Here is a 407887-nt window from a genome sequence, read left to right as displayed (position 1 = left end):
CCTCGCGGCAGTCCCCTCCGCCCCCGCCCAGCCGTCCGACGCGGCTCCCTCGCGGCAGTCCCCTCCGCCCCCGCCCAGCCGTCCGACGCGGCTCCCTCGCGGCAGTCCCCTCCGCCCCCGCCCAGCCGTCCGACGCGGCTCCGGCGCCGCAGCCCACCGCCCTCTCCCGTCAGCTGAAGACGACCGACCGCAGAAGGAGGCGTTCGCTTGCGCGGCCGCCCGGGCGGAGGGAGTAGGAGGCGCCCGTGCAGTCCGGCTCGGTGAAGACCACCGCCGTCGAGTCGGTCAGGTTGCGCGGCGTGTGGGCCGGGGAGCTGGCGTTCGGGTCCGCCACCTCGGGCAGGGTGAAGCACTCCTCGCTGACCGGGTTCTCCAGCACCCCCACCTGCGGGCGGCCGTCCAGGCCGCTGTAGAGGTAGAAGAAGTCACCCATGGCCGCGGACGCGGAGGCGGGGATGGTCAGGGCAAGGGTCAGCGCGCCGAAGGCAGCGATGGCGGCATTGCGAAGACGCATGGAAAGGAGATCCCTTCACCAGGAGCAGGAGCAACAACGTGTGGCAGCCACCTTTCCTGCGGGCCGCGGCCCGGGTCACTGGCCTGCCCGTGGTGAATCGATCCGCCGTCGCCTGAACGGAGCAACCCGACGCCCGAACGGAGCAGCCCGCGCCCCACCGGCCCCCTCAGCCGTGGTCGTACACCGTCACCGCCACCCCCCGCTCGCACAGCGTCCCCCTGATCAGCGGTTCGATGCGGGACCACTTGCCGCCCGCCAGGCCGCAGCCGATGCGCGGCATGTGGACCGAGGCGTCCAGGGCGGCGGCGTGGTCGGCGAGGGCGCCCAGGCAGCGTTCCACCGCGTCGTAGCGGATCGGGACGCCGCCGCTGCCGGTGCGTATGCCGCGCTGGCCGACCATGTTGGCGACCCAGGTGTCCGGTCGGACCCGGACCAGCCGCACCGCGCCCAGCCCGAAGTCGTTCGCGGCGCGCCCCCGGTGCCAGGCCCGGTAGTCGGCCTCGGGCTCCGGCCAGCGTGTGGAGAGGGCGAGGACGAAGCCCTTGCCCCAGCCGCCGATGTCGTTGCAGACGTGGGCGATGACCTTCGGCCCCTTGGCCTGCGGGCTCGTCGCGTCGCCTTGGATGATCTCCAGAGTCCCCCGTGGTGTCATCTCCCCACGGTATGCAGGCCCTCTGACATCCCTCCCCCGGCGGCGGGACCCGTACGAACAGGGTGTTCGCGGGATCGAAGGACGTCGGGCCGCTCTCCTGCAAGCCGCAGCGGTGCGGGGGCCGCCGGGCACCCACGGCCCGGCCGGCCCGGTCCCTGCCGAGCTCCGGTCCGACCCCCGCCGCCCGGGGTGACGAGCGCAACATCCTCGGGGCAATCCGCGTCGGCTTCTCCACTGATTCCGCAGGTCCGCTCGCCGCCCTGCCCGTGTTTCCAAGGCGGACCGGGCTGCCGCCCTCCCATCCCGCGAAACGGGGCATTTCGCTCGCCGGGCTCCGCCGGAGAAACCGCAGCAGGGCCGCCGCGGGGCCCGTAAGCTCCCGTCATGCAGGTGATCCAGTCAACGAAACTCGCCAATGTCTGCTACGAGATCCGCGGCCCCGTGCTCGAAGAGGCGATGCGGCTCGAAGCAGCAGGTCATCGCATCCTCAAGCTGAACACCGGCAACCCCGCGGCCTTCGGCTTCGAGTGCCCGCCGGAGATCCTCGAGGACATCCTCCGCAACCTGGGCAACGCCCACGGCTACGGGGACGCGAAGGGGCTGCTCTCCGCGCGCCGCGCGGTCATGCAGCACTACCAGACCAAGGGCATCGAGCTGGACGTCGAGGACATCTACCTCGGCAACGGCGTTTCCGAGCTGATCCAGATGTCGATGCAGGCGCTGCTCGACGACGGCGACGAGGTGCTCGTCCCTGCCCCGGACTACCCGCTGTGGACCGCCTCCGTCTCGCTGGCCGGCGGTACGGCCGTGCACTACCGCTGCGACGAGCAGTCCGACTGGATGCCGGACCTCGCCGACATCGAGCGCAAGATCACCGATCGCACCCGCGCCCTCGTGATCATCAACCCGAACAACCCGACCGGCGCCGTCTACGACGACGAGATGCTCCGCGGGCTGACGGACATCGCGCGCCGCCACAACCTGATCGTCTGCTCCGACGAGATCTACGACCGGATCCTCTACGACGGCGCCACGCACACCAACACCGCCGCGATCGCGCCGGACCTGCTGACGCTCACCTTCAACGGGCTGTCCAAGAACTACCGCGTCGCCGGCTACCGCGCCGGCTGGATGGCGGTCTGCGGCCCGAAGAAGCACGCGGCCTCGTACATCGAGGGCCTGACGATCCTGGCGAACATGCGCCTGTGCGCGAACATGCCCTCCCAGCACGCCGTCGCGACGGCCCTCGGCGGCCGGCAGTCGATCCAGGACCTGGTGCTGCCCGGCGGGCGGCTGCTGGAGCAGCGCGACACCGCGTACGAGCTGCTGACGCAGATCCCGGGCATCACCTGCGTCAAGCCCAAGGGCGCGCTGTACCTGTTCCCGAAGCTGGACCCGGCCGTCTACAAGATCAAGGACGACCGTCAGATGGTCCTGGACCTCCTGCGCGCCGAGAAGATCATGGTGGTACACGGTACGGGCTTCAACTGGAGCGAGCCGGACCACTTCCGCATCGTGACCCTGCCGAACGCCAAGGACCTGGCGGACGCCGTGACGCGGATCGGGAAGTTCCTGGACGGGTACGGACAGCCGTAGGCGCGAGCCGGGCTCCAACCTGACTCAAGTCAAGATCAAGCACAACTTTAGAACGAATCCAATGTAGGATGGTCTCCTGAGACGCAGGAGGCCACCTATGTACGAGCCGATCCGGACCAAGCCGGTCGTCCACCGTGTGGGCGGCCGCCACTCCGACCATCACGCCGACCACTCGGGCGGTTACCCGCACAGCAGCCGCGCCGAGGCGCTGGACATGCAGCTCGCAGGGCACCTGTCGGCCCTGCTCGCCGTCACCGACGAGCTGGGGCTCGACGGGGCCGCCGCCCGCATCGCCGCCCAGGTGGCGCGACTGCGCGGCAGCGAGCCCGCCCGTGCGCCCCACGCCCCGGCCGCGGATCCCGCCAAGCTGCACCAGCGGGCGCACGACCTCGCCGGCCGGGCGCTGGTCGTGGCCGCGTCCCGCGCGGACACCACCGTCGCGATCCTCGCCGCCGAGCGCATGGACGCGCACGCCGCCGCCCTGGCCTCCCCGAAGCCGGCCGGCAGCCTCTGACCGGCCCCGGTCCGGGGCCGCGGAGGCTCCGGACCGGGCGCCATGCCGGGGCCGGCCGGCCTGCCCGCGCCTCACGGCGCCCGCTCGAACTCCGCCGCCGCCACCCCGCACCACGGCACCGCCGCCGCCGGCCAGACCGGGCCGACGGCCTCGCCGCGCTCCGTGGCGCCCGGCGCCACGCCCGGGACCTTCACCAGCGCCTGGGCGGCCCGCTCGCCGGGGACCGCCTCGGCCTTCTCGCGGAACCCCACGGTGACGACGTAGGCGCCGACGCCCTCGGGCCGGCCCGCCACCTCCACCGCGGCGACCACGCGCCGGCTCACCGGATCGACCCGGCACCCGCTGATCCGTACGTCCTCCACCGCGGCCCGCGCCGGTCCGGCCCCGGCCGCCCCCGCCTCGGCGCCGCCCCCGCCGGCCCACACGTACAGACCCAGCGGGGCGAAGACGAGCCCGGCGGCGAGGGCCACCAGCCCGACCAGCCAGCCCTGCCACCTCGACGCGCCCACGTTCCCGCTCAAGCTCAAGCTCACGGCCATGCCACGATCCTGGCGGCCCGCCGCCCCCGCTGCCAGCACCCGCCGATTCATACGGCATTTCGAAGTGGGACCGCTTGGCCACCCGCCGTTCACCCAAGTCGCCGCGGAATGTGGGTTTCCGTGAGCAGGCTGCCCCCGTGAGACGCATCCTGGCAATCGCCCTGGCCGTCCTCCTCCTCGGCGGTGTGGTGTACATCGTCGCGTTTCGAGGTGATGGCGGGACCGGGGGCACGGCAACGAAGACCGTGCATGGCGTGATCGGGTCGGAGAAGGCCGAATACTTCCGCGATCCCGACGTCGTCAAGGCCCTGAAGCACAAGGGCTACACCGTGCAGACCGAGACGTCCGGCTCCTGGGCGATGGACCGGCTCGCCCTGGCCGGCTACGACTTCGCCTTCCCCGGCAGCAGCGAGCCGGCGGCGGAGATCGAGGCCGCGGCCGGGGTGAAGGGCGCGCAGACCGCCAAGCCCTTCTTCTCCCCGCTCGTGGTCATCGCCCGCGCCAACGCCGCCAAGGTCCTCGCCGACAACGGCCTGGTGAGGATGAAAGGCAAGAACTCCGGGACCCTGCTCATGGACCCCTACCTCAAGGCCGCGGGCGAGGACCGCACCTGGCAGCAGCTGCCGGGCTCCGCCCCGTACCCGGAGCTGACCGGGACCGTGTTCATCAAGACCACCGACCCGGCCACCTCCAACTCGGGTGCGCTGTTCCTCGCCGCCACCTCCAACGTCGCCAACGGCAACAAGGTCGTCGCCGACGAGGCGGCGATCGAGCGGACCGCGCCCCTGATGCACAAGCTGATCTCGGTGCAGGGCGCCCTGGAGCCGAGCACCGACGACCCGTTCCGGGCCTTCATCAGCGGCAGCGGCGAACCGCTCGTCCTCGCGTACGAGTCGCAGGTGGCGGCCCTCGTCCAGCAGAAGCAGGCCCCCGGCGACATGGTCGTCCTCTACCCGGACACCACCGTCAACTCCCCGCACACCTTCGTGCCGGTCAAGGAGAGCGCGAGGGAGCTCGGCACCCTGCTGGCCACCGACCCCGAGCTGCGCGCACTCGCGGTCAGGCACGGGTTCCGGCCGCAGGACGGCGTGCCGGAGTTCACCGCCGCGACCGCCGCGCACGGCGCCTACCTCAACCCGGAGCTGACCGGCATCCGCCAGGTCAGCGCACCCACCGTCAAGATCCTCACGGCGCTGGCCGAGCGCGCCAAGGGCTAGGGGGACCACCACCGATGACACTGTCACCTCCCGAGGACGGCCCGCTCGTCCTCAACGCGCCCGAGCCCGTGCCCGCCGTCAGGCGGGAGCAGGCCGCCGGACTGGTCCCGCTCGAGGACGGCGTCCGCGACGAGATGGCCCGCCGGGCCGGGGAGTACGTCGAGGCCCTGGCCGGGATCGACGCCCGCTCCCCCGAGTTCGCCGGACACATCGGCGAGATCACCGCGCTCGGCGCCGCCGACATGCGCACCGCCGCCCAGCAGTCGAACCGGATGCTGGAGCGGGCCGTGCGCAGCCTCGGCCCGTCCGGCACCGCAGGCACCGACGGGGGCGGCGACGCCCAGGCCCGGGTCGCGGGCTCGCTGGTCGAACTGCGGCGCACCGTCGAGGACCTCGACCCGCGGGAGACGCCCGCCAAGGGGGCCCGCAGGCTGCTGGCCAAGCTGCCGGGCGGCAACCGGTTCCGCGACCACGTGGCGAAGTACGCCTCCTCGCAGGCCACCCTCAACCGGATCGTGGGCGCCCTGCGCGGCGGCCAGGACGAGCTGCGCCGCGACAACGCGGCCCTGCACACCGAGCGGACCCGGCTGTGGGAGACCATGGCCCGGCTCCAGGAGTACGCGGTGCTCACCGAGGCCCTGGACGCCGCCGTGGAGCAGCGGATCGCGCAGGCCTCCTCCACCGACCCGGCGGCGGCCGATGCGCTCCGCGCGGACCTGCTGTTCCCCGTCCGGCAGAAGCACCAGGACCTGCTGACCCAGCTGGCGGTGTGCGCGCAGGGCTACCTGGCGATGGACGTGGTGCGGCGCACCAACGACGAGCTGATCCGGGGCGTGGACCGGGCGGCGACGACCACGGTGTCGGCGCTGCGGATCGCGGTGATGCTGGCCTCGGCGCTGGACAGCCAGCGGCGGGTGGTCGAGCAGGTGGGGGCGCTGCGCTCGACGACGGAGGAGCTGGTCCGGGGCAACGCGCAGATGCTGGCCTCGCAGAGCGGGGAGGTCCAGCGGATCGCCGCCGACCCGGCGGTGGGGGCGGAGACGCTGCGGACGGCGTTCGGGCAGATCTACCGGACGCTGGACGCGATCGACGCGTTCAAGGTGCAGGCCGCCGAGAACATGGCGGCGACCGTGGAGTCCCTGACCGGGGAGCTGCAGGCGGCGTCGGCGTATCTGGCGCGTACCCGTGCCTCCGGTGGGGTGCCGGAAGGCGGTGGGCGGTGAGCCGTGCCCGGTGGTGGCCGCTGCGCGGGGCCTCTCCCCGCCCCGCCCCTTCCCGCAGTATCGATCAGCGGCTCCGCCGCGGGTGGGGCTCCGCCCCGGACCCCGTTCGCCTCAAGCGCCGGAGGGGCTTGATGTGCCTGGCTCTTGCGGCTCTCATCGGAGTGCCGGGGTGCACCTCCGATGGACCCGCCAAGCCCGCCGAGTCGAAGTACGAGGACGGCAAGCTGCGGGTGCTGGCGTCCAGTGAGCTCGCCGACATGCAGCCGGTGTTGAAGTCGGCGAAGGCCGCCACCGGGGTGAGCGTCGAGCTGACCTGGTCGGGGACCCTGGATGCGGCCGATCTGGTCGCCTCCGGGAAGGCGGACGGCAGGTACGACGCGATCTGGCTGTCCTCCGACGACTACCTGCGGCTGCGGCCCGAGGCGGCCGGGAAGCTCGGCAGCGAGACCCCGGTGATGTCCTCGCCGGTCGCGCTGGGCGTGCGGCCGGAGGCGCTGGCCCGGCTCGGCTGGAAGCCCGAGGAGGTGACCTGGTCGGCCGTGCACGAGGCGGTGGCTGCGGGCAGGCTGACGTACGGGATGACCGACCCGGTCCGCTCCAACTCGGGCTTCTCGGCGCTGGTGTCGGTGGCGTCGGGGCTCTCGGGCGCGCAGGCGGCGCTGACGGACGCGGACGTGCGGGCGGCCCAGCCGAAGCTGAAGCAGTTCTTCGCGGGGCAGCGGCTGACATCGGGTTCCTCGGGCTGGCTGGCGGCGGCGTACACCAAGCGCGGGGACGTGGACGCGCTGGTCAACTACGAGTCGGTGCTGCTGTCGATGAACCGGGACGCCGGGACGAACCTGACGGTGGTCCGGCCCCGCGACGGCGTGGTCACCGCGCACTACCCGCTGACGCTGCTGGCCTCGGCCCCCGCCGGGGCGCGCGAGTCGGGGCGGGCGCTGACGGACTGGCTGCGGGGCGGCGAGGCGCAGAAGGCGATCACGGAGCGGACGCTGCGCCGGCCCGTCGTGGCCGGGGTGGCGCCTGCGGCCGGGCTGGACGCGCAGAAGCGGCGCGAACTGCCGTTCCCGGGGACGCGGCAGGTCGCGGACGGGCTGTTGGCGAGCTACGAGAACGAGCTGCGCCGGCCCTCGCGGACGGTGTACGTGCTGGACACCTCGGGCTCGATGGCGGAGGAGAACCGGATCGGCCGGCTGCGCGAGGCGCTCACCGAGCTGACGGGCACGGGGAGTTCCGGGCCGGGGCAGCGGTTCCGGGACCGGGAGGAGGTGACCTTGCTGCCGTTCGGGGACAAGGTGAAGAAGGTGCTGACGCACGTCGTGGAGCCGGGCAATCCGCAGCCCGCGCTGGACGCGATCCGCGGGGACGTGAAGTCGCTGTCGCCCGACGGGGGCACGGCGGTGTACGCGAGCCTGAAGGCGGCGTACGAGCACCTGGGCAAGGGCAACGCGGACGCGTTCACCTCGATCGTGCTGATGACGGACGGGGAGAGCGGGGACCGGGCGAAGGACTTCGAGGCGTTCTACGCGGGCCTGCCGGAGGCGCAGAAGCACACGCCGGTCTTCGCGGTCGTCTTCGGCGACTCCGACCGCAAGGAGCTCGGCCGGATCACGGAGGTGACCGGCGGGCGGCTCTTCGACGCGACCGGCGTGGGGGTCCCCCCAGCAGTGGCTGGGGGAGGCTCGCTCCGTGGGGCTTTCGAGGAGATCCGTGGCTACCAGTAGGGGGACCGGGGCCGCGAAGGGCGCGGTGCTGCGCTGCCTGGAGTCGAAGAAGAACCTGGCCGGCTCCGCCTGCGCACTGGCCGGGGTGGGCCTGACCCTGGCGGGGGCGGCCGGCCCGTGGTGGCCGGCGGTGGTGGCCGGGCTGTACGGGGCGGGCGCGCTGCTCGCCCCGCCGGAGGCGCCCGAGCCGCCGCCGCCCGGGGGTCCGACCGACCGGCTGGACGAGGTGCGCGAGCGGTTCGTGCGGCTGAAGGAGTACCTGGCGGAGGTGGAGCTGCCGGCGGCGGCCGGGGGGCGGCTCGCGGAGCTGCTGGAGGTGTACGGGGCCCTGCTGGCGCCGGGGTGGGTGGCCGATGCCCTGGCCGGTGAGGCGGAGTCGGTGCACGCCGTGGCGCGGGCGGTCGCGGTGGACGTGCCGGAGTGCGTGGACGCGTACGTCCGCACCCGCTGGTGGGCGCGGATCACGCCGGGCGGGGAGTCGCCGGAGGGGCACCTGGAGCGGCAGCTGGCGCTGCTGCGCGAGGAGGCGGAACGCGTGGCGGCGGACCTCCGTGAGACGGAGGCCCGCCGCCAGCAGACGCACACGACCTACCTGGAGGAGCGCGGACGCTCCTGACCGGGCGTGTCAGGCCGTGGCTGCGGTGGGCGCCGCTTGGTCGGGGGCTCCCACAGCGGTGGGAATCGCTTGGTCGGGGACTCCCACGTTCATCGGCCCTTCTTCAGGGCCCGCCCCTTTCGGGGCGCGGTTCGGCTCAGCCCAGGCGCTCGACGAGCGCGTGGTACTGGTCCCACAGCTCCTTGGGAGTGTGGTCGCCGTAGGTGTTGAGGTGCTCGGGGACCAGGGCGGCCTCCTCGCGCCAGACCTTCTTGTCGACGGTGAGGAGGAAGTCGAGGTCCGAGTCGGCGATCTCGAGGCCGTCGAGGTCGAGGGAGTCCCGGGTCGGCAGGATGCCGATGGGGGTCTCGACGCCCTCGGCGGTGCCGTTGAGGCGGCCGACGATCCACTTCAGGACGCGGCTGTTCTCGCCGAAGCCGGGCCAGACGAACTTGCCCTCGTCGTTCTTGCGGAACCAGTTCACGTAGTAGATCTTCGGCAGCTTGGCCTGGTCCGCGGAGGCGCCGACCTTGATCCAGTGGGCCATGTAGTCGCCCATGTTGTAGCCGCAGAACGGCAGCATGGCGAACGGGTCGCGGCGCAGCTCGCCGACCTTGCCCTCGGCGGCGGCGGTCTTCTCGGAGGCGATGTTCGAGCCGATGAAGACGCCGTGGTTCCAGTCGAAGGACTCGGTCACCAGCGGGACGGCGGAGGCGCGGCGGCCGCCGAAGAGGATCGCGGAGATCGGGACGCCCTTGGGGTCCTCCCACTCGGGGGCGATCGTCGGGCACTGGGCGGCCGGGACGGCGAAGCGGGCGTTGGGGTGGGCGGCCGGGGTCCCGGACTCCGGGGTCCAGTCGTTGCCCTTCCAGTCGATGAGGTGGGCGGGGGCCTCCTCGGTCATGCCCTCCCACCACACGTCGCCGCCGTCGGGGGTGAGCGCGACGTTGGTGAAGACGGTGTTGGCGTACATCGTCTTCATGGCGTTGGCGTTGGTGTGCTCGCCGGTGCCGGGGGCGACGCCGAAGAAGCCGGCCTCCGGGTTGATCGCGTACAGGCGGCCGTCCTCGCCGAAGCGCATCCAGGCGATGTCGTCGCCGATGGTCTCGACCGTCCAGCCGGGGATCGTGGGCTCCAGCATGGCGAGGTTGGTCTTGCCACAGGCGGACGGGAAGGCGGCGGCGATGTACGTCGGACCAGCGGCCTCACCCTGCGGCGGGGTGAGCTTGAGGATCAGCATGTGCTCGGCGAGCCAGCCCTCGTCGCGGGCCATGACGGAGGCGATGCGCAGGGCGTAGCACTTCTTGCCGAGCAGGGCGTTGCCGCCGTAGCCCGAGCCGTAGGACCAGATCTCGCGGGTCTCGGGGAAGTGCGAGATGTACTTGGTGGTGTTGCAGGGCCACGGCACGTCGGCCTGGCCCTCGGCGAGCGGAGCGCCGAGGGTGTGGACGGCCTTGACGAAGAAGCCGTCGGTGCCGAGCTCGTCGAGGACGGCCTTGCCCATGCGGGTCATGGTGCGCATGGCGACCGCGACGTAGGCGGAGTCGGTGATCTCGACGCCGATCGCGGAGAGCTCGGAGCCGAGGGGGCCCATGCAGAACGGGACGACGTACATCGTCCGGCCCTTCATGGAGCCGCGGAAGATGCCCTTCTCTCCCGCGAAGATCTCCTTCATCTCCGCCGGGGCCTTCCAGTGGTTGGTCGGGCCCGCGTCCTCTTCCTTCTCGGAGCAGATGAAGGTGCGGTCCTCGACGCGCGCGACGTCGGAGGGGTCGGAGGCGGCGTAGTAGGAGTTCGGGCGCTTGGTCTCGTCGAGCTTCTTGAACGTTCCCTTGGCGACGAGCTCCTCGCACAGGCGCTCGTACTCGGCTTCGGAACCGTCGCACCACACGATGCTGTCGGGCTGGGTGATCGCTGCGATCTCGTCAACCCAGGCGATCAGCGCCTGGTGGTTCGTCGGGACGGTGGTGGGAGCCGCGTTGTCGCGCGCCACGATTGCTCCTTGTTGAGGGGTTTGTTTGGTGTATGCCCCGTGGGGGCTGCGACCCGGACGCTTCGCGCTCCGCTCATCCGGTGCCGACCGCACTCATCTGATCATCCGGTGCATGTGCGCATATGTCCAGGGGGCTTCTCACGTGAGCATCGCCACTCCCGTCAATCTTCCGTAAAGCGCACTAACGGAAACCTACGGACCCGTAGGTAGCATGGCGGCCATGACTTCTGACGCCGCAGCCGTGTCGGCCACCGCCGCCGCGCCGGAGGCCAAGCCGCTCATGCGCGGCTGGCTGCACACCGGGATGTTCCCCGCCGTGATCGTCGCGGGCCTGGCGCTGATGGCCTTCACCGGCTCCACCAAGGCGCGGGTGGCCTGCGGGGTGTACATCCTCACCGCCTGCCTGCTCTTCGGTGTCAGCGCGGTGTACCACCGCGGCACCTGGGGCCCCCGGGGCGAGGCCGTCCTGCGCCGGCTCGACCACGCCAACATCTTCCTCATCATCGCGGGGACCTATACCCCGCTGACGGTGCTCCTGCTCCCGCCCTCCACCGGACGGACGCTGCTGTGGGCGGTGTGGCTCGCGGCCGCGGGCGGGATCGCCTTCCGCGTCTTCTGGGTCGGCGCCCCGCGCTGGCTCTATACCCCCTGCTACATAGCGATGGGCTGGGCGGCGGTCTTCTTCCTGCCCGACTTCCTGCGCACCGGCGGCATCGCGGTGCTCGTCCTGGTGATCGTCGGCGGCCTGCTGTACAGCGCGGGCGGGGTCATCTACGGGATCAAGCGGCCGAACCCCTCGCCCCGCTTCTTCGGCTTCCACGAGGTCTTCCACTCCCTGACCCTCGCGGCGTTCGTCGCCCACTACGTCGGCATCTTCCTGGTCGCCCGCCGGCACTGACGGGCGAGACGGCCCCACCCCCGGCATCCCGGCTGCCGACCGGCCGGGATGCCGGGACGGGACGGCGGGCGGACAATCGAAGACGGGCCTGCGGGGACACGAGTTCAGCGGCGACCGGAACGTTCCTGCCAAGTGAACCGATCGACCTCCGGATGAGGTGACCCATGTCCCGTCATCGCCCACGCCCCACGCGGTGGCTGGCTGCGGCAGCAGTCGCCCCGCTCACCGCCCTCCTCGGATTCGCCGCGGCCCCCGAGGCCTCCGCAGCGGGCAGGGCCGCGGCCCCGGCCCTGCCCACGATCTGCCACAAGCTGTCCACCAAGACGGACCAGTACACCCTGGGCTGCCGCGAGGGCGTGCGGCAGGGGCGTGCGGCCGGCCGGGCGGACGGCAGCCCGCCCTTCTGCGCGCGGCGCCTCCCGCCGCTGGCCCCGGTCAAACCCACGGTGTTCGAGCAGGGAAAGATCGCGGGCTGGAAGTTCGGCTACGACGAGGCCTTCCCGCCGGCGTTCAAGCAGAACTGCGCCGGCAAGCAGACCGAGCCGAAGCCGCCGCCCCCGCCCCCGCCGAACTCGCAGCAGACGCCGGAGAGCATGTTCGCGCTGGGCAAGCAGTCCGGCGAGAACTGGGGCAAAGAGGACGCCAAGTCCTGCACCAGGACCCACGCCGAGCTGACCGCGGGCACGGACGCGCTGGTCATCGCCTTCCAGAACGGCTACCGCGTCGGCTACGACACCGCCTACGACGAGGCGTACCGGCAGAACTGCCTGAAGAAGACCACCCCGTGACGCGGTGACGGGCCTGTCGCCCGTCGGGATCAGGGGCGGACCGCCCCCAGCTGCCCGGCGAGCTCCACCGGATCCGTCGTGGGCCGCGCGCAGACGAAATGCCGGCACACGTACGCCGTGGGGAGGCCGCGCACGAGCGTGCGCTCGGCCAGCAGGGGGAACTCGCCCCCGCTGCCGTCGGCCGCCTGCGGCGGTCCGACCGCCACCACCGCCCCGGGAGCCGTCCCCAGCAACGCCGCCCGGTGCAGCTGCGCCCGCGCCGGATCGTCCGGGTGGCCCACCACGGCCACCTCCCGCGGCCCGTCCAGCAGCGCCTCGGCGACCGCGAGCCCGTGCCCGATGAAGCGGGGCGCGCGCGGCCCGAGCGCGTGGACCACGCCGAGCGCCCGCTCGGCCGCCGTGCGGTGGGCCTCGGAACCGGTGTGCGCCGCGTACGACAGCAGCGCCCCGGCAGCGGCCGTCCAGCCGGAGGGGGTCGCGGTGTCGGTGGGGTCCTGGGGGCGGCGGATGAGCTGCTCGGCGTCGTGCGCGGTGTCGTAGAGGGAGCCGTCCTCGGCGGTGAACCGGTCCAGGACGAGGTCGACGAGGAAGCCGGCGAACTCCAGCCACACGCCCTCGCCGGTCACCGCCGCCAGCGCGAGGAAGCCCTCGGCGACGTCGCCGTAGTCCTCCAGCACCCCGGCGTTCGCGCCGGCCCGGCCGTCCTTGCTGGTCCGGGCCAGCCGCGGGGCCCGGCCCGCCTCGGCGTCGAAGTGGACGCGTACCAGCAGGTCGGCGGCCTCGGTGGCCCGCTCGACCAGGTCGGGCCGGTCGAAAAAGGCCCCGCACTCGGCGAGCGCGGCGATCGCCAGGCCGTTCCAGGCGGCGACGACCTTGTCGTCGCGGCCGGGCGCGGGCCGCGCGGCGCGCGCGTCCAGCAGCCGCCGCCGGATTCCCGCGATCCGCTCGGCGTCCACGACCGGCCCGTCCTGGGGCAGCTGGAGCACGGAGCGGCCGTGTTCGAAGGTGCCCTCCTCGGTGACCTCGAAGTACGCGGCCGCCAGCGCCCCGTCGGCCTCCCCGAGCACCTCGGCCAGCTGGGCGGGGGTCCAGGCGTAGTACGCGCCCTCCGCCGGCTTGCCGGTCTGCGGGTCCTCGCTGTCGGCGTCGAGGGCGGAGGCGAAGCCGCCCTCGGCGGTGCGCAGGTCGCGCACCATGAAGTCGGCGGTCTCCAGCGCGACGCGCCGCGCCAGGTCCGAGCCGGTGGCCCGCCACAGGTGCGCGTAGACCCGGCACAGCAGCGCGTTGTCGTACAGCATCTTCTCGAAGTGCGGGACGACCCACTCGCGGTCCACGGAGTAGCGGGCGAAGCCGCCGCCGAGCTGGTCGTAGATCCCGCCGCGGGCCATCGCCTCGCAGGTGTCGGCGGCCATCTGCAGGGCGCCCTCGGACCCGGTGCGGGCGTGGTGGCGCAGCAGGAACTCCAGCACCATCGACGGCGGGAACTTCGGCGCCCCGCCGAACCCGCCGCGCGCGGCGTCGTACTCCCGGGTCAGCCCGAGCAGCGCCTGCGCCAGCTCCTCCGGGCCCGGGGTGCCGGCCCGCCCGTAGTCCAGCTGCCGCCCGGCCAGGTCCCGTGCGATCCGCTGCGCGACGTCGGCGACCTCCTCGCGGCGGCCCGCCCAGGCGTTCTGCACGCCTTCCAGCACCTGCAGGAAGGACGGCATCCCGTGGCGGGGCTCCGGCGGGAAGTAGGTGCCGAAGTAGAAGGGCTCGGCGTCCGGGGTCAGGAACACGGTCATCGGCCAGCCGCCCTGCCCGGTGGCGGCCTGGACGGCCTCCATGTAGACGGCGTCGACGTCGGGCCGCTCCTCGCGGTCCACCTTGATGTTCACGAAGTGCTCGTTCATGTACGCGGCGGCCGCCTCGTCCTCGAAGGACTCGTGCGCCATGACGTGGCACCAGTGGCAGCTGCTGTAGCCGACGCTGAGCAGCACCGGCACCCCGCGCTCGCGGGCCTCGGCGAACGCCTGCGGCGACCAGGGCCACCAGTCGACGGGGTTGTCGGCGTGCTGGAGGAGATAGGGCGAGGTCTCGTTCGCGAGGCGGTTCGGCATGGGGCCATCCTCGCTCAGACGGGGCGGGGAAGGGGTTCAGGCACGGGTGCACATGTGGATCGAGATGGTCCCGCGCAGGTCGAGGTGGTGGATGCGCAGCTGGTCCTTGCCGTTGTAGGCGACGTCCAGATGGCCGAAGACGTCCTGGGCGCCCATCGGGAACCACGGCAGCAGCCGCGCGGTCGGGCCGTCGACGCTGTCGGGGACCTTCTCGGCGAAGGAGGTGGAGACGTCGGGGTCGGTGAGGTGCGCGGGGCCGGTGAGGACCTGGAGGTCCAGGCGGCCGCGGTGCAGGGACCAGCGGCCGCTCCAGATACCGTTGACGCCGGTCCAGACGATGGTCCAGGTGCCGTCCGGGTTGACGGCGGCCCGGCCGGTGTCCTTGCGGCCGGCGCCGTTGTCGCCGCCGGGGAGCGTGGAGCTGATGGTCCAGGCGCCCGTGACGAATGCGGCGAAGGCGCGGCCGACGACGCCGGAGGCGGGGGACGCGGAGGCGGAGGGCCCGGAGGCGGAGGGCGGTGTCTGGCCCGCAGTCGCGGAGGCGGTCGCGGCCTGCGTCGGGCCGGCGGGGCGGTCCTTGCCCGTGCAGGCGGACACGAGCGCCGCGCCGGCCCCGAGGGCGAGGTAGCGCAAGGCGGTGCGGCGGCCGACCATCCGGGCCGCCGCGCGTATCTCTCGTACCGTCACCAGGTCCCCCGGAGCACTCATAGTTGATCTTGAGAGCCGGAGTCTACGGGAGCCCGGCGCCGCAGCACCGGTCCCAGGAGGCGGCCCCACTCCTCCTGCACGGCGGGCCAGGCCGGGGCGCAGCCCTGCGTACGGGCGGCCAGGTCGCGATGGCGTCCCGGGGCCGCGCCGTACAGCAGGCACAGGTGCGCGGCCGCCCGCTCGGCGGGTGGCGCGTGCTCGTCGCGGCCGCGGTCGCCGGGCCCCTCGGCGGCGGCCGTGAGCCCGTACGCCTCAGCGGCGGCGCGCAGCCTGCGCTCGCCCTCCGGGCCCTCGCGCAGCAGCATGAACGCCGCGAACCGGTCGGCGGCGTCCTCCTCGGCGCGGTCGTCGCCGACGGGCAGGCCGAGGACGTCGACGAGGGCGTGGCCGGCCTCGTGGTAGAGGGTTTCGGCGGCCACCGCGGCGACCTCGTCGTCGGCGGGTGTGCGGCCGGAGGAGGCGAACAGCTCCCGGTCCTCGGCGAGGTCGTCGTAGCAGAGCTCGATGCGGCGGGTGGAGGGGTCGTACCCGGAGCCCTCGCCGGCGCAGGAGCGGACGACGACGGTGATTCGGTGCCGGAGGTCGAGGTGGCCGTTCAGGGCGGCGGTGACCGCCTCGGGCAGGCGGCGGTCCTGCAGGAGGCGGGCCTCCGCGGCGTCGGCCGGGCCCTGCGGTCCGGTGCGGCGGACGGCGAAGCCGCGGGCCGAGGGGGGCGGGGGCGGCTCGGCGCAGGCGGCGGCCAGGGCGGCAGCCGCCGTCGAGAGGACGACCGTGCGCAGAAGGAGAGTTCGCCGCTGTCGGCTCATCGCGCCAGGCTGGCCGGGCCGGAACGCACATATATGCACGCGGACCCCCGAAGATGGCCCAACTCCCTCTGATCTAGCTCAAGTTCCCTCGCGCTCGCGCACGTCCCGCCTCACACTTGGGGCACGTTGCCGGAGCTCTCTTGAGGGGGATGCCGATGCGGGACAGCCATCGCGGTGAGGCCGAGCGACTGCTGGAGCGGGCCGTGGACGAGGAGGCCCGGCGGGCTGCCGGGACGGGTGTGCCCCTCGACCGGGCGGCGCTGCTGGCACGCGGTCTGCAGGCGCTGGACGCGCTGGCCGCGAGCGCTGCCGAGGAGTACGAGGCGTACGTACGGGCCCTGGACGAGGCCGGCGCCGGCGACGAGTCCCTCGGCGAGGCCTTCCGGCGGCAGAACACCTCGACGGCGCTGCTGGTGACCGCGGTCGCGGCGGCCGCGGCGGTCGGCGCCGACCTGTCGCTCGGCGTCGCCGCGGGCACGGCCCTGACCGCGGGAGCCGTCACCGGCATCGCCGGGGCCGCGGCCGCCGTCGCCAAGGTGACCGCCCTGCACCTGCCCGCCGCGAACCGCCGGGCCGGCGAGCGCGGACGCCCCGGCGGGCCGGAGCAGCTGCGGCTGCAGTGGCTGACGGCGCTGGAGGTGCGCGGGATACGGCCGTTCCTGGAACAGCAGCGGGCGGTGGCCGCGGCGGCCCGGCTGCCGCGCCAGCCGGGCCGGCCCCCGGGCGGCGGGCCGGTGCTGCGCAGCGGCAACCGCAGCGCCGAGGCCCGGCGGCGCAGCGTGCTGGAGCAGTCCTTCGCGCACCTGCCGCAGCCGGCCGCCCCCTTCACCGGCCGGCGGGCGGAGCTGACCCGGATCGCGCAGTGGGTGCAGGCCGGCCGGGCCAGCACGGAGACCCGGCCCGTGGTCGTGGTGCTGCACGGAGAGCCCGGGGTCGGCCGCACGGCCCTGGCGCTGCGGGCGGCGGACGCGCTGAAGGACCAGTTCCGCGGCGCGTGCGTGGTGGACCTGCGCGGCGGCGCCCTCAGCGGAGAGGCGCCGCTGCCGACCCGGGAGGCGCTGCTGCACCTGCTGAACCGGCTCGGCGCCCCCCGCGAGCAGCTGCTGTTCCGCGACGGGGCGTCGGCGGAGCAGCAGGTACGGCGGCTGGGCGAGCTGTACCACCAGCACCTGCAAGGGCTGCCGGTGACGGTGGTGCTGGACGACGCGGCGGACGCGGAGCAGATCCGCATGCTGGTGCCGGAGCGTTCGGAGAGCCTGGTGCTGGTGACGGCCCGGGAGCCGCTGGAGCTGCCGGGGGTGCCGGCCTGGGTCCACCAGCTGCCGGTGGAGCCGCTGGCGGACCCCGAGGCGGCGGAGCTGATCCGCGCGGCGGCGGCCGACGCCGACGACGCCGCGCTGCGGGAGCTCCTGCCCCTGGCCGGCGGCCTCCCCCTGGCGCTGCGGGCCCTGGCCCCGCTGGCCGGGGCCGCGGGGGCCGGGACGGCGGCGGCCGGGACCGCCGCGTCGGGTGCCGCGGCCGGCGGCGGGGCCGGTGCCGCGGCCGGCGGCGGGGTGCTCGAGCGGGTGCTCGGGGCCGCCCATGCGGGGCTGCCCGAGGAGCGGCGCCGGTTGCTGCGGCGGCTCACGCTGGCCGGGCGGGCCTCGCTCGGCCCGTCGGCGGCGGCCGCCCTGATCGACGCGGACCGGGTGGAGGCCGGGCGGCTGCTGCACGAGCTGGCCGCTGCAGGCCTGCTGGACCCCGTACGCGGGGAGCGGTTCCGCATGCACGACGCGGTGCGCTCGTACGCGGCGGCGCGGCTCGCCGCGGACGAGGACCGGGCCGAGGCCTCGGCGGCGCACGGCCGCCTGATCCGCAACTACGCCCAGCTCGCGGACTCGGTGATCCGCATGGTCGACGGCCAGTTGTCCACCCGGGCGAACCACTTCGGCGGCCACGGCTTCGCCTCCCTCGACGCGGCGCTGCGCTGGCTGGACGAGGAGTCCAGCGTCATCACCGCGGCCCTGCGGCACGCGCAGGACGACGACGTCGACCAGCAGGCGGTGCTCGACCTGCTGGGCGCGCTGTGCGACTTCTGCCTGCTGCGCGGGGACCTGTACCGGCTCGGCGAGATCAACGAGCTCACCCAGGCCGTCGAGGCCGCCCGCGCCGGGCAGGGCCGGCCCGGCCAGGGCCGCCTGGTGCGGTCGGTGCAGTGGCGCACCGGCATCGCGGCCCGCCAGCTCGGCGAGCTGGACAAGGCCCGCACCACGCTGGCCTCGGTGGTCGACCAGTACCGCGAGGCACAGCAGGACGCGGGCGCCGGCATGGCGCTGATCTCCCTCGGCATCACCCTGCACCACCAGGGCCAGCTGCCGGAGGCGGCGGCCCGGATCCGGGAGGCGCTGGCCCTGCAGGAGCCGGACAAACTGGCGGGCGACCGGGCGTGGGGGCTGCACGCCCTGGCGGCGGTCGAGCGCGACCGGGCGCACCTGGCGGAGGCGGTGCAGCTGCTGGAGCAGTCGCTGGAGCTGCACCGGGAGAACGAGAGCGTGCACGGCGAGGCCTGGGCGCACTTCCAGCTGGGCCAGGTGTACCTGCGGCTCGGCGAGGTGCCGCGGGCGGAGGCGGAGCTGCGGCTTGCCCTCGACCTGTACGGGCGCACCCGCGACGACCGCGGCCAAGCCTGGGCCCTCACCCAGCTGGGCCGGGCCCGGGTCGTGGCCGGCGACCCGGGGCCGGCGCTGGAGCGGCTGCGGGAGGCGCTGGCCCGGCACCGGGAGGCGGAGGACGCCCGCGGCGAGGCGTGGACCCTGTACTACCTCGGCCAGGCGCTGGAGGAGGCGGGCGAGCGGGATCCGGCGGTACGGGAGCTGGAGCGGGCCCGGACGATGTTCTCGCGGATGCGGGACGTGTACGGGCTGGCGTACGCCCGGCACCACTCGGGCCGGGTGACCCGCGACCAGCGGGCCGCCCAGACGGGGAACCTGAAGAACTCCGGCTTCGCGCGGCAGCTGCTCGTCGATGCCCGGGCCGACTTCCGGCGGATCGGGCTGGCCCACGGGGAGGCCTGGACCTGCCTGGAGCTGGCGGTGGTGGACGCGGGCAACGACCGGGCGTCGCAGGCGCTCGGGCTGTGCGAGGAGGCGGCCCGGCTGTTCATCTCGTACGGCGACCGGCGCGGCGAGGACTGGGCCCGCTTCCTGCGGTGCACGCTGCTGCCGTACGCGGTGCCGGGGGGTGGCGGCGGGGAGGAGGCCCGGGCCGAGCTGGCGCGCCTGGCCGGCGCGCCGCACCCGCTGCGGGACGCCCGCCTGGAGGACGGCCTCGACGCCTACGCGGTGGTCCTGGCCCGGGGCGTCGATCCCGCCGAGGGCTGGCAGGCCTGGCGCCTGGGCCTGACCCCGACCCTCGGGTCCCGCGAAATCATGGGCGTCCCCATGCCGCCCCACCACTGACGCGCCCCGCCCGACCACCCCGGCCCCCGCTCCCGACCAGCCACCGCCGCGGGCCACTGACGGCTGGCCACTGGCGGCTGGCGGCTGGCCGCTGGCCGCTGCGCGGAGCCGTTCCCCACCCCGCCCCTTCCCGAAACCGTGGCCTGCGGCCCCGGACCCCGCTCGCCTCAATCGCCGGCGGGGCTGGGATGGTCCCGGCGGGGCTGGGATGGTCCCCGGCGGCCCTGGGATGGCTCGGGGGCGGCGGGGCTCGGATGGCCCCGGCGGGGGCTGAAAGACCCGCAGGAGCTCGGGTGGCCCGGCGGCGCTGGCCACTGCGGGGCTGGGCTGGCCCGGCAGCGCTGGGATCCCCGGCGGAACCGAAAGACCCGGGCGCTCCGCGCCCGGTGCGCTCAAACGCCGCGCGGGCTGGACGGTGCCGCCCCACGGGCTGGACGGTGCCGCCCCACGGGCTGGACGGTGCCACCGCGCGGGATGGATGGTGCCGCCGCACGGGCTGGACGGTGCCGCCCGGGCTGGACGGTGCCGCCCCACGGGCTGGACGGTGCCACCGCGCGGGCTGGACGGTGCCGCCCGGGCTGGACGGTGCCACCGCGCGGGATGGATGGTGCCGCTGCGCGGGCTGGACGGTGCCGCCCTCCGGGCTGCTGGTTGGTGCCGCCCCACGGGCCGCTGGATGTGCCGCACCACGGGGTGGATGGGGCCGCTGCGCGGCAATTCCGGCCCCGCCCGGCGGACAATCCAGCCCCGCCGGCGTTTGAGGCGCTGGGGGTACCCCCAGCGGTAGCTGGGGAAGGGTCCGGGGGCGGAGCCCCCGATCTTTGAGCCGCGCCGGCGACTGAGGCGTTTCGGGAAGGGGCGGGGTGGGGGAAGGCCCCGCGCAGCGGCGGCCCTGCCCGGACCCCGGGCCGGGGCATAACGAGCCCGGCGGCTCCGCGGGCCAAGGCCCGGCCGGGCCCGGGCCGAGCCGGGGCGCCCGAGCCAAGCCGGGGCCAGGGCCAGGCCGGGCCCGGGCCGGGAGGCCGGGCCAGGCCAAGGCAGGGCCGGGAAGCAGGGCCGGGCCAAGCCAGGGCCGGGACGCAGGGCCGGACCAGGCCGGGCCGGGGTATGCCGGGGGGCCGCCCGGCGGGGGCCGGTCGGCGGGTCGGGGCCGGGGACGCTCCGGTCAGGCCCTGGTGGCCGGGTCCGCCGCGGGGGCCGGCTCCGGGGCCTCCTCGAAGTCGACCCGGCCCATGTGCCGGCTCATCGACTTCATCAGGCCCCACACCCCAAGGGCGAGGGCCGCGAACACGATGAACCCCAGCAGTCCGGGCGTCACCTTGTTCTTGTCGAAGGTGTCACCCGCCAACGGCAGGAACTGGACCAGTGCTGCATGAGTAGCGCTCATGGCTACGCATTCTCCCGGATGCCCGCAAAGAGGTCGGACTCGGGGAGGGAGGTGTCGACGAGCGACTTGGCGAGCTCGTACTCCTCCGTCGGCCAGACCTCCTTCTGGATCTCCATCGGAACGCGGAACCAGCCCCCGTCCGGGTCGATCTGCGTACGGTGCGCGATCAGCGCCTTGTCCCGGATCTCGAAGAAGTCGGCGCACGGGACGTGCGTGGTCAGGGTCCGCTCGGTGCGCTCGAACTCCTTCCACCGCTCCAGCCACTCCCCGTAGGGGGACTCCATGCCGCGCGAGAGCAGCGCCTCGTGCAGGGCGAGGGTGCGCGGCTTGTTGAAGCCCTGGTTGTAGTAGAGCTTCTGCGGCTGGTACGCCGGGCCGAACTCGGCCTCCGGGTACTTCTCGGTGTCGGCCGCACCGTCGAAGGCCACCATCGTGATCTTGTGGGTCATGATGTGGTCGGGGTGCGGGTACCCGCCGTTCTCGTCGTACGTGGTGATGACCTGCGGCCGGAAGGCGCGGATCTTCTTCACCAGGCGGCCGGCCGCCTCGTCGACGTCCTCCAGCGCGAAGCAGCCCTCCGGCAGCGGGGGCAGCGGGTCGCCCTCGGGCAGGCCGGAGTCGACGTAGCCGAGCCACTCCTGCTCGATGCCGAGGATCTGGCGCGCCTCGTCCATCTCCTTGGCGCGGACCTCGTGGATGTTCTCCTCGATGTACTTGTCACCCTGGAGCTTGGGGTTGAGGATCGAGCCCCGCTCGCCGCCGGTGCAGGTCACCACCAGGACGGGCACCCCCTCGGACACGTACTTGGCCATGGTGGCCGCGCCCTTGCTCGACTCGTCGTCGGGGTGGGCGTGGACGGCCATCAGTCGAAGCTGCTCGGTCAAGACAGGATCCTCTTTGATATGCCACACGAGTAGGCGGACGGGCTTCTATATTGACTCCTCCCCCCAACAACCGACGACGAGGGGGGATTCCTGGCTCACGCTGCCACACGGCCCTACGGGCTGCCTGGTCTTCCGCGATCATCACCCACCGGGTGGAGACCAGCCCGGACGAGCATCAGGCGTGCGCAGTCCTCGTCCCTCGGCGGGACGGCTCGGGTGTGCCCCGGCTCTCCGGCTTCGGTCCATGGCGCCATGACCCCAAAATGGGCCGAACGCCGCCTCGGCCTGTGGAGAGCCCACCGGCCCACCGGAACGGGTGACCGAGGGTGGCCGGGGCGGTCCGATTGCCGGCCGGCCCGGGGGCCATGGCATGCTCCAGTGAGCAGGCGACCGGATCGGGGACGACGACCCCGGCCCTCCCGGAAGGAACGATCATGAGCACGGTGCGCGAGGGACTGCCCGAGGGCCGGTACGGCCGGTCGGCGGACGCGCGCGCGGACCGCAGGCTGAAGATCGTCGGCTCGGTGCTCGGCGTCGGCCTGCTGGCCGTGGTCGGCTGGATCGGCTGGGACTACGTCGCAGGCCAGAGCGTCAGCGCCGAGGTGATCAAGTTCCAGGTGGTCTCGGACGCCGAGGTGAAGGTGCACCTGGAGGTCCGCAAGGAGGCCGGGGTGACCGGGGTCTGCACCCTGATCTCCCAGGACCGCGACCACGCCGAGGTGGGCCGGGCCGACTTCACCTTCGCGCAGCGCAGCTCGCGCGTGGATGAGATGGTGTCGTTGAAGACGACCGGACGCGCGACGATGATCGAGCTGGTCGGCTGCCAGCCCGCCGGCTCGGCGGGCTGAGCCGGGGCCGACACCCCGGCCGACAATCTGGTCCCTTTCCTGCTCACGGGCCCGATGACACACTTCATACACATGGTGTCCTCCCCCTTTTCTTCCCGAATTGTTAGGCTCGTGGTTTCGCCCGCCACCGGCGGCCAAGTAGTCCCCTGTACCGACGAGGAGCACCCGTGACCCAGACGAGCGAGAGCGTCACCTGGCTGACCCAGGCGGCGTACGACCAGCTGAAGGCCGAGCTGGACTACCTCTCTGGTCCCGCACGCACGGAGATCGCCACGAAGATCGCAGCCGCCCGCGAGGAGGGCGACCTGCGCGAGAACGGCGGTTACCACGCGGCCAAGGAGGAGCAGGGCAAGCAGGAGCTGCGCGTCCGCCAGCTGACGCAGCTGCTGGAGAACGCCAAGGTCGGCACCGCCCCCGCGGCCGACGGCGAGGTCGCGCCGGGCACGGTCGTCACGATCGCCTTCGACGGCGACGAGGACGACACGATGTCCTTCCTGCTCGCCTCCCGCGAGTACGCCTCGGCGGACTTCGAGACCTACTCCCCGCAGTCCCCGCTGGGCTCGGGCGTGATGGGCAAGAAGATCGGCGAGGACGCCGAGTACGAGCTGCCGAACGGCAAGAAGGCCTCGGTCCGGATCCTCGACGTCAAGCCCTTCACCGGCTGATCACCCCCGCCGGCCACCCCTGAACACGGGCCCCAGCCCCCTCCGGAGCGATCCGGAGGGGGCTTCCGCCGTTACTGCCACGGCCCTCCCCTACTGCCGCGGTCCGTCCCGCCCGTCCTGGCCGCCCATGACCGTGTAGCCGGCGGCGTGCAGGGCGCGGGCGACCTCCGTGCAGTGCTCGCGGCCCTTGGTCTCCAGGTGCAGTTCCACCTCGACCTCGGTCAGGCCGAGGCGCGGGTCGGTCCGTACGTGGCTCACGTCCAGCACGTTCGCGTCGACCACCGACAGCACGCCCAGCAGCCCCGCCAGCGCCCCCGGCCGGTCCGCCACGCGCAGCCGCAGCGACAGGTAGCGGCCGGCCGCGGCCATGCCGTGGCGCAGGATCCGCTGGAGCAGCAGCGGGTCGACGTTCCCGCCGGACAGGACGGCGACGACCGGGCCGCCGCCGTAGCGGCCGGGCTCGCTCAGCAGGGCGGCCACGGTGCTGGCGCCGGCCGGCTCCACGACCAGCTTGGCGCGCTCCAGGCACAGCAGCAGGGCGCTGGAGAGCGCGTCCTCGGAGACGGTGCGGACGTCGTCGACGAGCTCGCCGATGATCTGGAAGGGGACGTCGCCGGGGCGGCCGACGCGGATGCCGTCCGCCATGGTGGCGGGGGCGTCGATCGAGACCGGGTGGCCGGCCTTGAGGGAGGGCGGGTACGCGGCCGCGCCCGCCGCCTGCACGCCGACCACCTGCACGTCGGGGCGCAGCGCCTTCACGGCGGTGGCGATGCCCGCGGCGAGGCCGCCGCCGCCGATCCCGACGAGGATGGTGCGCACCTCCGGGCACTGCTCCAGGATCTCCAGGCCCACCGTGCCCTGGCCGGCGATGATGTCGCGGTGGTCGAAGGGGTGGATGAACACCGCGCCGGTGCGGTCCGCGTACTCCTGGGCCGCGGCGAGGGTCTCGTCGACGACCTGGCCGTGCAGCCGTACGTCGGCCCCGTACTCCTGGGTGGCCGCGACCTTCGGCAGCGGTGCTCCGACCGGCATGAACACGGTGGAGTGCACGCCGAGCAGGGAGGAGGCCAGGGCCACGCCCTGCGCGTGGTTGCCGGCGCTGGCGGCGACGACGCCGGCGGCCCGCTGCTCGGGGCGCAGGCCGGCGATGCGCACGTAGGCGCCGCGCAGCTTGAAGGAGCCGGTGCGCTGGAGGTTCTCGCACTTGAGGTGGACCGGGGATCCGACCAGGGCGGAGAGGTGCCTGCTGCCTTCCATCGGGGTCACCCGGGAGACGCCCGACAGCATCTTCTGGGCTCCCCGGACGTCGTCGAGGATGACCTGCGGAACGGGCTGCGGCACGCGGTAGTTCATGCCGCCAGTCTCGCAGGCCGCACGCGGCGCGGGGCACGCCGCGCGACCCGCCGGCCCCGCCCGCATGACGGCTCCGCGAGCCTGCGGTCGGTCCGGGAGGGGTCCGGGAGAGGGTCCGCGGGGTCCGGGAGGAAGTCAGGGAACGTCAGGGGGAACAAGGCCGGGCGGAGGTTCGGGAAGAGGTTCGGGAGGGGCGAAATCCCGCCATCCGGGACGGTCCCGGGAGCTTGGTACGGACCGGGTCCGCGGCAGATCCGTACCGGTTGTATCAGTTCTCCTACGCGGCGTACGAGCCGGGTCGGGGCCGCGTACTCTGTCCCCCAATCCCTGTCGGCCCCACGCGAAGAGAGCTCACGGCCATGCCTTCCAACCCGGCCAATTCCGACCTGCCCACGGCGGCCGAGGCGCCTGCCGAAGCCGGTCTCCTGGACGCGCTCCAGCACCAGGTGGCCGTTTTCGCGCGCCGCGCCGAGCAGACCCGCCTGGGCGGGGTCGGCCAGGCCCGCAACTCGATGGACCGCGCCGCGTACCTGCTGCTGAACCGGCTCGACCTGGAAGGCCCGATGGGCGTCAAGGCCCTCGCCTGCGGCATGGGCATCGACTCCTCCACCGTGACCCGGCAGGTCGCGCCGCTCGTCGACACCGGCCTGGTCAAGCGGACCTCGCACCCGGAGGACGGGCGGGCCGTGGTGCTGGCGCTGTCCCCGCGGGGGCTGGCCCGGCTGGAGGAGGTCCGGCTCTCGCGGCGCGAGCTGATGGCCCGGGTCACCGAGGGCTGGAGCGAGGGGGAGCGCGAGTCGTTCACCGGGCTGCTGACCCGGTTCAACAGCTCCCTGTCGGAGCTGATGGGCACCGTCGCCGAGGCGGGTCCCGCCTCCTGAGCGGACCGGGGGACGGCGGGCGGGCCCGGTGCCGTCCGACCCCTTGACCGGGGCGGTCCCCCTGGCCGCACTATGTGGCCTGTGGACCACCGAGCGGGGCCCTACGCCGAGTTCGAGGCCTTCGTCGCGGGCGCGGCGGGGCGGCTCCTGCACGTCGCGGTCCTGCTGACGGCCGAGGACGGGCCGGGTGCGGGTACGGGTACGGGTACCGGCACGGGTGCGCGTGCGGATGCGGGTGCGGGTGCGGGGGCCGATCCGGACGGGGGCGCCGAAGCCGACTGCCCGGCCGCCCGTCGGCTGCTGGCCGGCGCGCTGGCCCGTACGTACGCGAACTGGCACAGGCTGCGCGGCGACGACCCCTACGACCACACCCGCCAGGAACTGTGCGCCGCCTTCGCCCGCACGGCCCGGCGCCACCACGGCGGGCGCGGGGTCCTCGCCCGGCTCGGCCCGCCGGAGCGGCTGGTGCTGGTGCTGTGCGTGTACGAGGGCGTCGCCGAGGAAGTCGCGGCCGCACAGCTGGGGCTGCCGGTCGAGCGGGTGCGGCAGCTGTGCGCCCGGGCGGTGGACGCGATGCGCACCCGGGACGCCGCATGAGCGTCCCCGACCGCAAGGAGGACCGGGTCCGGCGGCTGATGGAGGGCCCGCACCCGGTGGTCCCGGCCGGGCTGGCGGCGGCCGCCGCGGCCCGCGGGGCGCGGCTGCTGCGCCGCCGGCGGGCGCTGCGCCGGGCCGGGTGGGCGCTGCTGTGGGCGGCCGCGGTGGCCTTCGCGGTGTGGGCCTCGCTGACCCGCCCGTGGGAGGTGCCGCCGAGCGAGGTCTCCCCGCCCCTGGAGGGCTGGTAGGTCCCCGCCCGGCGGCCGGTCCCGCAAGCGGGCTCGCGTCCGCGGGCTTCCGTCGCCGAGGGGCTGCGGCTAGCCGAGGGCCTGGGTGAGGTCGGCCAGCAGGTCGTCGGCGTTCTCGATGCCGACGGAGAGACGGACCAGGTCCGCGGGGACCTCCAGGGCCGAGCCGGCCACCGAGGCGTGCGTCATGCGGCCCGGGTGCTCGATCAGCGACTCCACGCCGCCCAGGGACTCGCCCAGGGTGAACAGCCTGGCGCGGTTGCAGACCTCGACCGCCGCCTGCTCGCCGCCGGTGACCTGGAAGGAGATCATGCCGCCGAAGTTGCGCATCTGCTTGGCGGCGATCTCGTGGCCCGGGTGCTCGGCCAGGCCCGGGTAGAGGACCTTGTGCACCTTGGGGTGGCGGGTCAGCATCTCGGCGACCTTCGCGGCGTTCTCCGCGTGCCGGTCCATGCGGACGGCCAGGGTCTTGATGCCGCGCAGCACGATCCAGGAGTCGAACGGGCCGGCCACCGCGCCCATCGCGTTCTGGTGGTAGGCCAGCTCCTCGCCCAGCGCGGCGTCGGCCGTGACCAGGGCGCCGCCGACGACGTCGGAGTGGCCGCCCATGTACTTGGTCAGGGAGTGCACGACGACGTCCGCGCCCAGGGCCAGCGGCTGCTGGAGGTAGGGCGAGGCGAAGGTGTTGTCCACGACCAGCTTGGCGCCGGCGGTGCGCGCGATGTCGGCGACGACGGCGATGTCGGTGATGCCGAGCAGCGGGTTGGAGGGGGTCTCGACCCAGATGGCCTTCGTCTTCGGGGTCAGCGCGGCGCGCACCGACTCCGGGTCGGAGGTGTCGGCCACCGACCACTCCACGCCCCAGCGGGAGACGACCTTCGCGAAGAGGCGGAAGGTGCCGCCGTAGGCGTCGTTCGGGATGACCACGTGGTCGCCCGGGGCGAGCAGCGTGCGCAGCAGGCAGTCCTCGGCCGCGAGCCCCGACGCGAAGGCCAGGCCCCGGCGGCCGCCCTCCAGCGCCGCGAGGTTCTCCTCCAGGGCGGTGCGGGTCGGATTGGCGCTGCGGCTGTACTCGTAGCCGCCGCGCAGTCCGCCGACCCCGTCCTGCTTGTACGTGGACACCTGGTAGATCGGGGGCACGACCGCGCCGGTCAGCGGGTCCGCGGTGTTGCCCGCGTGGATCGCGCGGGTCTCGAAGCTCTGGTGCTCGTGGCTGTCGTCGCTCATGGGCAGAGCCTATGCCCACCGGGCCCGAACGCCACCGCGTCCCTGCTCCGTACCCTCAGGTCGCCCGTGCCGGCGCCCTGCGGGCGCCCGGCGGACGGCCATTGGCCTTTGCGCGGGTGCGTCTGGTTCGCTTGTGGACATGGAGATTCTCTGGTTCCTGATCGCGATGGGCCTGCTCGTGGCCGCCCTCGGCCCGCTGATACGGCGCCGGCGCGGCAGCGGCATCCGCCTCGTCGCCCCCGGCAGCCCCGACGCCGCCGACCCGGCGGCGTACGGATTCGCCCTGCAGGAGGAGCTCGACATCCGGGTTCCCGGCCCCGACCAGGACCTGATGGACGCCCTCACCGCCGTGCAGGGCAGCGGGCGGTGGCAGGCCGCCTCGCAGCTGCTGGCCGGCACCTCCAAGGAGGGCGAGCTGCGCTGGCAGCGGGTCCAGGCCTTCGGCGGGGCCGCGGCGCTGGAGCTGGTGCAGCGGCCCGGGGTGGGCGCGCCGTGGCTGAAGGCCTGGCGGCTGGAGGCCGGCAAGGACGCGGGCGGGGCGCAGGTGCACGCGGAGCTGCTCGTGCAGCAGGCGTGGCGGCAGTCGGGCGGCGTGGGCTCCGAGGACCACCGGATCATCCTGGAGGAGGCCCGCGAGGCCTGCCGCAGGGCGGCGCTGCTGGCGCCGGGCGACCCGGTCCCGTACATCACGGAGCTGGCCGTGGCGCGGGGTCTGGCCTACCCGGAGGCCGAGTTCGACGAGCTGTGGGCCAAGGTCATCGACGTCGCCCCGAACCACATGGGCGCGCACCTGGCGGCGCTGCACTACTGGTGCGAGTCCTGGCACGGCTCGCGGGAGAAGGCCGACGCGTTCGCGCACGCGGCGGCGGCCCGGGCCCCGCAGGGCTCGCTGCTGGCGGCGCTGCCGCTGTTCGCGGTGTACGCGCACATCCCGGAGGTGGTCCTGACCAACTTCTGGGAGAGCGCGGTGGTGACGCGGGCGGTGCAGGGCGCCATGTACGCCGTGCGCACGGCCCGGCACGACGACCCGATGCTGGCCCACGTGCGGCACCTGCTGCTGTGGTTCCTGGTGGGGATGCAGCGGTGGGCCGAGGCGATGGAGCAGGTCCGGCACGTGGACGGCTGTGTCGGGGCCCTGCCGTGGTCCACCGCCGAGGATCCGGCGGCCGAGTACGCGGTCTACCGCGCGCTCGCGGTGGCCGGCTACGAAGCGAACGGCGGCTCCCCGGCCACCCTCCCGAACTGACCCCCGCCGCGCCGGGCCGCCGCCCGCTGCGCGGAGCGATTTCCCCACCCCGCCCCTTCCCGAAACCGGCTCCGCCCCGGACCTGGTTCGCCTCAAACGCCGGCGGGGCTGAAATCAGCCCCGCCGGCGTTTGAGGCGCTGGGGGGACCCCAGCGGGGGCGGATCGCGCCAGGTCCACCGCATGTGGTTGCCGTACGTGAGCATGACAGCGCATGATCCCCCGGTGGCCGTTCGGCCGGCCGGTATGCCGGCCCGGCCGGGGCCGCCGCCGGCCCGGTCGGCACACCGGCCGCCCGCGCCCCGATCTCTGCACCCGCACCACCGTCATCCCCGGGGGGATCTGTCCTACATGGGCGCTTCACTGCGCGCGCTGCGCGCCCTCGTCCTGCTCGCAGGCTTCTACCTGCTCGGCGTCGTCCTGCTCGCCCTCCTGGCGGCCGCCGACATCGGCATCATCGCCGCCGGCGCCCACGGCTTCGCCGCCGCCAAGCTCATCGCCGTCACCGTCGTGCTCGCCGTCCCGATCGTCCGCGGCATGTTCATGCTGCGCACCCCCAAGGGCGAGCCGGTCCCCGGCGTGCCGGTCACCGAGGCGCAGGAGCCCGCCCTGTGGCAGGCCGTCCGCGAGGTCGCCGCCCAGGTCGGAACCCGCGTCCCCGACGAGATCGTCCTGATCGCCGACGTGAACGCGGCCGTCAGCGAGGACGCCCGGCTGCTCGGCCTGCTCCCCGGCACCCGCCGCCTCTACATCGGCCTGCCCTTGATGACCGGCTTCGACGAGATGCAGCTGCGCGCCGTGCTCGCCCACGAGATGGGCCACTACGCCAACCTCGACACCCGCCTCACCCCGCTGATCGCCCGAGGCCGCGCCCAGCTCATCCGCACCATCCGCCACTTCCACGACCGCGCCGACGCCAAGGTGGCCAAGGAGCGCGCCCGGCAGGAGAAGAAGGCCGCCCAGCGCCTCGCCAAGGGCAAGACCGCCCAGAAGGTCGACACCGCCGGCCAGGGCGCCATGTACCGGGCGATGGCGAAGATCTACGTGGCGTACGGCAACTTCTACCAGCGCGCCACCCTCTCCTCCGCCCGCCGCCAGGAGCTCGCCGCCGACCTGGCCTCCGTGCGCGTCGCCGGCCGGGACTCCGCCGCCTCCGCACTGCGCGAGCTGAACGCGCTCGGCCCGGCCCACGAGTTCTACATGGACGCCTACGCCACCCTCGGCGTCGGCGCCGAGCTGCTGCCCCCGCCCGGCGAGGTCTTCGGCGGGCTGCGCCGCCTCCTGGAGGCCCGCCGCGCCGAGCTGGACGAGCTGCGCCGCGACCTGCCGACCGAGCCCACCGAGCCGTACGACTCCCATCCCGCGCTGGCCGAGCGCGTCGCCCGCATCGAGGCCCTGCCCGACGACGGCCGCGGCGCGCAGGCCGCCCGCCCGGCGCTGGCGCTGCTGTCGGCGCCCGAGGCCGCGCAGGCCGCGCTGGAGCAGGCGGTGCTCACCCCGCAGGCGCTCGCCCTGACACGGGTGGACTGGCCCGAGCTCGTCCACCTGAGCATGACCCGGTACGTCTCCCAGGGCTCCGAGGAGATCCGCGCTGCCTTCACCGCCGAGGGCGCCGACCCCGCCCGCGGCCTGGGAGCCGTCCTGGACGCCATCGACGCCGACCCGGCGCTGCGCTGGCGCCTCGCCGACCGCTTCCCGAAGTCCGAGGAGGCGGCCGCGGCCACCGGCCGCACCGCCCGGGAGTTCGCCCGGCCCGTGGTCCGGCGGGCCCTGAACCAGCTGGTCACCGTCGAGCTCACGGCCCGCGACAGCGCCCGCTGGGAGCTGTCCTGGTCGGACTCCGCGGCCCTGCGCTACCCCTGCGACGACTTCGAGGAGCAGCTGCGGTCCGCGCTGGAGGCGGCCACCGCCGACCAGTGCGACACCGAGCCGCTGCGGAAGCTGGTGCTCGCCTCGTGATCGGTCTCCTCGTCTTCGGCGTCCTGCTGCTCGCGGGCGCCTGGAAGCTGCTGCGCGGCCTGTACTTCGTCCGCAAGGCGCGCAGGCTGAACGCCGCCTCGGACGCCCTGGAGGCCGAGACGGCGGCCACCAAGGCGCGCACGGCCGCCCTGGAGGAGCAGACCAGGGCCGAGAAGGCCGCCGCGGTCGTCGCGCTCGGCTTCGTCGCGGAGGCCGACCTCGACACCGAGCACGACCAGCCCGTACGGCCGGAGCAGCAGGCCGCGCTCGCGGCCGTCCGGGCCGGCGACTGGGAGGCGGGCGCCGACTGGATCGCCGGCGCCGGCCGGGACTGGGAGGAGCGCTGGTCGCGGGTCCGCGACCTCGCCGAGGCGGCGGCCGAGGACGACGCGTGGCTGCTGGCCTGGAAGGCGGCCCGGCCGGGCGATCCGACCGCGGCGCTCGTCGACGCCGACACCGCGGTCCTGGTGGCGTGGAACGTGCGCGGCAGCCAGTCCGGGGCCCGCACCACGCAGGAGCAGTTCCGGCTCTTCCACGACCTGCTGCTCACCGCGCGCCGCACCGCGCAGCGCGCCCAGGAGCTCGCCGACCCGGCGGACCCGGTGCCGTACATGGTCGAGCAGCCCATCGCCATGGGGCTGGGCTACCCGCACGAGCAGTACGGGCAGCTGTGGGCGCAGATCACCGGGCGCGCCCCGAAGCTGCTGTGCGCGCACACCGGCGCGATGCAGTACTGGGCCGCGAAGTGGCGCGGCTCGCACGAGCTGGCCCTGGGCTTCGCCCGCGCGGCGGCCGACGGTGCGGAGCCGGGCGAGCTGCTGTCCGTCCTGCCGCTGATCGCGTACTTCGAGAACGAGGCGTGGGTGGAGGAGCTGCGGGCGGAGGAGTACTACAAGGAGCCGGAGGTCGTCGCGGCCGTGGACGCGGCCCTCGCCGACCTGGCCGCGGCCGCGCCGGACGACCGGCGGGCGGTCCGGCTGCGGCACATGCTGGCGTGGATGCTGTTCTGGCAGGACCGGGACGCGGAGGCGGTCGAGCAGTTCCGCCACATCGACGGGTACATCGGCGCGATGCCGTGGTCGTACGCGGGGCGGCCGCAGCAGCGGTACCTCTACGCGCGCGACTGGGCGGTCCGCGTGACGGTGCAGGCCCGGTAGCGGCGCTCCGGCGGGCGGGGCGGGGGGCGCGGGCGGGAATCCGCGCCCGCCCCGATCCGTTATCCCTCCTACCCAAGGAGGCGATCGATACATGTTCCCGTTCCGCCGCACGCCCGAGCTGCCCACCGCCGAGGAGGCCCTGAAGGGCCGCCCGGAGCCCCTGTTCTCCCTGCCGCCCGCGCACACGGTCCTCGGCAACCCCTTGGCCGGCCCCTACCCGGAGCACCTGGAGGTGGCGGACTTCGGGCTGGGCTGCTTCTGGGGTGCGGAGCGGAAGTTCTGGCAGACGCCGGGGGTGTGGACGACGCTGGTCGGCTACCAGGGCGGCCACACCGAGAACCCGACGTACGAGGAGGTCTGCTCGGGCCTGACCGGCCACACGGAGGTCGTCCGCGTGGTCTTCGACCCGGCGCAGGTCTCGTACGGCACGCTGCTGAAGCTCTTCTGGGAGTCCCACGACCCGACCCAGGGCTTCCGCCAGGGCAACGACGTGGGCACCCAGTACCGCTCGGCGGTCTACACCCACTCCGCCGCCCAGCAGGCCGCGGCCGAGGCGTCCCGCGAGGCCTACCAGCAGGTCCTGACCTCCTCGGGCTACGGCCCGATCACCACGGCCGTCCTCCCGGCCGCGGAGCGCCCCTTCTGGCCCGCCGAGGCCTACCACCAGCAGTACCTGGACAAGAACCCGGCCGGGTACTGCGGCATCGGCGGCACGGGGGTCTCCTGCCCCGTCGGCGTGGCCCGCGCGGACTCCTGAGCCGCCCCGCCCCGGCTTCCGGGCAGAACGGAGAAGATGATAAACGGAGGGGGGATTTGCCGGGGATTGTCGACGGTCGGTGTCTGTAGAGCAGATTTAATTCCGCAGGATCCCCTGATCGGAGCATCGACCTCACCCGTATGCCGCACACCCGGCCGCCGTTGGCGACGTTATCTGGCATATGACGGACAGGATCGCCGCAGACGCCCACGCCGACTCGCCCGCCGTTCCGGTCACCGACCGCAACGGCGGACCGCGGAACGAAAATGACGCCACCCTCCTCGAATGGCCCGAATCCACCTCCAGCGCCCTGAGGCAATTCACGGAGGCGATGGACCGGATCGAGTACGACTTCTGGCGCTGCTGGAACGGAATCGCCCAGACATCGGAGGCGAATCACGCCGGGGTGGGGCTTCGAAGGAATGCGTGACTTCCTCAGCGGCAGCCCCTTCGAAAGCCCCCAGAGCCCGGAAGGACCCGAAGACTTCTACGCGGCCACACACACCCAGGCGTGGCACACCACGGGGCAGATGTCGCCCGACCCGACGGAAGAACTGGGCTTCCTGCTCCAGGAGACCATGGCGGCCCCGTACGAGAGCCCGCCGGTCCGGCAGCCGCCGAACCCCTACGCCCTGCACCCCGACGGGCTCCCGTCCCGCCGGCGCCGCAGGTCACGGCGCTTGGTCGTCGACTGGATGAGCACCACGAGCTTCTCCATCGCCACGCTCGCCGCCACCCTGGTGACCGTGGTCAGCCTGTTCGGCGGCATCATCGCCTACGAACCGCTGCGCCGGGTCGCCGAGCTGCGCACCCCCTCGTACGTGGCCGACTGGTGGCCGCTCCTCGTCTACGGCCCCTGGGCCGTCGCCTCCCTGTCCATCCTGCGGGCCGCCCTTCACCAGCGCCGGGCACTTCATTCCTGGCTCGTGGTGCTCGCCTTCTCGGGCACCGCGATCCTGCTGTGTCTGGCGCAGGCCCCCAAAACCCTCACCGACGAGGCCGCCGCCGCATTGCCGCAGATGGCGTCACTCGCCTGTCTTCACCAACTGGTCCGCCTCATCACTTTGACCAAACCGCCCCGGAAGACCGGTGCCCGCCACCGCACCTCGCTCCCTCGCTTCGGCCCTTCCGCCCCGCCTTCCGCCCCACGGGCGACCAGGCCGCCGATCCCGAGGAGCAGACGACCTTTCTGAAGATTCCGAAAACCCTCCCGGACATCCCTCCCTGCAGCTCCGGTCAGGGAGTTGCGCTGTCAAGGAGGGATCTCCCCGATGTCCGCGATTCTTTCCCAGGCAAGATCCATTTAGCAAGGCGCCGATCACCCGAACGGCCCAATGTTCCGGTTATTGGTCATGATCTTGCCCGGGGAGGGTTTCCGCGGCACCGCCGGCCGAGCCGCCCGGTTCGGCCCGGTGGTGGCCACGTACGGGGTGCTGTGGTGGATCGGGGACCTCGGCGGGCACACCGAGGCCGGCTCAGATCGTTGCCGCGTCGATGACGAAGCGGTAGCGGACGTCGCCGGCGAGCACCCGCTCGTACGCCTCGTTGACCTCCTCGGCGCGGATCACCTCGATCTGCGAGCCCAGGCCGTGCTCGGCGCAGAAGTCCAGCATCTCCTGGGTCTCGGCGATGCCGCCGATCATCGAGCCGGCGAGGGTCCTGCGGCCGAGGACGACGGAGAACAGGTTCAGGGAGACCGGCTCCTCCGGCACGCCGACGTTGACCAGCGCGCCGTCGACCTTCAGCAGGCCCAGGTACCGGTCGAGGCCGAGCGGGGCCGAGACCGTCGAGACGATCAGGTCGAAGGTGCCGGCCAGTTCCTCGAAGGTGTTCGGGTCGGCGGTCGCGTGGTAGTGGTCGGCGCCGAGCCGCAGGCCGTCCTCCTGCTTGCGCAGGCTCTGCGAGAGCACGGTGACCTCCGCGCCGAGCGCGTGCGCGATCTTCACGCCGATGTGGCCGAGGCCGCCGAGCCCGACGATCGCGACCTTCTTGCCGGGGCCGGCCTGCCAGTGCTTCAGCGGGGAGTACAGGGTGATGCCGGCGCACAGCAGCGGCGCGGCCTCGTCGAGGGCGAGCCCGTCGGGGATGCGGACGACGTAGTTCTCGTCGACGACGATGTGGGTGGAGTAACCGCCGTACGTGGGCTCGCCGTTGCGGTCGAGGGCGTTGTAGGTGCCGGTGATGCCCTGCACGCAGTACTGCTCCTGGCCGCTCAGGCAGTACGCGCACTCCCGGCAGGTGTCGACCATGCAGCCGACGCCCACCCGGTCCCCGACGGCGAACCGGGTGACGCCGGGGCCGGCCTCGGCGACGACACCGGCTATTTCGTGGCCGGGGACCATCGGGAAGATGCCCTCGCCCCAGCCGTCGCGGGTCTGGTGGATGTCGGTGTGGCAGATGCCCGTGTACTTGATCTCGATGAGGACGTCGTGCTCGCCGACCGGGCGGCGCGGGACGCCGGTGCGCTCCAGCGGAGCCTTGGCGGCGGGGGCGGCGTAGGCGGCGACGGTGACGGGGGTGACGGACACGGTGTGCTCCTCGAACGGGCGGGATGGTGCGGTGGCGCCGGCTGCTGCCCGGCGGCGGTGTCCACGGTGCCGGAGGCGGCCGGCGGCACCCAGCCCCCTGCCGTTCCTACGCCCGGCGTTCCTACCCCTGGCGGGGTCAGGCTCGGGCCCCCGCCGGCGGGCGGGTTGCGGTGATACTGGGCGGCATGGACCAGCTTGATCAGCGCGCCGCACTGGGCGAGTTCCTCCGCGTCCGCCGGGGGCGGCTGCGCCCCGCGGACGTGGGCCTGCCCGACCTCGGACGCCACCGGCGCGTCCCCGGCCTCCGGCGCGAGGAACTGGCGCAGCTGGCCGGCGTGTCGGTGGCGTACTACACCCGCCTCGAACAGGGGCACGGGCAGAACGTGTCGTACGAGGTGCTCGACGCGATCGCCCGGGCCCTGCGCCTGGACGCCACCGAGGCGGCACACCTGCGCCAGCTGGCCCGGCCCCGGCCGCGCCGCCAGCGCAACCGACCGCACCGTCCGCAGCGGGTGCGCCCGGAGCTGCGGACGCTGATGGACGCGATGGACGGCGTGCCGGCGTACCTGGTGGGGCACCGGCAGGACGTCATCGGCTGGAACCGGCTGGCAGCGGCGGTGTTCGGGGACTTCGGCGCACTGCCGCCGCAGGAGCGCAACCTCGTCCGCCAGGTGTTCCTGGACCCGGCGACGGCCGAGCTGTACGCGCAGTGGGAGTGCCGGGCCTGTCAGGTGGTCAGCAACCTGCGCACGTACGCGGGCCGGCACCCGGACGACGAGCAGCTGACGGCGCTGGTCGGCGAGCTGTCGGTGAAGAGCGAGGAGTTCCGCCGGCTGTGGGCGGCGCACACGGTGGTGGACAAGACGCACGGGGTCAAGCAGCTGCGCCATCCGCTGGTCGGCGAACTGGTGCTGTCCTTCGAGACGCTGGCCCTGCCCGACGACTGCGAGCAGCGGCTGATCGTCTTCCACCCCACGCCCGGCTCGCCGTCGGCCGACGCCCTGCGCCTGCTGGCGTCGTGGTCGGCCGCGCCGGGGGCGCCGGGCGGGGTGCAGGCGGACGAGGCGGCTACAGCGTGAGCTGGAAGACCGCCGCGCCGCGCTCGCGGCGGTAGCCGAGCGCCTCGTTGACGGTGCGCATCGGGGTGTTGGCGTCGGCGACGGTCGTGGCGATGGTGCGCAGGCCGGGGTGGCGGGCCGTCGCCTCGGCGAGCATGCGGAGCTTGACCGCACGGCCGAGGCCGCGGCCGCGGTGCGCGGGGACGACGACCGTGTCGTACTGGAGGGCGCGCGGGCCGTCGGGGTCCGGCAGGACGAGCTCCGTGTACGCGGCGACCTCGCCCTGCGCGGTGACGGCGGCGACGGTGGTGATCGCGCCCCCGCGGTCCAGGATGAGCTGCTGGGCGGCGTGCAGGCGCCCGGCCGTCCAGGTCTCGGTCTGCTCGTCGGTGTCGCCGCTCGGGGCGTCGTCCATGGAGCCGTGGGCGGTGGCGGCGGCCGCGGCCCAGGCGTCGGGCACCAGGCCGGGCCAGCACAGCAGCGTGTAGCCGGGCGTCTGCGGCACCTGCCCGCCCTCCCGCTCCCGGGTGGTCACGTCCTGGACGTACCAGGCCATCGGCAGGGCCTGGGTGAACCCGAGGGACTCGGCGAAGGCCTGGCCGGGGCCGCCGAGGTCGACCACGGTGGCGACCGAGGTCCGGCCGTCGGCGAGGAGCGCCTCGCGGACCCGATCCCACAGGGCCGTGCCGAGGCCCTGCCGGCGGGCCTCGGGGTGTACGGCCAGGACGTCGAGGAAGGCGGTGTGCCGGTTCTTCTCGTCGCTGAACAGGAGCAGCCCGGCGACGCCGAGCATCCCGGCCGCGCCGTCCCCGGCGGCCCAGAGCGCCGCGCGGCCGCGGGCCGGCGCCACCTGGATCCGGCCGGCCACCTCCACCCGGGAGGGCGCCGGCAGCTGCGGCAGGTCGGCTGCCTGGACGGCGGCCAGGACGGCCCGCCAGGCGTCCGCCTCGGTGTCGGAGGGGGGCGGGGTAAGGGCACGGACCGATGCGGGACGACTGTTCGATCGCTTCATGATCGCGACCCTAGCCGCGGCGCGCCCCGCGCGCCCGGCACTTTCCCGCCCTGCGCCCGCGCCCTCCGGGCGCTGGGCCGACCGGCCTTCCGGTCCCGTCCGCCGGCCCCCGAAACGCCGGATGGCGGGGAGCCGCTCGGGCTCCCCGCCATCCGGTCGGGGTGGTTTCGGTTCCCGCCGAGGGGGCTCAGGCGGCCGAGCCGGCCTTCCACTCCGCCCAGCTCATGTTCCAGCCGTTGAGGCCGTTGTCGGGCTTGATGGTCTTGTCCGGGGAGTTGACCACCGTCACGACGTCGCCGATGAGGGAGTTGTCGAAGAACCAGGCCGCGGGCTGGTCGGGGTCGCCCGCGCCCTTGACGTCGTTGAGGCCGACGCAGCCGTGGCTGGTGTTCACGCTGCCGAAGATCGAGTCCGATCCCCAGTAGTTGCCGTGGATGAAGGTGCCGGAGGTGGACAGCCGCATCGCGTGCGGGACGTCCTTGATGTCGTACTCGCCCTTGCCGTCACTGCCGGTGAAGCCGACGGTGGAGCCGTCCATCCGGGTCTCCTTGAACTTCTCGGAGATCACCATCTGGCCGTTGTACGTCGGGTTCGCCGGGGAGCCCGCCGAGATCGGGATGGTCTTGATGACCTGGCCGTCGCGCGTGACGGTCATCTTCTTCGTCTTGGCGTCGACGGTGGAGACCTGGCTGCGGCCGATCTTGAAGGTGGCGGTGCGGTTCTGCACGCCCTGGACGCCGGGGGCGCCCTGGACGCCGTCCAGCGTCATCTTCAGGGTGACGGTGGAGTTGGCCTGCCAGTACTGCTCGGGCCGGAAGTCGAGCCGCTGCTCGTTGAACCAGTGGCCGACGACCTCCTGGCCGGAGCTGGAGGTGACGCTGATGGCGGCTTGGACCGCCTTCTTGTCCTTGATCGGCTTGTTGAAGGTGATCGAGACCGGCATGCCGACGCCGACGGTCTGGCCGTCCTCCGGCACGAAGGAGCCGATGAAGCTGTTCTCGGGCGAGACGGTGGTGAAGGAGGCGTTCTCGTGGGCCTCCTTGCCGCTCGCGTCCTTCGCGGTCGCCGCCAGCGCGTACTTCGTGGAGCGCTTCAGCGGGGCGTCCGGCTTCCAGCTCTTGCCGTCGCCGGCAATCTTGCCGGCGACGGCCGCGCCCTCGGAGGTCTTCAGCTCCACGGCGGTGAGGGTGCCCTCGGCGACGCTGACGGCGGTCGAGTCGAGGCCCACGTTGGTCGCGCCGTCCTTCGGCGTGATCGTTATCTTGGCCTTCGACGCGTCCTTGGCGGCGGCCGCGTCGACGTCCGACTGGGACTTGCCCGAGTCCCCGCCCTTCGCCTTGTCGTCCCCGCCGCCGTTACACGCCGTGAGCACCAGTACACCGCCGAGCACGGCGGATATGGCCGCCATGGACCTGCGCCGCCGCTTGCTGTCCGTCCTCACACGCCACTCCATCATTGCCTGAACCCCCCGGGGCACGTCCCCGGGCAGGGGGAAAACGCCCCCTGCCTCGCCCCAGTCAACGCATTGACGGCCCGGTCGGTTCCACATTCCGTTTGAATGTGGGCAACCCCACGGTCAGGCGTTGTCGGTCTCCCTGTCGAAGCCTCCATCTTCCTCTTCGAGGTCCCACTCCAGCGACTCGGGGTCGTATTCGACGGGCTCGCTGCTCCAGGAGGCCTGTACGAGCTCCACTCCGGGGATCTCCGCCACCAGGTCGGTGGGGTCCACGAGGTACGCGAGGGCTTCCGATTCGTCCTCCCGGACGGCGGCCTCGGCGTGGCTGCGCTCCTCGTCCGGCATGAACTCGTCGGCGTCGATGTGCTCGAGGGCGGCGCCGGTCAGGGCCTCGGCGTCCGGAACCTCCAGCACCAAATCGACCCGGAGCCGTACATATCGTGATGTGTCAGAAGGGTTCATACGACGGAGAGTAAGCCCGAACCGGCCCCGACTTTCCCACGACCCGCCCCTTTCCGTAGCATCACCGCACACGGCCAATTCGCTGCTTCCGCAAGGGGGATCGCACCGTGACCGCACGCCGACCGCTGCTCACCGCTCTCGGGGCGACCACCCTGCTCGCCGCCCTGTGGTTCGTGCCCTCGGCCAACGCCACCGCGCCCGAGGGCGGCGCGCCCGCCGGGCAGGCGGGACGCGCCGCGCCGGCCGCGGCGAACACCGACGGCCCGGGCGCCGCCGATGCCGGTGCCGATGCCGCGGGCGGGCAGGGGACGGCCTCCGAGGAGCCGGTGCTCGGCCTCGCGGACACCGGTGGCGTCGACACCACGCCCTACCTGCTGGCCGGCACCGCCTGCCTGATCGTGGGCGCGGCCTCGGTCACCTTCTCAGTCCGCCACTCCCGCAACGCCTGACCAAAGCCGAGGCCCGGCGCCTTCAGCCCCGCCGGCGCTTGAGGCACGGGGCCGGGCGAGCCCGGTGCCCGGCGGGGCCGGGTTCCTTGGGGCTCCGCCCCAAACCCCGCGCCTCGAACGCCGGCGAGGCTGAAATGGCCCACCCCCGCTCCGAAAGACAGCCCCGTCGACTTCACCAAGGCCTGAGCGAGGCACCCGAAGCCGGAGCCGGCACGTCCAGCAGCCTCGCCGGCGCTTGAGGCGTGGGGCCGGGCGGAGCGCGGTGCCCGGCGGAGCCGGGTGGCTTGGGGCGTCGGCCCGGACGCCGGAGGGCCGCCACCGGGAGGTTTCCGGCGGCGGCCCTGGGTGGCGCGTCCCCCCGCGGAGCGGGGCGGCGGCGGGGCGGTCAGGCCAGCGGGCCCGTCACGGACTCGACGGCGGCGACCAGCCCGCCCGAGCGGACGAAGGCGTCGGCGGCGGCCAGGTCGGGCGCGAGGAAGCGGTCCGGGCCGGGGCCCGCCACGCCGGCCTCCCGGGTGCCCGCGATCGCGGCGAGGCTGGCCGGGGCGGCGGTGAGGCCGTGGCGCAGCTCGATGGCCCGGGTGGCCGCGTACAGCTCGATCGCGATGATCCGGGTCAGGTTGTCGATGGCGGTGCGGAGCTTGCGCGCGGCCGACCAGCCCATCGAGACGTGGTCCTCCTGCATGGCGGAGGAGGGGATGGAGTCGGCGGAGGCCGGGACGGCGAGCCGCTTCATCTCGCTGACCAGGGCGGCCTGCGTGTACTGGGCGATCATCAGGCCGGAGTCCACGCCGGCGTCCTCGGCGAGGAACGGCGGCAGGCCGTGGCTGCGGTTCTTGTCGAGCAGCCGGTCGGTGCGCCGCTCGGCGATGGAGCCGAGGTCGGCGGCCGCGATGGCGAGGAAGTCCAGGACGTAGGCGACGGGGGCGCCGTGGAAGTTGCCGTTGGACTCCACGCGGCCGTCGGGCAGGACGACCGGGTTGTCGACGGCGGAGGCCAGCTCGCGGGAGGCGACGAGGGCGGCGTGCGCGAGGGTGTCGCGGCCGGCGCCGGCGACCTGCGGGGCGCAGCGCACGGAGTAGGCGTCCTGCACGCGCGGGGCGGACTCCTCCTGGAAGTGCCCGGTGAGCCCGGAGCCCTTCAGGACGGCGGCCATGTTGGCGGCGGAGGCGCCCTGGCCGGGGTGGGGGCGGATGGCGTGCAGCTCGGGCGCGAGGACCTTCTCGGTGCCGAGCAGGGCCTCCAGCGTCAGGGCGGCGGTGATGTCGGCGGAGGTGTACAGCCTGCCGAGGTCGGCGAGGGCCATGACCAGCATGCCGAGCATGCCGTCGGTGCCGTTGAGGAGCGCCAGGCCCTCCTTCTCGCGCAGCTCGACGGGCTCGATGCCGGCCTCGGCGAGCAGCTCGCCGGCGGGCCGGACGACCCCGTCGGGGCCCTCGGCGTCGCCTTCGCCCATCAGGGTGAGCGCGCAGTGCGAGAGCGGGGCGAGGTCGCCGGAGCAGCCGAGGGAGCCGTACTCGTGGACCACGGGGGTGATGCCCGCGTTGAGCACGTCGGCCATGGTCTGGGCGACGGACGGGCGGACGCCGGTGTGGCCGGAGGCGACGGTCTTCAGGCGCAGGAACATCAGCGCGCGCACGACCTCGCGCTCGACGCGCGGGCCCATGCCGGCGGCGTGCGAGCGGACGATGTTGCGCTGGAGCTGCGCGCGCAGCTCGGGGCTGATGTGCCGGGAGGCCAGGGCGCCGAACCCGGTGGACACTCCGTAGACGGGCTCGGGCTTGGCGGCGAGGGAGTCGACGATCTCGCGGGAGCGGGCGAGGGCGTCGAGGGCCTCGGAAGACAGCTGGACCCGCGCGTTGCCGCGGGCGACGGCGATGACGTCCTCGGCGGTGGTCCCGGACGTTCCCACCACGACAGTGTGCATATCCATATTCAGCACCCTACGGACTGAATCGCTTCATGTCACTAGCGACTTTCACGAGCGCCTGTTACGCAGCGCAGCCGCCGCCCCCGCACGCCTACGCCCGGCCACGGAAGCGGCGCCGCTCGCCCGGCGCCTCCTGCTGCGCGGCGTCGGCCAGGCGCACCACGGCGCTGTCCCGGCCGGCGACGACGGGACCCCCCGAGCGGGCCGCCTTGGCCTTGTACTGGGCGGCATCGGCCAGCCGGAACAGCCGCCGGGAGGACTTCACCGGGCCGATCGGGTCCCCGGTCGAGGCGACCCCGCAGGCCACGCCCTCGCCCAGCTCCAGCTCGGCGGCCCGGCGGCACAGCTCCTCGGTCACCCGCACCACCTCGTCGGCCGCGGGCCCCACGCTCAGCAGGCAGAACTCGTCGCCGCCGAGCCGGGCGGCGAGCGCGCCGGGCAGCATGGCCCCGCACAGGCTGAGCACCGACCCGAAGCGCTCCAGCAGCCGGTCGCCGGTGGCGTGGCCGAGGGTGTCGTTGACCTGCTTGAGGCCGTTGAGGTCGCACATGACCAGGCTGACGACGGCCCCGGCCCGGCGGTGCTCCTCCAAGGCCTCGTCGAGCCGCATGTCGACGGCGCGCCGGTTGGCCAGGCCGGTCAGCGGGTCGGTGAAGGCGAGCCGCCGGGCCTCCTCCAGGCGGTCGTTCTGCGCCAGCCCGGCGGCGATGACGGCGGCCAGGACGGCCGCGAACTCCGCGTCGTCCTCGTCGAAGTCGGGCAGCCCGTCGTCGCGGGCCACGTACAACTCGCCCCAGGCCCGGCCGCTGAGCACCACGGGCGCGACGACGCAGGTCCCGCGCCCGCGGCGGCGCAGCTGCTCGCCGCGCCGCCCGGGCCGGCCGCCGCCGGCGCTCTCGACCCAGGCGTGCGGGCCTGCGCCGCCCGCCCAGCGCTCGTGCAGGAACTCGGTGATCTCGGGATAGTCGTGCACGGGGTAGGACTCGTCCTCGGGGAACTCGGCCTCGTCGGCGCGGCGCTCGCCCTCGTTGACGAGGACCCGCAGCCGGCCCCGCTCACGCTCCCAGGCGGAGATGGCGGCGAACGAGCCGTCCATCGCCAGGCGGGCCCCGCGCGCGGCCGCCCGCACGCTGTCCCGCGGTGCGACCGCGGCGGCCATGGCCTGGGCCAGGCCCACGACGGCTCGCAGCCGTCCGTCGACTCCCATCACCCCAGGTTAGGGAGTTTTGCCAGATTTTGTGACGGGGGGGCGAGGGCCGGCGCGGGTGCGCTGCCGCCGCCGTGACGCTTCCGCTGCCGCTGTTCCGCTGCGCGGAGCCGTTTCCCCTCCCCGCCCCCGCCCCTTCCCGAAACCGGGTCCTGCGGCCCCGGCCCCCGCTGCGGGGCCGCGCCCCGCACCCCGCCTGGGGCTCCGCCCCGGACCCCGCGCCTCACGCGCCGGCCGGGCTGATCAAGCCCGCGCGGCGTTTGAGCGCACCGGGCGCGAAGCGCACGGAAACGGGGACCGGGGTCAGATCCCCGGCCAGTTCGGGCGGCGCTTTTCGTTGAAGGCGGCCACGCCCTCCGCCCGGTCGCCGGAGAACGCCACCGTGCGCCACGCGGCGTCCTCGATCTCCAGGCCGGCCACGAGGTCCATGCCGTGCCCCAGCCGCAGCGCCCGCTTGGCCGCCCGCAGTCCCACCGGGGAGTTCGCCGCCATCCGGGCGGCCAGCGCGAGCGCCTCGTCCCGGTCGGCGCCCGCCGGGACCACCGAGTCCACCAGGCCCAGGGACAGCGCCTCGGCCGCCTCCACCCGGCGCGCCGTGAAGATCAGCTCGGCCGCGCGGGCCGCACCCACGCGCCGCGGCAGCAGCTGCGTGCCGCCGCCGCCGGGGATCACGCCGACGGACACCTCGGGCAGGCCGACCACGGCCGTCTCGTCCGCCACGATGACGTCGCAGGCCAGGGCCAGCTCGAAGCCGCCGCCGAGGGCGAAGCCGTGGACCGCCGCGATCGTCGGCATCGGCAGCTCCAGCACGCCCCCGTACGCACCGCGCGTGGTGGGCCGCTGGCGCAGCAGCTCGGCGTCGGAGAAGGAGTTGCGCTCCTTGAGGTCCGCGCCGACGCAGAAGGCCCGCTCCGCGGTCGAGGTGAGCACCACGACCCGCACCGAGGCGTCCGCCGCCAGCTCCGCGCAGGCCGCGCCGATCGCGCGCGCCATGTCCGTGGACACCGCGTTCATCGCCTTGGGCCGGTCCAGGGCCAGCTCGACGACCCCGTCCTCCCCGTGCCGACGTACGCTGACGAACTCCGACTCCACCGACACAGGACCCTCCCGGTTAACGAACGTTACCCCGGGATCTTAGGCTTCCGCCGCGTCAGCGACCAGGGCTCCACGACGCCCAGTCCGCGCACCGGCCGCTGCCACATCGGCTGGAGCGCGAAGCGGTACGCGCGGCCGCCCTCCTCGGCCTCGGCGTCCTTCTCCGACACCGGGGCCGCGCCGGTGCGGCCCAGCTCCTCGGCCATCGCCCCGTCGACCAGCACCGCGTCCTTCGGGGCTATGGAGGTCAGGCGGCTGGCGAGGTTGACCGTGGTGCCGAAGACGTCGCCCATCCGGGTCGTCACGGTCCCGAAGGCGATGCCGACGCGCAGCTCCGGCATCTGGGGGTCGGCCTCCATCGTCTCGATCAGCCGCAGCGCGATCTCGGCCGCCGTCGCCGCGTCGTCCGCGACGTAGAGCACCTCGTCGCCGAGCGTCTTGATCAGCCGGCCGCCGTGCGCGGCGACCAGGTCCGCGGAGGTGGTCTCGAAGGACTCGACCAGCTCGCCGAGCTGCTCCTCCTCCAGGCGGCGGGTGAGCCGGGTGAAGCCCACCAGGTCGGCGAAGCCGACGGCCAGGCGCCGGTCGACCATCTCCTCGTCGTCCGCGGCCTGCACCACCCGCCCGGTGGCGGCCGCGAGCTGCCGCCGCCACACGTAGACGAGGAACTCCTCCAGCTCCGGCAGCAGCAGCTCCACCAGCGGGTACGTGACCTCCGTCCGGGTCATGCCCGGCTCCGGCGGCTCGGTCAGCCCCTCCAGGAAGGAATCGATCTGCCATTCGGCCAGCCGGGCGGTGGTCTGCCCGGTGGACCGGGCCACCTGCACCGCCATCGGCTCGCTCAGCAGCCCGGCCTCCACCAGGCCCGCGAGCCGGCGCAGCGCCAGGACGTCCGCCTCCGTCAGGGCGCGGGCCTGGCCGATGTCGGCGAAGCCCATGGCCCGCCAGAAACGGGAGGCGAGCTCCATGGACACGCCGGCGCTGCGGGCGGCCTGGAACGGCGTGTACCGGCGCTCCGCACCGAGGATCAGCTGCTCCAGCCGGATGGCGAGCGGGTCCGCCGTCGGCTGGGCCGTGTGGTCCACCTCGTGGTGCGGGGTGTGCTGGTCGCGCCCGATCGGCATGCCGGGGCCGCCGGGCCCGTGGGCGGACGCGCTGGACTTTGAGTCGTCGACGGTCAAGGGCCGCCTCCTGTCCATTCCGTGCGCACTGCCCTGGCGAACCGGTGATCGCCGTGAGGACCGGGATCGCCTAAACCATACGGCAGGTGTGCCGTAGCTCACTCCCCACACCCGTCGGCTCCGTCCGCCGCGGGGCCCCGGGCCGGTCCCGAAGCCCGGGGCGCCGCCGCTAGCGGACGGGGCGGAGGTGCACCACGTCACCGGCTCCGACGGCCTCGTGGGCGTCGTCGGCGGTGCGTACGACGAGCCGCCCGTCCGCGTCCACGGCTTCGGCCGTTCCGGTGAGCGTGCGCCCGCCGGGCAGCTCGGCCCGTACGTGCCGGCCGAGGGTGGAGCACTCCGCCGCGTACGCCTCCTGCAGGCCGCTGGCGGCCGGATCGCCGCCGGCCTCGCGCCAGGTGCCGTACCACTGCTCCAGGGAGCGCAGTACGGCCTTCAGCAGGGGCTCGCGGTCGGTCACGGCGGCCTTCGCGAGGAGCAGCGAGCCGGCCTCGGGGACGGGCAGCTCCTGCTCGGTCAGGCTGACGTTGAGCCCGATCCCGATGACCACGCCGTCGGCGACGCGCTCGGCGAGGATGCCGCCGGCCTTGCGCTCCTGGCCCTCCACGGTGACCAGCAGGTCGTTGGGCCACTTGAGGGCGGTGTCCACGCCGGCCGCGCGCGAGATCCCGGCCGCCGCGGCCACCCCGGCCAGCAGGGTCAGCCAGCCCCACCGCTCCTGCGGCACCGCCTCGCCCGGCTTGAACAGCACGGAGAAGAACAGCCCGGACCGGGCGGGCGCGACCCAGCTGCGGTCCAGCCGCCCGCGCCCCGCGGTCTGCTCCTCGGCGACGAGCACGGCCCCCTCGGGCAGCGCGGCGGCCCGGGCGGCGAGATCGGTGTTGGTGGAGCCGGTGGCGGGGACGACCTCCAGGGAGGTCCACAGCCCTTGGCCGGTGACGAGGGACCTCTGCAGTGCGGCGCTGTTGAGCGGCGGCCGGTCGAGGTCGGACCAGCGGCTCGCGGAGGCTCCGGCGGAAGCCTCTCCTGAAGCATCGGATGGCGTCATGCAAGCCAGAGTAGGTGTGTCAAACGCCGCACTGCCGAGCGCCATGCCCGCCGATACGCTACGCACCAGTAGCCAGCAGTAGTCAATCAATTAACCAGGCAGTTGACACCACACAGGGAGCCGCGACCCCGATGTCACAACCGTCAGAGCCGATCGACATCCACACCACCGCGGGGAAGATCGCGGATCTGCAGCGCCGTATCGACGAAGCCACCCACGCCGGGTCCGCGCGGGCCGTGGAGAAGCAGCACGCCAAGGGCAAGCTGACGGCGCGCGAGCGGGTGGCCCTGCTGCTGGACGAGGGCTCTTTCGTGGAGCTGGACGAGTTCGCCCGGCACCGCTCCACCAACTTCGGCCTGGAGAAGACCCGCCCCTACGGCGACGGCGTCGTCACCGGCTACGGCACGGTCGACGGCCGCCCGGTGGCGGTCTTCTCGCAGGACTTCACCGTCTTCGGCGGGGCCCTCGGCGAGGTCTACGGCCAGAAGATCATGAAGGTGATGGACTTCGCGCTGAAGACCGGCTGCCCGCTCGTCGGCATCAACGACTCCGGCGGCGCCCGCATCCAGGAGGGCGTCAGCGCCCTCGGCATGTACGGCGAGATCTTCCGCCGCAACGTGCACGCCTCCGGCGTGATCCCGCAGATCAGCCTGATCGTGGGCCCCTGCGCGGGCGGCGCCGTGTACTCCCCGGCCATCACCGACTTCACGGTCATGGTCGACCAGACCTCGCACATGTTCATCACCGGCCCGGACGTCATCAAGACGGTCACCGGCGAGGACGTCGGCTTCGAGGAGCTGGGCGGCGCCCGCACCCACAACTCCACCTCGGGCGTGGCCCACCACATGGCCGGGGACGAGAAGGACGCCATCGAGTACGTCAAGTCCCTGCTGGCCTACCTGCCGTCGAACAACCTCTCGGAGCCGCCGGCCTTCCCGGAGGAGGCCGACACCGAGGTCACCGACGCGGACCGCGAGCTCGACGTCCTGATCCCGGACAGCGCGAACCAGCCGTACGACATGCACACGGTGATCGAGCACGTCCTCGACGACGGCGAGTTCCTCGAGACGCAGTCGATGTTCGCCCCGAACATCCTCACGGGCTTCGGCCGCGTCGAGGGCCACCCGGTCGGCATCGTCGCGAACCAGCCGATGCAGTTCGCCGGCTGCCTGGACATCAACGCCTCCGAGAAGGCCGCCCGCTTCGTGCGGACCTGCGACGCCTTCAACATCCCGGTGCTGACGTTCGTGGACGTGCCGGGCTTCCTGCCGGGCACGGACCAGGAGTACAACGGCATCATCCGGCGCGGCGCGAAGCTGATCTACGCCTACGCCGAGGCCACCGTCCCGCTGATCACCGTCATCACCCGCAAGGCCTTCGGCGGCGCCTACGACGTGATGGGCTCCAAGCACCTCGGCGCCGACCTCAACCTGGCCTGGCCGACCGCCCAGATCGCCGTCATGGGCGCGCAGGGCGCGGTCAACATCCTGCACCGGCGCACCCTCGCCGAGGCGGAGGCCGCCGGCGAGGACGTCGAGGCCGTGCGGGCCCGGCTCATCGCCGAGTACGAGGACACGCTGCTCAACCCGTACACCGCTGCCGAGCGCGGCTACATCGACGCGGTGAGCATGCCGTCGGAGACCCGGGCGCACATCGTCAAGGGCCTGCGGCAGCTGCGCACCAAGCGGGAGTCCCTCCCGCCGAAGAAGCACGGCAACATCCCCCTCTAGTCCGGGAGGACAGTCCTGTGGTGATCAAGGTCGTCAAGGGGAACCCGACCCCGGAGGAGCTGGCCGCCGCACTGGCGGTGGTCCAAGCGCGCGCGGCGGTGCTGGCCTCGGCACCGTCGGGCGCGCCCCGGCCGGCCGACGCGTGGGCGGCCCCGGGCCGCGTGGCGCGGCGGACGCTGCCGCAGCCGGGGCCCCGGGCGTGGGCCCGTACGTACTGGCCCGGCCAGAGCTGATCCCGGAGCCGGCCCGGGCTCCGAAGACGGCGTGAAAGCACCGCGGCGCCTGAGTACCCGTACTCAGGCGCCGCGGCCGTGCCCGGGGCCAGGATCGGGGCATGCTGTGGTCAGACCCTGAGAACGAGCCGCCGAAGGCCATGCGCGACGCGCAGGCGATGGTCCGGCGGATGACCGTGGTGGTCGTGCTCGCGATGGTGGTGGTCGTCTACGTCCTGGGCGTGGGCCACTGATCCGCGCCTACGATGGCGGGCATGACTGCTGCCCAGGCCGCCCAGGCCCCCGCCCGCGCGCTCGTCCTCGCCTCCGCCTCCCCCGCCCGGCTGAACCTGCTGCGGCAGGCCGGGCTGGCGCCGCACGTGATCGTCAGCAACTTCGACGAGGACTCCGTCACCGCGGACTCCCCGGCCGAGCTGGCGCTGGCACTGGCCGAGGCCAAGGCGGCGGTCGTGGCGGCCCTGGACGAGGCCGCGGGCGCCCTGGTGATCGGCTGCGACTCGGTGCTGGAGCTCGACGGCGAGGCGCTGGGCAAGCCGGCGGACGCCGACGAGGCCACGGCCCGCTGGAAGGCGATGCGGGGGCGGGCCGGCGTGCTGCGCACGGGGCACTGCGTGATCGACACGGCGACGGGGCGGCGGGTTTCGGCCACGGCCTCGACCACGGTCCGCTTCGGCGAGCCGAGCGACGCGGAGGTGGCGGCCTACGTGGCGAGCGGCGAGCCGCTGCACGTGGCCGGGGCGTTCACCCTGGACGGGCTGTCGGCCCCGTTCATCGAGGGCATCGACGGCGACCACGGCAACGTCATCGGGCTGTCAATGCCGCTGCTGCGCTCGCTGCTGGGGGAACTGGGCGTGTCCATCACGGACTTGTGGGCTTGAGCCAATTCCCTTCGCCCGCCGTGCCTTCAGCGGCAGTGCCTTCGCCCGCCGTGCCTTCGCCCGCGTGGAGCACCAGGGTCAGCACCAGCAGGCAGAGGATCAGCATCGTCGCGGCGAAGGCGCCCCAGCCGACCAGGGCGGCGGCCAGGGCGCCGAGCACCCCGTGGGTGACGGCGGCGGAGACGACCACGACGCGGGCGAAGCCGCGGGGCGGCCGGTCCCGTACGGCGGTGACGGCGAGCAGGACGGCGCACAGGAGCAGGAACGCGGCGATGCCGGCGCCCAGGGCGTAGGTAGCCATGGACATGACATCCGGATCGGCGCCGGCGATGGACATCGACTGGTTGCGGGTGGTCCGGCCCAGCACGAAGTGCACGAGGCCGAGCAGCAGCGCCTCGGCGGCGACCACGGCCGCAGCCAGCCCCGCCACGGCCCTGCGCAGCACGACGTCCACGAGGCCACACCCCTCCCACGCGTGTTCGACGTCGTGGAGGCTACTAACCGGTAAACCTATGGACAAGGGGTGTGCACCGCTTCGTTATAGGGGGTGCCCCGACCGGCGATCCCGCAAAGAATGTGTGGGCCGTTCGTAGGGAATCGACAAAGAATCGCCGGGGGCCGCTGACCTGCCGCACAGAGACCGTGGCTACCTGACGGGGTTACTGTGCAGTCGGGGATCCCCCTGACCTGGGGCGCCACTTGGCCTTTCCTCGATCGAGGCGGACTCGAATCACACTCCGTGTGGGCAAGGTCACCTCTAGGGAAGGGTCGAAAGGCCGTGTGGGCAGTCCCTAAACTCAGCTTGTTTCAAGGAGGGAGCCATCGTGCGCAAGGTGCTCATCGCCAACCGTGGCGAAATCGCTGTCCGCGTTGCTCGGGCCTGCCGGGATGCCGGAATCGGGAGCGTAGCCGTCTACGCCGATCCGGACCGGGACGCCCTGCACGTCCGCGCGGCCGACGAAGCTTTCGCGTTGGGCGGTGACACCCCGGCCACCAGCTACCTGGACATCTCCAAGGTCCTGCAGGCCGCCGCCGATTCCGGCGCGGACGCGATCCACCCCGGATACGGCTTCCTCTCCGAGAACGCCGAATTCGCGCAGGCCGTCATCGACGCGGGCCTGACCTGGATCGGCCCGCCGCCGCAGGCCATCCGCGACCTCGGCGACAAGGTCGCCGCCCGCCACATCGCGCAGCGCGCCGGCGCCCCGCTGGTCGCCGGCACCCCGGACCCGGTCTCGGGCGCCGAGGAGGTCGTCGCCTTCGCCAAGGAGCACGGCCTGCCGATCGCGATCAAGGCCGCCTTCGGCGGCGGCGGCCGCGGCCTGAAGGTCGCCCGCACCCTGGAGGAGGTGCCGGAGCTCTACGACTCCGCGGTGCGCGAGGCGGTCGCCGCCTTCGGGCGCGGCGAGTGCTTCGTCGAGCGCTACCTCGACAAGCCGCGGCACGTCGAGACCCAGTGCCTCGCCGACTCCCACGGCAACGTGGTCGTCGTCTCCACCCGTGACTGCTCGCTGCAGCGCCGCCACCAGAAGCTGGTCGAGGAGGCCCCGGCGCCGTTCCTCTCCGCGGAGCAGAACGCCGAGCTGTACGCCGCCTCGAAGGCGATCCTGAAGGAGGCCGGCTACGTCGGCGCCGGCACGGTCGAGTTCCTGGTCGGCCTCGACGGGACGATCTCCTTCCTCGAGGTCAACACCCGCCTGCAGGTCGAGCACCCGGTGACCGAGGAGGTCTCCGGCATCGACCTGGTGCGCGAGATGTTCCGCATCGCCGACGGCGAGGAGCTCGGCTACGGCGACCCGGTGCTGCGCGGCCACTCCTTCGAGTTCCGCATCAACGGCGAGGACCCGGGCCGCAACTTCCTGCCCGCCCCCGGCACCGTCACCAAGTTCAACGCGCCCTCCGGCCCCGGTGTCCGCCTGGACGCGGGCGTGGAGTCCGGCTCGGTCATCGGCCCGGCCTGGGACTCGCTGCTGGCCAAGCTGATCGTGACGGGCGCCACCCGTGAGCAGGCCCTGCAGCGCGCGGCCCGCGCCCTGGCCGAGTTCGAGGTCGAGGGCATGGCCACGGCCATCCCGTTCCACCGCGCGGTCGTGACGGACCCGGCGTTCGCCCCGACCGACGGCACCCCGTTCAAGGTCCACACGCGCTGGATCGAGACGGAGTTCGTCAACGAGATCCCGGCCTTCACCGCCCCCGCCGCGGAGGAGGCCGAGGAGGAGCCGGGCCGCGAGACGGTCGTCGTCGAGGTCGGCGGCAAGCGCCTCGAGGTCTCCCTGCCGTCCTCCCTGGGCATGACCCTGGCCCGTACGGCCGCGGCGGGCGGCGCCAAGCCGAAGCGCCGCGCGGCGAAGAAGTCCGGCCCGGCCGCCTCCGGCGACACCCTGGCCTCGCCGATGCAGGGCACGATCGTCAAGGTCGCGGTCGAGGAGGGCCAGCAGGTCAACGAGGGTGACCTCGTCGTCGTGCTGGAGGCCATGAAGATGGAGCAGCCGCTGAACGCCCACCGCTCGGGCACCATCGTCGGCCTGACGGCCGAGGTCGGCGCCTCCCTCACCTCGGGCGCCACGATCTGCGAGATCAAGGACTGACCCCCCGAACCCCCCGAACGCCGGCGGCTGGACCCCCAGCCGCCGGCGTTCGGCGTTCCCGAGCCCGGCCGGCAGCCTCCGTCCGGAGCCGGTCGAGCGCTGCCCCAGGCGCCGTCCGCCCCGAGCCCGGGTCCCCGCACCGGCCGAGGCTGCGCCCCAGCCGGGTGGGGTCCGGCAGGGGTTTCAAAGGGGGATCCGCTCCCAGCAGCGGACCGGGTCGTGCTGGAGGCCCCAGCCGAATCTGCAGGCAGGGCAGTGCACCATGGTGGTGCCGTAGCGCTGCACCAGCGGGGCGGCCTCGTCGCACGACGGGCACGGCAGAGAGGTCCGCCGGCAGACGCCGCCCGGTGCGCGCGGCCGAAGGGCCCGCCGGGCCGCGGCGCGGCCCCGTGCCCAACGGGCCCGAACTGTCGGCCGACGAGCGGCGCCGCTTCTTCCGGCGGATGCGCCGGACCGCCGAGGAGGCCGGGCCCGACCGGTTTCTCCTGCGCCGCCAGGCCCTCTACCTGGCCGGGTACGACACGGCACCCGACGCCGCGGAGTGGCTCGCCCGGCAGCAGGCTGCGGAACGGCCGGAGAACTGGCTCACCCAGTGGCTCACTGCCCGTTCCGTCGCGACCGTCGCCGCCCGGCAAGGCGACCGGGACCGCATGCGGCACTTCATCTCCTCCACGCTCGCCGACGACGCTGGCGAGGCCGCCAACCTGAACTACTGGGCGTACTGGATCGGCGAGAGCCCGCACCCTCAGCTCTCGGACGACTTCATCGCCTCGCCCGTCAAGGGCGGCTGGCACGGACAGAGACTGCTCCAGCACCTGACCGCGGGACTCGTGCCTCACCAGGGGTTCTTCGACCTGAACGTCCACACCCTCTGGGCCCTCCTCGCCGCGCGCCCCACCCTCCTGCGCGTACCGTCCGCCGCACGCTCCGCGCTGCGGGACCGGCTGCCGGTGCTGTTGGATGGCTCTGAGCCTTCGACACGCGCGCGTCGAGAGCTGGAAGGCATCCGGTACGCGATCCGCCTCGCCGAGGCGTGAAGGAGAGACCAGTGGCTGACGACCTGTCCGCGGTGGCCCGCTTCCTCTACGAAGCGGGGACGCTCAAGCACACACGCCGCACGGGCTGGTGGATGGCCGGGATCGGCAACCCCGAGAGTGTCGCCGAGCACTCCTGGCGCACGTCCCTGATCGCATCGATCATCGCGAAGCTCGAAGGCGCCGACCCCGCACGGGCGGCGTTCCTGGCGGTCTGGCACGACACCCAGGAGACCCGCACGGGCGACGTGAACTACTTGGGGAAGAAGTACGCGACGAGCGCCGACCCGGTGGCGGTCACGGCCGACCAGACCGCCGGCATGCCGGAGCTGCTCGCATCGGCGATTCAGGACCTCGTCGCCGAGTACGAAGCCAAGGACTCGCCGGAGGCCGTCTGCGCCCGGGACGCCGACAAGCTGGAGTGCATGCTCCAGGGCATCGAGTACAAGGCCCAGGGGTACGAGAGCGCGCAGCGGTGGATCGACAACAGCAGGGCCCGGCTGACGACGGAGACCGGACGCCGGCTGGCTGATGAGCTCCTCGGTCAGGGCCCGCTGGACTGGCTGCGGAGCGCCCTCGGCGAGCAGGCCTGACTCCTGACCCCTGACGCCTGACCCCTGCGCCTGACCCCTGACGCCTGACCCCTGAGCCGCGAAAGCGCCCCTTCTCCGGACCGCAGGCCGGCGAGGGGGCACTTCGCTGCTAACGGCGGCGGAGGTCCGCTACTCGGGGGCGGTCCTGTGGGGGGTCCAGGAGGGACGCGGGGGCGCTGCGGAGTTGGGGGGCCGGGGTGCCGCGGCGCTGGACCGGGAGGGGGGCCTCGCGGCGCGGGCGGCGGCCCTGGACCGCGTCCAGCGGGCCGGTGGAGGCGGTGCCCGCCACGGTGATCTGGACGCCTTGGTCGGCGAGGGCCTGGAGCTCCGTGGCGGCGCGGTCGTCGTGGGCGGGGGGCTCGTCCGTCACCAGGCGGGTCATCACGTCCGTCGGGACCGTCTGGAACATGGTGTCCGTGCCGAGCTTGGTGTGGTCCGCCAGGACCACCACCTCCGCCGCCGCCTGGACCAGTGCCCGGTCCACGCTCGCGGAGAGCATGTTCGACGTGGACAGGCCGCGCTCCGCCGTCAGGCCGCTGCCCGACAGGAAGGCGCGCGAGACCCTCAGGCCCTGCAGGGACTGTTCCGCGCCGCTGCCGACCAGGGCGTAGTTCGAGCCGCGCAGGGTGCCTCCGGTCATGACGACTTCGACGCGGTTGGCGTGGGCCAGCGCCTGGGCGACCAGCAGGGAGTTGGTCACGACGGTCAGGCCCGGCACCCGGGCCAGCCGTCGGGCCAGCTCCTGGGTCGTGGTGCCCGCGCCGACGACGACGGCCTCGCCTTCCTCCACGAGGCCCGCCGCGACGTCGGCGATGGCGGTCTTCTCCGCCGTCGCGAGATGGGACTTTTGCGGAAACCCGGATTCCCGCGTGAAACCTCCGGGCAGTACCGCACCGCCGTGCCGGCGGTCGAGGAGTCCTTCGGCCTCCAGCGCCCGCACGTCCCGCCGTACGGTCACTTCGGAGGTCTGGACGACGCGGGCGAGCTCCCGGAGCGACACCGCTCCGTTGGCCCGCACCATTTCGAGAATCAACTGGCGACGTTCTGCAGCGAACACGAAACTGACAGTAACCCGGGCGACCGTCTGGTTTCAGCTCCTTGCGCCGGAATACCGAAGTTGTCCATAAGGCGGGGTGCTTAGTGGTATACGCGGCGGGGCGGGGACGTGAACATCCCGCCACGCGCCCGCCGTCCGCCGGCATCGCTCCCCAACTGGCATGGCCAGCAGGAAGGTTGCCGGCGGACCGGCCGGGATCAGGCCTCGGCGGCGGTCTTCCGGGTGTGCAGCTGGCGCGCCACCTCGGCGATCGAACCGGACAGCGAGGGGTACACAGTGAACGCGTTTGCGATCTGCTCGACGGTCAGGTTGTTGTCGACGGCGATCGAGATGGGGTGAATCAGTTCGCTCGCGCGCGGCGAGACGACCACGCCGCCCACCACGATGCCCGTGCCGGGGCGGCAGAACAGCTTCACGAAGCCGTCCCGGATGCCCTGCATCTTCGCGCGCGCGTTGCGCAGCAGCGGCAGCTTGACCACGCGGGCGTCGATCCGGCCGGCGTCGACGTCGGCCTGGGTGTAGCCGACGGTGGCGATCTCGGGGTCGGTGAAGACGTTCGAGGAGACGGTCTTGAGGTTCAGCGGGGTCACCGCGTCGCCGAGGAAGTGGTACATCGCGATGCGGCCCTGCATGGCCGCCACCGAGGCGAGGGCGAAGACGCCCGTCACGTCGCCGGCCGCGTAGACGCCGGGCGAGGAGGTGCGGGAGACCTTGTCGGTCCAGATGTGGCCGGACTCCTTGAGCTTGACCCCGGACTCCTCCAGGTTCATGCCCTTGGTGTTCGGGACGGCGCCGACCGCCATCAGGCAGTGGGTGCCGGTGATGACGCGGCCGTCGGAGAGGGTGACCTCGACCCGGTCGCCGACGCGCTTGGCGGACTCGGCGCGCGAGCGGCCGACGACGTTCATGCCGCGGCGGCGGAAGACGTCCTCCAGGACGGCGGCGGCGTCCGGGTCCTCACCCGGCAGCACGCGGTCGCGGGAGGAGATCAGGGTGACGCGCGAGCCGAGGGCCTGGTAGGCGCCGGCGAACTCGGCGCCGGTGACGCCGGAGCCGACCACGATGAGCTCCTCGGGGAGCTCGTCGAGGTCGTAGACCTGGGTCCAGTTCAGGATGCGCTCGCCGTCGGGCATCGCGTCCGGGATCTCGCGCGGGGTGCCGCCGGTGGCGATCAGCACGCACTCGGCGGTGAGGATCTGCTCGGTGCCGTCGGCGGCCGTGACGATCACGTCGCGGGTGCCGTCGATGCCCTGCGGGCCGCCGAGCCGCCCGCGGCCGCGGATGACGCGGGCGCCCGCCCGGGTGACGGAGGCGGTGATGTCGTGCGACTGGGCGAGCGCGAGGCGCTTGACGCGCCGGTTCACCTTGCCGAGGTCCACGCCGATGATGCGGGCGGACTGCTCGATCGGCGGGGTGTCGTCGGCGACGACGATGCCGAGCTCCTCGTAGGAGGAGTCGAAGTTCGTCATGACCTCGGCGGTCGCGATGAGGGTCTTGGAGGGCACGCAGTCGGTCAGGACCGAGGCCCCGCCGAGGCCGTCGCAGTCGACGACGGTCACCTCCGCGCCGAGCTGGGCCCCCACGAGGGCCGCCTCATACCCGCCGGGTCCGCCGCCGATGATCACGATCCGGGTCACGAAAACTCCGCCTCACGTCTACCCGGCCGAGCGCCGCCCCGGCCGGGGCTTCCGGGGGGTCTCCCCGGGGGATGCATTCCGTGCTCCATTGTCCCGCACGCTTCAAGGTGCTTCTCCCCCGGTCCCGCGGCGGCCCTCCGGGCGTCCCTCCACCGGTCCCCTGCGAGGACTCCGTCCGGGGGTACGCCCACCGGGCACGCGTACGGGGCCACCCCTCCCGTACCCTCGACTGCATGTCGCTCTACGCCGCGTACGCCGGCAACCTCGACCCGCGGCTGATGACGCGCCGCGCCCCGCATTCGCCGCTGCGCGGAACGGGCTGGATCAACGACTGGCGGCTGACCTTCGGCGGCGAGCAGATGGGCTGGGAGGGTGCCCTCGCGACCATCGTCGAAGCGCCCCGCCAGCAGGTCTTCGTCGCCCTGTACGACATCGCGCCGCTGGACGAGGACTCGATGGACCGGTGGGAGGGCGTCGGCCTCGACATCTACCGCCGGATGCGGATCCGGGTCCACACCCTGGACGGCGAGGAGGCGGCCTGGTGCTACGTCCTCAACGGCTACGAGGGCGGCCTGCCCTCGGCGCGCTACCTGGGTGAGATCGCCGACGCCGCCGAGTCCGCGGGCGCTCCGCACGACTACGTGATGGAACTGCGCAAGCGCCCCTGCTGAGCCGCGGGGCGGCGGCGGACGGCCCGGACCGGCCCCGTACGCCCTGACGTGCGCCCCGTCACGTCCTCGCGCGCGCCCCCGTACACGCCCTGCGCGCGCACCCGTACGCGCCTGGCGGGCCGTCCCGCCCGCCGTCTTCGCAGGTCGCGGGCGTGGGGCCCAAGGCCGCGTACGCCGCGCCCCGGGAGGATTCGGCGGAAACGACAAGGCAACGATCCGAACACCGTGAGCTGCGTCATCTACGCGCGTAGGCCATCAGCGGCTACGCTCGTCTGCGTGAACGCATCTGTAACCGACCCCTACGCCGCCGCCGACGCCGCCGCCGCGCGTCTGCGGGAGCTGACCGGCGCCGAGACCCACGACGTCGCCCTGGTCATGGGCTCCGGCTGGGCCCCCGCGGCCGAGGCCCTCGGCACCCCCGAGTTCGAATTCCCCGTCACCGAGCTGCCCGGCTTCCCGCCCCCCGCCGTCGAGGGCCACGGCGGCACGATCCGCTCGTACAAGATCGGCGAGAAGCGCGCGCTGCTCTTCCTCGGCCGGACCCACTACTACGAGGGCCGCGGCGTCGCCGCCGTCGCCCACGGCGTCCGCACCGCCGTCGCGGCCGGCTGCAAGACCGTCGTGCTGACCAACGGCTGCGGCGGCCTGCGCGCGGGCATGAAGCCCGGCCAGCCGGTCCTGATCAGCGACCACCTGAACCTCACCGCGACCTCGCCGATCGTCGGCGCGAACTTCGTGGACCTGACCGACCTGTACTCGCCCCGTCTGCGCGCGATGTGCAAGGAGATCGACGAGACCCTCGAAGAGGGCGTCTACGTCCAGTTCCCCGGCCCGCACTACGAGACCCCGGCCGAGATCAACATGATCCGCGTCATGGGCGCCGACCTGGTCGGCATGTCCACCGTGCTGGAGGCCATCGCCGCCCGCGAGGCCGGCGCCGAGGTGCTCGGCATCTCCCTGGTCACCAACCTGGCCGCGGGCCTGTCCGGCGAGCCGCTGAACCACGAAGAGGTGCTCCAGGCCGGCCGTGACTCGGCCGCGCGCATGGGCAAGCTGCTGACCCAGGTCCTCGCCCGTATCTGAGGCACCGGCGACCGGCACCGTACGAGAGACAAGGCGGAAGTAGTGCAGGAACAGGACGACCTGATCACCCGGGCCCGGGCCTGGCTGGCCGAGGACCCCGACCAGGAGACCGCGGACGAGCTGGCGCAGCTCATCGCGGCCGGCGACACCGCGGAGCTGGCGGACCGGTTCTCCGGGACCCTCCAGTTCGGCACCGCAGGGCTGCGCGGCGAGATCGGCGCCGGCCCGATGCGGATGAACCGCTCCGTGGTCATCCGGGCCGCGGCGGGCCTCGCCGCGTACCTCAAGGCCCAGGGTCGCGCCGGGGGCCTGGTCGTGATCGGCTACGACGCGCGCTACAAGTCGGCCGACTTCGCCCGCGACACCGCCGCCGTCATGACCGGTGCCGGGCTCCGCGCGGCCGTCCTGCCCCGACCGCTGCCGACGCCTGTCCTCGCGTACGCCATACGGCACCTGGGCGCCGTGGCCGGCGTCGAGGTGACCGCGAGCCACAACCCGCCCCGGGACAACGGCTACAAGGTCTACCTCGGCGACGGCTCGCAGATCGTGTCCCCCGCCGACACGCAGATCGCCGCCGAGATCGCGCGCGTGACGACGCTCGCGTCCGTCCCGCGACCGGAGTCGGGCTGGGAAGAGCTCGGCGACGAGGTCCTGGAGGCCTACCTGGCCCGTACGGACGCCGTCCTGAGCCCCGGCTCCGCCCGGGGCGTGCGCACCGTCTACACGGCCATGCACGGCGTCGGCAAGGACGTCGTCCTGGCGGCCTTCGCCCGGCACGGCTTCCCCGAGCCGGTGCTCGTGGCCGAGCAGGCCGAGCCGGACCCGGCCTTCCCGACGGTGGCGTTCCCGAACCCGGAGGAGCCGGGCGCGATGGACCTGGCCTTCGCCAGGGCCGCCGAGGTCCAGCCGGACATCGTGATCGCGAACGACCCGGACGCGGACCGGTGCGCGGTGGCCGTCCCCACCGCGGAGGGCAGCGGCTGGCGCATGCTGCGCGGCGACGAGGTCGGCGCGCTGCTGGCGGCGCACCTGGTACACAAGGGTGCGACCGGCGTCTTCGCCGAGTCGATCGTCTCCTCCTCGCTGCTGGGCCGGATCGCCGAGGCGGCCGGGGTCGGCTACGAGGAGACCCTCACGGGCTTCAAGTGGATCGCCCGCGTCGACGGCCTGCGCTACGGGTACGAGGAGGCGCTCGGCTACTGCGTGGACCCCGAGGGCGTCCGCGACAAGGACGGCATCACCGCCGCGCTGCTGGTGGCCGAGCTGGCCTCCGAGCTCAAGGAGCAGGGCCGGACCCTGACCGACCTGCTGGACGACCTGGCGATGGCCCACGGCCTGCACGCCACGGACCAGCTGTCGGTCCGCGTCTCGGACCTGTCGGTCATCGCGAACGCCATGGCGCAGCTGCGGGCGGAGCCCCCGGCGTCCCTGGCGGGCCTGCGGGTGGTCGCGGCGGACGACCTGACGCAGGGCACGGAGACGCTGCCGCCGACGGACGGCCTGCGCTACTACCTGGAGGGCGACTACAAGGCCCGGGTGATCGTGCGGCCGTCGGGCACGGAGCCGAAGCTGAAGTGCTACCTGGAGGTCGTGGTCCCGGTGGCGGACGCCGCGGACCTGGCCCCGGCCCGCGCCCGCGGGCAGGAGATCCTGGACGCCATCAAGAAGGACCTGGCAGCGGCGGCGGGCATCTGACACCGCCAGCCCGGTAACCGCCCAGCGGCCGCCTGACGCCGCCGATGCGGCGACGGCCCCTGAAGCGGCGACGGCCCCTGAAGCCACAGCTTCGGGGGCCGTTGGCGTACGGGGGCTTTCCCGTGCGTCTCCGCGGCCGCATCAGCGGGGGGGCGGGGTCGGGAGGGGCGGGATTCCGCCCGGGCGGTGTCAGGGAGGTGCTGGGGGCTTCCCGTCAGTCCCATCGTCCTTCCGCGTCGTGACGGCCTGTCAAGGGCGCTCCCTGCGGTCGCGTCGCTACGCGATCGCCTCCGGCGACCCTTGACAGACCGTCCCGCCACGGAAAAACGAAGAACTGCCGGGAACCCCCCAGAGGAACGGCACGGTCCATGGACAAGGGACGGGCCCGTCAGCGACCAGACGAGGGGTCGGGCCACGGCCCGCCGGGCATCCGGGCCCCTGAAACAGCCGAGCCAAGGCGGCCCTACCCGCACGAAATGCCGACCAGACCCCCTGCGGAGCACCCAAGCGCGACAGATCGCTACGCGCTCCTGCCGTCTCGGCGTCCGCGCCCCGTCTGGGGCTGATACCCGCACCAAACGACGAGGAGACGGTCGACGCAGAACGGCAGGCGCCCCAGATCGCTACGCGCTCCTCCCGTCTCGGCGTCCGCGCCCCGTCTGCGGCTGATACCCGTTCACCCGCCCCCGGAAGACGACGAGATGTGCGGCGAGACCGGTAGTCGGGTGCCACAGACGGGCCGCGGACGCCGAGACGGGGGCGGGCTGGTCGTCGTCTCGTGCGGGTACCAGCCACAGACGGGGCGCGGACGCCTTGCCGGGAGGAGCGCGTAGCGATCTGAGGCGTGAGGCGCGTCGGAGGTGGTTTTTGCGGGAGGTGGTGGGGGCGGGCCGTGGCCCGACCCCTCGTCTGGTCGCTGACGGGCCCGTCCCTTGTCGATGGACCGTGCCGTTCCTCTGGGGGGTTCCCGGCAGTTCTTCGTTTTTTCCGTGGCGGGACGGTCTGTCAAGGGTCGCCGGAGGCGATCGCGTAGCGACGCGACCGCAGGGAGCGCCCTTGACAGGCCGTCACGACGCGGAAGGACGATGGGACTGACGGGAAGCCCCCAGCACCTCCCTGACACCGACCGGGCGGAATCCCGCCCCTCCCGACCCCGCCCCCGTGCGCCGACTCCCTCAGCGCGTCGGCGTCGGCGTCGGCGTCGGTGACGCCGACGGCGGCGTCGTCGTCGACGGGCGGACCAGTTCGCCCAGGGTCGGGACGGATTCCGGGCGGCGGCGGACCGCCTCCGTGCACTCCCAGGCCCGCGGCGGGTCCGCATCCGGGCCGCCCAGGACCACCGGACCCGGTCCGGCCGAGACGGTCTCGCTCCCGGCCAGGGTGCACACCACCTGCGACAGTGCCACGGGCGGCAGGTCCTCCGGCTTGCGGCTCAGCCGCACCGTGCCCGTCGGGTCCCCGGTCCGCCCGGCGGCGACCGTCAGGCCGGCCGGCACCGCGGAGGTGAAGCCCGCATCCCGCTCCTCCGGCGACGGCTCCCGCTCCAGCGCCTCCAGAAGCGCCTCGGCGGCGAGCACGGCCGGGTCCCGGGCCGGCTTCTTCTCGGCTATGGGAACCACCCGTTCCACACCGACCAGCTGCGACCCGCACACCAGTTCCACGGTGGCCCGGAAGCCCTGCGTACCGCCCTGCTGCGCCGGGATGTCGCAGGACACCCGCGACGGGGCCGCGCCCACGTCCACCGGGACGGTGGTCGCCCGGATCCCGCAGCCGGCGGTCAGGGACGCCAGGGCCGCGGCCCACACCACCGCGGCGGCGGCAGCGCCGCCCCTACGCGTCGTTCGCGCCACCACGGGCGATCACCTTCCCCACGTCCACCGGGAGCCGCAGCGTGAACAGCGCGCCCCCGCCCTCCGCGTTGGCCGCGGTGATCTCACCGCCGTGGATGTGCGCGTTCTCCACCGCGATGGACAGGCCGAGGCCGCTGCCCTCGGACTTGGGGCGGGACGCGCTCGCCTTGTAGAAGCGGTCGAAGACGTGCGGGAGGACTTCCTCGGGGATGCCCGGCCCGTTGTCGCGCACCGCGATGACGAGCCATTCGTCGTCCACGCGCACCGACACCCGCACCGGCGAGCCGCCGTGCTTGAGCGCGTTGCCGATCAGGTTGGCGAGGATGACGTCGAGGCGGCGCGGGTCGAGCCGCGCCACGATGCCCCGCTCCGCGTCCAGTTCGACCGCGTCGAGCCAGGCCCGCGCGTCGATGCACGCCGTCACCTGGTCGGCGACGTCCACGTCGTCCAGCACCAGGCGCGCCGTCCCCGCGTCGAAGCGGGTGACCTCCATCAGGTTCTCCACCAGGTCGTTCAGCCGGCGGGTCTCGCTCACGACGAGCTTCACCGCCGGGGCGATCATCGGGTCGAGGTCGTCGGCCTCTTCCTCCAGCACCTCGGCGACCGCGGTCAGCGCGGTCAGCGGGGTGCGCAGTTCGTGGGACATGTCCGCGACGAAGCGCCGGCTGGCCTCCTCGCGGGCGCTCATGTCGGCGACCTTCTTCTCCAGCGCTTCCGCCGTCTTGTTGAAGGTGTGCGACAGGTCGGCGAGTTCGTCGTTGCCGGACACGTCGAGGCGGTGGTCGAGCTCGCCCTCGCCCAGGCGCCGGGCCGCGTCCCCGAGCCGCTGTACGGGCTTGAGGACCGTGCGGGCGGCTCCCTGCGCGAGCAGGGCGGAGCCGAGCAGCGCGAGTCCCGTCGCGATGGTCAGCGACCAGCCGAGCGCGTTGAGGTCGTCGCGCTCCTGCGCGAGGCTCTTGTACATGTAGCCGGTCGGCCCGCCGCCGACGATGCGGGTGCCGCCGACGAGGTACGGGTTGCCGTGCGGCTTCGTCCGCTGCCAGTACACGTGGTACTCGGAGTCGTTGGCGGAGGTCTCCTTCTGGCGGTCGTTCACGGCCCGCTGGAGCGAGGCCGGTACGTCCTCCAGCCGGAACGCGCCGGGGCCCGGGCCGGCGGCGCCGAACACCGTGCGGTGGTCAGCCCGCTCGTCGACGAGCAGCACGCTGTAGCCCTGGCTGCTGCCGGCCATCAGCTCGGCGGTGCGCTGCAGCTCCTCCTGCGTGGGGTCGGCGGGCAGGGCCGCGGCCCGGTTCTGCATCTGCTGGCGGAAGTCGCCGAGGGCCGCGTCCTGGGTGCGGGTGAGCACCGCCTCGCGGTTGAGCCAGTAGGCGATGCCGGACGCGGAGACCGCGGCCGTCAGCGCGACGAGCGAGAACACCATCAGGAGCCGCAGCCGCAGGCTGGTCCAGCGCCGGCCCGCGAAAAGGGCCTTGATCACTGCGGCGAGTCCAGGCGGTAGCCGACACCTCGTACGGTGCGGATGAGCGTGGGCGAGGAGGGGACCTCCTCGACCTTGGCCCGCAGGCGCTGTACGCAGGCGTCCACGAGCCGGGAGTCGCCGAGGTAGTCGTGCTCCCACACCAGCCGCAGCAGCTGCTGGCGGGACAGGGCCTGCCCGGGCCGCCGGCTGAGCTCGAGCAGCAGCCGCAGCTCGGTCGGGGTGAGCTGGAGGTCCTCGCCGTTCTTCGTGACGGTCATGGCGGCCCGGTCGATGACGAGGGAGCCGAAGACCGCGGAGTCGCTGGCCTCCCGTTCGCCGCGGCGCAGCACGGCGCGGATGCGTGCGTCGAGCACCCGGCCCTGGACCGGCTTGACGACGTAGTCGTCCGCGCCGGACTCCAGGCCGACGACGACATCGATGTCGTCGCTGCGCGCGGTCAGCAGGATGATCGGCAGCTGGTCGGTGCGGCGGATGCGCCGGCACACCTCGAAGCCGTCGATCCCGGGCAGCATCACGTCCAGCACGATCAGGTCCGGTCGCTGCTCGCGGAGCAGCTTCAGGCCGTCCTCGCCCGTCGCCGCGGTGGCCACACGGTGGCCCTGGCGGGTCAGGGAGAGTTCGAGGGCCGTGCGGATGGCGTCGTCGTCCTCGATCAGCAACAGGAAAGGCACGGGCTCATTCTGTCCCATCGGTGGTTGGGAGTTCGACCGTCGGGTGAGGGGATCTCACGGCGGCGCCCGCGGGGGCTGAGGCGCGGCGGCTGTGACAGGCCTGTGACAGTCGGCGGACACCCCGGTTATGTCCGGGGGGCAGGCTTCTACCAACGCACCGAGCGGATGCGGGATCCGAAGCAGACTCCACGACGGGGGGCGCGAGATGAACACGCTGCACAGCACCAACACCAGCGCGGTTGTCACGCGGCTGCACGATGTGAACCGCCGGGCAGGTGCCCGATCGGTGACGGTCGCCCGTCCCCGGCAGGCGCACACGGCGGCCATCGACGCGAACACGTACCAGGCCGCGGTTCCGGGCCGGCTCGCGCCCCGCCTGTCCTCCACCTCGGAGGCGGAGTTCACCGCGTACGTCCAGGAGCGCCGGGCCGCGCTGTACGCGACGGCCTTCCACCTGACCGGCGACCGGTACGAGGCCGAGGACCTGCTGCAGAGCGCGCTGTTCTCGACGTACCGGGCCTGGGACCGCATCAGCGACAAGGCGGCGGTCGGCGGCTACCTGCGCCGCACGATGACGAACCTGCACATCAGCGCCTGGCGCCGGCGCAAGCTCAACGAGTACCCGACGGAGGAGCTGCCGGAGACGGCCTCCGACACGGACGCGATGCGGGGTACGGAGCTGCGCGCGGTGCTGTGGCAGGCGCTGGCCCGCATCCCGGAGCCGCAGCGCACGATGCTGGTGCTGCGCTACTACGAGGGCCGCACCGACCCGGAGATCGCCGAGATCCTCGGCATCAGCGTGGGCACCGTGAAGTCGAGCATCTGGCGCTCCCTGCGCCGCCTGCGCGACGACGAGGTGCTGAGCTTCGGCCGCGACGAGGCGGAGTCCTTCGAGGAGCTCGTCGCGTAACACCACAAGACCACTGGCCGGGGGGCCCGTCCTACGGGGGTGGGACGGGGGCCATTGGGGGGGATGAGGGCGGGATCGTGCGGCCGGGGGTCCGCACGGTCCCGCCTTCGCATGCGCTGCGGGGGATGTCCCGGGGGGTCAGGCCACGGGGGCGGCCGCGGGGGCGGCGGCCGGGGTGCGGTGGCGGCCGGCTGCGGCAGCGGCCATCCGGCCGAGGGCCTCGTCGGGGCCGCAGGGGTGGGCGCCGAGGGCGATGTGGCGGGCGACGATGCCGCGTTCGGCCCGCATCAGGCGCCAGCCGCGGCGCAGCAGGAACAGCACCGACTTGCGGCCCTCGCGCAGGTCGCGGGCCAGGCGCCGGCGGAAGGTGGTGGAGGGGCGGCCGCGCAGGCAGAGGGCGTCGGCAAGCAGCCCGAGCTCCTGGCAGCGGGCCGCGATGTCGGCCGCGAAGATCCCCTCGGCGATGAACAGCGGGGTGCGGGCGGTGCCCGTGGTGTCCGCGAGGTCGAAGGTCTCGACGCCGGTGCGGGAGGAGGTGGCGATGTCGTACACCGGGACCTCGGTGCGGCCGGAGCGGCACAGGGCGGCCACGGCCGCGACGGCGACGTCGGCGTCCCACGACAGCGGGGAGTCCCAGTCGATGTCGGAACTGCCCTCGACCAGCGGGAGGGTCGGGTCGTCGCCCTCCTTGTAGAAGTCGTCCAGGCGCAGGACGGGGAGCCCGGAGCGGGCCGCCAGCGAGGACTTTCCGGAACCTGAAGGTCCGGTCAACAGGACGACACGCGTAGCCAAAGGAGAGGAGCTGCTCACGGAACACCAGTGTGGGGCATTACCCCGCGCAGGGGATGCCTCCTGCGGCCGGTTGGTATCCAGGATCACACCTCGACTACGCTGCGTGCGCACGTGAACACGATGACCGGCCACACCGGCAGACCGACACAGGCGGGATCCCCATGGCACGTCACGCAGTCCCCGGCGCCTCCTCGCTGCGCTCCGCAGGGCTCACCCTCTCCATGGCCGGCGCGGCCCTCGCGATGGCTGCCGGCGGCGCCCATGCGGGCGGCCAGGGCGGCGCCCAGACCGGCGAGCTGTCGGTCCCGGCGGCGCTCTCCGGCGTCGTCGACCCCATCACGAACCTCAAGGTGAACCCGCTCGCGAACACGGGCGTGGATCCGCTGACCAACGGCCTCGCCACCAAGGTCGCCGACTTCCCCGCCGTCGGCACCGGCATGGTCACCGGCACCCTGACCCAGGGCCCTTCGGTCGGCGAGCTCCCCGAGGCGGCCGTGTCCTCGCTGCTGGGCCCCCTCACCGGCGGAGGCCGCTGACGACGGACGCCGGCCCCGGCAGCGCGGGTGGCTGCCGGGGCCGGCGTGTGGGGCTTCCGATCCGTACGTACTGGACGTACTAGTACGACGAGCCCGAGGCGCCCAGGGAGCCCGTGGGGTGCCAGACCGTCTTGGTCTCCAGGAACGCCGTCATGCGCGACGTGCCCGGGTCGGCGCTCCAGTCGTCCACAGGCTGTGGACGCAGGACGCGCTTGAGGTTGTCCGCGGCGGCGATCTCCAGCTCCTTGGCCAGGGCCGCGTCGGCGCCCGCCAGGTCGATCGCGTTGACGTCCTGGTGGGCCGCCAGGTGCGGGCCCATCTCGGAGGCCTTGCCGGACAGGATGTTGACCACGCCGCCCGGCAGGTCGGAGGTGGCCAGCACCTCGCCCAGGGACAGGGCGGGCAGCGGGGCCTTCTCCGAGGCGATGACGACCGCGGTGTTGCCGGTCGCGATCACCGGGGCGATGACCGAGACCAGGCCCAGGAAGGACGACTCCTGCGGGGCGACGACGGTGACGACACCGGTCGGCTCCGGGGTGGAGAGGTTGAAGAACGGGCCCGCGACCGGGTTGGCCCCGCCCACGACCTGGCCGATCTTGTCCGTCCAGCCCGCGTACCAGACCCAGCGGTCGATGGCCGCGTCGACGACCGCGGCGGCCTTCGACTTCGACAGGCCCTCCGCCTCGCCGACCTCGCGGACGAACTGCTCCCGGCGGCCCTCCAGCATCTCGGCGATGCGGTAGAGGACCTGGCCGCGGTTGTACGCGGTCGCGCCCGCCCAGCCGCCGAAGGCCTTGCGCGCGGCGACGACCGCGTCACGGGCGTCCTTGCGGGAGGACAGCGGGGCGTTGGCCAGCCACTTCCCCTTCGAGTCGCTCACCTCGTACACCCGGCCGCTCTCGGAGCGGGGGAACTTGCCCCCGACGTACAGCTTGTAGGTCTTGAAGACGCCCAGACGGGTCGCAGAAGACTCAGACATCGAGGTAGCCCTCCAGGCCGTGGCGGCCGCCCTCGCGGCCGAAGCCCGATTCCTTGTAGCCGCCGAAGGGCGAGGTCGGGTCGAACTTGTTGAAGGTGTTGGCCCAGACGACGCCCGCGCGGAGCTTGTTCGCCACCGCGAGGATGCGGGAGCCCTTCTCCGTCCAGATGCCGGCGGACAGGCCGTACTGGCTGTTGTTGGCCTTGGCCACGGCCTCGTCCGGCGTACGGAAGGTCAGCACGGACAGGACCGGGCCGAAGATCTCGTCGCGGGCGACGGTGTGCGCCTGGGTGACGTTCGTGAAGAGCGTCGGGGCGAACCAGTAGCCGGAGGACGGCAGCTCGCACGCCGGCGACCAGCGCTCGGCGCCCTCGGCCTCGCCGGTCTCGGCCAGGGCCGTGATCCGGGCGAGCTGCTCGGCGGAGTTGATCGCGCCGATGTCGGTGTTCTTGTCGAGCGGGTCGCCCAGGCGCAGGGTGGACAGGCGGCGCTTGAGGGAGTCCAGCAGCTCGTCGTGGATCGACTCCTGGACCAGCAGGCGGGAGCCCGCGCAGCAGACCTGGCCCTGGTTGAAGAAGATGCCGTTGACGATGCCCTCGACGGCCTGGTCGATCGGGGCGTCGTCGAAGACGATGTTGGCGCCCTTGCCGCCCAGCTCCAGGGTGACCTTCTTGTCGGTGCCGGCGACCTGGCGGGCGATGGCCTTGCCGACCGCGGTGGAGCCGGTGAAGGCGACCTTGTCGACGTCCGGGTGGGCCACCAGCTCGGCGCCGGCGTCGCCGTAGCCGGTGATGATGTTGACGACGCCCTTGGGCAGGCCGGCCTGGCGGCAGATGTCCGCGAAGAACAGCGCCGACAGGGGGGTCGTCTCCGCCGGCTTGAGGACGACGGTGTTGCCCGTGGCGAGCGCCGGGGCGATCTTCCAGGCGAGCATCAGCAGCGGGAAGTTCCACGGGATGACCTGGCCGGCCACGCCGAGCGGGCGCGGGTTCGCGCCGTAGCCCGCGTGGTCGAGCTTGTCGGCCCAGCCCGCGTAGTAGAAGAAGTGCGCGGCGACCAGCGGGAGGTCCGCGTCACGCGTCTCCTTGATCGGCTTGCCGTTGTCCAGGGTCTCCAGGACGGCGAGCTCGCGGCTGCGCTCCTGGATGATCCGGGCGATGCGGAAGAGGTACTTGGCGCGCTCGGAGCCGGGCAGCGCGGACCACTTCTCGAAGGCCTTGCGGGCGGCCTTGACGGCGCGGTCGACATCGGCGGCGCCGGCCTGGGCGACCTCGGCCAGCACCTCCTCGCTGGAGGGGCTGACGGTCTTGAAGACCTTGCCGTCGGCGGCCTCGGTGAACTCGCCGTCGATGAAGAGCCCGTAGGAGGGGGCGATGTCGACGACCGAACGGGACTCGGGAGCCGGTGCGTACTCGAAGAGGGATGCCATGGTGATCAGTCCACCGTCACGTAGTCGGGACCGGAGTAACGGCCGGTGCTCAGCTTCTGGCGCTGCATCAGCAGGTCGTTGAGCAGGCTGGAGGCGCCGAAGCGGAACCACTCGTTGGTCAGCCAGTCCTCGCCCACGGTCTCGTTGACCAGGACCAGGAACTTGATCGCGTCCTTGGTGGTCCGGATGCCGCCGGCCGGCTTCACGCCGATCTGGATTCCGGTCTGCGCCTTGAAGTCGCGGACGGCTTCGAGCATCAGCAGGGTGTTGGCGGGGGTGGCGTTGACGCCGACCTTGCCGGTGGAGGTCTTGATGAAGTCGGCGCCCGCGAGCATGCCGATCCAGGAGGCGCGGCGGATGTTGTCGTACGTCGACAGCTCGCCGGTCTCGAAGATGACCTTCAGGCGGGCCGCGGTGCCGTCCTCGCGGAGGCAGGCCTCCTTGACGGCCTTGATCAGCTCGTACGTCTCCAGGTAGCGGCCGGCGAGGAAGGCGCCACGGTCGATGACCATGTCGATCTCGTCGGCGCCGGCGGCGACGGCGTCACGGGTGTCGGCGATCTTGACCGGCAGGGCGGCGCGGCCCGCCGGGAAGGCGGTCGCGACGGAGGCGACCTTGACGTCGGCGCCGTGCAGCGCCGCCTTGGCGGTGGCCACCATGTCGGGGTAGACGCAGACCGCGGCGGTCATCGGCGTCGTACGGTCGGTGGGGTCGGGGTGGACGGCCTTGGTGGCGAGCGCCCGGACCTTGCCCGGGGTGTCGGCACCCTCAAGCGTGGTCAGGTCGATCATCGAGATGGCCAGGTCGATGGCGTACGCCTTGGCCGTGGTCTTGATCGAACGGGTACCGAGCGCGGCCGCGCGGGCCTCCAGGCCGACGGCGTCCACGCCGGGCAGCCCGTGCAGGAACCGGCGCAGCGCGCTGTCGGACGTCGTCACGTCAGCGAATGCGGTGAGGGTGGTGGGCATGGTCACCACACGAGCATATCTACGCGCGTAGCAGCCTGTCACCCCCCACGGGTGCACATCTGTGCGGGGTTGGCCACATCCGCGCGCACGGGGGCCCGGGGAGGGGCCCCGGACGACGGCGGGCCGGGCGGCGAACGCGCTGGTCAGCGGGGGTCCAGGTCGTTACACGGCCATGACAGGAATCCCACGCTCCGGGGTCACCTGATCCATAGATTTCTCTTCAGCAGCCCGTCAGATCCTCACCGGATGAAAGCCCGACAGAGACCACGCGGCATGCGACTCTCCCTCCCGTCCTCGACACTGCTTCAAGGAGTCGTTATGCGTACCGCCCTGCGCACCTCGATCGCCACCGCCGCCCTCGCCGCGGCGGTACTGGTGCCCGCCGCGGCCCCCGCGTTCGCCGCGGACGCTGCGGGCGCGGCCGCGGCTGCGTCGCGGAGCCCGGCTGCGGCGGAGGCCACCGCCTCGGACGACGACCGGTACGCGGGCGAGCCGGTCTACATCGGCGAGGGCCTCGTCGCGGTCCTGCGCAACAAGGAGGAGGGCCCCGAGGCCTGGATCCGGTTCGTGGGCTCGCAGTGGAAGCCGGGCGACCCGTACATGGTCCGCGTCCTGACCGTGCTGGAGCGCAGCCACCCCGGCGACACCGTGAACGGGCTGCTGCTGAAGCTGGCCAAGGCGGACACCGCCGCTCCGGTGCTCACCGTCACCAAGGACGGGGTCACGGCGTCCTACCCGCTGCCGAAGGCGGGCGAGGACCCGGCGCCCGCGCAGAGCCCGGTGCCGCCGCAGACGCCCGAGGCCCCCAAGGCACCCGCGCAGGCGCAGGCCCCGCAGCAGGCGTCGGCTCAGGGCGCGCAGCCCGTCGCCGCCGCGGACGTGGAGCCGCAGACGGACGGACCGACCCCCGTCGTGCCGCAGGACGCGCTCGCCGCGGGCGCCGGGCTCGCCGCCGAGGACACCGACGACACCACCACCGCCGCCGCCGGTGCCGGACTCGCCGCGATCGCCGCCGGACTGTGGGCGGCCCGCACGGCCCGCTCCCGGCGCGCCCGCAGCGGCGCCTGAGCCCCGTCCCGCACCTCCCGCACCTCCCGTGCCTCCCGTACGCCCTCCCGTACGCCCGCCCTCGGCGGGCCGTCGCCGACGACATCCCCTGTACGCCGATCTCGTGGGTCGAGACGCCGTGAGGCAGAATCGGCCCCATGAGCAGCCAGCAGCCCACCGAGCCTGACGAGCCCGTCTACGACGACCGGGTCTACCGCTCCCCCATGGCCGTCGTCACGGGCATCGCGCTGCTCGCGCTCATCGCCTGGCTGTGCGGGGACGCGCTGCTGCGCGGGACGGGCGACGCCCGGTGGTTCGGTGCGGCGATCGCGCTGTTCGCCGTGCCGCTGACGGTGGCGTTCACGATCCGCCCGGCCGTCTTCGCCAACGACAACCGGATGCGCGTGCGCAACCCCTTCCGGGTCATCGAGCTGCCGTGGGCGGCCGTGGACGCGGTGCGCGCCGGGTACTCGGCGGAGGTGCTGGCCGAGGGGGCGAAGTACCAGCTGTGGTCGGTGCCCGTCTCGCTGCGCGAGCGCAAGAAGGCGCAGCGCCAGGGGTACGCCCGCCGCGGCGGGCTGACCGGCAAGGGGCTGGCCGCGCCGAAGGGCGCCGGTGCGGAGTCCGGCGGTGCGCCCGCCGAACCGCAGCGGGCGCACGCGGACCAGGTGGTCGACGAGCTGCGCGAGCTCGCCGAGCGCGGGGCGGCCCGGGCCGGCGCGCAGGGCAGCGTACGGGTGCGCTGGTCGTACGAGATCATCGCGCCCGCGGTGGCGGGCGCGGTGCTGCTGATCGTGCTGCTGGCCCTGCGCTAGGGCGCCGGTGCCGGCGGCGGCCGCCGGCTTCAGATTCTGGACGTGGCCGTGTCCCAGCTGGTGCACAGGGCCCAGATGATGAAGACGGCGATGGCGATCGCGACCAGTCCCCACAGCGGCTGGTAGGGCAGCCAGAAGAAGTGGACGATCACCGACAGCGAGGCCAGGAAGACGCCGGTGTAGCGGGCCCAGACCGCGCCCTTGAGCAGGCCGAGGCCGGTGACCAGGACCAGGATCCCGAGGATCAGGTGGATCCAGCCCCAGGCGCTCAGGTTGAACTTGAAGATGTAGTCGCCGATGCGCTGGTAGATCACGTCGTCCTTGGAGAGGGCGACGATGCCTTCCAGGATGGCGAAGACGCCCATGACGGTCATCAGGACGCCTGCGAACGTGATGCCGCCGGAACCCCATTCCTGGCGGGCACCGGGCCGGCTGGAAGGGGCGGGCGTGGGGGTGGTCGTCATCGCGCCACCTCGTCTCTCGCTGAGCCGGGACCTTCGTCGGATCCCGGATGGATGGGGCCATTCGAGCGTGCGCGGGCCCGCCCGGCACGGCGAGCGGCGGTAGGCCGAACGGGTGAGGCGGGGGCGGGCGGGACGGGGCGGGGCGCGTGGGCAGGGCGCCGTCCCGCGTCAGATCTCGCAGTTCAGCTGGACGTTCGTACCGCCCTCGCCGTCGCAGTCGTCGGTGCCGTCGCTGCCGTTGAGGGTGTCGTTGCCGGGGCCGCCGCGCAGGAAGTCGTCGCCGGGGCCGCCGGTGAGGAAGTCGATGCCGCCGGCGGTGCCGATGGAGTCGTTGGTGGTCTGGGCGTCGGCGTTGTCGCCGATGATGCGGTCGTTGCCGCCGCGGCCGTCGATGACGTCGTTGCCCGCGGTCGCGCGGGCGGGGTCGCCGAGGCCGCTGTCCCCGGCGAGGATCACCTCGCCGGCGCTGCCGCCGAAGATGCGGTCGTTGCCGGATCCGACGGCGGTGCCGTAGAAGGTCTGGTGGTCGCCCCAGGCGCCGAAGCCGCCGTCCGTGCCGAGGTCGATGATGTCGTCGCCGCCGGCGCCGGTGACGTTGCCGAGGATGGAGGTGCTGTCGCCGGTCACGGATCCGTTGTCGCCGGGGCCCTCCAGCAGGACGTCGTCACCGGCGCCGTCCGCGTCGTAGAAGCCGGCCGAGTCGCCGACGAGGCTGTCGCTGCCGTTGCCGCCGTCCAGGCGGTCCTCGGCCCCGCCGGTGGCGTGGTCGCCGACGCTGTCGCCCGTCAGGGCGTCCTCGTCGTCCCCGCCGAAGAGCAGGTCCCGGGAGGCGCCCTTGGCGGTGCCCTGGACGGCGTAGTGGTCGCCGATCAGGGAGTCGCCGCCGGCGCCGGCGAGGATCCGGTCGCGGCCGGTGGGACCGGTGGCGTCGCCGGTCCAGGCGATGTCGTCGCCGACCAGGAGGTCGCCGCCGGCGCCGCCGTCGATCTGGTCGTCGCCGGCGCCGCCCGCGATCTGGTCGTCGCCGGCGCCGCCGATGAGGACGTCGTTGTCGCCGAGGCCGCAGATCTTGTCGTTGCCGCCCCCGCCGTCGATGACGTCGCGGCCGGGGGTGCCGATGATGACGTCGTCGCCGGGGGTGCCGACGGTGCCGGTGGCCGTCGCGTTGAAGCAGGTGGGCGCTTCGTCGTCGGCGTGGGCGGGCGCCACGCCGAGCCCCGTCAGGGCGGCTGCCAGCGCGTGGGAGCCCACGAGTGCGACGAACGTGCGCAGGGGCCGGGCCCGCCCCCGTGCGGTTCTGCGGTGTACGAGCATGGCTGCCGTCCTTCCGTGGCCTGGGGTGTGCACCGGATGTGCACCGCGCTCACTGTGCGCGGTGGCGGCCGGGGGCCCGGGCGGACGCGTCCACCGCTCCGGTGTTTTCATCCGATCGGATTCTCATCGGACTCCATCGGATTCCGTCGGACTCCAGCGGCCGCAGCGGACCGGAACCGAAGCCGCCGACAGGGGCGTCCTCGCAGGTGTGCAGCGTCATGAGGTCGGCCACCGCGCCGCCACCGCCATACACCTGCGGCTCCGGCTCCTCGGCGGGGGCCTGCTGGTCGCCCATCTGCTCCTGGTCGCCTGGCTCACCCTGCGTCCCCTGGACGTCCCCTGGGCGGCCGCGGCCAACCTGACCCCGCTGGAGGGGATCAGGGCCGATCTCGCCTACGGGCCCCTGGAGGCGGCCCGCCGGATCGGGGAGGGGCTGGCCCTGCTCGCCCCGCTCGGCGTCCTGCTCCCGCTGACCAGCGGGAACCTGGCCCCGTCGCCGCTGGCCGCCTGGTCCTCGCTGGCGCGGACCGCCGCCGCGGCCGTGCTGGTCTCGCTCAGCATCGAGATGCTGCAGAGCGCCGTCCCGGGGCGGGTGGTCGACGTGGACGCGGTGCTGCTGAACACCCTCGGCGTGGTGCTGGCGCACGTGGCCGTCGTACCGGCGCTGCGCGCGCGGCTGCGGCGCTCGCGCACGGCGCGGCCGGAGCTCCCTCAGGGGTCCACCCCGAGAATTCCCAGGGTCGGGCTCGGCCCGTGGACCGACGTTCTCTCCGCGGTGCCGCGGGAGTATTGAGGCATCGCGGGAAACTCCCGCGAACACCTCGGAGGAGATCCCATGAGCGCCCTCGTTCGACCCCGTGACGGCCGCTGGATCGGCGGCGTCTGCGCCGGACTGGCGCGACGCTTCGGAATTTCCGCGAACACGATGCGGGCGATATTCGTCGTCTCGTGCCTGCTGCCCGGCCCGCAGTTCCTGATCTACCTGGCGCTGTGGGTGCTGCTGCCCAACGAGAAGTCCCCCTCCACCGCCTGGTGACCCGGGCGGAGGGGGCGGCCGGCCGCGCGGCCGTCAGCCCGCGCGGCGGACCTTCTCCAGCTGCTTGTCCGCCACGTCCTGCGGCACCAGCGCCTTCTGCCCGGCCCCGGCCACGTTGAGGGCCATGAGCCGGACGATCGTGTCCCCCTGCCGTACGACGACCACGTGCACCCGGGCCGAGACGCCCTGGGCGGTGGCGGTGGTGGTCCAGCTGACGGTGTCGTCGCCGGCCGTCCTGTACGCGGCGGCGCGGACCTCGCGGTAGCTGCCGCTCTGCTTCTCGACGGTGGCGGTGAAGCCCGTACCGCAGGCGGCGACCGCGTCCTTCAGGCGGGTGACGAGGGCCTTGGCGTCCCGCTCGGCGTAGGAGCTGACGGAGGCGGAGACGGCGAGCCCGACCTGCTTGCGGGAGCCGATCCCCCGGTTGACGGTCTCCCGCGCGGCCGGGTCCGGCTTGTCACCCATGATGTCGGCGAGCGGCTGGCAGGCCTTGCGGTCGGCCTGGGGCTGGCCGTCGGGGGCGTTGGGGTTCTTGCCCTGGGCGGAGACCTGGTAGTCGGGCAGGTCACCCTGTTCCAGGGCGGAGCGCTCCAGCCGGCTGCCGCCGGTCTTGGGCGCGGCGGGGCCCGAGGGGGCCGCGGCGCCCGGGGAGCCGGCGGGGGAGCCGGCCGGGACGGAGCCCTTGGGGTCCGGCGCCTCGGCGCCCGCGGTGGCGTCGCCGCTGCCGCACCCGGCGGCGCCCAGCAGGAGGGCGGGCAGCAGGGCGGCCGTGGCGGCCGCGGACGTGAACCGTGTCTTCAGGCGCATGTACCGGTGACCTCTCACCTCTCCCCCGGCTGCTGCCGGGCGGTGCTCCCGTCCTTTCCCGGACGGGCAGTTGGCGCGGATCCTGGCACGACGGCACGGCGCGGCGCACCCCGGTCGAACCGGTGTGCGCCGCGCGGGCACGCGTACGGATCCGGCGCGGATCCGTACGGGATCCGGCCGGGACCGGCGGGGGTCAGCCGCCGAGGGCGCCGCCGATCGGGAGGCCGCCGAGGGTCGGGCCGACCGCGTCCGTCAGCTGGCCGAGCGGGGCCGCCGGGTCGCTGGACTGGCCGTCGGTGCTCATCTGCTGCTGGCTGGTGAGGCTCTGGAGCGCGCCGGTGGCGGAGCCGAGGGCGTCGGTCAGGCCGACGGCGGGGACGGCGGCCGAGGCGGAGCCGGCAGCGGCGGCGGCGAAGGCGGCACCCACGGCGGCGGCACCGAGGATCTTGGCGGCTGACTTCTTCATGAAGGATCGTCCTTGCGACGGGGAACGGAGCGGCTCCGCAAACTAGTCACTTCAAACGGCCGCCCGCAAACATCCTTAAATACGAGAAAGCGCCCGGGAATTGCTCCTCCCGGACGCTTTCATTCCGTCAGGTCGTGGCCTAGGCGGAAACAGAACCGCTGGTGGAGGCGGTCTACCGGAACAGCCATTCCGACTTCAGCTCGGCATAGCCGGGCTTGATGACGTCGTTGATCATCGCCAGTCGTTCATCGAAAGGAATGAACGCCGACTTCATGGCATTGACGGTGAACCACTGCATGTCGTCGAGCGTGTAGCCGAAGGTGTCCACCAGGTGCTCGAACTCGCGGCTCATGCTGGTGCCGCTCATCAGCCGGTTGTCGGTGTTCACCGTCAGGCGGAAGTGCAGCTTGCGCAGCAGCCCGATGGGGTGCTCCGCGTACGAGGCGGCCGCCGCGGTCTGCAGGTTCGAGGTGGGGCACATCTCCAGCGGGATGCGCTTGTCGCGGACGTACGAGGCCAGCCGGCCGAGCTTCACGGAGCCGTCGGCGGCGACCTCGATGTCGTCGATGATCTTCACGCCGTGGCCCAGGCGGTCGGCGCCGCACCACTGCAGGGCCTGCCAGATCGACGGGAGGCCGAAGGCCTCGCCCGCGTGGATGGTGAAGTGGTTGTTCTCGCGCTTGAGGTACTCGAACGCGTCCAGGTGGCGGGTGGGGGGGAACCCGGCCTCGGCGCCGGCGATGTCGAAGCCGACCACGCCGTTGTCGCGGTAGCGGTTGGCCAGCTCGGCGATCTCCAGCGCGCGGGCGGCGTGGCGCATCGCGGTGAGCAGGGCGCCGACGCGGATGCGGTGGCCGTTGGCCCGGGCCCGGCGCTCGCCCTCGCGGAAGCCGTCGTTCACGGCCTCGACGACCTCTTCGAGGGTCAGGCCGGCCTCGAGGTGCTGCTCGGGGGCGTAGCGGACCTCGGCGTAGACCACGCCGTCCTCGGCGAGGTCCTCGGCGCACTCGGCGGCGACGCGGAACAGCGCCTCCTTGGTCTGCATGACGGCGCAGGTGTGCGCGAACGTCTCCAGGTAGCGCGGCAGGGAGCCGGAGTCGGCGGCCTCGCGGAACCAGATGCCGAGCTTGTCGGCGTCCGTTTCGGGCAGGTTGCCGTAGCCGGCCGCCCGGGCCAGCTCGATGATGGTCCCGGGCCGCAGGCCGCCGTCGAGGTGGTCGTGCAGCAGCACCTTCGGGGAGCGGCGGATCTGATCCGGGGTGGGCTTGTTGCTGGTCTCGCTCGTCATCTCCGCACTCTAACTCCTACGCGCGTAGAGCGCCGGGCGGCGCCGGGCGTCGATATCCAACAGAGACCGTACGGACGGGTCGCGTACACCTGTCAGTCTGAGACTGTTCCGCCATGTCACATGATGCGCCTCCGGCGCGCGGGACCCGCCTGGGGCGGGCGGCCGGCGCGAACGGCACGTACTCGACGGTCAGCGGCGTGGTGCTCCTGCTCCCCGGTTCCTCCCGGTGGCACCCCGGCCCGGTGCGCCCGCTCGCGCGGGCCCTGGCCCGGGCGGGCGGGGCGGACGGGCTGGTCGCCCACACCCTCGTCCACGGCGGGCGGGGCTCCCGCGAGGAGGACGCCCGCTGGGCGGTCGGCGAGGTGGTGCGCCGGTACGGCGACGTCCCGGTCTGCCTGGCCGGCTACGACGCGGGCGGGCGGGCCGCACTGCTCGCGGCGGGCCACGAGGCCGTCAACTGCGTCCTGGCGCTCGCCCCTTCCCTGGACGAGGCGCCCGGAGCGGCGGCGCGCGAGCCGGTCAAGCAGCTCTCCGGCCGGCAGGTGCTGATCGTGCACGGGACGAACGACGCGCGCTGCGACCCGGAGGCCTCCTTCCGGCTCGCGGCGCGGGCGAAGAAGGCCAACCGGGCGACCTGCCGCTTCGAAGTCCACTCCGACGGGCACGGGTTACGCGACCACCGCTTCGAAGTGGTCGCGCTGGCCGTGGACTTCGTACTCGGCGCGATGATCTCCGGACGCTGGTCCCGGCCGGTGACGGACGCCCTGGCCGCACCGCCGCCGCTCGGCCTGCGGATGCCGCTGGCCTCCGGTTTCGGGCGCTCGCTGCGCGGCTGACCGCTCCGCGGGCGGGGAGGGGCCGCGCGCGTACAGTGAGAAGTGGACTCGGGGGTGGCTTTCTCCTGGAGGGATCCGCCATGACCATCGTGCGCAGGAGCTTCGACGAGGCCGACGAGACGCGCCCGTTCGCGGACAACAAGGGCCGGCTGGACCTGATCCAGGCGGAGGGCGGGCCGGTGGGCCGCGCGGTGTTCGAGCCGGGCTGGCGCTGGTCGGAGCACATCAAGCCGCTGGCCGGCACCGACAGCTGCCGGTCCGCCCACACGAGCTACGTGGTGAGCGGCCACATGCACGTCGTCATGGACGACGGGCAGGAGGAAGACTACGGCCCCGGCGACTTCATGCAGATCTCCCCGGGCCACGACGCCTGGGTCGTCGGCGACGAGCCGTGCGTCGCCGTCGACTGGACGGGCTTCGGCGACTACGCGAAGGCGGCCGGCGGCTGACGGCCGAGCGGCTCCTGTCACCGTCCCGGCTCCCGCCCCGGCCCCGTCCGGAGCCGGCGCGCTCCGTGCCGGCGGTGGGCGCACCGGTCCGGGCGTGCCTGCCGTTCCGCCCCCTCACGGCCGGACGGCACCCCCGGTGGATCCGGCGCGGCCACCGCCGTGCGGGCCCGCGCACCGGGCGGCCGCCGTCATGGCGGAACGCGGCTGAGCCGGACGGTCCTGGTCCCGGACCCTCCGTGCGGGTCGGCTCCCCCGTACCGCGCTTCCCCCTCCCGGTGGCTCCACTCTGCCGGGCGGCGCCCGCTGGTTACCGCGCGTCAGGGCGTCGTCTTGCCGCCTTGCGGGAACACGAGGGGTTTACGAACCACCCCAATCCGGGACGAATACGGGTATGCCCGCCGACCCGTCCGTCCCGCCACCCGGAGGCGATCTGAGCCCCGCCGCCCGGCGGCTGTACGCGTACGCCGTCGAGCGGCACTCCTTCGCCCCGGCGGAGGCGACCGAGGCCCTCGGCGTGCGGGCGGCCGCGGCGATCTCCGAGCTGGCGGCGGCCCACCTGCTCCAGCGCACCCCCGGCGGCGGCCCGGACCGGTGGAGCGCGGTCGCGCCCCGGACGGCGGCGGCCCGGGCGCTGGCCCCGCTGGCCCTCCTCGTCCGCGAGACCCACGACGAGATGGACCGGCTGCGCGGGCGGCTGGAGGCGCTGGTGCCCGCGTACGAGGCCGGGGCGGTCCAGCGCGACCGCAGCGGATCGGGGCGGCAGCAGCTGGAGACGGTCACCGACCTGGGGGCGGTGCGGGCGCTGATCGCGGAGCTGGTCGCGGGGTGCGAGAAGGAGCTGCTGACCTCCCAGCCGGGCGGGGCGCGGCCGCTGGAGACCCTGCAGGAGGCCATCGGGCGCGACGAGTCGCTGCTGGCCCGCGGGGTCCGGATGCGGACGATCTACCAGCACACCGCGCGCTACTCGCGGCCCACGGCGGCGTACGTGGAGCGGGTGACGGCGCTGGGCGCGCAGGTGCGCACGATCGGGGACGGGCTGATGCGCATGCTGATCTTCGACGGGCACACCGGGCTGATGGCCGTCCCGGACCGGGTCGGGGCGGCGCTGGTGGTGCGCGAGCCGAGCGTGGTCCACTTCATGGCCTCGGCCTTCGAGCGGTCCTGGCTGAGCGCGGAGCCGTTCCCCACGACGGTGACCCCGGAGGCGGCCCGCTCGCTCTCGGACGAGCTGCGGCAGACGATCGTCCGGCTGCTCGCGGAGGGGCTGGAGGACAAGGTCATCGCACGGCGCCTCGGCATGTCGGAGCGCACCTGCCAGCGGCACATCGCGGAGATCATGCGCGCGGTGGGCGCCAAGTCCCGCTTCCAGGCGGGCTACTTGCTCTCGGCGGCGGGGGCGGCGGGAGCGGCCGGAGCAGCGGGGGCGGGCGGCGGGGGCTGAACGGGGCCGCCGAAGGCTTCCGGGATCAGTTTGCCGCGGCGGGACAGCAGGAAGCGCTTGAACTGGGCGACGGGCGGGGTGTCGGGGTGGCCGTCGAGCCAGGCGACGCCGATCTCGCGGACCGCGCGCGGGGCGGTCACCGTCAGCTCGACCACGCCGGGGCGGGCCACCGCCGGCGGCGGCAGCAGGGCCACGCCGAGGCCGGCGGCGACCAGCCCGCGCAGGGTCTCGGCCTCCTCGCCCTCGAAGGCGACGCGGGGCGCGAACCCGGCCTCGGCGCACAGGTCGTCGGTGATGCGGCGCAGGCCGTAGCCGGACTCGAGGGTGACGAAGGTTTCCTCTGCGGCCTCCGCGAGCCGGATGCGCTTGCGGGTGGCCAGGCGGTGGTCGTCGGGCACGACCAGGCGCAGCCGCTGCTCGTCGAGGCGGCGGGCGACGAGGTCGGGGGCGTCGGGCAGCGGCGAGGTCAGGCACAGGTCGAGCTCCCCGGCCCGCAGCCGCTCCAGCATCGCCTCGCCGTAGTTCTGGACCAGGGAGAAGCGCACGCGCGGGTGGTCGGCGCGGAAGGCGCGGATCAGGCCGGGTACGGTCTCGGGGCCGAGGGTGTGCAGGAAGCCGAACGCCACCTTGCCGTAGGCCGGGTCGGCGTCCTGCTGGACGGACTCCGCGGCGCGGGCGATCTCGGCGAGGGCCTTCTCGGTGGAGGCGAGGAAGGTCCGCCCGGCGGTGGTGAGCGCGACGGTCCGTCCCTTGCGGGCGAACAGCACGACGCCCAGGTCCTGTTCGAGGCGGACCATGGCCCGCGACAGGGTGGACTGCGGCACCCCCAGCTCGTGGGCGGCGCGGGTGACGTGCTCGTGGCGGGCGACCGCGGCGAAGTACGCCAGGCGCGGGGCCAGCAAACCTGTCACGGGGATGTTCTCTTCGTAACGGTTCGTTGACATGCGCCCTCCTGAGCAGTGCTGATGCACCAGTGGATCGATTATCGCGATTCTGTGCATTGGACGCATGAAACGCGGCGGGTCTACGGTCGTTGCATGCCTCCCGCTCATACCGGGGCACCCGTCATCCCGGGTGCCTCCACCCCGTCGTCCCCTCACACCACCGACGCCGCCGCGGCCGGCGGAACCGGCGCAGCCGCTGCCGACGCCGCCGCGGCCCCCGAGGCCCTCGCCCCCGGCCGCCCCGGCTACCGCCGGATGAGCCTCGCGCTCTTCGCCGCCGGACTCGCGACGTTCGCCCTCCTCTACTCCACCCAGGCCCTGCTGCCCGCGATCTCCGAGGGCTTCGGCGTGACGGCGGGTCAGGCCAGCTGGACCGTCTCCGCGGCCACCGGCGCCCTCGCCCTGTTCGTCCTGCCGCTCAGCGCCCTCTCCGAGCGCTTCGGGCGGACCCGGACGATGACGGCCTCCCTCGCCGTGGCCGTCGGCGTCGGGCTCCTGGTCCCCTTCGCGCCGAGCCTGGAGTGGCTGGTGGCGCTGCGCGCCGTCCAGGGCGCGGCCATCGCCGGCATCCCGGCCTCCGCGATGGCGTACCTGGCGGAGGAGGTCCGGCCGAAGGCACTGGTCGGGACGATCGGCCTGTTCGTGGCGGGCAACTCCATCGGCGGCATGAGCGGCCGCCTCGCCACCGGCTGGGCGGCCCAGGCGTGGGGCTGGCGGGCCGGCCTGCTGACCGTCGGCGTGCTGGCGCTGGCCTGCGCGGCCGCCTTCCGGGTCCTGCTGCCGCGGGCCCGGTTCTTCCGCCCCGCCTCGCTGGACCCGCGCGCCGTCGGCGCCTCGGTCGCCCGCCACCTGCGCGATCCGCTGCTGCTGCGGCTGTACGCGATCGGCGCCCTGTTCATGACCGTGTTCGGGGCCGTGTACACCGTCATCGGCTACCGGCTGGTCGAGGAGCCGTTCTCCCTCGGGCAGGGCGTGATCGGCTCGATCTTCCTGATCTACCTGGTGGGCACGGCCTCCTCCGCGGCGGCGGGGCAGCTGGTGGCCCGGATGGGCCGCCGCGGGGCGCTGTACCTGGCCGTGGCGACGACCGCGCTGGGGCTGCTGCTGTCGCTGTCGCAGTCGCTCGGCGCGATCGTGGCCGGGCTGGTACTGATCACCGCCGGGTTCTTCGCGGGCCACGCGGTGGCCTCGGCGGCGGTCAGCCGGACCGCGGTGTCGGGCCGGGCGCAGGCCTCCGCGCTGTACCAGTCGGCGTACTACCTCGGCTCCAGCGCGGGCGGCACGCTCGGCGCGCTGGCCTTCCACGCGGCGGGCTGGGAGGCCACGGCGGCCCTGGCGCTGCTGGCCGTGCTCGGCGTCGTGTCGATCACCCTGTACGGCTCGCACGCGGCCCGCGCCGAGCGCCGGATCCCGGCGCGGGCGGCCGCGGCCCGCTGAGCCGGCCGGGCCGCGGGCCGGAGCGGTACGGAGCGGTAGGGAGCGGTAGGGAGCGAGGGGCCGCGGGGCCAACACCCCCGGGCCCCTTCGCGTTTGTGTCCCGGGCTGCGGCTGTCAGTGCCCTCGGGTAGGTTCCACAGGTATCGGGATCGACCAGGGGGACGGCAAAATGACGAACACCGCACAGCCCGCCGCAGGCGCGGCCGCCGCCCCCGATGCGGCCGACGGTCTGGACGCCGCGCTGGACCGCTACCGGGTGGAGCTCACCGGCTACTGCTACCGGATGCTCGGCTCCTCCTTCGACGCCGAGGACGCGGTGCAGGACACGTACATCCGCGCCTGGCGCAGCTTCGAGAAGTTCGAGGGGCGCTCCTCGCTGCGGTCGTGGCTGTACCGGATCGCGACCAACGTCTGCCTGGACCTGCTGAGCGCGGGCAGCAAGCGGGCCCGCCCCATGGACCTGACCGCCCCGCAGCACCAGGCCACCGCCGTCCTGAGCGAGCGGCCCGAGGTGACCTGGCTTGAGCCGGTCCCGGACGGGCGGGTGCTCCCGCAGACCGCGGATCCGGCGGAGATGGCGCTGGCCAGGGAGTCGGTGCGGCTGGCGTTCGTCGCGGCGCTGCAGCACCTGCCGCCCAAGCAGCGGGCCGTGCTGATCCTGCGCGAGGTGCTGGCCTGGAAGGCCGACGAGGTGGCGGTGCTGCTGGAGACCACCACCGCGTCGGTCAACAGCGCCCTGCAGCGGGCGCGGGCCACCCTCTCCGCGCACCCGCCGCGCGAGAGCGAGCCGGCCGACCCGCTGGACGCGGAGCAGGTCAAGCTGCTGGAGCAGTACCTGTCGGCGTTCGAGGCGTACGACATCACCCGGCTCACCACGCTGCTGCACGAGGACGCGGTGCTGTCCATGCCGCCGTTCGACCTGTGGCTGCAGGGGCCGGCGGACATCGCCGCCTGGCACCTGAACCAGGGCATCGGCTGCAAGGGCTCGCGTCTGCTGCCGACCACCGCCAACGGGCTGCCCGCCTTCGGCCAGTACCGGCCCCGCGAGGACGGCCGGCCCGGGCACGTGCCGTGGGCGCTGCAGGTGCTGGAGGTCTCAGGCGGGCGGATCGTCGGGCTCAACGCCTTCCTCGACACCGCCCGGTGGTTCCCGCTGTTCGGGCTGCCCGAGCAGCTCGACTAGCCCCACCAGGCCGAGCAGCGCCCGCAGCTCGGGCCCCGCCCCCGTCACCAGGAGGCCGCGCCCCCAGCGGCGGGCGGTCAGCCGCAGCCGGGCCAGGGTCTCCACGGCCGCGAGCCCGGGCGCGGTGAGCGCGCCGACGTCGCACTCCACGGCGCCGGCTCCGGCCCCGTACAGCTCCGCCAGCCGCAGACACACCGCGTCCGCGCCGCCCACCGCCACGTCGGGCCCCGTCAGGACCAGGATCTGCGTCTTCACGCCTGTCTGACCGCAGGGCCCGGCAAAACTCATCGGCCCCGCGTGCGGCGCTTCTCGATCTCCTCCTCGCTCGGCGCCGGCCCGGCCGGCAGCGCCTCGGGCAGGCCGCCGTCGGGCGCGGCGCGCACGGTGCCGCCGGCGGCCGCCGGGCGCGGGGGCGGCTGCGTGAAGGCGGGGGGCTCCTGCACCAGCCCGTTGCCGGTGGTCAGGCCCACGGGGGCCGGCCCGGCGTCCCGCACCCCGACCGTGTGCGAGGGGCGGGCCGTGGGCCGGGCCGACGGGCGGTCCGGCGTACGGGCCCGCCGGCGCTGCGGTGCCCCGGCCGCCAGGGCCCCGCGGGGTACGGGCTCGTCGTGGGGGTCCGTCGTCTCGATGGTGATCCGCACGGCCGTCCACCTGCCCTAGTTCAGCACCGCGAACCGGCCCTCGAAGGTGACCGGGTCGGAGGTGAGGTTCTTGACCGTGATCCAGTACGTGGCCTTGTCCGCGGAGGCCCGCTCCACGGCGACGTCCCAGTCGACCTGCGGCCCGCCGGAGGGGGGTGCGGCCGGGGAGGTGGGCACCACGTACCAGACGACGTGCCAGCTCGCGGGCCAGTCGGAGGTCGACCAGCGCTGGGTCGCGCCCGGCTCCAGCGATCCGGTGAACTGCGTGTCGGTCCACATGCCGGTTCCCTTTCGCTTCTCGGTGGCGTTCGCTCAGTAGCGGCTGAGGATCGCGTGGCGGCCCTCGAACTCCACCGGCTGCGCGGTGAGGTTGGCGACCGTGATCCAGTACGTGACGAACTCGCTCCCCGCGCGCTCCGCCTGCACGGTGCAGCTCAGCTGGGGCGCGCCCGAGCCCTCGGTGACGGGCATGACCGTCCACAGGACGTGCCGGGTCGCCGGCCAGTCGGCGCTGAACCAGCGCCGGGTCTCGCCGCCCGCCAGCGTGCCGGTGAACTGCGTGCCGCACACCGGCTCGGTCAGCCAGCCGTCGACGGGGATCTCCCAGACCCCGCGGTTGCGGGTGCCGGCGCGCAGGACCCGGGCGTGCGGGTGCAGGACGAGGTCGCCGACGATCGCGTGGGGCAGCCCGTCGGAGAAGGCCCGCCAGGTGGCCCCGGCGTCGGTGCTCTCGTAGACGCCCAGATCGGCGGCGACCCAGATCCGGTCCCGGTCGACCGGGTCCACCTCCACCGCGTTCAGCGGCAGCTCCGGCAGTCCGGCGGAGCGGTCGGTCCAGGACGCGCCGCCGTCGGTGGAGCGCCAGATGCGGCCGCCGCCGACCGAGCTGTGGGTGACCCAGATCCGGTCCGGGGCGGCGGGGTCGGCGTGGATGTCGCTGACCCAGGCATCCGGGCGGGGCACCGCCAGTGCGGTGGGCGGGCTCCACGCGCCGGCCTGCCAGGTGGTGCGGTACACCCCGCCCCGCACGGTGCCGACGAGGACGTGGTCGGGCCGCGGGACGTACAGGGCCGAGGCGGGCCCGGGGGCCGGGCCCGGCAGCGGGAGCCGGGTCCAGTGCGCGCCATTGTCCCGGGAGAGGTACAGCGCCCCGCCGCCGATCGCGACGGTGCGGCCGCCGGTGGCGGCGGTCTCCAGCGGCGGGTAGAACAGCGACTTCTCGCCGTCCGGCACGGGCGGGGAGACGTCGGTCCAGCTGTCGAAGTCGCCCTGCCGGTCGGAGCGTTCGAGGTTCATCTCGAAGAACGTGTGGAAGACGGTGCGCGGGTCGGCGCGGCTGACCGCGCAGTCGCCGCCGTCGCCGTCCTGGACGTGGGTCCACTGCGGGGAGCCGGTCCAGCGGTTGGTGCCGTTGTCCTGGGTGCCGCCCAGGACGCGGCGCGAGGAGCCGAAGTCCTGGGCGAGGTACTCGAACTCGGTGACGACCAGCCCGTGGTTGAGGTCCTCCCAGGTGGTGCCGCGGTCCGGGCTGCGGAACAGGCCGCCGTCGTTGCCGACGTAGACGACGTCGGGACGGCCTGGCTCGAAGGCGATGGCGTGCTGGTCGGGGTGGACGGAGTCGCCGCCGGTCTTCCGGGTCGAGATGTCCTGCCAGGTCCATGTGGTCCCCGCCTGCTCGCCGCGGTACGCGTCGATGGCGCCGAGGTAGATCCGGTCGGCGCGGTCCGGGGCCACGGCGAGGAACCAGTCGTACCAGGCCTGGCTCGTGTCCACGTCCGCCGGGGGCGCCACCTTCTTCCAGGTCCCGGCGGCGCGGCGCCACAGCCGGGCCCTGCCGTCGGCGTCCGCGCCCCACGCGTACGCGACCGCCGGGTCGGAGGGGGCGATGGCCACGGCGAGCCGGGCGAAGGGCATGGTGCCGGGGGTCGGCAGGGGGACCGCCTCCCAGGCCGCCCCGCCGTCCGCCGAGCGGAACAGCCCGTCCTGGCAGGCGGCGAGCGCCTCGCCGCCTGCCGCGGAGAGCGCGAGCGACCAGGCGAGGCCGGTCCGGCGCCGGGTCCAGTGGGCACCGCCGTCGGTGGAGGCGTACAGGCCGCCGGTCGTGGCGGCGAGGACGGTGCCGGGGCGGGCGGGGTCGAACGCCAGGTCGTAAAAGCCCTGTCCGACGAACGGGTCCGTGCACAGCGGCGCCCATTTCGTGCCGCCGTCGGTGGACTTCAGCACGCCCGTGCCCAGCCACCACCAGCTGTTGCCCTCCCCCGTCCCGGCGAGGACCGTCCCCGGGGAGGCCGGGTCGAAGGCGAGGGCGCCGGTGGTCAGGGTCGCCGCGTCGTCGGTGCGGGGCGTCCAGGACGCGCCGCGGTCCTCGGTCTCCCACACGCCGCCGCCGGCCGAGCCGGCCAGGACGTGGGCGGGGTCGGCGGGGTCCACGGCGATCGCGGCGATCCGGCCCGAGACGTTCACCCGGCTCAGGCCGTACGTCTGCCCGTTCGGGACGGCCCAGGGGCCCAGCGAGCGCCACTGCGGGCCCGCCGCATCGGCCGGCCGCGCGAGACGCTCGGCGGCCGCCCGGTACGCACCGACGAGGGCCCCGCCGGGGTCCTCCTCCCGCGACCCCTTCCCGGCAGCCGTGCCCTTCCTGCCCTTCTTGCCCTTCTTTCCTTTCTTTCCTTTCTTCCCGCCGGCCCGGTCGTCGTCCTCGGGTGCGGCGGGGGGCTGCGGCGGCCCCGCGGCGCGGGCGATCAGCTCGTCCTGCCCGGCCCGCCCGAGGCCGGGAGCGGCGCGCTCGACCGCCGCGGCGGTCTCCTGGCCCTGCCCCCTGCGGGCGAGCTCCTGCACCAGCCGGGTCAGGGCCTTGCCGCCGGGCGGCCGCGGGCCGCGCCCGCCCGGGTCTTCGGAAGCGCTCGGTCCCTGCATGGCGTGCCCCTCTTTTTTCGGCGCGGCGGCGCGGCTCGCGCGGGCGCATGCTCCCGCGAGCGCGCAGACCTCTCCGGGGTTCCCCCATGGCCGGACCCGCCCGTAACGGGCTCCCACCGGCTCAGGCCTCTTCGCCCTCTTCGCCCTCTTCGAACGCTTCGGACTCTTCGGCAACGGGGGCGTGGTCAGCCTCGGCCTCGTCCGCCGCAGTGGTGTCCCTGGGCTCCCTGGCGGCGCGGAACTCCTCCAACCGCCGTGCGGCGTGCCCGCCTTGGCGGGGCGGCTCGCTTGCGCCGGCGGGCCGGCGCGACGGCCCCTCACTCACATCGCCACGATACTGCCGCCGCAGATCACCCGCACGCGCAACCCGGCCGGCTCCCGCCGACACCCGAGTCGGGCTCCGGCCCCGCCGCCCAACCCTGGGGCAGCGCCCCAGGAGCCCGGCCGGCTTCCGTCGACGCCCATGGCACGGATCGGCGCGGCCAGCCCCGCCGGCGATCGAGGCGCCGGGGGGCCGGGGTTATCCGCGCCCACTCCGCCGGGGCGGGACGGTGGGTCAGGCGATGCGGTCCAGGATGATCGGGGTCGGGTGGAAGGACGTGTCCGCCGGGGCGATGTCGTACGAGCCCTCCAGCGAGGCCAGGGCGTACTCGAACTTCTCCGGCGTGTCCGTGTGCAGCGTCATCAGCGGCTGGCCCGCGGTGACCTGCTCGCCCGGCTTGGCGTGCAGCTCGATGCCCGCGCCGGCCTGCACCGGGTCCTCCTTGCGGGCGCGGCCCGCGCCCAGCCGCCAGGCGCCGACGCCGACCGCGTACGCGTCGAGGCGGGTCAGGACGCCCGAGGCGGGGGCGGTGACGACGTGCTGCTCGCGCGCGACCGGCAGAGCGGCGTCCGGATCGCCGCCCTGGGCCCGGATCATGCGGCGCCAGACGTCCATCGCGGAGCCGTCGGCGAGCGCCTTGGCCGGGTCGGCGTCCTTGATGCCGGCGGCGTCCAGCATCTCCTTCGCCAGGGCGATGGTCAGCTCGACCACATCGGCCGGGCCGCCGCCGGCCAGGACCTCGACGGACTCGCGGACTTCGAGCGCGTTGCCCGCGGTCAGGCCGAGCGGGGTGGACATGTCGGTGAGCAGGGCGATGGTCTTCACGCCGCTGTCGGTGCCCAGCGCCACCATGGTGGAGGCGAGTTCGCGGGCGTCGTCGATGTTCTTCATGAAGGCGCCGGAGCCGACCTTCACGTCCAGGACGAGCGAGCCGGTGCCCTCGGCGATCTTCTTCGACATGATCGAGGAGGCGATCAGCGGGATGGCCTCCACCGTGCCGGTGACGTCCCGCAGCGCGTACAGCTTCTTGTCGGCCGGGGCGAGGCCGTCACCCGCCGCGCAGATGACCGCGCCGGTGGTGTCGAGGACGTGCAGCATCTCCTCGTTGGACAGCAGTGCACGCCAGCCGGGGATGGACTCCAGCTTGTCCAGGGTGCCGCCGGTGTGGCCGAGGCCGCGGCCGGAGAGCTGCGGCACCGCCGCACCGCAGGCGGCGACGAGCGGGGCCAGCGGCAGGGTGATCTTGTCGCCGACGCCGCCGGTGGAGTGCTTGTCGGCGGTCGGGCGGGAGAGGGAGTCGAAGTTCATCCGCTCGCCGGAGGCGATCATCGCGGCGGTCCAGCGGGCGATCTCGGACCGGTTCATGCCGTTGAGCAGGATGGCCATGGCCAGCGCCGACATCTGCTCGTCGGCGACGACGCCGCGGGTGTAGGCGTCGATGACCCAGTCGATCTGCTCGGGGCTGAGCTCGCCGCGGTCCCGCTTGGTACGGATGACGGAGATGACGTCCATGTGGTGCTTCCTTCTACGCGCATAGAGGGGTGTAGGGATTCCGCGGGAGTAGGGCGGAATGAGTGGAAGAAGTACGGCGGCCCCCCGCCTCGTGGGCGGAGGGCCGTCGGCACGGTTATCTCAAGTGGTCCGGCCCGAAGGCCTGCGGCAGCATCTCCGCCAGCGGAAGGATCCCCTTCGGGGTCTCCACCAGCAGTTCCGGTCCGCCGAACTCGTACAGCAGCTGGCGGCAGCGCCCGCACGGGACGAGTACCTCGCCCTTGCCGTCGACGCAGGTGAAGTGCGTCAGCCGGCCGCCGCCCGTGGCCTGGAGGGAGGAGACCAGCCCGCACTCGGCGCACAGGCCGAGCCCGTAGCTGGCGTTCTCCACGTTGCAGCCGGTCACGATCCGGCCGTCGTCCACGACGGCTGCGGCACCGACCGGGAAGCCCGAGTACGGGGCGTACGCCCGGGACATGGCGTCCCGGGCGGCCTCGCGCAGGACCTCCCAGTCGGGGGTGGCCGCCGTCGTCACTTGCCCTGGCCCTTGCGGTACGGCAGGCCGTCCGCCTTGGGCATCCGCAGGCGCTGCGCCGACAGGGCCAGCACCAGCAGCGTCGTGACGTACGGGGCGGCGTCGACGAACTGGCTCGGGACGGCGTCGGTCAGCGCGTACCAGACGAACAGGCCGGCCGCGCAGGCCAGGGAGATCGCCGCCTGGAGGTGCTTCTTCTTGTACAGCTGCCAGGCGACGACCGCGACGAGCAGGATCGCGAGCAGCAGCAGCATCGCGTGGACGTTCTCGGCGCCGCCGCGCAGCTTGAGGCTGTACGTGAAGCCGAACAGGCCCGAGCCGAGGGCCATGCCGCCCGGCATCCAGTTGCCGAAGATCATCGCGGCGAGGCCGATGTAGCCACGCCCGCCGGTCTGGCCCTCCTGGTAGATGCCGGTGGAGACGATCGCGAGGAACGCGCCGCCCAGGCCGGCCATCGCACCGGAGACGACCACGGCGATGTACTTGTACTTGTAGACGTTGACGCCGAGGGACTCGGCGGCGGTCGGGTTCTCACCGCAGGAGCGCAGGCGCAGGCCGAAGGAGGTCCGCCACAGCACCCACCAGGTGGCGGGGATGAGCAGGATCGCGACGATGGTCAGCAGCGACAGGTTGGTGACCAGCCCGCCGATGATGCCGGCGAGGTCCGAGACCAGGAACCAGTGCTTGGCCTGGAGGGTGGCGAGCCCGTGCGACAGTCCGGGGACGGTGATCTCGGTGATCGGCTCGATGCGCGGGGACTGCTTCGAGGAGCCGCCCGGGACCTTGTCGAAGGTGAAGTTCGACAGGTACTGGGTGAAGCCGATGGCCAGGATGTTGACCGCCACACCGGAGACGATGTGGTTGACGTTGAACGTGACCGTGATGATCGCGTGCAGCAGGCCGCCGAGCGCGCCGCCGACGATGCCGAGGGCGACGCCGGTCCACGGGCCCCACTGGTAGCCGGCCCAGGCGCCGAACCAGGTGCCCAGGATCATCATGCCCTCGAGGCCGATGTTGACCACGCCGGAGCGCTCGGCCCACAGGCCGCCGAGGCCGGCCATGGCGATCGGCACGGCGAGCTGGAGGGCCCCGGAGACCTGGCCGACGGAGGTCAGGTCGTTGGCGCCGGAGATGACCCGGACCAGCGAGAGCAGCACGAGGCCGCCCGCGATGATCAGCAGGATCCACGGCAGGGTGAGCTTGCGGCGGCCGCCGCCCTTCTTGGGCGCGGCGCTCGTCGCGGAAACGGTGCTGGTGCTCACGCCGCGACCTCCTTGTCGGTCTTGATGGCGTGGCCGGCGGCCAGCTCCTCGCCGACCTTCTGCTGCTGGCGGCGGATGCCGTAGCGGCGGACGAGCTCGTAGCTGACGACGACCGCGATCACGATCAGGCCCTGCATGATCGTGCCGATCTCCTTGGCGTAGCCGGCGGTGTCGAGACCGGCGGAGGCCTTGTCGATGAAGGCGATCAGGAGGGCGGAGAAGAAGATGCCCAGCGGGTTGTTGCGGCCCAGCAGCGCGATGGTGATGCCGGTGAAGCCGACGCCCAGCGGGAAGGAGAGGTTGTACGTGTGCGACTCGCCGAGCAGCAGCGGCATGCCGGTGAGTCCGGCGACCGCGCCCGAGATGAGCATCGAGGTCATGATCATCTTCTTGGCGTCCACGCCGGAGGCCTGGGCGGCGGACTCGCTGGCGCCGGTGGCGCGCAGGTCGAAGCCGAACCGGGTCCGGTTGAGGACGAACCAGTAGACGACGCCGAGGGCGAACGCGACGAAGGTGAAGCCGTAGACCTCCAGGCCGTCACCGATGGTCAGCGCGGGGAACCAGCCAGACTCGGCGATCTCGCCGGTGGTCAGGTCGTTGGAGCCGGGCGGCTGGACGCCGAGGTTCTTGGGCAGGATCAGCCAGGCGATCAGGGCCGTGGCGATGGCGTTGAGCATGATCGTGGAAACGACCTCGCTCACGCCGCGCTTGGCCTTGAGGACGCCGGCGATGCCGGCCCAGAACGCACCGGTGAGCATGGCCACGGCGACGATCAGCAGGATGTGCAGCGGCCCGGGCAGCGTGACCGCGGTGCCGACGACGGCCGAGATCATCGCGGCGAGGCGGTACTGGCCGTCCACACCGATGTTGAAGAGGTTCATCCGGAAGCCGATGGCCACGGCCAGGGCTGCCAGGTAGTAGATGCCGGCCTGGTTGACGATGAGGACCTGGATGTCCTCGTATCCGGCCTGCTCGACCATGATGCGCATCGGGTCGATCGGGTCCACGCCCGACGCGGCCAGCACGATCATCGTCAGCACGAAGGCGCTGACCAGGGCGAGCGCCGGTCCGGCGACGGCCAGGAGCAGCCGGTCCTTGTCGAATTTCTTCATCGGGCCTCGTCCTCCGTCGTGTCACCGTCGGCAGCGGCGGAGTTGGTGTCGGTTGCTTCCAGGTGGCCCCGAGCGGCGCCCGTCATGGCGGTGCCGAGCTCCTCGGGCGTGATGGTCGCCGGGTCGGCGTCCGCGACCAGGCGGCCGCGGTAGATGACGCGCAGGGTGTCGGACAGGCCGATCAGCTCGTCGAGGTCGGCGGAGATCAGGAGCACGGCCAGGCCCTCGCGGCGGGCCTCGCGGATGGCGTCCCAGATCTGCGCCTGCGCGCCGACGTCCACGCCGCGGGTCGGGTGGGCGGCGATGAGGAACTTCGGGTTGTGGCTCATCTCGCGGCCGACGATCAGCTTCTGCTGGTTGCCGCCGGAGAGCGAGGCCGCGGTCACGTCGATGCCGGGGGTGCGCACGTCGTACTCGCGCACGATCCGCTCGGTGTCCTTGCGGGCCGCCTTCGGGTCGAGGATGCCGCGCTTGGAGTTGGGCGCCTCGGTGACGTGGCCGAGGATGCGGTTCTCCCAGAGCGGGGCCTCCAGCAGCAGGCCGTGGCGGTGGCGGTCCTCGGGGATGTACCCGATGCCGTCGACACGGCGCTTGCGGACGGGGGCCTTGGTGATGTCCTGGCCGTCCAGGGTGATCACGCCGGAGTCCGGGGTGACCATGCCCATGAGGGCCTCGATCAGCTCGGTCTGGCCGTTGCCCTCGACACCGGCGATGCCGAGGACCTCGCCCTTGTGGATGGTGAAGTCGACGTTGTCCAGCAGCAGGCGGCCGACGGGCACGTGCTCGTGGACGTTCTCCGTGTCCTCGTTGTGGTCCTCGGCGGCGGCCGTCAGCGGCGCGGTCACCGCGGCCCCCGTCTCGGCCAGGGTCAGGCCCTTGACCTGGAGCATCGGGACGTCGGTGACCGTCGACTCGCGGGTCTCCGGGGTGGGCAGCTCGCTGCCGACCATCAGCTCCGCGAGCTGCTTGGTCGTCGCGGTCTTCGGGTCGGCGGTGCCGACGGTGGTGCCGCGGCGGATGACGGTGATGTCGTCGGCGACCTTCAGGACCTCGCCCAGCTTGTGCGAGATGAAGATGACGGTCAGGCCCTCGGCCTTGAGCTCGCGCAGGTTGTCGAAGAGTGCGTCCACCTCCTGCGGCACGAGCACGGCGGTGGGCTCGTCGAGGATGAGGGTCCGCGCACCGCGGTAGAGGACCTTGAGGATCTCCACGCGCTGGCGGTCGGCGACGCCGAGGTCCTCGACGAGGGCGTCGGGGCGCACGCCGAGGCCGTACGCGTCCGAGATCTCCAGGATCTTCTTGCGGGCCTTGGCGCCGATGCCGTACAGCTTCTCGCCGCCGAGGACCACGTTCTCCAGGACGGTGAGGTTGTCGGCGAGCATGAAGTGCTGGTGCACCATGCCGATGCCCCGGGCGATGGCGTCGCCCGGGTTGGTGAAGGAGACCTGCTCCCCGTCGATGGCGATGGTGCCCTCGTCCGGCTTCTGCATGCCGTAGAGGATCTTCATCAGGGTCGACTTGCCGGCACCGTTCTCACCGATCAGGGCGTGGACCGTGCCCTTGCGGACGGTGATGGCGATGTCCTTGTTGGCGACGACGCCGGGGAAACGCTTGGTGATGCCGTGCAGTTCTACGGCGGGGGGGCTGGACGCGTTGATGACGCACTCTCCTTGGCGCGGAAGGAGCTGGAAAAGCCTGAGGCAGGGGGGACAGGGCGGGGAGAGAAGGTACCGCGTCCACGGAACCTCTACGCGCGTAGCACTGTCGAAAGTGAAAACGTGCGGCCAGCGGCCACAAGATCACGACACGGGACACGGCTCGGGGCCCGGGAGCGGTGAGACCGCCCCCGGACCCCGTAAGACCACTACTTCACGTCGGCGACGGCCTTACGGCGCGGTCTTGACGGTGATCTTCTTGGCGATGATGTCGGCCTTCGCCTTGTCGACGGCGGCGATCAGGTCGGCCATCTTCTTGTACTCGGGGTTGGAGTCGGCCAGGCCGACGCCGTCCTTGTCCAGGCCGTAGCGGACCTCACCGGTCTGCGGCTTGCCGTCCTCGACCGACTTGATCAGGTTGTAGACGGCACCGGACACGTCCTTGGTGACCGAGGTCAGGATGTGGTCCTTGTACTTCGCCAGACCGGCCTGGTTGTACTGGTCGGAGTCGACGCCGATGGCCCACTTGCCGGCGGTGGCGGTGGCCTCGATCGCACCCGAGCCGGCGAGGCCGGCGGCGGAGTAGATCACGTCGGCGCCGTTGTCGAGCTGGCCCTTGGCGGCGGCCTTGCCGAGGTCCGGCTTGGCGAAACCGGAGAAGTCCGGCGGCTGGGTCAGGTAGGTCGACAGCACCTTGGCGTTGGGGTTGGTGTCCTTGACGCCCTGGGTGAAGCCCGCCTCGAACTTCTTGATCAGCGGAACCTCGACACCGCCGATGAAGCCGACCGTGCCGGACTTCGAGGCCTTGGCGGCGGCGACGCCGGCCAGGTAGGAGCCCTGCTCCTCGTTGAAGACCAGGTTCGCGATGTTCTTGTCGGTCACCGAGGTGTCGTCGATGATGCCGAACGTGGTGTTCGGGAACTTCGGCGCGACCTTCTTGATGGCCGGGGCGTAGGAGAACCCGACGCCGATGACCGGGTTGTTGCCCTTGCGTGCCAGCTCCGTCAGGCGCTGGACCTTGTCGGCCTCGCTCTCGCCCTCGGTGGGCTCCGCCTCGGCGCCCTTGATCTTCAGGTCCTTCTCGGCCTTCTCCAGACCCGCGAACGCGGCGTCGTTGAAGGACTGGTCACCGCGACCGCCGATGTCGTAGGCGATGGCGGCCGACTTCTGACCCGACTCGGACGGGGCGGCCCCCGTGTCGGAGGACTTCTTTCCGCCACAGGCGGTGGCCGAGAGGGCCAGCGCCGCGGACGCGAGGCCCACGGTGGCGATCCTGGTGATCCGGCGCAAGGGGAGGCTCCTTCAAAACCTGACCGAAGCGCCACTGACCGGCGCTGGTTTCGCGGCGATCGTAACGCGCGTAGATGTCAGTTAAAGGCCCGTTCATGAGTCGTTATCGGATCGTCGCGAACCGGACAGTGACCGATCAGTAACGCGGTAGGTGTCCAGCCCTTGATACACAAGGGCTGGACAGGTGCGGCGCACGCCGCTCAGATGTTGCAAAATTTTTAGCCGGTCGTCCGCGCACGGCGTCCGTCGAGCAGGGCGGCGGCGGTGAAGAACTCCACTCCGACGCCGATCGCCGCCTCGTCCACGTCGAAGTCACCGCGGTGCAGGTCCCTCTTCACGCTGGCGCCCGGCGGGTGCACGCCGAGGCGGGCCATCGCCCCCGGGACGTGCTCCAGGTACCAGGAGAAGTCCTCGCCGCCCAGGCTCTGCTCGGTGTCCTCGACCGAGTCGGGGCCGCGCCGGGCCACCATCGCCTCCCGCAGCAGCTCGGTGACCACCGGGTCGTTCACCACGGGCGGGACCCCGCGCACGTAGGTGATCTCCGACTTGGCGCGGTGCACCCCGGCGATCTCGTCGATCGCCGCGTGGATCTGGTCGGGCGCCTCGTGCCAGGCGTTGATGTCCAGGCAGCGGATGGTCCCGGAGAGCTCGGCGTGCATCGGGATCACGTTGCACGCGTGCCCGGCCTCGATCCGGCCCCAGGTGACCGACATGCCCGAGCGGGCGTCCATCCGGCGCGCGAGCACCGCCGGCAGGTCGACCGCGACCCGGGCGGCCGCCGTGACCAGGTCGGTGGTCAGGTGCGGGCGGGCCGTGTGGCCGCCGGGGCCCTCCAGGGCGACCTCCAGGCGATCGCACGCCGAGGTGATCGGGCCCGTCCGGAGCCCGATCTTCCCCGCATCGACCCGCGGGTCGCAGTGCACCGCGATGATCTTCCCGACGCCGTCCAGGACGCCGGAGGCGATGGCGTCGGTCGCCCCGCCCGGCAGCACCTCCTCGGCGGGCTGGAACAGCAGCCGCACCGGGCGGGGCAGCCGGCCCTGGCGGTCGAGCTCGGCGAGGACCAGGCCGGTGCCGAGGACGACCGCCGTGTGGACGTCGTGCCCGCAGGCGTGGGCGCGGTCGGGGAAGGTCGAGCGGTACGCGACGTGGGTCTTGGCATCGGGGATGGGAAGGGCGTCGATGTCCGCACGCAGGGCCAGCATCGGCCGGCCGCCGTCCCAGGTGCCCACGTCACACACCAGCCCGGTTCCGGACTTCAGCACGCGCGGCTCCAGGCCGGCTTTCTCCAGCCGGGCCTTGAGGGCCGCCGTGGTGCGGAACTCCTGGTGTCCTAGCTCGGGGTGCATGTGCAAGTCCCGGCGGAACGCGATCAGTTCGGCACGCAGATGATCCGGAAGCTTGCCGGGCAGCTCGGGCTGGGAGGGCACGCCGGGCAGGACGGTCTGGGACTCGCGGGACATCAACTGGTTCACCCGTTGAAGGGTAGGCGCACGAATGGACCAACTGGATGGAGATCAGCAAAAGTTCATGCCGTTAGGGGAAAAAAACCAGACCTCTGGACGCATGACCGGATGGCGCCGGGGGTAAACTCGCGCGCTCATCCGGCCGCCGGAGCCGCCTGAACAGGGATTCTCTGCACATCACGGGCGGATTCGGCGACCGCGGCGAGGAAGCCCCCGGCGCGCGGCGAGGCGGAGCCGGTGAGCCATGCCGGGTCCACCTCGCATACGGCGACCGTCACGCCCGTCCCGGTCAGCGCGTACGGCAGCGTGTGGACGACCGTGGACGGGAAGCTGACGACCGTTCGGCCGATCGGACCACGCCGGGCCGTCAGCTCCAGCGGCAGGTCCGGCCGTACGATCTCCAGCCCCGTCGCCTCGCTCAGCGCGCGCAGCTTCCGGGGGGACTCCCGGCGGTGCGCGAAGTAGCGGGTGGCGCCGTGATGCAGCGTCAGGGCGCGCACCGCCTCGAGGTAGCGGTCCGCGTCGACCACGCCCGTCTCCACGAGCGAGGTGCCGACGAGGTCGGTGCCGCGGGTCAGCCGGGGCGGGCCGAAGCGGGCGCGGGTCCAGGCGAAGTCGTTGACCCGCAGCGTCATGGTGCCGTGCACGCCGACGGGCATGGAGGTGAACACCTCGATGCGGCGGCCCGTGCCGGCGGCCGGGGTGAACCGGCGGCGGGCCGTCGCCGAGACCGGCGCGTACGCGAGCTCGCACAGCCGCGCCGTCAGGCCGCCGCGGCCGACGCGGTGCCAGCGCACCAGGCGCTCGCCGCGGGCGGTCTGGGCCGCGAACTCCAGGGTGGCGGTGCCGTCGTCGACGACGACGAGCTCCTCGGCGCGTACGAGGGTGAGCAGCAGCTGCACGTACCGGGAGAACGGGTCGCCGACGACGATGCGCCGGGCGGCGCGGACGTCGCGGGCCAGCGCGGCGAGCGCCCGCAGCGGGGCGAGCCGGCTGCCGCGGGCCTCCTGCCAGCGGACCTCGTACCCCTCGTCCCGGGCGAGCCCCGCCATGCGGCGCAGCTGGCCTCGGGACATGGGGTCGGTCGGGGGCAGGACGACGATCCGCAGCCGGTCGGGCGCGGGGGCGGCCGCCGAGGCGTGTGGGGCCGCCGGCGCGGTCGGGGGCGGCGGGCCGGCGGGGGCCTGCGGGCCGACGGCGGCCTGGGGGTGGGGCGGGGCCTGCGGGTGGGGCGGGTCCGCCGGGGCGTGGGCCCGGCCGGGCCGCGCGGCGGACCGGCCGGGCTGGCGCGGCACGCCCGCCAGCAGCGGGGCCCCGCCGGACGGGGCCGCGCCCTGGGCGTGGGCCCATTCCAGCACGTTCAGGAGCTGGACCGGGCTCTCGACGAAAGCGAGGGTCGGGGCTGAGGGGTTCACCGTGTACTCCTCCTGTACTCCTGGTCGGGGGCGGGCCGCACCGGGGGGCGGGTCAGACCGCGACCGGCTCGCCCTGGATGCGGCGGAGCTTCTTCATCGGGGCGAGCTCGGAGGCGTACACGCGCTTGACGCCGTCGCCGAGGGCGGTCTCGATGGTGCGGATGTCGCGGACGAGGCGGGCGAGGCCGCCGGGCTCGACGGAGGCGGCCTGGTCGGAGCCCCACATGGCGCGGTCGAGGGTGATGTGCCGCTCGACGAACGCGGCGCCGAGGGCCACGGCCGCCAGGGTGGTCTGCAGACCCGTCTCGTGGCCCGAGTAGCCGATCGGGACGTTCGGGTACTCCTCGCGGAGGGTGTTGATCACCCGCAGGTTGAGCTCCTCGGGGCGGGCCGGGTACGTGGACGTGGCGTGGCAGAGGAGGATGTTGTCGCTGCCGAGGACCTCCACCGCGTGCCGGATCTGCCGCGGGGTGGACATGCCGGTGGACAGGACGACCGTGCGGCCGGTCGCGCGCAGGGCGCGCAGCAGCTCGTCGTCGGTGAGGCAGGCCGAGGCCACCTTGTGGGCCGGGACGTCGAACTCCTCGAGGAAGGCGACGGCCTCGGTGTCCCAGGGCGAGGCGAACCAGTCGATGCCGCGCTTGGCGCAGTGCTCGTCGATGGCCCGGTACTCGGCCTCGCCGAACTCCACGCGGTGGCGGTAGTCGATGTACGCCATCCGGCCCCAGGGGGTGTCGCGCTCGACGTCCCACTGGTCGCGCGGGGTGCAGATCTCGGGGGTGCGCTTCTGGAACTTCACGGCGTCGCAGCCGGCCTCGGCGGCCGCGTCGACGAGGGCGAGGGCGGTGCCGAGGTCGCCGTTGTGGTTGATGCCGATCTCGCCGACGACGTAGACGGGGCGGCCGGGGCCGGCGGTGCGGGAGCCGAGGGTGCGCAGGCGGGGGTGGTCGAGGGTGGCGGCGGTCATGGCGTGGGACGTCCTTCGGTCGGGGTGGCGGGGAGCGGGGCGGCGGGGAGCGGGGTGTCCGGGAACGGGCTGTCGGGGAGGGCGGGCGGGGTGTCGAGGAGGGGGGCGAGGAGGCGGGCGCGGGCCAGGTCGTGCGGGTCGTCGACCTCCAGGACCCGGGCGGGGTCGGTGGGGACGGGGAGGGTGCGGCCGAAGAAGCGGTGCCGGGCCCTGCGGAAGCCGGCGGCGTCCATGGCGTAGGCGGCGCCGGTCTCCAGCAGGTCCTGGGGGCGGTCCTGGCGGCGGGGGCGCACGGCCTTGTCGTGGTTGACGCCGGTCGCCCCCTCGGCGGGGGCGGCGGCCGTGCGCCAGAGGAAGCCGTGGAAGGGGGCCACGGTCAGGGCGGTGTCGGCCGCGCCGCCGGCCACGGCGGCGGCGACCGCCTCCACGTCGGCGGGGGTCAGGAAGGGGCTGGTGCACTGGACGAGCAGGAGAACGTCCACGGTGAGGGAGTGCAGCTCCTCGAAGGCGTCGAGGGCGTGCAGCAGGGCGGCCTCGCTGGAGGCGGTGTCGCCGCAGAGGGCGGCGGGGCGGCGCACGGTGCCGGCGCCCGCGGCGCGGGCGGCGGCGGCAATGGCCTCGGAGTCGGTGGAGACGAGCACGTCCGTGACGGTGGCCGCCCCCCGGCAGGCGGCGACGGCCCGCGCCACGAGGGGGACCCCGCCCACCTCGGCCAGGTTCTTCCCCGGCACCCCCTTGGACCCGCCCCGGGCCGGGATCACGGCCAGCACGCGCCCCGGCCGGCGTACGTCCGGCGTACGGGCCTCCTCCGCCGCGGCGGCGGGCGGACCGGCGGCCCCGGGCGGGCCGCTCCGCGGGGTCGGGGGGCGGGGTGTGCCGGGGCGGGGCGGCGCGGGGCGCGCCCGGGCGGTCACAGGTCCCCCAGGCGGCGGATCGCGGGGGCGACGCGCTGGACCCCGTGGCGGTAGGCGCCGCGGGCGGCCTCCCGCAGCCGGCCGCGGAACCAGCGGCCGACGCGGGACCCGCCCTCCCCGCCGCGCGGGGCGCCGGGCAGCGGTGTTCCGTCCGGCGCGAGGTGCTGGCGGGCGAGGATGCCGGGGAGGTATCCGGGGGCGGTGGCGGGCGTGTAGTACGGCTCCACCGGCGGCAGCCACGGCCGGGCCGCGAGCTCCGCGACCCGGGCGCGCGCGGCCGCGTACGGATCGCCCGCCGTCCCTGCGTCCGGCGCATCCGCCGCCCGGAGCTCCAGGGCCGTCACCTCCGCCCGCGGGCCGGTTCCGGCATCCACGGCCCCGGCCTCCCCCGAAGCGCTGGCGCCCCCGGCGCCGGAGGCGAACGCCACCTCGGCGCAGTCGCCGGCCTCCGCGACGGCCGCCCCGCGCCCGTGGTCACCCTCCAGGGCCCCGGACTGCCCGGCGGCGGTTGCGCCCGCGGCGTCGGCTCCGCCTGCGGACGCCACCCCTGCGCAGCCCCTGGCGTCGGTGCCGGCGCGGGGCTGCGGGGGCATGGCGCGGACGGTCTGTGCGGCCGCGGTGGGCGGCGGGGTCGGGGGGCGGACGCCGTGGGCGGTCAGCCAGGAGGTGGCGGCCTCGGGGAGGAGGCCCGCGTCCAGCTGGTCCCAGGAGGCCAGGCAGCCCGAGCCGAGGAAGTGGTGGTTCCCGAGGGCCTCGCGGATGCCGAGGTCGGTCAGGACCGCCGTCGGGATGCCCCGGTGCAGGGCCTCCAGGGCGGCCGTGGAGGAGACCGTGACCAGCAGGTCCGTGCCGTCCAGGACCTTGCCCATGTTGCCGTACACCAGGCGGCAGTTCACGGGCAGCCCGCCCGGGATCCGCTCGGCGAGCCGCTGGTACGGCTGCTCCTCCAGGTGCGTGGTGTGCTCCCCGGGCCGGCTGCGCAGCTTGACGAGCACCTCGCGGTCGGGGTGCAGCCGCGCATGCCCGGCCGCCCGCCGCAGCAGGTAGGCGCGGTCCGCGCGGCTGTCGGGGACCGACGGCTGGACGGCGAAGACGACCCGCCGGGCCCGGCTGCCGGACGGCCGGTACGGGGCCCCTTCCAGGAACGGCAGCGCCGTCTCGACGACGCAGCCCGCGGCCGCGCCGACCCCCTCGTACACCGCGCGGAAGCGCTCGGCGTCGTGGCGGGAGTTGGCGAGGACGAGGTCGGCGCCGTGCCGCAGCAGCAGCCCGTCGGCGAGCTTCTCGTAGACGACGCCCACGTACCCGGTGACGACCACCGGCCGGGCGGCCGCGGCCGGCCACAGGGCGCGGATCCCGTGCAGCACGGCCTGGACGGCTCCGCCGACGAGCGCGAGGACGATGACGTCGGGCCGTTCCCCGACGATCCGGTCGAGGAACTCCGGGCAGGTCACCTCCGACAGCCGCGAGGCGTCGACCCCGACCCCGGCCTCGCCGAGCTGGCGCGCGGTCGGCGTGGCCCGGCCGCGCAGCAGGTATCCGGTGAGGCGGTGGTCCGGCACGAGGCGGCGGGCGGTCAGGGCACCCCATTTCCACCGGGTGTCGGAATCCGCGAGTACGGCGACCTTCGGGCCGCGCCGGTTGTCTGCGTGATTGCTGACTGGCACCCGGCAGAAGGTATTCGGTGATTCCCGGGATCGGCCCAACGAGCCGACAACAGCGGGTTAACAGGCCGTCTACGACGTGCGAATCCGCACCGGTTAATGCGCCCGCCCCGAGTCGTTCACACGGAATACGCACCCGCGCCATGGTGAATGCCGGACGACGGCATAATGTCTCGCGGGTGCCCAAGCTCTCTGTCGTCGTGCCGTTCTACAACGTGCAGACATACGCGCCGGATGCCCTGAGAAGCCTCGAACTCAACGCGCGGGACGATTTCGAGTTCCTGCTGGTCGACGACTGCTCGACCGACGGGACGCCCGAGCTGCTGCGGCGGGCGGCGCGCGAGCTGCCGGGGGCGGTGCACATCGGACGCGGGCGGAACGGCGGCCTGGCCACCGCCCGCAACACCGGGCTGGACGCGGCGAACGGGGAGTACCTGGCCTTCCTCGACGGCGACGACTGGCTCGCCCCCGGCCACCTGGCCCGCACGCTGGCCGTCATCGAGGCTCTGAGCTGCGACTTCGTCCGCACCGACCATGTCAGCGTCAGCGGCCGCACCCGCTCGGTGCAGCGGGTGCCGTACGGTCCGCAGCTGGTGGCCGCCGATCCGCGGGCCGGCATCCTGCCCGCTTCGCGCTCGACCTGCGTGGACTATCCGTACGCCTGGGCCGGCATGTACCACCGGCGGCTGCTGGACGGCGGGCTGCTGCACTTCACCGACGGGCTGCGCACGGCCGAGGACCGGCCGTGGATCTGGCGGCTGCACCGGCGGGCGGAGTCCTTCGCCGCGGTCGGCCTTCCGGGGGTCTTCTACCGGCGCGGCATTTCCACCTCGTTGACGCAGATCAAGGACGAGCGGCAGCTCGATTTCATCCGGGCATTCGACCAGGTCCTGGCGGATACGGCAGCCGATGCGGAATCCGGGCGACTGCTGCCGAAAGCGGTCCGAACATATTGTGCCATTATCGCGCACCATATCGGGTCGATCGAAAAATTCGAACGGCCGGTGGCCGAAAAACTCCGCGCGCTGAGCGCGGCCGCCCTCGGCCGCATGCCGGGCGACCTGCTGGACCAGGCCCTGGACGCGATGGACGCCGAGCGCGCCGCCCTCCTGCGCCGCCTGCGCCGCGCCCACCGCCGGACCCGGCCCGCCCCATCCGCGTCCCCGGCTGCCGCCGCGCGCGGAGGAGCCCTCTGATGGCCCTGCCCTGCACCCAGGTCTTCGTCGCCTCCACCCTCTACGGGACGGCCACCCTCGCCGCCGGCCTCGACGCGGGCTGCTTCGCGCCCGCCGGCCGCCGGATCCTGCTGACCAGCAACCACGCCCTCGCCGCCGAGGCCTCCCCCGGCCTCGCCGCGCTGCCCGGCTTCGCCGCCCTGCGCACCCGCTTCGACGAGGTCGTCGACTGGAACGCGGTCGTCGCCCCGCTGCACCCCAGCTCCTGGACCCCGCGCCCCGAGGACGTGCCGCTGTGGGAGCGGCAGCTGCGTGCGCTGTGGGGGCTCGGCGAGGACCGGGTCGAGCTGGTCGTGGAGTCCCTCCAGGTGCCGCCCGCCCGCGCCCTGTGCCTGCTCTTCCCCGGCGCCGCCGTCGACGTGTACGCCGACGGGCTGATGAGCTACGGCCCCACCCGCTTCCGCCTCGACGCGCAGCTCGGCACGCGCGTGCGCCGGGTCCTGCACCCCGACCTGGTGCCGGGGCTGGAGCCGCTGCTGCTCACCGAGTTCGGGGTCCGCCCCGAGCACGTCCCCGTCCCGGCCCTGCTGAAGGTGCTGGCCGAGCTCCCCGCGCAGGCGCCCGAGCTGGACCGGGTCGGCCACGGGCCGGCGCTGCTGCTGGGCCAGTACCTCTCCGCCCTGGACCTGCTCTCCGCGGCCGAGGAGGAGGAGCTGCACGTGCAGATGGTCCGCGGCGCGCGCGCCCTCGGCCACCGCGAGCTGGTCTTCAAGCCGCACCCCAGCGCCCCGGCCGAGTACTCCCGGCGCGCCGCCGCCGAGGCCGGGCGGCTCGGCGCCCGCCTCACCGTCGTGACGAGCCCGGTCCTGGCCGAGGCCCTGTACGCGCGGCTGCGCCCGGCCCTCGTCGTCGGCTGCTTCTCCACCGGCCTGCTGACGGCCGCCACGCTGTACGGGCTGCCCGTCGCGCGCACCGGAACGGCGGCGCTGCTGGCCCGGCTGACCCCGTACCAGAACAGCAACCGGATCCCGCTGACCGTGGCGGACGCCCTGCTGCCCGACCTCTCGGACGCGCGGGCCGTCGCGCAGTGGACCGCGCCCGGGCCGGAGGAGGTCCGCGAGCGCCTGGGCGGGCTGCTCACCGCGGTCGGGTACGCCATGCAGCCGCAGGTCCTCGCCGGGCGCCGGGCCGACGCCGAGCGGTACCTGGCCCTCCACCCCGGGCAGCGCAGCGGGAGCTACTTCACCCGCCGCCGCCTGGCCGCCCTCGGGCTGCCCGGCGGCATCCCGGCCCGGCTGGCCTTCCTGCCGCACAGCCCGGCCGTGCGCCGCGCGGTCCGCCGGCTGAGGCGGCTGCGCCCCGCCCGGCCGCGCTGAGCCCGCACGCCGGTCAGCCCGTGGCGAGCTTGGCGGCGAAGCCGAGGAAGAGCACCCCGGCCGCCGAGGTCGCCCCGGCCGACAGCCGCCTGCGGCGGCGGAAGGCCGCGGCCAGGCGGGTGCCGCCGAAGATCAGCAGCGTCAGGTAGAGGAAGCTGCCGAGCTGGAGCAGCGCACCCAGCAGCAGGAACGACAGCGCCGGGTAGGCGTAGCCGGAGTCGACGAACTGCACGAAGAAGGAGACGAGGAAGAGGATGGCCTTCGGGTTGAACAGGCTGATCAGCAGGGCCCGCCGGTAGGGCCGCTCGACCTCGCCCGCCTCGCCCGACCCCGCGGCTCCCGCGGTCCCGGCGGCCGCCGGCGGCTCCTCGGCGGCCGCGGTCCGCGCCCGCCACAGCGCCCAGGCGCCGCGCATCATGCCGACGGCGAGCCAGGTCAGGTAGCCGGCGCCGAGCAGCTTGACGATCCCGAAGAGCACCGGGCTCGTCCGCAGCAGCGCCCCGGCCCCGGCGGCGGACAGCGTCATCAGCACGGCGTCGCCGGTGAACACCCCGGCCGCGGCCTTGTATCCGGTCCGCACGCCGCGGCGCGCCGCGACGGAGAGCACGTACAGCGAATTCGGCCCCGGCAGCAAAATGATCAGGACGAGGCCGACGAGGTAGGTCGGCAGATCGGTGACACCCAGCATGCCCAGGAGTGTCCCATAGGGTTGCTCCTGTCGCGTGGGGGATTTCACCATGTGGAACCGGTGGGCTCGTACGCGCCCCAGACCTCGCGCAGGGCGTTGCAGACCTCGCCCACCGTGGCACGGGCGCGCAGGGCCTCCTTCATGGGGTAGAGCACGTTCGCCGTGCCGGCCGCCGCCTCGCGCAGGGACGCCAGGGCCGACGCGACCGCCGGGCCGTCGCGGTCGGCGCGCAGGGCGGCCAGGGCCGCGCGCTGGCGGCTCTCGATCGCCGGATCGACGCGCAGCGGCTCGTACGGCTCCTCCTCGGCCAGGGTGAAGCGGTTGACCCCGACCACCACCCGCTCGCCGCTGTCGGTCTCGGTGGCGATGCGGTAGGCGTTGCGCTCGATCTCCGCCTTCTGGAAGCCGGCCTCGATCGCCGCGACCGCGCCGCCCAGGTCCTCCACCCGCTGCATCAGGTCGAGCGCCGCCCGCTCCACCTCGTCGGTCATCCGCTCCACCGCGTAGGAGCCGGCGAAGGGGTCGACCGTGTGCGGGACGTCGGTCTCGTGCGCGAGCACCTGCTGGGTGCGCAGCGCCAGCCGGGCCGCCTTCTCGGTCGGCAGCGCGATCGCCTCGTCGAAGGAGTTGGTGTGCAGGGACTGCGTGCCGCCGAGCACCGCGCCGAGGGCCTGCACGGCCACCCGGACGAGGTTCAGCTCCGGCTGCTGCGCCGTCAGCTGCACCCCGGCGGTCTGCGTGTGGAAGCGCAGCATCATCGATTTCGGGTCCTTCGCCCCGAATTCCTCGCGCATGACGCCGGCCCAGATCCGGCGGGCCGCACGGAACTTCGCCACCTCCTCCAGCAGGGTGGTGCGGGCCACGAAGAAGAAGGAGAGGCGTGGCGCGAACTCGTCCACCGCCATCCCGGCGGCGAGCGCGGTGCGTACGTACGCGATCCCGTCGGCCAGGGTGAAGGCGATCTCCTGCGCGGGCGAGGCCCCCGCCTCGGCCATGTGGTAGCCGGAGATGGAGATGGTGTTCCAGCGGGGCATCTCGACGCGGCAGTAGCGGAAGATGTCGGCCGTCAGCCGCAGCGAGGGCCCGGGCGGGAAGATGTACGTGCCGCGGGCGATGTACTCCTTCAGCACGTCGTTCTGGACGGTCCCGGTCAGCTGCCAGCCCTCGACCCCCTGCTCCTCGGCGACGAGCTGGTACATCAGCAGGAGCAGGGCGGCCGGGGCGTTGATGGTCATCGACGTGGAGACCCGGTCGAGCGGGATGCCCTCGAACAGGGCCCGCATGTCGTCGAGGGAGTCGACGGCGACGCCGACCTTGCCGACCTCGCCGTGGGCGAGCGGCGCGTCGGAGTCGTGGCCCATCTGCGTCGGCAGGTCGAAGGCGACGGACAGGCCGGTGCCGCCGCCCGCGATGAGCTGGCGGTAGCGGGCGTTGGACTCCGCGGCCGTGCCGAACCCGGCGTACTGGCGCATCGTCCACGGCTTGCCGGTGTACATCGTCGGGTAGATCCCTCGTGTGTACGGATACGCCCCCGGTTCGCCCAGTTTGACCTCCGGGTCCCACCCCGTCAGATCGCCCGGCCCGTAGACGGGTTCGATGGGACTGCCGCTCTCGGTACTCGCCATGTGACCAAGCCCTCCATAGAGAGAACGGGCCCGGGGCTGATACAACCTCTCCCGGCTGCGCCGGTGCGCCCCCGGCGCGAAGGCGGGCCGTCGCCTGCGCGACGGCCGCTGGTCACAATGGCGCAACATCCCGGGACCGTGTGCAACTCTCCACGCCCGCCAGGCATCACCTAGATACACGACGTAGAAAACGGGGGGCTGCAATGCACCGCCAGAGAGTCATAGTCCGCGCGCTCGGGGTGGCTGCCGCCGTCGCGCTCGCCGCGACCGCGTGCGGTCCGCAGAAGACGGAGCCTGCGGGCTCCTCCTCCGTGGTCCCGTCCGCGTCCGCGGCGGGCTCCTCCCCCGAGACCTCACCCTCGGCCGACGACAAGCAGGCCTCCCCGTCGGCGTCGGCGTCGCCGTCCCCGTCGGCCTCCGCCTCGCCCTCGCCGTCCCCGGCCGTCAAGGCGCTCATGTCGAACGGCGACGAGAGCGAGCAGGTGCGCGAGCTCCAGGCCCGGCTGAAGCAGCTCAAGTACATGACGGTGAAGCCGACCGGTTTCTACGGCTCCAAGACGACCGCCGCGGTCAGGGCCTTCCAGGCGAAGAACGGCCTGACCGCCTCCGGCTCGGTCGACGAGGCCACCTGGAAGAAGCTCCAGGCCCTGAGCAAGAAGCCCTCCGCCGACGAGCTGCGCCCGCCGGAGGTCAACGAGGCCGACGCGCCGGACCCGCGCTGCATGACGGGCCGCGTGATGTGCATCAGCAAGGAGAGCCGCACCCTCGCCTGGATGATCGACGGCAAGGTCGTCTCCACCATGGACGTCCGCTTCGGCTCGGAGAACACCCCGACCCGCGAGGGCGAGTTCAGCGTGGGCTGGAAGGCCAAGGAGTGGACGTCGACGATCTACCACACGCCGATGCCGTACGCGATGTTCTTCAGCGGCGGCCAGGCGGTGCACTATTCGGCCGATTTCGCGGCCCGCGGCTACAACGGCGCCTCGCACGGCTGCGTGAACGTCCGGGACAAGGTCAAGCTCGCCGCGCTGTTCGACCAGGTGAAGGTCGGCGACAAGGTCGTCGTCTACTGGTGAGGCGCTGATCGGGTGAGCCGCCCGTACGACAGAAGCGGTGGGGGCCGGTCCGGAAGGACCGGCCCCCACCGCTTCTTCGTGCCGTACGAGCGGAGGGGAGGGAAAAGGAGAGGGGGGCGCGGGCAGGGCCGGGGGAACGAACCCCGCCCGCGCCGGGTGCGCAGAGCCCAGGGGTACGGGGGGAACCCCGGCTCATGCGCGGCCGATGACCAGTCGGCTCGTTCTGTACTGCGCCACAGGTTCGAAAAGTGTTACAGCGCGTCGAAGGCGCCGGCCGTGGGCCGCGTCACAGGCGAGGTGGACGGCGTCGGGACCGGCGGGACGTACGGGGCCGACGGGCGGAGCGTGGGCGCCTTGAGGATGTCGCTGCCCGCTCCCGAGGAGCGGGGCAGGGTCGAGCCCTTGGTCCCCGACGGGCCGTCGAGGAGCGCCTCGCAGTAGTGCGGGATCCGGGAGAGGCCCTGCGCCAGCTTGGACAGGCGCTCGCGGCGGTCGTCGGTCATGTGCCCCGAGCGGTACGCCTGGCACAGGTCGACCGCCTTCAGGCGGATCTCCTTGTCCTTGTCGTGCAGCTCGGTCGCACCGCCGAGGGTCTCCTTGCCCGCCTTGCCCGCGCCGCCCGCTGCGGCCGAGCCCGCGGAGCTTCCCGTACCGGCGCCGAAGCCGGATTCCGCGCCGCTGCCGGCGCCCTGCACCGAGCCGCCGAACCCGCCGGCGGCGTCGGTGGCGTCGGGCGCGGGCGCGGAGCCGTCGGGGCTGCGGAACGGGTGGGGGCGCAGCTGCGGTCCGGAGCTCGGGCCCGCGGTGCGGCCGGCCGGGGCCGGGTCGCCGTCGGCGCTGAGCGACACGGCGGGCCCGGGGGCGGCGGTGTCGTGGGTCACGCGGTCGAGCAGGCCGGCGCCCGCGGCGGCCGCGATGCCGCCCACGGCCACGCTGGCGAGCGCCGCTGCCACGGCGAACCGCACCGGGCGGGCGCGCCGCGGGGCGCCGGCGGATGCGGCGAAGCGGGAGAGGGGCACGACGGTACCCAGGTCCACCACCGGTACCGGGGAGAGGGAGGCCGGGTCGGCCGTCGCGTCGGCCGCGGCGGTGGCGTCCGATGACGCGGAGGCCCGCAGGGAGGCGGCGGAGCCGGCGCGCGCCTCGCGGAAGGCGGCCACGGCCGCGGCCTCCCCGGGCAGCTCGGCCCCGGCGGGCGCCACGGGGGCGGCCAGCAGGTCGAGGGCGGCCCGCAGCCGTGCTTCCGCTTCCCGGGCGCGGGCGTCTGCGACCGGGGCGGCCGGCCCGCCCTGCAGCACGCGTTCCGCCGCGGCCCGGTCCAGCCACCTGTTGCGCTCGTCGGCCATCACATGTCCTTCTGCGTCCGCCAACGTGAATGCGTCACACCGGTTTGTTCTACGAGGCCGGCGCCCCGGCCGCGCTGTGCCGGAACGGCGTCGAGGTCGCGCTGGACGGCAGCGCCCCGTGCCGGGCCACCGGCATTATGGCCGACCCCGGCCGGCGGCCTGGACCCAGGCTCCGGATCCGTCTCGAAGCCGCCCTCCGCGCCGAGCATCTCCGCCAGTTTCTTCAGGCCGCGGTGGGCTGCGGTGCGTACGGCGCCCGGCCGCTTGCCGAGGGTCTCGGCGGCGCTCTTGGCGTCCAGCCCGACGACCACCCGCAGCACCACGGCTTCCGCCTGGTCCTGCGGAAGGCGGGCGATCAGCGCCATGGTGCGCCCGGTGGACAGGGCCTCCATGGCCTCGCCCGCGGTGTCGGAGTCGGCGGCGCGGCCCGTCAGCTCGGTCTCGTCGCCCCCGATGGCGGGCCGGCGCCCGCGCATGCGGATGTGGTCCAGGGCCCGGTTGCGGGCGACCCGGGCGGCCCAGCCGCGGAAGCGGTCGGCGTCGCCGGTGAAGGAGTCGAGGTCGCGGGCGATCTGCAGCCAGGCCTCGGAGGCCACGTCCTCCGCATCGCCGTCGCCGACGAGCGTGCGGACGTACCCGAGCAGCCGCGGGTGCACGGCGCGGTACACGGCACGGAAAGCGTCCTCGTCGCCGCCCTGCGCCGCGAGTACGGCGGCGGTCAGCTCCGCGTCGTCCCCCAGCAAAGTCCCCAACCGTTCCACTGTCCTGTACGTGTGGCGCAAATCAGCACGTTACGGCTTTCAAGTACCTTCGTCCACGAGTTGTACGGCGAGCAACCAATCGTGCGCGAAGCGGGGTGTGACACAAAACGCACGCGTGGCGCTGAGGGGAGTACGGGCTTGTCGCACGAGCCCGTACGGACGGCGACCGGGGCCTCTCCTGTGGGGGGTGGCGGCCTCGGTCGTCTTCCACCCTCTCCCAGGGCCCCTGCCGCCCGTTCCCGCACCTCCCGCGCGAGCCGCGCGCCGTGCCCCCTCCCGCCGCCGCGCCGCGTCAGCCCTCGTCCTTTCGGCTCACTTCCGGGTGAAATCCCCGCATGCGTGCGCCACCCCGCGCCCCGCGTCGCTAGCGTGGCGGTACACCCGCGTCGCGTCCCGAGGAGTCCCCCGCTGTCCAGCCATCTTCCGGCACAGGCCCGCGGCAGCTCCGCCCCGTTCCACCCCTGCGGCCTGGCGCGTTTCAACGCCCTGTCGGCCGGGGCCGCCGAGGCGGTCCTGCTCCGGTGCTGTGGCAGCCTGCGCTGGGCGCAGCGGGTGGCCGCGCACCGGCCGTACCCGGACGCGGGCGCGCTGCGTGCCGCGGCCGACGAGGCCTCGTACGACCTCTCCCAGGGCGATCTCGCCCAGGCACTGGCCGCGGAGCTCCCGGTGGAGCTGGGGCTCGGGGCCCCGTACGCGGCGCTGCTGGCGCTGGCCGCCGCCCATGCGGAGTACGAGCGCAAGTTCGGGCACGCCTTCGTGATCTGCCTCGACGGGCACCCGCCGGAGGAGCAGGCGGACCAGCTGCTGGGGGCGATCCGGTGCCGGATGGAGCTGGAGGTGGACGAGGAGCGGGCGATCTCGGCGGACGAGCTGCGCCGGCTCGCGCAGGTGCGGCTCGCCGACCTGACGCATTGGCTCGTCTCCCCGGACGGGGCGACTGCGGCCGAATTCGGGCTATTCGCCCCCGTGGGATAGGCCGTCCGTGCCTGTTTGATCACACCGGCGGACCCCGCGCGAAGGAACCGACAAAGCGTCGCTACGATGTCCGGGGCCGGTGGACCGTACCCGGCCGGGCCCGACCGACAACGAAGCCGGCTGGCCCCCGCCCCGCTTCCGGAGGGTTTTCCGTGCCGGCTGGAACGTTGTACCGCGGCCGGGAAGGAATGTGGTCCTGGGTGGCTCATCGAGTCACCGGCGTCCTCATCTTCTTCTTCCTGTTCGTACACGTCCTCGACACCGCTCTCGTCCGCGTCTCCCCCGAGGCGTACGACGATGTCGTGGCTACCTACAAGACTCCGATCGTCGCGCTGCTGGAGTACGGCCTCGTCGCCGCCATCCTGTTCCACGCGCTCAACGGTCTCCGTGTCATCGCAGTGGACTTCTGGTCCAAGGGACCGCGCCACCAGAAGACGATGCTCTGGTGGGTCGTGAGCATCTGGATCCTGCTGATGGTCGGGGCCCTGTACCCCGTGCTCGGCCACGCAGCCGCTGAACTGTTCGGGAAGTGACGCGCATGTCCTCTGACACTTCTTCCGCCCAGGCCATCGGCGACGTGGAGGGCGTGAGCCTCTACGACGTCGACAACCCGGCGCCGTACATCGAGGCCCCCCGCAAGCGCACCGGCAAGACGCCGCGCTCGACCCGGGGCAACTTCGAGATGGCCGCGTGGCTCTTCATGCGCCTCTCGGGCATCGTGCTCGTCGTCCTGGTCATCGGCCACCTCGTCATCCAGCTGGTGCTGGACGGCGGCGTCTCCAAGATCGGCTTCGCCTTCGTGGCCGGCCGCTGGGCGTCCCCGTTCTGGCAGGTCTGGGACCTGCTGATGCTGTGGCTCGCCATGCTGCACGGCGCCAACGGCCTGCGTACCGTGATCAACGACTACGCGGAGCGCGCGGGCACCCGGCTGTGGCTGAAGGGCCTGCTCTACACCGCCACGGTGTTCACCATCCTTCTGGGCACGCTGGTGATCTTCACCTTCGACCCGAACATCCGCTAGGCAACGGGGCTGAGGCGACACATCTGATGAAGATCCACAAGTACGACACCGTCATCGTCGGCGCCGGCGGCGCGGGCATGCGCGCCGCCATCGAGGCGACGAAGCGCAGCCGCACCGCGGTCCTGACGAAGCTCTACCCCACCCGCTCCCACACGGGCGCCGCGCAGGGCGGCATGGCCGCCGCGCTGGCCAACGTGGAGGAGGACAACTGGGAGTGGCACACCTTCGACACGGTCAAGGGCGGTGACTACCTGGTCGACCAGGACGCCGCCGAGATCCTGGCGAAGGAGGCCATCGACGCGGTCCTCGACCTCGAGAAGATGGGCCTGCCGTTCAACCGCACCCCGAACGGCACCATCGACCAGCGCCGCTTCGGCGGCCACTCCCGCAACCACGGCGAGGCCCCGGTCCGCCGGTCCTGCTACGCCGCGGACCGCACCGGCCACATGATCCTCCAGACGCTGTACCAGAACTGCGTCAAGGAGGGCGTGGAGTTCTTCAACGAGTTCTACGTCCTGGACCAGCTGATCACCGAGGTCGACGGCGTCAAGAAGTCCGCCGGTGTGGTCGCGTACGAGCTGGCCACCGGCGAGATCCACGTCTTCCAGGCGAAGGCCGTCATCTACGCCTCCGGCGGCAACGGCAAGTTCTTCAAGGTGACCTCCAACGCGCACACCCTCACCGGTGACGGCCAGGCGGCCTGCTACCGGCGCGGCCTGCCGCTGGAGGACATGGAGTTCTTCCAGTTCCACCCGACGGGCATCTGGCGCATGGGCATCCTGCTGACGGAGGGCGCCCGCGGTGAGGGCGGCATCCTGCGCAACAAGGACGGCGAGCGCTTCATGGAGAAGTACGCGCCGGTCATGAAGGACCTCGCGTCCCGTGACGTCGTCTCGCGCTCCATCTACACGGAGATCCGCGAGGGCCGCGGCTGCGGTCCCGAGGGCGACCACGTGTACCTGGACCTCACGCACCTGCCGCCGGAGCAGCTGGACGCCAAGCTCCCGGACATCACGGAGTTCGCGCGCACCTACCTCGGCATCGAGCCGTACACGGACCCGATCCCGATCCAGCCGACCGCGCACTACGCCATGGGCGGCATCCCGACCAACGTCGAGGGCGAGGTCCTGGCGGACAACACCACCGTCGTCCCGGGCCTGTACGCGGCCGGCGAGGTCGCGTGCGTGTCGGTGCACGGCGCCAACCGCCTGGGCACCAACTCGCTGCTGGACATCAACGTCTTCGGCAAGCGCTCCGGCATCGCCGCGGCCAAGTACGCCGCCGAGAACGACTACGTCGAGCTGCCGGAGAACCCGGCCCAGCTGGTGGTCGACCTCGTCGAGCGCCTGCGCGAGTCCACGGGCACGGAGCGGGTCGCGGACCTGCGCAACGAGCTCCAGGAGACGATGGACGCGAACGTGTCGGTGTTCCGCACGGAGCAGACCATCAAGACCGCGGTCGAGAAGATCGCGGAGCTGCGCGAGCGGTACAAGAACGTCTCGATCCAGGACAAGGGCAAGCGGTTCAACACGGACCTGCTGGAGGCCATCGAGCTGGGCAACCTGCTCGACCTGGCCGAGGTCATGGCCGTCTCGGCCCTGGCCCGCAAGGAGTCCCGCGGTGGCCACTACCGCGAGGACTACCCGAACCGCGACGACGTCAACTTCATGCGCCACACCATGGCGTACCGCGAGGTGGCGGCCGACGGCAAGGACTCTGTCCGGCTCGACTACAAGCCCGTCGTCACCACCCGCTACCAGCCGATGGAGCGTAAGTACTGATGGCCACCCCGACCCTCGACAAGGTGGAGGCGGACTCCGCCGCCTCCCCGTACATCACGGTCACCTTCCGGATCCGCCGCTTCAACCCAGAGGTCTCCGACCAGGCGGAGTGGCAGGACTTCCAGATCGAGATCGACCCGAAGGAGCGCGTGCTCGACGGTCTCCACAAGATCAAGTGGAACCTGGACGGCACGCTGACCTTCCGCCGCTCCTGCGCGCACGGCATCTGCGGGTCCGACGCGATGCGGATCAACGGCAAGAACCGCCTCGCCTGCAAGACGCTGATCAAGGACATCAACCCCGAGAAGCCGATCACGATCGAGGCCATAAAGGGCCTGACCGTGATGAAGGACCTCGTCGTCGACATGGAGCCCTTCTTCCAGGCGTACCGGGACGTCATGCCGTTCCTGGTCACCAAGGGCAACGAGCCGACGCGCGAGCGTCTGCAGTCCGCGGAGGACCGCGAGCGCTTCGACGACACGACGAAGTGCATCCTCTGCGCCGCCTGCACCTCCTCGTGCCCGGTGTTCTGGAACGACGGCCAGTACTTCGGCCCGGCGGCCATCGTCAACGCGCACCGCTTCATCTTCGACTCGCGTGACGAGGCCGGCGAGCAGCGGCTGGAGATCCTGAACGACAAGGACGGCGTGTGGCGCTGCCGCACCACGTTCAACTGCACCGACGCGTGCCCGCGCGGCATCGAGGTCACCAAGGCGATCCAGGAAGTCAAGCGCGCGCTCATCACCCGCCGCTTCTGACCTTCCGGTCCCAGCTGCACGGCGAAAGCCCCGCCCCCCGGTTTGTGCACGGGGGGCGGGGCTTTCGCCGCTTCTGATGAACGGGCCGTCTTCCGGCCGCCGAGCCGCGGGCCGTCCTACGATGATGCTCTCGACAGCAGCCCACGGGAGGCACGTGATGTCCGCAGCACCCGCTGGGCAGCCCCCTGGCGACCGGCCTCAGATCGACGAGGCCAACAGAATCATGGAGCGGCTTCCTGGCTACCGCGTCGAGATCATCGCAGGACAAATCATCGTGTCCCCACCAGCCGACGGCGCCCACGCCAGGGCCCTGACCAAGCTGATGAGCCCGTTCCTCACGGCCGGTCTCGACGGCGGGGCCGCGGAAGTGCTCCAGGGGATCGGCCTCTGGCTCCCCGACGGGCGCGAGGACTACGCCATCCCCGACCTCTCCGTGGTCGACGCCGACTTCGAAGACCGCCATATCGAGAACAACTGCTACGACCCCGTCGTCTTCCGGCTGGTCCTGGAGGTCACCTCCTCCAACTACAAGACCGACCTGCGCACCAAGGTCACCGCCTACGCCAACGCCAAGGTTCCCGTGTACGTGATCGTGGACCGCAGGCATGGCCGCCTGCACGTCCTCACCGACCCGGCGCAGGACGAGTACGCCACCCACCGCATCCATGCCCCCGGCGACCTCGTCATCCTGCCCGAGTCCATCGGCGCCAAGGTGACCCTGGACGTCACCGAGATCCTCACGGCGGCGGGGCGCAAGGCCGAGTAGCACCTCAGGGGGCGTTCAGGGTGGTGTGAGGGTCACTCCTGATGACCGTGCTGTCTGCCCGCCGGAAGACTCGTCGGCATGAAGAAGCCCTCGAACTCCCGTGCCCGCTCATCCCGTTGGTCCGCCCTCGCCGCCGGGTGCGCGGCTCTTGCGGCACTCACGGTCGGTGCGGTGCCCGCCGCGGCCGACGGGCCGGAACCTGCCGCAGTCGCCGCCGGGGTGCGGGCCCCGGTCGACCGGGAGGCCCTGCGCGCCCTGATGGCCCCCGACGGCGTGGCCTCCGGCACCATGGTGCGCCTCAGCGCTCCCGGGCTCCGGTGGACCGAGGCGACGGGCGGGCTGTCCCAGGATCCGGCGGCTTCCTTCCGGATCGGGAGCGTGACCAAGGTGTTCACCTCCGCCGTGGTGCTGCAGCTGGTGGCCGAGGGGCGGTTCACGCTGGACACGCCCGTGCAGGAGCTCCTGCCCGGGACCCTGCCCGCGCACTGGCACCCCATCACCGTCGGACAGCTGCTCAGCCACACCAGCGGGCTCGGGCTGCCCTGCGTCGCCCCCGAGAACCCGCAGGCGCCCACGCCCGCCGCGGTGGTCGCCGCGCTCACCGATCCCGCCTGCCCGGCGCCCGAGTACCCCGTCACCCGGCAGCAGTACAACGGCTTCAACTACTTCCTCGCCGGAATGGTCATCGAGAAGGTCACCGGACACCGGTACGCGGACGAGGTGCAGTGGCGGATCGCCCGGCCGCTCGGGCTGCGGCGCACGTATCTGCCGGCCCCCGGGAACACCGCGATGCCAGCGCCCTCGCTCGCCGCGCCCACCGCGGTCGAGCCGTGGGCCTGGGCCGAGGGCGGCATGATCTCCAACGGCCCCGACCTGGAGCGCTTCCTCGGCGCCCTGCTGCGCGGCCGGCTGCTCCCGCCCGCACAGCAGCGGGAGCTGTTCGCGATGCCCGCCCTCTCGCAGGGCGCGCAGGACCGGTTCAGCAACGCCGGACTGCTGCGCGCCGAGCTGGCGGACGGCACCGCCATCTGGGGCAAGACCGGATCCATGCAGCCGTACACCGGCGGGGTGTTCGGGACCGCCGACGGCCGCCGGGTGCTCGTGTACGCGTACACCGGCGTCACCCGCGACCCGGCCGCCCAGCGGCGCCGGGCCCAGGACCTGGTCGCGGCCGCCTTCTGAACCGGGTTGCGGGGCCACGCCGGCGGCCGCTGTGCAAAGATCGGCCTCATGAGCGAGCAGCAGCCGAATCCCTACGCGAGTGACAACGGGGCGCCGGGCAGCCCGAGTTACGGGTACCCGCAGCCCTACCCCGCCCCGGGCTACCAGCCCACCGTCGGCGGCGCGGGCATCCCGGCCCAGCCCCAGCAGCCCCCGCTCGGTCCGCCGGCGATGCCGCCCGCCGCGGCCCCGGGCTACCCGCCGGCCGGCCTCCACGGTCCGGCCATGGGCGGCGGCGGGTCCGGGCTGGCGCTCGGAGACATCACCATCGCCGGCGACCAGATCATCACCCCGTCCGGCACGATGCCGCTCAAGGGCGCGATGTGGAACGCGCAGGACCTCTCGCGCACCGAGACCAAGATCCCGCCGCACGCCATCGTGCTCGCGATCATCTTCTTCCTGTTCTGCCTGCTCGGCCTGCTGTTCCTCCTCATGAAGGAGAGGACCACCACCGGCTACATCCAGGTCACCGTCACCAGCGGCGGCCGGCACCACTCGACGATGATCCCGGCCACCGACCCGGGCACCTTCCAGTGGGTGATGGGACAGGTCAACTACGCGCGCTCGCTCAGTATCTGACGGCTGATCGCCGGTTCGGTGGTGCGGGTGTCGTCCGCCGGCATCACCGCCTCGGTGCCGCGGACCCCCAGGAGGGCGGTGGCCCCGCCGAGCGGGTGCGGGGGGACCGTCCGGCCCGGATGGCAGGCGGCGCCGGGCCGTGACAGGCTGGGAGGTGGGCCCGGTCCCGTACGGACAGCACCGAGAGGGCCGCCATGGCCGATTTCCTGGTCAACACCACCACCCGGGACTTCCAGTTCCAGCCCTTCGCCGCCGCGCAGCTCGGCACCGCGTACGCGGTCGTGTGGGCCGACGGGAGCGACGCGAGCATCAAGGGCCAGCTCTTGGCGGCGGACGGGAGTCGGATCGCCGGGGAGTTCACGGTCAACGCGCCGACCCCGACGGACGGCGGCACGCGCCGCGCATGGCCGGCCTTCGCCTTCTCCGGCTCCAACACCTTCGCGGTCTGGGTGGAACTCCCGTCCGCCGCACCGCCGCCGGCGCCCGGGGTGAAGCTGCAGCGCTTCTTCGACGGTCAGCGGCAGGGCCCCGAGAGCCGGGTCAACACCTCGGACATCGACCCGCGGACCCGGCCCGCCCTCACCCGCACCACCGACGGCGGCTGCATGGTCGTCTGGCTGGGCGGGCGGCCGGACCGGCGGGTGCTGGCGCGCCGGTTCGACGCGGAGGGCGAGGCAGTAGGCCCGGAGTTCGTCGTCAACACGGTGGCCGGCGAGCACACGGCGGCGGCCGCGGCCCTGCTCTCGGACGGGAACCACGTCGTCGCATGGAACGCGGCGGCCGGCGAGAGGCTCACGCTCCGGTTCCTCGACTCCGCCGCGGACACCCCGCGCGCCGGCGAGATCAGCCCGAACCTCGCCTCGTTCGGCGGCCGCGGCGCGCTCGCCCCGCTCGACGACGGCCGCTTCGTGCTGGCGCACCTGAGCCGCATGCGGGACAGCGACCTCGGCGAGATGCAGAGCACCGTCGTGGCGAGCGTGTTCGACGCCGACGGCGCCGAGGTGGCCGCCGTCCCGGCGGGTGAGCCCCGGGGCGTCACCCGCTCCTCGCCCGCGGTCGCGGCCCTGCCGCAGGGGCGCTTCCTGCTGGGGTGGGTGGAGCGGAGCGCCGTCAGCGCCGATGCCGTCCCGGCGGTGCGGGCGCAGCTGTGCTCCGTCGGCGGGGGCGCGCTCGGCGAGCCGGTGGCGGTGAGCACCGCCAGGGACGGGGTGCGGTTCCAGCTGTGCGCGGCGACGGCCTGCGAGGGGGACGGCGCGCAGAGCGCGCTCCTCGTGTGGGCGGACAACAGCCCCGCTCCCGCCGGCGACACGTCGGCCTTCTCCGTGCGCGGCCGCGCCTTCGGGATCTCGGCCGCCGGAAACAATTTTGAACTCGTTCGAAAGATGACTTGAACCTGTTCAAGCCGAGGTCTAGAGTCGGTTCCGCCAAGGAGTTGAACACGTTCAAGGGGGGCCGAGGGCCATGGACCTCACCGTCGTCGCATACGTCATCTACCTGCTCATCAGCATCGGGCTCACCGTCTGGGTGGCCCGCACGCTCAGCCGCAACGGGCGCGTCTTCATCGCCGACGTCCTGCACGGCAACGAGAAGCTCGCGGACGCCGTGAACCACCTGCTGGTGGTCGGCTTCTACCTCGTCAACATCGGCTTCGTGACGCTCTACCTGAGGTCGGCCGACAGCATCGACACCGCACGCGGCCTCTTCGAGGCCCTGTCGGTCAAGCTCGGCGTCGTCCTGCTCGTCCTCGGCGTGATGCACCTGGGCAACGTCTGGGTGCTGAACAAGATGCGCCGCCGCGGGATCATGGAGCGCCAGCAGACCCCGCCCGTCGCCCCGCAGGGCTGGACCGCTCCGCTCGGAGCCTGACCGATGGCCACGGCAGCCCAGCCCATGCGCCACCTGACCGTCCTGTACGACGCGGGCTGCCCGCTGTGCGTCCACATCCGGCACTGGCTGCTCGGGCAGCGCTGGCTGGTGCCGCTCCGCCTGGTGCCGGCCGGGTCCCAGGAGGCGCAGCGGCGCTTCCCGCGGCTCGACCACGCCTCGACCCTGCGCGAGATCACCGTGATCGGCGACTCCGGGCAGCTGTGGACCGGCACCGACGCCTTCATCGTGTGCCTGTGGGCGCTGGCCGAGCACCGGCCGAAGGCGAACTGGCTCGCCACCCCGGCGGGCCGGCCCTTCGCCCGGGCCGCCATGTACACGGCCTCGGCCTGGCGCCAGGCGGTCCGCACGGGGGTCGGACCGCAGGACGGGGCCGGGGCGTACGCGGGACCGGGAGCGGAGGGGACCGCCTGTGGCGACCACTGCTCCGCACCCCGATAGGCTCGTACACCGTGACTGATCAGAAGGCTCCCAAGAGCGAGCAGACCCGCACGCTCATCCTCGAAACCGCGCTCCGCCTCTTCCAGGAGCGCGGCTTCGACAAGACGACCATGCGGGCCATCGCCAAGGAGGCCGGAGTCTCGGTCGGCAACGCCTACTACTACTTCGAGTCGAAGGAACACCTCGTCCAGGGGTTCTACGACCGGATCGGCGCCGCCCACCAGGCGGCGGTCCGGCCCATCCTGGAGCGGGAGACCGACCTGCAGAAGCGGCTCGCGGGCGTGCTGACGAGCTGGCTCGACATCGCGGCCCCGTACCACGAGTTCGCCTCGCAGTTCTTCAAGAACGCGGCGGACCCGGAGAGTCCGCTCAGCCCGTTCTCGCCCGAGTCCGAGCCGGCCCGCAAGGCCGCGATCGAGATGCACCGCGAGGTGCTGGCGGGCGCGAAGACGAAGGTGCCGGAGGAACTGGCCGACCGGCTGCCGGAACTGATGTGGCTCTCGCAGATGGGGCTGGTCCTGTACTGGGTCTTCGACCGGTCCCCGGACAGCGAGAAGTCGCGCCGGCTCGCCGAGCGCGGGGCGCAGTTGACGACGCGGGGCATCGTCCTGGCCCGCTTCCGGGTGCTGCGGCCGCTGGTGCGGGAGCTGCACGAACTGTTCGCGGACTTCCTGCCGGGGATGGCGCAGGCGGCCGTGTCCAAGCCCCGCCCCTCGACCCCGGCCGCGTAGCCGCCGGCGGCTGTTCGGCCGCCCGCCGGCCCGGGTCAGGGGTGGGGCGGGGCCATGGTGATGGCGGTCTTGCCGCGGGCCCGGCCGGCCGCGAGGCGGCGGACCGCCTCCGGGACCTCCGAGAGGCCGTACGTGGCGCCGACCACCGGCGTCAGCCGCCCGTCCTCGATCAGGCCGTTCAGCACGTCCAGGTCGGCCCGCCGCGGCGGCGCGAAGAAGACCGCCAGCCGCTGCCGCACGAACGGCGACAGTGCGAGCGCGCGGAACTGCCGCCCCAGCCCGATCCAGTCGCCGTCGTCCTCGCCGCCCGCGATGACGAGCGTCCCGCGGGGCGTCACGGCCCGGCGGAGCCGGGACAGCGGGCTGCTCCCGCCGATGTCGAGGACCAGGTCCCAGCGGCGGCCGCCGGCGGCGAAGTCCTCGCGGGTGTAGTCGATGACGTGGTCCGCGCCGATCGAGCGGACCAGGTCGGCCTTGGCCGTGCTGCACACGCCGGTCACCTCCGCCCCGAAGGCCTTGGCCAGCTGCACCGCGTACGTGCCCACCCCGCCCGAGGCGCCGACCACCAGCACGTGCTGTCCCGGCCGCACCCGGCCGGCGTCCCGCAGCCCGCGCAGCGCCGTGCACGCCGAGACCGCGACGACGGCGGCCTCCTCGAAGCCGAGCCGGGCCGGCTTGGGGGCGATCCGGTCCGCGCGGGCGGCCGCGTACTCCGCGAAGGAGCCGCGGGCGACGCCGTACACCTCGTCGCCGACCGCGAAGCCGGCCACCCCGGCGCCCACCGCGGCCACCGTCCCCGCCACGTCCAGCCCGGCCACCGGGTTCTTCGGCCTGCGCAGCCCCAGGCCCAGCCGGACCGCGTACGGCCTGCCCGCCATGGCGTGCCAGGTGCCGCGGTCCACACCGGCGGCCCGGACGCGCAGCAGCACCTCGCCGGCCGCCGGGACCGGCCGCGGCACCTGAGCCGGCCGCAGCACGCCGGGCGGGCCGTAGCCCTCCTGGACGATCGCCCGCATGGATTCCATTTCGCCGTCCTCTCTGCCGTACTAAGTACGACTTACTTAGTACGGTACCCTCGGGGCAGCAGTCAACTCCCCCACCCACGACGGAAGTGACATGGCCAAGCAGGCAACGCAGGCCCCGCTCAACCGGGACAAGGTGCTCGCCGCCGCGGTCGGCGTCGCGGACGCCGGCGGCCTCGCCGCGCTCACGATCCGGTCCCTGGCCCAGGAGCTCGGCGTCAAGCCGATGTCCCTGTACCACCACGTGCCCAACAAGGAGGCGATCATCGACGGCATCGTCGACGTCGTCTTCGCCGAGATCGACCTGCCGCCGGCCGACGCCGACTGGCGCACCGCCCTGCACCACCGCGCCCACTCGGCCCGGTCCGTGCTGCGCCGCCACCCGTGGGCGACCGCGGTCATGGAGTCGCGCGCCCACCCCGGCCCGGCCACGCTGCGCCACCACGACGCGGTCATCGCCACCCTGCGGCGCGGCGGCTTCCCCTTCGCGCTCGCGGCGCACGCCTATGCGCTGTTGGACAGCTACGTCTACGGCTTCGCCCTGACGGAGACCGCCCTGCCGTTCGACCCGCAGGACGCGGCCGGGGCCGCCGAGGAGTTCCTGGCCGCGTTCCCGGCGGACGCCTATCCGCACCTCGCCGAGTTCACCCGGGAGCACGTGCTCGCGCCCGGGTACGACCACGGTGCGGAGTTCGACTACGGGCTGGAGCTCATCCTCGACGGCCTCGCACGCCGCCTCGCCGCCGCCCGGGCCGGCTGAGTCCGGGCCGCCGCGCGGAAGCCGGTTTCACGCCCGGTACGAGGCGAGCTCGACCACCGTGATGTCGGAGGGCGCACCGACCCGGACCGGCGGCCCCCACGCGCCCGCACCGCGGGACACGTACAGCTGGGTGTCGCCGTAGCGCTCCAGGCCGGCGACGGTCGGATTGGCCAGCTCGGCCAGGTAGTTGCCCGGCCAGAGCTGGCCGCCGTGGGTGTGGCCGGACAGCTGGAGGTCGACGCCGTGGCGGACCGCCTCGTGGATCACGACGGGCTGGTGGGCCAGCAGCACCGCGGCGCGGGCGCGGTCGCGGTCCCCGAGGGCCGCCTCGAAGTCCGGGCCGTGGCCCTCCCGCTCGCCCTGGACGTCGTTGACCCCAGCCAGGTCGAAGTGCGGCAGGGCGCGGCGGGCGTTCTCCAGCGGGGTGAGGCCGAGCTCGCGGACGTGCTCCACCCAGGGCGCGGCGCCCGAGAAGTACTCGTGGTTGCCGGTGACGAAGTACGCGCCGTGCCGCGCCCGCAGCCCGCGCAGCGGTTCGGCGGCGGGGCCGAGGTCGTGCACGGTGCCGTCGACGAGGTCGCCGACGACGGCGATGAGGTCGGGCTGGGTGCGGTTGACGGTCTCGACGATGCGGGCGGTGTGGGCGCGGCCTAGGACCGGGCCGAGGTGGACGTCGCTGACGACGGCGATCCGGAAGCCGTGCGCGGCGCGGGGCAGCTTGGCCAGCGGCACCTGGACCCGCTTCACGCGCGGGCCGCGCAGCACGCCGTACGTGCCGTACCCGACGGTCGCGGCGGCGGCGCCGCCCGCGACGCCGCCGACGGCGCGCGCGACGAACATCCGCCGGCTGATCCCGGCCGAGGCGGCAGCCGCCGCCCGGCCGGGCCCGCCGCCGTCCTCCGGCTCGGGCTGCGACTCCGGCTGCGGCCCGTCGTCGGGCTGCGAGTCGACACCGGCCCGCGGCTCCAACCTGACCCCGGCCTGCGGCTCCGGCTCCGGCTCCGGCCTGGGCTCGGCCCCGGCCCGTGGCTCGTGCTCGGCGTCGGGCTGGGGCTGCGGTCCCCGGGCGGCGGCCGCCTTCGGCTGCGCGTCCGGTCGCCGGCGCAGCAGGAGCGCCCGGACCGGTTCCGCGACCAGCATGGCCAGGCTCAGGTACAGCAGCACGGCCAGCCAGAGGTACCCCGGCCAGGCCACCGCCTGCTGCGCCGCGAACGGGGCTCCGGCGCGGCCCGAGGTCAGGGCCGCCAGCGACAGCAGCGGCAGGGCGAAGGCGAGGGCGGTGCCGGTCCGGCGGGCCGGGCCGCCCGGGCGGGTGGTGTCCCGGACGAGGCGCACCCACAGCCAGCGGTGGACGAGCCCGAGCAGGGCCAGGACCAGCAGGACCGCGGCCGCGAAGAGCGCGACCGTCACTCCTTCGGCTCCTGCGGGCCCCGGCGCGACGCACGCCGCAGGGCGAGCACCCCGCGCAGCCCGATCACACCAACGGCCGTCCCGAGGAGAAAGGAGGTGACGGCCAGGAGAAGGTGGACCCAGAAATACGTCGTCGGCTCACCGGCCGCGTCAAAGGCCAGGCCGCTGCCGTCCTTCCACAGGTTCCGGACGAAAGACACCCAGATGAACCAGCTCCACACTCCGAAGACGAGCAGGAACCAGGAGGCGGCGCGGCTGAGTTTCATGCCCCCAGTATCGGTTCGGTCCCCAGGACGGGTGCGCGGGGGTGGGCTGTCCCGGCACTCGTTGGCGCGACTTGGCCGGTCCCCGGCGGCCGGGCTGCAATCTGCATGTACGTTCACCTGCGTGTCTGCAAAGAAGACCGCATGGACGGTCCTGTCCGCCGGGCTGCTCGTCCCCGGGCTGCTCGTCCCGGCGCTGCTCGTCCCCGCCCTCCTCGCGGCGCCCGCCCACGCCGCGCCGCCCCCGCCGCCATCGGCGGACGGCAAGGGCAGGCCGCAGGAGGCCCAGGGCCCCGGGCTCGCGCCGCCCGAGTCGATGTCCACGGTCGGCGGGGCGCTGCTCGGCAAGCCCGGGGTGCAGGTGAGCCCGCTGGCGGGAGCCCCCGCCCTGCCGGGCAACCTGACGGGCCGGTCGTGGATCGTGGCCGACGCCGAGACGGGGGAGGTGCTGGCGGCGAACAACGCGCACTGGCGGCTGCCGCCGGCGTCCACGATGAAGATGCTCTTCGCCGACACGGTGCTGCCGAAGCTGCCCAAGGACCAGGTCCACAAGGTCACCGAGCAGGAGCTGGAGGGCGTGGGCGCCGGCTCCAGCGAGGTCGGGCTCAAGGAGGATCTCGACTACACGGTGCACGACCTGTGGCTCGGGGTCTTCCTGCGGTCCGGGAACGACGCCGTGCACGTGCTTTCGGCCATGAACGGCGGCATCGAGAAGACCGTGCAGGACATGCAGGCGCACGCCGAGGAGCTCCAGGCCCTCGACACCCATGTCGTCTCGCCCGACGGCTACGACGCCTCGGGCCAGGTCTCGAGCGCGTACGACCTCACCCTGATCGCCCGCTCCGGCCTGCAGAAGAAGGACTTCCGCGAGTACTGCGGCACGGCGAGCGCGAAGTTCCCCGGCGAGCAGGAGCCGGGCAAGCCGCGCGAGTACTACGAGATCCAGAACACCAACCGGCTGATGACCGGCGCGGGCGGCATCACCCCGTACAAGGGCATCGCCGGGGTGAAGAACGGCAACACCACGATGGCCGGGGCCACCTTCACCGGCCTGGCCCAGCACGGGAACAAGAAGCTGCTGGTGACGGTGATGAACCCGAGCGCGGGCGGGGCCAACCCGGTCTACGAGGAGACCGCCATGCTCCTCGACTGGGGCTTCGCGGCGGCCGGGAAGGTCCGCCCGATCGGCAAGCTGGTGCCCCCGAAGAGCGCCGACACCTCCTCGGACGGCTCCCCCGCCCGGACCCACCACCGGAGCCCGGCGGCGGCCGGCGCCGGCTCGGGCGGCGGCCTCGGGACGGCCTTCGGCGTGGCGGGCGGGGCGCTGGCCCTGGTGGCGGGCGGTGCGTACCTCGTGAACCGCCGCTTCCCGCCGGGCCGGCGCGGCCGCCGCGAGGACCCCGACCCCGAGGGGTCGTGAGCCGGGGCCGGGGGCGGCGGGCCGTCAGCCGCCCGCGGCCCGGGGGGCGGGCGGGGAGCCGTGCCCGTGGTCCGCGCCTTCCTCCGCCTCGGCGGGGGTGGCCGTCCACGCCGCGCAGAACAGCAGCAGCTTCGCCGTCAGGTTGATCCAGATCAGCAGGGCGACCGGCACGCCGAAGGCCCCGTACATGCTCTTCGCGGCGACCTCGCGCATGTAGCCGCTGATCAGCAGTTTCAGCAGCTCGAAGCCGATCGCTCCGAGCAGGGCCGCCTGGACCAGCCGGCGGCGCGGCGGCTCCACCCCCGGCAGCAGGGTCAGCAGGTAGAGCAGCAGCAGGAAGGCGGCCACGACGCCGACGAGGAAGGCCGCGGTGCGCAGCAGGAACCCGCCCGCGCCGTGCGGCGGGATGCCCAGCGCGGAGCCGAACTTGCCGACCGCGCTGGAGCCGATGATCGAGGCCACGGCCGAGGCCAGGCCCGCCGCGCCCAGGCCCAGCAGGACGAGGGTGTCCTTGCCCTTGCGGACGATCATGTTCCCCTCGTCCTCGTCGTCCTTCTCCCACACCGCGCGCAGGCAGTCGCGCATGGAGCCGACCCAGCCGACGCCGGTGAAGAGCAGCACCACGGCGGCGACGAGGCCCACGGTGGCGGCGTTCGCGACGAGCCCCGGCAGGTTCAGCTGGTCGGAGATGCCGGGGACCTGCTCGGCGAGGGCCTTTTGCAGTTTGTCCAGCTGGTCCTGGCTGAGCAGCGCCGCGCCGATGGCGGCGGCGAGGGTGATCAGCGGGAAGAGCGCGAGGAAGCTGATGAAGGTGATCGCGGAGGCCAGCCGGGTCCAGTGGACGCGGTCGAGGCGCTCGTACGCGTGCCAGAGACGGGTCCGCATCAGGCGGACGGCCAGCGGGCCGACCACCGGCAGTTTCCTCAGCCAGTCCATGGGGTCACCGTAAAGGAGCGCACGGAAATCGCCGGCATTACGGGGTCAGGACGCTACGGTCGTCGATTGTGACTTTTCGTCCGGGTCTTCGCCCGTTCCACACCCTGGTCCTGCGGACGGTCCGTTTCCGTGCCCGTCAGACCCTGCGGCCGCTGCGGACGCCGCGGCAGGCGCGGCCTCCGCGTCAGGAGCGCCGTACGGAGGGTTCGCTCGCCTCGTCGACCGGCGGGCCCTGCTGCGCCGGGACGCCGCCCGCGGCGCCGCTGCCGAAGGGGTACTCGCGCAGCTTGCGCCAGACCCCGTCGGAGCCCTGCTCGTAGAGCGCGAAGCCGGTGCACATCCACTCGGCCGCGTAGTCGGCGAGGGTGTCGAAGGCCAGGTCCATCGCCCCTTCGGAGATCCCGTGGGCGACGGTGACGTGCGGGTGGTACGGGAAGGCCAGCTCCCGGTCGAGCGGCCCCTGCGGATCGCGGACCAGGCCCTGGAGCCGGGTGCAGCCCGGGGCGCCCTCGGCGAGCTTGACGAAGACGACCGGCGAGAGCGGGCGGAAGGTGCCCGTGCCCGCCAGGCGCATGGGGAACGGCGCGAAGGCCGCAGCGACCTCGGCCAGGTGGGCCCGGATCTGCGGCAGCCGGTCCCCGGCCACCTCGGTGGGCGGGACGAGGGTGACGTGCGTGGGGATGCCGTGCGCGGCGGCGTCCCCGAAGCCGGCGCGCAGCTGCTGGAGCTGGCTGCCGTACGGCTCCGGGACCGCGATCGAAACGCCGAGCGTTACGGTCCCCACGTGTGTCTCCTCCGTCGTCCGTGCGGCGGCTGTGCGTGCGCGCCGCCGGTCCCCAGTGTGGGGCCGGCGGCCCCGGACCGCCAGGCCCCTTCTCGCTGCCCCGTGGCGGGTCAGTGCTTCGCCGGCACGAAGCCGAGGCGGTCGTACGCCTGCGCGAGGGTCTCCGCGGCGACCGCGCGGGCCTTCTCCGCGCCCTTGGCCAGGATGGCGTCCAACGTCTCCGGGTCGTCCAGGAATTCCCGGGTCCGCTGCTGGAAGGGTGTGACGAACTCGACCATCGCGGCCGCCAGGTCCGTCTTCAGCGCGCCGTAGCCCTTGCCCTCGTAGCGGGCCTCCAGGGCCGGGATGCCCTCCCCCGTGAGGGTGGAGTAGATCGTGAGCAGGTTGCTGACGCCGGGCTTGTTCTCCGCGTCGAAGCGGATCTCGGCCTCGGTGTCGGTGACGGCGCTCTTGATCTTCTTCTCGGTGGCCTTGGGCTCGTCGAGCAGGCTGATGAGGCCCTTTGGCGAGGAGGCCGACTTCGACATCTTGATCGAGGGGTCCTGGAGGTCGTAGATCTTCGCGACCTCCTTGACGATGTACGGCGCCGGGAGGGTGAACGTCTGCCCGAAGCGCTGGTTGAAGCGCTCGGCCAGGTCGCGGGTCAGCTCGATGTGCTGGCGCTGGTCCTCGCCGACCGGGACGGCGTTCGCCTGGTAGAGCAGGATGTCGGCGACCTGCAGGATCGGGTACGTGAACAGGCCGACGCTGGCGCTGTTCACGCCGCCCTTGGCGGACTTGTCCTTGAACTGGGTCATGCGGCTGGCCTCGCCGAAGCCGGTGATGCAGTTCATGACCCAGGCGAGCTGGGCGTGCTCCGGGACGTGGCTCTGGATGAAGAGCGTGCAGCGCTCGGGGTCCAGGCCGGCGGCGAGCAGCTGCGCGGCGGAGAGCCGGGTGTTGGCGCGGAGGTCCTTCGGATCCTGCGGCATGGTGATCGCGTGCAGGTCGACCACCATGTAGAAGGCGTCGTGCGTCTCCTGCAGGGCGACGTACTGGCGGATCGCTCCGAGGTAGTTCCCGAGGTGGAACGAGCCGGAGGTGGGCTGGATGCCGGAGAGCGCGCGAGGACGTTCAGAAGCCATGGCTTCATTCTCTCAGGTGTGGCGGCGGACTCGGCCCGCCCGCTGACCGAAACCGGCCCGCCTCCTCCGGGGCCGGCCCGGTCCCGGCCCTGCGTGGCGCCTACCGGCGAGTACCGGTCATGGCCGAAAACCGTCCCGCCTGAGCGACCGCTTTCGGCCACCCCGCCGCCGCTGTTCCGCTGCGCGGAGCCGTTCCCCCACCCCGCCCCTTCCCGAACCGGGCCCTGCGGCCGCGGCCCCCGCCCGGGGCTCCGCCCCAGACCCCGCGCCTCAAACGCCGGCGGGGCTGGATCGTGCCGCTGCGCGGCACGTCCAGGCTCCGCGCAGCGGCTGCCGGCCGCCGGGCCGGGGTCAGGAGACGGGGAGGCCGGGGGCCGGGTAGGCGGCGAGGAGGTCGGCCACCTCCTGGCGGATCGCCCCCAGGGCCGGCTCGTCGCCGGAGGCGGCGGCGGCCACGGCCCGCCCGATCCACTCCGCGACCTGCGGCATGTGGGCCGGGGTCAGCCCCCGCGAAGTCAGCGACGGCGTACCGATCCGGATGCCGGACGGGTCGAACGGCTTGCGCGGATCGAACGGCACCGTGTTGTAGTTCACGACGATCCCGGCCCGGTCCAGCGCCTTCGCCGCGACCTTCCCCGGCACGCCCTTGCCCGTCAGGTCGATCAGGACCAGGTGGTTGTCCGTACCCCCCGACACCAGGTCGAACCCGCGCTCCAGCAGCGCAGCGGCCAGCGCCTTCGCGTTGGCGACGACCGTGTGCGCGTAGGTGACGAACGCCGGCTGCGCCGCCTCGTGCAGGGCCACGGCGATGCCGGCCGTGGTCTGGTTGTGCGGCCCGCCCTGCAGGCCGGGGAAGACCGCCTTGTCGATGGCCTTGGCGTGCTCCTCGGTGCACATCAGCATCGCGCCCCGCGGCCCCCGCAGCGTCTTGTGCGTGGTGGTGGCGATGACGTCGACGTGCCCGGCGGGCGACGGGTGGGCCCCGCCCGCGATCAGGCCCGCGATGTGGGCGACGTCGGCGACCAGGACCGAGCCCGCCTCCTTCGCGATGGAGGCGAACGCCTCGAAGTCGATCGTGCGCGGCAGGGCGGTACCGCCACAGAAGATGATCTTCGGGCGCTCGGCCAGGGCCAGGTCCCGCACCGCGTCGTAGTCGATCAGCCCGGTGTCGGCCGACACCCCGTACTGCACGCCCCGGAACCAGGAGCCCGTCGCCGAGACCCCCCACCCGTGCGTCAGGTGCCCGCCCATCGGCAGGGCCATGCCCATCACCGTGTCGCCCGGCTTGGCGAAGGCGAGGTAGACGGCGAGGTTCGCGGGCGAGCCGGAGTACGGCTGCACGTTCGCGTGGTCCACGCCGAAGAGGCCCTTCGCCCGCTCGACGGCCAGCGCCTCGATGCGGTCGATGTTCTGCTGGCCCTCGTAGTAGCGGCGGCCCGGGTAGCCCTCGCTGTACTTGTTCTGCAGGACGGTCCCGGAGGCCTCCAGGACGGCTTCAGAGACGTAGTTCTCGCTCGGGATCAGGCGGAGCGTCTGCGCCTGGAGGAGTTCCTCGGCGGCGACGAAGGACGCCAGCTCGGGATCGGCGGCGGCCAGGGCGGGGTGGCGGGGCTGGAACTGGGGCTGGGGCTGGGGCGTAGCGTTCACGGCGGCTCCTGTCGGGGTCGATGTCGGATCTCGTCCCCGCCAGGCCCAGGCGAGCGGCCCTGTGTGCGGTCGTGCGCGCACGACTCCCCCGGAGTCCGTTCTCCGTGCGCCAGTCGCCGTGCGTAGGGCCAACCTTAGCGGGCGTGACACCGGAAAGGTTTCCGCGTCCGGTATACGAGCGACGTATAGCCGTGTACAAGGTGGCGCCACCCTGTCACCCGGCCCGTCCGCCCGACCGACGATCGGAGACCCCGTGTCGAGAACTGCCGATGCCATCGCCACCGCCGAGGCGCACAGCGCGCACAACTACCACCCGCTGCCGGTCGTCGTGGCGACGGCCGAGGGCGCCTGGATGACCGACGTCGAGGGCCGCCGCTATCTCGACATGCTCGCGGGCTATTCGGCGCTCAACTTCGGCCACGGCAACCGCCGTCTGCTGGACGCGGCCAAGGCGCAGCTGGAGCGGGTCACCCTCACCTCGCGCGCCTTCCACCACGACCGCTTCGCCGACTTCTGCACCGAACTGGCCGCGCTGTGCGGCAAGGAGATGGTGCTGCCGATGAACACCGGCGCGGAGGCGGTGGAGACCGCCGTGAAGACCGCCCGCAAGTGGGGCTACGAGGTCAAGGGCGTCCCGGACGGCCACGCCAAGATCGTGGTCGCGTCCGACAACTTCCACGGCCGTACGACGACCATCGTGAGCTTCTCCACCGACCACGAGGCCCGCGACCACTTCGGCCCGTACACGCCGGGGTTCGAGATCGTCCCGTACGGGGACCTCACCGCCCTCGCCCACGCCGTCACCCCGAACACGGTGGCCGTGCTGCTGGAGCCGATCCAGGGCGAGGCGGGGGTGCTGGTGCCGCCGGCCGGGTACCTGCGCGGGGTGCGGGAGCTGACGCGCGAGCGGAACGTGCTGTTCATGGCCGACGAGATCCAGTCGGGGCTGGGCCGCACGGGCCGGACCTTCGCCTGCGAGCACGAGGACGTCGTCCCGGACGTGTACGTCCTGGGCAAGGCGCTCGGCGGCGGCGTGGTGCCGGTCTCCGCGGTCGTCGCCGACCGGGACGTCCTCGGCATCTTCAAGCCGGGCGAGCACGGCTCCACCTTCGGCGGCAACCCGCTGGCCTGCGCCGTCGCCCTGGAGGTCGTCGCGATGCTGCGCACCGGCGAGTACCAGCAGCGCGCCGCCGAACTCGGCGACCACCTGCACCGGGAGCTGAACCTGCTGGTCGGCGGCGGCGCCGTGACCGCGGTGCGCGGGCGCGGGCTGTGGGCGGGCGTGGACATCGAGCCCGGGCACGGCACCGGCCGCGAGGTCTCGGAGAAGCTGATGGAGCGCGGCGTGCTGGTCAAGGACACCCACGGGGCGACGATCCGGATCGCTCCCCCGCTGGTGATCTCCAAGGAGGACCTGGACTGGGGCCTCGACCAGCTGCGCGCGGTGCTGTCGGTGTAGCAGGCGCGGCGGGCTAGAGGATCACGTGGGGCAGGAAGCGGGCGTACTCGTCCGTGACCGGCCCCGCGGATTCCCGGATGCCGAGCCCCGCCGCCTCCTCCTCGACGACCCATGCGCCGAGCACCACCCGGTTGCCGTCGAAGTCGGGCAGCGGGGCGAGGCCCTGGTACACGTACCGCTCGCCCTCCTCCGGCGTGAACGGCTCCTCCCCGCCCGGCGGGTGCAGGCTGACCCCGGCGCCCTCGCGGCCCAGCAGCGGCTTGGCGGCGAAGCCGGTGGTGCCGGCCAGGTCGCGCGGGCCGTCGAGGTAGGCGGGCAGCAGGTTGGGGTGCTCGGGGAAGAGCTCCCACAGGATCGCCAGCAGCGCCTTGTTGGACAGCAGCATCTTCCACAGCGGCTCGATCCAGCTGGTGGTGCCGCTGCCGCCGCCGTGGTCGTAGGTGTCCAGCACGTGCGGGCCGAAGGCGTCGGTGGCCAGCCACTCCCACGGGTAGAGCTTGAAGCAGCTGCGGATGAACCGCAGTTTCTCGTCGACGAACCGGCCCGACAGGCCGTCCCAGCCGATCCTCTCGACGGACAGCGCCTCGGTGTCCAGGCCCGCCTGCTCGGCGGTCTCCTGGAGGTAGGCGACCGTCATCAGGTCCTCGCCGAGCTCGTCGGTCTCGGAGTGCGCGAAGTGCACGGGGCCGGGCGGCAGCAGCTCCGCCTGCCGGCGCCAGGCGTCGACGAGCCGCTCGTGCAGGGAGTTCCACTGGTCGGCGCCGGGGAAGCGCTCCTCCATCCAGAACCACTGCGGACTGGCCGCCTCCACCAGGGAGGTGGGGGTGTCGGCGTTGTACTCCAGCATCTTGGCGGGGCTGCCGGTGCCGTCGTAGCGCAGGTCGAACCGGCCGTAGAGGGAGGGCTGTTCGGCGCGGCGGCGCCAGGACTCCGCGATCCGCTCGGCGAGGCGCCGGTCGGTGATGCCGAGGTCGGCGAAGCGGTCGTGCGCGACGATGTGCTCGGCCGCGGCCAGGCACATGGCGTGCAGCTCCTCGACGACGTTCTCCAGCGCCTCGATCTCCGGGAGGGTGAAGGAGTAGTACGCGCTCTCGTCCCAGTAGGGGCGCAGGGAGTCGTCGGGGTAGCGGGTCAGGGGGTAGATCAGTCCCTGCTCCTCGACCGTGCGCTGCCAGTCGGGGCGGGGCTCGATGGTGTGGCGCCGCACGGGTCAGCCTCCGCTGGAGCTGGAGTGGCCGCCGATGCCGCCGCGGGTGACGGCCGACTTGTCGAAGCTGCCGCCGGTGAGCTTGTTGTTCCTGACGCTGCCGCCGTAGTAGTACGCGCCGCGGCCGCCGCTGCGGCACTCCTTGGTGTTCAGCTTCTCCAGGGTGACGCGGTCGGCGCAGCGCTTGTCCGGTTCGCTGCCGCACGACACGAGGGCGGCGGCCAGCAGGCCCATGCCGCCGAGCACGACGGCGCCCGAGCGCATGCGGTTCCGGCCGCCCGTGCTGCCGCTGGTGCTCTTGCTGCTGTCGCTGTCCATGGCCGACAGACTAGATCGAGCCCCGGCACCGACGGAATCCGGCCCCGGCCCCCGCGCCTCAAACGCCGGCGGGGCTGATAAATCAGCCCCGCCGGCGTTTGAGGCGAAAAAGGTCCGGGCGAAGCCCGGTTTCGGGAAGGGGCGGGGAGGGGGCAGCTCCGCGCAGCGGCAGCGGTCAGGGCAAGGACGCCAGCAGGGCGGCAACGGTCGGCGCCCACGCGCTCGTCGAAGGGGTCCCGTACCCGACGACCAACGCCTCCCGCGGCTCCACCTCCGCATCCGGATGCACGTACCGGGACAACGTCTCCAGACCGAGGTCGTGCCAGGCCGCAGCCCGCAGCACCTCGTCCTGCGTCCCGGCGGGCAGGTCCAGCACGGCGTGCAGCCCCGCCGCGATCCCGGAGACGGCCACCCGCCCCGCCACGGCGGCCAGCAGCTCGTCCCGCCGCCTGCGGTAGCGCAACCGCATCCCCCGCACGTGGCGGTCGTACGCCCCGGACCGGATGAACTCCGCCAGCGTCAGCTGGTCCAGCGCGCTGGAGGCCCAGTCGATGCGCCCCTTCGCGGCGAGCACCTCCTCCAGCAGCCCCGCCGGAACCACCATCCACCCCATCCGCAGCCCGGGTGCAAGGGACTTGCTCGCGGTGCCGAGGTACACCACCCGGTCGGGGTCGAGCCCCTGCAGCGCACCGACCGGCTGGCGGTCGTAGCGGAACTCCCCGTCGTAGTCGTCCTCCAGGATCAGGCCGCCCGTGGTCCGGGCCCAGTCGACGGCCGCCGCCCGCCGGTCGGGAGTGAGCGCGACGCCGGTCGGGAACTGGTGCGCGGGCGTCAGCAGCACGGCCCCCGCCTCCCCGCCGGCCAGCTCGGCGGTGCGCGCCCCCGCCCCGTCCACGCCCAGCGGCACCGTCCGCAGCCCGGCCCGCCCCAGCAGCTCGCGGTGCACGTCGAGGCTGTACCCCTCCACGGCCACCTCCCGGACCCGGCGCGCCCGCAGCACCCCGGCCAGCAGCGTCAGCGCGTGCACGAAGCCCGCGCACAGCACGATGCGGTCGGGGTCGGCGTACACCCCGCGGGCCCGCGCCAGGTACCCGGCGAGGGCTTCGCGCAGCTCGATCCGCCCGCGCGCGTCGGCCGCGTAGCCGAAGGCCTCGTTCGGGGCGTCGACCAGCGCCCGGCGGGCCGCCGAGAGCCAGGCGGCGCGCGGGAAGGCGCCGAGGTCCGGGGTGCCGGCCAGCAGGCTGTACGCGGGCGGGCGGCGCGCGCCCGGCCGGGCCCGGGCCGCGGCGGCGGTGCCCCGGCGGGGCCGGGCCCGCTCCGCGACCCGCGTCCCCGAGCCCTGGCGGGCCGTCAGCCAGCCCTCGGCGACGAGCTCGGCGTACGCCTCCGCGACCGTGTTGCGCGCGATGCCGAGGTCGGCGGCGAGCGAGCGCGAGGACGGCAGCCGCGTCCCGGCGGCCAGGCGGCCGCTGCGCGCCGCCTCGCGCAGGGACTCGGTGAGCCCGGCCCGCAGGCCGCGGCCCGCGGACAGGTCCAGGTGCAGGTCGGCGCCCAAAGTGGCCCGGGAATCCGTCATGGAACTGGACCATATCGGCGGGCCGCATGCTCCGTAAGCTCATGATCATGACGATGCAGCAGACCACGCCCCGAGCCCCCGCCGCCCACTGCGCCGAGCACACCCCCCGCCTGAACATGGCCGGCCAGGTCCCCGAGATCTACAAGGCCGTCGTCGCCCTGGAGATCGCGTCGAAGAAGGGGCTCGACCCGCTCCTGGTGGAGCTGGTCAAGATCCGCGCCTCGCAGCTCAACCACTGCGCGTTCTGCCTCGACATGCACACCAAGGACGCCCTCGCGGCGGGCGAGAGCGTGCAGCGGATCGTCCAGCTCAGCGCGTGGAAGGAGTCGCGGCACTTCTACACCGAGCGGGAGATCGCCGCGATCGAGCTCACCGAGGCCGTGACCGTCCTGACGAACGGTTTCGTCCCCGACGAGGTCTACGAGCGGGCCGCGCGGCAGTTCGAGGAGAAGGAGCTCGCCCAGCTGATCGCGGTGATCGCGACGATCAACGTCTGGAACCGCCTGGCCGTCACCACCCGCATGGTGCCGGGCCACTACACGCCGGGCATGTACAACCACTGATCCCGCGGCACCCGCCCGCACGGGAAACGGGCAGGGCCCCGGCGCTGCTGCGCCGGGGCCCTGCCCGTGGTCGAACCGGTCGCGGGGACCGCGCGGATCAGATGAGGCCGAGCTCGCGGACCGCGTCGCGCTCCTCGATGAGCTCCGCCACGGACGCGTCGATCCGGGTGCGGGAGAACTCGTTGATGTCCAGGCCCTGGACGATCTCGTACTTGCCGTCCTTGCAGGTGACGGGGAAGGAGGAGATCAGGCCCTCCGGGACGCCGTAGGAGCCGTCCGACGGGATGCCCATGGAGGTCCAGTCGCCCGCGGCGGTGCCGTTGACCCAGGTGTGGACGTGGTCGATGGCGGCGTTGGCGGCGGAGGCGGCCGAGGACGCGCCACGGGCCTCGATGATCGCGGCGCCGCGCTTGGCGACGGTCGGGATGAACTGGTCGGCCAGCCACGCCTGGTCGCTGACGACCTCGGCGGCGTTCTTGCCGGCGATCTCCGCGTGGAAGATGTCCGGGTACTGGGTCGCCGAGTGGTTGCCCCAGATGGTCAGGCGCTTGATGTCGGTGACGTCGGCGCCGGTCTTCCGGGCCAGCTGCGAGATCGCGCGGTTGTGGTCCAGGCGGGTCATCGCGGTGAAGCGCTCGGCCGGGACGTCCGGGGCGGCGGCCTGCGCGATGAGCGCGTTGGTGTTCGCCGGGTTGCCGACGACGAGGACCTTGATGTCGTCCGCCGCGTGGTCGTTGATGGCCTTGCCCTGCGGCTTGAAGATGCCGCCGTTGGCGGAGAGCAGGTCACCGCGCTCCATGCCCTTGGTGCGCGGGCGGGCGCCCACGAGCAGCGCGACGTTGGCACCCTCGAAGCCCTTGTTCGGGTCGTCGAAGATGTCGATGCCCTTCAGGAGCGGGAAGGCGCAGTCGTCGAGCTCCATGGCGGTGCCCTCGGCGGCCTTCAGGCCCTGGGGGATCTCCAGGAGGCGCAGCTTGACCGGCACGTCCGCGCCGAGCAGGTGACCGGAGGCGATGCGGAACAGCAGCGCGTAGCCGATCTGGCCGGCGGCGCCGGTCACGGTGACATTCACAGGAGTGCGGGTCATGGCCTTCTCCGTTAGACAGCTGGCGGTGGGGCGTCCCTGCCCCATGTGCTGGCGGACGCCGCTTCCCTGCGAATCTTGACGTGAAGAGACATCCGGCGTCAGGCTATCCGACTCCCAAGCGGCCCAACCCCCCGGTCCGTGTGGTGCGCGGCACACGGACCGGGAGTTCGAAGGCGGGAGCCCGGGTGCGCCCCCGCAATCGACGCGCCGGGCTCGCCCGGACGGGTGGATCCGGGGCTATCTGACGGTGAAGCGGGCCGCGTTCTCCAGGAACGGGAGCTCCAGCCACGGCCTGGGCTCCACCACCAGCGCCAGCAGGGTGATGGCCACGCCGAGCAGCCCGTACGTGACCATGTCCGTGAACCGGGAGCGCACGGCGAGCATGCCCACGTCGGGCAGGACGCGCCGCAGCACCGCGGCCGCGATCAGGGCGACGCCGATGACCAGGCAGCCGATCTTCGGGTGGCCCAGCGCCGTGCACAGCAGCCCGGCCGCCGTCGCGGCGAGCACGCTGAGCATCGGCCACTGACGGGCCGCGAGCGCGTCGCCGGGGGCGGCCCGGCCGGCGCCCTCGGGGCGGGCGGTGTCCTGGGTGACTGCGGGGAAGCGGCGCGACTTGGGGGCGGCCGGCGCGGCGCCCGGTGCGGCCGGTGCGGCCCCGGCGGCGCGGGCGGGCGCGGGGGCGGCCTGCGGCGGCTCGGCCCTGCCGCCCGCACCCCGGTCGGCGGCGCGGTCGGCGTCGTGCTCAGCCTGCACTGGAGATCGTCCGTTCCGCCGCCTCGACGACATTGACGAGCAGCTGCGCGCGCGTCATGGGCCCGACGCCGCCCGGGTTCGGGGAGATCCACCCGGCGACCTCGGCGACGCCGGGGTGCACGTCTCCGACGATCTTGCCCGCCTCGTCACGGCTGACGCCCACGTCGAGCACGGCCGCGCCCGGCTTGACGTCCTCCGGCTTGACCAGGTGCGGCACGCCCGCCGCCGCGACGATGATGTCGGCCTGGCGCAGCAGCCCGGGCAGGTCGCGGGTGCCGGTGTGGCACATGGTCACGGTGGCGTTCTCGGACCTGCGGGTCAGCAGCAGCCCCATCGAACGGCCGACGGTGATGCCGCGGCCCAGCAGGACGACGTGCGCGCCGTTGATCTCCACGCCGTGGCGGCGCAGCAGCGCGACGATGCCGTACGGGGTGCAGGGCAGCGGGCCCGGCTCGTTCAGCACCAGCCGGCCCAGCGACATGGGGTGCAGGCCGTCGGCGTCCTTCAGCGGGTCCATCAGCTCCAGGACCCGGTTGGTGTCGATGCCCTTGGGCAGCGGGAGTTGCACGATGTACCCGGTGCAGGCCGGGTCCTCGTTCAGCTCCCGGACGACCGCCTCGATCTCCTCCTGGGTGGCCGTGGCGGGCAGTTCGCGCCGGATGGACTCGATGCCGACCTCGGCGCAGTCCTTGTGCTTTCCGTTGACGTACCAGCGGCTGCCCGGGTCGTCGCCGACCAGCAGGGTGCCGAGTCCGGGGGTGACGCCCCGGGCCTTGAGGGCCGCCACGCGGGCGGCCAGTTCGGACTTGATCGCGGCGGCGGTGGCCTTGCCATCGAGAATCTGGGCGGTCATGGGCCCATCCTCCCGGATGGGGCGCCCCCGGTTCCACTCGTGTCCGCCCGGGCCCGTCGGCGCGTCCGGCGGCGCGCCGCGGGGCGGCGCGGTCCGCCCTTTGCCACAGCCTTGGAACATTCATTGCACTTGCACAACAAGTGACCGCCCGGTCGCAATGCCGCTGGACAAGTCCGCCCCGATCGGCCGACGATGACCGGACAAAGAGTGCCGCGGGCAGTGCCGGGGGGCGGACCGCAGAACATCGCAGTACCACCTCCGTGCGTGCCGTGCGTCCCCGCACTTCCACGGAGGAACACCCCACCATGAGTTTCGGTGACCCGAACAACCCGTACGGGCAGCAGCCCCCGCAGGGCCAGCCGGGATACGGCTACCCGCAGCAGGGCGGCTACGCCTACCCGCAGCAGCCGGCTCCCCAGGGCTACTCGGCGTACCCCGCGGGGCCGGCCGGCTACCCGGGCGCGCAGCTGCCGATGCCGGGCGGCGTGAAGGCCGCCCGCGTCATCCTGTTCATCGTCGGCGGCCTCCAGGCCCTGGGCGGGATCGCGGTTCTCCTCGGCGGGGCGGTGTTCGCCTCGGCGCTCTCCGGCTCCTCCAGCTCCTCGGCGAGCGACGCGGGCGCCCTCGCCGGCGGGGTGCTGGTCGTCGCCGGCATCTTCGCCCTGGCGCTGTCCCTGTGGCCGATCCTGACCGCGGCCAAGTTGGGCAAGGGCCGCGGCGGCGTCCGCGTCTCCGGCATCATCTACGGCTCCCTGATGACCCTTTTCTCGGGCATCAGCGTCATCGTGAACCTCGCGGCGCTCAGCAGCAACGACGCGGCGGGCGCCATCGTGTTCTCGCTGCTCATGGCCCTGGTCCAGTTCGGGCTCTCGCTCTGGGTCCTCATCGGCCTGGCCAACTCCGCGGCCGGCGCGTACTTCCGCCGCCCCCTGTACTAGGAACACGGCCGTCTCGACGGCGTACGGCGAAGGCCGCGCCCCGCAGCGATGCGGGACGCGGCCTTCGCCGTGTGCGCGGCAGACCCGCGCGAAGGGTGTCAGTGGAAGAAGTGGCGGGTGCCCGTGAAGTACATGGTCACGCCGGCCTTCCGCGCTGCCTCGACCACCTGCTCGTCGCGGACCGAACCGCCCGGCTGCACCACGGCCTTGACGCCGGCCGCGGTCAGGATCTCCAGCCCGTCCGGGAACGGGAAGAACGCGTCGGACGCGGCGTACGAACCCTGCGCGCGCTCGGCGCCGGCCCGCTCGACGGCGAGCTTGGCGGAGTCGACGCGGTTGACCTGGCCCATGCCGACGCCGACCGAGGCGCCGTCCTTGGCCAGCAGGATCGCGTTGGACTTCACGGCCCGGCAGGCCCTCCACGCGAAGGCGAGCTCGGCGAGCTCCTCGGCGGAGAGCGCCTCGCCGGTGGCCAGCGTCCAGTTCTTCGGGTCGTCGCCCTCGGCCTGGAAGACGTCGCTCTGCTGCAGGACGGCGCCGCCCGAGATGGGCTTGAGGTCGCCCGGCTGGCGGGGGCTGCCCTCGACGCGCAGGACGCGGATGTTCTTCTTCTTCGCCAGGACCTCGACCGCGCCCTCCTCGTAGGCGGGGGCGGCGATGACCTCGGTGAAGATCTCCGCGACCTGCTCGGCGAGCTCGACGGTCACCGGGCGGTTGACGGCGATGACGCCGCCGAACGCCGACAGCGGGTCGCAGGCGTGGGCCTTGCGGTGCGCCTCGGCGATGTCCGCGCCGACCGCGATGCCGCACGGGTTGGCGTGCTTGATGATCGCGACGCAGGGCTCGTCGTGGTCGTACGCGGCGCGGCGGGCGGCCTCGGTGTCCACGTAGTTGTTGAAGGACATCTCCTTGCCGTGCAGCTGCTCGGCGTTGGCGAGCCCGCCGGGCTGTCCGTCGGTGTAGAGGGCGGCGGCCTGGTGCGGGTTCTCGCCGTAGCGCAGGACGGCCTTGCGGTCCCAGGCGCCGGCCAGGAACTCGGGCAGGGCCGCTCCGTCCTCCTCCGGCGCGTACGCGTTCGTGAACCAGGAGGCCACGGCGACGTCGTAGGCGGCGGTGTGCTGGAAGGCCTCGGCCGCCAGGCGCTTGCGGGCGGCGAGGTCGAAGCCGCCGCCCCGGGCCGCGGCGAGGACGTCGGCGTACCGGGCGGGGCTGGTGACGACGGCGACCGACGGGTGGTTCTTGGCGGCGGCGCGGACCATGGACGGGCCGCCGATGTCGATCTGCTCCACGCACTCGTCGGGGGTGGCGCCCGAGGCGACGGTCTCCCGGAACGGGTACAGGTTGACGATCACCAGGTCGAACGGCTCGACGCCGAGCTCGGCGAGCTGGTTGCGGTGGTCCTCCAGGCGCAGGTCGGCCAGGATGCCCGCGTGGACCCGGGGGTGCAGGGTCTTGACCCGGCCGTCCAGGCACTCGGGGAAGCCGGTCAGCTCCTCGACCTTGGTGACGGGCACGCCGGCCCCGGCGATCCGGGAGGCGGTGGAACCCGTGGAGACGAGCGCGACGCCCGCCTCGTGCAGGCCGCGGGCCAGCTCCTCCAGTCCCGTCTTGTCGTAGACACTGACGAGCGCGCGCCGGATCGGTCGCTTCGACGAGGTGGTGCTGCTCTCTACGGCGGTCACTGGATTGTTACCTTTCGTCCCTCAATGCGGTAGCCGTGCCGGGCCAGGCGCCCCACGACGTCGACGAGCAGCTGGCGCTCGACTTCCTTGATGCGCTCGTGCAGAGCGGCTTCGTCGTCCTCGTCCCTGACCTCGACCACACCCTGGGCGATGATCGGGCCGGTGTCCACGCCGGCGTCCACGAAGTGGACCGTGCACCCGGTGACCTTCGCGCCGTACGCGAGGGCGTCGCGGACGCCGTGGGCGCCGGGAAAGGCGGGGAGGAGGGCGGGATGGGTGTTGATGAAGCGGCCGCCGAAGCGGTCGATGAAGGCCTTGCCCACGATCTTCATGAACCCGGCGGAGACGACGAGGTCCGGTGCGTGGGCGGCGGTCGCCTCCGTGAGCGCGGCGTCCCACTCCTCGCGGCTGCCGTAGGCCTTCACCGGACACACGAAGGTGGGGATCCCGGCCTTCTCGGCGCGCTCGAGGCCCGCGATGTTCTCGCGGTCGGCCCCCACGGCGACGACTTCGGCCCCGAAGCCCTCGGCTCCGCCCGGGTGGGCGTCGATGGCGTCGAGGAGGGCCTGGAGGTTGGTGCCGGACCCGGAGACCAGCACGACCAGGCGGGAGGCGGCCATGGGAGGCCCTTTCTCACGGGAACCAGGGAACTCGTTCATCTCTGCTTGTACGGTCATACAAAACTTCGACGCCCCTCCATACGGGGGACCCTACGAAGCCGCCGACCGCCTGCAACGATACCGGCACACCGGACAGCCCCCGAGGGACGGGGGGACGGCCGAGGGGTAGCGTCTGGCGTACAAGGCGCGAACGGCGCGGTGAAGGGCACCGCGCGGCCCTACAACGCACCCAGCCCGCGACGCACTTCGACGCCGGCGCCCCGGACACGGGCCGGGCGCGCACGACGTCCACGACACAGGGGAAGTAACGCACTCGATGCCGGACCGCCGTCAGCCCGACTCCTCCACCGACGACAACCCCTTCGCGGCTCCGCCGGAGGGCCGGCCCGACCAGCCGTGGCAGCCGCGCGGCGGCGGTGACGGCCGCGGCCAGGGCGGCCAAGGGGCCCAGGGCCCCGACTCGGGGTCCGGCGGGCCGGTGCGGTGGGACCCCACGGACCCGATCCAGCGGCGCGCCCGGTACGCCCTGCTCGCCGGCATGTGGGGCTTCTTCTTCGGGATCTTCGGGATCCCGTCGGTGGGGCTGCTGCTGGGGGCGCTCGCGGTGTACTGGGGCATCAGCGGGCTGCGCGGCCGGCCCGCGGCGACCGGGGACGGCGCCCCCGCCGACCCGGCGGCCCGCGGCGGCCTGGCCGCCCTGGGCCCGGCCGCGCGGCCGCAGCGGGCGGCGGCGGTCAGCGGGCTGGTGACGGCCGCGATGGCGATCGCCCTCGCCCTGGGCTCGTACGGCGTGCAGCTGGCCTACAAGGACTTCTACGTGTGCCGCGACGACGCCCTGACCCGTGCGGGCCAGCTGGCCTGCAACGACCTCCTCCCGGACAACCTCCTGGGCGCGTACCTGAAGGTCCGCCAGTAGCACCCGCTCCGGACGCCCGAACGCCGGCGGGGCCGGATTCGTCCGGCCCCGCCGGCGTTCGCTCGGGTCGGGCACCGGCCCGCGGTCAGGCCGGCGGCCTGCGCCGCGCCAGGACACGTGCGCCCGCCACCGGCACCACTCGCGGCTGCGGGGACTCCGTCCCGTACGAGGTCCGCCCCTCGGGCGGGGCGGGAGCGTGCGTCTGCGGCAGCGGCAGGCGGGCCAGGGCGGACGGGTCGAGCGTCGTCATCAGAGCGAGGCGGCGCGGCCGCACGGCCGCGGTCCCCAGGGCCCGCTCGGCCGCGCCCGCCGGAACCGCGGAGCCCTGGGCGGCGGGTGCCGCCGGGGCCGCGCCGGACGGATCCGCCGGGGCCGCCTCGGCCCCGGCGGGCGGGGGCGCCTGGTCTGCTTCGGCCCCGGCCCCGGCCCCGGCAGGCGGGGGCGCCGGGGCGGCCTGGGCGTCGGGAGGCCGGGGCGTCGGGGCCGCAGAGAGCGCCGGCGGGGTGGTCCCGGGCTGCGGGAAGGGCGGGATCAGGGTGCCCGCGGTCTTGCGGAGGGCCTCCCAGCGCATCTCGCGCATACCCCTGTCGTGCCAGCCGTCGTCATCCGCGGGCTCCGCCCCTCGCGCCGGATGCGTCCGCCACACGTGCACGGACACCGCCACCACCACCCCGCCGGGCAGCGTCCAGGCCAGCGCCGCCGCCCCGGTCGCCCACCACACCGGCCCGAACTCCGCCAGCTCCCCCGAGCCCAGCGGCCCGGCGGAGGCCGCCGCGAGCCCCGCCAGCACCACCGCGCAGACCACCGCCCCCAGTGCGGCGGTCAGGGCCGTCTCCGCACCCGACACCTCACGCGCCCGCCGCACCGCGAACCACCCGACGGCCGCTCCGGCCGCCAGCGGCACCAGGGCCGTCGCGCAGGTCACCAGCGTCCCCGACCCCTGCGGCGGCAGCGCCTCCAGCAGCGGGAACCTCGGCAGCGCGGGCGAGCCGGTGAAGCCGAGCGGTGTCGCGGCGGCACCGCTGCCGAGGGCGAAGCCGGGCCCGAGGGCGTACGCCGCCGCCCACACCACGGCGTTCGGCAGCAGCGCCAGCGCCAGCAGCAGGACCGCGAACCGGCCCGACCACACGTCGGTCAGGGCCAGGAAGGACCCCTTGACCTCGGCGGCGTGCCAGACGAGCGAGGCGCCGAGGATCAGCGCGCCGCCGCCCAGCAGCACCAGGGCCCCGGCGGCGCCCGACCGCAGCGCGAGCGCGTAGCGGGGGCGCGCAAGGGCCCGGCGCACGCCGGCCGGCCACCGGCGCGGCAGCGGCGGCGGGCCGAGGGGGCGCCCCTTGGCCGCCCACACCCCGCCGGCCGCGGCCAGCACGGCGACCAGCGGGACGTGCCAGCCGGCGCTGATCGGGTCGGCGGGCATCGGCCCGGCGGCCGCGTACACCGTGGCGAAGGTGCCGACGCCGAGGTAGCCGCACAGCACGGCGGAGAAGACGGCACTGGCCGGCAGCACCTCCTCCGCGTCGCTGCCGTCCCCGGGAACGCTGCCCAGGCGGGCGGCGCGCCGCATCAGCAGCGCGGGCAGGGCGATGAGCAGCAGCGGGGTCATCCCGACGGGGGCCGGCACCCCGGAGAGGGTGTCGTACCGGACCAGTTCGGCGCCGTGTGCGAGCAGCCAGAGCCCGGCGGCCAGGTGCAGGGCCCCGCCGGGGCCGCTGTCGGGGTAGGGGGAGCTGATCCACAGCACGATGACGAGCACGGCGAGGAAGCCGAGGCCCAGTCCGGCGGCCACGGCCCCGCCGAGCACGCAGGCGGCGGCCGCGGGCGAGCGGCGGCGGCGGCGCGGGCCGGCGGGGCGCGGGGAGCCGGCCGTCGGATGCCCGGCCGTCGGATGCCCGGTCGGCGGGGACGGGGGCGGGGGCGCGGGCGCGGCCGGCGCCGGCTGCAACGGGGTCCCGTGTTCGGTCACTTGGGTCACCCCGCCATGGTGCCAACGACACGCGCTATGGGCGGGTAACAGAAGAATGTCCGTTGTGTCGCTCAATATACGTTTATGTATTTTTTCGCGCAGGGGAGTACGTCATGACGGAGAGCGTCGAGGAGCCGCGGCTCCCCTCGCCCACGGAGCGGCGCCGACTGCGCGAGGCGGTGGGCCTGACGTGCGAGGAGGTGGCGCTGGCCGTGGGCGTCACGGCCGCCACGCTCCGGGCGTGGGAGGCGGGCCGCCTCGAGCCGCGGGGTCGCACGCGCGACCAGTACGCCCGCCTCCTGACGGGCACCCACCCGTCGGCCCCGGCGGCCGGGGTGCGGCGCGACGACCACAGCACCGAGTCCGCGGTGCGCCCGGCGCACGCCCCCGCCGCGGACGCGCCCCCGGGCGTGGCACCCGTGCCCCCGGACGCCCCTGCACGCCGTGCCCCCCGACCGGATGCGCGGCGGCCCTCCAGGGGCCGGCCGGCCCGGCCCCCGCACGGCGCACCCGCCCCGGGCCCGGCAGCCGCCTGGACCGCCGCGACGGCCGACGCGCCCACGGGGGCCGCGGTCCCGTCGGCGGCCGGTGGCGGTTCGGAGCCGGGAAGCACTGGGGGTGCGGGCATCGCGGCCGACCGGGACGGCGCGGCCGGCGCCGAGGCCCGCCGAGCCGGCTCCGGCGCAGCGCAAGCGGCCCACCCGACCGGAGCCCAGGCTCCGCAAGCGGCCCCGCACTCCGAGGCCCCGACTGCCCAAGCGGCCCCACACTCCGAAGCCCAGGCTCCGCAAGCGGCCCCACGCTCCGAAGCCGAAGGCGCGCGAACGGCCCAGCCGACCCGAGCCCGGGCCGCGCAAGCAGACCCGCGCTCCGGGCCCCCGGCGGCCCAGGGCCGCGAGGCCGAAGGTGCGCGAACGGCTCGGCCGTTCGGAGCCGCGGCTGCCCAAGCGGCCCCCCACTACGAGGCCGAGGGTGCGCGAGCGGCCCAGCCCACCGCGGCCGGGGCCGCGCAAGCGGACCAGTACTCCGAGGCCCCGGCTGCGCAAGCGGATCTGCGGTCCGAGGGCGGAGGTGCGGGAGCGGCTCGGCCGTTCGGGGTCCGGAGCGGGCGAGCGGCTCGGCCGTCCGGGGCTCCGGTTGACCCAGCGGCTCTGCCGGCCGGGGCCCGGGGCGCGTTCGAGCGGGTCTACCGGGCGGTGGCCGGTGAGCTCGTGCGGGAGGTGTACGTGCTCACCGGCGTGCCCGGGCTCGCCCTCGCGGCGGTCGAGCGGGCGTTCCAGCACGCCTGGGCGCGCTGGCCGGAGGTGGCCGGCGACCCCGACCCGGCCGGCTGGGTCCGCTCGGCCGCGTACGAGTACGCCCTCTCCCCCTGGCGCCGGCTCCGCCGCGCCCACCGCCGGCCCGGTCCCGGCCCGGCCGACCCCGCCGACCGGATCCTGCTGGAGGCGATGCTGGCGCTCCCGCCGATCCACCGCCGCACCGTCCTGCTCTACCACGGCGTCGGCCTCGACCTCCCCGACACCGCCGCCGAGACGGAGGCCAGCACCCCCACCGCCGGCGGCCGCCTGCTGACCGCCCACGCCGACCTCGGCGAGCTGGTCCCCGAGCTGGCCGCCGCACCGCCCGAGCGGCAGGCGGACCTGCTGGCCGAGCGGCTCGGCGCGCTCCGGCCGCCCGTGGCGCTCGTACCGCGCCCGGCGGCCGCCCTGCGGGCCGCGGCCGAGCGCCGTACGCGCCGCTGGACCCGTACGGTCGTCGGCGTGACCACGGTGATCGCCGTGGCCACCGGGTACACCCTGTACACCGCCCCCACCCGGTACGAGGCCCCCGTCGCACCCGGCACCAGCGTCTCCGGGGTCCCCCCGCTCAGCGGCCCCCCGCGGCTCACCGAGCAGAGCCGGCTGCTGCACGACAAGCTGCGCACCAGCCCGGCGGCCGGGCCGGCCCGCCTCCACCCCCTGCCCGAGTAGGGGCACGGGAAACGGGCGTGGCCCGCGCCCCTCCGCGGAGGGGTGCGGGCCACGCCCGTGCTCAGGTGCTGCGTCGGCAGCTGCTGCTACTGCGCGGCGTTCAGGATCTCGCGCGCCAGCTTCGCGGTCTCGGTCGGCGTCTTGCCGACCTTGACGCCGGCGGCCTCGAGGGCCTCCTTCTTGGCCTGCGCGGTGCCGGAGGAGCCGGAGACGATGGCGCCGGCGTGGCCCATGGTCTTGCCCTCGGGGGCGGTGAAGCCCGCGACGTAGCCGACGACCGGCTTGGTGACGTTCTTCGCGATGAAGTCCGCCGCACGCTCCTCGGCGTCGCCGCCGATCTCACCGATCATGACGATCAGCTCGGTCTCCGGGTCGGCCTCGAAGGCCTCCAGGGCGTCGATGTGCGTGGTGCCGATGACCGGGTCGCCACCGATGCCGACGGCGGAGGTGAAGCCGATGTCGCGCAGCTCGTACATCATCTGGTAGGTCAGCGTGCCGGACTTCGACACCAGACCGATCTTGCCGGGCTTGGTGATGTCGCCCGGGATGATGCCGGCGTTGGACTGGCCGGGGGTGATCAGACCCGGGCAGTTCGGGCCGATGATGCGGGTCTTGTTGCCCTTGGCGGTCGCGTACGCCCAGAAGGCGGCGGAGTCGTGCACCGCGATGCCCTCGGTGATGACGACGGCCAGCGGGATCTCGGCGTCGATGGCCTCGACGACGGCGGCCTTGGCGAAGGCCGGCGGGACGAAGAGGACGGAGACGTTGGCGCCCGTCTTCTCCATCGCCTCGGCGACCGAGCCGAAGACCGGGACCTCGGTGCCGTCGAAGTCGACGGACGTGCCGGCCTTGCGCGGGTTCACGCCACCGACGATGTTCGTGCCGTCGGCCAGCATCAGCTTGGTGTGCTTCATGCCCGTGGCACCGGTCATGCCCTGGACGATGACCTTGCTGTCCTTGTTGAGGAAGATAGCCATGTGAGTCTGTGACCTCGTCCCTTTACTTCGCAGCCGCAGCGAGCTCGGCGGCCTTGTCGGCCGCGCCGTCCATGGTGTCCACGCGCTGCACCAGCGGGTGGTTGGCGTCCGAGAGGATCTTGCGACCCAGCTCGGCGTTGTTGCCGTCGAGGCGGACGACGAGCGGCTTGGTGACCTCTTCGCCCTTGTCCTTGAGCAGCTGCAGGGCCTGGACGATGCCGTTGGCGACCTCGTCGCAGGCGGTGATGCCGCCGAAGACGTTGACGAAGACGGACTTGACGTCCGGGTCGCCGAGGATGATCTCGAGACCGTTGGCCATGACGGCGGCGGAGGCGCCACCGCCGATGTCGAGGAAGTTGGCGGGCTTGACGCCGCCGTGGTTCTCACCGGCGTACGCGACGACGTCCAGGGTGCTCATGACGAGACCCGCGCCGTTGCCGATGATGCCGACCTCACCGTCGAGCTTGACGTAGTTGAGGCCCTTCTCCTTGGCCGCGGCCTCCAGCGGGTTGGCGGCGGCCTTGTCCACGAGCTCCTCGTGGGACGGCTGGCGGAACTCGGCGTTCTCGTCCAGGGAGACCTTGCCGTCGAGGGCGATGACGTCGCCGGAGGCGACCTTCGCCAGCGGGTTGACCTCGACGAGGAGCGCGTCCTCGGCGACGAAGGTCTTCCACAGGGTCACGAGGACCTCGGCGACCTTCTCGGCGACGTCGGCCGGGAACTGCGCCAGGGCGACGATCTCGCGGGCCTTCTCGATGGAGACGCCCTCGTTGGCGTTCACCGGGACCTTGGCCAGCTTCTCGGGGGTCGTCGCGGCGACCTCCTCGATGTCCATGCCGCCGGCGACCGAGGCCATGGCGAGGAAGGTGCGGTTGGTGCGGTCCAGCAGGTAGGAGACGTAGTACTCCTCGACGATCTCCGGAGCGGTCTCGGCGATCATCACCTTGTGGACCGTGTGGCCCTTGATGTCCATGCCCAGGATGTCCGTCGCGCGGGCGACGGCCTCGTCCGGGGTCGCGGCCAGCTTGACGCCGCCGGCCTTGCCGCGGCCACCGACCTTCACCTGCGCCTTGACGACCGACTTGCCGCCCAGCCGCTCGGTGGCCTCGCGAGCCGCCTCAGGCGTGTCGATGACTTCACCGGCCAGCACCGGTACACCGTGCTTGGCGAAGAGGTCCCTCGCCTGGTACTCGAACAGGTCCACGCGCGTCCGTCCCTTGTCTTCAAAGATTCGCAGTGATTCGCGGTTGTCTGCGTGGGCGTGCCGCGGAGGGCAACGTGACGGCGCTGTCACTAGGGAGGCGCACACGGTGACCGCGGCGCGGCATGTCCGTCCCGCAGGTTATCCCCGGGACACGTGGGTCCCTAAATCGCAGATCACACCTGAGCGGTGATACCTGTCACAGATCCGCTCAGGGCGGAACGGGAAATTCGTGCGATCCGCCGATGTACGCAGGCGGCCCGCGCAGGCTCGCGCGACCCGCTCAGGGCACCGGCAGGGGCCGCTTCTCCAGCGCCACGGCCATCACCTCCGGGAACAGGTCGGGGGTGCAGGCAAAGGCCGGGACGCCCAGTGCGGCGAGGGCCGCGGCGTGCTCCCGGTCGTAGGCGGGAGCGCCCTCGTCGGACAGGGCGAGCAGGGCCACGAACTCGCTCCCCGCCGCCTTCATCGCGGCGACCCGGCGCAGCATCTCGCCGCGTATGCCGCCCTCGTGGAGATCACTGATCAGGACGACGACGGTATCGGCAGGGCGGGTGATCCTCGACTGGCAGTAGGCCAGGGCGCGGTTGATGTCGGTGCCGCCGCCGAGCCGGGTTCCGAAGAGGACGTCCACCGGATCCTGGAGCCGATCCGTCAGGTCGGCGACGGCGGTGTCGAAGACGACCAGGCGCGTCGCGACCGAGCGCATCGAGGCCAGCACCGCCCCGAAGACCGAGGCGTAGACCACCGAGGCCGCCATCGAACCCGACTGGTCGATGCAGAGGACCACCTCCTTCTTCACCGACTGCGCCGCCCGGCCGTACCCGATCAGCCGTTCGGGTACGACGGTGCGGTGCTCGGGCAGGTAGTGCTTCAAGTTCGCCCGGATGGTCCGGTTCCAGTCGATGTCGGCGTGGCGGGGCCGGGCGGTGCGCGCGGAGCGGTCGAGGGCACCGGTGAGGGTGGCGCGGGTGCGGGAGGCGAGCCGCTGCTCCAGCTGGTCGACGACCTTGCGGACGACGGCCCGGGCCGTCTCGCGGGTGGTCTCGGGCAGGGCCTTGTTCAGGGAGAGCAGGGTGCCGACGAGGTGCACGTCCGGCTCGACGGCCTCCAGCATCTCCGGCTCCAGCAGCAGGGAGTCCAGGCCGAGCCGCTCGATGGCGTCGCGCTGCATGACCTGGACCACGGGGGCGGGGAAGTACGTACGGATGTCCCCGAGCCAGCGGGCGACGCGGGGCGCGGACCCGCCCAGCCCGCCGGCCCTCCGGTCCCCCCGGGCCGCCCCCGGGGCGCCGCCGCCCGGGCCGTACAGCGCCCCGAGTGCGGCGTCCATGGCCGCGTCCCGGCCGCCGAGTGCGCACCCGGTGCCGTCCGCCTCGCCGCCGAGCACCATCCGCCAGCGGCGCAGCCGCTCCCCGCCGTTCCCCATGACGTCCCCCGTCCCGCTCATCCGTCCGCCCCTTGTCCTGTCCGCTGTCCTTCACCACCGCCGCCGCCCCCTCGACGCCGGCCTCCCCGGCCGAGGCCCCGTGCCGCTGCGCGGAGCCGTTCCCCCGCCCCGCCCCTTCCCGAAACGCCTCGATCGCCGGCGCGGCTCAGACCGGGGCTCCGCCCCCGACCCCGCGCCTCAAACGCCGGCGGGGCTGGATGGATCCAGCCCGCGGCGTTTGAGCGCACCGGGCGCGCAGCGCCCTGGGGGTCCCCCCGGACGGAGTCTGGGGGAGGGTCCGGGCGGAGCCCGGTTCGGCAAGGGGCGGGGTGGGGAGCCGCTCCGCGCAGCGGCTCACCCCCACCCCCCGCCCCACGTCACGGCACCGCGCCCGAACCGCCCGCACCGGCGAGGAGCAGCCGCACCAAGGGGACGACCGCGTCGGCGCGGGCCGGGTCCAGGTCGGGGGCGAAGCCCTCGGGGGCCGTACCCCGGGCGGCCGCGGCGGCCGGGCCGCCCGGCCCGCGGCGGACCAGCTCGCCCAAGGTCTGCTTCACCCCCGCCTCGTAGGCCCCGAACGTGCGCCGCAGCAGCGGAAGCGCGGTGACGAACGACGGCTCCGGCAGCGAGACGAGCCAGGTGTCGATCAGCCCGAGCAGCCGGTCGTCGTGGACCAGCAGCGTGCCGCCGCCCGCGCCGCCGCCGGCGAAGCCGTCGATCCAGCCGGCCGCGTCCGCCGGCGGGGTGGCGGGCGAGAGGGCCAGGCCCATCAGCCGGGCCGTCTCCGCGGCCGGCAGCCGCCCCTCGTCGAGCAGCAGCCGCACGGCCCGGCCCCGGATCGGCCCCGGCACGCTCTCCCGCCCGGCCAGGGCCCCCAGGACCGCCGCCCAGCGCTCCCGCAGCCCCTCGGCCTCCAGCAGCCCGATCGCCCCGTGCACGGCGTCCACGTGGCCCCGCAGCTCCACCGCGGCGTCGCTGTCGAGCCCGGCGGCGCAGGCCGGCGGCAGTGCCACGCAGATCCGCTCGGCGAGCCCGGAGGCCACCGCGGCCAGGGCCGCCGCGTCGGTGCCCCGGACGTCCCCGTACCGCAGGGCGCGGGCCAGCGCGGGCAGGGCCTTGGCGAGCCGTGCCACGTCGGTGTCGAGGGCGGCGAGGTCCGCGAGGGCCCGCAGCACCGCGGGCAAAGCCTCGGCCAGCCCCGCGAGCAGGCACCGCTCGGCCAGCGCGGTGACCTCCCCGAGCTCCCGTGTGCCGGCCGCATCCGCCTCGGCCCTGGCGGTGGCGGCCGCCAGGACGGTGGTGCCCCAGATCCCGGCCTCGGCGACCCGCACCGAAAGCTCCGGCTCCCAGCGCAGCCGCCAGGTCTCGCGGAAGGTCCCGGTGCCGGCCCGCGAGGCGACCGGTGCGCCCCAGTCGACGCCGAGGAGCCGCAGCCGGTGCAGCAGCAGCGACCTGGCGGCGTCGGTCTCCTTGCGCAGGTCCAGCTCCAGCTCGCGCTCCTGGGCCTCGGCCTTGAGCCGCAGCGAGCGCTGCTGCCGGGTCAGGTCCCGCTGCAGCGGGACGGCTGGCGCCCCGTCGGGCACGGCGCCCAGCACGTCGCCGACGACGAGGCGGTCCTCGACGAGCCGGAGCGGTATCCCCGAGCCGTCGCACATCACCGCCCGGACCGCCTCCAGCGTCTCGGCCAGGCCGGGCACCGGCCGCCCGCGCACCGCGGCCAGGGTGTCGGCGAGCCGGGCCGCCTCGATGACGTGCGCCGGGGAGACCTGCCGGTCCTCCTCCCGCAGCAGGCCGGCGACCCTGGTCAGCCACCGCTCCACCGGCCGGTCCGGGGCCGCGAAGAGGTGGGCGTACCAGCCGGGCGAGGAGATGCCCGCCCCGTACCCGCCGGCGCGGGCGAGCCGCCGGTGGGTCCAGGGCACCCAGGTGGTCTGCACCTTGACCTTGGGCAGCCCGGTCAGCAGCCTGCGGTCGGCGGCCGCGGTCGTCCGCGCGCGCAGGGCCGGCACGTGCCAGGCCCCGCACACCACCGCGTAGTCCTCGCCGAACTCCCGGCGCGCGGCACGCATCCGCTGCCGCATGTGCGCCTCGCGCACCAGGTCGCGGGGGTCCGCGCCCCCGCCGCCCCCGTCCCCGTCTCCGTTTCCGTTTCCGTAAGCCTCGCGCAGCGCGGCCATGGCCTCGCCGAGCGCCTCGAACACCGCGGCCGACTCCCGGGCGGCCCCGGTGCCGCGGTGCTCGACCACGTCCTCCCACCAGCGCTCCGGGTCCTCGTACCCGGCTGCCCGCGCCAGGTCGGCGAGCGGATCGGGCCGTACGCCTCCGGGCTCCTCCGGCCCGTCCTGCCGGGCCAGGGTGTGCGCGGCCGGCAGGTCGATGAACCGCACCGGGACCCGGGTGTCCTGCTGCTGGGCCCAGCGCAGGGCGACCCACTCCGGCGAGAACTCGGCCAGCGGCCAGAACACGGCCCGGCCCGGGTCGGACGCGGCGTGCGCGAGCAGGGCGACGGGCGGCCGCATCCCGGGATCGGCGGCCAGCGGCAGCAGCGCGTCCCCCTCGGGCGGCCCCTCGATCAGCACGGCAGCCGGGCGGGCCGCGTCCAGGGCGGCGCGCACCGCCCGGGCGGAGCCGGGGCCGTGGTGTCGCACGCCCAGCAGCAGCGGCCCCGGCCGGGCCGCCGCCCGGCTCATGCCGTCACCTCCCGGCAGGCGCGGTAGAAGTCCTTCCAGCCCTCCCGCTCGCGCACCACGGCCTCCAGGTACTCCTGCCAGACGACCCGGTCCGCGGCCGGGTCCCGCACGACGGCGCCGAGGATGCCCGCGGCCACGTCGGACGGGCGCAGCACGCCGTCGCCGAAGTGGGCGGCGAGGGCGAGGCCGTGGGTGACGACGGAGATGGCCTCGGCCGTGGACAGCGTGCCGCTGGGTGACTTGACCTTGGTGCGCCCGTCGGCGGTGACCCCGTCGCGCAGCTCGCGGAAGACGGTGACGACGCGGCGGATCTCCTCGAGCCCCTCGGGCCGCTCGGGCAGGTCCAGGGCGCGGCCGAGCTGGTCCACGCGGCGGGCGACGATGTCGACCTCGGCGTCGGCGGTGGCGGGCAGCGGCAGCACGACGGTGTTGAAGCGGCGGCGCAGGGCGCTGGAGAGCTCGTTGACCCCGCGGTCGCGGTCGTTGGCAGTGGCGATGAGGTTGAAGCCGCGCACGGCCTGCACCTCCTGGCCGAGCTCCGGTATCGGGAGCGTCTTCTCGGACAGGACGGTGATGAGGGAGTCCTGGACGTCGGCTGGGATGCGGGTGAGCTCCTCCACGCGGGCGGTCGAGCCCTCGGCCATGGCCCGCATGACGGGGCTGGGCACGAGGGCCTCGCGGCTGGGGCCGTGGGCGAGGAGGCGGGCGTAGTCCCAGCCGTACCGGACGGCCTCCTCGGGGGTGCCGGCGGTGCCCTGGACGAGCAGGGTGGAGTCGCCGCTGACCGCGGCGGCCAGGTGTTCGGAGACCCAGGTCTTGGCGGTGCCGGGGACGCCGAGCAGGAGCAGCGCGCGGTCGGTGGCGAGGGTGCTGACGGCCACCTCGACGATGCGGCGCGGCCCGACGTACTTGGGGGTGATGGCGGTCCCGTCCGCAAGCGTGCCGCCCAGCAGGTACGTCGCGACCGCCCACGGGGAGAGCTTCCAGCGGGCCGGGCGGGGCCGGTCGTCGGCGGCTTCCAGGGCTTTCAGTTCGTGCGCGAAGGCGTCCTCGGCATGCGGTCGCAGCGCCTGGGCTCCGGTGCCGTTCCCCTGTGCGGTCATGGTCCCCCTCCAATGCTCGACAGCCGCTCCCGACTGCTGCCACCACCGTGCACCACGCCACTGACAACGCACCTTCTGCACACCGTTGTTGCTGGTCAGGGCGATTGTCAGTGGGGGTCTCTATGGTGGTTGGCATGACTGAGCAGCAGGTCCGCTGGACGGCGGAACAGGTACTGGCCCTGGCTCCTGACGCAGCGTCACGCAAGGCAGGGGCGGCACTGGGCGGGGCGGGTCCGTGGTCCCAGACCGGAGGTTCCGCTTCCGGTGCGGTGTGGGGGTCGTGCAAGGGCAGCGGCGCCACGCCGTACCGGACGGTGGTGGACCTGTCGGGCCCGGCGTACGAGTGCTCCTGCCCGAGCCGGAAGTTCCCGTGCAAGCACGCGCTGGGGCTGCTGCTGCTCTGGTCCGCCGAGGGGTTCGGGGAGGCCGCCGAGGCGCCGGACTGGGCCGGCGAGTGGCTGGCGGGGCGGGCCGCCGCGACGGCGCCGAGGGCGGGCGGGGAGGCCGGGCGCGCCGGGCCGGCGGATCCGGAGGCGGCGCGGCGCCGGGCCGAGCGGAGGGCGGCCCGGATCGGGGCCGGCGTGGCCGAGCTGGAGCAGCGGCTCGCCGACGTGGTGCGCGCCGGCCTCGCCGGCCAGGAGCAGGCCGGATACGCGGCCTGGGAGGAGACCGCGGCCCGGATGGTCGACGCCCAGGCCCCCGGGTTGGCCGCCCGGGTGCGGGAGTTGGGGACGATACCCGGTTGCGGCCCCGGCTGGCCCGCCCGGATGCTGGAGGAGAGCGCGCTGCTGCACCTGCTGAACCGGGCCTGGCTCGGCGTGGCGGGACTGCCGCAGCCGCTCGCCGCGACGGTGCGGAGCAGGGTGGGACTGCCCGGCGCCGGTGCGGAGGGGGAGGGTGTACGGGACCGCTGGCTGGTCCTGGCCCAGTACGACTCCGTGTCGCCGGACGGCCGGCTGACCACCCGCCGGATATGGCTGCGCGGGCTGGACAGCGGGCGCCCGGCCCTGGTGCTGGACTTCGGTCCGCCCGGGCGGCCGCCGGGGCTGGCACTGCCCGTCGGGCTGGTGCTGGAGGCGGAAGCCCGCTTCCGGCCCGGTTCGGCGGGGCTGCGGGCGGACCTCGGGGAGAGGTACGCCCCGGCCGCGCCGTGCGAGCGGGTGCCGGCCGGGGTGGGGCCGGGGGCCGCACTGGAGGCGTACGGGGCGGCGCTGCGGGAAGACCCGTGGCTCGACTCCTGGCCCGTGGTGCTGGGTCCGGTGATCCCGGTCCCGGGGGAACTCGGCTGGCAACTGGCGGATGCGGAGGGCGGCTGCGCGCTGCCCGTGGCCTCCGGCGGGGGCCGGTCGCGGTCCGGACTGTGGCAGCTGGCCGCGCTGTCGGGCGGGGGCCCGGTGACGGTCTTCGGCGAATGCGGCCATCGGGGTTTCACGCCGCTGACGGCGTGGCAGCCGGGCTGCCCGGAACCGGTCGCCCTGGGGTGACGTGAGGGCAACTGGGAGGCCGGGGGGCCTCCCAGGGGAGGGAACACCGGCGCGGGGGCGCCGGTGTGCAAGACGAGTGAGCCGGGGGGCTTTTGTGAGCGACAACCACGCCAGCTGAAGGGCCGGCGACAGGGGGAACAGGGACGGCTGCGGTCCCGCGGAGGGGGCGGGACCGCAGCCCGCAACACCGAGAGGGAGGGGACCCGATGGCTACGACGGCCGACGCCGCGAACCGCAGTACGGGGCAAGGGGGCGCGGGCCCGGGGGGCGGGGCTTCGGTGGGCATGACGGCCGGGGGTACCGCCCCGGCGGGCACGGCTCGAGGGGGCACGGCGCCGGCGGGCACGGCTCGAGGGGGCACGGCGCCGGCGGGCACGGCCGGAGAGGGGGAGGCTTCTCCGGGCAGGACTGCCGGCGGTGCTGATCCGGCGGGTGCGGCTCGAGGGGGTGCGGAGCCGGGCGATACCGGGGCCGAGTGGGGGGAGTTGGTCGCCGTGGCGCTGCTCGGGACCGAGCGGCGGCCGGGCAGTCCGGAGGCGCTGCTCGACGCGGCGGCCGTGCAGACCGTGCGGCGGCGGGCCGGGCTGCGGCCCGCCGCCGCGGCCGCCCTGCCGGCGCCCGCGCCCGCGGACCCGCGGCCCCAGCCGCCGGAGCCGGCCCGCCGGCGGCTCGCGCAGCTGCTGGCCGGCCGGACCGGCGCGGGCAGCGGCGGCGGGCGGCGGGGGGCCACCCCGGATCTGACGGAGCTGCTGCCCCAGTGGCTGGCGGCCGCCGGGCGGCACGGCTACCGGGCGCCGGACGCGCTGGTCCCGGCGCTGCTGGATGCGGCACGGGCCCGTTCCGACCTACGCGCCCAGGCGCTCGCCCTCGCCGGGCCGCGGGGCGTGTGGCTGGCCCGGCTCAACCAGGACTGGCGCTTCGCCCTGCGCGGCGGTGCCGGCGGCGGGATCCTGCCCGACCCGGAGGACCGGGCGGGGGTGGAACGGCTCTGGCAGGAGGGGCTGTTCGCGGAGCGCGTCGCCCTGCTGGGCGCCGTACGGGCGCACGAGGCGGCCTCGGCGATACGGCTGCTGTCGTCGACCTGGGCCACCGAGCGGGCGGAGGACCGGCTGATGTTCCTGGACTCGCTGCGGGTGGGGCTGTCGGAGGGGGACGAGCCGTTCCTGGAGGCGGCCCTCGGTGACCGCAGCCGCAACGTCCGGGCGACGGCGGCCGAGCTGCTGTCGGCGCTGCCGGGATCGGCGCTCGCCGCGCGGATGGCCGGGCGGGCCCTGGCCTGCGTGGGGCCCGAGGGAGTGGTGCCGCCGGCCGAGTGCGATGCGGGGATGCTGCGCGACGGGGTGGTCGAGCGGCCGCCCGCCGGGCGCGGGGAGCGGTCCTGGTGGCTGGGCCAGCTGGTGGAGGCGGCGCCGCTGTCCTGCTGGCGGGAGCGGTTCGGGGGGCTGGACGCGGCCGCGATCGTCGCCCTGCCGATCGCCGACGGCGAGAGCTGGGCGGAGGAACTGCACGCCGCGTGGTGCCGGGCCGCCGTGCGGCAGCGGGATCCGCAGTGGTCCAAGGCGCTGCTCGGCTCGGCTTCGGCGCCGACCGCGACGGCCCCGGGCACGGCCTCGCTCGCGGAGCGGGCCAAGCTGCTGGGGGTCCTGCCGGAGGGTGAACGGGCCGAGTGGGTCGCGCAGTTCGTACGGGCACACGGGCTGTCGGAGGCGTTCCAGCTGCTGGGGGTGTGCGTGGTGCCGTGGGCGGGGGCGCTCGGGCGGGCCGTGGTGGACGCGCTGGACGCGGCGCGGGAGGCGGGGAGCTACCCGTGGAGTTTCAGCGGGGTGATGGGGCTGGCCGAGCGGTGCCTGGATCCTGCGGAGGCCGGGCGGTTGGAGCGGCTGGCCGCGGAGGGCGGGGGTGCCGGTGCGGCCGAGGCGGGGGCTGCCGGGTACTGGGGGGAGGCGTTTCAGCGGCTTGCGGCCACGCTGCGGTTGCGGGCCGCGATGCTGACGGAACTGGGCGCGGCCGCCTGACCGGCCGCTGCCGCTGCCGCTGCGCGGAGCCGTTCCCCCACCCCGCCCCTTCCCGCAACGCCTCAGTCGCCGGCGGGGCTCAAAGATCGGGGCTCCGCCCCGGACCCCGCGCCTCAAACGCCGGCGGGGCTGGAGTTGCCGCGCAGCGGCACAATCCAGCCCGCGCGGCGTTTGAGCGCCCCGCCGGGAGCGGCAGGCCGCCCCCGGCGGCGGCTGCCGGGTCGGTCAGCGGGTGATGTTGGTGCGGACCCAGTCCACGATGGACGTGGTCGTGGCGCCCGGGGTGAAGATCTCGGCCACGCCCTTTTCCTTCAGGGGGGCGATGTCGTCGTCCGGGATGATGCCGCCGCCGAAGACCTTGATGTCCTCCGCGTCGCGCTCCTTCAGGAGCTCCAGCACCCGGACGAACAGCGTGTTGTGGGCGCCCGAGAGGATCGACAGGCCGATCGCGTCGGCGTCCTCCTGGATGGCGGTGTCCACGATCTGCTCGGGGGTCTGGTGCAGGCCCGTGTAGATGACCTCCATGCCCGCGTCCCGCAGGGCGCGCGCGATCACCTTCGCGCCGCGGTCGTGGCCGTCGAGACCCGGCTTGGCCACCACCACACGGATCGGACCGGTCACACCCATCGCACTGCCTCCCGAGTGAACGAACGTTAAGTACAGCATCGCGCACACTGCCGTTTCACGGTCAACCACGAGGGGGAAATCACACGTGGGACGGCGCTGATTCACCGCCAGGGGAGCCGCACCGGGAGCGCCGCGCCACCGTACCGGCAGCCGCACGGCACGGCGGCGCGGGCCGGGCGGCCCCGCGGGGCGCGGCTCCGCGGGGCGCGCGGTCCACATGTCCGGGGGAGGCTTCCATGGGGCTTGGTGTGCCCGTTTCCGGGGCCGCGGTGCGGGCCGGGGTGCTCGAGGCGGTGCTGTTCGGGGCGCATCTGCTGCACTATCCGACGGGGGTCCGGCAGGAGAGGGGCCTGGCCGAACCGGGCGCTGCCCGGCCGGGCGTGTTGCTGCTGCACGGGTTCAGCGACAACCGGTCCGTCTTCGTCGTGCTGCGCCGCACCCTCGCCGCGGGCGGCCTGCGGCAGGTGGAGGCGTACAACTACTCGCCCTTCACCCGCGACCTGCGCAGCGCCGCCCGCGGTCTGGCGCGGCGGGTCGAGGAGCTCTGCGAGCGCACCGGGCGGGAGCAGGTGGACCTGGTCGGGCACAGCCTGGGCGGGCTGGTCGGGCGCTACTACGTCCAGCGCCTGGGCGGCGACTCACGCGTCCGCACCCTCGTCACGCTGGGCACTCCGCATTCCGGGACGCGCGTCGCCCCCTTCATGGACGCCCACCCCCTCGTCCGGCAGGTCCGCCCGGGGTCGGCGGTGATGGCGGAGTTGCGCGCGCCCGCCCCCGGCTGCCGGACCCGGTGCGTGGCGTTCTGGAGCGAGTTCGACGAGCTGATGGATCCGACGGGGACCGCCCGTCTCGAACATCCCGACCTGCAGGCGGAGAACATCCTGGTCACGGGCATCGGGCACCTCGCGCTGGCCGCTCATCCCGCCGTCGCGGCGGCGGTCCGGCGCGCCCTCGACCTTCCCGGGCCGAGGGCCGCCGAGCCCCCGTCGGACACCGCTTCCGTCGCCTGAACTCCAATCGGCCGACGATCGAACGAATTTCGAACTCAAGGCCAAGGCTGGGCATCGCGCCGACCGAAAGACGGCCGAATGCCCGGTTCCGCTCAGCCGGAACCCATCCGAAGATTGTCGTCGCCTGTGACCGCCGGGTACAGTCACGCCACTGCTCTCCCCAGGGAACCCCCTCACCCTGGCCACCCAGGCCCCCACTGCCGAGGCGAAAGAGAAGTTGGTGAACGACCGCCCCTCGTCGGGCCTGTACCCCGATCCCGGGTACGACGGCCTTTCCACCACCACTTTCGCCGGCGATTCCACCTTCGTCTCCTATGAAACACAGGGACAGGGCTACGATTACGCCGCCGCCTCGCAGAATTCGTACGCCTCGTACGACACGTACGAGGGCTACGGGACCGGTACGTACGACGCCGGCGCCTGGAACACGGTTCCGCAGGAGGGCTACCCGCAGGAGACCTACCTCTCGACCGTTCCCGCGCAGGGCGTTCCCGACGACACCGGCTCCTGGACGGTGCAGAGCACCGACTTCCAGTCGACGGCCGCCGGTTTCGGCTACGACCAGGCCACCGGCCAATGGGCGATGCCGGGCTACGGCACCACCGGCACGGACACGGGTGCGTACGACGCCACCGCCTGGAACACCGTCCCGTCGCAGGAGCAGTTCGCCCAGGAGCAGTTCAGCCAGGAGCAGTTCGCTCAGGAGCAGGTCCCGCAGGAGCAGTTCCAGCAGGCTCCCCACGACCAGCAGGTCCCGCACGACCAGCAGCAGACCCAGGCGTTCTCGTTCGAGTACGACGCGGACGCCTACACCGAGACGGCCGTCTTCCAGTCCCTCGGCGACGAGGACGGCGAGGCGGACGAGGACGCCCCCGTCGTGCACGACCTGCCCACGCAGGCCATGCCCGTGACCCCGGCGGCCGATGTCCCCGCCCCGCGGGCCTCGCGCCGTGCCGGGGCCAAGGGCGCCCAGCCGGCCGCCGGAAGCCGGCGCCGGTCCCCGGCGAAGCGTTCCGCCCTGCTGACCGTGGCGGTTCCCTCGGCCTGCGTGATGGGTGTGGCCGGTGTCGCGGCCGCCTCCGTCGGCGGGCTCACGGGCGGCGACAAGCCCTCCGAGGGCACGACGACGATGGCCGCGCCCGACCCGGCCTCCGTCAAGCCCGTCGCGGCCAACAACAAGCTCGACACCCAGCTCCAGGCGCTCAGCGCGGACGCCGGCGACTTCGCGGACCGCGCGAGCCGCACCCAGGAGCGCATCGACCTGCGCCAGCGCCAGGACGAGGAGCGCAAGCGCAAGGCGGAGGAGGAGGCGGCCAAGGAGGCGGCCCGCCCCAAGTTCGCCCTGCCCGTCTCCCAGCACGGCCTCAGCGCCATGTTCGGCCAGGCCGGCGGCATGTGGATGTCGGTGCACACCGGCATCGACTTCCCCGTCGGGTACGGGACCCCCGTCATGGCGGCCACCGACGGCACCGTGCGCACCCAGTGGAACAGCGCCTACGGCAACATGGCCATAGTGACCTCCCCCGACGGCACCGAGACCTGGTACTGCCACCTGAGCAGCACCAAGATCCGGTCCGGCAAGGTCAAGGCCGGCGACGTCATCGCGTACTCCGGCAACTCGGGCAACTCCACCGGCCCGCACCTGCACTTCGAGGTCCACCCCGGCGGTGGCTCCGCGGTCGACCCCCTGGCCTGGCTCCGCAACCACGGCCTGGACCCGACCTGATCCCTCCGCTCCTCCCCGCCTACGGCGAAGCCCGGGCCACCAAGGCCCGGGCTTCGCCGTAGGTGCAGCGACAGCGCTGCACACCGGCCGCCGGCTACAGCTTCTGCACCGGCGCGTAGCGCAGCACCAGGCGCTTGGGCTTGTCGTCGCCGAAGTCGATGGTGGCCTGGGCGTCCGCGCCGGCACCCCTGACCTCCATGACGGTGCCCAGCCCGAACTGGTCGTGCGTGACCCGGTCCCCCACCGCCAGGGCGACGACCGGCTTGTCGGCGGCCCGGCGCGTCGCGAACCCGGACGGGCCCGAGCGCGTACGGGAGGAGGACAGGAAGGCCTCCGGCGAGGTGCCGAACGAGGCCTTGCCCGCGCCGCCGTACCCGGAGCCCGAGCCGGAGCCGCGCATCGGGCCGGCCGGCTTCTGCGCCGCACCCGTGCGCTTCCACTCCAGGTACTGCGCGGGGATCTCCTCGAGGAACCGCGACGGCGGGTTGTACGAGGGGGTGCCCCAGGCACTGCGCATCGCGGAGCGGGTCAGGTACAGCCGCTCGCGGGCGCGCGTGATGCCGACGTAGGCGAGGCGCCGCTCCTCCTCCAGCTCCTTGGTCTGGCCCAGCGCCCGCATGTGCGGGAAGACCCCGTCCTCCATGCCGGTCAGGAAGACCACCGGGAACTCCAGGCCCTTGGCGGTGTGCAGGGTCATCAGTGTGATGACGCCGGTGCCTTCGGTGTCCTCGTCGGGGATCTGGTCGGAGTCGGCGACGAGTGCGACCTGCTCCAGGAACTCGGCGAGGGAGCTCCCCGCAGCGCCGGGCGCAGCCGTCGCGGCTTCCTCGCCGCGCGCCTGCTCGAATTCGAGCGCGACGGCCGCCAGCTCCTGGAGGTTCTCGATCCGCGTCTCGTCCTGCGGGTCGGTGGAGGCCTGGAGCTCTGCGAGGTACCCGGTGCGCTCCAGCACCGCTTCCAGCACCACGGCGGGCCCGGCGCCCGATTCGGCGATCGTGCGCAGCTCGTCCATCAGCACGTTGAACCGCTTCACCGCGTTGGTGGAGCGCGCGGCCATCCCGTACGCCTCGTCCACGCGCCGCAGCGCCTGCGGGAAGGTGATCTTCTCGCGCAGGGCGAGGGCGTCGATCATCGCCTCGGCGCGCTCGCCGATGCCGCGCTTGGGCACGTTCAGGATCCGGCGCAGCGGGACGTTGTCCTCGGGGTTCGCCAGCACGCGCAGGTACGCGAGGATGTCGCGGACCTCCTTGCGCTCGTAGAAGCGGACGCCGCCGACGACCTTGTAGGGCAGGCCGACCCGGATGAAGACCTCCTCGAACACGCGGGACTGCGCGTTCGTCCGGTAGAAGATCGCGACGTCGCCCGCCTTGGCGTCGCCGGCGTCCGTGAGCCGGTCGATCTCGTCGGCGACGAACTGTGCCTCGTCGTGCTCGGTGTCGGCGACGTAGCCGGTGATGACGGCGCCGGAGCCGGCCTCGGTCCACAGGTTCTTGGCGCGGCGGTTCTCGTTGCGCTCGATGACCGCGTTGGCGGCGGAGAGGATGGTCTGCGTGGAGCGGTAGTTCTGCTCCAGCAGGATCGTCGTCGCGTCCGTGTAGTCCTCCTCGAACTGGAGGATGTTGCGGATCGTCGCGCCGCGGAAGGCGTAGATGGACTGGTCGGCGTCACCCACCACGCACAGCTCGGCCGGCGGCAGGTCCGGGTAGCCGGTGCCCACGAGCTCGCGCACGAGCGTGTACTGCGCGTGGTTGGTGTCCTGGTACTCGTCGACGAGGACGTGCCGGAAGCGCCGCCGGTAGTGCTCGGCGACGTCGGGGAACGCCTGGAGCAGGTGGACGGTGGTCATGATGATGTCGTCGAAGTCGAGCGCGTTGGCCTCGCGCAGCCGCCCCTGGTACATCGCGTAGGCCTGGGCGAGGGTCTTCTCGAAGCCGTCGGCGGCCTGCGCGGCGAAGGCGTCCTCGTCGATGAGCTCGTTCTTGAGGTTCGAGATCTTGGCGTTGAAGGACTTGGGCGGGAACTTCTTCGGGTCCAGGTCCAGGTCGCGGCAGACGAGCGCCATCAGGCGCTTGGAGTCGGCCGCGTCGTAGATCGAGAACGACGAGGTGAAGCCGAGCCGCTTGGACTCGCGGCGCAGGATGCGCACGCACGCGCTGTGGAAGGTGGACACCCACATGGCGTTCGCGCGCGGGCCGACCAGGCCCTCGACGCGCTCCTTCATCTCGGCGGCGGCCTTGTTGGTGAAGGTGATCGCCAGGATCTGGCCGGGGTGCACCCCGCGGGCCGCGAGCAGGTGGCCGATGCGGTGGGTCAGCACGCGGGTCTTGCCGGAGCCGGCGCCGGCCACGATCAGCAGCGGGGATCCGGCGTGGACGACGGCGGCGCGCTGCTGCTCGTTCAGCCCGTCCAGCAGGGCCGCCGGGTCGATGACCGGCTTCGGGCTGCCGTCGCGGTAGTACGCGTCGCCGCTCATGGGCAGGTCGAAGTGGCCCTCGAAGAGGTCGTCCGCGCCCGGCTCCGGGGCGTGCTCTTCCTCGTACTCCTCGGGCGGCGGCGGGACCTCGTCGGAGGGGGTGAGGTCCGCCAGGAAGCTGTCGTCAAAGAGGCTGCTCATCGCCTTCCGAGTCTAGGGGGCCGGACGGACACCCGGCCCCGGAGCGGAAGAACTTGGGTCACATCACACATCCCGCGCCCCACCGGCCCGACGCCCTCCTCAGGCGAGGACGAGCTCCAGCAGGCCCGGGAAGCGCCGCTGCAGGTCCTCGCGGCGCAGCGTGAGGTAGAGCTTGCGGCCCTGGGGGCGCTGGCAGATCACGCCGCTCTCGCGGAGCGTCTTCAGGTGGTGGGTGACGCTCGAGCGCGGCAGGTCCGGGACCACCTCGCCGCAGTACGCCGCGGCGCCGGAGGCGAGCCTGCGGACGATCTCCAGCCGGACGGGGTGCCCGAGGGCCGCGAGCACCTCGGCCAGGTCGAGGCGGTCGGCGTCGGGGTGGGTCAGCTCAGCTGCGGCGGCCATGCCCTCACTGTACGCAGGCCCGGCCGAGCCCTTGCCGGATCGTTTGAAGATCTCGTACAGTCCGACCGGTAACCGTACGAGATCTTCGAACAGTCCTGCCGGAGGACATCCCATGCCCCAGCCCGCACCCGCCGCTCCCCCCGCCGACGCGACCATCGACCACGCAGCCCCCGACCACGCGGCCCCCGACCACGCGGCCCTCGACGACGCCTCCCTCGCCGCCTCCCTCGACGGCGGCTTCACCAGCCACCACGCCGAGCTCGACGGCGTCCGCCTGCACTACGTCCAGGGCGGCAGCGGCGAGCCCCTGGTCCTGCTCGGCGGCTGGCCGCAGACCTGGTGGCAGTGGCGCAAGGTGCTGCCCACCCTGGCCGCCCGCCACCGCGTGATCGCCGTCGACCTGCGCGGCATGGGCGGCTCCGGCAAGCCCGCGGGCGGCTACGACAAGAAGACCCTGGCCGGCGACGTCCACCGGCTGCTCGGCCGACTCGGCATCGAGTCCGCACACGTCGTCGGCCACGACATCGGCGCGATGGTGGCGTACGCCTTCGCCGCCAACCACCCGGAGGCCACCCGCAAGGTCGTCCTCCTCGACGTCTCCCACCCCGAGCCGCGGTGGGCCGAGCTGCCCCTGCTCCCCCGCGAGGGCGTGCGGCACCTGTGGTGGTTCGCCTTCAACCAGGTGGAGGGCCTGCCCGAGCAGCTGCTCGCCGGCCGCTCCCGGGCCCTGCTGGACTGGCTCTTCGACGCCATGACCCCCGACCCGGACGACATCGACGACCACGCCCGCCGGGTGTACGCCCGCGCCTACGACGAGCCGGACGCGATCCGGGCCGGCAACGCCTGGTACCGGGCCTTCGCCCAGGACATCGCGGACCTGGCGGCCTACGCCCCGGTGACCGCGCCGATCCTGGCCCTCGGCGGCGAGCGCAGCAACTACGAGCGCCTCGTGACCGCCGTGCCGGAGCTCGGCACGGACACCCGGGTCGTGCGCGTCGACGGCGCCGGCCACTACCTGCCCGAGGAGCGGCCCGACGTCATCGTGGAGGAGCTGACCCGCTTCCTGGGCTGAGCGGCGGCACCCGTACGCTCGACCGCATGGACGTACTCATCAACGCCTTCGTCGCCCTGCACATCATCGGGATCGCCTCGCTCCTCGGCGGCTTCCTGACCCAGATGAAGGCGATGAGCGCCGGCACCGCCCGCTTCGTGCCGGCGATGCTGCACGGTGCGCTGACGATGCTCGTCACCGGCGTCCTGCTGGTCGGCCTGCGCGAGATGGACGGCGGCAGCCTGAACCACATCAAGATCGGCGTGAAGCTCGCCGTCCTCTTCGTGGTCCTCGCCCTCGTCTACGTCAAGCGCGACGAGGTGCGGGTGGAGAAGGCGGTGTTCGGCGCGGTCGGCGGCCTGACCGCGGTCAATATCTTCATCGCCACCCTCTGGCACTGATCCGGAACCAACACATCCGGTCACGTCGGGGCACTTACGATCATTTCGTCATCCGGCCGTTACCCCGCGGTCTAGCGTCCTCCTCCAGGCCCGCCCCGACGGAGGAAGGACGTGAGGCCCTCGTGGCCAGTCATCGAAAGCCCCGGCAGCGCCCGCTCCGCGGCGGCACCGTACGGACCGCCGCCACCACCCTCGCCCTTGCGGGCGCTGCCACCGCCACCGCGTTCGAAGGCACCTCCCAGGCCGAGCCGCAGCAGACGCCCGCGCAGGTCAAGGCGGAGGTCGACCGGCTCTACGAGGAGGCCGAGGCCGCGGCCGAGCGGTACAACGGGGCGAAGGAGAAGGCCGAGGAGGCCCAGCGGGCGCTGAACCGCCTGCGCGACGAGAGCGCCCGCAGGACCGACCGCCTCAACACCGCCCGCCGGATGCTCGGCTCCCTCGCGGCCGGCCAGTACCGCAGCGGCGGCCTGGGACCCGCCACCGCCCTCGCGCTCGCCGACGACCCGCAGGACTACCTGGACCGGGCCTCGTTCCTGACCCGGACCGGCGACCGCAACGCCGCCGAGATCGCCTCCGTACGCCGCCAGCTGGAGGAGGTCGGCAGGCTCCGCAACGCGGCGGCCGGGCGCCTGGCCGACCTGCGCGAGCGGGAGGGCGAGCTGGCCGCGTACAAGTCCGCCGTCGAGGGCAAGCTCGCGACCGCCAAGCAGCTGCTGGCGAAGCTCACCGCCGAGGACCGCGCCGCGTACGAGGCGCGGTCGGGCGGCGCCGCCCCGTCGGCCGCCGGAGGCGCGCAGGGCGCGGCCCCCGCCGTGCCGGCCCCGGACGGCTCGCGCGCCTCCCGCGCCGTCGCCTTCGCGTACGGGGCCATCGGCAAGCCGTACGTCTGGGGCGCGACAGGCCCGAACGCCTTCGACTGCTCCGGCCTGACCCAGGCGGCCTGGCGCTCGGCCGGGGTCTCGCTCCCGCGCACCACCTACACCCAGATCAACGCCGGGCAGCGCGTCCCGCGCGACCGGCTCGCCCCGGGCGACCTGGTGTTCTTCTACTCCGGGGTGACGCACGTCGGGCTGTACATCGGCAACGGCCAGATGATCCACGCCCCGCACCCGGGGTCGACGGTCCGCGTGGCGCCGATCGACTCCATGCCGTGGGCGGGCGCCGCCCGGCCGGCGTAGGCCTGCGCGCGCGGCGCGGCACGCTCGCCGGCTCCCCCGGCTAGGGCAGCTTCACCACCGAGGTCAGCCAGCCGAAGGTCTGCGGCAGCTGCTTCGACCAGGACTCCAGGTTGTGCCCGCCGACGACCTTCTCCGCGTGGACCGTGGTCGGGCTCTTGGCGAGGGCCTTGAGGTCCGTCCCGGACAGGTAGCCGTCCTGCTCCGCGCCCGACATCCACAGCGCGACCGCGGGCGGGGCGGGCTGGGCCTGCAGCACGTTCTTGAGGTTGTGGGTGCGGCGCAGCTCGGGGTCCTGGGCGACCAGCGAGGAGGGCTCCTGCCCCGGGTCGTTGTAGCCCGACAGGGAGACGGCCGCGCTGTAGCGGTCGGGGTGGGCGATCGCCAGCTTGGCGGCGCAGTACGCGCCCGCCGAGTACCCGGCGACGCCCCAGGTGCGGGCCTCGTCGGAGACGCGGAAGTTGTCGGTGACCATCTTGCGGACGTCGACGCTGAACCAGCTGTCCGCGTTGACCTTGCCGGGGATGTTGGCGCAGCCGGTGTCGGCGTTGCCCAGGAGCATGGCGCGCGGCGAGACCAGGATGAACGGCGCCACCTTGCCGCTCTTCATCAGCGGCTCCAGCACCTCGTGGGCGTGCAGGCCCTGGAACCAGGACTTGCCGGTGCCGGGGATGCCGGGGATCAGCTCGACGACCGGGAACTTCTTGTCCTTGAAGGCCGGGTCGTCGTACTGCGGCGGCAGCCAGACCATGACGTCGCCCTTGACGCCGGAGATCTTGCCGTCGAGCTCGGTCTTCTTCACCCGGCCGCCGAGTCCCTCCACGGGGTGGAACTCCTGGAGCACCTTCGGCGCCGCCTCGACCTTCTTGCCGCCCTTGCCGTCGGGGCCGAGGTCGGGGGCGGCCGTGACGTACTTCCCGGTGCCCATCAGGTCGCCCCAGGAGGCGTAGAAGTTCATGTCCCGGTTCACCGCGACGAACACCAGGGCGACGGCGGTGACCTGGGCGAAGACCACCATCAGGCCGCGCAGCAGGACGCGCACGGCCCGGGGGCCGCGCAGCCTGGTCCACACGGCCAGCGGCAGCACCACGGCGATCACCGCGAGGGCGATCGCCGTCACGAACAGGGGGGTCCCGGTCAAGCTCATCACGCCCCCCTAGAGGGCGGCGCGGCCCGCCGGGGTTCCCCCGCGGCCCTGCGGCGTGGATCACAACCGGCCGGGCGGCAAGACGATCAGACCAGGCGGCGCGCCGTCGCCCAGCGGGTGAGCTCGTGCCGGTTGGACAGCTGGAGCTTGCGCAGGACCGCCGAGACGTGCGACTCGACCGTCTTCACGGAGATGAACAGCTGCTTGGCGATCTCCTTGTACGCGTAGCCGCGGGCGATCAGCCGCAGCACCTCGCGCTCGCGCTGGGTCAGCCGGTCCAGGTCCTCGTCGACCGGCGGCGCGTCGGTCGAGGCGAACGCGTCGAGGACGAAGCCGGCCAGGCGCGGCGAGAACACCGCGTCGCCGTCCTGGACCCGGAAGACCGAGTCCACCAGGTCGGCGCCGGTGATGGTCTTGGTGACGTACCCGCGGGCACCGCCGCGGATGACCCCGATGACGTCCTCGGCGGCGTCCGACACCGACAGGGCGAGGAAGCGCACCGGCCGCTCGGCCGCCGCCATCAGCGGGGCGCAGCGCCGCAGCACCTCGACCCCGCCGCCGCCGGGCAGGTGCACGTCGAGCAGGACCACCTCGGGGCGGGTCGCGGTGATGACGGTGACGGCCTGGTCGACGTCGGCCGCCTCGCCGACGACCTCGACGCCGGTCCGGGCGGTCTCGCCGATCTCGGCCTGCACGCCCGCGCGGAACATCCGGTGGTCGTCGACGAGGACCACCCGGACCCGCCGCTCCGCCGCCTGCTCCTGCCCCTGTCCCAGCCCCCGAGCCTGCGCGTCTGCGTTCTGCTCCGTCATGCCGTCCTCGCCGCCCTCTCCATCTCCAGCTCGACTTCCGTGCCGCCGTCGGGCGCGGACCGCAGCCGTGCGGTCCCGCCGTTGCGCTGCATCCGGCCGATGATCGATTCTCGTACGCCCATGCGGTCGTCCGGTACCGCGTCGATGTCGAAGCCCGGCCCCCGGTCCCGTACGGACACGAAGACGGTGGCCCCCTCCACCTCGGCGTACACCTGCACCGGGCCTCCGTCGCCACCGTACTTTGCGGCGTTGACCATCGCCTCGCGCGCGGCCTGCATCTGCGCGCCCAGCCTCTCGTCGAGGGGGCAGTCGCCGACCACGACGACCTCGATCGGGACCCCGTGGTCGTCCTCCACCTCGGCGGCGGCCTTCTTGACGGCCTCGGCGAGGGTGGCGGGCTCCTCGGCCTCCTCCTTGCCCGTGCCCTCGGGCTTGTAGAGCCAGTTGCGCAGCTCGCGCTCCTGGGCGCGGGCCAGGCGCCGGACCTCGCCGACGTCCTCGGCGTTGCGCTGGATCAGGGTGAGGGTGTGCAGGACGGAGTCGTGGACGTGGGCGGCGACCTCGGCGCGCTCCTGGGCGCGGATGCGCATCAGCCGCTCCTCGGAGAGGTCCTGGGTCATCCGGATCAGCCAGGGCCCGGCGAGCAGGGCGATGCCGACGAGGACGGCGAGGGCGGCGGTGAGGACGTTGCCGAGCTGGGCGGCGGATCCGCGCACGACCATGAAGACGGTCAGGCCGACGCCGACGAGCGCGACGCCGGCCAGGGAGCGGGCCAGTTGGAACATGCGCCGGTTGCCGTCGGCGGCGGCGCCCCAGTGGGCACGGCGGGCGTTGTCGGCCTGCCGCCACACGAGGACGACGCCGGCGCCGACGAGCAGGGTGGGCCACACGTACCGGCCGGAGGCGCCGCCCGCCTGGACCTTGGCGATGAAGATGCCGGCGCCGACGCACAGGGCGACGAGTGCGGTGATCTGCCCCTTGGCGGGTTTGCGCAGGCGGCGGCTGCCGTCGGCCAGGGTCTCGAAGAAGGAGCGGTCGGCGGTGCGGCCGCCGACGCCGAGCGGTACGAAGACCCAGAACGCGGCGTAGAGCAGGACGCCGAGCCCGTCGCCCCACATGAACAGGCCGAGGAAGGCGAGCCGGACCCAGATGACCGGGAGCCCGAGGTGCCCGGCGAGGCCGCGCGCCACACCGCCGAGCATGCGGCCGTCGGCGCTGCGGTAGAGCTTGCGCGGCGGCGCTTCGTCGGGGGCCTGTGCGTGCGGGCTGCGCGGGGCGGCGGAAACGGGCATGTCACCGATGGTCACACGCGCGGCAGCCGGCGGGCATCAGGGCATCCCCCCAGATCGGGGCGGGGGATATCAGGGTTGTCCCAGGGTAGGGCCCGGTGCCGGGCGGCCGGGCGGGCCGCCACCATGGACCCATGACCAAGCACGACTCCCCGCCGCCGCCGGCCGGTGCCGAGGCGCCACCGCCGCAGGCCGCCCGGGACGGGCATGCCGCAGACCGCGGCGCCGACCGGGCCGCCGACCGGCCGTCCCTGCGCCGCAGCAAGCGCGACAAGGTCCTCGCCGGCGTGTGCGGGGGCCTGGGCCGGTACTTCGACCTGGACCCGGTGGTCTTCCGGATCGTGCTCGGCGTCCTCGCCGTCACCGGCGGAGTCGGCCTGATCTTCTACGGCTTCGCCTGGCTGCTGCTGCCCGTGGACGGCGAGGACGACAGCGAGGCGAAGCGGCTGCTGACCGGCCGGGTCGAAGGGGCCACGCTGGCCGCGGTCTTCGCGGCGCTGGTCGGCTGCGCGCTGTTCCTGTCGATGCTGGACAACGGCGGGCTCGCGGCCTTCTCCGTCCTGGTGGTCCTCGCGCTGGGCGGGGCCTCGTACTGGTCGCAGCGCCACCGGCACGCCCCGGCGCCCGAGGCGGAGCCCCAGGCGGGCGGCGGCGGCAGCCCTGCGCCCCCGGAGACGCAGGCCCCGCCGGCGCCCGGCAGCCCGTCCTGGTGGCGGGACCCGCTGGTCAAGGACGGCACCACGGGCCCGGTCGGGGCGAGCGGCTACCTGTGGGGGCCGGACGACTCCGACGCGGCCGTGGCCGACGCGGCGGCCGGCCGGGGGGCGGCGGCCTCCTTCCCCGCCCGGGGTGCGGGGGCCCGGGTGCCGGGCGGGCAGGGCATCGGCGGCCGGGTGTTCGTGCTGGCCGTGCTGGCCGGGGCCGCCGCGACCGCCTCGGTGTGGCAGGGCAGCACCCTCTCGCACGCGCTGCAGATCGGGCTCGCCTCGGCCCTGGCGGTCTTCGGGCTGGGCCTGGCGGTCAGCTCGGTCAAGGGCCGTACCGGCTTCGGGACCCTGGTGCTGGCGATGATCACGGCCGGCCTGCTGGCGGGTGCCTCCGCACTGCCCCGCGAGGTCGGGACCGACTGGCACCGCGTGGAGTGGCGGCCGGCCGCGGTGGCCGACGTCCAGCCGCGCTACGAGAACGGCACCGGGCTCGCCACCCTCGACCTGAGCCGGCTGGACGTCCCCAAGGGCACCACCCTGACGGTGCGCGCCGAGATCGAGGCGGGCCGCCTGAAGGTGGTCGTGCCCCGCGAGGTCACCGCGCAGGCGGACGTCTCCGTCCGGCTCGGCGACATCAAGCTGCCCGGGGAGGACAGCCGGAACGTACGCGTCAAGAGCGGCGGCGAGACCCAGCAGCAGACGCTGAAGCCGCCCGCCGGCACCGAGGCCGGCGGAACGATCGAGCTGCACCTGCACGCGGGTGTGGGACAGGTGGAGGTGGCCCGTGCGGCGTCATGAGTTCCAGCCGGGGCGGCTGATCGCGGGCCTGGTCCTGACGGCCGCGGGCGTGCTGTACCTGCTCGACGCGACCGGCGAGGCCGACCTGCCCTGGTTCCTCGTCGTCCCCATGGCCGCGGGCGGGCTGGTCCTGGCCTCGTTCGTCGGGATGGTGGCCTACGCGGTGCGGCGCGACCGCCGCAGCCTGTCGGATCCCGCCGACGGCGCCGCCCGCCCGGACCGCTCCGAGCGGCGGGCCCGGACGAGGGAGTCCAGCGAGTAGTCGGGGGCGCCGGCGAGGACCAGCGGGAGCCAGGCCATCAGGTAGGCCAGGTCGTTGCCGTAGTAGTACGGGGACACCTGCCAGGACACCGTGAGCCACAGGCTGAGCGAGATCAGCGCCCCGCCGGCGGCGGCGAGCCGGGTCAGCAGCCCGGCGAGGACGCCCAGGCCCACCGCGATCTCCCCGATCGCCAGCAGGACGGCGAAGCCGACGGGCGAGAGCAGGGCCAGGTCCACCAGGGCGGGGACGGCGGAGGTGTCGCGGACGTTGTGCATCAGCTCGCCGATCGAGCCGCTGCCGGAGGCGGACAGGAACGCGGGGTCGGTCAGCTTGTCCAGGCCCGCGTAGACGAAGGTCACGCCGAGGAAGATCCGCAGCGGCAGGAGCGCGTGCCGGGCGGCCTTCTCCCGCAGGGTGGGGGCCTCGGCCGGGTGCGCTTCGGGAACGTCGGTTCGGGTCACGCCCCCATGTCTACCCGCTTCATTCGGCCACGTCGACGGTACAGCGGTTCGATTCCACTCCGGCTGCCGTGACCACCTGGATCTCCACGCGCCCCGGTTCCACTTCCGCCGGCACCGGTACGGTCAGCACCGCGTCCGAGGGATTGGTGAACCCGCCGGCCACCGGGACCAGCGGCACGTGCACGTGCACCGTCCCGATCCGCACGACCAGCCGCGCGAGCATCTCCGGGGTCTGCGCCCCGGGCGGGACGAAGCCGACGCCCCGGATCTCGATGTCGTCGCCCGGCCGGATCGCCGCGTCGAGGTCGCCGGGCTCACGTCTGCGGACCACCGACAGCACCAGCGGCCGGGTCACCTCCGCGTACTTCGCCGCCAGGTACACCGCCGCGGACAGCGCCACCAGCACCGCCAGCGCCCACGGCAGCCGCGGCAGCCGGTCGGGGAACCGGGCCAGCGTCACCGCCGCGTACGCCAGCACCACCGTGGAGACCAGCACGTACTGGGCGTCGGGGAAGCTGCCGCGGCCCGCGTCGTCGGTGAGCAGGTCCACCCCGCGCGGCCGGTCCGCCGGCAGCTTCTGCAGCCGCTGCCCCAGGATCCGTACGGTCACCACCCGGCGCACGAGCACCGCGACCGCGGAGGTGAGGGCCACCACCGCCAGCAGCGGCAGGGCCCGGTCCAGCGCGAGCCCCTCGGACAGCGCGCGCCGCTGGGGGCCGGGCGGCGAGGCCGCCAGCCGCAGCGCGGGCAGCAGCGCGGCGAACGCCGTCAGCAGCAGCCAGGCGCTCGGCACCGTCTTCGAGGTGGACAGCCGGTTGTCCTCCCCGACCAGCGGGGCCAGCAGTCCGCCGCGCACCGACTGGGCGCGGGCGGCGACGGTGAGCAGCCCGGCCAGGACCACGGCCGCCAGCAGCCCTGCGGTGCGGGCCGCGGACCAGCCGGTGCCGAGCGCGGTGCCGACCTGCGCCAGCAGCAGCACCCCGGCCGCGACCCACACGGCGAGCACCGCCCGCCGGGAGAACACGTACAGCCAGGAGCTTCCGGCCTCGCGGCCGCGGTCGGCGACGGTGCGGGCGGAGAGGGTCAGCTCGTCGGAGACCCACTGCCGGGACGCGCCGGCGGAGCGGGCCACCGCGGCCGGCAGCCCCTGCCCCGCGGCGAACTCGTCCCGCTTCTCCAGGAACGCGGCGACCGCGCGCCGGTGTCCCTCCTGCGCGCCGTGCGGGCAGTCGTCGCAGGTGCAGGCGCCGCCGTGGGTGCTTCGGGGGATCTGTTGGACAGCCACGTGCCTGCCGCCTCTCTGAACTACGGTGCAATGCCAGCGAATTGTGCACCACTGCGGCAGTGCTCCGGATTGCGCACGATGTCAGAGCAGGTGATTGTCCGTTCATGATGTTGACGTCACCCGCACGGCCCTGCCCGACGGACGCCGCACGGCACTGCCCGTCAGCCCTGCCTGGTGGCCCTACCCTGCGGACTGCCGCAGGGGCTGGTAGCTGACCCAGGCGGCGAGGTCGGTGCCGAACCGCTCCCGGGCGGCCAGCGCGCTGCGGTGGTCGACGGGCACCGGCTTGCCGGCGGCCCGGGCGATCAGCTGCACCTGCGCCGCCCGCTCCGCCGCGATGAACCACCAGGCCGCCGCGTCCACGGAGCCCCCGACCGTGAGCAGCCCGTGGTTGCGCAGGACCAGCGCCTTGTACGGGCCGAGCGCGCGGGCGATCAGGCGGCACTCCGCGGGGTCGCCGGCGCCTCGGGTGTACGCGTCGAGCAGGGCGTGGTCCTCGTAGAAGGCGCAGGCCTCCTGGCTGATCGGGGCGAGGAGCTCGCCGAGCGCGGCGAGCGCCCTGCCGTACGGGGCGTAGGCGCGGACCACGGCCACCACCTCGGGCCGGGCCCGGTGCACGGCCGCGTGCACCGCGAAGGCCAGCTCGTTGACCCGCCGCTCCCCCTGCAGGACCCGCCCGTCGCCGTCGACGAGCAGCAGGTCGGCGGGGGCCAGCGCGGCCGACGCGCGGCCGAACGGGTTCACCCAGTAGCAGTCGTCGTACTCCGGGTCCCGGGCGGTGACGTGCCCGGCGACGCCCTCCTCGTACCCGAGCCGGGCGAACAGCCGCAGCGCCCCGGCCAGCCGCTCCTTGCGGTGCGCCCGCTCCAGCGCCGGGTCCTCGTGCACGGGCGGCAGCTCGAAGTGCAGCCGCTCCAGCGGCACGGGTCCGGGACGCCCGGGTCCGGGGCGCACGGCTCCGGGGACCCCGGCTTCGGGGCGCACGGCTTCGGGCCGGTCCGGCTGCATGGCGGTCCCCTCCTCGGTCGGTGCGGCGCAAGGTACCCGCGGGGCCGGCAACTGGCCAGGGGAACGGCGAAGCCGCCGCCCGGAGGGGCCGGGGCGGCGGCTTCGTCACGTACGGGCGGGGACTACTCCCACTCGATGGTGCCCGGGGGCTTGCTGGTGCAGTCCAGGACCACGCGGTTGACGTCCTTGACCTCGTTGGTGATGCGGGTCGAGATGCGGGCGAGGACCTCGTACGGCATGCGCGTCCAGTCCGCGGTCATGGCGTCCTCGGAGGAGACGGGGCGCAGCACGATCGGGTGGCCGTAGGTGCGGCCGTCGCCCTGGACGCCGACGCTGCGGACGTCCGCGAGCAGGACGACCGGGCACTGCCAGATCTCGCGGTCCAGGCCGGCCGCGGTCAGCTCGTGGCGGGCGATGGCGTCGGCCTCGCGCAGCAGGTCCAGGCGCTCCTTGGTGACCTCGCCGACGATGCGGATGCCGAGGCCCGGGCCGGGGAACGGCTGGCGCTGGACGATCTCCTCGGGCAGGCCGAGCTCCTGGCCGACCATGCGGACCTCGTCCTTGAACAGCTGGCGCAGCGGCTCGACGAGCTCGAACTCGATGTCCTCGGGGAGGCCGCCCACGTTGTGGTGGGACTTGATGTTGGCGGTGCCGGTGCCGCCGCCGGACTCGACGACGTCCGGGTACAGGGTGCCCTGGACCAGGAAGGCCACGTCCGGGCCGCCCTCGGCCTCGGCGATGATCTCGGCCTGGGCCTGCTCGAAGACGCGGATGAACTCGCGGCCGATGATCTTCCGCTTGGTCTCCGGGTCGGAGACGCCGGCCAGCGCCTTCAGGAAGCGCTCCTGGGCGTCGACGACCTTCAGCTGCACGCCGGTGGCCGCGACGAAGTCCTTCTCGACCTGCTCGGTCTCGCCCTTGCGCATCAGGCCGTGGTCGACGTAGACGCAGGTCAGCTGCGAGCCGATGGCCTTCTGGACGAGGGCCGCGGCGACCGCGGAGTCCACGCCGCCCGACAGGCCGCAGATGGCGCGCTTGTCGCCGACCTGCTGGCGGATCGCCTCGATCTGCTCCTCGACGATGTTGCCGGTGGTCCAGGTGGGCTGCAGGCCCGCGCCGCGGTAGAGGAAGTGCTCCAGGACCTGCTGGCCGTGCGTGGAGTGCATCACCTCGGGGTGGTACTGCACGCCGTACAGGCGCTTGTCGTCGTTCTCGAAGGCCGCGACCGGGACGACGTTCGTCGAGGCGGTGACGGTGAAGCCCTCGGGGGCGGCGGAGCAGGCGTCGCCGTGGGACATCCACACCGACTGGTGCTCGGGGGTGCCCTCGAAGAGGGTCGAACCGCTCTTGGCGACGGACAGCGGGGTGCGGCCGTACTCGCGGGCGCCGGTGTTGTCGACGGTGCCGCCGAGGGTGGTCGCCATCAGCTGGAAGCCGTAGCACATGCCGAAGACGGGGACGCCGGACTCGAACAGGCCGCGGGCGTCGTCCAGGCGCGGTGCACCCTCCTCGTAGACCGAGGACGGGCCGCCCGAGAGGATGATCGCCTTGGGGTTCTTGGCCAGGATCTCGGCCACGGGCATCGTGCTGGGCACGATCTCGCTGTAGACCCGTGCTTCGCGGACACGACGGGCGATGAGCTGGGCGTACTGGGCGCCGAAGTCGACGACGAGAACCGTGTCCGGGGCGCTGTCGTGGGCGGCGGAGGGTGCTTCTGGCACGGGGCGGCCTTCCGGCGGAAGAGGGTGGCTGTTTTGTCAATTCTAACGGGGGACACGCGGACCGATTCGTCTCACCGTCCGAGGCCGGGATCACGCAGGTCTGGACGAAGCGCCGAGGCCCGCCGCCCCTGCGGCCGCGTCTCAGCATCCGGGCCGGGTTGGCCCGCCGCGGAGCGGCCGGTCATAATCCGTTTCATGCGCAAGCACACGGGCTTCTTCTTTACCTATGGCACCGGACGGTCCGGCCGCCATGGGTCCTCGTGATGCTCGCTTGAGCCACTGACTTCCCGAAGCGCCCCGGTCCGATCAGGACCGGGGCGCTTCTCGTTTCCCACCGGTCCTGCGGACTCCCCGCCCCACACCGACAGGAGACCCCCGCCATGAGCAGCACCGCCACCGCCGCCCCCGAGCAGCTGATCGCCGACTCCCGTGAGCGCATCGACGCCATCGACGACCGGATCATCGGCCTGATCCAGGAGCGGATGGCCGTCTCGGCGGTCATCCAGGACGCCCGGATCGCCTCCGGCGGCCGCCGGGTGCACCTCTCGCGCGAGATGGAGGTGCTCGCGCACTGGAGCGACGCCCTCGGCAAGCCCGGCACCGGCCTGGCCATGACCCTGCTGGAGCTGTGCCGCGGCCGCGTCTGACGCCTGTTCGTCACTCGTCCGGCCCGTGACCGGCCCTCGGGGGCCTTCGTTGGTGGGGGTGGCCGCGTCAGCCAGGCGCGACCGCCGCACCACGCGTGGCTCCGCCGGAGCGATGAGGTGCACGACCCGTGGGACGTGCGCCGTGGGACCTCGCTCCTTCGCGTGACCGGACGGCAGGGGACAGCAGCCCGGTCACCCCGGAAAGGACGGCCGGCTCGGGGGACGCCCCGGGCCGGCCGTCCTTGCGTGCACGGCCGCCGCGCCCCTCGCCTGCCCCGCGCAGGGCCTCGCCCGCGCCCCGCGGGGCCGCGCGCCCGCCCCGCGTCGCCCGCGCCGCTTCGGGGATCCCCCGTCGCCACCCGCTGTGACCGAGACCACACGCAAACGGTCCCCGACCGGGTACAACCTTCAGAGGCGAACACCTGTCATCTATGTACCGCGGCGGGTACCGCGCTCGGAGGGGGAGCGCGGTACCCGCCGCGTGTCACGTGTCAGGGCGGCGCTCGCGCGCCGGCCCTGCGTCAGGCGCCGGCCGGCCGCGGCGGGACCTCCGGGACCGGCAGCAGCGGAAGCCGCAGCGCGCCGAAGGCCTCCTTCGGGACCGCCGGGCGCACCGGCTCCACCGCCGCGACCCGCACGTAGGCGGCCCCCTGCTCGGGGCGGGGGTCCTGCTCGCCGTTGTTCGGCCAGTACGACATCGCCCGCTCGGCCTGCGCCGTGATCGTCAGCGAGGGGTTGACCCCGAGGTTCGCGGAGACCGCCGAGCCGTCCACCACGGAGATGCCGGGGTGCCCGTACAGCCGGTGGTACGGGTCCACGACGCCCTGCTCGGGCGAGGCGCCGATCGGGCAGCCGCCGAGGAAGTGCGCGGTCAGCGGGGTGCCCATCAGCTCGCCGACATTGCTGCCGGGGAAGCCGTTGATCTCCTCGGCCAGCAGGCTCGCGGCCCGGGTGGCCTCCTCGATCTGCACCGGGTTGGGGGCGCCGTGGCCCTGGCGGGCGGTCAGCAGGCCCTTGCCGAGGCCGCCGGGCCGGCGGTAGGTGGTCAGCGAGTTGTCCAGGGACTGCATCACCAGGCCGATGATCGTCCGCTCCGACCAGCGCCGGTTCGACAGGGAGCGCAGCAGCTGCACCGGGTGCTTGGCGGTCCGCGCGAACCAGGCCCGCACCCGGTGCCTGCTGTACGGCACCTGCAGGACGGTGAGGAAGCCCATGGCGTTGGAGCCGCGGCCGTAGCGGACGGGCTCGATGTGGGTGTCGGCGTCGGGGTGCACGGAGGAGGTGATCGCCACGCCGCGGGTGAAGTCTGCCCGGCGGCCGGCGCCGTGCCGCCTGCGGTAGCGGCGGTCGTCGGTCTGCGCGCCGACCAGCCCCTCCGAATTGGTGCGGGTCAGCTCGCCGAGGCGGTCGGAGATCCGCGGGAGCAGCCCCTCGTCCTTCATGGTGTGCAGCAGCGTCTGCGTGCCGTAGGTGCCCGCCGCGACCACCACGTACCGGGCGCGCAGCTCCTTGGCGATGCCGCGGCGGCGGGCGTCGGTCGGGACGGTCCGCACGCGGTAGCCGCCCTGCGGGTGCTCGGCGAGGGCGGTGACCGTGGTCATCGGGTGGATCACGGCCCCGGCGCGCTCGGCGAGGTGCAGGTAGTTCTCGTTCAGGGTGTTCTTCGCGCCGTGCCGGCAGCCGGTCATGCACTCGCCGCACTCGGTGCAGGCCCTGCGGGCGGGGCCGGCGCCCCCGAAGTACGGGTCGGCCACCTCCTCGCCGGGTCCGGCCACGGCCCCGCCCTCGGCGTCCGCGCCGTCGCCGAAGAACACGCCGACCGGGGCCATGTGGAAGGTGTGCCCGACTCCCATCTTCTCGGCGACCGCCTTGAGGTGGACGTCGGAGGGGGTCGTCGTCGGGTTGAGGCGCACCCCGAGCATCCGCTTGGCCTGCTCGTAGTACGGGGCCAGCTCCTCGCGCCAGTCGGTGATCGACGCCCACTGCCGGTCCTCGAAGAACGCGGTCGGCGGGACGTACAGGGTGTTGGCGTAGTTGAGCGAGCCGCCGCCGACGCCGGCGCCCGCGAGGACCATCACCTTGCCGAGCAGGTGGATCCGCTGGATCCCGTACAGCCCGAAGGCCGGGGCCCACAGGTAGGTGCGCAGGTCCCAGCTGTTCTTCGGCAGGCTCTCGCGGGTGAACCGGCGCCCGGCCTCCAGGACGCCGACCCGGTAGCCCTTCTCGGTCAGCCGCAGCGCCGAGACCGATCCTCCGAAGCCCGATCCGATGACGATGACGTCGTAGTCGTAGTCGTAGTCGTACGACACTGCTGTGCCTCCTCGGCGGTCGGGGATCGCGGTCGGGGATCGGCGGTCGGCGGCCGGGGTTCAGCGCAGGCGGAGGGCCTTCATCACCTTCAGGCTGCGGGTCATGAACGCCGCGTACTTCTCGTCGTCCATGCCCAGCGCGGGGGCCATCGGCAGGACCCGCTGGTGGGCGACGGTCTGGGCCTCGGTGTACTTGAGGATGCCCTCGGAGCCGTGCCGGCGGCCGAGGCCGGAGTCCTTCATGCCGCCCATGGGCGCCTGGGCGCTGCCGTAGGCGGGGGCGTAGCCCTCGTTGATGTTGACGGTGCCGGTGCGCAGGCGGGCGGCGACGGCGTGGCCGCGGCGGGCGTCCTTGGTCCAGACGCTGGAGTTGAGCCCGTACGGGGTGGCGTTGGCCTGGGCGATGACCTCGTCCTCGTCGGTGAAGCGGTAGACCGAGACCACCGGGCCGAACGTTTCCTCGCTGCACACCGCCATCGGCGCCTCGACGCCGTCGAGGATGGTGGGCTCGTAGAACAGCGGGCCGATGTCGGGGCGGGCGGTGCCGCCGGCGACCAGGGTGGCGCCCTTGGCGACGGCCTCGTCCACGTGCCGGCGCACGGTCTCCAGCTGGCGCTCGCCGACCAGCGAGCCCATGTCCGCGCCGTACGCGAGGGAGCTGCCGAGCCGCATGGCCCGGGTGCGGGCGGCGAAGCGGTCGAGGAACGCGTCGGCGATCGAGGCGTGGACGTAGAGCCGCTCGATGGAGATGCACAGCTGGCCGGCGGAGGAGAAGCAGGCGCGGACGGCTCCGGCGGCGGCCTTCTCGACGTCCGCGTCGTGCAGGACGAGCATGGCGTTCTTGCCGCCGAGTTCGAGGGAGACACCGACCAGGCGGGCGGCCGCCCCCTGGGCGACCTCGCGGCCGGTACGGGTGGAGCCGGTGAAGGAGACGTAGTCGGCGTGCCGGACCACCTCGGGGCCGACGACGGGGCCCTCGCCCAGGACGATCTGGAAGACCTCGGCGGGCAGTCCGGCCTCGATCAGCAGGTCGCGGGCCCACAGGGCGGTGAGCGCGGTCTCGGTGTCGGGCTTCATCACGACGGCGTTGCCGGAGACGAAGGCGGGCAGGGCGTCGCCGACGGAGAGTTCGAGCGGGTAGTTCCACGGCGCGATCTGGCCGACGACCCCGCGCGGCTGGCGCAGCTCGGTCACCTTGGTCAGGGTGGGCATGGCGCCGGTGTGGCTCTTGGGCCGCAGGTACGCGGGGGCCTTGCGCCCGTAGTGGCGGGCGGCGACGGCGACGGCCTGGACCTCTTCGTGGGCGTGCAGGCGGGCCTTGCCGGTTTCCAGCTGGATCAGGTCGAGCACCTCGGCCTGGCGGGCCAGGACCAGGTCGTGGAAGCGGAGCAGGACGGCGGCGCGGCGGCGGACGGGCACCGCGGCCCAGGCGCCCTGCGCGGCGCGGGCCCGGTCGAAGGCCTCGGCGACGTCCTCGGGGGTGGCCTCGGGGAGGTCGGCGAGCTTGTCCCCGGTGAACGGGGTGTGGTTGGCGGTCCGGCCCGAGCCGAGCACTCCGCGGGTCAGCCGGGCGACCAGGCCGGGAGTGACGACATCGGCCGCCGTGCGGGCACCGGCCGGCGCGGGGGCGACCGGGTTGGTGGGCTGCGGTGCGGTGCGGAGGGGGGCCGCCGGGGCCTGCGAGTCCGTCATGGCGGTGAGCGTATTGCGCCCGGAGGGCTTTGGGTACCCGCCGGTAACCGGATTTTGCCAAAACCGCCAGCAACCGCTGGCAGGATGGCGCCGGGGCGCCCGCGGCGGGTCAGCCCTTCTTGGCGGGAGGCGCCCAGCCGCTGAGCACGACGTCGAACTGCTCCCGGGTGGTGGCCCAGTCGGCGGCCGGCCCCGACATGTACACCGCGTACTCGGTGCCGTCCGGCGCGATGTACATCTGCTCGATGGCCCGGCGCGGCCCCGCCTGCGTGCCCTTCTCGGTCCAGGTGAACTCCCAGATCGCCGAGCGGGTGCTGTCCTGGAAGGTGTTCTGGTTCAGCTTCTGCCGCTTGTAGTCGGTGCGCTGGCGCACCTGCTTCTCCAGGTCGAGCAGGTGCGAGTAGGGGGTGTCGTAGTCCGGCGTCGGGTCCGTCGCGATCCGGATGAAGTGCTTGCCGTTGTCGGCGGTGTAGTCGATCTGGTTGCCGTCCATCTGGCGCTTCCAGCCGTCCGGCACGTACAGGGTGAAGCCGACCGGGTCGGTGACCTCGGTGTAGCCCGACGGCGGGCCGGCGTCCTCCTCGCCGTCCTGGGCGTCGGGCGCGCTCGCGTTCTTGTCGGAGCCGCGGCCCTCGTCGGAGTCCCCGGTGAGCTTCAACACCCCGAACACGGCGCCGCCGCCGAGCAGCGCCGCCACCAGGGCGACGGCCGCGGCGCGCTTGATCCGGCCGGCGCTGCGGTCCGCGGGCGCGGGCGCGGCGGGCTGTTCGGGCAGGGCCGCCGTGCGGACCGGCTCGGTCGCGGTGGCGGCGGCCCGTGCGGTGGCGGGGACGGGTGATGCGGGGGTGGCGGCAGGGGCGGTGGCGGTCGCGGGGGCCGCGGTGGCGGTCGACTCCGGGGCGTGTGCGGTGGCGAGCTCCTCCGGGGTCACGGCGCGGGTCGGCACGTACGCCTGGGCCGCCTTCGGCTCCCGGCCCTCCATCGCCTCCAGCAGCATCCGCTCGGTCTCCTGCGCGGAGGGCCGCTCGTCGGGGTCCTTGCGCAGCAGGGCGGTGATGACCGGGCCGAGCGCCCCGGCCTGGCGCGGCGCGGGCGGCTCGTCGTTGACGACGGCCTGGAGGCTGGAGATGGGCGAGGTGCGGCGGAACGGCGAGCGCGCCTCGACCGCCGTGTACAGGGTGGCGCCCAGCGACCACAGGTCGGAGGCGGTTCCCGGGGTGGCGCCGGTGACCCGCTCGGGGGCCAGGTAGTCGATGGAGCCGACGATCTCGCCGGTGCGGGTGATGGAGGAGTCGCCCTCGATGGCGGCGATCCCGAAGTCGGTGAGCAGGACCCGCCCGTCCTTGGCGAGCAGCACGTTGCCGGGCTTGACGTCGCGGTGCAGGACGCCGACCGCGTGCGCGGCGCGCAGGGCGCCCAGCACGTGCAGCCCGATGCGGGCCGCCTCGCGGGGCTCGATCCGGCCGGCCGCCTTGGCGGCCTCGGCGAGGGAGGGGCCGTCGATGTGCTCCATGACGATCCAGGGCCGGTCGTCGTGTTCGAGCACGTCGTGGACGGTCACCACCGCCGGGTGCTGGATCCGGGCCGCGGCCCGGGCCTCCTTCTGCGTGCGGGCGTGCAGGACCTCCCGGTCGGCCTGGGCGACGTACAGACCCGCCGTCAGTTCCTTGACAGCGACGGTCCTGTGCAGGATCTCGTCATGGGCGCGCCAGACCTTGCCCATGCCCCCGCTGCCGATGGGCTCCACGAGCCGGTACCGGCCGGCGAGCACTGCGCCCACACCTGTCTGCTGTTCCACGAAACCCCGCCACTCTGTGCACTCCGGGCCAGATTACGAAGGCGGCGGCCCCGCCGATACACGGAGGGCATGGTTCCGGCACCACTGTGACGCAATTGCCGTACTGATTCCCCATCAGCCGCCCGATTTGTAACTGCCCGTGGCCTTCTCGAAGACCTCGGTGACCTTGCCCTCGCCGTCCTGCGGACCCGTCACCATGACGACGTGGTAGCTGCCGCCGAGGGCGACGACGAAGTTGCGCGCCACGACGTTGCGGCCGGCGCCGTCGATCCAGGTGTAGCGGCCGGTGACCCGCAACTGCTGGCCCACCTTGGTGGTCTTGACGTCGCCTCCGCTGGCCCAGGTGGAGGAGCGGTACGGGGCCAGTTCGGGCTCCTTGTCCTTCTGGTACGTCGCCGGATCCGGGTTGCCGCCCTCGACCTTGTCCCGGCCCGGGACGACGGTCAGGACGTACTGCCCGTCCGTGTAGCGGACCTGGCCGGCCTCGTTCATGCCGCGGCGCTCCCAGCCGTCGGGCACCGCGATCTCGAAGTGCTCCGGGTCCTGCTGGGTGGTGTAGCCGGGCGGGGCGGGCGCGGGGGACGGGGGCGCCGGGGATTGGGGGGCCGGGGATTGGGGGGCCGGGGCGGTCTTGGGCGCGGCCGCGGGCGAGGAGGTCCGCGTGTCGGCCACGGGCGCGGGTGCGTCGGCCTTGCCGGCCCGGCCCGCCTCCTGCGCGCGCGGGAGGAACAGCACGGCGTACGCCACGGCCCCGGCCATCAGGGCGAGCACGCCCAGCAGCAGGGTCCGGCCGAGGTGGCGCGGCCTGCGGGAGGGGGCCGGGTTGCGGTGCCGGCCGTGCAGGTCGCCGCGGCGGCGTACGACGGGCAGCCGCGCAGGATCCGGCTCCGGCGCCGGGAGCGCGCCGGGGCCGGCGGCGTCCGGCTCGGGGGCCGACCGCACGAGCGAGCGCAGCCAGCCGCGGAGCTCCTCGAAGTCCGGGCGCTCGGTGGGGTCCTGGCGCAGCAGCGACTCCACGACGGGGCGCAGCGGACCGCACTCCTCCGCGAAGGCGGGGGACTCGGCGCAGACCATCTCCACCAGCTCGGTGACGCTGTCCTCGGGGTAGGGGGCGTGGCCCTGCACGGCCCGGTAGAGCAGCGCGCCGAGCGCCCACAGGTCGGTGGCCGGGCCGACGGGGGCCGCCAGCTGCCAGGGGCCGCTGACGGCACCGGCCGCCTGCTCGGGAGCCCACCGCTCGGTGACGGCCCCGACGACGGCCATCCGCGTCTGCCGGGCCCGCTCCGCGTCCAGACCGGTACGGGGGCCGCCCCCGGCCCCGCCCCAGGCCGCGCCACCGGGACGCGGAGCCGGAGCCGCCGGGGCCGCGCCGTACCCGCCGGCCTCCGGCCCGGGCGCGGGGCGCGGCGCGGCGGCGGTGTGCGTGCCCTGCCGGCCTTGGGGACTCTGCCGGTCTTGCGGGCCTTGGGGGCCTCCGCTCGTGCCCGGGGCCGGGGGCGCGGCGTGCAGGCCCCTGCCGCCCTCCTGCCCGGCGGCTGCCGGGGCCCCGGGGTACGGGGCGCCTCCGGCGGCGGGCGCGGAGGCCTCCCCCGGGGACACGGCGCCCTCAGCCGTGGCGTACGGGCCGGGTGCGGCGCCCGGGCCCCGCGCCGGCCCACCGGCGGGGTGCGGAGCCCTGGCCTGGTCGGCGGACTGCTGCACGGGCGGGGGCGCGGGGCGGGCGCCGGCCGGCTGGGCCGGGACCGGCAGGATCGGCCGGGGCCGGCCGGGCCGGCCGGGCTGGCCGGACTGGCCGGACTGGCCGGGGGGCAGGTAGGCCGTCGGGGCCTCGGCCTGGTGGTAGCCCTGGGGCAGCGCCAGTTGGGCCGGGAGGGCGGGCCGGACGGGGTCGGCCGGGCCGGACTCCGGCCGCTCCTGCGGACCGGTCCCGCCTGCCGCTCCGGCCGTCGGAGGCGCGCCCTGCCGACGGGGCGCCGCCCCGTGCCAGGGCACCGCAGCACCTTCGACGCCGTCGGCGGCGGCCCGGCCCACGGTGGCGTCCGTACCGGTGGCCGTTCCGGTGCCGGCGCCGATGCCCGTGTGGGCCTCCGCACCGTCGGCCGCCTCCGTACCGGCCCTTGGACCCGGGGCAGTTCCGCTGCCGGAGCCGCTGCCGGCCGTTCCCGCGCCCGTCCCCGGGCCGGCGGCGGCGCCCAGGCCGGGGGCGGTGCCCGCGCCGGAGCCGCCGTGCGGGCCGGCACCCGGTCGGGCGGCCGACGCGGCAGCGCCGCCGGCCGGGCCGACCGCGGTGTCGGCGCCTCGACCCGGCTCCGGGGAGGCACCCGTACCGGCGGGTGCGCCGGGGACGGCGCCCTGGCCGGTTCCGGGGCCGGTCGGGGTGGCCGGGGCCGGGACGGGACCGCCGTAGGGGTACTCGTAGCCCTGCGGGAGGTTCGAGCCCTGCGGGCGCGGGCCCGCGGGCGGCACGGGGACGCCCTTGCGCTGCTCGGTGACGCGGGCCGTCGCGGCCTGCGCGCCCGCCCGGTACGCGGCGATGGCCCCGGCCCGGGCGGCGGCCTTCAGCTCGGGCCGGTCCGCGTCCCGGGCTCCGGGTGTGATGCGGTCCGTGGAGCGGGGCCCGGTGTCGTAGCCCGGCGCCACCAGTGGCGCGTAACCGCCCTCGCCCGCCCGGAAGTCCGGCGCTGACGGCGTCCCCTCGCTCCGGTCGGCGCCCCCGGCCCCCGTCACACCGCGCCCCTCGGAACCGGAGGCGGCGTACGGCCCCGGGCCGCCGGGCCCGGGCCGGGTCGGCACCACGTCGTGGCCGGGCGCGGCGGGCGCGAGCGGGCCGCCGGGCAGCGGCGGGGTGTTGCCGGCCGGCGGATTCGGGGCCGCGCCGGGGCCGGGGGGCGGCGGCGCCGTGTCCCACGCCCGGGCGGCGGGGTCGGCCGGGACCGGGTCGTAGCCGCAGAGGGCGTCCTCCGCGGCGCCGGCCGCCAGGCCGGTCAGCACGACGCGCCCGTCATCGCATATCAACACGGTCCGGACCGTGATGTTCCGGTGCGTCCACCCGTGGGCGTGCAGCGCCCGCAGGGCGGTCAGCAGGTCCGCGGCGACCTCCGCCGCCCGGTACGGGGTCAGCGGCTCGTCGGCGAGCAGCGCGGCCAGCGGCCGGGCCGGCACCAGCTCGCTCACTATCCACAGCGAGCCGCCCTCGGCGAACACGTCGAAGACCTGGTCCAGCCGGGGGTGGTCGGGGACGGAGGCGGCCGCCTGCGCCGCGGCGATGGCCCTGCGCACGGCGGGCAGCTCCCCGGCGGACGGGGCGCCCCGGGACGCGTGGACGCGCCCGGGACCGGGCCCGGTTAAGCCCTCGGCCTCGCCGTCCAGCAGCTCGGCGTCCACGACCTCCGGCAACGGCACCTGCCGTACCAGGACTTCCTGCCCGCTCCGCGTGTCGAACGCGCGCGTCTCGACCAGTTCGTACTCGTCCGACGGCGGCAGCGGCAGGCGGTAGCGGCCGGCCAGGATCCGACCCGCGTAGTCCTCCACTCCGCCTCCCCCGAGTACGTACCGGGCAGCCGGTTCCCCACGGCCCCCGCTGACACGATACGTCGCCCGGGGCGCCCGCGTCCCGGGCCTTGGGAGGCTCGTCAGCCGAGCGGGTGCGTCGGGGTCAGCCCAGCGGCTGGAAGGTCTGGAACGCCACGTCGCGCATCTGCTTGCACTCCGCGGCGTCCCACTGGTCGGCGGCGCAGCTGATCATGATGGCGTAGCCGTGGGTGGAGTCGATCTTGAAGCCGCGGTCGAGCACCCGGACCCGGACGCCCTTCTGGTCGCGCTCGAACTCCCAGTCCGCGACGGTCGGATAGTTCCGGTACGAGATCAGGTCCAGCCGGAGCTGGTGGTAGTTCTGGCTGCTCGCCCCCACCGCCGGGGCCAGCGCGACCCACGCCGCGCGGGCGTCGTTGCCGGGGTGGTCGGTGTAGTCGACCTGGATGCGCGGGAAGCCGCCGTCGCGGCTGTATATGGCGCCGGAGTTGTCGCCGGCGGTGTCCGTCTGCCGGAAGCCCTGCGGCATCGCCATCGAGAAGTGGTAGCCGGGATCCGTCACCAGGGCGAAGCCCGCCGGGATCCCACCGGCCGCGGGGCCGCCGGGCACGGCGCCCTGGCCCTGGCCCTGCCCCTGGCTCTGGCCCTGCGAGGCCGTCTGGCCCTGGCTCTGCCCGCCGCCGGGGCTCTGGGCCTGGCCGGGCTCGCCGGTGCCGCCGCCCGCCTTGCCGGCGGTGGCGGCGGTCTCGCCGGCCTTGCCGGAGCCGGCCGGGGAGGGGGCGCCGGAGACCGTGGTGCCGCCCTTGCCCTGGTCCTTCTTGTCCGCCGCGTCCCCGCCGCTGAACACGTACACCAGCAGCGAGCCGATGGCGGCGAGCGCGACGACCACGCCGGCGATGGCGAGGCCGATGGTGCGGCGGGACATGACGTCGGTGAGCGGGGCCGGCGCGACCGGGCCCCCCGGGGTCCGGCGGGCGCCCGAGGGCGGGACCGCGGGCTCGGCCGCCGCGGCGGTCGCCGTCACGGCGGCCTTGCGGGCCGCCTTCAGCGCGGCGCGGGCCCGCTCGCGCTGCTCGCGCTCGCGGCGTTCGCGCTCCTTCTTCTCCGCCTTCTCGGCCGCCTTCTCGGCGGCGGCCTTGGCCGCGGCCTCCTTGGCGTCCGCCAGCGATATCTGCCGGGTCTCCTCGACCGCGGTGGTCAGGCCCGCGCCGGCCACCGGCTCGGGCGCGTTGACGACGGCCGTCAGCATCGCCCGCGCGCGCGGCTCGTCGAGGCGGCGGGCCGGGTCCTTGGCGAGCAGGCCGTAGATGACGTCGGTGAGCGGGCCGGCGTTCTTCGGCGGGTCCACCTGCTCGGTCATCACCGCGGTGAGGGTGGCGAGGGCGGAGCCCTTGTCGTAAGGGGGCACGCCCTCCACGGCCGCGTACAGCAGGCCGCCGAGGGACCACATGTCGGCCGGCGGGCCGGGCTTCTGGCCGCGGGCGCGCTCGGGCGAGATGTACGAGGGGGCGCCGACGAGCATGCCGGTGGAGGTGATGGAGGGGTCGCCCTCGACCTGCGCGATGCCGAAGTCGGTGAGGACGACACGGCCGTTGGCGGCGATGAGCACGTTGGACGGCTTCACGTCGCGGTGCAGGATGCCCTGGTTGTGGGCGGCGCGCAGCACGTCGAGGACGGCGAGGCCGACCTCCGCGGCGCGATGGGGCGTCAGGGGGCCCTGCTCGCGGATGAACTCGGCCAGGGAGGGGCCCTCGATGAGCTCCATGACGATCCAGGGGCGGCCGTCCTCGTCGACCACGTCGAACACGGTGACGGCGCCGCCGCTGCGGATCCGGGCGATGGCCTTGGCCTCACGCAGGGTGCGGGTGATGAGGCGGCGCTTCTCGTCCTCGTCGACGCCGTTGCCGAAGCGGAGTTCCTTGACGGCGACGGTGCGGCCCAGGGTTTCGTCCTCGGCGCGCCAGACGGTGCCCATGCCGCCCTTGCCGAGGACTTCGCCGAGGCGGTAGCGGCCGGCGAGCAGCCGGCCCTCGGTCCCGGCGTCCGCGGCGGCCTTGGCGGCCGCGGCCTTGACGGCCGCCGCCACGGCATCGGCCTTGTCGATCACGGGATTCCCCGAGGTGGTCCGCACCGCCTCGGCCCCGTCGCCCTTCGCCCCGCCCGCTCTGCCCGCCGCGGCGGCGGCGCCCTTGGACAGGTCGAGCTTGCCCGACGTCCCGGCGGACGCGGGCTTCGACTGCGCGGCCACGGCGTCCTCGGGCGCGGCCCGGTCGGCGTCGGCAGAGGTCGGCTTCGCCGGTGCGGCCGTGGGCTTGGCGGGCTTCGGTTCGGGCCGGGCCGCCGCGGCCGGCTTCGCGGGCGCAGCCGGCGCTTCGGACGGCGTCTCGGCGGAGGCGGGGTCCGCGGTGTCCGGTTCGGCGGCGGCAGCGGCCGGCGCGGCCGTCGGCTTCGCCGGCGCGGGGCGCGGGTTCGGGACGGGCGCGCCGGAGGTGGGCGCGGCGGGCGGCTTCGCCCCGGCCGATCCCGGCTTCGCCCGGTCCTGCTTCGCCGCAGGCGAATCGGTGTGCTCCGGCTTCGACATGCGTCCCCTCTGCGATCGTGCCGCCTGCTCCGGCTGCCCCGGCATCCGCCGGGATGCCCGGTGGCCCGCCCCGGGAGAACCCGCGCGATAACCCGCCCCGGCAGAACCCTTATTGTTCCTCACTCCGCAACGGACGGGAGCCCCGGGTCCGCGGTTCCCCCGGCCGTATCCCGGAGTTACAACGGAACGATGTCGGGCGCCCCCAGCCGGGCCGCATCGGCCGTCTGGTCGTCGGGCTGCCGCTGCGATTCCCGCTCCGCCTGCACCCTCTTCTCGTAGTGCTCGACTTCCTTCTCGATCTGCTGCTCGTCCCACCCCAGCACCGGAGCCATCAGTTCCGCGCACTCCCGCGCCGACCGCGTCCCGCGGTCGAAGGTCTCGATGGAGATGCGGGTCCGCCGCGTCAGCACGTCGTCCAGGTGCCGCGCCCCCTCGTGCGAGGCCGCGTACACCACCTCCGCCCGCAGGTAGTCGTCCGCCCCGCCCAGCGGTGCGCCCAGCGAGCGGTCGGCCGCGACGAGGTCGAGGAGTTCGTCGGTCAGCGACCCGTACCGGTTCAACAGGTGCTCCACGCGCGCCACGTGAAGGCCCGTCCGGGAGGCGATCCGGGCCCGCCCGTTCCACAGCGCCCTGTACCCCTCGGCCCCCACCAGCGGCACCTCTTCCGTCACGCAGTCCGCGACCCGCATGTCCAGCCCGTGCACCGCCTTGTCGACGGCGTCCTTCGCCATGACCCGGTACGTGGTGTACTTGCCGCCGGCCACGACCACCAGCCCCGGCACCGGATGGGCCACGGTGTGCTCGCGCGAGAGCTTGCTCGTGGCATCCGACTCGCCGGCCAGCAGCGGCCGCAGGCCCGCGTACACCCCCTGCACGTCGTCCCGGGTCAGCGGCACCGCCAGCACCGAGTTGACGTGCTCCAGCAGGTAGTCGATGTCGGCGCTGGAGGCCGCCGGGTGGGCCTTGTCGAGGTCCCAGTCGGTGTCCGTGGTGCCCACGATCCAGTGCCGGCCCCACGGGATGACGAACAGCACGGACTTCTCGGTGCGCAGGATCAGCCCGGTGCTCGAATGGATGCGGTCCTTCGGCACGACCAGGTGGATGCCCTTGGACGCCCGGACGTGGAACTGCCCGCGCTCCCCGATCAGGGCCTGTGTGTCGTCCGTCCACACCCCGGTCGCGTTGACCACCTGCCGGGCGCGGATCTCGTACTCCGTGCCGCCCTCCACGTCCTGCACGCGCGCGCCGACGACCCGTTCGCCCTCGCGCAGGAAGCCGACGACCCTCGCCCGGTTGGCGCAGTGCGCCCCGTACGCGGCGGCGGTGCGCACGAGCGTGGTGACGTACCGCGCGTCGTCCATCTGGGCGTCGTAGTACTGCAGGGCGCCGACGAGGGCGTCCTTGCGCAGGGCGGGAGCCACCCGCAGGGCGCGCCGCCGCGACAGGTGCCGGTGGAGCGGCAGGCCGCGCCCGTGGCCGCTGGAGACGGACATGGCGTCGTACAGGGCGACGCCCGATCCGGCGTAGAGCCGCTCCCAGCCCTTGTGCTGGAGCGGGTAGAGGAAGGGCACGGGCTTGACCAGGTGCGGGGCGAGCCGCTCCAGCAGCAGGCCGCGCTCCTTCAGCGCCTCGCGGACGAGGGCGAAGTCCAGCATCTCCAGGTACCGCAGGCCGCCGTGGATCAGTTTGCTGGACCGGCTGGAGGTGCCGGAGGCCCAGTCCCGCGCCTCGACGAGCCCGGTGGCCAGGCCCCTGGTCACGGCGTCGAGCGCGGTGCCCGCGCCGACGACGCCCGCGCCGACCACCAGTACGTCCAGTTCCCGCTCGGCCATCCGGGTGAGCGCCTCCGCGCGCTGCGCCGGCCCCAGTGTCGCTGTCCTCACGGCTGCCTCCCGTCGGTGCGGGCCGTCCCCGCTCGGTGCGGGCCCGGTCCTGCTCGTGTGCGGGCCGTCCCCGCTCGGTGTGCGGGCCGCACCTGCGCGGCGCAGGTGATCCCGCTCACATCCCCCGTCCTCGATTCTGACCCGGCGCACCCGCATCAGCCACCGCCTGTGGACAACACAACGCGACCATCACCCCGTAATACGACAGATCGGTCATATATACGCCTAGTCTGACATCGTGCCAGCCGATTCGACCCTCGCGGTCCACAGGACTTGCGCACGCAGCACCCTCATGCATGCCAGGGAAGGGACGGCCACCATGCCCGCAGACCTCGCCGTCATCGGCCTCGGCCACCTCGGCCTGCCGCTGGCCCAGGCCGCCGTCGCCGCCGGGATCGAGACGGTCGGCTACGACAGCGGCCCGGCCACCGACTCCACCCTCACCGCCGCCGAGGTCCGCCGCATGTCGGCCGCCGGCTTCCGGATCACCACCAACCCCGCCGAGCTCGGCCGCGTCCGCACCGCCGTGATCTGCGCCCCCACCCAGCTCGGCGCCGACCGCGCCCTGGACCTCTCGGCCGTCGGCGCCGCCGGCCGCACCCTCGCCGCCCGGCTGCGCCCGCACACCACCGTCATCCTGGAGTCCGCCGCCCACCCGGGCGTCACCGAGGACTACCTGCGCCCGATCCTGGAGGCCGGCTCGGGGCTGCGCGCCGGCCGCGACTTCCACCTGGCCTACTCCCCCAGCCGCCACGACCCCGGCAACCGCACCCACACCATCGCCAACACCCCCAAGGTCATCGGCGGCCTCACCCCCGCCTGCACCGAGTCCGCACACGCCTTCTACGCCCGCATCGCCGAGAAGGTGGTCCGCGCCCGCGGTCTGCGCGAGGCCGAGACCGTCCAGCTCCTGGAGACCAACTACCGGCACGTCAACATCGCCCTGATGAACGAGATGGCGGTGCTCTGCCACGACCTCGGCGTCGACCTGTGGGACGTCATCCGCTGCGCCGAGACCAAGCCGTACGGCTTCCAGGCCTTCCGCCCCGGCCCCGGCGTCGGCGGCCACAGCGTCGCCCTGGACCCCAACTACCTCCCCCACACCACGCGTACGCCGGGCCACCCCCTGCGCATGGTGGGCCTCGCCCAGGAGATCAACGGCCGGATGCCCCAGTACGTCATCCAGCGCTGCGCCACCCTGCTGAACGAGCACGGCAAGTCCGCCCGCGGCGCCCGCGTCCTGCTCCTCGGGGTCACCTACAAGTCCGACCTCGCCGACCAGGAGGGCTCCCCCGCCCCCGAGATCGCCAGCCGCCTCCTCGACCTCGGGGCGCTGATCAGCTACCACGACCCGTACGTCGCCGGCTGGCGGGTCCGCGACCAGCCGGTCCCCCGCGCCGAGTCCCTCTACGAGGCGGCCGCCACCGCCGACCTGACGATCCTGCTCCAGCACCACCGCACGTACGACCTCCAGGGCCTGGCGGTGAAGGCCCAGCTGCTCCTGGACACGCGCGGGGCGAGCCCGGCGGGGGCGGCCCACCGGCTCTGAGCCGTGGAAATCCCCGCTGCGGATGTCGGACCGGACTGCTAGCCTGCGGCGACTTATCTCGCGCATACATCCCGTGGGCCCCGACCAGGCACACGTGCGCCCGAATCCCGGGGGGGATTTCCCATGAGCCAGCAGTTCCAGCCGCCCGCGCCCGACTCCCTGACCACGGCGGCCCCGGCCGCCCCGTACGCCGCCGCGCCCGCCCGGAGCGGCACCATCGGCCTGGGCATAGCCGCGGCCGTGGTCGCCGCCCTCGTCGCGGCCGGCGTGTACGGCGCGATCATGAGCGCCATCGATCGCCAGATCGGCTACGCCGCGGTCGGCGTCGGCCTCGTGATCGGCCTCGCCGCGGGCCGTGTCGGCGGCCGGAACATCGCCCTGCCCGCGGTCAGCGCCGTCCTCGCCCTCGGCGCCGTCTACCTGGGCCAGCTGGTCTACGTCGCGCTGGAGCTCGCCGACTACGCCGGCACGGGCGTCGCGGACGTCGTCTTCGACAAGCCCGGCATCAGCGGGATCGCCGACATCTGGAAGGAAGGCGCCGAGGCCATGGACTACGTCTTCCTCGCCATCGGCGGCGCGGTCGCCTTCAGCGCCGCCAAGAAGACCGCCGACTGACGACGGCCACGTCGGCCACGACGGCTCCGGACGCGCCGAAGGGCCGGCTTCCCGGGTGGGGGCCGGCCCTTCGGCGTACGTAGGGTGTCGTGCCGTGCGGTCAGCGGCTGTGCTGGGAGTCCGCGACGGTGACCTCAACCCGCTGGAACTCCTTGAGCTCGCTGTAGCCGGTGGTGGCCATCGAGCGGCGCAGGGCGCCGAACAGGTTCATCGAGCCGTCCGGGGTGTGCGACGGGCCGGTGAGGATCTCCTCGGTGGTGCCGACGGTGCCGAGGTCGACCTTCTTGCCGCGCGGCACGTCCTCGTGGACGGCCTCCATGCCCCAGTGGTGGCCCTTGCCGGGCGCGTCGGTGGCACGGGCCAGCGGGGAGCCCATCATCACGGCGTCGGCGCCGCAGGCGATGGCCTTCGGCAGGTCGCCGGACCAGCCCACGCCGCCGTCGGCGATGACGTGCACGTACCGGCCGCCGGACTCGTCCATGTAGTCGCGGCGGGCCGCGGCCACGTCGGCGACGGCGGTGGCCATCGGGACCTGGATGCCGAGCACGTTGCGCGTGGTGTGGGCGGCGCCGCCGCCGAAGCCGACCAGGACGCCCGCGGCGCCGGTGCGCATCAGGTGCAGGGCCGCGGTGTACGTGGCGCAGCCGCCGACGATGACCGGGACGTCGAGCTCGTAGATGAACTGCTTGAGGTTCAGCGGCTCGGCGGCGCCGGAGACGTGCTCGGCGGAGACGGTGGTTCCGCGGATGACGAAGATGTCGACCCCGGCGTCCACGACGGCCTTGGAGAACTGGGCCGTGCGCTGCGGGGAGAGCGCGGCGGCCGTGACGACGCCGGAGTCGCGCACCTCCTTGATGCGCTGGCCGATCAGGTCGGCCTGGATCGGGGCGGAGTAGATCTCCTGCAGGCGGCGGGTGGCGGCCTCCTCCGACAGCTCGGCGATCTCGTCGAGCAGCGGCTGCGGGTCCTCGTAGCGGGTCCACAGGCCCTCGAGGTTCAGGACGCCGAGGCCGCCGAGCTCGCCGATGCGGATGGCGGTCTGCGGGGAGACGACGGAGTCCATCGGGGCGGCCAGGAACGGGAGCTCGAAGCGGTACGCGTCGATCTGCCAGGCGATGGAGACCTCCTTCGGGTCCCGGGTGCGCCGGCTCGGGACGATGGCGATGTCGTCGAACGCGTACGCCCTGCGGCCGCGCTTGCCGCGCCCGATCTCGATCTCAGTCACGTGTGGTGGCCTTTCCTCTGGGTCTGCCCGTCCAGTATCCCCGAAGGGCGGGCCCGCGCGTTTCCGTGCCCGCCGTCCGGACAGGGCCGCCGCCGCGGTGCGGCTTCCGCCGCGGAGCCTGTCCCCTCCCCGCCCCTTCCCGAAACCGGGGGCTCCGCCCCCGGACCCTCCCCCAGCTACCGCTGGGGGTACCCCCAGCGCCTCAAACGCCGGCGAGGCTGATGGTGCCGCTGCGCGGCAATTCCAGCCCGCGCGGTGTGTGAGCGCACCGGGCGCGGAGCGCACGGCCGGGGGTCCGGGGGCGGAGCCCCACGGTTTCGGGAAGGGGCGGGGAGGGGACTGCTCCGCGCAGCGGCAGCCGCAGCGGCAGCGGCAGCGGCAGCGGCAGCCGCAGCGGCAGCGGCGGGCGGCGGCAACGGCCGAGGGGCGGGCCCGGTAGTCTCCGGGACCGCCCCTCGGGCAGGGTCGGGAGGGCGTCAGCCCTTGCGGCTGTAGTTCGGGGCCTCGACCGTCATCTGGATGTCGTGCGGGTGGCTCTCCTTGAGGCCCGCCGAGGTGATGCGGACGAAGCGGCCGCGCTCCTGCAGCTCCGGGACCGTGCGGCCACCGACGTAGAACATCGACTGCCGCAGGCCGCCGACCAGCTGGTGGACGACCGCCGAGAGCGGACCGCGGTACGGGACCTGGCCCTCGATGCCCTCGGGGATGAGCTTGTCGTCGCCGCCCACGCCCTCCTGGAAGTAGCGGTCCTTGGAGAAGGACTTGCGGTCGCCGCGGGACTGCATCGCGCCGAGCGAGCCCATGCCGCGGTACGACTTGAACTGCTTGCCGTTGATGAAGAGCAGCTCGCCCGGGGACTCCTCGCAGCCCGCGAGCAGCGAGCCGAGCATCACCGTGTCGGCGCCCGCGACGAGGGCCTTGGCGATGTCGCCGGAGTACTGCAGGCCGCCGTCGCCGATGACCGGGACGCCCGCGGCCTTGGCGGCCAGCGAGGCCTCGTAGATGGCGGTGACCTGCGGGACGCCGATGCCGGCCACGACGCGGGTGGTGCAGATGGAGCCGGGGCCGACGCCGACCTTGATGCCGTCGCAGCCGGCGTCGACGAGCGCCTGGGCGCCGTCGCGGGTGGCGACGTTGCCGCCGATGACGTCGACCGACGAGTTCGACTTGATCTTGGCGACCATGTCGCCGACCAGGCGGGAGTGGCCGTGCGCGGTGTCGACGACGATGAAGTCGGCACCGGCCTCGATCAGGGCCTGGGCGCGCTCGTACGCGTCGCCCGCGACGCCGACCGCGGCGCCGACCAGGAGGCGGCCGTCCTTGTCCTTGGCGGCGTTCGGGTACTTCTCCGCCTTGACGAAGTCCTTGACGGTGATGAGGCCCTTGAGGACGCCCGCGTCGTCGACCAGCGGCAGCTTCTCGATCTTGTGGCGGCGCAGCAGCTCCATGGCGTCCACGCCGGAGATGCCGACCTTGCCGGTGACCAGCGGCATCGGGGTCATGACCTCGCGCACCTGGCGGCTGCGGTCCGACTCGAAGGCCATGTCGCGGTTGGTGACGATGCCGAGCAGCTTGCCGGCGGGGTCGGTGACCGGGACGCCGGAGATGCGGAACTTGGCGCACAGCTCGTCGGCCTCGCGCAGCGTCGCGTCCGGGTGCACCGTGATCGGGTCGGTGACCATGCCGGACTCGGAGCGCTTGACCAGGTCGACCTGGTTGGCCTGGTCGGCGATGGAGAGGTTGCGGTGCAGCACGCCGACACCGCCCTGGCGGGCCATCGCGATGGCCATCCGGGACTCGGTCACCTTGTCCATCGCCGCGGAGAGCAGCGGGACGTTGACGCGGACGTTGCGCGAGATGAGGGAGGAAGTGTCGATCTCGTCCGGTGCCATGTCCGACGCGCCCGGCAGCAGCAGGACGTCGTCGTACGTAAGCCCGAGCGCAGCGAATTTGTCGGGCACTCCGTCGGAGTTGACAGTCATGACACCTTCCCAAATGGTCTTGCTCAGCGCGGATGTCCATGCTAACGGGATCGGGACGCGTCTCATTCCACGAGCGAGATCACTCCCAATTTTCGTGGGTTCCTCCTATTGATCGGGGATCTCCGGAGGGGTCCGGCCGCGCGCTGCGGACCGGCCGCCGCTACTGCTCGGCGAGCGCCCGCAGCCGGCTGAGCGCCCGGTGCTGGGCGACCCGCACCGCGCCCGGGGACATCCCGAGCATCTGGCCGGTCTCCTCGGCGGTCAGCCCGACGGCGACGCGCAGCACGAGGAGCTCGCGCTGCGTCTCGGGCAGGTTGGCCAGGAGCTTGCGGGCCCAGGCGGCGTCGCTGCTGAGCAGGGCGCGCTCCTCGGGGCCCAGGGAGTCGTCGGGCCGCTCGGGCATCTCGTCGGAGGGCACGGCCGTGCTGCCGGGGTGGCGCATGGCGGCCCTCTGGAGGTCGGCGACCTTGTGCGCGGCGATGGCGAAGACGAAGGCCTCGAAGGGGCGGCCGGTGTCCCGGTAGCGCGGCAGCGCCATCAGGACGGCGACGCAGACCTCCTGCGCCAGGTCCTCGACGAAGTGGCGGGCGTCCCCGGGCAGCCGCGACAGCCGGGTGCGGCAGTAGCGGATGGCCAGGGGGTGCACGAAGGCGAGCAGGTCGTGAGTGGCCTGCTCGTCGCCTTCCACGGCGCGGCGCACCAGCGCGCTGACGGCCCCGGCGCTGCCGCCTTTGGCGGCTCCGGTGGGCCCTGTGGCCGCGGAGGAGCCCAGGGCCTCGTCGTCGCGCATCAATCCATGGTGCCTTGGCGCCGGAGCGTTCGCGGCACCTCGGCCCGTGTTGTGCATCGAAGCGTTATGAGCGGGTGCGCCTGAACTCGTCACTGCACACTCCCCTCCCGCTCGCCCGAACAGTCCCCGAGGCCCCATCCCAGAAAATGCGCCACACCCTCAAGCATGCGGCATCGCGCACGAAGCGACACGTCCCCCGGATTGTGCCCCGCCAACCCCCCGCTGCGCACGGGGTGCGACGGGACGGATACGGACGGATCCGCGGACCGGCCGATCGCGGACCGGCGGATACCGGAGCGGCGGTTCGGGGGCTTCGCGTCCAGGGGCGCGGCGCGCGTGGTGCGCGCCGCCCCGCCCGCCGGCGGCGGACGGGACCACCCTCAGCGTCCGGCCCGCGGGAGCGCGGTCAGCGGACCAGGCCCCAGCGGAACCCGAGCGCCACGGCGTGCGCCCGGTCGGAGGCGCCCAGCTTCTTGAAGAGCCGGCGGGCGTGCGTCTTGACCGTGTCCTCCGAGAGGAAGAGCTCGCGCCCGATCTCCGCGTTGGACCGGCCGTGGCTCATGCCCTCCAGCACCTGGATCTCGCGCGCGGTGAGCGTGGGCGCGGCGCCCATCTCGGCCGAGCGGAGCCGGCGCGGCGCGAGGCGCCAGGTCGGGTCGGCGAGCGCCTGCGTCACCGTGGCCCGCAGTTCGGCGCGCGAGGCGTCCTTGTGCAGGTAGCCGCGGGCGCCGGCGGCGACGGCCAGGGCCACCCCGTCGAGGTCCTCGGCCACGGTCAGCATGATGATGCGGGCGCCCGGGTCGGCCGAGAGCAGTCGGCGCACCGTCTCGACACCGCCGAGCCCGGGCATCCGTACGTCCATGAGAATCAGGTCGGAGCGGTCGGCGCCCCAGCGGCGGAGGACTTCCTCGCCGTTGGCGGCCGTCGTCACACGCTCGACGCCGGGCACGGTGGCAACCGCGCGACGGAGCGCCTCTCGGGCAAGCGGGGAGTCGTCGCAGACGAGGACGGAAGTCATGACCGCCCTCCGCAGCTGCTGATGCGCGTCACCTTGAGCCTCCAGGCTGGTACGTATCGTCACCTGTGCGGTCGATGCCCTCGGACACCTGTCCGGGAACTTCTTGGTTCAACCGCCTTCGCTCTCTCAACGATGGTCACTCGAAAGAGTTACGGGTCGGACGGACACCTTCGGCACTCTACGTGAGGACGCGATCACGCGACTGGCGCAACTCGCCAATCGTCCTCCATCTGGAGGTATGCCCTATTTGGCGGCTTTCCTTCCGTTTGCCATGTGTCTGAGGCTAGATTCCCAATGAGTCATATTTACATCTACTACGACAGTAGGTGTGGAGACTTGGACCGTATCCGTCTCAGTACCGGCACCAAGAGGACTACCCATGGCAGATTTCTCCCGCCTCCCCGGACCGAACGCCGACCTCTGGGACTGGCAGCTGCTGGCCGCCTGCCGGGGAGTCGACAGCTCCCTCTTCTTCCACCCCGAGGGCGAGCGCGGTGCGGCCCGGAGTGCGCGTGAGGCCTCGGCTAAAGAGGTCTGCATGCGCTGCCCGGTGCGTTCGGAGTGCGCCGCGCACGCCCTGGCCGTCCGCGAGCCCTACGGGGTGTGGGGCGGCCTCACCGAGGACGAGCGCGAGGAGCTGATGGGCCGCGCCCGCCATCGCCTGATCCCCGCGTCGAGCACGATCGGACGGATCGCCCCGGACTGACGGGGCGAGAGAAGAAACGTTTCCTCTTACGGGGGGCGGGCCTTCCGTACGACCGTGGCGGCGCGGGCGCACCGGCAGCCGCCGGCGCGCCCGCGGGCGCGCGTCGCGCGTCAGCGGACGGCGGCCCGCTCCAGCTGGGCGAGGGTCGCGGCCACGGCCGGCACCCGGGCGAGGTCCGGCAGGGTCAGCGCCACGATCTCGCGCTCGACGGCCGGCTCGACGGCCAGCATGCTCACGCCCTTGGCCCGTACGGACTCCACCGCGAGCTCCGGCAGCACCGCGACGCCCAGCCCGGCTCCGACGAGGCCGGCCACGGCCGGGTAGTCGTCGGTGGCGAAGTCGATGCGCGGGGTGAAGCCCGCGCCCTCGCACACCTCGACGAGGTGGCGGCGGCAGCGCGGGCAGCCCGCGATCCACGGCTCGTCCGCGAGGTCCGCCATGCCCACCCGCTCGGCCCCGGCCAGCCGGTGCCCCTCGGGGACCAGCCCGACGAGCCGGTCCGTCAGCAGCGGCCGTACGACCAGGTCGTCCCACTCGGCGGGCGCGTCCGCAGCGGCACCCGCCCCGGCGCCCGCTCCGGCACCCGGCGCCGCACCCGCCCCGGACCCCGCGTCGCCCCCGGCCCCGGCCCGCGGGGCCGAGCCGTACCGGAAGGCCAGCGCCACGTCGCAGTCGCCGTCGCGCAGCATCTCCACCGAGCGCGGCGGCTCCGCCTCGACCAGCGAGATCCGGGTCCCCGGGTGCTCGGCGCGCATCGCGGCGAGCGCCGTCGGCACCAGGGTGGAGCTGCCGCTGGGGAACGACACGAGCCGGACCCGCCCGGCGCGCAGTCCGGCGATGGCCGCGACCTCCTCCTCGGCGGCGGTCAGGCCGGCGAGGATCCCGGCGGCGTGCCGGACGAGCGCGGCGCCGGCCTGCGTCAGGCGCATCTCGCGGCCGGCGCGGACGATCAGCGGGGTGCCGGCCGACTGCTCCAGCGCCTTCATCTGCTGGGAGACGGCCGGCTGGGTGCAGCCGAGTTCGCGGGCGGCGGCGGAGAAGGAGCCGGTGCCGGCCACGGCGCGCAGGACGCGGAGATGACGTGCCTCGATCACCCTTCGAGCATAAGCCCCGCTTTGAAGCCCCCACCCATATTCCGGTGCCCCTTTGAGGGGGCTCGGTTAGCGTGTGCTCCCATGGCGCCCATGCATGTGATCTCCGTGAACACCGGCCGCGCGACGGCCTCCCCGCACACCGACGCCGAGGGCGGGGTGACGGGCATAGGCAAGCGGCCGGTCCCCGGCCCGGTCCGCGTCTTCGCCCCGGGGCCCAGGGGCGTCGGGGCCTCCGGCGTGGAGGGGGACGCCGTGTGCGACCTGCGCCACCACGGCGGCGACCACCAGGCGGTGTACGCGTACGCCCGCGAGGACCTGGACTGGTGGGAGGGGCAGCTGGGGCGCGAACTGCCCGGCGGGGTCTTCGGCGAGAACCTCACCACCTCCGGCATCGACGTGAACGGCGCCCTGCTCGGCGAGCGCTGGCGGATCGGCTCCGAGGTGGTGCTGGAGGTGGCCTCGGCCCGCATCCCGTGCCGCACCTTCCAGGGCGCGCTGGACGAGCGGGCCTGGGTCAAGCGGTACACCGAGGCCGTGCGGCCGGGGGCGTACCTGCGCGTGGTGCAGGAGGGCGCCGTCTCGCCGGGCGACCGCGTGGAGGTGCTGAGCCGTCCGGACCACGACGTGACGGTCGGGCTGTGGTTCCGCGCGTTCACCACCGAGCGGGAGCTGCTGGCGCGCACCCTGGCGGCCGGCGCGGCGATGGAGCCGCAGGCGCACGCGAAGGTGCACGCGTACATGGAGAAGTACGGGAAGTAGCCGGCCGGCAACGGGTGCGCGACCGCGGGCGCCCGCCGCGCGGCGGGAAAGCGGACGAAGTGGTACCGCCAGGGCGGGCCCGCACCGGCCCGCCGTCCGGTGCGGCTAGGTTGCGGCTATGACGACTGCGTTGATCACTGGATCCACGGCGGGCATCGGCGCCGCCTTCGCCCGCCGGCTCGCCGCCGGCGGCCACAACCTGGTCCTGGTGGCCCGGGACACGAAGCGGCTCGCCGAACAGGCGACGGAGCTGCACGACCGGCACGGCATCGAGGCCGAGGTGCTGGCCGCGGACCTGTCCACCGACGAGGGCATCGCCGCGGTCGAACAGCGCCTCGGCGACCGCACGCACCCGGTCGACCTGCTGGTCAACAACGCCGGCTTCGGCAACAAGGGCCGCTACCTCGAGGTGGCGATGGCCGACGAGCTGGCCATGCTGAAGGTGCACGTCGAGGCGGTGCTGCGGCTGACCTCGGCGGCCACGGAGTCGATGCGCTCGCGCGGCCGGGGCGGCGTGGTCAACGTGGCGTCGGTTGCGGCGTTCGTGCCGCGCGGGACGTACGGGGCCAGCAAGGCCTGGGTGGTGCAGTTCACCCAGGGTGCGGCGCGGGACCTGGCGGGGTCGGGCGTACGGCTGATGGCGCTGTGCCCGGGCTTCGTGCGCACGGAGTTCCACCAGCGGGCCGGCATGGGCACGGACAACATCCCCGGCTGGATGTGGCTGGACGCCGACAAGTTGGTGGCCACGGCCCTGGACGACCTGGCCCGCGGCAGGACGGTGTCGATCCCGGATCCGCGGTACAAGGCGCTGATGGGTGTGGTGAAGCTGGCGCCGCGCGGGCTGCTGGGCGGACTGTCCTCGCGCACGGGCCGCAAGTACGGGCCGCGGTAACGGGACCGGGCGGCGGCGGAGGCAGTGCCTCGAAACCGGCTGGACGGATGAAATCTCCCTAAAATGGACATATTCCTTCCAGTCCGGGAGACGTCATGACATTCGTACAAATTGTCGATTACGAGACCAGCAGGCCCGAGGCCGTCAACGAGCTGCTCGACCGCTACCTGGAGCAGACCAACGGCAAGCGCACCGTGACGCACAGCGTCATCGGCAAGGACCGCGAGTCCGACACGCACTATGTCGACGTGGTCGAATTCCCGTCGTACGAAGACGCCATGAAGAACTCTCATCTTCCGGAGACGGACAAGATGTTCCAGGAGATGGTGGCCCTCTGCGACGGGATGCCGCGGTTCACCAACCTCGACGTCGTGCGCGACGAGCACCTCAACACCCTCATGGCGAACCGGATGTTCGACGACATCGCGATGAAGGGCGACATGGATGCGGTCGAGGAGATCTTCGCCGCCGACTACCGCGACCACGACATCAGCAACCCCGTCGACAAGATCGGTCCCGAGGGCATCCGCGAGGATGTGCAGATGTGGCGCACCGCCTTCGACTTCTCCTTCACCCGTGACGCGCAGATGGCCCAGGACGACTACGTCACCACGCTGTGGACCTGGACGGGCAAGCACAAGGGCGAGTTCATGGGCATCGCCCCGACCGGCAAGACCTGCACGATGACCGGCACCACGGTCTTCCGCTGCGAGGACGGAATGATCAAGGAAGGCTGGTGGCACTACGACGCCATGCGCGTGATGCGGGAGCTCGGCGCGATGTAGCAGCCCCGCGGGAGCACCGGTCCCCACACGGCGAAGGCCCCGGTCCCCACCGCCGGGCGGCGGTGGGGACCGGGGCCTTCACGCGCTCAGGGAGCGACCGGGTCAGTGGCTGTGGCCGTGACCGTGGCCGTGGCCGTGGGCGTCGGCCTCCTCCTCGGCCGGCTTCTCGACGACCAGGGTCTCGGTCGTGAGCAGCAGGGAGGCGATGGAGGCGGCGTTCTCCAGGGCGGAGCGGGTGACCTTGACCGGGTCGATGACGCCGGCCTTGACCAGGTCGCCGTACTCACCGGTGGCGGCGTTGAAGCCCTGGCCCTTGTCGAGCTCGGCGACCTTCGAGGTGATGACGTAGCCCTCGAGGCCGGCGTTCTCGGCGATCCAGCGCAGCGGCTCGACGGCGGCGCGGCGGACGACCGCGACACCCGTGCCCTCGTCGCCGGTCAGGCCCAGGTTGTCGCCGAGCACCTTCACGGCGTGGACCAGCGCGGAGCCACCACCGGAGACGATGCCCTCCTCGACCGCGGCGCGGGTCGCGGAGATGGCGTCCTCCAGACGGTGCTTCTTCTCCTTGAGCTCCACCTCGGTGGCGGCGCCGACCTTGATGACGCAGACGCCGCCGGCGAGCTTCGCCAGGCGCTCCTGCAGCTTCTCGCGGTCCCAGTCCGAGTCGGTCGCCTCGATCTCGGCCTTGATCTGGTTGACGCGGCCCAGCACGTCGTCGGCGGAGCCGGCGCCGTCGACGATGGTGGTGTCGTCCTTGCTGATGGTCACGCGGCGCGCGGTGCCCAGGATGTCCAGGCCGGCCTGGTCGAGCTTGAGGCCGACCTCCTCGGCGATGACGGTGGCACCGGTGAGGGTGGCCATGTCCTGCAGCATCGCCTTGCGGCGGTCGCCGAAGCCCGGGGCCTTGACCGCGACCGCGTTGAAGGTGCCGCGGATCTTGTTGACGACCAGGGTCGACAGGGCCTCGCCCTCGACGTCCTCGGCGATGATCAGCAGCGGCTTGGAGCCACCCGCCTGGATGACCTTCTCCAGCAGCGGCAGCAGGTCCTGGATCGAGGAGATCTTGCCCTGGTGGATCAGGATGTAGGGGTCCTCGAGGACCGCCTCCATGCGCTCCTGGTCCGTGACGAAGTACGGCGACAGGTAGCCCTTGTCGAAGGCCATGCCCTCGGTGAACTCGAGCTCCAGGCCGAAGGCGTTGGACTCCTCGACGGTGATGACGCCGTCCTTGCCGACCTTGTCCATCGCCTCGGCGATGAGCTCGCCGACCTGCTGGTCCTGGGCGGACAGCGCGGCCACGGCGGCGATGTCGGACTTGTCGTCGATCGGGCGGGCCGTGGCGAGGAGCTCCTCGGAGACGGCCTTGACCGCCGCGTCGATGCCCTTCTTCAGGGCGGCCGGGGAGGCGCCGGCGGCGACGTTGCGCAGGCCCTCGCGGACCAGCGCCTGGGCCAGGACGGTGGCGGTGGTGGTGCCGTCGCCCGCGATGTCGTTGGTCTTGGTCGCCACCTCCTTCACCAGCTGCGCGCCCAGGTTCTCGTACGGGTCGTCCAGCTCGACCTCGCGGGCGATGGTGACACCGTCGTTGGTGATGGTGGGGGCGCCGAACTTCTTGTCGATGACGACGTTGCGGCCCTTGGGGCCGATCGTCACCTTGACCGTGTCGGCAAGCTTGTTGACGCCGCGCTCGAGGGCGCGACGGGCGTCCTCGTCGAACTTCAGGATCTTCGCCATGGGAGCGGTTCAGCCCTCTCGGAAAACTCGGGGTTCAACGAACCGCGCCCCTCGCCGCCCGGCAATCAGCGGGGTGACCAGGGGCGCAGCTCAATGCAGTGCTGGGTGAAGCGAATTACTTCTCGATGATCGCGAGCACGTCGCGAGCCGAGAGGACGAGGTACTCCTCGCCGCTGTACTTCACTTCGGTGCCGCCGTACTTGCTGTACAGCACGACGTCGCCGACGCTGACGTCCAGCGGGAGACGCTGGCCGTCCTCGAAGCGGCCCGGGCCCACGGCGAGGACGACGCCCTCCTGGGGCTTCTCCTTCGCGGTGTCCGGGATGACCAGGCCGGAGGCCGTGGTCTGCTCGGCGTCGAGCGGCTGGACCACGATGCGGTCCTCAAGCGGCTTGATGGCAACCTTGGAGCTGGCGGTCGTCACGATCCGACCTCCCCCTTCGGAGATCTCACGGGGTTAACTGTCTGAGGTGGCGACCAGGTGGATCCGTCGTCGCGGGTGCCGGACCTGCCCGTCGCTGTGTTGGCACTCACCGGGGGCGAGTGCCAGGTGCGAGACTATTCCGGCGATTAGCACTCGGTCAAGCGGAGTGCCAACACGCTCCGTCCGGGTCCCGGATTCGGAGCGTGCCCACAGCACTCCCCGGCCACATCCGGCCGAAACCCTGCGGTCGCGACGTCCCCCGAACGGCCCCGAGCAACCTCGCCGCCGTCTTTTACGTCTTGCACGATATGAAGATAAAGCGCCTCAAGGGGGACCGGATCGGACAGCCGTGCGGAGGCTGAGACCGCTGACGACGGCCGGCGCACGCCGCCGGACCGAGGCGCTGCTCCTCGTCTTCGTCATCGGCATCGCCGTCCTCGGGCACGCGAGCGCGGGCCTCGCGCTGAACGGCGAGCTCCCGGCGAACCTCAGCGGCTTCACCATCAGCCTGACCCTGCTGGCGCTGGTCGCCCATCTGGGCGTGCGCCGGTTCGCCGCGTACGCCGATCCGCTGGTCCTCCCGCTGGCCATGCTGCTGACCGCGCTCGGGCTCGTCCTGCTGCACCGGCTCGACCAGTCCTACATCGAGCGGTACGGGGCCGAGGCCAACGCGCCCGGCCAGCTGGTCTGGACGGTGATCGGCGTCGCCGCCTGCCTGCTGGTCGTGGCGCTGCTGCGCGACCACCGGCTGCTCCAGCGGTTCATCTTCCTCACCATGGCCGTCGCGCTGGTGCTGCTGACCGCGCCGGCCTTCTCCCCCGCGGACACCTACGGCGCCAAGCGCTGGATCGTCGTCGGCGGCTTCTCCGCGCAGCCCGGCGAGTTCGTGAAGATCATGATCTCGGTCTTCTTCGCGGGCTACCTGGTGATCCACCGCGACGCCCTGGCCCTGTCCGGCCGGAAGTTCCTCGGCCTGCGGCTGCCCCCGATGCGCCAGCTCGGGCCGCTGATCACGGTGTGGATCGTCTCGCTGCTGGTGCTGGTCTTCGAACGCGACCTGGGCACCTCGCTGATCTTCTTCGGCGTCTTCGTGGTGATGCTGTACGTCGCCACCGAGCGCACGAGCTGGATCGTGTGCGGCCTGCTCATGGCCGCGGTGGGCGCCTTCGTGGTCGGCTCCACCGAGCCGCACGTCAAGGGGCGCGTGGCGGCCTGGCTCAACCCACTCTCGTACTACTGGAAGGACCGGCCGCCGGGCGTCACCTCCGACCAGTCGGCGCAGGCCCTGTTCAGCTTCGGCACCGGCGGCATGTCGGGGACGGGGCTCGGCATGGGCCACCCGGAGCTGATCCAGTTCGCGGGCCGCAGCGACTTCATCCTGACCACGGTCGGCGAGGAGCTCGGCCTGGCCGGGGTCATGGCCGTACTGCTGCTGTACGCCCTGCTCGTGCAGCGGGGGCTGCGGATGGCGCTGGGCGCCCGCGACCCCTTCGGCAAGCTGCTGGCGGTGGGCCTGTCGGCGGCCCTGGCCCTGCAGGTCTTCGTGGTGGCGGGCGGGGTGACCGGGCTGATCCCGCTGACCGGCAAGGCGCTGCCGTTCCTGGCGAAGGGCGGCTCGTCCCTGCTGGCCAACTGGATCATGATCGCCCTGCTGCTGCGGATCAGCGACAGCGCGGAACGGCAGCGCGAGGCGGACAGCCGCGGCCCGGTGGAGACGACGATCACCCCGGTGATCGCGCTCAGTGGATCACGCTGAAGCTGCGCCAGGGCGGGCTGCCGGGGGCCGTGTCGTTCGACAGGGTGGTGGCGACGTAGGTGCCGTCCGCCTTGTCGGACTTCTTGCAGTCCGGCGTCCGGTACAGCACGACGTCCACCAGCGTGCTGTTGTGCACGTGGGCCGCGCCGCGCGGCAGGAGGATCCGGTGGCAGCCCTCGACGGAGGTGTTCGAGTGGGTGACCTCGATCGGCGAGTCCTCGGCGCGAAACCTGAGCTCGCCCACGGTGGTCTTGCCGGCCGAGCAGGCCGTGGCGGTGAGGAGCAGGAGCGAGGCCCCTGCGATGACGGTGAGACGCCGGGAGCGGTGCATGGCTCGTTCCTCGTCTGTGCGGGTGCGGGCAGCCGTTACTCGCAGCTTGGCGAGCCCGGCGGCGGAGGGCATCCGCTGCGCGCCCGGCCGGATGACGGCCGAAGGGGCGACCCGCCGACCCGTCAGAGCCAGTCCTCCAGGCGGCCTATGCGGTAGCCCTGGCGCTGGATGCTCTCCAGCATGTGCTTGGTCATCTGGACCTCGTTCTCGCCCTTGAGCTCGGACGGGCCGCGGAAGTGGGCCAGGACGATGTCACCGGGCTTGAGGCCGGAGCCCTCGGCGTACTGGAAGTCGTTGATCTGCATCGACGCCTTCCACAGCACGACCTGCGTGATGCCGCACTCGGCGGCCGCCTTGAGGGTGTCGTCGTTGTAGTTGCCGTACGGCGGGCGGAAGCGGGTCGGCTTGGCGCCGAAGCGCTTCTCCAGGCGCTCCTGCTGACCGCATATCTCCTTCTTCTGTGCCGCGAAGGGGAGCGTGCGCATGTTCGGGTGGGTCAGCGTGTGGTTGTTTATGGTGCTGCCGGAGCCGTTGTCGCGGATCTTCTCGAAGTGGCCGTAGTCCGACGAGGCGATGTTGTCCGTCAGGAACATGCTGATCGGCAGCTTGAGGTCGGCCGCCATCTTCAGGAACTCGGGGTCCTTTTCGGCGCCGTCGTCGAAGGTCAGGAAGACGACCTTCTCGCCTGCGGGGACGGGTATTCGGTCCACCACCAGGGGCTTGCCCGGGGCCGCCGGCGGCAGGGCCGGCTTCTGCGGGGGCTTGGGCGCGAACTGCACGGGGGCGTTCAGGCCCCACTTCCGGTACGCCTCGTCGCCGGGGCTCGCCGCCGAGGGGGACCCGCTCGGGGACGGCGACGCCGAGGCGGAGGCCGATGCGCCGGCGTGCCCGTCGGCGGTCTTGCGCCCCAGTCGTTCGATCGGGTCCACGCTGTTCCCGCACCCCGTCAGGGACAGGGCGAGCGCGCCGGCCGCCAGCGTTCCGGCCGTCAACCGGCGCGCGTACTTCACAGGTAGTCCTCCAAGCGGGCCACGGCATACCCCTTGTCCGTGACGGTCTTCATGACGTGACGGATCATGTCAGGCATGGAGCCCTTCCAGTCGTCCCGCCCCCGGAAATGCGTGAGGATGATATCTCCGGGATGGAGGTCGCGGTCCCATTCACGGTAGTCCATCCGGTCCGGGAAGGCCTCGGCGTTCCAGAGCGGAACCGCTTTGATGCCACAGGACTTGGCCGCTTTGAGCGTGTCCTCGTTGTAGTTCCCGTACGGCGGCCTGAGCAGGGCCGGGCGCTTGCCGAACTGCTTCTGGATGATGTCCTGCTGGCCGCAGATCTCCTCGCGCTGCTGCTCGTACGTCAGCGCGGGCAGGTAGCGGTGGTTGAGGGTGTGGTTGTCCAGGGTGACGCCGGCGTCCTGCATCTTCCTGAAGTAGGAGTAGTCGTCGCGGATGAGGTAGTCGCTGAGGAACGCCGTGTACGGGATCTTCAGCTCCTGCATCATCCTCAGGAACTCGGGGTCCTTCTCGGCGCCGTCGTCGACGGTCAGGAAGACGACCTTGTCCTGCGTGGGGACGGTCGTGAAGACCGGGGGGAGGTCTTCCTGGCCGTCGACCTCGAAGCCCTCGCGGGTGGTGATCTCCGGCTTCGCCTTGGGCGCCGGCGGCGCGGCGAGCGGCGCCTTGTCCAGCTTCCACTTCTTGGCCGCGGCGACCACGGCCCGGCGGGCCGCCTTGCGCTGCTCGGGGGTGAGGGGGGCGCCGGGCGCGCCCGTCGCCTCGGTGCCCTGGCCCGGCTTGCCGGGCCTGGTCCGGTCGGGTGACTCCGCGGAGGAGCCGCAGGCGGTTCCGAGGGCCGCGACCAGCAGGGCGGCCAGCGCCACCCCGGTCCGGGCGCGCGGGCCGGCTCCGCGCCGGCGACCATGAAGCGTCCTATGTCCCTTTTGTCGTACAAGCTGCATAGCTGCGCATCCTGGCACCGCCCGCGCGCGCCGCGCGTCCGACACCGCGGGCGGACCGCGACCTTCCACCGGGTGGCGCACACTGGCCGACAATGAACGGGTGACACCCGAAGACTTCGCCGACCTCCTCACCCCCGAGGGCCGCGCCCTCCTGGACTCGCTGCGCGACTACGACCCGGGCCAGGAGCTCGCCGTCGCCACCCGGCTGCGCCGCGACCACCCCGCGCACCTGGTCTCCGCCGCCCTCGGGCAGGCCCGGCTGCGGCAGCGGGCGGTGGCGAAGTTCGGCGCCGAGGACGCGTTCCGGATGTACTTCACCCCCGGCGGTGCGGAGATGGCCACCCGGGCCTCGGTGGCCGCGTACCGCGCCGGGCGGCTCGCGGATCTCGGCGTGCGCAGCGTCGCCGACCTGTGCTGCGGCATCGGCGGGGACGCGCTGGCCCTGGCCCGGCTCGGGATCCGGGTCCTGGCGGTGGACCGCGACCCGCTGACCGCCGCGGTCGCCCGGGCCAACGCGGGGGCGCTGGGGCTGGCGGAGCTGATCGAGGTCCGGGAGGCCGACGTGACGGCCGTCGACACCACCGGCTACGACGCCGTCTTCATCGACCCGGCGCGGCGCGGCGGACGCGGCCGCATCTTCGACCCGGAGTCCTACTCGCCGCCGCTGTCCTGGGCGGTGGAGACGGCCCGCGCGGCGAGGACCGCCGCCATCAAGATCGCCCCGGGCATCCCCCACGAGGCGGTCCCGGCCGGCGCCGAGGCCGAGTGGATCTCCGACCACGGCGACGTCAAGGAAGCCGTCCTGTGGTTCGGCCTCCCCCGCCCCGCTGCCCCGGCCGAGGCGTGGCCCGCGACGCCGCTCGCCGAACCGACCGAAGGCCCGGCCACGGGCCCGGCCGACGCCTCGGCCGCCGGGACGGCTGCGGGCCCGGCCGCGGGTGCGGGTGCGGGTGCGGGCTCGCCCGACCAAGCCGCCACCGGCGGAGCCGGGCGGGACGGGTCCGGGCGCAGCCCGGGGAACGGGGGAAGGGCGGGGAGGGGACCAGCCCCGCAGGGCAGCCCACCCCGCGGCGGCGGGCTCACGGCCACGGCCGGCGAGCCGGCCGGCGGGTCGGCCGGCGCCTGGGCCGAGGACACGGCAGCGGGTCCGGCCGCGGGCCCGCACGACCAGGCCGCCACCGGCGGAGCCGGGCGGGACGGGTCCGGGCGGAGCCCCCGCGGCGGCGGGCTTCCGGGCGCGGCCGGGGGCCGGGCCGGGGTGGCCGGGGTGCGGGCCACCCTGTTGCCCGGGCCGCGCACGCTCCGGAGCACCGGCCCACTGGTCGACGCACCGGTCGGGCCCGTCGGGCGGTACCTGTACGAGCCCGACGGGGCGGTCATCCGGGCCCACCTCGTCGCGGAGGTCGCCGACCGGCTGGGCGGCCGCCTCATCGACCCGACCATCGCCTACGTCACCGCCGACGAGCTGCGCGCGACGCCGTACGCGACCGCGTACGAGATCACCGACGTGCTGCCCTTCGGCCTGAAGAAGCTCAAGGCCCTGCTGCGCGAGCGCGAGGTCGGCACCCTGACCGTGAAGAAGCGCGGCTCGGCCATCGAGCCCGAGGAGCTCCGCAAGAAGGTCAAGCCGCAGGGCCCGAACGCCGCGACGGTGTTCCTGACCCGCGTCGCGGGCGCCCCCTCGATGCTGATCGGCTCTCCGGTCAGCGCCCCGTAGCCCCGCCGAAGGCGCGCACCGCCCAGCGGTAGTGCGCGCCGGCCTTGGCCAGCCCCAGCAGGCCGGTGATCCACAGGACCATGCCGAGGCCCACGAAGTACGCCACCTCGCCGTACGTGCTCTCGCCCGGCCGGGCCGAGGCCGCCGAGGCGAAGGCCACGCAGAGCCCGAGCGCGGCGGGGACGAAGGAGGCCAGCAGCCAGGCCAGGCTCAGCCCCGGCGCCCGCAGCCCGGCGTCGGCGGCGGGGTCGCGCTCCCAGGCGGCCCAGGCGTGCAGGAGCCGGCGCACCTCCCGGTCGCGGCGGGCCCCGCGGGCGAACCAGAACCCGGCCGGGACGAGCACGCCCACCCCCAGCGTCGCGAAGACGACCCCGAAGACGGCGGAGAAGGCCTCGGGGCTCTCGAAGGACATCAGCGCCATGCCGACGAAGGACCAGCCGAGCGCGAAGACCGCGGCGACGGCCCAGAGCAGCAGCAGCCGGTCCAGGCCGAGGTTGAGCCGGCCCAGCTGCCGGAGGATGCGAGCCCGGTCGGCCCGTACGGCGGCCCCGTCCAGCCAGGGGCGCAGGTCCTCGGGCGGCGGCGGGGGCGGCAGGTCACGGCGAGGCATGCACATGACCCTATCCGGCCAACGAGCCCCGGTCGGGAACGGGAGACGGGTCCGGCCGCCGCGCCCCGGCGGTCAGGCCCGCCCGACCGCCTCCACCGACTCGAACCGCCAGCGGTGCACCGGACGGGTGATCAGGTCGGCGGCGGGCTCGGGGAGTTCGGGGAACTCCCCGGCCGGCCCCTCGGCCGCCTCCCACCAGGTGATGACCAGCACCCGGTCCTGCGCGGCCCGGAACAGCTCGCGCCGCACCGGCTCGCGCTCCAGCACCTGCGAACGGGCCCACTCCAGCAGCTCGTTGCCCCGTCCGGCGGCGGCCCGGGCCTCCCACATCAGCGCGACGGTGCCCATCAGTACAGGTTGTCCTTGCTGAGCTCGTGCACGTGGTCGTGGTCGTGGCCGTGCCCGTGGGCGGAAGCTCCCCCGTGGGCGTGCTCGCGCCCGTGCTCGTCATCGCCGCCGCCGGAGGCCCCCGGCACGTGCGGGTCCGTCACCGGCAGCGAGGAGTCCGCGGACAGGTCCCAGTCCGAGGCCGGCCGGTTCCGCCGGACCATCTCCGCGCCCAGCGCCGCCACCATCGCGCCGTTGTCCGTGCACAGCTTCGGGCGCGGCACGCGCAGGACGATGCCCGCGTCGTCGCAGCGCTCCTGCGCCAGCGCCCGCAGCCGGGAGTTGGCCGCGACACCGCCGCCGATCATCAGGTGGTCGACGCCCTCGTCCTTGCAGGCGCGGATCGCCTTGCGGGTCAGCACGTCCACCACGGCCTCCTGGAACGACGCCGCCACGTCCCGCACCGGCACCTCCTCGCCCGCGTTCCGCTTGGCCTCGATCCAGCGGGCGACCGCCGTCTTCAGCCCCGAGAAGGAGAAGTCGTACGCGGGGTCGCGCGAACCGGTCAGCCCGCGCGGGAAGTTGATCGCCATCGGATCGCCCTCCTTGGCCAGCCGGTCGATGACCGGGCCGCCGGGGAAGCCCAGCTGCAGCACGCGCGCGATCTTGTCGAAGGCCTCGCCCGCCGCGTCGTCGATGGTCGCGCCCAGCGGCCGCACGTCGGAGGTGATGTCCGGGGCGAGCAGCAGCGAGGAGTGCCCGCCGGAGACCAGCAGCGCCATGGTCGGCTCGGGCAGCGGCCCGTGCTCCAGCTGGTCCACGCAGATGTGCGAGGCCAGGTGGTTCACCCCGTACAGCGGCTTGCCGAGCGCATACGCGTACGCCTTGGCCGCGGACACGCCGACCAGCAGCGCCCCCGCGAGGCCGGGGCCCGCGGTGACCGCGATGCCGTCGAGGTCGCGGGCGCTGACGCCCGCCTCCTTCAGGGCGCGCTCGATGGTCGGGACCATCGCCTCCAGGTGCGCGCGGGAGGCGACCTCGGGCACGACGCCGCCGAAGCGGGCGTGCTCGTCGACGCTGGAGGCGACCGCGTCCGCCAGCAGGGTGGTGCCCCGGACGATGCCGACGCCGGTCTCGTCGCAGGAGGTCTCGATGCCGAGGACGAGGGGTTCGTCAGCCATGGGTCTCACCTTGTACGGGTCCGTCCGCGGGGACGGAGTGTGCGGGATCGGAAAGGCGCATCACGAGCGCGTCGACGTTGCCGGGCTGGTAGTAGCCCCTGCGGAAGCCGAGCGGTTCGAAGCCGAAGCGCTCGTAGAGCTTCTGGGCGCGGGTGTTGTCCACCCGCACCTCCAGCAGCACCTCGGCGCACTCGAACGCGGTGGCGGCGCGCAGCAGGTCGGTGAGGAGCCGGGCGCCGAGCCCGGTCCCCCACTGGTCGCGGGCGGCCGCGATGGTCTGTACGTCGCCCAGGTCGCCGGCGGCGGCCAGCCCGGCGTACCCGACGAGGCGGCCCGTTCCCTCGTCCTCGGCGACCACGTAGTGGCGGGTGGCGTGCGGACCGCGCGCGTGGGCGAGCTCGGACCAGAACATCCCGGCGGACCAGGCGTCCTCGGGGAAGAGCTCCTGCTCCAGTTCCAGCACGGGCTCGATGTCCCACCAGCGCATCTCGCGCAGCACGGGGGTCACTGCGGTCACTGCGGTCACTTCGGTGTGACCACCTTGTAGTTCTTCGGCACCTGCGCGTCGGGCCGGCGCAGGTACAGCGGCGTCGGGGGCAGGAACTCCTGCCCGGCCGCGATCCGGCGCGCCGCCAGGCCCGCGAGGGCGGCAGCGCTCTGGTGCTCGGGGCCGCGGGCGTCGGTGAAGACCTCCGGGTAGAGCAGCGCGCCCTGGCCCACCGCCGGCAGCCCGGCGACCTGCTCGGCGATCTCGGCCGGGCGGTCCACGGCGGGCTCGCCGACCCGGGTCAGCGGGTCCTCGTAGCGGGCCCAGTAGACCTCCTTGCGCCGCGCGTCGGTGGCGACGGTGAAGGGGCCCTCGATCCCGGCGGCGCCGGCGGCGTACGCCAGGCCGTCGAGGGTGCACAGGCCGTGCACGGGGATGCCGAGGACGGCGGCGAAGGTCGAGGCGGTGACGAGGCCGACGCGCAGCCCGGTGTAGGGGCCCGGCCCGACGCCGACGACGATGCCGGTGAGGGCGTCGAGCTTGAGCCCGGCCTCGGCGAGGACCTTGTCGACGGAGGGCAGCAGGAGCTCCCCGTGGCGGCGCGCGTCGACCTGGTTCGACTCGGCGAGGACGGAGTCCCCGTCGTGCAGGGCGACGGTGACGGCGGGCGTGGCGGTATCTACGGCGAGCAAGAGCACGCGAACAGCCTACGACTCCCCGGCCCCGGGCCCTCGCGGCCGGTCGCGGGGCACCCCGGCTGCTACCTTCGACCCAGGTATCGGCCGGGGGTCCGGCCGCGGGCGCGTACGCCCGGCGGGCGGCCCCGGTCCAGGGGCAGCGCGCGAGGGCGCGGAGAGGTGGAGCAAGGTGGCACGCAGCAGCTCGGGAATCGTGGCCGGGCTCACCGTCGCGGCGCTCGCCGCGGTCGGTTTCCTCGGCTACCAGGCCTCCGCCACCGCGCCCGCGCATCCGGCGAAGGAAACCCCGCGGGCCGCGGCGCCCGCCGCCGTGCCGGCCGCACCCGGCCCCGAGGCGGCGAAGCCGGCGGCGCTGCCGCCCGACTCCGGCACCGGGGCGCGCGTGGTGTACTCGGTGAACCTGCGGCGTGTGTGGCTGGTGGGCGAGGACGGGCGCGAGCAGAGGTCGTTCTCGGTGATGCCGAGCACGGCCCACCCCAAGCCCGGCACGTACCTGGTGAGCTCGCGCTCGGGGGCGGTCACCGGCTCCGACGGGGTGCCGATCGAACACGTGGTGCGCTTCGCGAGCGCCGACGGCATCGTGATCGGCTTCAGCGCGCGGGTGGACGGACAGATGCCGCAGCCCGACCCGGCCAAGAAGACCGGCGGCATCCGGATGACGCGGGCCGACGGAGACGCGATGTGGGCGTTCGCGACGATCAACGCGAAGGTCGTCGTCCTGCCCTGACGTGTCCTGCCTGACGCGCTGCCCGACACGGCGGCCGCACCCGCGGGCAGCGTTCACCCGGACGGAGGACACGCCGGATCGGCGTGGCGACGGGCCGCGAGGCGTGCGGCTCAGGCCGCTTCGGCCTCCGGGGCGGCCTGCTCGCCGGCGCCGGACCCGGCCTCCGCCTCGGCCTCCTCCGCCCGGGACCGGCGGACGCGGGCGGGCGGGGTCGACACGGCGTTCGCGGCCGCGCCGGCCGCGAGCAGCGCGCCCATGGGCACGGCGGACGGGCGGGGGTCGCGCGGTGCGGTTGCTCCGGATGCTCCTGCCGACATGGCTGCCTCCTGGCCCGGGCCGGCCCGTACTTAGGTAGTCCTAACCAGCCCTCCGTACCATGTCACCACGGGCGCCCCGGTCGGCGCAACATCTTTCCCGACGGGTTGTCGGTACGTTTTCCGGAACCCCGCGCCGCGCCCGCCCGTACCCGGGCTCAGCCCGCCGCCGCGGGGGCCAGGGCGCCCAGCGCGTCCGGCGCGGCCCAGCGGGCGCCGATCCCGCGCACCGAGACCTCGCGTACGTCGTCGAGGACCTCCTCGTGGCCGACGGCCCGGGCGATCACCACGTGCAGGCGGTCCTCGGAGAGCTCCTCCACCTTGCCGTCGCCCCACTCCACGACGACCACGGACTCGGGCAGCGAGACGTCGAGGTCCAGGTCCTCCATCTCCTCCAGCCCGCCGCCGAGCCGGTACGCGTCCACGTGCACCAGCGCCGGCCCGCCGCGCAGCGACGGGTGCACCCGGGCGATGACGAAGGTCGGCGAGGTCACGGCGCCGCGCACGCCGAGCCCCTCGCCCAGTCCGCGGGTCAGCGTGGTCTTGCCCGCGCCGAGCTCGCCGGTCAGCAGGACGAGGTCCCCGGGGCGCAGCAGGCCGGCGATGCTGCGGCCGAGCTCCTGCATGGCCCCGGGCGAGTCGACGGTGATGCGGGCCTGGGCGGCCGGGGCCTCAGGTCCCGGCTGCGGCTCCCGGCTGCGGGGGGTTGCCGGCGGTTCCAGCGGTGCTTCTTCCATGTCCGCCAACGTTAGCCGCTGCGGGCACCGCACCGGTGCGCGCGAACAGCTCGATCAGCAGCGCGGTCACCGTCTCCGGGTACTCCAGCATCATCAGGTGCCCGGCCCGCTCCAGGACGACGAGCTCGGCGGCCGGCAGCGCGTCCTTGATGGCCTGGCTGTGCGCGGCCGGGGTGATCATGTCGTGGTCCCCGGCGATGACGGTGACGGGGATGTCCGCGAACCGCTGGAGGGCCTCGGTCTTGTCGTGGGTCTGGAAGGCCGGGTAGAACTCGGCGACCACGTCGATCGGGGTGGCCTCGATGAGCCGCTCGGCGAAGCGGGCGACGCCCGGGTCCACCTCGCGGGGCGCGCCGAACGAGTACATCTTGATCATGCCGGCGAAGAGGTCGGCGGTGGCCCGCCGCCCGCGCTCGACCAGCTCCACCTGCGAGCCGAGCGCCTTCAGGACGGGCGGCAGGATCCGGCGCACGGCCCCCATGCCCACGGCGGGAAGCCCGTACGTGACCTCCGAGAGCCGGCCGCTGGAGGTGCCGACCAGGGCCACGGCGAGGACGCGGTCGCGGACCAGCTCCGGGAACTGCTCGGCCAGCGCCATGATCGTCATACCGCCCATGGAGTGGCCGACGAGGATCAGCGGGCCCTCGGGGGCGGCCGCGTCGATGACGGCCTTCAGGTCGCGGCCGAGCTGGTCGATGGTCGCCGGCTCGCCGTCGGCCTGGGCGAAGCCGCGGGCGCTGCGGCCGTGGCTGCGCTGGTCCCAGTACACGGCGCGGACCATGCCGCGCAGGGCGGCGCGCTGGAAGTGCCAGGAGTCCTGGCCCAGGCAGTAGCCGTGGCAGAACACCACCGTCGGCGCGGGCGCGGGCTTGCGGCGCAGCCGGGAGCGCTGGCGCTTGGCCGGCTCCTCGGGCAGCTCGTCGACCTCGAAGTGGAGCTCCGTGCCGTCCTCGGCATAGGCGGCGCCCGGGGTCCCGCGCAGCGAGCCGTAGTCGCCGGTGGCATCGAGGGCCAGGCGCGCCTTGCGGCGCACGCCGCGGCCGACCGTGATCCGTTCGACGGCGACACCGGCCGCCGCGCCCGCGGCTATCACGCCGATGGCGGCTCCGGCCCAGCCGGCCCTGCGCCAGTTATCGCCCACGCCGTCCTCACTCAGCAGTCAGCAGTCAGCCCTCGGCGGCCGTCAAGCGTTGCGGTACACCCGCGGCACCCGCGCGCCGATACGGGTGACGATCTCATACGCGATCGTGTGCGCCGCTTGAGCCCAGTCCTCGGCGGTGGGCTCGCCGTGGGCGCCGCTGCCGAAGAGGACCGCCTCGTCGCCCGGGCGGACCCGGCCGCCGTCGCTGCCGAGGTCGACCACGAACTGGTCCATGGCGACGCGCCCGGCCACGCGGTGGACGCCGCCGCCGACGAACACGGGGCCGCGGCCGGAGGCGTGCCGGGGGATCCCGTCGGCGTACCCGGCGGGGATCAGCGCGAGGACGGTCTCGCTGTCGGTGGTGTAGTGGTGGCCGTAGCTGACGCCGTGGCCCGGGGGCACCGTCTTGACCAGGGCCACCGAGGCCTTGAGGGCCATCGCGGGCCGCAGGCCGAGCTGCTCGGGGGTGCCGAGCTCGGGCGCGGGCGAGACGCCGTAGACGGCGAGGCCGCAGCGCACGAGGTCGAAGTGGCTCTCCGGAACCGTCAGCGTGGCGGGCGAGTTGGCGATGTGCCGGACCTCGGGCTCCACGCCCTCCTTCTCGGCGTACGCGAGCATGTCGCGGAACGCGGCGAGCTGCAGCGCGATCGAGGGGTGGCCCGGCTCGTCGGCGCAGGCGAAGTGCGACCAGACGCCGGTCACCCGGACGGTGCCCTCCGCCTGGGCGGCGACGGCCGCGCCGACGAGCTCCGCCCAGTCGGCGGGCTGGCAGCCGTTGCGGCCGAGGCCGGTGTCGGCCTTGAGCTGGATCCGGGCGGTCCGGCCGGCGGCGCGGGCGGCGGCCCGCACCTCCTCCAGCGCCCACATCCCGCTGACGGACACGTCGATGTCGGCCTCCACGGCCTCCTGCCAGGGGCCGCCCGGGGTCCACAGCCAGCACATCATCGGGCCGCCGATCCCGGCCGCGCGCAGGGCGAGCGCCTCCTGGGGGGTGGCGGTGCCGAGCCACGCGGCGCCGGCCTCCTGGGCCGCGCGGGCGCACGGGGCGGCCCCGTGGCCGTAGGCGTCCGCCTTGACGACGGCCATCAGGGCGGCCCGGGGGGCCCGTTCGCGCAGGGCGCGGACGTTGGCCCGTACGGCGTCAAGATCGATCTCGGCGTACACGCGCGTGGCTGTCTCGTTCATCGCCCACAGTCTCTCAGAGCCCGGCCCCGCCGCCCGCAGGGCAACCCCCCTGGCGGCGCGTCGTCCCCGCCGTCGCAACGGGCGGGGGCCGGGGCGCCGCCGCGGCAGCCGCTGCGCGGAACCGGTCCCCTCCAGCCCCTTCCCGAACCGGGGCTGACGCCCCGGACCCCGTTCCGTGCGCTCCGTGCCCGGTGCCCCCGAAGGGGTGCGGGGCGCAGCCCCGCGGCGGGGGCCGGGGCCGCAGGACCCGGTTGCGGGAAGGGGCGGGGTGGGGAGACGGCTCCGCGCAGCGGTCAGAGGCGCCAGGCCTCGGGAAGGGCTTCGGCCAGGTCCTGGGCCAGGAGAGGGGCGTCGCGGGCGGCGGTGCGGCCGGCCAGGCCGTGGACGTAGGCCGCGACGGAGGCCGCGTCGCGCACCGCGAGACCCGCGGCCAGCAGGGAGCCGGCCAGCCCCGAGAGGACGTCGCCGCTGCCGGCCGTGGCGAGCCAGTGGCTGCCGGTGGGGTTGACCCGGACGGGCCCGCCTTCGCCGCAGACGAGCGTGGTGGCCCCCTTCAGGAGCGTCGTCGCGCCGTAGCGGGCCGCCAGTTCCCGGGCCGCCGCCAGCCGCCCCGATTCCACCGCCTCCCGGGCCACCCCCAGCAGCGCCGCCGCCTCCCCCGCGTGCGGGGTCAGCAGCGTCGGGGCCGGACGGCTGCGCACGGCCGCCGGGTCCAGGCCGCGCAGCCCGTCGGCGTCCACGAGCACCGGCACCGGGTCGGCCAGGGCTCGGGCGACCTCCGCCGCGCGGCCCTCGCCGAGGCCCGGCCCGACCACCCAGGCCTGGACCCGGCCGCGCCCGATCAGCGTCTCGGGGTAGCGGGCCAGTACGGCCTCGGCCGCCGGCCCCACGTACCGCACCGCGCCCGCGCCGCCCCGCAGGGCCCCGGCCACGGCGAGCACCGCCGCCCCGGGGTACTGCAGGGACCCGGCGATGACGCCGACCACGCCGCGGCGGTACTTGTCGCTCACCGCCGTGGGCCGGGGGAGCAGCGCCGCGACGTCCCCGTGCTCCAGGGCCTGCGCCGCCGGCGCCGAGGCGGCCGGGTCGAGGCCGATGTCCACCAGCCGGACCTCGCCCGCCAGCGTCGCGCCCGGGTCGATCAGGAGCCCCGGCTTGTACGCCCCGAAGGTCACCGTCACGTCGGCCCGGACCGCCGCGCCGGCGACCTCCCCGGTGTCGGCGTCGACCCCGCTCGGCAGGTCCACGGCGACCACGGTCGCGCCCGCCGGGATCCGTTCGGCGAGCGCCGCCGCGGCCGGCCGCAGCGCGCCGCGCCCGCCGATGCCGACCAGCCCGTCCAGGACCAGGTCGGCCCGCGCGGGCACCGCCTCGGCCAGCCGCCCGCCGGCGGCCCGCAGCGCGGCGAGCCCGCCCGGGTGCACCCGCTCGGGGTCCATCGCCACCGCCGTCACCCCGGCGCCGCGCCGGGCCAGCCGGGCGCCGGCGTACAGGGCGTCGCCGCCGTTGTCGCCGGGCCCGACCAGCAGCAGCACCCGCGCCCCGTACACCTTCCCCAGGAGCCCGGCGCAGGCGGCGGCCAGCCCGGCCGCCGCCCGCTGCATCAGGGCGCCCTCGGGCAGCCGCGCCATCAGCTCCCGCTCGGCGGCCCGTACGTCCTGCACCGCGTATGCCGTCCGCATGGCTGCTACGCCTCCGCGATGACCACGGCGGAGGCGACGCCCGCGTCGTGGCTGAGGGAGATGTGGAAGGACTTCACGCCGAGTTCGTCGGCCCGCGCCCGCACCGTCCCGGTCACCCGCACCCGCGGCTGCCCGGTGTGCTCCACGTACACCTCGGCGTCGGTCCACAGCATGTTGCCGGGCGCGCCGAGCGCCTTGGCGAGCGCCTCCTTGGCCGCGAACCGGGCGGCGAGCGAGGCGATTCCGCGCCGCTCGCCGCTCGGCAGCGACAACTCGGCGTCCACGAACAGCCGCTGGGCCATGTTCGGCGTGCGCTCCAGCGCGGCGCCGAAGCGGTCGATCTCGGCAACGTCGATACCCACGCCGATAATCACAACGAAGAACCCAATCCATCACTTCACTCGACGGTCACGGACTTCGCGAGATTACGCGGCTGGTCCACCTCGTTCCCACGCGCCGTGGCCAGTTCGCACGCGAAGACCTGCAGCGGCACCGTCGCCACCAGCGGCTGGAGCAGCGTCGGCGTCGCCGGGATCCGCACCAGGTGGTCGGCGTACGGGACCACCGCCTGGTCGCCCTCCTCCGCGATCACGATGGTCCGCGCCCCGCGCGCCCGGATCTCCTGGATGTTCGACACGATCTTGTCGTGGAGCACCGAGCGCCCGCGCGGCGAGGGCACGACGACCACCACCGGCAGGTCCTTCTCGATCAGCGCGATCGGCCCGTGCTTGAGCTCGCCCGCCGCGAAGCCCTCGGCGTGCATGTACGCGAGCTCCTTGAGCTTGAGCGCGCCCTCCAGCGCCACCGGGTAGCCGACGTGCCGCCCGAGGAAGAGCACGGTGTCCTTGCCGGCGAGGGACCGGGCCAGTTCGCGTACGGGCTCCATCGTCTCCAGCACGGTGTCCACGGCGGCGGCGATGTCGGACAGCTCGCGCACCACCGCCTGGATCTCGTCGCCCCACTTGGTGCCGCGGACCTGCCCGAGGTAGAGCGCGACCAGGTAGCAGGCCACCAGCTGCGTCAGGAACGCCTTGGTGGAGGCGACCGCCACCTCCGGCCCGGCGTGCGTGTACAGCACCGCGTCCGATTCCCGCGGGATGGTCGAGCCGTTGGTGTTGCAGATGGCCAGCACACGGGCGCCCTGCTCGCGGGCGTGCCGCAGCGCCATCAGCGTGTCCATGGTCTCGCCGGACTGGGAGATCGCCACGACCAGCGTGCGCTGGTCGAGGATCGGGTCGCGGTAGCGGAACTCGCTGGCGAGCTCCGTCTCGCAGGGGATGCGGGTCCAGTGCTCGATGGCCAGCTTCGCGATCATGCCCGCGTGGTACGCCGTACCGCAGGCCACGATCACGACCTTGTCGACCTCCCGCAGCACCGACGCGGGGATGCGCACCTCGTCCAGGGTGAGCGAGCCGCTCGCGTCGATCCGGCCGAGGAGGGTGTCGGCGACGGCCTTCGGCTGCTCGGCGATCTCCTTGAGCATGAAGTAGTCGTAGCCGCCCTTCTCGGCGGCCGAGGCGTCCCAGTCCACGCGGTAGGCGCGCACCGTCGCGAGCGTGCCGTCGAAGTTGGTCACCGAGACCTCGTCGCGGCGCAGCTCCACCACCTGGTCCTGGCCGAGCTCGATCGCGGACCGGGTGTGGGCGATGAAGGCGGCCACGTCCGAGGCGAGGAAGTTCTCGCCCTCGCCGATGCCCACGACCAGCGGGGAGTTGCGGCGGGCGCCGACCACCACGTCCGGTACGTCGGCGTGCACCGCGACCAGGGTGAACGCCCCCTCCAGCCGCCGGCACACCCGCCGCATGGCCTCGGCGAGGTCCCCGTGGGCGGCGAACTGCTCGGCGAGCAGGTGTGCGACGACCTCGGTGTCGGTCTCGGACTCCAGCCGGTGGCCGCGCTCGGCCAGTTCGGCGCGCAACGCGGCGAAGTTCTCGATGATGCCGTTGTGGACGACGGCGACGCGGCCCGCGTTGTCCAGGTGCGGGTGGGCGTTGAGGTCGGTGGGCCCGCCGTGGGTGGCCCAGCGGGTGTGCCCCAGGCCGGTGGAGCCGGCCGGCAGCGGATGGGCGACGAGCTGTTTCTCCAGGTTGACCAGCTTCCCGGCCTTCTTGGCGGCCGCGAGCCTGCCGTCGGCGAGGACGGCGACGCCCGCCGAGTCGTAGCCGCGGTACTCCAGCCGCTTCAGTCCGGCGATGACCACATCGAGCGCCGACTGCGCTCCCACGTAACCCACAATTCCGCACATAGCGCGCAGCGTACGCCGCGGGCCCGCCCCCCGTCCCGTACCTGTGCAAGACGAGGGCCCCGCCCCGGCGAATGCGCCGGAGCGGAGTTGACGGACCTTCGAACTGGCCTGCGCCCGGGCGCGAGCTGAGCGGCGGCACCGGCGCCGGCCCTGGAGGTCTTGGCCGACTCGCCTCCGCCCCTCACGCCGTAGCCGCCGGCGCAGGCGGCGCCGGCCGTCTTCAGGGCCGCGAAGGCCCCCTCCGCGCCGGCGCCCCGCCCCTCCCGCCGCCCTCCCCCACGTGACCGACCCCACCACCCACGGAGGGCCCCGAGCCCCGACAATGGAAGTGTGATCACTTCGCCGCCACGAAGCACGCCGGACAGCGCAACGGAGCGCCCCGACCGGCCGGAGCGCGCCCAGCGCCGCGCCGAGCCCTCGCCGTACGTGGACCTCACCCGCGCCGAGTGGAGCGCCCTGCGCGAGCGCACCCCGCTGCCGCTGACCGCCGAGGAGGTCGAGCAGCTGCGCGGCCTCGGCGACGTCATCGACCTCGACGAGGTCCGCGACGTCTACCTGCCGCTCTCCCGTCTGCTCAACCTGTACGTCGGCGCCACCAGCAACCTCCGCGGCACCCTCAACACCTTCCTCGGCGACGCGGGCGGCAACGGCCACGGCAACCAGCAGGGCACGCCCTTCGTCATAGGCGTCGCCGGCTCCGTCGCCGTCGGCAAGTCCACCGTGGCCCGGCTGCTGCAGGCCCTGCTGGCCCGCTGGCCCGAGCACCCGCGCGTCGAGCGCGTCACCACCGACGGGTTCCTGTACCCGATGGAGGAGCTGCGCCGGCGCGGGCTGACCTCCCGCAAGGGCTTCCCCGAGTCCTACGACCGCCGCGCGCTCACCCGTTTCGTCGCCGACATCAAGGCCGGCAAGGCCGAGGTCACGGCCCCCGTCTACTCGCACCTGATCTACGACATCGTCCCCGGCGAGCAGCTCGTCGTGCGCCGCCCCGACATCCTGATCGTCGAGGGCATCAACGTGCTCCAGCCGGCCCTGCCGGGCAAGGACGGGCGGACCCGGGTCGGCCTCGCCGACTACTTCGACTTCAGCGTGTACGTGGACGCGCGCCCCGAGGACATCGAGCGCTGGTACCTCAACCGGTTCCGCAAGCTGCGCGAGACCGCGTTCCAGAACCCCTTCTCCTACTTCCGCAAGTACACCCAGGTCTCCGAGGAGGAGGCGCTGGAGTACGCGCAGACCATGTGGCGCACGATCAACAAGCCGAACCTGCTGGAGAACGTGGCGCCCACCCGGGGCCGCGCCACCCTCGTCGTCCGAAAGGGCCCCGACCACAAGGTCCAGAAGCTGAGCCTGCGCAAGCTCTGAGACGGCCCGGCCTACTGTGCGGGCATGCTGCACCTGCGGATGATCACCCCGCACGACCGGACCGGCGCCGTGCTCGCCCTGGTCGAGCGGACCGTCGGCACCACGCACGTGGCGGTGGTGGAGGGGGCCGCCCGCGACCCGGCCGGCGACATCGTGCTCTGCGACGTGGCCCGCGAGGCGGGGGACGAGCTGCTGCAGGGGCTGCGCGAGCTGGGCGTCGACCGGGACGGCGCGATCACCGTCGAGAACGTCTACCTGTCCCTGTCGGCCCGCGCCGAACAGGCCGAGCAGGAGGCTCCGGGCGAGGCCGCGGACGCGGTGGTCTGGGAGCACCTGGCCGAGGCCACCCACGAGGAGTCCACCCTCACCATCACCTACCTGCTCTTCCTCTCCCTCGCGACGATGATCGCGGCCTGCGGAGTGGCCCTGGACAACTCGATCCTGATCGTGGGCGCGATGGCCGTGGGCCCTGAGTTCGGTCCGCTCGCCGGGATCTGCACCGGGCTGGTGCAGCGGGCCCCGAAGCTGGCGGCCCGCTCGGGGCTGGCCCTGCTGGTGGGCTTCGCCGTGGCGGTCGTCGCGACGACGCTCTTCAGCCTCGTGATGGACGCCCTCGGCCAGTTCCACGCGGGCATGCTCGACCGGCCCCGCCCGAACACCAGCTTCATCTGGCGGCCGGACCCGTTCTCGTTCGTCGTCGCCCTGCTCGCCGGGGCGGCCGGGGTGCTGTCGCTGACCTCGGCGAGGTCGGGGGCCCTGGTGGGCGTGGCGATCTCGGTGACCACCGTCCCGGCCGCGGCGAACGCGGCCGTGGCGCTCAGCTACGGCGAGTTCGCGCAGATGCGGGGCTCCGCCGAGCAGCTGGTGCTGAACCTGGCCGGCATCGTGCTCTCCGGCTGCCTGACCCTCTTGGGCTGGAAACTGCTGTGGCGCACCCAGCACGGCCGGATGACCCGGCCGCCGGGTGCGCCACGCGGTGCGTGAGCGGGGTGCGGCCTAGCCGAGGGCCGACTTCACGGCGTCGGCGAGGCGGCCGGCGACCGCGCGGGCCTGCTCGATGTCGGCGGCCTCCACCATCACCCGTACGAGCGGCTCGGTGCCCGACGGACGCAGCAGCACCCGGCCGGTGGCGCCGAGCTCCCGCTCGGCGTCGGCGACGGCCGCGGCCAGCTCGCCGGAGGTCGCCACCTTGGACTTGTCCACGTCGGGAACGTTGATCAGGACCTGCGGCAGCCGCTTCATCACGCCGGCCAGCTCGGCGAGCGAGCGGCCCGTCGCGGCCACGCGCGCGGCCAGCATCAGGCCGGTCAGCGTGCCGTCGCCGGTCGTCGCGTGGTCCAGGATGATCACGTGGCCGGACTGCTCGCCGCCCAGCGCGTAGCCGTGCTCCTTCATGGCCTCCAGCACGTACCGGTCGCCGACGCCGGTCTGCACGACGTCGATGCCCTCGGCCTCCATGGCCAGCTTGAAGCCCAGGTTGGACATCACGGTGCCGACGACGGTGTTGCCTCGCAGGGAGCCGGCCTCGCGCATGGCCAGGGCCAGCACGGCGAGGATCTGGTCGCCGTCGACCTCCGCGCCAGAGCCGTCCACGGCCAGGCAGCGGTCGGCGTCGCCGTCGTGGGCGATGCCGAAGTCGGCCCCGTGCTCGACCACGGCCTGCTTGAGCAGGTCCAGGTGGGTGGAGCCGCAGCCGTCGTTGATGTTCAGGCCGTCGGGCTCGGCACCGATGGTGACGACCTCGGCGCCGGCCCGGGCGAAGGCCTCGGGCGAGACCCGGGCGGCCGCGCCGTGCGCCTCGTCCAAGACGATCCTCAGCCCGTCGAGGCGGTTAGGCAGGACGCCGATGAGGTGGGCGACGTACTTGTCGAAGCCCTCGTCGTAGTCGGAGACCCGGCCGACGCCGGCGCCGGTGGGCCGGTCCCAGGGGGCTCCGGTGCGGTGCTCCTCGTAGACGGCCTCGATGCGGTCCTCGAGCTCGTCGGCGAGCTTGTGACCGCCGCGGGCGAAGAACTTGATCCCGTTGTCGGGCATCGCGTTGTGGCTGGCGGAGAGCATCACGCCGAGGTCGGCACCCAGCGCACCGGTGAGATACGCCACGGCCGGGGTGGGCAGCACACCGACGCGCAGGACGTCCACGCCGGCGCTCGCGAGACCGGCGACGACGGCGGCCTCCAGGAACTCGCCGGAGGCGCGGGGGTCGCGCCCGACGACGGCGGTGGGCCGGTGCCCCGCGAAGGTGCCCGCTTCGGCCAGCACGTGGGCAGCTGCCACGGAGAGGCCGAGCGCGAGCTCAGCCGTCAGATCCGCATTGGCGACGCCGCGTACACCGTCCGTCCCGAAGAGTTGTCCCACAGTTGACCTCCCAAGATCGCGCTTCGCTCGAGACCTGCCGTGACAGGTATGTGCCGCTCGTGGCGGTAAACGAACCGCCCCGGCAGCACGGAGAGTGCTGCCGGGGCGGTCGTTGCTGAACAGCAGGCGCAGATTAGCGCTTGCTGTACTGCGGAGCCTTACGGGCCTTCTTCAGACCGGCCTTCTTGCGCTCGACCGCACGGTCGTCGCGGGAAAGGAAGCCGGCCTTCTTCAGCGCCGGGCGGTTGTTGTCGACGTCCGCCTCGTTCAGCGCACGGGCCACGCCCAGGCGCAGGGCGCCGGCCTGGCCGGAGACGCCGCCACCCGAGATGCGGGCGATGACGTCGTAGCGGCCGTCGAGCTCGAGCAGCTTGAACGGCTCGTTGACTTCCTGCTGGTGCACCTTGTTCGGGAAGTAGTCCTCGAGGGTGCGACCGTTGATCTTCCACTTGCCGGAGCCCGGAACGATCCGGACGCGGGCAATGGCGTTCTTGCGACGGCCCAGGCCGGCGGCCGGCTGGGGGTCGCCGAAGCGACCGGCAAGGGACTCGGAGGTGTAGTCGCCCTCGACGACGACGTCCGACTCGGTGGTGTACTCCTCGACGCCCTCGAAGTCGTCGACGGGGGTCTCGGCGGTGGTCTCGGCCACGATGCTCCTCAGAATTCTCTGTGTTTAGGGGGTGGCCGGAACTACTGCGCGACCTGGGTGATCTCGAACGGCACCGGCTGCTGGGCAGCGTGCGGGTGCTGGTCGCCCGAGTAGACCTTCAGCTTCGAGAGCATCTGACGGCCCAGGGAGTTCTTGGGGAGCATGCCCTTGACGGCCTTCTCGACGGCCTTCTCCGGGTTGTTCGCCAGCAGGTCGTCGTAGCGCACGGAGCGCAGACCGCCCGGGAAACCGGAGTGGCGGTAGGCCATCTTCTGGGTCGCCTTGTTGCCGGACAGGTGGACCTTGTCGGCGTTGATGATGACGACGAAGTCGCCCATGTCCATGTGGGGGGCGTAGGTCGGCTTGTGCTTGCCCTTCAGGAGGGCAGCGGCCTGGGTCGCCAGACGGCCGAGGACAACGTCCTGGGCGTCGATGACGAGCCACTGGCGCGAGATGTCGCCGGGCTTGGGGCTGTACGTACGCACGCGTATGCCTTCGCTTCTTCAGTGGTGGGTCATCCCATAGGGCGCAAGCCCCGCGGGAAGGGTCCTGACAGGGTCACCACGGACGATCACGACAGCCCTCGTTCACATCGGGGACGCAACCCGTGTGAACCGCTGGTCATCGGTCCGGTGGACCGGCGTAAGGCCCTTTCACGTGAGAATGAGAAAGCCCATACGCATAACAAACCAGCAGAATACCCAAGCAGACCCGTTTGGGTCAAAACGCGGTCCGCGATGCCGGTTCTGCTGGCGTCGCGGCGCACTCCGGTTCGGTCCTGGGTGGGGACCCCGCAGTTGTTACGGGTTTCAGGATAACCCGAGCGGAGCGCAGCGCACGACCCGCCAGCAGAGCCGCGAGGGCGCACAGGGTCGCCATGTCCCGGAACGCGCGCCGCTTGTGGGCCAGCTCGGAGGGCCACGGCACCAGCGCCGCCTGGGGCGCCAGGGCCAGCCAGAACCAGGGCGAGCGGGGCATCGAGCCCGGTCGCACCCCCGAGGCCAGCAGCAGCGGAAGCACCACCAGCAGGTAGTGGTCGAAGGAGGGCCGCGAGACCAGGAATGCGGCGAGCATCACCATGCACGCCGTCTCCGCCAGCCTCAGCTCTCCCCCGTCGGCCTCCGCGCGGTCCGGCCGCCGCCAGCGCCGCCAAGCCGCCCACAGCCCGGCGCCGGCACCGGCGAAGGCCACCGCCACCGCCACCGGCCCGGGCACCCCCAGCCGGGGCAGCACCGCGATCGGCGAGGCGTCCCAGGGCAGGGCGTACGCGTCCTGCCCGGCCAGCAGGAACGGCAGGGTCTTGGTGAAGAACAGCGTCGGCCTCGGCATGACCAGCGCGCCCAGCAGCGACAGGCCCAGCGGGAGGCCCGCGGCCGCCGCCAGCCCCCGCCACTGCCGGGCCAGCACGAACAGCAGCCCGACCGGCACGAGCATCGGCTTGCAGGCGATGGCGAGCCCCACCACCAGGCCCGCGGCCGTCCAGGACCGCCGGTGCGCGAGCAGCAGGGCCAGGGGCAGGGCGGCCGCGGAGAGGGCCGTCCAGTTCCCGATCAGGACGAGGTTCGCGTACGGCTTGAATCCGAGGGCCAGCAGCGCGAAGCCGCCGACCGCGAAGCGGGAGCGCGCCGGCACGGAGAACAGCCGCAGGGACGCCCACCAGCCCGCGGCCACCAGCGCCGACATGCCGACCGGGAGCACCCAGCGCAGCACCCCGCGCGGCACCAGCGCCTCGGGCACCGCCAGGAGCACGGCGCTCGGCAGGTAGAGGAACCGCTTGTCCTCGTACGGGGAGCCGCCGGCCAGCAGCGTGTCGGCGGCCTTGACGACGAAGGCGTTGTCCGAGCCCCAGTTGTCCCGCAGGCTCACCGCGACCGCCGTCCCGAGCACCACGGCGAGGCACAGGGCCACCCAGGAGCGGGGCGCCGGCCGCAGCAGCCAGGCCCGCGCCCGCCGCCGGGCCGCCGGGTCGTGCCGTTCCCTGAGCCAGATGCCAGGCCGCAGCCGCACAACGCCTCCCGATCGACCCGCTCGGGGGCGGTCCCCCTAGCGCTTCCGCTCGACCCTACGTTCGTCCCAGACAGGCTCAGCAGTCTCCCGCACCACACCGTCCGAACCGAAGACCAGGTAACGGTCAAACGTGCGGGCGAACCAGCGGTCGTGCGTCACGCACAGCACGGTGCCCTCGTAGGACTCCAGACCGTCCTGCAGGGCCTCCGCCGACTCCAGGTCCAGGTTGTCGGTCGGCTCGTCCAGCAGCAGAGCCGTGGTCCCGGCCAGCTCCAGCAGCAGGATCTGGAACCGCGCCTGCTGGCCGCCCGAGAGCCTCTCGAACGGCTGCTCCGCCTGCCGCTCCAGCTCGTAGCGGCGCAGCGCCCCCATCGCCTGGCCCAGCGGCTTGGCCGCCTCCGTCCACAGGATGTCGACGAGCGTGCGGCCGAACAGCTCCGGGTGGGCGTGCGTCTGCGCGAAGTGGCCGGGAACCACCCGTGCGCCCAGCTTCCAGGCACCGGTGTGCTTGACGTCCTCGCCCGCCAGCAGCCGCAGGAAGTGCGATTTGCCGGAGCCGTTCGAGCCGAGCACCGCGACCCGCTCCCCGTAGAAAACCTCCAGGGAGAACGGCTTCATCAGGCCGGTCAGCTCCAGGTTCTCCACCGTGAGCGCGCGCACGCCCGTCCGGCCGCCCTTGAGCCGCATGGTGATCTCCTGCTCCCGCGGCGGCTCCGGCGGCGGGCCGGCCTCCTCGAACTTCTGGAAGCGGGTCTGCATCGCCCGGTACCGCGAGGCCATGTCGGGGCTGCTCGCGGCCTGGTTGCGCAGCCGCAGCACCAGCGCCTTCAGCCGGGCGTGCTCCTCGTCCCAGCGCCGCTTGAGCTCCTCGAAGCGGGCGAAGCGCTCCTTGCGGGCCTCGTGGTAGGTGCCGAAGCCCGCACCGTGCACCCAGACGTCGGAGCCCATCGGGCTCGCCTCCAGGCTGATGATCTTCTGGGCGGCCTGGGTCAGCAGCTCCCGGTCGTGGGAGACGAACAGGACCGTCTTGCGGGTGGCCCGCAGCTGCTCCTCCAGCCACCGCTTGCCGGGGACGTCGAGGTAGTTGTCCGGCTCGTCGAGCAGGAGCACCTCGTCCGGCCCGCGCAGCAGCGCCTCCAGGACGAGCCGCTTCTGCTCACCGCCGGAGAGCGTGCGCACCTCGCGGAACTGGGCGCGGTCGTACGGGACGCCCAGCGCGGCCGTGGTGCAGACGTCCCAGAGCGTCTCCGCCTCGTAGCCCTGGACGTCGGCCCAGTCGCTGAGCGCTTGGGCGTAGGCCATCTGGGCGGCCTCGTCGTCCACCGTCATGATCAGGTGCTCGGCGTGGTCGACGGCCTTCGCCGCCTCCCGGATCCGCGGCTGGGACACCGAGACCAGCAGGTCCCGTACGGTGGTCTCGTCCCGCACCGAACCCACGAACTGGGACATCACGCCGAGGCCGCCGCTGTGGGTGACGGCGCCGCCGTGCGGCTGGAGCTCACCGGAGATCAGCTTCAGCAGGGTGGTCTTGCCGGCGCCGTTCGCCCCGACGAGGGCCACCACCGCCCCCTCCCCCACGCGGAAGGAGACGTCGGGGAGCAGGACCCGCCCGTCGGGAAGGTAGTACTCCAGGTGGCTGGCTTCGAGATGTCCCATGCCGGGCATTGTCCCGGGCGGCCGCCGGTCCGCCCAAACGGATTAGCAGCAGCCGGCGCCCGGGAGGGTGCGCATGTTGCGGGCCTCCTTGCTGCGGGCGGCCAGCAGCTCGTCCGCCGGGTAGCCGACCTCCTCCAGGGTGAGCCCGTGCGGCTTGACCACGTGCACCGAGGAGTCGCGTACGGCGGCCCGCAGGACCTTGACCGGCCAGTCGGTCGGGCGGTGTCCGTCGCCGACGTGGAGCAGGGCGCCCACCAGCGAGCGGACCATGTTGTGGCAGAACGCGTCCGCGCGGACGGTCGCGGTGACGATGCCGTCCTCGCCGCGCTCCCAGGCGAGCTGCTGGAGGGTGCGGATGGTGGTGGCGCCCTCGCGCCTGCGGCAGTACGCGGCGAAGTCGTGCTCGCCGAGGAGCGCGAGCGAGGCCTCGTTCATGGCGTCCACGTCCAGCGGCCAGGGGTGCCACAGCACGTGGTTGCGGCGCAGCGGGTCGACGCCGCCCTGGTGGTCGCCGACGCGGTAGGCGTAGCGGCGCCAGACGGCCGAGAAGCGGGCGTTGAAGCCCGGGGGGGCCTCGGCCACCTTCCACACCCGTACGTCGCGCGGCAGGCGGCCGGCGAGGCGCCGCAGCAGCTTGTCGCCGTGCTCGGCCCACACCTCCTCGGCCAGGTCGAACTGGGCGACCTGCCCGCGCGCGTGCACGCCGGCGTCGGTCCGCCCGGCCACGGTCAGCTCGACCGGGTGGGGCAGCCGCATCACGGTCTGCAGGGCCGACTCCAGCTCGCCCTGGACGGTGCGCAGCGTGCGCTGCTTCGCCCAGCCGGAGAAGTCGGTGCCGTCGTACGACAGGTCCAGCCGCACCCGGACGTGCCCGGGCTCCACCTCGTCACTCACGTGAGCGATCCTCTCAGGCTCGATCTCTTCACCACGTGCTCACCTCATGCAGAACGGGCCCGCCCCGGAAAGGGGCGGGCCCGCTCAGAGCCGATCAGGCAGGCGCGATCCCGCAGGATCAGGCCTCCTTGGTCTCCTCGACCTCGGCGGGGGCCTCGGCGGCAGCCTCGGCCTCCTTGGCCGCACGCTTGGTGGCGGCCTCGGCCTCACCGGTGGCCTGCTGGGCCACGGTCAGGGCCTCGACGAGCTCGATGACCGCCATCGGGGCGTTGTCGCCGCGACGGTTGCCGATCTTGGTGATGCGCGTGTAACCACCGGGGCGGTTCTCGAAGCGCGGGGCGATCTCGGTGAAGAGCGTGTGGACGATGCTCTTGTCCGTGATCGTCTGGAGGACCAGGCGACGGTTGTGGATGTCGCCCTTCTTCGCCTTGGTGATCAGACGCTCGGCGACGGGGCGCAGGCGGCGGGCCTTGGCCTCGGTCGTCGTGATGCGGCCGTGCTCGAAGAGCGCCTTCGCGAGGTTCGCGAGCAGGTGCTTCTCGTGCGCAGCGCTGCCGCCCAGACGGGCACCCTTTGCGGGACGCGGCATGGTGTTACTCCTTCGTATCTGCACCGGCCGTGTCAGGTACCGGTGTCAGTTCCCTCAGGCGGTCGCAAGAGGGCTGGTGTGGGGGGCGTGAGCCCCCCACAAGCTTTATCAGTACTGCTCGGTCTCGACGAAGCCGGCGTCGGCGTCGTCGTCCGCGCCGAAGGCGTCGGCGGCGGCGGTCGGGTCGAACCCGGGCGGGCTGTCCTTCAGGGCCAGGCCCATGCCGGCCAGCTTCGCCTTGACCTCGTCGATCGACTTCGCACCGAAGTTGCGGATGTCGAGCAGGTCGGCCTCGGAGCGGGCGACGAGCTCACCCACGGAGTGGATGCCCTCGCGCTTGAGGCAGTTGTACGAGCGGACCGTGAGCTCGAGCTCCTCGATCGGCAGCGCCAGGTCGGCGGCCAGGGCGGCGTCCGTCGGGGACGGCCCCATGTCGATGCCCTCGGCGTCGATGTTGAGCTCGCGGGCCAGACCGAACAGCTCGACCAGGGTCTTGCCGGCGGACGCCATGGCGTCGCGCGGGCGCATGGCCTGCTTGGTCTCGACGTCGACGATCAGCTTGTCGAAGTCGGTGCGCTGCTCGACTCGGGTCGCCTCGACCTTGTAGGTGACCTTCAGAACCGGCGAGTAGATGGAGTCGACCGGGATGCGGCCGATCTCCTGGCCCACCTGCTTGTTCTGGACGGCGGAGACGTAGCCGCGACCGCGCTCGACGGTCAGCTCCATCTCCAGCTTGCCCTTGCCGTTGAGGGTGGCGAGGACCAGGTCCGGGTTGTGCACCTCGACACCGGCCGGGGGCGCGATGTCGGCAGCGGTGACCAGGCCGGGACCCTGCTTGCGCAGGTACATCACGACCGGCTCGTCGTGCTCCGAGGAGACGACCAGCTGCTTGATGTTGAGGATGAGGTCGGTCACGTCCTCCTTGACGCCCGGCACGGTGGTGAACTCGTGCAGGACACCGTCGATGCGGATGCTGGTGACAGCGGCACCCGGGATCGAGGACAGGAGGGTACGGCGCAGGGAGTTGCCGAGGGTGTAGCCGAAGCCCGGCTCGAGCGGCTCGATCACGAACCGCGAGCGGTACTCGTCGACGACCTCTTCGGTCAGCGAAGGACGCTGAGCGATAAGCATGTCTTTTTCCTTCAGTCGTGGACGCCCACTATTTGACGTCCGACATGTGCTGTACGGATACAGCGGTACTGCAAGGGTACGGGCGGCACGGCCCCCGAAGGGGACGTACCGCCCGGACACTCAAGGACGCACAGGCGTCGCTGCGTCAGACGCGGCGGCGCTTCGGCGGGCGGCAGCCGTTGTGCGGGGTGGGGGTGACGTCCTGGATCGAGCCCACCTCGAGGCCGGTGGCCTGCAGGGAGCGGATCGCGGTCTCACGGCCGGAGCCCGGACCCTTGACGAAGACGTCGACCTTGCGCATGCCGTGCTCCTGCGCGCGGCGGGCGGCCGACTCGGCGGCCATCTGCGCGGCGAAGGGGGTGGACTTGCGCGAGCCCTTGAAGCCGACGTGGCCGGCGGAGGCCCAGGAGATCACGTTGCCGGACGGGTCCGTGATCGAGACGATCGTGTTGTTGAACGTGCTCTTGATGTGGGCGTGCCCGTGAGCGACGTTCTTCTTTTCCTTGCGGCGCACCTTCTTGGCAGCGCCCTGACGACCCTTGGGGGGCATCTCTTACTCCTACGGGAGGTGGTCGGTCCTACAGCGCAAGACCGCTGAACAGGACTACTTCTTGCCCGGCTTCTTCTTACCGGCGATCGCGCGACGCGGGCCCTTGCGGGTACGCGCGTTGGTGCTGGTGCGCTGACCGTGCACCGGGAGGCCGCGACGGTGGCGGATGCCCTGGTAGCACTGGATCTCGATCTTGCGGCGGATGTCGCCCTGGATCTCGCGGCGGAGGTCACCCTCGGTACGGAGGTTGGCGTCCACGTACTCGCGGATCTTGACGAGGTCCTCTTCGGCCAGGTCACGAACGCGGGTGTTCGGGTTCACGCCGGTGGAGGCGAGGATCTCCTTGGACCGGGTGCGCCCGATACCGAAGACGTAGGTGAGTGCGATCTCCACGCGCTTTTCGCGCGGGATGTCAACACCGGAAACGCGTGCCATGCAATGGCTCCTGTGTGTTCGGGGGTCTTCCGCAGAACCGATCCCGACCGCCGACCACCCGAAGGAGTGGTGGTACGTCCGGGTCCCCGGCCCCCGCCGGAGGTGTCGCCGGCCCGTGCAGGGCTGGGCGGGTTCTGCGTATGTACGTTTTTCTTACGTCGCGCGAAGAACTGCGAAGTGCAGGTCGGTCGGCGTGCGTCAGCCCTGGCGCTGCTTGTGGCGCAGGTTGTCGCAGATGACCATGACCCGGCCGTGACGGCGGATCACCTTGCACTTGTCGCAGATCTTCTTGACGCTCGGCTTGACCTTCATGTGTCTGAGGTTCTCCGGGTCAGTGCCACCACCCGCACCGGGACATCAGCCCAGGCAGGAGTGAGAGCAAGATCTACTTGTATCGGTAGACGATCCGGCCACGCGTCAGGTCGTACGGGGAGAGCTCCACCACGACCCGGTCATCGGGGAGGATGCGGATGTAGTGCATGCGCATCTTGCCGCTGATGTGCGCGAGGACCTTGTGACCGTTCTGCAGTTCCACCTTGAACATTGCGTTCGGGAGGGACTCGATCACGGTGCCCTCGATCTCGATGGCACCTTGCTTCTTGGCCACGCTTCGCCTTTCGAATCGGCTACCTTGATCGGCGCTACGGGCATGGGAATGCACGTAAGCCGACGAGTCAGTCTACGTCAGGGCACCCAGAAAGACGAATCCGGAAAGTTTGCCCATGAGTCTAGATCATTAAGCGAGCGGGTCCGGGGCCGTCGTGACCCCGTACTCCGCCAGCTTCGCCTTGCCGCAGTCCGGGCTGGTCAGGACGATCGGACCGGCCTCCGTCAGGGCCACGGAGTGCTCCCAGTGCGAGGACCAGGTGCCGTCCGTGGTGATGACCGTCCAGTCGTCCGCCAGGACCTCCGTACGGGCGGTTCCGAGCGAGACCATCGGCTCGATGGCCAGGCAGACGCCCGGGACCAGCTTGATGCCCTTGCCCCGCTTGCGCGAGACGTAGTTCAGCAGGTGCGGGTCCATGTGCATCTCGGAGCCGATGCCGTGGCCGCCGTAGTCCTCGATGATCCCGTACTTGCCGGACGAGGGCCGCGGCTGGCGCCGGATGTAGCCCTCGATGGCCTTGGAGATGTCCACGAGCCGGTTGCCGTTCTTCATCGCGGCGATGCCGGCCCACATCGACTCCTCGGTCACCCGGGAGAGCTTGAGCAGCTCCGGAGCGTGTCCGGTGCCCACGAACGCCGTGTAGGCCGCGTCGCCGTGCCAGCCGTCGACGATGGCGCCGGCGTCGATGGAGATGATGTCGCCGTCCTTGAGGACCGTCTTGTCGTCAGGGATGCCGTGGACGACGACCTCGTTGACCGAGGTGCAGATGGTCGCGGGGAAGCCGCCGTAGCCGAGGAAGTTCGACTTGGCGCCGGCGTCCGCGATCACCTTGCGGGCGACCATGTCCAGATCCCGCGTCGTGGCGCCCGGAACGGCCGCCTCGCGGGTCGCCGCGTGGATCGCGGCGACGACCAGCCCTGCCTCGCGCATCTTCGCGATCTGCTCGGGGGTCTTGATCTGGACCATGGGACGCTTCCACCTTCGGATCTGCCGTGTTCTGGTTCACTCAACAGTACGGCCGCGGCGTCCACCGGACACCGCGGCCGTACCTGCACCACAGGGGTACTACTTCTTCAGGGCGTCCATCGCCCGCTGCGTGACGTCCGCGACCTCGCCGAGGGCCGGGATGGTCACCAGCAGGCCCTGGGCCTTGTAGTAGTCGATGATCGGCTCGGTCTGCGTGTGGTAGACCTCCAGCCGGTTGCGGACCGTGGCCTCGGAGTCGTCGTCGCGCTGGTACAGCTCGCCGCCGCACTGGTCGCACACGCCCTCGGTCTTCGGCGCGGCGTACGCGACGTGGAAGACGTGGGCGGAGTCGTTGCGGCAGATCCGGCGGCCGGCGATGCGCTTGACGACCTCGTCCTCCTCGACCTCCAGGTCGAGGACGGCGTCGAGGGTCATGCCCGCCGCCTGCAGCATCTTGTCCAGCGCCTCGGCCTGCGAGACGTTGCGCGGGAAGCCGTCGAGCAGGAAGCCGTTCGCGGCGTCCGGCTGCTCCATCCGGTCCTTGGCCATGCCGATGGTGATCTCGTCCGGGACGAGGTCGCCGGCGTCCATGAACGCCTTGGCACGCCGGCCCAGCTCGGTGTTCTGGCTGATGTTGGCCCGGAACAGGTCGCCCGTGGAGATGTGCGGGATCGACAGGTTCTTCGCAAGGAACGCGGCCTGCGTTCCCTTGCCCGCACCGGGCGGTCCGACGAGGACGATACGCATCAGCGGAGGAACCCTTCGTAGTTACGCTGCTGGAGCTGGCTCTCGATCTGCTTCACGGTTTCCAGACCCACACCCACGATGATGAGGATGCTCGTCCCGCCGAACGGGAAGTTCTGGTTCGCTCCGAAGCCGGCCAACGCCATCGTCGGCACAAGAGCGATGAGACCCAGGTACAGCGATCCCGGCCAGGTGATCCGGTTGAGCACGTAGCTCAGGTACTCGGCGGTGGGTCGACCGGCGCGGATACCCGGGATGAACCCACCATACTTCTTCATGTTGTCTGCAACTTCCTCGGGGTTGAACGAAATCGCCACGTAGAAGAACGCGAAGAAGACGATCAGGAGGAAGTAGGCGGCGATGTAGTACGGGTGGTCGCCCTTGACGAAGTGCTTTTGGATCCAGATCGCCCAGTCTGCGGTGGATCCGCTGAACTGAACGATCAGCGCGGGGATGTACAGCAGCGACGAGGCGAAGATGACCGGAATCACACCCGCCTGGTTCACCTTGAGCGGGATGTAGGTCGAGGTGCCGCCGTACGCGCGGCGCCCGATCATGCGCTTCGCGTACTGGACCGGGATGCGGCGCTGGGCCTGCTCCACGAAGACCACCAGCGCGACCATCGCCAGGCCGACCAGGATCACCACGCCGAACTCGACCCAGCCGTCGGCGATCTTGCCCTGGAGCTTGATCTGCCACAGGGCGCCGATGAAGCCGGCGGCGATCGAGATGAACATCAGGATCGACATGCCGTTGCCGATGCCGCGGTCGGTGATGAGCTCGCCGAGCCACATGACCACGCAGGTGCCGGCGGTCATGGTGATGACCATCGTGACGGTGGTGAAGATCGAGCGGTTGGGCACGATCTGGCTCGCGACCTGGCAGCCCTGGAAGAGGGCGCCGGTGCGGGCGGTGGCGACGAGACCCGTGCCCTGGAGGATCGCGAGCGCGACCGTCAGGTAGCGCGTGTACTGCGTGATCTTCGCAGTGCCGGCCTGGCCCTCTTTCTTGAGGTTCTCGAGCTTCGGGATGACCACGGTCAGCAGCTGCAGGATGATGCTCGCCGTGATGTACGGCATGATCCCGAGCGCGAACACCGTGATCTGCAGCAGCGCACCGCCGCTGAACATGTTGACGAGACCGAAGAGGCTGTTGCTGCTCCCGGCCTGGTCGACACAGATCTGGACGTTCTTGTAGCTCACGCCGGGTACCGGGATGTGGGACCCGAGCCGGAACAGCACGATGATGCCGAGCGTGAAGAGCAGCTTCTTGCGCAGGTCGGGCGTCTTGAACGCCCGGGCGAACGCGGTGAGCACGGTGCCTCCTGCGACCCCCGCGCTACTGCGTCAGAGGTGACGGTCTGAGGTTCGACGAATACGTACATGCAAAGGTGCAGGCCACCTTACCGGCGACTGCGCCCCCCGTGGAACGACCAACCGGGGATGCCCCATATGTGAGGCATCCCCGGTCGGGTTTTACTCGCTATCTGTCACGCGGTTCGTCTTAGACGAGCTCGGTGACGGTGCCGCCGGCGGCGGCGATCTTCTCCTTGGCGGAGCCGGAGACGGCGTCAACCGAAACCTGCAGCGCAACGGAGATCTCGCCCTGGCCCAGGACCTTGACGAGCTGGTTCTTGCGAACCGCACCCTTGGCGACCAGGTCGGCCACCGTGACCTCGCCACCCTGCGGGTAGAGCGCGGCCAGCTTGTCCAGGTTCACGACCTGGAACTCGGTGCGGAACGGGTTCTTGAAGCCCTTCAGCTTCGGCAGGCGCATGTGGAGGGGCATCTGCCCACCCTCGAAGCGCTGCGGAACCTGGTAACGGGCCTTCGTACCCTTGGTACCACGACCGGCCGTCTTACCCTTCGAGGCCTCACCGCGACCCACACGGGTCTTCGCGGTCTTGGCGCCGGGGGCGGGACGGAGGTTGTGGGCCTTCAGCGGGCTGCTCTCAGCCATGATTAGTCAACCTCCTCAACCGTCACGAGGTGGCGGACGGTGTGCACCATGCCGCGGAACTCGGGGCGGTCCTCCTTGACGACCACGTCGTTCAGGCGCTTGAGCCCGAGCGAACGCAGGGTGTCGCGGTGGTTCTGCTTGCTACCGATGTACGACTTCGTCTGCGTGATCTTGAGGCGAGCCATCACACACCCGCCCCTGCACGCGCACGGAGCAGAGCCGCGGGGGCGACGTCCTCGAGCGGCAGACCGCGGCGGGCCGCGATCTCCTCGGGACGCTGCAGGCCCTTGAGGGCCTCCACGGTCGCGTGCACGATGTTGATCGCGTTGTCGGAGCCGAGCGACTTCGACAGGATGTCGTGAACGCCGGCGCACTCCAGAACGGCGCGCACCGGGCCACCGGCGATAACACCGGTACCGGGGGAAGCAGGCTTCAGCAGGACAACGCCGGCCGCCTTCTCGCCCTGGATCGGGTGCGGGATGGTGCCCTGGATGCGGGGGACGCGGAAGAAGTTCTTCTTCGCCTCCTCGACACCCTTGGCGATGGCCGCGGGAACTTCCTTGGCCTTGCCGTAACCGACACCCACGGTGCCGTCACCGTCGCCCACCACGACCAGCGCGGTGAAGCTGAAGCGACGACCACCCTTCACAACCTTGGCGACACGGTTGATCGCGACAACGCGCTCAACGTAAGCGGTCTTCTCGGCGGCAGCGCCACCGTCGCGACCCTTCCGGTCCCGCCGCTCGCCGCCACCGGCACCGCTGCCGCGGCGCTGGGGTCCAGCCATTGGATTACCTCTCTCTGTTACGTCCGTGAGTCCCGGAACCGGGGCTTAGAACTTCAGCCCGGCTTCGCGGGCGGCGTCAGCCAGAGCGGCAATGCGCCCGGCGTACCTGTTGCCACCGCGGTCGAACACGACGGCCTCGACACCGGCGGCCTTGGCGCGCTCGGCGACCAGGGCACCGACCTGCTTGGCCTGCGCGGACTTGTCACCCTCGCCGCCGCGGATCGACGCGTCCAGGTGCGACGCCGACGCCAGGGTGTGGCCCTGGAGGTCGTCGATGACCTGAGCGGTGATACCGCGGTTCGAGCGGGTCACGACGAGACGCGGACGCTCCGCCGTACCCGAGATGCTCTTGCGGATGCGGATGTGGCGGCGCGCCTTCGCAGCGCGCTTGTAAGCGTCGCCCTTGGCGATCTTCACACCGTATGCCATGGCTTTACTTACCAGCCTTTCCGACCTTGCGGCGGATGACCTCGCCCGCGTACTTGACGCCCTTGGCCTTGTACGGGTCGGGCTTCCGCAGCTTGCGGATGTTGGCGGCGACCTCGCCGACCTTCTGCTTGTCGATGCCCTCGACCGAGAACTTGGTCGGCGACTCGACCTTGAAGGAGATCCCCTCGGGGGCCTCCACCACGATCGGGTGGCTGTAGCCGAGCTGGAACTCCAGACCGGAGCCCTTCGCGGCAACGCGGTAACCGACACCGCTGATCTCGAGCGCCTTGGTGTATCCCTGGGTCACACCGGTGATCATGTTGGCCACCAGCGTGCGGGACAGGCCGTGGAGGGCCTTGTTCTGACGCTCGTCGTTCGGACGGGTGACGGACAGGGTGCCGTCCTCGCCCTTAACGATCTCGATGGGGGCGGCAACGGTGTGGGAGAGGAGACCCTTGGGGCCCTTCACCGCGACCGTGCGGCCATCGATGGTGACGTCCACGCCGGCGGGAACCGGGATGGGGAGCTTGCCGATACGAGACATAGCTTTTCCTCCGTTCCCGACTACCAGACGTAGGCGAGGACTTCCCCACCCACGCCCTTCTTCTGCGCCTGCTGGCCGGTCAGGAGACCGTGGGACGTGGAGATGATCGCCACGCCCAGGCCGCCGAGGACCTTCGGCAGGTTGGTGGACTTCGCGTACACACGCAGACCCGGCTTCGAGATTCGCTTGATGCCGGCGATCGAGCGCTCGCGGTTCGGACCGAACTTCAGCTCGAGGACGAGGTTCTTGCCGACCTCGGCGTCCTCGACCTTCCAGCCGGTGATGAAACCCTCCTGCTTGAGGATTTCCGCGATGTGCGACTTGATCTTGCTGTGCGGCATCACGACGGAGTCGTGGTACGCCGAGTTAGCGTTACGCAGACGCGTGAGCATGTCTGCGATCGGGTCAGTCATGGTCATGAATCGGCCTTCGGCCTCTCTCGCCGGGGTTTCCTGTATGCGCCATCCCTCTCCCCACACAGGGGCGGGACGGGTGCGGCGCGGGGACCTACGGCGTAGTAAGTCGACGGGCGGCGGGCGCCCAACCCCAATAGCCTACGCCATGGGGCTGGGCACTCCGCCGACCCAGATGCTTACCGAGAGCGTCCGGAACCCTCAACACCCAAAGGGTGAAGGGATTACCAGGAGCTCTTGGTCACGCCCGGCAGCTCGCCACGGTGAGCCATCTCACGAAGGCACACGCGGCACAGGCCGAACTTGCGGTACACGGAGTGGGGGCGGCCGCAACGCTGGCAGCGGGTGTACGCACGCACACCGAACTTGGGCTTGCGGGCAGCCTTCGCGATCAGAGCCTTCTTCGCCATCTCGCTTACGCCTCCTTGAACGGGAAGCCGAGGTGACGAAGGAGCGCACGGCCCTCAGCGTCGTTGGTCGCCGTGGTCACCACGGTGATGTCCATACCCCGGACGCGGTCGATCTTGTCCTGGTCGATCTCGTGGAACATGACCTGCTCCGTGAGACCGAAGGTGTAGTTGCCACGGCCGTCGAACTGCTTCGGGGACAGGCCGCGGAAGTCGCGGATGCGCGGCAGCGCGAGCGACAGGGTGCGGTCCAGGAACTCCCACATGCGGTCGCCACGGAGGGTGACGTGGGCACCGATCGGCTGACCCTCGCGCAGCTTGAACTGCGCGATGGACTTGCGGGCCTTGGTGACGGCCGGCTTCTGACCGGTGATCGTGGTGAGGTCGCGAATGGCGCCGTCGATCAGCTTGGAGTCGCGGGCGGCGTCGCCCACACCCATGTTGACCACGATCTTCACGAGGCCGGGGATCTGCATGACGTTCTCGTACTTGAACTCGTCACGCAGCTTGCCCGCGATCTCCTCGCGGTACTTCGTCTTCAGACGCGGAGTGGTAGCCATCAGATGTCCTCACCCGTGCGCTTGGCAACGCGGATCTTGTTGCCCTCGTCGTCGAAGCGGTAACCGACGCGGGTGACGACCTTCTTGCCGTCCTTCTCCACGACCAGCTGGACGTTCGAAACGTGGACGGGGGCCTCGGTGATCACGATGCCGCCGGCCTGGTTCGGACCAGCCTTGGTGTGCTTCTTGACCCGGTTGACACCCTCGACCAGGACGCGGTTCTCGGCGGGGAAGGCCGCGACGACCTTGCCCTGCTTGCCCTTGTCCTTGCCGGTGATGACCTGGACCAGGTCGCCCTTCTTGATCTTCATGCTTACAGCACCTCCGGCGCGAGCGAGATGATCTTCATGAACTTCTTCTCGCGCAGCTCACGGCCCACGGGGCCGAAGATACGGGTGCCGCGAGGGTCGCCGTCGTTCTTCAGAATGACGGCGGCGTTCTCGTCGAAGCGGATGTACGAGCCGTCCTGGCGGCGGCGCTCCTTGACGGTGCGAACGATGACCGCCTTGACGACGTCACCCTTCTTCACGTTGCCACCGGGGATCGCGTCCTTGACGGTGGCGACGATGACGTCACCGATGCCCGCGTAGCGGCGGCCGGAGCCACCGAGAACACGGATGCAAAGGATCTCCTTGGCACCAGTGTTGTCGGCGACACGAAGCCGCGACTCCTGCTGGATCACGTCTATCTCCTGTTTGTCTGCCGGTTCCCGGCAGGGGCCCGTTTCCGGGACCCCTGCCGAGCCTGGCGGAACGAATCCGGGGGAAGGCCCCCGGACTGATTACTTGGCCTTCTCGAGGATCTCGACGATGCGCCAGCGCTTGCTCGCCGACAGCGGACGCGTCTCCATGATGAGGACGCGGTCGCCGACACCGGCAGCGTTCTGCTCGTCGTGAGCCTTGAGCTTGTTCGTACGGCGGATGACCTTGCCGTACAGCGCGTGCTTGACGCGGTCCTCGACGGCGACGACGACGGTCTTGTCCATCTTGTCGCTGACGACCAGGCCCTCACGGGTCTTGCGGAAGCCGCGCTCGGTCTTCTCAGTCACGTTCTTCTCGCTCATCAGGCGTTCTCCACCGTCTCGATGCCGAGCTCGCGCTCGTGCATCAGGGTGTAGATCCGGGCGATGTCCTTGCGGACGGCCTTGAGCCGGCCGTTGTTCTCGAGCTGTCCGGTCGCCGCCTGGAAGCGGAGCTTGAACAGCTCTTCCTTGGCCTCACGCAGCTTGGCAACGAGCTCCTCGTTGCCCAGCTCGCGCAGTTCCGACGCCTTGGTACCGGCCGCCATCACGACTCACCTGCCTCGCGCTTGACGATCCGGCACTTCATCGGCAGCTTGTGGGCCGCACGAGTCAGAGCCTCACGCGCAATCTTCTCGTTCGGGTAGGACAGCTCGAACATGACCCGGCCGGGGTGCACGTTCGCGATCCACCACTCCGGGGAACCCTTACCGGAACCCATGCGGGTCTCGGCGGGCTTCTTCGTGAGCGGACGGTCCGGGTAGATGTTGATCCAGACCTTGCCGCCACGCTTGATGTGGCGGGTCATCGCGATACGCGCGGCCTCGATCTGACGGTTGGTCACGTACGCCGGGGTCAGCGCCTGGATGCCGTACTCGCCGAATGCGACCTCAGTGCCACCCTTGGAAACGCCTCCGCGCTTGGGGTGGTGCTGCTTGCGGTGCTTGACCCTACGAGGGATCAGCATGTCGGTCAGGCCTCCGTTCCGGTGCTCTCGGCCGGAGCGGCGGCAGCGGCCTCGGCCTTGGGGGCCTCGGCAGCAGCAGCCTGCTGCGGCTTGCGGCCACCACGGCCGCCGCGCTCGCCACCGCGGCCACCACGGCCGGCGGGACGGTCGCCAGCGCCGGCACCACGGGCCGGGCGGTTACCCGCGCGGGCCGCAGCGTTCTCGGCGCGAACCTCGGCGATGTTCTTGACGTCGCCCTTGTAGATCCAGACCTTCACGCCGATGCGGCCGAAGGTGGTCTTGGCCTCGAAGAAGCCGTAGTCCACGTTCGCGCGCAGCGTGTGCAGCGGCACACGACCCTCGCGGTAGAACTCGGACCGGGACATCTCGGCGCCGCCGAGACGGCCACCACACTGGATCTTGATGCCCTTGGCGCCGGCCTTCATGGTGCCCTGCATGCTCTTGCGCATGGCACGGCGGAAGGAGACGCGGGAGGACAGCTGCTCGGCCACGGCCTGGGCAACCAGCTGAGCGTCGAGCTCGGGGTTCTTGACCTCGAGGATGTTCAGCTGGACCTGCTTGCCGGTGAGCTTCTCGAGGTCACCGCGGATGCGGTCGGCCTCGGCGCCGCGGCGGCCGATGACGATGCCCGGACGAGCGGTGTGGATGTCCACACGCACGCGGTCACGGGTGCGCTCGATCTCAACCTTCGAGATGCCGGCGCGCTCCATGCCGGACGTCATCATCCGACGGATGGCGACGTCTTCCTTGACGTAGTCCTTGTACAGCTTGTCGGCGTACCAGCGCGACTTGAAGTCGGTGGTGATGCCGAGCCGGAACCCGTGCGGGTTTACCTTCTGGCCCATTACCGGGTTCCTTCCTTGCTGCTGACGACCACGGTGATGTGGCTGGTCCGCTTGCGGATCCGGTAGGCACGGCCCTGGGCGCGCGGACGGAACCGCTTCAGGGTCGGGCCTTCGTCAACGAACGCCTCGCTGATGAACAGCGAGGAGGCGTCCGTGTGGTTGTAGTTGTGCGCGGCGTTGGCAATGGCGCTGTCCAGCACCTTGCCGACCGGCACGCTCGCGGCCTGCGGGGCGAAACGCAGGACCGCCTGAGCCTCCGTGGCATCCATGCCACGGATGAGGTCCACCACGCGGCGGGCCTTCATGGGCGTGACGCGGATGTACCGCGCCTGGGCCCTGGCTTCCATGGTTGTCCCTTCGGTGTAAGTCATAGTCGTTCCCACCCCGCTTCTAGCGGCGCTTCGACTTCCGGTCTTCCTTGACGTGGCCGCGGAAGGTGCGAGTCGGCGAGAACTCGCCGAGCTTGTGGCCGACCATGGACTCGGTGACGAACACCGGGACGTGCGTCTTGCCGTTGTGCACCGCGATCGTGTGACCCAGCATGCTGGGGATGATCATCGAGCGACGGGACCAGGTCTTGATGACGTTCTTGGTACCGGCTTCGTTCTGGGCGTCCACCTTCTTCAGGAGGTGGCCGTCAACGAAGGGTCCCTTCTTGAGACTGCGCGGCATCTAAACCCGCTCCTAGCGCTTCTTGTTCGTCTTGCGGCGGCGGACGATGTACTTGTTCGAAGCCTTCTTCGGCGAACGAGTACGACCCTCCTTCTGACCCCACGGGCTGACCGGGTGGCGACCACCGGAGGTCTTGCCCTCACCACCACCGTGCGGGTGGTCAACCGGGTTCATCGCGACACCGCGGACGGTCGGGCGGACGCCCTTCCAGCGCATGCGGCCGGCCTTGCCCCAGTTGATGTTCGACTGCTCGGCGTTGCCGACCTCGCCGACCGTGGCGCGGCAGCGCGCGTCGACGAGACGGATCTCACCGGACGGCATACGAAGGTGGGCCATGGTGCCCTCCTTCGCCAGCAGCTGCACGGAGGCACCCGCGGAGCGGGCGAACTTCGCGCCGCCGCCGGGACGCAGCTCGATGGCGTGGATGGTCGTACCGACCGGGATGTTGCGCAGCGCCAGGTTGTTGCCGGGCTTGATGTCGGCCGTCGGGCCGTTCTCAATCCGGTCGCCCTGCTGCAGGCCGCGCGGCGCGATGATGTAGCGCTTCTCGCCGTCGGCGTAGTGCAGCAGCGCGATGCGCGCGGTGCGGTTGGGGTCGTACTCGATGTGCGCGACCTTGGCCGGCACGCCGTCCTTGTCGTGACGACGGAAGTCGATCACGCGGTAGGCGCGCTTGTGGCCACCGCCCTGGTGGCGAACGGTCACACGACCGGTGTTGTTACGGCCGCCCTTGCTGTGCAGGGGGCGGACCAGCGACTTCTCCGGCGTGGACCGCGTGATCTCGACAAAGTCGGCGACGCTGGAGCCACGACGGCCCGGGGTCGTCGGCTTGTACTTGCGGATACCCATTTCTCAGTCCTCGTCCGATTCCGGACGACTCAGGACTCCGTTAGGAGGCCTGGCCGCCGAAGATGTCGATACGGTCGCCCTCAGCGAGGGTCACGATGGCGCGCTTGGTGTTGGCACGCTTGCCGAAACCGGTGCGGGTGCGCTTGCGCTTGCCCTGACGGTTGATCGTGTTGACCCCGGTGACCTTGACCGAGAAGACCGCCTCGACGGCCTGCTTGATCTGGGTCTTGTTGGCGCCGGGCGCGACGATGAACGTGTACTTGTTCTCGTCCAGCAGCGCGTAGCTCTTCTCCGAGACAACCGGCTTGATCAGCAGGTCGCGCGGGTCAGTGAAGGTCTTGCTGGTAACGGTCGCCTCGGACATCAGGCGTCGCTCCCTTCGGTCTCATCGGCCTTGGGGCCAGACACGAAGGACTCCAGCGCGGCCTGGGTGAAGACCACGTCGTCGGAGACGATCACGTCGTACGTGTTCAGCTGGCCCGGCTCCAGGATGTGCACCTGGGGCAGGTTGCGGGCGGACAGCCACGCGGCCTCGTCGGAGCGCTCGGCGACCAGGAGCAGGTTCTTGCGCTCCGTGATCTTGCCGAACAGCGTCTTCGCGGCCTTGGTGGAGACGGCACCCTCGACCACGCCGGTGATGACGTGGATGCGGGAGTGACGCGCACGGTCCGAGAGGGCACCGCGGAGGGCGGCGGCCTTCATCTTCTTCGGGGTCCGCTGCGAGTAGTCACGCGGCACGGGGCCGTGGACGACGCCACCGCCGGCGAACTGCGGAGCGCGGGTCGAACCCTGACGGGCGCGGCCGGTGCCCTTCTGGCGGTAAGGCTTCTTGCCACCACCACGGACTTCGCCACGGGTCTTGGTCTTGTGCGTGCCCTGACGGGCCGCGGCCAGCTGCGCGACAACGACCTGGTGGATCAGCGGAACGCTGGTCTTCGCGTCGAAGATCTCCGCGGGGAGCTCGACGGTACCGGCCTTGTCGCCTGCCGGCGAAAGGATGTCAATGGTGCTCATTACCTCAAGCCCCCTTGGCCGCGGTACGGACCAGGACGAGGCCGCCGTTCGGACCGGGGACCGCGCCCTTGATGAGGAGCAGACCCTTCTCCGCGTCCACCGCGTGGATGGTCAGGTTCTGGGTGGTGACGCGCTCGTTGCCCATACGACCAGCCATGCGCACGCCCTTGAAGACGCGCCCAGGGGTGGCGCAGCCACCGATCGAACCGGGGGAGCGGTGCTTGCGCTGCACACCGTGACCGGCGCCGAGGCCCCGGAAGTTGTGGCGCTTCATGACACCGGCGAAGCCCTTGCCCTTGCTCTTGCCCGTGACGTCAACCTTGACGCCGGACTCGAACACGGCCGCGGTGATCTCCTGGCCGAGCGTGTACTCGGCGGCGTCGGAGGTGCGGAGCTCCACCAGGTGGCGGCGGGGGGTGACGTCGGCCTTGGCGAAGTGGCCCTTGAGGGGCTTGTTCACCTTGCGCGGGTCGATCTCGCCGAAGGCGATCTGGACCGACTCGTAGCCGTCGGTGTCGTTCGTACGGACCTGGGTGACGACGCAGGGACCGGCCTTGACGACGGTGACCGGGACGACGCGGTTGTTCTCGTCCCAGACCTGGGTCATGCCGAGCTTCTCGCCCAGGACGCCCTTGATCTGCTTTGCCATCTTCTCGACGCCTCTCAGAGCTTGATCTCGATGTCGACGCCGGCCGGAAGGTCCAGGCGCATCAGCGAGTCAACGGTCTTGGGCGTCGGGTCGAGGATGTCGATCAGGCGCTTGTGCGTGCGCATCTCGAAGTGCTCGCGCGAGTCCTTGTACTTGTGCGGCGACTTGATGACGCAGTACACGTTCTTCTCAGTGGGCAGCGGCACCGGGCCCGCGACCGACGCACCAGTGCGGGTCACCGTCTCGACGATCTTCTTCGCCGAGGAGTCGATGACCTCGTGGTCGTAGGCCTTGAGCCGGATGCGGATCTTCTGTCCCGCCATGGCTACTCCGTAGTCCTGTCTCTTGTGGAAACGCTCTGGCCCTCGGGCGGCTGTGGATCACTCCACCGCTTCTCTCCGACCCCCGCGGTCGGGCGTGTCGCACTCCCGCCAAGAAAATTCCCACACGGAAATTCCCTTCTCAGGGGGTGCGGTGCCTGGACCGCGGATCGGGGGAGAAACACCCTCCGAGCGCCTGGCCTGCACCGTGCTGACGCTTCCCGGAAGATTCCCGTACGTCCGCCCCATTGCTGCCCCGAGAGGCAGATAAAGGCGACGAGTACCGTGGGACTCGCTTCCGGTCCTCCCGGCGGGAGGCGCGCAGCATCGACACTCAGCCGAGCAACCCGAGTAGTCTGCCATACAAGACACGTAGTGCGCCAATCGGGCCGAAGAGAATACCCCGCGACGCTGAGTGGTCAAACAGCGGCACGCAGGCGGGGCCTCGTTCCGGGCGCTTCGCGCATGTCCAGCCTCGTCCGCGTTTGAGGCGCGGGATCCGGGGCCGCAGGGCACGCCGCGCGGCGGAGTCGCACATCCGGCACAGCGGCAAGGGGCGGGGAGGGGAAGCGGCTCCGCGCAGCGGCTCACCAGCCGGACACGGCGTCCGCCGTCCTGATCCGCTCCAGCTGTGCATACAGGGCGTCGCCCGGGCACTCGGTGGCAAAGCCGTCGCGGTGGCCGGAGACCGCCCGGAAGGGATACGCCCGCCCGGCCGTGAAGGAGGCGCCGGAGAAGTTCCTCTGCGTGGCGCCCGCGGTCAGCGTCGTGGTGCCGTCGAGGACGCCGCCGTACTGGCCCAGCTTGTACGCGGCGACCCGCGCGACCGCGGCCAGGGCGGCCGGCGGGGCCCCTTCGGCGGTGTGCTCGCCGAGCACGGCGATGCCGGACGACTCCGCGTTCCAGCCGCCGGTGTGCGCGCCGCGGACAGGGCGGTCGATGCCGCCCTGCCGGCCCTCGAAGACCGTGCCGCACCGGTCGACCAGGAAGTTGTAGCCGATGTCGCGCCAGCCGTTGGCCTTCACGTGGAAGACGTGGATGGCCCGGACGATCGCCGCGGACTGCGCGCAGTCGTACGGACGGGCGTCGGCGGTGTGGTGGACGAAGACCGCCTTGATGCGGCCTCCGGGCAGGTAGACCGGCCCCTCGGTGTCCAGGGTCTCGTCGGCGCCCCAGGCGATGCGCGGCACCACGGCCGGCCGGGGGGCGGTGGAGGCCGGCCCGGGCGGCGCCGGCCGCGGGGCCGGGGGCTGCCGGCGGGCGGACGCGGGGCCGCTCCGCTGCGCCGGGGACGCCGGGTCCGGGCCGGGGTCGACCAGGGCCGCCTCCAGACCGGCCGGCAGGGCCCCGCGCCCGCGGATGCGGACCTCGGCGCCGTCGGACGGGCCGACCCAGACGGGTTCGGTGGAGCCGCGGGCCCCCGGGCGCGGGCCGTCGAGGCCGGGCGCGACCGGCTCCAGGGCGGTCCAGGGCGACCAGCGGCCGGTCGCGGCGTCCCGGGTGCGGGCTTCGACGGTGCCCGCGAGCTCCGCGGAAGGGTCCGTCCACGAGACGCCCAGCAGGGCGAAGGGCCTGGTCCGCTGCCGGTCGAGCCCCGCCGTGCCCCGGCCGCCGGGCGTCAGGGCCAGCCGGTACAGCGCGGCCCCGCCGTCGGCGGGCAGGGATCCGGCTGCGGCTCCGGCCGCGGCTCCCGGCAGGCCCCATGACGCCGAGGCCCCGAGGAGCAGGGCCAGGGCCGCACCCCGCACACGATTCGGTTTCACGTCCGTTTTCCCCACCTGTGGATGTCGGATGAGATGACACCCGTGCAACGGCGGGGGCTGCCGGCGGATACGGGCAGCCGCCAGGGAGTGCGGCCCGGGCCGGGGGGGCTCAGCGGCGGGAGGCGTTCTCCTCCTGTTCGGCGGCCTTCTGCTCGGCCGCCTTCTTCGCCTTCTGCTTCGCCTGCTCGGCTTTCCGCTTGTCCTGCTCGGCCTTCGCCTTCTCCCGCTCCGCCTTCTCCTGCTCGGCCTTCTTCCGCTCGGCCGTCTCCTGCTTCATTCCGCAGACGGCCGGCCACTGATCGGCCCGGATGCCCGCGCACCAGATGAAGTCCTGGATGGTTCCCGGCTTCCAGTCCTTCTTCTGGATCTCCTCGCAGTCCTTGACCGGCGAGAAGCGCGGGCAGCCGCCGCCCGGCAGCTCGATCTTGTGGGCGCGGTACGCGTCGATGCCCATCGCGTCGGGGTCCGCCGAGGGCATGTACCGGTTGATCGACCAGGACGCGCCCATGGTCGCGAACAGGGCGAGCACGCACACCATGCCGGCGGCGAGCTGGCGCACCACCCGCCGCGGCACGATCCGCGCCGCGCCCGCACCGGCCGCACCGCCGGCCGCGGCGGCAGCGGGGCGCAGCGTGCGCTCGATCCACCCGGTGCCCCGGTGCACCGCGGCCATCACGCCGAGCACGGCCAGGATCATCAGGCAGTACATGATGATCCAGGTGGTCCGCGGGTAGAGCTGGACGGCCTTGTCGTGGGCCATGTGCGAGGCGAACCAGAACCGGGCGAGCCAGGCCCCGGCCAGCACGGCGGCGGCGGTGCGGACCATGACGCTGCGCAGGCCCAGCCCGAGGCCGAGGCCGACCCCGAACAGCAGGAGCAGCGTGAACCCGGTCTGCCCGGCCATCTCGCCGGCCACCGGCCAGGTCTGGTACGTCAGCGTGCCGGAGCGGTCCGAGACCCAGCCGAGGACGTACGCCGGGTCGGCGTAGACGGCGAGGAAGGCGTAGCGGTCGGGGTTGTCCGCGCCGAGGCGGACCATCTGGTACAGCAGCGGGGAGCCGACGGCGAGGGTGGTCACCAGGGTGGCCCCGAGGAACAGCCCGGCCTTGCGGGCGGCCGCGCCGCGCCCCCACGGGAAGAGGAACAGGGCCAGCACGGCGGTGCCGGGAGCGGCCCAGACGTACCAGCCGGAGTACCAGAGGAACAGCACGCCGAAGACCAGCCCGAGGCCCGCCCCGCGCCGCAGCAGCTGCCCGGTGGTGAGCCCGTCGGGCCGGCGCATCCGGCGCAGCCAGTACCCGAGCAGCGGCAGCAGCACGATCATGACGATGTGGCTGTACGGCCGGATCGGGTCGAGGAAGAGGACGGCCGAGGGCACGGCGATCAGCAGGGCCCAGAAGGGCCGCAGCAGCACCCGCCAGGCCAGGTACGCCACCGGCCCGGCCACGGCGGTGAAGAAGATCTGCAGGTCGTGCAGGGCCATGCCGGTGTCGCCGCGGCCGTTGTAGCGGATCTCCGCCCACTGGGCCATCAGCCAGGGGAAGGCGGGCGGGTAGATGCCCGACATCCCCTTGCCGTGGAGGAACGAGTTGGCCATGTCGGTCAGGACGCCCGGGTCGCCCTCCTGCCCGCCGAGCGGCCAGGGCGTGCCGCGCAGGGCGACGACGACCCCGCCGGCGAGCACGCCGGTGGCCAGGCCCGCCAGGGCGGCGCAGACCAGCCCCTTGACCAGCCGGTGGCGGCGCGCGGACCCGCGGTGGGCGGTGTACAGCAGCAGCGCCAGCAGCGGGAGGCCGATGAGGGCCGCGATCTGCTGGAGGGAGGCCAGGGCGCTGACCTGCCCGAGGCGGACGAGCGGGTTGACGGCGATGGTGGCGGCGCACAGCCAGGTGTAGCCGAGGGCCGCGGTCAGGCTGACCAGGGCCTCGGAGGCGGCGCGGACCCGGCGCCGCGCCATCCACCCGCGCCGCCGCGGGGTTCCGGACGACGGGGCCGTTCCGGAGGACGGCGCCGCTCCGGCCGCTCCCGCGGCAGCGGTCCGCGGCGTTCCCGTGCGGTCGGGCGCGGTACCGGGCTCTCCGACGACCTCGGTGGCCAGCTGTGTCATCTCAGTCCAATTCGGTCGCGGGTGGTACCGCGGGGCCTGCCGGCCCCGGCGGCCGCGGTCTTCGGGGGCTGCGGCGTCAGCCGTCGGCTCTGCGGCCCGCCGTGAAGGCGTGCCGGGTGAGCGTGCGCAGGCCCTCGCGGTGTCCGCGGCGCAGCGCCCCGGGGAGCATGGTGAGCGCATGGAGGCGGGAGGCGCTGTGGAAGCGGGCGGCGCGGGCGGCCCGGTGCCAGCCGCGGGCGTCCATGCGCGCGGCCACCGCGGAGAAGTACCGCTCGGCCTCGGTGAAGCGGGTGCCGGAGAACGCCTGGACGGAGGACTCGCTGACGGCGTGGCGGCGGTAGCGGAACACGGTGGCCGTCTCGTCGATCACCATGCGCTCGCCGGCCTCCAGGAGGTCGACGACCAGGGCCAGGTCCTGGATCACCGAGTAGTCGTCCCGGAAGTTGACCTTGCGCAGGGCGTCGCCGCGCCAGCAGATCGACGGGAAGTACAGCCAGTTCCCGCGCAGCACGCTGGCGGCGAGCTCCTCGCCGCCCATCACGCGCCGGCCGTCGACCTTGGGGGCGTACAGGCGGCGCTTGGTCTGGTCGGCGAGCCCGTACGCGACGTTGCCGTCGCCGTCGATCACCTCGACACCCGGCTGGACCATGCCGATGCCCGGGTGCGCGTCGATGATCTTGCGGACGGTCTCCAGGTAGTGCGGGTGCAGCAGGTCGTCGCAGCCCATGATCACCACGTGGTCCGCCTCGGAGAGGCTGACGCACTTCTGGAAGTTCTTCGTGATGCCGAGGTTCTGCTCGTTGCGCAGGTAGTGGACCCGCTCGTCGCCGAGTGCGGCGAACCAGCCCGGGACGTCCGGCTCCTTGCCGTCGTCGATGACGACGAGCCGGAAGTCCGGGTCGGTCTGGGCCAGGACGCTGCGGACGGCGTCCTGCATTAGCTGCACGTCCCCGTAGTAGGGGAGCATGAAGTCGAAGGTCACCACGGCAGCGTCAGGCCTTCACGGTCTCGGAGTCGGCGTTCGCCCCGGAGCCGGCGCCCGCGGAGGCCGGCGCCGCCGGGCGGGGCACGTCGGCGTACGTGCCGAGGCGCTCCTCGTTGTGCCGTACGCCCTCGTTGAGGGCCACGGTGCGGGCGAGGTCGGTGAGCTTCTTCTCCAGGGAGCGGAAGCGCAGGAAGGTGTTGAGCGTCAGGAAGCCCATCGCCAGCACCATCACGTACAGCACCAGGTCGGTGCCGCGGCCGACGCCGAGCCGGTGCGCGACCCAGGTGACGTCGGTCGGGCGGAGCACCGCGTACACGTTCACGACGACGAACACGGAGAACGCGATGCGCTTCCAGGCGCGGTTGCGGGCCTGGCCCCAGGTGCGTATGAACACCAGGGCCATCGACACCGAGCCGGCGATGAGCAGCAGCTGGATCCAGAAGTACTTCATCAGCGGCCACGCTCCCGCATGGTGATGTCGAAGACGATGTTGACGCCGTTGATCAGGGACTGGCCCTTGGCGCGCGAGTAGTCCGTGTAGAGGATGTCCACGGGGACCTCCGTGACGCGCAGGTCGGAGGCGGCCAGGAAGCCGACGATCTCCGACGCGTGCGCCATGCCGTTCATGGTGATGTCCAGCTGCTCGGCCGCCTTGCGGCCGAGGACGCGCAGGCCGTTGTGGGCATCGGTGAGCTTGAGCTTGCGGGCGGTCGGGCTCACGGCGGCAGCCGTGCGCAGCACCACCCGCTTGATCCACGGCACCTGGCCGTTCTGCTCGATGAAGCGGGAGCCGAGGACCACGTCGGCCTCGTCGGCGCGCAGGACGGCGACCATCTTCTCGACGTCGGCGGTCTGGTGCTGGCCGTCCGCGTCGAAGGTGGCGAAGTAGCGGGCGCCGGGCTGGGCGAGCGCGTACTTCAGGCCCGTCTGCAGGGCCGCGCCCTGGCCGAGGTTGACGGGGTGGCGCACCAGGTGGGCACCGGTGCCGGCGATGTGCTCGGCGGAGTCGTCGGTGCTGCCGTCGTCGACGACGACGATGTTCGGGAAGGTCTCGCGTGCTCCCTCGACGACCTCGGCGATCACCTGGCCCTCGTTATAGGCCGGTATGACCAGCCAGACATCGTCGTATTGGGACACGGTAGCTCCAGCGGAATGGGGCACGGCGTGCGTCGCGTGCGCAGTGTTCGGGGGGGCGTCGAGGACCGGCATGGTAGTCACTCCCTGACCGCCCCGGCGCCCAGCGGGCTTGCTTCGCCCGGGTGCCCGGCTCCCCCGGCGGCTCCCCCGGTCGCCCCGGGGAACCTCAGCCTCAGCACCGCCAGCATACCGAGCACGGTGGCAGCGGAGCCGAGGGCGTAGGCCAGGATGACGCGCAGGGCCACGTCGCCCGGCGCGAAAGTGACGCCGGCCAGGACGGCGGTTCCGACGGCCCAGCACATCAGTTGCAGGTTGTGGCGCTTGAACACCATCAGCGCCTGCCCGAGCACCATCGCGAACATGTACGCCACCGTGCCGGCGGACAGCAGGAAGAAGTCGAGGCAGCCGAGCACCGGCTCCGCCCCGAACAGGACCCCGATCAGCCACGGCCCGAGGACGGTGGCGGGCACCCCGCCGGCCAGCCCGAGCAGCCCGACGACCACGCCGATGCGGCGCAGCATCGCCGAGAACGCGGCCCGGTCCCCGGCGGTGTACGCGGCGCTCAACCCGCCCAGCAGCGAGGCCTGGAGCGAGCCGAAGACGAAGAGCGGCACCCGCGCCAGCACGAGGGCGTTCAGCAGGGCTGCGATGAGCACGCTGTCGGCGGGGGCGAGCAGCTTGGTGCTCAGCACCGCCGCGTTGACGACCACCTGCGACAGCAGCGTCGAGCAGATCAGCAGCCCGAGGCCGCCCGTCAGCTCCCGCCAGGCGATCCGCTCGCCGGGCTCCACGGCCCGCAGCAGCGTCGGCAGCGTGGCCAGCACGGCGGCGACGGGGGCGAGGGCCAGCACCAGGCTGAACGCGAGCGCCGACCGGATCCCGAGCACGGCGCAGCCGAAGGCGAGGAGGATGCGCAGCCCGCCGTCCAGGGCGAGTTGGAGCCCGTACGCGCCGAACCGGCCGAGCCCGGCCAGGACTCCGCGGGTCAGGTAGCAGACGGCCATGCCGGTGAAGGCGCCGCCGAGCGCGGCGACGAGCCCGCGGTCGCCGTGGAAGAGCAGGTCGGCGAGGGGGCCCGCGCCGAGGCCGAGGACCAGCAGGGTCGCGCCGAGCATCGCGGAGGTCAGCAGGGCGGCGCGGCGCAGCACGGGGGCGGCGCCCTGGCCGAGGACCGCGCGGGCGGCGACGATCCGGGTGAGCTCCTGCTCGATGGGGAAGAACACGCCGATGCCGACGGACATGACGATCGTCCACAGCACGGAGACGTTGGCCATGGCGTCGGTGGACAGGCTGTGGCCGGCCACCCCCAGGTGGACGTAGGAGGCCGCGCCCAGCACGACGGTGCCGCCGGCCACCGCGACGGTGCCCGGCGGCAGCGCCGCGGTGGCCTTGGCCGTCAGGGACTTCATCCCGCGGCGCCGTTCCGCGCCGCGCCGGCCAGCCGCGTGAACACGGGCGCGGCCATCGCCTCGGCCAGCTGCTCGCGCCAGTCGGGCAGCGGGGCCAGGCCCGCCCCGGCCCACCGGTCGTGCGCGAGCACGCTGAACGCGGGGCGCACGGCCGGGCGGACGAAGGCCGCGGAGGTGGTCGGGCGGATGCGCTCGGGGTCCAGGCCGGCGAGCCGGTAGCTCTCGCGGGCCAGCCCGAACCAGGTGGTCCGGCCGCTCGCGGTGCCGTGGTAGACCCCGCCCGGGGCCCGGCCGCCCAGTGCGGCCAGACCCAGCTCGACCAGGCGCCGGGCCAGGGCGAGCGACCACGTGGGCTGCCCGTGCTGGTCGTCGACCACGTCGAGGGTGTCGCGCTGGGCGGCCAGTTTCAGCATGGTGGCCACGAAGTTGGGCCCGTGCTCGCCGTACAGCCAGGCGGTGCGCACGACGTAGCCGTCGTGCGGAAGCAGCTCGGCGACGGCCTGCTCGCCGGCGAGCTTGCTGCGCCCGTACGCGTTGACGGGGCCGGTGGCGGCGTCCTCGCCGTACGGCTCGGCGGCGTCGCCGGGCAGCACGTAGTCGGTGGAGACGTGCAGCAGGCGCGCCCCGGCGGCGGCGCAGGCCGCGGCGAGGACGCGTACGCCGGTGCCGTTGACGGCGGTGGCGGCCTCCTCGGCGCTCTCCGCGCCGTCCACGTCGGTCCAGGCGGCGCAGTTGACGACCACGGCGGCGCCCTCGACGGCGGTCCGCACGGCTGCCGGGTCCGTGATGTCGAGGTCCGCCCGGCCGAGGCCCGCGGCCTCGATCCCGGCGTCCTTCAGTACGGCCAGGACGTCCTGGCCGAGCATGCCCACGGCACCGGTGACGAGCCAGCGCCCGGCGGGAGGGGCGGGGTTCATGGCGGGCACGGTCACTTCTGCAGCGCTGCCTTGTCCTTCAGCGGCTCCCACCAGGCGCGGTTCTCGCGGTACCAGGCGATGGTCTGCGCGATGCCGTCCTCGAAGCGGACCTGCGGGCTGTAGCCCAGCTCGGCGTTGATCTTGCTGATGTCGATGGAGTAGCGCAGGTCGTGGCCCTTGCGGTCCTCCACGTGCTCGACCATGTCCCAGTCCAGGCCCGCGGCCTCCAGCAGCACGCCGGTGAGCTCCTTGTTGGTGAGCTCGGTGCCGCCGCCGATGTTGTAGACCTCGCCGCCGCGGCCCTTGCGCATGGCCAGGTCGATGCCGCGGCAGTGGTCGGAGACGTGCAGCCAGTCGCGGACGTTGCCGCCGTTGCCGTACAGCGGGACCTTCCGGCCGTCCATCAGGTTGGTGACGAACAGCGGGATGACCTTCTCCGGGAACTGGTAGTGCCCGTAGTTGTTGGAGCAGCGGGTGACCACGACGTCCATGCCGTGGGTGCGCGCGTACGCCAGCGCCAGCAGGTCGGAGGAGGCCTTCGAGGCGGAGTACGGGGAGTTGGGCACCAGCGGCCACTCCTCGGTCCAGGAGCCCTCGTTGATGGAGCCGTACACCTCGTCCGTGGAGATGTGCACGAAGCGGCCGACGCCGTGCTTGCGGGCGGCGTCCAGCAGCACCTGCGTGCCGACGACGTTGGTCATCACGAACGGGCCGGCGCCCGCGATGGAGCGGTCGACGTGGGACTCGGCGGCGAAGTGCACCACCACGTCGTGGCCGGGCATCACCTCGTCCACCGCGACCGGGTCGCAGATGTCGCCCTTGACGAACTTGTAACCCGCGTGTCCGGCGACCGGGTCGAGATTGGCCTCCACACCGGAGTAGGTCAGCTTGTCGAAGACCGTGATCTGGGCGGATGCATCCGCACCGAGCTGCTGGCGGACGAATTCTGAACCGATGAAGCCGGCGCCGCCGGTCACGAGGATGCGCATAGTACGAAGAGTCTAGTCGCTTGTACTACCACCCCACCGGCCCGGACCGCTTCCCTCCGCTTCCTCTCGCATAGGGTTGTGCCCATGCGTGGAATTCTCTTGGCCGGCGGCACCGGATCCCGACTCTGGCCGCTGACCCGGGCAGTCTCTAAGCAGCTGCTCCCCGTCTTCGACAAGCCGATGATCTACTACCCGCTGTCCACCCTGGTCATGGCGGGAATCAGCGAGATCCTCGTCATCACCACCCCGGAGGACCGTGCGCAGTTCGAGCGGCTGCTCGGCGACGGCTCGCAGTTCGGGCTGCGGCTGGAATACGCCGTCCAGGAGCGCCCCGAGGGCATCGCCCAGGCCTTCGTCCTCGGCGCCGACTTCATCGGCGAGGAGTCCGTCGCGCTGATCCTCGGCGACAACATCTTCCACGGCAGCGGCCTCGGCACCCGCCTCGCCGAGCACACCGGCGCCAAGGGCGGCCGCGTCTTCGCGTACCCCGTCGCGGACCCGACCGCGTACGGCGTGGTCGAGTTCGACGAGAACGGCCAGGCCATCTCCATCGAGGAGAAGCCCGAGAAGCCCAAGTCCCGCTACGCGGTGCCCGGTCTGTACTTCTACGACAACCGCGTCGTGGAGATAGCCCGGGGGCTCGAGCCCAGCGCCCGAGGCGAACTGGAGATCACCGCCGTCAACGACGCGTACCTGCGCGCCGGCGAGCTGAACGTCACCATCCTCGACCGCGGAACGGCCTGGCTGGACACCGGGACCTTCGTCTCGATGGTCCAGGCCTCGGAGTTCGTCCGCGTCATAGAGGAGCGCCAGGGCTTCAAGATCGGCTGCATCGAGGAGGCCGCCTGGCGGGCGGGCCTGATCGACGACGCGCAGCTGCGCGAACTGGCCGAACCGCTGCTGAAGAGCGGCTACGGGCAGTACCTCGTGAACCTGCTCGACGAGGAGGGCGGCCGGTGAAGTTCCGCGAACTGTCCCTCGAAGGCGTCTTCGAGGTCACCCCTCAGCTGCACGGCGACCCGCGCGGCCTGTTCACCGAGTGGTACCGCTTCGACCGGCTCTCCGAACTCGTCGGGCACCCGCTGAAGCTGGCCCAGGCCAATCTCTCGGTCTCCTCCCGCGGCGTGGTCCGCGGCATCCACTTCGCCGACGTGCCGCCCGGCCAGGCCAAGTACGTGACCTGCGTCCGCGGCGCCGTCCTCGACGTCATCGTGGACCTGCGGGTCGGCTCCCCGACCTTCGGGCGCTGGGAGGGCGTGCGCCTGGACGACGTGGACCGCCGTGCGGTCTACATCCCCGAGGGCATGGGCCACGGCTTCTGCGCGCTCACGGACGACGCCACGCTTTCGTACCTGTGCTCGGAGACGTACAACCCGACCGGCGAGCACGCGGTTCACCCGCTCGACCCCGATCTGGGCATCGAGTGGCCCGCCGACGCCCCGCAGCTGTCGGCGCGCGACGAGGCCGCCCCGTCGCTGGCCGAGGCCATCGAGACGGGCCTGCTGCCGGACTACGCCGCCTGCAAGCGGTTCACGGAGTCCCTGCGCGTCCAGGACTGACGGCGCCGCCGCCGCGCCCGCACGCACGCACCGAAGGGCCGCACCCGCGAGGGGGTGCGGCCCTTTCCGTACGCGCACCTCCGCGCCGAGCCCGGGCAGCACGAAGGGCCCCTCCCCCGCCGCCGAAGCGGCCGGGAAGGGGCCCTCGTGTCAGACACGGAGCCCGCTCGCGCGGACTACCAGGTCAGAACGTGAAGGAACTTACTTCACGATCTTGGTGACCTGGCCGGCGCCCACGGTGCGACCACCCTCACGGATGGCGAACTTCAGGCCCTCCTCCATGGCGACCGGCTGGATCAGCTGGACGGACATCTCGGTGTTGTCGCCCGGCATGACCATCTCGGTGCCCTGCGGCAGGGTCACAACGCCCGTCACGTCCGTGGTACGGAAGTAGAACTGCGGACGGTAGTTGTTGAAGAACGGCGTGTGGCGGCCACCCTCGTCCTTGGACAGGATGTAGGCCTGGGCCTCGAACTCGGTGTGCGGGGTGACCGAACCCGGCTTGATGATGACCTGGCCGCGCTCGACGTCCTCGCGCTTGATGCCGCGGAGCAGCAGACCGACGTTCTCACCGGCCTGGCCCTCGTCGAGCAGCTTGCGGAACATCTCGATGCCGGTGACCGTGGTGGTGGTCTTCTCGTTCTTGATGCCGATGATGTCGACGGTCTCGTTGACCTTGAGGACACCACGCTCGATGCGGCCGGTGACGACCGTACCGCGACCGGTGATGGTGAAGACGTCCTCGACCGGCATCAGGAACGGCTTGTCGGTGTCGCGCGGCGGGGTCGGGATCGACTCGTCGACGGCCTTCATCAGGCCGAGGAGCTTGTCGCCCCACTCCTTGTCGCCCTCGAGGGCCTTCAGCGCGGAGACGCGGACGACCGGCAGGTCGTCGCCCGGGAACTCGTACTCGGAGAGCAGCTCGCGGACCTCGAGCTCGACGAGCTCCAGGATCTCCTCGTCGTCCACCATGTCGGCCTTGTTCAGGGCGACGACGATGTACGGAACGCCGACCTGGCGGGCCAGGAGCACGTGCTCCTTGGTCTGCGGCATCGGGCCGTCGGTGGCGGCGACCACGAGGATCGCGCCGTCCATCTGCGCGGCACCGGTGATCATGTTCTTGATGTAGTCGGCGTGACCCGGGCAGTCGACGTGAGCGTAGTGACGCTCCTCCGTCTGGTACTCGACGTGCGCGATGGAGATGGTGATACCGCGCTGGCGCTCCTCGGGAGCCTTGTCGATCTGGTCGAAGGCCGAGGCCTCGTTCAGGTCCGGGTACGCGTCGTGCAGCACCTTGGTAATGGCGGCCGTGAGGGTCGTCTTACCGTGGTCAATGTGACCGATGGTGCCGATGTTGACGTGCGGCTTAGTCCGCTCGAACTTCGCCTTCGCCACGGGGTTCCTCCTGGAGAGTGGTTCTGTACGCCTTACTCATCGGCGCCAGGTGATCTTTGCTGGAAAGCCGGCCCCCGGGGCAACAGGTTTTTTGCATTGCACCTGCTGCCCCAGAGGTTCCGGTGACAAGCCTAAAGCGTGTACTCGGGAGAGTTACTCGCCCTTGGCCTTCGCGATGATCTCCTCGGCGACGTTCCGCGGAACCTCGGCGTAGGAGTCGAACTGCATCGAGTAGCTGGCGCGACCCGAGGTCTTGCTGCGGAGGTCTCCGACGTAGCCGAACATCTCCGAAAGCGGCACGAGGCCCTTCACGACGCGGGCGCCGTGACGCTCCTCCATGGCCTGGATCTGGCCACGGCGGGAGTTGATGTCGCCGATGACGTCACCCATGTAGTCCTCGGGCGTGGTGACCTCGACGGCCATCATCGGCTCGAGCAGGACGGGGGACGCCTTGCGCGCGGCCTCCTTGAAGGCCTGCGAACCGGCGATCTTGAACGCGAGCTCGGAGGAGTCGACCTCGTGGAAGGCACCGTCGAGAAGCGTGACGCGGACGCCCGTCATCTCGTAGCCGGCCAGGATGCCGAACTGCATGGCCTCCTGCGCACCGGCGTCGACCGAAGGGATGTACTCCTTCGGCACGCGGCCACCGGTGACCTTGTTCACGAACTCGTACGCCGGACCGTCGGTCTCGGTGATCGGCTCGATCGCGATCTGCACCTTGGCGAACTGACCGGTACCACCGGTCTGCTTCTTGTGCGTGTAGTCGTGGCGCTCGACCGACTTGCGGATGGTCTCGCGGTACGCGACCTGCGGCTTGCCGACGTTGGCCTCGACCTTGAACTCGCGCTTCATACGGTCGACCAGCACCTCGAGGTGCAGCTCGCCCATACCGCCGAGGATGGTCTGGCCCGTCTCCTCGTCCGAGTGAACGTGGAAGGAGGGGTCCTCCTCCGCGAGACGCTGGATGGCGACACCCAGCTTCTCCTGGTCACCCTTGGACTTGGGCTCGATGGCGACCTGGATGACCGGCGCCGGGAAGTCCATGGACTCCAGGATGACCGGGTTCTTCTCGTCGCACAGCGTCTCACCGGTGGTGGTCTGCTTCAGGCCCATGACGGCGACGATGTCGCCGGCGCCCACCGAGTCGATCTCCTCACGCTTGTTCGCGTGCATGCGGTAGATCTTGCCGATGCGCTCCTTCTTGCCCTTGACGGAGTTCTGCACCGCAGTGCCGGCCTCCAGGCGGCCCGAGTAAACCCGGACGAAGGTGAGCTTGCCGAGGTGCGGGTCGCTCATGATCTTGAAGGCGAGCGCGGCGAGGGGCTCCTCGTCCGACGGCTTGCGCTTCACGACGACCTCGGCGTCCTTGACGTCGTGGCCCTCGATGGCCTCGATGTCGAGCGGCGACGGGAGGTAGCGGACGACCGCGTCGAGCAGGGGCTGGACACCCTTGTTCTTGAACGCAGTACCACAGAACACCGCGGTGATCGTGGAACCGCCACCCTTGCCGGAGCCGATGATGATGCGGCGCACGGCGGCGTGCAGCTGCTCCTCGGTCGGCTCCTCGCCGCCCAGGTACAGCTCCATGATCTCGTCGTCGTTCTCGGCGACGGCCTCGAGCAGCTTGCCGCGCCACTCCTCGGCGGCCTCGGCGTGCGTGGCCGGGATGTCGACGATGTCGTACATCTCGCCCTTGGTCGCCTCGGCGGACCAGACGAGCGCCTTCATCTTCACCAGGTCGACAACGCCCTGGAAGTCGGCCTCGGCACCGATCGGGAGCTGCATGACGATCGGAACCGCGCCCAGGCGGTCCTTGATCATGTCGACGCAGCGGTGGAACTCGGCGCCGGTGCGGTCGAGCTTGTTGACGAAGCAGATGCGCGGCACGCCGTAACGGTCGGCCTGGCGCCACACCGTCTCGGACTGCGGCTCCACACCGGCGACACCGTCGAACACGGTGACGGCACCGTCGAGGACGCGGAGCGAACGCTCCACCTCGACCGTGAAGTCCACGTGACCCGGGGTGTCGATGATGTTGATGGTGTGGTCGACGTCCTCGAGCGGCCAGTGGCAGGTCGTCGCGGCAGACGTGATCGTGATGCCGCGCTCCTGCTCCTGCTCCATCCAGTCCATCGTGGCAGCGCCGTCGTGGACCTCACCGATCTTGTAAGACACACCGGTGTAGAACAGGATGCGCTCGGTGGTGGTCGTCTTGCCCGCGTCGATGTGGGCCATGATGCCGATGTTGCGCACCTTGGCCAGGTCAAGCGAAGTGGTAGCCATAAGGCTTCAGTCTTCTCTCGGTCTCGATGTGGGTTGCGACTACCAGCGGTAGTGCGCGAAGGCCTTGTTGGACTCGGCCATCTTGTGCGTGTCCTCACGCTTCTTGACGGCCGCACCGAGGCCGTTCGAGGCGTCGAGGAGCTCGTTCATGAGGCGCTCGGTCATGGTCTTCTCGCGGCGGGCGCGGGAGTAACCCACGAGCCAGCGCAGGGCCAGGGTCGACTGGCGACCCGGCTTGACCTCGACCGGAACCTGGTAGGTCGCGCCACCGACGCGGCGGGACTTGACCTCGAGGGACGGCTTGACGTTCTCCAGCGCGCGCTTCAGCGTGATGACCGGGTCGTTGCCCGTCTTCTCGCGGAGGCCTTCCATGGCGCCGTAGACGATGCGCTCGGCGGTGGAGCGCTTGCCGTTCAGCAGGATCTTGTTGATCAGCGAGGTGACAAGAGGAGACTGGTAGACCGGGTCGATGATGACCGGGCGCTTCGGGGCGGGGCCCTTACGAGGCATTCTTACTTCTCCTTCTTGGCGCCGTAGCGGCTGCGGGCCTGCTTGCGGTTCTTGACAGCCTGGGTGTCAAGCGCACCGCGGATGATCTTGTAGCGAACACCCGGCAGGTCCTTCACACGGCCACCACGCACGAGCACGATCGAGTGCTCCTGCAGGTTGTGTCCCTCACCCGGAATGTAAGCGGTGACCTCGATGCCGGAGGTCAGACGCACACGCGCGACCTTGCGGAGCGCCGAGTTCGGCTTCTTCGGGGTGGTCGTGAACACACGCGTGCAGACGCCACGGCGCTGGGGCGAAGCCTCGAGCGCGGGCGTCTTCGTCTTCTCGACCTTGTCCTGCCGGCCCTTACGGACCAGCTGCTGGATCGTAGGCACTACTTCTCCGGTTTCTGTGTGCCGTGTAGTGAAGCTAACCTGGAACATTTCCCCGACCCACGCGGTCGGGTGTGTCGGATCCGGCAGGCCTCCGCGCAGGCGCGGAAATGCTCGCGTGGATCTCGGTGGCCGGTGCGGCTCGCGTGCGGTTGATGGACACGCACGGGAGCCCAGGCACACCCCAGGCACAAGGTCTGAGCGTACCCACCGCATCCACTCCGGTCAAAACAAAGGCCCCTCCGCCGCAGCCGCGACATCCCTGCCGGTCATGTGCCGCTTGGGCCGACGGCTCCGGGGCGGCGCCGGCGCGCGGATGTGGTATATGCCGGCCGGCGGCGGCTCGCGGAACCGGAGCACCCCGCGACAACTAAACTGCGTCAGCGATTCGGCCCGGAGGGGCACGACCCGTACGAGCGGCGCCGGCGAGCAGGCGCGCGGCGCGCGCGGCACGACACGAGCACCAGGGAGCGGGACATTGCGGACGGTCACCTCGGAGCCGACGGCCGCGGACCGCCCGGTCCGCCCGTCGCCGGACCGCCGGTACCCCCGGCGCCCCCGCCTCGCCCGCCTGTACGCCCCGCTGCTGGCCTTCGTCATCACCGCCGGTGCCTTCTGCGCCTCCTGGGCGGCCCGCGGCACCTTCCCCTTCGGCAACACGGGCCGGGCGATCAACGACCAGGCCAACCAGTACGTGCCCTTCCACCGGGCGCTGTGGGACCTGGTCCACGGGCAGGCCGCCGGCGACGTGCTGTTCAGCTGGCGCTCCGGCTTTGGCCAGCAGTTCCTCTCGGACTACCACACCTACCTCGGCAATCCGTTCTCCTGGCTCGCCGTCCTCGTCCCGCGGGCCCACGTCGACCTCGCCGTCTTCGCGATCACCCCGGTCACCATGGGCACCGCCGCCGCCGTGATGGCCGTCTACCTCGGCAAGCTGCACCCCGGTCCCTGGTGGCAGCGCGGGGTCCTCGGCGCCTGCTACGGGCTGTGCGGCTGGGCGCTCAGCGACGCCTCGTACATCCCCATGTGGCTGTGGGGGCTGGTCGCGTTCCCGCTGCTCGGCATCGCCGTCGAATGGTGCCTGGAGGAGCGCCGCTGGCCGGGCGTCGCCCTGTTCGTCGCCCTCGCCTGGTTCGGCAACTTCTACACGGCGATGATGGCCACGATGGCCGCCTGCGTGCTGCTCGCCGTCCGCCTGGGCACGGTGGGCCTCACCGGCCGGCAGCGCCTCGGCGCCCTGTGGCGGGCCGCCACCGCCACCGGGACCGGCATCCTGCTCACCCTGCCGCTGCTGCTGCCCTCGTTCCTGTCCAGCGGCGCCGCGCAGCCGACGCAGGCCGGCTCCTTCGCACCGGTGCGCACCGAGATCTTCCTCGCGGGCATGCTGCCCGCGACCCACCTGTGGGGCGGCCGGCCGCGCCTGTACGTGGCCTCCCTGGGCCTGATCCTGGCCGGCTCCTTCGTCCTGAACACCGCCGTCGCGCGCCGGACCCGCCTGGTGTGGGCCGCGGCGACCGTGCTGGTGGCGGCCTCGTTCCAGTTCCCGCCCACCCAGTACCTGTGGCACGGGCTGGCGGTGCCCAACGGCAACCCGTACCGGGAGGCCTTCGTCTTCAGCGGGATGGTGGTCGTCCTCGCCTGGCTGTCCCTGGCGAACCGGCCCCGCCCGCTGCACCTCGCACTGACGGCCGGCCTGCTGGTCGCCGCCACCTTCGTGCTGCGGCACACCAACGACTTCGGCGGCTGGACCTGGCCGGCGGTGCTGGGCGGCGGCGCGGTCTCGCTGCTGGCGCTGGTGCTGCTCTCGCTGGGCGGGAAGCGGCGGTACCTGATCCCCCTCGCGGCCGCCCTGATGGTCGGGGTGGTCTTCGCCGAGTCCACCGCGGCCGCGGTGAACGCCGACGCCCGGCGCTCGCGCGAGCGCTGGGCCAAGCCGGTCCCCACCTCCAACCGCTCGATCACCGCGCACGAGGAGGCCGTGCGCCGCGCCGACGGCTGGCCGGCCTACCGGACCGACTCGGGCGCGCCGCAGACCTCGTACAATGACGCCCTCGCCCTCGGCGCGCAGGGGCCGCAGTACTACAGCAGCTACCTCCCGGAGGCCACGTACCAGGCCCTGGAGCCCCTCGGCTACGGCTTCAAGAACGACGGCCGGACCTTCTTCGGCGCCGACAACCCGGTGCTGGACGCGGTCTTCTCCATCGGTGCCCGGGTCCACCCGGGCCCGGCGAAGGACACCTGGACGGCCACCCGCTTCCCCGCTCCCCCGCTGGTCACGGTCCGCGGCGCCGCCTTCACCTCGCCGAACCCGGCGGACAGCGTCTACGCCCGCCAGGAGAACGTCCTGGGCGCCGCCGTCTACCGGGTCCCGCGGACGGTCCGCGGCGGGAGCGCGGCGGAGCAGACGTACACCGCGCAGTGCACGCCCGGCTCGGAGGCGTACTGGTTCTCCCCGGCCCTGTACGGAACCCTCGCCTCCGGCGGCACGGAGCGCCCCCTGGAGGACCGGATGACCGGCGTGCTGAAGCTGGGCCCGGTCCCGGCCGACGGCACGGTCGCCGTCACCGTGAAGACCCGCACCCAGGACGCCACGGCCGGCGAGCACCCGATCGGGTGCCTGGACCGGGCCGCGCTCGACGCCCGGATCCGCACCCTCGCCGAAACCGGCGCGAGCGCGGTCCGGCCCACCGGCCACGGCATCGAGGCGACCCTGCCGGCCCCGGGCACGGCGGCGACCGCCGTCCTCGCCACGACCGACATCCCGGGCTGGCGGTGCACGGTCGACGGCGAGCCGGCCGCCCCGGCCTCCTTCCACGGCCTGCTGTCCCTCTCCCTGGCCCCGGGCGCCCGCCACCTCGCGTGCACCTTCACCCCCAAGGGCCTCATCCCGGGTCTGGCCGGTCCGGCCCTGGCCCTCCTGGCCCTGGCCACCACCACCCTCCTCCCCCACCTCCGCCGCCGCCTCCGCCGCCGGGAGGCCTGACCGGCCCCGATACCGCGTTGCGGCCGCTCCGCGCCCGATGCGCTCAAACGCCGCGCGGGCTGGATCCGCCGACCCGCCGACGTTGACGCCGGGTCGGCCCACCGGCCTTCGAAGCCGCGGCCCGGCACAATCCAGCCCCGCCGGCGTGTGAGGCGCGGGGTCTGGGGCGGCGCCCCGAGGAACCCGGCTCCCCCGGGCACCGGGCGGCTGGCGGCTGGCGGCCTGGCGGCTGGCGGCTGGCGGCTGGCGGCTGGCGGCTGGCGGCTGGCGGCTGGCGGCTGGCGGCTGGCGGCTGGCGGCTGGCGGCTGGCGGCGGCAACGAAGAAGCCCCCCGCCGCTCCTCTCGGAGCAGCGGGGGGCTTCTGGGTGACCCTTAGCCGTTGTACGGGCCGTAGTCGTAGTCCTCCAGCGGGACCGCCTGGCCGGAGCCGGTGCCGAAGGGCGAGTAGTCGATGTCGTCGTAGCCGACGGCCGAGTACATCGCGGCCTTCGCCTCCTCGGTCGGCTCGACCCGGATGTTGCGGTAGCGGGCGAGGCCCGTACCGGCCGGGATGAGCTTACCGATGATGACGTTCTCCTTCAGGCCGATGAGGCTGTCGGACTTGGCGTTGATCGCCGCGTCCGTCAGGACTCGGGTCGTCTCCTGGAAGGAGGCGGCCGACAGCCAGGATTCCGTCGCCAGCGAGGCCTTGGTGATACCCATCAGCTGCGGACGGCCGGAGGCGGGGTGACCGCCCTCGGTGACCACACGACGGTTCTCGTGCTCGAAGCGCGAGCGCTCCACGAGCTCGCCCGGCAGCAGCTCCGCGTCGCCGGACTCGATGATCGTCACGCGGCGCAGCATCTGCCGGATGATGATCTCGATGTGCTTGTCGTGGATCGACACGCCCTGCGAGTTGTAGACCTTCTGGACCTCGCCGACCAGGTGCACCTGGACGGCGCGCTGGCCGAGGATGCGCAGCACGTCGTGCGGGTTGGTGGCACCCGCGGTGAGCTTCTGGCCCACCTCGACGTGGTCGCCCTCGTGGACGATGACCTTGGCGCGCTTGGAGATCGGGTAGGCCGTCTCGTCGCTGCCGTCGTCCGGGGTGATGACGATCTTCTTGGTCTTCTCGGTCTCCTCGATCCGCACGCGGCCGGCGGCCTCGGAGATCGGGGCGACACCCTTCGGGGTACGGGCCTCGAAGAGCTCGACGACACGCGGCAGACCCTGGGTGATGTCGTCACCGGCCACACCACCGGTGTGGAAGGTACGCATCGTCAGCTGGGTACCGGGCTCACCGATGGACTGGGCGGCGATGATGCCGACCGCCTCACCGATGTCGACCAGCTTGCCGGTGGCCAGCGAGCGGCCGTAGCAGTACGCACAGGTACCGACGGCGGACTCACAGGTCAGGACGGAGCGGGTCTTGACCTCCTCGACGCCGTTGGCGACGAGGGCGTCGATCAGGACGTCGCCGAGGTCCACGTTGGCCGGCGCGATGACCTTGCCGTCGACGACCACGTCCTCCGCCAGCATGCGGGCGTAGACCGAGGTCTCGACGTCGTCGGCCTTGCGCAGGACGCCGTCCTCGCCCTTGACCGCGATCTTCAGCTTCAGACCGCGCTCGGTGCCGCAGTCCTCCTCGCGGATGATCACGTCCTGCGAGACGTCCACCAGACGACGGGTCAGGTAACCCGAGTCGGCGGTACGCAGGGCGGTGTCCGCCAGACCCTTACGGGCACCGTGCGTGGAGATGAAGTACTCCAGCACCGTGAGGCCCTCGCGGAAGGACGCCTTGATCGGACGCGGGATGGTCTCGTTCTTCGCGTTCGACACCAGACCACGCATACCGGCGATCTGCCTCATCTGCATCATGTTTCCTCGGGCACCCGAGTCAACCATCATGAAGATGGGGTTGGTCTTGGGGAAGTTCGCGTTCATCGCCTCGGCGACCTCGTTGGTCGCCTTGGTCCAGATCGCGATGAGCTCCTGCGTGCGCTCGTCCTTGGTGATCAGACCGCGCTCGTACTGCTTCTGGACCTTCTCGTCCTGGGCCTCGTAGCCCGCGACGATCTCCTTCTTGGCCTCGGGGACCACGACGTCGGAGATGGCCACGGTGACGCCGGAACGGGTCGCCCAGTGGAAGCCGGCCGCCTTCAGGTTGTCGAGCGTCGCCGCCACGATGACCTTGGGGTAGCGCTCGGCCAGGTCGTTGACGATCTCGGAGAGCTGCTTCTTGCCCACCGAGTAGTCGACGAACGGGTAGTCCTCCGGCAGCAGCTCGTTGAAGAGCGCACGACCCAGCGTGGTCTTCAGACGGAAGCTGTCGCCCGGCTGGAACTCCTGCTCACCCTCCTCGGCGACCGGGGGGACCCAGCCGCGCGGCGGGATGGTGCCCACCGGGAAGCGGATGTCGACCGACGCCTGGAGCGAGAGCTCGCCGGCGTCGAACGCCATGATCGCCTCGGCCGTGGAGCCGAACGCGCGGCCCTCGCCCTTGACGTTGCGCAGCTCGCCGTCCGTGGTCAGGAAGAACAGACCGAGGACCATGTCCTGGGTCGGCATCGTGACCGGGCGGCCGTCGGCCGGCTTGAGGATGTTGTTCGAGGACAGCATCAGGATGCGGGCCTCGGCCTGCGCCTCCGCGGAGAGCGGCAGGTGGACGGCCATCTGGTCACCGTCGAAGTCCGCGTTGAACGCGGTGCAGACGAGCGGGTGGATCTGGATGGCCTTGCCCTCGACCAGCTGCGGCTCGAAGGCCTGGATGCCGAGGCGGTGCAGCGTGGGCGCACGGTTCAGCAGCACCGGGTGCTCGGCGATGACCTCTTCGAGGACGTCGTACACGACGGTGCGGCCGCGCTCGACCATGCGCTTGGCCGACTTGATGTTCTGCGCGTGGTTCAGGTCGACCAGGCGCTTCATCACGAACGGCTTGAAGAGCTCCAGCGCCATGGCCTTGGGCAGGCCGCACTGGTGCAGCTTCAGCTGCGGGCCGACGACGATCACGGAACGCGCCGAGTAGTCGACGCGCTTGCCGAGCAGGTTCTGGCGGAAGCGACCCTGCTTGCCCTTCAGCATGTCGCTGAGGGACTTCAGCGGACGGTTGCCGGGGCCCGTGACCGGGCGGCCGCGGCGGCCGTTGTCGAAGAGGGCGTCGACCGCCTCCTGGAGCATGCGCTTCTCGTTGTTCACGATGATCTCGGGCGCACCGAGGTCGAGAAGGCGCTTCAGGCGGTTGTTGCGGTTGATCACGCGGCGGTACAGGTCGTTCAGGTCGGAGGTCGCGAAGCGGCCACCGTCCAGCTGCACCATCGGACGCAGGTCCGGCGGGATGACCGGGACGCAGTCGAGCACCATGCCCTTGGGGCTGTTGCTGGTCTGCAGGAACGCCGAGACGACCTTGAGGCGCTTGAGCGCACGGGTCTTCTTCTGGCCCTTGCCGGTACGGATGATCTCGCGGAGGCGCTCGGCCTCCTCCTCCAGGTCGAAGGACTCCAGGCGCTTCTGCAGCGCCGCGGCACCCATCGAGCCGTCGAAGTACGTGCCGAAGCGGTCACGCAGCTCGCGGTAGAGGAGCTCGTCGCCCTCCAGGTCCTGGACCTTGAGGTTCTTGAAGCGGTTCCAGACCTCGTCGAGGCGGTCGATCTCGCGCTGCGCGCGGTCGCGCAGCTGCTTCATCTCGCGCTCGGCGCCCTCGCGCACCTTGCGGCGCACGTCGGCCTTGGCGCCCTCGGCCTCGAGCTCGGCCAGGTCGGACTCGAGCTTCTTGGCACGGGCCTCGAGGTCGGCGTCGCGGCGGTTCTCGATCTGCTGGCGCTCGACGGAGACGTGGGCCTCCAGCGACGGCAGGTCGCGCTGGCGGCGCTCGTCGTCGACGAACGTGATCATGTACGCGGCGAAGTAGATGACCTTCTCGAGGTCCTTCGGCGCGAGGTCCAGCAGGTAGCCCAGGCGCGACGGAACGCCCTTGAAGTACCAGATGTGGGTGACGGGAGCGGCAAGCTCGATGTGGCCCATCCGCTCACGGCGCACCTTGGCGCGCGTGACCTCGACGCCACAGCGCTCACAGATGATGCCCTTGAAGCGGACACGCTTGTACTTGCCGCAGTAGCACTCCCAGTCCCGGGTGGGGCCGAAGATCTTCTCGCAGAAGAGTCCGTCCTTCTCGGGCTTCAGGGTGCGGTAGTTGATGGTCTCCGGCTTCTTGACCTCGCCGTGCGACCAGGTACGGATGTCGTCCGCGGTGGCAAGGCCGATCCGCAGCTCGTCGAAGAAGTTGACGTCGAGCACTGTGCGTCAATCCCTCTTTCGGGGTCGTGTCTCTTGATCAGTGGTCTGAACGGTCCCGGGGACGGCGGGGGCTCCTCGTGGGAGCCCCCGCCAGGCCCGTCAGACCTCTTCGACGCTGCTCGGCTCGCGCCGGGACAGGTCGATACCGAGCTCCTCCGCAGCGCGGAAGACGTCCTCGTCGGTGTCGCGCATCTCGATGGACATGCCGTCCGAGGACAGCACCTCCACATTGAGGCAGAGCGACTGCATTTCCTTGATGAGCACCTTGAAGGACTCGGGAATGCCCGGCTCGGGGATGTTCTCGCCCTTGACGATGGCCTCGTACACCTTCACGCGGCCGGTGACGTCGTCGGACTTGATGGTCAGGAGCTCCTGGAGGGCGTAGGCGGCGCCGTAAGCCTCGAGCGCCCACACCTCCATCTCACCGAAGCGCTGGCCACCGAACTGCGCCTTACCACCCAGCGGCTGCTGCGTGATCATCGAGTACGGACCGGTCGAACGGGCGTGGAGCTTGTCGTCGACCAGGTGGTGGAGCTTGAGGATGTACATGTACCCGACCGAGATCGGGTCCGGGAACGGCTCGCCGGAGCGGCCGTCGAACAGGCGCGCCTTGCCCGACGGCAGGACCAGGCGGTCGCCGTCGCGGTTCGGGATGGTGTGCTCGAACAGGCCGGCGAGCTCGTCCTCGCGGGCGCCGTCGAACACGGGGGTGGCGACGTTGGTGCCGGGCTCGACGCGGTCGGCGCCGATGGCCTTCAGTCGCTCGGCCCACTCCTCCGCCAGGCCGGAGACGTCCCAGCCGCGGCTGGCGAGCCAGCCGAGGTGGATCTCCAGGACCTGTCCCGGGTTCATTCGGGACGGGACACCCAGCGGGTTGAGGATGATGTCGACCGGGGTGCCGTCCTCGAGGAAGGGCATGTCCTCGATCGGGAGGATCTTGGAGATGACACCCTTGTTGCCGTGGCGGCCGGCGAGCTTGTCACCGTCGGTGATCTTGCGCTTCTGGGCGACGTAGACGCGGACCAACTGGTTCACGCCCGGGGGAAGCTCGTCGCCCTCCTCGCGGTCGAAGACGCGGACGCCGATGACCTTGCCGATCTCGCCGTGCGGGACCTTCAGGGAGGTGTCGCGGACCTCGCGCGCCTTCTCACCGAAGATCGCGCGGAGCAGGCGCTCCTCGGGGGTCAGCTCGGTCTCACCCTTCGGGGTGACCTTGCCGACCAGGATGTCGCCGGCGACGACGTCCGCACCGATGCGGATGATGCCGCGCTCGTCGAGGTCGGCGAGGACCTCCTCGGAGACGTTCGGGATGTCCCGGGTGATCTCCTCGGGGCCCAGCTTGGTGTCACGGGCGTCGACCTCGTGCTCCTCGATGTGGATCGAGGAGAGGACGTCGTCCTGGACGAGGCGCTGCGACAGGATGATCGCGTCCTCGTAGTTGTGGCCCTCCCACGGCATGAACGCGACGAGCAGGTTCTTGCCCAGCGCCATCTCGCCGTTCTCGGTGGCCGGACCGTCGGCGAGGACCTGGCCGTCGATGACGCGGTCGCCCTCGTTGACGATGACCTTCTGGTTGACCGAGGTGCCCTGGTTCGAGCGGGAGAACTTGGCGACGCGGTACGTGGTGTACGTGCCGTCGTCGTTGGCGACGGTGATGTAGTCGGCCGAGACCTCCTGGACGACACCGTCCTTCTCCGCCTTGATGGAGTCGCCGGCGTCGACGGCGCAGCGGTACTCCATGCCGGTGCCGACGAGCGGCGCCTCCGCCTTGATGAGCGGAACGGCCTGGCGCATCATGTTCGCGCCCATGAGGGCGCGGTTGGCGTCGTCGTGCTCGAGGAAGGGGATCATGGCGGTCGCGACCGACACCATCTGGCGCGGCGAGACGTCCATGTAGTCCACGTCCGTGCCGGGCACGTAGTCGACCTCGCCGCCGCGGCGGCGGACCAGGACGCGGCCCTCGGCGAAGCGCAGCTCCTCGTCCAGGCGCGCGTTGGCCTGGGCGATGACGAAGCGGTCTTCCTCGTCGGCGGTCAGGTAGTCGACCTCGTCGGTCACCTGGGCGTCGACGACCTTGCGGTACGGCGTCTCGACGAAGCCGAACGCGTTGACGCGGCCGTACGAGGCGAGCGAACCGATCAGACCGATGTTCGGGCCTTCGGGGGTCTCGATCGGGCACATGCGTCCGTAGTGGGACGGGTGCACGTCACGGACCTCGAAGCCGGCCCGCTCGCGGCTCAGACCACCGGGGCCGAGCGCGGAGAGACGGCGCTTGTGGGTCAGACCAGACAGGGGGTTGTTCTGGTCCATGAACTGCGACAGCTGGCTGGTGCCGAAGAACTCCTTGATGGAGGCGACGACCGGCCGGATGTTGATCAGGGTCTGCGGCGTGATCGCCTCGACGTCCTGGGTGGTCATGCGCTCGCGCACGACGCGCTCCATACGGGCCAGACCCGTGCGGACCTGGTTCTGGATGAGCTCGCCGACGTTGCGCAGACGACGGTTGCCGAAGTGGTCGATGTCGTCGGTCTCGACGACGATCGAACGGCCGGACTCGCCGATGGTCTCGGTCTCGCCCGCGTGGAGCTTCACCAGGTACTTGATCGTCGCGATGATGTCGTCGACGGTCAGCACGCCGGCGTCGAGCGGCTCGTCCGCGCCCAGCTTCTTGTTGACCTTGTAGCGGCCGACCTTCGCGAGGTCGTAGCGCTTGGGGTTGAAGTAGAGGTTCTCCAGCAGCGTCTGGGCGGCCTCGCGGGTCGGCGGCTCGCCCGGACGGAGCTTGCGGTAGATGTCGAGCAGCGCGTCGTCCTGGCCCTGGGTGTGGTCCTTCTCCAGGGTGGCGCGCATGGACTCGTACTCGCCGAACTCCTCGAGGATCTGCTCGGTGGTCCAGCCGAGCGCCTTCAGGAGGACGGTGACGGACTGCTTGCGCTTGCGGTCGATGCGGACACCGACCATGTCGCGCTTGTCGACCTCCATCTCCAGCCAGGCACCCCGGGACGGGATGATCTTGGCGGAGAAGATGTCCTTGTCGGACGTCTTGTCGATGGAGGAGTCGAAGTAGACGCCGGGGGAGCGCACCAGCTGCGACACGACGACACGCTCGGTGCCGTTGATCACGAAGGTGCCCTTGTTGGTCATGAGCGGGAAGTCGCCCATGAAGACCGTCTGAGACTTGATCTCACCGGTCTCGTTGTTCGTGAACTCGGCCGTGACGAAGAGCGGCGCCGCGTACGTGAAGTCGCGCTCCTTGCACTCGTCGACGGAGTTCTTCGCCGGCTCGAACCGGTGGTCGCGGAAGGTCAGCGACATCGACCCGGAGAAGTCCTCGATCGGCGAGATCTCCTCGAAGATCTCCTCGAGACCGGACTTGGTGGGGACGTCCTGTCCACTCTCGAGCGCCGACTCGACGCGAGACTTCCAGGCGGCATTGCCGAGCAGCCAGTCAAAGCTCTCGGTCTGCAGCGCCAGGAGGTTCGGAACCTCGAGGGGCTCCTTGATCTTTGCAAAGGAGATGCGCAGCGGGGCGGTGCTGGCACCGTTGTTCGTATTGGTCGAGGCGTTGCGCGAGGCGGCCAAGAGGGGGTCCTTCCGAGGGCTCGGACTCACTACGCGCGTACCGGTCCCAGTCGACACCGCGGGGAGAGAACCCCCCGATCCGGCCGAAAGGCCAGGTCAGGGCGATCAGTCACGTGTGCTCGAGCGTGGGCATGCCCCTGGCGACGGGCAGGGGACAGCTAACAGGCAGCGCAAAGGGTCAGTGTAGCCACTCGGCTCACTGATGTCCAGACCAGGTTTCCGGAGACCGGCAACAGGCCTTCCCCACGTCCGTCAAAAACCAACCTTGCTGTCGCTGCGCCGCGCTCCTCGTGCACAGAGCGCGTATCAGTACTGCCCTCTTCGTAGTCGATCCATGCCTCGGATCTCCGATCCCTGCCTGCGGATCTCGGATCGAGCCGGGCCGAGCTCACAACGGGACTGAGAATTGCGCGCCGCGTGCCGTTCGTCAAGGCCCCCTGCTCCGAGCGGATCATCTCGGGACCCTGGCGCGGAGCAACGATGATCACCCTACTCCCCAACGAGACCAGGGCAAGTCAGGCACTGCCGGATACGCCGAAGGGCGACCACCCTTTCGAGTGATCGCCCTTCGCAGAGGCCGTCAGACGGCCTCAGAGGTGTTACTTGACCTCGACGGAGGCACCGGCGCCCTTGAGGGCCTCGGCGGCCTTGTCAGCGGCCTCCTTGTTGACCTTCTCGAGGACCGGCTTCGGGGTGCCGTCGACGAGGTCCTTGGCCTCCTTCAGACCCAGGGAGGTCAGCTCGCGCACGACCTTGATGACCTGGATCTTCTTGTCGCCGGCGCCGGTGAGGATGACGTCGAACTCGTCCTTCTCCTCGACGGCCTCGGCGGCCGGGGCACCCGGGACACCGGCGGCAACGGCGACCGGAGCGGCGGCGGTGACGTCGAACTTCTCCTCGAAGGCCTTCACGAACTCGGCGAGCTCGATGAGGGTCATCTCCTCGAACTGAGCGAGCAGGTCGTCCTGAGACAGCTTCGCCATGATGGGCGATCCTTCCATTAATTCGGCTGGTGCCGAGATGTATCGAAAGGCGGGCGTAACGGCCCGCTACGACCCGCGCACTAGGCGGCGCGGATCAATGCGCGAGCCGAATTACTCGGCACCGCCCTGCTCGTCGAGCTTGGCACGAAGCGCCTCCGCGGTGCGGACGAACTTCGAGGGGAGCGCCTGGAAGAGCGCGGCAGTCTGGGACTGCTTGCCCTTCATGGCACCCGCCAGCTTGGCGAGCAGAACCTCGCGGGACTCGAGGTCCGCAAGCTTCTTGATCTCGTCGGCGGACAGCGCCTTGCCGTCAAGGACACCGCCCTTGATGACGAGCTTCGGGTTGTCCTTGGCGAAGTCACGCAGAGCCTTCGCCGACTCCACCGGGTCACCGGTGACGAAGGCGACCGCGGTCGAACCAGCAAGGTGCTCGTCCAGCGCGGTGATCCCGGCCGAGTTGGCCGCAATCTTGGTCAGCGTGTTCTTCACCACGGCGTACTGGGCGTTCTCACCGAGCGAACGACGCAGCGTCTTGAGCTGCGCAACGGTGAGCCCCGTGTACTCGGTCAGCACAGCGGCGTTCGAGCTGCGGAACATGTCCTCCAGCTCGGCTACCGCGGCAGCCTTGTCGGGCCTTGCCATAGAGCGTCGGCCTCCTTCCGGGTGATGAGGACCGCGCAGAAGGGACTGACATACAAAACGCCCCGGCGCAGGCGCCAGGGCGTAGCTCGACCGGATGAAATCCGGGAGCGCTTCCACAGTCACCTGCGCGGGCCGTCCGCAGTAAGCGGATCCTTCGGTCGCCACACCCTCACGGGCACAGCAACGACCAGCGGTCTTTGGCTTCTGTGGAAGATTAGACGACCGGTCGCCTGTCAGGCAAATCGGTCAGCGCCCGAGGCTCTCCCCGGCTGTCTTGGCGTCGTCGGCCCCGCGTTCCGGCGCCGCCGCGGGCCGTCAGGGCCCCGCGAGGAGCAGTGCGCCGGCCGCGGGGGCGGTGCCGGTCCGGTTCCCGGACGTCTCGGTGCCCTGGGCGCCGTACGTCAGGCGGAGCCCTCCCCCGTGTTCTTCATCATCTCCGCGAGGTCCACGACCTGGTCGGCGGGCGGTGCGGCCACGTCGACCGGCTTGTTGAAGTCGAGCATCTTGATCGTCACGTCCATCGCCCCCTTCGCGCCCTTGCCCTGGGTGCGGACCTGCTTGGTGTGGTGCGTGTCGTCGATCCACATGTCGACGACCATGCTGGTGATGCCCTGCGCCTCGAGGGGCTTGAGGGACCGCTCGCGGCGCTCCTTGGTCGCGGGGTCGCCGCTCGCGGCCGAGGCCCGCATCTGCTCCAGGGTCACCGTGCCGCTGAGGTGCTGGGTCTTCTGCCCGTCGAGGGTCTCCTCGCCCACCACCTTGAGGTCCTTGGACTGCAGCAGGTCGTTCGCCCGGTCCGCCGGGTTCTCGGCGCTCTGCGGGGCCTTGCCGAGCGAGTTCATCCCGTCGGCCGCCTTCGGGTCCAGGGCCTTGAGGTCGAACTTGAGCCACTTGCCCTCGGCGCCCATGTACATGGCCCCGTCGACCATCCGGATCTCGACCTGCCGGCCGGGCTCGCTCGGCGAGGTCATCTTCATGCTCATGGCCGTCTGCGGCTTGAAGGCCGCGGAGACGTCGCCGGTGAAGCTGCCCTCGGGGGTGCTGCCGGACATCGTGTAGTGGACGGACCCGATCTCCTCGGACGCCTTGCGGGCGCCCTCCAGCAGCGCGGCCGGGGCCGCCTGTGCGGCCCCGCCCCGGTCCGCGGGCGCGGAGGCGGAGGCGGACGGCGCACCCGCGGCCGCCGCCTTCCCGGAGTCGTCCTTCTTGCCGTTCTGGCACGCCGTGGCCCCACCCACGAGCAGTACGGCGGTCAGCGCGGCGCCGACGGTCTTCTTGTGGTGCGCAAGCATGGAGTCCCCACCCCTTGAGTGATCGATGACGCGATGACCCTACTAGGCGGTAGTCACGCAGAACACCTGTTTTCGACCGCTCCGAACCCGAACCGGGGGAAACGCGGACGGGCCCCCCGCCTCCCGGTGAGGGGAGGCGGGGGGCCCGCAGTACCGCTCGGTGAGCCTCAGGCTCAGACCGCGGCCGGGTCTTCCTCGACGAGGAGGTTCCGGGTGCGGTTCGGGTCCAGCTGGATGCCGGGGCCCATGGTGGTGGTCAGGGCGGCCTTCTTCAGGTAGCGGCCCTTCGCGGCGGACGGCTTCAGACGGAGGATCTCCTCCAGGGCCGCGCCGTAGTTCTCGACGAGCTGCTCATCGGAGAAGGAGACCTTGCCGATGATGAAGTGCAGGTTCGAGTGCTTGTCGACGCGGAACTCGATCTTGCCGCCCTTGATGTCCGTGACGGCCTTGGCCACGTCCATGGTGACGGTGCCCGTCTTCGGGTTCGGCATCAGGCCACGGGGACCGAGCACGCGGCCGAGGCGGCCGACCTTGCCCATGAGGTCCGGGGTGGCGACAACCGCGTCGAACTCGTTCAGGCGGTTGCCCTTGGCGATCTCGTTGATCAGCTCGTCGTCGCCGACGATGTCGGCGCCGGCGGCTTCCGCGGCCGCAGCACGGTCACCGGTCGCGAAGACCAGGACCCGGGCGGTCTTACCGGTGCCGTGCGGGAGGTTCACGGTGCCGCGGACCATCTGGTCGGCCTTGCGCGGGTCGACACCCAGGCGGAAGGCGACCTCGACGGTGGCGTCGAACTTGGTCGTGGAGGTCTCCTTGGCGAGACGGACGGCCTCGAGCGGGGCGTACTGCTTCTCCCGGTCGACCTTGGCGTCCGCAGCGCGGAGGTTCTTGCTGCGCTTCACTTCTGCTCCTGTGTTTCGTGTTCAGGCGTGGAGTCGTGGTGCGGGCCAGCGCTTGGCCCTACCACTGGTGTTGCAAGGGGGCTGGTTCAGCCTTCGACGGTGACGCCCATCGAGCGCGCGGTGCCGGAGATGATCTTCACGGCGGCGTCGATGTCGTTGGCGTTCAGGTCGGGCATCTTCAGCTCGGCGATCTCGCGGACCTGGGCAGCCGTCAGCTTGGCGACCTTGTCCTTGTGCGGCGTGCCAGAGCCCTTCTCCACGCCCGCGTGCTTCAGGATGAGGCGCGCGGCCGGCGGGGTCTTGGTGATGAAGGTGAAGGAACGGTCCTCGTAGACCGTGATCTCCACGGGCACGACCATGCCACGCTGCGACTCGGTCGCGGCGTTGTAGGCCTTGCAGAACTCCATGATGTTGACGCCGTGCTGACCGAGCGCGGGGCCGACCGGCGGGGCCGGGTTCGCCGCACCGGCGTTGATCTGGAGCTTGATAAGCCCCGTGACCTTCTTCTTCTTGGGAGGCATTGCTCTCTCCGGGTCCTAGTGAGAGTTTTTCGCCGCCGATCCGGTTCATCCGGATGGAGGCATACCGCACCACGATAACGGGTATCGGCGCGGGGCTTGAAACCGAGCAGGTCAGACGGCCCTTCGGGGGGCGGTCTGACCTGTCCGGAAGCTGCGGTTCAGAAGATCAGTTCTTCTGGATCTGGTCGAAGCTCAGCTCGACCGGGGTCTCGCGGCCGAAGATCTCGACGAGGCCCTTGACCTTCTTCGAGTCCGGGTTGATCTCGTTGATGGTCGCCTGCAGCGTCGCGAACGGGCCGTCGGTGACGGTGACCGAGTCGCCGACCTCGAAGTCCAGGACCTCGATGGTGCGCTTGACGGCGGGCGCCGGGAGGCCGGCCTCCTCGGCGGCCTGCTTGGCGGCCTTCTCCTGCGCCTCCGGGGCGAGCATCTTGACGATCTCGTCCAGGGTCAGCGGGTACGGGTCGTAGGCGTTGCCGACGAAGCCGGTGACGCCCGGGGTGTTGCGGACGACGCCCCAGGACTCGTTCGTCAGGTCCATGCGGACGAGCACGTAGCCGGGCAGCTTGTTCTGCCGGACGTTCTTGCGCTCGCCGTTCTTGATCTGGACGATCTCTTCCTCGGGCACCTCGGCCTGGTAGATGAACTCCTCGACGTTCAGCGAGACGGCACGCTGCTCCAGGTTGGCCTTCACGCGCTTCTCGTAGCCCGCGTAGGTGTGGATGACGTACCACTCGCCGGGCAGCAGGCGCAGCTCGTCACGCAGGGCCTGGATCGGGTCGACCGGCTCGGCCTCCTCCTCGGCGGCGGCCTCCTCGGCCTCCTCCTCGGCGGCGGGGACGGTCTCGTCCTCGTCGGCCTCGACGGCCTCATCGGCCTCGTCGGCCTCGTCCTCGACGTGCAGCGCGGTCTCCTCGGCGGCGACACCGGCCTCGGCGTCGGCGAGCTCCGCCTCGTCGGGGTCCACAGCGTCTGCCGCCTCGACGATGTCGAGCTCGTCCTCGACGGACTCGACGGAGTCGTGGCTCGCGTTCAGGTTCGGGTCAGACACGGTGGCTGCTTCTTCCTGGATACAAAAGGTGGTGGAACATGCGAAAAGGGGCGGCACCCATCAAGGCGCCGCCCTCCGCGAGGATCAGCCGAAGACGAACTTGATGGCTTCCTGGAACCCATAGTCAATCACGGTCACCAGACCGATCATGATGACGACGAAGACAATCACCACGGTGGTGTACGTCGTGAGCTGGTTGCGGGTCGGCCAGACGACCTTGCGGAGCTCCGCGATGACCTGGCGGTAGAACAGCGCGAGCCGGCCCAGAGGACCCTTCTTCCCGCGCTTGCCGCCCTTGCGGGTCTTCTTCTCGCGGGCGTCGTCCTCGGCGTCAGGCATGTCGATGGAGCCCAGGGCGTCCGTCACGTCTCTCACCTGAATCCGGGTCGTGGCCGTGACCGCGCCCGGTTGCGCCGCACGGCGTTGCATCGAAGTACGTACCTGCGCACACATCCGAGAAGGAGTGTGGAGCAGGGCCGGAGGGACTCGAACCCCCAACCGCTGGTTTTGGAGACCAGTGCTCTACCAATTGAGCTACGACCCTTTGCGTCCCCCAACCTACCGCATCCACGTGAGTGCACGGAGTGCTCACGCTCTGGAGTGGTCGGCGAGGTCCAACGAGAGGTGAGTGTACGTGTTCCGGGCCCTGACGTCGAACAGAGCGCAGATGCGGGTGGTCCGTCCGATGTCTGAAACGGTGTGCGGGGGCTTCGAGGCGTCTGGGACGATGGCCGTATGACCTCTGCAACGCCTTCCTCCGAGCGCCGCGTGTCCGCCCGCATCGGCGCCATCTCCGAGTCCGCCACCCTCGCCGTCGATGCCAAGGCCAAGGCCCTCAAGGCCGCAGGGCGCCCGGTCATCGGCTTCGGTGCGGGCGAGCCCGACTTCCCGACGCCGGACTACATCGTCGAGGCCGCCGTCGAGGCCTGCCGCGACCCGAAGTTCCACCGCTACACGCCGGCCGGCGGCCTGCCCGAGCTGAAGAAGGCCATCGCCGAGAAGACCCTGCGCGACTCCGGCTACGAGGTCGAGGCGTCGCAGGTCCTGGTCACCAACGGCGGCAAGCAGGCGATCTACAACGCCTTCGCCGCGATCCTGGACCCGGGTGACGAGGTCATCGTCCCGGCCCCGTACTGGACCACCTACCCCGAGTCGATCCGCCTCGCCGGCGGCGTCCCGGTCGAGGTCGTCGCCGACGAGACCACCGGCTACCGGGTCTCCGTCGAGCAGCTGGAGGCCGCGCGCACCGAGCGCACCAAGGTCGTCCTGTTCGTCTCCCCCTCGAACCCGACCGGCGCGGTCTACAGCGAGGAGGACGCGAAGGCGATCGGCGAGTGGGCCGCCGAGCACGGCCTGTGGGTCCTGACCGACGAGATCTACGAGCACCTGGTGTACGGGGACGCGAAGTTCACCTCGCTGCCCGTGCTGGTGCCGGCGCTGCGCGACAAGTGCATCATCGTCAACGGCGTCGCCAAGACGTACGCCATGACGGGCTGGCGCGTGGGCTGGGTCATCGGGCCGCAGGACGTCATCAAGGCCGCGACCAACCTGCAGTCGCACGCCACGTCCAACGTGTCGAACGTGGCCCAGGTGGCCGCCATCGCGGCGGTGTCCGGCAACCTCGACGCGGTGGCGGAGATGCGCAAGGCCTTCGACCGCCGCCGCCAGACGATGGTCAAGATGCTGAACGACATCGAGGGCGTCGTCTGCCCGACGCCGGAGGGCGCGTTCTACGCGTACCCCTCGGTGAAGGCCCTGCTCGGCAAGGAGATCCGCGGCAAGCGGCCGCAGAGCTCGGCGGAGCTGGCCTCCCTGATCCTGGACGAGGCCGAGGTCGCGGTCGTCCCGGGCGAGGCCTTCGGCACCCCCGGCTACCTGCGGCTCTCGTACGCCCTGGGCGACGAGGACCTGGTGGAGGGCGTGTCCCGCATCCAGAAGCTCCTGGCCGAGGCCAAGGCCTGACCACTCCGGTCAGCGGCGCCGTCCCCCGGGTGGGGGCCGGCGCCGCTGCCGTTTCCGCTGCCGCTGCCGGGTGCCGCTGCGCGGAGCCTCTCCCCTCCCCGCCCCTTCCCGACCGGGGGCTCCGCCCCCGGACCCCCGCGCCTCGTACGCCGGCGGGGCTGGATTGTGCCGCTGCGCGGCACATCCAGCCCGCGCGGCGTTTGAGCGCACCGGGCGCGAAGCGCACGGAACGGGGCCCGGGGCGGAGCCCCGGTTTCGGGAAGGGGCGGGGAGGGGAATCGCTCCGCGCAGCGGGAAACGGCAGCGGCGGGACCGGTCGGCAGGCCCCGATCGGGCCCCGATCGGGAATAAGGGTCCCGCCGGAGCCGGTCGTGCGGCAGGATCACCCAATGGAGCACGCACGCGATCTCACGCTTCTGCCGAAGGCCCACCTGCACCTGCACTTCACCGGGTCCATGCGCCCGTCGACCCTCCTCGACCTCGCCGACAAGTACGGCGTCCGGCTGCCCGACGCCCTCACCGCAGGCGAGCCGCCCAAACTCCGCGCCACCGACGAACGCGGCTGGTTCCGCTTCCAGCGGCTGTACGACGCCGCCCGCTCGTGCCTGCGCGAGCCCGACGACATCCACCGCCTGGTCCGCGAGGCGGCCGAGGAGGACGTCCGGGACGGCAGCGGCTGGCTGGAGATCCAGGTGGACCCCACCTCGTACGCCCCGCTGCTCGGCGGCATGATCCCGGCGGTCGAGATCATCCTGGACGCGGTCGAGGAGGCCTCGCGCCACACCGGCCTCGGCATCCGGGTGCTGATCGCCGCCAACCGCATGAAGCACCCCCTCGACGCCCGCACCCTCGCCCGCCTGGCCGTCCGCTACGCCGACCGCGGCATCGTCGGCTTCGGGCTCTCCAACGACGAGCGCCGCGGCATGGCCCGCGACTTCGACCGCGCCTTCGCCATCGCCCGCGAGGGCGGCCTCCTCGCGGCCCCGCACGGCGGTGAGCTCACCGGCCCGGCCTCGGTGCGGGACTGCCTGGACGACCTGCACGCCGCCCGCATCGGGCACGGGGTGCGGGCCGCCGAGGACCCCGCGCTGCTGCGGCGCCTCGCCGAGGCGAAGGTCACCTGCGAGGTCTGCCCGGCCTCCAACGTGGCGCTCGGCGTGTACGAGCGGCCCGAGGACGTGCCGCTGCGGACGCTGTTCGAGGCGGGGGTGCCGATGGCGCTGGGCGCGGACGACCCGCTGCTGTTCGGCTCGCGCCTGGCGGCCCAGTACGAGATCGCCCGCCGCCACCACGGGTTCACGGACGCCGAGCTCGCCGAGCTGGCCCGCCAGTCGGTCCGCGGCTCGGCCGCGCCCCCGGACGTCCAGGACAAGCTGCTGACCGGCATCGACCACTGGCTCACCACCTGACCGCATGGGCACCGGTCAGCGGGTCAGCCGCAGGTCGCCCTCCCAGCAGTCGGCCCGCACGCGGTCGCCCTCGCCGAAGCCGATCTCCAGCTGGGTGCGCCCGGTGCCGGGTGCCGCGAACTCGGCCACCCGGGCGACGGTCTCGCCGAGGTGGCGCAGGAAGGGGTGGTCGCCGAGGTCCTCGCCGACCTCGATGCGGCCCCACTCCCCCATGTCGTACGGCTCGTGCGGCGCGGCGCACTCGACGATGAGGCAGCCGTCGGACCCGGTGCTGATCCGGGTCGAGTCGCCCTCGCTGTCGATCAGCCAGACGTCGAGCGGCACCTCGGAGCGCTCGCCCTCGTAGACGTGCCAGGACGCGACGATGCGGTTGATGGCGCGTCCCACCAGGCGGGTGGGGTCGGTACCGGCCCCGTGCAGTGGACAGAGCATGGCGGCCGGGACTCCTCAGAGGCTGACGCCGACCGTCACCGGCTCGTTGACCAGGGTGACGCCGAAGGCGGCGTGGACGCCCGCGACGACCTCGCGGGCGAGGGCGAGGAGGTCCTCGGTGGTGGCCTCGCCGCGGTTGGTCAGGGCGAGGGTGTGCTTGGTGGAGATCCGGGCGGGGCCGGTGCCGTAGCCCTTGGTGAAGCCGGCCTTGTCGATCAGCCAGGCGGCGCTGGTCTTCGTACGGCCCTCGCCGGCCGCGTAGGCGGGCGGGGTGACGTGCGCGCCGAGCCGGTCCTGGACGCGGGCGAGGAAGGCGGCGTACGCCTCGTCGGTCAGGATCGGGTTGTGGAAGAACGAGCCGGCGGACCAGGTGTCGTGGTCGGCGGGGTCGAGGACCATGCCCTTGCCGGCGCGCAGGCGCAGCACGGTCTCGCGGGCGGTGGCCGCCGGGACCCGGTCGCCGGCCTCGACGCCGAGGGCGCGGGCGGTCTCGGGGTACTTGATCGGCGCGGAGAGCCCGCCGGCGTCCTCCAGGGCGAAGCGGACCCGCAGGACGACGTACCGCTCGGGCTGGTCCTTGAAGAGGCTGTGGCGGTAGCGGAAGGCGCACTCGGCGGCGGTCAGGGTGACCGTCTCGCGGCGGGTGCGGTCGTACGCGACGACCTCGGTGATGGTGTCGCAGACCTCCTGGCCGTACGCCCCGACGTTCTGGATCGGGGTGGCGCCGGCGGAGCCGGGGATCCCGGCGAGGCATTCGATGCCGGCGAGGCCGGCCTCGACGGTGCGGGCGACGGCGTCGGACCAGTTCTCGCCGGCGGCGAGCTCCAGGGTGGTGCCGTCGAGGTGGAAGCCGGTGGTGGCGATGCGCAGGGCGGTGCCGTCGAAGCCGCGGTCGCCGATGACCAGGTTGCTGCCGCCGCCGATGACGAGGAGCGGGGTGCCGCTGTCGTCGGCCGCGCGGACGACGTCGACCACCTCGGCGTCGGTGGTCGCGGTCACCAGGCGGGTGGCGGGACCGCCGAGGCGGAAGGTGGTCAGGGGGGCGAGGGGGGCGTCGTGGAGTTCCTGCACGTGGACAAGAGTACGGTCCGTGCCCCTCGCATCCCTGCGGGGCCACGGACCGGACGTGCGCTGCGGGCCGCGGGCTGTGGCGCTGCGGCCGCTGCGGCTCAGGCGAGCGTGACGACCGCGCGGGAGCGGCCGAGGACCTTCTGGCCGCCGGCCGTGGCGACGAGGTCGACGCGGACCTGGTGGTCGTCCAGCTTGGCGGCGACCTTGGCGGTGACCTCGATCACGGCGCCCTTGTCGTCGTTCGGCACGACGACCGGGTTGGTGAAGCGCACGCCGTAGTCGACGAGCGCGCCCGGGTCGCCGACCCAGTCGGTGACGACGCGGATCGCCTGGGCCATGGTGAACATGCCGTGGGCGATGACGTCGGGCAGTCCGACCTCCTTGGCGAACTTCTCGTTCCAGTGGATCGGGTTGAAGTCGCCGGAGGCGCCCGCGTACTGCACGAGCGTGGCGCGGGTCACGGGGAAGGACGCGGCGGGGAGCTCGGTGCCGACCTCGACGTCGTCGTACTTGATCTGCGCGGTCATCTCAGGCCTCCTCGGGGGCGCGGGAGACGAGCTTCGTCCACGCCGTCACCACGTGCTCGCCGGTCTCGTCGTGGACCTCGCCGCGGATGTCGATGATGTCGTTGCCGGCCATGGTCTTCACGGCCTCGATGGTGGAGGTCACCGAGAGGCGGTCACCGGCCCGGACGGGGCGGGTGTACGCGAAGCGCTGGTCACCGTGGACGACCCGGCTGTAGTCCAGGCCGAGCTGCGGGTCGGCGACGACCTGGCCGGCGGCGGCGAAGGTGATCGCGAAGACGAAGGTCGGCGGGGCGATCACGTCCGGGTGGCCGGCGGCCTTGGCGGCCTCGGCGTCGGTGTAGACGGGATGGGCGTCTCCCACGGCGACCGCGAATTCGCGGATCTTCTCGCGGCCGACCTCGTACGGGTCGGTGGGCGGGTAGCTCCGCCCGACGAAGGACTGGTCGAGCGCCATGGCTCCCTACCTCCTGGTTGAACGGGATGAACGAACTGAACGAACTGAACCGGCTGAACGAGACGCGCGGGATGAGCGCCGAGCGCGACGGAAACGACACGAGGCCGCCCCCTTGAAGGGGACGACCTCATGACGGTGCCTGTATTCGAGACTTCGCCGGTGTCAGCGGGTCTCGCGGTGCGCGGTGTGCGAGTTGCAGCGCGGGCAGTGCTTCTTCATCTCCATGCGGTCCGGGTTGTTACGCCGGTTCTTCTTGGTGATGTAGTTCCGCTCCTTGCACTCCACGCAGGCCAGCGTGATCTTCGGGCGGACGTCGGTGGCAGCCACGTGAGTGCTCCTTGACGGACTAATGGACGGATCGAACGCATAAAAGAGTAGCCGATCGGGAGACCGACCCCGCAATCGGCTACTGTGGGTAGCGGCGACCGGACTTGAACCGGTGACACAGCGATTATGAGCCGCTTGCTCTACCGACTGAGCTACGCCGCTTTGATGATGATCGGCTCCCCACCCGAGGGTGGGGGGCCTCTCTCACCAGAGCCCCAATGCGGAATCGAACCGCAGACCTTCTCCTTACCATGGAGACGCTCTACCGACTGAGCTATTGGGGCGAGCGAGGAAGACATTACACGGTTGCGCGCCGATCGCCCAAATCCATTGCCGGGGCCGCTCCGCCAGGCCCTTCGGGCCCCGCCCGAGGGGCCCTCCGCACCGTCCTGCGGGCCTGCTCCCGCCGGCCGGGGCACGTACGGACCACGCGGCCGCAGCGGCACCACACCGGTACGACTATTGCGCCCCTCCCGGGAGCGGCGCCCCCCGCGCCCTAGGCTCGGAGCACGCTGCGTGATCTTGGGCCGCGGGCCGCGGCCACCCGGCCCAGGACCGCCCGAGCCCCCCGCAGGAGCGCGATGTCCGACAGCCACCCCCAGCAGCCGTCCCCCTTCCCGCCGGGCGGCCGCGGCGAGGGAGGCGGCCAGGGCCCGCTGCGCCCAGGCGGCCACGGACACGCACCCGCCGCCGAATCCGCCGCCCTGCTGCTGGCCGGGGCCCGCCTCACGGACGGCCGCACGGTCGACGTCCGGCTCGGCGGCGGCCGGATCCAGGCCGTCGGCACCTCGGGCAGCCTGCCTCCGGGCGCGCCGACCCGGGTGGACCTCAGCGGCTACCTGCTGCTCCCGGCGCCCGCCGAGCCGCACGCGCACGGGGACACCGCCCTGACCGCGGACGGCGAGGGGCCCGTCGGGTACGCGCCGGACGAGGTGCAGCGCCGGGCCACCGAGGCGGCCCTCCTCCAGCTCGGGCACGGTGCGACCGCCGTCCGCAGCCACGTCCGGATCGGCGACGTGCACGGGCTCGGCCCGATGGCGGCCGTGCTCCAGGCCCGCCGCTCGCTGCGCGGGCTGACCGACCTGACCACGGTGGCGGTGCCCCGGCTGCTGACCGGGGTGGCGGGCGCGGACGGGCTCGCGATGCTGCGGGACGCGGTCCGGATGGGCGCGGCGGTCATCGGCGGCTGCCCCGACCTGGACCCCGACCCCACCGGTTTCGTGGAGGCCGTCCTGGACCTCGCCGCCGAGCACGGCTGCCCCGTGGACCTGCACACCGACGGCGACGACCCGGGCCGCCTGGCCCGGCTCGCTGCGATGGCCGGCGGGCTGCGGCCGGGCGTGACGATCGGCCCCTGCGGCGGGCTGTCGCGGCTCCCGCTGGACGCGGCGCACCGGGCCGCGGACCAGCTGGCCGCGGCCGGCGTACGGGTGACCTGCCTGCCCCAGGGCGACTGCACGGCCCTGGAGCGGCGCGGCCTGCGCACCGCGCCCGTGCGGCTGCTGCGGGCCGCCGGGGTCCGCGTCGCGGCCGGCAGCGGGGCCCTGCGCGACGCCGGAAACCCCGTCGGCCGGGGCGACCCGCTGGAGGCGGCCTTCCTGCTGGCCTCGCAGGGCGGGCTGCGGGCGGCGGAGGCCTACGCGGCGGTCAGCGACGCCGCCCGGGAGGCCATGGGCCTGCCGGAGGTCCGGGTGGAGGCCGGGTTCCCGGCGGAGCTGCTCGCGGTGCGCGGGGAGCGGATCGCGGGGGTGCTGTCGCTGGCGTACAGCCGGATCGTGATCCACCGCGGGCGCGTGGTGGCCCGTACGAGCGCCGTACGGGAGTACTGCGACTCGGCGGTCGCGGTGGCGCTGGACCTGCCCCGGCAGGGCCGTATGGAGCCAGGTCCCTGAGGGCTCGCGGCCGTGCGCGGGCGGGAGCGCCCGGCTCGTCGTACGGTCGGCTCATGCGCATCGTCATCGCGGGTGGACACGGTCGGATCGCGCTGCGGCTGGAGCGTTTGCTCGCCGCGCGCGGGTACGAGGTCGCGGGCATCATCCGCAACCGGGAGCAGGGAGACGACCTGCGGGAGGCGGGCGCCGAACCGGTGCTGTGCGACCTGGAGTCGGCCTCGGTCGAGCACGTCGCGGGGATCCTCCAGGGCGCGGACGCCGCGGTGTTCGCCGCCGGGGCGGGCCCGGGCAGCGGCATCGCCCGCAAGGACACGGTGGACCGGGGCGCGGCGGTGCTGTTCGCCGACGCGGCCGAACGGGCCCGTGTCCGACGGTTCCTGATCGTGTCTTCGATGGGCGCGGACGCGCAGCGCGAGGGCGACGAGGTGTTCGACGCGTACCTGCGGGCCAAGGGCGAGGCCGACGACCACGTCCGGACCCGGCTGGGCCTGGAGTGGACGGTCCTGCGCCCGGGCTCGCTGCTGGACGAGCCCGGCTCGGGCCTGGTGCGCCTGGAGGCCGAGACGGGCGGCGGGGCGGTCCCGCGCGACGACGTGGCCGCGGTGCTGGCCGAGCTGATCGAGACCCCGGCGACGGCCGGCCTGACCCTGGAGCTGGTCTCCGGCTCGACACCGGTCCCGGTGGCGGTGAAGGCGGTGGCGGGCAACTGAACGCACCGCCCGGAGATCGCCGGCGCCCTCGCCGCCGACCTCGCCGCCGGCTGCGACGCACATCCCCCGACCGGCCGCCGCCGAACCGGTGCCCCCGCCGGCGCCCGCCCCCGCAGCCGACGAAAACGGCCCCTGCTCCGCGTTTCCGCAGATCAGGGGCCGTTCTTTCCAGTGGCGGCGCCAGGATTCGAACCTGGGTAGGCTAAGCCGACGGATTTACAGTCCGCTCCCATTGGCCACTCGGGCACACCGCCATGGGATGTCGCCTTCGAGGCCGCTTTTCGGCGGTGCTCCCTGGCAACGACGTAAACAATACCCGATGCTCGGGGGTGCTCCGCCACCGGATTGATCAGCGCCGTCGGCTGGTGCGGTGGCTAGGCTTTGCGGAGCGGGCCGGGTGGAGCCGGCCGCGCCCCACCGGGGCACCGACAGCCGACTTCAAGGAGCCACAGCACATGGCCGACTCCAGTTTCGACATCGTCTCGAAGGTCGAGCGGCAGGAGGTCGACAACGCCCTCAACCAGGCCGCCAAGGAACTCTCGCAGCGGTACGACTTCAAGGGCACCGGGGCCTCGATCTCCTGGTCCGGCGAGAAGATCCTCATGGAGGCCAACTCCGAGGACCGGGTCAAGGCCGTCCTCGACGTCTTCGAGACCAAGCTGGTCAAGCGCGGCATCTCGCTGAAGGCGCTCGACGCCGGCGAGCCGCAGCTGTCCGGCAAGGAGTACAAGATCTTCGCGTCGATCCAGGAGGGCATCTCCCAGGAGAACGCCAAGAAGGTCGCCAAGATGATCCGCGACGAGGGCCCCAAGGGCGTCAAGGCCCAGGTCCAGGGCGACGAGCTGCGCGTCAGCTCCAAGAGCCGCGACGACCTCCAGGCCGTCCAGGCCCTGCTGAAGGGCAAGGACCTGGACTTCGCGATCCAGTTCGTGAACTACCGCTGACCGGCGTGGACATCGCCGGGCGGGTCCGCCTCGCCCGGGGGCTGCACGGCGGAACGCGTGGTGCGGGGTGGCGCTTCGAGGCCGCCACGGTGCACGCTGCGGGCGAGGGTGTGCGCCATCTCGTCGGCGGTGTACGGGAGTTCGTTCACTAAGTTCGTTCACTCTGCGTAGGCGAGAGCAGTGATTCGCCGCCCCGGTGGTCCTTGCGGCCGTCGGGGCGGCGTGGTTTTCGGGGGGCGTGGGGTTCGTGTGCCCGGCGTGTGCGGCGCGCGCGCCGGACGGGCCTCCTGTGGGTACTTGGGCTGCCCTGCGCGCGCCCGCCACGCTGGGAGGATCCGTTACTCCGCGTGGCAGGGGGGTTCTCGCATGATCGGGGCCGACACGTTCCGCGAGGACTTCGGTGCGTCCGTCGTCGTCGCGCTGGTCGCGCTGCCGCTCTGCGTGGGCGTGGCCGTGGCCTCCGGTGTACCGGCCGAGCTCGGCATCGTCACCGGGGTCGTCGGCGGGCTCGTCACCGGCTGGTTCCGCGGCAGCGCGCTGCAGGTCAGCGGGCCGGCCGCCGGGCTGACCGTCCTCGTGTACGAGGCGGTGCAGGCCCACGGCGTGTCCGGGCTAGGGGTGCTGGTGCTGGTCGCCGGGCTGCTCCAGGTGGGCATGGGCGCGCTGCGGCTCGGCCGGTGGTTCCGGGCGATCTCCGTCGCCGTCGTGCACGGCATGCTGGCCGGCATCGGGCTCGTGCTGATCGTCTCGCAGCTGTACGCCGTCGGCGGCGTGGAGGCGCCGGGCGGGACGCTGGCGAAGCTGGGCGCACTGCCGACGCTGGTGGCACGGGCCGACTGGACCGCGGTGGCGCTCGGCGCCGGCACCATCGTGCTGATGGCCGGCTGGCGGCGGATGCCGGCCCGGCTGCGGCTCGTGCCGGGGGCGCTGGTCGGGGTGGCGGCGGCGACCGCGGTGTGCGGGGTGCTGCGGCTGCCGGTCGAGCGGGTGCGGGTGACGGGGGTCCTGGACGCCGTCCGGCCGCCCGCCTGGGGCGAGTTCGGGGTGCTGGCCTCGGTCGGGGCGTGCGGGACCGCGCTCGCGCTCGCGCTGATCGCCTCCGCCGAGACGCTGTTCAGCGCCGCCGCGGTGGACCGGATGCACGAGGGGCCGAAGACCCGGTACGACCGCGAGCTCGTGGCCCAGGGCATCGGCAACGCCGTGTGCGGGCTGCTCGGGGCGCTGCCGATGACGGCCGTGATCGTACGCAGCGCCGCCAACGTGGAGGCCGGGGCGCGGACCCGGGCCTCGCGGATCCTGCACGGCGGCTGGCTGCTGCTGTTCGCCGTGGCCGTACCCGGGCTGCTGGAGGCGGTGCCGCTGGCCGCGCTCGCCGGGGTGCTGCTGCACGCGGGCTGGAAGCTGCTGCCCGCCAAGGCGGTGGCCGCGCTGTGGCGCACCCACCGCGGGGAGGCGGTGGTGCTGGTGGCGACGGCCGGGGCGATCGTGGCGACCAACCTCTTCGAGGGCGTGCTGGTCGGGCTGGGGCTCGCCGTGGCCAAGGCGGCCTGGGAGACCTCGCACGTACACATCGAGGAGGTGTGGGAGGGCGACGAGCTGCGGGTGCAGGTGCTGGGCAGCGCCAGCTTCCTGCGGCTGCCGAAGCTGCTGGACGCGCTGGAGGCGCTGCCGCCGGGGCAGCCCGTACGACTGGACCTGACCGGGACGGGCCACCTCGACCACGCGTGCCTGACCGCCCTGCACGGGTGGGAGCGGGGCCGGGCCCCGCTGCCCGGGGCCCGGCTGCCGGGCCGGGAGGGCATCACCTAGGCGGGCGGGGGCCGGCTGCCCGCGGCCGGCTGCCCGTTGCCCCGCGCGGCCGCCCGTCACCCGGGGCGGCTACCCTCCGCGGCGTGAGCCATGACGTGAGCGGTGAGCTGAAGCGGACGCTGGGGGTCTTCGACGCGGTCGTCGTCGGGCTGGGGGCGATGGTCGGGGCCGGGATCTTCGCCGCGCTCGCACCGGCGGCCCGCGCGGCGGGCCCGGCCGGGGCCGCGCTGCTGGCGGCCCTGGCGCTGGCGGCCTGCGTCGCGTACTGCAACGCGCACTCGTCGGCCCGGCTGGCGGCCCGCTACCCCGCCTCGGGCGGGACCTACGTGTACGGGCGGGAGCGGCTCGGGCCCTTCTGGGGGTACCTGGCCGGCTGGGGCTTCGTCATCGGCAAGACCGCCTCCTGCGCGGCGATGGCGCTGACCGTCGGGGCGTACGTCTGGCCGGAGCAGCAGCATGCGGTGGCCGTCGCGGCCGTGGTGGCGCTGACCGCCGCGAACTACGGGGGCGTGCAGAAGTCCGCCCGGATCGCCCGGGTGATCGTGGCCGTGGTGCTGGCCGTGCTGGCCGGGGTCGTGGCGGCCTGCCTGACGTCCGGCGCGGCCGACGCCGGGCGCCTGGGAGGGCCCTGGGGCGGGGGCAGCGGTGCGGGGCTGCTGCAGGCGGCCGGGCTGCTGTTCTTCGCGTTCGCCGGGTACGCCCGGATCACCACCCTGGGCGAGGAGGTGCGCGACCCGCAGCGCACGATCCCGCGGGCGGTGCCGCTCGCCCTGGGCATCGCGCTGCTGGTGTACGCGGCGGTGGCGGTGGCCGCGCTGTCGGTGCTGGGCGCGCAGGGGCTGGCCGGGTCGGCGGCACCGCTGGCCGACGCGGTGCGGGCGGCCGGGGCGGCGGGGCTGGCGCCCGTGGTGCGGGGCGGGGCGGCGCTGGCGGCGCTGGGATCGCTGCTGGCGCTCGTGCTGGGGGTGTCCCGGACCGCCCTGGCGATGGCCCGGGACGGGCACCTGCCGAGGGCTTTGGCCGCGGTGCATCCGCGGCACCGGGTGCCGCACCGTGCGGAGCTGGCGGTGGGGGCGGTGGTGGCGGTGCTCGCGGCGACCGGGGACCTCCGGGGGGCGATCGGCTTCTCGTCCTTCGGCGTGCTGGCGTACTACGCCGTCGCCAACGCCTCCGCCTGGACGCTGGACACCGCCGTGCGGGGACGGCTCGTCGCCGCGCTCGGCCTGGCCGGCTGCGCCGCCCTGGCGCTCTCGCTCCCGGCCGCCTCGGTCGGCGCCGGTGCCGCCGTACTGGCCGTGGGCGCCCTGTCCTATGCCGCCCGCACCCGCCGCCGCGCGACCGGCTGACCGCCGCCCCCGCTGTTCCGCTGCGCGGAGCGTTTCCCCTCCCCGCCCCTTCCCGAAACCGGGCTCCGGCCGGACCCGTCAAAGATTCGGGGCTCCGCCCCGGACCCCGCGCCTCGAACGCCGGCGGGGCTGGATCTTCCAGCCCGCGGCGTTTGAGCAACCGGGCGCGAAGCGCCCGGAACCGGGTCCGGGCGGAGCCCGGTTTCGGGAAGGGGCGGGGAGGGGACGGGCGCCGCGCAGCGGAACAGCCTCAGCGGCAGCCCCAGCGGCGGGCAGGCCGGAAGGGTCAGGGCTGCTCGGGAGACGGCGGCGGCTTCGGGCCGGCGGGGTCGGCCGAGTCGTAGCCGACGAAGTACGTCGGGCGGCGCTGGACCGCGGTGTAGATGCGGCCGATGTACTCGCCGAGCAGGCCCACGCAGATCAACTGGACGCCACCGAGGAACAGCATGGCGACGAAGAGCGAGGTCCAGCCCGGGACGGTGTGGCCGGCCGCGAAGACGACCAGCGTCACCCCGATCATCACCAGACAGGCGAGGAAGCTGACCACCCCCAGCCACGTCGCCAGCCGCAGCGGGGCGGCCGAGAAGTTGGTGATGCCGTCCACCGCCAGGCGGATCATCTTGCTCAGCGGATATTTCGTCTCGCCGGCCACCCGCTCGGCGCGCCGGTACGTGATCTGGCCGCTCGGGAAGCCGAGCCACGGGACGAGGAGCCGGTACACCTGCTGCTGGTCCGGGAGGGATTTCAGGGCCTCCACGGCCTCCCGGCTGAGCAGGCGGAAGTCGCCGGCCTGCGCGGGCACCTGCTTGCCGACCAGGCGGCGCATCAGCCAGTAGTAGGCGCCTGCCGTGCGGCGTTTGAAGCCGGTGTCGGTGCTGCGGTCGGAGCGGACCCCGTAGACGATGTCCAAGTGCTCCGTGCGGGCCAGGTCCAGCATGTCCGGGATCTTCTCCGGCGGGTCCTGGAGGTCGGCGTCGAGGCTGGCCACGTACGCCCCGACGGAGCGGTGCAGTCCGGCGCGCAGGGCGGCCTGGTGGCCGGAGTTCCCGCGGAGCCGGACGATCCGCAGCTCGGGCCAGTCCGTGCGGAACTTCTCCAGGAGCTCCGCGGTCCGGTCGGTGCTGCCGTCGTCGACGGCCACCACCTCGTACGGCACCCCCGTGCCGTCGAGGACCGGCCGGAGCCGGTCCACCAGGGCGGGGAGGGCCTCCTCCTCGTTGTACATCGGCACGATGACCGACAGGGTCGTGGCCGTGCGCGCAGCCGACACTTGCTCTTTGGCTTCTTCCTACCGGGACGCGAACGGCGCGTCGGTCGGGACGATCTCGCGGCCCAGCGGCAGCAGGGACAGCGGGACCATCTTGAAGTTGGCGATGCCGAACGGGATGCCGATGATCGTCAGGCACAGCGCGATGCCGGTGGCGATGTGGCCCAGGGCCAGCCACCAGCCGGCCAGGACCAGCCACAGCACGTTGCCGATGCAGGACGCGGCGCCCGCGTCGCGGCGCTCGACGGCGGTGTACCCGAACGGCCACAGGGCGTAGACGGCGATCCGGAAGGCCGCTATGCCGAAGGGGATCCCGATGATCGTGATGCACAGGAGCACGCCCGCGAGGCAGTAGCCGAGGAACAGCCAGACACCGCTGAGGACGAGCCAAATGATGTTGAGGATGGTCTTCACTGACTACGGCCTGCCATCTGTTCGAGCCGGGCGATGCGCTCGGCCATCGGAGGGTGCGTCGAAAACATCTTAGAAAGGCCCTGGCCTGGGCGGAACGGATTGGCGATCATCATGTGGCTCGCGGTCTCCAGGCGGGGTTCGGGAGGCAGCGGCAGCTGCTTGGTGCCCGCGTCCAGCTTGCGCAGGGCGCTGGCCAGGGCGAGCGGGTCGCCGGTGAGCTGGGCGCCGGAGGCGTCGGCCTCGTACTCCCGCGAGCGGCTGATGGCGAGCTGGATCACGGACGCGGCCAGCGGGCCGAGGATCGCGACCAGCAGCATGCCGAGGAGGCCGGGGCCCTCGTCGTCGTCCGACCGGCCGACCGGGATCAGCCAGGCGAAGTTCACCAGGAACATGATCACCGAGGCGAGGGCTCCGGCGACGGAGGAGATGAGGATGTCGCGGTTGTAGACGTGGCTGAGCTCGTGCCCGATCACGCCGCGCAGCTCCCGCTCGTCGAGGAGGCGCAGGATCCCCTCGGTGCAGCAGACGGCGGCGTTGCGCGGGTTGCGGCCGGTGGCGAACGCGTTCGGCGCGTCGGTGGGCGAGATGTAGAGCCGGGGCATCGGCTGGCGGGCGGAGGTGGAGAGCTCGCGGACCATGCGGTAGAGCGCCGGGGCCTCGAACTCGCTCACGGGTCGGGCGCGCATCGCGCGCAGCGCCAGCTTGTCGCTGTTCCAGTACGCGTACGCGTTGGTGGCGAGGGCGACGAGGACGGCGATGATCAGGCCGCGGCGCCCGAAGAAGCTTCCGATGACGATGATGAGTGCGGACAGGCCGCCGAGGAGTACGGCGGTCTTCAGCCCGTTGTGCCGGCGGTGCACGGTACGCCCTCCAAGTGGTGCGGCAGGGAGCCCCCGTCGAGTGCTGCGGGTCCACGGTCCAGTGGACCCTCCCTTCCCGGACAACGCGAGGTGGCGTCGTCCGGTTCCCGGGGCGACGGGGCCGGGGCGGGCCCGGCGCGCCGGTGCGGGGTGCTGCGCGGGGCCGCTGCGCCGTTCGCTGCGCCGTTCGGGTCGGTGGCCGGGCGGTCGGTGGGCCCGGGGGCGGTGGTCCGGGGGCGGGTGCTGCCGGCGGGGCTTGCCTGTTGCCGCTGCGCGGAGCCGTTCCCCTCCCCGCCCCTTCCCGAAACCGGGGCTGACGCCCCGGACCCGGTTCCGGACGCTTCGCGCCCGGTGCGCTCAAACGCCGCGCGGGCTGGATTGTGCCGCTGCGCGGCAATTCCACCCCGCCCGGCGGGAAATCCAGCCCCGCCGGCGTTTGAGGCGCTGGGGGTCCGGGGGCGGAGCCCCCGAAGGGGGTGCGGGGGCGCAGCCCCGCAGCGGGGCCCGGGGGCGCAGGTCCCGGTTTCGGGAAGGGGCGGGGAGGGGAAACGGCTCCGCGCAGCGGCAGCGGCAGCGGCAGCGGCAGCGGCAGCAGCAGCGGCAGCAGCAGCAGCAGCAGCGGCAGCGGGCGGCTACTGCGGGAAGAGGCTGCCGGCGGCGAAGCGCAGGACCAGCTGCGGGGCGCCCGACAGGACGAGCGAGACGGCCGCGGTGAGCGTGATCGCGGCCGCGACGGGCCACGGCGCGGCGGCGGCGGCCCTGCCCGGACCGGCCTCGGGGGCCGCCTCCGGGGCGCGGAAGAGCACCGCGGTCCACCGGAGGTAGTAGTACAGGGCGATCACGACGTTGACGGCCATGACCACGGCCAGCCAGCCCAGGCCCGCGTCGACCGCGGAGCGGAAGACGGTGACCTTGGCGAACAGGCCGATGATGCCCGGCGGCAGCCCGGCCAGGCAGAGCAGGAAGAAGGCCAGGGCCAGGGCGGCGGCGGGCCGCTCGGCGTACAGGCCGCGGTAGTCGCTGATCCGGTTCAGCGGCTTGGTGCGGGCCACGAGCGCGGCGACGGCGAAGGCGCCGAGGTTCACGGCGCCGTACATCAGGGCGTAGGCGACGGTGGAGCCGATCTGGTCGGGCCCGGAGTAGGCGGCCGCGGCGATCGGGACGAGGAGGTAGCCGGCCTGGCCCACCGAGGACCAGGCGAGCAGCCGGACGGCGCTGTTCGGCCGGTCGGGGGACTGGCGCAGGGCGGCGGCGTTGCCGAGCGTCATGGTCAGCGCGGCGAGGACGGCGAGGGCGGGGCCCCAGACCGCGGAGTACGCGGGGAAGGCGATCACGGTGACGAGGGCGAGGCCGGTGAAGCCCACGGCCTTGCCGATCACCGACAGGTAGCCGGCGATGGGCAGCGGGGCGCCGACGTAGGTGTCCGGGACCCAGAAGTGGAAGGGCACGGCCGCGGTCTTGAAGGCGAAGCCGACGAGGGTGAGCGCGACGCCCGCCGCGGCGAGGGTGTCGAGCTGCCCGGGCACGTCCTCGAGCCGGTCGGCGACGCGCACCAGGTGCAGGGTGCCGGTGGCGGCGTAGACGAGGCTGATGCCGAAGAGGGAGACGGCGGTGGCCGTGACCGAGGAGAGGAAGAACTTCAGGGCGGCCTCGGAGGAGAGCCGGTCGCCGCGGCGCATGCCGACGAGGGCGAAGGCGGGCAGCGAGGCGACTTCCAGGGCGACGATCAGGGTCGCGAGGTCGCGGGAGGCGGGCAGGAGGGCCGCGCCCGCGGCCGAGGAGAGCAGCAGGAACCAGTACTCGCCGGCCGGCATGCGCGCGTCGCGGACGGCGGTGACCGACAGCAGGGTGGTGACCAGGGCGCCGGCCAGCACCAGGAACTGGATGACGAGGGTGAAGTGGTCGGCGGTGTAGCTGCACGCCGCCGGGTCGGCGGTGAGGCAGAAGGTGGCGCGGTCGCCGGCGCGCAGCGGCAGCAGGGAGGCCGTCGCGGCGGCGAGGCCGGCGGCGGAGAGCCAGCCGAGCAGCGGCTTGCGGCGCTCGGGGAGGAACAGGTCGGCGACGAGCACGACGAGGGCGACGGCGGCGGGCAGCACCACCGGGGCGATCGCGAGCCAGTCGACGCTCTGGACCAGGCTCCCGGCGGCCGGGGCCCCCGCGGAACCCGGGCCGGAGGTGGCGGAGGTGGTGGCCGTGGCAGCCGTGGCGGCCGTGGCGGTGGCCGCGTACAGGGCCGTCATGCGTTGCCTCCTGCGAGGAGCTTCTGGACGGCCGGGTCGGTGAGGCCGAGGAGGATCGCGGGCCACAGGCCGGCGAGGACGGTGAGGGCCACGAGCGGGGTCCAGGCGGCGAACTCGTACCCCTGGACGTCCGCGAGGACGGGCACGGTGCCGGCAGGACCGGCGCCCGCCGGCCGGGCCGCGGGATCGCCCATGCAGACGCGCCGGACGACGATCAGCAGGTAGGCGGCGGTGAGCAGGGTGCCGAACGCCCCGAGCGCCATCCAGGTGAGGAAGGCGGGCCGCGAGAGCCCCGCCGCCGGGTCGAAGGCGCCGAAGAGGGCCAGCATCTCGCCCCAGAACCCGGCGAGGCCGGGCAGGCCGAGGGAGGCGACGGCGGCGAAGGCCAGCAGGGCGCCCAGGCGCGGGGCGCGGCCGTAGAGGGCTGCGCCGGTGGCTCCCGCGAGGGTGTCGAGGTCGGCGGTGCCGTAGCGGTCCTTCAGAGCGCCGACCAGGAAGAACAGCAGGCCGGTGATGAGGCCGTGGGCGATGTTGGCGAACAGGGCGCCGTTGACGCCGGTCGGGGTCATGGAGGCGATCCCGAGCAGGACGAAGCCCATGTGCCCGACGGAGGAGTACGCGATGAGCCTCTTGAGGTCGCCCTTGTTGCCGCTGCGGGCCAGCGAGAGGCAGGCGAGGGACCCGTAGACGATGCCGACGGCGGCGAAGGCGCCCAGGTAGGGGGCGAAGACGGCCATGCCGTCGGGGGTGGCCGGCAGCAGGATGCGCACGAACCCGTACGTGCCCATCTTCAGCAGGACGCCGGCCAGCAGGACGGAGCCGACGGTGGGGGCGGCGGTGTGGGCGTCGGGCAGCCAGCTGTGCAGGGGCCACATCGGGGTCTTCACGGCCAGGCCGAGGCCGATGGAGAGCACGGCCAGGACCTGGGTGGTGTGGCTGAGCCCGCGGCCGTTGTCGGCGGCGAGCGCCACCATGTCGAAGGTGCCGCTGTCCAGGCCGATCAGCAGCAGGCCGAGCAGCATGACCACGGAGCCGAGGAGGGTGTACAGGATGAACTTCCAGGCGGCGGCCTGCCGCTGGGCACCGCCCCAGCGGGCGATGAGGAAGTACATCGGGATGAGGACCATCTCGAACGCGAGGAAGAACAGCAGCAGGTCGAGGACGGCGAAGGTCGCGAGGGTGCCGGATTCCAGGACGAGCAGCAGCGCGACGAAGGCCTTGGCGGAGGGGCCCTCGGGCAGCTTGAAGTAGCTGTACAGCGCGCAGAGGAAGAACAGCAGCGCGGTCATCACCAGGAGGGGGAGCGAGATGCCGTCGATGCCGAGGTGGATCCGGACGCCCAGGGAGGGGATCCAGCTGATGTCCGTGGTCGCCTGGAAGCGGGACGGGGCGTCGTGGTCGAAGCCGGCGGCGAGGGCGAGCGCCGCGGCGAGGACCACGGCGGTCACGGTCACGCCGTGGCGGAGCACGGCTTGCTCGGGGCTCCGGCCCTTCAGGCCGGGCGGGGCGGGCAGCAGGGCCGCGGCGGCGCCGAGGAGCGGTGCGGCGACGGCGAACGCCAGGAGGAACTGCATCACGGACGGGCTGATATCGATCACGGCTGACTCACGGCTCACGATCCGGCGTTGACGTTGGCGAGGACGGCGGTGGCGATCGCCAGGACCACGGCGCCGGCGAGCAGGGCGCTCAGGTAGCTCTGCACGTTGCCGGTCTGGGCGCGGCGCACGAGGCTGCCGAGCAGCCGCGGGCCGGTGCCCGCGCCGCGGACGTACGTGTCGACGACCTCGCGGTCGAGGAAGCGGACGAGGGCGGCGGCCCCGCGCACGGGCCGGACGAACAGCCGGTCGTAGACGGCGTCCAGGTGGAAGCCGGCGGCGGCGTGCCGGTAGAGCGGGCCGAGCAGCGCGCGTCCGGGGTCGGGTGCGGGCCCGGTCGGGACGGCGGGGTGGTCGTGGGTGACCTCGGCGACCTCGGGGGTCTCGGCGGCGGACTCGGCGGCGGCGACGGACGCGGGCACGGGCTCGGCGCTGCGGTAGGAGCCGGCGGCGGCCTTGGCGACGGCGCGCTGCCACAGGCCGTAGGTGAGCAGGGCGCCGAGGACGGCGGCCCCGGTGCCGAGGACGGAGGTGGCGAGCGTCGGGGTGAGCTGCCCGCCGTCGAACCAGTCGGCGAGCGGCCGGGCGGCGAGGCCCAAGCCGATCGAGGGGATCGCCAGCAGCCACAGCACGCCCGTCATGGCGAGGGGCTCCTTGCCGTGCTCGGGAGCCGGGGCCCCCGAGCCGCGGAAGGCCATCAGCCACAGCCGGGCGGCGTAGGCGGCGGTGAGCAGCGCGGTCAGCACGCCGGCGACGAGCACCAGCCAGCCGGCGGCGCCGGGCGCGGCCCCGGTGTGCCCGGTGGCGGCCTTCTCGGCGGCGACGAGGACGGTCTCCTTGGAGAAGAAGCCGGCGAAGGGCGGGATCGCGGCGAGCGCGAGCAGGCCGATCGTCATGGTCCAGAAGGCGTCGGGGATCCGCCGGGCCAGGCCGTCCATGCGGGACATCGCGGCCAGGGAGTTGGTTCCGGCGGCGTGGATGATCACGCCGGCGCCGAGGAACAGCAGGGCCTTGAACGCGCCGTGGGAGAGCAGGTGGAAGACGGCGGCGCTGCGGTCGGCGACGGCCAGGGCGCCGGTCATGTAGCCGAGCTGGCCGATGGTGGAGTAGGCGAGGACGCGCTTGATGTCGTCCTGGGCCAGGGCGGCGAGGCCCGAGCCGACCATGGTGACGGCGGCCATGACGGCCATGACGACCAGGGCGGCCCGGGAGGCCGTGAACACGGGCAGCAGACGGGCGACGAAGTACACGCCGGCGGCGACCATCGTCGCGGCGTGGATCAGCGCGGAGACCGGGGTGGGGCCGGCCATGGCGTCGGGGAGCCAGGTGTGCAGAGGGAACTGCGCGGACTTGCCGGCGACGCCGGCGAGCAGCAGCAGTGCGATCGGCGTCGGGTGGTCGAGCCCGCCCGCGGCGACGGTGCCGAGGATCTTGGTGATCTCGAAGGAGCCGGCGTCGGCGGCGAGCGCGAACAGGCCGATCAGGAAGGGGACGTCGCCGAGCTTGGTGACGAGGAAGGCCTTCAGGGAGGCGGAGCGCGCCGCCTCGGTCTCCCAGTAGTGCCCGACGAGGAAGTACGAGCAGATGCCCATGACCTCCCAGCCGACCAGCAGCACCATCAGGTCGCCGGAGTAGACCACGAGCAGCATCGCGGAGGTGAACAGCGACACCAGGGCGGCGTACGAGGGGTAGCGCGGGTCCTCGCGCAGGTACGCGGTGGAGTACAGCTGGACGCAGGTGGAGATGACGCCGACGAGGACCGCGGCGAGCGCGGCGAAGCCGTCGAGGTGGAGCGAGAGCTCGATCGGCACGGAGCCGGTCGGGGTGAGCTCGGTGGCGGCGTTCAGGGCCGGCCCGCCGCCCTGGCGGACGGCGACGGCCACGGCGAGTCCGGCCGCGGCCAGCGCGGGCAGCACGGCGAGCGGCCGGACGAAGCCGGGGGCGGTGCGGCCCAGCAGCAGCCCCAGGACCGCGCCGAGGAACGGCAGGGCGGGGACGAGGACGGCGAGGGTCGTGGTGCTCACGCGGCGACCTCCGGCCGGGCGGTGCCGGTCTGTTCGGGTTCGCGGCCCTCGGCGGTGTCGCGCAGCCTGTCGACGTCCGAGGTGCCGCGGTTGCGGTACACCATGAGCACGATCGCGAGGCCGATGCCGATCTCGGCGGCGGCGATGGTGATGGTGAAGAGGGTCAGGGCCTGGCCGGCGTGGAGGGTGTCGCGCAGCCAGACGTCGAAGGCCACCAGGTTGAGGTTGACGGCGTTGAGCATCAGCTCGACGGACATCAGGACCAGGATGGCGTTGCGGCGGGCGAGCACCCCGTACAGGCCCGTGCAGAACAGCAGCGCCGCGAGCACGGCGGGGTAGGCGAGGTGCATCAGCTCTGCCCCTTGTCGCTGGGGTCGGCGGCGGGGGCGGCGCCGTCGGCGGCTTCCCTGCGGGAGAGCACGATGGCGCCGATCAGGGCCGCGAGGAGGAGGACGGAGAGCGCTTCGAAGGGCAGCACCCAGTGCTGGAAGAGGATCCGGCCGGAGACCTCGGTGGAGCCCTGGACGGGGCCGTCGAGGTCGATCCAGGTGGTCCGGAAGGCGTCGACGACGACCCAGACGAGGGAGGCGGCCGCGGCCCCGGCGACGCCGAGGGCGACCCACCGGTTGCCGGAGTCGGCGTCCGGGGAGCGGCCGATCGGCGCCTTGGTGAGCATCAGTCCGAAGAGCAGGAGGACGACGACGGAGCCGAGGTAGATCAGGACCTGGACCCAGGCGATGAACTCGGCGGTCAGCAGCAGGTACTCCACCGCGATCCCGCCGAGGGCGACGACGAGCCACAGGGCCGCGTGCACGAGCTGGCGGGTGGTGACGGTGACGAGGGCCGCCCCGAGGGTGGCGAGGCCGACGAGGACGAACGCGGTCTCGACGCCGGTCGGGGAGAGGAACCCGTGTCCGGCCGCTGAGGCCGCCGGCTGCACCGCGGCGGCCAGGGTGGTGGCTGCGGGGGTCACGCGTCAGTCTCCGGGGCGCTCGGCGGGTCGGTCGGGGGTACGGCTTCAGCGGGTCCGGCGGGTCCGGCGGCCTCCGCGGCTGCTGCGGCCTCGGCTGCTGCGGCCTCGGCTGCTGCCGCTGCTGCGGCCTCGGCCTTCTCCGCCGCCTTGCGGGCGGCGGCGAGCTCCTTGGGCTCCTCGGCGGCCGGGTCCAGGGCGGGCGGCGCCGGGACGGTCCACATCCACTGGCGCAGCTTGTCGCGCTCGTGGGTGAGTTCCAGGATGTCCGTCTCGGCGTACTCGAACTCCGGCGACCAGAACAGGGCGTCGAAGGGGCACACCTCGATGCAGATGCCGCAGTACATGCACAGCGAGAAGTCGATCGCGAAGCGGTCGAGGACGTTGCGGCTGCGCTCGCGCCCGCCGGGGGTGGCGGCCGGGACGGTCTCCTTGTGGGAGTCGATGTAGATGCACCAGTCGGGGCACTCCCGGGCGCACAGCATGCACACCGTGCAGTTCTCCTCGAACAGGCCGATGACCCCGCGGGTGCGGGGCGGCAGTTCGGGCTGCACGTCGGGGTACTGGGCGGTGTGCGAGCGCTTCGTCATCGTGCGGAGCGTCACGGCGAGGCCCTTGGCGAGGCCGGAGCCGGGGATGGGGGACATCAGCTGATCGCCACCTTCACGATGCCGGTGAGCGCGATCTGGGCGAGCGCGAGCGGGATGAGTGCGGTCCAGGCCAGCTTCTGGAGCTGGTCCTCGCGCAGCCGCGGGTAGCTGACGCGCAGCCAGATCACGACGAAGGCGAGGACGGCGGTCTTCAGCAGGGTCCAGACCCAGCCGTCGGCGACGGGGCCGTGCCAGCCGCCGAGGAAGAGGACGGTGGTCAGGGCGCACAGGACGACGATGCCGGCGTACTCGGCGAGCAGGAACAGCGCGAAGCGCAGGCCGGTGTACTCGGTGTACGCGCCGAAGATGATCTCGGAGTCGGCGACGGGCATGTCGAAGGGCGGTCGCTGGAGCTCGGCGAGGCCGGCGGTGAAGAAGACGAACGCGCCGGTGATCTGCCAGGGCAGCCACCACCAGTGGAAGGCGCCGACGATGCCGGGCAGGGACACGGTCCCGGCGGCCATCGCGACGGAGGCGGCGGCGAGCAGCATGGGCAGCTCGTACGCGAGCAGCTGGGCGGCCGTGCGCAGGCCGCCGAGCAGGGAGAACTTGTTGGCGGAGGCCCAGCCGGCCATGAGGCTGCCGAGGACGCCGACGCCCATGACGGCGAGGACGAAGAAGAGGCCGGCGTCGATGACCTGGCCGACCGCGCCCTCGCCGGGCCCGATGGGGATGGCGATGAGGACGAGGAGGTACGGCAGGAGGGCAACGGCCGGAGCGAGCTGGAAGATGCGGCGGTCGGCGCCGGCCGGGACCACGTCCTCCTTCTGCGCGAACTTCACGCCGTCGGCGACGAGCTGGGCCCAGCCGTGGAAGCCGCCTGCGTACATGGGGCCGAGGCGGCCCTGCATGTGCGCCATCACCTTGTGCTCGGTCTGCCCGACGACGAGCGGGAGCACGAGGAAGACGGCGAAGACGACGATCAGTCGCAGGGCGACGTCGAGGACGTCGTTCACGCGTCGCCTCCGTTGTCGGTGGTCGGGTCGGGGGTGGGTGCGGGCCCCGGCTCGGCGGCCGGGGCGGCCGTGGGCTTCGCCGGCGGCTCGTCCTCGTCGAAGGCGGGCTTCGGGTCGTGCCAGGGCGCGTCCGAGCTCCGCCGCGCGGGCGGCTTCCGTACGCCGTCGGCCGGAGCCGCGGCAGCGGCCTGGCTGGCCGAGCCGTCGGCGGCCGACCGCGTACGCCGCGCCGGGCGTACGGGCGCCTCGCCCCCGGCGGACTCCTCCGGGGCCGGAGCCGCGGCAGCGGCCTGGCTCGCCGAGCCGTCGGCGGCCGACCGCGTACGCCGCGCCGGGCGTACGGGCGCCTCTGCTTCTGCGCTCTCCGCCGGAGCCGGAGCCGGAGCCGCGGCAGCCGCCTGGCTCGCCGAGCCCTCGGCCGCGGTGCGCGTGCGGCGCGCCGGACGGACCGGAGCCTCTGCTCCGGCGCCCTCCGCCGGGGCAGCGGCCTGGCTCGCCGAGCCCTCCGCCACCGTGCGGGTGCGGCGGACCGGGGCGCCCTCGCGGGGGGTGCGGGCGGCCGCGCCCGCGCCCGCGGCGCGCGGGGTGCGGGCCGGGCGGGCGGGGGCGGGCGGGAGCTGCCCCTTGAGCGGGCCCCAGTCGTTGGGGTCGGGGACGCCGGGCGGCAGCATCTGCCGCCGCTTGGGCCCGTCGGCCTCGGCGCCCTCGCCCGGCTCCTTGGCGCCGGGCCAGGCCTTGGCGACGCGCGCTGCGAGGACGAAGTCCTTGCGCAGCGGGTGCCCCTCGAAGTTCTCCGGCAGGAGCAGCGGCACCAGGTGCGGGTGGTCGGTGAAGACGACCCCGAACATCTCGAAGGTCTCCCGCTCGTGCCAGGCCGCGCCCGCGTACACCGCGACGGCGGAGGGCAGCGAGGGCGCCGCGTGCGGGACGGTGGTGCGCAGCAGCAGCCGCCGTACGCGGCGGTTCTCCAGCGCCACGACGTGCGCGCACACGCGGAAGCCGGTGCCCGGCTCGTCCACCGCGCTCAGCCAGTCGAAGTAGGTGCAGCCCAGCTCGTCGCGGGCGGTCTCCAGGGCGGAAATCCAGCTTCCGGCGGGGACGTCGACCGTGAGCAGGCCGTAGGCCGACTCGGCCACGGCCTCGGCGCCGAAGACGGTCGCCGCCGCGTCGGGGAGGGAGTCGTACGGGTTCATGCGCCGGCTCCCGGGGCGGGCGGCGGCGTGACCAGGCCGCTGGTGAGCTGGGCGACCGAGGGTCCGCGGTCGCCGTGGGCGTAGCGCTCGGCGAGGGACTCGCGGGCGATCTTCTCCTGGAGCTTGAGGATGCCCTGGAGCAGCGCCTCGGGCCGGGGCGGGCAGCCGGGGACGTACACGTCGACGGGGATGATCTGGTCGACGCCCTTGGTGACGGAGTAGGAGTCCCAGTAGGGGCCGCCGCAGTTGGAGCAGGCCCCGAAGGAGATGACGTACTTCGGCTCGGGCATCTGCTCGTACAGCCGCTTGACGGCCGGGGCCATCTTGTCCGTCACCGTGCCCGAGACGATCATCAGGTCGGCCTGGCGGGGGCCGGGCGCGAAGGGGATGACGCCGAGCCGGATGAAGTCGTGCCGGGCCATGGACGCGGCGATGAACTCGATCGCGCAGCAGGCGAGGCCGAAGTTGAAGACCCACAGGCTGTAGCGGCGGCCCCAGTTCAGGACCACCTTCATCGGCTCGGGGGCCAGGCGGGACAGGACTCCCAGGCGCCTGGGCTCGGGGAGCAGCTCCGGCTGGGTCCGCGGTGTCACGTCCATGCGAGGACGCCCTTCTTGTACGCGTAGAGCAGGCCGACGGCCAGGAAGCCGAGGAAGACGAACATCTCCACGAGCGTCGTGGCGCCGAAGCCGGCGGCGGCGAACACGGTCGCCCAGGGGAAGAGGAAGATCGAGTCGACGGCGAAGATCACGTAGAGGAACGCGTAGACGTAGTAGCGGACCTGGGTGTGGGCCCAGCCCTCGCCGACCGGGTCGACGCCGCACTCGTACGTCAGGAGCTTCTCGGGGGTCGGGACGACGGGCCGCAGCAGCCGGCCCGCGCCGAAGGCGACGGCCACGAAGAGCACACCGAGGACGGCCAGCAGGCCGACGACCGAATAACTCCGGAAATAGTCCGCCGCGAGCACGGTTTCGGTCGATACCGTCGGGTCTGGCACGTCCGTTCCTCGCTCCTTGGCCACTGTCGACGATCTGTTACGGACGGGAGTCTAGGGCCTGCTCCACACGGGGTGGGGTTATCCCCCGTTCACTGCGGCCCGGCCGCCCCATGGCACCGGCGCGGCGGTCTTGGCAGTCTGTGCCGCATGACCATGAGCACTCAGGGCCCCGGCGACGACCGGCCGCCCCCCGTCCGCCCCGCCCTGGGGGTCGTGGCGTGGAAGGAAACCGCCCACCTGCTGGCCAATCTGCCGGCGGCGCTCGTCGGTTTTGTTTACACGGTGTTCATGGTGGCCACCGCGGGCGGTTTGTCCCTGACCGTGGTCGGCCTGCCGCTGCTCGCAACTGGTCTGTTCGTGTCTCGCCAGCTGGGACGGGCGGAGCGCGCGCGGGCCCGCGTGCTGCTCGGCGTCCATGTGGAGGAGCCTACTCCGCTGCCCGGCCCGCGGCGGGCCGGTGGTTTCCTCCCGTGGCTGTGGGCGGCGGTGAAGGACCCGGTGGCCTGGCGGAGCGTGCTGTACGAGCTGGTGCGGCTGCCGTGGGGGGTGCTGACCTTCACGGTGGCGCTGGTCGGGCTGTTCGTGCTGTGGCCGGTGCTGCCGTACCTGACGCGTGCGCTGACGAACGTGGACCGGCTGCTGGTACGGGGGCTGCTGTCGCCCTCGGACGAGCTGGAGCGGCGCATCGCCGAGCTGGAGTCTGACCGGGGCGTGGTGGTGGACACCGCGGCGGCGGACCTGCGGCGCATCGAGCGGGACCTGCACGACGGGGCCCAGGCCCGGCTGGTGGCCCTCGCCATGGGGTTGGGCCTGGCCAAGGAGAAGCTGCCGGAGGACCCGGGCGCGGCGGCGGCGATGGTCGACGAGGCCCACGGCGAGGTCAAGCTCGCCCTGCAGGAACTGCGCGACCTCGCCCGCGGCATCCACCCGGCCGTCCTCACCGACCGAGGCCTCGACGCCGCCCTCTCCTCCGTCGCCTCCCGCTGCACCGTCCCGGTCACGGTCCACGTCGACCTGCCCGAACGCCCCGCCGCCGCCATCGAGGGCATCGCGTACTTCACCGTCTCCGAACTCCTGCAGAACATCAGCAAGCACTCCGGAGCCCGCACCGCCGGCGTCGACGTCCGGCGCTCCGGAAACCGACTGCTCATCCGCGTGACGGACGACGGCCGCGGCGGCGCCTCTCCGGCGGGCGGCACCGGAATGGCCGGGCTCGCGGAGCGGCTGGGCGCCGTGGACGGGGTCTTCGCGGTGGATTCGCCGCAGGGGCGGGGCACGGTCGTCACGGCCGAGCTGCCGTGGCGCGGGCGCGGCTGAGCGGCTGAGCGGGGCCTTCGGGGGCGCGCGGTGGGGTTATCCCCCCGGCCGGGACGCCGACCCGCCGCATGGTCCGGCGCGGGCGCGATCGGCAGGGTGGAGGTCATGGGCGTGAGCGTGACGGGGGAAGGGCGGATCGGGATGGCCGGCGCAGCAGCGGGCACAGGGACGGGCACGGCGATCGGCGGGCTGCTGCGGGCGCCCGTGGCGCGCCGGACCTGGCGGGAGTTCGGGTACCTGTTGCTGGGGCTGCCGCTGAGCCTGGTGTACTTCACCCTCGCCGTCACCGGGATCAGTGTGGGCGCCGGACTGCTCGTCACCTTCCTCGGGATCCCGGTCCTCGCCGGCGTGCTGCTGATGTGCCGCGGCTTCGGGCGCCTGGAGCGGGCCCGGGCGCGCGGCCTGCTCGGGCTCGCCGTGGCGGACCCCCGGCCGGTCCGGGGCCGCAAGGGCGGGGCGCTCGCCGCGATGGGGGCCCTGCTCAAGAGCGGGAGCGCCTGGCGGCACGCCCTGTACGCGGTGTTCCACCTGCCGTGGGCCGTCTTCGCCTTCTGCGTGGCGCTGGTGCTGTGGAGCTGCGGATGGTCGCTGCTGCTGTACCCGCTGTGGTTCTGGGTCTTCCCGGCGTACACCGACCTGCCGGGGCTGCAGCTGTTCACGAACGGCGACCACACCTACTACCTGGACTCGCCGGCCCGGATCGCGGGCTCGTTCCTGGCCGGGCTGGCGCTGACGCTGGCCACGCCGTGGGTGGTGCGGGCGCTGACCGCCGTGGACCGCGTCCTGGTCGCCGGGCTGCTCGGCCCCTCCCGCCTCGCGCACCGGGTCACCGAGCTGGAGTCGGACCGCGGCGTGGTGGTGGACACCGCGGCGGCGGACCTGCGGCGCATCGAGCGCGACCTGCACGACGGGGCCCAGGCGCGGCTGGCCGCCCTCGCCATGGGGCTGGGTCTGGCCAAGGAGAAGCTGCTGGAGGACCCGGGCGCGGCGGCGGCGATGGTCGACGAGGCCCACGGCGAGGTCAAGCTCGCCCTGCAGGAACTGCGCGACCTCGCCCGCGGCATCCACCCGGCCGTCCTCACCGACCGAGGCCTCGACGCCGCCCTCTCCTCCGTCGCCTCCCGCTGCACCGTCCCGGTCACGGTCCACGTCGACCTGCCCGAACGCCCCGCCGCGGCGATCGAGGGCATCGCGTACTTCACCGTCTCCGAACTCCTGCAGAACATCAGCAAGCACTCCGGAGCCCGCACCGCCAGCGTGGACGTATGGCGCTCGGGCGGACGGCTCCTGATCCGGGTCGCGGACGACGGGCACGGCGGGGCCTCGCCGGCCGGGGGCTCGGGGCTCGCCGGCCTCACCGAGCGGCTGGACGCGGTGGACGGCGTCCTGGTCGTCGACTCGCCCCCCGGCGCCGGCACCACCGCCACCGCCGAACTCCCCTGGCGCCCCCGCTGACCACCCCGGCCCTACCCCTGCTGCCGAAGCGGGACCCCGGCACATCCAGCCCCGCCGGCGATTGAGGCGCGGGGTCCGGGGCGGAGCCCCGGAGCCCCTGCCGCTCCGCCGACGCCCGACGCCCGGGGACCGGGGTCCGGCAGTCCACCCTCGGCTTCGGACACGGGGCACGGCCCGAATGCCGGCCCGGATCGGCCCCCGGCCTGGGATGCTTGGGCCGGACAGGTATTCGGAACGGCATGCGGGGGCTGGGATCGTGGACGACAGGGTGCGGGTGGTCATCGCCGAGGACTCGGTGCTGCTGCGGGAGGGCCTGACCCGGCTGCTGACCGACCGCGGGCACGAGGTCGTCGCCGGCGTGGGCGACGCAGAGGCCCTGCTCAAGACGGTGGCGGAGCTGGCGGCGGAGGACGCGCTGCCGGACGTGGTGGTCGCGGACGTGCGGATGCCGCCCACGCACACCGACGAGGGCGTCCGGGCCGCCGTACGGCTGCGCCGCGAGCACCCGGGGATCGGCGTACTGGTGCTGTCGCAGTACGTGGAGGAGCAGTACGCCACCGAACTGCTGGGCGGTTCCAGTACCGGGGTGGGGTATCTCCTGAAGGACCGGGTCGCCGACGTGCGCGAGTTCCTGGACGCGGTCGTCCGGGTGGCCCGCGGCGGCACGGCCCTGGACCCCGAGGTGGTCGCCCAGCTGCTCGGCCGCAGCCGCAAGCAGGACGTGCTGGCGGGGCTGACCCCGCGCGAGCGCGAGGTGCTGGGCCTGATGGCCGAGGGCCGCACGAACTCGGCGGTGGCCAAGCAGCTCGTGGTCAGCGACGGGGCGGTGGAGAAGCACGTCAGCAACATCTTCATGAAGCTGGGCCTGTCGCCCAGCGAGGGGGACCACCGGCGCGTCCTGGCCGTCCTGACCTACCTGCGGTCGTGATCGAGGGCTTGTTCGAATCCTTGATCGACTGACACTCTGTCAGGTACGGCGTTACCGCTCCCGGCCGCACGGGGCTCGCACTATTTCCTGCACGGCAAGAAAACCTTCGGAACCTCGCTCTTCCCGCGGATTCTCCGGAAATTCTGTCGACCGACCGCCCGAAAAAGCGGTCCAGAATATGAGCGCCCCCGAGCGGACCACTGCCACCGACGTAGGGTGGGCCTTGGGAGCGCGAACGCCACGCCTCGAAGGAGGTCCAGTTCAGTGACCAGCCAGGTCAGTAGTCCAGCCGAGCAGGCCGACGGGGCCGGTGGGGCCGAGGGAGCCGTCGTCGGCGAGCAGCGATCGGCCCCGGCCGCACCCCCGGGGGCCAAGGAAGTACGCCGCCTCGACCGGGTGATCATCCGCTTCGCGGGTGACTCGGGTGACGGCATGCAGCTCACGGGGGACCGGTTCACCTCGGAGACGGCGTCCTTCGGGAACGACCTCTCCACCCTCCCGAACTTCCCGGCCGAGATCCGGGCGCCCGCCGGCACCCTTCCGGGTGTCTCGTCCTTCCAGTTGCATTTCGCCGACCACGACATCCTCACGCCGGGCGACGCACCGAACGTCCTGGTGGCGATGAATCCGGCCGCTTTGAAGGCCAACATCGGGGACGTACCGCGCGGCGCCGAGATCATCATCAATACCGATGAATTCACCAAGCGCCCCATGGCGAAGGTCGGCTACGAGACCTCGCCGCTGGAGGACGGCTCGCTGGGGGCGTACAACATCCACCCGGTGCCCCTGACGACCCTCACGGTCGAGGCGCTGAAGGACTTCGGGCTCTCCCGCAAGGAGGCCGAGCGCAGCAAGAACATGTTCGCGCTGGGCCTGCTGAGCTGGATGTACCACCGGCCGACCGAGGCGACCGAGACGTTCCTGCGGCAGAAGTTCGCCAAGAAGCCCGAGATCGCCGAGGCGAACGTCGCCGCCTTCCGGGCCGGCTGGAACTTCGGCGAGACCACCGAGGACTTCGCGGTCTCCTACGAGGTGGCCCCGGCCACGCAGGCCTTCCCGACCGGCACCTACCGCAACATCTCCGGCAACCTGGCCCTGTCCTACGGGCTGATCGCCGCGAGCCGCCAGGCCGATCTGCCGCTCTACCTGGGCTCTTACCCGATCACGCCGGCCTCGGACATCCTGCACGAGCTGAGCAAGCACAAGAACTTCGGCGTGCGGACCTTCCAGGCCGAGGACGAGATCGCCGGCATCGGCGCGGCGCTCGGCGCGGCCTTCGGCGGCGCGCTCGGCGTGACCACGACCTCCGGGCCCGGCGTGGCGCTGAAGTCCGAGACCATCGGCCTCGCGGTCTCGCTGGAGCTGCCGCTGCTGATCGTGGACATCCAGCGCGGCGGCCCCTCCACCGGCCTGCCGACCAAGACGGAGCAGGCGGACCTGCTCCAGGCCATGTACGGGCGCAACGGCGAGGCCCCGGTGCCGATCGTCGCCCCGCGCACCCCGGCGGACTGCTTCGACGCCGCCCTGGAGGCGGCCCGCATCGCGCTGACGTACCGGACCCCGGTCTTCCTGCTCTCCGACGGCTACCTCGCCAACGGCTCCGAGCCCTGGCGGATCCCGGACGTGTCGGACCTGCCCGACCTCACCGTCCGGTTCGCCTCCGGGCCCAACCACCGGCTCGCCGACGGCACCGAGGTCTTCTGGCCGTACAAGCGCGACCCGCAGACCCTGGCCCGGCCCTGGGCGGTCCCGGGCACGGCCGGCCTGGAGCACCGGATCGGCGGCATCGAGAAGCAGGACGGCACGGGCAACATCAGCTACGACCCGGCCAACCACGACCGCATGGTCCGCACCCGCCAGGCCAAGGTCGACGGGATCGAGGTCCCGGACGTGGAGGTCGACGACCCGGACCGGGCCCGGACCCTGGTCATCGGCTGGGGCTCCACGTACGGCCCGATCACGGCCGCCGTGCGCCGGCTGCGGGCCGCCGGGGTGCCGATCGCCCAGGCCCACCTGCGCCACCTGAACCCCTTCCCGGGGAATCTCGGCGAGGTCCTGGCGCGTTACGACAAGGTGGTGGTCCCGGAGATGAACCTCGGGCAGCTCGCCGGTCTGATCCGGGCGAAGTACCTGGTCGACGCAAGGTCGTACAACCAGGTGAACGGAATGCCGTTCAAGGCGGAGCAGCTCGCGAAGGCTCTCGAGGAGGCCGTGCAGCATGACTGAGGTGACCGACGCCCCCACCCGGCCCGCGCCGCTCTCCCTGGTCCCCAGGGCGGAGGCCGAGCAGTCCATGAAGGACTACAAGTCGGACCAGGAGGTCCGCTGGTGTCCGGGCTGCGGCGACTACGCGGTCCTGGCCGCGGTGCAGGGCTTCATGCCCGAGCTGGGGCTGGCCCGGGAGAACATCGTCTTCGTCTCCGGCATCGGCTGCTCCTCGCGGTTCCCGTACTACATGAACACGTACGGGATGCACTCGATCCACGGCCGCGCCCCGGCCATCGCGACGGGGCTGGCCACCTCGCGGCGCGACCTGTCCGTGTGGGTGGTCACCGGTGACGGCGACGCGCTGTCCATCGGCGGCAACCACCTGATCCACGCGCTGCGGCGGAACGTCAACCTGAAGATCCTGCTGTTCAACAACCGGATCTACGGTCTGACCAAGGGCCAGTACTCGCCGACCTCCGAGCTCGGCAAGATCACCAAGTCGACACCGATGGGCTCGCTGGACGCGCCCTTCAACCCGGTGTCGCTGGCCCTGGGCGCCGAGGCCTCGTTCGTGGCCCGCACCGTCGACTCCGACCGCAAGCACCTGACCGAGGTGCTGCGGGCGGCCGCGGACCACCCGGGCACGGCGCTGGTGGAGATCTACCAGAACTGCAACATCTTCAACGACGGCGCCTTCGAGGCCCTGAAGGACAAGGACCGGGCCCAGGAGGCGGTCATCCGCCTGGAGCACGGGCAGCCGATCCGCTTCGGGGCCGACGGCCACAAGGGCGTCGTGCGCGACCCGCAGACCGGGGAGCTGGAGGTCGTCGACGTGACCCCGGAGAACGCCTCGCGGATCCTGGTGCACGACGCGCACGCCGGCAGTCCCACCACGGCGTTCGCGCTGTCCCGGCTGGCCGATCCCGACACCCTGGACCGGACGCCGATCGGGGTGTTCCGCAGCGTGGAGCGGCCGGTGTACGACACGCTGATGGCGGAGCAGCTGGAGACGGCCGTCGACGCCAAGGGCAAGGGCGACCTGGCCGGCCTGCTGGCCGGCAACGACACCTGGACGGTCGTCGGCTAGCGGTCCGGGCGCAGGCAGCAGAGCAGCAGTACGCCGGCCCGGGGCTCCTCCTCAGGAGCCCCGGGCTTCGTCGTACGCGGCGCGCGCCGCCTGCACCTCGGCGGTGCGCCGCTCGGTCCAGCGGGCCAGCGCCCACACCTGCTCGGCGGCCTCCCGGCCGAGCGCGGTCAGCGAGTAGTCCACCCGGGGCGGGATGACCGGCTTGGCGTCGCGCAGCAGGAACCCGTCGCGCTCCAGCGTCTGGAGGGTCTGCGCCAGCATCTTCTCGCTGACGCCCCCGACCTCCCGGCGCAGCTCGCTGAAGCGGTACGAGCGCTCCTTGAGGGCGGCGAGCACGAGGACGCCCCAGCGGCTGGTGACGTGCTCGAGCACCCCGCGGGAGGGGCACATCGGCGCCTTCACCGACACGGGCGGCGGGGTGGTGGCCTGGCTGCTTACTCCCATACCAGTACCTTACTTCAAAGTGGGTACTTACGAATAGTTAGCGCTCTCCGTAGGGTGGTGCCCACACCGCGGAACACCCGCGAACAGCACCGATCCGCACGCAGGGAGCGCACACCATGAGCATCGTCGTCACCGGAGCCACCGGAGCCCTCGGCCGCCTCGTCGTCGAGGAGCTGCTCGGCAAGGTCCCCGCCGAGTCCGTCGCCGTCGTCGTCCGCGACAAGGCCAAGGCCGCCGACCTGGCCGAGCGCGGGGTCGAGGTGCGCATCGCCGACTACGACGCCCCCGAGACCCTGGCCGCCGCCTTCCGCGCGGGCGACCGCGTCCTGCTGATCTCCGGCAACGAGGTCGGCCGCCGCGTGCCGCAGCACACCGCCGTGATCGAGGCCGCCAAGGCCGCGGGGGTCGCCCAGCTCGCGTACACCGGCATCCTCGGCGGCCCCGAGGCCGACTTCGACCTGGCCGCGGAGCACAAGGTCACCGAGCAGGCCATCCTGGACTCCGGCCTGCCGCACACCTTCCTGCGCAACGGCTGGTACCACGAGAACTACACCCACCACCTGGCGACCGTCCTGGAGCACGGCGCGGTCGTCGGCAGCGCGGGCGAGGGCCGGATCGCCTCCGCCGCACGGGCGGACTACGCGGCCGCGGCGGCGGAGGTGCTGACCGGCGAGGGCCACCTGAACCGGGTCTACGAGCTCTCCGGCGACACCGCCTGGAGCCTCGCGGAGTACGCGGCCGAGGTCGCGGCCCAGTCCGGCAAGGAGGTCGCGTACTCCGAGGTCCCGGCCGAGGCGCACCTGTCGATCCTGACCGGCGCGGGCGTCCCCGAGGGCTTCGCGGCGCTGCTGGTCGACGTGGACGCGGCGATCTCCCGCGGCCGCCTCGCCCACACCGGCGGCGACCTCTCCCGGCTCATCGGCCGCCCGACCACCCCGGTCGCGGACGCGATCGCCTCGGCCCTGGCCTGAGGACGGCACCGTACGGAACCGAACCGGAACCGGAACCGGTCGGGCGGAACAGGTGAGTCCGCCCGGCCGACGCCGCGCAAGGCCTCACCCGTGTCATGAGTATCTCCCGCTTATGGGCATGACATCGGCGGCGAACAGCGCTAGCTTCTGGTGTGAGGTTGGCTGAATTGCGACGGGAGGCCGGAGTGAAGGCGGACAGTGAGCAGCGCACGGGCCTGCTCTACGGATTCGGCGCCTACGGGATGTGGGGCCTGGTCCCCCTCTTCTGGCCGCTCCTCAAGCCCGCCGGGGCCGTCGAGATCCTCGCCCACCGCATGGTGTGGTCCCTGGCCGTGGTCGGGGTGCTGCTGCTGGCCATGCGCCGCTGGGGGTGGATACGCGAGCTCCTGCGCCGGCCGCGGAAGCTCGGCCTGACGGCGCTGGCCGCCACCGTGATCTCCGTGAACTGGGGCCTGTACATCTGGGCCGTCAACCACGGCGCGGTCGTCGAGTCCAGCCTCGGCTACTTCATCAATCCGCTGGTCACCATCGCCATCGGGGTACTGCTCCTCGGCGAGCGGCTGCGCCGCGCGCAGTGGGCGGCGGTCGGCATCGGCTTCCTCGCGGTGCTGGTGCTCGCCATCGGGTACGGGCGTCCGCCGTGGATCTCCCTGGTGCTGGCCTTCTCCTTCGCGACGTACGGGCTGATCAAGAAGAAGCTCAACATGGGCGGCGTGGAGTCGCTGGCCGCCGAGACCGCCCTGCTCTTCCTGCCCGCCCTGGGCTACCTGCTGTGGCTGGGCTCGCAGGGCCGCTCCAGCTTCACCGCGGGCGGCTTCGGCCACTCCGCGCTGCTCGCCTCGACGGGGCTGATCACCGCCGTGCCGCTGGTCTTCTTCGGTGCCGCCGCGATCCGGGTGCCGCTGTCCACGCTGGGGCTGCTGCAGTACCTGGCCCCGGTGTTCCAGTTCGCGCTCGGCGTCGTCTACTTCCACGAGGCCATGCCGCCCGAGCGGTGGGCCGGCTTCTCCCTGGTCTGGGCCGCGCTCGCCCTGCTGACCTGGGACGCCCTGCGCACGGCCCGCCGGAACCGGGCCCGCCTGGAGGCGATGGAGGCGGCCGCGGACGCCCCGGCCGCCGTGGCCGCCGTGGACGTTCCTGCCGCCGCGGACGTCCCGGCCGCCCCCGCCGCTCCGGCGGCGGAACGCGCGTAAGCGCGGGGCGCCGTACCGCGGCGCCGACCCCACTACCCCCTCGATCCCCGTCACGGAACTCCCGTGACGGGGATCGTCCGTTTTCCGAACGACTCTGACCGAAAAGCGGTCTTGACGGGCCGTCACGCCCTCACTGAACATCAGGGCTCGCACTGACGCACGACTGCTCACCCGCGCCACCCGCACGTTCCGTTCAATCCCCAACGGAATTTCCGGAGCCCCCACATGAGCCTGTCCGTCTCCCGGCGCCTCGCCGCCGTGACCGCGCTCGCGGTCGCCGGCCTGTTCGCCCCCGCCGCCCCCGCCGCACTGGCCGCCCCCACCGCGGCCGCGGCTCCGACCCCGCCCGACATCCCGCTGGCGGCCGTCAAGGCGCACCTGAGCCAGTTCCAGACCATCGCCACCAACAACGGCGGCAACCGCGCCCACGGCAGGGCCGGCTACAAGGCCTCGATCGACTACGTGAAGGCCAAGCTGGACGCGGCGGGGTTCACCACCACGCTGCAGACCTTCACCAGCAGCGGCGCCACCGGCTACAACCTGATCGCCGACTGGCCCGGCGGGGACCCGAACTCGGTGCTGATGACCGGCTCGCACCTGGACTCCGTCACCGCCGGCCCGGGCATCAACGACAACGGCTCGGGCTCGGCCGCCGTGCTGGAGACGGCGCTCGCCGTCTCGCGCGCCCAGCTCCAGCCGACCAAGCACCTGCGGTTCGGCTGGTGGGGCGCGGAGGAGCTGGGCCTGGTCGGGTCCAAGTACTACGTCAACAGCCTCTCGGCCACGGAGAAGGCGAAGATCTCCGGCTACCTGAACTTCGACATGATCGGCTCGCCGAACCCGGGTTACTTCGTCTACGACGACGACCCCACCATCGAGCAGACCTTCAAGACCTACTTCGCCGGCCTGAACATCCCCACCGAGATCGAGACGGAGGGCGACGGCCGCTCCGACCACGCCCCGTTCAAGAACGCGGGCGTCCCGGTGGGCGGGCTGTTCTCCGGCGCCGACTACACCAAGACGGCGGCGCAGGCGCAGAAGTGGGGCGGCACCGCCGGACAGGCCTTCGACCGCTGCTACCACGCGTCCTGCGACACCGCGGCGAACATCGACGACACCGCTCTGGACCGCAATGCCGACGCGATCGCCTACGCGGTCTGGAACCTGGGCGCGGCCACGCCGGTCCCGCCCGGCCCGTCGTTCGAGAACACCGCGGACGTGAACATACCGGACTCCCCCGGCGCCGCGGTGACCTCGCCCATCACGGTCTCCGGCGTCCCGGGCAACGCCCCGGCCACCACCAAGGTGGACGTGAACATCGTCCACACCTACCGCGGTGACCTGGTGATCGACCTGATCGCCCCCGACGGCACGGCGTACCGGCTGAAGAACTCCTCCGGCTCGGACTCCGCGGACAACGTCGTGGCCTCGTACACCGTCAACGCCTCCGCCGAGGTGGCCAACGGCGTCTGGAAGCTCCAGGTCAAGGACGTGGCGGCGCAGGACACCGGCTACATCAACAGCTGGCGGATCACCTTCTGAGCCACCCGCACCCCGCACCCGCACGGCAACCGCACGGCAACCGGCCCGGCCCCGGCGGCGCTACGCGCCGTCGGGGCCGGCCATGCGCGGGGCGGCCGAGACGTCCTGCGGCTCCCGGATGAGGGCGCGCAGCTCCTCGGCCACCGCGGACACGTCGGCGCGGCCCAGCTTCGCCGCCTCGACCAGGTCGCCCAGCTGCTCGGGCGAGGGCAGTTGCTCCGCTCCGGCGACCCGCAGGTACGAGCGCGTGGCGGCGGCCGCGTAGAACTCGTTCATCGGTGATTCCAGCGCCGGGCACACGGCGAGGGTGTGCAGGAACGCAGCGGCCCGCCACGCGGTGTCGGGGGCGGGCTGTTCGGGCACCATGACCAGGTCGTTCTGGTGCCGGGCGACCGCGGCGGCCACCCCGGAGGGATCCCATACGGCGGGATCGGACGGGAGGTGGTGGGCCAGGGCGGTCCAGGCCCATTCCATGGTGATCTTCAATTGCCGAACCGCTCCTGGAAGTAGCCCCAGTGGTCGGCGAACTCCTCTATGCCGGAGAGGAAGTTCTCCCGGTCCTCGTCGAGCTCCCGTTCGGTGACCTCGGTGATCAGCGCGGTGACCGTCGTGCCCAGTGCCGCCGCGCGCGCCTTGAGGCGGTCGTGGAACTCTTCGTCCAGGCGGATGGTGACGTGTCTCGACATGCCTGTCACGGTACAGCGGGGCCGCTGTACACAGGGCGGGAACGGCCGAAGGGTGGGCAGGGACACAGTCCCCGCCCACCCGGTGCCGGTCGCAGCGGCCGTCCCGCGGCCGTCCGGCGGCCCTGCGCCGGCTACTTGTGGGCGTTGGCCGCCTGCACCAGCGCGTCCTTGGTGACGGCGCCGACGTAGACCTTGCCGTCGTCCGTGATCAGCGCGTTGACCAGGCGGGTCTTGAAGAGCCGTCCCTCGCCGAAGGATCCGGTGACCTTGTCCCCGAGGGAGTTCAGGAACTGCTTGGCCTCCTTGGGGGCGTTCTTGTCGTTCTCGATGTCCTTCAGGCTGCGGCCCGCGCCCGTGTCGATGCGGGCGATGGCCGACCAGCCCTCGCCGAGGACCTGCGCGCCGCCGTGCTCGCCGCCGGGGCCGCCCGGGATGCCCGCGCCGCCGGTGACGGCCCCGAGGCCGGGGAAGGCGTCCAGGCCCTTGAACTCCTTGCCGTGGCCGGGACCCTTGGCCTCGCCGTCCTTGCCCTCGGTCACCTTGGCGCCCTTGGGCGGGGTGAAGGCGAAGGCGTCGGCGGCGGGCTTGGCGAAGTCCACCTTGGTGAAGCCGGCGTCCACGACGGGCTTGCCGCCCTCGGCGGCGAGCAGCTGCACGCGCAGCGGCACGCCGTTCTTCGCGTCCACCGCGATCTTGACCGAGCCCACGGTGGAGCCGCCGTGCTTGGGCTTCAGCACCAGCTGGTAGGCGTCCCGGCCGGCCACCTGCGCGGTGTCGCCGACGCTGATGTCGGTGGTCGGCCCGGCGGACTGGATGACCTCCTGGGCGAGCTGCTGCGGCGAGGCCGCGAGCCGGTCGGCGGTCTTCTTGTGGTCCCGGCCGGCCGAGGTGCCCGCGCCGGGGTCCTTCTCGTGCCAGACCTGGTTGGCCTTGCTGTCGTAGCCCCAGACGTCCGCGCCGTTGTGGACGATGCTGTATTCGTCCTTGCCGTCGACGAAGGTCAGCTTCTGGCGGTCCGGCCCGTCGGCCGCGACGCGCACGGTGTGGGTGCCGCTCGCCAGCCGGGCGATCCTGTCCTGCGGGTCCGCGGAGCCCCCGGAGGAGGCGCCGCCCCCGACGCCGCCGAGCAGACCGCTCGCGAAGGTGGGCAGCCCCAGGTCGGTGCTGATCTTGGCGCTGCCGGACAGCTGCTGCACGTCCGAGGCGGCGATCTTCTCGATCAGCTGCTGGGCCGTCACCTTCGGCAGGTCCGGGCTGCCGGCGTCGGCGAAGGCCGGGACCATCGCGACCGTCGCCGCGGCCACGCCCGCCACCGCCACCGGTACGGCGTACCGGGCGGCCTTGCGGGTCTTTGCGTTCGTTGCCATCTCTGCCCTACCTCTTTGTGTACGGCGGCGGCCTTCCTTCATGCCTGTACGTGTCCACCCCGCGCCGCCACTCTCACCCGATCTGGTGGGGATGTGTCTCCATCTGACCAAAGCGGAGGGGGTCGGGGCGTCACTCCGCGGAATCAACTCCGCGTACACCCAGGGGATGACACGACGAGGGCCCCGCATCCCCTACCCGTAGGGGATGCGGAGCCCTTGCGGCCCACCGGCCGCCGTCGCCCTCGCGTGCCTAGCCGGCGCGGTGCACCACCGCGTCGCACAGCTCCTCGAGCGCCGCCTTGGCGAAGCAGTCGGGCAGCGGCGCGAGCATGTCGCGGGCGTCCTGCGCGTACTGGATGGTGTCGCGGCGGGCCCGCTCCAGCGCGGGGTGCACGCGCAGCCGCGAGAGCACCTCCGCGTGGCGGGCGTCGTCGCTCAGGTCGCCGTCCAGGAGGCGTACGAGCTCCAGGTCGGCGGGGTCGCCGCCCTGGGCCGCCATCTCGCGCAGCCGCAGCACCGGCAGCGTGGGGATGCCCTCGCGCAGGTCGGTGCCCGGGGTCTTGCCGGACTCGTGGGAGTCGGAGGCGATGTCGAGGACGTCGTCGGCGAGCTGGAAGGCGGTGCCGAGGCGTTCGCCGTACTGGGTGAGGATGTCGACGACCGACTCGTCGGCGCCGGACATCAGCGCGCCGAACCGGCCGGAGACCGCGATCAGGGAGCCGGTCTTGCCGGCGATGACGTCGAGGTAGTGCGCGACCGGGTCGCGGCCGTCGCGCGGGCCGGCCGTCTCCAGGATCTGGCCGGTCACCAGCCGCTCGAAGGCCTCGGCCTGGATGCGGACGGCCTCGGGGCCGAGGTCCGCCAGGATGTGCGAGGCGCGGGCGAAGAGGAAGTCACCCGTCAGGACGGCCACCGAGTTGCCCCAGCGGGTGTTGGCGCTGGCCACGCCGCGGCGGACCTCCGCCTCGTCCATGACGTCGTCGTGGTAGAGCGTCGCCAGATGGGTGAGCTCCACGACGACCGCGGAGGGGACGATGCCCGGCGCGTACGGGTCGCCGAAGCGGGAGGCGAGCATGACCAGCAGCGGCCGGAACCGCTTGCCGCCCGCCTTGACCAGGTGCTGCGCGGCCTCGGTGATGAAGGGGACTTCGCTCTTGGTGGCCTCCAGCAGACCCGCCTCGACGGCGGCCAGTCCGGCCTGGACATCGGTCTCAAGAGCCTGGTCCCGCACGCTCAGTCCGAACGGCCCGACGACGGTCACGAGGGGTACTCCTGTCTGCTGACGATCACGCTGACGATCACCTGGATTGTCGATGTGTCGCTGCCATCACTCAAGCCAGCGTATCCGGTCTGTTTTCGATCACCGAGAGCACCCGTCACGCCGCCGCCGGGGCGCGGGCCGACACGGCCCGGTATGTTCGTGTCGTGCCGAAACGACCGGAGATACCTTTCTGTCGGAATATGCCGGGTTCCTGACGGCCGAGGCGTCCGATCCGGAGGCGGGCATGCTCATCCGTACCGAGTTCCCGTACGGGACGACCCGCGAGGACGTCCGGATCCCGATGCCCGACGGCGTACGGCTGTACGCCCGGATCTGGCGCCCCGTGACCGACGCGCCCGTCCCGGCCCTGCTGGAGTACCTGCCGCACCGGCTCACGGACGCCACCGCCGCGCGCGACGCCCAGCGCCACCCCTGGTACGCGGGCCACGGCTACGCCTCCGTCCGGGTGGACGTCCGCGGGTACGGGTGCAGCGGCGGCCGCCCCGGCGACCCGTACGCCCCGCGGGAACTGGCCGACGGGGTCGCGGTGGTGGAGTGGCTGGCGGCGCAGCCGTGGTGCACGGGGTCCGTGGGCATGTTCGGGCTCGGCTGGGGCGGCACCGTCGCCCTCCAGATCGCGGCGTTCGCCCCCGAGGCCCTCAAGGCGGTGGTCACCGTCGGCTCCACCGACGACCGCTTCGAGGACGGCCACGGCGCGGGCGGCTGCGTACCGGCCGAGGCCGTGGCCGCACGCTCGGCCGCCCTGCTGGCCCTCACCGCCCGCCCGCCGGACCCGCTGTACGCCGGCGACGGCTGGCGCGAGCAGTGGCTGGCGCGGCTGGAGGCGGTGGAGCCGGCCGTGCACGCCTGGCTGGCGCACGGCACCCGCGACGACCACTGGCGCCACGGCAGCGTCTGCGAGGACTACGGGGCGATCGGCGCGGCCGTCCTCGCCGTCGGCGGCCTGCACGACCCCCACCGGGACACGGTGCTGCGGCTCGTCGCCCACCTGCCCGCGGACCGGGTCCGCGGGCTGCTGGGGCCCTGGCCGCACGCGTACCCGGACCGGGCGGCGGCCCCGGGCCCCGCCATCGGCTTCCTGCAGGAGACGCTGCGCTGGTGGGACCACTGGCTGCGGGGCGCCCCCAACGGGGCGATGGACGTGCCGCTGCTGCGGTCCTGGATCGCCGCGTCGTACCCGCCGGCGACCGCGTACGAGGCCCTGCCGGGGCGGTGGGCCGGGGAGGCCGCCTGGCCCTCGCCGGCCGTCACCCCGGTCACGTACGGGCTCCAGGGCGCGCCCGTGGCCGTGGCCTCGCCGCAGCACACCGGGGTGGACGCGGGCCGGTGCCTGCCGGTCGGCGGCGCCGCCGACCTGCCGCCCGACCAGCGCGCGGAGGACGCGCGATCGGCCTGCTTCGAGTTCCCGGTGCCGGGCGCGCGGCCGGTGGAGGTCCTGGGCCGACCGCGGGCCGTGCTCCGGCTGCGCATGGACGTCCCGTACGGGCAGGTGGCGGCCCGCCTGTGCGACGTCGCCCCGGACGGCTCCTCCACGCTGGTCACGCGGGGCGCGCTGAACCTCTCCGCCCGCCTCGGCCGCGACAAGGCGGTGCCGTGGCCGGTGGGCGCGTACGAGGACGTGGTCGTCGAGCTGGGCGCCACCGGGCACGCCTTCGCGCCGGGCCACCGCATCCGGCTCGCCCTCTCCTCCGCCTACTGGCCGTGGCTCTGGCCGCGGGCCGGCTCCGAGGCCGGCTGGACCCTGGACCCGGCGGGCAGCGCGCTGGTCCTGCCGGTGCGCGGGCCGTCGCCGGCGGACCCGGGCGTCGTGTTCGAGCCGCCCGAGCAGGCCGAGCCGCTGGGGGTGGCCGTCCCCGCCACCCTGGACGAGCCGCGGCCGGAGCGGGTGGTCGTACGGGACGTGGCGCTCGGGGTGTGGCGCCTGGAGGTGGACCCGCCCTCGCCCTGCGGCGGGACGCGGCTCCACCCGGACGGCCTGGAGTACGGCGAGGACGCCGCCGAGGTGTACGAGATCCAGGAGGCGGACCCGCTGTCGGCCCGGACCCGCGCCGAGTGGCGGATCCGGCTGCACCGGCCGGAGTCGGGCTGGGACGTCCGCATCGAGACCCGCTCGGAGATCACCTGCGAGGAGGACGCCTTCCTGACCTCGGACGAGCTGCTGTGCCGTGAGGGCGGGGAGATCGTCCACCACCGCACCTGGACCCGCCGCCTCCCCCGCACCACGGGCTGACCACCCCCGGGCCCCGCCCGACCCCCCGCCTCGAACGCCGGCGGGGCCGGAGTTGCCGAACCTCAGCTCCGAAAGCCGACGCGGGCCGACGGTCGGTCGGCACAGCCTCACTCCGAAGCGACACGTGGCCGCCCCAGCCCCCGCCAGGCGGCGTGCCAGACCCCGGCTTCGCATACCGACGGCTCGCCTTCGAAACGGCGGATGGGCACGATCCAGCCCCACCGGCGATTGAGGCGCGGGGCGTGGGGCGGCGCCCCAACGAACCCGGCTCAGCCGAACAGGCGTTCCAGGACCACCGCAATGCCGTCCTGTTCGTTCGACAGCGTCACCTCGTCGGCGACCTCGACCAGTTCCCGGTGGGCGTTGGCCATGGCCACGCCGTGCGCCGCCCACGCGAACATCGGGATGTCGTTCGGCATGTCGCCGAAGGCGATGGTGTGCGACGGCCCGACGCCCAGCAGCCCGGCGGCCAGCGCCAGCCCGCTGGCCTTGCTCACCCCCGTCGGCTGGAGCTCCACGGTGTGCTCCCCGGCCATCGTCACGTTGACCAGGTGGCCGACCACCCCCCGCGCCACCCGCGTCAGCTCGTCGTCGTCGAGCTCCGGGTGCTGCAGCAGCACCTTGTTGATGGGCGCCGCCCACAGGTCGGCCCGCCGCCGCACCCGCACCGTCGGCAGGTGCGGGTGCGGCATCCGGTAGCCGGGCCCCATCAGCATCGCCGCGTCGACCCCCTCCTGGTCGACCGCCGCGTACACCTCGCCGATCTCCGCCTCGATCTTGCCGAGGGCGACCTCCGCCAGCTCGCGGTCCATCTCCACGGAGTGCAACAGGCTCCCGCGCGCCGCGTCATACACCTGCGCGCCCTGCCCGCACACCGCGAGCCCCGTGTACCCAAGGCTGTCGAGGACATGGCGGACCTGTGGAACGGGGCGCCCGGTGACGACGATGTGCTGCGCGCCCGCGGCGCGCGCCGTCGCGAGCGCCGCGTACGAGCGGGCGGAGACGGTGTCTCCGGCGCGCAGCAGGGTCCCGTCCAGGTCAGTGGCGATCAAAGAGAAAGGGGGGGCCGAAAGCGGGGCGGAAGTCACGGCGCAAGGATACGGACCCCAATGGACAAGTCCTACAAATAGCGCCCTAATCCGGCCTCCCGCAGGCCCCACCAGCCACGTAACGTATCAACGAGCCCCCGGGACACCCCCGGACCGCATGGAAAGCGAGGCAGTACCCCATGCCCCAGCAGAGCCCCCTCGATGTCCCCGAGGGCGACCCGTTCGGGCCGCACAACCTCCCGTACGGCGTCTTCACCACCGACGGCGACGCCCGCCGCCGCATCGGCGTGCGGATCGGCGGACACGTGCTCGACGCGGGGGCGGCCGCGCAGGCGCTCGGCTCCCCGTACGCCGAACTGCTCGGGCAGTCCTCGCTCAACCCGCTGCTGGCCGCGGGCCGCACCGCCTGGCGCGACGTGCGCCGCGCCCTGACCGCCTGGGTCACCGACCCCGGCCACCGCGTCACCGTCGAGCCGCACGTCCTCCCGCTGGACGCGGTCACCCTGCACCTGCCGTACGAGGTCGCCGACTACGTCGACTTCTACGCCAGCGAACACCACGCCACCAACGTGGGCCGCATGTTCCGCCCCGACGGCGAGCCGCTCACCCCCAACTGGAAGCACCTGCCAATCGGTTACCACGGCCGCTCCGGCACCATCGTCGTCTCCGGCACCGACGTCGTGCGCCCCTCGGGGCAGCGCAAGACGCCCGCCGACGCCGCGCCGGTCTTCGGCCCCTCGGTCAAGCTGGACATCGAGGCCGAGGTCGGCTTCGTCGTCGGCACCCCCTCACAGCTGGGCAGCCCGGTCGCGCTCGGCGACTTCGAGGACCACGTCTTCGGCCTGTTCCTGCTCAACGACTGGTCGGCGCGCGACATCCAGGCCTGGGAGTACGTCCCGCTCGGCCCGTTCCTCGGCAAGTCCTTCGCCACCTCCGTCTCCGCCTGGGTGACCCCGCTGGAGGCCCTGGACGCCGCCCGCACCGCCCCGCCGGCCCGCGACTTCCCGCTGCTGCCCTACCTCGACGACGCCGACGCCGAGCGGCCCGGCGGCTTCGACCTGCACATCACGGTCTCCATCAACGGGGAGGAGGTCGCGCATCCGCCGTTCTCGACGATGTACTGGACCGCCGCCCAGCAGCTCGCCCACATGACCGTCAACGGCGCCTCCCTGCGCACCGGCGACGTCTTCGGCTCCGGCACGGTCAGCGGCCCGGAGGTGGCCCAGCGCGGCTCCCTGCTGGAGCTCACCTGGAACGGCCGCGACGCCATCGAACTGGCCGACGGCAAGCGCACCTTCCTCGAGGACGGCGACACCGTCACCCTCACCGCCTGGGCCCCCGGCCCGCAAGGCACCCGCGTCGGCCTCGGCGAGGTCACGGGCCGCATCACCCCGTCCCGCTGACCGGCTGACCGCCGCCTCCCGCCGACCGCCTCCGGCGGGCGCCCGCGCGCCCGCCGGGGGCGGCGCCGTCCGGTCCGCGGGACGCCACCGTTCCGATCCCTGGGACGCCCGGCACCCGCGCGGTGGCGGATCTCTTTCCTCCGCTTCCTCCGCCCGCGAACCCGCAGGTCGCGGCCGCCGCCGACCAGCCCCGCAGTGGCGCAAATACTGCGGCAACACCACCGGGCGCACGCCGTCGGTATGTTCCCTCGCATGCCGGCCGAACGCACCCGTGAGCACGCCGTACCGGTCGCCGCCGGTGCCGCGCCTGGTCCGCGCGCAGTCGCCGCCGACGCTGGACGACGCCGACCCTGATGTCCGCATCCAGGCCGCCCGGAGCCGCTCGCCCCGCTGATGGCCGACCCGGACGCCGCTGGTGCGGGGCGCGGCGCTGGCCGCCCTGGCCGCCACCGGCTGCCCGCCCCCGTACGCGGCGGCCGCGCCGGCCGACCCGGCCTGGCAGGTCCGCGCGGGCGCGGCGACGGCCCTGCGCGCTGCCGACCCGGCGGGAGCCGTGCCCGCCCGGGCGGCGGCCCTGTCCGACCCGAACGCGGACGTCCGCAAGGCCGCCGTCCTGTCCCTCCTCCCCCACCGCACCCACCCGCCCGCCGCCACGGCCCTGTCCAAGGCCACCGCGGACCCGGACGCGTCCGGCGATACGCTGGACTGACTCGCGAGACTCTCCGCATGGGAGCACCACCGATGAGCGTCGATCCCGAAAAGACCGACCCCGCGTACCGCTGGCCCGTCCCGCCGGCAGGCGGCTGGACCGGTGACGACCTTGACCGGCTTCCCAACCTGCCTCCTCATACGGAGCTGATCGACGGGAGCCTGATCTTCGTGAGTCCGCAGAGCGTCTTCCACGAGCGCGCCATCGACTTCATCAAATGGCAGCTGCAGTCACTGGCACCTGACGACGCGGAGGTCTTCCGGGAATTCACGATCGACATCGACGAGAACAACCGGCCGGAGCCAGACGTGGTCGTGGTCGACGGCGATGTCGTTGGAGATCGAACACAGACGCGTTTTCCCGCGGAGTCCGTCCGCTTGGCCGTCGAAGTCGTCTCCCCCGATTCCGTCGAGCGTGACCGCAGCACCAAGCCGCTCAAGTACGCCCGCGCGAGGATCCCCCACTTCTGGCGGGTCGAGGACAGGGAAGGCCAGGCAGTGGTCTACGTCTACGAGCTCGACCCGGCCACCAAGGCGTACGTGGCCACCGGCATCTTCCACGACCGGCTGAAGGTCTCGGTCCCCTTCCCGGTCGACCTCGACCTCACCGAGATCACCGCGAAGCGCCGGCGCCCCCAGTAGCCGTGCACCGGTACGACCGAGGGCCCGTCCCCTGCTCTCAGGGGGCGGGCCCTCGGCCTCGAACGGTGCGCCGGCTACCGCACGAACGTGCTCGCCTGCCCCGCCAGGTCCAGGAAGTACTGGGGGGCCAGACCCAGGACCAGGGTGACGGCGACACCGACCGCGATCGTCGTCATCGTCAGCGGCGACGGCACCGCCACCGTCGGCCCGTCCGCCTTCGGCTCGCTGAAGAACATCAGGACGATGACCCGGATGTAGAAGAACGCGGCGATCGCGGAGGAGATCACACCCACCACGACCAGCGCGCCCGCACCGCCCTCCGCCGCCGCCTTGAACACGGCGAACTTGCCGGCGAAGCCGGAGGTCAGCGGGATGCCCGCGAAGGCCAGCAGGAACACCGCGAACACGGCCGCCGTCAGCGGAGAACGCCGCCCGAGCCCGGCCCACTTCGACAGGTGCGTCGCCTCGCCGCCCGCGTCGCGCACCAGCGTGACCACCGCGAACGCGCCGATCGTCACGAAGGAGTACGCCCCGAGGTAGAAGAGGACGGACTGGACGCCCTCCGCCGAGGTGGCGATCACACCGGCCAGGATGAAGCCGGCGTGCGCGATCGAGGAGTAGGCCAGCAGCCGCTTGACGTCGGTCTGCGTCACCGCGATGACCGCGCCCGCGAGCATCGTCACGATCGCCACGCCCCACATCACCGGCCGCCAGTCCCACCGCAGCCCCGGCAGGACCACGTACAGCAGCCGCAGCAGCGCGCCGAAGGCCGCGACCTTCGTCGCCGCCGCCATGAAGCCGGTGACGGGGGTTGGGGCGCCCTGGTAGACGTCCGGGGTCCACATGTGGAAGGGGACCGCGCCGACCTTGAACAGCAGGCCCATCAGGACCAGCGCCCCGCCGATCAGCAGCAGGGCGTCGTTGCCCATCGTGTCGGCGAGCGCCGGGTCGACGTTCGCCACCGTGCCGTCGACCACGTCGGCGATCGCCGCGTACGAGACGGAGCCCGCGTAGCCGTAGAGCAGGGCGATCCCGAACAGCAGGAACGCCGAGGAGAAGGCGCCCAGCAGGAAGTACTTCACCGCGGCCTCCTGCGACATCAGCCGCTGGCGGCGGGCGAGGGCGCAGAGCAGGTACAGCGGCAGGGAGAAGACCTCCAGCGCCACGAACAGCGTCAGCAGGTCGTCGGCCGCCGGGAAGACCAGCATGCCGGAGATCGCGAACAGGGCGAGCGGGAAGACCTCGGTGGTGGTGAATCCGGCCTTGACGGCGGCCTTCTCGCTGTCGCTGCCCGGTACGGAGGCCGCCTGGGCGGCGAAGGAGTCGACCCGCTTGCCGTGCGCCCGGGGGTCCAGGCGCCGTTCGGCGAAGGTGAAGACGGCCACGATCGAGGCCAGCAGGATGGTGCCCTGCAGGAAGAGGGCGGGCCCGTCGACGGCGACGGCGCCCATCGCGGCGATGTGCGCCTTGTCCCCCGCGTACCCGCCGGCGGCGAGCCCGACGACCGCCGCGAACGCCGAGGCGAGCGCGGCGACGGCGAGGAACACCTGCACGGAGTAGCGGGACCTGCGCGGGACGAAGGCCTCGACGAGGACCCCGAGGACCGCCGCGCCCACCACGATGAGCGTGGGCGCGAGCTGCGCGTACTCGATGTGCGGGGCGGGGATCCGTTCGGCGGGCGCCTGGGCGGCGAGCGTCGCCCACACCCCCTGGGCAGCAGTTGCGGTGCTCACTTCGCCGCCTCCCCGTTCCTGGCCTCGACAGCCACCTCGGGCTTCGGGTCCTTCTGCTTCACGTCCGACAGGGTGTGCTGCACCGCCGGGTTGACGATGTCGGTCAGCGGCTTGGGGTACACGCCCAGCCCGATCAGCAGCGCGATCAGCGGGGCGACCACGAGGAGCTCGCGCAGGCGCAGGTCCGGCATGGACCGGACCTCCTCCTTCACGGGGCCGGTCATGGTGCGCTGGTAGAGCACCAGCGTGTACAGGGCGGCCAGGACGATGCCGATGGTGGCGATGACACCGATGGCCGGGTACCGGGAGAACGTGCCGACCAGCACCAGGAACTCGCTGACGAACGGCGCGAGGCCGGGCAGCGAGAGGGTGGCGAGGCCGCCGATCAGGAAGGTGCCGGCCAGCACCGGGGCGACCTTCTGCACGCCGCCGTAGTCGGCGATGAGCCGGGAGCCGCGCCGCGAGATCAGGAAGCCGGCCACCAGCATCAGCGCCGCGGTCGACAGGCCGTGGTTGACCATGTAGAGCGTCGCCCCGGACTGCCCCTGGGAGGTCATCGCGAAGATGCCCAGGATGATGAAGCCGAAGTGGGAGATCGAGGCGTACGCGACCAGCCGCTTGATGTCGCGCTGCCCGACCGCGAGCAGCGCGCCGTAGACGATGCTGACCAGGGCCAGGACGAGGATCACCGGGGTGGCCCACCTGCTGGCGTCGGGGAAGAGCCCGAGGCAGAAGCGGAGCATGGCGAAGGTGCCGACCTTGTCGACGACCGCGGTGATCAGCACGGCGACCGGGGCGGTGGCCTCGCCCATCGCGTTCGGCAGCCAGGTGTGCAGCGGCCACAGCGGGGCCTTCACCGCGAAGGCGAAGAAGAAGCCGAGGAACAGCAGCCGCTCGGTGTTGGTCGCCATGTCCAGGGTGCCCGCGGCGCGGGCGGCGGTGATCTCCTGGAGCGAGAAGCTCCCGGCGACCACGTACAGCCCGATGACCGCGGCCAGCATGATCAGGCCGCCGGCCAGGTTGTACAGGAGGAACTTGACCGCCGCGTAGCTGCGCTGCGCGGCCGCGTTCTCGTCCGATCCCGCATGGGCCCGGTCCCCGAAGCCGCCGATGAGGAAGTACATCGGGATGAGCATGGCTTCGAAGAAGATGTAGAAGAGGAAGACGTCGGTGGCCTCGAAGGAGATGACCACCATCGCCTCGACCATGAGGATCAGGGCGAAGAAGCCCTGGGTCGGCCGCCAGCGGCTCGAGCTCGTCTCCAGGGGGTCGGCGTCGTGCCATCCGGCGGCGATGACGAAGGGGATCAGCAGGGCGGTGAGCCCGATCAGCGCCACCCCGATGCCGTCGACCCCGAGTTCGTACCGGACGCCGAAGGCGGGGATCCAGCTGTGGGACTCGGTGAGCTGGTAGCGCGCGCCGCCGGGCTCGAAGCGGACCGCGACGAGCACGGCCAGCGCCAGCGTGGCCAGCGAGACCAGCAGCGCGATCCACTTGGCGGCGGTCCGCCGGGCGGCCGGGACGGCCGCCGTGAGGACCGCGCCGGCCGCGGGGACCGCGGCCGTCACCGTCAACAACGGAAAGGACATACTCACACCGCCCTCATCAGCAGGGTCGCGGCGATCAGGATCGCCGTCCCCCCGAACATCGAGACCGCGTAGCTGCGGGCGTAGCCGTTCTGGACCCTGCGCAGCCGGCCCGACAGGCCGCCGACCGAGGCGGCGGTCCCGTTGACGACCCCGTCGACCAGGCTGTGGTCGACGTACACCAGGGAGCGGGTCAGGTGCTCCCCGCCGCGCACCAGCACGATGTGGTTGAAGTCGTCCTGGAGCAGGTCGCGGCGGGCTGCCCGGGTGAGCAGGCTGCCGCGCGGGGCGGTGACCGGCACCGGCCGGCGCCCGTACATGGCCCAGGCGATCGCGACGCCGATGACGAGGCAGACCATCGTCGCGAGGGTCACCGTCAGGGCGCTGACCGGCGGGTTCCCGTGCTCGTAGCCGGTGACGGGCTCCAGCCACTTCAGGAAGCGTTCGCCGACGGAGAAGAAGCCGCCGGCGAAGACCGAGCCGAAGGCCAGCAGGATCATCGGGACCGTCATGGACTTCGGCGACTCGTGCGGGTGGGGCAGCTCGCCGGCGTGGTGCTCGGCGGCCGGTTCGGCGCTGGGCACCGCGTCCGCGTCGGGGGCGGGCTGCCAGCGCTTCTCGCCGAAGAAGGTCATCAGCATGACCCGGGTCATGTAGAAGGCGGTGATGGCCGCGCCGAGGAGGGCCGCGCCGCCGAGGATCCAGCCCTCGGTGCCGCCCTTGGCGAAGGCCGCCTCGATGATCTTGTCCTTGGAGAAGAAGCCGGACAGGCCGGGGAAGCCGATGATGGCGAGGTAGCCGAGTCCGAAGGTGACGAAGGTGATCGGCATGTACGAGCGCAGGCCGCCGTACTTGCGCATGTCGACCTCGTCGTTCATGCCGTGCATCACGGAGCCGGCGCCGAGGAAGAGGCCCGCCTTGAAGAAGCCGTGCGTCACCAGGTGCATGATCGCGAAGACGTAGCCGATGGGGCCGAGGCCGGCGGCGAGGACCATGTAGCCGATCTGCGACATCGTCGACCCGGCGAGGGCCTTCTTGATGTCGTCCTTCGCGCAACCGACGATCGCACCGAAGAGCAGGGTGACCGCGCCGACGACGGTGACGACGAGCTGCGCGTCCGGCGCCCCGTTGAAGACCGCCCCCGAGCGGACGATCAGGTAGACGCCGGCGGTGACCATGGTCGCGGCGTGGATGAGGGCCGAGACGGGGGTCGGGCCCTCCATCGCGTCGCCGAGCCAGGACTGCAGCGGTACCTGCGCCGACTTGCCGCAGGCGGCGAGCAGCAGCATCAGCGCGATCGCCGTCAGCGTGCCCTCGGAGGTCTTCCCCACCGAGGCCAGCACGGGCCCGAAGGCGAAGGTCCCGAACGTGGTGAACATGACCATGATCGCGATGGACAGGCCCATGTCGCCGACCCGGTTGACCAGGAAGGCCTTCTTCGCGGCGGTCGCCGCGCTGGGCTTGTGCTGCCAGAAGCCGATGAGCAGGTACGAGGCCAGGCCCACGCCCTCCCAGCCGACGTACAGCAGCAGGTAGTTGTCGGCGAGGACCAGCAGCAGCATCGCCGCGAGGAAGAGGTTCAGGTAGCCGAAGAAGCGGCGGCGGCGCTCGTCGTGCTCCATGTACCCGATCGAGTACACGTGGATGAGCGTGCCCACCCCGGAGATCAGCAGGACGAACGTCATCGACAGCTGGTCCAGCTGGAAGGCGACGTCGGCCTGGAAGCCCTCGACCGGGATCCAGCTGTACAGGTGCTGGTGCAGGGTCCGCTCCTCGGCGCCGCGCCCCAGCATGTCCGCGAACAGGGCGACGCCGATGCCGAAGGAGACGGCGGCGAGCACGGTGCCGATCCAGTGGCCGGCCCCGTCGAGGCGGCGGCCGCCGCACAGCAGCACCGCCGCTCCGAGCAGGGGCGCCGCCACCAGCAGCGCAATCAGATTCTCCACTGTGTACGCCCCTTACAGCTTCATCAGGCTGGCGTCGTCGACCGAGGCCGAGTGGCGGGTACGGAACAGCGACACGATGATCGCGAGGCCCACCACGACCTCCGCGGCGGCGACGACCATCGTGAAGAAGGCGATGATCTGGCCGTCGAGGTTGCCGTGCATCCGGGAGAACGCCACGAACGCGAGGTTGCAGGCGTTGAGCATCAGCTCCACGCACATGAACAGCACGATGGTGTTGCGCCGGATCAGCACGCCCGCAGCCCCGATGGTGAACAGCAGGGCCGCCAGGTACAGGTAGTTGACCGGGTTCACTTCGAGGCCTCCTCACGGCCGAGGCGCTCCGCCGACCGCCGCTCCAGGGCCTTCAGGTCCTTCAGCGCCTCGGTCGAGACGTCGCGGACCTGGCCGCGGGAGCGCAGCGTGTTGCTGACGGTCAGCTCGGACGGGGTGCCGTCCGGCAGCAGGCCGGGGACGTCCACCGCGTTGTGCCGGGCGTACACGCCGGGCGCGGGCAGCGGCGGGAGCTGGACCCCCTCGCGGACGCGCCGCTCGGCGAGCTCGCGCTGGGTGGCGGCCCGCTCGGTGCGCTCGCGGTGGGTCAGCACCATCGCGCCGACGGCGGCGGTGATCAGCAGCGCGCCGGTGATCTCGAAGGCGAAGACGTACTTGGTGAAGATCAGCTCGGCGAGGCCCTCCACGTGCCCGGCGGAGTTGACCCGCCCCAGCCCGTTGAAGTGCTTCAGCGAGGCGTTGCCGATGCCGGCGATCAGCAGGACGCCGAAGCCGAGCCCGCACAGGACGGCCAGCCAGCGCTGGCCCTTGATGGTCTCCTTCAGCGAGTCGGCGGCGGTGACGCCGACGAGCATGACCACGAAGAGGAACAGCATCATGATCGCGCCGGTGTAGACGATCACCTGGACCACGCCCAGGAAGTACGCCCCGTTGGCGAGGTAGAACACCGCCAGGACGATCATGGTCCCGGCGAGGCTGAGGGCGCTGTGCACGGCCTTCTTCATCAGGATCGTGGCCAGCGCGCCGATCACGGCGACCGTGCCCAGGATCCAGAACTGCACCGCCTCGCCCGTGGAGGTGAGGGTGGCCGCGCCCGCGGCGATCGCGCTCACGCCCCCACCCCCTCGGCCTTGTCCTTCTCCGCCGGGACCTCGCCCTTGGACACCGCCGCCTGCCGCTCGGTACCCGGCGCCGCGCCCGTCACCAGGCCCCGGTAGTAGTCCTGCTCGTCCGTGCCCGGGTACATCGCGTGGGGGGGCTCGACCATGCCCTCGGTCAGCCCGGCGAGCAGCTGCTCCTTGGTGTAGATGAGCGACTCGCGGCTGGAGTCGGCCAGTTCGAACTCGTTCGTCATCGTCAGCGCCCGCGTCGGGCACGCCTCGATGCACAGCCCGCACAGGATGCAGCGGGCGTAGTTGATCTGGTAGACGCGGCCGTAGCGCTCCCCCGGGGAGTAGCGCTCCTCGTCGGTGTTGTCCGCGCCCTCCACGTAGATGGCGTCCGCGGGGCAGGCCCAGGCGCACAGCTCGCACCCGATGCACTTCTCCAGACCGTCCGGGTGCCGGTTGAGCTGGTGCCGTCCGTGGAAGCGCGGCGCGGTGGTCTTCTGCTGCTCCGGGTACTGCTCGGTGAGGCGCTTCTTGAACATGGCCTTGAAGGTCACGCCGAAGCCGGCCACCGGGTTCTGCCACTTCTCGTCAGACACGTCTCAACCCTCCTCTCGGTCGTTGTCGCCGTTCGCGCCGCCGCTGGCCAGCAGCTCCCGCTCCGCGCGGGGCCGCCTGCGCGGTACGGGTTCCGGCCGCTGGCCGGGCTTGGGCGGTACGGGGAACCCGCCCGCGAACGGGTCGAAGGGCTCGGCCGCGGCGGTCGCCCCGGCCTCCTCGGCGGCGGTCTTCTCCCGCCGGTCGCGGAAGAAGTCGGCGACGAAGGACAGCAGCAGGACCGCCACGACGCCGCCGCCGACGTACAGGACGATCTCGCTGAAGTCGTAGCGCTCGTTGCGCAGCGCCCGCACGGTCGCCACCAGCATCAGCCACAGCACCGAGACCGGGATCAGGACCTTCCAGCCGAGCTTCATCAGCTGGTCGTAGCGGACGCGCGGCAGCGTGCCGCGCAGCCAGATGAAGAAGAACAGCAGCAGCTGGACCTTGACGGTGAACCAGAGCAGCGGCCACCAGCCGTGGTTGGCGCCCTCCCAGTACGTCGAGATCGGCGCGGGGGCCCGCCAGCCGCCGAGGAAGAGGGTGACCGACACCGCCGAGACGGTGACCATGTTGACGTACTCCGCCAGCATGAACATCGCGAACTTGATCGACGAGTACTCGGTGTTGAAGCCGCCGACCAGGTCGCCCTCGGACTCCGGCATGTCGAAGGGGGCGCGGTTCGTCTCCCCGACCATCGTCACCACGTAGATCAGGAACGACACCGGCAGCAGCACGATGTACCAGCGGTCGGCCTGCGCCTCCACGATCGCCGAGGTCGACATCGACCCGGAGTAGAGGAAGACCGAGGCGAACGCCGCGCCCATCGCGATCTCGTAGCTGATCATCTGCGCGCAGGAGCGCAGGCCGCCCAGCAGCGGGTACGTCGACCCCGAGGACCAGCCCGCGAGCACGATCCCGTAGATCCCCACCGAGGCCACCGCGAGGATGTACAGCATCGCGATCGGCAGGTCCGTCAGCTGCATCGCGGTGCGCTGCCCGAAGATCGACACCTCGTTGCCGGCCGGCCCGAACGGGATCACCGCGATCGCCATGAACGCGGGGATCGCCGCGACGATGGGGGCGAGCACGTAGACGACCTTGTCGGCGCGCTTGACGATGATGTCTTCCTTGAGCATCAGCTTCACGCCGTCGGCGAGCGACTGCAGCATGCCCCAGGGGCCGTGCCGGTTCGGGCCGATGCGCAGCTGCATCCAGGCGACGACCTTGCGCTCCCACACGATGGAGAAGAGCACGGTCACCATCAGGAAGGCGAAGCAGAACACCGCCTTCACCACGACCAGCCACCAGGGGTCCGTCCCGAAGAGGGACAGGTCCTCGGCAGCGAGCTGTACCGCGTTCACGCGCCCACCTCCGCAGTGGTGCCGCCTGCGCCGGCCCGGGTCGCCGGACCGATCCGTACGAGGGTGCCCGGGAGGGCGCCGGTGTCGGCCCGCACGCCGGAACCGGTGGAGTTCAAGGGGAGCCAGACGACCCGGTCCGGCATCGCGGTGATCCGCAGCGGCAGCTCCACGCTGCCGGCCGGGCCGGACACGGCGAGGAGGTCGCCGTCCTTGACGCCCGTCTCGGCGGCGGTGGCGGCCGACAGCCGGGCCGCGGCCTCGTGCCGGGTGCCCGCCAGGGCCTCGTCGCCCTCCTGGAGCAGGCCGAGGTCCAGCAGCAGGCGGTGGCCCGCGAGGACCGCCTCGCCCGCTCCGGGGCGGGGCAGCGGCGCGGTCGGCGCCGACTGTTCGGCGGCCCGCTCCCCGGCCCACGGGCCGAGCCGGTCGATCTCCCGGCGGACGGCGTGCACGTCGGGCAGGCCCAGCGGCCGGTCGGCGGCGTCCGCCAGCATGTGCAGCACGCGGGCGTCGGCCGGGGCGAGCGGGCGCGTCATCTGGTCGGGCTTGAGCGCGGCCTCGAACGGCCGGACGCGGCCCTCCCAGTTGACGAACGTGCCCGCCTTCTCGGCGACCGCCGCGACCGGGAACACCACGTCGGCGTGGTCGGTGACCCCGCCGGGCCGCAGCTCCAGGCTGACGACGAAGGCCTCCTCCAGGGCCACCCGCGCCCGCTCCGGGTCCGGCAGGTCGGCGACCTCCACGCCCGCGACCAGCAGCGCGGTCAGCTCGCCGGAGGCCGCCGCCTCCACGATCTGGCCGGTGTCGCGGCCGTAGCGGTGCGGCAGCTCCTCCAGCCCCCAGGCGGCCGCGACCTCGTCGCGCGCCCGCGGGTCGGTGGCCGGGCGCGCCCCGGGCAGCAGCGACGGCAGCGCGCCCGCCTCGATCGCGGCCCGCTCCCCGGCCCGCCGCGGGATCCACACCAGCCGGGCCCCGGTCGCGGCGGCCGCCCGTACGGCCGCGGTCAGCCCGCCGGGCACCCCGGCCAGGCGCTCGCCGACCACGAGGACCGCGCCGGGTGCGCGCAGCGCCTCGGCGGCCGCCTCGCCGCCCGCCTCCAGGCCGGTCCGCGAGGCCAGCGCGTCCAGCCACTCCGGCTCGGTGCCCGGGGCGGCGGCCAGCAGGGTGCCGCCCGCCTTCTCCAGGCCGCGGGTGGCGAACGGGGCGAGGGCGAAGGTGCGCTGCCCCCGTTTGCGGAAGGCCTTGCGCAGCCGCAGGAAGACCCCGGGGGCCTCCTCCTCCGCCTCGATGCCGACGAGCAGCACCGCCGGGGCCGCCTCCAGCTCCCGGTACGTGACGCCGCCGCCCGCGAGGTCGGTCCCCGTGCCCGCCACGGTCGCGGCGAGGAACTCGGCCTCCTCCGCGCTGTGCACCCGGGCCCGGAAGTCGATGTCGTTGGTGTCCAGGACGACCCGGGCGAACTTGGCGTACGCGTAGGCGTCCTCGACGGTGAGCCGGCCCCCGGTCAGGACTCCGGCCCGGCCGCGCGCGGCCGCGAGCCCCGCGGCCGCCGCCTCCAGCGCCTCGGGCCAGCTCGCCGGCTCCAGGACGCCCGCGGCGCTGCGGACCAGCGGGGTCGTCAGCCGGTCGGGGCGCTGCGCGTAGCGGAACGCGAAGCGGCCCTTGTCGCAGATCCACTCCTCGTTGACCTCGGGGTCCTCCGCGGCCATCCGGCGCAGCACCTTGCCGCGGCGGTGGTCGGTGCGGGTCGCGCAGCCGCCCGAGCAGTGCTCGCACACGCTCGGGGAGGAGACGAGGTCGAAGGGGCGGGAGCGGAAGCGGTACGCGGCCGAGGTGAGGGCGCCGACCGGGCAGATCTGGATGGTGTTGCCGGAGAAGTACGACTCGAAGGGGTCGCCCTCGCCGGTGCCGACCTGCTGCAGCGCGCCGCGCTCCAGCAGCTCGATCATCGGGTCGCCGGCGACCTGCGTGGAGAAGCGGGTGCAGCGCGCGCACAGCACGCACCGCTCGCGGTCCAGCAGCACCTGCGTGGAGATCGGCACCGGCTTCTCGTAGGTGCGCTTCTTCCCCTCGAACCGGGAGTCGGCGTTGCCGTGCGACATGGCCTGGTTCTGCAGGGGGCACTCGCCGCCCTTGTCGCAGACCGGGCAGTCCAGCGGATGGTTGATCAACAGCAGCTCCATCACGCCGCGCTGGGACTTCTCGGCGACCTCGGAGGTGAGCTGCGTCCTGACGACCATGCCGTCGGTGCAGGTGATGGTGCAGGAGGCCATCGGCTTGCGCTGGCCCTCGACCTCGACGATGCACTGGCGGCAGGCGCCGACCGGGTCGAGGAGCGGGTGGTCGCAGAACCGGGGGATCTCGATGCCGATCTGCTCGGCGGCCCGGATGACGAGGGTTCCCTTGGGGACCGACAGCTCGATGCCGTCGACGGTCAGGGAGACCGTGTCCTCGGGCGGCTTCGCGGCCGCTCCGCCACCGCCGGTCGCGTTCGTGGTGACGGTCATGCGTTCACCTCCGTGTCAGCCCAGAGGGTCGACTTCCTGGGGTCGAAGGGGCAGCCCCTGCCCGTGATGTGCTGCTCGTACTCCTCGCGGAAGTACTTCAGCGAGGAGAAGATCGGGCTGGCGGCGCCGTCGCCGAGCGCGCAGAACGACTTGCCGTTGATGTTGTCGGCGATGTCGTTCAGCTTGTCGAGGTCGGACATGACGCCCTTGCCGGCCTCGATGTCGCGCAGCAGCTGCACCAGCCAGTACGTGCCCTCGCGGCAGGGGGTGCACTTGCCGCAGGACTCGTGGGCGTAGAACTCGGTCCACCGGGTGACGGCCCGCACCACGCAGGTGGTCTCGTCGAAGCACTGAAGGGCCTTGGTGCCGAGCATGGAGCCGGCCGCGCCGACGCCCTCGTAGTCGAGCGGCACGTCGAGGTGCTCGGCGGTGAACATCGGGGTGGAGGAGCCGCCCGGGGTCCAGAACTTCAGCCTGTGCCCGGGGCGCATCCCGCCGCTCATGTCGAGGAGCTGGCGCAGGGTGATGCCGAGCGGGGCCTCGTACTGGCCGGGGCCGGCGACGTGCCCGGAGAGGGAGTACAGGGTGAAGCCGGGGGACTTCTCCGTCCCCATCGACTTGAACCAGTCCTTGCCCTTGTTCAGGATCGCGGGAACCGACGCGATGGACTCGACGTTGTTCACCACGGTGGGGCAGGCGTAGAGCCCCTCGACGGCGGGGAAGGGGGGGCGCAGCCGGGGCTGACCGCGCCGGCCTTCGAGGGAGTCGAGGAGGGCCGTCTCCTCGCCGCAGATGTAGGCGCCCGCGCCCGCGTGCACGGTGATGTCGAGCTTCAGGCCGCTGCCGAGGACGTCCTCGCCGAGGTAGCCGGCCTCGTACGCCTCGCGCACCGCCTCGTGCAGGCGGCGCAGCACCGGCACGACCTCGCCGCGCAGGTAGATGAAGGCGTGCTCCGAGCGGATCGCGTAGCAGGCGATGATCATCCCCTCGATGAGGGAGTGCGGGTTGGCGAAGAGGAGGGGGATGTCCTTGCAGGTCCCCGGCTCCGACTCGTCCGCGTTCACGACGAGGTAGTGCGGCTTGCCGTCGCCCTGCGGGATGAACTGCCACTTCATCCCGGTGGGGAAGCCCGCGCCGCCGCGGCCGCGCAGGCCCGAGTCCTTCACGTAGGCGATGACCTCGTCCGGGGTCATCGCGAGCGCCTTGCGCAGCCCCTCGTACCCCTCGTGGCGCCGGTAGGTCTCCAGCGTCCAGGACCGGGGCTCGTCCCAGAACGCCGACAGCACCGGTGCCAGCAGCTTCTCCGGGCTGGTGCCGTTCTCGTGCGTGGCAGCAGTCACCGACATCACTCCCCCTCCTCGCCGCTCGCCTCGGCGCGCGGGTGCACGACCTTGCCGTGGTGCGCGGACTCGCCGCGGGCGATGCGCAGTCCGATCAGGGAGGCGGGGCCGGCGCCTCCGCTCTCCTCGACCGCGCCCTCGCGCTCGTCGGGGAAGCCCGCCAGGATCCGCGCGGTCTCCTTGTACGTGCACAGCCGGGCGCCCCGGGTCGGCGCCACGGGCCGGTCGGCGCGCAGGTCGTCGACGAGGGCCTTGGCGGAGGCGGGGGTCTGGTTGTCGAAGAACTCCCAGTTGACCATCACCACGGGCGCGTAGTCGCAGGCCGCGTTGCACTCGATGTGCTCGAGGGTGACCTTGCCGTCGGCGGTGGTGCCGTTGTTGTCGACGCCGAGGTGCTCCTTGAGCTCCTCGAAGATGGCGTCGCCGCCCATGACCGCGCACAGGGTGTTGGTGCAGACGCCGACCTGGTAGTCGCCCGAGGGCCGGCGCCGGTACATCGTGTAGAAGGTGGCGACGGCGGTGACCTCGGCGGTGGTCAGGCCCAGCACCTCGGCGCAGAACCGGATGCCGGTGCGCGAGACGTAGCCCTCCTCGGACTGGGTCAGGTGCAGCAGCGGCAGGAGCGCGGAGCGGCTGTCGGGGTAGCGGGCGATGACCTCCTGCGCGTCCGCTTCGAGCCGGGCGCGGACGTCCGCCGGGTAGTCCGGGGCCGGGAGCTGCGGCATGCCGAGCGAGATCTCTGTCATCGGTCGACGCCTCCCATCACGGGGTCGATGGAGGCGACGGCGACGATGACGTCGGCGACCTGGCCGCCCTCGCACATCGCGGCCATGGCCTGGAGGTTGGTGAAGGACGGGTCGCGGAAGTGGACCCGGTAGGGGCGGGTGCCGCCGTCGGAGACGACGTGGACGCCGAGCTCGCCCTTGGGGGACTCCACGGCCGCGTACGCCTGCCCGGCCGGCACCCGGAAGCCCTCGGTCACCAGCTTGAAGTGGTGGATGAGGGCCTCCATGGAGGTGCCCATGATGTTCTTGATGTGGTCGAGCGAATTGCCGAGGCCGTCGGGGCCCATCGCGAGCTGCGCCGGCCAGGCGATCTTCTTGTCGGCGACCATGACCGGCCCGGGCTCCAGGCGGTCCAGGCACTGCTCGATGATCCGCAGGGACTGGCGCATCTCCTCCAGGCGGATCAGGAACCGCCCGTAGGAGTCGCAGGTCTCCGTGGTCGGCACGTCGAACTCGTAGGTCTCGTAGCCGCAGTACGGGTCGGACTTGCGCAGGTCGTGGGGCAGGCCGGCCGAGCGCAGGATGGGGCCGGTGGCGCCGAGGGCCATGCACCCGGCGAGGTCGAGGTAGCCGACGTCCTGCATGCGGGCCTTGAAGATGGGGTTGCCGGTGGCGAGCTTGTCGTACTCGGGCAGGTTCTTCTTCATGGTCTTGAGGAAGTCGCGCAGCTGGTCCACGGCACCGGGGGGCAGGTCCTGCGCGAGGCCGCCGGGGCGGACGAACGCGTGGTTCATGCGCAGGCCGGTGATCAGCTCGTAGATGTCGAGGATCATCTCGCGGTCGCGGAAGCCGTAGATCATGATCGTGGTGGCGCCCAGCTCCATGCCGCCGGTGGCGATGCACACCAGGTGGGAGGAGAGCCGGTTGAGCTCCATCAGCAGGACGCGGATGACGGTGGCCCGGTCGGGGATCTGGTCGGTGATCCCGAGGAGCTTCTCGACGCCGAGGCAGTACGCCGTCTCGTTGAAGAACGGCGTGAGGTAGTCCATGCGCGTGACGAAGGTGGTGCCCTGCGTCCAGTTCCGGAATTCGAGGTTCTTCTCGATGCCGGTGTGGAGGTAGCCGATGCCGCAGCGGGCCTCGGTGACGGTCTCGCCGTCGATCTCCAGGATCAGGCGGAGCACCCCGTGGGTGGACGGGTGCTGCGGACCCATGTTGACGACGATGCGCTCGTCGTCCGCCCTGGCCGCCGAGCGGACGATCTCGTCCCAGTCGCCGCCGGTGACGGTGTAGACGGTGCCCTCGGTCGTCTCGCGCGACTCTGCGTGGTGTGACGTGGACATCAGCTGTACGACCTCCGCTGGTCGGGAGCCGGGATCTGGGCGCCCTTGTACTCGATGGGGATGCCGCCGAGCGGGTAGTCCTTGCGCTGCGGGAAGCCCTGCCAGTCGTCCGGCATCATGATCCGGGTGAGGGCCGGGTGCCCGTCGAAGACCAGGCCGAAGAAGTCGTACGTCTCGCGCTCGTGCCAGTCGTTGGTCGGGTAGACCGAGACGAGCGACGGGATGTGCGGGTCGCTGTCCGGGGCGGAGACCTCCAGGCGGACGATCCGGCCGTGGGTGAGCGAGCGCAGGTGGTAGACGGCGTGCAGCTCGCGGCCCTTGTCCTCGGGGAAGTGGACGCCGCTGACGCCGGTGCACAGCTCGAAGCGCAGGGCGGGGTCGTCGCGCAGGGTGCGGGCCACGCGGACGAGGTGCTCGCGGGCGATGTGGAAGGTGAGCTCGCCGCGGTCGACGACGGTCTTCTCGATCGCGTTCTGCGGCAGCAGGTCCTGCTCCTCCAGCGCGCCCTCGAGTTCGTCGGCGACCTCGTCGAAGTACGAGCCGTACGGGCGGGGGCTGGCGCCGGGGAGGGCGACGGTGCGCACGAGGCCGCCGTAGCCGCTGGTGTCGCCGCCGCTGCGGGCGCCGAACATGCCCTTGCGGACGCCGATGACCTCGGGGCCGGCGCCGGTGTCGCGGGGGGCAGGAACGTTGTTCCCGGTTCCGTTGCCGTGGCCGTGGTTCGGGGTGGTCTCGCTCACCGGAGCAGCCCCTTCATCTCGATGGTGGGCAGGGCCTTGAGGGCCGCCGCCTCCGCCTCGCGGGCCGCCTCTTCCCGGTTCACGCCGAGCTTGGAGGACTGGATCTTCTGGTGGAGCTTGAGGATCGCGTCCATCAGCATCTCGGGGCGGGGCGGGCAGCCGGGGAGGTAGATGTCCACCGGGACGATGTGGTCGACGCCCTGCACGATGGCGTAGTTGTTGAACATTCCGCCCGACGATGCGCAGACCCCCATGGAGATGACCCATTTGGGAGCGGGCATCTGGTCGTACACCTGCCGCAGCACCGGCGCCATCTTCTGGCTGACCCGGCCGGCCACGATCATCAGGTCGGCCTGGCGCGGCGAGCCGCGGAAGACCTCCATGCCGAAGCGGGCCAGGTCGTACCGGCCGGCGCCGGTGGTCATCATCTCGATCGCGCAGCAGGCCAGGCCGAAGGTCGCGGGGAAGACGGATGCCTTGCGCACCCAGCCCGCGGCCTGTTCGACGGTGGTCAGCAGGAAGCCGCTCGGCAGCTTTTCTTCCAGTCCCATGGGAATTCAGCCCCTCAGTCCCATTCCAGGCCGCCGCGACGCCAGACGTAGGCGTAGGCGACGAAGACCGTGAGCACGAAGAGCAGCATCTCGACGAGCCCGAAGATCCCCAGGGAGTCGAAGGTGACCGCCCAGGGGTAGAGGAAGACAACTTCGATGTCGAAGACGATGAAGAGCATCGCCGTCAGGTAGTACTTGATGGGGAAGCGACCGCCGCCGGCCGGTGTGGGCGTGGGCTCGATACCGCACTCGTACGCCTCGAGCTTTGCCCGGTTGTACCGTTTGGGGCCGATCAGCGTGGCCATGACCACGGAGAAGATCGCAAACCCTGCGCCGAGGGCGCCGAGCACGAGGATGGGCGCGTAGGCATTCACGCTCCTCGCTCCTTCCAGTCGTCCTTGACCGTTGGACCGCTGCGCCGGCCGGTGGAAGATCGTGTACATGTGAGGCAGTTCACAAGCCGGACTGCTGCGCATCCTATGCCCGCCGATCTGTGATCTGCGACACGGGTGACAACACCGAGTTTGTGATCTCCACCACCTGACGAACGATCATGAAGTCCGATGAGTGGTGATCTACATACGCGAAGCATCCATGTGATCACCAAAGGTGACATCCGAGCGCGTTACCCCAGGTAGAAGAGGCCCTGCCCTATCAAACGATGTGGGTGACAGGCAAATTTGCACGATCGCGCCCATGGCTGTAAAGGGATCCGCGTCGCCCGGTCGGGGGAGGCGGCGGGGAGCGGAGTGGACGCGTGCATCCGTTCACGATCTCCAGCCGGGCCCGACCGACCCTCCGGGCCGGCTCAGGCCCACCCCCCGGAGCGACCCCGACCCGCTTCCCGGCCGGCCCCGGCCCGGCCCTCCCGGCCGGGCCGCGCCGCCCCTCGGGCCCCGCATCCTCACGGCACGCTCACGGAGAGATCACGAGCGGGGCACGGGGCCTCCACGGCGAGATGTGGCTGTGACCTGCACCACACCGAATCCGTGACGCGGAAAGCGGGCTTGGCCAACTGTGGGCCGGGATGGTAGGCCCCGGGTCAATTCGGACTTATTACTGAAACCCCATGATCACAGCCTTGTGAGGGGCTGTCCGATACGTCCGTTACGGCGTCAATAAGACGCAGCGCGCGTCCGGTTCGCACCGCCTCGCACGCAACTGTGGCGCAGACCACGTTTCTTGAAGGGAACCTCGCCCCCCTGATAGCGGTTGTTCTCATGTCCCACACCGCTCACATACCCAGCCACCGGAAGCCCCGGCGCAGCGCTTCGAAGCTCGCGGTCCGCGCCGGAGTTGCCGGTGGCGTCCTCAGCACCCTGGCGATGGCCGGCACGGCGAGCGCGTCCCCCGCTGCCGAGCCCGTGACCGAGACGCTCGAAATGCCGGTCCTCAACCTGGACCTGGCCGCCGAGGTGTCCTCCGCCGTCACCACCGCCGCCGACAACACCCGTGCGGCCGCCGTCAACGGGGAGCTGCAGGCCGAGGAGGAGAGCGCCCGCAGCGGCGCGGCCGCCGAGGCGAAGCAGGCCAAGGAAGCAGCCGAGAAGAAGGCGAAGGAGGAGGCGGACCGCAAGGCCGAGGCCGAGCGCGCCACCCGCAACGCCGCCCGCACCACGCTGCAGAGCGCCTCCGCCTCCGCCTCCGACGAGCAGGGCGTCGGCACCGTGACCGCCCCGAAGGGCTCGGCCGCCGCCATCGTGAACTTCGTCCGCGCGCAGGTCGGCAAGGCCTACGTCAGCGGCGCCACCGGCCCCTCCGCGTACGACTGCTCCGGCCTGGTCCAGGCCGCCTACCGCCAGGCCGGCATCTCCCTGCCCCGCGTGTCCCAGGACCAGTCCGCGGAGGGCACCTCGGTCTCCCTGAGCGCCCTGCAGCCGGGCGACGTCCTGTACTGGGGCTCCCGCGGCAGCGCCTACCACGTCGCCATCTACGTCGGCGGCGGCAAGTTCGTCGGCGCGCAGAACCCCAGCACGGGCATCGTCGAGCGCTCGCTGAGCTACGACCGTCCGACGGGCGCCGTCCGCATCCTCTGAGCCCGCTTCCGGCGGCGCACACGGCCCGTCCACGGCCAAGGGCCGGTACTCCCCCGCTCGGGGGCGGAGTACCGGCCCTTCGCCGCGCTGCGGCGGCGCTGCCGCTCAGGCGAGCTGCGCCGCCAGCTTGAAGCGGGCCTCGCGCTGCCGCTGGTACAGCGCGAGCGTCTCGGCGTACTGCTCCACGAGCCGCTCCTGGTAGGCCTTCTCGACCGCCGCCCAGACGCCGACCAGGTTCACCTCGCGCTTGCACGCCACGTCCGCCTTGGCCGCCGCGACGGCCCTCGGCCCGGACGGCTCGTCCTCCAACCCGAGCTTCTCGACGACCTCGTAGGGTGTCGGGATACCGCCGTATCCGGACGAACCCATACAGGCCGACCACTTGGCGAGGACCTCCACGACCCGCGAGTCCCCCTTGGCGCGCTCGTGCGCCTCCGAGGCCAGGCCGAACGCGAACAGCAGGTCCACGCTGTCCTTCGTCGGCGCGTACAGCTTGCGGTAGCCCTCGCGGCCGCAGCCGCCAACCGGGACCTTGATCCCGCCGACCTCGATCCCGCTGTCCACCGCGGCGGCCTCCTCCTCGCTCCTGGCGTCGGGGCCTTCGCGCCCTGCGCCCCGCCCGGGGCCTCGCCGTGCAGCTCCAAGGCGGCGGCCGGCGGAGGGGCCCGGGAGCTGGCCCGGGCCCGCCAGGCCCTCACCGAGGCCCGGGCCGCGCTGCGGGCCGCGCAGGACGCGGACGGCCCGATGCTGCCCGCCTCCGAGGCGGTGTTCCTCTCGGGCTTCCCCGCCCGCGTCGCCTCCGTCGGAGCGCAGGTCGGCGCCCCGGTGACCGGGGCCGTCCTGACCGTGTCGGCCGGGGAGCTGGTGGTGGAGGCGTATCTGAAGGAGGACAAGAAGCAGCTGCTGCGCCCCGGGATGCCGGTGGCGATCTCCGCCGAGGCCGTCGGCACCGACCTGCGGGGCCAGGTGGCGCTGGTCGCCGGCGAGCGCTCCGCCGCGCGGCCGACGGGCGCCCGGCAGGGCCAGGGCGCCGGCGGCCAGGACGCCAAGGGCGGCGGGGCCGGCCCCGGCGGCGCGAGCGGCGCGGCCGACCTGGGCTACCGGATGGTCGTCCGCGCCGACGGGGCCCTGCCGGCGGCCCTGGCCGGACAGGACGTACGGCTCACCGCGGAGTCCGCCGCCACCGACGGCGCGGCCCTGGTGGTGCCCGTCACCGCGGTCTCGGCGGGCGCGGACGGCCGCACCGTCGTCACCGCCGTGGCCCCCGACGGCAGTGCACAGCGCCGCGTGGAGGTCCGCACCGGCACCACGGGCGACGGCTTCGTCTCGGTCACCCCGACCCGGCAGGGCGCCCTCGCCCCCGGCACCCGGGTGATCGTCGGGACCGCCGCGGGCGCCCGGAAGGACGCGTCCCGGTGACGCGGCCGCCCGTGATCGAGTTCGAGGGCGTCGGGCTCACGTACCCGGGGACCCCTCCCGTGGCCGCGCTGCTGCCGTGCGAGCTGACCGTGGAGCGGGGGGAGTTCATCACGGTCGTCGGGCCCTCCGGCTCGGGGAAGTCCACCTTCCTCAACGTCGCCGGGCTGCTCGACGCCCCCACCGCCGGCCGGTACCTCCTCGACGGGATCGACACCGCCGCCCTGCCCGACCGGGAGCGGACCGCCCTGCGCGGGCGGCGCATCGGGTTCGTCTTCCAGTCCTTCCACCTGCTGCCCCACCGCTCGGCCCTGGAGAACGCCACCCTCGCCATGCTGTACACCGAAGTGCCCCGCGCCGAACGCCTCGCACGGGCCCGCGCCGCCCTCGACCGGGTCGGGCTCGGGCACCGGGCGGACGCCCTCCCCGGGCGGCCGTCCGGCGGCGAGCGCCAGCGGGTGGCCATCGCCCGCGCCCTGGTCTCCGAGCCCTCGCTGCTGCTGTGCGACGAGCCCACCGGCAACCTCGACTCCGCCAACGCCGGCTCGGTCCTCGCCCTGCTGGACGAACTGCACGCCGTTGGCATGACCGTCCTGGTCATCACGCACGATCCGGCGGTCGCCGCCCGCGGCCGGCGCACCCTGTCCCTCCGCGACGGGCGGGTCTCCGGGTGAGCCGCCGCCCGCGGCGGCGGGGCGGCGCCGACACCGTCCCGCTGACCCGGCTCTCCGTTCGCAACGCGGTGTCCGAGGCCGTCGCCGGCATGCTGCGCCGCCCCGGCCGGGCGGTGCTCACCGCGCTCGGCACCGTCCTCGGCGTCGGCAGCTTCGTGGCGGTGCTCGGGCTGACCGCGACCATCTCCTCGCAGATCGACGGCCGGCTCACCGCCCTGACCGCCACCGCCGAGGTCACCGTCGAGGACGTGGCCGTGCAGCACGACGAGTTCGCGGCCCCCGCCTTCCCCGCGGACACCGAGGCCCGCCTGCGGCAGGTGGCGGGCATCGCGCACGCCGGCGTGATGTGGACCGTACGCCTGGACACGAAGACCCCCATCGCGGCCCTGCCCCCGTCCGCGGGCCCCGACGCAGGCACCGGCACCGGCACCGGCACCGGCACCGGCGGGGTGTCGGTCGTGGCGGCCTCCCCGGGCGCCGTCGCCGCCCTCGCCCCGGTCCTCGGCCAGGGCCGGCTCTACGACGCCTTCGCCGAGCGGACCCGCCAGCGCATCGCCGTCATCGGCAGCGGCGTCGCCGACCGCCTCGGCATCATCACCCTCGCCACCGGGCCCGTCGTGTACGTCGGCCAGGAGCCGTTCACCGTGGCCGGCATCCTCTCCGACCTCGGCCGCAAGCCGGAGCACCTGATGTCGATCCTGGTGCCCCGGGCCACCGCCGAGGAGCTGTGGGGCCCGCCGGGGCCCGCGCAGGCGACCATGCTCATCGACACCGAGCTCGGCGCCGCCCGGCAGGCCGCCGAGCTCGCCCCGCTCGCCCTGCGCCCCGACCACCCCGACCACCCCGAGCACCTCAAGGCCCTGCCCCCCCGATCCCCGCATGCTCCGCTCGGCCGTGACCTCCGACCTCAGCGCGCTGTTCCTGCTGCTGGCCGGGATCTGCCTGGTCATCGGCGCGGTCGGGATCGCGAACACCACGCTCGTCGCCGTGCTGGAACGGACGGGGGAGATCGGGCTGCGCCGGGCGCTCGGGGCCCGCGGCCGCCACGTCTCGGCGCAATTCCTCCTCGAATCAGCCACTGTGGGCGCCCTGGGCGGGCTGGTCAGGACCTCACTCGGCGAACTCACCGTGGTCGCGGTGTCCTTGGTCCGGTCCTGGACGCCCGTGATCCACCCCCTCACGGTCGCGGCGGCCCCGCTCGCCGGACTCCTGACCGGCCTGCTCGCCGGTGTTCACCCCGCGTTGCGGGCGGCCCGTGTCGAACCGGCCGAGGCCCTGCGAAGATAGCCGGGTGCAGTCGAGCGTACGGATCCGTGGAGGTGGTGGTCCCGTGGACACCGGACCGTACGAGGACCGCGGCAGCGCCGCTCCTGGGGGCGACCCCTCCGCGGCCCCCGCCGCGGCCGGCCTCTTCCTCCTCGCCACCGGCGGCTTGCTGCTGAACACGACCCGCCCGTGGCACAAGCCGGGCCACCCGGCCCTGCTCGGCCTCACCTGGACCGTGGCCCTGGCCATGCTGCTGTGGGGCGCGACCCTCCTCACCCGCTCCATCCGCACGGTCCACGGTCCGACCGCCCCGCAGGACCCCGCCGCACTGGACGAGCCGCCCCGTCCCGGGGACGTCCCGACCCGGCCCGCCTGACACCACGGTCCGCACCGGCTGCTGCCGCTGCGCGGAGCCTGTCCCCTCCCCGCCCCTTCCCGAACCGGGGCTCCGCCCCGCACCCCGCTCGCCTCACACGCCGGCGGCGCTGAAAGACCCGGGCGCTCGGCGCCCGGTGCGCTCAAACGCCGCACGGGCTGGATGTGCCGCTGCGCGGCCATTCCAGCCCCGCCGGCGGTTGAGGCGTTTCGGGAAGGGGCGGGGAGGGGAACCGCACCGCGCAGCGGAACAGCGGCAGCGGAACAGCGGCAGCGGGCCGGGCAGGGGCCCCGGGTCAGGCCCTCGGGGCCACCTTCGACAGGCCGTTGATGATGCGGTCCATCGCGTCGCCGCCCGCCGGGTCGGTCAGGTTGGCCAGCATCTTCAGGGTGAACCGCATCAGCACCGGGTGCGTCAGCCCCCGCTGCGTGGCGACCTTCATCACCTTCGGGTTGCCGATCAGCTTCACGAAGGCGCGGCCCAGCGAGTAGTAGCCCCCGTAGGTCTCCTTCAGCACCTTCGGGTAGTTGTGCAGCGCCAGCTCCCGCTGCGCCGGCGTGGCCCGGGCCACGGCCTGCACGATCACGTCGGCCGCGATCTTCCCGGACTCCATCGCGTAGGCGATGCCCTCGCCGTTGAACGGGTTGACGAGCCCGCCCGCGTCACCGACGAGCAGCAGCCCCTTGGTGTAGTGCGGCTGCCGGTTGAACGCCATCGGCAGCGCCGCCCCCCGGATCGGCTGCGTCATGTTCTCCGGCGTGTAGCCCCAGTCCTCCGGCATGGACGCGCACCACGCCTTCAGCACCTCCCGCCAGTCCAGCTCCCGGAAGGCGGAGGAGGAGTTGAGGATGCCGAGGCCGACGTTGGACGTGCCGTCGCCCATGCCGAAGATCCAGCCGTAGCCGGGCAGCAGCCGGTCCTGCGGGCCGCGCCGGTCCCACAGCTCCAGCCAGGACTCCAGGTAGTCGTCGTCGTGCCGCGGCGAGGTGAAGTACGTGCGCACCGCGACGCCCATCGGGCGGTCCTCGCGCCGGTGCAGGCCCATCGCCAGCGACAGCCGCGAGGAGTTGCCGTCGGCCGCGACGACCAGCGGGGCGTGGAAGGTGACCGGGGTCTTCTCCTCGCCCAGCTTGGCGTGCACACCGGTGATGCGCCCGGTCCGGGCGTCGCGCACCGGCTCGCCCACGTTGCACCGCTCGTACAGGCGGGCGCCCGCCTTCTGCGCCTGCCGGGCCAGCGTCTCGTCGAAGTCGTCGCGCTTGCGCACGAGTCCGTAGTCCGGGAAGGAGGCGAGTTCCGGCCAGTCCAGCTGCAGCCGCTGCCCGCCGCCGATGATCCGCAGGCCCTTGTTGCGCAGCCAGCCGGCCTCTTCGGAGACGTCGATGCCCATCGCGACCAGCTGCTTCGTGGCCCGCGGGGTCAGGCCGTCACCGCAGACCTTCTCGCGGGGGAACGCCGTCTTCTCCAGCAGCAGGACGTCCAGACCGGCCTTGGCGAGGTAGTAGGCGGTGGTCGAGCCGGCGGGCCCGGCCCCGACGACGATCACGTCCGCGGAGTGTTCGGAGAGGGGCTCGGTCACTGCGGGGTCTCCCGAAGGCTCGAATAAGGGTGCCGGGCGGCACAGGACATGTGCAGTCTATGCAGCAAGAGAGATCGCGAACCCGAAGGGCTACCTGATGACAACCTCGCCGACGTCGTCGACCCGGCCGCTCCCCGCGGTGCAGCTGCGGGTGCCCACCGACGAGGACGCGCACGCCTGGCACCACGTCTTCGCCGACCCCGCCGTGATGGAGTTCCTCGGCGGACCGGCCGAGCTGTCCGCGTACGAGGAGTTCACCGCCCGCCAGCGGATGCACGACGCACAGCTCGGCTACTGCCTGTGGACGCTGCTGGACGGCGACGGCGAGGTCCTCGGCTTCACCGGCGCGCAGCCCTGGCCGGCCGAGAAGGCGTGGGGCCCGGTCGGCGAGATCGAGATCGGCTGGCGCCTGGCCCGCTCCGCCTGGGGCAAGGGGTACGCGTACGCCGCCGCGCTCGCGACCCTGGACCGGGTCCGCGCCGCGGGCGTCCCCCGCGTCGTCGCGATGATCGACGACGCGAACCTGCGCTCCTCGGCGGTCGCCGAACGCCTCGGCATGACCCTGGAGGAGACCTTCCCCCTCCCCGGCGGCACCCGCACGGGCCGCCGCTACGCCCTCGCCTTCTGAGGCCGCGGCGGCAGCCGGCGTCAGAAGACCGACAGCCCGGTCAGGGTCGTGAACCGGTCCAGGGCGGCCACGCCCGCCACCGAGTTGCCCCGCCTGTCCAGCCCCGGGCTCCACACCGCGAGGGAGCACAGGCCCGGGACGACCGCGACGATGCCGCCGCCGACCCCGCTCTTGCCGGGCAGGCCGACGCGGTAGGCGAAGTCCCCTGCCGCGTCGTACGTCCCGCAGGTCAGCATCACCGCGTTGATCTGCTTGGCCTCGCTGCGCGTCAGCAGCCGCGAGCCGTCGGCCCGCAGCCCGTGCCGGGCCAGGAACAGACCGGCGCGGGCCAGGTCGGCGCAGCTCATCTCGATCGAGCACTGCCAAAAGTAGTGGTCGAGCAGGGTCGGCACCGGGTTGTCGATGTTCCCGTACGAGGCCATGAAGTGGGCCAGGGCCGCATTGCGGTCGCCGTGCTCGTGCTCGGAGGCCGCGACCTCGGCGTCGAAGCCGATGTCCGGGTTGCCGCTCTCCTTGCGCAGGAACTCCAGCAGCTCGCTGCTCGCGTCACCGGTCAGCGTCTGCAGCCGGTCGGTGACGACGAGGGCGCCCGCGTTGATGAACGGGTTGCGCGGGATGCCGTTCTCGTACTCCAGCTGCACCAGGGAGTTGAACGGGTTGCCCGACGGCTCGCGGCCCACCCGCTCCCACAGGATGTCGCCGCCCTCGGCGAGCGCCAGCGCCAACGCGAAGACCTTGGTGATGGACTGCGCCGAGAACGGCACCTGCCAGTCACCGGTCCCGAAGACGTTCCCGTCGAGGTCCGCCACCGCCATCCCGAACCGGCTCGGGTCCACCGTCGCCAGGGCGGGGATGTACTCGGCGGGCGTACCGCTGCCGACCAGCGGGGCCACGTCCGCCGCGATCCGCTCCAGCAGCCCCGCGTGGACGAGCGGCTCGGTGTGCACCGCCACGGCGGCTCAGGCCTTGACGCCGCGGTGCAGCGCGACGATGCCGCCGCTGAGGTTGCGCCAGGCCACCTTCGACCAGCCGGCCTTCTGCAGCAGCGCCGCCAGCGCCGGCTGCTCCGGCCACTCCCGGATCGACTCGGCGAGGTACACGTACGCCTCGGGGTTGGAGGACACCGCGCGGGCCACCGGCGGCAGGGCGCGCATCAGGTACTCCATGTACACCGTGCGGAACGGGCCCCACGTGGGCTGGGAGAACTCGCAGATGACGACCTGGCCGCCCGGCTTCGTCACCCGGTACAGCTCGCGCAGCGCGGCGTCGGTGTCCTGCACGTTGCGCAGGCCGAAGGAGATCGTGACGGTGTCGAAGACATCGTCCTTGAACGGCAGCTTCGTCGCGTCGCCGGCGGTCAGGGGCAGCCAGGCGTGCCGCTTCTTGCCCTCGCGGAGCATGCCGAGGGAGAAGTCGCAGGGGACGACGTACGCGCCCGTCGCGGCGAACGGCAGCGAGGAGGTCGCGGTCCCCGCGGCCAGGTCCAGCACCTTGTGACCGGGGCGGGCGGCGACCGCCTTCGCGACCTCCTTGCGCCAGAGGCGGGCCTGGCCGAGGGAGAGCACGTCGTTGGTGAGGTCGTAGTTCGCCGCCACGCCGTCGAACATGGAGGCGACTTCGTGCGGCTGCTTGTCCAGGGAAGCGCGGGTCACTGGCGTGGGCCCCTCAGTTTGGTCTCTGCGTACGGCCCCATCCTCTCAGGCCCCACCGCCGGGCCTCGCCCCGCCCGCCGGGTCCCGCTGCGCGGAGCCGTTCCCCTCCCCGCCCCTTCCCGAAACCGGGACCTGCGCCCCCGGCCCCGCTGCGGGGCTCCGCCCCCGGCAGCCCCTTCGGGGGCTCCGCCCCCGCACCCTCCCCCAGCTACCGCTGGGGGTACCCCCAGCGCCTCAAACGCCGGCGAGGCTGGATTTCCCGCCGGGCGGGGCCGGAATTGCCGCGCAGCGGCACAATCCAGCCCGCGCGGCGTTTGAGCGCACCGGGCGCGAAGCGCCCGGGTCTTCCAGCCCCGCCGGCGTTTGAGGCGAACGGGGTCCGGGGCGTCAGCCCCGGTTTCGGGAAGGGGCGGGGTGGGGAACCGCTCCGCGCAGCGGAACAGCGGCAGCGGTCGGTCAGGACAGGGCCGTGTCCAGGAGGCGGGACCACTGGGCGACCACGCGGGCGCGCCGGGCCGCGTCGTCCGTCAGGACGTTGGCCAGGCCCAGCCCCCGGGCCATGTCCAGGAGCCCCTGGACGGTTTCGCGGACGCCCGGCACGCTCTCGTCCGCGGCAAGGAGCTCCACCGCTATGCGATGGGTTTCGCGGCCCACCCGCGCCTCCAGTTCGGTGACCCGGGGCCGGAGCTGCGGCTCGTTGGAGGCGGCCACCCACAGCTGCAGGGCCGCCCGGAACAGCGTGCCGGTGTAGAGGTCCACCAGGGCGGACACCACCGCGGAGCGGACCGGCGGCCCGCCGGTGAAGAGGTTCCGCAGGGCCGCCGACCGCTCCTCGGCCACGTACTCGACCGCGGCCGTGAACAGGTCCTCCCGCGTGGGGAAGTGGTGCTGGGCCGCGCCCCGGGAGACCCCGGCCCGCTCGGCCACGACCGACACCGTGGACCCGCCCCACCCGTACTCGGCGAGGCAGGAGACCGCGGCTTCGAGCAGCCGCTGCCGCGTGGCCCGGCTGCGGTCCTGCTTCGGCTGTGTCACGGCGCCCACGTCGGCCTCCGCCGCTCGAAGCGGGCCGCGATTCCCTCCCGCGCCTCGGCGGAGCCGAAAACCCGCGCGGACAGCGCCGCCAGCCCCTCACCGTCCCGCGCGAGCGCCTCCCGTACGGGCGCGGTGAGCAGCCGCTTCGTCTCGGCCAGGGCGACCGGCCCCGCATCCCGAAGCCCGGCGAGGACCGGGGCGAGCGCGGCGTCCACGTCCTCGCCGTGCAGCGTGAGCAGCCCGATCCGGGCGGCCTCGGCCGGGCCGAACACCTCGGCGGTCAGCAGGTACCGCCCGGCGGCCCGCGGCTCCAGCCGCGGCAGCAGCGGCGCGGAGATCACCGCCGGGACCAGGCCGAGGTGGGTCTCGGTGAAGGCGTACGAGGACTGGGGCCCGCCGGCGGCGATGTCGCAGACCCCGAGCAGCCCGAGCCCGCCCGCCCGCACGTGCCCGGCGGCCCGTGCCACGACCGGCTTCGGCAGCTCGGCGATCTCCCGCAGGAGGGCGAGGAAGTCGGCCGGCTCGCACGGCGACTTCAGGTCCGCTCCGGCGCAGAACGTGCCGCCGGTGTGGGTGAGCACGACGGCGCGGACCGCCGGGTCCGCGCCCGCCGCGGCGAGGGCCGCGCGCAGCTGCGCGACCAGCTCCGCGGAGAGCGCGTTGCGGTTGGCCGGGGAGTCGAGCGTGAGGGTGGTGACACCGCGGTCGTGCGCGGATCCGACGACGATCTTCGTCACTTCCGTTCCTCAGTAGGACTTGGGGAGGCCCAGCGTCTGGTGCGAGACGAAGTTGAGGATCATCTCGCGGCTGACGGGGGCGATCCGGGACACCCGGGAGGCGGTGACGAGGGAGGCCAGTCCGTACTCGCGGGTGAGGCCGTTGCCGCCCAGGGTGTGGACCGCCTGGTCCACCGCCTTCACGCAGGCCTCGGCGGCAGCGTACTTGGCCATGTTCGCGGCCTCTCCGGCGCCCGCGTCGTCGCCGGCGTCGTAGAGGCGGGCGGCCTTCTGCATCATCAGGCGGGCGAGCTCCAGCTCGATGTGGGCGGCCGCGAGCGGGTGGGCGATGGCCTGGTGGGCGCCGATCGGCTCCTTCCACACCTGCCGGGTACGGGCGTAGTCGACGGCCTTGGCGAGGGCGTGGCGGCCCATGCCGATGGCGAAGGCGGCGGTCATGATGCGCTCGGGGTTGAGTCCGGCGAAGAGCTGGAGCAGGCCGGCGTCCTCGTCGCCCACCAGCGCGTCGGCGGGCAGCCGCACCTCGTCCAGGACGAGTTCGAACTGCTTCTCCGCCGCCTGGAGTTCCATGTCGATGACCGAGCGGGTGAAGCCGGGGGCGTCGCGGTCCACGATGAACAGGCACGGCTTGAGCCGGCCCGTCCGGGCGTCCTCGGTGCGGCCGACGATCAGGGTGGCGTCGGCGATGTCCACGCCGGAGATGAACACCTTGCGCCCGGTGAGGATCCAGTCGTCGCCGTCGCGGCGGGCGGTGGTGGTGATGCGGTGGGAGTTCGAGCCGGCGTCGGGTTCGGTGATGCCGAAGGCCATGGTGCGGCTGCCGTCGGCGAGGCCGGGCAGCCAGGCCTGCTTCTGGGCGTCGGTGCCGAAGCGGGCGATGACCGTTCCGCAGATGGCGGGCGAGACGACCATCATCAGCAGGGGGCAGCCGGCGGCCCCGAGCTCCTCCAGGACGATGGAGAGCTCGGCGATGCCGCCGCCTCCGCCGCCGTACGCCTCGGGCAGGTTGACCCCGAGGTAGCCGAGCTTGGCGGCGTCGGCCCACAGCTCGACGGGGTGGCCGCCCCCGCGGGTGACGCGGGCGAGGTAGTCGCGCCCGTAGCGCTGTCCGAGGGCGGCGACGGCGGCGCGCAGGGCCTGGTGCTCCTCGGTTTCGAGGACGGCTGTGGTCTGGGCGGATGCGGGGCTCATGCGGGCGGTTCCTCCTGGACTACGGCGAGCAGGGCGCCGAACTCGACCTGGTGGCCGAGGCCGGCGTGGAGCGCGGTGAGCGTGCCGGAGGCGGGGGAGACGATGCGGTGCTCCATCTTCATGGCCTCCAGCCAGAGCAGGGGCTGCCCGGCGGTGACGGGGTCGCCGGGCGCGAGGCCCTCGGCGATCCGGACGACGGTGCCGGGCATGGGGGCGAGCAGGGAGCCGGGCAGGGTGCGGTCCTGGGGGTCGGTGAACCGCGGGACGGGCGTGAGGGTGTGGGCGGCCGGGGCGGCGCTCGCGGGCAGGGGCGCGGTGTCCACCCAGACCTCCGCGGCGGCATCCCGCACGCCCCGGGTGTTCGATTTTTGTTTCACGTGGAACACGCGCCGTACGCCGTCGACTTCGAGGTCGACGCGCTCCGGTGCCGCGGCCAGCACCCGGACGCCGGGGAGGTCCACGAGCTGCGGCGGGCCGCTGCGCGCGGGCAGGTAGGCGACCTCGTACTCGGCGCCGTCCACGGTGTAGCGGCGGGTCTGCGGCCGGGAGCGGAGGTTGCGCCAGCCGCCGAGGCGGGTGGCGAGCGGGGCGTACGGGTCGGGGGCCGGGGCCGCGGCGGCCAGCGCGGCGGCGGCCGCGGCCAGGGCGGCGGCCCGGTCGGCGTCCGGGGCGGGGGCGGTGAGGTCCGCGAGGTGGCGCTCGTAGAACCCGGTGTCGAGCCGTGCCGCGGTGAACTCCTCGTGCCCGAGGGTCCGTACGAGGAGCTCGCGGTTGGTGGTGAGGCCGTGGATCCGGGCCGCCGCCAGGGCACGGGCCAGGGCGCGGACGGCCTCGCCGCGGGTCGGGGCGTGGGCGATGACCTTGGCGAGCATCGGGTCGTAGTGGATGCCGACCCGGTCGCCGTCGGCGTATCCGGCGTCGACGCGGACGGTGGCGCCGGGGTGGGGCGTCGCACCGGTGCCGCTGCCGCGGCCGGCCGCTCCGGGTGGGGCGGGCGGCGACGCCGGGACGTGGAGGGTGGCCAGGGTGCCGGTCTGCGGGCGCCAGTCCCGGGCCGGGTCCTCGGCGTACAGGCGGGCCTCGACGGCGTGCCCGTACGGCTCCGGCGGCTCGGGCGGCAGCGCGGCGCCCTCGGCGACGCGGATCTGCAGGGCGACGAGGTCGAGGCCGAAGACCGCCTCGGTGACGGGGTGCTCCACCTGGAGGCGGGTGTTCATCTCCAGGAAGCAGGGCCGGCCGTCGGCGGTGACGAGGAACTCCACCGTGCCCGCGCCCTGGTAGCCGACGGCCCGGGCGGCCGCCGCGGCGGCCTCGTGCAGGGCGGTGCGCAGCGGGTCGGGCAGGCCGGGCGCCGGGGCCTCCTCGATGACCTTCTGGTGCCGGCGCTGCAGCGAGCAGTCGCGGGTGCCGAGCGCCCAGACGGTGCCGTGGGCGTCGGCGAGCACCTGCACCTCGACGTGCCGGCCCCGCTCGACGTACGGCTCGGCGAAGACCTCGCCGTCGCCGAAGGCGGAGCGCGCCTCGGCCGCGGCGGCGTCCAGCTCGGCCTTGAGCCCGTCCAGGTCGCGGACCACCCGCATGCCGCGGCCGCCGCCGCCCGCGGCGGCCTTGAGCAGGAGCGGCAGGTCGGCCGCGGTGGCGGTCGCCGGGTCGACGGGCTCCAGCAGCGGGACCCCGGCGGCGCGCATCAGCTCCTTGGCCCGGGTCTTGGAGGCCATGGCCTCGATGGCCTCGGGCGGCGGCCCGATCCAGACCAGGCCGGCGGCGAGGACGGCCCGGGCGAAGCCGGCGTTCTCGGAGAGGAACCCGTAGCCGGGGTGGACGGCGTCCGCGCCGGCGGCCAGCGCGGCCTCGATGACGAGGTCGCCGCGCAGGTAGGTCTCGGCGGGGGCCGCGCCGGGCAGGCGGACGGCCGTGTCGGCCTCGCGGACGTGCAGCGCGCCGGCGTCCGGGTCGGAGTGGACGGCGACGGTGGCCAGGCCGAGGGCGCGGGCGGTGCGGAAGACGCGGACGGCGATCTCGCCGCGGTTGGCGACGAGGAGGGAGGTGACGGGGCGGGAGGGGGCGGGGCGGGAGGCGGCAGGGCGGCTCCGCGGCCCCGGCGCAGGAGTGTGGATCCGATCCGGGGCCGGGTTCGGGTCGGGCTTCGTCTGGGTCATGGCGGGCTCACATCCGGAAGACGCCGAAGCCGCCGCGGGCGCCCTCGACGGGGGCGTTGTGGACGGCCGAGAGGCACAGGCCGAGGACGGTGCGGGTGTCGCGGGGGTCGATGACCCCGTCGTCGTACAGCCGCCCGGACAGGAACATCGGGAGGGACTCGGACTCGATCTGCGCCTCCACGAAGGCGCGCATGCCGGCGTCGGCCTCCTCGTCGTACGGCTGCCCCTTCGCCGCGGCCGACTGCCGGGCCACGATGGACAGCACCCCGGCCAGCTGCCGCGGGCCCATGACCGCCGACTTGGCGCTGGGCCAGGCGAACAGGAAGCGCGGCTCGTAGGCGCGCCCGCACATGCCGTAGTGGCCGGCCCCGTAGCTGGCGCCGATCAGGACGGACAGGTGCGGGACGCGGGAGTTGGAGACCGCGTTGATCATCATCGAGCCGTGCTTGACGATGCCGCCCTGCTCGTACTCCCGGCCGACCATGTAGCCGGTGGTGTTGTGGAGGAAGAGCAGCGGGATGTCGCGCTGGTTGGCGAGCTGGATGAACTGGGCGGCCTTCTGCGACTCGGCGCTGAACAGCACGCCCTGGGCATTGGCCAGGATGCCGACGGGGTAGCCGTGCAGGGCGGCCCAGCCGGTGACGAGGCTGGGCCCGTACAGGGGCTTGAACTCGTCGAAGTCGGAGCCGTCGACGATGCGGGCGATGACCTCGCGGGGGTCGAAGGGGGTCTTGAGGTCCTCCGGGACGATGCCGAGGAGCTCCTCCGGGTCGTACGCCGGCTCCTCGGCGCGCGGCGGGGCCGGGTGGGCGCGGCGGTGGTTCAGCCGGGCGACGATGCGGCGGGCCTGGCGGATCGCGTCGTGCTCGTCCAGGGCGTGGTGGTCGGCGAGGCCGGAGGTGCGGGCGTGCATGTCGGCGCCGCCCAGGGACTCGTCGTCGCTCTCCTCACCGGTGGCCATCTTCACGAGCGGCGGACCGCCGAGGAACACCTTCGAGCGGTCCTTGATCATGACCGTGTGGTCGGACATCCCCGGGATGTACGCGCCTCCGGCGGTGGAGTTGCCGAAGACGACGGCGACGGTCGGGATCCCCGCGGCGGAGAGCCGGGTGAGGTCGCGGAAGATCGCACCGCCCGGGATGAAGATCTCCTTCTGGGAGGGCAGGTCGGCGCCTCCGGACTCGACGAGGCTGACCACGGGCAGCCGGTTGTGCAGGGCGATCTCGTTGGCCCGCAGGGCCTTCTTCAGCGTCCAGGGGTTGGAGGCGCCGCCGCGCACCGTCGGGTCGTTGGCGGTGACCAGGCATTCGACGCCCTCGACGGTGCCGATGCCGGTGACGATGGACGCGCCGACCGGGTAGTCGCTGCCCCAGGCCGCCAGCGGGGACAGCTCCAGGAACGGGGTGTCCGGGTCGAGCAGCAGCTCGATGCGCTCGCGGGCGAGGAGCTTGCCGCGGGAGCGGTGGCGGGCGGTGTACTTCTCGCCGCCGCCGAGCAGGGCCTTGGCGTGCTCGGCGTCCAGGGCGGCGAGGCGTTCCAGGGCGGCGGTGCGGGCCGCCGCGAACTCGGGGGCGCGGGGGTCCACGGTGGTGCCGAGGCGGGTCATGGGGCGGTCCCCTCCGGGGCGGGCTCGGCCGGCTGGGCCGACGGGGCGGGCAGCAGGTGTACGGGGATCTCCAGGTGGCGGGCGCGGAGCCATTCGGCGAGGGCCTTGGCCTGGGGGTCGAAGCGGTGGGCGGAGGCGGCGCCGGCGCCGAGGATTGCGGTGACGGTGAAGTTCAGGGCGCGCAGGTTCGCCAGGGCGTGCCGGGTGACGGAAAGACCGCGGGTCTCGGGCAGCAGCTCCTGGAACCGCTCGACGGTGAGGGTGGCGTCCAGCCACTCCCAGGCGGGCGCCGACTCGACCCACACCCCGACGTTGGCGTCGCCGCCCTTGTCGCCGCTCCGCGCCCCGGCCACGAGCCCGAGCGGAGCCCGGCGGGTGGGGGTTGCGGGGCCGGGTCGGCGGGCGGGGCCTGCCGGCTCCCGCGGCGCGGAGCCCGCCGGCGGGGCCGGACGTCCCGGGCGCTCCGCGCCCGTGCGCTCGGACGAGGAGAACGCAGGAGCCGGGATCGGGAGGCGGGTGCCGTCCGGGAGCACCGCGGTGTGCGGCACCTGCGCGGCCGGGACCGCAGCCGAGTCGAACACCCCGTACGGCTGGGCCGCCCCCGGCGGGGCCGTGACGTGGAAGCCCGGGTAGCTCGCCAGGGCCAGTTCGACGGCCCGGGCGGTGAGGGCCCGGCCGACCCGGTCGGCGGAGGGGTCGCGGACCACCAGCCGCAGCAGGGCGCTCGCCGTCTCCTGGGTGTCGGCGTCGGGGTGGTCGGTGCGGGCCAGGGTCCACTCCGCGTGCGCCACTTCCGCCAGGGCATCGGCCAGTTGGGCCTTCAGCAGGGCGGCCTTGGCCTCGATGTCCAGGCCGGTCAGGACGAACACCACCTCGTTGCGCCAGCCGCCGATCCGGGTGACGCCCGCCTTGAGCGTGGCGGGCGGCGGCTCGCCGATGACGCCGGTGACGGCGACCCGGTCCGGCCCGGCGTCGGCCAGGCGGACGGTGTCCAGGCGGGCCGTGACGTCGGGGCCGAGGTAGCGGGGCCCCTGCGTCTCGTAGAGGAGCTGGGCGGTGACCGTGCCCGCCGACACCACCCCGCCCGTCCCGGGGTGCTTGGTGATGACCGAGGAGCCGTCCTCGGAGATCTCCGCCAGCGGGAAGCCGGGCCGCCGCACGTCGTGGGCGGTGAAGAAGGAGTAGTTGCCGCCGGTGGCCTGCGTCCCGCACTCCAGGACGTGCCCCGCGACCACCGCCCCGGCCAGCCGGTCCCAGTCGTCGGCCGCCCAGTCGAACCACCAGGCCGCCGGCCCGCTGACCAGGGCCGCGTCAGTGACCCGGCCGGTGACCACCACGTCCGCGCCCGCCCGCAGGCAGGCCGCGATGCCGGCGCCGCCGAGGTAGGCGTTGGCGGTGAGCGCGCCGTCGCCGTACGGCATGAGGTCGTCGCCCTCCACGTGGGCGACGGCGGCCGGCACCCCGGTCTTGGCCGCCAGTTCGCGGATCGCGCGGGCGAGCCCCGCCGGGTTCAGGCCGCCGGCGTTCGCGACGATGCGGACGCCCCGCTCGTGGGCGAGCCCGAGGCCCTCCTCCAGCTGGCGCAGGAAGGTTTTTGCATAGCCGGCGTCCGGGTCCTTCAGCCGGTCGCGGCCGAGGATCAGCATGGTCAGCTCGGCCAGGTAGTCGCCGGTCAACACGTCCAGCGGGCCGCCCGTCAGCATCTCCCGTACGGCGTCGAAGCGGTCCCCGTAGAAGCCGGAGGCGTTCCCGATCCGCAGCGGGCGCCGCCGCGGCGGGGGCGTCACCGCAGCGTCCCGGGCGCGCGGCCCCGGCCCGCCGGGCCGGCGAAGGCCTGGGCGATGTCCAGCCAGCGGTCGGCGTCGGGCCCGGCGGCCGTCAGGGCCACATCGGCGCGGTGCGCCCGCTGCGTCACCAGCAGGCAGAAGTCGAGGGCCGGCCCGGTCACCCGCTGCTCGGCCTCCGGCGGCCCGTACGCCCACGGCTCGCCGCCGCCCGGCGGTACGAGCTCCACCCGGAACTCCGCGGTCGGCGCGGGCAGTCCCCGTACCGCGAACGCGTAGTCGCGGGCCCGGACCCCGATCCGGGCCACGTGCCGCAGCCGCGCGGTCGGGGTGCGGCGTACGCCCAGCGCATCGGCGACGTCCTGGCCGTGCGCCCACGTCTCCATCAGCCGGGCGCTCGCCATGGAGGCGGCCTTCATGGGCGGCCCGTACCAGGGGAACCGGGCGTCGGTCGGTGCCGCCTCCAGGGCCGCGCCGAGTTCGGTGCGGGTGGCGCGCCAGCGGGCCAGCAGCTCGGCGGGCGGCAGGGCCGCGCCCTCTTCGGCGCCCGCGTCGACGAAGCCCTCGGGGGCCTTGGCGGCCTCCTCCGCCAGGCGGGCGAAGCCGGGGGCGTCGGTGAGGGAGACCAGCGCGGCCCGGTCGGTCCAGTGCAGGTGGGCGATCTGGTGGGCGATGGTCCAGCGGGGCGCGGGGGTCGGCTTCGCCCAGCCGGCGTCGGGCAGGTCCCGTACGAGGGAGTCGAGTGCGAGGCTCTCCTCGCGCAGATCGTCGAAGACGGCGGTGACTGCGCTGGCTGAGGCGGCTGCGGCGGTTGAGGCGGCTGAGGCGGCTGCGGACGGATCGGGCACGGGGTGCTCTCCTCTCGGCGTGAGGGGAACACTGGCACCCGCACCCAAAACAATCAAGCATGCTTGCATGATTTTCTTGCGAGCCGCTCCCTTCACGCCAGGTCACCAACAGCCTTCCGACGCAGGCCACTTGGCATCGGCGGCCGGGCCGTGCAGGTACGGCCGCCGCCCCGGGCCGCGCGCCGCAGAAGCGGTTTCGGCCGTACGTCCCGAAGCCGCGGGGCGGCAACAGGACCCCGCCCCGATACTGAACGCTTCGCACCGCGCCGTACCGACGTTCCCGGCCCGCCCCCGCCCGTCCGCGCAGGGGGCCGCCGACGAGGAGGACGAACTGCCGTGGTCCCGAACGCCTTCTCCCTCCACCCCGAACTCGACGCCGCCGCCCTTCGCGCCTTCGTCTCCGCCCTGGAGAGCGGCGACGTCACGGACCTGGCCCCCGCCCGGGCCGCCCAGGTCGCCGACTCCCGGGCCGTCGCCGTCTTCGGCCGGGTCAAGGTCGCCGGCGCCGAGGGGGACCTGCTCGACGGCGCGCTGTGGCGGCACACCGGCAGCCTGCCGCGCCCCGTGATCGTGATGCCGTCGCCGTGGACGGACCTCGGCTGGCTCCCGTACGCCGTCCAGGCCACCGTGTTCGCGGCCCGCGGCTACAACGTGCTCGCCTACAGCGCCCGCGGGTTCGCCGGCTCCGAGGGCGAGGCCGAGGTGGCGGGCCCGCTCGACGTCGCCGACGGCCGCCGCGTCCTGGACCACCTCATCGAGCGGACCGCCGGCCCGGTGACCCGGATCGGCTTCCTGGGCGCCTCGTACGGCTCGGTCATCAGCCAGCTCGTCGCCGCGCACGACGACCGCGTCGACGCCGTCGTCGCGCTCAGCACCTGGGGCGACCTCGGCGAGGTCTTCCAGGAGAACCGGACCCGGCACGTGGCCGCCGTCGAGACGCTGCTGCGGGCGGCGGGGCGGGCGCGGCTGAGCCCGCAGACGCAGGCCGTCCTCGAGAACGTGCTCGCGGGCCGCGACATGGAGGGGGCCCTGCGCTGGGCGGAGCAGCGCTCGCCGTTCGGGCACGTCAAGGAGCTCAACCGGCGCCGGCTGCCGGTGTACTTCTCGCACGCCTGGCACGAGACGCTGTTCCCGGTCAACCAGACCCTGAAGACCTTCAATGAGCTGACGGGTCCCAAGCGGATCGACCTGTCCGTCGGCGACCACTCGGGGCCGGAGATGACGGGCATGGCCGGGCTGCCCAACCGGATCTGGACCACCGCGCACCGCTGGCTCGACCACCACCTCAAGGGCGCGGACAACGGCATCGCCGACGAGGGGCAGGTGCTCGCCGAGGTGATGTGGGGCCGCACCCTCGAACCCCGGCCGACCTGGCACTCCGTCACCGAGCACGTGCGCCGGCTGCACCTGGTGGACGGCGGCGAGCTCGCCGACGCGCCGGAGGCCGGCTGGAGCGCGGGCGTGCTGTGCGGGGTGGACACGCCGGCGGTCGTCGCCGACGCGATCGTGCGCTCCGGCTACGACGAGATGGCGGGCCGCCCGAAGCGCTACCGGACCGGCGACATCGACCGCGCCGTGGCCGCGGTGTGGACCGCGGACCCCGAGCCCGAGACCGCCCGGCTGCGCGGCACGCCCCGGCTGCGGGTGACGTACCGGGCGGCGAACCCCGGGTCCACGTTCGTCGCGTACCTGCTGGACGTGGCGCCCGACGGGACCGGCCACCTCGTCACGCACGCCCCGTACTCCGACCTCGAGTCGCCGCCGGACAGCCTGGTCGCCGCGGACGTCGAGCTCCAGTCGACGGCGTACGACGTCCCGCGCGGGCACCGCCTGATGCTGGTCATCGACGCCCGCGACCCCTTCTACGCGGACGCCAACCTCCCCCGCGCCACCCTGGCCTTCACCTCCCCGGAACCCACCCCGTCCTACCTGGACCTCCCCCTGGGCTGACGTCGCCCCGGCCGCGCCGGCTAGTCCCGCGCGCCGCGCCGCGACTGGGAGCGGACCGCGCCCATGCTGGCCGCGATGACCAGGGCGATGGCCAGGGCGTCGAGCGGGGAGAGGGCCTGGCCGAGGACCAGGAAGCCGGCGGTGGCCGCGATGGCCGGCTCCAGGCTCATCAGGATCGCGAAGGTCGGGGCCGGGAGCCGGCGCAGGGCCAGCAGTTCCAGGGTGTACGGCAGGACCGAGGACAGGACGGCCACGCCCACGCCGAGGGCCAGCGTGCCGGGGGCCAGGAGGGCCGAGCCGGCCTCGGCGATGCCGAGCGGGAGGGAGATCACCGCCGCGACGGCCATCGCGAGGGCCAGGCCGTCCGCCTGGGGGAAGCGGCGGCCCGTGCGGGCGCTGAAGACGATGTACGCCGCCCACATCGCCCCCGCTCCGAGGGCGAAGGCGGCGCCCGCCGGGTCGAGGCCGCCGAAGCCGCCGCCTTCTCCGCCGTGGCCGGCGAGGAGGGCGACCCCGGCCAGGGCCAGCGCCGCCCACAGCAGGTTCACCAGGCGGCGCGAGACGGCCACGGAGAGCACGAGCGGGCCGAGGACCTCCAGGGTGACGGCCGGGCCGAGCGGGATGCGGTCGATGGCCTGGTAGAAGAGGCCGTTCATGCCGGCCATGGCCACGCCGAAGGCGATGACCGTGCCCCAGTCGGCGCGGGAGTAGCCGCGCAGGCGGGGGCGGCACAGGAGGAGCAGCACCAGGGCGGCCGCCGCCAGGCGGAGGGTGACCACGCCGGCTGCGCCTGCCCGCGGCATGATCATGACGGCCAGGGCCGCGCCGAACTGCACCGAGATCCCGGCCGCGACGACGAGGGCTACGGGGCCCAGGCGTCCGCCGCGCCCGGGGGCCGGGGCCGCAGTGGCGGGCGCGGCTGCGCTCGCGCGTTCGGCGGCGGCGACCGCCGCCTCGGGGTCCGGGGTGGGGGTGTGCGCGGGGGTACTGGCGGATGGTGCGGGCATTTATCCAGACTAAGGCGTACGTAAGGACCGTGCCGCCGTGCCCTTCCTTACAGGTGTGGCAGCGGAACCGTACCCTCCGGGACCGGCCCCCGGCCCCCGCGCCTCAATCGCCGGCGGGGCGGGATGCGCCGGGCCCGCCCCGCGAGGCGTCGGCGAAGCCACCCGGACTCCTGGGGCTCCGCCCCGGACCCCGCGCCTCCAACGCCGGCGGGGCTGGAATTGCCGCCCCCCCTTTCGGAGCCGGGGGCCCGGGCGTTCAGCCGCGCCGGCGGGTGAGGCGGGCGGCTTCCGCCAGGAGTTCGGCCAGGTGGCGGGGGTGGGTGGCGGACAGCTCGGCGATCTGGGTGCGGCAGGAGAAGCCGTCCGCCAGGACGACCGTTTCCGCCGGGGCCGCGCGCAGGGACGGCAGGAGCTGTTCCTCCGCGCAGGCCACCGACACCGCGTGGTGCCCCGGCTCGAAGCCGAAGTTGCCGGCCAGGCCGCAGCAGCCGCCGCTGAGCCCGCCCGTCAGCCCGGCCCGCTCCCGCAGCCGCCGGTCGGCCGCGTCGCCGAGGACGGCGTGCTGGTGGCAGTGGGTCTGGCCGGCCACCGGCCGGTCCACGCGCGGCGGCTGCCAGTGCGGGGCGTACTCCTCCAGGGCCTCGGCGAACGTGCGGACGCCGGCCGCGAGCCGGGCCGCGCGGGGGTCCTCCGGCAGGAGCACCGGCAGGTCGGCCCGCAACGCCGCGGCGCAGCTGGGTTCGAGGACGACGACGGGGGCGGACCCGGCCTGCGGGCCCAAGGCGTCGAGGGTGCGGCGCAGGGTGGCGCGGGCCCGGTCGAGCCGCCCCGTGGAGAGGTACGTCAGCCCGCAGCACACCCGCCCGGCGGGCAGCCCGACCCGCAGGCCGGCGGACTCCAGCACCTCCACGGCCGCCCGCCCCACCTGCGGAGCCAGGAACTCCGTGAAGGTGTCGGGCCAGAGGAGTACGCCGGGCCCGGCCGGGACCGCCGCCCGGCGGGCCCCCCACCAGGCGGTGAACCGCTCGGGAGACAGCCGCGGCAGCCGGCGGGCGGGGTCCAGGCCGGCGGCGCGGGCCGCGAACGGGAGGCGGGCGAGGGCGTCGGCCGCGCGGGTCAGGCGCAGGGTGGCGAGCAGGCGGAGCCAGTCCGGCAGGCCGCCCAGGGTGTAGTGGGCCAGGGGGCGGATGCGGCCCGCCCAGTGGCGGTGCAGGAACTCCGCCTTGTACGCGGCCATGTCCACCCCGACCGGGCAGTCGCTGCGGCAGCCCTTGCAGCCCAGGCACAGGTCCAGTGCCTCGGCGACCTCCGCCGAGCGCCAGCCGTCCCGCAGGATCTCCCCGGCCAGCATCTCGTGCAGCAGCCGGGCGCGGCCCCGTGTGGAGTGCCGCTCCTCCCCGGTGACCCGGTACGAGGGGCACATCACCCCCGGATCTGAGGGCGAGGGCGACGGCGACGGCGACAGCCCGGAGCGGCATTTCGCCACGCCCACGCAGCGGGCCACCTCCCCCGCCAGGGCCTCGGCCTGCCCCGCCCCGGCCTTCCCCCTCGGCAGCACCTCGAAGCGCAGGTTCTCGTCCAGCCGCGCCGGCCGCACCAGCATCCCCGGGTTCATCCCGCCCCGCGGATCCCACACGTCCTTGTACGCCTCGAACAGCGCGATCACCCTCGGCCCGTACATCCGCGGCAGCAGCTCCGCCCGCGCCTGCCCGTCGCCGTGCTCCCCGGACAGCGAGCCCCCGTGCGCCGCGACCAGGTCGGCGAGCTCCTGCGAGAACGCCCGGAAGCGGGCCACCCCGCCCGCGGTGACCAGGTCGAAGTCGATCCGTACGTGCACGCAGCCCTCGCCGAAGTGCCCGTACGGGGTGCCCCGCAGCCCATGCGCCGCCAGCAGGGCGCGGAACTCCCGCAGGTACGCCCCCAGCCGCGCGGGCGGCACCGCGCAGTCCTCCCATCCGGGCCAGGCCATGCCGCCGTCCGGGGTCCGGGTCGCGGTGCCGGCCGCGTCCTCCCGGATCCGCCACAGCGCCCGCTGCGCCGCCGGGTCGGTGACCACCACCGCGTCCAGCGCGTTCGCCGCCCGGACCAGCTCGCGGGCCGCCCCCTCGTCCCGCGTCTCCGCGAACAGCCAGGCCCGGCCCCGCGGCAGGTCCGCCGCCGCGCCGCGGACCAGGTCCTCGGCCATGCCCTCGACCGTCAGCGGGAGCAGCGGGAGCAGGCCCGCGGCCGCGTCCGCCGCCGCGCCCTCGTCCGCGTACCCGAGGACCGCGAGGGCCGGCGCGCGCGGCGCCTCGACCAGCCGGACCACCGCCTCGGTGACCACGCCGAGGGTGCCCTCGCTGCCGCAGAAGGCGCGGGCGAGCTGTACGCCCCGCTCGGGCAGCAGCGCGTCCAGGCCGCCGTAGCCGGAGATCCGCCGCGTGAACCCCCCGCCGGCGCCCGTGCCGGTGCCCATCCCCGTGCGCAGCACCTCCAGGTTCCCGGCCACCAGCTCCCGCAGCCCGGCGGGCGCACCGTCCCAGCCGGTCCCGATCCGGTGCACCGCGCCCCCGTACGCGACCACCTCCAGCTCGGCGACGTTGTCGGCGGTGGTGCCCCAGGCCACCGAATGGGCGCCGCACGCGTTGTTGCCGATCATGCCGCCGAGGGTGCAGCGGGAGTGGGTGGAGGGGTCCGGTCCGAAGGTGAGCCCGTGGCGGCGCGCCGCCTCCCGCAGCCGGTCGAGCACCAGGCCCGGCCGGACGACGGCGGTGCGGGCCCCGGGGTCCAGGGACACCAGGGCGTTCATGTGCCGGGTGAGGTCCAGCACCACGCCGGTCCCGGTGGCCTGCCCCGCGATGGAGGTGCCGCCGCCGCGCGGGACGACCGGCACCCCGGCTGCGGCGCAGATCCGCAGGGCGGCCGCGACGTCCTCGGCGTCGCGCGGGGCGACGACCCCGACGGGCACGCGCCGGTAGTTCGAGGCGTCCATGGTCACGAGGGCGCGCGCCGCGGCCCCGAAGTCCACCTCCCCGCGCAGTGCGTCCCGCAATGTCCGTTCGAGTTCCCCGGATGCGCTCACGCGCCCCACCTTCCCACCAGCGGCGTTCGTCTCACCGGGTGGACGCGCCTCGGGCAGCGGGTCCCCGACCCGCTACGCTCCGCTCGTGGCTGAGATCCAGATTCCCGCTGACATCAAGCCCGCCGACGGACGCTTCGGCGCGGGCCCCTCCAAGGTGCGGATCGAGGCGCTGGACGCCCTCGCCGCCACCGGTACCTCCCTGCTCGGAACCTCGCACCGCCAGGCCCCGGTCAAGAACCTGGTCGGCTCGGTGCGCCAGGGCATCCGGGACCTGTTCTCGCTGCCCGAGGGATACGAGGTGATCCTGGGCAACGGCGGCTCCACCGCCTTCTGGGACGTCGCGACCGCCGGCCTGATCGAGCGCAAGTCCCAGCACCTGACCTTCGGCGAGTTCTCGTCGAAGTTCGCCAAGGCCGCGAAGCTCGCGCCGTGGCTGGACGAGCCGTCCGTGATCTCCTCCGAGCCGGGCACGCACCCCGAGCCGGTGGCCGAGGCGGGCGTGGACGTGTACGCGTACACCCACAACGAGACCTCGACGGGTGTCGCGGCGCCGATCAAGCGCGTCGCGGGCGCCGACGCCGGTTCGCTCGTGCTGGTGGACGCGACCTCGGGCGCCGGCGGCCTGCCGGTGGACATCACCGAGACCGACGTCTACTACTTCGCCCCGCAGAAGTCCTTCGCCTCCGAAGGCGGCCTGTGGCTCGCGGCGTTCTCCCCGGCGGCCCTGGAGCGGGCGGCGCGCGTCCACGCGTCCGGCCGGCACATCCCGGAGTTCTTCTCGCTGCCGACGGCGATCGACAACTCGCTGAAGAACCAGACGTACAACACCCCCTCGCTGTCCACCCTCTTCCTGCTGGACCAGCAGCTGAAGTGGATCAACGGCCAGGGCGGCCTGGAATGGGCGACCGCCCGCACGGCGACCAGCGCCCGCACCCTGTACGGCTGGGCGGAGGCGTCGAAGTACGCCACCCCATTCGTCGTGGACGCCGACAAGCGCTCGTCCGTCATCGGCACGATCGACTTCTCGGACGACATCGACGCGGCGGCCGTCGCCAAGGTGCTGCGCGCCAACGGCATCGTGGACACCGAGCCGTACCGCAAGCTCGGCCGCAACCAGCTGCGCATCGCGATGTTCCCGGCGGTCGACCCGGCGGACGTGCAGGCGCTGACGGCGTGCATCGACCACGTCATCGAGAAGCTCTGACCGCACCCTCTCCTCTTTTCACCGAGCCCCCGGCAACCCCGCGTCGCCGGGGGCTCGGCGCGCAGGGGGACGACACGGCCGGGAAGGACCGTTTCCCCACCGACCGGGCCCCGCCGCCCCATTCGCCCACCTCACGGGTGGGGCACGGCACGCGATACCGTCGAGGTCTCGGCAATTCTTGGAGGAAGCGGCGTGATCGTGCGAGTGACGGCTGCCCAGGGCGGCGCGGACCCCTTCGGCACGGCCCGGCTGCGGCGCGGGGTGCTCGACTCGTGGGGTGCGGGCCCGGCCCGCTTCCGCGAGGACGCCAACGCCGAGGAGGACCTGGCCCTCGGCGGCTACCGCGACCGCCTCGTGGTGGAACTGGCGCAGAACGCCGCCGACGCAGCCGCCCGCGCCCAGGTGCCCGGCCGGCTCCGGTTGACCCTGCACACGGACGCCGACGGGCGGGCCGTGCTCGCCGCCGCCAACACCGGCGCCCCGCTCGACGCCACCGGCGTGGAGTCCCTGAGCACGCTGCGCGCCTCCGCCAAGCGGGAGTCCACCGCCTCGGGCGACACCGTCGGCCGCTTCGGCGTCGGCTTCGCCGCCGTCCTCGCCGTCTCCGACGAGCCCGCCGTCCTCGGCCGGCACGGCGGCGTGCGCTGGTCCCTGGCCGAGGCCCGCGAACTGGCCGCCGAGGCCGCCCGGCACAGCCCCGGCCTCGGCGACGAACTGCGCCGGCGCGACGGCCACGTCCCGCTGCTGCGGCTCCCGCTGCCCGCCGAGGGCACCGCGCCCGAGGGGTACGACACCGTCGTCGTCCTCCCGCTGCGCGACGCCGCCGCCGAGGACCTGGCCGCCCGGCTGCTGGCCGGCATCGACGACGCACTGCTGCTGACCCTGCCCGGGCTGCACGAGATCGTCATCGACACCCCGGCCGAGGGCACCCGGACCCTGCGCCGCGGCGCCGACGGCCCCCACACCGTCATCGAGGACTCCCGCGGGCAGACCCGCCGCTGGGCCACCGTCCGTCACAGCGGCCCCATCGACCCCGCCCTCCTCGCCGACCGGCCGGTGGAGGAGCGGCTGCGACCCACCTGGACGGTGTCCTGGGCCGTGCCCGTCGACGCCGAGGGCGCACCCGTGCCGCCCGCCACCGCACCCGTCGTGCACGCCCCGACCCCGACCGACGAACCGCTCGGCATCCCCGCCCTGCTCATCGCGACCCTCCCGCTGGACACCGCCCGCCGCCACCCCGCGCCCGGGCCGCTGACCGACTTCCTCGTGGAGCGCGCCGCCGACGCCTACGCCGAACTGCTGGGCTCCTGGGAGCCGGTGACCAGCGCACTGGTGGACCTCGTCCCCGGGCCGCTCGGCAAGGGCCCGCTCGACGGGGCGCTGCGCACCGCCGTCCTGCAGCGGCTGCCCCGTACCGCCTTCCTCGCCCCGGCCGCCGCCCCCGCCGAGGACGAGCAGGAGCGGGCCGCCCTGCGCCCCTTCGAGGCCGAGGTCGTCGAGGGTGCGGGCGCCGACACCGTACGGGTCCTGGCCGAGGTGCTGCCGACGCTGCTGCCCGCCGGGCTGGAGCGCCGCCCCGAGCTGCGCACCCTGGGCGTGGGCCGGCTCCCGCTCGGCGACGCCATCGAGCGGATCGCCGGCATCGAGCGCACCCCCGAGTGGTGGTACCGCCTGTACGACAGCCTCGCCGGGGTCGACCCCGACCGGCTGTCCGGGCTGCCCGTGCCGCTGGCCGACGGGCGCACCACGATCGGCCCCCGGCACGTCCTGCTGCCCGGCGCCGACACCCCGAAGGACCTGGCCCGGCTCGGCCTGAAGGTGGCCCACCCCGACGCCGCGCACCCGCTGCTGGAGCGGCTCGGCGCCCTGCCGGCGACGCCGCGAGCCGTGCTGACGACCCCGCAGGTGCGGGCCGCCGTGGCCGGCTCCCTCGACGCCGGCGAGGTGTGGGACGAGGACGCCCTCGACGCCGACGAGCTGGCCGAGATCGTCCTCGGCCTGGTCCGCGACGCCGACCTCGCCCCCGGCGACGAGCCGTGGCTCGGCGCGCTCGCCCTCCCCGACGAGGAGGGCGAACTCGCCCCGGCCGGCGAGCTCCTGCTGCCCGGATCGCCCCTCGCCGCCGTGATCCGGGAGGACGAGGTCCCGTACGTGGACCCCGAACTGGCCGCCCGGTGGGGCGCCCAGCCGCTGACCGCCTGCGGGGTGCTCGCCACCTTCCAGCTGGTCCGCGCCACCGACGTGGTCCTCGACCCGGACGAACTGGAGCCCCGCGACACCGACTACGCCGAGCCCGACGACGTCGGCCTGCTCGACGCCGTCGACGTGTGGTGCGAGGACGTCCTCGACCAGCTGCCGGACACCCCGCTGCCGCCGGTCGCCACCGAGATCACCGCCGTGCGCGACCTCGACCTCGTCGACGACGACTGCTGGCCGCAGGCCCTCGCCATGCTCGCGCAGCCGCCGCTGCGCGACGCCCTGATCCAGCCCGTACGGGTCCTGCTGCCGGACGGCACCACGCAGTCCGTGCGCCCGTACACCGCGTGGTGGCTGCGCGACCACCCCGTGCTCGACGGCCGCCGCCCGGCCGGCCTGCGCTCGGCCGGCGGCGACCCGCTGCTGGCCGGCCTCTACACCTCGGCGGACGCCACCGGGTTCGAGGACGAGCAGGTCCTGCGCGCGCTCGGCGTGCGCACCACGGTCGCCGCCCTCCTCGACGAGCCCGGCGGCGCGGCCGAACTCCTCGGCCGCCTCGCCGACCCCGACCGCGAGGTCACCGACCGGCAGCTCCACGCCCTGTACGGGGCGCTGGCCGACCTGGACCCCGAGCAGGTCACCCTCCCCGACGAGCTGCGCGCCGTGGTCGACGGCGAGATCCGGGTCGTGGACGCGGCGGACGCGGTGATCGCGGACGCCCCGGACCTGCTGCCGCTGACCGCCGGACTGCCACTGCTGCCGGTGGCGCCGGCGCGGGCCGCGGACCTGGCCGACCTGCTCCAGGTCCGGCGGCTGTCGGAGACGGTCCCGGCCCAGGTCAGCACGCCCGGCGAGGAGCACGAGGTCCCGGAGTCGGTCCTGCAGCTCCTCGGTCCGGCGACGCCGCGCACGTACATCGAGCACGAGGAGCTGGTCGCGGGCGGCGTCGAGCTCGACTGGCGCCGCACCCCGGACGGCACCCTGCACGCCTCCACCCTGGAGGGCGTGGCGGCCGGCCTCGCCTGGTCGGCGGGCCAGTGGCCCCGCCGCTTCGAGGTGGCCGCCCTCCTGGAGGACCCGTCCCGCACGGCGGAGCTGGCCCGCGACCGCTGGTTCGACTAGACCGGGCCCGATCCCCTCCCCCATCAGCAGGGCTAATGACCCCTGCATGATTCATCGTTGGACGTGATGACGGGCCGGGCAGCAGCATGGGGTGCGTGAACAGCGCCGCACGCCGCAGCCCGGCCCGAAGCCGTCTCCGCACCCTGCTCCGCGCCTGGCTCAGCGCATGCACCGTGCCCGCCGCCCACGCGAGCAGCCCCTTGGCCCACCCGGCGGATGCGGCCCTGACCGCGGCCCGGGTGGGCGATCGGCGCAGGCTCCCTCAGATCTGATCCACCCGGATCCGGTGGCCGGCCAGGAGCTTGCGCAGGTCGTCGGTGTCGGAGGTGAGTACGGCGACGTCCGTCTTGGGATCCGTGAAGCGGAGTGCGACGGCTGCGAGGACTGCGTCAAGGGCGTGCTTGTGTCCGTGCAAGCCGGCTTGGGTCAGGAGGTCACGGGCATCGATGAGGATGCGGTCGTCGGTGTGGACGACCTCCACACGCGACAAGAGCCATTCCCAGGCCTTGCCCTGCTTGCCTGCGCGCGGGTCCCAGGCCTCCAGGACGGTGAGCGCCGAGGTGACGACCTGGATGCCGTTCGCGGAGGCGGCCTTCACGAACAGGGCGACCGTCTCGTCGCCGCGCGATGCCTTGGAGAGGGCCTCGCAGTCCAACACGAAGACGCGGGGACGCGGGGGAAGCGTCCGCGAGGATCGACGGGTCATGCGGCACGCCCCTGCGGGGTTTCCGGTTCCGACGCGCCCTCCTCTCTTGCTTCGGGTCTGGCGTACTCCCCGACGCGCATCGCGTCATGCCACGCGTCCATCTCCGCGATGCGGTCGAGCACCGCGTCATAAGCCTCTTCGGAGTAGGGGCCGAACTCCTCCTCCAGCATTCCCGCCAGCTCGGTGAGCTTGTGCGCCGCGATCCGGCGCTCGACCGCCTCGGTCACAAAGGCAGAAACGCCGCGGGCGTCCACTTGCTCCTTGATGTACTCGAGCGTTTCTTCGGGCAAGGTGATGGTCACCTTCTTTGTTGCCATACGGCCAGTATGGCGATGCTCTGGAGTCCGTGTCATCACCCGGAAGGGTGGACCCTACGCCGGGAAGCGGTGGTCCACCCAGCGGAAGGTGACCTCGATCAGGGCGGAGGCGGCCGCGGCGATGGCGACCGCCGTCCAAGGCATCGGGGTGCCCACCAGCCTCAGCTGGAAGAAGTCCTGGAGCCACGGGACCGCCAGGACGACGAGGAAGGCCCCCGCCATCGCGCCGACCAGCACCACCCGCCACCACGTGTACGGGCGGGCGACGATCGCCAGGACCCACATCGAGGTCAGGAACAGCGTCAGCGTCGCCGCGCTCGTCTCGGCCTGGAGGGAGTCCGGGCCGGTGTAGTGGTGGCGGGCCAGCAGGTACGTGACGAACGTGGCGACCGCGGCGATCACCCCGCCCGGGACCGCGTACCGCATCACCCGCCTCACGAAGTGCGGCCGCGCCCGCTCCTTGTTCGGGGCCAGGGCCAGGAAGAACGCCGGGACGCCGATGGTGAGGGTGGACAGCAGGGTCAGGTGACGCGGCAGGAAGGGGTACTCCACCTGCCAGCAGACCACCAGGATCGCCAGCAGCACCGAGTAGACGGTCTTGGTGAGGAAGAGGGTGGCGACGCGGGTGATGTTGCCGATGACGCGGCGGCCCTCGGCGACCACCGAGGGGAGGGTGGCGAAGCTGTTGTCGAGCAGGACGATCTGCGCGACGGCCCGGGTGGCCTCCGAGCCCGAGCCCATCGAGACGCCGATGTCGGCGTCCTTGAGGGCGAGGACGTCGTTGACGCCGTCGCCGGTCATCGCCACCGTGTGCCCGCGGTACTGCAGGGCGCCGACCATGTCCCGCTTCTGCTGCGGGTTGACCCGGCCGAAGACCGAGTTCCCGTCGAGGACCTCGGCCATGCCCGCCTGCTCGGCCGGCATCGTGCGCGCGTCGACGGTGTTCGCGGCGCCGGGCAGGCCGAGTTTCCCGGCGACCGCGCCGACGGAGACCGCGTTGTCGCCGGAGATGACCTTCGCGTGGACCTTCTGGTCCGCGAAGTAGCGCAGGGTGTCCGCGGCGTCCGGGCGCAGCCGCTGCTCCAGCACGATCAGGGCGGTGGGCCGGGCGCCGGCGGCCACGGCCTCGTCGTCGAGCTCGCGGGTGGCGCGGGCGAGCAGCAGCACGCGCAGGCCCTGCTCGTTCAGCTCGTCGATCTCGGCCAGGGCCGGGTCGTCGTCCGGGAGCAGGACGTCGGGGGCGCCGAGCAGCCAGGTGGAGTGCTCGCCGTCGCCCTCGCTGAAGCTGGCGCCGCTGTACTTGCGGGCGGAGGAGAAGGGCAGGGACTCGGTGCAGCGCCAGTCCGCGCTGTCGGGGTAGGCGTCGATGATGGCCTGGAGGCTGGCGTTCGGGCGCGGGTCGGACTCGCCGAACGCGCCGAGGACCTTCTCGACGTGGGCGGCCTCCGCACCGGCGAGCGGCCGCAGCTCGCTGACGTCCATGCCGCCCTCGGTGAGGGTGCCGGTCTTGTCGAGGCAGACGACGTCGACGCGGGCGAGGCCCTCGATGGCGGGCAGCTCCTGCACCAGGCACTGCTTGCGGCCGAGCCGGACGACGCCGATCGCGAAGGCGACGGAGGTCAGCAGGACCAGGCCCTCGGGGATCATCGGGACGATGCCGCCGACGGTGCGGGCGATGGAGTCCTTGAGGTTGTTGTCCTTGACGACCAGCTGGCTGACGATGAGCCCGATGGACGTCGGGATCATCATCCAGGTGACGTACTTGAGGATGGTGGAGATCCCGGAGCGCAGCTCGGAGTGGACGAGGGTGAAGCGGGCGGCCTCCTCGGCGAGCTGGGCGGCGTAGGCCTCGCGGCCGACCTTGGCGGCGGTGAACGCGCCGCCGCCGGCGACGACGAAGGACCCGGACATCACCGGGTCGCCGGGCCGTTTGAGGACGGGGTCGGCCTCGCCGGTGAGCAGGGACTCGTCGATCTCCAGGCCGTCCGCCTCGCCGACGACGCCGTCGACGACGACTTTGTCCCCCGGGCCCAGCTCGATGACGTCGTCGAGGACGATCTCGGAGGTGGAGACCTCGGCGGTGCGGCCGTCGCGGCGCACGCTCGGTCTCACCTCGCCGATGACGGCGAGGCTGTCGAGGGTCTTCTTGGCGCGCAGCTCCTGGATGATGCCGATGCCGGTGTTGGCGAGGATGACGTAGCCGAAGAGGCTGTCCTGGAACGGTGCGACGCACAGCATGATGCCCCACAGCACGCCGATGATGGCGTTGAAGCGGGTGAAGACGTTGGCGCGGACGATGTCGGCGGTGGAGCGGGAGGAGCGGACCGGGACGTCGTTGACGGCTCCGCGCGCGACGCGCTCGGCGACCTCGGCGGTGGTCAGGCCGCGGGGTTGGAAACGGGGTGCCGGCGGGGCGACGGGGTGGACGGGGTCGAGCTCGGCGCCCGCGTCGATGCGGGTGCCGCCGGGGCCGGGGCCGGGGGCGCCGTCGGCGCCCGGCTCGGGCCCGTCGGATTCGGTCCTCGCCCGCTGCGTCATGCTTTCGACGGTAAAGCGGGTTCTGCCGGTTCACCCCCCGAGAAGGGTGGAGATCCGACTTCGGGATGAGCGGAATCAGCCCTTGGTCTCGGTGATCGCTTCCGTCGCGGAGCCCGTCGCGGATCCGGCGGGGCCTTCGGCCTGCGCGGCGGCGTGCCGCTTGAGGGCGGCGTCGCGGCCGCGGACGTACCAGATGCCGATGAGGCCGAGCCCGCCGCCGGCCGCGCAGCACCAGACCCACCACAGCAGGTCCCGGTCGGCGAACCAGCCGTAGAAGGGCAGCTGGACGAGGAACAGGGCGAACCAGAGGATCGTGCCGCCGGTGACGGTCGCGACGACCGGTCCTTCCAGGGGCTCCGGTGCCTCGTGCTTCGCAGTCCATTTCGCCATGCCCTCCAGTCTAGGCGGCCGAATTTGGGGTCTACGCGCGGAGATGGACGGCGTTTCGTTCATGTGTTCATACTGAAACGGTTGTGGGCTCGGCCCATTTTCTCCGTATGAACCCCCCACGCCCACGCAATGAGGACCGCATGAGTACGTCGGCCCCTGCCCCGGCCCCCGCGCCAGCCGCGCAGCCCCAGACTCCCGGCACGTCCGGCCTGGACCGCTTCTTCAAGATCTCCGAGCGCGGCTCGACCGTCGGGCGCGAGGTCCGCGGCGGCTTCGCCACCTTCTTCGCGATGGCCTACATCATCGTGCTGAACCCGATCATCCTCGGCAGCGCGAAGGACATGTACGGCCACCAGCTCGACGGCGGCCAGCTGGTGACCGCCACCGTCCTGACGGCGGCCTTCACCACGCTCCTCATGGGCGTCATCGGCAACGTCCCGATCGCCCTCGCCGCCGGCCTCGGCGTCAACACCGTGGTCGCCCTCCAGCTCGCCCCGCGCATGAGCTGGCCCGACGCGATGGGCATGGTGGTGCTCGCCGGTTTCGTGGTGATGCTGCTGGTCGCCACCGGCCTGCGCGAGCGGGTCATGAACGCCGTGCCGCTGGGCCTGCGCAAGGGCATCGCGATCGGCATCGGCCTGTTCATCATGCTGATCGGCCTGGTCGACTCCGGCTTCGTCACCCGCATCCCGGACGCCGCGCACACCACCGTGCCGCTCCAGCTCGGGCTGAACGGCCACCTGCACGGCTGGCCGGTGCTGATCTTCATCGTCGGCGTGCTGCTGACGTTCACCCTGCTGATCCGCAAGACGCCCGGCGCGATCCTGATCTCCATCGTCGCGATGACCGTCGCCGCCCTCGTCGTCCAGCTGGTCGCCGACCTGCCGGACTCCGGCTGGGGCCTGACCGTGCCCAAGTGGCCCGGCAACCCGGTGGCGGCGCCCGACTTCGGGCTCGTCGGCGAGGTCAGCCTGTTCGGCGGCTTCGGCAAGGTCGGCGTGCTGACCGGCTGCCTGTTCGTCTTCACCGTGCTGCTGTCCTGCTTCTTCGACGCGATGGGCACGATCCTCGGCGTCGGCGACGAGGCCAAGCTGATCGACCGGGACGGCAACTTCCCGGGCATCAACCGGGTGCTGTTCATCGACGGCCTGGCCGTCGCCTCCGGCGGCGCCACGTCCTCCTCGGCCACCACCTGCTTCGTGGAGTCCACCGCCGGTGTCGGCGAGGGCGCCCGCACGGGCCTGGCGAACGTCGTCACGGGCGGCCTGTTCACGGTGGCCCTGTTCCTGACCCCGCTCGCCACGATGGTCCCGTCCCAGGCGGCCACGCCCGCGCTGGTCGCGGTCGGCTTCCTGATCCTCGCGGGCTCGATCAAGGACATCGACTGGAACGACTTCACCATCGCCGTCCCCGCCTTCCTGGCGATGGTGATGATGCCCTTCACCTACTCGATCACCAACGGCATCGGGCTCGGCTTCATCAGCTTCAGCGTGCTGCGGCTGGCGACCGGCCGGGGCCGCGAGGTCCCGGTGGCCATGTACGTCGTGTCGGCGGTGTTCGTCTTCTACTACGCGATGCCGGCGCTCGGCCTCACGTAGCAGGACCGGGCCGCGGCCCGCAGCAGGGCCGGCTGCGGCCCGCGGGGGTCAGGTCACCCCGTAGAACTTCTCCGTCTCGTCGACCGCCGCCTTGAAGCGCTCGTCGAAGTCATCGCGAATGAGCGTCCGGACGACATAGTCCTGGACGCTCATTCCGCGTTTGGCGGCGTGTAGCCGGAGGCGGTCGAGCAGCTCCCCGTCTATGCGCATGCTCAGCACGTGTGTCCCCATGGCGCAAGGGTCGGGGCACAGGGCGTGGACGCGCGTCGCTTTTCACCGCCCGCTCACTCGTATGAGTGACTCATATCCCGTTGTTCTTTAGAGAGAGTAATGAGTTACCCTAAGGACATGCCCGACCTTTCCCATGGTGGCGACGCTGCCGCCGTGAACGACCTCCGCTCCGCCGTCATGCGGCTGGGCCGACGCCTCAAGCACCAGCGCGTCGACGAATCGCTGAGCCCGACCGAGATGTCGGTCCTCGGCACCCTCGCCCGCTGCGGGCGGGCCACCCCCGGCGAGCTGGCGCGGCGCGAGCACGTGCAGCCGCCGTCCATGACGCGCATCGTCGCGCTGCTGGAGGCCAAGGGACTGGTCAAGCTGGAACCGCACCCCGAGGACCGCCGCCAGAAGGTGGTCAGCCAGACGGAGGAGGCCGAGGCGATGCTCGAGGAGAGCCGCCGCAAGCGCAACGCCTTCCTGGCCGGGCTGGCGGCAGAGCTCACCGAGGACGAATGGGCCAAGCTGCGCGAGGCCGCACCCGTCCTGGAGAAGCTTGCGCACCTATAGGAACGACCCGAGGAGGCTGACCTCTTGAGTACGGGAAACGGAACGAGTTCCGCACCCGGCCACCAACCCACCCCTACCCCCGCCGCCGGCCGAGCGGGCCGCACCTCGACCTCGAAGTCGATGTTCGCCTCGCTCCGGATCCGGAACTACCGGCTCTTCGCCCTCGGACAGGCCGTCTCCAACACCGGCACCTGGATGCAGCGCATCGCCCAGGACTGGCTGGTCCTGTCCCTGACCGGCTCGGCCTCGGCCGTCGGCATCACCATCGCGCTGCAGTTCCTGCCCATGCTGGTCCTCGGCCTGTACGGCGGCGTCCTCGCCGACCGGCTCCCCAAGCGGCCGCTGCTGATCGCCACCCAGAGCCTGATGGGCCTGACCGGCGTCGCCCTCGCCACCCTGACCCTGGCCGGGGACGTCCGGGTCTGGCACGTGTACGTCGCCGCCCTGCTCCTCGGCCTGATCACCGTCGTGGACAACCCCGCCCGGCAGACCTTCGTCGCCGAGATGGTCGGCCCGCGCCAGCTCGCCAACGCCGTCAGCCTGAACTCGGCGAACTTCCAGTCCGCGCGGCTGGTCGGCCCGGCCGTCGCCGGTGTGCTCATCACCGCCGTCGGCTCCGGCTGGGCCTTCCTGCTGAACGGGCTGTCCTTCGCCGCCCCCGTGGCCGGCCTGCTGCTGATGCGCACGGCCGAACTGCACCGGGCCGAGCCGCAGCCCCGGGCCAAGGGGCAGCTGCGCGAGGGCCTGCGGCACGTCGCCGGGCGGCCCGAGCTGGTCTGGCCGATCGTGCTCGTCGGGTGCATCGGCACCTTCGGGTTCAACTTCCCGATCTGGCTCTCGGCGTTCGTCGGCGACGTCTTCCACGAGGACGCCGGCACGTACGGGCTGCTGAACACCCTGCTCGCGGCCGGATCGCTGGCGGGCGCCCTGCTGGCGGCGCGCCGCGGCCTGGCCCGGCTGCGGCTGCTGGTCACGGCCGCGCTGGTGTTCTCCGCGCTGCTGGTCGCCACCGCCTTCGCCCCGGGATTCTGGCTGTTCGCCGCCCTGCTGGTGCCGATCGGGATGTTCGGTCTGACGGTGAACGTCACGGCGAACACCACGGTCCAGACGGCCACCGACCCCGAGATGCGGGGGCGGGTGATGGCGCTGTTCATGATGGTCTTCTCCGGCGGCACCCCGATCGGCGCGCCGCTGGTCGGCTGGGTCACCGACACGTACGGGCCGCGGATCGGCATGGCCGCCGGCGGCGCCGCCTCGCTGGTCGCCGCGGCGGCGATCGCGGTGGTCCTGTCCCGCGTCGGCAACCTCCGCCTGAGCGTCAGCCGTCAGGGCGTCGCCTTCGTCCCGACGGCCGAGGGCCGCCTGGTCAAGGCCGCCTAGCCCCCGCTCCCGCCGCGCGCCTGCGGGGCTGGAAGGGCCGGCCCCCCGCCCCAGACCGGGCGGTGAGCGGCCGGGCTTGCCGGGGCCCCGCCCCAGCAGCCCGCGCCTCAAACGCCGGCGGGGCCGGGCATGCCGGACCGCCGGCTCCGGAAAAGGCGGGCGCGGGCGTGGGGGCCGGAACGGGCGCGCAGCGGCACGGTGCAGCCCGCGCGGCGCTTGAGCGCACCGGGCGCGGAGCGCACGGAACCCGTGCCGTGCGGACCCCGCCACGCGGCGGAGCCGCAGATCCGGCACAGCGGGCGGCTGCGGTCAGCCCCGGCCGGGGGCGGTGGCGGGCCGGGCGCGCCGGGGCCGTGGGTCAGGGGCGGGGGCGGCGGCGGAGGAGGCGTTTGGCGGCCAGGACCAGGGCCGTGCCCACGGCCAGGACCGCCGCACCCTTGGTGAACGAGCCGCCCCCGCCCGCGGCGGCGGCCGGCGGTGCGGAGGCGCCGCCGGCCGGGGACCCCGCCGGCGGGCCGGAGGCCCCGCCGGCCCCGGCCGCCCCCGGCTTCACCGGCACCGGCACCGCCACCACCCGGCTGTTCTCCCCCTCCGACCCGAACATCAGGGCCGACCCGTCCGCCGTGTACGTCACCGACTCCGCCTGCCCCTGCCACGGCGCGTCCACCCGCTCGCCCTCGCCCTCCGGCCGGCCGTCCTTCCACGGCCAGGTCCGCGCGAAGAAGTACCCGCGCAGCGTGAGCCGCCCGCCGTCCGGCGAGAACGCCCCGTCCGTCACCCAGGGCAGGTCCGCCACCCGCCGGAAGACGTTCGTCCCCGACGCCGACAGCCGCTCCGGGCCCTCGTACAGCCCGCCCTTGTCCTCGCTCTTGCTCGCGATGTACACCCGGCCCGTCACCGGATGCACCATCAGCGCCTCGGCGTTGCGCGGCCCGTCGGCGTACTTCACCGTGAACTGCTCCGCGGTGACCGTGGCGTCCGCCAGCACCTTCGGCTCCGGGAAGCGGTAGATCCACACGTGGTCCCAGGTGCCGTTGCGGTTGTCGCCGATGTCGCCGACGTACAGCTGCCCGTCGGGCCCCAGCGAGATCGCCTCGACGTCGCGCGGGGTCCCGATGCCGGACAGGGTGATGCGGGCGACGGTCTTGCCGGTCGCCGAGTCCACCGCGTACACGTACGGGCCGTCGTCGCTGTCGTTGTGCGTCCAGTACACGCCCGGGTGGATCCGGCTCGCCGCCAGACCGCTCGACTCCTTGATCCGCGGGTCGCTGATCGTGAAGCCCGTCGGGGCGGGCGCCGGCGCGGGCGCGGGGGTCGCGGCCGCCGCCGGGCCCGGCAGGAGCAGCAGGAGCAGGAGGGGCGCAGCGAGTGCACCGGCCGCGGTGCACCTCCCGGGCGCGGACGGGAGCGGCGAGGGCGGCGACGACGGCGGCAGCAGGCGCATGCCCCCAGCCTGCCAGGGGCCCGCGCGCCCCGCGGCCCCCGCCCTGCGGGGGAGCGGTCACCGTGTCCGGCATCACAGGGGCTTCGGGCGCGTGATCCGCGATGATGACCGGATGCGTTTCATGTTCGTCGGCGATTCCATGACCATCGGACGCGCCGGCGACTACACCTGGCGCTACCGGATGTGGCAGCACCTCAACGCGACCTTCGGCGGCCCGTACCGCATCGTCGGCCCGCGCTGCGAGCTGTACGACATCCACGCCGACGCCCCGACCAGCCACGCCTACGCCGACCCCGCCTTCCCCGACCGGGCCCGCCGCCACCTCGCCGGCTGGGGCGAGGGCTGGCAGCACATGGCCCCCGTCATAGGCCCGGCCGTCGCCGCCGGCAAGGCCGACGTCCTGCTGGTCTCCCTCGGCCTGATCGACCTCGGCTTCTACACCAAGGCCGACGAGACCGCCGCCAACGCCCGCCGGTTCATCGCCGAGGCCCGCGCCGCGCGCCCCTCCGTCCGGATGGTCCTGCTGCCGGTCATACCGAACGTACGGGCCGAGTCCGACGCGCCCTTCGCCGCCGAGGTGGCCCGCTTCAACGAGCTCCTCGCCAAGGCCGTCGCCGACCTGTCCACCCCCGCCTCGCCGATCCTGCTGGGGGCGCGCCCGGACGCGTACGACATCCACCGCGACACCTACGACGGCACCCACCCCAACGCCTCCGGCGAGCACCGGCTGGCCGGGGAGTTCGCCGCCGTCCTGCACCAGGCCTGGGGCATCGGCGGCCGCTATCGCCCCGCCGTCGACCCCGCCTGACAGGCGCGACAGGCAAGGCGCAACGCGTAACACGCCCTTCACCCGCGGCACTTGCCTCGAGCGCACTCCAAGCAGTTGGCTAGGGCCCCATGAAGTACACACAGCTCGGACGCACCGGCCTCAAGGTCAGCCGACTTGTACTCGGCACGATGAACTTCGGCCCCCAGACCGGGGAGCCGGAGAGCCACGCCATCATGGACGCCGCCCACGATGCGGGCATCAACTTCTTCGACACCGCGAACGTGTACGGGTGGGGCGAGAACAAGGGCCGCACCGAGGAGATCATCGGCACCTGGTTCGCGCAGGGCGGGCGCCGCCGCGAGAAGACCGTCCTCGCCACCAAGGTCTACGCGAGCATGGCCCCCGAAGGCCAGCCGTGGCCCAACTACGACCGGCTGTCGGCGCTGAACATCCGGCGGGCCGTCGACGCCAGCCTCAAGCGGCTGAACACCGACTACATCGACCTCTACCAGTTCCACCACGTCGACCGGCTGACGCCGTTCGAGGAGATCTGGCAGGCCGTGGAGGTCCTGGTCCAGCAGGGCAAGATCCTCTACGCCGGCTCCTCGAACTTCCCCGGCTGGAAGATCGCCCAGGCCAACGAGACGGCGGCCCGGACCGGCCGGCTCGGCCTGGTCAGCGAGCAGTGCCTGTACAACCTCGCCGAGCGGCGCGCCGAGCTGGAGGTCATCCCGGCCGCGCAGGAGTACGGGCTCGGGGTCATCCCGTGGTCCCCGCTGCACGGCGGCCTGCTGGGCGGGGCCATCCGCAAGGCGGCCGACTCAGGGCGCACGGCGAGCGGGCGCTCGGCCGATGCGCTGGCCAACAGCACGGTGCGGGCGCAGGTCCAGGCGTACGAGGACCTGCTGGACAAGCACGGGCTGGAGCCGGGCGAGGCCGCGCTGGCCTGGCTGCTGACCCGGCCGGGGGTCACCGGGCCGATCGTGGGTCCGCGTACGGCGGAGCAGCTCGCGTCCGCCGTGCGGGCGGTGGAGCTGGAGCTCTCGCAGGAGGTCCTGGACGGCCTGGACGAGGTCTTCCCGGGGCCGGGACCGGCGCCGGAGGCGTTCGCCTGGTAGCGGCGGGACCCGTGGCGGGGGCCTGCCGGCGGTGGGGCCCCGCTACTGTCCGACGGCGGCCGCCACGGCCACGACGACGAACATCAGCACGAGCACACCGGCCATCACGCGGTTACGGGTCTTGGGATCCACCCGTCGAGCGTAACGCGGCCGCCCCCGTCCCCCGCACGGAGGGGCGCGGGCGGGGCGCGCTCACCCCGGGTCGCCCCCGAGGGGCCAGGCCTCGAGCACCTCGTAGCGGGGCCGCTCGCCGGGGCCGCCGCCGGTGGGCAGGTTGCTGCGGATCAGGCTGAGCTCGCGGACCTGCCAGGGCGTGCCCTCGAAGCCGGCCAGGGCGTCGAGGTACGGCCGCAGGGCCGTGCCGCCGTGGCTGCGGGCCAGGGTGAGGTGGGCCTTGTAGCGGCGGTGCTGCTCCATCGGCACGCCGGCCCGGCGGGCCGCGGCGTCGGCGCGCTCGGCCAGCATCCGCAGGTCGTCGATGCCGCCGGCGGCGCCGGTCCACAGGGCGCGGTCGCCGAAGCGGCCGGAGCCGTGGAGGCGCAGGGCGAAGGGGGCGGTGCGGTGCGCTGCGCGGGCCATGCGGGCGTACAGCTCCGGCAGGACGGCCTCCTGCACCTCGCCCATGAAGGCGAGCGTGAAGTGCCAGCCCTCCTCGGCGGTCCACCGCAGCCGCTCGTCCCGTACCGCCTGCACGGCCTGCCGCAGCTCGGCCAAGGCCCCCTCCGGCGGCACCACGGCAGCGAACAGCCTCATACCCCGAGCGTATCGACCCGCCCGGGACCGCGCCCGGACCCCGCGCGCACCCCGCCGGGCCTCTCCCCCGGACGCCGTCCGGGGGACCCCACTCGGCGGCCGGCGGGCCGCCCGGCCCCGCTTCGCCTGCTGCCGGTGCGGCCCTCGGCAACGCCGCCCGGGCGCAGGGCCGTTCGGCGCTGCCGGACCGGTGCGGGCTAGGAGTGGCCGAGGTCGGCGGCAGGCAGGTCCGCGGTGGGCACCGAGCCGGTGTCGTCGGCGGGCCGCAGCGGGAACTCGTCCGCCGCCATCGAGTCCAGGACCGGAGGCGCGGGCCGCAGCGGCTTCGGCATGACCGCGGCCTCGGAGTGGCCGCCGCAGCCGTACGAGAGCGAGACCAGGTGGCCGTCGGCGGGGCCGAACTCGTTGGCGCAGACGCCGAAGGCCTGGCCGAGCGAGCCGCCGATCTTGACGAGGAAGCCGCAGGAGACGCAGGAGGCGGGGGCCGCCTGGGCCATCGGGGTCTTCGCACCGAAGGCCTCGTCCCAGCGGTCGGCGGCGGTGTGCAGCCCGTAGCGGGACAGCACGCGGGCGCGCCGCATGCCCAGTTCCTCGGCGACGTCGGCGATGGAGCCGCGGGCGGGGACCACCGTGCGGTCGGTGACGTCGGCGTCCTCGGCCTCGACGAGCTCGGCCATCTCGGCGGAGACGGCGGAGTTCGGCGGCGGGGCGTCCTCGCCGGAGTAGCCCGGCTCCAGGCGCAGGTCGTCGGCGTCGGTGGGCAGCAGGTCGCCGGGGCCGAGGTCGCCGGGGCGCAGGCGCTCGCTCCACGGCACCCACTCGGGCGCCAGGAGGGCGTCGGAGCCGGGCAGGAGCACCGTTTCGTCGAGGGTGACGTTCTTCGCGCGGGAGGCGCGGGTCACGGTGACGGCCCACCGCCAGCCGCGGTAGGCGGGGTCCTTGCACTCGAAGAAGTGGGTGACGACGCGGTCGCCCTCCGCGATCGCCGAGACGTGCTCGCCCACCACTCCGGGCGCGGCGACTTCCTCGGCGGCCTCGCGGGCGAGGTCCACCGCCTCGGCGCACAGGCGGTCGGGGGTACGGCTTCGCGTCGTCGCAGCACTCACTGGTCTCGTTCTCTCCTACGCCGTCTCACGAGTGCGCCGTCCGTACTGTCGTCCACAACGACCCGTCGGTCCTGTCCGTACGTGGCGCGAGCGGAGCGGACCTGAGGGCCGCGTCGACGTCCGCGCCCGATCGGCCTCGGGCACACCCACCTGCAATCCATTCTGCGGGATCGCGAAGAGGCGCGCGGCCAAGAGCAACCGCCGGTGGCGCGCTACGCACGCTACCTCCTTCGACGCCGCTGGCCCACATGCAAGGTCCGATTCGCGGACAAGGCTGCGACCCCTCCGTGACCCGATGTCCGTGCGGAGGGCCGCCCGAGGCTGCCCGAGGGCCGTCCGCGGTGCCCCCGGAGCGCGCCGGGACGGGACCCCGGCGGGTGCGTGGGGCACTATGTCGAGTGTGGCACCCGCACGGTCGTCGCGTGGCGGCTCGGGACCGGCCAGGCGGGCCGGCCGGGCCATCGGGCGTGCCCTGCACCTGCCGGTGACGGGAGCCGCGCGCGGGATCCGGCGGGCCACGCACGCGCAGGGGGCCGGCGAGTCCGGGCTCGGGAAGCTGATCGAGCTGCACGCCGTGAACGGCGCCGGCGACGTGATGATCACGGTGGCGCTGGCGTCGACGGTGTTCTTCTCGGTGCCGACGGACGAGGCGCGCGGGCGGGTCGCGCTGTACCTGGCCATCACCATGGCCCCGTTCACGCTGCTGGCCCCCGTGATCGGGCCGCTGCTGGACCGGCTGCCGCACGGGCGGCGGGCCGCGATGGCGGGCGCGATGCTGACGCGGGCGCTGCTCGCGGTGGCGATGTCGGGCGCGGTGGCCACGGGCGGGATCGAGCTCTACCCGGCGGCGCTGGGCGTGCTCGTGGCGTCCAAGGCGTACGGGGTGGTGCGCAGCGCGGTGGTGCCGCGGCTGCTCCCGCCGGACTTCTCCCTCGTGAAGGCCAACTCCCGGGTGACCCTGGCCGGCCTCCTCGCGACCGGGGCCGCGGCGCCGGTCGCGGCCGGGCTGCACACCATCGGGCCCCCGTGGCCGCTGTACGGGGCCTGCGTGATCTTCCTGGGGGGTGCGTTCGCGGCGTTCACCCTGCCGCACAAGGTGGACGAGGCCAAGGGGGAGCGGCGGGCCCGGCTGTCCACGCACGAGCCGCACTCGAAGAAGCCGGGGCTGCGCACCGTCAGCCGGCCCGTGCTGTGCGGGCTGCTGGCCAATGCGGCGATGCGGACCCTGTCCGGGTTCCTGATCTTCTTCCTGGCGTTCCTGCTGCGCGAGCACCCGCTGGCCGGGCAGAGCGCGGCGGTGTCGCTGGGCATCGTGGGCGTCGCGGCGGGCGTCGGGAACGCGGGCGGGACGGCCGTGGGCGCGTGGCTGCGGGCCCGGGCCCCCGAGGGGATCATCGCGGCGGTGCTGGCCGCGACGCTGGGGATGGCGATCCTCGCCGCGGTGTTCTTCAGCGGGCTGTTCGTGGCCGTGCTCGTGGCCACCGCGGGGTTCTGCCAGGCGCTGGCGAAGCTGTCGCTGGACGCGATGATCCAGCGGGACGTCCCCGAATCGGTGCGCACGTCGGCCTTCGCCCGGTCCGAGACCCTGCTGCAGGTGGCGTGGGTGCTGGGCGGGGCGATCGGCATCGTGCTGCCGCTGCACGGCATCCTGGGCATGGCGGTGGCCGCGGCGATCGTGGCCGCGGGCACGACGGTGGCCGTGCGCGGCCTCCTCTCCGCCCCCCAACCAGCGCGCCACCACCCACGCCCGAGCGGCCTGACCCGCCGCCCCGCCCGGCCGGGCGGGACCGACCCACCGCTGCGCGGCTGATCCGGCCCGCGCGGCGTTCGAGCGCACAAGGGTCCGGGCGGAGCCCGGTTTCGGGAAGGGACGGGGCGGGGACGGGCTCCGCGCAGCGGGAGCGGCGGCGGCGCGCCGCAGGTCGCCGGGGCCCCGGGCAGCGGCAAGGGCGGCGGGCCCGATAGCCTTCGGCTCATGACCGCACCGCTTATCTCGGGTAAGGGCCGCCGCAGCGTCGCGGCCCTCGGAGCCGTGTCCGCCGGCCTCCTCCTCCTGTCGGCCTGCGACAAGCCGACGCCGCTGGCGACCGTGACGGTCGGCAGCACGTCCGTGTCCGCCGAGGCCGCCTGCTCGGACGAGCACGAGCTCTCCATGGACAAGGTCCAGGAGTGCCTCACCGACATCAAGGACGCCAAGACCATCGACTACGGCCGCGGCGACACCCTCCGCCTGGGCGTCGAGCCCGACATCGTCGAGGGCGGCAAGCGCTGGCAGGCGGTCCTGGACGGACAGCCGATCACCGAGCCCTCCGCGAACACCTACCGCAGCTTCCCCGGCGCCGACATCTTCGCCACCGGCGGCCAGGGCGAGGCCCCGTCCTCCAAGAAGCTGAACATCGTCCAGGTCGGCGAGGACGGCAAGCCGCTCGCCGTCTGGGCCTTCAACGTCAAGCTCAAGTAGCCCGTACCCGACGGTGCGCGCGCTCATCGTGACCGCGGTGGCGGCGGAGGCCGACTCCGTCGCCGCGGGTCTGACCCCTCATGCGGACCCCGCCACGCCGGAGCCGCGCGCCCTTCCCGGGGGATATCCGGTCCTGCGCCGGGATCTGCCCGGTCTCGCCGCCGACGTGCTCGTCGGCGGGGTCGGTCCGGCCGCCGCGGCGGCCGCCACGGCCACCGCCCTCGCGCTCGCCGCCGGCTCCGCGCCCGCGTCGCGCTATGCGCTCGTCGTCTCCGCCGGGATCGGCGGCGGCTTCCTGCCCGCCGCCCCGTCCGGCTCCCTCGTCGTCGCCGACGCCATCGTCGCCGCCGACCTCGGGGCCGAGACCCCGGACAGCTTCCTGGACGTGCAGGAGCTCGGCTTCGGCCGCACCGTGCACCTGCCGCCGCCCGAGCTGGCCGCCCGCGCGGCCGAGGCCACCGGGGCGCTGCTGGCGCCCGTACTGACCGTCTCGACCGTCACCGGCACCGCCGCCCGCGCGGACGTGCTCGCGGCCCGGCACCCGTCGGCGGGGGCCGAGGCCATGGAGGGCTTCGGGGTCGCCGAGGCGGCCGCCGCGCACGGGCTGCCCGTGCTGGAGGTCCGCGCCGTGTCCAATGCCGTCGGGCCGCGCGACCGGGCCGCCTGGCGGATCGGGGACGCGCTGGCCGCCCTCACCGCGGGCTTCCGCGCGCTGGGCCCCGTACTCGTCCACTGGGGAGAGCAACATGAGCACCGGCACCCGTCCTGACCCCGGCACCGGGCGCGCGCTGCGCATCGCCTATTCGCCCTGTCCGAACGACACCTTCGTCTTCGACGCCTGGGCCCACGGCCGGGTGCCCGGCGCACCCGCCCTCGACGTGACCTTCGCCGACATCGACCTCACCAACGGCATGGCCGAGCGCGGCGAGCTGGACGTGCTGAAGGTGTCGTACGCCGTCCTGCCGTGGGTGCTCGGGGAGTACGCGCTGCTGCCGTGCGGCGGGGCGCTGGGCCGGGGCTGCGGGCCGCTGGTGCTGGCCCGGGAGCCGGGCCTGGACCTGGCGGGGCGGACGGTGGCGGTGCCGAGCGAACGCTCCACGGCGTACCTGCTGTTCCGGCTGTGGGCGGCGGACGTGCTGCCCGACGGGGTCGGCAAGGTGGTCGTGCTGCCGTTCCACGAGATCATGCCCGCGGTGCGGGACGGCCGGGTGGACGCGGGACTGGTCATCCACGAGGCCCGGTTCACCTATCGGGACTACGGGCTGCACTGCCTGGCCGACATGGGCGAGCACTGGGAGACCACGACCGGCCTGCCGATCCCGCTGGGCGCGATCATCGCCAAGCGGTCGCTGGGCGCGCCGACGCTGCGCGCGCTCGCCGCATCGGCCCGGACCTCGGTCCGGATGGCCTGGGACGACCCGGAGGCCTCCCGCCCGTACGTGCGCGCGCACGCGCAGGAGCTGGACCCGGCCGTCGCCGACCAGCACATCGGGCTCTACGTGAACGAGTTCACCGCCGACCTCGGCGACGACGGCTACGCGGCGGTGCGGGGGCTGCTGACGCGGGCCGCGGCAGAGGGGCTGGTTCCGGCCATCGCCCCGGACGCGCTGGCGTTCCCGTAGGGCGCTGCCTGCACGGATGACGGTGCCCCGCCGCTCCGGTGAGCGGCGGGGCACCGTCGGTCGCACACGGCGTGCGTCGGGCTCGTCGGGATGTCCGTCCCTCTCAGACGTCCAGCTGGTCCGCGACCGCGCGCAGCAGACCGGCGATCTTCGTGCCGTGCGCCTTGTCGGGGTAGCGGCCGCGCTCGAGCATCGGGGTGATGTTCTCGAGCAGGGTGGTCAGGTCCTGCACGATCGACGCCAGTTCGTCGGGCTTGCGGCGCTGCGCCGCCGCGACGGACGGCGCCGGGTCCAGCACCGTCACCGAAAGCGCCTGGTCGCCGCGCTGCCCTGCGACGACGCCGAACTCGACGCGCTGGCCGGGCTTGAGCGCGTCGACCCCGGCCGGGAGTACCGACGAGTGGACGAAGACGTCGCCGCCGTCGTCGCGGGAGAGAAAGCCGAAGCCCTTCTCACTGTTGAACCACTTGACCTTGCCGGTGGGCACGTCCGTCCTCTGTCCTTGTGCTCGTCGGGTCCGGCTGGCCGCCGCGGCGGCTCCGGATAACAGCGCAGCGGGCCATGGGTGACCCGCCGTCTCCAGGCTAGTGGGCGATGAGCAGGTGACAAGACGTTCCCCGGTCCTTCGCCGGCTCCGCGCTGTCGGCTGCTCAGGCCAGGGAACTACCCTGGTGGGGTGACTGTTACTCCTCACCCCGACGAAGCACGGCCCGGCGACGGCCTGGTGCGGGCCGGCGGCATCGTCTTCATCGTCGGCGCCGTGGCCACGCTGGCGACGATGGCCCCGCTGTTCCTGCACACCGACCCCTTCCCGTCGTACGCGTGGGCCGTGTGCATGCTGATGGGCGTCGGGTTCGCCATCTCGGCGGCCGGCGTGCTGCGTTCCGCGGCCGCCGGGCGGCGCGCCGCCCGGGAGTCCCAGGCGGGCTAGCGCCCGGCCGGCCCGGCCGTGGCTCCCCCGCTCAGCCCTCCTGCGTACGGACGTACGCGGCGAGCCACTCCGGCAGGGCGGTGAGGTCCGGCAGCACCACGTCCGCGCCCGCCTCCCGCAGCTGCGGCTCCGGGCACGGGCCGGTGGGGACCGCCACCGACAGCGCGCCGGCGGAACGGGCCCCGCGGACGTCGCCCACGTGGTCGCCGACGTAGACCTGTGCGCCGTACTCGCGCAGCGCCTCGGCCTTGGCCTCGGCCCACAGCCACCCGACGACGGCGTCCGGGCGGATGCCGAGGTGCTCCAGGTGGAGGCGGGCGTTCGGCTCGTACTTGGCCGTGACGACGATCGCCCGGCCGCCGAGCTCCCGGACGGCCTCGATCGCCTCGCGGGCGCCGGGCATCGCGGGCGTCGGCGCGATGGCGTGGGTGGGATAGATCTCGCGGAAGCGGTCGGCCATGGCCGGGATCTCCGCCTGCGGGAACCAGTACGCGAGCTCCTCGTCCAGCGGCGGGCCGAGGCGTGAGATCGCCCGGTCGGCGTCGATGAACGTGCCCGTCTCCGAGGAAAGCGCCTGGTAGGCGGCCTTGATGCCGGGGCGGGAGTCGATGAGGGTCATGTCGAGGTCGAAGCCGACGGTGAAGCGGGCCGGGGCGCTGGCGGAGGTCATGCCCCCCATTCTGCCGACCCGCACTGCCGGGCCCCGAGCCCCATCCGCCCTCCGCCCGCCCGGCCGGGAGGGGTCAGGGGCGGCGGTGGGAGCGCCAGGTCAGGTAGGCCGCCGAGGCGATGGCGGCGGCACGGGCCAGCCAGGGCCACATGCCCTGGAACACACCGCCCAGCCCCTCGTCCGTCAGCGGTGCGCCCCACCGCCCGTCCAGCCGCCCCCACAGCCACACCACCGCGGCGGCGAACACCGCGCCCGGGAGCCCGAACACCACCACCTTCCGCTCGGTCGGCCCGAGCACCCGGGACGCGTACGCCAGCAGCCAGCCGCCGATCAGCAGCGGCCAGTACCCGGTCACGGCACCGACCAGCAGGACGGCCGCCGCCAGCAGGAGGAAGGCGTGCGGCTTCGGGCGGGGGGCGGCGCCCCCGGCCGAGGGGGCGGGCCCGGCGGGCCCCGCGGGCTCCGGTCCCGCCGCCGCCGTCCGCTTCGCGCGCCGGCGCTCGCGGAGGTACCGGGCGAGGGTCTGCTTCGGGGCGGCGGTGTCGGCCCCCGGCCCGGAATCCGCCTGCTCCGCCGCTCCGGGCTCCGACCGCTCCAGCAGCTCCGGGATCTCCACCCCGCCCACGAAGCCCTCCACCTCGGGGAGTTCGGGGCTGCCGAACAGGCCGTGGCCCGGCGTGAGGCGCCACCAGTCCGGCTCCGCGGGCCCCGCAGGCGCCGGACCCGGCTTCGGGTCCCGACTCCGCTGCTGAGGTACGGACGGCGCCGGTTCCGCCACCGACTCCGCCGCCGGTTCCGGGCCGCCCGCGGCCGCCGCCGTGCCCGGGTCCAGGCCCGCCAGGACCTCCTCCGGCGTGCCCATCCGCTCCAGGATCTGCCGTACCGCCGCGGGCGTCTCCGGCTCGTACCGTGCACGCGCGCGGTCGATCTCGTCCCGCAGCCCCGCCACCAGCCGCATCCGGTCCCCCGACGGCACCTGCCGCTGCTGTGCCAGGTCGCCGACCCGGCTCAGGTACGCGTACACCAGACGGTCGTTCTCGATCCCCATGCCCGGCTCCTCCCGTACCGCCCCGCGGCCGCCCTCCCGAAAGGTAGCGCGTGCGCCCGTGGAGACGCCGAGGGCGCAGCGGATACCGTTGGCCGGATGGGGACCGGCCGACGCGACCACGACCAGGAGGCGACCGTGCCAGAACCGAGCAGCAGCGGCAGCGGCAGCGGCAGCGGCAGCAGCGTTGACAGCAGCGGCAGCCGGAGCAGTGAAGGGAGCGCCGGCGCACCCGCCGCCCCGCGCTCCCTGGCGGAGGCGCTGCGCGCCCGCGACGACGCCGCCCTCGCCGCGCTGCTGCACGCCCGCCCGGACCTGCTCAGCCCGGTCCCGGGCGACGTGACGCAGCTGGCCACCCGCGCCGGCACCCGCGCCTCGGTGGTCCGCGCCCTGGACCGCCTGGACCGGTTCGCGCTCCAGACCGCCGAGGCCCTGGCGGTGGCCCCGGACCCGTGCCCGTACCCGGTGCTGGAGTCGCTCCTGGCCGGCGAGCCCGGCGCGGCCGGCGCCGCCGGCGACGACCACGACAACGGCACCCGCGCCGAGCTCCCCCGCGCCCTGGCCACCCTCCGCGACCAGGCGCTGGTGTGGGGCGACGACGACCGGCTGCGGCTGGTCCGCACCGCCCGCGAGCTCCTCGCCCCCTCCGCCTCCCGGCCTTCCCCCACCGGCCTCGGCCCGACCGTCGCCGAGGCCACCGCCGGCATGTCGCCGACCCGGATCCAGGAGATCGTGGCGGCGGCCGGGCTGCCCGCCACCCACGACGCGGTCTCCGCGGTGACGGCCCTGACCGGCCTGTTCACCGACCCGCAGCGGATGTCGGCCCTGCTGGACGAGGCCCCGGCGGAGGCCCACCAGGTGCTGGGCCGCCTGGTGTGGGGCCCGCCGTACGGGGAGGTGACCCCGAACCCGGCCCCGCCGGTGCGCTGGCTGCGCGACCGCGGCCTGCTGCTGCCGGCGTCCGCGCGGACCGTGGTCCTGCCCCGCGAGGTGGCGCTGCACCTGCGCGGCGGGCTCGCCCACCGCACCCCCGAGCCCCTCCCCCCGCAGGTGACCGCGCGCCGCGAGCACCGTCCACAGCTTGTGGACGCCAACGCGGCCGGGCAGGCGCTGGCCGCGCTGGCCACCGTCGAAGAGCTGGTGAAGTCCTGGGAGCACGCCGGCCCGCCGGTGCTGCGCGCGGGCGGCCTGGCCGTACGGGACCTCAAGCGCACCGCGGCCGCCCTGGGCACCGACGAGCCGACCGCCGCGTTCTGGATCGAACTCGCCTACGCCGCCGGCCTGCTGGCCGGCGACGGCGAGGTCGACGAGCGCTACGCCCCCACCCCCGCCTTCGACGACTGGCTCGAACTGCCGCCCGCCGAGCGCTGGGCGGCCCTCGCCACCGCCTGGCTGCCCGCCACCCGCACCCCCGGCATGGTCGGCGAGCAGGACGCCAAGGGCCGCACCCTCGCCGCCCTCGGCCCCGACCTCGACCGCTCCCCCGCCCCCGACGTGCGCCGGCGCGTCCTCGAACTCCTCGCCGCGCTCCCCGAAGGCGGCGCGCCCGAACCGCAGGACCTCCTCGACCGGCTCGCCTGGGAGCGGCCCGCACGCGGCACGAGCGGGCTCCGCGCCCGCCTCGCCCGCTGGACGCTGACCGAGGCCGAACTCCTCGGCGTCACCGGCCGCGGCGCGCTCTCCGCCCCCGGCCGCGCCCTGCTGGAACACCGCGATCCGGCGTCGCTGCTGGCCCCGCTGCTGCCGGAGCCCGTCGACCACGTGCTGCTGCAGGCCGACCTGACCGCGGTGGCCCCCGGCCCGCTGCGCCGGCCGCTCGGGGACGTGCTGGCGGTCCTCGCGGAGGTGGAGTCCAAGGGCGGGGCGACCGTCTACCGCTTCACGCCCGGCTCCGTACGCCGGGCCCTGGACGCCGGGCGCACCGCCGCCGACCTGCACGCCTTCCTCGCCGAGCACAGCGCCACCCCGGTCCCGCAGCCGCTGGCGTACCTGATCGACGACGTGGCCCGGCGCCACGGGCACCTGCGGGTCGGCGCCGCGTCCTCGTACGTGCGCTGCGACGACGACGGCATGCTGAACGAGATCCTGGCCGACAAGCGGTCCGCCGGGCTCGGCCTGCGGCGCCTCGCCCCGACGGTGCTGGCCGCGCAGGCCGACCCCGGCGCCCTGCTGGAGGGCTTGCGGGCGATGGGCTACGCCCCGGCCGCCGAGTCCGCCACCGGCGACGTGCTCGTGGCGCGGGCCGACGCGCACCGCACCCCGGCGCGCGCGAAGCCCGTACCGGTGCCGGACGGGCCGCCGCTGCCGGACGAGACCCTGCTCGGGGCGGCCGTACGGGCCATCCGGGCCGGGGACGTGGCGGCGACCGCCGTACGCAAGGAGCCGGCCGGCGCGGCCGACTCCGGTGCGCCCGCCCCGGCCCCCGGCGAACTCCCGCGCACCAGCGCCGCCGAGACCCTCGCCACGGTGCAGGCGGCCGCGCTGACCGGGTCGGCGGTGTGGATCGGCTACGTCAACGCCGAGGGCGCGGCGAGCCAGCGGGTCATCGCCCCGGTGCGGGTGGAGGGCGGCTTCGTCACCGGGTACGACCACACCGCGGACGAGGTGCGCACGTACGCACTGCACCGGATCACGGGGGTGGCGGAGCTGGCGGAGGACCAGGTGTGAGGGGGCGGCGGGGAGGAAGCGGGGGAGGAAATCGGCTGGCCAACGCGGCTGTGCGCCCGTCACCCTGACGGCATGTCCGAAACAGCACTCGCGGTCCCGAACCGGCAGATCCGCGCGTCCCACACCGCAGCCACCGTCACCGTCTACCAGGCGTACGGCCCCCACCTCGGGCTGCCCGCCGCCCGCGACGGGCGGTTCCCGGCCGCCTGGAAGCGGGAGCGGATGACCTGGATCAAGCCGTCGTTCCTGTGGATGATGTACCGCTGCGGCTGGGCGACCAAGGCCGACCAGGAGACCGTCCTGGCCGTCGAGATCACCCGTGAGGGCTTCGACCACGCCCTGCGCCACGCCTGCCTGTCCCACTACGCGCCCGGCACCCACGCCGACCGCGCGGCCTGGCAGCAGGCCCTGCGGGACTCGCCCGCGCGGGTCCAGTGGGACCCGGAGCGGGACCTGCACCTGAACCCGCTGCCGTACCGCTCGCTCCAACTGGGCCTGTCCGGGCCGGCCTCGCGGGCGTACGCCGACGAGTGGACGGTCTCCATCCGCGACGTCACGCCGCTGGCGCGGGAGATCCACGCCCTGGTCCGGGCCGGCGACGAGGCCGCGGCACGGGCCCTGCTGCCGGTCGAAACGCCGTACGCGGCGGGGGCGCTGGGGCACCTCGGGGCGTAGGCCGAAACGGACTCCTTCCTCCCTGTTGTCGCAGCTCAGAGGCCATGGGCGGAGTGCGGGAGAGGGCGCGCAAGGGGGTACGGATGCCTGTTGCACAGTGGTGACACACGGGGGATGACGGGCCCCCGCGCCGTATGTGAAGATCAGTACATCGCAGCAGCGGCCGAGGGGAGAACGACAACCGGCCCGAGAGCGACACCCCGCACGACCCACCCGCCGGCCCGGCGCTCTGCCGCGCCCGACGTGCCCTTCTTCGCATGACCACTCGCCTGACCCCGCCTGACCACTTCGCCGCCCCACCCGCCGGCTGCCGCGCTGCGGTCCGCCTGCCCGTCCTGATTCCTTGGGGGGAGTCCACCATGTCCGCTCGCACCGCCGCCGCCCGCCGCCCGCTGCGCACCGCTGCCGCCACGGCCGTCGTCACCGCCGTCGCCGGTACCGTCCTGATGCCGCTGTCGGCGTACGCCGCGCCGGCCGCGGAGAACCTGCACGCACTGAAGGTCACGCTGGGCGCCCCGGCGCCGAGCGGCCCGCTGACCCGCGGTGGCGCGACGGAGACCTTCGAGCTGACGGTCGACAACCCCACGGACAAGGTGCACTCCTTCCACCCGTGGCTCAACGGCAGCTGGGTCGGCGGCAACCCGATCCAGGCGAACGACGTGGTCTTCAAGGTCGAGCCGGTGAACGCCCCGGCGACCGACAGCTCCGTCCGCCAGATGGACGGCGAGTGGCAGGGCCTGTTCACCCCGGCCGGCAAGAGCACGACGGAAGGCTTCGAGGTCCCGGCGGGCGGCAAGCTCGTCTGGAAGGTCACCGTCGGCCTCGCCAAGAGCTACCCGACCAACGACGGCGACTTCACGCTGCACGCCTCCAGCTTCCAGAACGAGCTCGCGCCCGGCGGCCAGGCCTCCGTCACGTTCAAGACGGACACGGTGGGCAAGCCCGCCGCCCTGGAGACCTGGTTCGACAAGGTCAACCCGTGCCAGGGCATCGACGAGCTCCAGTGCCGGGAAATGGACCTGCGCTACCGCGCCTCCGGCGACGGCGAGTTCAACACGGCGCTGGCCACCTACCTGAACGCCGGCATCGAGAGCGGCGCCGGGGACCCGGACCTCCAGCTCCAGGTCCTGGAGTCCGGCACGTGGAAGGACCTCAAGCCCACCAAGGACGGCCAGGGCAGCTTCCGCCTGGCCGACATCCCGGCACCCTTCGGCAAGGCTTCCGGCGAGCGCACCGTCCACCTGCGCGCGAAGGTCGGCCCGAAGGCGCAGCTGAAGAAGGCCGGCACCGTCACCCTGACGGCCGACGTCAGCCTGGCCGAGGGCAACACGACCCCGTTCGTCCATGGTGACGCCAAGTTCCAGTTCGGCCCGGTCACCACGGCCTCGCCGTCGCCGTCGCCGTCCGCGAGCACGTCCGCCTCGCCGTCGCCGACCGCGTCGGCCGGCACCTCGGCCGGCACGGGCACGAGCACGAGCACGGGCACCACCTCCGGCTCCCTCGCGACCACTGGTGCGGACTCCAACACCGGCCTGTACTCGGCCGCGGCCGCGCTGCTCGTCGCCGCCGGCGGTGCCTTCGTCTGGCTCGGCGCCCGCCGCCGCAAGGCCGCTACCCGCGGCTGACGTCCGTAAGACCCTCGGAAGGGGCCCGGCACCTGCGCGGTGCCGGGCCCCTTCGCGCTGGGCAGCCGGTCGCCGCCACCCCCTTTTTCACGGAAGCCGCTCCACGACGGCCACCTCCGAGAACTCGCGGACGAAGGTGGTGTGTCCGGTTCGGCCGGTGTGCTCGATGCACAGGTCCGTGCACACGTCCGCGTTTCCCGTCGGGGCGGCTGTCCAACGGCAGTCGGGGTGCAGACAGCGCGCCGTGGCCGTCGTCTCTGCCGCGGGGTGCCTGTGCATGACGTAGCGGATGTAGCGGACTACGGCCCGGGCGGTCATTCCGACTCCGTGGTACACGCGGAGTGGCGGTAGACGACAACGGGTGGGCCCGGTGGCCGCTGGAGCGTCCCCCTGCGGACGGACTCCAGGGACTCGATGGGGCGTCGGCACTCGGGGCACTGCTCGCCCTTCGGCGCGAAGGTGGTGTACTCCCACTGACGTGCATCCGTCGCGTTGTCCACCATGGCTCGCCTTCCCTTACGGCTGGTCTGCTGACGACCCATGCTTGCCCCCCATTGCGGACGTATCCGGTTGTTTGCCCGGACGGTTGAGACGTCTGGAAGTACGCTGCGATAAAGCCCAAACGTCGCAGGGGGAGCCCTTGAACACGGCCTTGCGGGACGCTATGGCGGAGGCGAAGGTGACCCCCAGGCAGCTGGCGGCCCGGGTGGGCGTCACCGTGAAGAGCGTGGAACGCTGGATCGCCGATGGGGCACTCACGCCGCACGCGCGAAACCGGCACGACACGTGCCGGGTGTTGGGAGTGGACGAAGAGATGATCTGGCCCGAGGCAGTCACCGCGCGCGTCAAGGTGGGCAGCGATCGCGAGCTGGTCAGCTCGTATCCCTACCGGTCCGCTTGTCCGTCCACCGTGTGGGCGCGGCTGGCGGACGGCGCGGCTCGGGACATGTTCCTCGGCGGATACACCAACTACTTTTTCTGGACCCAGGTGCCCGACTTCGCCGGCCTCGTCCGCCGGAAGGCCGAGAGCGGGTGCCGGGTGCGCTTTCTCGTCGGGGATCCGGACGGGGACGTCACCCGGCGGCGTGAGGAGGTCGAGGCTGCCGCCCTCACCGTCTCCACGCGGATCGGGATCACGCTGGAGCACCTGGCCCGGCTCGGGCCGGTGGAGGGGCTCGAAGTGCGCTTCAGCGCGGCCTCCGACGCCATGAACCACGTGGGGCTCAGCGTCTTCCGGTTCGACCACGACGCACTCGTCACGCCTCACTTGGCCCGGGGCATCGGCCACGACTCCCCGCTCCTGCATCTGCGCCGCCAGGGCGAGGGCGGCATGTTCGACCGGTTCTCCGCGCATGCGGAGGAACTGTGGAACCGGGGGCGGGACGTCTGGGGCGCGGAGGGCTGGTCGCATGGGCAGGCGTGATGACGAGGACGATCCGGATGCGCCGCAGGCTAACAGCCTGGTGCCGGCTGCGTCTGCGGTCGTGGTGGACGAGGCGGGCCGGGTGCTGCTCCAGCGGCGTACCGACAACGGGATGTGGGCGCTGCCCGGCGGGAAGATGGAGCTCGGCGAGTCCATCGGGCAGTGCGCGGTCCGGGAGACGCTCGAAGAGACGGGCATCACCGTCGAGATCACCGGCATCGTGGGGACGTACACCAACCCGGGCCACGTCTTCGCCTACGACGACGGCGAGGTCCGTCAGGAGTTCTCCATCTGCCTGCTGGCCCGGCCCACCGGCGGCTCCCTCCGCGCCTCGGACGAGTCCTTCGAGGTCGCCTGGTTCACCCCGGCCGAGGTCGACGACCTCCCGATGGTGCCGAGCATCCGCAAGCGGATCGACGACTGGCGGTCGGGGCACGGCCCCGCCGTACGGTAGGCCCATTACCCCTGCGATAGGGCAGACTGGAGGTTTGGCCGTCCGCCCACGGACGGTCTCCCCGCGCAGGAAGGTACGTGTGTGAACGGGCCTCTCATCGTCCAGAGCGACAAAACCCTCCTTCTCGAGGTCGACCACGAGCTGGCCGGGGCCGCGCGGCGGGCCATTGCGCCGTTCGCCGAGCTGGAGCGGGCTCCCGAGCACATCCACACCTACCGGATCACCCCGCTCGGGCTGTGGAACGCGCGGGCTGCCGGGCACGATGCCGAGCAGGTCGTCGACGCGCTCGTGGAGTACTCCCGCTATCCCGTCCCGCACGCGCTGCTCGTCGACGTCGCCGAGACCATGGCGCGCTACGGCCGCCTGACGCTGTCCAAGCACCCCGCGCACGGGCTGGTGCTGACCAGCACCGACCGGCCGGTGCTCGAGGAGATCCTGCGGTCCAAGCGGATCACCCCCCTCGTCGGGGCCCGCGTCGATCCCGACACCGTGGTCGTGCACCCCTCCGAGCGCGGCCAGATCAAGCAGACCCTGCTCAAGCTCGGCTGGCCGGCCGAGGACCTCGCCGGGTACGTGGACGGCGAGGCCCACGCCATCGAGCTGGAGGAGGAGGGATGGGCGCTGCGGCCGTACCAGCGGCAGGCCGTCGAGGGGTTCTGGCACGGCGGCTCCGGGGTCGTCGTGCTGCCCTGCGGGGCCGGGAAGACGCTGGTCGGGGCCGGGGCGATGGCCATGGCGAAGGCGACCACGCTGATCCTGGTGACGAACACGGTGTCGGCGCGGCAGTGGAAGCACGAGCTCGTGCGGCGGACCTCGCTGACCGAGGACGAGATCGGCGAGTACAGCGGGACCCGGAAGGAGATCCGGCCCGTCACCATCGCGACGTACCAGGTGCTCACCACCAAGCGGAAGGGTGTGTATCCGCACCTGGAGCTGTTCGACTCCCGGGACTGGGGGCTGATCCTCTACGACGAGGTGCACCTGCTGCCGGCGCCGGTGTTCAAGTTCACCGCCGATCTGCAGGCCCGGCGGCGGCTCGGGCTGACGGCCACGCTGGTGCGCGAGGACGGGCGCGAGTCGGACGTGTTCTCGCTGATCGGGCCGAAGCGGTTCGACGCCCCGTGGAAGGAGATCGAGGCGCAGGGCTACATCGCCCCGGCCGACTGCGTCGAGGTGCGGGTCAACCTCACCGAGAGCGAGCGGCTCGCGTACGCGACCGCCGAGACCGAGGAGAAGTACCGGTTCTGCGCGACCACCGCGACCAAGCGGAAGGTCACCGAGGCGCTGGTGGCGAAGCACCGCGGCGAGCAGACCCTCGTCATCGGGCAGTACATCGACCAGCTCGACGAGCTCGGCGCGCACCTCGACGCCCCGGTCATCAAGGGCGAGACCTCCAACGCGCAGCGCGAGAAGCTCTTCGACGCGTTCCGGGAGGGCGAGATCAACGTGCTGGTGGTGTCGAAGGTGGCGAACTTCTCCATCGACCTGCCCGAGGCCACCGTGGCCATCCAGGTGTCCGGGACGTTCGGGTCGCGGCAGGAGGAGGCCCAGCGGCTGGGGCGGGTGCTGCGGCCGAAGGCCGACGGGCACGAGGCCCGCTTCTACTCCGTCGTCGCGCGCGACACCATCGACCAGGACTTCGCGGCGCACCGCCAGCGGTTCCTGGCCGAGCAGGGGTACGCCTACCGGATCATGGACGCCGACGAGCTGCTCGCCGGCAGCGGGGACGGGGCCGGGGCGGGGGCCGAAGAGGACTGACCGCCGGGCGCCGGTGCGCGGGGCCTGCGTACGAGGGCTGCCGCGCGGGTCGCGTACGCCAGGAGCGGGATCGACCAGACCCACAGGTGCGGCCAGTGCAGGAGCCGCTCCGGGCCGGCGCCCAGCAGCCGGGCCCCGTACGCGGCGGAGGCCTGCGGCAGGACCAGCAGGCCCAGCAGGGCGGTCCCGGCGAGGGCGGCGAGCGCGGTGAGCCCGGCCCGGATCCGGCCGGTGAGCAGGAGGTACGGGACGAGCACCGCCGGGACCAGGGTGGTCCCGGCGGCGGTGCCCAGGGCGAAGCCCTTGCCGAGGGCGGCGCGCGGCCGGGCCAGGTCCCACACGGCCAGGCAGGCGAGCGCCAGGTTGATCTGGCCCGGCAGCAGGCTCTGGAACAGGGGTTCCGCCCACAGCCCGGCGATGGTGGCGGCCAGGACGGGGACGGGCCGGGCCCGCAGGCCCGCGAGCCGGCAGGACAGCACGACCAGCAGGGCGAGCAGGGCTGCGTTGCCGAGGACGAAGACGGCCCTGAGCACGCCCGGCGGCAGCCACACGGCGGGGGTGAACAGGATCGCGGCGAAGGGCGGGTACGGGGAGGGCGGGCTCCCGTCGGCGTAGCCGGCTGCGCCGCCGTGGGCGAGGCCCTCGGTGAGGGACGCGACGAGGGCGTCGGCGAGCGGGATCCGTACGGCGATGCAGAGGACGCCCAGGGTGAGCAGCGCACCCGTGACCAGCACGGCGGCCGGTGACGGCCACGGGGTGGAGGCGGGACGGGGGCGGCGGGTCACGCGCGTGACCCTAGTGGATCATCGACGGGGCGCCGCCGGTATCCGGCCAGGGCGAACGGCCGTCGGCGTGCCGGCTCCGGGAGGGGTCAGCGGCGTCAGCGGCGTACGACGCCCGCGTCCTCGGCGTACTCGCCCAGGACGGCAACGCTCACGATCGCCGCGGCGAAGACCTTCGCGGCGCGCAGGGCGCTGCCGACGAGGTGGCGGGGGTGGGAGTCGGAGGTGGCGGTGGCGCCGCTCGGGCGGCCGCCGTGGACCGGGGTGAAGGTTGCGGTGCTCATGTGTCCATGGTGCGTCTGCGCCCCTTCGGGCGCATCGGTCCCGGGACGGAACCGCGGGGCCTTTCGGGTACGCCTGACGGCCCATGCCGACCCTGAGGGCTACCCCTGAGGTGGCTGGGGGATCCCTCGGGGGTCCCGGGTCGCTGCCGCATGGCGGTGCCAGCGGTCCCCCGGAAGACGCAGCCGCGGGGGCGGGGGAAATGCGGTCGCGCGGGGGCGGGGCGGTGACTACAATCTCCGCTCTTGCCGCCTCCCGCCGCCGTATCCGGGGAGAGCGCCTGCCGGTCGGAAACCGGCGGGCACCGTGCCATGCACCCGCGCACCGGCGCGCCCGTCGCGCCTGCCGCGTCCGACCCGTCGCAGACCAGCAGCTGGAGGCATTCCCGTGCCCGCGCACGCCCCCGTACCCGTTCCCGCACCCGTAGCCTCCGCGGATCCGTCCGCGTCCGCCGACCTGCCCGGCGGGAACCCGCTGGCGCGCGAGCAGGCGCACCTGGCGGCCTCCCGGGCCGCGCTGCGCGCCATGCGCGAGGACGTCGAGGCGCTCGACATCCGCGACGTCACCGCGAACTGGGTCAACGCGATCGTCCTCCAGGCCCAGATCGACGACCGGATCAAGGCGCTCGCCGACCTCGCGCACACCCCGCTGTTCTTCGGCCGCCTCGACTACCTGCACGCGCCCGGCGCGGAGCTCGCCGAGGGGGCGGAGGGCGAGCAGTTCTACATCGGCCGCCGGCACGTCCACGACGCCGACGGCGACCCGATGGTCATCGACTGGCGGGCGCCGGTCTCCCAGCCGTTCTACCGGGCGTCGAAGGCCGACCCGCAGAACGTCGCACTGCGCCGGCGGTTCGGGTACACCGGCGGGCAGTTGACGGCGTACGAGGACGAGCACCTCTCCGACCCGGGCGAGGCGGCCACCGTCAGCAAGCTGCTCCAGCAGGAGATCGAGCGGCCCCGCGTGGGTCCCATGCGGGACATCGTGGCGACGATCCAGCCCGAGCAGGACGAGATCGTCCGCTCGGGGCTGTCCGGGTCGGTGTGCGTGCAGGGCGGCCCCGGCACCGGGAAGACGGCGGTCGGCCTGCACCGGGTGGCGTACCTGCTGTACGCCCACCGCGAGCGGCTGGCCCGTACCGGCACGCTCGTCATCGGGCCGAACCGCTCCTTCCTGCACTACATCGAGCAGGTGCTGCCGGCGCTGGGCGAGCTGGAGGTCAAGCAGGCCACCGTCGAGGACCTCGTCTCGCGGGACGGGCTGGAGGTCCGCGGCACCGACCCGGCCGCCACCGCCGTGGTCAAGGGCGATGCCCGGATGGCGGAGGTGCTGCGGCGTGCGGTGCGCGCGCACATCACGCCGCCGCAGGAGGCGCTGATGGTCGTGCGCGGCTCGCGCCGGTGGCGGGTGCCCGCGTACGAGCTCCAGGAGATCGTGGCCGAGCTGCAGGCGCGGGACATGCGCTACGGGGCCGCCCGGGAGGCGCTGCCGCAGCGGATCGCGCACACCGTCCTCGTACGGATGGAGCAGGCGGGCGAGGCCCCGGACGACCGGGTCCAGGACGCGGTGGCGCGGAACGCGGCCGTGAAGGCGGCCGTCAAGGCGATCTGGCCGGCGGTGGACCCGGCGAAGCTGGTGCTGCGGCTGCTGTCGGACGCGGAGTTCCTGGCCGCGCACGCGGAGGGGGTGCTGAGCGCGGAGGAGCAGGAGCTGCTGCTGTGGCCGAAGCCGTGGCGGAGCGTGCGGGCGGCGAAGTGGTCGGCGGCCGACCTGGTGCTGATCGACGAGGCGGCGGACCTGGTCGAGCGGACGCACTCGCTCGGACACGTCGTCCTCGACGAGGCGCAGGACCTGTCGCCGATGCAGTACCGGGCGGTGGGGCGGCGCTGCACGACCGGCTCGGTGACGGTCCTGGGCGACCTGGCACAGGGGACCACGCCGTGGGCCACCCGTGACTGGGCACAGGCCCTGTCCCACCTGGGCAAGCCGGAGGCGGCGGTGGAGGAGCTGACGGCGGGCTTCCGCGTGCCGCGCGAGGTGATCGCGTACGCCTCGCGGCTGCTGCCGGAGATCGCGCCGGGGCTGGCGGCGGTGTCGTCGGTCCGGGAGGCGGCGGGATCGCTGGAGGTGGTGGCGGTCGACGATCTCGATGCGGCGGTGGTCGAGGCCTGCCGGGCCTCCCTCGAACGGGAGGGGTCGATCGGGCTGATCGCGGCCGATGCGCGGGTTCCGGAGCTGGAGGCGGCGCTGCGCGGGGCCGGGCTGGCGTGGCTGTCGCCGGGGCAGGAGACGACGGCGGAGGTGCGGTTGACGGTGGTGCCGGCTTCGCTGGCGAAGGGTCTGGAGTACGACTACGTCGTGCTCGACGAGCCGGCGGCCATCGTCTCGGGGGAGCCGGACGAGCGGACGGGGCTGCGCCGGCTGTACGTCTGCCTCACCCGAGCCGTCTCGGGCCTCACCGCCCTCCACCGCTCCCCCCTCCCCCCGCCCTTGTCAGCCTGACCGCCCCCCGGCCCGGCCCGGCCGCGGGGCTGGCTCGGCTCGGCCGGGCCCGGCGGCCGGCTGTGGAGCTGGGCGGCCGCTGCGCGGAGCCGATTCCCCACCCCGCCCCTTCCCGAAACCGGGGCCTGCGGCCCCGGCCCCGCCGGGTGCCCGGGCTCCGCCCGGCGCCCCGTTCCGGCCGCTCCGCGGGCGGTGCGCTCAAACGCGCGGGCTGGATCTGCCGCAGCCGCGGCTCCGGCACCCCACAGCCCCGCCGGCGTTTGAGGCGGGGGGCCGGGGCCCGGTCAGGAGAGGGCCGTGCGCCAGGAGTCGACTGCCGCGGCGGAGACGGGGTGGGTCCAGCCCGACGGGCGGGCGGCGCCGCCGATGTGGAAGGCGGTGATGCCGGCCGCCCGGAGCGCCGGCAGGTGGGACAGGGCCAGGCCGCCGCCGACCATCAGCTCGGCCGTGTAGCCCGGCTCGCCGCGCCGCGCCGCCTCCGCGACGAGGACCGGGATCCCCTCCTCCACGCCCCCCGCCGCCCCGGCCGTCAGGTACGTGTCCAGGCCGGGGAGGTCGGCCAGCGCCTTGCGCAGCTGGTCCCGGTCCGCGGCCCGGTCGACGGCCCGGTGGAACGTCCACCGGCAGCCCGCGAGCTCCCCCGCGACCGCCTCGATCGCGGCGAGGTCGGGACGGCCGTCCGGGGTCAGGAACCCGAGGACGAACTCCTCGGCCCCCTCGGCCCGCAGCGCCCGCGCCTGCGCGGCGAGCCGGTCCACCTCCTCCGCGGACCCGGCGGAGAACCCGTCCGCCGCCCGGAGCATCACGCGCAGCGGGATGTCGACCGCGGCCCGGATCGCCGCGAAGGTCTCGCGCGTCGGCGTGAGCCCGTCGGCGGCCATGTCGCTGACGAGCTCCAGCCGGTCCGCCCCACCGGCCCGGGCCGCGACCGCGTCCTCCACGTCGAGGGCGATCACCTCCAGGACTGCACGGTTGCTCATTGGGCCCACTCCTCGGGAAAGCCGAAGCTCTGAAGCTGCAGCGACAATAGGTCTAGTCCAATATCAGGGTACGGGGCCGCCCACCCCCGCACCAGCACCCGCACCCGCACCCGCACCCGCGCGTCACCCCACAATGTGGGTATGGCCCACACCCCCGAGCCCGAAGCGCACGCCCGCCTCCGCGCCCGCTGGCACGCCACCGCGGCCGCGGCCGGCGCCCCCGCCGGGCGGGACCCCGGCCCGTACGCCGACCGGCTGCTCGCCGCCTGGGCGGAGCCCCAGCGCCGGTACCACACCACCGCGCACCTGGCCGACGTCCTCGCCCGGATCGACGTCCTGGCCCCGTACGCCGCCGACCGCGCCGCCGTCGAGCTCGCCGCCTGGTTCCACGACGCCGTCTACCGCCCCGACCGCTCCGAGAACGAGGAGCGCAGCGCAGCCCTCGCCGAGCGCGCCCTGCGCGAACTCGGCATACCCGAGGAGCGCGTCGCCGAGGTCGCCCGCCTCGTCCGGCTCACCGTCACCCACGACCCAGCCCCGGGCGACACCGACGGCGAGGTCCTGTGCGACGCCGACCTGGCCGTACTGGCCGGCGAACCCGACGCGTACGCCGCGTACGCCACCGCCGTGCGCGCCGAGTACGGCTTCGTCCCGGACGACGCCTTCCGCACCGGCCGGGCCGCGGTACTGCGCCAACTGCTGGGCCTGCCCCGCCTCTTCCGCACCCCGTACGGCGCCGCGCACTGGGAGGCCCCGGCCCGCCGGAACCTCGCCGCCGAGCTCGCCGAGCTGACGGATCAGGAGGTCGGGGCTTGACCTCCGGGGAATAAAGATCCGCTTCCGGGGCGTTCGTGCCGCACATGCCCGAAGCACCCCGCCCGCGCCCCCGCCCCCGCATGCCCGTCGCCGTGTACGTCCTCGGCCTCGCCGTGTTCTCCCTCGGCACCAGCGAGTTCATGCTGTCCGGCCTGCTGCCGTCCATCGCCGGGGACATGGACGTGAGCATCCCGCGGGCGGGGCTGCTCATCTCCGCGTTCGCCGTCGGCATGGTCGTCGGCGCACCGCTGCTGGCCGTGGCCACGCTCCGGCTGCCGCGCCGCACCACCCTCGTCAGCCTCATCAGCCTCTTCGGTCTCGGGCAGGTCGCGGGCGCGCTGGCCCCCACGTACGCGTTCCTCTTCGCCTCCCGCGTGGTCTCCGCCCTCGCCTGCGCCGGCTTCTGGGCCGTCGGCGCGGCCGTCGCCATCGCCATGGTCGACCGGGACCAGCGCGCCCGCGCCATGGCCGTCATGATCGGCGGGCTGTCCATCGCCAACGTCCTCGGCGTCCCCGCCGGCGCCTTCCTCGGCGAACGGCTGGGCTGGCGCGCCGCGTTCTGGTCGGTCGGCGCGGCCTCCGCGATCGCCCTCGCCGGGATCCTGGCGCTGGTCCCGCGGATCCCGCTGCCCGCCGAGCGCCCCACCCTCCGGCGGGAGCTGCGCATCTACCGCGACCGGCAGGTGTGGCTCGCCGTCGGCATCACGGCCCTGGCCGCCGGCGGCGTCTTCTGCGCCTTCAGCTACCTCTCGCCGCTGCTCACCGAGGTGGCCGGACTCGATGCCGGGTGGGTGCCGTGGGTGCTCGCGCTGTTCGGGGCCGGCGCGCTGGCGGGCACCACCGCCGGCGGCCGGATCGCCGACGCGCACCTGTTCGGGGTGATGCTGTGGGGCATCACCGCCTCGTCCGCCTTCCTCGTGGCGCTGGCCCTGCTGGCTTCCGCGGCCGTGGCGGCCGTCGGCCTGTCGTTCCTGCTCGGCTTCTCGGCGTTCTTCACCGCGCCCGCGCTGAACGCCCGCATGTTCAACGTCGCCGGCGCCGCCCCCACCCTGGCCGGGGCCACCACCACGGCCGCCTTCAACCTCGGCAACACGGGCGGGCCCTGGCTCGGCGGCACCGTCATCGACGCCGGCCTCGGCTTCGAGGCCACCGCCTGGGCGGGCGCCGCCATGACGCTCACCGCGATCGCCCTCGGCCTCCTCGCCCTCCGCGCGGACCGCCGCACGCCGCCCCCGTCGAGCCGGGTGATCGCCTCCTCGGGCTCCTCGGCCTCCTCCGGCTCCTCTGCCGCCTCCGCCGCCTCGGCCTCCGCTCCGGCTCCGTCGGCGGCCGTCAGGAGTACGTGAACCCCTGCGAGCGCCCGGTCCCACCCGGGCCCCGGCCGCCCTGCCGGGACCCCCGTGCCGCCTACGCCGGGCGGTGTTTGGGGCGGCGGAGGCCTGCGGCCGTCAGGCGGTGGACCAGTTCCTTGCTGCCGACCTCCCGGGCGCCCGCCGCCACCGCGGCCGCGTAGCGGTGCTCGGGGACGTCGTAGTGGTCCCGCTCGAACGCCTTGCGGGGGCAGCCTATGGACTCCGCGAAGGCGTGCAGCTCCTCGTACGAGACGTCGCTGACCAGGTGCGACCACATGCGGCCGTGGCCCGGCCAGGTCGGCGGGTCGATGTAGAGCGTCACGGGCGGCTCACCGGCCGGGTCCGAGGACGGGTCCGAGGCCGCCCACCGCGGCGACCTTGACCCCCGCCTTGGCGCACACCCAGTGCGGGTCGGGACCCAATTCCGGCTCCACGTCCAGCGCGTGCGGGTCGCCGTGGGAGCAGACCGGGCACAGCGGCCAGCGCCCGTACTTCTCCAGCAGCGCGTCCTGCACGTCCTGGGCGACGAGCCCGGGGAGGTAGTCGACCCCCTCCGGCCACTGCTCCACCCACCACCGGCGGTGCGTGACCGAGTCCTCGACGAGGGAGACGACATCGGCCTCGGCGACCTCGCCCGCGACGAGATCGGCGAGGACGAGGGCACGGGCGGCGTGCAACGCCTGTTCCAGCGGGGTTGCGTGGTCCATGGGCCCATTGTCACCCCCTGCCGGGCGGGTGGCGAAGGCCTGCGAAGGCCCTCTTATGCCGTATTGACCCCATTCCGGCTCGAAAATAGATTTCAGGCATGAGCGACGAGGCGGAGGAAACTTTCAGTCCGGCGGTACCGCTCGGGACCCGCGTCCGCCGCCTCGCGCCCTCCATGACCCGCTCCGTGCACGCCGTCGCCGAGGCCGTCGCCGCCGATCCGGCGGGCTGCGCCCGGCTCACCGTCTCCGCGCTCGCCGCACACACCGGCACCAGCGAGGCCACCGTCGTGCGCACCGCCCGCCTGCTCGGCTACCCCGGCTACCGGGACCTGCGCCTGGCCCTGGCCGCGCTGGCCGCCCGCCAGGAGTCCGAGGAGCCGGTCGCCGCCCCGGCCCTCGGCGCGGACATAGCCGTCGACGACCCGCTGTCCGACGTCGTCGCCAAGCTGGCCCGGGAGGAGGCCCAGACCCTCGCGGACACCGCCGCCGGACTCGACGTGTCCGCGCTGGCCGCCGCCGTCACCGCGCTGGCGACCGCCGGCCGCATCGACGTCTACGGCGTCGGCGCCTCCGCCCTCGTCGCCCAGGACCTGGCCCAGAAGCTGCTGCGCATCGGCCTCATCGCGCACGCGCACAGCGACCCGCACGTGGCCGTCACGGGCGCCGTGCAGCTGCGTCCCGGTGATGCGGCCGTCGCGATCAGCCACTCCGGGGCCACGGGCGACGTGGTCGACTCCCTGCGCGCCGCCTTCGGGCGCGGCGCCACCACCGTCGCCGTCACCGGCCGGCCCGGCGGACCCGTCACCCGGTACGCCGACCTCGTGCTGGCCACGTCGGCCGCGCGCGAGACCCGGCTGCGGCCCGCCGCGATGTCCAGCCGGACCAGCCAGCTCCTCGTCGTGGACTGCCTCTTCGTCGGGGTCGCCCAGCAGACGTACGACCGGGCCGCCCCCGCGCTCGCCGCCTCGTACGAGGCCCTCGCCCCCCGCCGCCGAAACCCCCGCCAGGAGCCCCGACCGTGACCCTCCCGAAGACCGCCCCGGACGCCGTTCCGGACCCCGCGCTGCGCGCCCAGCTCGACACGCTGACCACCGAGGCCTTCCGGCCCGAGCTGGCCGGGATCGACCGGCTCGACACCCTGGAGCTCGCCCGGGTCATGAACGCCGAGGACGCCGCCGTCCCGGCCGCCGTCGCCGCCGAGCTCCCGCGGATCGCCGCCGCCATCGACGCCATCGCCGCCCGCATGGCCCGCGGCGGCCGCCTCGTGTACGCGGGCGCCGGCACCGCCGGCCGCATGGGCGTCCTCGACGCCAGCGAATGCCCGCCCACCTTCAACACCGCCCCCGGCCAGGTCGTCGGGCTGATCGCGGGCGGACCGTCCGCCATGGTGCAGGCCGTCGAGGGCGCCGAGGACTCCGCCGACCTGGCCGCCGAGGACCTCGCCGCGCTGGGACTGAACGCCGACGACTGCGTCATCGGCATCTCCGCCTCCGGCCGCACCCCGTACGCCGTCGGCGCCGTCACCCACGCCCGCCGCCGCGGCGCGCTGACCGTCGGCCTCTCCTGCAACGCCGGCTCCGCGCTCGCCGCCGCCGCCGAGCACGGCATCGAGGTCGTCGTCGGGCCGGAGCTGCTGACCGGCTCGACCCGCCTGAAGGCCGGCACCGCGCAGAAGCTCGTCCTCAACCTCGTCTCGACCATCACGATGATCCGGCTCGGGAAGACGTACGGGAACCTCATGGTCGACCTGCGCGCCTCCAACGAGAAGCTGCGCGCCCGCTCCCGCCGCATCGTCGCCCTGGCCACCGGCGCACCCGAGGAGGAGATCGAGGCCGCGCTCACCGCCACCGGCGGCGAGGTCAAGGCCGCGATCCTCGTCCTCCTCGGCGGGGTCGACGGCCCGGCCGCCGCCCGGCTGCTCACCGCCTCCGGCGGCCACCTGCGCGCCGCCCTCGCCCGGGCGGGCGCGGCCGCACCCTGACGGCGCCGCCCGCCTCCCACCCCGTACCGCACCCCTCAGCTCAGCTCCCGCCCCGTACCGCCCCCCGCTCCCGTCCCCGACGCAAGGCGATCCCCCCATGTCGACTGACCAGCACCGCGCCACGGCCGCCGCGATCCTCCCCCTCGTCGGCGGCCCGGACAACATCGGCTCGATCGCGCACTGCATGACCCGGCTGCGCATCGGCCTGCACGACCGCTCGCTCGTGGACGACGAGGCCCTGCGGGCGCTGCCCGCCGTACTGGGCGTCGTCGAGGACGACACGTACCAGATCGTGCTGGGGCCGGGGGCCGTCGCGCGCGTGACCCCGGAGTTCGAGGCGCTCGTCGCGGAAGGCCGACGGGGGACGCCGCCCGCCGCGCCACCAGCGACCGCGACCGCGCCCCCGCCCGCTGCCGAACCGGTGACGGCGCGGCAACTCGCCCAGCGGGGCGCCGCGTTGAAGGCGGCGCAGGCAGCGCGCAACGCGACCCCGGTCAAGCTGGCGCTGCGCCGCGTCGCGAACATCTTCGTCCCCCTCATCCCGGCGCTGATCGGCTGCGGCATCATCGCGGGCCTGAACGGCCTGCTCGTCAACACCGGCCGGCTGCCGGCCGTGGTGCCCGCGCTCGCCGCGATCGCGTCCGGCTTCATGTCCCTCATCGCCGTCTTCGTCGGGCTCAACACGGCCAAGGAGTTCGGCGGCACGCCCGTGCTCGGCGGCGCGGTCGCCGCGATCATCGTCTTCCCGGGCGTCGCGAAGATCGACGCGTTCGGCCACCACCTCGCCCCGGGCCAGGGCGGCGTGCTGGGCGCGCTGGCCGCCGCCCTCCTCGCCGTGCAGGTGGAGAAGTGGTGCCGCACCTGGGTCCCGGAGGCGCTGGACAGCCTGGTCACCCCGACCCTGACCGTCCTCGTCGCGGGCCTCGCCACGCTGTTCGGGCTGATGTTCGTCGCCGGCGCGGTCGCCTCCGCCATCGGGAGCTTCGCGACGTGGCTGCTGCAGTACGGCGGCGCGTTCGCCGGGCTGGTGCTGGGCGGGCTGTTCCTGCCGCTGGTCATGCTGGGCCTGCACCAGGCCCTGATCCCCATCCACACCACCCTCATCGAGCAGACCGGCCACACCGTCCTGCTGCCCATCCTCGCCATGGCGGGCGCCGGGCAGGTCGGCGCCGCCCTCGCCGTCTACTGCCGGCTGCCGCGGAACCGGTCGATCCGTACGACCGTCAAGTCGGCGCTCCCGGCCGGGCTCCTCGGCGTCGGGGAACCGCTGATCTACGGGGTGTCGCTGCCGCTCGGCCGGCCCTTCGTCACCGCCTGCGTCGGCGGCGCGGCGGGCGGTGCGTTCGTGGGCCTGTGCCACCAGCTCGGCATCGCCTTCGGCTCCACGGCCATCGGGCCCTCGGGCTGGGCCCTGTTCCCGCTGCTGGACGGCAGCTCGGGGATGGGGCTGACCGTCGCCGTGTACGCCGGCGGACTCGGGGTGGGCTACCTGGTCGGCTTCGCGGCCACGTACTTCTTCGGTCTCACGCGGCGGATGTTGACGGATCTGAACGCCGGCCCGGGGTCAATTCCGGCCACGGAACAACAGGCCAGCGAGGCCGCTATGGCGTAAATGTGGATCCGGCAGGGAGACTGCCCGCATGCAGCTCCCCGCCGAAGCCGTCGCCGCCACCGCCACCGTCGAGGTCGTCCGCCTCTCCGCTCGCCCCGAGCGCTACGGCGAGCCCGTCACCGGACCCGTCGTCAGCCGCTGGACCGGCCGCGAGGCCGCGGACTCCCTCCGGCTGATCTCCTCCATGGCGCCCGGCGAGGCGCGGCTGTGCTTCTCGCCGGGGTGGGGGATGCGTGCGTACGGCGCGGCCGGCGAGCTCCTGTTCGAGCTGATCTTCTGTTTCAGCTGCCACCACGGTTGGCTCTGGGGCCCCGCCGTCCCCGAGGAGCTGGCCTTCGACACCCTCTCCGGCAACACCGCCGAGGCGGAGGCGCTGCTCGCGCACTTCCGCGATGCCGCCTGACGATCGGCCGACCGAACGCCCCGCCCCTCCCCCTCGCCCGCGCCGTGCCGCCCCGCTGATCCCGCCTGACCCCGTGGTCCCGCCCACCCCGGTGATCCCGCCCGACCCGGTGGTCCCGCCTGACCGAGAGCGCAGGTCGGGGAGCTGCGCCCCTGCCTCCGTACGAAGTCCCGCCGTCCTGCGGCGCCCCCGCTCACCGCTGCGCGGAGCGGTTCCCCTCCCCGCCCCTTCCCGAAACCGGGACTCCGCCCCGGACCCCGCGCCTCAAACGCCGGCGGGGCTGGAGTGGCCGCGCGGCAGCAAATCCAGCCCGCGCGGCGTTTGAGCGCACCGGGCGCGAAGCGCCCGGGTCTTTCAGCCCCGCTGGCGTTTGAGGCGAGCGGGGGCCGGGGCAGCAGGACCCGGTTTCGGGAAGGGGCGGGGGAGGGGAACGGCTCCGCGCAGCGGCGCCCGCACCCTGCGGGGCGCCCTCCGCCACGCGGACGGCCGGCACGACGGACACCGCCACCGGTCGCCGCCCCGAAACCCCGGTCGGCCGTGGCCGCCGTGGCTGCCGTGGCCGCCACAACAGCCTATTTCCAGCCAGTCTCGGCGCGACCTGTGAACGCCCGTGAACGGACGACATCCGGCCAACGAATCGGTCCCGAGGGAGCGCGGGGGCGGGGTCACCAGCCGAGGACCGGGTCCACGTCGAAGATCGGGGGGAGGGTGCCGCCGGGGTCCAGGTTGACGAACGTACGGCCGTACAGGGCGATCGACTCGCCCATCGGAAGCCCCCTCAGGACGGTGGACTCCCCGGCGGGCCTGCCGGTGGCCGGGTCGAGGTGCCACAGGTGGGCGTACGCGCCCCGCGAGACCACGGCGATCCGCCCGGTCCGGCCGATGCCGAGGGCGCGGACCGAGCGGTCGTCGCCGAGGGGGCGCCGCCACAGCAGGCGGCCGTCCGTCAGGGAGTACGCGGCCAGCACCTCCCGCTTCTCCTGCTCGGGGGCCGGCGCGACGAGCACGTCGCCGAGGACCAGCCACCGCCGCCCCTCCCCGGCCGGGAGGTACGGCGCCTCCGCGGCCCCGGCGCCGCGCGGGCGGCCCCTGTCGTCGAACGCCAGCAGCCGTCCCGCGGCGACGACCGCGGCCGGGGCGGCCGACACCAGGCGCGGCGGATCGGTGCCGGCGGGGAGCGGGGCCTGCCAGGTGAGGGCGCCGGTACGGGCGTCCAGCACGAGCAGTGCGCTGCCCGACGCCGCGGAGCGGGCGAGGACCAGGACCCGGTCCGCGCCGGCCAGGACCTCGGCGGCGTCCGTGCGCCCGGGCAGCGGCGCGCGCCAGCGCTCGGTGCCGCCGCGCAGGTCGCGGGCGATCACGGCGTCCGCCGTTGCGGTCACGGCGAGGGAGCCGCCCGCGGACACCGCCGTCCCGGCGGGGTTCGGGACGTCGGCCGTCCAGCGTTGTTCGCCGGTGGTGATGTCCACCGCCACGAGGCGGCTGCCGCATGCGCCGCCGCCGGGCGCGGGGGCCGCGTACGCGAGGATCCCGGTGTGCTCGGGGGTCTGCGGGCTCATCGCGCACACCGCGCGGCCGTCCGCCGGAGCGCCGAGCCCCCAGCCATGGCGGCCTGCCCCGTCGTACGCGGTCACGCCGTCGGTGCGGACCCGGATCACGGCCCCGGTGTCCCGGTCTTCCCAGGAGCCCAGCGGCCTGCCCGCGGCCGGGCCTTCCGGGGCCTGGTAGCCGAAGAGGTCCATGTGCGGGCCGCGCAGCCAGGAGAAGCCGAGCCAGCCGGGCACCAGGGCGGCGAAGCCGATGACGGCGGCCGCGGCCCGGCCGCCGGCGGACCGGTAGGGGGACCGCCCCTTCAGGGCCGCCCGCCACAGCAGGCCGGCCGCGAACCCGGCGGCGAGCGTCCACAGCACCAGCCACCCCAGCCCGCGCGGGCA

Annotated in this window: 378 protein-coding genes, 4 tRNA genes and 5 pseudogenes (1 of these 387 running past the window's edge); 141 read left to right on the top strand and 246 right to left on the bottom strand. The window is 73.1% G+C overall.

Annotated features, from left to right (window positions below; translation table 11 throughout):
* Nucleotides 1-169: 169 nt before the first annotated feature.
* Entirely contained in the window at nucleotides 170-514 is a 345-nt protein-coding gene (locus AB0953_RS08390) for a hypothetical protein (RefSeq protein ID WP_366858593.1), read from the bottom strand.
* 166 nt (nucleotides 515-680) lie between these two features.
* Entirely contained in the window at nucleotides 681-1166 is a 486-nt protein-coding gene (locus tag AB0953_RS08385; RefSeq protein WP_366858592.1) for an Appr-1-p processing protein, read from the bottom strand.
* A gap of 384 nt (nucleotides 1167-1550) precedes the next feature.
* Between AB0953_RS08385 and AB0953_RS08380 the strand changes: the two genes are divergently transcribed.
* Nucleotides 1551-2762, top strand: coding sequence for a pyridoxal phosphate-dependent aminotransferase (locus AB0953_RS08380; RefSeq protein WP_366858591.1), 1212 nt, complete (start codon nucleotides 1551-1553; stop codon nucleotides 2760-2762).
* 97 nt (nucleotides 2763-2859) lie between these two features.
* Nucleotides 2860-3276, top strand: a complete 417-nt coding sequence (locus AB0953_RS08375) for a hypothetical protein (protein WP_366858590.1) — start codon at nucleotides 2860-2862, stop codon at nucleotides 3274-3276.
* Between the two features lie 71 nt (nucleotides 3277-3347).
* On the opposite strand, the gene AB0953_RS08370 is transcribed toward AB0953_RS08375, so the two are convergent.
* On the bottom strand, nucleotides 3348-3815 hold the full coding sequence (locus tag AB0953_RS08370) for a hypothetical protein (protein ID WP_366858589.1): 468 nt from the start codon (nucleotides 3813-3815) through the stop codon (nucleotides 3348-3350).
* A gap of 137 nt (nucleotides 3816-3952) precedes the next feature.
* Here AB0953_RS08370 and AB0953_RS08365 point away from each other — a divergent pair, with 137 nt between their 5' ends.
* The 4 genes from AB0953_RS08365 to AB0953_RS08350 all read left to right on the top strand — a co-directional run bounded on the left by AB0953_RS08365 (nucleotide 3953) and on the right by AB0953_RS08350 (nucleotide 8595).
* On the top strand, nucleotides 3953-5032 hold the full coding sequence (locus AB0953_RS08365; protein WP_366858588.1) for a substrate-binding domain-containing protein: 1080 nt from the start codon (nucleotides 3953-3955) through the stop codon (nucleotides 5030-5032).
* A gap of 14 nt (nucleotides 5033-5046) precedes the next feature.
* Nucleotides 5047-6255 (top strand): toxic anion resistance protein, encoded by a 1209-nt coding sequence (locus tag AB0953_RS08360; protein ID WP_366858587.1) that lies wholly within the window; start codon nucleotides 5047-5049, stop codon nucleotides 6253-6255.
* A gap of 131 nt (nucleotides 6256-6386) precedes the next feature.
* Nucleotides 6387-7979 (top strand): VWA domain-containing protein, encoded by a 1593-nt coding sequence (locus tag AB0953_RS08355; protein ID WP_366858586.1) that lies wholly within the window; start codon nucleotides 6387-6389, stop codon nucleotides 7977-7979.
* The gene (locus AB0953_RS08350) at nucleotides 7966-8595 is read left to right on the top strand and encodes a hypothetical protein (protein WP_366858585.1); all 630 of its coding nucleotides are present in this window, start codon (nucleotides 7966-7968) and stop codon (nucleotides 8593-8595) included. The genes AB0953_RS08355 and AB0953_RS08350 overlap by 14 nt, the downstream gene beginning before the upstream one ends.
* Before the next feature lie 136 nt (nucleotides 8596-8731).
* Here the strand turns inward: AB0953_RS08350 and AB0953_RS08345 are convergent, their stop codons facing one another.
* Nucleotides 8732-10567 (bottom strand): phosphoenolpyruvate carboxykinase (GTP), encoded by a 1836-nt coding sequence (locus tag AB0953_RS08345; protein WP_366858584.1) that lies wholly within the window; start codon nucleotides 10565-10567, stop codon nucleotides 8732-8734.
* A gap of 211 nt (nucleotides 10568-10778) precedes the next feature.
* Between AB0953_RS08345 and AB0953_RS08340 the strand changes: the two genes are divergently transcribed.
* Both AB0953_RS08340 and AB0953_RS08335 read left to right on the top strand, forming a co-directional pair.
* Nucleotides 10779-11465: a hemolysin III family protein gene (locus AB0953_RS08340; RefSeq protein WP_366858583.1), complete on the top strand. Its 687-nt coding sequence runs from the start codon at nucleotides 10779-10781 to the stop codon at nucleotides 11463-11465.
* 164 nt (nucleotides 11466-11629) lie between these two features.
* A complete protein-coding gene (locus tag AB0953_RS08335) occupies nucleotides 11630-12253 on the top strand; it encodes a hypothetical protein (RefSeq protein WP_366858582.1) in 624 nt (207 codons plus the stop codon).
* Between the two features lie 29 nt (nucleotides 12254-12282).
* On the opposite strand, the gene AB0953_RS08330 is transcribed toward AB0953_RS08335, so the two are convergent.
* From AB0953_RS08330 to AB0953_RS08320, 3 genes are read right to left on the bottom strand one after another with little or no spacing between them, the layout of a single operon-like run.
* Nucleotides 12283-14349 carry a thioredoxin domain-containing protein gene (locus AB0953_RS08330; protein WP_366858581.1) on the bottom strand — a complete coding sequence of 689 codons (2067 nt, stop codon included), beginning with the start codon at nucleotides 14347-14349 and terminating at the stop codon, nucleotides 12283-12285.
* A gap of 36 nt (nucleotides 14350-14385) precedes the next feature.
* Nucleotides 14386-15057 (bottom strand): hypothetical protein, encoded by a 672-nt coding sequence (locus AB0953_RS08325; protein WP_366858580.1) that lies wholly within the window; start codon nucleotides 15055-15057, stop codon nucleotides 14386-14388.
* A complete protein-coding gene (locus tag AB0953_RS08320; protein WP_366858579.1) occupies nucleotides 15054-15863 on the bottom strand; it encodes a DUF4344 domain-containing metallopeptidase in 810 nt (269 codons plus the stop codon). The genes AB0953_RS08325 and AB0953_RS08320 overlap by 4 nt, the downstream gene beginning before the upstream one ends.
* A 155-nt stretch (nucleotides 15864-16018) precedes the next feature.
* On the opposite strand from AB0953_RS08320, the gene AB0953_RS08315 reads away from it, so the two are divergent.
* Nucleotides 16019-19300: a tetratricopeptide repeat protein gene (locus AB0953_RS08315; protein WP_366858578.1), complete on the top strand. Its 3282-nt coding sequence runs from the start codon at nucleotides 16019-16021 to the stop codon at nucleotides 19298-19300.
* Nucleotides 19301-20465: 1165 nt separating this feature from the next.
* On the opposite strand, the gene AB0953_RS08310 is transcribed toward AB0953_RS08315, so the two are convergent.
* Together AB0953_RS08310 and mca are read right to left on the bottom strand one after the other, a co-directional pair.
* The gene (locus AB0953_RS08310; protein WP_366858577.1) at nucleotides 20466-20687 is read right to left on the bottom strand and encodes a hypothetical protein; all 222 of its coding nucleotides are present in this window, start codon (nucleotides 20685-20687) and stop codon (nucleotides 20466-20468) included.
* A gap of 2 nt (nucleotides 20688-20689) precedes the next feature.
* Nucleotides 20690-21571 (bottom strand): mycothiol conjugate amidase Mca, encoded by an 882-nt coding sequence (gene mca, locus AB0953_RS08305; RefSeq protein WP_366858576.1) that lies wholly within the window; start codon nucleotides 21569-21571, stop codon nucleotides 20690-20692.
* A gap of 434 nt (nucleotides 21572-22005) precedes the next feature.
* Here mca and AB0953_RS08300 point away from each other — a divergent pair, with 434 nt between their 5' ends.
* Both AB0953_RS08300 and greA read left to right on the top strand, forming a co-directional pair.
* Nucleotides 22006-22419 carry a DUF4307 domain-containing protein gene (locus AB0953_RS08300; protein ID WP_366858575.1) on the top strand — a complete coding sequence of 138 codons (414 nt, stop codon included), beginning with the start codon at nucleotides 22006-22008 and terminating at the stop codon, nucleotides 22417-22419.
* Nucleotides 22420-22586: 167 nt separating this feature from the next.
* On the top strand, nucleotides 22587-23084 hold the full coding sequence (greA, locus tag AB0953_RS08295; RefSeq protein ID WP_361901718.1) for a transcription elongation factor GreA: 498 nt from the start codon (nucleotides 22587-22589) through the stop codon (nucleotides 23082-23084).
* Between the two features lie 90 nt (nucleotides 23085-23174).
* Here greA and ilvA read toward each other — a convergent pair whose 3' ends face one another.
* Nucleotides 23175-24437, bottom strand: a complete 1263-nt coding sequence (gene ilvA / locus AB0953_RS08290; RefSeq protein WP_366858574.1) for a threonine ammonia-lyase — start codon at nucleotides 24435-24437, stop codon at nucleotides 23175-23177.
* A gap of 359 nt (nucleotides 24438-24796) precedes the next feature.
* Here ilvA and AB0953_RS08285 point away from each other — a divergent pair, with 359 nt between their 5' ends.
* The 3 genes from AB0953_RS08285 (at nucleotide 24797) to AB0953_RS08275 (ending at nucleotide 26163) form a co-directional block, all read left to right on the top strand.
* Nucleotides 24797-25318, top strand: coding sequence for a MarR family transcriptional regulator (locus AB0953_RS08285; RefSeq protein ID WP_366858573.1), 522 nt, complete (start codon nucleotides 24797-24799; stop codon nucleotides 25316-25318).
* An 81-nt stretch (nucleotides 25319-25399) separates the two neighbouring features.
* Nucleotides 25400-25915 (top strand): sigma factor-like helix-turn-helix DNA-binding protein, encoded by a 516-nt coding sequence (locus tag AB0953_RS08280; RefSeq protein WP_366858572.1) that lies wholly within the window; start codon nucleotides 25400-25402, stop codon nucleotides 25913-25915.
* Entirely contained in the window at nucleotides 25912-26163 is a 252-nt protein-coding gene (locus AB0953_RS08275) for a hypothetical protein (protein ID WP_366858571.1), read from the top strand. The genes AB0953_RS08280 and AB0953_RS08275 overlap by 4 nt, the downstream gene beginning before the upstream one ends.
* Before the next feature lie 69 nt (nucleotides 26164-26232).
* Here AB0953_RS08275 and AB0953_RS08270 read toward each other — a convergent pair whose 3' ends face one another.
* Nucleotides 26233-27390, bottom strand: a complete 1158-nt coding sequence (locus AB0953_RS08270; RefSeq protein WP_366858570.1) for a cystathionine gamma-synthase — start codon at nucleotides 27388-27390, stop codon at nucleotides 26233-26235.
* Between the two features lie 139 nt (nucleotides 27391-27529).
* Here AB0953_RS08270 and AB0953_RS08265 point away from each other — a divergent pair, with 139 nt between their 5' ends.
* The 6 genes from AB0953_RS08265 to AB0953_RS08240 all read left to right on the top strand — a co-directional run bounded on the left by AB0953_RS08265 (nucleotide 27530) and on the right by AB0953_RS08240 (nucleotide 33700).
* A complete protein-coding gene (locus AB0953_RS08265) occupies nucleotides 27530-28636 on the top strand; it encodes a hypothetical protein (protein ID WP_366858569.1) in 1107 nt (368 codons plus the stop codon).
* Nucleotides 28637-28985: 349 nt separating this feature from the next.
* A complete protein-coding gene (locus AB0953_RS08260; protein WP_366858568.1) occupies nucleotides 28986-30593 on the top strand; it encodes a M48 family metallopeptidase in 1608 nt (535 codons plus the stop codon).
* The gene (locus AB0953_RS08255) at nucleotides 30590-31750 is read left to right on the top strand and encodes a hypothetical protein (protein WP_366858567.1); all 1161 of its coding nucleotides are present in this window, start codon (nucleotides 30590-30592) and stop codon (nucleotides 31748-31750) included. Before AB0953_RS08260 ends, AB0953_RS08255 begins: the two co-directional genes overlap by 4 nt.
* A 91-nt stretch (nucleotides 31751-31841) precedes the next feature.
* Nucleotides 31842-32507 carry a peptide-methionine (S)-S-oxide reductase MsrA gene (gene msrA, locus AB0953_RS08250; protein ID WP_366858566.1) on the top strand — a complete coding sequence of 222 codons (666 nt, stop codon included), beginning with the start codon at nucleotides 31842-31844 and terminating at the stop codon, nucleotides 32505-32507.
* Between the two features lie 181 nt (nucleotides 32508-32688).
* Nucleotides 32689-32937, top strand: a complete 249-nt coding sequence (locus tag AB0953_RS08245; protein WP_366858565.1) for a hypothetical protein — start codon at nucleotides 32689-32691, stop codon at nucleotides 32935-32937.
* Nucleotides 32930-33700: a DUF2637 domain-containing protein gene (locus tag AB0953_RS08240; RefSeq protein WP_366858564.1), complete on the top strand. Its 771-nt coding sequence runs from the start codon at nucleotides 32930-32932 to the stop codon at nucleotides 33698-33700. Before AB0953_RS08245 ends, AB0953_RS08240 begins: the two co-directional genes overlap by 8 nt.
* A 282-nt stretch (nucleotides 33701-33982) precedes the next feature.
* Here AB0953_RS08240 and AB0953_RS08235 read toward each other — a convergent pair whose 3' ends face one another.
* Entirely contained in the window at nucleotides 33983-35035 is a 1053-nt protein-coding gene (locus AB0953_RS08235) for an NAD(P)-dependent alcohol dehydrogenase (protein WP_366858563.1), read from the bottom strand.
* Nucleotides 35036-35220: 185 nt separating this feature from the next.
* Between AB0953_RS08235 and AB0953_RS08230 the strand changes: the two genes are divergently transcribed.
* Nucleotides 35221-36114, top strand: coding sequence for a helix-turn-helix transcriptional regulator (locus AB0953_RS08230; RefSeq protein ID WP_366858562.1), 894 nt, complete (start codon nucleotides 35221-35223; stop codon nucleotides 36112-36114).
* On the opposite strand, the gene AB0953_RS08225 is transcribed toward AB0953_RS08230, so the two are convergent.
* The 3 genes from AB0953_RS08225 to AB0953_RS08215 form a co-directional block, all read right to left on the bottom strand.
* Complete coding sequence (locus tag AB0953_RS08225; protein ID WP_366858561.1) at nucleotides 36104-37105, bottom strand: GNAT family N-acetyltransferase; 1002 nt, start codon at nucleotides 37103-37105, stop codon at nucleotides 36104-36106. The genes AB0953_RS08230 and AB0953_RS08225 overlap by 11 nt on opposite strands.
* 187 nt (nucleotides 37106-37292) lie before the next feature.
* On the bottom strand, nucleotides 37293-38558 hold the full coding sequence (locus AB0953_RS08220) for an Ig-like domain-containing protein (RefSeq protein WP_366858625.1): 1266 nt from the start codon (nucleotides 38556-38558) through the stop codon (nucleotides 37293-37295).
* Nucleotides 38559-38681: 123 nt separating this feature from the next.
* Nucleotides 38682-39023 (bottom strand): hypothetical protein, encoded by a 342-nt coding sequence (locus AB0953_RS08215; RefSeq protein ID WP_366858560.1) that lies wholly within the window; start codon nucleotides 39021-39023, stop codon nucleotides 38682-38684.
* Between the two features lie 107 nt (nucleotides 39024-39130).
* Between AB0953_RS08215 and AB0953_RS08210 the strand changes: the two genes are divergently transcribed.
* Nucleotides 39131-39472 (top strand): hypothetical protein, encoded by a 342-nt coding sequence (locus tag AB0953_RS08210; RefSeq protein WP_366858559.1) that lies wholly within the window; start codon nucleotides 39131-39133, stop codon nucleotides 39470-39472.
* Nucleotides 39473-39857: 385 nt separating this feature from the next.
* Here AB0953_RS08210 and hutH read toward each other — a convergent pair whose 3' ends face one another.
* The 5 genes from hutH to AB0953_RS08185 all read right to left on the bottom strand — a co-directional run bounded on the left by hutH (nucleotide 39858) and on the right by AB0953_RS08185 (nucleotide 45933).
* Nucleotides 39858-41399, bottom strand: a complete 1542-nt coding sequence (hutH, locus tag AB0953_RS08205; RefSeq protein ID WP_366858624.1) for a histidine ammonia-lyase — start codon at nucleotides 41397-41399, stop codon at nucleotides 39858-39860.
* Between the two features lie 94 nt (nucleotides 41400-41493).
* Nucleotides 41494-42609 carry a GGDEF domain-containing protein gene (locus tag AB0953_RS08200; protein ID WP_366858558.1) on the bottom strand — a complete coding sequence of 372 codons (1116 nt, stop codon included), beginning with the start codon at nucleotides 42607-42609 and terminating at the stop codon, nucleotides 41494-41496.
* 303 nt (nucleotides 42610-42912) lie between these two features.
* Nucleotides 42913-43707, bottom strand: coding sequence for an enoyl-CoA hydratase-related protein (locus AB0953_RS08195; protein WP_366858557.1), 795 nt, complete (start codon nucleotides 43705-43707; stop codon nucleotides 42913-42915).
* Between the two features lie 23 nt (nucleotides 43708-43730).
* Complete coding sequence (locus AB0953_RS08190; RefSeq protein ID WP_366858623.1) at nucleotides 43731-44828, bottom strand: adenylate/guanylate cyclase domain-containing protein; 1098 nt, start codon at nucleotides 44826-44828, stop codon at nucleotides 43731-43733.
* Nucleotides 44829-45054: 226 nt separating this feature from the next.
* Nucleotides 45055-45933 carry a biotin--[acetyl-CoA-carboxylase] ligase gene (locus AB0953_RS08185; RefSeq protein ID WP_366858556.1) on the bottom strand — a complete coding sequence of 293 codons (879 nt, stop codon included), beginning with the start codon at nucleotides 45931-45933 and terminating at the stop codon, nucleotides 45055-45057.
* Nucleotides 45934-46064: 131 nt separating this feature from the next.
* Between AB0953_RS08185 and AB0953_RS08180 the strand changes: the two genes are divergently transcribed.
* From AB0953_RS08180 to AB0953_RS08165, 4 genes are all read left to right on the top strand, one after another.
* On the top strand, nucleotides 46065-47663 hold the full coding sequence (locus AB0953_RS08180; protein ID WP_366858555.1) for an acyl-CoA carboxylase subunit beta: 1599 nt from the start codon (nucleotides 46065-46067) through the stop codon (nucleotides 47661-47663).
* 20 nt (nucleotides 47664-47683) lie between these two features.
* Nucleotides 47684-47896, top strand: a complete 213-nt coding sequence (locus AB0953_RS08175) for an acyl-CoA carboxylase epsilon subunit (RefSeq protein WP_366858622.1) — start codon at nucleotides 47684-47686, stop codon at nucleotides 47894-47896.
* A gap of 101 nt (nucleotides 47897-47997) precedes the next feature.
* Nucleotides 47998-48129: a hypothetical protein gene (locus tag AB0953_RS08170; RefSeq protein WP_366858554.1), complete on the top strand. Its 132-nt coding sequence runs from the start codon at nucleotides 47998-48000 to the stop codon at nucleotides 48127-48129.
* A 21-nt stretch (nucleotides 48130-48150) separates the two neighbouring features.
* On the top strand, nucleotides 48151-48774 hold the full coding sequence (locus AB0953_RS08165) for a nucleoside triphosphate pyrophosphatase (protein WP_366858553.1): 624 nt from the start codon (nucleotides 48151-48153) through the stop codon (nucleotides 48772-48774).
* On the opposite strand, the gene AB0953_RS08160 is transcribed toward AB0953_RS08165, so the two are convergent.
* A complete protein-coding gene (locus tag AB0953_RS08160; RefSeq protein ID WP_366858552.1) occupies nucleotides 48755-49228 on the bottom strand; it encodes a hypothetical protein in 474 nt (157 codons plus the stop codon). The genes AB0953_RS08165 and AB0953_RS08160 overlap by 20 nt on opposite strands.
* Before the next feature lie 370 nt (nucleotides 49229-49598).
* On the opposite strand from AB0953_RS08160, the gene AB0953_RS08155 reads away from it, so the two are divergent.
* From AB0953_RS08155 to AB0953_RS08145, 3 genes and pseudogenes are all read left to right on the top strand, one after another.
* Nucleotides 49599-51362: a biotin carboxylase N-terminal domain-containing protein gene (locus tag AB0953_RS08155; protein WP_366858551.1), complete on the top strand. Its 1764-nt coding sequence runs from the start codon at nucleotides 49599-49601 to the stop codon at nucleotides 51360-51362.
* 377 nt (nucleotides 51363-51739) lie between these two features.
* Nucleotides 51740-52399, top strand: a pseudogene (locus tag AB0953_RS08150) (transcriptional regulator); the annotation flags it as partial.
* An 11-nt stretch (nucleotides 52400-52410) separates the two neighbouring features.
* The gene (locus AB0953_RS08145) at nucleotides 52411-52989 is read left to right on the top strand and encodes an HD domain-containing protein (protein WP_366858550.1); all 579 of its coding nucleotides are present in this window, start codon (nucleotides 52411-52413) and stop codon (nucleotides 52987-52989) included.
* A gap of 109 nt (nucleotides 52990-53098) precedes the next feature.
* Here AB0953_RS08145 and AB0953_RS08140 read toward each other — a convergent pair whose 3' ends face one another.
* Nucleotides 53099-54046 (bottom strand): DeoR/GlpR family DNA-binding transcription regulator, encoded by a 948-nt coding sequence (locus tag AB0953_RS08140; protein WP_366858549.1) that lies wholly within the window; start codon nucleotides 54044-54046, stop codon nucleotides 53099-53101.
* 197 nt (nucleotides 54047-54243) lie between these two features.
* Nucleotides 54244-55683: an NAD(P)H-quinone dehydrogenase gene (locus tag AB0953_RS08135; RefSeq protein ID WP_366858548.1), complete on the bottom strand. Its 1440-nt coding sequence runs from the start codon at nucleotides 55681-55683 to the stop codon at nucleotides 54244-54246.
* A 233-nt stretch (nucleotides 55684-55916) separates the two neighbouring features.
* On the opposite strand from AB0953_RS08135, the gene AB0953_RS08130 reads away from it, so the two are divergent.
* The 3 genes from AB0953_RS08130 (at nucleotide 55917) to AB0953_RS08120 (ending at nucleotide 59132) form a co-directional block, all read left to right on the top strand.
* On the top strand, nucleotides 55917-56354 hold the full coding sequence (locus AB0953_RS08130; protein WP_007266087.1) for a gamma-glutamylcyclotransferase: 438 nt from the start codon (nucleotides 55917-55919) through the stop codon (nucleotides 56352-56354).
* A gap of 276 nt (nucleotides 56355-56630) precedes the next feature.
* On the top strand, nucleotides 56631-57437 hold the full coding sequence (locus tag AB0953_RS08125) for a purine-nucleoside phosphorylase (RefSeq protein ID WP_366858547.1): 807 nt from the start codon (nucleotides 56631-56633) through the stop codon (nucleotides 57435-57437).
* 42 nt (nucleotides 57438-57479) lie between these two features.
* Nucleotides 57480-59132 carry a phospho-sugar mutase gene (locus AB0953_RS08120; protein ID WP_366858546.1) on the top strand — a complete coding sequence of 551 codons (1653 nt, stop codon included), beginning with the start codon at nucleotides 57480-57482 and terminating at the stop codon, nucleotides 59130-59132.
* 1175 nt (nucleotides 59133-60307) lie between these two features.
* On the opposite strand, the gene AB0953_RS08115 is transcribed toward AB0953_RS08120, so the two are convergent.
* Genes AB0953_RS08115 through afsQ1 form a run of 3 tightly spaced genes read right to left on the bottom strand, consistent with a single transcriptional unit; the run spans nucleotide 60308 to nucleotide 63136 of the window.
* Nucleotides 60308-60982 carry a hypothetical protein gene (locus tag AB0953_RS08115; RefSeq protein WP_366858545.1) on the bottom strand — a complete coding sequence of 225 codons (675 nt, stop codon included), beginning with the start codon at nucleotides 60980-60982 and terminating at the stop codon, nucleotides 60308-60310.
* On the bottom strand, nucleotides 60963-62405 hold the full coding sequence (locus AB0953_RS08110) for a HAMP domain-containing sensor histidine kinase (protein WP_366858621.1): 1443 nt from the start codon (nucleotides 62403-62405) through the stop codon (nucleotides 60963-60965). The genes AB0953_RS08115 and AB0953_RS08110 overlap by 20 nt, the downstream gene beginning before the upstream one ends.
* A 53-nt stretch (nucleotides 62406-62458) precedes the next feature.
* Nucleotides 62459-63136, bottom strand: a complete 678-nt coding sequence (afsQ1, locus tag AB0953_RS08105; RefSeq protein WP_185117195.1) for a two-component system response regulator AfsQ1 — start codon at nucleotides 63134-63136, stop codon at nucleotides 62459-62461.
* Between the two features lie 205 nt (nucleotides 63137-63341).
* On the opposite strand from afsQ1, the gene AB0953_RS08100 reads away from it, so the two are divergent.
* On the top strand, nucleotides 63342-64046 hold the full coding sequence (locus tag AB0953_RS08100; RefSeq protein WP_366858544.1) for a SigE family RNA polymerase sigma factor: 705 nt from the start codon (nucleotides 63342-63344) through the stop codon (nucleotides 64044-64046).
* 138 nt (nucleotides 64047-64184) lie between these two features.
* Here the strand turns inward: AB0953_RS08100 and AB0953_RS08095 are convergent, their stop codons facing one another.
* Entirely contained in the window at nucleotides 64185-64922 is a 738-nt protein-coding gene (locus AB0953_RS08095) for a uridine kinase (RefSeq protein WP_366858620.1), read from the bottom strand.
* A gap of 77 nt (nucleotides 64923-64999) precedes the next feature.
* Here AB0953_RS08095 and AB0953_RS08090 point away from each other — a divergent pair, with 77 nt between their 5' ends.
* Nucleotides 65000-65374, top strand: coding sequence for a hypothetical protein (locus AB0953_RS08090; RefSeq protein WP_366858543.1), 375 nt, complete (start codon nucleotides 65000-65002; stop codon nucleotides 65372-65374).
* A gap of 79 nt (nucleotides 65375-65453) precedes the next feature.
* Here AB0953_RS08090 and AB0953_RS08085 read toward each other — a convergent pair whose 3' ends face one another.
* The 3 genes from AB0953_RS08085 to deoC are packed head-to-tail and all read right to left on the bottom strand — an operon-like array spanning nucleotide 65454 to nucleotide 68756.
* Entirely contained in the window at nucleotides 65454-66353 is a 900-nt protein-coding gene (locus tag AB0953_RS08085; RefSeq protein WP_366858542.1) for an aldehyde dehydrogenase family protein, read from the bottom strand.
* Nucleotides 66346-67782: an aldehyde dehydrogenase family protein gene (locus tag AB0953_RS08080; RefSeq protein ID WP_366858541.1), complete on the bottom strand. Its 1437-nt coding sequence runs from the start codon at nucleotides 67780-67782 to the stop codon at nucleotides 66346-66348. Before AB0953_RS08080 ends, AB0953_RS08085 begins: the two co-directional genes overlap by 8 nt.
* 5 nt (nucleotides 67783-67787) lie before the next feature.
* Nucleotides 67788-68756 (bottom strand): deoxyribose-phosphate aldolase, encoded by a 969-nt coding sequence (gene deoC, locus AB0953_RS08075; RefSeq protein WP_366858540.1) that lies wholly within the window; start codon nucleotides 68754-68756, stop codon nucleotides 67788-67790.
* A 312-nt stretch (nucleotides 68757-69068) separates the two neighbouring features.
* On the opposite strand from deoC, the gene AB0953_RS08070 reads away from it, so the two are divergent.
* Together AB0953_RS08070 and AB0953_RS08065 are read left to right on the top strand one after the other, a co-directional pair.
* Nucleotides 69069-69818, top strand: a complete 750-nt coding sequence (locus AB0953_RS08070) for a hypothetical protein (protein WP_366858539.1) — start codon at nucleotides 69069-69071, stop codon at nucleotides 69816-69818.
* Nucleotides 69819-69955: 137 nt separating this feature from the next.
* Nucleotides 69956-70612 (top strand): PH domain-containing protein, encoded by a 657-nt coding sequence (locus AB0953_RS08065; RefSeq protein ID WP_366858538.1) that lies wholly within the window; start codon nucleotides 69956-69958, stop codon nucleotides 70610-70612.
* A gap of 29 nt (nucleotides 70613-70641) precedes the next feature.
* On the opposite strand, the gene AB0953_RS08060 is transcribed toward AB0953_RS08065, so the two are convergent.
* Together AB0953_RS08060 and AB0953_RS08055 are read right to left on the bottom strand one after the other, a co-directional pair.
* Nucleotides 70642-71076, bottom strand: a complete 435-nt coding sequence (locus AB0953_RS08060) for a hypothetical protein (RefSeq protein ID WP_366858537.1) — start codon at nucleotides 71074-71076, stop codon at nucleotides 70642-70644.
* A gap of 168 nt (nucleotides 71077-71244) precedes the next feature.
* On the bottom strand, nucleotides 71245-72390 hold the full coding sequence (locus tag AB0953_RS08055) for a calcium-binding protein (RefSeq protein WP_366858536.1): 1146 nt from the start codon (nucleotides 72388-72390) through the stop codon (nucleotides 71245-71247).
* 208 nt (nucleotides 72391-72598) lie between these two features.
* Between AB0953_RS08055 and AB0953_RS08050 the strand changes: the two genes are divergently transcribed.
* A complete protein-coding gene (locus AB0953_RS08050; RefSeq protein ID WP_366858535.1) occupies nucleotides 72599-73183 on the top strand; it encodes a VanZ family protein in 585 nt (194 codons plus the stop codon).
* Nucleotides 73184-73225: 42 nt separating this feature from the next.
* Nucleotides 73226-73426 carry a PspC domain-containing protein gene (locus tag AB0953_RS08045; RefSeq protein WP_361901633.1) on the top strand — a complete coding sequence of 67 codons (201 nt, stop codon included), beginning with the start codon at nucleotides 73226-73228 and terminating at the stop codon, nucleotides 73424-73426.
* 33 nt (nucleotides 73427-73459) lie between these two features.
* Here AB0953_RS08045 and AB0953_RS08040 read toward each other — a convergent pair whose 3' ends face one another.
* The 3 genes from AB0953_RS08040 to AB0953_RS08030 all read right to left on the bottom strand — a co-directional run bounded on the left by AB0953_RS08040 (nucleotide 73460) and on the right by AB0953_RS08030 (nucleotide 75987).
* Nucleotides 73460-74233 carry a hypothetical protein gene (locus AB0953_RS08040; protein WP_366858534.1) on the bottom strand — a complete coding sequence of 258 codons (774 nt, stop codon included), beginning with the start codon at nucleotides 74231-74233 and terminating at the stop codon, nucleotides 73460-73462.
* A gap of 193 nt (nucleotides 74234-74426) precedes the next feature.
* Nucleotides 74427-74699 (bottom strand): hypothetical protein, encoded by a 273-nt coding sequence (locus tag AB0953_RS08035; RefSeq protein WP_366858533.1) that lies wholly within the window; start codon nucleotides 74697-74699, stop codon nucleotides 74427-74429.
* Nucleotides 74700-74871: 172 nt separating this feature from the next.
* The gene (locus tag AB0953_RS08030; protein WP_366858532.1) at nucleotides 74872-75987 is read right to left on the bottom strand and encodes an adenosine deaminase; all 1116 of its coding nucleotides are present in this window, start codon (nucleotides 75985-75987) and stop codon (nucleotides 74872-74874) included.
* Between the two features lie 113 nt (nucleotides 75988-76100).
* On the opposite strand from AB0953_RS08030, the gene AB0953_RS08025 reads away from it, so the two are divergent.
* From AB0953_RS08025 to AB0953_RS08015, 3 genes are all read left to right on the top strand, one after another.
* Entirely contained in the window at nucleotides 76101-76823 is a 723-nt protein-coding gene (locus AB0953_RS08025) for a prolyl oligopeptidase family serine peptidase (RefSeq protein ID WP_366858531.1), read from the top strand.
* Between the two features lie 80 nt (nucleotides 76824-76903).
* Nucleotides 76904-77272, top strand: a complete 369-nt coding sequence (locus AB0953_RS08020; protein WP_366858530.1) for a cupin domain-containing protein — start codon at nucleotides 76904-76906, stop codon at nucleotides 77270-77272.
* Between the two features lie 391 nt (nucleotides 77273-77663).
* On the top strand, nucleotides 77664-78713 hold the full coding sequence (locus AB0953_RS08015) for a helix-turn-helix transcriptional regulator (protein WP_366858529.1): 1050 nt from the start codon (nucleotides 77664-77666) through the stop codon (nucleotides 78711-78713).
* Here the strand turns inward: AB0953_RS08015 and AB0953_RS08010 are convergent.
* Entirely contained in the window at nucleotides 78647-79687 is a 1041-nt protein-coding gene (locus AB0953_RS08010; RefSeq protein WP_366858619.1) for a LysR family transcriptional regulator, read from the bottom strand. The two genes, AB0953_RS08015 and AB0953_RS08010, sit on opposite strands and share 67 nt — an antisense overlap.
* 63 nt (nucleotides 79688-79750) lie before the next feature.
* Between AB0953_RS08010 and AB0953_RS08005 the strand changes: the two genes are divergently transcribed.
* Complete coding sequence (locus AB0953_RS08005; RefSeq protein WP_366858528.1) at nucleotides 79751-81094, top strand: MFS transporter; 1344 nt, start codon at nucleotides 79751-79753, stop codon at nucleotides 81092-81094.
* A gap of 169 nt (nucleotides 81095-81263) precedes the next feature.
* Nucleotides 81264-82277, top strand: a complete 1014-nt coding sequence (locus tag AB0953_RS08000) for a sigma-70 family RNA polymerase sigma factor (RefSeq protein ID WP_366858527.1) — start codon at nucleotides 81264-81266, stop codon at nucleotides 82275-82277.
* Here the strand turns inward: AB0953_RS08000 and AB0953_RS07995 are convergent.
* The 15 genes and pseudogenes from AB0953_RS07995 to AB0953_RS07925 all read right to left on the bottom strand — a co-directional run bounded on the left by AB0953_RS07995 (nucleotide 82191) and on the right by AB0953_RS07925 (nucleotide 99930).
* Nucleotides 82191-82532, bottom strand: a complete 342-nt coding sequence (locus AB0953_RS07995; protein WP_366858526.1) for an STAS domain-containing protein — start codon at nucleotides 82530-82532, stop codon at nucleotides 82191-82193. The genes AB0953_RS08000 and AB0953_RS07995 overlap by 87 nt on opposite strands.
* A gap of 29 nt (nucleotides 82533-82561) precedes the next feature.
* On the bottom strand, nucleotides 82562-82918 hold the full coding sequence (locus AB0953_RS07990; RefSeq protein WP_366858525.1) for a hypothetical protein: 357 nt from the start codon (nucleotides 82916-82918) through the stop codon (nucleotides 82562-82564).
* 15 nt (nucleotides 82919-82933) lie between these two features.
* Nucleotides 82934-83197 carry a hypothetical protein gene (locus tag AB0953_RS07985; RefSeq protein ID WP_366858524.1) on the bottom strand — a complete coding sequence of 88 codons (264 nt, stop codon included), beginning with the start codon at nucleotides 83195-83197 and terminating at the stop codon, nucleotides 82934-82936.
* 33 nt (nucleotides 83198-83230) lie between these two features.
* Complete coding sequence (locus AB0953_RS07980; protein ID WP_366858523.1) at nucleotides 83231-85834, bottom strand: hypothetical protein; 2604 nt, start codon at nucleotides 85832-85834, stop codon at nucleotides 83231-83233.
* A gap of 556 nt (nucleotides 85835-86390) precedes the next feature.
* Nucleotides 86391-87668 carry a thymidine phosphorylase gene (locus AB0953_RS07975; protein WP_366858522.1) on the bottom strand — a complete coding sequence of 426 codons (1278 nt, stop codon included), beginning with the start codon at nucleotides 87666-87668 and terminating at the stop codon, nucleotides 86391-86393.
* Between the two features lie 115 nt (nucleotides 87669-87783).
* A complete protein-coding gene (locus AB0953_RS07970; RefSeq protein ID WP_366858521.1) occupies nucleotides 87784-88182 on the bottom strand; it encodes a cytidine deaminase in 399 nt (132 codons plus the stop codon).
* Nucleotides 88179-89444 (bottom strand): ABC transporter permease, encoded by a 1266-nt coding sequence (locus AB0953_RS07965; protein ID WP_366858520.1) that lies wholly within the window; start codon nucleotides 89442-89444, stop codon nucleotides 88179-88181. The genes AB0953_RS07970 and AB0953_RS07965 overlap by 4 nt, the downstream gene beginning before the upstream one ends.
* Nucleotides 89441-90556 carry an ABC transporter permease gene (locus tag AB0953_RS07960; protein WP_366858519.1) on the bottom strand — a complete coding sequence of 372 codons (1116 nt, stop codon included), beginning with the start codon at nucleotides 90554-90556 and terminating at the stop codon, nucleotides 89441-89443. Before AB0953_RS07960 ends, AB0953_RS07965 begins: the two co-directional genes overlap by 4 nt.
* Nucleotides 90553-92214 carry an ABC transporter ATP-binding protein gene (locus AB0953_RS07955; protein ID WP_366858618.1) on the bottom strand — a complete coding sequence of 554 codons (1662 nt, stop codon included), beginning with the start codon at nucleotides 92212-92214 and terminating at the stop codon, nucleotides 90553-90555. Before AB0953_RS07955 ends, AB0953_RS07960 begins: the two co-directional genes overlap by 4 nt.
* 228 nt (nucleotides 92215-92442) lie before the next feature.
* Complete coding sequence (locus tag AB0953_RS07950; protein WP_366858518.1) at nucleotides 92443-93501, bottom strand: BMP family ABC transporter substrate-binding protein; 1059 nt, start codon at nucleotides 93499-93501, stop codon at nucleotides 92443-92445.
* 218 nt (nucleotides 93502-93719) lie between these two features.
* Nucleotides 93720-94964, bottom strand: a complete 1245-nt coding sequence (locus tag AB0953_RS07945; protein ID WP_366858617.1) for an amidohydrolase — start codon at nucleotides 94962-94964, stop codon at nucleotides 93720-93722.
* A gap of 137 nt (nucleotides 94965-95101) precedes the next feature.
* Nucleotides 95102-96382, bottom strand: coding sequence for a hypothetical protein (locus AB0953_RS07940; RefSeq protein WP_366858517.1), 1281 nt, complete (start codon nucleotides 96380-96382; stop codon nucleotides 95102-95104).
* A gap of 52 nt (nucleotides 96383-96434) precedes the next feature.
* Nucleotides 96435-97349: an N-acetylneuraminate synthase family protein gene (locus AB0953_RS07935; protein WP_366858516.1), complete on the bottom strand. Its 915-nt coding sequence runs from the start codon at nucleotides 97347-97349 to the stop codon at nucleotides 96435-96437.
* Nucleotides 97350-97423: 74 nt separating this feature from the next.
* Nucleotides 97424-98119: pseudogene (locus AB0953_RS07930) on the bottom strand (acylneuraminate cytidylyltransferase family protein); the annotation flags it as partial.
* Between the two features lie 140 nt (nucleotides 98120-98259).
* Nucleotides 98260-99930, bottom strand: coding sequence for a DUF6716 putative glycosyltransferase (locus tag AB0953_RS07925; protein ID WP_366858515.1), 1671 nt, complete (start codon nucleotides 99928-99930; stop codon nucleotides 98260-98262).
* A gap of 176 nt (nucleotides 99931-100106) precedes the next feature.
* Between AB0953_RS07925 and AB0953_RS07920 the strand changes: the two genes are divergently transcribed.
* Both AB0953_RS07920 and AB0953_RS07915 read left to right on the top strand, forming a co-directional pair.
* Complete coding sequence (locus AB0953_RS07920) at nucleotides 100107-101123, top strand: glycosyltransferase family 2 protein (protein WP_366858514.1); 1017 nt, start codon at nucleotides 100107-100109, stop codon at nucleotides 101121-101123.
* Nucleotides 101123-102478 (top strand): polysialyltransferase family glycosyltransferase, encoded by a 1356-nt coding sequence (locus AB0953_RS07915; RefSeq protein WP_366858513.1) that lies wholly within the window; start codon nucleotides 101123-101125, stop codon nucleotides 102476-102478. The genes AB0953_RS07920 and AB0953_RS07915 overlap by 1 nt, the downstream gene beginning before the upstream one ends.
* 13 nt (nucleotides 102479-102491) lie before the next feature.
* Here AB0953_RS07915 and leuE read toward each other — a convergent pair whose 3' ends face one another.
* Together leuE and AB0953_RS07905 are read right to left on the bottom strand one after the other, a co-directional pair.
* Nucleotides 102492-103166 carry a leucine efflux protein LeuE gene (gene leuE / locus AB0953_RS07910; RefSeq protein WP_366858512.1) on the bottom strand — a complete coding sequence of 225 codons (675 nt, stop codon included), beginning with the start codon at nucleotides 103164-103166 and terminating at the stop codon, nucleotides 102492-102494.
* A 44-nt stretch (nucleotides 103167-103210) separates the two neighbouring features.
* Nucleotides 103211-104791, bottom strand: a complete 1581-nt coding sequence (locus AB0953_RS07905; protein ID WP_366858510.1) for a methylmalonyl-CoA mutase family protein — start codon at nucleotides 104789-104791, stop codon at nucleotides 103211-103213.
* Nucleotides 104792-104994: 203 nt separating this feature from the next.
* Here AB0953_RS07905 and AB0953_RS07900 point away from each other — a divergent pair, with 203 nt between their 5' ends.
* A complete protein-coding gene (locus AB0953_RS07900; protein ID WP_366858509.1) occupies nucleotides 104995-105867 on the top strand; it encodes a L,D-transpeptidase family protein in 873 nt (290 codons plus the stop codon).
* 251 nt (nucleotides 105868-106118) lie between these two features.
* Here the strand turns inward: AB0953_RS07900 and AB0953_RS07895 are convergent, their stop codons facing one another.
* Nucleotides 106119-107213 (bottom strand): hypothetical protein, encoded by a 1095-nt coding sequence (locus tag AB0953_RS07895; RefSeq protein WP_366858508.1) that lies wholly within the window; start codon nucleotides 107211-107213, stop codon nucleotides 106119-106121.
* On the bottom strand, nucleotides 107213-107956 hold the full coding sequence (locus AB0953_RS07890) for an RNA polymerase sigma factor (RefSeq protein ID WP_366858616.1): 744 nt from the start codon (nucleotides 107954-107956) through the stop codon (nucleotides 107213-107215). Before AB0953_RS07890 ends, AB0953_RS07895 begins: the two co-directional genes overlap by 1 nt.
* 426 nt (nucleotides 107957-108382) lie before the next feature.
* On the opposite strand from AB0953_RS07890, the gene AB0953_RS07885 reads away from it, so the two are divergent.
* From AB0953_RS07885 to AB0953_RS07830, 12 genes are all read left to right on the top strand, one after another.
* Nucleotides 108383-108949, top strand: coding sequence for a 2-oxo-4-hydroxy-4-carboxy-5-ureidoimidazoline decarboxylase (locus tag AB0953_RS07885; protein ID WP_366858615.1), 567 nt, complete (start codon nucleotides 108383-108385; stop codon nucleotides 108947-108949).
* A gap of 152 nt (nucleotides 108950-109101) precedes the next feature.
* Nucleotides 109102-109482 carry a succinate dehydrogenase, cytochrome b556 subunit gene (gene sdhC, locus AB0953_RS07880; RefSeq protein ID WP_361919570.1) on the top strand — a complete coding sequence of 127 codons (381 nt, stop codon included), beginning with the start codon at nucleotides 109102-109104 and terminating at the stop codon, nucleotides 109480-109482.
* A 5-nt stretch (nucleotides 109483-109487) separates the two neighbouring features.
* Nucleotides 109488-109970, top strand: a complete 483-nt coding sequence (locus tag AB0953_RS07875; protein WP_366858507.1) for a succinate dehydrogenase hydrophobic membrane anchor subunit — start codon at nucleotides 109488-109490, stop codon at nucleotides 109968-109970.
* 26 nt (nucleotides 109971-109996) lie between these two features.
* Complete coding sequence (sdhA, locus tag AB0953_RS07870) at nucleotides 109997-111751, top strand: succinate dehydrogenase flavoprotein subunit (RefSeq protein WP_366858506.1); 1755 nt, start codon at nucleotides 109997-109999, stop codon at nucleotides 111749-111751.
* Nucleotides 111751-112509 (top strand): succinate dehydrogenase iron-sulfur subunit, encoded by a 759-nt coding sequence (locus AB0953_RS07865; protein ID WP_366858505.1) that lies wholly within the window; start codon nucleotides 111751-111753, stop codon nucleotides 112507-112509. Before sdhA ends, AB0953_RS07865 begins: the two co-directional genes overlap by 1 nt.
* A 157-nt stretch (nucleotides 112510-112666) precedes the next feature.
* Nucleotides 112667-113275 (top strand): Uma2 family endonuclease, encoded by a 609-nt coding sequence (locus tag AB0953_RS07860; protein WP_366858504.1) that lies wholly within the window; start codon nucleotides 112667-112669, stop codon nucleotides 113273-113275.
* A gap of 78 nt (nucleotides 113276-113353) precedes the next feature.
* The gene (locus AB0953_RS07855) at nucleotides 113354-114457 is read left to right on the top strand and encodes a serine hydrolase domain-containing protein (RefSeq protein WP_366858503.1); all 1104 of its coding nucleotides are present in this window, start codon (nucleotides 113354-113356) and stop codon (nucleotides 114455-114457) included.
* Between the two features lie 48 nt (nucleotides 114458-114505).
* Nucleotides 114506-115075, top strand: coding sequence for a hypothetical protein (locus AB0953_RS07850; RefSeq protein ID WP_366858502.1), 570 nt, complete (start codon nucleotides 114506-114508; stop codon nucleotides 115073-115075).
* A gap of 194 nt (nucleotides 115076-115269) precedes the next feature.
* A complete protein-coding gene (locus AB0953_RS07845; RefSeq protein ID WP_366858501.1) occupies nucleotides 115270-116466 on the top strand; it encodes a hypothetical protein in 1197 nt (398 codons plus the stop codon).
* A 70-nt stretch (nucleotides 116467-116536) separates the two neighbouring features.
* Nucleotides 116537-116941: a hypothetical protein gene (locus AB0953_RS07840; RefSeq protein ID WP_366858500.1), complete on the top strand. Its 405-nt coding sequence runs from the start codon at nucleotides 116537-116539 to the stop codon at nucleotides 116939-116941.
* A 3-nt stretch (nucleotides 116942-116944) separates the two neighbouring features.
* On the top strand, nucleotides 116945-117400 hold the full coding sequence (locus AB0953_RS07835) for a DCC1-like thiol-disulfide oxidoreductase family protein (RefSeq protein WP_366858499.1): 456 nt from the start codon (nucleotides 116945-116947) through the stop codon (nucleotides 117398-117400).
* A gap of 11 nt (nucleotides 117401-117411) precedes the next feature.
* Nucleotides 117412-118131 carry a TetR family transcriptional regulator gene (locus tag AB0953_RS07830; RefSeq protein ID WP_366858498.1) on the top strand — a complete coding sequence of 240 codons (720 nt, stop codon included), beginning with the start codon at nucleotides 117412-117414 and terminating at the stop codon, nucleotides 118129-118131.
* A 35-nt stretch (nucleotides 118132-118166) separates the two neighbouring features.
* Here the strand turns inward: AB0953_RS07830 and AB0953_RS07825 are convergent, their stop codons facing one another.
* The gene (locus AB0953_RS07825) at nucleotides 118167-119147 is read right to left on the bottom strand and encodes an NAD(P)-dependent alcohol dehydrogenase (protein ID WP_366858614.1); all 981 of its coding nucleotides are present in this window, start codon (nucleotides 119145-119147) and stop codon (nucleotides 118167-118169) included.
* 100 nt (nucleotides 119148-119247) lie between these two features.
* Here AB0953_RS07825 and AB0953_RS07820 point away from each other — a divergent pair, with 100 nt between their 5' ends.
* Entirely contained in the window at nucleotides 119248-119913 is a 666-nt protein-coding gene (locus AB0953_RS07820) for a TetR/AcrR family transcriptional regulator C-terminal domain-containing protein (protein WP_366858497.1), read from the top strand.
* A gap of 27 nt (nucleotides 119914-119940) precedes the next feature.
* Here the strand turns inward: AB0953_RS07820 and AB0953_RS07815 are convergent, their stop codons facing one another.
* Nucleotides 119941-121323, bottom strand: a complete 1383-nt coding sequence (locus AB0953_RS07815) for a metallophosphoesterase (protein WP_366858496.1) — start codon at nucleotides 121321-121323, stop codon at nucleotides 119941-119943.
* Nucleotides 121320-121589, bottom strand: a complete 270-nt coding sequence (locus tag AB0953_RS07810) for a hypothetical protein (RefSeq protein ID WP_366858495.1) — start codon at nucleotides 121587-121589, stop codon at nucleotides 121320-121322. The genes AB0953_RS07815 and AB0953_RS07810 overlap by 4 nt, the downstream gene beginning before the upstream one ends.
* Nucleotides 121590-121710: 121 nt before the next feature.
* Here AB0953_RS07810 and AB0953_RS07805 point away from each other — a divergent pair, with 121 nt between their 5' ends.
* On the top strand, nucleotides 121711-123006 hold the full coding sequence (locus AB0953_RS07805; RefSeq protein ID WP_366858494.1) for a D-alanyl-D-alanine carboxypeptidase: 1296 nt from the start codon (nucleotides 121711-121713) through the stop codon (nucleotides 123004-123006).
* Between the two features lie 24 nt (nucleotides 123007-123030).
* Here AB0953_RS07805 and AB0953_RS07800 read toward each other — a convergent pair whose 3' ends face one another.
* The 4 genes from AB0953_RS07800 to glyA form a co-directional block, all read right to left on the bottom strand.
* A complete protein-coding gene (locus AB0953_RS07800; protein WP_366858493.1) occupies nucleotides 123031-123942 on the bottom strand; it encodes a YihY/virulence factor BrkB family protein in 912 nt (303 codons plus the stop codon).
* A 184-nt stretch (nucleotides 123943-124126) separates the two neighbouring features.
* Nucleotides 124127-124726, bottom strand: coding sequence for a 2'-5' RNA ligase family protein (locus AB0953_RS07795; protein ID WP_366858492.1), 600 nt, complete (start codon nucleotides 124724-124726; stop codon nucleotides 124127-124129).
* Between the two features lie 110 nt (nucleotides 124727-124836).
* Complete coding sequence (trpS, locus tag AB0953_RS07790; protein ID WP_366858491.1) at nucleotides 124837-125850, bottom strand: tryptophan--tRNA ligase; 1014 nt, start codon at nucleotides 125848-125850, stop codon at nucleotides 124837-124839.
* Nucleotides 125851-126201: 351 nt separating this feature from the next.
* Complete coding sequence (gene glyA, locus AB0953_RS07785; RefSeq protein ID WP_366858490.1) at nucleotides 126202-127497, bottom strand: serine hydroxymethyltransferase; 1296 nt, start codon at nucleotides 127495-127497, stop codon at nucleotides 126202-126204.
* A 253-nt stretch (nucleotides 127498-127750) separates the two neighbouring features.
* On the opposite strand from glyA, the gene rocD reads away from it, so the two are divergent.
* Nucleotides 127751-128956 (top strand): ornithine--oxo-acid transaminase, encoded by a 1206-nt coding sequence (gene rocD / locus AB0953_RS07780; protein WP_366858489.1) that lies wholly within the window; start codon nucleotides 127751-127753, stop codon nucleotides 128954-128956.
* Nucleotides 128957-128969: 13 nt separating this feature from the next.
* Here rocD and AB0953_RS07775 read toward each other — a convergent pair whose 3' ends face one another.
* The 3 genes from AB0953_RS07775 to AB0953_RS07765 all read right to left on the bottom strand — a co-directional run bounded on the left by AB0953_RS07775 (nucleotide 128970) and on the right by AB0953_RS07765 (nucleotide 132057).
* Nucleotides 128970-130163, bottom strand: a complete 1194-nt coding sequence (locus AB0953_RS07775; protein ID WP_366858488.1) for a glutathionylspermidine synthase family protein — start codon at nucleotides 130161-130163, stop codon at nucleotides 128970-128972.
* A gap of 3 nt (nucleotides 130164-130166) precedes the next feature.
* Nucleotides 130167-130481, bottom strand: a complete 315-nt coding sequence (locus tag AB0953_RS07770; protein WP_366858487.1) for a hypothetical protein — start codon at nucleotides 130479-130481, stop codon at nucleotides 130167-130169.
* 175 nt (nucleotides 130482-130656) lie between these two features.
* On the bottom strand, nucleotides 130657-132057 hold the full coding sequence (locus AB0953_RS07765) for a PLP-dependent aminotransferase family protein (protein ID WP_366858486.1): 1401 nt from the start codon (nucleotides 132055-132057) through the stop codon (nucleotides 130657-130659).
* A gap of 47 nt (nucleotides 132058-132104) precedes the next feature.
* Here AB0953_RS07765 and AB0953_RS07760 point away from each other — a divergent pair, with 47 nt between their 5' ends.
* Nucleotides 132105-132620 (top strand): carboxymuconolactone decarboxylase family protein, encoded by a 516-nt coding sequence (locus tag AB0953_RS07760; protein WP_366858485.1) that lies wholly within the window; start codon nucleotides 132105-132107, stop codon nucleotides 132618-132620.
* Nucleotides 132621-132717: 97 nt separating this feature from the next.
* Here the strand turns inward: AB0953_RS07760 and AB0953_RS07755 are convergent, their stop codons facing one another.
* The 3 genes from AB0953_RS07755 to AB0953_RS07745 all read right to left on the bottom strand — a co-directional run bounded on the left by AB0953_RS07755 (nucleotide 132718) and on the right by AB0953_RS07745 (nucleotide 135316).
* Nucleotides 132718-133707 carry a malate dehydrogenase gene (locus AB0953_RS07755; protein ID WP_366858484.1) on the bottom strand — a complete coding sequence of 330 codons (990 nt, stop codon included), beginning with the start codon at nucleotides 133705-133707 and terminating at the stop codon, nucleotides 132718-132720.
* A 237-nt stretch (nucleotides 133708-133944) separates the two neighbouring features.
* Nucleotides 133945-134463: a DUF3017 domain-containing protein gene (locus AB0953_RS07750; protein WP_366858483.1), complete on the bottom strand. Its 519-nt coding sequence runs from the start codon at nucleotides 134461-134463 to the stop codon at nucleotides 133945-133947.
* Nucleotides 134453-135316: a bifunctional methylenetetrahydrofolate dehydrogenase/methenyltetrahydrofolate cyclohydrolase gene (locus tag AB0953_RS07745; protein WP_366858482.1), complete on the bottom strand. Its 864-nt coding sequence runs from the start codon at nucleotides 135314-135316 to the stop codon at nucleotides 134453-134455. The genes AB0953_RS07750 and AB0953_RS07745 overlap by 11 nt, the downstream gene beginning before the upstream one ends.
* 305 nt (nucleotides 135317-135621) lie before the next feature.
* Here AB0953_RS07745 and AB0953_RS07740 point away from each other — a divergent pair, with 305 nt between their 5' ends.
* Nucleotides 135622-136254 carry a hypothetical protein gene (locus AB0953_RS07740; protein ID WP_366858481.1) on the top strand — a complete coding sequence of 211 codons (633 nt, stop codon included), beginning with the start codon at nucleotides 135622-135624 and terminating at the stop codon, nucleotides 136252-136254.
* Nucleotides 136255-136352: 98 nt separating this feature from the next.
* Here the strand turns inward: AB0953_RS07740 and purH are convergent, their stop codons facing one another.
* Complete coding sequence (purH, locus tag AB0953_RS07735; RefSeq protein ID WP_366858480.1) at nucleotides 136353-137936, bottom strand: bifunctional phosphoribosylaminoimidazolecarboxamide formyltransferase/IMP cyclohydrolase; 1584 nt, start codon at nucleotides 137934-137936, stop codon at nucleotides 136353-136355.
* Nucleotides 137933-138556, bottom strand: a complete 624-nt coding sequence (gene purN, locus AB0953_RS07730) for a phosphoribosylglycinamide formyltransferase (protein WP_362170797.1) — start codon at nucleotides 138554-138556, stop codon at nucleotides 137933-137935. The genes purH and purN overlap by 4 nt, the downstream gene beginning before the upstream one ends.
* Before the next feature lie 316 nt (nucleotides 138557-138872).
* Between purN and AB0953_RS07725 the strand changes: the two genes are divergently transcribed.
* Nucleotides 138873-139472, top strand: coding sequence for a hypothetical protein (locus AB0953_RS07725; protein WP_366858479.1), 600 nt, complete (start codon nucleotides 138873-138875; stop codon nucleotides 139470-139472).
* 85 nt (nucleotides 139473-139557) lie between these two features.
* Here the strand turns inward: AB0953_RS07725 and AB0953_RS07720 are convergent, their stop codons facing one another.
* The gene (locus AB0953_RS07720; protein WP_366858478.1) at nucleotides 139558-141444 is read right to left on the bottom strand and encodes a DUF6350 family protein; all 1887 of its coding nucleotides are present in this window, start codon (nucleotides 141442-141444) and stop codon (nucleotides 139558-139560) included.
* Nucleotides 141445-141548: 104 nt separating this feature from the next.
* Between AB0953_RS07720 and AB0953_RS07715 the strand changes: the two are divergent.
* Together AB0953_RS07715 and AB0953_RS07710 are read left to right on the top strand one after the other, a co-directional pair.
* Nucleotides 141549-141725, top strand: a pseudogene (locus AB0953_RS07715) (helix-turn-helix domain-containing protein); the annotation flags it as partial.
* A 906-nt stretch (nucleotides 141726-142631) separates the two neighbouring features.
* Nucleotides 142632-143405: an RNA polymerase subunit sigma-70 gene (locus tag AB0953_RS07710; RefSeq protein ID WP_366858627.1), complete on the top strand. Its 774-nt coding sequence runs from the start codon at nucleotides 142632-142634 to the stop codon at nucleotides 143403-143405.
* A gap of 86 nt (nucleotides 143406-143491) precedes the next feature.
* On the opposite strand, the gene sucD is transcribed toward AB0953_RS07710, so the two are convergent.
* The 5 genes from sucD to AB0953_RS07685 form a co-directional block, all read right to left on the bottom strand.
* Nucleotides 143492-144382, bottom strand: a complete 891-nt coding sequence (sucD, locus tag AB0953_RS07705) for a succinate--CoA ligase subunit alpha (protein WP_054227728.1) — start codon at nucleotides 144380-144382, stop codon at nucleotides 143492-143494.
* Nucleotides 144383-144404: 22 nt separating this feature from the next.
* Complete coding sequence (sucC, locus tag AB0953_RS07700; protein WP_366858477.1) at nucleotides 144405-145586, bottom strand: ADP-forming succinate--CoA ligase subunit beta; 1182 nt, start codon at nucleotides 145584-145586, stop codon at nucleotides 144405-144407.
* A 280-nt stretch (nucleotides 145587-145866) separates the two neighbouring features.
* Complete coding sequence (locus AB0953_RS07695; protein WP_366858476.1) at nucleotides 145867-147033, bottom strand: VWA domain-containing protein; 1167 nt, start codon at nucleotides 147031-147033, stop codon at nucleotides 145867-145869.
* A 356-nt stretch (nucleotides 147034-147389) separates the two neighbouring features.
* Nucleotides 147390-149702 (bottom strand): DUF5682 family protein, encoded by a 2313-nt coding sequence (locus AB0953_RS07690; protein WP_366858475.1) that lies wholly within the window; start codon nucleotides 149700-149702, stop codon nucleotides 147390-147392.
* Nucleotides 149699-150805 carry an AAA family ATPase gene (locus AB0953_RS07685; RefSeq protein ID WP_366858474.1) on the bottom strand — a complete coding sequence of 369 codons (1107 nt, stop codon included), beginning with the start codon at nucleotides 150803-150805 and terminating at the stop codon, nucleotides 149699-149701. The genes AB0953_RS07690 and AB0953_RS07685 overlap by 4 nt, the downstream gene beginning before the upstream one ends.
* 134 nt (nucleotides 150806-150939) lie before the next feature.
* Here AB0953_RS07685 and AB0953_RS07680 point away from each other — a divergent pair, with 134 nt between their 5' ends.
* Nucleotides 150940-152289 (top strand): SWIM zinc finger family protein, encoded by a 1350-nt coding sequence (locus AB0953_RS07680; RefSeq protein WP_366858473.1) that lies wholly within the window; start codon nucleotides 150940-150942, stop codon nucleotides 152287-152289.
* 494 nt (nucleotides 152290-152783) lie between these two features.
* Entirely contained in the window at nucleotides 152784-154304 is a 1521-nt protein-coding gene (locus AB0953_RS07675; RefSeq protein ID WP_366858472.1) for a DUF5691 domain-containing protein, read from the top strand.
* Nucleotides 154305-154529: 225 nt separating this feature from the next.
* Here the strand turns inward: AB0953_RS07675 and AB0953_RS07670 are convergent, their stop codons facing one another.
* Nucleotides 154530-154931 carry a cobalamin B12-binding domain-containing protein gene (locus AB0953_RS07670; RefSeq protein WP_361912883.1) on the bottom strand — a complete coding sequence of 134 codons (402 nt, stop codon included), beginning with the start codon at nucleotides 154929-154931 and terminating at the stop codon, nucleotides 154530-154532.
* Between the two features lie 236 nt (nucleotides 154932-155167).
* Between AB0953_RS07670 and AB0953_RS07665 the strand changes: the two genes are divergently transcribed.
* Both AB0953_RS07665 and AB0953_RS07660 read left to right on the top strand, forming a co-directional pair.
* Nucleotides 155168-155941, top strand: a complete 774-nt coding sequence (locus AB0953_RS07665; RefSeq protein WP_366858471.1) for an alpha/beta fold hydrolase — start codon at nucleotides 155168-155170, stop codon at nucleotides 155939-155941.
* A 220-nt stretch (nucleotides 155942-156161) separates the two neighbouring features.
* On the top strand, nucleotides 156162-157667 hold the full coding sequence (locus AB0953_RS07660) for a peptidoglycan DD-metalloendopeptidase family protein (RefSeq protein WP_366858470.1): 1506 nt from the start codon (nucleotides 156162-156164) through the stop codon (nucleotides 157665-157667).
* Nucleotides 157668-157761: 94 nt separating this feature from the next.
* On the opposite strand, the gene pcrA is transcribed toward AB0953_RS07660, so the two are convergent.
* A complete protein-coding gene (gene pcrA / locus AB0953_RS07655) occupies nucleotides 157762-160281 on the bottom strand; it encodes a DNA helicase PcrA (RefSeq protein ID WP_366858469.1) in 2520 nt (839 codons plus the stop codon).
* A gap of 99 nt (nucleotides 160282-160380) precedes the next feature.
* A complete protein-coding gene (locus AB0953_RS07650) occupies nucleotides 160381-160683 on the bottom strand; it encodes a helix-turn-helix domain-containing protein (protein WP_366858468.1) in 303 nt (100 codons plus the stop codon).
* Nucleotides 160684-160795: 112 nt separating this feature from the next.
* On the opposite strand from AB0953_RS07650, the gene AB0953_RS07645 reads away from it, so the two are divergent.
* The 3 genes from AB0953_RS07645 to AB0953_RS07635 all read left to right on the top strand — a co-directional run bounded on the left by AB0953_RS07645 (nucleotide 160796) and on the right by AB0953_RS07635 (nucleotide 163313).
* Complete coding sequence (locus tag AB0953_RS07645; RefSeq protein ID WP_366858467.1) at nucleotides 160796-161755, top strand: alpha/beta hydrolase; 960 nt, start codon at nucleotides 160796-160798, stop codon at nucleotides 161753-161755.
* Nucleotides 161756-161781: 26 nt separating this feature from the next.
* Nucleotides 161782-162135, top strand: coding sequence for a hypothetical protein (locus AB0953_RS07640; RefSeq protein WP_366858466.1), 354 nt, complete (start codon nucleotides 161782-161784; stop codon nucleotides 162133-162135).
* 122 nt (nucleotides 162136-162257) lie between these two features.
* Nucleotides 162258-163313 carry an NlpC/P60 family protein gene (locus AB0953_RS07635; RefSeq protein ID WP_366858465.1) on the top strand — a complete coding sequence of 352 codons (1056 nt, stop codon included), beginning with the start codon at nucleotides 162258-162260 and terminating at the stop codon, nucleotides 163311-163313.
* A gap of 40 nt (nucleotides 163314-163353) precedes the next feature.
* Here AB0953_RS07635 and AB0953_RS07630 read toward each other — a convergent pair whose 3' ends face one another.
* The 3 genes from AB0953_RS07630 to AB0953_RS07620 form a co-directional block, all read right to left on the bottom strand.
* Complete coding sequence (locus AB0953_RS07630; RefSeq protein ID WP_366858464.1) at nucleotides 163354-164457, bottom strand: alpha/beta hydrolase-fold protein; 1104 nt, start codon at nucleotides 164455-164457, stop codon at nucleotides 163354-163356.
* 86 nt (nucleotides 164458-164543) lie between these two features.
* Nucleotides 164544-165269, bottom strand: coding sequence for a response regulator transcription factor (locus tag AB0953_RS07625; protein ID WP_366858463.1), 726 nt, complete (start codon nucleotides 165267-165269; stop codon nucleotides 164544-164546).
* Nucleotides 165266-166561, bottom strand: a complete 1296-nt coding sequence (locus AB0953_RS07620; RefSeq protein ID WP_366858462.1) for a PspC domain-containing protein — start codon at nucleotides 166559-166561, stop codon at nucleotides 165266-165268. The genes AB0953_RS07625 and AB0953_RS07620 overlap by 4 nt, the downstream gene beginning before the upstream one ends.
* 131 nt (nucleotides 166562-166692) lie before the next feature.
* On the opposite strand from AB0953_RS07620, the gene AB0953_RS07615 reads away from it, so the two are divergent.
* Together AB0953_RS07615 and AB0953_RS07610 are read left to right on the top strand one after the other, a co-directional pair.
* Nucleotides 166693-168063 (top strand): PspC domain-containing protein, encoded by a 1371-nt coding sequence (locus AB0953_RS07615; protein WP_366858461.1) that lies wholly within the window; start codon nucleotides 166693-166695, stop codon nucleotides 168061-168063.
* Nucleotides 168050-168325 carry a hypothetical protein gene (locus tag AB0953_RS07610; protein ID WP_366858460.1) on the top strand — a complete coding sequence of 92 codons (276 nt, stop codon included), beginning with the start codon at nucleotides 168050-168052 and terminating at the stop codon, nucleotides 168323-168325. The genes AB0953_RS07615 and AB0953_RS07610 overlap by 14 nt, the downstream gene beginning before the upstream one ends.
* On the opposite strand, the gene AB0953_RS07605 is transcribed toward AB0953_RS07610, so the two are convergent.
* From AB0953_RS07605 to guaA, 4 genes are all read right to left on the bottom strand, one after another.
* Nucleotides 168220-168738, bottom strand: a complete 519-nt coding sequence (locus AB0953_RS07605) for a TQO small subunit DoxD (protein WP_366858613.1) — start codon at nucleotides 168736-168738, stop codon at nucleotides 168220-168222. The two genes, AB0953_RS07610 and AB0953_RS07605, sit on opposite strands and share 106 nt — an antisense overlap.
* Before the next feature lie 67 nt (nucleotides 168739-168805).
* Nucleotides 168806-170071, bottom strand: coding sequence for a hypothetical protein (locus tag AB0953_RS07600; RefSeq protein ID WP_366858459.1), 1266 nt, complete (start codon nucleotides 170069-170071; stop codon nucleotides 168806-168808).
* A gap of 180 nt (nucleotides 170072-170251) precedes the next feature.
* Nucleotides 170252-171079, bottom strand: coding sequence for a class II aldolase/adducin family protein (locus AB0953_RS07595; RefSeq protein WP_366858458.1), 828 nt, complete (start codon nucleotides 171077-171079; stop codon nucleotides 170252-170254).
* 122 nt (nucleotides 171080-171201) lie between these two features.
* Nucleotides 171202-172800, bottom strand: coding sequence for a glutamine-hydrolyzing GMP synthase (gene guaA, locus AB0953_RS07590; protein WP_366858457.1), 1599 nt, complete (start codon nucleotides 172798-172800; stop codon nucleotides 171202-171204).
* Nucleotides 172801-173180: 380 nt separating this feature from the next.
* Between guaA and AB0953_RS07585 the strand changes: the two genes are divergently transcribed.
* Entirely contained in the window at nucleotides 173181-173447 is a 267-nt protein-coding gene (locus AB0953_RS07585; RefSeq protein WP_366858456.1) for a chorismate mutase, read from the top strand.
* A 521-nt stretch (nucleotides 173448-173968) separates the two neighbouring features.
* Here AB0953_RS07585 and AB0953_RS07580 read toward each other — a convergent pair.
* From AB0953_RS07580 to AB0953_RS07555, 6 genes are all read right to left on the bottom strand, one after another.
* Nucleotides 173969-175756 (bottom strand): GMC family oxidoreductase, encoded by a 1788-nt coding sequence (locus AB0953_RS07580; protein ID WP_366858455.1) that lies wholly within the window; start codon nucleotides 175754-175756, stop codon nucleotides 173969-173971.
* Between the two features lie 60 nt (nucleotides 175757-175816).
* The gene (locus tag AB0953_RS07575) at nucleotides 175817-177448 is read right to left on the bottom strand and encodes a succinic semialdehyde dehydrogenase (RefSeq protein WP_366858454.1); all 1632 of its coding nucleotides are present in this window, start codon (nucleotides 177446-177448) and stop codon (nucleotides 175817-175819) included.
* A 109-nt stretch (nucleotides 177449-177557) separates the two neighbouring features.
* Nucleotides 177558-179246, bottom strand: a complete 1689-nt coding sequence (locus tag AB0953_RS07570) for a serine/threonine-protein kinase (protein ID WP_366858453.1) — start codon at nucleotides 179244-179246, stop codon at nucleotides 177558-177560.
* 114 nt (nucleotides 179247-179360) lie between these two features.
* A complete protein-coding gene (locus AB0953_RS07565) occupies nucleotides 179361-182777 on the bottom strand; it encodes a hypothetical protein (protein ID WP_366858452.1) in 3417 nt (1138 codons plus the stop codon).
* A gap of 124 nt (nucleotides 182778-182901) precedes the next feature.
* Nucleotides 182902-185358: a serine/threonine-protein kinase gene (locus AB0953_RS07560; RefSeq protein ID WP_366858451.1), complete on the bottom strand. Its 2457-nt coding sequence runs from the start codon at nucleotides 185356-185358 to the stop codon at nucleotides 182902-182904.
* Between the two features lie 176 nt (nucleotides 185359-185534).
* Nucleotides 185535-187241 carry a glycerol-3-phosphate dehydrogenase/oxidase gene (locus tag AB0953_RS07555; RefSeq protein ID WP_366858450.1) on the bottom strand — a complete coding sequence of 569 codons (1707 nt, stop codon included), beginning with the start codon at nucleotides 187239-187241 and terminating at the stop codon, nucleotides 185535-185537.
* A gap of 319 nt (nucleotides 187242-187560) precedes the next feature.
* On the opposite strand from AB0953_RS07555, the gene AB0953_RS07550 reads away from it, so the two are divergent.
* Nucleotides 187561-188790 carry a nucleotide sugar dehydrogenase gene (locus AB0953_RS07550; RefSeq protein WP_366858449.1) on the top strand — a complete coding sequence of 410 codons (1230 nt, stop codon included), beginning with the start codon at nucleotides 187561-187563 and terminating at the stop codon, nucleotides 188788-188790.
* A 123-nt stretch (nucleotides 188791-188913) separates the two neighbouring features.
* Nucleotides 188914-189405: a hypothetical protein gene (locus AB0953_RS07545; protein WP_366858448.1), complete on the top strand. Its 492-nt coding sequence runs from the start codon at nucleotides 188914-188916 to the stop codon at nucleotides 189403-189405.
* Between the two features lie 100 nt (nucleotides 189406-189505).
* Here the strand turns inward: AB0953_RS07545 and AB0953_RS07540 are convergent, their stop codons facing one another.
* From AB0953_RS07540 to AB0953_RS07525, 4 genes are all read right to left on the bottom strand, one after another.
* Nucleotides 189506-190630: a GuaB3 family IMP dehydrogenase-related protein gene (locus tag AB0953_RS07540; RefSeq protein ID WP_361912963.1), complete on the bottom strand. Its 1125-nt coding sequence runs from the start codon at nucleotides 190628-190630 to the stop codon at nucleotides 189506-189508.
* A gap of 476 nt (nucleotides 190631-191106) precedes the next feature.
* Nucleotides 191107-192612 carry an IMP dehydrogenase gene (gene guaB, locus AB0953_RS07535; RefSeq protein ID WP_366858447.1) on the bottom strand — a complete coding sequence of 502 codons (1506 nt, stop codon included), beginning with the start codon at nucleotides 192610-192612 and terminating at the stop codon, nucleotides 191107-191109.
* Nucleotides 192613-192772: 160 nt separating this feature from the next.
* A complete protein-coding gene (locus tag AB0953_RS07530; protein ID WP_361917894.1) occupies nucleotides 192773-193402 on the bottom strand; it encodes a sigma-70 family RNA polymerase sigma factor in 630 nt (209 codons plus the stop codon).
* A 406-nt stretch (nucleotides 193403-193808) separates the two neighbouring features.
* On the bottom strand, nucleotides 193809-194420 hold the full coding sequence (locus AB0953_RS07525) for a response regulator transcription factor (protein ID WP_003948568.1): 612 nt from the start codon (nucleotides 194418-194420) through the stop codon (nucleotides 193809-193811).
* 379 nt (nucleotides 194421-194799) lie between these two features.
* Here AB0953_RS07525 and AB0953_RS07520 point away from each other — a divergent pair, with 379 nt between their 5' ends.
* Nucleotides 194800-195126, top strand: a complete 327-nt coding sequence (locus AB0953_RS07520) for a WhiB family transcriptional regulator (RefSeq protein ID WP_361917897.1) — start codon at nucleotides 194800-194802, stop codon at nucleotides 195124-195126.
* Between the two features lie 110 nt (nucleotides 195127-195236).
* Here the strand turns inward: AB0953_RS07520 and AB0953_RS07515 are convergent, their stop codons facing one another.
* Complete coding sequence (locus AB0953_RS07515; protein WP_366858445.1) at nucleotides 195237-196220, bottom strand: LysR substrate-binding domain-containing protein; 984 nt, start codon at nucleotides 196218-196220, stop codon at nucleotides 195237-195239.
* Nucleotides 196221-196310: 90 nt separating this feature from the next.
* On the opposite strand from AB0953_RS07515, the gene AB0953_RS07510 reads away from it, so the two are divergent.
* The 3 genes from AB0953_RS07510 to AB0953_RS07500 all read left to right on the top strand — a co-directional run bounded on the left by AB0953_RS07510 (nucleotide 196311) and on the right by AB0953_RS07500 (nucleotide 198656).
* Nucleotides 196311-196979, top strand: coding sequence for an MOSC domain-containing protein (locus AB0953_RS07510; RefSeq protein WP_366858612.1), 669 nt, complete (start codon nucleotides 196311-196313; stop codon nucleotides 196977-196979).
* Between the two features lie 118 nt (nucleotides 196980-197097).
* A complete protein-coding gene (locus AB0953_RS07505; protein ID WP_366858444.1) occupies nucleotides 197098-197871 on the top strand; it encodes an SDR family oxidoreductase in 774 nt (257 codons plus the stop codon).
* A 95-nt stretch (nucleotides 197872-197966) separates the two neighbouring features.
* On the top strand, nucleotides 197967-198656 hold the full coding sequence (locus AB0953_RS07500; RefSeq protein ID WP_366858443.1) for an ester cyclase: 690 nt from the start codon (nucleotides 197967-197969) through the stop codon (nucleotides 198654-198656).
* A gap of 102 nt (nucleotides 198657-198758) precedes the next feature.
* Here AB0953_RS07500 and groL read toward each other — a convergent pair whose 3' ends face one another.
* Both groL and groES read right to left on the bottom strand, forming a co-directional pair.
* Nucleotides 198759-200390: a chaperonin GroEL gene (gene groL / locus AB0953_RS07495; protein ID WP_366858442.1), complete on the bottom strand. Its 1632-nt coding sequence runs from the start codon at nucleotides 200388-200390 to the stop codon at nucleotides 198759-198761.
* Between the two features lie 115 nt (nucleotides 200391-200505).
* Nucleotides 200506-200814, bottom strand: coding sequence for a co-chaperone GroES (gene groES / locus AB0953_RS07490; RefSeq protein WP_114053772.1), 309 nt, complete (start codon nucleotides 200812-200814; stop codon nucleotides 200506-200508).
* A gap of 349 nt (nucleotides 200815-201163) precedes the next feature.
* Between groES and AB0953_RS07485 the strand changes: the two genes are divergently transcribed.
* Nucleotides 201164-202570 carry an FtsW/RodA/SpoVE family cell cycle protein gene (locus AB0953_RS07485; protein ID WP_366858441.1) on the top strand — a complete coding sequence of 469 codons (1407 nt, stop codon included), beginning with the start codon at nucleotides 201164-201166 and terminating at the stop codon, nucleotides 202568-202570.
* Here AB0953_RS07485 and AB0953_RS07480 read toward each other — a convergent pair.
* The 3 genes from AB0953_RS07480 to AB0953_RS07470 all read right to left on the bottom strand — a co-directional run bounded on the left by AB0953_RS07480 (nucleotide 202554) and on the right by AB0953_RS07470 (nucleotide 204858).
* Nucleotides 202554-202901, bottom strand: a complete 348-nt coding sequence (locus tag AB0953_RS07480; RefSeq protein ID WP_366858440.1) for a hypothetical protein — start codon at nucleotides 202899-202901, stop codon at nucleotides 202554-202556. The genes AB0953_RS07485 and AB0953_RS07480 overlap by 17 nt on opposite strands.
* Nucleotides 202902-203023: 122 nt before the next feature.
* Nucleotides 203024-203911, bottom strand: coding sequence for a polysaccharide deacetylase family protein (locus tag AB0953_RS07475; protein WP_366858439.1), 888 nt, complete (start codon nucleotides 203909-203911; stop codon nucleotides 203024-203026).
* A complete protein-coding gene (locus AB0953_RS07470) occupies nucleotides 203908-204858 on the bottom strand; it encodes a polysaccharide deacetylase family protein (protein WP_366858438.1) in 951 nt (316 codons plus the stop codon). Before AB0953_RS07470 ends, AB0953_RS07475 begins: the two co-directional genes overlap by 4 nt.
* 100 nt (nucleotides 204859-204958) lie before the next feature.
* Between AB0953_RS07470 and AB0953_RS07465 the strand changes: the two genes are divergently transcribed.
* Nucleotides 204959-206575: a methyltransferase domain-containing protein gene (locus AB0953_RS07465; RefSeq protein ID WP_366858437.1), complete on the top strand. Its 1617-nt coding sequence runs from the start codon at nucleotides 204959-204961 to the stop codon at nucleotides 206573-206575.
* Here AB0953_RS07465 and AB0953_RS07460 read toward each other — a convergent pair.
* The 5 genes from AB0953_RS07460 to tsaB all read right to left on the bottom strand — a co-directional run bounded on the left by AB0953_RS07460 (nucleotide 206562) and on the right by tsaB (nucleotide 209878).
* A complete protein-coding gene (locus AB0953_RS07460; RefSeq protein ID WP_366858436.1) occupies nucleotides 206562-207185 on the bottom strand; it encodes a hypothetical protein in 624 nt (207 codons plus the stop codon). The two genes, AB0953_RS07465 and AB0953_RS07460, sit on opposite strands and share 14 nt — an antisense overlap.
* Nucleotides 207186-207257: 72 nt before the next feature.
* Nucleotides 207258-207533 (bottom strand): hypothetical protein, encoded by a 276-nt coding sequence (locus AB0953_RS07455; RefSeq protein WP_366858435.1) that lies wholly within the window; start codon nucleotides 207531-207533, stop codon nucleotides 207258-207260.
* A complete protein-coding gene (gene tsaD, locus AB0953_RS07450) occupies nucleotides 207533-208693 on the bottom strand; it encodes a tRNA (adenosine(37)-N6)-threonylcarbamoyltransferase complex transferase subunit TsaD (protein WP_366858434.1) in 1161 nt (386 codons plus the stop codon). Before tsaD ends, AB0953_RS07455 begins: the two co-directional genes overlap by 1 nt.
* Nucleotides 208686-209210, bottom strand: a complete 525-nt coding sequence (rimI, locus tag AB0953_RS07445) for a ribosomal protein S18-alanine N-acetyltransferase (RefSeq protein ID WP_366858611.1) — start codon at nucleotides 209208-209210, stop codon at nucleotides 208686-208688. The genes tsaD and rimI overlap by 8 nt, the downstream gene beginning before the upstream one ends.
* A 5-nt stretch (nucleotides 209211-209215) precedes the next feature.
* Nucleotides 209216-209878, bottom strand: a complete 663-nt coding sequence (tsaB, locus tag AB0953_RS07440; RefSeq protein ID WP_366858433.1) for a tRNA (adenosine(37)-N6)-threonylcarbamoyltransferase complex dimerization subunit type 1 TsaB — start codon at nucleotides 209876-209878, stop codon at nucleotides 209216-209218.
* 169 nt (nucleotides 209879-210047) lie between these two features.
* On the opposite strand from tsaB, the gene AB0953_RS07435 reads away from it, so the two are divergent.
* A complete protein-coding gene (locus AB0953_RS07435) occupies nucleotides 210048-210605 on the top strand; it encodes a hypothetical protein (RefSeq protein ID WP_366858432.1) in 558 nt (185 codons plus the stop codon).
* Between the two features lie 110 nt (nucleotides 210606-210715).
* Here AB0953_RS07435 and AB0953_RS07430 read toward each other — a convergent pair whose 3' ends face one another.
* The 7 genes from AB0953_RS07430 to glmS form a co-directional block, all read right to left on the bottom strand.
* A complete protein-coding gene (locus AB0953_RS07430) occupies nucleotides 210716-210922 on the bottom strand; it encodes a hypothetical protein (protein ID WP_366858431.1) in 207 nt (68 codons plus the stop codon).
* Between the two features lie 155 nt (nucleotides 210923-211077).
* Nucleotides 211078-211545 (bottom strand): tRNA (adenosine(37)-N6)-threonylcarbamoyltransferase complex ATPase subunit type 1 TsaE, encoded by a 468-nt coding sequence (gene tsaE, locus AB0953_RS07425; RefSeq protein ID WP_366858610.1) that lies wholly within the window; start codon nucleotides 211543-211545, stop codon nucleotides 211078-211080.
* Between the two features lie 46 nt (nucleotides 211546-211591).
* Nucleotides 211592-212797, bottom strand: a complete 1206-nt coding sequence (locus tag AB0953_RS07420) for an alpha/beta hydrolase (protein ID WP_366858430.1) — start codon at nucleotides 212795-212797, stop codon at nucleotides 211592-211594.
* Between the two features lie 42 nt (nucleotides 212798-212839).
* Nucleotides 212840-213982 (bottom strand): alanine racemase, encoded by a 1143-nt coding sequence (gene alr / locus AB0953_RS07415; protein WP_366858429.1) that lies wholly within the window; start codon nucleotides 213980-213982, stop codon nucleotides 212840-212842.
* A gap of 293 nt (nucleotides 213983-214275) precedes the next feature.
* On the bottom strand, nucleotides 214276-215664 hold the full coding sequence (locus AB0953_RS07410) for an NAD(P)H-hydrate dehydratase (RefSeq protein WP_366858428.1): 1389 nt from the start codon (nucleotides 215662-215664) through the stop codon (nucleotides 214276-214278).
* 5 nt (nucleotides 215665-215669) lie between these two features.
* A complete protein-coding gene (locus AB0953_RS07405) occupies nucleotides 215670-216038 on the bottom strand; it encodes a holo-ACP synthase (protein WP_366858427.1) in 369 nt (122 codons plus the stop codon).
* A 23-nt stretch (nucleotides 216039-216061) separates the two neighbouring features.
* Nucleotides 216062-217909, bottom strand: a complete 1848-nt coding sequence (glmS, locus tag AB0953_RS07400; RefSeq protein ID WP_366858426.1) for a glutamine--fructose-6-phosphate transaminase (isomerizing) — start codon at nucleotides 217907-217909, stop codon at nucleotides 216062-216064.
* A gap of 426 nt (nucleotides 217910-218335) precedes the next feature.
* On the opposite strand from glmS, the gene coaA reads away from it, so the two are divergent.
* Both coaA and AB0953_RS07390 read left to right on the top strand, forming a co-directional pair.
* On the top strand, nucleotides 218336-219274 hold the full coding sequence (coaA, locus tag AB0953_RS07395) for a type I pantothenate kinase (RefSeq protein ID WP_366858609.1): 939 nt from the start codon (nucleotides 218336-218338) through the stop codon (nucleotides 219272-219274).
* 24 nt (nucleotides 219275-219298) lie between these two features.
* Nucleotides 219299-220258, top strand: coding sequence for a DUF389 domain-containing protein (locus tag AB0953_RS07390; protein ID WP_366858425.1), 960 nt, complete (start codon nucleotides 219299-219301; stop codon nucleotides 220256-220258).
* 12 nt (nucleotides 220259-220270) lie between these two features.
* On the opposite strand, the gene glmM is transcribed toward AB0953_RS07390, so the two are convergent.
* The 44 genes from glmM to rfbB all read right to left on the bottom strand — a co-directional run bounded on the left by glmM (nucleotide 220271) and on the right by rfbB (nucleotide 252318).
* Nucleotides 220271-221629, bottom strand: coding sequence for a phosphoglucosamine mutase (gene glmM / locus AB0953_RS07385; RefSeq protein ID WP_366858424.1), 1359 nt, complete (start codon nucleotides 221627-221629; stop codon nucleotides 220271-220273).
* A gap of 133 nt (nucleotides 221630-221762) precedes the next feature.
* The gene (gene rpsI / locus AB0953_RS07380; RefSeq protein ID WP_366858423.1) at nucleotides 221763-222278 is read right to left on the bottom strand and encodes a 30S ribosomal protein S9; all 516 of its coding nucleotides are present in this window, start codon (nucleotides 222276-222278) and stop codon (nucleotides 221763-221765) included.
* A 41-nt stretch (nucleotides 222279-222319) separates the two neighbouring features.
* Nucleotides 222320-222763: a 50S ribosomal protein L13 gene (gene rplM, locus AB0953_RS07375; RefSeq protein ID WP_361913687.1), complete on the bottom strand. Its 444-nt coding sequence runs from the start codon at nucleotides 222761-222763 to the stop codon at nucleotides 222320-222322.
* A gap of 235 nt (nucleotides 222764-222998) precedes the next feature.
* Nucleotides 222999-224285: a glycosyltransferase family 87 protein gene (locus AB0953_RS07370; protein WP_366858422.1), complete on the bottom strand. Its 1287-nt coding sequence runs from the start codon at nucleotides 224283-224285 to the stop codon at nucleotides 222999-223001.
* Between the two features lie 36 nt (nucleotides 224286-224321).
* Nucleotides 224322-225950, bottom strand: coding sequence for an ATP-binding cassette domain-containing protein (locus AB0953_RS07365; RefSeq protein WP_366858421.1), 1629 nt, complete (start codon nucleotides 225948-225950; stop codon nucleotides 224322-224324).
* A gap of 33 nt (nucleotides 225951-225983) precedes the next feature.
* Nucleotides 225984-226835 (bottom strand): tRNA pseudouridine(38-40) synthase TruA, encoded by an 852-nt coding sequence (truA, locus tag AB0953_RS07360; RefSeq protein WP_366858420.1) that lies wholly within the window; start codon nucleotides 226833-226835, stop codon nucleotides 225984-225986.
* 118 nt (nucleotides 226836-226953) lie between these two features.
* On the bottom strand, nucleotides 226954-227424 hold the full coding sequence (gene rplQ / locus AB0953_RS07355) for a 50S ribosomal protein L17 (RefSeq protein WP_366858419.1): 471 nt from the start codon (nucleotides 227422-227424) through the stop codon (nucleotides 226954-226956).
* Between the two features lie 108 nt (nucleotides 227425-227532).
* Nucleotides 227533-228555 (bottom strand): DNA-directed RNA polymerase subunit alpha, encoded by a 1023-nt coding sequence (locus AB0953_RS07350; RefSeq protein ID WP_003956430.1) that lies wholly within the window; start codon nucleotides 228553-228555, stop codon nucleotides 227533-227535.
* A 145-nt stretch (nucleotides 228556-228700) separates the two neighbouring features.
* Nucleotides 228701-229105 carry a 30S ribosomal protein S11 gene (gene rpsK, locus AB0953_RS07345; RefSeq protein WP_003956432.1) on the bottom strand — a complete coding sequence of 135 codons (405 nt, stop codon included), beginning with the start codon at nucleotides 229103-229105 and terminating at the stop codon, nucleotides 228701-228703.
* Between the two features lie 54 nt (nucleotides 229106-229159).
* Entirely contained in the window at nucleotides 229160-229540 is a 381-nt protein-coding gene (rpsM, locus tag AB0953_RS07340; RefSeq protein ID WP_007265919.1) for a 30S ribosomal protein S13, read from the bottom strand.
* Between the two features lie 198 nt (nucleotides 229541-229738).
* Nucleotides 229739-229852: a 50S ribosomal protein L36 gene (gene rpmJ / locus AB0953_RS07335; protein ID WP_003956441.1), complete on the bottom strand. Its 114-nt coding sequence runs from the start codon at nucleotides 229850-229852 to the stop codon at nucleotides 229739-229741.
* 73 nt (nucleotides 229853-229925) lie between these two features.
* Nucleotides 229926-230147, bottom strand: coding sequence for a translation initiation factor IF-1 (infA, locus tag AB0953_RS07330; RefSeq protein ID WP_003956442.1), 222 nt, complete (start codon nucleotides 230145-230147; stop codon nucleotides 229926-229928).
* Nucleotides 230148-230276: 129 nt separating this feature from the next.
* Nucleotides 230277-231113 (bottom strand): type I methionyl aminopeptidase, encoded by an 837-nt coding sequence (gene map, locus AB0953_RS07325; protein WP_366858418.1) that lies wholly within the window; start codon nucleotides 231111-231113, stop codon nucleotides 230277-230279.
* A 99-nt stretch (nucleotides 231114-231212) separates the two neighbouring features.
* A complete protein-coding gene (locus AB0953_RS07320; protein ID WP_366858417.1) occupies nucleotides 231213-231860 on the bottom strand; it encodes an adenylate kinase in 648 nt (215 codons plus the stop codon).
* Nucleotides 231860-233173, bottom strand: a complete 1314-nt coding sequence (secY, locus tag AB0953_RS07315) for a preprotein translocase subunit SecY (RefSeq protein WP_366858416.1) — start codon at nucleotides 233171-233173, stop codon at nucleotides 231860-231862. The genes AB0953_RS07320 and secY overlap by 1 nt, the downstream gene beginning before the upstream one ends.
* A 187-nt stretch (nucleotides 233174-233360) precedes the next feature.
* Nucleotides 233361-233816 (bottom strand): 50S ribosomal protein L15, encoded by a 456-nt coding sequence (gene rplO / locus AB0953_RS07310; RefSeq protein WP_366858415.1) that lies wholly within the window; start codon nucleotides 233814-233816, stop codon nucleotides 233361-233363.
* 2 nt (nucleotides 233817-233818) lie between these two features.
* Nucleotides 233819-234001, bottom strand: coding sequence for a 50S ribosomal protein L30 (gene rpmD, locus AB0953_RS07305; RefSeq protein ID WP_005313525.1), 183 nt, complete (start codon nucleotides 233999-234001; stop codon nucleotides 233819-233821).
* Nucleotides 234001-234603, bottom strand: a complete 603-nt coding sequence (gene rpsE / locus AB0953_RS07300) for a 30S ribosomal protein S5 (protein ID WP_361913662.1) — start codon at nucleotides 234601-234603, stop codon at nucleotides 234001-234003. The genes rpmD and rpsE overlap by 1 nt, the downstream gene beginning before the upstream one ends.
* Nucleotides 234604-234648: 45 nt before the next feature.
* Complete coding sequence (rplR, locus tag AB0953_RS07295) at nucleotides 234649-235032, bottom strand: 50S ribosomal protein L18 (RefSeq protein WP_360624191.1); 384 nt, start codon at nucleotides 235030-235032, stop codon at nucleotides 234649-234651.
* Nucleotides 235033-235036: 4 nt separating this feature from the next.
* Entirely contained in the window at nucleotides 235037-235576 is a 540-nt protein-coding gene (rplF, locus tag AB0953_RS07290) for a 50S ribosomal protein L6 (RefSeq protein ID WP_366858414.1), read from the bottom strand.
* 20 nt (nucleotides 235577-235596) lie between these two features.
* Nucleotides 235597-235995, bottom strand: coding sequence for a 30S ribosomal protein S8 (gene rpsH, locus AB0953_RS07285; RefSeq protein WP_042812335.1), 399 nt, complete (start codon nucleotides 235993-235995; stop codon nucleotides 235597-235599).
* A 218-nt stretch (nucleotides 235996-236213) separates the two neighbouring features.
* Entirely contained in the window at nucleotides 236214-236399 is a 186-nt protein-coding gene (locus AB0953_RS07280; protein WP_003956452.1) for a type Z 30S ribosomal protein S14, read from the bottom strand.
* A 5-nt stretch (nucleotides 236400-236404) separates the two neighbouring features.
* On the bottom strand, nucleotides 236405-236956 hold the full coding sequence (gene rplE, locus AB0953_RS07275) for a 50S ribosomal protein L5 (RefSeq protein WP_351878340.1): 552 nt from the start codon (nucleotides 236954-236956) through the stop codon (nucleotides 236405-236407).
* Nucleotides 236956-237267, bottom strand: a complete 312-nt coding sequence (gene rplX, locus AB0953_RS07270; RefSeq protein ID WP_360624186.1) for a 50S ribosomal protein L24 — start codon at nucleotides 237265-237267, stop codon at nucleotides 236956-236958. Before rplX ends, rplE begins: the two co-directional genes overlap by 1 nt.
* Before the next feature lie 2 nt (nucleotides 237268-237269).
* Nucleotides 237270-237638 (bottom strand): 50S ribosomal protein L14, encoded by a 369-nt coding sequence (rplN, locus tag AB0953_RS07265; RefSeq protein ID WP_003956455.1) that lies wholly within the window; start codon nucleotides 237636-237638, stop codon nucleotides 237270-237272.
* Between the two features lie 99 nt (nucleotides 237639-237737).
* Nucleotides 237738-238019 (bottom strand): 30S ribosomal protein S17, encoded by a 282-nt coding sequence (rpsQ, locus tag AB0953_RS07260; RefSeq protein ID WP_079429300.1) that lies wholly within the window; start codon nucleotides 238017-238019, stop codon nucleotides 237738-237740.
* On the bottom strand, nucleotides 238019-238243 hold the full coding sequence (rpmC, locus tag AB0953_RS07255; protein WP_125540842.1) for a 50S ribosomal protein L29: 225 nt from the start codon (nucleotides 238241-238243) through the stop codon (nucleotides 238019-238021). The genes rpsQ and rpmC overlap by 1 nt, the downstream gene beginning before the upstream one ends.
* Nucleotides 238243-238662 carry a 50S ribosomal protein L16 gene (rplP, locus tag AB0953_RS07250; RefSeq protein WP_125540843.1) on the bottom strand — a complete coding sequence of 140 codons (420 nt, stop codon included), beginning with the start codon at nucleotides 238660-238662 and terminating at the stop codon, nucleotides 238243-238245. Before rplP ends, rpmC begins: the two co-directional genes overlap by 1 nt.
* 5 nt (nucleotides 238663-238667) lie before the next feature.
* Nucleotides 238668-239507, bottom strand: coding sequence for a 30S ribosomal protein S3 (gene rpsC / locus AB0953_RS07245; RefSeq protein WP_114053739.1), 840 nt, complete (start codon nucleotides 239505-239507; stop codon nucleotides 238668-238670).
* Nucleotides 239507-239854, bottom strand: a complete 348-nt coding sequence (rplV, locus tag AB0953_RS07240; protein WP_030201575.1) for a 50S ribosomal protein L22 — start codon at nucleotides 239852-239854, stop codon at nucleotides 239507-239509. Before rplV ends, rpsC begins: the two co-directional genes overlap by 1 nt.
* A gap of 43 nt (nucleotides 239855-239897) precedes the next feature.
* Nucleotides 239898-240179 carry a 30S ribosomal protein S19 gene (rpsS, locus tag AB0953_RS07235; protein WP_114053738.1) on the bottom strand — a complete coding sequence of 94 codons (282 nt, stop codon included), beginning with the start codon at nucleotides 240177-240179 and terminating at the stop codon, nucleotides 239898-239900.
* A gap of 12 nt (nucleotides 240180-240191) precedes the next feature.
* Nucleotides 240192-241028 (bottom strand): 50S ribosomal protein L2, encoded by an 837-nt coding sequence (gene rplB / locus AB0953_RS07230; RefSeq protein ID WP_114053737.1) that lies wholly within the window; start codon nucleotides 241026-241028, stop codon nucleotides 240192-240194.
* A gap of 40 nt (nucleotides 241029-241068) precedes the next feature.
* Complete coding sequence (rplW, locus tag AB0953_RS07225) at nucleotides 241069-241392, bottom strand: 50S ribosomal protein L23 (RefSeq protein ID WP_114053736.1); 324 nt, start codon at nucleotides 241390-241392, stop codon at nucleotides 241069-241071.
* Nucleotides 241392-242042, bottom strand: a complete 651-nt coding sequence (rplD, locus tag AB0953_RS07220) for a 50S ribosomal protein L4 (protein WP_366858413.1) — start codon at nucleotides 242040-242042, stop codon at nucleotides 241392-241394. Before rplD ends, rplW begins: the two co-directional genes overlap by 1 nt.
* Before the next feature lie 4 nt (nucleotides 242043-242046).
* Nucleotides 242047-242691: a 50S ribosomal protein L3 gene (gene rplC / locus AB0953_RS07215; protein WP_366858412.1), complete on the bottom strand. Its 645-nt coding sequence runs from the start codon at nucleotides 242689-242691 to the stop codon at nucleotides 242047-242049.
* A gap of 14 nt (nucleotides 242692-242705) precedes the next feature.
* On the bottom strand, nucleotides 242706-243014 hold the full coding sequence (gene rpsJ, locus AB0953_RS07210; RefSeq protein ID WP_003948644.1) for a 30S ribosomal protein S10: 309 nt from the start codon (nucleotides 243012-243014) through the stop codon (nucleotides 242706-242708).
* A gap of 584 nt (nucleotides 243015-243598) precedes the next feature.
* Nucleotides 243599-244774, bottom strand: a complete 1176-nt coding sequence (locus AB0953_RS07205; RefSeq protein ID WP_366858411.1) for an N-acetylmuramoyl-L-alanine amidase — start codon at nucleotides 244772-244774, stop codon at nucleotides 243599-243601.
* A gap of 109 nt (nucleotides 244775-244883) precedes the next feature.
* A complete protein-coding gene (locus AB0953_RS07200) occupies nucleotides 244884-246881 on the bottom strand; it encodes a hypothetical protein (RefSeq protein ID WP_366858410.1) in 1998 nt (665 codons plus the stop codon).
* A 76-nt stretch (nucleotides 246882-246957) separates the two neighbouring features.
* The gene (locus AB0953_RS07195; RefSeq protein WP_366858409.1) at nucleotides 246958-247863 is read right to left on the bottom strand and encodes a glycosyltransferase; all 906 of its coding nucleotides are present in this window, start codon (nucleotides 247861-247863) and stop codon (nucleotides 246958-246960) included.
* A 10-nt stretch (nucleotides 247864-247873) separates the two neighbouring features.
* Nucleotides 247874-248317, bottom strand: coding sequence for a DUF2304 domain-containing protein (locus tag AB0953_RS07190; protein ID WP_366858408.1), 444 nt, complete (start codon nucleotides 248315-248317; stop codon nucleotides 247874-247876).
* Nucleotides 248317-249003: a glycosyltransferase family 2 protein gene (locus AB0953_RS07185; RefSeq protein ID WP_366858407.1), complete on the bottom strand. Its 687-nt coding sequence runs from the start codon at nucleotides 249001-249003 to the stop codon at nucleotides 248317-248319. Before AB0953_RS07185 ends, AB0953_RS07190 begins: the two co-directional genes overlap by 1 nt.
* A 77-nt stretch (nucleotides 249004-249080) precedes the next feature.
* Complete coding sequence (locus AB0953_RS07180; protein WP_366858406.1) at nucleotides 249081-250412, bottom strand: hypothetical protein; 1332 nt, start codon at nucleotides 250410-250412, stop codon at nucleotides 249081-249083.
* Nucleotides 250409-251329: a dTDP-4-dehydrorhamnose reductase gene (rfbD, locus tag AB0953_RS07175; RefSeq protein ID WP_366858405.1), complete on the bottom strand. Its 921-nt coding sequence runs from the start codon at nucleotides 251327-251329 to the stop codon at nucleotides 250409-250411. Before rfbD ends, AB0953_RS07180 begins: the two co-directional genes overlap by 4 nt.
* A gap of 11 nt (nucleotides 251330-251340) precedes the next feature.
* Nucleotides 251341-252318 carry a dTDP-glucose 4,6-dehydratase gene (gene rfbB, locus AB0953_RS07170; protein ID WP_366858404.1) on the bottom strand — a complete coding sequence of 326 codons (978 nt, stop codon included), beginning with the start codon at nucleotides 252316-252318 and terminating at the stop codon, nucleotides 251341-251343.
* An 84-nt stretch (nucleotides 252319-252402) separates the two neighbouring features.
* On the opposite strand from rfbB, the gene rfbA reads away from it, so the two are divergent.
* Nucleotides 252403-253278, top strand: a complete 876-nt coding sequence (gene rfbA / locus AB0953_RS07165; protein WP_366858403.1) for a glucose-1-phosphate thymidylyltransferase RfbA — start codon at nucleotides 252403-252405, stop codon at nucleotides 253276-253278.
* Complete coding sequence (gene rfbC, locus AB0953_RS07160) at nucleotides 253275-253877, top strand: dTDP-4-dehydrorhamnose 3,5-epimerase (RefSeq protein ID WP_366858402.1); 603 nt, start codon at nucleotides 253275-253277, stop codon at nucleotides 253875-253877. Before rfbA ends, rfbC begins: the two co-directional genes overlap by 4 nt.
* 201 nt (nucleotides 253878-254078) lie before the next feature.
* Here rfbC and tuf read toward each other — a convergent pair whose 3' ends face one another.
* The 4 genes from tuf to rpsL all read right to left on the bottom strand — a co-directional run bounded on the left by tuf (nucleotide 254079) and on the right by rpsL (nucleotide 258439).
* On the bottom strand, nucleotides 254079-255272 hold the full coding sequence (gene tuf / locus AB0953_RS07155; RefSeq protein ID WP_366858401.1) for an elongation factor Tu: 1194 nt from the start codon (nucleotides 255270-255272) through the stop codon (nucleotides 254079-254081).
* A 153-nt stretch (nucleotides 255273-255425) separates the two neighbouring features.
* Nucleotides 255426-257555, bottom strand: coding sequence for an elongation factor G (gene fusA / locus AB0953_RS07150; RefSeq protein WP_366858400.1), 2130 nt, complete (start codon nucleotides 257553-257555; stop codon nucleotides 255426-255428).
* A 39-nt stretch (nucleotides 257556-257594) separates the two neighbouring features.
* A complete protein-coding gene (gene rpsG / locus AB0953_RS07145) occupies nucleotides 257595-258065 on the bottom strand; it encodes a 30S ribosomal protein S7 (protein WP_114053724.1) in 471 nt (156 codons plus the stop codon).
* 2 nt (nucleotides 258066-258067) lie between these two features.
* Entirely contained in the window at nucleotides 258068-258439 is a 372-nt protein-coding gene (gene rpsL / locus AB0953_RS07140) for a 30S ribosomal protein S12 (RefSeq protein ID WP_007265893.1), read from the bottom strand.
* Nucleotides 258440-258914: 475 nt separating this feature from the next.
* Here rpsL and AB0953_RS07135 point away from each other — a divergent pair, with 475 nt between their 5' ends.
* Nucleotides 258915-261419 (top strand): YfhO family protein, encoded by a 2505-nt coding sequence (locus AB0953_RS07135; RefSeq protein ID WP_366858399.1) that lies wholly within the window; start codon nucleotides 258915-258917, stop codon nucleotides 261417-261419.
* A 373-nt stretch (nucleotides 261420-261792) separates the two neighbouring features.
* Here the strand turns inward: AB0953_RS07135 and AB0953_RS07130 are convergent, their stop codons facing one another.
* From AB0953_RS07130 to AB0953_RS07085, 10 genes are all read right to left on the bottom strand, one after another.
* Nucleotides 261793-265692, bottom strand: coding sequence for a DNA-directed RNA polymerase subunit beta' (locus tag AB0953_RS07130; RefSeq protein WP_366858398.1), 3900 nt, complete (start codon nucleotides 265690-265692; stop codon nucleotides 261793-261795).
* Nucleotides 265693-265791: 99 nt separating this feature from the next.
* Nucleotides 265792-269274, bottom strand: coding sequence for a DNA-directed RNA polymerase subunit beta (gene rpoB, locus AB0953_RS07125; protein ID WP_361919229.1), 3483 nt, complete (start codon nucleotides 269272-269274; stop codon nucleotides 265792-265794).
* Nucleotides 269275-269873: 599 nt separating this feature from the next.
* Complete coding sequence (gene rplL, locus AB0953_RS07120) at nucleotides 269874-270257, bottom strand: 50S ribosomal protein L7/L12 (RefSeq protein WP_114053721.1); 384 nt, start codon at nucleotides 270255-270257, stop codon at nucleotides 269874-269876.
* Between the two features lie 111 nt (nucleotides 270258-270368).
* The gene (gene rplJ / locus AB0953_RS07115) at nucleotides 270369-270899 is read right to left on the bottom strand and encodes a 50S ribosomal protein L10 (protein WP_366858397.1); all 531 of its coding nucleotides are present in this window, start codon (nucleotides 270897-270899) and stop codon (nucleotides 270369-270371) included.
* Between the two features lie 401 nt (nucleotides 270900-271300).
* Nucleotides 271301-272191, bottom strand: a complete 891-nt coding sequence (locus AB0953_RS07110; RefSeq protein WP_366858396.1) for a hypothetical protein — start codon at nucleotides 272189-272191, stop codon at nucleotides 271301-271303.
* 173 nt (nucleotides 272192-272364) lie between these two features.
* Nucleotides 272365-273093 carry a 50S ribosomal protein L1 gene (gene rplA, locus AB0953_RS07105; RefSeq protein ID WP_366858395.1) on the bottom strand — a complete coding sequence of 243 codons (729 nt, stop codon included), beginning with the start codon at nucleotides 273091-273093 and terminating at the stop codon, nucleotides 272365-272367.
* Nucleotides 273094-273179: 86 nt separating this feature from the next.
* Nucleotides 273180-273614 (bottom strand): 50S ribosomal protein L11, encoded by a 435-nt coding sequence (rplK, locus tag AB0953_RS07100; RefSeq protein ID WP_366858394.1) that lies wholly within the window; start codon nucleotides 273612-273614, stop codon nucleotides 273180-273182.
* A 166-nt stretch (nucleotides 273615-273780) separates the two neighbouring features.
* Nucleotides 273781-274665 carry a transcription termination/antitermination protein NusG gene (nusG, locus tag AB0953_RS07095; RefSeq protein WP_366858393.1) on the bottom strand — a complete coding sequence of 295 codons (885 nt, stop codon included), beginning with the start codon at nucleotides 274663-274665 and terminating at the stop codon, nucleotides 273781-273783.
* Nucleotides 274666-274749: 84 nt separating this feature from the next.
* Nucleotides 274750-275031, bottom strand: a complete 282-nt coding sequence (gene secE / locus AB0953_RS07090; RefSeq protein WP_366858608.1) for a preprotein translocase subunit SecE — start codon at nucleotides 275029-275031, stop codon at nucleotides 274750-274752.
* Nucleotides 275032-275136: 105 nt separating this feature from the next.
* Nucleotides 275137-275209 (bottom strand) — tRNA-Trp (locus AB0953_RS07085).
* A gap of 191 nt (nucleotides 275210-275400) precedes the next feature.
* Between AB0953_RS07085 and AB0953_RS07080 the strand changes: the two genes are divergently transcribed.
* Both AB0953_RS07080 and AB0953_RS07075 read left to right on the top strand, forming a co-directional pair.
* Nucleotides 275401-276627, top strand: coding sequence for a pyridoxal phosphate-dependent aminotransferase (locus tag AB0953_RS07080; RefSeq protein WP_366858392.1), 1227 nt, complete (start codon nucleotides 275401-275403; stop codon nucleotides 276625-276627).
* A 389-nt stretch (nucleotides 276628-277016) separates the two neighbouring features.
* Nucleotides 277017-278036: an adenosine deaminase gene (locus AB0953_RS07075; RefSeq protein ID WP_366858391.1), complete on the top strand. Its 1020-nt coding sequence runs from the start codon at nucleotides 277017-277019 to the stop codon at nucleotides 278034-278036.
* 15 nt (nucleotides 278037-278051) lie between these two features.
* Here the strand turns inward: AB0953_RS07075 and AB0953_RS07070 are convergent, their stop codons facing one another.
* The 7 genes from AB0953_RS07070 to AB0953_RS07040 form a co-directional block, all read right to left on the bottom strand.
* On the bottom strand, nucleotides 278052-278468 hold the full coding sequence (locus tag AB0953_RS07070; RefSeq protein ID WP_366858390.1) for a hypothetical protein: 417 nt from the start codon (nucleotides 278466-278468) through the stop codon (nucleotides 278052-278054).
* Between the two features lie 15 nt (nucleotides 278469-278483).
* Nucleotides 278484-279641, bottom strand: coding sequence for a UDP-N-acetylmuramate dehydrogenase (locus AB0953_RS07065; RefSeq protein WP_366858607.1), 1158 nt, complete (start codon nucleotides 279639-279641; stop codon nucleotides 278484-278486).
* Nucleotides 279638-280066 carry a MaoC family dehydratase gene (locus AB0953_RS07060; RefSeq protein WP_366858389.1) on the bottom strand — a complete coding sequence of 143 codons (429 nt, stop codon included), beginning with the start codon at nucleotides 280064-280066 and terminating at the stop codon, nucleotides 279638-279640. Before AB0953_RS07060 ends, AB0953_RS07065 begins: the two co-directional genes overlap by 4 nt.
* A 1-nt stretch (nucleotide 280067) precedes the next feature.
* Nucleotides 280068-280520 carry a MaoC family dehydratase N-terminal domain-containing protein gene (locus tag AB0953_RS07055; RefSeq protein WP_366858388.1) on the bottom strand — a complete coding sequence of 151 codons (453 nt, stop codon included), beginning with the start codon at nucleotides 280518-280520 and terminating at the stop codon, nucleotides 280068-280070.
* 162 nt (nucleotides 280521-280682) lie between these two features.
* Nucleotides 280683-280847 carry a 50S ribosomal protein L33 gene (gene rpmG, locus AB0953_RS07050; RefSeq protein WP_007265873.1) on the bottom strand — a complete coding sequence of 55 codons (165 nt, stop codon included), beginning with the start codon at nucleotides 280845-280847 and terminating at the stop codon, nucleotides 280683-280685.
* 89 nt (nucleotides 280848-280936) lie between these two features.
* Nucleotides 280937-281009: transfer RNA gene (locus tag AB0953_RS07045), tRNA-Met, on the bottom strand.
* Nucleotides 281010-281058: 49 nt separating this feature from the next.
* A tRNA-Thr gene (locus AB0953_RS07040) sits at nucleotides 281059-281131 on the bottom strand.
* 297 nt (nucleotides 281132-281428) lie between these two features.
* Between AB0953_RS07040 and AB0953_RS07035 the strand changes: the two genes are divergently transcribed.
* A complete protein-coding gene (locus AB0953_RS07035; RefSeq protein WP_366858387.1) occupies nucleotides 281429-282739 on the top strand; it encodes an amidohydrolase family protein in 1311 nt (436 codons plus the stop codon).
* 53 nt (nucleotides 282740-282792) lie between these two features.
* Complete coding sequence (locus tag AB0953_RS07030; protein ID WP_366858386.1) at nucleotides 282793-283449, top strand: SDR family oxidoreductase; 657 nt, start codon at nucleotides 282793-282795, stop codon at nucleotides 283447-283449.
* A gap of 172 nt (nucleotides 283450-283621) precedes the next feature.
* Here AB0953_RS07030 and AB0953_RS07025 read toward each other — a convergent pair.
* Nucleotides 283622-283703: transfer RNA gene (locus tag AB0953_RS07025), tRNA-Tyr, on the bottom strand.
* A gap of 201 nt (nucleotides 283704-283904) precedes the next feature.
* Between AB0953_RS07025 and AB0953_RS07020 the strand changes: the two genes are divergently transcribed.
* Nucleotides 283905-284393 (top strand): YajQ family cyclic di-GMP-binding protein, encoded by a 489-nt coding sequence (locus AB0953_RS07020; RefSeq protein ID WP_366858385.1) that lies wholly within the window; start codon nucleotides 283905-283907, stop codon nucleotides 284391-284393.
* Here AB0953_RS07020 and AB0953_RS07015 read toward each other — a convergent pair.
* Nucleotides 284384-284542, bottom strand: a complete 159-nt coding sequence (locus AB0953_RS07015) for a hypothetical protein (RefSeq protein ID WP_366858384.1) — start codon at nucleotides 284540-284542, stop codon at nucleotides 284384-284386. The genes AB0953_RS07020 and AB0953_RS07015 overlap by 10 nt on opposite strands.
* 217 nt (nucleotides 284543-284759) lie before the next feature.
* Between AB0953_RS07015 and AB0953_RS07010 the strand changes: the two genes are divergently transcribed.
* Together AB0953_RS07010 and AB0953_RS07005 are read left to right on the top strand one after the other, a co-directional pair.
* Nucleotides 284760-286202 carry a SulP family inorganic anion transporter gene (locus tag AB0953_RS07010; RefSeq protein ID WP_366858383.1) on the top strand — a complete coding sequence of 481 codons (1443 nt, stop codon included), beginning with the start codon at nucleotides 284760-284762 and terminating at the stop codon, nucleotides 286200-286202.
* 83 nt (nucleotides 286203-286285) lie between these two features.
* The gene (locus AB0953_RS07005) at nucleotides 286286-287548 is read left to right on the top strand and encodes an APC family permease (protein WP_366858382.1); all 1263 of its coding nucleotides are present in this window, start codon (nucleotides 286286-286288) and stop codon (nucleotides 287546-287548) included.
* A gap of 286 nt (nucleotides 287549-287834) precedes the next feature.
* Here the strand turns inward: AB0953_RS07005 and AB0953_RS07000 are convergent, their stop codons facing one another.
* The 13 genes from AB0953_RS07000 to AB0953_RS06940 form a co-directional block, all read right to left on the bottom strand.
* The gene (locus tag AB0953_RS07000) at nucleotides 287835-288773 is read right to left on the bottom strand and encodes a glycosyltransferase family 2 protein (protein ID WP_366858606.1); all 939 of its coding nucleotides are present in this window, start codon (nucleotides 288771-288773) and stop codon (nucleotides 287835-287837) included.
* Nucleotides 288774-288836: 63 nt separating this feature from the next.
* Entirely contained in the window at nucleotides 288837-289229 is a 393-nt protein-coding gene (locus tag AB0953_RS06995; protein ID WP_366858381.1) for a YccF domain-containing protein, read from the bottom strand.
* A complete protein-coding gene (gene htpX, locus AB0953_RS06990; protein ID WP_366858380.1) occupies nucleotides 289226-290089 on the bottom strand; it encodes a zinc metalloprotease HtpX in 864 nt (287 codons plus the stop codon). The genes AB0953_RS06995 and htpX overlap by 4 nt, the downstream gene beginning before the upstream one ends.
* A 632-nt stretch (nucleotides 290090-290721) precedes the next feature.
* Nucleotides 290722-292329 (bottom strand): NADH-quinone oxidoreductase subunit N, encoded by a 1608-nt coding sequence (locus AB0953_RS06985; protein WP_366858379.1) that lies wholly within the window; start codon nucleotides 292327-292329, stop codon nucleotides 290722-290724.
* Nucleotides 292326-293927 carry an NADH-quinone oxidoreductase subunit M gene (locus tag AB0953_RS06980; protein ID WP_366858378.1) on the bottom strand — a complete coding sequence of 534 codons (1602 nt, stop codon included), beginning with the start codon at nucleotides 293925-293927 and terminating at the stop codon, nucleotides 292326-292328. The genes AB0953_RS06985 and AB0953_RS06980 overlap by 4 nt, the downstream gene beginning before the upstream one ends.
* A 14-nt stretch (nucleotides 293928-293941) precedes the next feature.
* Entirely contained in the window at nucleotides 293942-295948 is a 2007-nt protein-coding gene (locus AB0953_RS06975) for an NADH-quinone oxidoreductase subunit L (RefSeq protein WP_366858377.1), read from the bottom strand.
* Entirely contained in the window at nucleotides 295945-296298 is a 354-nt protein-coding gene (gene nuoK, locus AB0953_RS06970) for an NADH-quinone oxidoreductase subunit NuoK (protein WP_366858376.1), read from the bottom strand. The genes AB0953_RS06975 and nuoK (AB0953_RS06970) overlap by 4 nt, the downstream gene beginning before the upstream one ends.
* On the bottom strand, nucleotides 296298-296921 hold the full coding sequence (locus AB0953_RS06965; protein ID WP_366858375.1) for an NADH-quinone oxidoreductase subunit J: 624 nt from the start codon (nucleotides 296919-296921) through the stop codon (nucleotides 296298-296300). The genes nuoK (AB0953_RS06970) and AB0953_RS06965 overlap by 1 nt, the downstream gene beginning before the upstream one ends.
* On the bottom strand, nucleotides 296918-297565 hold the full coding sequence (locus AB0953_RS06960) for an NADH-quinone oxidoreductase subunit I (RefSeq protein ID WP_366858374.1): 648 nt from the start codon (nucleotides 297563-297565) through the stop codon (nucleotides 296918-296920). The genes AB0953_RS06965 and AB0953_RS06960 overlap by 4 nt, the downstream gene beginning before the upstream one ends.
* On the bottom strand, nucleotides 297565-298524 hold the full coding sequence (locus AB0953_RS06955) for a complex I subunit 1 family protein (protein WP_366858373.1): 960 nt from the start codon (nucleotides 298522-298524) through the stop codon (nucleotides 297565-297567). Before AB0953_RS06955 ends, AB0953_RS06960 begins: the two co-directional genes overlap by 1 nt.
* On the bottom strand, nucleotides 298521-299717 hold the full coding sequence (locus AB0953_RS06950) for an NADH-quinone oxidoreductase subunit C (protein ID WP_366858372.1): 1197 nt from the start codon (nucleotides 299715-299717) through the stop codon (nucleotides 298521-298523). The genes AB0953_RS06955 and AB0953_RS06950 overlap by 4 nt, the downstream gene beginning before the upstream one ends.
* The gene (locus AB0953_RS06945) at nucleotides 299714-300316 is read right to left on the bottom strand and encodes an NADH-quinone oxidoreductase subunit B family protein (RefSeq protein WP_366858371.1); all 603 of its coding nucleotides are present in this window, start codon (nucleotides 300314-300316) and stop codon (nucleotides 299714-299716) included. Before AB0953_RS06945 ends, AB0953_RS06950 begins: the two co-directional genes overlap by 4 nt.
* Nucleotides 300307-300714: an NADH-quinone oxidoreductase subunit A gene (locus AB0953_RS06940; protein WP_361919530.1), complete on the bottom strand. Its 408-nt coding sequence runs from the start codon at nucleotides 300712-300714 to the stop codon at nucleotides 300307-300309. Before AB0953_RS06940 ends, AB0953_RS06945 begins: the two co-directional genes overlap by 10 nt.
* Nucleotides 300715-300861: 147 nt before the next feature.
* Between AB0953_RS06940 and AB0953_RS06935 the strand changes: the two genes are divergently transcribed.
* The 5 genes from AB0953_RS06935 (at nucleotide 300862) to AB0953_RS06915 (ending at nucleotide 307709) form a co-directional block, all read left to right on the top strand.
* Nucleotides 300862-302031, top strand: coding sequence for a sensor domain-containing protein (locus tag AB0953_RS06935; RefSeq protein WP_366858370.1), 1170 nt, complete (start codon nucleotides 300862-300864; stop codon nucleotides 302029-302031).
* A gap of 141 nt (nucleotides 302032-302172) precedes the next feature.
* Entirely contained in the window at nucleotides 302173-303486 is a 1314-nt protein-coding gene (locus AB0953_RS06930; protein ID WP_366858605.1) for a sensor domain-containing protein, read from the top strand.
* Nucleotides 303487-303742: 256 nt separating this feature from the next.
* Nucleotides 303743-304414 (top strand): response regulator transcription factor, encoded by a 672-nt coding sequence (locus AB0953_RS06925; protein ID WP_366858369.1) that lies wholly within the window; start codon nucleotides 303743-303745, stop codon nucleotides 304412-304414.
* Nucleotides 304415-304678: 264 nt separating this feature from the next.
* Nucleotides 304679-306640, top strand: a complete 1962-nt coding sequence (locus AB0953_RS06920; RefSeq protein WP_366858368.1) for a 2-oxoacid:acceptor oxidoreductase subunit alpha — start codon at nucleotides 304679-304681, stop codon at nucleotides 306638-306640.
* Entirely contained in the window at nucleotides 306633-307709 is a 1077-nt protein-coding gene (locus tag AB0953_RS06915) for a 2-oxoacid:ferredoxin oxidoreductase subunit beta (RefSeq protein WP_366858367.1), read from the top strand. The genes AB0953_RS06920 and AB0953_RS06915 overlap by 8 nt, the downstream gene beginning before the upstream one ends.
* A gap of 51 nt (nucleotides 307710-307760) precedes the next feature.
* On the opposite strand, the gene AB0953_RS06910 is transcribed toward AB0953_RS06915, so the two are convergent.
* Complete coding sequence (locus tag AB0953_RS06910; protein WP_366858366.1) at nucleotides 307761-308153, bottom strand: helix-turn-helix domain-containing protein; 393 nt, start codon at nucleotides 308151-308153, stop codon at nucleotides 307761-307763.
* A 116-nt stretch (nucleotides 308154-308269) separates the two neighbouring features.
* Here AB0953_RS06910 and AB0953_RS06905 point away from each other — a divergent pair, with 116 nt between their 5' ends.
* From AB0953_RS06905 to AB0953_RS06895, 3 genes are all read left to right on the top strand, one after another.
* Nucleotides 308270-309124 carry an SDR family oxidoreductase gene (locus AB0953_RS06905; RefSeq protein ID WP_366858365.1) on the top strand — a complete coding sequence of 285 codons (855 nt, stop codon included), beginning with the start codon at nucleotides 308270-308272 and terminating at the stop codon, nucleotides 309122-309124.
* A 185-nt stretch (nucleotides 309125-309309) separates the two neighbouring features.
* Nucleotides 309310-310317 (top strand): EamA family transporter RarD, encoded by a 1008-nt coding sequence (gene rarD, locus AB0953_RS06900; RefSeq protein WP_366858364.1) that lies wholly within the window; start codon nucleotides 309310-309312, stop codon nucleotides 310315-310317.
* Between the two features lie 225 nt (nucleotides 310318-310542).
* Nucleotides 310543-311859 carry a M28 family metallopeptidase gene (locus AB0953_RS06895; protein ID WP_366858363.1) on the top strand — a complete coding sequence of 439 codons (1317 nt, stop codon included), beginning with the start codon at nucleotides 310543-310545 and terminating at the stop codon, nucleotides 311857-311859.
* A 60-nt stretch (nucleotides 311860-311919) separates the two neighbouring features.
* Here the strand turns inward: AB0953_RS06895 and AB0953_RS06890 are convergent, their stop codons facing one another.
* From AB0953_RS06890 to AB0953_RS06875, 4 genes are all read right to left on the bottom strand, one after another.
* Entirely contained in the window at nucleotides 311920-312345 is a 426-nt protein-coding gene (locus tag AB0953_RS06890) for a hypothetical protein (protein ID WP_366858361.1), read from the bottom strand.
* The gene (locus AB0953_RS06885; protein ID WP_362172581.1) at nucleotides 312342-312545 is read right to left on the bottom strand and encodes a ribbon-helix-helix domain-containing protein; all 204 of its coding nucleotides are present in this window, start codon (nucleotides 312543-312545) and stop codon (nucleotides 312342-312344) included. The genes AB0953_RS06890 and AB0953_RS06885 overlap by 4 nt, the downstream gene beginning before the upstream one ends.
* 131 nt (nucleotides 312546-312676) lie before the next feature.
* Nucleotides 312677-313912 (bottom strand): DUF2092 domain-containing protein, encoded by a 1236-nt coding sequence (locus AB0953_RS06880; RefSeq protein ID WP_366858360.1) that lies wholly within the window; start codon nucleotides 313910-313912, stop codon nucleotides 312677-312679.
* A gap of 250 nt (nucleotides 313913-314162) precedes the next feature.
* The gene (locus AB0953_RS06875) at nucleotides 314163-315173 is read right to left on the bottom strand and encodes a polyprenyl synthetase family protein (RefSeq protein WP_366858359.1); all 1011 of its coding nucleotides are present in this window, start codon (nucleotides 315171-315173) and stop codon (nucleotides 314163-314165) included.
* Between the two features lie 244 nt (nucleotides 315174-315417).
* On the opposite strand from AB0953_RS06875, the gene AB0953_RS06870 reads away from it, so the two are divergent.
* Nucleotides 315418-317424 (top strand): CocE/NonD family hydrolase, encoded by a 2007-nt coding sequence (locus tag AB0953_RS06870; protein ID WP_366858358.1) that lies wholly within the window; start codon nucleotides 315418-315420, stop codon nucleotides 317422-317424.
* 269 nt (nucleotides 317425-317693) lie between these two features.
* On the opposite strand, the gene AB0953_RS06865 is transcribed toward AB0953_RS06870, so the two are convergent.
* On the bottom strand, nucleotides 317694-318512 hold the full coding sequence (locus tag AB0953_RS06865) for an HAD family hydrolase (protein ID WP_366858357.1): 819 nt from the start codon (nucleotides 318510-318512) through the stop codon (nucleotides 317694-317696).
* A gap of 140 nt (nucleotides 318513-318652) precedes the next feature.
* Here AB0953_RS06865 and fahA point away from each other — a divergent pair, with 140 nt between their 5' ends.
* From fahA to AB0953_RS06850, 3 genes and pseudogenes are all read left to right on the top strand, one after another.
* On the top strand, nucleotides 318653-319876 hold the full coding sequence (gene fahA / locus AB0953_RS06860) for a fumarylacetoacetase (protein WP_366858356.1): 1224 nt from the start codon (nucleotides 318653-318655) through the stop codon (nucleotides 319874-319876).
* 399 nt (nucleotides 319877-320275) lie between these two features.
* Nucleotides 320276-320585, top strand: a pseudogene (locus tag AB0953_RS06855) (HEAT repeat domain-containing protein); the annotation flags it as partial.
* Between the two features lie 32 nt (nucleotides 320586-320617).
* Nucleotides 320618-321226: a Uma2 family endonuclease gene (locus AB0953_RS06850; RefSeq protein WP_366858355.1), complete on the top strand. Its 609-nt coding sequence runs from the start codon at nucleotides 320618-320620 to the stop codon at nucleotides 321224-321226.
* 74 nt (nucleotides 321227-321300) lie between these two features.
* Here the strand turns inward: AB0953_RS06850 and nuoN are convergent, their stop codons facing one another.
* From nuoN to AB0953_RS06780, 14 genes are read right to left on the bottom strand one after another with little or no spacing between them, the layout of a single operon-like run.
* Complete coding sequence (gene nuoN, locus AB0953_RS06845) at nucleotides 321301-322959, bottom strand: NADH-quinone oxidoreductase subunit NuoN (protein ID WP_366858354.1); 1659 nt, start codon at nucleotides 322957-322959, stop codon at nucleotides 321301-321303.
* On the bottom strand, nucleotides 322956-324548 hold the full coding sequence (locus AB0953_RS06840; RefSeq protein ID WP_366858604.1) for an NADH-quinone oxidoreductase subunit M: 1593 nt from the start codon (nucleotides 324546-324548) through the stop codon (nucleotides 322956-322958). Before AB0953_RS06840 ends, nuoN begins: the two co-directional genes overlap by 4 nt.
* Nucleotides 324549-324550: 2 nt before the next feature.
* Nucleotides 324551-326491, bottom strand: coding sequence for an NADH-quinone oxidoreductase subunit L (gene nuoL / locus AB0953_RS06835; protein WP_366858353.1), 1941 nt, complete (start codon nucleotides 326489-326491; stop codon nucleotides 324551-324553).
* A gap of 12 nt (nucleotides 326492-326503) precedes the next feature.
* The gene (gene nuoK / locus AB0953_RS06830; protein WP_189807950.1) at nucleotides 326504-326803 is read right to left on the bottom strand and encodes an NADH-quinone oxidoreductase subunit NuoK; all 300 of its coding nucleotides are present in this window, start codon (nucleotides 326801-326803) and stop codon (nucleotides 326504-326506) included.
* The gene (locus AB0953_RS06825; protein ID WP_366858352.1) at nucleotides 326800-327615 is read right to left on the bottom strand and encodes an NADH-quinone oxidoreductase subunit J; all 816 of its coding nucleotides are present in this window, start codon (nucleotides 327613-327615) and stop codon (nucleotides 326800-326802) included. The genes nuoK (AB0953_RS06830) and AB0953_RS06825 overlap by 4 nt, the downstream gene beginning before the upstream one ends.
* A complete protein-coding gene (gene nuoI, locus AB0953_RS06820) occupies nucleotides 327612-328208 on the bottom strand; it encodes an NADH-quinone oxidoreductase subunit NuoI (RefSeq protein ID WP_366858351.1) in 597 nt (198 codons plus the stop codon). Before nuoI ends, AB0953_RS06825 begins: the two co-directional genes overlap by 4 nt.
* 3 nt (nucleotides 328209-328211) lie before the next feature.
* Nucleotides 328212-329570 (bottom strand): NADH-quinone oxidoreductase subunit NuoH, encoded by a 1359-nt coding sequence (gene nuoH, locus AB0953_RS06815; RefSeq protein ID WP_366858350.1) that lies wholly within the window; start codon nucleotides 329568-329570, stop codon nucleotides 328212-328214.
* Nucleotides 329567-332074 (bottom strand): NADH-quinone oxidoreductase subunit G, encoded by a 2508-nt coding sequence (locus AB0953_RS06810; RefSeq protein WP_366858349.1) that lies wholly within the window; start codon nucleotides 332072-332074, stop codon nucleotides 329567-329569. Before AB0953_RS06810 ends, nuoH begins: the two co-directional genes overlap by 4 nt.
* Nucleotides 332071-333420, bottom strand: coding sequence for an NADH-quinone oxidoreductase subunit NuoF (nuoF, locus tag AB0953_RS06805; protein ID WP_366858348.1), 1350 nt, complete (start codon nucleotides 333418-333420; stop codon nucleotides 332071-332073). The genes AB0953_RS06810 and nuoF overlap by 4 nt, the downstream gene beginning before the upstream one ends.
* Nucleotides 333420-334160 carry an NADH-quinone oxidoreductase subunit NuoE gene (nuoE, locus tag AB0953_RS06800; RefSeq protein WP_366858347.1) on the bottom strand — a complete coding sequence of 247 codons (741 nt, stop codon included), beginning with the start codon at nucleotides 334158-334160 and terminating at the stop codon, nucleotides 333420-333422. Before nuoE ends, nuoF begins: the two co-directional genes overlap by 1 nt.
* A complete protein-coding gene (locus AB0953_RS06795; RefSeq protein ID WP_366858346.1) occupies nucleotides 334157-335482 on the bottom strand; it encodes an NADH-quinone oxidoreductase subunit D in 1326 nt (441 codons plus the stop codon). The genes nuoE and AB0953_RS06795 overlap by 4 nt, the downstream gene beginning before the upstream one ends.
* Nucleotides 335482-336222 carry an NADH-quinone oxidoreductase subunit C gene (locus tag AB0953_RS06790; RefSeq protein ID WP_366858345.1) on the bottom strand — a complete coding sequence of 247 codons (741 nt, stop codon included), beginning with the start codon at nucleotides 336220-336222 and terminating at the stop codon, nucleotides 335482-335484. The genes AB0953_RS06795 and AB0953_RS06790 overlap by 1 nt, the downstream gene beginning before the upstream one ends.
* On the bottom strand, nucleotides 336219-336773 hold the full coding sequence (locus tag AB0953_RS06785) for an NADH-quinone oxidoreductase subunit B family protein (protein WP_365509732.1): 555 nt from the start codon (nucleotides 336771-336773) through the stop codon (nucleotides 336219-336221). Before AB0953_RS06785 ends, AB0953_RS06790 begins: the two co-directional genes overlap by 4 nt.
* Nucleotides 336774-336787: 14 nt before the next feature.
* A complete protein-coding gene (locus AB0953_RS06780) occupies nucleotides 336788-337147 on the bottom strand; it encodes an NADH-quinone oxidoreductase subunit A (protein WP_030028256.1) in 360 nt (119 codons plus the stop codon).
* A gap of 846 nt (nucleotides 337148-337993) precedes the next feature.
* On the opposite strand from AB0953_RS06780, the gene AB0953_RS06775 reads away from it, so the two are divergent.
* Complete coding sequence (locus tag AB0953_RS06775) at nucleotides 337994-338809, top strand: NlpC/P60 family protein (protein WP_366858344.1); 816 nt, start codon at nucleotides 337994-337996, stop codon at nucleotides 338807-338809.
* 105 nt (nucleotides 338810-338914) lie between these two features.
* Here AB0953_RS06775 and AB0953_RS06770 read toward each other — a convergent pair whose 3' ends face one another.
* The gene (locus AB0953_RS06770) at nucleotides 338915-339373 is read right to left on the bottom strand and encodes a hypothetical protein (RefSeq protein WP_366858343.1); all 459 of its coding nucleotides are present in this window, start codon (nucleotides 339371-339373) and stop codon (nucleotides 338915-338917) included.
* A gap of 180 nt (nucleotides 339374-339553) precedes the next feature.
* On the opposite strand from AB0953_RS06770, the gene AB0953_RS06765 reads away from it, so the two are divergent.
* The 4 genes and pseudogenes from AB0953_RS06765 (at nucleotide 339554) to AB0953_RS06750 (ending at nucleotide 342541) form a co-directional block, all read left to right on the top strand.
* Nucleotides 339554-340228, top strand: coding sequence for a hypothetical protein (locus AB0953_RS06765; protein WP_366858342.1), 675 nt, complete (start codon nucleotides 339554-339556; stop codon nucleotides 340226-340228).
* Complete coding sequence (locus AB0953_RS06760) at nucleotides 340225-340899, top strand: ABC transporter ATP-binding protein (protein ID WP_366858341.1); 675 nt, start codon at nucleotides 340225-340227, stop codon at nucleotides 340897-340899. The genes AB0953_RS06765 and AB0953_RS06760 overlap by 4 nt, the downstream gene beginning before the upstream one ends.
* A 41-nt stretch (nucleotides 340900-340940) precedes the next feature.
* A pseudogene (locus AB0953_RS06755) lies at nucleotides 340941-342186 on the top strand (ABC transporter permease).
* A gap of 43 nt (nucleotides 342187-342229) precedes the next feature.
* Entirely contained in the window at nucleotides 342230-342541 is a 312-nt protein-coding gene (locus AB0953_RS06750) for a hypothetical protein (protein WP_366858340.1), read from the top strand.
* Nucleotides 342542-342836: 295 nt separating this feature from the next.
* Here AB0953_RS06750 and AB0953_RS06745 read toward each other — a convergent pair whose 3' ends face one another.
* Complete coding sequence (locus AB0953_RS06745; protein WP_366858339.1) at nucleotides 342837-344120, bottom strand: geranylgeranyl reductase family protein; 1284 nt, start codon at nucleotides 344118-344120, stop codon at nucleotides 342837-342839.
* A 97-nt stretch (nucleotides 344121-344217) separates the two neighbouring features.
* Between AB0953_RS06745 and AB0953_RS06740 the strand changes: the two genes are divergently transcribed.
* Nucleotides 344218-344748, top strand: coding sequence for a GNAT family N-acetyltransferase (locus tag AB0953_RS06740; RefSeq protein ID WP_366858338.1), 531 nt, complete (start codon nucleotides 344218-344220; stop codon nucleotides 344746-344748).
* Between the two features lie 20 nt (nucleotides 344749-344768).
* Here the strand turns inward: AB0953_RS06740 and AB0953_RS06735 are convergent, their stop codons facing one another.
* The 9 genes from AB0953_RS06735 to AB0953_RS06695 form a co-directional block, all read right to left on the bottom strand.
* Nucleotides 344769-345701, bottom strand: a complete 933-nt coding sequence (locus AB0953_RS06735; protein WP_366858337.1) for a glutaminase — start codon at nucleotides 345699-345701, stop codon at nucleotides 344769-344771.
* A 6-nt stretch (nucleotides 345702-345707) separates the two neighbouring features.
* Nucleotides 345708-346400, bottom strand: coding sequence for a demethylmenaquinone methyltransferase (locus tag AB0953_RS06730; RefSeq protein ID WP_366858336.1), 693 nt, complete (start codon nucleotides 346398-346400; stop codon nucleotides 345708-345710).
* Nucleotides 346401-346856: 456 nt separating this feature from the next.
* Complete coding sequence (locus tag AB0953_RS06725) at nucleotides 346857-347444, bottom strand: TetR/AcrR family transcriptional regulator (RefSeq protein ID WP_366858335.1); 588 nt, start codon at nucleotides 347442-347444, stop codon at nucleotides 346857-346859.
* Entirely contained in the window at nucleotides 347432-348172 is a 741-nt protein-coding gene (locus AB0953_RS06720) for an enoyl-CoA hydratase family protein (protein ID WP_366858334.1), read from the bottom strand. The genes AB0953_RS06725 and AB0953_RS06720 overlap by 13 nt, the downstream gene beginning before the upstream one ends.
* 9 nt (nucleotides 348173-348181) lie before the next feature.
* Entirely contained in the window at nucleotides 348182-349363 is a 1182-nt protein-coding gene (locus AB0953_RS06715; RefSeq protein WP_366858333.1) for an acyl-CoA dehydrogenase, read from the bottom strand.
* Nucleotides 349360-351522: a biotin carboxylase N-terminal domain-containing protein gene (locus tag AB0953_RS06710; RefSeq protein WP_366858332.1), complete on the bottom strand. Its 2163-nt coding sequence runs from the start codon at nucleotides 351520-351522 to the stop codon at nucleotides 349360-349362. The genes AB0953_RS06715 and AB0953_RS06710 overlap by 4 nt, the downstream gene beginning before the upstream one ends.
* 7 nt (nucleotides 351523-351529) lie before the next feature.
* Nucleotides 351530-353128: a carboxyl transferase domain-containing protein gene (locus AB0953_RS06705; protein ID WP_366858331.1), complete on the bottom strand. Its 1599-nt coding sequence runs from the start codon at nucleotides 353126-353128 to the stop codon at nucleotides 351530-351532.
* On the bottom strand, nucleotides 353125-354915 hold the full coding sequence (locus AB0953_RS06700; protein WP_366858330.1) for an acyclic terpene utilization AtuA family protein: 1791 nt from the start codon (nucleotides 354913-354915) through the stop codon (nucleotides 353125-353127). The genes AB0953_RS06705 and AB0953_RS06700 overlap by 4 nt, the downstream gene beginning before the upstream one ends.
* Nucleotides 354912-355760, bottom strand: coding sequence for a TIGR03084 family metal-binding protein (locus tag AB0953_RS06695; protein WP_366858329.1), 849 nt, complete (start codon nucleotides 355758-355760; stop codon nucleotides 354912-354914). The genes AB0953_RS06700 and AB0953_RS06695 overlap by 4 nt, the downstream gene beginning before the upstream one ends.
* A gap of 336 nt (nucleotides 355761-356096) precedes the next feature.
* On the opposite strand from AB0953_RS06695, the gene AB0953_RS06690 reads away from it, so the two are divergent.
* Nucleotides 356097-357710, top strand: a complete 1614-nt coding sequence (locus AB0953_RS06690; RefSeq protein WP_366858328.1) for an alpha/beta fold hydrolase — start codon at nucleotides 356097-356099, stop codon at nucleotides 357708-357710.
* Nucleotides 357711-357730: 20 nt separating this feature from the next.
* On the opposite strand, the gene AB0953_RS06685 is transcribed toward AB0953_RS06690, so the two are convergent.
* Together AB0953_RS06685 and AB0953_RS06680 are read right to left on the bottom strand one after the other, a co-directional pair.
* Nucleotides 357731-358717 carry an EamA family transporter gene (locus AB0953_RS06685; protein ID WP_366858327.1) on the bottom strand — a complete coding sequence of 329 codons (987 nt, stop codon included), beginning with the start codon at nucleotides 358715-358717 and terminating at the stop codon, nucleotides 357731-357733.
* 256 nt (nucleotides 358718-358973) lie between these two features.
* The gene (locus AB0953_RS06680) at nucleotides 358974-361778 is read right to left on the bottom strand and encodes an FAD-binding and (Fe-S)-binding domain-containing protein (RefSeq protein ID WP_366858326.1); all 2805 of its coding nucleotides are present in this window, start codon (nucleotides 361776-361778) and stop codon (nucleotides 358974-358976) included.
* Between the two features lie 85 nt (nucleotides 361779-361863).
* Here AB0953_RS06680 and serC point away from each other — a divergent pair, with 85 nt between their 5' ends.
* The gene (gene serC / locus AB0953_RS06675; RefSeq protein WP_366858325.1) at nucleotides 361864-362982 is read left to right on the top strand and encodes a phosphoserine transaminase; all 1119 of its coding nucleotides are present in this window, start codon (nucleotides 361864-361866) and stop codon (nucleotides 362980-362982) included.
* Nucleotides 362983-363180: 198 nt separating this feature from the next.
* Nucleotides 363181-366300: a molecular chaperone Hsp90 gene (locus AB0953_RS06670; RefSeq protein ID WP_366858603.1), complete on the top strand. Its 3120-nt coding sequence runs from the start codon at nucleotides 363181-363183 to the stop codon at nucleotides 366298-366300.
* 262 nt (nucleotides 366301-366562) lie between these two features.
* Here the strand turns inward: AB0953_RS06670 and AB0953_RS06665 are convergent, their stop codons facing one another.
* The 4 genes from AB0953_RS06665 to AB0953_RS06650 all read right to left on the bottom strand — a co-directional run bounded on the left by AB0953_RS06665 (nucleotide 366563) and on the right by AB0953_RS06650 (nucleotide 370251).
* The gene (locus tag AB0953_RS06665) at nucleotides 366563-367006 is read right to left on the bottom strand and encodes a PIN domain-containing protein (RefSeq protein ID WP_366858324.1); all 444 of its coding nucleotides are present in this window, start codon (nucleotides 367004-367006) and stop codon (nucleotides 366563-366565) included.
* On the bottom strand, nucleotides 367003-367323 hold the full coding sequence (locus AB0953_RS06660; protein ID WP_366858323.1) for a ribbon-helix-helix domain-containing protein: 321 nt from the start codon (nucleotides 367321-367323) through the stop codon (nucleotides 367003-367005). Before AB0953_RS06660 ends, AB0953_RS06665 begins: the two co-directional genes overlap by 4 nt.
* A 54-nt stretch (nucleotides 367324-367377) precedes the next feature.
* Nucleotides 367378-369861 (bottom strand): cation-translocating P-type ATPase, encoded by a 2484-nt coding sequence (locus AB0953_RS06655; RefSeq protein WP_366858322.1) that lies wholly within the window; start codon nucleotides 369859-369861, stop codon nucleotides 367378-367380.
* 75 nt (nucleotides 369862-369936) lie between these two features.
* Complete coding sequence (locus tag AB0953_RS06650; RefSeq protein WP_366858321.1) at nucleotides 369937-370251, bottom strand: DUF2530 domain-containing protein; 315 nt, start codon at nucleotides 370249-370251, stop codon at nucleotides 369937-369939.
* A 140-nt stretch (nucleotides 370252-370391) separates the two neighbouring features.
* Here AB0953_RS06650 and AB0953_RS06645 point away from each other — a divergent pair, with 140 nt between their 5' ends.
* Nucleotides 370392-371849 carry an NCS2 family permease gene (locus tag AB0953_RS06645; protein WP_366858320.1) on the top strand — a complete coding sequence of 486 codons (1458 nt, stop codon included), beginning with the start codon at nucleotides 370392-370394 and terminating at the stop codon, nucleotides 371847-371849.
* Between the two features lie 48 nt (nucleotides 371850-371897).
* Here the strand turns inward: AB0953_RS06645 and AB0953_RS06640 are convergent, their stop codons facing one another.
* Complete coding sequence (locus tag AB0953_RS06640; protein ID WP_366858319.1) at nucleotides 371898-372080, bottom strand: ribbon-helix-helix protein, CopG family; 183 nt, start codon at nucleotides 372078-372080, stop codon at nucleotides 371898-371900.
* Nucleotides 372081-372197: 117 nt separating this feature from the next.
* Here AB0953_RS06640 and AB0953_RS06635 point away from each other — a divergent pair, with 117 nt between their 5' ends.
* Nucleotides 372198-372635 carry a MarR family transcriptional regulator gene (locus AB0953_RS06635; RefSeq protein ID WP_361917628.1) on the top strand — a complete coding sequence of 146 codons (438 nt, stop codon included), beginning with the start codon at nucleotides 372198-372200 and terminating at the stop codon, nucleotides 372633-372635.
* 120 nt (nucleotides 372636-372755) lie between these two features.
* Nucleotides 372756-374015, top strand: a complete 1260-nt coding sequence (locus AB0953_RS06630) for an MFS transporter (RefSeq protein WP_366858318.1) — start codon at nucleotides 372756-372758, stop codon at nucleotides 374013-374015.
* Nucleotides 374016-374373: 358 nt separating this feature from the next.
* On the opposite strand, the gene AB0953_RS06625 is transcribed toward AB0953_RS06630, so the two are convergent.
* A complete protein-coding gene (locus tag AB0953_RS06625) occupies nucleotides 374374-375459 on the bottom strand; it encodes a WD40 repeat domain-containing protein (protein WP_366858317.1) in 1086 nt (361 codons plus the stop codon).
* 112 nt (nucleotides 375460-375571) lie between these two features.
* On the opposite strand from AB0953_RS06625, the gene AB0953_RS06620 reads away from it, so the two are divergent.
* Nucleotides 375572-376267: a GDSL-type esterase/lipase family protein gene (locus AB0953_RS06620; RefSeq protein ID WP_366858316.1), complete on the top strand. Its 696-nt coding sequence runs from the start codon at nucleotides 375572-375574 to the stop codon at nucleotides 376265-376267.
* Nucleotides 376268-376356: 89 nt separating this feature from the next.
* Nucleotides 376357-377346, top strand: coding sequence for an aldo/keto reductase (locus AB0953_RS06615; protein WP_366858315.1), 990 nt, complete (start codon nucleotides 376357-376359; stop codon nucleotides 377344-377346).
* 192 nt (nucleotides 377347-377538) lie between these two features.
* Here AB0953_RS06615 and thpR read toward each other — a convergent pair whose 3' ends face one another.
* Together thpR and AB0953_RS06605 are read right to left on the bottom strand one after the other, a co-directional pair.
* On the bottom strand, nucleotides 377539-378099 hold the full coding sequence (gene thpR, locus AB0953_RS06610) for an RNA 2',3'-cyclic phosphodiesterase (RefSeq protein ID WP_366858314.1): 561 nt from the start codon (nucleotides 378097-378099) through the stop codon (nucleotides 377539-377541).
* A gap of 197 nt (nucleotides 378100-378296) precedes the next feature.
* The gene (locus tag AB0953_RS06605; protein WP_366858313.1) at nucleotides 378297-379205 is read right to left on the bottom strand and encodes a DUF3027 domain-containing protein; all 909 of its coding nucleotides are present in this window, start codon (nucleotides 379203-379205) and stop codon (nucleotides 378297-378299) included.
* A gap of 391 nt (nucleotides 379206-379596) precedes the next feature.
* Between AB0953_RS06605 and AB0953_RS06600 the strand changes: the two genes are divergently transcribed.
* The 4 genes from AB0953_RS06600 to AB0953_RS06585 all read left to right on the top strand — a co-directional run bounded on the left by AB0953_RS06600 (nucleotide 379597) and on the right by AB0953_RS06585 (nucleotide 383288).
* Complete coding sequence (locus AB0953_RS06600) at nucleotides 379597-381015, top strand: MFS transporter (RefSeq protein WP_366858312.1); 1419 nt, start codon at nucleotides 379597-379599, stop codon at nucleotides 381013-381015.
* 165 nt (nucleotides 381016-381180) lie between these two features.
* Nucleotides 381181-381666 (top strand): DUF2771 domain-containing protein, encoded by a 486-nt coding sequence (locus AB0953_RS06595; protein WP_366858311.1) that lies wholly within the window; start codon nucleotides 381181-381183, stop codon nucleotides 381664-381666.
* A gap of 13 nt (nucleotides 381667-381679) precedes the next feature.
* Nucleotides 381680-382435, top strand: coding sequence for a futalosine hydrolase (locus tag AB0953_RS06590; RefSeq protein WP_366858310.1), 756 nt, complete (start codon nucleotides 381680-381682; stop codon nucleotides 382433-382435).
* Nucleotides 382413-383288 (top strand): 1,4-dihydroxy-6-naphthoate synthase, encoded by an 876-nt coding sequence (locus AB0953_RS06585; RefSeq protein WP_366858309.1) that lies wholly within the window; start codon nucleotides 382413-382415, stop codon nucleotides 383286-383288. The genes AB0953_RS06590 and AB0953_RS06585 overlap by 23 nt, the downstream gene beginning before the upstream one ends.
* 103 nt (nucleotides 383289-383391) lie before the next feature.
* Here the strand turns inward: AB0953_RS06585 and AB0953_RS06580 are convergent, their stop codons facing one another.
* The gene (locus tag AB0953_RS06580; protein WP_037924790.1) at nucleotides 383392-383775 is read right to left on the bottom strand and encodes a cold-shock protein; all 384 of its coding nucleotides are present in this window, start codon (nucleotides 383773-383775) and stop codon (nucleotides 383392-383394) included.
* A gap of 189 nt (nucleotides 383776-383964) precedes the next feature.
* On the opposite strand from AB0953_RS06580, the gene AB0953_RS06575 reads away from it, so the two are divergent.
* Complete coding sequence (locus AB0953_RS06575) at nucleotides 383965-384219, top strand: hypothetical protein (RefSeq protein ID WP_366858308.1); 255 nt, start codon at nucleotides 383965-383967, stop codon at nucleotides 384217-384219.
* A 31-nt stretch (nucleotides 384220-384250) separates the two neighbouring features.
* Here the strand turns inward: AB0953_RS06575 and AB0953_RS06570 are convergent, their stop codons facing one another.
* Entirely contained in the window at nucleotides 384251-384898 is a 648-nt protein-coding gene (locus AB0953_RS06570; RefSeq protein ID WP_366858307.1) for an HAD family hydrolase, read from the bottom strand.
* A gap of 64 nt (nucleotides 384899-384962) precedes the next feature.
* Nucleotides 384963-385937, bottom strand: coding sequence for a hypothetical protein (locus tag AB0953_RS06565; RefSeq protein WP_366858306.1), 975 nt, complete (start codon nucleotides 385935-385937; stop codon nucleotides 384963-384965).
* A 96-nt stretch (nucleotides 385938-386033) separates the two neighbouring features.
* Between AB0953_RS06565 and AB0953_RS06560 the strand changes: the two genes are divergently transcribed.
* From AB0953_RS06560 to AB0953_RS06550, 3 genes are all read left to right on the top strand, one after another.
* Nucleotides 386034-388601, top strand: coding sequence for a helicase-associated domain-containing protein (locus AB0953_RS06560; protein WP_366858305.1), 2568 nt, complete (start codon nucleotides 386034-386036; stop codon nucleotides 388599-388601).
* 72 nt (nucleotides 388602-388673) lie between these two features.
* Nucleotides 388674-389276 carry a DUF4291 domain-containing protein gene (locus AB0953_RS06555; RefSeq protein WP_366858304.1) on the top strand — a complete coding sequence of 201 codons (603 nt, stop codon included), beginning with the start codon at nucleotides 388674-388676 and terminating at the stop codon, nucleotides 389274-389276.
* A gap of 359 nt (nucleotides 389277-389635) precedes the next feature.
* Nucleotides 389636-390901, top strand: coding sequence for a hypothetical protein (locus AB0953_RS06550; protein WP_366858303.1), 1266 nt, complete (start codon nucleotides 389636-389638; stop codon nucleotides 390899-390901).
* A gap of 87 nt (nucleotides 390902-390988) precedes the next feature.
* Here the strand turns inward: AB0953_RS06550 and AB0953_RS06545 are convergent, their stop codons facing one another.
* Together AB0953_RS06545 and AB0953_RS06540 are read right to left on the bottom strand one after the other, a co-directional pair.
* Nucleotides 390989-391219, bottom strand: coding sequence for a hypothetical protein (locus tag AB0953_RS06545; protein WP_366858302.1), 231 nt, complete (start codon nucleotides 391217-391219; stop codon nucleotides 390989-390991).
* On the bottom strand, nucleotides 391216-391404 hold the full coding sequence (locus tag AB0953_RS06540; protein WP_366858301.1) for a hypothetical protein: 189 nt from the start codon (nucleotides 391402-391404) through the stop codon (nucleotides 391216-391218). The genes AB0953_RS06545 and AB0953_RS06540 overlap by 4 nt, the downstream gene beginning before the upstream one ends.
* A gap of 224 nt (nucleotides 391405-391628) precedes the next feature.
* Here AB0953_RS06540 and AB0953_RS06535 point away from each other — a divergent pair, with 224 nt between their 5' ends.
* The 3 genes from AB0953_RS06535 to AB0953_RS06525 all read left to right on the top strand — a co-directional run bounded on the left by AB0953_RS06535 (nucleotide 391629) and on the right by AB0953_RS06525 (nucleotide 394536).
* Nucleotides 391629-392324, top strand: coding sequence for an XRE family transcriptional regulator (locus AB0953_RS06535; protein ID WP_366858300.1), 696 nt, complete (start codon nucleotides 391629-391631; stop codon nucleotides 392322-392324).
* Nucleotides 392311-392778 carry an NUDIX domain-containing protein gene (locus AB0953_RS06530; RefSeq protein WP_366858299.1) on the top strand — a complete coding sequence of 156 codons (468 nt, stop codon included), beginning with the start codon at nucleotides 392311-392313 and terminating at the stop codon, nucleotides 392776-392778. Before AB0953_RS06535 ends, AB0953_RS06530 begins: the two co-directional genes overlap by 14 nt.
* 81 nt (nucleotides 392779-392859) lie before the next feature.
* Complete coding sequence (locus AB0953_RS06525) at nucleotides 392860-394536, top strand: DNA repair helicase XPB (RefSeq protein ID WP_366858298.1); 1677 nt, start codon at nucleotides 392860-392862, stop codon at nucleotides 394534-394536.
* On the opposite strand, the gene AB0953_RS06520 is transcribed toward AB0953_RS06525, so the two are convergent.
* Nucleotides 394461-395321: a glycosyltransferase 87 family protein gene (locus AB0953_RS06520; RefSeq protein WP_366858297.1), complete on the bottom strand. Its 861-nt coding sequence runs from the start codon at nucleotides 395319-395321 to the stop codon at nucleotides 394461-394463. The two genes, AB0953_RS06525 and AB0953_RS06520, sit on opposite strands and share 76 nt — an antisense overlap.
* Before the next feature lie 95 nt (nucleotides 395322-395416).
* Nucleotides 395417-395602, bottom strand: coding sequence for a hypothetical protein (locus AB0953_RS06515; protein WP_366858296.1), 186 nt, complete (start codon nucleotides 395600-395602; stop codon nucleotides 395417-395419).
* A 523-nt stretch (nucleotides 395603-396125) separates the two neighbouring features.
* Between AB0953_RS06515 and AB0953_RS06510 the strand changes: the two genes are divergently transcribed.
* On the top strand, nucleotides 396126-398102 hold the full coding sequence (locus AB0953_RS06510) for an AAA family ATPase (RefSeq protein ID WP_366858602.1): 1977 nt from the start codon (nucleotides 396126-396128) through the stop codon (nucleotides 398100-398102).
* Nucleotides 398103-398386: 284 nt separating this feature from the next.
* Here the strand turns inward: AB0953_RS06510 and AB0953_RS06505 are convergent, their stop codons facing one another.
* Nucleotides 398387-399082, bottom strand: a complete 696-nt coding sequence (locus AB0953_RS06505) for a copper homeostasis protein CutC (protein ID WP_366858295.1) — start codon at nucleotides 399080-399082, stop codon at nucleotides 398387-398389.
* Between the two features lie 141 nt (nucleotides 399083-399223).
* On the opposite strand from AB0953_RS06505, the gene AB0953_RS06500 reads away from it, so the two are divergent.
* Nucleotides 399224-399898, top strand: a complete 675-nt coding sequence (locus AB0953_RS06500) for a hypothetical protein (RefSeq protein ID WP_366858294.1) — start codon at nucleotides 399224-399226, stop codon at nucleotides 399896-399898.
* Between the two features lie 80 nt (nucleotides 399899-399978).
* Nucleotides 399979-401244, top strand: a complete 1266-nt coding sequence (locus AB0953_RS06495) for a Cmx/CmrA family chloramphenicol efflux MFS transporter (RefSeq protein ID WP_366858601.1) — start codon at nucleotides 399979-399981, stop codon at nucleotides 401242-401244.
* Between the two features lie 61 nt (nucleotides 401245-401305).
* Here the strand turns inward: AB0953_RS06495 and AB0953_RS06490 are convergent, their stop codons facing one another.
* Together AB0953_RS06490 and AB0953_RS06485 are read right to left on the bottom strand one after the other, a co-directional pair.
* Complete coding sequence (locus AB0953_RS06490) at nucleotides 401306-401572, bottom strand: DUF4031 domain-containing protein (RefSeq protein WP_366858293.1); 267 nt, start codon at nucleotides 401570-401572, stop codon at nucleotides 401306-401308.
* A 7-nt stretch (nucleotides 401573-401579) separates the two neighbouring features.
* On the bottom strand, nucleotides 401580-401957 hold the full coding sequence (locus tag AB0953_RS06485; protein ID WP_366858292.1) for a hypothetical protein: 378 nt from the start codon (nucleotides 401955-401957) through the stop codon (nucleotides 401580-401582).
* Nucleotides 401958-402055: 98 nt separating this feature from the next.
* Between AB0953_RS06485 and AB0953_RS06480 the strand changes: the two genes are divergently transcribed.
* From AB0953_RS06480 to AB0953_RS06465, 4 genes are all read left to right on the top strand, one after another.
* Entirely contained in the window at nucleotides 402056-402979 is a 924-nt protein-coding gene (locus tag AB0953_RS06480) for a MurR/RpiR family transcriptional regulator (RefSeq protein WP_366858291.1), read from the top strand.
* Nucleotides 402976-403938: an N-acetylmuramic acid 6-phosphate etherase gene (gene murQ / locus AB0953_RS06475; RefSeq protein WP_366858290.1), complete on the top strand. Its 963-nt coding sequence runs from the start codon at nucleotides 402976-402978 to the stop codon at nucleotides 403936-403938. Before AB0953_RS06480 ends, murQ begins: the two co-directional genes overlap by 4 nt.
* A gap of 97 nt (nucleotides 403939-404035) precedes the next feature.
* Complete coding sequence (locus tag AB0953_RS06470) at nucleotides 404036-405550, top strand: PTS transporter subunit EIIC (RefSeq protein WP_366858289.1); 1515 nt, start codon at nucleotides 404036-404038, stop codon at nucleotides 405548-405550.
* A gap of 28 nt (nucleotides 405551-405578) precedes the next feature.
* On the top strand, nucleotides 405579-405953 hold the full coding sequence (locus tag AB0953_RS06465; protein ID WP_366858288.1) for a hypothetical protein: 375 nt from the start codon (nucleotides 405579-405581) through the stop codon (nucleotides 405951-405953).
* A gap of 665 nt (nucleotides 405954-406618) precedes the next feature.
* On the opposite strand, the gene AB0953_RS06460 is transcribed toward AB0953_RS06465, so the two are convergent.
* Nucleotides 406619-407887, bottom strand: partial view of a PQQ-binding-like beta-propeller repeat protein gene (locus AB0953_RS06460; RefSeq protein WP_366858287.1) — the 3' portion only. Its footprint extends 126 nt past the window's final position; only the last 1269 of its 1395 coding nucleotides appear in the window; the start codon falls outside the window, past its right edge; it ends in the stop codon at nucleotides 406619-406621.

The sequence above is a fragment of the Streptomyces sp. NPDC046866 genome (assembly GCF_040704625.1).
In the GTDB taxonomy this organism is placed as follows: Bacteria; Actinomycetota; Actinomycetes; order Streptomycetales; family Streptomycetaceae; genus Streptomyces.
The sequence above is the reverse complement of the archived record's forward strand: the minus strand, read 5'-3'. Positions and strand labels throughout refer to the sequence as shown.

Bases quoted from the DNA above. Each gene is read 5' to 3' on its own strand.
- AB0953_RS08390 (WP_366858593.1), bottom strand. From the start codon at position 514: ATGCGTCTTCGCAATGCCGCCATCGCTGCCTTCGGCGCGCTGACCCTT.
- AB0953_RS08385 (WP_366858592.1), bottom strand. From the start codon at position 1,166: ATGACACCACGGGGGACTCTGGAGATCATCCAAGGCGACGCGACGAGC.
- AB0953_RS08380 (WP_366858591.1), top strand. From the start codon at position 1,551: ATGCAGGTGATCCAGTCAACGAAACTCGCCAATGTCTGCTACGAGATC.
- AB0953_RS08375 (WP_366858590.1), top strand. From the start codon at position 2,860: ATGTACGAGCCGATCCGGACCAAGCCGGTCGTCCACCGTGTGGGCGGC.
- AB0953_RS08370 (WP_366858589.1), bottom strand. From the start codon at position 3,815: ATGGCCGTGAGCTTGAGCTTGAGCGGGAACGTGGGCGCGTCGAGGTGG.
- AB0953_RS08360 (WP_366858587.1), top strand. From the start codon at position 5,047: ATGACACTGTCACCTCCCGAGGACGGCCCGCTCGTCCTCAACGCGCCC.
- AB0953_RS08355 (WP_366858586.1), top strand. From the start codon at position 6,387: ATGTGCCTGGCTCTTGCGGCTCTCATCGGAGTGCCGGGGTGCACCTCC.
- AB0953_RS08340 (WP_366858583.1), top strand. From the start codon at position 10,779: ATGGCGGCCATGACTTCTGACGCCGCAGCCGTGTCGGCCACCGCCGCC.
- AB0953_RS08335 (WP_366858582.1), top strand. From the start codon at position 11,630: ATGTCCCGTCATCGCCCACGCCCCACGCGGTGGCTGGCTGCGGCAGCA.
- AB0953_RS08330 (WP_366858581.1), bottom strand. From the start codon at position 14,349: ATGCCGAACCGCCTCGCGAACGAGACCTCGCCCTATCTCCTCCAGCAC.
- AB0953_RS08325 (WP_366858580.1), bottom strand. From the start codon at position 15,057: ATGAGTGCTCCGGGGGACCTGGTGACGGTACGAGAGATACGCGCGGCG.
- AB0953_RS08320 (WP_366858579.1), bottom strand. From the start codon at position 15,863: ATGAGCCGACAGCGGCGAACTCTCCTTCTGCGCACGGTCGTCCTCTCG.
- AB0953_RS08315 (WP_366858578.1), top strand. From the start codon at position 16,019: ATGCGGGACAGCCATCGCGGTGAGGCCGAGCGACTGCTGGAGCGGGCC.
- AB0953_RS08310 (WP_366858577.1), bottom strand. From the start codon at position 20,687: ATGAGCGCTACTCATGCAGCACTGGTCCAGTTCCTGCCGTTGGCGGGT.
- AB0953_RS08300 (WP_366858575.1), top strand. From the start codon at position 22,006: ATGAGCACGGTGCGCGAGGGACTGCCCGAGGGCCGGTACGGCCGGTCG.
- ilvA (WP_366858574.1), bottom strand. From the start codon at position 24,437: ATGAACTACCGCGTGCCGCAGCCCGTTCCGCAGGTCATCCTCGACGAC.
- AB0953_RS08285 (WP_366858573.1), top strand. From the start codon at position 24,797: ATGCCTTCCAACCCGGCCAATTCCGACCTGCCCACGGCGGCCGAGGCG.
- AB0953_RS08275 (WP_366858571.1), top strand. From the start codon at position 25,912: ATGAGCGTCCCCGACCGCAAGGAGGACCGGGTCCGGCGGCTGATGGAG.
- AB0953_RS08270 (WP_366858570.1), bottom strand. From the start codon at position 27,390: ATGAGCGACGACAGCCACGAGCACCAGAGCTTCGAGACCCGCGCGATC.
- AB0953_RS08265 (WP_366858569.1), top strand. From the start codon at position 27,530: ATGGAGATTCTCTGGTTCCTGATCGCGATGGGCCTGCTCGTGGCCGCC.
- AB0953_RS08260 (WP_366858568.1), top strand. From the start codon at position 28,986: ATGGGCGCTTCACTGCGCGCGCTGCGCGCCCTCGTCCTGCTCGCAGGC.
- msrA (WP_366858566.1), top strand. From the start codon at position 31,842: ATGTTCCCGTTCCGCCGCACGCCCGAGCTGCCCACCGCCGAGGAGGCC.
- AB0953_RS08245 (WP_366858565.1), top strand. From the start codon at position 32,689: ATGACGGACAGGATCGCCGCAGACGCCCACGCCGACTCGCCCGCCGTT.
- AB0953_RS08240 (WP_366858564.1), top strand. From the start codon at position 32,930: ATGCGTGACTTCCTCAGCGGCAGCCCCTTCGAAAGCCCCCAGAGCCCG.
- AB0953_RS08230 (WP_366858562.1), top strand. From the start codon at position 35,221: ATGGACCAGCTTGATCAGCGCGCCGCACTGGGCGAGTTCCTCCGCGTC.
- AB0953_RS08225 (WP_366858561.1), bottom strand. From the start codon at position 37,105: ATGAAGCGATCGAACAGTCGTCCCGCATCGGTCCGTGCCCTTACCCCG.
- AB0953_RS08220 (WP_366858625.1), bottom strand. From the start codon at position 38,558: ATGGAGTGGCGTGTGAGGACGGACAGCAAGCGGCGGCGCAGGTCCATG.
- AB0953_RS08215 (WP_366858560.1), bottom strand. From the start codon at position 39,023: ATGAACCCTTCTGACACATCACGATATGTACGGCTCCGGGTCGATTTG.
- hutH (WP_366858624.1), bottom strand. From the start codon at position 41,399: ATGCACACTGTCGTGGTGGGAACGTCCGGGACCACCGCCGAGGACGTC.
- AB0953_RS08200 (WP_366858558.1), bottom strand. From the start codon at position 42,609: ATGGGAGTCGACGGACGGCTGCGAGCCGTCGTGGGCCTGGCCCAGGCC.
- AB0953_RS08190 (WP_366858623.1), bottom strand. From the start codon at position 44,828: ATGCCGATCGGGCGCGACCAGCACACCCCGCACCACGAGGTGGACCAC.
- AB0953_RS08185 (WP_366858556.1), bottom strand. From the start codon at position 45,933: ATGACGCCATCCGATGCTTCAGGAGAGGCTTCCGCCGGAGCCTCCGCG.
- AB0953_RS08180 (WP_366858555.1), top strand. From the start codon at position 46,065: ATGTCACAACCGTCAGAGCCGATCGACATCCACACCACCGCGGGGAAG.
- AB0953_RS08170 (WP_366858554.1), top strand. From the start codon at position 47,998: ATGCTGTGGTCAGACCCTGAGAACGAGCCGCCGAAGGCCATGCGCGAC.
- AB0953_RS08165 (WP_366858553.1), top strand. From the start codon at position 48,151: ATGACTGCTGCCCAGGCCGCCCAGGCCCCCGCCCGCGCGCTCGTCCTC.
- AB0953_RS08130 (WP_007266087.1), top strand. From the start codon at position 55,917: ATGTCGCTCTACGCCGCGTACGCCGGCAACCTCGACCCGCGGCTGATG.
- AB0953_RS08110 (WP_366858621.1), bottom strand. From the start codon at position 62,405: ATGGTGTTCTCGCTCGTCGCGCTGACGGCCGCGGTCTCCGCGTCCGGC.
- AB0953_RS08100 (WP_366858544.1), top strand. From the start codon at position 63,342: ATGAACACGCTGCACAGCACCAACACCAGCGCGGTTGTCACGCGGCTG.
- AB0953_RS08090 (WP_366858543.1), top strand. From the start codon at position 65,000: ATGGCACGTCACGCAGTCCCCGGCGCCTCCTCGCTGCGCTCCGCAGGG.
- AB0953_RS08085 (WP_366858542.1), bottom strand. From the start codon at position 66,353: ATGTCTGAGTCTTCTGCGACCCGTCTGGGCGTCTTCAAGACCTACAAG.
- AB0953_RS08080 (WP_366858541.1), bottom strand. From the start codon at position 67,782: ATGGCATCCCTCTTCGAGTACGCACCGGCTCCCGAGTCCCGTTCGGTC.
- AB0953_RS08070 (WP_366858539.1), top strand. From the start codon at position 69,069: ATGCGTACCGCCCTGCGCACCTCGATCGCCACCGCCGCCCTCGCCGCG.
- AB0953_RS08065 (WP_366858538.1), top strand. From the start codon at position 69,956: ATGAGCAGCCAGCAGCCCACCGAGCCTGACGAGCCCGTCTACGACGAC.
- AB0953_RS08060 (WP_366858537.1), bottom strand. From the start codon at position 71,076: ATGACGACCACCCCCACGCCCGCCCCTTCCAGCCGGCCCGGTGCCCGC.
- AB0953_RS08055 (WP_366858536.1), bottom strand. From the start codon at position 72,390: ATGCTCGTACACCGCAGAACCGCACGGGGGCGGGCCCGGCCCCTGCGC.
- AB0953_RS08045 (WP_361901633.1), top strand. From the start codon at position 73,226: ATGAGCGCCCTCGTTCGACCCCGTGACGGCCGCTGGATCGGCGGCGTC.
- AB0953_RS08040 (WP_366858534.1), bottom strand. From the start codon at position 74,233: ATGCGCCTGAAGACACGGTTCACGTCCGCGGCCGCCACGGCCGCCCTG.
- AB0953_RS08035 (WP_366858533.1), bottom strand. From the start codon at position 74,699: ATGAAGAAGTCAGCCGCCAAGATCCTCGGTGCCGCCGCCGTGGGTGCC.
- AB0953_RS08030 (WP_366858532.1), bottom strand. From the start codon at position 75,987: ATGACGAGCGAGACCAGCAACAAGCCCACCCCGGATCAGATCCGCCGC.
- AB0953_RS08025 (WP_366858531.1), top strand. From the start codon at position 76,101: ATGTCACATGATGCGCCTCCGGCGCGCGGGACCCGCCTGGGGCGGGCG.
- AB0953_RS08020 (WP_366858530.1), top strand. From the start codon at position 76,904: ATGACCATCGTGCGCAGGAGCTTCGACGAGGCCGACGAGACGCGCCCG.
- AB0953_RS08015 (WP_366858529.1), top strand. From the start codon at position 77,664: ATGCCCGCCGACCCGTCCGTCCCGCCACCCGGAGGCGATCTGAGCCCC.
- AB0953_RS08005 (WP_366858528.1), top strand. From the start codon at position 79,751: ATGCCTCCCGCTCATACCGGGGCACCCGTCATCCCGGGTGCCTCCACC.
- AB0953_RS08000 (WP_366858527.1), top strand. From the start codon at position 81,264: ATGACGAACACCGCACAGCCCGCCGCAGGCGCGGCCGCCGCCCCCGAT.
- AB0953_RS07985 (WP_366858524.1), bottom strand. From the start codon at position 83,197: ATGTGGACCGACACGCAGTTCACCGGATCGCTGGAGCCGGGCGCGACC.
- AB0953_RS07980 (WP_366858523.1), bottom strand. From the start codon at position 85,834: ATGCAGGGACCGAGCGCTTCCGAAGACCCGGGCGGGCGCGGCCCGCGG.
- AB0953_RS07975 (WP_366858522.1), bottom strand. From the start codon at position 87,668: ATGGACGTCATCTCCGTCATCCGTACCAAGCGGGACCGCGGCGAGCTC.
- AB0953_RS07960 (WP_366858519.1), bottom strand. From the start codon at position 90,556: ATGAAGAAATTCGACAAGGACCGGCTGCTCCTGGCCGTCGCCGGACCG.
- AB0953_RS07945 (WP_366858617.1), bottom strand. From the start codon at position 94,964: ATGTCCCGCGAGTCCCAGACCGTCCTGCCCGGCGTGCCCTCCCAGCCC.
- AB0953_RS07935 (WP_366858516.1), bottom strand. From the start codon at position 97,349: ATGACCGCCGCCACCCTCGACCACCCCCGCCTGCGCACCCTCGGCTCC.
- AB0953_RS07915 (WP_366858513.1), top strand. From the start codon at position 101,123: ATGGCCCTGCCCTGCACCCAGGTCTTCGTCGCCTCCACCCTCTACGGG.
- leuE (WP_366858512.1), bottom strand. From the start codon at position 103,166: ATGCTGGGTGTCACCGATCTGCCGACCTACCTCGTCGGCCTCGTCCTG.
- AB0953_RS07905 (WP_366858510.1), bottom strand. From the start codon at position 104,791: ATGGCGAGTACCGAGAGCGGCAGTCCCATCGAACCCGTCTACGGGCCG.
- AB0953_RS07900 (WP_366858509.1), top strand. From the start codon at position 104,995: ATGCACCGCCAGAGAGTCATAGTCCGCGCGCTCGGGGTGGCTGCCGCC.
- AB0953_RS07895 (WP_366858508.1), bottom strand. From the start codon at position 107,213: ATGGCCGACGAGCGCAACAGGTGGCTGGACCGGGCCGCGGCGGAACGC.
- AB0953_RS07875 (WP_366858507.1), top strand. From the start codon at position 109,488: ATGTCCTCTGACACTTCTTCCGCCCAGGCCATCGGCGACGTGGAGGGC.
- sdhA (WP_366858506.1), top strand. From the start codon at position 109,997: ATGAAGATCCACAAGTACGACACCGTCATCGTCGGCGCCGGCGGCGCG.
- AB0953_RS07865 (WP_366858505.1), top strand. From the start codon at position 111,751: ATGGCCACCCCGACCCTCGACAAGGTGGAGGCGGACTCCGCCGCCTCC.
- AB0953_RS07860 (WP_366858504.1), top strand. From the start codon at position 112,667: ATGTCCGCAGCACCCGCTGGGCAGCCCCCTGGCGACCGGCCTCAGATC.
- AB0953_RS07855 (WP_366858503.1), top strand. From the start codon at position 113,354: ATGAAGAAGCCCTCGAACTCCCGTGCCCGCTCATCCCGTTGGTCCGCC.
- AB0953_RS07850 (WP_366858502.1), top strand. From the start codon at position 114,506: ATGAGCGAGCAGCAGCCGAATCCCTACGCGAGTGACAACGGGGCGCCG.
- AB0953_RS07845 (WP_366858501.1), top strand. From the start codon at position 115,270: ATGGCCGATTTCCTGGTCAACACCACCACCCGGGACTTCCAGTTCCAG.
- AB0953_RS07840 (WP_366858500.1), top strand. From the start codon at position 116,537: ATGGACCTCACCGTCGTCGCATACGTCATCTACCTGCTCATCAGCATC.
- AB0953_RS07835 (WP_366858499.1), top strand. From the start codon at position 116,945: ATGGCCACGGCAGCCCAGCCCATGCGCCACCTGACCGTCCTGTACGAC.
- AB0953_RS07825 (WP_366858614.1), bottom strand. From the start codon at position 119,147: ATGCGGGCGATCGTCCAGGAGGGCTACGGCCCGCCCGGCGTGCTGCGG.
- AB0953_RS07820 (WP_366858497.1), top strand. From the start codon at position 119,248: ATGGCCAAGCAGGCAACGCAGGCCCCGCTCAACCGGGACAAGGTGCTC.
- AB0953_RS07810 (WP_366858495.1), bottom strand. From the start codon at position 121,589: ATGAAACTCAGCCGCGCCGCCTCCTGGTTCCTGCTCGTCTTCGGAGTG.
- AB0953_RS07800 (WP_366858493.1), bottom strand. From the start codon at position 123,942: ATGGACTGGCTGAGGAAACTGCCGGTGGTCGGCCCGCTGGCCGTCCGC.
- trpS (WP_366858491.1), bottom strand. From the start codon at position 125,850: ATGGCTTCTGAACGTCCTCGCGCGCTCTCCGGCATCCAGCCCACCTCC.
- AB0953_RS07770 (WP_366858487.1), bottom strand. From the start codon at position 130,481: ATGGACAGCGACAGCAGCAAGAGCACCAGCGGCAGCACGGGCGGCCGG.
- AB0953_RS07765 (WP_366858486.1), bottom strand. From the start codon at position 132,057: ATGACGGATTCCCGGGCCACTTTGGGCGCCGACCTGCACCTGGACCTG.
- AB0953_RS07760 (WP_366858485.1), top strand. From the start codon at position 132,105: ATGACGATGCAGCAGACCACGCCCCGAGCCCCCGCCGCCCACTGCGCC.
- AB0953_RS07755 (WP_366858484.1), bottom strand. From the start codon at position 133,707: ATGACCCGCACTCCTGTGAATGTCACCGTGACCGGCGCCGCCGGCCAG.
- AB0953_RS07745 (WP_366858482.1), bottom strand. From the start codon at position 135,316: ATGACCGCCCAGATTCTCGATGGCAAGGCCACCGCCGCCGCGATCAAG.
- AB0953_RS07740 (WP_366858481.1), top strand. From the start codon at position 135,622: ATGAGTTTCGGTGACCCGAACAACCCGTACGGGCAGCAGCCCCCGCAG.
- purN (WP_362170797.1), bottom strand. From the start codon at position 138,556: ATGGCCGCCTCCCGCCTGGTCGTGCTGGTCTCCGGGTCCGGCACCAAC.
- AB0953_RS07725 (WP_366858479.1), top strand. From the start codon at position 138,873: ATGCCGGACCGCCGTCAGCCCGACTCCTCCACCGACGACAACCCCTTC.
- sucD (WP_054227728.1), bottom strand. From the start codon at position 144,382: ATGGCTATCTTCCTCAACAAGGACAGCAAGGTCATCGTCCAGGGCATG.
- AB0953_RS07695 (WP_366858476.1), bottom strand. From the start codon at position 147,033: ATGAGCGGGACGGGGGACGTCATGGGGAACGGCGGGGAGCGGCTGCGC.
- AB0953_RS07690 (WP_366858475.1), bottom strand. From the start codon at position 149,702: ATGAGCCGGGCGGCGGCCCGGCCGGGGCCGCTGCTGCTGGGCGTGCGA.
- AB0953_RS07685 (WP_366858474.1), bottom strand. From the start codon at position 150,805: ATGACCGCACAGGGGAACGGCACCGGAGCCCAGGCGCTGCGACCGCAT.
- AB0953_RS07680 (WP_366858473.1), top strand. From the start codon at position 150,940: ATGACTGAGCAGCAGGTCCGCTGGACGGCGGAACAGGTACTGGCCCTG.
- AB0953_RS07670 (WP_361912883.1), bottom strand. From the start codon at position 154,931: ATGGGTGTGACCGGTCCGATCCGTGTGGTGGTGGCCAAGCCGGGTCTC.
- AB0953_RS07665 (WP_366858471.1), top strand. From the start codon at position 155,168: ATGGGGCTTGGTGTGCCCGTTTCCGGGGCCGCGGTGCGGGCCGGGGTG.
- pcrA (WP_366858469.1), bottom strand. From the start codon at position 160,281: ATGAGCAGCCTCTTTGACGACAGCTTCCTGGCGGACCTCACCCCCTCC.
- AB0953_RS07650 (WP_366858468.1), bottom strand. From the start codon at position 160,683: ATGGCCGCCGCAGCTGAGCTGACCCACCCCGACGCCGACCGCCTCGAC.
- AB0953_RS07645 (WP_366858467.1), top strand. From the start codon at position 160,796: ATGCCCCAGCCCGCACCCGCCGCTCCCCCCGCCGACGCGACCATCGAC.
- AB0953_RS07640 (WP_366858466.1), top strand. From the start codon at position 161,782: ATGGACGTACTCATCAACGCCTTCGTCGCCCTGCACATCATCGGGATC.
- AB0953_RS07630 (WP_366858464.1), bottom strand. From the start codon at position 164,457: ATGAGCTTGACCGGGACCCCCCTGTTCGTGACGGCGATCGCCCTCGCG.
- AB0953_RS07625 (WP_366858463.1), bottom strand. From the start codon at position 165,269: ATGACGGAGCAGAACGCAGACGCGCAGGCTCGGGGGCTGGGACAGGGG.
- AB0953_RS07620 (WP_366858462.1), bottom strand. From the start codon at position 166,561: ATGCCCGTTTCCGCCGCCCCGCGCAGCCCGCACGCACAGGCCCCCGAC.
- AB0953_RS07615 (WP_366858461.1), top strand. From the start codon at position 166,693: ATGACCAAGCACGACTCCCCGCCGCCGCCGGCCGGTGCCGAGGCGCCA.
- AB0953_RS07595 (WP_366858458.1), bottom strand. From the start codon at position 171,079: ATGCAGCCGGACCGGCCCGAAGCCGTGCGCCCCGAAGCCGGGGTCCCC.
- AB0953_RS07585 (WP_366858456.1), top strand. From the start codon at position 173,181: ATGAGCAGCACCGCCACCGCCGCCCCCGAGCAGCTGATCGCCGACTCC.
- AB0953_RS07575 (WP_366858454.1), bottom strand. From the start codon at position 177,448: ATGACGGACTCGCAGGCCCCGGCGGCCCCCCTCCGCACCGCACCGCAG.
- AB0953_RS07560 (WP_366858451.1), bottom strand. From the start codon at position 185,358: ATGTCGAAGCCGGAGCACACCGATTCGCCTGCGGCGAAGCAGGACCGG.
- AB0953_RS07550 (WP_366858449.1), top strand. From the start codon at position 187,561: ATGCCCGCAGACCTCGCCGTCATCGGCCTCGGCCACCTCGGCCTGCCG.
- AB0953_RS07545 (WP_366858448.1), top strand. From the start codon at position 188,914: ATGAGCCAGCAGTTCCAGCCGCCCGCGCCCGACTCCCTGACCACGGCG.
- guaB (WP_366858447.1), bottom strand. From the start codon at position 192,612: ATGACTGTCAACTCCGACGGAGTGCCCGACAAATTCGCTGCGCTCGGG.
- AB0953_RS07530 (WP_361917894.1), bottom strand. From the start codon at position 193,402: ATGCGCGACGACGAGGCCCTGGGCTCCTCCGCGGCCACAGGGCCCACC.
- AB0953_RS07525 (WP_003948568.1), bottom strand. From the start codon at position 194,420: ATGACTTCCGTCCTCGTCTGCGACGACTCCCCGCTTGCCCGAGAGGCG.
- AB0953_RS07520 (WP_361917897.1), top strand. From the start codon at position 194,800: ATGGCAGATTTCTCCCGCCTCCCCGGACCGAACGCCGACCTCTGGGAC.
- AB0953_RS07510 (WP_366858612.1), top strand. From the start codon at position 196,311: ATGCATGTGATCTCCGTGAACACCGGCCGCGCGACGGCCTCCCCGCAC.
- AB0953_RS07505 (WP_366858444.1), top strand. From the start codon at position 197,098: ATGACGACTGCGTTGATCACTGGATCCACGGCGGGCATCGGCGCCGCC.
- AB0953_RS07500 (WP_366858443.1), top strand. From the start codon at position 197,967: ATGACATTCGTACAAATTGTCGATTACGAGACCAGCAGGCCCGAGGCC.
- groL (WP_366858442.1), bottom strand. From the start codon at position 200,390: ATGGCGAAGATCCTGAAGTTCGACGAGGACGCCCGTCGCGCCCTCGAG.
- AB0953_RS07480 (WP_366858440.1), bottom strand. From the start codon at position 202,901: ATGCACCGCTCCCGGCGTCTCACCGTCATCGCAGGGGCCTCGCTCCTG.
- AB0953_RS07470 (WP_366858438.1), bottom strand. From the start codon at position 204,858: ATGCAGCTTGTACGACAAAAGGGACATAGGACGCTTCATGGTCGCCGG.
- AB0953_RS07460 (WP_366858436.1), bottom strand. From the start codon at position 207,185: ATGCCTCGCCGTGACCTGCCGCCCCCGCCGCCGCCCGAGGACCTGCGC.
- AB0953_RS07455 (WP_366858435.1), bottom strand. From the start codon at position 207,533: ATGGGCACCGTCGCGCTGATGTGGGAGGCCCGGGCCGCCGCCGGACGG.
- tsaD (WP_366858434.1), bottom strand. From the start codon at position 208,693: ATGGCTGACGAACCCCTCGTCCTCGGCATCGAGACCTCCTGCGACGAG.
- AB0953_RS07430 (WP_366858431.1), bottom strand. From the start codon at position 210,922: ATGTCGGCAGGAGCATCCGGAGCAACCGCACCGCGCGACCCCCGCCCG.
- tsaE (WP_366858610.1), bottom strand. From the start codon at position 211,545: ATGCAGGAGCTCGGCCGCAGCATCGCCGGCCTGCTGCGCCCCGGGGAC.
- alr (WP_366858429.1), bottom strand. From the start codon at position 213,982: ATGAACGAGACAGCCACGCGCGTGTACGCCGAGATCGATCTTGACGCC.
- AB0953_RS07410 (WP_366858428.1), bottom strand. From the start codon at position 215,664: ATGCGGACGGCATACGCGGTGCAGGACGTACGGGCCGCCGAGCGGGAG.
- glmS (WP_366858426.1), bottom strand. From the start codon at position 217,909: ATGTGCGGAATTGTGGGTTACGTGGGAGCGCAGTCGGCGCTCGATGTG.
- AB0953_RS07390 (WP_366858425.1), top strand. From the start codon at position 219,299: ATGCTGCACCTGCGGATGATCACCCCGCACGACCGGACCGGCGCCGTG.
- AB0953_RS07365 (WP_366858421.1), bottom strand. From the start codon at position 225,950: ATGCCCGGCATGGGACATCTCGAAGCCAGCCACCTGGAGTACTACCTT.
- rplQ (WP_366858419.1), bottom strand. From the start codon at position 227,424: ATGCCGCGTCCCGCAAAGGGTGCCCGTCTGGGCGGCAGCGCTGCGCAC.
- AB0953_RS07350 (WP_003956430.1), bottom strand. From the start codon at position 228,555: ATGCTTATCGCTCAGCGTCCTTCGCTGACCGAAGAGGTCGTCGACGAG.
- rpsK (WP_003956432.1), bottom strand. From the start codon at position 229,105: ATGCCCCCCAAGGGTCGTCAGGGCGCTGCCAAGAAGGTGCGCCGCAAG.
- rpsM (WP_007265919.1), bottom strand. From the start codon at position 229,540: ATGGCACGCGTTTCCGGTGTTGACATCCCGCGCGAAAAGCGCGTGGAG.
- rpmJ (WP_003956441.1), bottom strand. From the start codon at position 229,852: ATGAAGGTCAAGCCGAGCGTCAAGAAGATCTGCGACAAGTGCAAGGTG.
- map (WP_366858418.1), bottom strand. From the start codon at position 231,113: ATGGTCCAGATCAAGACCCCCGAGCAGATCGCGAAGATGCGCGAGGCA.
- AB0953_RS07320 (WP_366858417.1), bottom strand. From the start codon at position 231,860: ATGCGTATCGTCCTCGTCGGACCGCCCGGTGCGGGCAAGGGAACGCAG.
- rplO (WP_366858415.1), bottom strand. From the start codon at position 233,816: ATGGCTGAGAGCAGCCCGCTGAAGGCCCACAACCTCCGTCCCGCCCCC.
- rpmD (WP_005313525.1), bottom strand. From the start codon at position 234,001: ATGGCTCGCCTCAAGATCACGCAGACGAAGTCGTACATCGGTAGCAAG.
- rpsE (WP_361913662.1), bottom strand. From the start codon at position 234,603: ATGGCTGGACCCCAGCGCCGCGGCAGCGGTGCCGGTGGCGGCGAGCGG.
- rplR (WP_360624191.1), bottom strand. From the start codon at position 235,032: ATGGCATACGGTGTGAAGATCGCCAAGGGCGACGCTTACAAGCGCGCT.
- rplF (WP_366858414.1), bottom strand. From the start codon at position 235,576: ATGTCTCGTATCGGCAAGCTCCCCATCCCGGTTCCCGCCGGCGTGGAC.
- rpsH (WP_042812335.1), bottom strand. From the start codon at position 235,995: ATGACCATGACTGACCCGATCGCAGACATGCTCACGCGTCTGCGTAAC.
- AB0953_RS07280 (WP_003956452.1), bottom strand. From the start codon at position 236,399: ATGGCGAAGAAGGCTCTGATCGCGAAGGCTGCCCGCAAGCCCAAGTTC.
- rplE (WP_351878340.1), bottom strand. From the start codon at position 236,956: ATGGCTACCACTCCGCGTCTGAAGACGAAGTACCGCGAGGAGATCGCG.
- rplX (WP_360624186.1), bottom strand. From the start codon at position 237,267: ATGAAGATCAAGAAGGGCGACCTGGTCCAGGTCATCACCGGCAAGGAC.
- rpsQ (WP_079429300.1), bottom strand. From the start codon at position 238,019: ATGAGCGAGAAGAACGTGACTGAGAAGACCGAGCGCGGCTTCCGCAAG.
- rpmC (WP_125540842.1), bottom strand. From the start codon at position 238,243: ATGGCGGCCGGTACCAAGGCGTCGGAACTGCGCGAGCTGGGCAACGAG.
- rplP (WP_125540843.1), bottom strand. From the start codon at position 238,662: ATGCTGATCCCTCGTAGGGTCAAGCACCGCAAGCAGCACCACCCCAAG.
- rpsC (WP_114053739.1), bottom strand. From the start codon at position 239,507: ATGGGCCAGAAGGTAAACCCGCACGGGTTCCGGCTCGGCATCACCACC.
- rplV (WP_030201575.1), bottom strand. From the start codon at position 239,854: ATGGAAGCCAGGGCCCAGGCGCGGTACATCCGCGTCACGCCCATGAAG.
- rpsS (WP_114053738.1), bottom strand. From the start codon at position 240,179: ATGCCGCGCAGTCTCAAGAAGGGACCCTTCGTTGACGGCCACCTCCTG.
- rplB (WP_114053737.1), bottom strand. From the start codon at position 241,028: ATGGGTATCCGCAAGTACAAGCCGACGACCCCGGGCCGTCGTGGCTCC.
- rplW (WP_114053736.1), bottom strand. From the start codon at position 241,392: ATGTCCGAGGCGACCGTTACCAGCAAGACCTTCACTGACCCGCGCGAC.
- rplD (WP_366858413.1), bottom strand. From the start codon at position 242,042: ATGAGCACCATTGACATCCTTTCGCCGGCAGGCGACAAGGCCGGTACC.
- rplC (WP_366858412.1), bottom strand. From the start codon at position 242,691: ATGGCAAAGCAGATCAAGGGCGTCCTGGGCGAGAAGCTCGGCATGACC.
- rpsJ (WP_003948644.1), bottom strand. From the start codon at position 243,014: ATGGCGGGACAGAAGATCCGCATCCGGCTCAAGGCCTACGACCACGAG.
- AB0953_RS07200 (WP_366858410.1), bottom strand. From the start codon at position 246,881: ATGACACAGCTGGCCACCGAGGTCGTCGGAGAGCCCGGTACCGCGCCC.
- AB0953_RS07190 (WP_366858408.1), bottom strand. From the start codon at position 248,317: ATGAAGTACTTCTGGATCCAGCTGCTGCTCATCGCCGGCTCGGTGTCG.
- AB0953_RS07180 (WP_366858406.1), bottom strand. From the start codon at position 250,412: ATGAAGTCCCTGACGGCCAAGGCCACCGCGGCGCTGCCGCCGGGCACC.
- rfbD (WP_366858405.1), bottom strand. From the start codon at position 251,329: ATGAACCCCGCCCCTCCCGCCGGGCGCTGGCTCGTCACCGGTGCCGTG.
- rfbB (WP_366858404.1), bottom strand. From the start codon at position 252,318: ATGCGCATCCTCGTGACCGGCGGCGCCGGCTTCATCGGTTCAGAATTC.
- rfbA (WP_366858403.1), top strand. From the start codon at position 252,403: ATGCGTGGAATTCTCTTGGCCGGCGGCACCGGATCCCGACTCTGGCCG.
- fusA (WP_366858400.1), bottom strand. From the start codon at position 257,555: ATGGCTACCACTTCGCTTGACCTGGCCAAGGTGCGCAACATCGGCATC.
- rpsG (WP_114053724.1), bottom strand. From the start codon at position 258,065: ATGCCTCGTAAGGGCCCCGCCCCGAAGCGCCCGGTCATCATCGACCCG.
- rplL (WP_114053721.1), bottom strand. From the start codon at position 270,257: ATGGCGAAGCTGTCTCAGGACGACCTGCTCGCTCAGTTCGAGGAGATG.
- rplJ (WP_366858397.1), bottom strand. From the start codon at position 270,899: ATGGCAAGGCCCGACAAGGCTGCCGCGGTAGCCGAGCTGGAGGACATG.
- AB0953_RS07110 (WP_366858396.1), bottom strand. From the start codon at position 272,191: ATGCTTGCGCACCACAAGAAGACCGTCGGCGCCGCGCTGACCGCCGTA.
- rplK (WP_366858394.1), bottom strand. From the start codon at position 273,614: ATGCCTCCCAAGAAGAAGAAGGTCACGGGGCTTATCAAGCTCCAGATC.
- AB0953_RS07080 (WP_366858392.1), top strand. From the start codon at position 275,401: ATGACCTCTGCAACGCCTTCCTCCGAGCGCCGCGTGTCCGCCCGCATC.
- AB0953_RS07075 (WP_366858391.1), top strand. From the start codon at position 277,017: ATGGAGCACGCACGCGATCTCACGCTTCTGCCGAAGGCCCACCTGCAC.
- AB0953_RS07070 (WP_366858390.1), bottom strand. From the start codon at position 278,468: ATGCTCTGTCCACTGCACGGGGCCGGTACCGACCCCACCCGCCTGGTG.
- AB0953_RS07060 (WP_366858389.1), bottom strand. From the start codon at position 280,066: ATGACCGCGCAGATCAAGTACGACGACGTCGAGGTCGGCACCGAGCTC.
- AB0953_RS07055 (WP_366858388.1), bottom strand. From the start codon at position 280,520: ATGGCGCTCGACCAGTCCTTCGTCGGGCGGAGCTACCCGCCCACCGAC.
- AB0953_RS07035 (WP_366858387.1), top strand. From the start codon at position 281,429: ATGTCCGACAGCCACCCCCAGCAGCCGTCCCCCTTCCCGCCGGGCGGC.
- AB0953_RS07030 (WP_366858386.1), top strand. From the start codon at position 282,793: ATGCGCATCGTCATCGCGGGTGGACACGGTCGGATCGCGCTGCGGCTG.
- AB0953_RS07020 (WP_366858385.1), top strand. From the start codon at position 283,905: ATGGCCGACTCCAGTTTCGACATCGTCTCGAAGGTCGAGCGGCAGGAG.
- AB0953_RS07010 (WP_366858383.1), top strand. From the start codon at position 284,760: ATGATCGGGGCCGACACGTTCCGCGAGGACTTCGGTGCGTCCGTCGTC.
- AB0953_RS07000 (WP_366858606.1), bottom strand. From the start codon at position 288,773: ATGTACAACGAGGAGGAGGCCCTCCCCGCCCTGGTGGACCGGCTCCGG.
- AB0953_RS06985 (WP_366858379.1), bottom strand. From the start codon at position 292,329: ATGACGGCCCTGTACGCGGCCACCGCCACGGCCGCCACGGCTGCCACG.
- nuoK (WP_366858376.1), bottom strand. From the start codon at position 296,298: ATGCACCTCGCCTACCCCGCCGTGCTCGCGGCGCTGCTGTTCTGCACG.
- AB0953_RS06960 (WP_366858374.1), bottom strand. From the start codon at position 297,565: ATGTCCCCCATCCCCGGCTCCGGCCTCGCCAAGGGCCTCGCCGTGACG.
- AB0953_RS06950 (WP_366858372.1), bottom strand. From the start codon at position 299,717: ATGAACCCGTACGACTCCCTCCCCGACGCGGCGGCGACCGTCTTCGGC.
- AB0953_RS06945 (WP_366858371.1), bottom strand. From the start codon at position 300,316: ATGGACGTGACACCGCGGACCCAGCCGGAGCTGCTCCCCGAGCCCAGG.
- AB0953_RS06935 (WP_366858370.1), top strand. From the start codon at position 300,862: ATGACCATGAGCACTCAGGGCCCCGGCGACGACCGGCCGCCCCCCGTC.
- AB0953_RS06930 (WP_366858605.1), top strand. From the start codon at position 302,173: ATGGCCGGCGCAGCAGCGGGCACAGGGACGGGCACGGCGATCGGCGGG.
- AB0953_RS06915 (WP_366858367.1), top strand. From the start codon at position 306,633: ATGACTGAGGTGACCGACGCCCCCACCCGGCCCGCGCCGCTCTCCCTG.
- AB0953_RS06910 (WP_366858366.1), bottom strand. From the start codon at position 308,153: ATGGGAGTAAGCAGCCAGGCCACCACCCCGCCGCCCGTGTCGGTGAAG.
- AB0953_RS06905 (WP_366858365.1), top strand. From the start codon at position 308,270: ATGAGCATCGTCGTCACCGGAGCCACCGGAGCCCTCGGCCGCCTCGTC.
- AB0953_RS06895 (WP_366858363.1), top strand. From the start codon at position 310,543: ATGAGCCTGTCCGTCTCCCGGCGCCTCGCCGCCGTGACCGCGCTCGCG.
- AB0953_RS06885 (WP_362172581.1), bottom strand. From the start codon at position 312,545: ATGTCGAGACACGTCACCATCCGCCTGGACGAAGAGTTCCACGACCGC.
- AB0953_RS06880 (WP_366858360.1), bottom strand. From the start codon at position 313,912: ATGGCAACGAACGCAAAGACCCGCAAGGCCGCCCGGTACGCCGTACCG.
- AB0953_RS06870 (WP_366858358.1), top strand. From the start codon at position 315,418: ATGCTCATCCGTACCGAGTTCCCGTACGGGACGACCCGCGAGGACGTC.
- fahA (WP_366858356.1), top strand. From the start codon at position 318,653: ATGCCCCAGCAGAGCCCCCTCGATGTCCCCGAGGGCGACCCGTTCGGG.
- AB0953_RS06850 (WP_366858355.1), top strand. From the start codon at position 320,618: ATGAGCGTCGATCCCGAAAAGACCGACCCCGCGTACCGCTGGCCCGTC.
- AB0953_RS06840 (WP_366858604.1), bottom strand. From the start codon at position 324,548: ATGTCCTTTCCGTTGTTGACGGTGACGGCCGCGGTCCCCGCGGCCGGC.
- AB0953_RS06810 (WP_366858349.1), bottom strand. From the start codon at position 332,074: ATGACCGTCACCACGAACGCGACCGGCGGTGGCGGAGCGGCCGCGAAG.
- nuoF (WP_366858348.1), bottom strand. From the start codon at position 333,420: ATGTCGGTGACTGCTGCCACGCACGAGAACGGCACCAGCCCGGAGAAG.
- nuoE (WP_366858347.1), bottom strand. From the start codon at position 334,160: ATGACAGAGATCTCGCTCGGCATGCCGCAGCTCCCGGCCCCGGACTAC.
- AB0953_RS06795 (WP_366858346.1), bottom strand. From the start codon at position 335,482: ATGTCCACGTCACACCACGCAGAGTCGCGCGAGACGACCGAGGGCACC.
- AB0953_RS06785 (WP_365509732.1), bottom strand. From the start codon at position 336,773: ATGGGACTGGAAGAAAAGCTGCCGAGCGGCTTCCTGCTGACCACCGTC.
- AB0953_RS06775 (WP_366858344.1), top strand. From the start codon at position 337,994: ATGTCCCACACCGCTCACATACCCAGCCACCGGAAGCCCCGGCGCAGC.
- AB0953_RS06765 (WP_366858342.1), top strand. From the start codon at position 339,554: ATGCTGCCCGCCTCCGAGGCGGTGTTCCTCTCGGGCTTCCCCGCCCGC.
- AB0953_RS06740 (WP_366858338.1), top strand. From the start codon at position 344,218: ATGACAACCTCGCCGACGTCGTCGACCCGGCCGCTCCCCGCGGTGCAG.
- AB0953_RS06715 (WP_366858333.1), bottom strand. From the start codon at position 349,363: ATGAGCCCCGCATCCGCCCAGACCACAGCCGTCCTCGAAACCGAGGAG.
- AB0953_RS06710 (WP_366858332.1), bottom strand. From the start codon at position 351,522: ATGACCCAGACGAAGCCCGACCCGAACCCGGCCCCGGATCGGATCCAC.
- AB0953_RS06705 (WP_366858331.1), bottom strand. From the start codon at position 353,128: ATGACCCGCCTCGGCACCACCGTGGACCCCCGCGCCCCCGAGTTCGCG.
- AB0953_RS06685 (WP_366858327.1), bottom strand. From the start codon at position 358,717: ATGCCCGCACCATCCGCCAGTACCCCCGCGCACACCCCCACCCCGGAC.
- AB0953_RS06665 (WP_366858324.1), bottom strand. From the start codon at position 367,006: ATGACCCGTCGATCCTCGCGGACGCTTCCCCCGCGTCCCCGCGTCTTC.
- AB0953_RS06660 (WP_366858323.1), bottom strand. From the start codon at position 367,323: ATGGCAACAAAGAAGGTGACCATCACCTTGCCCGAAGAAACGCTCGAG.
- AB0953_RS06655 (WP_366858322.1), bottom strand. From the start codon at position 369,861: ATGACGCAGCGGGCGAGGACCGAATCCGACGGGCCCGAGCCGGGCGCC.
- AB0953_RS06650 (WP_366858321.1), bottom strand. From the start codon at position 370,251: ATGGCGAAATGGACTGCGAAGCACGAGGCACCGGAGCCCCTGGAAGGA.
- AB0953_RS06645 (WP_366858320.1), top strand. From the start codon at position 370,392: ATGAGTACGTCGGCCCCTGCCCCGGCCCCCGCGCCAGCCGCGCAGCCC.
- AB0953_RS06640 (WP_366858319.1), bottom strand. From the start codon at position 372,080: ATGGGGACACACGTGCTGAGCATGCGCATAGACGGGGAGCTGCTCGAC.
- AB0953_RS06635 (WP_361917628.1), top strand. From the start codon at position 372,198: ATGCCCGACCTTTCCCATGGTGGCGACGCTGCCGCCGTGAACGACCTC.
- AB0953_RS06630 (WP_366858318.1), top strand. From the start codon at position 372,756: ATGTTCGCCTCGCTCCGGATCCGGAACTACCGGCTCTTCGCCCTCGGA.
- AB0953_RS06625 (WP_366858317.1), bottom strand. From the start codon at position 375,459: ATGCGCCTGCTGCCGCCGTCGTCGCCGCCCTCGCCGCTCCCGTCCGCG.
- AB0953_RS06620 (WP_366858316.1), top strand. From the start codon at position 375,572: ATGCGTTTCATGTTCGTCGGCGATTCCATGACCATCGGACGCGCCGGC.
- AB0953_RS06615 (WP_366858315.1), top strand. From the start codon at position 376,357: ATGAAGTACACACAGCTCGGACGCACCGGCCTCAAGGTCAGCCGACTT.
- thpR (WP_366858314.1), bottom strand. From the start codon at position 378,099: ATGAGGCTGTTCGCTGCCGTGGTGCCGCCGGAGGGGGCCTTGGCCGAG.
- AB0953_RS06600 (WP_366858312.1), top strand. From the start codon at position 379,597: ATGTCGAGTGTGGCACCCGCACGGTCGTCGCGTGGCGGCTCGGGACCG.
- AB0953_RS06595 (WP_366858311.1), top strand. From the start codon at position 381,181: ATGACCGCACCGCTTATCTCGGGTAAGGGCCGCCGCAGCGTCGCGGCC.
- AB0953_RS06585 (WP_366858309.1), top strand. From the start codon at position 382,413: ATGAGCACCGGCACCCGTCCTGACCCCGGCACCGGGCGCGCGCTGCGC.
- AB0953_RS06570 (WP_366858307.1), bottom strand. From the start codon at position 384,898: ATGGGGGGCATGACCTCCGCCAGCGCCCCGGCCCGCTTCACCGTCGGC.
- AB0953_RS06565 (WP_366858306.1), bottom strand. From the start codon at position 385,937: ATGGGGATCGAGAACGACCGTCTGGTGTACGCGTACCTGAGCCGGGTC.
- AB0953_RS06560 (WP_366858305.1), top strand. From the start codon at position 386,034: ATGGGGACCGGCCGACGCGACCACGACCAGGAGGCGACCGTGCCAGAA.
- AB0953_RS06555 (WP_366858304.1), top strand. From the start codon at position 388,674: ATGTCCGAAACAGCACTCGCGGTCCCGAACCGGCAGATCCGCGCGTCC.
- AB0953_RS06550 (WP_366858303.1), top strand. From the start codon at position 389,636: ATGTCCGCTCGCACCGCCGCCGCCCGCCGCCCGCTGCGCACCGCTGCC.
- AB0953_RS06545 (WP_366858302.1), bottom strand. From the start codon at position 391,219: ATGACCGCCCGGGCCGTAGTCCGCTACATCCGCTACGTCATGCACAGG.
- AB0953_RS06540 (WP_366858301.1), bottom strand. From the start codon at position 391,404: ATGGTGGACAACGCGACGGATGCACGTCAGTGGGAGTACACCACCTTC.
- AB0953_RS06530 (WP_366858299.1), top strand. From the start codon at position 392,311: ATGGGCAGGCGTGATGACGAGGACGATCCGGATGCGCCGCAGGCTAAC.
- AB0953_RS06515 (WP_366858296.1), bottom strand. From the start codon at position 395,602: ATGAGCACCGCAACCTTCACCCCGGTCCACGGCGGCCGCCCGAGCGGC.
- AB0953_RS06510 (WP_366858602.1), top strand. From the start codon at position 396,126: ATGCGCGAGGACGTCGAGGCGCTCGACATCCGCGACGTCACCGCGAAC.
- AB0953_RS06505 (WP_366858295.1), bottom strand. From the start codon at position 399,082: ATGAGCAACCGTGCAGTCCTGGAGGTGATCGCCCTCGACGTGGAGGAC.
- AB0953_RS06500 (WP_366858294.1), top strand. From the start codon at position 399,224: ATGGCCCACACCCCCGAGCCCGAAGCGCACGCCCGCCTCCGCGCCCGC.
- AB0953_RS06495 (WP_366858601.1), top strand. From the start codon at position 399,979: ATGCCCGTCGCCGTGTACGTCCTCGGCCTCGCCGTGTTCTCCCTCGGC.
- AB0953_RS06485 (WP_366858292.1), bottom strand. From the start codon at position 401,957: ATGGACCACGCAACCCCGCTGGAACAGGCGTTGCACGCCGCCCGTGCC.
- AB0953_RS06480 (WP_366858291.1), top strand. From the start codon at position 402,056: ATGAGCGACGAGGCGGAGGAAACTTTCAGTCCGGCGGTACCGCTCGGG.
- AB0953_RS06470 (WP_366858289.1), top strand. From the start codon at position 404,036: ATGTCGACTGACCAGCACCGCGCCACGGCCGCCGCGATCCTCCCCCTC.
- AB0953_RS06465 (WP_366858288.1), top strand. From the start codon at position 405,579: ATGCAGCTCCCCGCCGAAGCCGTCGCCGCCACCGCCACCGTCGAGGTC.